We start from the raw sequence: 461373 nt of genomic DNA on the forward strand, positions 1-461373 counted from the left end.
CAGGGCGGCAGTCCAGGCGCGTCGCGACATCGGCCAACCGTACCGACACCATTGCCGCGCCGCGGCGATTCGGTGATTTTCCCCGCAGCCGGATCCTGGGAAGCACGTCCACCCCGCGCGGCACCCTGGGTAGGGTCGCCGCAGACATCGACGTCTGGAGCGCAACGAGGCAGGCTCACCGAGCCCGCCCCGACACCGACCGCAGGCAGGACGACTCGGCGTCGACGGGGGTCGCGGCACCTCCGGCCACGCCGGCGAAAGGCGCGACGAGATGAGCGAGCAAGCCAACATCGGGGTGACCGGCCTGGCCGTGATGGGGCGAAACCTGGCCCGCAACCTGGCCCGGCACGGACACACGGTGGCCCTGCACAACCGGCACCAGCAACGCACCGACGACCTGGTGTCGCAGTTCGGCGACGAGGGGACCTTCGTCCCGACCGGCTCGGCGGCGGAGTTCGTCGCCGCGCTGGAGCGGCCGCGCAAGCTGATCGTGATGGTCAAGGCGGGTGGGCCGACCGACGCGGTCATCGACGAGTTCACCCCGCTGCTGGACGAGGGCGACATGATCGTCGACGGCGGCAACGCGCACTTCGCCGACACCCGGCGCCGGGAGAAGGCGCTGCGCGAGCAGGGCCTGCACTTCGTCGGTACCGGCGTGTCCGGCGGGGAGGAGGGTGCGCTGCACGGCCCGAGCATCATGCCCGGCGGATCGAAGCAGGCGTACGCGTCGCTCGGGCCGATCCTGACCGACATCGCCGCCGACGTGGACGGCACCCCGTGCTGCACGCACATCGGACCGGACGGCGCCGGCCACTTCGTCAAGATGGTGCACAACGGCATCGAGTACGCCGACATGCAGCTGATCGCCGAGGCCTACGACCTGCTGCGGCACGCGCTCGGGCTGGAACCGGCGCAGATCGCGGACATCTTCCGCGACTGGAACACCGGCCGGCTCGACTCGTACCTGATCGAGATCACCGCGCAGGTGCTCGGGCACGTCGACGCGGCGACCGGCAAGCCGTTCGTCGACGTGGTGGTCGACCAGGCGGAGCAGAAGGGTACCGGCCGCTGGACCGTGCAGACCGCGCTGGAGCTGGGCGTGCCGACCACCGGCATCGCCGAGGCGGTGTTCGCCCGGTCGCTGTCCGGCGGTGCGGCGCTGCGCGAGGCGGCCCGCGGGCTGCCCGGCCCGGTCCGCGCGCCGATCACCGGCGCCGCCGCCGAGACGCTGGCCGCCGACATCGAGCAGGCGCTGTACGCCTCCAAGGTGGTCGCGTACGCGCAGGGCTTCAACGAGATCCAGGCCGGCGCGGCGGAGTACGACTGGCCGATCGACCTGGGCGCGGTGGCCACCATCTGGCGTGGCGGCTGCATCATCCGGGCCGCGTTCCTGGACGATATCCGCGCCGCGTACGCGAAGGACCCGGCGCTGCCGACGCTGCTGACCGACGGCGGCTTCGCCGAGGCGGTACGCGACGCGCAGGACTCCTGGCGGTCCGTGGTCGCCGCCGCGGCCCGGCTCGGCATCCCGGCGCCCGGTTTCTCCTCCGCCCTGTCGTACTACGACGCTCTGCGGGCGCAGCGGCTGCCCGCCGCGCTGGTGCAGGGCCAGCGGGACTACTTTGGGGCGCATACCTACCAGCGGGTCGACCGCCCGGGCACCTTCCATACCGAGTGGGCCACCCGCGACGCAGCGGAACACGAGGTGTAGCAGTTGAGCTACGACGCAATCCAGGCGGAGACCGTCACCATCGGCGGTGACGGCGGTGACCGGATCGAGGCGTACCAGGCGCGCCCGCTCGGCCCCGGCCCGTTCGGCGCCGTGGTGGTGATCCACCACCTGCCCGGGTACGACCGGGAGACCAAGGAGACGGTGCGCCGGTTCGCCACCGAGGGCTACCTCGCGGTCTGCCCGAACCTGTACTCGCGGCAGGGCGCCGGGCTGTCCCACGAGGAGGCGGCGAAGCTGGTCCGCGAGGACGGCGGGATCTCCGACGAGCAGCTGATCGGCGATGTCGCCGGCGCCGCCGCGTACCTGCGCGAGCAGACCAGCAGCAACGGCAAGGTCGGGTGCATCGGGTTCTGCTCCGGCGGCCGGCAGGCATTCCTTGCCGCGGCCAACGTCGACCTGGACGCCGCGGTGGACTGCTACGGCGCGTTCGTGGTCGGCAACCCGCCGGAGGGGTCCCCGTTGCGCGCCACCGAGATCCTCGACCAGGCGCCGAACCTGCGCTGCCCGCTGCTGGGCCTGTTCGGCAACGACGACCAGTATCCGTCCCCCGACCAGGTGGCGACCCTGGAGAAGGAGCTGGCCAGGCTCGGCAAACCGCACGAGTTCCACTCGTACGACGGGGCCGGCCACGCGTTCTTCTCCGTCGACGGCCCCCGGTACCGGCCGGAGGCGGCGGTGGACGGGTGGTCGAAGATCCTCGACTTCTACGGCCGCCACCTGAGCTGACGACGGCGGCGGGGGTCACCTCGGGGGCGGCGGGGGTCACCTCGGGGTGGTCCCCGCCGCACCGTCTCCGGTGCGGGCGGCGCACCTGGCTCAGAGGCCGAACAACGTGCGCACGATGTCGACGTAGAAGTTGCCCTCGATGTGCCGGAAGATCGCGAACGGCTCGCCCGGGCTGCCCACGAACGGCCGCAGCGTCCACGCCAGTTGGGTGCCGACGAAGCCGAACACCACGATCCAGACGTACAGCAGCGCCATGCTCGCCTGCCGCTCCGGCGCCGGTGGTACCGGTCGCGCCGGGGCGGCGCCGTTGGCCGGTGTCGGGGCGCCGGCGGCCGGCAACGCCACGGGCTCCCCGTGGTTCCCGGCGCCGGCCATCGCCGGGACCGGTTGCACCGCAACGGGTTGCCCGGCGGGCACGGACACGGCCGGTACCCCCACCGGCTGGTTCATCGACCGCATGCCGCCGACGAGGAACTTCAGCCCCACGAACGCGGTGAGCGTCATGATCGCGACGTTGAGCAGCTTGTAGAAGGAGTAGTGCGGCGCGGTCACCAGGAAGAACAGGCTGATCGGCGCGAACGCCAGGCACAGCGTGGACATCACCGTGACCGCGACCGAGACCAGCGCCACCGCCTGCCGGATCGACAGCCGGGCCCCGAAGACCAGGTTGAACAGGTACAGCGTCGGCAGGCAGATCACCAGCGTCACGAGCAGCAGGATCGGCAGCTTCACCGCGGAGGCGACCGCCTGCAGCGCCCCGTTGGAGGCGCCGAGCACCGCGCCGTACAGGGCGAGGGAGATGGCCGCGGAGGCCAACAGCTGCCCGATCAGCGGGCCGAGGTCGCGGTCGTCCCGGATCTGCTCCCAGACTCCGGACCGGTCTCGCAGGATGCGCTCGATCACGAGCAGGCTCTGTGCGGATGCCATGGCAGGCTCCTTGCTGCGACGACGTCGAAGTCGCTACACCCTAAAGGACGCAGACAACGTCAGTCGGTCCGGTCCCGGTCGCCACCGGTCAATCGCCGCAGTTCGCTCGCGGTGAGGCCGGCCCGGTCCAGCTCGTCGGACAGCGCGGCGAGCGACGGCGCCGACCCGGACGGCGCGGGCCCGGTGGACGCCAGCCGTTCCAACCGGCGTACCTCGTCGGCGAGGGCGGCATGCCTGGCCGGATCGGCGCCGCAGTCGGCGGCGGTGGTCACCACCGCCCACTCGATCCGGCGCAGCGACGCCTCGTCGAGGGTCTCCGAACCGGCGCGGATCGCGTCGATCGTCTGCTGCGCGGCGAGCAGCAGCGCCGCCGCCGCCGGGTCGGCGGCGGTCAGCGCGGCGAGTCGGCGGCGGCCGAACAGGACGCCGGCGGACTCGGCCGCGCGCTCGCGGCGCAGGCTGACCGCGCCGCGCACCGCGACCAGCCCGGCGACCAGCGCGACGAGCAGCCCGCCGTCGCCGGCCACCGCGCCGAACAGCGGCGACGCGCCGTTCGGCCGGGCGCCGGACAGCAGGATGGCGAGCCCGCCGATCCCGAACAGCACGGCGACGATCGCGGTCAGCAGCACCGTGGCGGGCTCCGTACCGGCGGCGAGAAGTCGGCGCCGCACCGGGTCGGGCACCTGGGGTGCACAGACCGCTCGTGGCCGCCCGGTCACGAGCGTCGCCCCGCGTCGACCCGGGCCGGCGGATGGTCCCGCTGTCTCATGTGCCCTGTCGTACCACAGCGGTTCGCTCCCGGCGGGCCCGCCGGGAGCGATGCGGGCGTGCTCGTCGGCGTGGCGGATCGTGGGGCCCACCTGAGGCGAAGAAATTGCCTGACTGGAAAAGTTGCTTGTCGCGCAAAAATCTGTATGGTGGGTGCATGGCAGCCGACCCGAGCGGCCTGCGGGCTCGCAAGAAGGAACAGACGCGCATCGCGCTGAGCTGGGCCACGATCCGGCTCGCCGTCGATCGCGGCCTGGCCAACGTCCGGGTGGAGGACATCGCCGCCGAGGTCGGCGTGTCGCCACGCACGTTCAACAACTACTTCGCCAGCAAGGGCGAGGCGATCGCCGACCGGGAACTGGAACGGTTCCGGCAGTTCGCCGACGCACTGCGCGGGCGCCCGGCCGACGAGCCACTGTGGCCGGCGATCACCGCCGCCGTGCGCGAGCGGTACGCGCTGACCGGTGAGGCCGGCGCCGACGAGGAGGCCGACGAGACCGCCCGGCAGCGGTGGGTCGAGGGGGTGCGGCTGATGATCGCCGAGCCGGCCGTGCAGCGCGACCTGGCCGCCGCGTCCGCCGCCGCGGAGCAGCAACTCGCCGCGGCCGTCGCCGCCCGCACCGGTACCGACCCGGACCGCGACATGTTCCCGCGACTGGTCGCCGGCACGGTCGGGGTCGTGCTCGGCACCGCTCGGCAGCAGTGGCTGCGCGACCAGTCGGTGCCGATCGCCGACCTGATCGCCGACGCGCTGGCGCAGGTCGCCAACGGCCTCGGTTCCCCCTGACCAACCCGGGCGCTCGCGCCGAACCGGGCGGGCCCGCTCGTGCCGACCCGGGCGCAGCGGCCGACCCGCCGCCCGACCGACCCGCCGCCCGACCGACCTCGAACCCACCGACCTCGAACCCACCGACCGACCCCGACATCGACCCGCTCGACGCCCGCCCACCGGGCCGCGCATCGACCGTGCCGCAACACATCCATGCCACTCGTGGCCCGCCCGGGCCGCGCGCTCGATCCTGCTCGGAGGAAATCATGTCCGAAGACGTCGTCATCGCCGGCGCCGGCCCCACCGGCCTGCTGCTCGCCATCGAACTGAGCCTGGCCGGCGTGCGGCCACTGGTACTGGAGGCGCTGCCGGAACGGTTGCCGCACAACCGGGCCAACGGCCTGGTCGGCCAGGTGGTCCGGATGCTGGACCGGCGCGGCCTGTACGAGCGGATCGCCGGCACGCCGGGGCCGCCGGCACCGGCCCCGCAGTACATGTTCGGCGGGCTGCCCCTCGATCTCGCCGACCTGCCCGACAACCCGCTGTACCTGCTGCCGGTGCCGCAGCGGCAGCTCGAGGACGTGCTGGAGGCCCGGGCCCGCGAGCTCGGCGTACCGATCCGGTTCGGGCACCGGCTGACCGGCCTGAGCCAGACCGCCGACGCGGCCACCGCGCGGGTCGCCGGCCCGGACGGTGAGTACGAGCTGGCCACGGCGTACCTGGTGGGCGCGGACGGCGGGCACAGCGCCACCCGCAAGCTCGCCGGCATCGGCTTCCCGGGGGTGTCGCGGGACGACAGCGTCTCCCGGTCGGCGCACGTCCACATCCCCGACGAGCTGCGCGACCCGGCCACCGGCGGGCTGCGCGTGCCCGGCCACGGCGTCGTCCCGCCGTTCGGGTACCACCGCACCGAGCAGGGCCTGTTCGTGTACGCGCCGTTCCCGAGCGGTCCGCCCGGGCTGAACACGCTGGAGTGGAACGATCTGGACACCGAGGGTGAGTTCGATCTCGCCGGAATGCACGCGAGCGTACGGCGGGTGCTCGGCGTCGACGTGGGCTTCACGGCGCCGACCGGGCCGGGCCCGCACCTGCTGCGCCGGCTGGTCGGCGGCCACACCCGGATCGCCGAGACGTACCGGTCCGGCCGGGTGCTGCTGGTCGGTGACGCGGCGCACGTGCACGCCGCGGTCGGCGGCCCGGGGCTCAACCTCGGCCTGCAGGACGCGATCAACCTGGGCTGGAAGCTCGCCGCCGCGCTGGGCGGGCGGGACGACCTGCTGGAGACCTACCAGGCGGAGCGGCGTCCGGTGGGGGAGCGGGTCGTGACGCACACGCAGGCGCAGTCCGCGCTGATCGCGTCCGGACCGCAGACCACCGCACTGCGGTCGGTGCTGGCCGAGCTGCTCGCCGACCGGCCGGCCAGGCTGCGGCTGGCCGAGCTGCTCGCCGGCGCCGACGTGCGGTACCCGGCGGAGCCGGACGCGCACCCGCTGGCCGGTCGGTGGGCGCCGGACCTGGTGCTGCGCACCGAAACCGGACCGGTGCGGCTGGCCGAGCTGACCGCGGCGGGCCGCCCGCTGCTGGTCGACCTGACCCGCGGCCACGACCTCGCGGCCGAGCTTGCCGCCGGTACGGGTCGGGTCGAGGTGGTCAGCGCGGCGCCGATCGACGGGGCGCCGACGGCGATGCTGCTGCGGCCGGACTGCTACCTGGCGTGGGCCAGCGACTCAGCGGACCCGGACCCGGCGGAGCGGGCCGCACTGCGTGCCGCGGCCGGGCGCTGGCTCGCTGCGCGGCGGGTGGTCGAGCCGGTCGCGTGACTCCTCCTGCCAGTCCGCCCAGCGAGACAGCTGGTCGACCTGGTCGGACAGCTCGCTGCGGCGGCCGGCGTCGCCGCCGCAGTCCAGCGCGGCCCGGCTCACCGCCCACTCGGCCCGGCGCAGCGCGAGCTCGTCGTCGCGGACCGAGGCGGCCCGGATCCGGTCGATGTCGTGCTGGGCGAGGGCGAGCAACGCCGCCGCCTGCGGATCGCGGACCGCGAGGTCGGCCAGCAGGTGCCGGCTGAGGAACACTCCGGTGCGCTGCGCCCAGCGCCGGCGCAGCGCACAGAACACCCCGTGCACCACGGTCAGCCCGGCGGCGCCCGCGACGAGCAGGCCGCCACCCCCGACCAGCTCGTCGAACGTGTGCGGGGCGCCCTCCGGCCGACCGCTGGAGGCGAGCACGGCCACCGCGCCGGCGCCGAACAGGGCGGTCAGCACCGCGGCGAGCAACGCCATCGAGGAGTCGGCACCGTCGAGCAGCCGCCGTCGCATCGGCTCGGAGACCTGGGGCGCGCACACCGGGCGCAGCTGATCGACCATGCGCCTGTCGTATCACAACCCGACGCCGACGGGCACTCCGGAGGCCCATGACACGTCGATCATTTCGGTACGCAAACCGGGCGGCCGGTTTGGCTCCGCGCCCCAGCCGGCGGATCACGCAGCCCCGCGTTGATCAAGGGATTCGGTCATCCGTTCCCGGCACGACGTGACCGAATCCCTTGATCAACCTCGGGGGGGTCCGGGGTGGGCGGTGGGGTCAGGGGGTTGTGTCTACTGTGGACATCCAGGACTCGACGTCGGCGGCGGTGCGGGGCAGCGCATGCGACAGCAGCTGGTAGCCGTCCGCGGTGATCAGCACGTTCTCCTCGATCCGGTACCCGAGACCGCGGAAGGCGGCCGGCACCAGCTCGTCGTCCGGCTGGAAGTACAGGCCGGGCTCGACGGTGAGCACGTGGCCGGGCGCGAGCGTGCCGTCCAGGTACTCGCCGGCCCGGGCCGAGGCGCAGTCGTGCACGTCCAGGCCGAGCATGTGGCCGGAGCCGCACAGCGTCCAGCGCCGGTAGATCGTGGAGGCCGGATCCAGCGCCTCCTCCGCCGAGCAGGGCAGCAGGCCGAGGTCGGCCAGGCCGTACGCGGTGACCCGCATCGCCGCGCGGTGGAAGTTGCGGTACGGCGCGCCCGGCTTCAGCTCCGCCAGCGCCGCGTCGTTCGCCGCCCGGTTCAGCTCGTACAGGTCGCGCTGGATCGGGGTGAAGTGGCCGGAGATCGGCAGCACCCGGGTGATGTCCGCGGTGTACAACGAGCGGGTCTCCACCCCGGCATCGAGCAGCAGCAGGTCGCCGTCGCGGACCGGGCCGTCGTTGGCGATCCAGTGCAGCGTGGTCGCGTGCGGGCCGGCCGCGACGATCGAGTGGTACCCGACGTCGTTGCCCTCGGTGCGGGCGCGCCGCCAGAACGTGCCCTCCAGGTACCGCTCCGAGGTGGCCTTGGCCCGGTCCAGCGCGCGCACCACGTCGGCGAAGCCGCGGGCGGTGCTGTCGCAGGCCAGCTGGAGTTGCTCGATCTCGTACGCGTCCTTGACCAGCCGCAGCTCGGCCAGCACCGCGGCAAGCTCGTCCTCGGCGTACCCGTCGTCGCGCGCCGGCACCAGCGCGTCCACGTCGGCGTCGACCCCGCGCAGCACCCGGGTGGGCAGCGTGCCGCGCAGCGCGGACTCCAGGTCCGCCACGTCGCGGGTGGTCAGGCCGAGTTCGGCGGCGGACTCGGCGAGCGACGGCCGGCGGCCCACCCACAGCTCGCCGGCCCGGCTGCGGTAGAACTCGCCGTTGTCCCGGCGCGAGCGCGGCGGCGCGAACAGCGTGTCACCGTCCGGCTCGACCACCAGTACCGAGCCGGCGTGCTGGTCGCCGGACAGCCACACGTAGTTGGAGTGCGGCCGGAACCGGTAGTCCTGGTCGGCCGAGCGGGTCTTGAGCCGCCCGGCCGGCACCACGATCCGCTCGCCGGGGAACGCGGCCCGCAGCCGGTCGCGGCGCTTGGCGGCGAACCCGGCGACCGGCAGCTGCGCCAGCTCGCGACGCTCGGTGTCCGCCCAGCCGGTACTCATGAACGCGTCCAGCGCCTCGGTCGGCGGCCAGTCGTGGCTGCCGGTGGCGAACTGCTCGCGGGCCATCACGCCTCCCAGCGTTCCGTATGCCGAACGACCCCACGCTAGGCACCGGACCCGCCCAGGTCAATGCGGCCGCCCTGGCTTCGGTGTACCGCTGGCTGTTTGTCCGGCAGCGCCGGCGGCCCGGCGGGCGACCTCACGGCGCTGCTGTTCGATTCACGGAACGGCCGTGCGGTTCACGCGTCGCCGAGGAACTGGTCCAGCTCGGCGTCGACCAGGGTCGCGGCGTCGATGCCCACCGCGGCGAGCACGCCCTCCAGCTCCATCCCGACGATCCCGTGCAACCGCACCCAGAGCCGGATCGCGGCCGCGGCGACCGTGGGCTCGACGGCCGTGTCCCGGCTGCGGGCCCACTCGGCGACCTCGCCGCGCAGCCGGGGCGGGGCCGGCGGCAGCGGCCGGTCGAGCGCCGCGACCAGCTCCAGCAGTACCCGCATGGCCTGCTGCGACGCGGTCACCACCGCCGGGTCGGCAAGATGCCCGTCCCCGTACGGGTCGGCCAGCATCACCCGGTAGACCGCCGGGTCGGCGAGCGCCCAGTCCCGGTATGCGCCGGCCACCGCCCGCAGCCGCCCGGCCGGCCGGCGCCGCCTCGCCGCCTCGGCGGCCGCGGTCACCGCCGCGGCCAGTTCCTCGAAGCCGACCGTCGCGAGCGCGGTCACCAGCGCGGCGCGGGAGTCGAAGTAGCGGTAGATCGCCGGGCCGGACATGCCCATGGCGCGGGCGATGCCGTTCAGCGACAGCCCCGGTACGCCGCGCTGTGCGAGCTGGGTGCGGGCCCGTGCCACGATCTCCGCCCGGGTCGCCGCGCGCTGCCGCTCCCGCCGGCCCGGGGGCGCCGGCGCGTCCGGCGGCGTCCCGGCCCCGCGCGGCGCCCCGGCCCCGCTCGGCGTCCCGGCCCCGCTCGGCGTCCCGGCCCCGCTCGGCGCTTTCCGCGGCGTGCCGGCGCTGCTCGGCGTCCATGCCCCGCTCGGCGCGTCCGGTGGCGTCGCGGCCTCGCTCGGCGCGGGGGCGCGGTCGCTCGGTCGCGTCACGCGCGGAAGGCGTCGGCGTAGGCGCTCGCGAACTCGTCCACGCTGCGCGCCGGGTGCCCGGTCAGGTCCGGCACCGCGGATGAGACGGCGGCGGCCTCGCCGCGCCGGTAGTGCGCGTAGTCCTCCAGCAGGCCGTCGACCTGCCAGTCGGGCAGCGCGCCGCGCAGCTGGGCGGCGAACTCGTCCGGCGACACGTCGGCGAAGTGCACCGGCCGGCCGGTGGCGGCCGAGATCGCCTCGGCCAGCCGGGCGTGCGTGATCGCCGCCGGTCCGGTGAGGTCGTACGTGCGGCCCTGGTGGCCGTCGGAGGTCAGCACGGCGGCGGCCGCGTCGCCGATGTCGCGCACGTCGACGGCGCTGACCGTGGCGTCGCCGATCGGTGCGCCGAATCCACCCGTCGCCCGGATCAGGCCGGCGAACGCCAGGGTGCCCTGCAGGAACAGGTTGGGGCGCAGGATGGTGTGCGCCGGGCCGTGCTCCGCCGCGTAGCGCTCGACCTCGGCGTGCCAGCGCAGGAACCGGACCGGCGAGTCGGCTGTGGCGGCGAGCTGGGACAGGATCGCGACCTGGCCGACGCCGGCCGCCCGGGCCGCGTCGAGGAACCGGATCTGCCGCTGTGCCGCCTGTTCCGAGGACGGCGTCACCAGGTACGCCGCGTCGACGTCGGCGAGCGCCGCAGTCAGCGCAGCGCGGTCGTCGAAGTCGGCCACCGCCGTCTCGTCCGCACTGGCCAGCGCGGTCTCGCCGGCCTTGCGCTGCATCGCCCGCACCGTCACGTCGCGACCGGCCAGCGCCTGCAGCACCGCGCCGCCGGTGGCGCCGGTCGCGCCGGTCACCAGAATCCGTCGCATGATCGTCCGCCTCTTCAGTTATACCCTCTAACAAAAGTTAGAGTAGCTCACTGTGATGCGGCAGCAACGTGACGGTCCCCACCGCCGGGGCGCCAGCACAGCGTCAGCTCCGGCAGCCGCTCCATGTTGTCGTCGCCGCGCCCGACCTCGACGAAGCCGTGCCGGGCGTAGAACGCGCGCGCCTCGACGTTGGCCTCGAACACGTGCAGCGTCAGGCACTCCGGGCTGTACTCGCGCACCGCGGCCAACAGCCGCGAGCCGAGGCCACGCCGGCGCCGCTCGGGCAGCAGGTACAGGGCGTCGAGCAGGGTTCCGGCCAGCGCCGCGTAACCGGCGAGCGTGCCGTCCACCTCCGCCACCAGTACGCGCCGGGACGGCAGGACGGCATCTCGTACCCACGCCGTCACCTGCTCCTGACTGCGCCGCTGCGGTGGCAGGTACGGCATGGTTTCGGCCCGGGACCGCCGGTGCACCCGGGCGATGCCCGCCGCGTCGTCGACGACCGCCGGACGGATGAGAATCGCGTTCCGCATGCGCTGACCGTACGGCCCGGCGGGCGTCGCCGCCCGCGGTTTCGGCCGCGCCGGTCCGGGCACCCGCGCGAGCCGGCGGGAAGCGGGTCAGCGGTCGTCGGGCAGCAGCGCGGGGCGGATCGCGGCGCCGCCGTCGACCACCAGCGTCTGGCCGGTCAGCCAGCTCGACGCCGCCCCGGCGAGGAAGACCGCGGTGGCGGCGATGTCGGCCGGCTCGCCGATCCGGCCGAGCGGAATGGCCGCATTCAGCGCCGGCTCGCGGCCCTCCCACAGGGCGCGGGCGAGCCGGGTGCGGACGATCCCGGGCGCGATCGCGTTGACCCGCACCCGCGGCGCGAGTTCCGCGGCGAACTGCCTGGTCAGATGGATGACCGCGGCCTTCGTCGCGTTGTAGTAGCCGATGCCGGGTTCGGTCAGCAGCCCGCCGACCGAGGCCAGGTTGACGATGGCGCCGCCGCGCTCGCGCATCGACGCGCGCCACACCGCCTGCGTCCACAGCACCACCGACAGCTGGTTGACCTGGACCGTCTTCTCGGCGCGGGCCACGTCCAGGTCCACCATCGGGCCGTAGTACGGATTCGTCCCGGCGTTGTTGACCAGCACGTCGACGCCGCCGAACGCCTCGACCGCGGCGGCGACGCAGGCGGCGGCGGCGTCCGGGTCGCCCACGTGCGCGGCGTGCGTGCGGACCTCGACCCCGGGGTACGCGGCGCGCACCCGCGCGGCGACCTCGTCGAGCGCCTGCTGCCGGCGCGAGGAGAGCAACACGTGGCAGCCCTCGGCGGCCAGCGCGGTCGCGATCGCGGCGCCGATCCCGCGCGACGCGCCGGTCACCAGAGCGCTGCGCCCGGCCAGTCCGGTGTCCATCCGTGCCCCTTTCGCGGCACCGGGCCGGCCGGCGTGCAGGTCCCGGGCGGTGTCCGATGCGCGGCGTTGACGTGGTTCGCCGATGGGCTTACCTTACCGACCAGTAGCGTGCCGTTCAGCCGACACGAAAAGAGGTCCAGTGTGGACAGGTTCACCGGGCGGGTCGCCGTGGTCACCGGCGCGGCGCAGGGCATCGGCGCGGCCACCGCACGCCGGTTGGCGGCCGAGGGCGCGACGGTGGCGGTACTGGACCTCGATCTCGACCGCACCGCCGACACCGTCGCGACCATCCGGGCGGCCGGCGGCAGCGCCGACGGGTACGCCGTGGATGTCGCCGACGCGGGTTCGGTGACCGCGGCGATCGACGCCGTCGCCGGCGCGCACGGGCGGATCGACGTGCTGGTCAACGACGCCGGCGTGACCCGCGACAACCTGGTGCACAAGCTCGCCGAGGACGACTGGGACACCGTTCTCGACGTCAACCTCAAGGGCGCGTACCTGGTCAGCCGGGCGGCGCAGCAGCACATGGTGCCGGCCGGGTACGGGCGGATCGTGTCGCTGTCGTCCACCTCCGCGCTGGGCAACCGCGGCCAGGCCAACTACGCCGCGGCGAAGGCCGGCATCCAGGGACTGACCGCGACGCTCGCGATCGAGCTCGGCCGGTACGGGATCACCGCGAACGCGGTGGCGCCCGGCTACGTGGCGACCGCGATGACCGCGGCGACCGCGCGGCGGGTCGGCCTGGACCCGGCCGAGCACCAGCGGCTCGCCGCCGAGCAGATCCCGGTCCGCCGGGTCGGCCGGCCGGACGACATCGCGGCCGCGATCGCGTTCCTGGCCTCCGAGGAGGCCGGCTACGTCAGCGGCCAGACCCTGTACGTGAACGGGGGGCTGCGCTGATGGAGTTCGGCCTCACCGACGAGCAGCGCGCGATCCGGGACACGGTGCGCGACTTCGTCCGCAAGGAGCTGACGCCGCGCGAACCCGACGTGCTGGCCCGCGACCGGCGCGGTGAGCCCGGCCTGACCCGCGACGAGCTGACCGCGCTGCAGGACAAGGCGCGCGGTTTCGGTTTCTGGGGCCTGTCCACCCCCGAGCAGTACGGCGGGATGGACCTGGACGCGGTCACCCAGGCGCTGATCCACACCGAGCTGGGCCGCACGTACGTCCCGTTCGTGTTCGGCGGCGAGGCGGACAACATCCTGTACGAGGCGAACGACACGCAGCGCGCCGAGTACCTGCTGCCCACCATCGAGGGCGACCGGATCTCCTGCTTCGCGATCACCGAGCCGGGCGCCGGCTCGGACGCGGCGAACATCCGGCTCACCGCCCGCGCCGACGGCGACGACTGGCTGCTGTCCGGCGAGAAGACGTTCATCACCAACGGCAACGACGCCGACTTCGCCATCGTCATCGCGCTCACCGACCCGGCCGCCGGCGCCCGCGGCGGTTCGACCGCGTTCCTGGTGGACCGGTCGATGGGCTGGACCTCGTCGCCGATCGTCACGATGGGCCCGGCCGAGCCGGCGTCGCTGTTCTTCGACCAGGTCCGGGTGCCGTCCTCGCACATCCTCGGCGAGGTCGGGCAGGGCTGGCGGCTCGCGATGCGCTGGATCGGCCGCGGCCGGTACCTGATCCCGGCGCGGGCGGTCGGGATCGCCGAGCGGGCGCTGTCGATGGCCGTCGAGTACGCGAACACCCGGGAGACGTTCGGCGCACCGATCGCCGCGAACCAGGCGATCCAGTGGATGATCGCGGACAGCGAGCTGGAACTGGAGGCGGCCCGGCTGCTGGTGCTGCGGGCCGCCTGGCTGGTCGACACCGGTGCCGACGCCCGGCACGCGTCCTCGATGGCGAAGCTGTCCGGCGCCACCATGGTCAACCGGGTGATCGACCGGGTACTGCAGGTGCACGGCGGCATGGGCTACACCCGGGAGCTGCCGATCGAACGCTGGTACCGGGAGGTGCGGCTGTTTCGCATCTTCGAAGGCACCGACGAGATGCAGCGGCTGATCCTCGCCCGCGACCTGCTGCGCGGCTACACGAAGGTGGGGCTGGTGTGAGGACGTTCCGCAGCGCCGCCGAGCTGCTCGCCGCGGTCGGTACCGATCTCGGTACCAGTGGTGCCCGGCCGGTCAACCAGGCCCGCATCGACGCGTTCGCCGACGCCACCGGCGACCGGCAGTGGATCCACGTCGACGCCGAGCGGGCCGCGGCCGGGCCCTTCGGTACCACGGTGGCGCACGGGTTCCTGACCCTGTCGCTGTTGCCGATGTTGCTGCGCGAGGTGGTCGAGGTGCGGGCCGCACACGCGCTCAACTACGGACTGGACCGGGTCCGCTTCCCGGCACCACTACCCGCGGGCTCCCGGGTACGCGCCAGCGCGACCCTGCTGTCCGCCGACCCGGCCGACGGTGGCGTGCAGACGGTGCTGCGCGCCACCGTCCAGGCCGCGGGTGCCGCCAAGCCCTGCTGCGTCGCGGACCTGGTCACCCGCTACCTGTTCTGATCCGGGCCGCCGCCCGCACTGATCGAGGTTCGGTGGTACGCCGGGACCAATCCCTTGATCAACGCGGGTTGGTCCCGGGCGCCGCGACCCTGGCCGCGGCCGCGGCCGCGGCCGCGGCCGCGGCCGGTGGGGCTGGTGTCAGGCCGCGGCGGGGCCGCCGTCGACCGGCAGCACCGTGCCGGTGAGGTACGCGTTGGTCATCAGCGCGAGGATCGCCCGCGCGACGTCGTCGGCGGTGGCGATCCGGCCCATCGTCGCGGCCTTGCCGTACTGGGTGAACACCGCCTCGCGCGCCTCGGCGGGGAAGCCGGACCACCAGGCGGTGTCGACGACACCGGGGGAGACCGCGTTGACCCGGACCGGGGCCAGTTCGGCGGCGAGGCTGGCCACCCCGGCCTCCACCGCGCCGTTGATCATCGCCAGGCCGACCGCGCCGGGCGCCGCGTTGCGGGCGCTGGCCGCGCCGACCAGGGTGATCGAGCCGCCCGGCCGCAGCGCCGGCAGCGCCGCCTGGATCGCACCGAGGAAGCCGATCACCTTGGTGTCGAGCCCGCTGCGGACCGAGGCGAGGTCGAGCCCGGCGACGGGGCCGATGCCGGCGGCGTCGCCGGCGGCGAGGACCAGGTGGTCCAGCCGTTCCGGCATCGCGGCGGCGATCGTGTCGTGGTCGTGCAGGTCGGCGATGCGCCAGGCGATGCCGTCGCCGGCGGCGCGCAGCCGAGACTCGTTGCGGCCGGTGACGGTGACCTCGGCGCCGGCGGCCCGCGCGGCCCGTGCGGTGGCCAGCCCGATGCCGGAACTGCCGCCGGCGACAAGAACGGTGGTGCCTGCCAGGAATTCATTCTGAGACGTCATGTCTCGAAATATATCCGAGGCAGCGCGTCTCGTAAACTGACCGGATGGACGAGGTGAGCGCGAAGCGGGGTCGGCCGCGGGACGAGCGGGCCCGGAAGGCCATCCTGCGGGCGGCCCGGGACCTGCTGCTCGAGGACGGGTACGCCGCGTTGACCGTCGAGGGCATCGCCCGGCGCGCCGGCGTCGGCCGGCAGACCGTGTACCGGTGGTGGCAGGGCAAGGCCGACGTCGCGCTGGAGGCGATGAACGCCCAGGCCGAGCTGGAGATCGCGGCGACCGATCTGGCCGCCTTCGTGCGCGAGACGTTCATCGTCGCGCCGCGGTACGTGCCGGCACTGTCCGGGCTGATGGCGCACGCCCAGCTCGACCCGGCGTTCGCGGCCCGGTTCCGGGCCGAGTTCCTGGACCGCCGGCGGGCGGCACTGATCGCGCTGGTCCGCGCCGAGCTTCCGGCACTCGACCCGGAGTACGCCGCCGACCTGGTGTTCGGCACCCTCTGGTACCTGGTGCTGACCCGGCCGGACCGGCTCGACGCCGAGTTCGCCGACCGGATGTACGAGACGCTGCACGCGCAGCGACCGTGACCCGGCGGCCCGGCCCCGCTCACCGGCCCGGGATGTGATGCACACTGCGTTAAGTTGACCGACGGCGAACAACGTCGTTAGGTTCGCTGCGTGGACGGTCACCTGCATCTCGGCTACGAGCTCGCGCTGCTCGCGAACCACGAGCACGCGGTCGCCGACGTGCACTGTCGCTGACCGACCCGTCCGGTCGGGCCGTCGAGCCCGCCGACCCCACCCCAGCCCGGTGACCGTCCGTGTCGGACGAAGCCGTTGCTTCTTGCCCCTTTTCTTGTGCATTTCCGCTGGCTAGTGTCATTTGCGGTCATACCGCCGACCGGCAGCGGTGTGCTTTCGGCTGCCGGTACCCCTCCGGCGTTTCAAGGAGCCCTCGTGAACCGCAAACCCGTCCTGTCGATCGCCGCGGGTGCGCTGCTGGCCGGCACCCTCGCCGCCTGCGGCAACACCGGCGGTGGGTCGTCCACCACCGCGTTCGATCCGAAGACCTGCCAGGGCGGCACGCTGGAGGTGCTGAACCAGCGGGACATCACGCACCTCGACCCGGCCCGGATCTACACCTCCGGCGGCGGCAACATCCCGTCGCTGCTGTTCCGGACGCTGACCACGCGCAACCGGGCCGCCGGGGCGGCCGGCGCCAACGTGGTACCGGACCTCGCCACCGACCTCGGCACGCCCAGCGACAACGCCAAGAGCTGGACCTACCACCTGCGGTCCGGCCTGAAGTACTCCGACGGCACCGCGATCACCAGCGCCGACATCAAGTACGGCATCGAGCGCTCGTTCTCGCCGGACCTGCCGGGCGGCGCCGCGTACCTGCGCGACTGGCTGGTCGGCGCGAAGAACTACGCCGGCCCGTACAAGGACCCGAAGGGCCTGGGCGCGATCGAGACGCCCGACGCCAGGACGATCGTGTTCCACCTCAACAGCCCGCACGGTGACTTCCCGTACCTCGCCACCGCGACCCAGTTCGCGCCGGTACCGAAGGCGAAGGACGACGGGGTCAACTACGAGAAGCACCCGGTCTCCAGCGGCCCGTACCAGATCAAGACGTACCAGAAGAACAAGAAGCTGGTGCTGACCCGCAACAAGAACTGGTCCCGCAGCATCGACCCGGAGCGGCTGGCCTGCCCGGACACCATCGACATCACCTCCGGGCTCAACCCGGACGTGATCAACCAGCGGCTGGCGGCGAGCTCCGGCAACGACGCGAACGCGGTCACCACCGACACCGACCTCGGCCCGGCGCAGATCTCCCAGCTGCAGGGCAACCCGGAGCTGGCCAAGCGCGTCGCCAAGGGCAACTTCCCGTACACGTACTACCTGACGTACGACACGACGAAGGCGCCGTTCGACAAGCTGAAGGTGCGCGAGGCGTTCAGCTACGCGGTCAACCGCAACTCGGTGATCAACGCGATCGGCGGCAGCTCGCTGGGGTACCCGGCGACCACGTTCCTGCCGAAGCAGAAGTCGATGGGCTACCAGCCGTACGACTACTTCCCGGCCGGCAAGAGCGGCAACCCGGCGAAGGCCAAGCAGCTGCTGGCCCAGGCCGGCTACCCGCACGGACTGACGGTCACGTTGGCGCACAACAACACCGCCGACGACCCGAGCGGCCCCGAGGTGGCGACCGCGGTGCAGGACGCGCTGAAGAAGGCCGGCATCACCGTCAAGCTGCAGACCATCGACTCCAACTCCTACTACGACACGCTGAACGACCCGAAGACCCAGCCGCAGGTGGCGATCGCCGGTTGGGGTGCGGACTGGCCGAGCGGCGGACCGTTCCTGATCCCGCTGTTCGACGGCCGGCAGATCTTCCCGTCCGGCGGCAACTTCAACACCGCGATGGTGAACGATCCGGCGGTGAACAAGCAGATCGACCGGATCAACGCGATCACCGACCCGGCGCAGGCCGCGAAGGCGTGGGGTGAGCTGGACGCCTCGATGGGCAAGCAGGCCTGGTACGTGCCGCTCTACCATGGCAAGGACCTGGCGCTGTACGGCAAGAACGTCAAGAACGCCTTCGTCTCGGACTGGACCGGCGTCTACGACCTGTCCCAGCTCTCGGTCAAGTGAGTACCGACGCACTGACCGACCAGGCCACCGCGCCGGCGCCCGAGGGGGGCGCCGGCGCCCGGTCGGTGTGGCGCGCGTTGCGCCGCGAGCCGGCCGCGCTGGTCGGGCTGATCGTGGTCCTGCTGCTGATCGTGGTGGCGCTCGCGGCGCCGCTGCTGACCGCGCTGGAGGGACAGGACTACACCAGCTACCACGACGGGCTGCTCGACTCGGCCCGCGGCGGGGTACCGACCGGTGACCTCGGCGGCATCTCCGCGCAGCACTGGCTCGGGGTGGAGCCCAAGACCGGCCGCGACCTGTTCGCCCGGGTCGTGTACGGCGCCCGGGTCTCGCTCACGGTCGCCATCTCGGCCACGATCCTGCAACTGCTGATCGGGCTGACGATCGGGCTGGCCGCGGGGCTGGGTGGCCGCATCGCCGACGCGGTGCTGTCCCGGGTGACCGACCTGGTACTGGCGTTCCCGGCCCTGATCTTCTCGATCGCGCTGCTGGGCATCGTGCCGCAGTCGTTCCCCCGGCCGGTCCTGCTGGTGCTGGTGTTGGCGCTGTTCGGGTGGGCCGGCACGGCCCGCATCGCCCGCGGGCAGGCGCTGACGCTCAAGACCCGCGACTACGTGGCGGCGGCCCGGCTCGCCGGCGGCCGCGGTGCCCGGCTGGCCCGCCGGGAGATCCTGCCCGGCCTCGCCGCGCCGGTAATCACGTACGCGGCGCTGATGGTGCCGGGCAACATCGTGGCCGAGGCCGGCCTGTCCTTCCTCGGCGTGGGCATCAACCCGCCGACCCCGTCCTGGGGGCAGATGCTGTCGTCGGCGACCACCTGGTTCAGCGGTGACCCGATGTACGTGGCGATCCCCGGCGTGCTGCTGTTCGCCACCGTGCTGTCGTTCACGCTGTTCGGCGACGGGCTGCGCAACGCGCTGGATCCGCGCAGCACGTCGCTGTCGAAGAGGGCGGAGTAGCCGTGGCCGCATACCTGATCCGGCGTGGCGTCATCGCCGCGCCGGTGTTCGTCGGTCTCGAGTGGCAGGAGTCGGCGTGGCCGCATACCTGATCCGGCGGGTGCTCGGCGCGCTGGTGGTGCTGCTCGTGCTGTCCGCCGCCGTGTACGTCATCTTCTACGCGCTGCCCGGCAACCCGGCGCAGCTGGTCTGCGGCCCGAAGACCTGCCAGCCCGACCAGCTGCACCGCATCGAGACCGAGCTCGGCCTCGACCAGCCGATCTACCTGCAGTACTGGCACTTCCTGATCGGCATCTTCGCCGGCCGGACGTTCTCCGGCGGGCCGGAGGCGATCCACTGCGCGGCGCCGTGCCTGGGCTACTCGTACCAGACCGGCGAGCCGGTGACCTCGCTGCTGCTCGACCGGCTGCCGGTGTCGGCGTCGCTGGTCGTCGGTGGCTTCGTCATCTGGGTACTGGTCGGCGTCGGGCTCGGCGTGATCTCCGCGCTGCGCCGCGGCCGGGCCCTGGACCGCGTCGTCACCACCGCGACGCTCGCCGGCAACTCGGTACCGGTGTTCCTGGTCGGGTTGCTGCTGCTGATCGTGTTCTGCGTGTACCTGCGGTGGCTGCCGTTCCCCGGCTACCAGCCGCTGACCGCGAACCCGGCGCTGTGGGCGCAGAACCTGATCCTGCCGTGGGTGTCGCTGTCGGTGGTGTCGGCCGCCGTCTACACCCGGCTGACCCGCACCTCGATGCTGGAAACGCTGGCGGAGGACCACATCCGCACGTTCCGGGCGTACGGGCTGAGCGAGTCGCGGGTGATCCGCCGGCACGCCCTGCGCGGCGCGCTGACTCCGCTGATCACGATCGGCACCATCGACCTGGCCACCTCGCTGACCGGGGCGACGCTGACCGAGAGCCTGTTCGGCCTGCCCGGGTTGGGGCAGCTGCTGGTGACCTCGGTACGCAACATCGACCTGCCCGTGGTGGTCGGCGTGACGATCCTGGCCGGCACGGTCATCGTGGTGGCCAACATGTTCGCCGACATCCTGTACTCGGTGGCCGACCGGAGGGTGGCGCTGGCATGACCGACCAGCTTTCGCCGGAGCCGTCCTCGCACGTGCCGGCCCCGCGGTCCGGCGATCCGGCCGCCGCGCCGATCGTCGCGGTGGACGGGCTGACGGTGACGTTCCCCGGCGGTACCCGGGCGGTCGACGGGGTGTCGTTCGACCTGGCGCCGGGCGCGTCGCTCGGCATCGTGGGGGAGTCCGGGTCGGGCAAGAGCGCGACCGCGCTGGCCTTGCTCGGCCTGCACCATGGCACCGGTGCGCGGCTCACCGGCCGGGTCGAGGTCGCCGGTACCGTCGTGGACGACGCCGATCCGGAACGGCTGCGGCGGCTGCGCGGCGCGACCGCGGCGATGGTGTTCCAGGACCCGATGTCGGCGCTCGACCCGTACTTCAGCGTCGGCAGCCAGATCGCCGAGGTGTACCGGCTGCACACCGGCGCGTCCCGGCGCGCGGCGTGGTCCCGCGCGGTGGAGGTGCTCGACCACGTCGGGATCCCGCACGCAGCCCGGCGCGCGTCCGAGCCGCCGCACCAGTTCTCCGGCGGGCAACGGCAGCGGGCGCTGATCGCGATGGCGCTGGCGCTGCGGCCGAAGGTGCTGATCGCCGACGAGCCGACCACCGCGCTGGACGTGACGGTCCAGGCGCAGATCCTCGACCTGCTGCACGGGCTTCGCGCCGAGACCGGGATGGCGCTGCTGCTGGTCACCCACGACCTCGGGGTGATCGCCGGCACCGTCGACGAGGTACTGGTGATGCAGCGCGGCCGGATCGTCGAGCGCGGCGGCGTGCGCCAGGTGCTGTCCGCGCCGGAGCACGACTACACCCGGGCGCTGCTGTCGGCGGTACCTCGGGTCGACGCGCCACGCCAACGCGCCCTGGCGGACGGCGCGGCTCCGGTCGAACCGCTGGTGCGGATGGTGGACGTGCGGCAGGACTTCCCGGTCGGCCGCGGCCTCGTGCCGGGCCGGCACCGCAGCGTCGCCGCGGTCGACGGGGTGAGCCTGGACGTGCGGCGCGGCGAGGTCCTCGGCGTGGTCGGCGAGTCCGGCTCGGGCAAGACGACGCTGGCCCGGATGATGGTGCGGCTGCTGCGTCCCACCGGCGGCCGGGTCGAGTTCGACGGCACCGAGATCGGCGGGCTGTCCGATCGCCGGCTCGCGCCCTTCCGGCGGGACCTGCAGATGGTGTTCCAGGACCCGATCTCGGCGCTGAACCCGCGCCGCAGCGTGGGGGAGAGCATCGCCGATCCGTTGCGTACCGCGGGGATCCGGGACGACGCCCGGATCCGGGCCACGGTGCGGGAGTGGCTGGCGCGGGTCGGGCTGGACCCGGACCGCTACGACGCCTACCCGCACGAGTTCTCCGGCGGGCAGCGCCAGCGCATCGGCATCGCCCGCGCGCTGGTCCGCTCGCCCCGGCTCGTGGTGTGCGACGAGCCGGTGTCGGCGCTGGACGTCTCCACCCAGGCGCAGATCATCGACCTGCTCGCGCAGCTGCGGGCCGAACTGGACCTGACCGTGGTGTTCGTCGCGCACGACCTCGCGGTGGTACGCCAGGTGTCCGACCGGGTCGCGGTGATGCACGGCGGGAAGCTCGTCGAGCTGGCCGACGCGGACACCGTCTACACCGATCCGCAGCACGACTACACCCGCACGCTGCTTGCCGCGGTACCGGTACTCGATCCCGACCTGGCCGCGCAACGCCGGGCTGAGCGCGTCGCAGTGGCCGGCTGATGGCCGATCCCGTGCGGGCCGGCAACGACCCGGCACCGGCTGGTCGCCGACCCGTCGAGCCACTCACCGGTGACCCGGCCGGCGGTTCGACGGCGGCTGCGGCCACGTCGGCCGCTCGCGGCCCGGCGGTCGATCCGGTACCGGTGCCGCTCGGGCCCGGCACGGTGACCCTGTCCGACCGTCGCACCCAGCGGTCCTGGCAGGTGCCGCTGCGCCGGTACCTGCTCGATCCGGTACCGGTGACCCAGCGCCGGTACGCGGCGGTCACCGGCGCCATGCCGAGCGCCGTCGACGACCCGGACCGCCCGGTCGACGGCGTCTCCTGGTGGGACGCGGTGCGGTTCTGCAACGCGTACTCCCGGGCCGCCGGGCTCACTCCGGTGTACCGGATCGACGGCGAGGACGTCTCGGTAGCCGCCGGCGCCGACGGGTACCGGCTGCCGACCGAGGCGGAGTGGGAGTTCGCCTGCCGGGCCGGCAGCACCGGCCCGCGCTACGGCGAACTGGCCGAGATCGCCTGGTACCGCGGCAACTCCGGCGGGCACAGCCACCCGGTCGGCACCCGGTCGGCGAACGCGTGGGGCCTGTCCGACCTGCTCGGCAACGTGTGGGAGTGGTGCTTCGACCACTACGACCCGCAGGTGTACGGCAGCTACCGGGTGCTGCGCGGCGGCGGCTGGGCGGACGAGCACTGGAGCTGCCGTGCCTCGGTACGCCGGCGCAGCCACCCCACCTTCCGCATCGACGACGTCGGCTTCCGCCTGGCCTGCTCCGTCCCGTCCTGACCCGGCCGCGTTCGGCTGGTGCCGCAGCTAGGAGGTCCGCACCGAATGCCGTCGGTGGTACGGGCGGCACCGTCCCGGGCGTCAGCGTCCGGGTACCCCGGTTCCGGTCTCGGCGAGGAAGTCGGTGATCAGGGCGGCGGTGCGATCGGGCAGCTCGTACAGCAGGGCGTGGCTGGCCGGGAGTGACACGGCGCGGACCAGCGGGTTGGCCAGCCCGGCCAGCCGCGCGGCGACGTGCCGGCGGTACGCCTCGGTCAGCGCGCCGAACTCCTGCTGCTCGGGCAGGTCGCGCTCGGCCGACACCACCAGCGTCGGCCGCACCGCGCGCCGGTACAGCGGGTACGGGTCGGCTTCGCGCAGGGCGGCCCGGATGTCGCGCAGTGCGCCGGCGCCCGGTCGGGCGAACGTCTCGCCGGCGCGCGTCACCAGGCCCGCCCGTACCGCTGTCTCGGCGTCGTCGGCCGACAACCCGGCCGCCTCCGCGGCGCTGCGCCGGGAGGTCACCATCGCCTGTACCGCCGGCTCGGGCAGCGGCCCGGCGAGCATCGCCTCCATCGCGTCGAACTGGCCCGCCAGCCTCGCGAGCAGTTCCACGGCCGTGTCCGCGGCGAGGCCCGGGCACTGTTGCGGTGAGCGTACCGACGGGTGCCCGTCCAGGTTGACCACCGCCGGGCAGTCCGGCCGCCGGCCCGCCCAGTACACCGCGAGCAGCCCGCCCAGCGACATGCCGACCACCGCCGGCGTGCCGGTGCCGAGCGCCGTCACGGTGGCGTCCAGCGCGTCGCAGGCCCGCGCCCAGTTCCACGTGCCGCCGGGCGCCGCACCGTGCCCGGGCAGGTCGACCGCGACGACCCGGTGCCGTTTCCGCAGCGCCGGCACCAGCGGGTACCAGTCGTGCCGGCTGCCGCCCGCGCCGTGCAGCAACAGCACCGGCGGCCCGTCACCGCCGTGGTCCTCGACCGGCAGTACGCCGACCGGCGTGTCGTCGTGCCGTGTGGCTGGGCTCATCGCGGTGCCTCCAGAGTGGACAGTCGAGCTCGGACGGAGGTGACCCGGACCCCGCCATCGGGGTGCCGGTCGAGCTTGCCGCGCTGGATCAGGTCGTGCACCGCCTGCCGGGTGACGCCGAGCATCGCGCCGGCCACCGCGTACGACACGTGGTGCGCGCCGGGATGCCCGACCCGCCGGGCGACGACCCGGCCGAGCGGGGTGGCCCACCAGGCGGCCGGCGGGTCGAACGCGGCATCATCCGGGTACAGCGTGGCGACCAGCCGGGCGGCGGTGAACCTGGCCTGCCGGCCGTCCGGGCCGAGCAGTTGTACTGTCCACACCTGCGTCTGCTCGTACACCCTGGTGCGCAACGTGTCGACCGTGCGGTCGCCGTCGAGCAGGATCTCCAGCGGGTCGAGCAGCCGGGTACCGACGACCTCGGTCAGCTGCCGCCGCAGGTCGTCGGGATCGGGAAGTCCAGACACGGCCTCGCCTCCTTGACGACCAGTGTCAAGCTGCTTGACGCCGATTGTCAAGGGCGGCGCCTTTGCGAGCAGTAGGCCGGCGACGTGCCGATGAAGCTGTCCGGCCTGCGTGTCCTGCTCGACTTTTACCAGGTCACCGACACCGAGCTGCGGTCCGAGCTGCTGACCCTGCAGAAGCTGGGCAACCAGCGCGGTTGCCGGGCCGGACTGGGCACCGTGACCAGCTCGTTCTCGACGTTTCTGGGGCTGGAGAGCGCCGCGACCAGGATCAGCATCTTCGATGCCGCTGATGGTGCACGGACTCCTGCAGACCGAAGACTATGCGCGAGCCATCGACAGGCTTGCCCTCAACTCGACACCGGAGTCCGTCGAGCGGCAGGTGCAGATCCGCATGGGGCGGCAGCAGAACGTCTGGACCCGTGATGAGCCGCCGACGTTGGAGTTCGTCCTGGACGAGGCGGCGCTGCGCCGCCCGGTTGGTTCTCGTGCCACGATGCATGCCCAGCTGCTGCACCTGATCGAGCTGTCCGACCGGTGCCAGCTGCAGGTGATCCCGTTGCGTGGCGGCGCACACCTGGGCCCGCTCGGGGCCATCACGATCTTCGAGTTCCCCGAGGAACTGCACTCGCCGGTGCCCTACGTGGAGGGGCAGGCGGGCAACCTCTATCTGGAGAAGTCGGCCGAGCTGGCGCGGGCTAACCTGACCGACAACCGCCTCACCGCGGCGGCGCTCAGCCCGGCCGACTCGGCGGAGCTGATCGCCCGGCTCCCGGCCGAGGACCCCGTGATGATCAGGTTGGAGCCGGGATCGTGACCGTCGACCTCGCCAACGCCGTGTGGCGCGAGAGCATCATGTCAGCGAGCAACGGAGGCTGCGTCGAGGTGGCCGACCTCGGCGAGGTCGTCGCGGTGCGCGACTCGAAGCAGCCCGACGTCGTCGTCACCGTACCGGGAGATCATCGGTGGCGTGTCCGGCGACGAGCGGGTTCCATGCTTCGCGGATGGCGGTCGGCAGGACGAGTTCGTCCCACAGGTCGACGAGTAGCACTCCATCGACGTAGGTGAGCACGTCTTCCGGGGTGCCTTCGCGGAGAACGATCTCGTACACCCACGCCCGATCGCGCCGGCGACCCAGATTGAAGCTGCGGCCGGTGTCGGACCAGTTCAGCGACAGCGGCAGCACGACCGTCGCTAGCGCTCGCTCGGCGGGGAGGCGCGGCAGCACGTTCGGGACCTGGACGGGTAGGCCGCGATAGGTGGCGACCTCGCGGAATTCGATCATGGTGCTTGATGCTCGCTTGTCACGTGGCACGAGGTAGCGGGTCTCCTACGCAGCCACCGACGCCCTGGGCTGTCGAAGAGCGCGCGGGACGGGCAGACGACAGCGCGGCGCCGCCGGACGGGCGGCGCCGCGGTGGGTGGTGTGCTCAGCGGGTGGCGAGGGCGGTGTCGATGCTGGCCAGTACCGCCGGGTCGTCGGGCACGGTGGTCGGGCGGTGCCGGGCGATCACCGAGCCGTCCGCGCCGAGGACGAACTTCTCGAAGTTCCACTGCACGTCGCCGGCGGTGCCGTCGGCGTCGGCCGCCTCGGTCAGCGCGGCGTAGACCGGGTGCCGGCCGGCGCCGTTCACCTCGATCTTCTCGGTCAGCGGGAAGCTCACCCCGTACGTGGTGGAGCAGAACGTGCGGATCTCCTCCGCGCTGCCCGGCTCCTGCTCACCGAACTGGTTGCACGGCACGCCGACGACGGTCAGGCCGCGGTCGGCGTACTCGCCGGCCAGCTTCTCCAGCGCCGTGTACTGCGGGGTCAGGCCGCACTTCGACGCGACGTTGACGACCAGCAGCGCGTTGCCCGCGGCGAGCTGGCGAAGCGAGCTCGGCGCACCCTCCAGCGTGCCGATCGGCAGATCCAGTACGGACACCGTTTCCTCCTTGTTTTCGGAACCGCGCCCGGCGGCCTGCTCGGCGGCCTCGTCGGCCTCGCGCTCGGCGCGCTTGGCGATGCGCCACGCCTCGTCGTCCATCCCGCGCCGCCAGTAGCCGGAGATCGACACCTGGTCGCGGGACAGGCGCAACTCGTCGAACAGGTACCCGCGCAGGGTACGGACGTCGCCGGCCTCGCCGTGCACGAACGCGTGCCCGCGGCCGGCCGGCACCGGCAGTGCCCGGACCGCCTCGGGCAGGCTGGGGCCGGCACCGCGGTACACCCACTGCACCGTCGTCCGCTCGCCGTGCGCCAGGGCGATCTGCTCGGACGGCCCGTCGACCTCGATGAACGCCCAGGCCGGGGTGGCGGCGGGGATGCGCTCCAGGGCGGCGGCGATCGCCGGCAGCGCCGACTCGTCGCCGGCCAGCAGGTGCCAGTCGGCGGTCGGGTCCGGCGCGTACGCACCACCCGGCCCGGCGAGCAACACCTCGTCGCCCGGCTTGAGGCCGGCGGCCCACGGGCCGGCCAGACCCTGCTCGCCGTGGTACACGAAGTCCAGGATCAGCCCGTCGGCGTCGACGCCGCGCACGGTGTAGGTCCGCAGCACCGGCCACTGTTCCCGGGGCAGCTGCTCGCGCGCCGCGGCGAGGTCGAACGGCTCCGGGTATTCGACCCCCGGCCGGCGGAACACCACCTTGACGTACTGGTCGGTGAACTCGGTGGGCCGGAACGCCGCAAGGGCGGGGCCGCCGGCCGTCACCCGCACCAGGTGCGGCGTGAGCCACTCGGTGCGGACGACGTTGAGACTGGTCAGCTGTCCGCGCCGGGATCGGTCGGGCATCGAGAGGTACCTCCGCGAAGATCGAGTGAGGCAACCCTAACCCACTGCGCGGGCTTCATCGACTCTGACCGATCGGCCGATCTTGTCTGTTGCGTCATGTGCCCTAGCCTCGACCCATGATCGATCTGGAGGCCGAGATCCAGCGATATGTCCGGGTCCAGTACCAGGGGGTGTTCGACCGCGTGCATGACAGCCACGCGCGCCGGCCGGTCCCCGCGGTACGCCAGGCGATCCTGGACGAACTTCGCCAGGCCGGCACCACCCCCCGCAAGGATCTGGTCGACGGAGCCGCTGAGGCGATCTCCGCCGGCAACCCCTACACGCTGCCGTAGCGCGCCGCCCGCGTTCGCGGCTCGACCGACCGGGTTCGGGCCGGTCACCCCCGCGCCAACGTCGAGGCACGGGGGCATTGCCGTGCACGGGGGCATTGCCGTGCGCCCACCGCGGTGTGTCGGTGGGCCGGGCCCGGCGGCGGTGCGATGCTGACGCGGTGGGCGAGCACATCGACGACGACGAGCTGATCGCGGTGGCCGGTCGACTGCTCGCGATCGAGTCGACCGCCGCACATCCAGACGCCCTGCACGCCGCCCTCGAGATCGTCCTGGACCTGCTCGGCCCCGGCTGGACGGTCGAGCGGTTCGTCTCCGCCGGCCGGCCGAGCGCCCTGGTGTACCGGCCGGCGCCGCACCGGCCCGCCTTCCGGGTGCTGCTCAACGCGCACCTGGACGTGGTACCGGGCACTCCGGACCAGTTCGTCGCGCGCCGCCGCGGCGACCGGCTGTACGCGCGCGGCGCCCAGGACATGAAGGTCACCGCGCTGGCGCAGGCGGCGGCGTTTCGCGAGCTGGCCGACGTGGTGCGTTACCCGCTCGGGCTGCAGCTGGTGACCGACGAGGAACTCGGCGGGTACCACGGCACCGCGCACCAGGTGGCGCGGGGCGTGCGGGCCGACTTCGCGGTGGTCGGCGAGTACAGCGGGCTGGAGCTGGTGACCGAGTCCAAGGGCATCGTGGACGCGACGGTGACCGCGGTCGGCCGGGCGGCGCACGGCGCGTACCCGTGGCTCGGCGACAACGCGGTGCTGCGGCTGCTGCGGGCGCTCGACCGGCTGCTCGTCGCGTACCCACCGCCCGCCGAGCCGGTGTGGCGCAGCACGGTGAACCTCGCCGCGATCGAGACCGCCGACACCGCGATCAACCAGGTACCGGCGCGGGCGAGTGCCCGGCTGGACATTCGCTACCCGCCGGAGGACACCCGGTTCGCCGGGCGCACGGCCGAGCAGGTGGCGGCGGCGCTGAGCGAGCTGGTCGGCCCGGAGGTGACCGTACGACTGGACCGGTTCGATCCGCCGCACCGGGCCGACGAGGAGTTGGCCGAGGTGCAGGCGCTGCGCGACGCGGTCCGGGCCGAGGGCTATCCGGGCGGCTTCCTGCGCAAACACGGCGCGGCCGACTCCCGGCACCTGGCCGCGGTCGGCATCCCGGCGGTGGCGTTCGGGATCGGCGGCGACGGCCAGCACGGCCCCGCCGAGTACGCCGACCTGGCGACGCTCGGCCCGTACCGCCGGGCGCTGCGCCGCTTCCTGCTCACCCTCGCCCCCTGAGCCGCGCCGGCGCCTACTCCTCGGGCGTCGCCGGCTCCTCCGGGGGCAGCGGCCGATCGGCATAGGCCAGCAGCAGGGTGCCGTCGCTGCCGTGGCGGCGTCCCTGGAAGTCCAGGCCGACCCGCTCGGCCACCCGGATCGACGCCGGGTTCGTCTCGTCGATCCAGGCGATCACCGGTATCGACGGATCGACCGCGCCGGCCGCCGCGATGCCGGCCCGGGCGACATCCTGCGCGTAGCCGTGCCCGCGCTGTGCGGTGGCGAACCGGTACGCCAGGTTCCAGCTGCCGTCCGCAAGCCGGCGGACGCCGCCGAGCCCGATCAGCGTCTCGTCGCCGGGTCGGCGCACCGCCCAGTAGCTCAGGCCGTCCGCGGCCCAGCCGCCGAGGACCCGGTCGAGGAAGGCGCGGGTGGTGCCGATCTCGGTGTGCCGGCCGGCGGGGAAGTGGTGCCAGCCGTCGGGGTCCGAGTGCAGCACGTACAGCTCGTCGAGGTCGGTGTCGGCGACGGCCCGCAGCTCGAGCCGGTCCGTGCGTATCTGGGTGAAGGTCGCCACGGCGGTCAAGCTACCGGGTCGCACCCGGCACGACGAGCGACTTCGCAGTCATAGTTGACACTGACTAGTCGATCGGTAATAGTTGAAACCAACTACTACCTCGGAGGGTGGCGATGGCGACGAAGCGCAAGGTCGGCAACCTGCTCGGCCTGGCCGTGCTGTGCTACCTGCTCCAGCGCCCGATGCATCCGTACGAGCTGAGCCGCACCCTGCGCGACAACGACGACGTGCGCAGCATCAGGTTCACCCACGGCTCGCTCTACATGGTGGTCGGCCAGCTGGAGCGGGCCGGCTTCATCACCGCGCAGGAGACCAGCCGCGACGGCGCGCGCCCAGAACGCACCGTCTACGCGCTGTCCGACGCCGGCCGGGTCGAGCAACGCGCCTGGCTGCGCGAGCTGGTCGGCGACCCGAAACACGAGTACCCGCAGTTCGTCACGGCGCTGTCGCTGGTCTCGGCGCTGCCGCCGGACGAGGTGCGCACGCTGCTGGCGCAACGGCTGACGCGGCTCGCCGAGCAGCGCGTCGAGATCGTCGACATCCTCGACGACGCCACGGCCCGCGGCATCCCGGGACTGTTTCTGGTCGAGGAGGAGTACCGGCTCGCGTTGCTCGATGCCGAGGTGTCGTTCGTCGAGTCGTTCGCCGACCGCATCACCGATCCGCACAACGACTGGGGTGCGCTGTGGGCCCAGTTCCACGCGAGCCGGCCGGCACCCGGGGAGGGACAGTCATGACCGAGGTCTGCACCGCCATCGTGGCCGGCGGTGGCATCGCCGGGCCGGTGACCGCCATGGCGCTGCAGCGCGCCGGCATCGCCGCCACCGTGTACGAGGCGTACCACGACACCGCCGACGGGATCGGCGCCATGCTGAGCATCGCGCCCAACGGGCGCGCCGCGCTCGACGTGCTGGACGCCGCGCACGTGCTCTACGACATCGGTACCCCGATGTCCGCGATGGTGCTGCGCAGCTGGACCGGCAAGGTGCTGGCCGAGCTCGGCACCCCGCCCGGGCTGCCGGACCAGCAGCTGGTGCAGCGCGCCGAGCTGTACCGCGCGCTGTACGACGAGGCCGCCGCGCGGGGCATCGCCGTGGTGCACGGCAAGCGGCTGGTGTCGCTGGCGGACAACGGGTCCGCGGTCACCGCCCGGTTCGCCGACGGCACCGAGGCGACCGCCGACATCCTGGTCGGGGCGGACGGCATCCGGTCGACCACCCGTACCCTGATCGACGCCGGCGCTCCGGCGCCCCGGTACGGCGGGCTGCTGAACTTCGGCGCGCTGGTGCCCGGCGCCGCCGAGTCCACCCGCGGTGCGATGCACATGGTGTTCGGCAAGCGCGCCTTCTGCGGCTACCTGGTGTACGACGACGGGCTCGGCGGCTGGTTCGTCAACCTGCCGCGAAGCGAGCCGATGACGCTCGCCGAGCAGCGCGCGGTGCCCAACGACGAGTGGCTGGCGCGGCTGCGGTCGGCGTTCGCCGGCGACCGCACCCTCGCCCCGGACCTGATCGGCCGCACCGACCCGGACGACCTGCTCGTCGTCGGCCCGGTCGAGGACCTGCCGACCGTACCGACCTGGCATCGCGGCCGGGTCGTGCTCGTCGGCGACGCCGCGCACGCCACCTCGCCGTCCTCCGGCCAGGGCGCGTCGCTCGCGATGGAGTCCGCGGTGCAGCTGGCCCGCTGCCTGCGCGACCTGCCGCCGCAGCGCGCCTTCGCCACGTACGAGCGGCTGCGCCGGCCCCGGGTGGAGCGCATCATCGCCGCCGGCGCCCGGACCAACAGCAACAAGGCGGCCGGGCCCGTCGCCCGGGTGATCCGCGACCTGGTCATGCCGGTCGCGATGCGCTCGCTCGCCAAGCCGGAGAAGCTGGCGTGGCAGTTCGCGTACCAGATCGACTGGGCCGCCACCGCCGCCTGACCGCTCGCGTCGCGCCCGCTGATTGGATTGTCCACTGTGGACAGCGAGCGGATCGAACCGCTATGCCGGTGGGGCGAGCAGGCTCTCCGACTGGCCCGAGCGGCGCAGCGCGGCGGCGACGGTGCCGTCGGCCTTGAGCGCCTCGACGGTCGAGTGCAGGAACTCGACCGTCCCCGGCTTCCGGTCCCGGGTGGTGCCGACCGCCTGCCGGATCTGCATGAACCGCTCGTCGATCAGCCGCAGGGACGGGTCCTCGTCGACTGTGGCGGTCAGCGGCTGCCGGATGCCGGCCACCGCCTCGGCGCCGCCGGCGCGGAACGCGTCGAGCGACTCCGCGCCGCGCACCAGCGTCGCGTGCCGCAGCGTGCGAGTCAGGTAGAGGTCGTAGGCGGAGCCCTGCTTGACCGCGATCCGCACGCCGGGCGCGTCCACGTCGGCGACGGTGTGCAGCGGCGAGCCCTGCGGCACCGCGAACACGCCCTCGATCACCACGTACGGCGCGGTGAACGCCACCTCCGCCTCGCGCGCCGGCTCGATGGCGAGGAAGCAGATGTCCGCGTCCCCGGATGCCATCGCCTGGTACGACTTGCGTGCCGCGTCGAAGCAGACGAACCGCACCGGCACGCCGAGCCGGTCGGCGACCGCCCGCGCGATCTCCACCGTCACCCCGCCGGGCGCGTCCGCCGAACCCTGCGCCAGCACCGGGTTCCCCAGGTTGATCGACGCCCGCAACGCCCCGGTCGGCGCCAGATCGGCGAGCACGTCGACATCGACATCCACCATTCCCCGACCCTACCGGGCAGCCCGGCTCCCGCACCGGCCTGGCCGCATCGACCGGGACTCCGCGCCGAGGAGATCCGCTCGCCGAGCCGGTGAGCTAGCGTGGCATCCGATGAGTGGTGGTGCGGGGTCGACGCGGTCCCGTACCCGCCGGCCGGCCCGCTGCGCACGGGCCGACCGGCATGCAGACGAGAGCGGCGACCGTCCGGTGTGGACGGCCGCCGCTCTCGTCGGTGGTACGGGTGGATCAGTGGGTCAGCATCTTGCGCAGCACGTACTGCAGGATGCCGCCGTGCCGGTAGTAGTCGGCCTCACCGGGGGTGTCGATCCGCACCACCGCGTCGAACTCGACGTCGCCGGCGGTCACGTGCACCGTGCCCGGCGTCGTACCGTCGTTGAGCGCGGTGATGCCGCTGATCGCGAACGTCTCCTCGCCGGTCAGCCCGAGCGAGTCGGCGTTCTGCCCCTCCGGGAACTGCAGCGGCAGCACGCCCATGCCGATCAGGTTGGAGCGGTGGATGCGCTCGAACGACTCGGCGATGACCGCCCGCACGCCCAGCAGCACGGTGCCCTTCGCCGCCCAGTCGCGGGACGAACCCGAGCCGTACTCCTTGCCGGCCAGGATGACCAGCGGGGTGCCCGCGGCCGCGTAGCTCTGCGCGGCGTCGTAGATGGTCGCCTGCTCGCCGGTGGTGAAGTCCTTGGTGAACCCACCCTCGACGCCCGGCACCAGCTGGTTGCGCAGCCGGATGTTCGCGAACGTGCCGCGGATCATCACCTCGTGGTTGCCGCGCCGCGACCCGTACGAGTTGAAGTCGCGCCGCTCGACGCCGTGCTCGGTGAGGTACCTGCCGGCGGGGGAGTCGGGCTTGATCGCGCCGGCCGGCGAGATGTGGTCGGTGGTCACCGAGTCGCCCAGCTTCGCCAGCACCCGCGCGCCGGCGATGTCGCCGACCGGCTGCGGGTCCCGGGCCATGCCCTCGAAGTACGGGGGCTTGCGCACGTAGGTCGACTCGTCGGCCCAGGCGAACGTGTCACCGGTCGGGGTCGGCAGCGACTGCCAGCGCTGGTCGCCGGCGAACACGTCGGCGTAGTCCGAGGAGAACATCTCGGACGCGAGCGCCGTGCCGATCACGTTCTCGATCTCGATCCCGGACGGCCACAGCTCGCGCAGGAACACCGGCTTGCCCTCGGTGTCGGTACCGACCGGTTCGGTCTCGAAGTCGATGTCCATCGTGCCGGCGAGCGCGTACGCGACCACCAGCGGCGGCGAGGCCAGGTAGTTCATCTTGACGTCCGGGTTGATCCGGCCCTCGAAGTTGCGGTTGCCGGACAGCACCGAGATGGCGGTCAGGTCGTTGTCGTTGACCGCGGCGCTGATCGCGTCGGGCAGCGGGCCGGAGTTGCCGATGCAGGTGGTGCAGCCGTACCCGACCAGGTTGAAGCCGAGCTTGTCGAGGTAGGGCGTGAGGCCAGCGCGCTCGTAGTAGTCCATGACCACCTTCGAGCCCGGCGCGAGCGTGGTCTTGACCCACGGCTTGCGGTTCAGCCCGCGCTCGACCGCGGCCTTCGCCAGCAGCGCGGCGCCGACCATCACCTGTGGGTTGGACGTGTTGGTGCAGGAGGTGATCGCGGCGATCACGACCGCGCCGTGGTCCAGCTCGAACTCGGTACCGTTCTCGTCGGTCACCCGCACCGGCTTGCTCGGCCGGCCGTCCTTGGCCGCGGACGGCACCCGCGGTGCGCCGGAGGCGTCGTCACCGGAGAACGCGGGGGAGTCGCTGGCCGGGAACGACTCGGCGTCCGCCTCGTCCTGCCCGCCGAGCTGCTCGTCGGTCGCCTCGTCGGTCACGTAGTCCTTGAGCGTGTTGCGGAACATCGACTTCGCGCTCGCCAGCGGCACCCGGTCCTGCGGGCGCTTCGGCCCGGCGAGCGAGGGCTCCACGGTGGACAGATCCAGTTCCAGCCGCTCGGAGTAGTCCGGCTCGGCGGCCGGGTCGTGCCACAGCCCCTGCTCCCGCGCGTACGACTCGACCAGGGCGATCTGCTTCTCGTCCCGCCCGGTCAGCCGCAGGTAGCGCACGGTCTCCGCATCGATCGGGAAGATCGCGCAGGTCGACCCGTACTCGGGGCTCATGTTGCCGATGGTGGCCCGGTTGGCCAGCGGGACCGCCGAGACGCCCGGCCCGTAGAACTCGACGAACTTGCCGACCACGCCGTGCTTGCGCAGCATCTCGGTGATGGTCAGCACCAGGTCGGTCGCGGTCGCGCCGTCCGGCAGCTGACCGGACAGCTTGAACCCGACCACCCGCGGGATCAGCATCGACACCGGCTGGCCGAGCATCGCGGCCTCGGCCTCGATGCCGCCCACGCCCCAGCCCAGCACGCCGAGGCCGTTGACCATCGTGGTGTGCGAGTCGGTACCGACCAGGGTGTCCGGGTAGGCCACCCCGTCGCGGGCGAACACGGTGCGCGCCAGGTACTCGATGTTGACCTGGTGCACGATGCCGGTGCCCGGCGGCACGACCTTGAAGTCGTCGAACGCGGTCTGGCCCCAGCGCAGGAACTGGTAGCGCTCGCGGTTGCGGCCGTACTCCAGCTCGACGTTGCGCTCGAACGCGTCCTCGCGGCCGAAGATGTCGGCGATCACCGAGTGGTCGATGACCAGCTCGGACGGGGCCAGCGGGTTGACCTTGCCGGTGTCGCCGCCCAGCTCGCGCACCGCCTCGCGCATGGTGGCGAGATCGACGATGCACGGCACGCCGGTGAAGTCCTGCATCAGCACCCGGGCCGGCGTGTACTGGATCTCCACGCTGGGCTGGGCGTCGGGGTCCCAGCCGGCCAGGGCCCGGATGTGGTCGGCGGTGATGTTCGCGCCGTCCTCGGTGCGCAGCAGGTTCTCCAGCAGGATCTTCAGGCTGTACGGCAGGCGGGCCTGCCCGTCGACCGCGTCCAACCGATAGATCTCGTAGGTGTCGTCACCTACCTGCAGGCTGCTCTTCGCGCCGAAGGTGTCGAGGCTCGCCACGTCGTACTCCTTCGCTCAGGTATGTCTTGCAGTCTCGCGTACTGGCCGGTCACCGCCCTACTTAGGCAAGCCTCAGCGGGTGTGTCGGCAGCCGGTTCACTGAAGTAAACCGTACGTCCGTCTTGCTATTTCGCGCAACCCGGGTCATGCTGCTTCCGCGAGGTTCGGACAGCCCGATTCCGACAGCCGGTTCCGACCCTGGTTCGGACAGCCCGAATCCGACACCCAGGTTCGACACCAGGTTCGGACGCCCGAGGAGGCCGCGATGATCCACCACGTCCAGCTGTCCTGCCCGGCCGGCTCGGAGGACGCGCTGCGCGCCTTCTACACCGGCGTGCTCGGGCTCGCCGAGATCCCCAAGCCGCCGGTACTGGCCGCCCGCGGCGGCTGCTGGTTCCGCGGCCACGGCATCGAACTGCACCTCGGCGTCGAGGTCGACTTCCGTCCGGCGCGCAAGGCGCATCCCGGCCTGATCTGGCCCGACCTGGACACCCTCGCCGACCGGCTCACCGCCGCCGGCCGCCCGGTCGACTGGGACGACAACTTCCCCGGCATGCGCCGGTTCCACACCGCCGACTGCCACGGCAACCGCCTCGAGTTCCTCCAGCCCATCGGCCAAAGCTCGTTGTAGCGTGAGGTCGTTAGTCTTCCCGAGAGCCCACGAGACGGAAGGTGGTGGCACGGATGAGTACCGCTGCCGTCGATGTCCCGGGCAACGGGGAGAGGTGGCTGCGTGCCTGGCGCGAGATCGACCTGCCGACCGGTTGGCGGGCTGAGGTCATCTTCAACGGGAGCATCACGGTGACTCCACCGCCGTCGCCACCGCACAACCTGATCGCCGACCTGATCGACGACGTGCTGCGGTCGGGGCGACCGTCCGACGCGGGGATCCTGCAGACGCTGGGTGTGCGGATCGACGCCATCGGCAAGGGGTACATCCCGGATCTTGTCGTCGTGCCCCGTGCTGCGCTGGTCACCGACGAACCAGAGATCAGTGCCGAGCACGTACTGCTCGCGGTGGAGATCACGTCGAAGGACAACGCCGATCACGACCGTAAGGCGAAGCGGTGGGGCTACGCGCACGGGCACGTGCCGCTCTACCTTCTGGTCGACCGTTGGGAGAGGCCCAACCCCACGGTGACGCTGTTCGCCGATCCTGAGAACGGTGACTACGCGGAATCCGTCCGGGTTCCGTTCGGAAAGAGCATTCGGCTGCCCGCGCCGTTCGATGTGGAGATCGACACATCGCAGTTCCCCCCAGGCCGGTGACGTCGAAGGGTTGCTGGATGTCTGTGGGACCTGAGCCTCCCGACCCGTTGGCGCGCGGAGATCGTTCGGGTTCGCCATCGAGACGGCCGGGTTTCCGGCCCGCTGACCGGATCGCTCCGGTCAGCGGGCCGCGGTGACTACAGCGGGAGGCGGGGGCCGGCGTTGCGCTGCTGCGCGACCCAGGCCTCGACCTCGTCGGCCTTGCGCGGCAGACCGGCGGACAGGTTCTTCGCACCGGTCGCGGTGACCAGCACGTCGTCCTCGATCCGGATGCCGAGACCGCGCAGCTCGGCCGGCACCTTCTCGTCGTCCGGCTGGAAGTAGAGGCCCGGCTCGACGGTCAGCACGTAGCCCTCCTTCAGCTCGCCATCCTTGTAGTGCTCCTTGCGTGCCGCGGCGCAGTCGTGCACGTCCAGGCCGAGCATGTGGCTCAGGCCGTGCAGGGTCCAGCGCCGGTAGTACATGTTCTCCTTGTCCAGCGCCTCCTCGGCCGAGGACAGGATGCCGAGCGACTCCAGCCCCTCGGCGAGCACCCGCATCGCGGTCAGGTGCACGTCGGAGAACTTCACGCCGGGCCGGACGTGGTCCATGCCGGCCTGCTGCGCGGCGTAGACGATCGAGTACACCTCCCGCTGCAGCGGCGTGAACTGACCGTTCACCGGTACCGTGCGGGTCACGTCGGCGGTGTAGAGCTGGTTGTTCTCGATGCCCATGTCCATCAGCAGCAGGTCGCCCGGCGCGGTCCGGCCGTCGTTGCGCACCCAGTGCAGCGTGGTGGCGTGCGACCCGGCGGCGACGATCGAGTCGTAGCCGACGGCGTTGCCGGCGACGCGGGCGCGCAGCCCGAAGATCCCCTCCAGCAACCGCTCCGGTACTCCCCGGTCGGCCGGCAGCGCGCGCACCACGTCCTCGAAGCCGAGCACGGTGGCGTCGATCGCGTCCTGCAGCTGGGCGATCTCCCACTCGTCCTTGACCAGTCGCAGCTCGGACAGCGTGTGGGCCAGTTCCCGGTCACGGGCGCCGGCCTCGTCGCCGTCGCCGGTGACCGCGATCCTGCCGTCCACGCCCGCGTCGTATCCGCGCAACACCCGGGTGCGGGCCGGATCGAGGTCGCCGAGCACCTTCTCCAGGTCCTTCACGTCGGCGGTCTCCACGCCGAGCAGGGTGGACTTCTCCGCCAGGCTGTGCCGGCGCCCGACCCACAGCTCGCCGTACTGCGCGTCGCGGAAGAACTCGTCGGTGTCGCGCGGCGACCGGGGGTGCCCGTACAGCACGGCGTCGTGGCCGCCGGCGACCGGCCGCAGGACCAGCACCGAGTCCGGGTCGAACTCGCCGGTCAGGTAGGCGAAGTCGCTGCCCGGCCGGAACGGGTAGAAGCAGTCGTTGTTGCGGACCTTCTCCCGGCCGGTCGGGATCACCAGCGTCTCGCCGGGGAACGCGCGGGACAGCTGCTCGCGCCGGCGCGAGTGGCACGGCACCTGGTCGAGCGCGGCGAGGCCGGTCAGCTCCGAGTCGGCCCAGCCTTCCCGCATGAACTTGAGGTAATTCTCCGGGAATGCCGGGTCGTGGCTGCGTCCCTTGGCCTGCTCGTCGCTCATGCCCTGCCTCTCCTCACGTGCACCATCACCCGACCGTATCGCCCGGGGTCGGATCCCCCGACGGTATATCGCCCGCCGTTGATCCGGGACGCGGCCCGGGCCGCGTCCCGGGGCGCTGACCGTCCTCCGATGCGTGACGCCGGCCGGGCTCCGGTGCCGGACGCAGCCGGCTCGCCACGATCGCGGACAGCCCGGCCAGCACGTCGTCGATGTCGCGCTCCGGCTGGAACACCAGCCAGTCGACCCCGACCACCAGCGCCACCCCGAACAGCGCCGACGCGGCGAGCCCGACGTCCAGGTCGGCGGCGAACTCGCCCGACGCCACCCCGGCCCCGATCACCTCGCCGATCGTGCCGATCACCTCGCCGCGCACCAGCGCCACGGTCTGGTGCCACTGGTTGTTGGTCCGCCACATCTCGCTGAGCAGCAGCTGCGCGAACGCCCGGTAGTCGCGCAGGTACGCCAGCTGCGCGGCGACCAGCGCGGTGACCGCTTCGCCGGGCGCCAGCCCGGCACTAGCTTCCCGCAGCCGCTCGGTGAGCCGAGCCACCCCGTGCGTCAGCAACTGCTCGAACAGCGCGGTCTTGGAGCCGAAGTTGTAGTAGACGGTGCCCTTCGCGACGCCGGCCGCCTCGGCGATCGCGTCGACCGTGGTGGCCGCGAAGCCCTGCTCGGCGATCAGCTCGACCGCCGCCGCGTACAGCTTGTCCCGGGTGGCGTCGCGGCGGTCGGCCTGCTTCATTCACAGCTCCAGATCGGGATGCAGCTTCGTCGGGGTCAGGCGGCGGGAGCGCCGGACCACCAGGCAGGTCGCCGCGAACGCGGCGGCCCCGAACCCCACCAGGATGCCGGCTCCGCGCAGCACCATGCCCGTCGACCCGCCGCTGATCAGGTGGCGCAGGCAGTCGACCACGTACGACATCGGCAGGTACGGGTGGATCGCGCCGAGGATCGCCGGCGAGGTCTGCAACGGGTACGTGCCGCCGGCGGTGACCAGCTGGGTGATCAGCAGTACCAGCGTGAGCACCCGGCCGGCGGCCCCGAGCGCCGCGCCGAACAGCTGCTGCAGCCCGGTGTAGGCGACCACCGCGGCGGCGAGGAACGCGAGCATCGCGACCGGCCGTACCGGATGAAGACCGAGGGTGGCGGACAGCACCAGCTCCAGGATGCCGGCCTGCACCACGCCGACTCCCACCGCCGGCAGCCAGCCGGCCGCGGCGACCCGCCAGGCGGGTGCACCGGACACCAGGTGCCGCCGGGTCACCGGCCGCAGCAGCATGTACCCGACCATCGCGCCGACCCACAGCGACAGACCCAGGAAGTACGGGGCGAAGCCCTCGCCGTAGCTCGCGGCGGCATGCCTGGTGGCGCGCTGCAGGTCGATCGGGTCGGCTATCACGTCGGAGCGCTGCGCGCGCTGCGCGGCGTCGTAGTCGGGGATCCGCTTCGCGCCGTCGGCGAGCCCGTCGGCGAGGGTGGTCGCCCCGTCGGACAGCTTCGACACCCCGCCGGCGAGCCGTCCGGCGCCGGCCGAGAGGCTGCCGAGCCCGCCGTCGAGCTGCTGCGCGCCGGTGGACAGCTGGTACAGCCCGCTCTGCAGTTGCTTGCCGCCGCGGGCGGCCTTGGCGGTGCCCTGGTGCAGCTGGTGCGCGCCGGTGGCGAGCTCGCCCACCCCGTCGGCCAGCTTGTCGATCTTGTCCCGCGCACCGGCGACGTCGTCGGCCAGCTGCGGTGCCTTCTTCGCCACCTCGCGGGCGGTCTTCGCGACCTGCGTCGCGTCCGCCTTGACCTTCTTGAGGCTGCCGGCGTCGGCGTCGAGCTCGTGCTGCGCCGACTTCGCCGCCTTGACCGCATCGCCGGCCGCCTGCCGTGCCTTGGTGAACTCCGGGTCGTTCGCCGCCTCCGGATGCTTCTTCGCGTACGCGTCGAGCGCGTCGCGCACCGCCTCGGTTCGGGTCACCGCCTCGTCGACGTACCCGGGGAGGTCGTCGATGTGTTTGGCGACCGCGTCGGCGCCGTCGGCGAGCAGCAGCGCCGAGTCGTGGATCGAACCGGCGTTGTCGCGCAGGAACGGCTCCACCCGGCCGGTCACTTTGTCCACAGTGGACGCGAGCTTCCGGGTACCGGTGGCGGCCTGGCGGGCGCCGGTGTCCAGCTTCGCCGCGCCCGAGTTGAGCGCGATCAGCCCGGTGGTCAGGTCGGCGGCGCCGCGATGTGCCTGCGCGATGCCGTCGGCGAGGCTGTCCGCTCCCTTCTTCGCGCTGGCCGATCCGTCCCGGAGCGCGTCGGCGCCGTGCTTCGCGTCGCCCGCGCCGTCGGCGAGCTGGCCGGCACCGTCCGCGGCCTGACCGGTGGAGTCGTGCAGGGTGCCGAACGCCAGGTACATCTGGTCGAAGTACCGGCTCGCCGCGCTGTTGGCCGCCGCGGTACGGATCTCGGCGAACGCGCTCTTGCCGATCACCCCGGCCAGGTAGTTGTTCGCGTCGTCGGTGGTCAGCCGCAGCCGGCCTCGCTGCGGCGGCGCCTCGTGCGACGGCGAGACCAGCGCGGTCGAGAACCCGGCGGGGATGGTGAACGTCATCAGGTAGTCGCCGTCGGCGAGCCCCTTCCGGGCTTGCGCCGCGCTGGTGGCGTGCCAGTCGAAGACGTGCCGGTCGACCAGCTGGTCGACCAGCTCGTCACCGGCGGCGAGTGGCTTGCCGCCCGGCTGGTGGGCCGGCCGGTCCTGGTTCACCACCGCGACCGGGATGCGCTTCAGCTCGCCGTACGGGTTCCAGAAAGCCCACAGGTACAGCCCCGAGTACAGCAGGGGGATCAGCGCCAGTGCACCGATCGCGGCCCGGGTCAGCGGCGCCCGGGTGAACCGCCGCAACTCCAGTCCGGCCAGCCCCGCGGTACGCATCACGCCGCCCCCTGCGCGTCGAGCTCGACGGTGGCGGGCTCGCCCTGCGCCGGTACGGCGGGTGTCGGCCCTCCGCCCGGCCGGTCTTGCGGCGCGGTGGGCTCGTCGTCGGCGGCTCCAGGGGATCCCGCGTCGTCGGCGGCCGGTTCGGCCGGTCGGTGGCTCAGCCGGACGGTCTGGTCGACGGGGGCCTCGCCGGCCTCCCGGCAGGAGGCGAGCACGGTGACCCCGGCGTCGGCCCGCTCCCGCAGCACCCGCCACAGCTCGGCGCGCTCGGTGCTGTCGGTACCGCCGTCCACGTCGTCGGCCACGATCAGCCGCGGTGCCGTCAGCTCGGCGAGCAGCAGGCACAGCAGCTGCCGCCGGTACGGGTCGAGGTCGCGGCCGAGCGCGTCGGGGTCCAGGTCGACGCCGGTCCCGGTGACCAGCTCGCGCGCGTACGTCCGGCGCCGGCGTGGCTGCCACGGGCCGAGGCCGAGCAGTGCCAGCCGCTCGCGCACGTGTTCGGTGACGGTCAGCGCCGGCTCCGGCTCGTGCGCACCGCGCACCAGGCCGAGCGCGGCGAGTCGCTGCACCGCGGGCGCGGTCCGCGGCAGCGGATGACCGGCGACCGACAGGCTGCCACGGTTGATCGCGAACCGGCCGGCGACCGCGAGCAGCAGGCTGGTCCGGCCGCTGCCGGCGGCGCCGGTGACCGCGACGAGCTCGCCCGGCGCGACGTCCAGCTCGACGTCCCGGAACACCCAGCCGCGCCGGGTGTTGAGGCCCAACCCGGCGGCCCTGATCCGGGCGCCGGGCGAGGTGTCCTGCTGTCGATGCTGCGCCACCGTCGCCTCCAAAAACTGACCGCTCCGTACAAAAACTTAGCGCGAGCGCGCCGGCGATGCGCGGTTTCGTGTCGTTACTCACCGGTCACTTCGGCAGAGTTGAGTCGGGCATTATCAAGTTTTGGCATCGGATCTCAAGGTTGAGTTGAGTGCACTCAACTTCATCGCGAGGATCTCTCGGGTGACCGAGAGAGGACCCGGCGGCCTGCTCCGCGAGCACGACTTCCGCCACCTGTGGATCGCCGACCTGGCCAGCCAGCTCGGCACCCGGCTGAGCATGATGGCCCTGCCGCTGCTCGCCGTGATCACCCTGGACGCCAGTACCTTCCAGGCCGCGGCGCTGTCCGCCGCGGAGACCGCCGCCTCGCTGCTGCTCGGCCTGTTCGCCGGTGCCCTGGTCGACCGGATGCGCTGCCGGCCGGTGATGCTCGTCGCCGACCTGGCCCGGTTCGCGCTGCTCGGCTCGATCCCGGTGGCGGCGCTGTTCGGTGTGCTCGGCCTGCCGCAGCTCTACCTCGTGGCGTTCGCCGCCGGCATCGGCACCGTCTTCTTCGACACCGCGCACACCACGTACCTGCCGCGGCTGATCGGCCGGGCGCAGCTGGTCGAGGGCAACTCGCGGCTGGCGAGCAACACCTCGATCGCCGCCGTCGCCGGCTCGGTCGGAGGCGGGTACCTGGTGCAGCTGTTCACCGCGCCGGTGGCGATCGCGATCGACGCGGTCAGCTACCTGTGGTCGGCGCTGTGGCTCGCCACCATCCGCACCGGTGAACCGCGCCCCGCCCGGCCCGCCCGGCCGCGGCTGCTGGGTGAGATCGGGGAAGGGGTCCGGTTCGTGTTCGGCCAGCCGATCCTCGCCGCCATCGCCGGCAACACCGCGACCGTGCTGTTCTTCCAGGCCGCGAACCAGGCGATCATGATGGTGTTCCTGGTCCGCGAGGTACACCTGACGCCCGGCGTGATCGGGCTGCTGGGCACCGTCGGGTTGCTCGGCGCACTCGCCTCGTCGGCGCTGACCGGGCGCATCGCCCGCCGGCTCGGCACCGCCCGCGCGCTGTGGCTGTCCACCGTGCTCAACGGCGTCGGCTTCCTGCTGTACCCGCTGACCGGGCCCGGGTTCGGCCTCGCCTGGTATGTCCTCGCCGGCGGGCTCACCGCGTTCACGATCATCACCCGGCACGTGCTGGCGGTGACCGCCCGCCAGCAGCTGTGCCCGGACCGCCTGCTCGGCCGGGTCAACGCCACCATGCAACTGATGACCTACGGCGTGATGCCGCTCGGCGCGCTGGCCGGCGGGGCGCTCGGCACCCTGTTCGGGTTGCGCACCACGCTGCTGGTGAGCGGCCTCGCGGTCCTCGCCGCCAGCCTGTTCCTGGTGCTGTCGCCGGTGCGCCGGCTGCGCGACCTGCCCACCACCAAGCGATCCGACGTGCCCGCCACCGCGCCGTCAGCGGGCGGCGGGGCGCGGCCGGACGAGGTAGGCGGCGAGCGCGTCACCGAGTAGCCCGGCCGGCACGGTGCCCGGTGCGGGCAACTCCTCCAACGCCAGCCCGTTGGACAGCCCGATCGCGAGCAGCACCAGTTCGCGGGCTGGCGCGGGGTCGGTGATCCCGGCGTCGCCGAGCAGGTCGGCCACCGCGCTCGTCAGCGAGGTCAGCAGCTCCCGTCGGTACTCGACGAAGCGGCGGCGGGTGGGCTCGTCCCGCAGCGCGCGTAGCCAGTACTCCAAGAACAGCAGTTGCCACTCGCGGTTGCCGGCCATCGCCGCCGTCAGCCGGTCGCCGGCCGCGCGCACCAGGTCGCCGGGGTCCGCCGGCGGATCGGCGGACAGCTCGGTGACCAGCGCGGTCCGGGTCGCGATCTGTTCGTCCAGCAGCGCGAAGAACAGCTCGTCCTTGCTGCCGAAGTTGGAGTAGACGGCGCCCTTGGTGAACCCGGCCGCGGCCGCGACCTCGTCGATGCTTGCGGCGGCGAAGCCGCGGTCGGCGAAGACCCGGGCGGCGGCGGCGAGGACCCGGTCGCGTACCTCATGGCGTGGGGTGCGGCGCTGGCGGGGCTTGACGGTGGCCATGGCAAGAGGATACTGCTCGGTATTGGATACCGATCAGTATCGAGTTGCGAGGTGGCGATGTCCGACCACGAGCTGGTGATCCGCGGCGGGCTGGTGTTCGACGGCGCCGGCTCCGATCCGGTACGTGCCGACCTTGGTGTCACCGCCGACCGCATCACCGCGATCAGCCCGGTACCGCTGCCGCCCGCGCCACGTGAGCTCGACGGCACGGGCAGGTGGGTACTGCCGGGCCTGCTCGACGTGCACACCCACTACGACGCCGAGGTACTGGTCGAGCCGGGTCTCGGTGAGTCGGTCCGGCACGGGGTGACCACGGTGCTGATCGGCAACTGCTCGCTGTCCACCGTGTACGCCGACGCGCAGGACTGCGCGGACCTGTTCGCCCGGGTGGAGGCGGTGCCGTGGGAGGCCGTGCACGATGCGGTCAAGCGGCACCGTGACTGGGCCGACCCCGCCTCGTACCTGGCCGCGCTGGGCGCCCGGCCGCTCGGCGCCAACGTGGCCGCCCTGATCGGCCACTCCGACCTGCGGGTCGCGGTGCTGGGCCTGGCGCGCGCAGTCGATGCCACCCAACGGCCCAGTGGAGCCGAACTGGCCGCGATGCGCGAGAAGCTCACCGCGGCACTGGACGCCGGATTCGCCGGGCTGTCCACCATCCGCAGCAGCTTCTCCAAGCTCGACGGGGTGCGCTACCCGGCCCGGCAACTGCCGTCCACGTACGCCACCTGGCGCGAGTACGGGGCGCTCAACGCGATCCTGCGGGACCGGGGGCGTGTCCTGCAGTGCACGCCGAACCTGACCCGCCGGGCCGAGGTCGCCCGGTTCTTCGCCCAGAGCGCCGGGCTTCTGCACCGCACGCCGCTGCACACCTCCTTGCTGTCGGCGGCCGACATCAAGGCGAACCCGGGCCTGATCCGGTTGCTGACCGCGGCCACCCGGGCGGCGAACCGGCTGGGGCGCTGCGACGTGCGCTGGCAGCACCTGCCCGTCCCGTTCGAGGTGTACGCGGACGGGGTCGACCTGGTGGTCTTCGAGGAGTTCGGCTCCGGCGCGGCGGCGCTGAACGTCCGTGACGAGATCGCCCGTGGCCGGCTGCTCGCCGACGAGGATTACCGACGCTGGTTCCGGCGCGACTGCGCGAAGCGGTTCGGCGCCCGGGTGTGGCACCGGGACCTGTCCGACGCCGAGATCGTCGGCTGCCCGGACGACTCGGTGGTCGGTCTCTCGTTCGCCGACGTCGGCGCCAGGCGGCGGATCGCCGCGACCGACGCGTTTTTGGACCTCGTGGTGGCGCACGGCCCGGCGTTGCGCTGGCGCACCACCATCGCCAACCACCGGCCGGCGGTGCTGGACCGGATCGCGCGCAGTCCGCAGATCCAGCTCGGCTTCGCCGACTCCGGCGCGCACCTGCGCAACATGGCCTTCTACAACCACGGACTGCGGCTGCTGCAGCGGGTGTACCGGGCGCAGCGGTCCGGCGCGCCGTTCCTGCCACTGCCGGCCGCCGTGCACCGGCTCACCGGCGAGCTCGGCGACTGGTACGGGATCGACGCCGGGCACCTGCGCGTGGGCGGCCGCGCCGACGTCGCGGTGCTGGACCCGGCCGGGGTCGCGGACCTGCCGCAGGAGTACCACGAGGAGCCGATGCCGGCGTTCGGCGGGTTGCGCCGGATGGTCAACCGCAACGACGACGCGGTCGCCGCAACGGTGGTCGGTGGCCGAGTGGTGTACGAGTACGGGCGGTTCGCCGAAGGTTTCGGGACCACCCTGCGGGCCGGTCGGGTGCTGCCGGCGAGCCGGGGCGTGGCACCGCGGCCGCCACGATCCGGGTGTGGGACGGGCGGTATCACGGGGTGAGAACCGGTCCCCGCCGGTCGCGGTGGGACGCCCGGCACCGCGTACGTTGCCGGGCATGACGACGGGGGACGCGCCGGTGCTGCGGATGTCGGAGGTGGACCTGGTCCGCGACGGCAACCTGCTGCTCGACGCGGTGTCGCTGACCGTACGGGCCGGGGAGCACTGGGCGCTGCTCGGCGCGAACGGTGCCGGCAAGTCCACCATGCTCAGCCTGCTCGGCGCGCAGGTGCACCCGACCCGGGGCCGCGTCGAGGTGCTCGGCCGGCGGCTGGGCCGCGTCGACCTGCGCTGGCTGCGTACCCAGTTGGGTCACGTCGATCCGCGACACCGCCCCGGCGCCCCGCTGTCGCTGCTGGAGGTGGTACTGACCGGGGTGACGAACACGGTCGAGCCGGTGCCGCGGTGGCGACCCAGCGACGCGCAGCTCGCCCGGGCGCGCCGGCTGGTCGACGATCTCGGCCTCCGCCACCGGGTGGACGCGCGCTGGCCCACCCTGTCGCAGGGCGAGCGGGGCCGGGCTCTGATCGCCCGGGCGCTGGTCGCCGAGCCGAAGCTGCTGCTGCTCGACGAGCCGGCGACCGGCCTCGACCTGGCCGCCCGCGAGCAGCTGCTGGAGAGCCTGGATGCGTTGCGGCACACCGATCCCTGGCTGTCCACCGTCCTGGTCACCCATCATCTCGAGGAGCTGCCGGCCAGCACCACCCATGCGGCTCTGATCCGGGCCGGCCGGCTGGTCGCCGCCGGGCCGGTGGCGGAGGTGCTGCGCACCGAGCCCGTCAGCGCCTGCTTCGACCACCCGGTCCGGATCGACCGGGTGGACGGTCGCTGGACCGCGCGTGCCGGCCGGAGCGTCGCGCCGGCACGGTGCTGACCGCCGCCGGCGGATACCCGGCCGCGGAGGGTCGCCGGGCTCGGCGGCCCGAGTCGGCCGCACCGGACACACCGCCGCGGAGGGCGTCAGGGGCGCCGACCACGGTCAATCCGCGTCGGGGCCGGCCGGTGGGGACGCGCTGCTGGCATGCAGAGCCCGGATGGCGTCCTGGGCCCGCTGGGCCTCGAAGCGGTCGCCGATGCGTTCGCACAGCCGCAGCGCGCGGGTGTGGCTGGCGAGCGCCTCGTCCCGGCGGCCGACACCGGCCAGCGCGACGCCGTACGTGTTCAGCGCGGTGATCAGGTCGAGGTAGCCGGGCAGCGACTCGAACATCCGCACGGCCCGCTCGGCCCACCGCACCGCGCCGGCGAAGTCCTGCCGACGCAGGTGCACGACGGCGAGGTTCTCGTACACCGAGCACTCGTCCCGGCGGTCGTGGGTGCCGCGCGAGACGGTCAGCGCCTGGTGCAGAGCCGCTTCCGCCTGGTCCAGCTCGCCGAGGCGGGCGAGCGCGAAGCTCAGGTTCGCCCAGTGCCGGCCCAGCGGTGGGGTGAGCCCGAAGCAGCGGGTGTGCTCGTCGATCTGCTGCCGGTGCAGCTCCGCCGCCTCGTCGAAGCTGCCGAGCTTGCCGGCGGCGATCCCCAGCGTGCTGGTGGCCGCCTCCACCGCTCGTTCGGCCTCCGGCAGGACCTCGCGGGCCCGGGTGAGCTGCCGGTACGCCTCGTCGTAGTGGCCGAGCTGGCACAGGGTGCGGCCGATCCGGGCCTCGGCCCGGGCCGCCCCGAGCGGGTCGCCGGCCGCCTCGGCGCGGGCGTGCGCGAGTCGGTGCACGTCGAGCGCCTCGGCCCAGTGCCCCTGCCGGCTCAGGTACTGGTCGAGCAGGGTGGCGAGCGCGAGCACCTGCGGCGTCGACGCGCCGGGCCGGTGCAGCGCCGCGCAGATGTTCGGCAGCTCGGTGTCGTACCAGCCGAGCGCCTGCGCCGCGGTGGCGAACCGCGGTGCGGCCGGCGCGGCCGGTACCCCCACCTCGCGGCTGTCGTCCGGGAACGCCGACCGGCGCGCCTGCGCCGCGGCGACGAGGTAGTGGTCGAGCAGCCGGTGCAGCGCGGCGTCGCGGTCGACGGGCCGCTCGCCGGTCTGGTCGTCGGCGAGCTCGCCGGCGTACGCCCGGGTCAGGTCGTGCATCGCGTACCGGTTCTGGCCGGTCGGTTCGAGCAGGTGGCTGCGGGCCAGCACGTTCAGCAGCTGCCGGGCCCGGGTCGGCGGTCCGTCGGTCAGCGCCGCCATCGCGTGCAGGTCCAGGTCGCGGCCCGGGTAGCCGCCCAGTACCCGGAAGGCGTGCCGGGCGTCCGCCGGCAGCCGGGCGCACGATGCGGCGAACACCGCCCGCAGCGAGGTGTCGGCGTCGGCGGTCGCGTCCAGGTAGGCCAGCGCGCCGTGCGATTCGAGGTCGCGGATCAGCTCGGTGAGCGGCAGGTCGGGTTGGGCGCTCACCACCTCGGCGGCCACCCGCATGGCCAGCGGCAGCCGCCCGCAGCGCGCGGCGAGCCGGGTCAGCGCCGGCCGCTGGGCGGCGGGAGGCTCACCGAGTGCACCGGTGAGCAGCGCCGTGGCCTCGCCGGCCGACAACGGCCGGAGCACGGTACGCCGCGCCCCGTCCCGGGCGACCAGCCCGGCCAGCGCGTTGCGGCTGGTGACCACGGTCATGCAGGCGGCATCGCCGGGCAGCAGCACCCGGACGCAGTCGGCGGAGTGCGCGTTGTCCAGTACCAGCAGGATCTGCCGGTCGGCGAGCAGGCTGCGCAGCAGCGCAGCGCGTTCCGGCTCGCCGCCGGGGATCGGTGCATCCACCGGCAGCAGCCCGCGCAGCAGCTGACCCAGCGCCGCCGCGGGCGTCACCGGGTCGCTGCCGTCGAAGCCGTGCAGGTTGATCCAGAGTTGGCCGCCCGGGAACCGGGACGCCGCGCGGTGCGCCCAGTGGCCGACCAGCCCGGTCTTGCCGACCCCGCCCATGCCGCAGACCAGTGCCAGCCGGGCGGTGTCCGGTGCGACCGACACCGCGTCGAGTGCGGCGAGCGCGTCCGCCCGCCCGACGAAGCCGGGCACGTCGGCGGGCAGCTGCCGCGGCACCACCCGGTGCTGCTCGACCGCCTCGGTCGGCTGCTCGGGCGTGCTGGCCCGGCGCCAGGCAGCCTCCCAGCAGGCCAACCGGGTCGGGTCGACCCCCAGCGCCAGCAGGGTGTGCCGCAGCACCGTCAGCGCCGGTGGGTGTGCCCGCTGCGGGCTGAACGCGTCGGCGATCGTGGACCGGGGCAGGCCGCAGCGCTTCGCCAGCTGGGCGAACGACGGGTTGCCGGCGGTGACCTTGGCGCGGTGCAGTTCCCGGGCCAGCGTGGCGACGTCGGTGACCGCGGCGAGGTCGTCGGCGGTGGCTTCGGGCGGGCCGGCGGGATCCGGCCGGTGTTGCGGGACCGCGGCTGGACTGGACACGCGCCACCTCCGACCTCGTACGGATCCGTCCGGGATCATCCGAAGATCTAGACCGGACTTTATGAGCCTGATTGCCTGGGTGCCAGCCCCGTTCGGGCAGATCTCTCGTTCGGAGGAGATGGTGCACATGCCTGAATCAGCCCGTCCCCGTACCCTGACCGCCCGGATCCTGGTGCTCGCCGTTCTCGGCACGCTGGCCGCGTCGTTCTTCGCGGTCGTCTCGCCGCTGGCCACCACCGCCGCGCACGCGTCGTCGATCGGCGGGAGCATCACCCGCTCCGAGGTGATGGCGCGGGCCCGTGACTGGCTGGACAAGAACGTCCAGTACAGCCAGAGCTCGTACCACCAGGATCCGAGCCACAGCAAGACGTACCGGCAGGACTGCTCCGGCTTCGTCTCCATGGCCTGGCACCTGGGCTCCAGCCGGACCACGTGGACGCTGCCGGACGTCAGTACGAAGATCTCCAAGAGCAACCTGATGGCGGGCGACATCCTCGACGACCCCAACAACCACACCGCGATGTTCGAGAAGTGGATCGACAAGAGCGCGGGCACGTTCTGGGTGATCGAGGAGGCCAACCCGACCAACGACATGCTCCACTACAAGTGGAGCCTCAGCGGGCACACCGGCTACGGCGCGTACCGCTACAACAAGATCGTCAACGACCACACGGCCGGCCACCCCAACACCTACGCACCGACCACGGTGTGCGGTGCCGGCTACTACTACATCGGGATGCACAACCTCGGGTACGCGACGATCTACCTGTCCTGGAACGGCTCGACCAAGAAGAACTGCGTGGTGACCCTGGCGCACAACGCGTACGGCTCGAAGTCGATGGGCGCCCATCTCGCCGTGCAGAACGGTACGTCCGGATCGGACACCGGCAGCTACGTCTCGTACGCGGGGCCGGTGCGCAAGTACGCGCCCTCGGCCTGCGTGAAGTGGGGCGGCAGCTACCAGAGCTCCTCGTGGACCAGCGCGTGGAGCCACTGCGGCTGATCGACCGGTAGCGCGTCGGTCCCGGGCTCGTCCGGTTCACCCGGGCGTGCCCGGGACCGGTCGTGTCAGCGTGCGCACGAACGTGTAGTGGCCGCCGGGCCGATCCGCCCGATGCCCTCGGCGGTGAGGAAGGCGCGGGTGGCGGCGCTGGGGTCGCGGTCGGTGGTGGTGGCGATCGCGGTGCGCCACACCGGTGCGGTACCGGCGACCGGGACGAACCGCGCGCTGGTCTGCTTGTGCCGGAACGACTCCGGTACCAGCGCCACGCCGAGGCCCTGGGCGACCAGGTCGAGCAGCGTGTGCACGTCGTTGACCTCCAGCGCGACCCGCCGGGACAGCCCGGCGCGCCGCAGCGCGTGGTCGGTCACGTCGCGGGTGACCCACCCGGGCGCGAAGTCCACGTACGTCTCGGTGTCGAGTTCGGCCAGCGCCACCGCGCCGGCGGCACCGAGCGGGTGGCCGGGCGCGCAGGCGAGCACCATCGGCTGCTGCTCCAACGGGGTGAGGGTGACCGCGGCGGCCGAGCCGTCCGGCGGCTCGGACACGAACGCGAGGTCCAGCGCACCACCACGTACCTGGTCGATCAGGTCGGGTGAGCTGCCCTGGCGCAGCGCGATCCGTACGCCCGGGTGGGCGGTCCGGAACCGGCCGAGGGCGCGGGGCAGGTCGATGCCGCCGAGGCACTGGATCGTGCCGACGGCGAGGTTGCCGCGCAGCAGACCCTGCACCGCGGCGACCGCCTCGCGCGCCGCGGTGACGGTGTGCAGGGTGCGGCGGGCCTCGGCGAGCAGCGCCCGGCCGGCCTCGGTCAGCTCCACCCGCCGGGTCGAGCGGACGAACAGCGCGGCGCCGAGGTCGCGCTCCAGTGCCCGGATCGACGCGGACAGTCCGGACTGGGCGACGTGCATCCGGGCCGCGGCGCGGGTGAAGTGCCGTTCCTCGGCGACGGCCACGAAGTACTCGATCTGGCGCAGCTCCATCAACACTCCCGCGCACCGCGCGAATCAGCAGCGGTGGTGATCGATCGCATCGTTTTCTTCTGTTGGACAGCTCAAACAGCCGGGACCAAAGTACAACGGAGGGCGGCGGCCACCCGGGTCGCGGGGGAGCAGGAGGCGAAGCATGCAGTACCGGACGCTGGGCGGGACCGGCACCGTGGTGTCGACGATGTGTCTGGGCACGATGACCTTCGGTGCGGAGAGCAGCGAGGAGGTGGCGCACGCGCAGCTGGACTTCTACCTGGAGCAGGGCGGCAACTTCGTCGACACCGCGAACGTCTACTCGCGCGGCGTCTCCGAGGAGATCATCGGTCGCTGGTTCGCCAAGCGACCCGGCGCCCGCGACGCCGTGGTGCTCGCCACCAAGGGCCGCTTTCCGATGGGCGAGGGCAAGAACGACCTGGGGTTGAGCCGGGTCAACCTGACCCGCGCGCTGGACGCGAGCCTGAGCCGGCTGGGCACCGACGCGATCGACCTGTACCAGGCGCACGCGTTCGATGCGCTCACGCCGCTTCCGGAGACGCTGCGGTTCTTCGACGACGCGGTACGCGCCGGCAAGATCCGCTACGTCGGGGTGAGCAATTTCCTCGGCTGGCAGTTGCAGAAGGCAGCGCTGCTGACCGAGTTCCTGCATCTCGCGCCGATCGTCACCCTGCAACCGCAGTACAATCTGCTCGTTCGCGACATCGAGTTCGAACTGGTCGATGTGTGCCGCAACGAGAACATCGGCATCCTGCCCTGGTCGCCGCTCGGTGGCGGCTGGCTGACCGGCAAGTACCAGCGCGACACCACGCCGACCGGCGCGACCCGGCTGGGGGAGAACCCGGAGCGCGGCCAGGAGGCGTACCAGCGGCGCAACGATCAGGAGCGCACCTGGCGGGTGGTGGACGCGGTGCGGTCGGTGGCCGAGGAGCGCGGCGTGTCGATGGCGCAGGTGGCGCTCGCCTGGCTGCGCGACCGGCCGGCGGTGACCTCGGTGATTCTCGGCGCCCGTACGGTCGAGCAGCTCACCGACAACCTGGCCGCGGACGACCTGCGGCTGTCCGAGCGGGAGCAGCAGACGCTCACCGATGCGAGCGCGCCGGTGATGGCGGACTACCCGTACGGCGCTCCCGGCGTGCATCAGCGCCACCGCGACCTGTGACGGCCGAAGCCGGCTGAACGACCCCGCCCCGGACCGTTCGACGATCCGGGGCGTGATCGTTTCAACGGCGCCAAGACGATGGGCGCGCCGGTCAACGCGATCCTCGCTGCGGACCGTGACCACCACCACCAGCACCAGCCGACCTTCTTCCCGTCCCGGCCCGGACTGCGCGAGCGGTGGGAGGCGGCCGGCGACGAGCACCGGTCGGACATGGCACGGTTCAACGCCGCGCTGCGGTCCGGCTACTTCCTGCTGGCGGCACGGGCGCACGGCCGCGCCACCGGGCCGATGGGTGGCTACGACGCCGCCCGAACGGTCGAGCCGCCGGGCCACCCGACCCGTACGTCGGTAGTGTGTCGGCGATCGAGGGCAGCCGGCGGCCGGACCGGCGCGGAGAGGGGCATCGTGGGCAGGGTGTTGGCGCCGGGGCAGCGCGCCGAGCTGTACGTGGCGGGCGTCGACACGAAACCGCAACTGGTGTACGCCTCGACCACGATGCTGTTCGAGGCGCCGAACTGGAGCGCAGACGGGCGGTACCTGGTCGTCAACGCCGACGGCGGGCTGTACCGGATCCCGGTCGAGGGTGGCGAACCCGAGCCGATCGAGCTGGGCGACGTGCCGCCGATCAACAACGACCACGTGCTCGCGCCGGACGGCACCGCGGTGTACGTCTCCGCGCAGGACGGGCACCTCTACCGGGTGGCCGCGGGCGTCGCGACCCGGCTCACCGACGACCAGGCGCCGGCCCGCGCCTTCCGCTACTACCTGCACGGCATCAGCGCCGACGGTGCGACGCTGGCCTTCGTCGGTACCGAACGGGTCGGCGCGGACGCGGGCGCGTTGCGGCGGCTGTTCACCCGCCCCGCCGGCCCCGGTACCGACACGCTGCTCGGTAGCGGGTTCTCGCCGGCCGACGGCCCCGAGTTCGCGCCGGACGGCGGCATCTACTTCAACTCGGAGCGGGGCGCCGACGTGCCGGGCCACGCCCAGCTGTACCGGGTGGGGCCGGACGGGCGCCAGCCGGTCCGGCTCACCGACGACGAGCGGGTCAACTGGTTCCCGCACCCCTCGCCGGACGGCACCCACCTCGCCTACGTGAGCTTCCCGCCCGGCACCCTCGGGCACCCGGAGAACGTCGACGTGCTGGTCCGGCTCTGCCGACCCGACGGTACCGGCGTTCGCGACGTCGCCGCGGTCTTCGGCGGTCAGGGCACCATGAACGTCAACAGCTGGTCGCCGGACTCCACCAGGTTCGCCTTCGTCGCCTACCCGACCTGACAGACTGGCCCCGCTGCGGCACCGGCACCGGTGCCGGCCCCGCGCCGGGCGTCCGCCCGGCGCGGATCGCGACACGCGAGAGGATGAACACCATGCCCACCGGACCACTGCCCGAACGGGTGCGCGAGATGCTGGCCAAGCCGAACCCGGCGGTGATCACCACGGTGCGCCCCGACGGCCAGCCGGTCTCGGTCGCCACCTGGTACCGGCTGGACGGCGACCGGATCCTGGTCAACATGGACGAGCGCCGGGCCCGGCTGCGCTACCTGCGGGAGGACCCGCGCGTCTCGCTGACGGTGATCGACGAGGGCAACTGGTACACGCACGTCAGCCTGCAGGGCCGGGTCGAGCTGGCGGCCGACCCCGACCTGTCCGGTATCGACAGCCTGTCCCGGCACTACGGCGGGGACGCGTACCCGGATCGGGAGCACGGCCGGGTCAACGCCTGGATCACCATCGACCGCTGGCACGCCTGGGGCGCCCTGGCCGAGTGAGCTTCCGCGGCGGTCGGTGCGCACCGACCGCCGCCGAAGCCCTCCGGGTGCGCACCCACGCCGGGTCATCTCCCGACGTCGGGTAGCCCCACGAGGGGGCCCCGGCTCGCCGGCCCACCTTTACCGCCGCGCCGCGAGCTCGTCCACCGTGACCTCTTCCACCGCGGGATAGGCCGCCAGGCGTGCCGCCGGCGTGAACGGAAGGATCGGCACGACGAGCAGCGACGCCGTTGCGACGACCAGCAAGCCCGCATGCGAGCCGAGTCCAGCGGACAGTGCACCGGCGACCAGGCCGCCGATCGCTCCGCCACCGAAGAGGAGCGTACGGAAGACCGACGTCATCCGGCCCATCAGCCACAGCGGGGTGACCGACTGCCGCAGGCTCACGATGATGACGTTGGCGACGCCGAGCCCGAAGTAGCTGATGGAGAATCCTGCGACGACGGCCACCATCCCCGCGGGAGACGACCCTCCGGCAAGAGGGATGAGGATCGGTGCGGACAGCAGCGCGGTCTGGAACACGACGTAGAGGCGGCCGATCGCGAAGCGCCGGGTGAGTGGCCCCGCCAGCAGGGCTCCCACGAACCCGCCGCACGAAGCCGCCGAGAACACCAGGCCGAGTACGCCGGGGGAGAGGTCGAGGTCGATGGCGCCGAAGGTGAGGAACATGGTCCACATCGCGGTCATCGACAGGTTGACGCAGAAGCCGACCACGGCGAGCCACCGAAGGATCGGGTTGGCCCAGACCCAGGCGAGTCCCTCCCGAAGCTCCTGGCCGACCCGCCGCCGCGTCGGTGGTACGGGTGGCTCCTGGGTCCGGATCCCCGCCAGGCAGGCGATCGAGACGAGGTACGACGCAGCGTCTGCCAGCAAGGCGGTCGGTGCGCTGACCACGCTCAGCAGGAACCCGGCCGCGCCCGGGCCGGCAACGTCGGCTGCCGAGGAGGAGGCGTTGATCCTCGCGGTCGCCTCGGGGAACCGGTTCTTCTCGGGGACAAGGGAGGGGACGAAGGACATCCAGCTGACGTCGAAGGCCACGGTCGCGACGCCGATGAGGCAGGCGGTGGCGATCAACAGCGGCAGGGTGAGCAGTCCGGCCCAGTGCAGCAGCGGCAGCGCGAGCAGGCACGCGAGTCGGGCGAGGTTGGCGCCGATCATCACCGGGCGCCGGTGTACCCGGTCGACCCACACGCCGAAGACGAGTGCCAGGAACAGGAACGGGGCGAGCTGGGCGAACCGCAGCAGGCCGACATCGCCCTCGGTGGCGCCCAGCACGTCGATCGCGGTGAGCGGGATGGCCAGGGCCGAGATCTGGGCGCCGAGCAGGGAGATCGTCTCGCCGAACCAGAAGCGGACGAAGTCCCGGTCGCGCCACAGGCTCGCCCTCAACGTGGCCTGCGTTCGAGGTCGGCGACCACGGAGACGACCGTCGCCACCTCTTCGTCGGTGTTGTAGTAGTGCGGTGAGAGCCGCAGGCACCAGTCGACGTCCTTGTCACCGAAGTCGTACTGGGCGAATTCCCGGAAGCTCAGCGCCGAGTTGATCCCGGCCCGATCCATCGCCTGCTTGAACGGTGCAGCCTCCCAGCCCGCGATGGTGAAGGTGACGGTGCCGCTGGCCTGTGGCGCGGTCTCGAGCGTGCGCACGCCAGCGATCCGGTCGAGCCCGTCCTTGAGCGCGGCCGCCAGGCCGGTGGTGCGAGCAGCGATGTTCTCGATGCCGATCTCGCGGGCGTAGCGGGCTGCGGCGGCCGAGCCCAGGAGCGTGGCGTAGGAGAGCTCCCAGTCTTCGAAGCGCGCGGCGGTCTCGACCGGCGTGTACGACTCCGGGCTCGACCAGCGCGCGCCGTTCATGTCGATGAACAGGGGCTCCAGGCCGGAGGCGAGCACGCGGTCGGAAACGTGCAGGAAGCCGGTGCCGCGCGGGCCGCGGAGGAACTTGCGGCAGGTGGAGGTCAAGAAGTCCGCCCCGATCTCGGTGGCGTCGACCGGCAGCTGCCCCACGGACTGGCAGGCGTCGACGAGGTAGAGCAGGTCGAGTTCTCTTGCCGCGCGCCCGATCTCGGCGACGGGCTGGACCAGGCCCGAGTTGGTCGGTACGTGCGTCGCCGCGACCAGGCGCGGCCGGTGCTTGCGCATGAGGGCCGCCATGGCGTCGACGTCGACGCCCCCCTCGGCCACATCGGGCGCGTGGACGACCTCGATCCCGACCCGCTTGCGCAGCGACAGGAACGCGATCTGGTTGGAGATGAAGTCGTTGCGGGTGGTGAGGACGACGTCGCCGGGCTCGAACGGGATGGCGGAGAGCGCGGTGGCGTAGGCGTGCGTCGCGCTGCTGGCGAAGGCGATGCGGTCCCCGCTCGCCCCGATCAGGGCACCGATCTCCTCGTAGAACCCGCGCACACTCTCGGCGCGGGCCGCCGACGCCTCGTAGCCGCCGATGTGCGCCTCGAGCTCGAGGTGCTGCTGAACGGTCTCGAGAACCGGTGCCGCGATCAGGCCGCAGCCGGCGTTGTTGAAGTGGACCCGGTTCGCGACGCCGGGGGTCTCGGCGCGGAGCCGATCGAGAAGCGCATCAGTGAATCGGTGAGTAACGCTATTCGGTGTGTTCACCTGAAACGATATCACTTGCCTCAGCAAAGCGCGACGGCTCGATCTTTCTGCATAGTGTTATCGTCGACGCATGGCCGGAGACGGAAGCGCAGCCACCCTCGAGTCGACACTGCGCGACCTTGTCCGGACCCTCGAGCCCGGAGCGCGCCTGCCCTCGGTTCGGGAGATCGTCGAGCGACACCAGGTCAGCCCGGTGACGGTCGGGAAAGTGGTCGCGCGCCTGAGCGCCGCCGGAGTGCTCGTCACCCGTCCCGGCAGCGGGACGTTCGTCGCTGCGCCCCCGGCGCGGGCGCGCGCCCGCCGACCGGACACGGCGTGGCAGTCACTCGTGCTGGCCGGCCGCAGCGTCGATCTCGGCGCGCTGCGTGAGGCGCCGCGCGACCCGGTCCCCGGCACGATCAGCCTGAGCGGCGGATACCTGCACCGGTCGCTGCAGCCGCTGAGCGCGCTGGCCTCGGCGATGTCGCGAGCCGCCCGCCGGCCCGACGCGTGGGACCGCGCGCCGGCCGGCGGCCTCCCGGCGCTGCGCTCGTACTTCGCCGAGGCCACCGCGGCCGACGTCGGGCTCGACGACGTCCTGATCACGACTGGCGGCCAGAACGCGCTCGCCATGGCGTTCCGCGCCATCGGTGCACCGGGCGACGCGGTGCTCGTCGAGTCCCCGACCTATCCCGGCGCCCTCGCCGCCCTCGCCGCGGCACGCCTCCGTGCCATCCCGATCCCGCTCGGACCTGACGGGATCGACCCTGACGACCTGCGGCAGGCGTTCGCCCGCACCGGATCCCAGCTCCTGTACTGCCAGCCGACGTTCCACAACCCGACCGGGATCGTCCTGTCCGAGTCGCGACGCCAGGCGGTCCTCGAGGTTGCTCACGCAGCCCGCGCCTTCATCGTCGAGGACGACTACGCCCGCCATCTCTCCCACGATGGCGGCACCACCCGGAGCCTTCTCGGCCATGATGTTCACGGCACCGTCGTGCAGGTCACGTCACTGACGAAGCCCGCGGCGCCCAGCCTTCGCGTCGGTGCGATCGTTGCCCGCGGTCCTGTCGCCGAGCGACTGCAGGCATCACGTCGCGTGGACGACTTCTTCGTCAGCCGGCCGATGCAGGAGGCCGCCCTCGAGCTGACGAGCTCTCCTCGCTGGGCTGGACACCTCAACGGCCTGAAGCGCGCCCTCCGCGATCGACACCGGATTCTGAGCGATGCCCTTCGCGCGCGACTGCCCGAGTGGGAGCCGGTTGCGGGCAAGGGCGGCGGGCTCTACCTGTGGGTCCGCCTCCCGCCGAACGCCGATCCGGCCGAGATCGTGCGACGTGCCTCCGAGCAGGGCGTCGACATCGAGTCCGGGCAGCGATTCTTTCCCGCCGAAGCCGACGGTCCGTTCGTACGACTCTCGTTCGCGGCGGCGGCCGACAGCGTCGCGCTGGAAGAGGCCGTCGACCGGCTCGCACCGATCGGAGCCGGGTGATGATCGCCCGCTCGTCGTCGCGAGCGAGGCTGGTCTGCCCAGACCCGCGGCAGTAGCCGTCGGCCGCGGCCGAACCTCAGGCCAGCGTGAGCACCAGCGAGGCGAGCGCCAGCCCGAGATAGGTGGCCGGGAAGGCGATGGTGGTGTAGCCGTGCGCGCGCAGGTGCGCGGCGACCGCGCCGGTGAAGTACAGCACCAGGCCGACCGCGGCGGCCACGCCCAGCGGCCGGTACGCGATGCCGACGAGCAGGCCGGCGGCGCCGGCGAGCTTCGCGGTCGCGAGCCACGGCAGCCAGGAGTCCGGCACGCCGACCGCGGTCATGAACCCGCGCACGAACGACGCCCGCGCGGCCGCGGCCGCGCCGATCGCCCCCGTCGCCACCGCCGTGGCGAGCACGACGACGAGATACCCGGTACTCATGCCGGTCCCCCCGCCGTCGGGACGCCCGCACCGCACCGGCGCGGCACGCCGACGGCCCGCGCGGTCCCGGCCGGGTCGCCGGCCAGGCGGCCGCGGGACAGCGGTGCACGATCCTCGTGATCTGCCCGGCGGCCGCCGAACCGGCCGACCCGGGCTCTCCTGCCGGCGGCGGTGCGATCCGGGCCGCGGCGGTAGCCTGACCTCGTTGCTCTCATCTGCGGAACCGATCCCTTCGGGCAGCGTGGCACGGACGATCACCTGTCTGACGTCTCCCGGCCCAGGAAGGTGACCTCGTGACCGGCGCCGATCTCACCGACCGGTTCGCGGCGGGCCGCGAGCGGCTCCGGCGGGTGGCCTACCACCTGCTCGGCTCGGCCGACGACGCCGACGACGCGGTGCAAGCGGCGTGGCTGAAGGCCAGCGCCGCCGACACCGAGGTGGCCAACCTCGACGGCTGGCTGACCACGATCACCGTGCACGAGTGCCTCGACCAGCTCCGGGCCCGTACCCGCCGGGCCGAACTCCCGCTGGACGACGCCGCGCCGGTACTGGCCAGCCGCGCCTCGTGGGTGTCGCCGGAGGACGATGCGCTGCTGGCCGACGGCGTCGACCGGGCGCTGCTGGTCGTCCTGGACCGGCTGTCCCCGGCGCAGCGCGTCGCGTTCGTGTTGCACGACGTGTTCGCACTGCCGTTCGAGGATGTCGGCCGGCTGCTGGACCGCTCGCCGGTGGCGGCGAAGAAGCTCGCCAGCCGGGCCCGCGACCGCATCCGTGCCCCGCGGCCGGACCCGCCGCAGCGCACCCGCGAGCACCTGCGCGTGGTCGAGGCGTTCCTCGCCGCCGCGCGCGGTGGCGACCTCGCCGCGCTACTTCGCCTGCTCGCCCCCGACGTGGTCCGCACCGTCGATGCGAACCTGGTCGGCCGGCAGGTGCCGACCGAGGTCCGCGGTGCCGACGCGGTCGCCGAGGAGAGCCGCCTGTTCACCCGGCGCGCCGCCACCGGCGTGGTGCTGCTCGTGGACGGTGCAGCCGGCGTCGTGCTGGCGCCACACGGCCGGATCCGCGCCGTGCTGCGCCTCGGCCTCGGCCCCGACGGCCTGATCCGCGCCGTCGACATCGTCGGAGATCCCGTCCGCCTCGCGCGCCTCACCCTGACCGTGCCGCCGCGGTGACGACGCGCGGCGGCGGCCGCGCGGTGCACGAACGGTCGAACCGGTGGTCGACCGGCGAGGCAGGACCGGCATCGAGGACGGATCCCCGCATCGCCCAGCATCAGGCCGGCCGGCCCCGCTCACCTCATCGCAGGCCGCAGGCACCCTGACGCTGGGCTCGACATCGCCGGCGGGCCCGCCCGGAACCGGGCGCGATGGGCGCGAGGCGATGCCAGACTCGGGGACGGAGGTGGGCATGCCGAGTGCCGAGATGCGCGGGCTGATCGAGCGGTTCCGGGTGCGCAAGCGGGATCGTGCCGGGCAACCGCCCGCGCGGCTGGACCAGGCGCGGGAGGCGTTCGCGCCGGCGGGGGAGATCCATCCGATCCCGACCGACGTGCGCGTCACCCCGGTCGACGCCGACGGGGTGAGCGCGTACTGGCTCGATCCGCCCGGCGTGGCGACCGACCGGGTGCTGCTGTTCGTGCACGGCGGCGGGTTCAGCCGCGGCTCGCTGCGCAGCCACGGCGAGCTGGCCGCCCGGCTCGGCCGGGCGGCCGGCACCCGGGTGCTGTTCGGCGAGTACCGGTTGGCCCCGGAGCACCCGTTCCCGGCCGCGGCCGAGGATCTGGGCACGCTGTGGCGCTGGCTGGTCGGTAGCGCCGGAGTCGCGCCGGGATCGGTTGCGCTGTGCGGTGACTCGGCCGGGGCGGGTCTGATCGTCGGCCTGCTCGCCAGGCTGCGCGACGCCGCCCGCCACCCCGCCGACCCGACCATCGCGGGTCTGGCCGCGGCGGCGGTGCTGCTGTCGCCGCATGTCGACCTGACCTCGTCGGGTGCCTCGATCGTCGAGCGGGCCAACGACGATCCGCTGTTCACCCCGGCGATGATCCGGGGCATCGCGGCCGGCTACCTGCAGGGCGCCGATCCGACCGAGCCGCTGGCCTCGCCGCTGTTCGCCGACCTGCACGGGCTGCCGCCGCTGCTGATCCTGGTCGGTACCGCCGAGGTGCTGTTCGACGACGCGCGGCGGCTGGCCGCGGCGGCGCGCGATGCCGGCGTGGACGTCACGCTGACGGTCGGCGACGGCCTGCCGCACGCCTACCCGCTGCTGCTCGGTACCCCGGAAGCCGCCGAGGCCACCGAACGGATCGCCGCCTTCCTCCGCGCCCGCCTCGACTGACCGTCCGGTGTGGATGGTCGGTGCGGGTCACTCCGGGCGGTCCGGGTCGTCGGCGAGCTCGCCGAGCGGGATCGGCGTGTCGACCGGGCGCACCGACAGGGCGAGCGGATCCGGCAGCTCGGCCGGACCGTCCACACCGGACAGCGTCGCGGTCAGCTCGGCGATCCCCGTGCCGCAGCTCCGACCCTGGCAGCGGCCCTGGCCGCAGCCAGTGGCGGCGCACACGGTACCGAGGCCGGTCGCGCCGGCGGCGACGGCGTCGCGCACCGCACCGTAGCGCACCCGCTCGCACCGGCACACCACGGTGTCGTCGGACAGCCAGCTCTGCCAGCCGTCCGGTACCGGGTAGACGGCGGCGAGCGCGTCGGCGAACCGGCGGTACCGGGCGCGGGCGCCCTGCCAGGCCGCGGCGCGGGCGGCGTGACCCCGCTCGCCGAGCGTACCGAGGTCCAGCGCGGTGGCGAGGCCGGCGAGGGCGCCCTCGGCGGCGGCCAGCACCGCGCCGCCGACGCCGGTGAGCTCGCCCGCCGCGTACACGCCGGGACGGCTGGTGAGCTGGGCGTCGTCGACCGCGACGACCGGCGAGCCGTCCGGGCCCGGCTCGGTGTCGCAGCCCAGCGCGAGCGCGAGTTCCAGCTGCGGCACGAACCCGTACCCGACGACGATCGCGTCGGTCTCGATCGTCTTCTCGCTGCCCGGCACGATCGTCCAGTCCGGCTTCAGCTTCGCCACCGTCGCGGTCTGGACCCGGCCGTCGCCCTGGACCGCGACGACCGCCCGACCGGCCCGCACCCGGGTCCGGTGCCGGGTCAGTGTCGCGGTGTAGCGGGCCGCCTCGGCCACCTTCTCCGGTGCGAACGCCATCGCCCGGGGCCGGCGTACCCAGCCGCGGGTGTGGTTGGCCTCCAGCACTCCGGCCAGCCGCGCGCCGGCCTCGATCAGCCCGGCCGCCACCGGCAGCAGGAAGGGTCCGGTACCGGCGACGAGCACCCGGTGTCCCGGTACGATCCGGGCGCCCTGCAACAGCGACCGCGCCGCGCCCGGGGTGTACACGCCGGGCAGGTCGGAGCCCGGGAACGGCAACGTCCGGTCGTACGCGCCGGTCGCGAGCACCACCCGCGGCGCGGCGATCACGCCGGCGTCGACGGCCCGGCCGGACGAGACGTCCGCCAGGTGGAGCAGCGCGCCGCCGCCCACCCGCGGCTCGGCCGCCCAGACGGTGACCTGCTGGCGCTGGGTGACCCGGCGGTGCCGGGCCAGCCGGGCGATCAGGTCGGCGGCGGCCGGCTGCTCGTGGTGCGCCCGCTCCGGTCGCACCGCGCCGAACTCGACCGGTAGCTGCCGGTGGTACTGCCCGCCCGGCCGCACATCCGCGTCCAGCAGCAGCACGCTCGCGCCGCCGTCCGCCGCCTGCACCGCGGCGTGCAGCCCGGCCGCACCCGCGCCGACCACCACCACGTCCGCCGCCCTGGTCGGGATCACCGCGTACCTCCGTGCCGGGCCGTCGTGACCACGTCGCTGGGCCGGGCCACGTACCGGCAGGCGCGGATCGACGGCATGTCGTTGACGGTCACCAGGCAGCCGTAGCAGACGCCGATGCCGCAGAACACCGCGCCGCGACCGCCGTCCCAGCCGACCCGGCCGGCGGCCAGCATCGCCGCGGCGACCGTCTCGCCGGGCCGCAACGACACCGCGGTGCCGTCCAGCACGATCTCGCCGATCGGCTCCGCGGTCGGCTCCACCGGGTCGTCGACCACCCGGTACGGACCCTGCGCCTCGTCGTCGCTCATCCGCAGCTCCCTCGCGTCACCCCGTCGTCCGCATCGCCCGCCGCGGCGGTCATCGGTCGGCCTCCGGTTCGGCCACGGCGAGCCCGGGCCGGCCCGGTGCGTACGGTGCCGGGTCGAGGCTCGGCGTCGCCCCGGTGACCAGATCGGCGAGCAGCTCACCGGTCGCCGGCGCCAGCCCGACACCCGCGGCGCCGTGCCCGGTCGCGTACCACAAGCCGGGGTGCTGCGGGTCGGCGCCGATGATCGGCAGCTCGTCGGGGGTCCGGCCGAACAGCGTCCCGGCGCCGCGCAGTGCGGCCACCGCGCGCAGCGCCGGCATCAGGCGGACGGCGTCGGCGGCGAGCCGGCGCAGCACCGGCACCGACACGGCCGTCTCGAAGCCGGTCTCGGTGCCGGTCGTGGCGATCGCCAGCGCGCCGGTGCCGGTGGGCGCCAGTACCAGCGGCGCGGCGTCGGTGCCCGACTCGTACACGGTCTGGCCCGGCGGCTGCGGCAGCTGCTCGGTGACGAGCAGGTGGCCGCGGCCCGGGCGAAGCGGCAGTCGGACCGAGGCGAGGTCGGCCAGCGGCGCCGTCCAGGCGCCGGCGGTGAGGACCAGTGTCCCGGTGCTGACGGTGCCGGCCGCGGTGTCGACCCGCATCCCGGTGCCGGCCGGTTCGATCGCGGCGACGGGCGCGGCCGGTACCACGACGGCACCGCGCTCGACCGCGGCCGCCAGCACCGCGAGGGTGGCGGCGACCGGCGCGACCCGGGCGTGGCCGGGGTAGCGGACCGCGCTCGTGACGTCGTCGGCGAGCCCCGGCGCCAGCGCGGCCAGGTCCGCGTCGGACAGCTGCTCGACGGCCAGTCCGGCGGCTCGCTGCTCGGCGGCGAGCGTACTCAGCTGCTTCGCGGCCGCCGTACCGCGCGCGACGCTGACCGCGCCGTCGGCGGTCAACCCCAGGTCGGGCCGGTGGTCGAGGTCGGCGGCGAGCCGGTCGGCGAGGCCGTCCCACCGCTGCCGGGAGTGTCGGGCGAGGTCGAGCAGCGGGCCCGGCTGGTGACCGACCGCGACCGCGCCGAGCCCGGTACCGGTGCCGCCGGCGGCGACCGCGCCGCGGTCGACGATCAGGACCGACCGGCCGCGTACGGCCAGCTCGTAGCCGCAGCAGGCGCCGACCAGGCCGGCGCCGACGACCACCGCGTCCACGGTGGCCGGCGCTGAGTGGCTGAACACGCGTCTCCTTTTCCACCGAGGACAGGTCGGTGCCGACGTACGGACACCCACAGTGCGCCAAACTCTAGAGGTCGCGGCTGTACCGGCCTGCAGCAACACCCTGCTTCCCGGCCGGCCGGGAAGCATCCGGTGTGATCCGCGTCGCCGATGGCCGCGCTGGCTGGCACCGACGACGGCGTTATCACCCCGTTTGTCGGGTAAGCATGCCGCCAGGCCCGGCCGACCCGGCCCGCCGCCGCCCGGCCAACCGGCTCACCGGGGTTCGGTGGCCGTGTCGTCCGGCGGTGAGTCGGCGGCGCGGGGCGGGCGCGTGAAAAGATGGCGTCCATGTGCGGACTGCTCACCTTCGTCAGCGCCCACGGCATCGCCGGCGTGCATCGCGACCACATTGCCGACGCGCTGGAGAACCTGCACCATCGCGGTCCGGACGACACCGGCGTGGAAACGTTCGGTGACTCGCCCGGCGGCGACGTGGTGTGCGGGTTCAAGCGGCTCGCCTTCATCGACGTGGCGCACAGCCACCAGCCGCTGCGCTACCTCGACCGCTACCTGCTCACCTTCAACGGTGAGATCTACAACTACATCGAGCTGCGCGAGCAACTGCGCCGGGAGTGCGGGGCGAAGTTCGAGACCGACGGCGACGGCGAGGTGATCCTCGCCGCGTACCACCACTGGGGCCTGGAGACGGCACTGCGCCGGCTGCGCGGCATGTTCGCGTTCGTGATCTGGGACAAGGTGGAACGGCGCGCCGTCGGCGCCCGCGACCCGTTCGGGATCAAGCCGCTGCACTACCTGCTCACCGCGGACGGGCTCTACCTGTCCAGCGAGAAGAAGGCGCTGATGCCGTTCGCCGCGTCGGCGAACGCCGGCAACATCGGCATCGACCACGCCAACCTGTCGCACTACCTGACCCTGCAGTACGTGCCCGAGCCGACCACGATGCAGCTGGGCATCAGCCGGGTCGAGTGCGGGCAGGCGTTCACTTACCGCCCCGGCGAGCCGGTGCAGCTGTCCCGGTACTACCGGGCCGACTTCCGGCCGGCCCCGGTGGCCGACGAGCAGGCGCTGTACAAGAAGATCGAGGACACCCTGCGCGAGTCGGTGCGGCTGCACATGCGCTCCGAGGTGCCGCTGGGCTGCCTGCTGTCGTCGGGCATCGACTCGACCGCGGTCGTCGCGCTGGCCCGCGAGTTCAACCCGAACGTGCTGACCTTCACCGTCGGCTACGACGTGCCCGGCTACTCCGAGATCGACGTGGCCGCCGACTCCGCGCAGCACCTCGGCGTGCAGCTGATCCCCACCAAGATCGGCCCGCAGGACATGATGGAGGCGCTGCCGCGGATCGTCTGGCACCTCGACGACCCGGTCGCCGACCCGGCGCTGGTCCCGCTGTACTTCGTCAACCGCACCGCGGCGCAGCACGTCACCGCGGTGCTGTCCGGCGAGGGCGCGGACGAGTTCTTCGGCGGCTACACGATCTACCGCGAGCCGCTGTCGCTGCACTCGATCTCGTCGATGCCCGACGGCATCAAGCGCGGCCTCAAGTCGGTGGCCAACGTGATGCCGGAGGGTGTCAAGGGCAAGAGCTTCATCGACCGGGGCACCGTGCCGCTGGAGGAGCGCTACTACGGCAACGCGCGGATCTTCTCCGAGGCGGAGAAGCAGGTGCTGATGCGCCACTACGACCCGTCGGTGGCCTACACCGACGTGACCGCCCCGCTCTACGCCGAGTGCGCGCACCTCGACGACGTGACCCGGATGCAGTACATCGACCTGTACACCTGGCTGCGTGGCGACATCCTGGTCAAGGCCGACCGGATGTCCATGGCGCACTCGCTGGAGGTGCGGGTGCCGTTCCTGGACCCGGTGGTGTTCGAGCTGGCGGCGACGATCCCGACCGAGCTGAAGGTCACGCTGCGCGGCAACCACACCAAGTTCGCGCTGCGCCAGGCGATGCGCAACATCGTGCCGCCGGCCATCGTCAACCGCCGCAAGTGGGGCTTCCCGACCCCGACCCGCGTCTGGCTCAAGGGAGACATGTACGAGTGGGCCGCGAACATCCTGGCCCGCTCCGGCGCCGGCGCGCTGATCGACCTCGGGTACGTGCGCAAGCTGCTCGACGCGCACCGCAAGGGCGAGGCCGACAACAGCCGCAAGGTGTGGACCGTGCTGGTGTTCTGCGTCTGGCACGCGATCTTCGTGGAACGCTCCATCGACCCGCGGCCCAAGCCGGCCGAGTCTGCCCTGCTCACCAAGCCGGTCGTGCAGCGCGCCACCTGGTGACCGCGCCGTCGAGCGGGCCGGCCGACCGATGACCGGCGACGAGGCGCGTCGCCGCGCCGGCTGCCTGACCGCGGCCGAGCTGGTCGAGGCGCTACCGGAGGTGCTGGTCCTCGACCCGGCCGGCACGATGGTGGCGCCGAACGTGTCGGTCGCGCCGGGGGCCGTGCTCTACCCCGGCGTCGTCCTGCACGCCGCGGCGGGCGGCCGGATCGAGCTCGGCGCGAGCCGGCTGTGGCCCGGTACCCGGCTGCTGGCCGATGCCGGCGGCACCATCACCGTCGGCGACGGCTGCGTGTTCGAGGGCGGGGTGACCGTCCGCGCGGCCGGTCCCGCCGCGGCGGTCCGGGTGGGTGCGCGATGCCGGCTCAGCAACGGTGCCGAGCTGCTGGCGGACGCCGAACTGGGCGACGGGGCGCAGATCCAGCGTCGACAACGAGACGTTCACCGAGATCGGCCACCGACCCGGCGGCACCGCGAGCGACAGCCGGGTGGAGCCGGACAGCCGGTACGCCGACGCGCTGCGGTGGGATCTGGACGGCACCGAGCTGTCCGGCACCCGGGACGCCGGCGCCTACCAGCACCGCTGACCCGCATCAGTCGATCAGGTGCTCCCGGCCCGGCGGTGCTTGGTAGGGCTCCGGCCAGTAGTCGAGCACGGTGGCGATCCGGCCGTCGGCGGCGAAGCCGAAGAACGTGATCGCGTCCTGCGTCTCGCCGCCGACGGTGAACTCGGCCCGGCTGACCACCCGGTCGCCGTCGGCCAGCACCTCGCGCACGGCAAGATGCCAGTCGCCCGGATACTCCCGGTTGAACCGCAGGTAGCGGTCCAGACCGGAGATGGTCTCCCCGGTCTGCGGCAGCTCGTAGCGGACGTCGTCGGCGAGCACGGCGGCGAAGCCGTCCCAGTCACGGGCGTCGGCGCTCGCCCAGTAGCGCCGGACGGTGTCTCGATGATCCGTCATGGCCGGCACCCTACGGCCGGCCACCGACAGAACCGGTCAGGCGGCGGTCACCGGGGCCGGCGCCGGGCGGCTCGGCTGGTACCAGGAGCGCAGCTCGGCGTTGCTGACCAGGTGACGTGACAGCGTGCCGCACGCGCACCGGACGTACACCACGACGCCCTCGGACGTGGTGTGCCGGGAGACGACCTCGCAGGTACCCGGCTCGGGGCGACGGCAGTACTGGCATTCGATGCTCATGGTTGTTCCTTGGAACCGAGGGGCAGAGGGTCGGCACGGCCCGCGTCGGGCCCTGCCGGTTCCAACAATGGGACGACTATCGTTGAAAATCAATTAACGAGGTGTGAAACGACCGTGTAGGAGAGCCTTCATGATCGACATTCGCCGGGTGGGGGTCCTCCGGATGATCGGCCAGCACGGTGGGGTGACCGCCGCCGCGCACGCCCTGCACCTCACCCCATCGGCGGTATCGCAGCAGGTCAAGCAGCTTTCCCGGGAGCTTGGAGTGCCCCTGCTGGAGCCCGCCGGGCGGGGCGTGGTGCTCACCGCCGCGGCGGGTGTGCTGGTCCGCCACGCCGACCAGTTGGCCGCCGACTGGGAGCGGGTAGTGACCGAGATCTCGCAGTACGCCGACGATCCGTCCGGTGAGCTGCGTCTCTGTGGCTTCCCCACCGCGATCGTCAGCCTGCTCGCCCCGGCCGCCGCACTGCTGCGCGCCCGGTACCCGGAGATGGCCGTGCGGGTCGACGAGGCCGAGCTGGCCGAGGGGTACGACCTGGTGCTCGCCGGTGACGCCGACCTGGCCGTGGTGGTGCCGACACCGGACGCGCCGGCCGGCGTCGAGGACGCCAAGTTCGACCTGGCCCGGCTGCTGGACGAGATGCAGGACCTGTTGCTGCCCGCCGACCACCCGCTCGCCGGGCGGGACAACGTGGAACTCGCCGAGGCGGCCGACGAGCGCTGGATCGTCGGCAACCCGGCCCGCTCGCACCAGCAGCAGCTGGTACTGGTCGCCTGCGCCGCGGCCGGGTTCACCCCGGACATCGCGCACACCGTCACCGACTGGACCGCCGTGGCCGCGCTCGTGGGCCGCGGCCTGGGTGTGTCGCTGATCCCGCGGATGACACACCTGCCGGCGCAGGACGCGGTGGCCCGGATCCCGTTGCGCGGTACGCACGCGCCGCGCCGGCGCATCCTGACCTGCGTGCGGCGCGGCAGCGCGAACCAGCCGGCGATCGAGCGCGGGCTGGCCGCGCTGCGCGAGGTCGCCGGCGCCGGCGAGCTGCACGGCCGCTCCGCGACCACGGTCGCCAACTGACCGGCCTGCCCGGCCGCCGATGCCGCGCCGATGACTGCACGCCCGCCGCCGACAGCGACTCGCTCGTCCGCCGCCGCTGGTGACCGCAGCCGCCGCCGGTGGCGGCTCAGTCGCCCGCCGGCACCGGGGTGCGATCGGCGCTCGGCGCCGGGGACCGGTGCGGGGCGCGGCGGGTGATCGCGACCCCGACCAGGCAGATCGCGCCGCCGACCAACGCCAGCGCGGCCGGCGCCTCGGCCAGCAGCAGCCAACCCAGCAGCACCGCGGCCGGCGGTACCAGGTAGGTCGTCGCACCCATCCGGGCGGCGCCGGTGCGGGCCAGCGCGTACGCCCAGGTGGTGAACGCCAGCGCGGTCGGCAGCGCGCCCAGGTAGACGGTCCACAGCACCGCCCCGGCCGGTGCCGCGGAAAGCTCGTGCACGAGCCGCGGCGCGTACGGCAGGCAGGCGAGCGCGCCGACCGTGGCGGCGAGCCACGTGGTGCGCAACGCAGACGTGGTGGCGAGCACCGGTTTCTGGCTGAGTACGCCGATCGCGTAGCCCACCGCGGCGAGCAGGCACAGCAGCACCCCGGGCAGGTCGCCGGTGCCCGGCCGGGCGGTTGCCACCCCCATCACCAGCGCGCCCGCGAATGCCACCAGGACACCGATCACCAGCATCCGGGGGAAACCCTCGCGCAGGAACACTCCGGCCAGCACCGCCAGCAGGATCGGCCCGACGTTCACCAGCATCGCCGCGGTACCGGCGTCGACCCGGCGCTCCGCCGCGTTCAGCGCCACGTTGTACATGCCGAACCAGGCCAGCCCGCACACCACCACGCCCAGCCAGGCGCGGCCGCGCGGCCAGCCGGTCGCGCGGGCCGGCCCACCGGCGGTCCCCGTGCCACCCGAGGCCGCGCCCGGCGCCAACACGGCACGGCGGGCGGCCGCCCGCCGGCGCAGCGCCTGGCCGGCAACGAGCACGCCGAGCACGAGACTGCCCACCAGCAGGCGCCCCAGCGCGAGCGGGCCGGCGCTCAGCTGACTACCCACGTGCCGGATGGCGACGAACGCCGACGCCCACAGCAGTACCGTCACGCCCGCGGCCAGCACCGGCGCCGCCGTCCGAAGCCGCTGCCGGCCCGTACCTTCGCTCATCGGGCGAGCCTAGAACCGGGACGGTTCGCCGCCCACCGAATTGTCCCCGCGTCCCGGCTCGGCGAAGTACGCCCGGCGCAGCGCCGGTCAGCCGCGGCGAGCGGCCGTCGACCGCGCCACCAGGTACGCCTGGCACCGGTTCACGCACCGGCCGGGCGGGACGGTCAGCCGGTCAGCTCGGCGTAGCCGCGGGCGGCGGCTTCGCGCCGGGTGGCGAGGTCGAACGGACCGGTGGACCAGACCTGCTCGAGCGGGGCACCGGTGGCGTACCCGGCGGCGATCCGGTCGGCCAGCTCGGCCAGCTCGCGGCGCTGCCGCTCGGCATGGTGGGCATCGACGACCGCGCCGTGGCCGGGCACCACCTGGCCGGTCGCGTCGGTCAGCAGCCGGCCCAGCGTCGCCGGCCAGCTGATCGGGTACGCGTCGTCGAACTGCGGCGGTGCATCCACCTCCAGCAGGTCGCCCAGCACCAGCACGCCGGCATCCGGTACGTGCACGGCGAGGTCGCCGTCGCTGTGCCCGCGACCGGCGTAGCGCAGCTGAACCCGGCGACCGCCGAGGTCGAGCTCGGCGTGCTCGTGCACGGTGCGGTTGGGCGGCAGGAGCGTGACGGCGGTCAGGCCGGCCAGCTCGGGATCGTCGCCGGCGTGCCGTGCGGCAGCCTCGGCGACGACCTGCCCGGGCCGGTCGGCCAGCCGGCGTCGGGTCGCCTCGTGCGCCCAGATCTCGGTGTCCGGGCCGGCCAGGGTCGCGTTGCCGAAGCAGTGGTCGAAGTGCGCGTGCGTGTTGACCAGCACCAGGCGGCGCGGCTCGAGCTCGGTCAGGGCGCGGCGCAGCCGGCCGGCCTGTGCGGGGGTGGACAGCGTGTCGACCACCAGCGTGGCCTCGTCGCCGGACACCACCGTCACGTTGACGTCGAGGACGGGGTAGCGCCAGACGTGCACGCCGTCGGCGATGCGCTGCCAGGCCGCGGTCATGCCGGTTCGGCGGCGGAGCTCTCGCCGAGCGCCGCGGTGACGAACCGGTGCCGGTCGACCAGCACCCGCTCGACCGTGCCGGTGGCCACCTCGATCTCGCCGTCGCGCACCGAGACGTCGAACCGCAGCCGCTTTCCGTCCACTGTGGACAGCCGGGCCACCGCGACGACCGTACCGCCGATCGGGGTGGGGCGCAGGTGGGTGAGCTGGATCGAGGTGCCGACCGTGGTCGCACCGGACGGCAGCCGGGACGTGGTGGCGAGCACGGTGGCCGCCTCGGCGAGCGCGAGCACCCGCGGGGTGCCGAGCACCGGCACGTCGCCGGAGCCCAGCGTCTGCGCGGTGTCCGCGTCGGTGACGGTCAGCTCGACTCGGGCGGTGAGACCGGCTGGCAGCTCCATGCGCACAGCCTACGCACTTCCGGCCGGCTTCGTCCGGTGCCGGCAGCCGATCAGCCCGCGCAGGGAGAACTCGGTCAGCAGGTCGATCGCCGCCTCCTCGGGCAGCACCGGAGCGGTGCCCAGGAAGCCGCCGACCAGCTGCTGGTAGGCGAACTGGTACCACATGCCGGTCAGCGCCACCGCCACGGCGGCGGGCTCGCCGGGCAACGGGTACCCCTTGTCCGCCAGCAGTTCCAGGTGTTGCCGCATCGCGCCCTGGTCCGGCGACATCAGCTCCGCCAGCCGCGCGCCGAAGTGCTCGTCGATCAGGGCCGCCTGGGTGACCGCGACGAACACCGCCTTGTTGTCCCGGAACGCCGCCCAGAAGCCGGCGACGTGCCACCGCAGGACCTCCCGGTCGGACAGGTCGTGGTCGTACGGGTGTTCCCGGTCGACCCGCTCGTCACCTGCGGTGAGCATGTCCGCGAGCAGCGCCTCCAGCAGCGCTTCCTTGCCGGTGAAGTGGTTGTAGAACGAGCCGGCGGAGCGGCCGGCAGCGGCGGTGATGTCGGTGATCTTGGTGTTCAGGTAGCCGCGCTCGTCGAACACCCGGACCGCGGCCGCCTTGAGCGCCGCCGCGGTGGCCGCCGCCTGCTCCTTGCGCCCGGCGGGCGGCGGATCGGTCGGCCCCGCGCCGCGGCCCGCCGGCGCCGGGTCGGCCGGTGTCGCGCCGCGGCCGGCGGGTGCCGACTTGCGTTGTGCCATCGACGATCCCTCTCTCCTGCCGCACCGGGCCGGCACCGTCCTGGGTGGGGACGGGTTCGCACGGACTTGACAGCGAACCTAGCAGCGGTCATGCTGAATTGAAATTCACTGAATCGAAATTCACTCAACTGGGGAGCGCGAGATGACCGACACCGACGTGGTGATCGTGGGAGCCGGCCCGGCCGGCCTGACACTGGCGATCGAACTGGCCCGCCGCGGCGTGCCGCACCGGCTGGTCGACGCCGGCCCGGGCCCGTTCCCGGGCTCCCGTGGCAAGGGCCTGCAGCCGCGCACCCTGGAGGTCTTCGAGGACCTCGGCGTGCTCGACACCGTGTTCGCCGCCGGCTCGCCGTACCCGCCGATCCGCGCCTACCGCGGAGACACCGTGGTGTACGAGGGCCGGATGGCGCCGGAGCGCGCCGTGACGCCGCAGCTGCCGTACCCGAACGTCTGGATGCTGCCGCAGGCCCGCACCGTGCGGATCCTCGCCGACCGGCTGCGCGAGATCGGCGGCACCGTCGAGTACGACACCGCGCTCGTCGCCTTCGACCAGGACGAGACCGCGGTCCACGCCGAGCTGGCCACCGGCGAGACGATCACCGCGCGGTACCTGGTCGGCGCGGACGGCGGCCGCTCCACCGTACGGTCGGCGCTGGGTGTCGGTTTCCTCGGCGAGACGCGCGAGGCGGAGCGGTCCATCGTGGCCGACCTGCCGGTCGCCGGACTCGACCGCGAGCACTGGCACTTCTGGGGCGACGGCCCGGACACCGGCGTCGGGCTGTGCCCGCTCGGCGGTACCGACCTGTTCCAGCTGCAGGCGCCGTTGCTGGACGGCAGCACTCCGACACCCGACACCGCCGGCGTGCACGCGCTGTTCGCCGCCCGGGCCGGGGTCGAACTCGACCTCGGCGAGGTCGTCTGGGCGTCCGTGTTTCGGGCGAACTTCCGGATGGTCGACCGGTACCGGGTGGGCCGGGTGCTGCTCGCCGGCGACGCCGCGCACGTGCACTCGCCGGCCGGCGGGCAGGGTCTGAACACCAGCATCCAGGACGCCTACAACCTGGGCTGGAAGCTCGCCGGCGTGCTGGCCGGCGGGCCGGAGTTGCTGCTGGACAGCTACCAGGGCGAGCGGCTGCCGGTGGCGGCCGGCGTGCTCGGCATCTCGACGGCGCTGCACGACAGTGGGATCGCCGGCGACGCTGACGCGCTGCGCCGGGACGACCCGGAACTGGCCCAGCTCACCCTCGGCTATCCCGACTCGCCGCTGTCGGTCACCGACCTCGACGCCCCGACCGGCGGTGGCGATCCGGCCGCTGCCGGGGACGACCGGGCGCTGGCCGACGCCGGGATCCAGGCCGGTGGTCGGGCGCCGGACGCGCCGTGCCACGACACCGCCGGTGCCCCGGTACGGCTGTTCGAGGTGTTCGCCGGCCCGCACGCGACGGTGCTGGCCTTCGGTGCCGGGCCGCTCCCGGCGGCACGGGCCGGCCTGGCGGTACTTCGGGTCGTACGGCCCGGTGCCGCGGTGCCCGGCGCGCTGGTCGACCCCGACGGGCACGCGCACGCCGGGTACGGGGCGGACCCCGACCGGCCGCTGCTCGTGCTGGTCCGCCCGGACGGCTACGTCGGCTTCCTCGGCCGCGACCCGGCCGGCCTGGACGCCTACCTGGCGAAGTTCGGTTACTGACCGGCACCGCGGGACCGGCGGACCGGAGCGCGGCCGCCGGTCCGACCGCGCGTGTGATCGGCCGGTGCACCGAGGCCGCGGCCCGCGGGCGCGTGATTGACTGGGCCGATGCGGCCGGAGCTGAGCGACACGGCGATCGAGGAGACGGCCGGCTGGTTACGTGCCGCTGGCCGGGTCACCGTGTTGACCGGCGCCGGCATCTCCACGGAATCCGGCATTCCCGACTTCCGCGGCCCGGACGGCGTCTGGACCCGCGACCCGGCGGCGGTCGGGCTGGTGTCGCTGCCCGACTACCTGGCCGACGAGGACGTGCGGCGCCGCGCCTGGCTGTCCAGACGGGACAATCCGGCCTGGCGCGCCACCCCGAACGCCGCGCACCTCGCCCTGGTCGAGCTGGAACGCGCCGGCCGCCTGTGGGCGACCATCACCCAGAACATCGACGGCCTGCACCAGCGCGCCGGTGCCGATCCGGGCCGCGTCATCGAGCTGCACGGCACCCTCTACCAGGCCGAGTGCCTGCAGTGCGAACGGCGGGTGCCGATGACCGAGGTACTCGACCGGGTGGCCTCCGGTGACCCCGACCCGGCCTGTACCGCGTGCGGCGGCGTGCAGAAGGCGGCCACCATCGCGTTCGGCCAGCAGCTGGACCGCTCGGTGCTGTCCACCGCCACCGCCGCCGCGGCCGCCGCCGACGTGTTCGTCGCCATCGGCACCTCGCTGACCGTGCATCCGGCCGCCGGCCTGGTCGATCTCGCCGCGGCGGCCGGCGCCCGGATCGTGATCGTCAACGCCGAGCCCACCCCGTACGACGAGATCGCCGCGCGACGGTTCGCCGCGCCCATCGGCGTCGTCGTACCGGCGCTCGTGCGCGAGGTGCTTCGGGCCAACGGCTAATCTGATCCGACCACGCGACGTAACAGGGTGATGGGGGTCGCCGATGACGCAGCCGCCGATCTCGGCACGGGCCGATGCAGGTGACTCGGCCGGCCCGCCGGCACCGCGTCCCGAAACGCCGAAGCCGGACGGAACCAGCCGCCGGCGCCGGATCATCGGGTTGACGGTCGTCGGCCTGCTGTTCGTCGGTTGGTGCGTCACGGTCGGCCTGCCGACCGACCCGGTCCTCGCCAGCATCTGGCTGTGGGTGCTGACCATCGGCTGGAACAACGGCCGGCACTGGACCCACCATCTGCGGTTCCTGCGCGACTGGCTGCCGGTGCTGGTGTTCCTGGTGCTCTACAGCTACAGCCGCGGCTGGGCGTACACGTCGACCACGGTGCCGCATGTCTACGAGATGCTCACGATCGACCGCGCGCTGTTCGGCGTCATCCCGACGGTGTGGCTGCAGCAGCACCTGTACGACCCGAACCACATCTACCCGTGGGACGTCGGCGTCAGCTTCGTGTACTTCTCCCACTTCCTCACCGTCTACATCGTGGCGGCGGTGCTGTGGCTGCGGAACCGGGCCGCCTGGGGCGCGTTCATGCGCCGGTGGATGCTGCTGACCTTCGCCGGGGTGTCCACCTACATCCTGTGGCCGGCGGCGCCGCCGTGGTGGGCCGCCAAGTACGGGCTGATCGAGCCCGTGGCGCGGCTGTCGTCGCGTGGCTTCAACGCGATCGGGCTGCACGGCGCCGGCAACATGCTCAACCACGCGCAACTCGGCGCCAATCCGGTGGCCGCGATGCCGTCGCTGCACTTCGCGTTCTCCCTGTGCGTCGCCGGCTTCTTCATGACCCGGCTGCGCAAACGGTGGATCCCGCTGCTCGCGCTGTACCCGCTCGCGATGGCGTTCACCCTCAGCTACTGCGGTGAGCACCACGTCACCGACATGATCGTCGGCGCCCTGTACGTGCTGGCCAGCTTCGTGCTCGTCTCCGTCGGCGAACGCCTGTGGCGCCGCCGCCGCGCCCGCCGCGCCGCCGCGACCGCCCCGATCGACGCCGCGCGACTCGACCCGGCCGGCGGCGCGAGCGTCGGGTCGGTCGACGTGCCTACCGACGGGGCCAGCGGCGCGGCGGTCGACCCGGACCAAGCCATCGAGGCGATCGATGTCGGGCCGGTCGGCAGTCGGGTCGAGCCGATCGGCGTCGGATCCGCCGAACGCCGTGACGGTGAGACCGCGGCGCAGCGCCCCGGCGGTACCGAGCCGGCTGCCGGGGCGACGTCGACCGCCGAACCGGAAGCGGCCGGCGCGCCCGTCAGCGGCCCGCCCGCCCGCGGCTGACCCGGCGGTTGGACCGGCGCCCCGCAGGTTGCCCGGGTCGCTTCGGCGGCCCGCCGCCGGCCGCGGTCGGCGCGGCCGCCCACCGGCGGCCCGGGCTGGCGCGGCGACCCGCCGTCGGCCCGCGCTGGGCCCGGTGGCTGCGCGGCGGTTCGCCGCCGTCGTCGGCAGTGGCGCCGGCGATCAGCCGTCGGCGTCCATCGGGACGACCTCGCGCAGGAAGTCGCGCGCCGACAGGAACTCGCTCAACGACCCGCGGTGCTCGTCGCAGGCCAGCCACGTCTTGCGCCGGTCGCCGGAATGGATCCGCGGATTGCTCCACCGCAGCTGCCACCGTGCCGAGCGCCGGCACCCCTTCGCCGAACACTGCACCGGTACCTGATCACCACCCACCCGGTCAGCCTGCCACCCGACCGGGGAGCGAGGGCGCGCCGGGCGGTCAGAACATCCCGTTGTCGTTGGCCGACTCCGCCGGGATGGGCTGCATCACGTCCCAGTGCTCGACCAGCTTGCCGTCGTCGAGCCGGAAGATGTCGATGATGGCGGTACCGGGCTGGCCCGGTACCCGCACCCCGTACACGTGGCCGACGACGCGGTCGCCGTCCGCGAGCAGGCTGCGTACCTCGGCGTGCAGCTGCGGGAAGGTCTCCCGCAGCTCGGCGACGAAGGCCCGCAGCCCGTCGACGCCGTCGGCGATCCGCGGGTTGTGCTGCACGTACCGGTCGCCGACCAGCTGGACCGCGGCGTCGGCGTCCTTGCGGTTGATCGCCGCCTCGTAGAAGGCCAGCACCGTCTGCTTGTTTCGTTCCTGCACCGAGGACATCGGCACGCTCCTTGTCTCTGTACGGCTGTAGTGTCAAGACCATAACGCTACAGTCGTACAGATACAAGTGTTCAGTTACAGGTGTTCAGTTAAGCTGTCGGCCATGGGTACGCAAGCGACGCCGCGCGGCCGCAACCCGCGCGGGCAGGGCGACCGGCTGCGGGCCGAGATCATCGACGCCACCCTGGCGCTGCTCGACGAGCTGGGCGACGACGAAGCGCTGTCGATGCGCGCCGTGGCCCGCGCGGTCGGCACCGCGGCGACCTCGGTCTACCTGCACTTCGCCGACCGCGATGCGCTGGTGCTGGCCACCCTGCGCCGCTGCCACGACGAGCTGATGCGCGCCGCCGACCAGGCCGCCGCCGGCAGCGACGACCCGGCCGAGCAGCTGCGCGCCCGGGTGCTCGTCCTCGGCACCTGGTCGCGTCACCACCCGGGCCTCTACCGGGTACTGCACGAGAGCGCGGTCAACCGTCGCCCCGAGATGGCGTTTCGCGCCGAGGTCGCCGACGCGACCACGGCGGCCGTGCGCCGTTGCATGGACGCCGGTGTCGCGCCCGAGGGTGACGCCGAGCTGGTCGCCCTGGACCTGCGCGCCGCGGTACACGGGGCGGTGGCGTTGCGGTTGAGCCAACCGCAACTCGACTGGCCGCCGCTGGACGCCCAGATCGACCGCTTCCTCACCCGCCTCGTCGGCCTCCCCGCCCGCTGATCGTCCCGCTGCCGCCGCCGACCGAGAAAGGCGAGCACCCGCCCGGTGCGCGGGCTCTGGGGGCTGCGCCCGCAGCAAGCATGCGAAATCCCCCGGCCCGAGCCCGCGCAGCGGCGAGCAGGAAGCACCGAGGAATCGAGAAGTACCGAGCGGTGTGGGCCCGCTAAATGGTGAGGTTCCCGCCCATGCTGCGGTGGGGGAGGTGTGGGGGGTGCCGGGGGGCGAAGCCCCGTCCGGCGCGGGGTCTGGGGGCTGCGCCCCCAGGAAGCATGCGAAATCCCCCGGGCGAGCCCGCGCAGCGGCGAGCAGGAAACACCGAGGGATGAAGCCGCCGGGCGACCACGGGGGAAGCCGCCCGGCGACGGTGCAATGGTACACACGAGGCAGAGGCGGTTGTCTACCCGACAGGACGGCCGTCCGTAGTGATTTCGGCGTGTTCTTCACCGTGATGGCGTACGGGTGTGGAGCGGTATCGCAGCGCAACGGTGGGGGGTGGTGCGCGCGCACCCGCCCAGCGCGTACCCAGCCTGTCGTGGGAGGCTTGGACTCGCAAGGATGCGCGACGATGGGTGGCGGCCGGGCGCCGGGGGCGGCGGCGGCGAAGCGCAGTCGGTGACGTGCCGTGGAGGTCAGGTGGCCCAGCAGACCACACCAGCTCAGGATGCGACCCTGCTCGAGAAGGCGCTGTTCGAGGTCAAGCGGGTGATCGTCGGGCAGGACCGGATGATCGAGCGGATGTTCGTCTCGTTGCTCGCCCGCGGGCACTGCCTGATCGAGGGCGTGCCGGGGGTCGCGAAGACGCTCGCGGTGGAGACGTTGGCCAAGGTGGTCGGCGGTTCGTTCGCGCGCATCCAGTTCACTCCGGATCTGGTGCCGGCCGACGTGGTGGGCACCCGGATCTACCGGCAGGGCAGCGAGAAGTTCGATGTCGAGCTGGGTCCGGTGTTCGTCAACTTCCTGCTCGCCGACGAGATCAACCGGGCGCCGGCGAAGGTGCAGTCGGCGCTGCTGGAGGTCATGGCCGAGCAGCAGGTGTCGATCGGCGGCGAGACGCACGAGGTGCCGCATCCGTTCCTGGTGATGGCCACCCAGAACCCGATCGAGCAGGAGGGTGTGTACCCGCTGCCCGAGGCGCAACGCGACCGCTTCCTGCTGAAGATCCAGGTCGGTTACCCGACCGACGTGGAGGAGCGGGAGATCGTCTACCGGGTCGGTGTGTCGACGCCGGAGCCGACCGCGGTGTTCTCCACCAGTGACCTGATCGGCCTGCAGGCGAAGGCCGACGAGGTGTTCGTGCACAACGCGCTGGTCGACTACGCGGTGCGGCTGGTGCTGTCGACCCGTACCCCCGCCGAGTACGGCATGCCCGATGTCGCCGGTCTGGTGCAGTACGGCGCGAGTCCGCGCGCGTCGCTGGGCATCGTGCGGGCGGCGCGGGCGCTGGCGCTGCTGCGTGGCCGCGACTACGCGCTGCCGGCGGACATCCAGGACATTGCGCCGGACATCCTGCGGCACCGGCTGGTGCTGTCGTACGACGCGCTGGCGGACGGCATTCCGGCGGAGCAGATCGTCGACCGGGTGCTCGCCACCGTGCCGCTGCCGACGGTGGCGCCGCGGCAGAACGCGGATGCCCCGGCGAGTGCCGCGCCGGCCTCCAGCGCGCCGCAGCCGGCCGGTGCCTGGCCGCAGCCGGGGCGTGGCCTGTGACACCAGTTTCGAGGGCGAGGTCGCGCGCACCGGTGGTGGGTGAGTCGGGGTGAGTCGGGGGAGCCTGGCCGCGCTGGGGCGGCTGCGACGGCACTCGACCCGGGAGCGGGTCGCCTCGCCGCAGCTGGACGTGGGCCGCTCCGAGGTGACGCTGTCCCGGCTGCAGCTGCTGGTGACTCGTAAGCTGGACGGCCTGCTGCAGGGTGACTACCTGGGCCTGCTGCCGGGGCCGGGCACGGAGCCGGGAGAGTCCCGGGAGTACCGGCCGGGCGACGACGTGCGGCGGATGGACTGGCCGGTCACCGCACGGACCACGGTGCCGCACGTGCGCCAGACGATCGTCGACCGGGAACTGGAGACGTGGCTGGCGGTCGACCTGTCGGCGAGCCTGGACTTCGGTACCGCGGACTGCCTGAAACGTGACCTCGCGCTCGCCGCGGTGGCGGCGATGTCGCACCTGACGGTGCGCGGCGGGAACCGGATCGGCGCGGTGGTCGGGACCGGCTCGAACACCTACCGGGTGCCGGCGCGGCCCGGCCGGCGCGGCGCGCAGACGTTGCTGCGCAGCGTGGCGCGTACCGAGCGGCCGGCGGCGGGTGGGCGCACCGACCTGGCCGCGCTGATCGACGCGCTGAACCGGCCGCCGCGGCGGCGCGGGATGGCCGTGGTGATCTCCGACTTCCTCGCTCCGACCGGCTGGGAGCGGCCGCTGCGCCGCCTCGCGGTGCGGCACGACGTGCTGGCGGTCGAGGTGCTGGATCCGCGCGAGCTGGAACTGCCCGACGTGGGCGTGCTGGAACTGGTCGATCCGGAGACCGGCCTGGTGCACGAGGTGCAGACCACGCCGGCGGTCCGGGCCCGGTACGCGGCGGCGGCGAGCGAGCAGCGCGCGGCGATCTCGGCGGCGTTGCGGCACGCCGGCGTCGGCCATCTGCGGCTGCGTACCGACTCCGACTGGCTGCTGGACATCGTTCGGTTCGTGGCCGCGCAGCGGCACGCCCGGACGAGGGGGACGACCCGATGACCGACCGACTTCGCGGGGACGGCACACCGCTTCGCCCCGTTTCGCTCTTCCGCGGGGGCCGCGCATGAGGCACCGCACGACACCGTTCCGGTTCGCTTCACACTTCCGCGGGGGCACCGCATGATCCGCTTCCTGTCGCCGTGGTGGCTGCTCGCCATCATCCCGGTGCTGGCCCTGGCCGGGGTGTACGTGTGGGTGCAGTTGCACCGCCGCTCGTTCGCGATGCGGTTCTCCAACCTGGAGCTGCTGCAGCGCCTGACGCCGCGGGGGATCGGCTGGCGCCGGCACGCCTCGGCCGGCGCGCTGGTGCTGTCGCTGCTGGCGCTGGCGCTGGGGATGGCCCGGCCGGCGGTGGACGTGCAGCAGCCGATGGAGCGGGCCACCGTCATCCTCGCCATCGACGTGTCGCTGTCGATGGAGGCGACCGACGTCGCGCCGAACCGGCTGCGCGCCGCGCAGTCCGCGGCGAAGGACTTCGTCAAGCAGTTGCCGCGCAACTTCAACGTCGGCGTGGTCTCGTTCGCGAAGGCGGCGAACGTGGTGGCTTCCCCGACCAAGGACCGCGACCAGGTGTACTCGGCGATCAACGGGCTGCGGTTGGCCGAGTCGACGGCCACCGGCGAGGCGGTGTTCACCTCGCTGCAGGCGATCGCCGCGGTGCCGGCGGACGGCGCGTCCGGTGCGCCGCCGGCCCGGATCGTGTTGCTGTCGGACGGCTTCCGCACGTACGGCCGCACCATCGAGGACGCCGGTAAGGCGTCGTCGGCGGCGAACGTCCCGGTGTCCACGATCGCGTTCGGCACCGACCACGGGCACGTGTCGATCGGCGGCCAGACCACCCCGGTACCGGTGGACAAGCAGTCGCTGCACAAGCTCGCCGACATGACCAAGGGCCACTACTACGCGGCGGCGAGTGCCACCGAGCTCAAGCAGGTGTACCAGGACATGGGCTCGTCGATCGGCCATCGCACGATGGCGAAGGAGATCGCCCAGTGGTACATCGGGTTCGGGTTGCTGTTCGGGCTGGCGGCGGCGGCGATGAGCCTGCTGTGGTCGTCCCGGATGCCGTGACGGTGGCCGACCTCGCCCGGCCGGTGGGCGAGGCCCGACGGTAGTCTCTGGTGCCGTGCCCGGCCGCTCACGGCCGGCGAGATGGCAGCGCTGGCCGCTCGCGGCCGGCGAGATGGCAGGCGCCGGCTGTTCGCGGCCGGCGAGGATCGCAACAGGGAGTGCAGATGCCTCGTACCGTCCTGGTCACCGGTGGCAATCGCGGGATCGGCCTGGCCATCGCGCAGCGGTTCGCGAAGCAGGGTGACCGGGTCGCGGTCACCCACCGCGGCAGCGAGGTGCCGGCCGGGCTGTACGGGGTGCGCTGCGACATCACCGACCCGGAGCAGGTGGACGCCGCGTTCGGCCAGATCGAGGCGGAGCTGGGGCCGGTCGAGGTGCTGGTGGCCAACGCCGGCATCACTGCCGACACGCTGCTGCTGCGGATGAGCGAGGAGCAGTTCTCCTCGGTGCTGGAGACCAACCTGGCCGGGTCGTGGCGGTGCGCGAAGCGGGCCGCGACGAAGATGCTGCGGGCCCGCTGGGGCCGGATGATCTTCATCTCCTCGGTGGCCGGGCTGTCCGGCAACCCGGGCCAGACGAACTACGCGGCGAGCAAGGCCGGCCTGGTCGGGCTGGCCCGCTCGATCACCCGCGAGTTGGGCTCGCGCAACATCACCGCGAACGTGGTCGCGCCCGGAATGATCGAGACCGACATGACCGCCGAGCTGCCGGAGGCGCGGCGCAAGCAGATCCTCGGTGAGATCCCGGGTGGCCGGTTCGCGCAGGCGGACGAGGTCGCCGCGGCGGTCGGCTTCCTCGCCTCCGACGAGGCCGGCTACATCACCGGCGCGGTCCTGCCGGTCGACGGCGGCCTCGGCATGGGCCACTGACCACCCGAGCCCGAGCACACGAGCTAGGAGACGACAAGCGTGAGTGGACTTCTCGACGGCAAGCGGCTGCTGATCACCGGCGTGCTGACCGACCAGTCGATCGCGTTCTCGGCGGCGAAGCTGGCCCAGGAGCAGGGCGCGCAGGTCGTGCTCACCGGGTACGGGCGGATGTCGCTGGTGGAGCGGATCGCCAAGCGGCTGCCGAAGCCGGTGGGCGAGATCATCGAGCTGGACGTGAGCAACGCCGAGCACCTCGCCGGGCTCGCCGACCGGGTGCGCGAGCAGGTCGACGGGCTCGACGGGGTGGTGCACTCGATCGGGTTCGCGCCGCAGTCGGTGTTGGGCGGCGAGTTCCTCAACGCGGAGTGGGACGACGTCGCCACCGCGGTGCAGATCTCCACCTACTCGTACAAGGCGCTCGCGACGGCGTGCCTGCCGTTGCTGGGACGCGGCTCCTCGATCGTCGGGCTGACGTTCGACGCGACGCTGGCCTGGCCGGTGTACGACTGGATGGGCGTGGCGAAGGCGGGCCTGGAGTCGGCGAGCCGCTACCTGGCGCTGCACCTGGGCAAGCAGGGGATCCGGTCCAACCTGGTGTCGGCCGGCCCGCTGCGCACCATGGCGGCGAAGTCGATCCCGGGCTTCGAGCAGTTCGAGGACAAGTGGGTCGAACGGGCGCCGCTGGGCTGGGACCTGACCGACACCGACGCGGCCGGCCGGGCGATCTGCGCGCTGCTGTCCGACTGGTTCCCCGCCACCACCGGGACGGTCATCCACGTCGACGGTGGCTTCCACGCGGTGGGCGCCTGAGGCTGCCATCTACCGGTAGTAGAAGATAGAGGCGTGTACGACGCCTTCCTGTTGCTGTCGTTCGGTGGCCCGGAGGGCCCCGACGACGTCATGCCGTTCCTGCGCAACGTGACCGCCGGCCGCGGCGTCCCGGACGCCCGGCTGGCCGAGGTCGCCGAGCACTACCTGCACTTCAACGGTGTCTCGCCGATCAACCAGCGGTGCCGCGACCTGCTCGACGCGATCCGGGTCGAGTTCGGCGCGCACGGCATCGACCTGCCGATCTACTGGGGCAACCGCAACTGGGACCCGTACCTCGCCGACACCGTGGCCCGGATGCGCGACGACGGGGTGCGGCACGCGCTCGCGTTCGCCACCAGCGCGTTCGGCTCGTACTCCTCCTGCCGGCAGTACCTGGAGGACATCGTCGCGGCCCGGGCCAAGGTCGGCCCGGGCGCGCCGGCGATCGACAAGCTGCGCCAGTTCTACGATCACCCCGGGTTCGTCGAGCCGCACGCGGACGCGCTGCGTTCGGCGCTCGCGACGCTGCCGGCGGGCCAGACCCGGGTGCTGTTCACCGCCCACTCGGTACCGCTGGCGATGGACCGCACCGCGGGCCCGACCGGGCACCGCTACACCGAGCAGCTCACCGAGCTGGCCGGCCTGGTGGCCGACCGGGCCGGCGTCGACGTGCCGTACGAGCTGGTCTGGCAGTCGCGGTCCGGCCCGCCGCAGGTGCCGTGGCTGGAACCGGACATCAACGACCGGCTGACCGAGCTGGCGGCGCAGGGCGTGGCGAACGTGGCGGTCAGCCCGATCGGGTTCGTCTCCGACCACATGGAGGTCCGCTGGGACCTCGACAACGAGGCGGCCCAGACCGCGAAGGGGCTCGGGCTGGGGTACGCCCGCGCCGCGACGCCCGGGACCGACCCGCGGTTCGTCGCGATGATCCGCGAGCTGGTCACCGAGCGGATCGACCCGGCGACGCCGCGTCGGCGCCTCGGTACACTGCCGGTCTGGGACACCTGCGCCGACGGCTGTTGCGCGCTGCCGCCCCGCCGCTGACGCACTGGGCACCGGGGGTGGTAGGCCGCGGACAGCGCCACTCCGGCGGTTGATCAAGGGATCTGGGCACGTTCTGGCGGGACACCGGGTACGGATCCCTTGATCAACGCGTGAGGCCCCTTGGTCGACGAGCGGAGCCCTTGATCCACTCCGTCAGTGGAGGGGGGAGTTGCAGGCGGCGACGAGGGCGCGGCGACAGGCCGTGGCGAGCGGGCGCAGCGCGGCGGCCCGCTGGTTCGCCTCGTACGCGTTGATCGCACCGCCCGGCTCGTCGTGCTCGGCGAGCGCCAACACCCGGTCGAGCATTCCGGCCCGGGCATAGAGCCGGCGGCTGCGCGGGTCGTACCCGGCGGGCAGGTCGGCGCTGCCGCCACCGCGGCGCAGCGCGGTCAGCGCGGGTGCGAGCGACGGCCGCCAGCGCGCCACGTCCAGCTCGGCGAGCGCCTGGGTGGACGCCGCGAGCGCCAGCCCCAGCTCGGCTTCGGCCTCGGACGGGGTGACCAGGTCGGCCGGCAGACCGCCGGGGGCGATCTCGTACCCGCGCCAGGTGATCGCAAGCCACGTGTCGCCGGAGCCGGACGTGTACTCCCGGGGCTCCGGGACCAGGCCGACGCCGCCGGCGACGATCCCCTCGCCGGCGAGCAGCGCGGCGGAGGTGAAGGCGCCGGGGCCGGGCAGGCCGCGCGGATCGCCGGGCGCCGGCAGTACCAGCCGGATCTGCTCGGGTGGCAGCTTGGCCAGCGCGGTCAACGCCTCCCGCAGGGTCTGCTCCCGGACGCTGCCCGGCATGTCCAGCACCGCGTGGTCGGTGCCGTCCTCCAGCGCGACGGCGGCGTCGTCGAACGGCACCAGCCCGGCCCGCCACGAGCGGATCCACGGGGTGAGCCGCACGGTGGGCCGCACACTGGTCGCCACGGACTGGACCGGATCAGCGGACATGCCTCCCAGGGTAGAGGCAGCGTCCGGCGGCTGCCGCCCACGTACCCGGCGTGCCGACGTGACCGGATCCACTCCGCCGGTTACGGTCGCGACGTGCGCAGTCCGTTTCGCCGCCGGGACGACCGGCAGGCCGACCGTTACGGCACCGACGTGCTCGCGGGCGACCGCAACCGGCGCCGGACGGTGCCGGTGGTCGACGCCGAGCCGGGGCTGGTCGTGGAGGACGCCGACGGCGGCTTCTGCGGCGCCGTCGTCGGGTTCGAGGCCGACGCGGTGGTGCTGGCCGACCGGCACAACCGGCGGCGGCTGTTTCCGCTGGTGCCGGGCGGGTTCCTGATCGACGGCAAGGTGGTGACGCTGCGCCGCCCGGCGCGGCCTGCGACGCCCGCGGTGCGCCGGCTCACCGCCTCCGGCTCGATCGCGGTACCGGACTCGCCGGCGAAGGTGGCCCGGGCCAGCCGGATCTGGGTGGAGGGCCTGCACGATGCGGCGCTGGTGGAGAAGATCTGGGGCGACGACCTGCGGGTCGAGGGTGTCGTGGTCGAACCGCTGTCCGGGGTGGACGATCTGGTCGGTGCGGTGGGGCAGTTCGAGCCGGGCCCCGACCGGCGGCTCGGCGTGCTGGTCGACCACCTGGTTGCCGGCAGCAAGGAGAGCCGGATCGTCGCGCAGGTGACCTCGCCGTACGTGCTGGTCACCGGCCACCCGTACGTGGACATCTGGCAGGCGGTGAAGCCGGCGAAGGTCGGCATCCGGGCGTGGCCCGAGGTACCGAAGGGGCAGCCCTGGAAGGAGGGCGTCTGCGCCGCGCTGGGGGTCAGCGACCCGGGTGCGCTGTGGCGCCGGATCCTCGCCTCGGTGCGCGACTACCGCGACGTGGAGGCGCCGCTGCTGGGCGCCGTCGAACACCTGATCGACTTCGTCACCACCCCGACCGACTGAGCGGCGCCGGTCAGGCCAGCCGGGTGGCGCCGATGTAGCCGAAGTTGAAGTACGCCGGCACCACCTGCACCGGGATGCCGAAGTCGGCGGCCTGCACGATCTGCCCGTTGCCGATGTACATGGTGACGTGGTGGATCCCCGACACCTGCCCGTTGTACGAGTAGAACAGCAGGTCGCCGGGTCGCAGCGCGTTCGACGACACGTGCCGGCCCTGCAGGTACTGGTACTCCGCCGAGTGCGGTAGCTCGATCCCGATCTGTTGGTAGGCGTAGAGCGCGAGCCCGGAGCAGTCGAACCCGACCGACGGGTCGGCCGCGTCCCACACGTACGGCTTGCCCTGCTGGGCGAGCGCGGCGCGGACCGCCACCATGGCGCCGCCGCCGGTCGATGCGGAGACCTCGGTCGCGGTGGCCGCCGAGCGCCGTCGCGCCGCGGCCTGCCGCCGCTCCCGGGCGGTCGCAGCCGCCCGGACCGACTTGTTGTGCGCCTCGATCGAGTCCAGCTGGCCCTGGACCTTGTCGCGCTGCGCGCTCAGCGTCGCGACCCGCTTGTGCCGCTGGTCGACGGCCTGCTGTGCGGCGGCCTTGGCGCTCGCCGCCTTCCGGCGTGCGGTGTTCGCCGCCTTCAGCGCGGAGCGGGCGGTGCCCTCGGCGAGCACCGCGAGCCCCTTGGACTGCCGGTACCGGTTGAGCGTGGCCGCCTGCCGGTTGCCCACGTAGCGCAGGTAGCCCAGGTTGGTGATCAGATCGGACGGGTCGCCCGCCAGCACGCTCGCGGTGGTGCCCAGCACCCCGCCGAGCTCGTAGTTGCGGCGCACCATCAGGCCGACCCGGTCCTGCTGCCGGTCGACGGCGTCGCCGGCCGACCTGGTCCTGCGCCGGGCGGCGGCGAGCGCGTCGGCCGCCTTGCGCTGCCGCACCGCGGCCCGCTCGTACTTCTCGATCGCCACCGACGCGCGCACCGACGCCTGGCGCAGGTCGGCGTCGGCCCGGGCCAGCTGCGCGCTGAGCTGCCCGACCCGGGCCGCCACGCCGTCGGTCGACCGGACGCCGCCGGGCGCGGCCGGCGCCGAGGTGGCCGGTACCAGCGCGAACAGAACGGCCAGCACGGCCAGGGCGACGAGAAGCGCGGACCGGGGCAGCCGGGCGGATTGCGGCCAGCGGCGCCGGACACGCCGCGAAGCCGGCTGACGGGGTGAAGCGGCCTGCACTGCGGACACCTCCCAGGCGAGCACGTGGCACCAGTCAAGGGTGATGTCGACCGACGCACCCACGGACCGGGCGAGGTTAACTCGATCGGGTGTCGAGACCGCGCCCGGTCGCCACCCGTCCGTCCGGAGTGTCCGGTACCAGTTTGCACGACCTCGTCGCGGTTGGTCCGACTTGACCGCCGCGGTCACTCGGCCGGCAGCACGTCCCGCCGGAACACGAACGTGGCGATGTCCAGGGCGCTGACCGCGCCGTCCGGGCCGCGCCGGACGGTCATGATCTCGCCGGTGTTCATCCCGGTGTGGCAGCGCCACACGTCCGGTGCCTCCCGGGTGAAGCGCCACGGGGTACCGGCGGGCAACGTCACCGGCCGCAGCACCAGCGCGTCGTCTGCCCAGCTCGCCTCGTACTCCCGGCCCATCCACCACCAGCGGCCGGTCAGCGGCGCGACCTCCGCCGGCGGCGCGAGGCCGGGCCGCCAGCCGGTGACCGGCTCCGGTTTCGGCTCGGCGTCCAGCACCGTGGTCAGCAGGTCGATGCCGAACTTACCCATGCCCGAACCGAGCATCGTGTACGCGTTCGCGAACGCCACCACGGCCGTGCGGCTGCGCCGGTGGGCGACCAGCACCGCGAGGTAGCCGGGCATCGAGCCGGTGTGCCCGAGATAGACCCGCTCGCCGCGGCGCCACAGCTCCACGCCGAGCCCGTGGCCGGCGGTCCACGACTCCAGGTCGCTGATGGCGACCGGCACGGTCATCTCGGCTCCGGTCGAGGCGGACAGGATCGCGCCGCCCGCCGTCGCCGGGTCGGCCAGGAACCCGGCCCACCGGGCGAGGTCGGTCACCGTGCTCCACAGCTGGCCGGCCGGCGCCATCGCGCCGGCGTCGTGCCGCGGCTCCTCGCGCAGCACGCCGTCCCAGGGATGCACCACGTACCCGCGGGCGAACGGCTCGGTCGCCTGGTAGCTGGTGCGCGTCATGCCCAGCGGCGTCAACAGCTGCTCGCGCACCAGCTGCCACCACGGCCGCCCGGTGGCCCGCTCCAGCAGCGCGCCGAGCAGCCCGTACGCGAGGTTCGAGTAGTGGTAGCCGGCGAACGGCGGCCGAGCCAGCTTGCCGGTGTGCAGGCCGGCCAGCAGCGCGTCCACGTCGCCGCCGGCGGAGCGCTCCCACCACTCGCCGTCCGGCTCGCGCTGCAGCCCGGACACGTGCCCGAGCAGCTGGCGCACGGTGAGCGGGCCGACCGGCGTACCGGGCAGGTGGCGCTCCAGCGGGTCGTCGAGTGCGAGCCCGCCCGCGTCGCGCAGCCGCAACACCAGCGTGGCGGTCAGCGTCTTGGAGATCGACCCGATCCGGTACTGGGTGTCCGCGGTCGGCGTGGGCGTCTCGCCGGCGGCGGCAACGTGCACCAGTGCGCCGTCCCGCACGACGCCGGCGATCAGCGACGGCACCCGGCCGGCGGCCTGCGCCGCGGTGACGGCGGCGTCGACCTGCGCGACGGTACCGGGGCGGATGTTCGGGTCGACAGCCACGCAATCCTCCTGTATGGGGCATGATCAACGGCGGGCGGGCGGACGTTATCACGGTCGAGAACGGCACGATCGGCCAACGGTTACCGGTTCGCGGCGGGCCGAAGGTGTCATCAGGTGCGTGGGCATGTCACGATCGACTTGTGGCGGCGATCATATGGTTGGCACTCGGTGTGGTCTTGGCCGTCGCCGAGGCCTTTTCTCTGAGCTTCGTGGCGATCATGGTGGCCGCGGGCGCCTTCGCGGCGGCCGCGGCGGCCGCGCTCGGTGCGCCGGTGTGGGTGCAGGGCCTGGTGTTCGCCCTGGTCACGGCGGCGACCCTGGCGGCGGTGCGACCGATGATCGTCCGCTTCCAGCGCTCCTCGGCGGAGCGCTCGGACCACGAGCCGATGGGGGTGGCGGCGCTGGAGGGCGCCGATGCGATGGTGCTCGAGAGCGTCGACGAGCACCACGGCCTGGTCCGGATCCAGGGCGAGGAGTGGACCGCCCGGTCGTTCGACGCGACGCAGACATTCGAACCCGGTGAGCGGGTGCAGATCATCAAGATCAAGGGCGCCACCGCCCTGGTGTGGAGGATGCCGTAATGGACGCGGTGCTCGGCGTCATCGTCGCCATCATCGTGCTGATCGTGCTGATCGTGCTGATCCGTTCGGTGCGGATCGTGCCGCAGCAACAGGCATACATCGTGGAGCGACTCGGTAAGTACCTGAAGACGTTGGGGCCGGGCCTGAACCTGCTCGCGCCGTTCGTCGACCGGGTGCGGACCAAGGTCGATCTGCGCGAGCAGGTGGTGAGTTTCCCGCCGCAGCCGGTGATCACCTCCGACAACCTGGTCGTGTCGATCGACACGGTGCTCTACTTCCAGATCACCGACCCGGCCCGCGCCACCTACGAGATCGCGAACTTCCTGCAGGGCATCGAGCAGCTGACCGTCACGACGTTGCGTAACGTGATCGGCTCGATGGACCTGGAGCGCACCCTGACCAGCCGGGACGACATCAACCGGCAGCTGCGCGGGGTGCTCGACGAGGCCACCGGCAAGTGGGGGATCCGGGTCAACCGGGTCGAGATCAAGGCGATCGAGCCGCCGCCGAGCATCCGTGACTCGATGGAGAAGCAGATGCGCGCCGAGCGGGACCGCCGGGCGGCGATCCTGACGGCCGAGGGGCACAAGCAGTCGCAGATCCTGACCGCCGAGGGCGAGAAGCAGTCGGCGATCCTGCGGGCCCAGGGTGACCGGGAGTCCCGGGTGCTGCAGGCCGAGGGCCAGGCGAAGGCGATCCGCCAGGTCGCCGACGCGATCCACCGGGCCAACCCGGACCAGAAGCTGCTCGCCTACCAGTACCTGCAGACGCTCCCGCAGATCGCGGCCGGCCAGTCGAACAAGATCTGGGTGATCCCGGCCGAGCTGACCAAGGCGTTGGAGGGCTTCGGCGGCGCGTTCGGCAAGATGATGGGCAGCGACGGCATCGAGTCCAGCGCCGAGTACGTGCCGGACGACGAGGTCGCCGGCTTCGCGCCCGAGGCCGAGGCCGAGGCGGAGAAGGCGGCGCAGGCCGCCGCGGAGGCCGCAACGGAGGCGTCGGCGGAGGTCAGCGGGCCCGATCAGGGCGTCAAGAGCGAGCAGCCGGCGCTGCCGGCCGCACCGGTGCCAGCCTCCAGGCTGACCGACCCGGCGCCGGCAAGCGAGCCGGCTCCGGCTCCGGCGACTCCGCCGGGGCAGGCCACGCCGCCGGCTCCGTCGGCGCAGGCGACGCCGCCAGCTGCACCGCAGCAGCCGGCACCGCCGGCTTCGTCGGGCCCGGTGCCGCCGGCGGCACCGCAGCAGCCGGTGACCGGCCAGACCCCGCCGCCGGCAGCCGGGGTGTACCGCTCGTCCGGCCAGCCTCCGACGGCCGGACAGTAACTCCCTCGTCGGTGCGCCGGATGCGGTGCGGTTGAATCGTCGCGTGGCATACGCGCAACCGCCCGCTCCGGCGCCCGGCGACAGCGCCGTCGGCGACGCCGCCGACGCGCGACTCGACGACTACCGCGAACTGACCGACGTCGCGCTGCGCACCCGGTACGAGCCGCCGCACGGGCTGTTCATCGCCGAGGGCGAGGTCGTGCTGCGCCGCGCGCTGCGGGCCGGCTACCGGCCCAGGTCGATCCTGGTCGACACCAAGCGGTACGGGCAGGTCGCCGACCTCGCTGCGACCCTCGACTCGCCGGTGTACACCGCGGGGCAGGACGTGCTCGAGGCGGTCACCGGTTTCCACGTGCACCGGGGCGTGCTCGCCTCGTTCCACCGCCGGCCGCTGCCGCCGGCCGAGCAGGTGCTCGCCGGCGCGCGCCGGGTGCTGATCCTCGAGGACGTCAACAACCACACCAACGTCGGAGCGGTCTTCCGCGGCGCCGCCGGCCTCGGCCTGGACGCGGTACTGCTCTCGCCGTCCTGCGCCGATCCGCTCTACCGGCGCAGCGTGCGGGTGAGCATGGGCGAGGTGTTCGCCGTCCCGTACGCGCGCCTGACGCCCTGGCCCACCGGCCTCGCGGCGGTGCGGGCGGCCGGGTTCACCGTCCTCGCCCTGACGCCGGCGCCGGACGCGGTCCGCCTGCAGGACCTGACCGAAGGGCAGCGCCGCCGGCCCGCCCTGCTGTTCGGTGCGGAGGGCCCGGGGCTGTCCGGTGCCGCGCTGTCGGCCAGTGACGTGCGGGTGCGCATTCCGATGCGCGGTGGGGTCGATTCGCTCAACGTGGCCGCGTCGGCCGCGGTCGCCTGCTGGGAGCTGTGCCGCACCGACTGACCGGCGCGGGGACCCGCCGACGTTGACTCGTGTCGGTCCGACCACTGCGGCCGCCGCATATGTACGTTCAGGCCGGATCGTGCACGTCGCGCGCAGTCCTTGCCAACGTCTGATCGAAAAGCGTTACGTTCGAGCACTTGACATCATGAGATCGTAGATAAGAATCGTCACAGTCCCGGCTCGGCGAACTGCTGGACACCGCGGTTCGCTCACCCCCCGTCGGGCGTGAACCGATGACGACATCGGTGGGAGGTGCTGGGTGAGGGTCGACGGTGCGGCCGTTGCGACGGCGGTCCGGTCCGCAGCGGTCCGGCGGATCGCCACGCGGCGCCGGTCTGCCGGGTGCCCAGCCCGCCCGCTCGTGGTCGGGCCGGGCACGGTTGCGCGGTCGCGGCGTCGTCGCGGGCCGGGGATCACCTCTGCGCAGGACGCCGTTCGGACACAGTCGTGGCGTCCGAACGGCCATCGTTTCACCGATCTCACCGATCGCGTGCCGGACAACGGCATGCTGGCCGAAACTCCCCGGCCGGTGCTGCCCGGCTGCGGTGCGAACGAAGCCAACTCTTCGCGCGTCGCGGCGTTGCCTGGGCGGTCGATTGTTGCCGAAGTGGTACAACGACTGCTCCGTGCCGGGGCGCAACCCCCGGTGTACCTTTCCGCCAATGTCCCCGGTGGGGAACCAGCACAACCGAATCCTTGAACAGCGGCATGCCGGCAGGATCCGGTGTGCCGCCTGAGCCAGCGAAGGCGAGGACCATCATGAGTCCCGTTTCCGACGGAAGGTCGCCTGAGACCATGGACGAGAACACCAAGCCGGTCAGTCGCCGGCGGCTGCTGCAGGGTTCGCTGGCCGTGGCCGCTGCCGCGCCACTCGGCGCGGCACTGGCTGGCTGCGCCGGGGGCGGTGGCGGCGGAGACAAGGCCAAGACCGGGAAGAAGACGTCGACCAACCCGTTCGGCGTGGCCAAGGGTTCCACGATCGACGCGGTCATCTTCAACGGCGGCTACGGCTACGACTACGTGACCTTCGCGGCCAAGGAAGCCGACAAGAAGCAGGGCACGAACTCGAAGGTGAAGCCGTCGACGAAGATCGCCCAGCAGCTGCAGCCGCGCTTCGCCGGCGGCAACCCGCCGGACCTGATCGACAACTCGGGTGCCAACGCAATCGGTTTCAGCACGATTCTCAAGAGCCTGTCGGAGCTCGACGACGTCTTCGAGGCCAACAACTACGAGGGCACGAAGATCGCCGACACCGTGTACCCGCACGTGAAGGACCCGGGGACGTTCAGCGGCAAGTTCGTGGCGATGAACTACGCGATGACCGTGTACGGCATCTGGTACTCGGGCTCGCTGTTCTCCGCCAACGGTTGGACCCCGCCGAAGACCTGGGACGAGGCGATCGACCTGGGCGCCAAGGCGAAGAAGAAGGGCAAGTACCTCTTCGTCTGGGGCAAGGAGGCCGCGACCTACTACCAGACGCTCGCGGTCGACTCCGCCATCAAGGAGGGTGGCCCGGACGTCCGTCTGGCGCTGGAGAACCTGAAGCCGAAGTGCTGGTCGAACCCGAACATCCAGAAGGTGTTCCAGGCGCTGGAGACCTGCGTCAAGAAGGGCTACTTCATCCCCGGCGGCGCCGGCACCCAGTTCACCAAGGCGCAGGCCAAGTGGAGCAACGACCAGCAGGCGATCCTCTACCCGTCCGGTGGCTGGATCGAGAACGAGATGAAGGACGCCACCAAGTCCGGCTTCCAGATGAAGGGCATCCCGGAGTTCACGGTCACCAGTAACTCGCAGATGCCGTACGAGACGATCCGCAGCGCCGCGGGTGAGCCGTACATCGTGCCGAGCACCGGCAAGAACCCCGCCGGCGGCAAGGAGATCATGCGGGCGATGCTGTCGAAGGACGCGGCGACCAACTTCAGCAAGACCCGGCTCGCCCCGACCATCGTCAAGGGCCTGGTCCCGGCGGACGGCTTCGGCTCGACCGCGCTGCAGTCGCAGACCCAGATGCTGGACAAGGCCGGATCGAACGTCTTCAACTACCAGTTCGTCGATTTCTACGGCATGAACCCCGACCAGCTGGTGCCGTGGAACTCGTTCCTGTCCGGCAAGATCGACGCCGCCGGGCTGACCACCGCGCTGCAGAAGATCACCGACAAGATCGCCAACGACAGCTCGATCAAGAAGAACAAGGTCTCTTCGTGAGTTCAACCGTTTCGACCACCTCGACCGGCCGGCCTGCCCGGCCGGCCGGCCGGGGGCGCCGGCGGCGACTCACCTTCGACCGGGTGAGCTTCTTCGCGGTGTTCCTCGGCGTGCCGCTGATCATCTTCCTGGTGTTCGTCGTGTCGCCGTTCGTGCAGGCGATCTACTACTCGCTGACCGACTGGGGCGGCTTCAGCGCGACGATGAACTTCATCGGGATCGACAACTACGTGAAGTTGTTCCAGGACGACACGTTCCTGAAGTCGATGCGCAACAGCATCATCCTCGGCCTGGTCGTGCCGTTCGTGACGATCGTGCTCGCCCTCGCGCTGGCCACGGTGGTCACGGTCGGCGGCAGCGGTACCGGTGCGGTGCGCGGCCTGACGAAGTCGAACCTCTACCGCGTGGTCTCGTTCTTCCCGTACGCGGTTCCCGCCATCGTCATCGGCATCATCTGGGCCCAGATCTACGACCCGGGCAGCGGCATCCTGAACGCCGTGCTGACCCACCTCGGGTTCGACAGCGCGAAGAACTACGCCTGGCTCGGTGACTCGCGGACCGCGATGGCGGCGACGATCTTCGTGATCGTGTGGAGCTTCGTCGGGTTCTACATGGTGCTGTTCATCGCCGGCATCCGCGGTATCGACCCGGAAATCTTCGAGTCCGCCCGGCTCGACGGCGCCAGCCGGGTGCGCACGGCGGTGTCGATCGTCGTCCCGCTGATCCGGGACAACATCCAGACCGCCTACATCTACGTCGGCATCGCGGCGCTCGACTCGTTCGTCTACATGGCCGCGTTGAACCCCGACGGCGGCCCGCAGAACTCCACCCTGGTGATGTCCCAGGACCTGTACACGACGGCCTTCACGAAGGGCCAGTTCGGGTACGCCACCGCGATGGGCGTCATGCTCGCCGTCGTGACACTGGTGTTCGCGGCGGTGGTGTTCGTGGTCAACGCCGTGACCGGCGGACGCGAGAAGGGGGGACGGCGATGACCCAGACCGCTGTCACCGAGCCGACCGACACGCCGAGGTCCACCGGCCGGCCGCGCCGCCGCAGCAACGACCGTTCGGTCGGGTTCGACGTGGTCGCGCACATCATCCTGATCCTGTGGTCGCTGCTGGTCGTGCTGCCGCTGTTGTGGGTGTTCGTCTCCTCGTTCAAGACGACCAAGGAGGCGCTCGGCAACCCGCTCACCTGGCCGCACAGCCTGCACTGGCAGAACTACGCGAACGCGTGGAACGAGTCCGGGGTCGGCCCGGCGTTCATCAACACCATCATCGTGGTCGGCTTCTCGCTGGTCATCGTGATGGTGCTGGGCGCGATGTGCTCGTACGTGCTGGCCCGGTTCAAGTTCTTCGGCAACCGGGCCATCTACTACCTGATGCTCGCGGGATTGACGTTCCCGATCTTCCTGGCGATCGTGCCGCTGTTCTCGATCCTGAAGAACCTCAGCCTGTTGAACACGCTGACCGGCCTGATCGTCACGTACGTGGCGTTCGCACTGCCGTTCACGGTGTTCTTCCTGCACGCCTTCTTCAAGCGGCTGCCGTTCGACGTGTACGAGGCGGCCCAGGTCGACGGCGCGGGGGAGTGGCGCACGTTCTTCCAGGTGATGTTGCCGATGGCCCGGCCCGGCCTGGCCTCGGTGGCGATCTTCAACTTCCTCGGCCTGTGGAACCAGTTCCTGCTGCCGACGGTGTTGAAGCCGGACGACTCGGTGCTGACCCAGGCGATGTCGCAGTTCCAGTCGCAGGCCGGGTACGCGGTGGACTTCGGCGCGCTGTTCGCCGCCGTGGTGATCACCGTGGCTCCGGTGCTGGTGGTGTACATCATCTTCCAGCGTCAGCTGCGCGGCTCGGTGGTTGCCGGCGCGGTGAAGTAGCACCGGACAGCGCGGCGCCCCGGCCGACGGCCGGGGCGCCGCGACATGTCCCGCTTGGCTCAGCGCACCGCCGGGCCGGTGGCGGCCAGGTACTCGCTGATCCGGCCGAGCAGCCCCTCGGCCTCGGCGAGCAGGTCGCCGCTGGGCCGGCCGGCCCAACGCACGCGCTCGCGCAGCGCGAACAGGTCCCGCCGCAGCTGGGCGGAGCAGGAGTGCTCGGCCCCGCACGGAAGGTTCTCCACCGCGTCGGTCACCCGCGACAGGACGCTCCTCAGGTCCGGCGACGTCGTCATCATCGCTTACCCCTCGTGCTCGTCCGATACACGATCAGTATGCTTCGCGCTCGGTTGACACGCGCGACTTCGTGGAATTCATCAGCATTCATCCGGCAGCCCGCGCGGTGAACCGGACGGGAAATGCCAGTACGTCAACACGGTGCGTGACGATCGGTTGCTGGCACGGAACGGGGAGGGCGGCACTGGAGAGCGGGACCTATCGTGGTGCACGGCGCGGCGCGAACCGGCCGCCAACATAGGTGATGCAACAGGCCTGGTGGGGTGCACGGCCCCGGTGGGGCCGAGTCTAGGGGGAAGCGGAATGAGCGACAGCGACGTGTGGATCGACGCGGACGGTGACGGCCAGGCCGACGACGTGACGGCCCACTACGAGAGTGACGGCTCCGTGGAGTACACGGCCGACACGAACGGGGACGGTCAGACCGACTTCGTCGCGTACGACGAGAACGGCGACGGCATCGTCGAATACGCCGACTACGACCAGAACCACGACGGCAGCTTCGACGAGCGGATGGTCGACGAGAACGGCGACGGCTACCTGGACGACACCGCCAGCGGCGTCGACTTCAGCCACGACGACTCGTACGTCACCGGTGGGTCGGGCGGTGGCAGCGGCGACACCGGCGGCCACGACGGCGACGGTTCCGGTGCGGCGGCGCCGGGCGGTGCGGCGGCGCCGGGTGGCCCGTCCGCGCAGCCGCCAGCCGGTGGCTCCGGTGACGGCAGCGACTCGTCCACCTCGGGCGGTGACTCGACCTCCGGTGGCGGCTCGTCCTCCGGTGGCGACTCGTCGACCTCCGGTGGCGACTCGTCCGGCGGAGACCACGGCTCCGGCGGCCCGGCGTCGATCCCCGACCTCACCTCGGTGCCGGGCGCCGATGGGTCGGACGGCGGCGACTCCTCGGGCGGCGCGGACTCCTCCGGTGGCTCGTCCTCGACCGGCGACCAGTCCGGTTCGGACTCCACCGGCGGCTCCGGCGACGGATCGGACGGCGGCTCGGACGGTTCGGACCATGGCGGTCAGGACTACTCGGAGAGCTTCGGCGCGGTCGACGACTCCCCGTCCTACGGCAACTGAGTCACATCGTTCGGCGGCCCTTGCCCCGGGGTCGCCGAACGCCTTCCCCGTGCCCGGGGCCGCCGCCCGGCGGCCCCACCACGGCTTCGCGGTCGGCTGGCTATCCCCAGATCGCGGTGGCGGCGGCGAAGCCCGCGAACGCGGCGCCGAGCCCCCCGGCCAGGCTCGCCACCACGTTGAGCACCGCGAGGCTGCGGCCGCCGGTGGACAGCAGCCGCAGCGTCTCGTAGCTGAACGTCGAGTAGGTCGTCAGCGCGCCGCACAGGCCGGTGCCCAGCAGCGCCGTGACCCCGGGCGAGATCGCCCCCGCGCCGCCGACGACCAGGCCGAGCAGGAACGAGCCGAGCATGTTCACCGTGAACGTGCCCCACGGAAACACCGAGTCGTGCCGGGACTGCACGCAGCGGTCGACCAGATAGCGCGCCGGGGCACCCACGGCAGCGCCGATCGCGATCAGGACCAGTGTCATGCCCGCCGCCCCCCGCGCCGGGCCACGGTACGGGCCACCAGCGTCCCGGCCAGGGTGGCGAGCACCGCGCCGGCGAGGGTTGCGACCAGGTAGAGCAGGGCGATCCGGGCCGCACCCGCGGCGACCAGTTGCTGGGTGTCCACGATGGACGTCGAGAAGGTGGTGTAACCGCCCAGTACGCCCACTCCGAAAAAGGGCCGGATCAGCGGATGCGCCGGTAGCACCTCGGCGATCAGCACCATCAGCAGGCCGATCAGGAACGCACCGGACACGTTGGCCAGAAACGTCGACCAGGGGAATCCGGTGCGGGCGTGCGGTATCGCGACGGACAGCCCGTAGCGCCCGAACGCGCCGAGCACGCCACCGGCGGCGATCGTGCCCAGCAGTACCGCGGGGTGGTGGCGCAGTTCCTGACGCTGCTGCGGGACGTGCAGGTCGATGTCCGGGTCGGTGGCGAGCGGCGGTCCCGGGTTGCCGGTCGCGCTCTGGGGTACCGGCTCGCCAGCGGGACCGGTCGTACCCTGCGCCGACGCGTGCTCGTCCATCGCGGCGCCGTGGCCGTGTGACATCTGTGGGCTCCTCGCCTCGCCTACCGGGCATGCTGCGCACCTGGTAGGGACCGTTGGCGACCGGGTGGTGCGGTTCTCCGGCCGATGCCGGACGGCGGGCCCCACCGCCGATGGGCCCAGGATATCCGGCCGGTGACCGCCATCGCCGCGATCACCGGAGCGAGAAACCTCACGGCCCGGCCGGGAGACTGACGCCGGGCGCGGCGTCCGTCCGGGCGGGGCAAACCGCCCCACCCGGACCGCAGGTCAGTCGAGCGCGCGGAGCCGGATCGTCTCCGGCATCGCGGACAGCCCGGCCAGCACCTCCGCGCTGCTGCGGGACCCGATGTCGGTGATCACGTAGCCGATCTCGCCGCGGGTACCGAGCAGCTGGCCGTCGACGTTGACGTGGTGCTCGCCGAGCAGACCGTTGATCTTCGCCAGCACGCCGGGCACGTTGCGGTGCACGTGCACCAGCCGTCGCGCGCCGGGCCGCTCGCCGAGGTCCAGCTGCGGGAAGTTGACGCTCATCGCGGTCGCGCCGGCCTCGATGAAGTCGCGGAACTTGCCGGCCACGAACTGGCCGATGTCCTGCTGCGCCTCCTCGGTGGAGCCGCCGATGTGCGGGGTGAGGATCACGTTCGGCAGGCCCTGCAGCTCGGAGACGAACTCGTCGCCGCGGCCCTTCGGTTCGGTCGGGAACACGTCGATCGCGGCGCCGGCCAGGTGTCCCGACGTGATGTTGTCGCGCAGGGCCAGGTGGTCGACCACGAACCCGCGGGACAGGTTGAGAAACAGGCTGCCGGGCCGCATCCGGGCGAACTCGTCGGCGCCGAACATGCCGCTGTTGCCGGGCCGGCCGTCCACGTGCAGGGTGACCACGTCGACCTCGCTGAGCAGCTCGTCCAGCGAGCCGCAGCGGCGCGCGTTGCCGAGCGCCAACTTGTCGGCGGTGTCGTAGAAGTACACCGACATGCCGAGGTTCTCGGCCAGCACGGACAGCTGGGTACCGATGTTGCCGTAGCCGACGATGCCGAGCCGGCGGCCGCGCACCTCGTGCGCGCCGGACGCCGACTTGTCCCAGACGCCGGCGTGCAGGCTCGCGTTCTTCTCGGTCAGCCGCCGGGTCAGCGCGATGATCTCGGACAGCGCGATCTCGACCACGCTGCGGGTGTTGGAGAACGGCGCGTTGAAGACAGCGACGCCGCGTGCAGCGGCGGCCGGCAGGTCGATCTGGTTGGTACCGATGCAGAACGCGCCGACCGCGAGCAGGTCCGGTGCGGCGTCCAGCACCTGCTCGGTGACCTGCGTCTTGGAGCGGATCCCGAGCAGCTGCACGCCGCCCAGCCGGCTCGCCAGCTCGTCGGAGTCCAGCGCGCGTCCCAGGGTCTCCACCTGGTAGCCGGCCTTTTCCAGCCGGCTCTGCGCGTCGGGATGAATGCCCTCCAACAGCAGGGCACGGACGGGTTGCTGGGTGGCGTTGTCGATGACCACGAGCATCCTTTCTCGCTCGAGCGGTGGCCGTGCGTCGCTGCTCGGCATCCGGGCCGGCGACGCGGCCGACGGCCCGGGCTGATGCACCCAGCCTAGAGACCCCGCCGGGGTGCTCGACCACACCGGGTGGCCGGTACCACGATGCAGTCGTCACACCAGCCCCACCACCCGCCGGTCGATCAAGGGATCGGCGCAGTCTCTCCTGGGCGAACGTGCGGCGATGCCTTGATCGACATCGGGGGTCAGGCGATCGAGAGGCCCAGCGCGGCGGCTCGGCGGCGGGCGACCCGGCTGGCCAGCGCGAGCGCCCCGACGCCGCACAGCGCGCCGATCGCGAGGCAGCCGAGCCAGGTCGCCGCCGGGCCGAGCGTGCCGTAGACGAACGTACCGGCGGTCGGGCCGGTGAGGCTCGCGGCCGACCACCCCCAGCCGAACATCGCCTGGTACCGGCCGCGCGCCTGGGCCGGGGCCAGGTCGGCGACCAGCGCCGCGGTGAAGCCGGCGGTACCCACCTCGCCGATCGTCCACACCACCACGACCAGGCAGTACTGCCAGGCGGTGTGCGCGAGGCCGGTGAGCGCCATGCCGCCGCCGACCAGCGCCCAGGACACGGCGAGTACCTTCATCCGGTCGAACCGGGCCAGCCAGGTGGTCAGTACCGGCTGCAGCACGACGATCACGATGCCGTTGATCGCCGCGGCGGTCCCGTAGACGGTCGCGGGCAGGCCGTGGTCCCTGATCGCCAGCGGGATCGCCACCTGCGCCTGGTTGTACAGAGTCGCGTAGGCGAGGGTGAGCAGCACCAGCGCCACCAGCAGCGGGTCGCGCAGCGCGGTGCGGTACCCGGCCCGGTCGGCCCCGGTGGCCGGCTTCGGCCGGCCCGCGGTGCCGCGCGGGATGCCGACCGCGATGATCACCGCGAACGCCAGCCCGGTGCCCGCGTCGACGGCGAACAGCAGCCAGTACCCGTGCTCGGCGAGGAAGCCGGCGAGCAGGCTCGCCACCGCGAAGCCGAGGTTCACCGCCCAGAACAGCAGCCCGTACGCCTTGGCCCGGGCCGCGGGCGGCACCACGTCGGCGACCAGTGCCGAGGACGCCGGCCGGTACAGCTCGCTGACCGAGCCGAGCAGCGCGGCCGCGGCGATCATCGCCGGCAGCGGGTGCACCGCGCCGAGCAGGACCAGCGCACCGCTGGTCGCCACCAGCCCGGTCAGCAGCGTGAACCGGCGGCCGACCCGGTCGGCGAGCAGCCCGCCGAGCGGCTGGGACACCAGCGAACCGACGCCGCGCGCGGCCAGTACCGCGCCGATCTGGCCGGCCGACAGCCCCTGCGCACCGAGGTAGAGCACCAGGAACGCGGCGACCATGCCGCCGATCCGGTTCACCAGCTGCCCGCCGAACAGGATCCAGAAGGTACGGGGCAGCCCGCCGAGGTGGGTGTGCATCTCGGTGGCGAGGCGGGAGCGGCGCTGGGTCGGGATGGTGGCGGTACCGGTGTCGGGGCGGGAGCGTTGGTCGGTGCTGTGCGGAGTCACGCGGGTAACTGTCGTTGACCGCGTTCGCTCCTTTCCAGAGATTTAGACTGAGCTGAATCTGCGATCGGGGGCATCGTGCTGGAGCTGGCCTTCTCCACCGAAGACGTGCTGCGCATCCGGTTCGCGTTCTCGCCGCTGTGGGAGGCGGTGGTGAGCGTTCGTGCGCTGCGTCACCCGGCCGACCGGGCGCTGCACCTGCCGTGGATCCGGCGGGCCCGGCGCGCGCTGTTCGCCGCCCGCGTCGACATCGGGCCGTTGCTGGACCTGGTGCCCACGCCGACCCACTACATCCCGGACTTCCTCACCCCGCCGCCGACCACCCCGGTGCCGGATTTCGCCGCCGAACTCGCTGCGGTCCGGGCGATCGCGCCGGAGGAGGTGCGCGCCGGGCTGCAGCGGCTAGGTACCGCGGCCGGTCCGTTCGCCGCCCGGCTGGCCGACGACCCGGCGTCGGGGCTCGCCGAGCTGACCGACACCGTCACCGCGTACTGGGAGGTCGCGCTCGCACCGGACTGGCCGCGGGTGCGCGGCCTGCTGGAGGGCGAGATCGCCTACCGGGCCCGCCGGCTCGCCGAGGGCGGCGCGTACCTGCTGTTCGGCGACCTGCACGAGCGGGTCAGCTTCGCCGACGACCGGCTGTACGTGCGGCACACGCACTGGCACACCTCCCGCAGCCTGGACGGGTCGGGGCTGGTCCTGGTCCCGTCGGTGTTCGCCTGGCCCAGCGTGTACACGATCAGCCAGCGGCCCTGGCAGCCCACCCTGCTGTACCCGCCCCGCGGCATCGCCACGGTGTGGGAGACCGGGACCGCGGCCGGCCCGGAGGCGCTCGGCGCCGTCCTCGGCCGCGCGCGGGCGCGGCTGCTGGCCGAACTGGTCGCGCCGGCGTCCACCACCGAACTCGCCCGCCGTACCGGCCTGACCCCCGGCGCGGTCTCCCAGCAGCTCACCCTGCTGCGGTCGGCCGGCCTGGTCGCCGCGCACCGGGCCGGCCGGGTGGTCCTCTACGCCCGCACCGAAACCGCCGACGCGCTGCTCGCGGTGTCCGCGTCGCGCTGACGCGCGGACCTGCGGTGGTCGGTCAGGCCGGGGTCAGCTCCGGGCTGTGCGCGGTGCCGAGTACCCGGCCGAGCGTGCGGCGGCCGATCGCCAGTACCAGCCGGGTCGGCAGGAACCGGATGCCCTGCATCAGCCCGTTCGCCGCGCCGGGCACCACGGTGTGCCGGCCGCGCCGGTACCCGTCGAGCGCCGCCCGCGCCACCTGCGCCGGGGTGCGCAGCTGCCCGATCTCCGGCTGTGGGGTCCCGAGCCGGACGGCGAACCCGGTGCGTACCGGCCCGGGGCAGACCACGGTGACCCGGATGCCGGCAGACCGGTACTCGGCCCACAGCGCCCGGCTGAAGGACAGCACGAAGGACTTCGCCGCCGCGTAGACCGCCATGTACGGGGCTGGCTGGAAGGCGGCGGTGGACGCGACGTTGAGGACGCCGCCCGAACCGCGCCGGACCATGTCGGGCAGGAACGCGTGGGTCAGGTCGACGAGCGCGCAGACGTCGAGGGCGAGTTCGGTGCGGGTGCGGGAGGCGGGGATCTCGGCGAAACGGCCGGCGCTCGCCATGCCGGCATTGTTGACGAGCAGATCGATCCGGACGCCGCGGCGGTCGAGCTCGGTGCGCAGCGCCTCGGCGGCGCCCGGCGCGGTCAGGTCGGTGCTCACCACCTCGGTCCGGACGCCGTGCTCGGCGCGCAGCTGCTCGGCGAGGGCGGTGAGCCGCTCGGTCGAGCGGGCAACGAGGACCAGGTGGGCGCCGCGGGCGGCCAGCTGCTCGGCGAGGGCCGCACCGATGCCGCCGGACGCGCCGGTGACGAGCGCCGTCGTACCTCGGTATTCCATCAGAGCTCCAAATCGTCAGCAGTGCTGACGATCAGCCTACCTGCTCGAGCGGGGCGGGCGGAATAAGCTGGACGCATGTCGATCAGCGCGCCGTCCGATGCCGAGGCCGACCTGCTCGGGCGTACCGGGTTCCGGCTCGTGGAGCTGGGCAAGGTGGCCATGGCGATGGCCGACGCCGCGCTCGCCGAACATCGACTCAGCGGCCGGCACCTGCGGGTGCTGACCCTCGCCGCCGCCGGCGTGCCGTCCCAGCAGGGGATGTCCGCACGGTCCGGCATCGACCGCACCACGATCGTGTCGATCCTCGACGACCTGGAGCGGGCCGGATACGTCCGGCGCCGGCGCGATCCGGCCGACCGCCGTCGCCACCTGGTCGAGCTCACCGACCGCGGCGCCGGCGCGCTGCGCACGGCCGCGGACGTGCTCGACCGGGCGGAGGAGGACCTCCTCGGTCACCTGTCCGCCGCGGACCGCGACCGGCTCGGCCGTACCGTCGAGAAGATCCTCGACGGCCCCGGTGCGGGCCGCGCGCTGCCGGTGGTGGACTGCTGAGCCGGGTCAGCCGGTGACGCCGGCGATCGACGGGAGTTCGGGGACGAGCCAGTAGCCGCCGACGAGCAGGCAGCCGGCGGCGACCAGGAAGAACACCACGACCCAGACGATGCCCGGTACGCCGGTGAGGCGGTGCAGCTGGTCGGCGTCGGAGCTGGGTGCCTGCCGGCGCGACCGCTTGGTCTGCAGCTCGAAGATCGGCCGCAGCCCGCCGAGCAGCAGGAACCAGGTGATCAGGTACGCGGCGGCGGCCTGCACCGTCGGCGAGGCGAACCAGGAGATGACGAACAGCGCCACGCCGGTGACCACGACGGTGAGTACCCCGTACGCGTTGCGGATCATGATCAGCATCGCGAGCAGCAGCAACAGGGTCAGCCACAGCAGCGCGGTGAGGCGGTCCGCGGTGACCATCGCCGCCGCGCCGAGGCCCAGCAGCGACGGCGCTATGTAGCCGGCGAGGCCGGTGAACACCATGCCCGGGCCGGTCGGCTTGCCCACCGACACGGTGACTCCGGAGGTGTCGGAGTGCAGCCGGATGCCGGTCAGTCGGCGCCCGGACAGCAGCGCGATCAGGGCGTGGCCACCCTCGTGCGCGATCGTGATCGCGTTGCGGGCCACCCGCCAGACCGGGCCGTACCCGACGACGAGCAGCGTGATGACGCCGGTGACCAGCACCAACGCCAGCGGCGCCGTCGGCTGGGTGCCGATGACCTGATGCCAGACCTCGCTGATCGTCGAGCCGTGCACGGGGCCGCCTCTCTCGCCGGTGAGCCGAGACCGTGATGGTGCCATGCGCGTCCCACCCGGCCGGTCACGGCGCCGGCATCACGCCGTACCGTGCCGCCGCCACGCCGCACGGTCGCGGGAGCCGGTCGATACCGTGAAGTTCGGTGCGAACTTCACGTGTAAGTTTGCGAGATTGAGCTCCACGTACCGTTGATTTCCGTTCGTGCCGCGGTCATGCTGTGCCTGCCGCGTATCGGACGCGGCAGGTGGATGGGAGGTCAGGCGTGGTCGAGACTCCTGCCGGGCACCGGCAGACCAGCCGACGGATCAGCCGACGCGGACTGCTGGCCGCCGGCGGCGTGGCCCTCGGCGCCGGCATCGGCGCCCTCGCTGTCGGTACCGCGAGCGCCGGCACCGGCGCGACCGGCACCGCGTCCGCCGCGGGCGGGCCGGCGCTGCCCCGGTCGCCGCGGTTCGCGCTGGACGCACCGGGGCACGTGCTGTGGCGCGACAAGCTGCTGTTCAACAACACCGTGCTGCAGGCCCTGGCGTTCGACAACACCCGCGACGAGCTGTACACCGTGCAGCTGATGCAGGGCGGGCAGCAACTTCCGGGCGAGGACGCGCCGGTCGCCGGCGCCATCCGCGACCTGCACGGCGACATGTGCCTGACCCGGCTGGACAGCACCGGTACGGTGCTCGGCCACATGTTCCTCACCGGGTTCGGGCACGGCGTGCAGATCGGCGTCGAGCCGTCGCCGAACGGCGCGTACCTGTGGACCGAGACGAAGGCGATCGCCGACGACGGCAAGCACGGCTGGGGCAGCGTGCTCGGCCGGTTCCCGTTCGTCGACGGCGCGATCCTCACCCCCGACTCGCCGAGCCTGCGGCAGTACGCCCCGGTGCCCGGCGCGGACCGCACCACCGCGTCGACCGACCCGGTGCACGACACGATCACCATGCGGCACCGCGTCGACGGCCACTTCCGGTACGCGCTGTACCTGCTGCCGCAGCTGCGCGCCGGCGTGGTCAAGCCAATCGCCGAGGTCGCCCAGCCGGACGTGCTCGCCACTGACTTCCAGGGTTACGCCACCTACGGCCGGTACCTGTACCTGATCGAGGGCAACGCCTTCGGCCACACCGGATCGGACCGGCCGACCGGCAACACCGTGGTCACCCGGGTGCGCTGGACCGACGGTGTGGTGGAGGGCCGGCAGCTGATGACCGTGGCGAACGACATGCGGTTCCGCGAGCCGGAGGGCATGGCGATCCAGGTCGGCCGGGGCGGCGCACCGCGGCTGGCGTTCGGCTTCGCCGAGACCATCTCGGACACCGACTCGCACAAGATCGCGACCGTCTGCTACCTGGACCAGCTCACCGGCTGACGATGCGGCCGGCCCGGGGGTACGACCGGGCCGGCGGTGCGGTGGTCACGCCGGCCAGATCGTGTCCAGCGTCGGCGCCAGTTCGGTGAGCGAGCCGATCCGGTAGCCGGCCCGGGCCAGCACGCCGGGATCCGGCGGGAAGTGCGGGTTGGGCGCGGCGACCACGGTCATCCCGGCGGCGAGCGCGGCGCGCAGCCCGTTGCTGGAGTCCTCGATCGCCACGCAGTCGCCGGCCGGTACGTCGATGCCGGCCGCGGCGGCCAGGTACACCGCCGGGTCCGGCTTGCCGGCGCCGGCCTGCTCGGACGAGATCGCGGCGCGCACCGTCCCGGTCAGCGCGGTACCGGCCAGGAACGCGTCGATGATCCGCGGCGGCGAGGAGGTGGCGATCGCGACCGGTGCCCGCCGTGCCGCCTCCCGGACCGCCTCGACGGCGTGCGGCAGCAGTGGCGGCCCGGCCGCGTACCGGTCGGCCATCCGGTCGATGACCGCGGCCGCGACCTGCTCCGGCGGCAGCCGTACGCCGAGCGCCTCGACCAGGTAGCGGGCCCACTCGGGGGTGGACATCCCGAGCATCGCGGTGGTCGCCTCGTCGGTCCAGCGGCCGCCGAACTCGGCGACCACGCCGCGCCGGATCTCGTCCCACCACTGTTCGGAGTCGACCAGGACGCCGTCCAGATCGAAGATCACGCCATGCCGTGTGTCCATGCGCCCACGATGCCATCCGCCGGTCGGTACCGGCGCCGGACCGGCCCCCGCGCATCGGGTCCGGCGGCAGCGGCCCGGCTACCGCATCTCGTTGTCGGGATGTTCGGCGTCGTACGCCGACCGCGCGGCGGCGATGGCCTCCTTGTTGTCACTCGACCACGCGGCCAGCGCCCGGACGAGGTGCGTCAGCGAGGAACCGCGGTCGGTGAGGCGGTAGTCGACCTGCGCCGGAACCGTGGGATACACCGTGCGGATGGCGAGGCCGTCGCGCTCCAGCCGACGAACCGTCAGCGTCAGCATCCGCTGCGAGATTCCGTCGATCGCCCGTTGCAACTCGCGGAACCGTCGCGGCCCGCTGGCCAGCTCGACGATCACCAGGACCGACCACTTGTCACCGACGCGGTCGAGGACGTCTCGGATCCCGCAGTCGGGATGGTCGGCCTTGCCGCAGGGCTCCAACTGGGCGGCCGGAACCCCGGTGGGGGTTACCGCCGTGTGCGTGGGTGACATCGAACTGCCTTCTTGTGCGCCCGGTGGGGCCGAATGATAGTTACCAAACAGAACCTTAGTTACTGATGAGAACCACCTGGGAGGCTCACTCCATGATCCTGGTCACCGGCGCCGGCGGGCACCTCGGCTCCCGCATCCTGGCCACGCTTCGACAGCGCGATGTCCCCGCGCTCGGCGGCAGCCGCGGAACGCGCACGGGCATCCGCCCGATGGACTTCGACCGGCCGGACACCATCGATCTGTCGTGCGTCGGTGTGCTCGTCCTGGTCTCCGCCGGCTACGCCGAGGACGACCAGGTCATCGCCCGCCACGCGGCGGTGCTCGACGCCGCGCGCCGCGACGGCGTCGAGCACGTCGTGTACACCAGTCTCGTCACCGCCGGCGACCATCTCGGGTTCGCTCTCGCGCACCGGGCGACCGAGCGGCTGATCATGGACAGTGGCCTGGCGTGGACCATGCTGCGCAACGGCATCTACGCCGAACTGTTCGGCAGCCTGATGGCGTGGAACGCCGCCGGCGAGTTGGTCACCCCGTTCGGCCAGGGGGCTCTCGCCGCCGTGGCCCGAGACGACCTTGCCCGGGCGGCGGCAACGGTGGCGGCGGCGCCGGTGCGGCACGCGCACCGAAGCTATGACCTCGTCGGTACTCCGATCACGGCGGGCGAGGTCGCCGCGGCCCTGGGCGTCCGCCACCGGTCGATCTCCCTCGGTGAGCACCGCGCCGGAGTGCTCCGTACCGACGGGCTCCTGCCGTTCCAGCCACCGATGATCGCGTCGATCGCCACGAGCATCCGGCACGGGTTTCTCGGCACGACGACCGGCGATCTCGAAGCGCTGCTCGGTCGCGCTCCGGTCGACGCGGTGCCCGTCGCGGCGGCCAGCGCGGCGCAGAACCGGACGGCGTAGCGGTCCCGCGCCGCCGGTCGGTGCGGGACCCGGGTCGGCGGTGCGGCAAGCTGGGGGAGTCTCGAGGTCCGCAGCCCGGTGCCCGGCAGTTGCCGCGGCCCGGCGAAGGGAGAGCTTCATGGCGGAACAGCTGGCGATCACCGGCGGCCGGGTCGTCCCGGTCGGGGCCGAGCCGATCGACGACGGCGTGGTGCTCGTCGAGGACGGGCGCATCACCGCGGTCGGCCCGGCCGGCGAGGTGACCGTACCGGCCGGCGCCCGAACCGTCGACGCGACCGGCCAGTGGGTGCTGCCCGGGTTCGTCGACGGGCACGTGCACGCGGGCATCGGCGAGGAGGGCATCGGCTGGGAGGGTCGCGACTACAACGAGATGACCGACCCCAACGGCGCCCGGCTGCGCGCGCTGGACGGCATCAACCCGGCCGACATCGGCCTCGCCGACGCCCTGGCCGGCGGCATCACCACGGTGGTGGTCAAGCCCGGCTCGGGCAACCCGATCGGCGGCCAGACCGCCGCGATCAAGACCTGGGGGCGCACCGTCGACGAGATGGTCGTGCGCGACCCGGCCAGCGTGAAGAGCGCGCTCGGGGAGAACCCGAAGCGGGTGTACGGCGAGCAGAAGAAGCTGCCGTCCACCCGGCTCGGCGTGGCCGCGGTCATCCGAGACGCGTTCCTGCACACCCAGGACTACGTCGCGGCCCGCTCGCACGCCGCCGACGAGGGCAAGCCGTTCGACCGCAATCCCACGTACGAGACGCTCGCCCGGGTGCTGTCCGGCGAGATCCCGTGGTGCCAGCACACCCACCGGGCCGACGACATCGCGACCGCGGTACGGCTGTCCGAGGAGTTCGGCTACCGGCTGGTGGTCAACCACGGTACCGAGGCGCACCTGCTGGCGGATCTGTTGGCGGACAAGCAGATCCCGGTGATGATCGGCCCGCTGTTCATCAACCGGTCGAAGGTCGAGGTGGCCCAGCGTTCGCTGCGCAACCCCGGCATCCTGGACCGGGCCGGCGTCGAGATCGCGATCATCACCGACCACCCGGTGGTACCGATCGACTTCCTGATCTACCAGGCCGCGCTGTCGGTGAAGGAGGGGCTGGACCGCGGTACCGCGCTGCGCTCGATCAGCGTCAACCCGGCGCGGATGCTCGGCCTGGACGACCGGGTCGGTACCCTCGCCGCCGGCCGCGACGCCGACGTCGTGCTGTGGTCCGGCGACCCGCTGGATGTCACCAGCCGAGCCCTGCGGGTCTTCGTCGCCGGCCGCGACGTGTACCACTGGGACGACACCCGCGGCGTCGGCGTCACCGCCAACCCGCACTACGACGAGACGGCCTGACGGTCGAGCGCCCGGGCGCCCAGCGCGCCCGGGTTACTCGGTGGGGTCCGGGGCTGCCGTGGGGGCCTCGGAGTAGAGGGCGACGATCCACTGCTCGGCGGTGGTGCCCTCCTCCTCGTCCGGCACCGACTCGTTGTGCAGGGTGACGCCGAAGCCGAGGGTGGCGGCGGCGTTGACCGCCTCGATGGCCTCCTCGACGGTGCCGAACCACATCCGCTGGATCAGTTCGGCCTCGTTCGCTGCCGTCACGTGTGCCCTCCTCGGCGCCCGATCATCGTCGCGGGTCATGGTCGCACACGGGGGGCCGGCCCGATCCGCCGGCCGATCTTCATCGCGTCGGCACCCGCATGCCGGCCGCGATCGGCCAGGATGGGGTATGACCACACGACGGCCCACCGAGTGCTGGCTGACCGACATGGACGGGGTGCTCATCCACGAGGGTTCCCCGGTGCCCGGCGCGCAGGAGTTCATCAAGCGGCTCCGCGACTCCGGCAAGCGCTACCTGGTGCTCACCAACAACTCGATGCAGACGCCGCGCGACCTGCAGGCCCGGCTGGACCGGATGGGCATCGCGGTGCCGGAACAGGCGATCTTCACCTCGGCGCTGGCGACCGCGCAGTTCCTGAACGACCAGCGACCGGGCGGCTCCGCGTACGTGATCGGCGAGGCGGGGCTGACCACGGCGCTGTACCAGATCGGGTACGTGCTCAGTGACCACGACCCGGACTACGTGATCCTGGGGGAGACCCGCACGTACAGCTTCGAGGCGATCACCCGGGCGATCCGGCTGGTCGCCGACGGGGCGCGGTTCCTCGCCACCAACCCCGATCCGACCGGCCCGTCCGGCCAGGGGGTACTGCCGGCGACCGGATCGGTGGCGGCGCTGATCTCGAAGGCGACCGGCGTCGAGCCGTACTTCGTCGGCAAGCCGAACCCGATGATGATGCGCTCGGCGCTGAACACCGTGCAGGCGCACTCGGAGTCCACGGTGATGATCGGCGACCGGATGGACACCGACGTGCTGTGCGGGATGGAGGCCGGGCTGGAGACGGTGCTGGTGCTGACCGGCATCACCCAGCGCGACGAGATCGAGCGATTCCCGTACCGGCCGTCGCGGGTGGTGGACTCGATCGCCGACCTGGTCGACGAGATCGGCTGAGGCGGACCGGTCGGCCCGATCGGCGGATCGGGTGGGCCGGTTACCGCCAAGTAAAAAATCCGGCATCAGGGACTTGTCTGTCCTGTGTCGCGGCGCGATCATCAAACACGAGAAAATCTCGCGACCTGCCGATGACCCGTGGAGGGGATCGCGCATGATTCGAATCCGCCCGTCGACCCGCAGAACGGTGTCCCTGGTCGGTGCGCTGGGCTGCCTGGCCGCGTTGCTGGTGGCCGGCCCGGCCAGCGCCGGTGCCGACTCGCCCGACGACTCCGTCACCGACTACTGCCAGGGGCACTGCAACGACATCCTGCCGCCCGGCGAGAACGGCAACGCCACGCTGGCGCAGATCCTGCTCAACCGCACCCTGGGCACCCGGCCCAAACACACCGACGACCAGCTCGGCAAGTACGCCGACCTGGTCAACGGCTACCAGCAGCTGACCGACGACAAGCTCGGCAGCTACTTCAACGACTCGTCCCTGGGCGTGCCCGGCGACCAGGTGGCGAGCAGCATCTCCCCGCGCGACGACGTGACGATCGTGCGGGACAAGGCGACCGGGGTACCGCACGTCTACGGCACCACCCGCGCCGGCACCGAGTACGGCGCGGGCTACGCCGCCGCGCAGGACCGGCTGTGGCTGATGGACCTGTTCCGGCACGTCGGCCGCGGCGAGCTGACCGGCTTCGCCGGCGGCGCGCCGGGCAACCGGGCGCTGGAGCAGCAGTTCTGGCGGCAGGCCCCGTACACCGAGCAGGACCTGCAGGACCAGGTCGACCGGGTGGCGAACTCCGGTACCCGCGGCGCGCAGGCGCTGCGGGACGTGACCAACTACGTCGACGGCATCAACGCCTACATCGACAAGGCGTACTCGTCCCGCACGTTCCCCGGGGAGTACGACCTGACCGGACACGTCGATCCGATCACCAACGCCGGCGGGATCGACCACTTCAAGCCGACCGACCTGGTCGCGATCGCCGCGGTGATCGGCGCGCTGTTCGGCGCCGGCGGCGGCAACGAGGTCACCAACGCGCTGGCCAAGCAGGCGTTCGACGCCAAGTACGGGGTGGCCAAGGGCGACGCGATGTGGCAGGCGTTCCGGGAGCAGAACGACCCGGAGGCGGTGCTGACCCTGCACGACGGCCAGAAGTTCCCGTACGGCGGGGCCGGCGCCGACGCGCCCAGCGTCGCGATGCCCGATCCGGGCTCGGTGACGCCCGAGCAGCTGGTCTACGACCCGACCGGGTCCGCGGGCTCGTCGGCGGTGTCGAAGGCCGCCGTGGCGCCGAAGAAGTACCGCTCGGTCGCCGGCATGTACAACCACGGCGTGCTGCCCGCCGACCTGCTGGACTCGCCCAAGCACGGGATGTCCAACGCGCTGGTGGTCTCCGCGGCGCACGCGGCCGGCGGCCACCCGGTCGCGGTGTTCGGCCCGCAGACCGGCTACTTCGCCCCGCAGCTGCTGATGCTCGAGGAGCTGGAGGGGCCGGGGATCAGCGCCCGCGGTGCCGCGTTCGCCGGCCTGAGCTTCTACGTCGAGCTCGGCCGCGGCCAGGACTACTCGTGGAGCGCCACCTCGGCCGGCCAGGACATCACCGACACCTACGCGGTACCGCTGTGCAACGCCGACGGGTCGCCCGCGACGAAGGCGTCCCAGTCGTACCTGTTCCACGGCAGGTGCACGGCCATGCAGCGGCTGGAGCGCGACGACGCGTGGTCGCCGACGCTCGCCGACCAGACCGCAGCCGGCTCCTACAAGCTGGTGATGTACCGGACCAAGTACGGGCTGGTGCAGTCGCGCGCGATGGTCGACGGCAAGCCCGTCGCGTTCACCTCGTTGCGTTCCAGCTACCAGCACGAGGTCGATTCGATCATCGGGTTCCAGGAGTTCAACGACCCGGGCGCGATCCACTCCGCGTCCGACTTCCAGCACGCGGCGGCCGACGTGAACTACACGTTCAACTGGTTCTACGTCGACTCGACCGACACCGCGTACTTCAACTCCGGTGACAACCCGGTGCGTCCGTCCGATGTGGACTTCGACCTGCCGGTCCGGGCGGCGCAGCAGTACGAGTGGGCGGACTTCGACCCGTCCGACAACACCGCGGCCTACACGGCCTTCGACGCGCACCCGCAGTCGCGTAACCAGGACTACTACGTCAGCTGGAACAACAAGCAGGCCCTCGACTACGGCACCGCGCAGCCCGGTGACGGCCCGGTGCACCGGGTGAACCTGCTCGACGATCGGGTGAAGGCGCTGGTCGACAGCGGCCAGAAGGTGACCCGGGCCGACCTGACCAAGGCGATGGAGGACGCCGCCAACGCCGACCTGCGCGGCGAGGACGTGCTGCCCCTGGCGTTGCAGGTCATCGAGACCGCACCGGTCACCGACCCGGACCTGGCCACGGTGGTGAATGCGCTGAAGGCCTGGCAGCAGGCCGGCTCGCACCGGGTCTCCGCCCGCACCGGCGACAAGTCCTATGTGGATGGTGACACCATCCGGATCATGGACGCCTGGTGGCCGCTGCTGGTCTCCGCCGAGTTCCGGCCCGGCATGGGCGACTCGCTCTACGCGGCGCAGGCCGCGGCGCTGCAGATCAACGAGTCGCCGTCCGGCGGCCAGAACGGCGACACCGGCGGCGGTACCTCGGTCAACGAAGCGCAGGGCCACAAGGGCTCGTCGTTCCAGTACGGCTGGTGGAGCTACGTGCACAAGGACCTGCGTGCGGTACTGGGCAAGCCGGTGTCCGGCGGTCTCGGCACCACCTTCTGCGGCGGCGGTGACCTGGCGAAGTGCCGTACCGCCCTGCTGGACAGCCTGCAGCAGGCCGCGGCCGAGCCGGCCGATCAGGTGTATCCCGGTGACGACAGCTGCGACGCCGGCGACCAGTGGTGCGCCGACTCGATCATCCAGCACCCGCTGGGCGGCGTCACCGACCCGACGATCGGCTGGCAGAACCGGCCCACCTTCCAGCAGGTGGTCCAGTACCAGTCGCACCGCTGACCGCTGGGTCGGCGCCGTTCACCCCCCTCGCGGTGGACGGCGCCGACCCACCCAGCCGTTCACCGCAGCCTTTGCTCTGCTTTCTCATGGGAAGCAGGTGCGCTTCCTCATGGGAAGCAGAGCAAAGGGCCCGGGACGCTACTCCCGGGGGCCACGGTCACTGCTGGGCGACGGCGAGCGGCTGGGGAGCCGCAGTGTCGGCTCGGCGCAGGTGCCGGTAGGCGAGCAGTAGCGGGACGATGCCGACCACACCGAACGAGCAGTCGACGAACCGCCAGTACAGCGGGATGTCCCGGATCGGGCCGGCGATCATCGCGAGCGGGAGCACCGCCACGCAGGCGACCATGCCCCACTGCACCACCCAGACGTTGCGGACCGGGTCGCGCAGCGGCCCGACGAACGCCAGCGCGATCACCAGATGCGCGAACGCGAGCCAGTCGGTCCCGTACGCCAGGTACGGGTAGCGGACGCTGGCGTCGCGCAGCCCGTCGGCCACCGAGGAAAGGAACGCCGCCGGCCCCGGCAGCAGCGTGTCCACCGACAGCGCGTGCAGCACCGTCACCAGCAACCGCGACTCGCTGACCAGTGGAAACGCCGTCAGCCCGCTGATCACCAAGCCGATGATGAACACGATCAGATAGCCGCGCACACGCCGGATCCGCATGCCAGCAGTATCGAGCGCCGATGTGAAGATCCGATGGACGTCCTGCAAGCGTCTCGAACCTTCTGCGCGTACCGTCGAACGATGCCAGCGGGCAGTGCGGAGGAGATCGACGTCGAGGTGGCGGCCGCGGCGTGGGCGGCAGGCGACCTGGTGCTCGACGTCCGCACCCCGGAGGAGTACGCGAACGGGCACGTCGCCGGCGCCCGCAACGTGCCGCTGTCCCGGCTGCCGGCCGCGGCCCGCGAGCTGCCGCCCGGCCAGCTGATCACCGTCTGTACCAGCGGGGGGCCGGTCCTGGCAGGCGGCGCAGCGGCTCGCCGCCCTCGGCCGTACCGCGCTGTCGGTGCGCGGTGGCACCAAGGCCTGGCGCGCCGCCGGCCACCCCGCGGTCGCCGGCCCGCTGCCCGGTGGCGCCGCCCATCCGGGGCCGCTGCGCCGGCTGCTGTCCCGCCGCCGTCGCTGAGCGGCGGCCACCGGGCATGATGGCGGGATGGCACGTCTCGCGCTGGTGACGATCGTGGTCGACGACTACGACGCGGCGATCACCCACTACGTCGGCGACCTCGGCTTCCGGCTCGTCGAGGACACCGACCTCGGCGACGGCAAGCGGTGGGTCGTGGTGTCGCCGGGCGAGGAGGCCGGTACCGCGCTGCTGCTGGCCCGCGCGGTCGACGACCGGCAGCGGGACAGGATCGGCGACCAGACCGGTGGCCGGGTCGGCTTCTTCCTCTACACCGACGACTTCGCCGCCCGGCACGCCCGGATGCTCGCCGCGGGGGTCCGGTTCGCCGAAGCGCCCCGGCACGAGCCGTACGGCACGGTCGCGGTGTTCGCCGACCGGTACGGCAACCGCTGGGACCTGCTGGAGCCCGCGCGATGAGCGGCGCGACCGGAGGCGCCGCTGCCGCCGTTGCCGAGCGGCTGCGGCACGTGTACTGGCTGGGTGGCGGCAGCGGCGGCGCCAAGTCGACGGTCGCCCGGCACCTGGCCGCACGGTACGGGCTGCGCTACTACGGCACCGACGACGTGATGTCCGACCACGCCGCCCGCAGCACCGCGGCGGACAGCCCGCGGCTCGCCGAGTTCGTCGCGATGGACATGGACCAGCGGTGGCTGCACCGCAGCCCCGAGGTGATGCTGGAAACCTTCCACTGGTTCCAGGGGGAGGGGTTCGACCACATCGTCGACGACCTGCTCGCCCTGCCGGCCGCACCGGGCATCGTGGTGGAGGGGTTCCGGCTGCTGCCGCGGCTGGTGGCGCCGCTGCTCGCGGACCGGTCGAAGGCGGTCTGGTTGCTGCCGACGCCGGCGTTTCGCGAGCGCGCGCTCGATCACCGCGGCGGCACCTGGACCATCGCCGGCCGGACCAGTGACCCGCGACGGGCACTGGACAACCTGCTCACCCGGGACCGGATGTTCACCGACCGGCTCGCCGCCGAGCTGCGCGAGCTCGACCTACCGGGAATCACCGTCGACGGCAGCGTCACCGAGCAGGACCTCACGGACCGGGTCGCCGCCGCGTTCCGGCTCTGATCGCCCGCTCAACCGGCCGGTACGGGCGGGCCAGGTACACCGACAGGCCGAGCGGGGCGGCGTACGCGCGGGCCGCGCGCTGCGGCGGGACGCGGGCAGGATCTGCGTCGCAGACCAGTTCGACGGTGTCGGCGAGCCGCGCGACCTGGCCCAGCAGGCGGCGGTACGCGTCGAGCGTGAGGTACATCGAGACGCCGAGGCACGGCACGAACGTAGACCGGTCCGGGCGCAGGCCGGCCGACCCCGCAGCACCGGATGGTCGGCGTGCGCGAGCTGGTGGTCGAGCGGGGTGCGGTCGGCGGCGGCGACCAGGGGCTCGGCGAGCGGGTCGATGTCGATGAAGGGCGGCCGGTCAGTCGGCCGTCCGGCCCGGCGACGCAGGGCGCCCCGAGCCGGACGACCGCTGTCAGGATCGGCGCCGGGAACGCAGGTAGTCGCTGACCACCGCGGCACCCAGGCCGTCCGGGTCCGGCGCGACCACCCGGCCACCGGTACGCCGGGCCACCAGGTCGACGAACGCCCGCAGGCTGGGGTCCTCGCCGAGCATGAACACGGTGACCGCGGCGCCCAGCCGACCCAGGTGGTCCAGCTCGGCGACGGTGACCCGCAGCGTCTCCGGATCCGGCGGGTAGTCGAACAGCCCCTCGCCGTCCGGGGTCAGCCGGGCCGTTGGCTCACCGTCGGTCACCACGAGCAGTACCGGCTGCGCGTCTGGGTGCTTGCGCAGGTGCCGGCCCGCGAGCAGTAGCGCGTGGTGCAGGTTGGTGCCCTGCTCGTACGCCCCGTCCAGACCGACCAGCTCCTCGGCCGACACGGTCTGGGCCAGCCGGCCGAACGTGATCAGCTCCAGCGCGTCGGTCCGGAACCTGGTCCGTACCAGCTGATGCAGCGCCAGCGCGGTGCGTTTCATCGGCACCCAGCGGCCCTCGGCCACCATCGACCAGGACGTGTCGACGCACAGCGCGACCGCGGCCCGGCTGCGCGCCTCGGTCTCCGTGATCGCCACGTCGGCCAGCGCAAACGGGGCGTCGTCGGTCGGATCGGCGGCCCGCCGCAGCACCGCGTTGCCCAGCGTGCGCGGCACGTCCCACGGCTCGGTGTCGCCGAACCGCCACTCGCGGCTGGCTCCGGTCGGCTCCCCGGCGGCGCCGGCGAGCCGGGTGTCGCGCTGACCGCCGCGGGCGGACAGCTGCCGTGCGACGTCGCGCAGGGCCGTCTCGCCGAGCCGCCGCAGCGCCCGCGGGGAGAGCCGCAGCGACCCGTCGGCGGCCCGTTCGAACAGCCCGTCCGCGCGCAGCGCCTGCTCCAGCTCGGCGAGCCGGCGGGCATCGGCCACCGACCGCGGCCCGAGGGTACGCTCCAGTGCCTCCAGGTCGATGTCGGACAGCTGGGCACCCGGGTACGCCTGGGCCAGCTGCTCCGCCAGCGCGTCCAGGTCGGCCAGCTCGCCCATCGCCCGGCTGGCCTGGCCCAACCCGAGCGGCTGGTCGCCGTCGAACTCGGCCCCGCCGGACCAGTCCAGGTCCGGCCGCAGCGCCTGCAGCTGGGCATCGAGCTGGGACAGCGCGGCACCGATGCGCGGGTCACCGAACGCCTGCGCCGACAGCTCGGCGAGCTCGGCCCGCTGCTGCTCGGTCAGCGAGTTGAGCAGCCGGGACGCCTGCGCCGAGCGCTGCGCCAGCGACTCGATCAGCTCGTCGATGGTGCCCGGCCGCTCCGGGAAGAACTCGCCGTGCTTGTCCATGAACTCGGCGAACCGGCGGTCGATGTCCGGCTCGTTGCGAGCGTGCGCGGCGAGCAGCGCGTTCAGGTCGGCGAGCATGTCCGCCACCCGGGCCACGTCGGCGTCGGTGACCTGCCGCATCGCGTCCCGGATCCCGGCGAACCGCTGGTCCAACAGCTCACGGCCGAGCAGTCGCTGGATCTCCGCGTACGCCGCGGCTCCCTCGGCGCTGCGCCAGTCGTACCCGGCGAGCTCGCGCACCGCACCCGCGGTGTCGCTCGGCAGCGCGTCCAGTTGCATCTCCCGGAACCGCGCATCGTCGGAGCGCTCCGCGGCGAGCGCCTCCCGCTCGTCGGCCAGCGCCTGCCGCAGCAGCTCGTCGACCTGGCGCAGCGTGCCGTCCAGCCGGTACCGGGAGCGCAGCTCGCGGCGCCGCTCGTGCACCTGGCGGGACAGCTCGTCCAGGCCGGTTCGATCGCCCAGGCCGCGCCGCAGCAGCTCGCGCAGCGCCGCCGACGGGGACGCGCCGGCCAGCACGTCGTCACCGATGGCGTCCAGCGCGGCCCGCGGATCGTACGGCGGGGCGAGCGGGTCCGGCCCGCCCAGGAACCGGGAGTAACGAAACGACGGATCGGAGCTCATCGCCCCTCCCTCGGTGTCGGTCACGCTCCGTACACCACGGTGTCGGGGTCGGCGTCGGTCGGCTGCTTGGCCAGCCGGCGGGTCAGGTACAGGTGCTCCAGGGCCAGCTCGACGGCGGCCGCGCGGGCCCCGTCGCCGGCGTCCGCCGGCAGCCGCAGCTGGGTCACCAGCTCGTCCAGCACCGCGAGCTTCGGCAGCGCGGCGAGCACCGCACCGGCCGGTACCCGCTCGCCGGTCAGCACCTGGTGGCCGTCGGACACCGCGTCGGCGAGTTCGGTCAGATCCAGGCCCGCCAGCCGGGCCCGCCCGGTCTCGGCGACGGCGCGGCGCAGCAGGTAGTGCAGCAGCTCGTCCTCCCGGCCCTCCTCACCGGGCTCGAACTCCAGCTTGCCCCGCAGCACCCCGGGCACCGTGGTCAGGTCGACCGGCCGGGCCACGGCGGGATCCTCGCCGGTCAGCGCGGCCCGGCGCAGCGCGGCGGCGGACACCGTCTCCGCCGCGGCGATCGCGAACCGGGCCGACACGCCGGAGCGCTGGTCGATCGAGGTCGACTCGCGCAGCAGCCGGGACAGCCGGGCGACCACCTCCAGCAGCGTCTCCGGCACCTCGGCGACCAGGTGCGCCTCCTGCCGGACCAGCGCCACCTCGGCGGTCACCGTGGGCGGGTAGTGGGTACGGATCTCGGCGCCGAACCGGTCCTTGAGCGGCGTGATGATCCGCCCCCGGTTGGTGTAGTCGTCCGGGTTGGCCGAGCCGACCAGCAGCACGTCCAGCGGCAGCCGCAGGTTGTACCCGCGAACCTGGATGTCGCGCTCCTCCATCACGTTGAGCAGCGCCACCTGGATCCGCTCGGCGAGGTCGGGCAGCTCGTTGACCGCGATGATGCCGCGGTGCGCCCGCGGGACCAGGCCGTAGTGGATGGTCTCCGGGTCGCCGAGGCTGCGGCCGGCGGCGACCTTCACCGGGTCGACGTCGCCGACCAGGTCGGCCACGCTGGTGTCCGGAGTGGCCAGCTTCTCCGCGTAGCGCTGCGAGCGGTGGCGCCAGGCGACCGGCAGCTCGTCGCCGAGTTCGGCGGCCCGGCGCACCGACGCCGGCGTGACCGGCCGGTACGGGTGTTCGCCCAGCTCCGCGCCGTCGATGACCGGGGACCACTCGTCCAGCAGCCCGGTCAGGGCGCGCAGCAGCCGAGTCTTGCCCTGGCCGCGCTCACCGAGCAGTACCACGTCGTGCCCGGCGATCAGGGCCCGCTCCAACTGGGGCAGAACGGTCGTGTCGAACCCGACGATGCCGGGCCACGGGTCGTCCCCGGCGCGCAGCCGGGTGAGCAGATTGTCGCGAATCTCGGTGCGAATGCTGCGGTACCGGTGCCCCGAGGCGCGCAGCGCACCGGTCGTGCGGGGCAGTTCTTCGGGTGCGATGGGAGTCGTCACCCGCACCACGCTACGGCGGGATCACCCGCGGCGGCCACGCCAGTGGTGGGCCGCGGGTCGTGATCGTCTAGTCGTGGTCGTCGCGGACCCGGACCGCGCCGCTGCGCGCGTGCGGGTGCCGGGCGACGCGCCGGGCACCCGCGGGCCGGCGCTGCACGGGCGTGTCGGACCGGACCGGGGGACCGGCCGGCCGGGTGGTGGACCAGATCCGCGCCAGCGGACCCGGCCGCCGCCCGGCGGACAGCTGGCCCCAGGCCGCCGGCACGAGCGCGGGCAGACTGCGTCGCGGTTCCTCGGACTCGACCGCGCTGGGCTGTTCGGCCCGCCGTCGCCAGGGTGGCAGCGGGATCGTGTCGAACGGGATGCGGTAGAGCACCCGGCTCAGGAACAGCCCCAGCGGAATCGCCGCGACCACGTCGGTCAGCCAGTGGTAGTCGATGTACACCATGGTGACCGCGACCGTGGCGGGCGCGCCGAACCGCACCAGCCAGCAGATGACCCGCGGCAGGTACGGCCCGATCAACAGCATCAGCGCGCCGTACCAGACGATCGCGTTGCCGGTGTGCCCGGACGGGTAGGCCATGCTGTACGGCCCGGAGGGGTGGGCGAACATCTCGACCGGACCGTGATGCGGCACCGCGCGGTTGCTCCACACCTTGATCGGGCCGATCACCAGGTAGGTCAGCAGGAACGCGGTGGCCGGCACGAACACCGGCCGGATGGTGCGCCGGCGCCAGGCCAGGAACACCGCGATGGTCAGCGTGCCGTAGGTCAGCGGACCGCCCTGGCCCAGGCAGCTCAGCGCGTACCCGGTCCACCAGCTCAGCGCGTTGCGATGGTTGTCCGACCAGTTCAGCGCGGCGGTGTCGACGGCGAGGATGTGGCTGTCGTTGAAGATCAGCGGGATGGTGATCGCCACGAAGATGGCGACCAGCACGATGTCGAACCACCAGCCGGACGGCCGAACCCGCGGCGGCACGGCGCGGTGCGCACCAACGGCACCTCGCGGTCGCGGAATCTGCGTTCCCGGACTCACCAGCCGGTTGCCTCCCGTGGTCATGGCCCCTCACACGCCGTCGTGCTCCGGCCCCCGTAGCCGTCGCGGTGCCAACGGCCGCAGTCCCGGCCGTAGGCACGGTAGGACATCATCGCAAACCGGACCCGCGGGCGGCCAACCGCCGGGGCCGAGGTCACATTCATGCCCAACGAACGGTGGCGGCATCGGGACTCGCCGTGAGCGCAATCGCCCATTGCGGCCCGAACCGCCAAAGCCACCCGGAGACGCCACGTCGCCGCTGCCGCCCCCCGGTGGCATCGCACCCCCACCATCCGGGCTGGCCGGATGGCGTCGCCGTCGACAGCGGAGCCGGCGTCACCGGCTCCGCTGGGACGCTCCCCAGCATGCCCGATCGGGCCCGGATCGACCACATCGGACGGTCCCGTGTCGCGAAGTCACAGCAAACACACGGCTTTCTCAGCGTGCTCCCCGTCACCCTCACTACCGGGCGACGGCCACCGAGCCGGTCAGGGGCAGCCGCTTCGCCGCGGCGACCGCGTGCACCAGCCGGTCCTGACCGCCGGGCAGGGCGAGGCTGCGCCGGTCGCTGCCCTCGCCCTGCCGGTCGCCGACCAGCACCACCGCGATGTCGGCCCGGCGGGCCGCGGCGACCGCCACCGGGGGGTCAGCGGCAGCCGGCGAGCGAGCCGGCGTCGCGCCGCTCCGGCGCCGCCGGGTCGGTGCTCGCGTGGCCGGGGCCGCTCCGGTGGATGGCGGCGCCGCTGCGGCCCGGGGCCAGGTCGGCGCGCAACGCCAGGTCGGCGTCGTAGTCGCCGCCGGCCTCCGGCCGGTACGGCACCGGCGGGGTGTCGGCCAGCGTGCGCAACCGGTGGGTCAACTCGGCGCGCATGCCCTCGTAGCGCTCGGGGCCGACCCGGTTCGAACCGGTGAGCAGCAGCGGCGGCAGTACCTGCATACCGGTGTAGAAGAAGGTGCCGTGCAGCAGGCCGAACAGCGTCTCGGACAGCTCCCCGTGGATGCCGCGCGGCCCGACGCTCGGGCCGCGGGCGCCGACGGTGACCACGGCGAGGGCGCGGCGGCCAACGAGCGTGCCGTCCCCGTACCGCCGGATCCGGCCGGTGTCGGGATCGGTGACGCCGTAACCGAACCCCTTGACGAACACCCGGTCGAACCAGCCCTTGAGGATCGCGGGCATGCTGTACCACCAGAGCGGGAACTGCACCACGACGGTGTCCGCCCAGCGCAGTTTGTCCTGTTCGGCCCGGATCTCGGCCGGCAAGGTACCGGAGTCGTACGCGCGCTGCGACGCGCCGGCGACGTCCAGCCGGCCGTCGGGCGGCTCGGCCGGATAGTCACTGCCCCGCACCACCGGATCGAACCCCATCGCGTACAGGTCGGACTCCCGGTAGGCGTGGCCCGCCTCGGCGAGGGTGCGCAGTCCGTCGGCGCGCAGCGCACCGTTCAGCGACCGCGGCTCCGGATGCGCCGACACCCACAGGATCTTCACCACGAACCTCCCAGCTCCGTTGCGTTCACGACCCCAGCCTGGTCCGGGTCGGCCGATCCGGCGATTGGCCTGACGGCCACTATGTGCAAGGATCGGGCCATGCTCTCGAACGCGCCGGCCGGCTCGGCGGCCCGGCCGCACCGGGTGGTCGTGCTGGTCCGCGACGGGGTGGAGCTGCTCGACCTCGGTCTGGTGCACCAGGTGTTCGGACGGGCCCGCTCGGCCTCCGGCACCCCGCTGTACCAGGTGGTCACCTGCGCGCTGGCGCCCGGCCCGGTGCGCACCGACACCGACATCCCGATCGTGGTCGAGCGCGGAGCGCGCACCATGCGCAGTGCCGACACGGTGGTGCTGCCCGCCGCGCACGCGCCCGACGCGACGGACGAGACCGGGCAGCTGTCGCCGGAGCTGGCCGCCGCGCTGGCCCGGCGCCGGCCCGGCAGCCGCCTCGCCTCCATCTGTACCGGTGCGTTCGTGCTGGCCGCGGCCGGCCTGCTGGACGGGCGGCGGGCGACCACGCACTGGCGGTACGCGGAACGGTTCCGCCGGCTGTTCCCGGCGGTACGGCTCGATCCGGACGTGCTCTACGTCGACGAGGGCGACGTGCTCACCTCGGCCGGCGCGGCGGCCGGCGTCGACCTGTGCCTGCACCTGGTGCGCCGGGACCACGGCGCCGCCGTCGCCAACGAGGTCGCCCGGGCCACCGTCGTCGCGCCGCACCGCGAGGGTGGCCAGGCGCAGTTCATCCGCCAGCCGGTGCCGGCAGCGACCGAGACGTCCACCGCGGCGGTACGCGACTGGGCGCTGGCGCACCTGGACCGGCCGCTGCCGCTCGCCGAGCTGGCCCGGCGCGGCTCGATGAGCGTGCGTACCTTCACCCGGCGGTTCCGGGCCGAGGTCGGCGTCGCGCCCGGGGAGTGGCTGCTGCAGCGCCGGCTGGAGCGGGCCCGCGAGCTGCTCGAGGGTAGCGACCTGCCGGTGGATCGGGTCGCCGCGCAGGCCGGCTTCGGTACCGCCGCGTCGCTGCGCGCCCATCTTGCCGCCACGCTGCACACCTCCCCGTCCGCCTACCGCGCCACCTTCCGCGGCCGCTGAATCCGTCGCGGCGTCGCCAACCCGCGACGGACGGTGCCCGCGGGGGCGGTCAGCGGCGCCGCGAGCTGGCCCGGGCGTGCAACGTGGTGCGCAGGGTCGCGGTCTCGGGCGGCCGGTCCGGATCTTCGATGCGCGCCTTGAGCAGGGTGGCGGCGGTGCGCCCCAGCTCGTAGGTCGGCTGGGTGACCGTGGACAGCGGCGGCCGGATGAAGGTGGCCCACGGTACGTCGTCGAAGCCGACGACGCCGACCTGGTCCGGGATGCGGATGTCGTTGTCCGCCAGGAATTCCAGCGCGCCGACGGTCATCAGGTTGTTGGTCACGAACACCGCGTCCGGTGCCGGGCGGGCGGCGAGCAGGGTGGCCATCGCGGCGTACCCGCCGCGCTGCCGGAAGTCGGCGTGCCGCTCCAGCGCCGGGTCCGGCTCGATGCCGGCCGCCCGCAACGCGGACCGGTAGCCGCGCAGCCGGCGGCTGGCCGTACTCAGCCGGGCCGGGCCGGTGATGCACGCGATGCGGCGGAACCCCTGCTCGATCAGGTGGGTGGTGGCCTCCCTGGCGCCGTGTTCGTTGTCGACCAGGACGGTGTCGACGGCGAGGTTGCGGGGCCGCCGGTCGATGGCCACGACGGCGCGGCCCGCCTCGTGCAGCGCGGCGAGGTTCTCGGTCCGGCTGGTGGGGGAGACGATGAAGCCGGAGATCTGGTCGGCCAGCAGCGCCTGCAGGTAGTCGGCCTCCTTGTCCGGGTTCTCGTCGGAGTTGCACAGCACCACCGAGTAGCCGAGGCCCTGGCCGACGTCCTCGACGCCGCGGACCAGCGCGGTGAAGAACGGGTTGTTGATGTCGGAGATGACCACCGCCCACAGGTTGGTGGTGCTGCGACGAAGGTTGCGGGCCAGCGAGTTGGGCCGGTAGCCGAGCTGTGTCGCCGCGGCGTTGACCCGGTCCCGCAGCCCGGCGTCCACTGTGGATCTTCCGTTCAGCACCCGGGACACCGTCGCCGGCGAGACGCCGGCACGGCGGGCCACGTCGTAGATGGTCGGCATGGCCATCATCGTCCTCCATCGCGAGCCCAGGCACCCCGCACCCCGCGTCCGCCGGCCCGGACATCGAGGGAGGCCGAGCCGACCCTTGACTGCCGGGGAGCCTCGCCCTACCTTACGAGAAATCGGTTTCTTGTGACAGAGCGGACCGCGCCAGCGGGACGCCGTGCAGTTCAGCGGACCGCGTCAGCGGGACGCCGTGCAGTTCAGCGGACCGCGTCAGCGGGACGCCGTGCAGTTCAGCGGACCGCGCCAGCGGGACGCCGTGCAGTTCAGCGGACCGCGCCAGCGGGACGCCGTGCAGTTCTGCGGACCGCGTCAGCGGGACGCCGTGCAGTTCAGCGGACCGCGGCCGGCGGGACGCCGAGGACATCAGCGGACGGCCGGGGCGGGCCGCGGAGGACATCATGACCACTCAAGGCACGGCCGGGATGGCCCGACTCACCGCGGGCCGGTCCCGATCGATCAGCCCGGAGAACCCGACGGGCGCACCCGGCGCCGGCGGCCGGGCCACCGAGGGCACCGGGGCGCACGCCGCGCGCGATCTCGGCCGCGGCTGGAAGGTGTCGCCGAGCATCGAGATCGCCGCCGGCGCCACCGCCGTACTGGGCGAGATCGAGGGACCGGCGACGATCCGGCACCTGTGGCTGACCACCCACTCGAAGCACTGGCGCTCGCTGGTCCTGCGCATCACCTGGGACGACGCCGAGGTGCCCGCGATCGAGACGCCGGTCGGTGACTTCTTCTGCTCCGGCTGGGGCCGGTTCGCCCAGGTGTCCTCGGTCCCGGTGGCGGTCAACCCGCACGGCGGCTTCAACAGCTACTGGGAGATGCCGTTCCGCCGCTCCGCTCGGCTGACGCTGACCAACATCGGTGCCGAGCCGGCGGTCGTCTACTTCCAGATCGACTACGAACTCGACGCGGTCGACGCCGACGCCGGCTACCTGCACACCCAGTTCCACCGCAGCAACCCGTTGCCGTACCGAGAGGTGCACCCGATCGTGACCGGGGTGCGCGGCGCCGGCCACTACGTCGGTACCTACCTGGCCTGGGGCGTCAACTCGCGCGGCTGGTGGGGCGAGGGCGAGCTGAAGTTCCACCTGGACGGCGACGAGGAGTTCCCGACCATCTGCGGTACCGGCACCGAGGACTACTTCGGCGGCGCCTGGAACTTCGACGTGCCCGGGTCGGGCTACACCACCTTCACCACGCCGTACCTGGGGCTGCCGCAGGTGATCCGCCCCGACGGGCTGTACGACAGCCAGCAGCGCTTCGGCATGTACCGGTTCCACCTGCCCGACCCGATCCGGTTCGCCACCGACCTGCGGGTCACCGTGCAGGCGCTCGGCTGGCGCTCCGGCGGCCGGTACCTGCCGCTGACCGACGACATCGCCTCCACCGCCTGGTGGTACCAGGCCGAAGCGGGTGGCACGCCGGGAGACGAGCTGACCGCGGACGCGCTGGAGGTGTGTTGACGATGGGTGTCAGCCGCCGGTCGCTGTTTCGCGCCGGTGCCGGGGCGCTCGCCGCGCCGGCCCTGCTGTCCGGCTGCGGCTCGTCCGTCTCGGGCCGCAAGGAGCTGGTGTTCTGGCAGTTCTACGCGCCGACCCCGGTCGGCGGTTCGCCGGACGTGGTGAAGCAGAGCCAGTGGTTCACGAGGATGGTGAACGACTGGAACGCCCAGCACGAGACGAAGATCCGGCTGGAGTACGTCACCGTGCTCGGCAACCCGAAGCTCGCCACCGCCTTCGCCGCCGGGGAGGGGCCGGACATCTTCCTGCTGTCGCCCGGCGACTTCGCCCGCTACTACAACGGCGGCGTGCTCGCCGAGCTGACCCCGTACATGGAGCCGGAGGCGGTCAAGGACTTCTTCGCGCCGAACATGGCCACCCGCACCGCGGACGGCAAGGTGTACGGGCTGCCGATGGAGATCGAGCCGCTCGCGATGTTCTACTCCGAGCAGGCGATGGAGTCCGCGCACCTGGCCGAGTCGGACCTGCCGCGCACCTGGGACCAGCTGCTGGACCTCGGCGACAAGCTCAGGACGCGCAAGGCACCGCCGATCATGCTGCCCAACCTGCCGGGCTACTACCAGAACTTCACCTGGTACCCGTTCCTGTGGCAGACCGGCGCGGACGCGGTCCGCCACGGCCGGTCCGGCTTCGACTCGGCCGGCGCGAGGTCGGCGCTGCAACTGTGGCGGGACTGCATCCAGACCGGCATCGCCCCGCGTACCTCGCCGGTTCCCGACAGCGACGCGGTCGCCGGCCTCGGCGGCGGGTACGCGACGATGTCGCTGAGCGGCATCTGGACCGTGGCGGCGTTCAAGTACCGCAAGCCGAAGTACCGGTACGGCGTGATCCCGCTGCCGACGCCGGCCGGCGGAACGCCCCGTACCGCACTGGGCGGGTGGGCGTTCGTGGCGAACGCGCGCGGAAGGGACCCGGAGACCGCGGCGAAATTCTGCGTCTGGGCGCTCGGTTCGATGGCCAAGGAGTCGATCCAGCGGGTCGTCGACTGGTGCACGGTGGCCAAGAGCGACATCGCGCCGCGCGCCTCGGCGCTCGCCGCCGGGCGCGCCTCCGGCGGGTACGACCATCCGGTGATGAAGAAGTTCGCCGACGAGATCTTCCCGACCGGACGGGGCGAGCCGCGGTACCCACCCGTGGTGTACAAGGCGATCTCGGACGCGATCCAGCAGTGCGAGTTCGCCGGCGCCGATCCCGCCGCCCAGGCCAGGCTCGCCGGCGACACCATCGACGCGTACCTCACCAGCTACCGGGGGGTGACGATCCTGTGACCGGTCTTGCCGTAGGTGAACGCTCGGCGCGCGGTGCGTCGGCGACCCGCACGACCCGGCGGCTGTCTCGCCGCAGCCGGGAACGCATCGCGGCCGGGCTGTTCCTCGCCCCGGACGTGCTGGGCCTCGCGCTGTTCGTCGGTGTGCCGATGGTGGTCTGCATCGTGCTCGGGTTCTTCCAGGTCGACGGGTTCGGCGGCTACACGTTCATCGGGCTGGACAACTATCGCCGGATGTTCGCCGACCCGCTGTTTCTGGGCAGCCTCAAGACCACCCTGCTGTACCTGGTGGTGCTGATCCCCGGGCTGTTCGTGGTCAGCCTGGCACTGGCGCTGCTGATCCGGCAGAAGTTCCCACTGGTCGGGTTGTTCCGCGGGGCGTTCTTCGCGCCGAACGTGATCAGCCTGGTGGTGATCGGCCTGATCTGGAAGTTCATGCTCACCGACCAGTCCGGCTTCGTGGTGCGGGTGCTGGGCTTCTTCGGGATCAGCTCGCCGAGCTGGCTGGGCAACCCGCACCTCGCGCTGTGGATGGTCGTCGCGGTCACGATCTGGTTCGCGATGGGCTACTACATGCTGATCTTCCTGGCCGGCCTGCAGGACATCCCGCGCGAGTACTACGAGGTCGCCACGATCGACGGCGCCGGCGTGTGGCAGCAGTTCCGGCACATCACCTGGCCGCTGCTGAAGCCGACCAGCTTCTTCATCCTGCTCACCTCGACGGTCTCGATGCTTACCGGCGGCATCGACCTGATCTACGTGATGACCTCGGGCGGCCCGGCCAACTCCACCTCGCTGATCATCTACTACATCTACGAGCAGGCGTTCGTCTACGGCGAGTACGGCTACGCGTCGGCGATCGGCGCGTTCATCGTGGCGATCCTGCTGGTGTGGTCGGTCGGCCTGTTCGCGCTCACCCGGGGAGGTCGGTTCAACGATGCCCGCGACTGACACGAGTCCCGCCGCAGACGCGCCGGTCCGGCCCGCCCGTGCCCGTACCACCCGGCGCGGCTGGGTGCGGTTCGCCGTCGCGCTGGTGCTCGCGGTGGCGGCGGTGTTCCCGTTGGGGTGGATGCTCTCCGGATCGTTCCGCACCCCGGACGACGTGTTCTCCCCGTCGCTGCTGCCGGCCCACCCGACGCTGCACAACTTCTCGTACGTGCTGACCCAGGTGGCGTTCCCGCGCTACCTGCTCAACAGCCTGATCGTGGCCGTGGTGGTCACCGTGGTGGCGCTGTTCTTCCACTCGATGGCCGCCTACGCGCTGGCCCGGCTGCGGTTCCCCGGCCGGGACACGATCTTCGTCCTCATCTTCTCCACCCTGCTGATCACCTTCCCGGTGATCCTGGTGCCGCTGTTCCTGATCGTGCACACGCTGGGGATCCTGGACAGTTACGCGGGAATCATCATCCCGTCGATCTTCAACGCGTTCGGCATCTTCCTGCTGCGCCAGTTCTACCTGTCGCTGCCCAGGGAGCTGGAGGAGGCGGCGATCGTCGACGGCTGCGGCTACTGGCGGGTGTACTGGAAGGTCATCCTGCCGCTGTCCCGGCCGGTGTTCGCCGCGCTCGCGGTGCTGTTCTTCCTGGCCAACTGGAACGCGTTCCTGTGGCCGATGGTGGTCACCACCAGCACCGACCTGTCCCTGGTGCAGGTGGGCATCGCGGCGTTCCAGCAGCAGCACGCCGCGGACTGGAACTTCAGCCTGGCCGCCTCGACGATCTCGGCGCTGCCGACACTCGGTCTGTTCGTGATCTTCCAGCGCCGCATCGTGGAGTCCATCAAGACCTCCGGCTTCAAGTGAGCTGCCCGCCGCCATCCCCCCGGTGGCGGCCACCGGACCGGCGCGGGTGCCCAGCACCCGCGCCGGATCCGTTGCAGTTCAGTCGAAGTGGACGGCGAGCTCGGCGATCGAGGTCAAGTGCTCGGCGCCGTCCGGTACGCCGACGATGCGTACCCGTCGCCCCAGGTGTCGTCGAACCGGAACGGGTAGGCGAGGTTGGTCCCGGCGTCGGCCGAGTTGGGAGGTGCGACGGTCGCCCGGGCCCGGCTGCGTTGTCGGACGAAGATGCGCTGTGCGTCGTCGGCCCGGTCGGCCTAGCTTGCCGCCGCGGCGATCCGGCCCACGGGTTCGGCCCAGCGGCGCGCCATCCGCATACGAACCGACTGGGCCGCGGCGACCAGGGCGACGGTGACGACCGCGAGCAACGGATCGGTCCAGAGCAGGTAGTGGACGATGACCGCCGGCCCGGCGACCGCCGAGTACAGCTCGCCACGGGCGTGCACGATGGCGTGGTGCAGCGCCGCGACGTCGTCCTGGACCGGGGTCCTGACCCGGCCCGCCACCCAACGGCGAACCAGCCCAGCGGCGTACGGCGAGATGTCGGCCAGCCGTAGTCGCAGCTGGCGGGACAGCTCCGCGTCGGCCAGGTGGCTGACCAGCGCGGCGACCAGGTAGAGCACCACCGTTCGGTGTTCGCCCGGCCACCGGGGCTCGTCGTGGCTTGCCCGCATCGCCGATGATGACGATGGCTGGGCAAGCGGTGCCCGCCGGTGGCCAGATGGTGGTGCGGATGGCGGACGTGCTGGCGATCGACTTCGGTACGTCGAACACGGTGGCCGTGGCGGCGCGATCCGGCGAGCCGGCCGAGCCGCTGCTGTTCGACGGCTCGCCGTTGCTGCCCTCCGCGGTGTACGCACAGCCCGACGGCACGCTGGTGACCGGCCGGGACGCGGTGCACTCGGCGCGGCTCGCGCCGGAGCGGTTCGAACCGAACCCGAAGCTGCGCATCGACGACGGCGCCGTACTGCTCGGCATCGAGGTCACCGTGGTCGACCTGTTCGCCGCGGTGCTTCGCCGCGTCGCGGCCGAGTCGGCATCGCGGGCGAGGCGACCGGACCGGGTCGTACTGAGCCACCCGGCGAGCTGGGGCCCGCGGCGGCAGCAGACCCTGCGTTCGGCCGCCGGGCTGGCCGGGTTGGCCGACGCGACGCTGGTACCCGAGCCGGTGGCCGCGGCGATGCGGCTCGCCCGCGCGCGTCGGGAGCAGGACCCGGCGCCGGTGATCGTCTACGACCTCGGCGCGGGCACCTTCGACGTGTCCGTGGTCGACGGCAGCACGGTGGCCGCGACCGAGGGCCTCGCCGACGTCGGCGGCCTGGACATCGACTCCACCCTGGTCGCGTACGTGCAGGCGACCTACCGGGACCGGGACCCAGCGGCGTGGGACCGGCTGCGCCACCCCGGCACGGCCGACGACCGGCGGGCCTGGCGACAGCTGACCGACGACGTACGGGCGGCGAAGGAGATGCTGTCCCGCACGGCGCAGACGTTCGTGCACATCCCGCTCGTCGGGGTGGACGCGCCGATCACCCGCGAGCAGGTGGAGGCGATCGCCGAACCGTTGCTGGCCCGTACCGTCACCGCGACCCGGGCCGCGATCGTGGCCGCCGGGCTGCGGCTGCCGCCGCCCGGGCCGCTCTGCCTGGTCGGTGGCGGCAGCCGGATGCCGCTGGTCGCGACCATGCTGCACCGCCGGTTCGGTACCGCACCGACCCCGGCCGAGCAGCCCGAACTCGTGGTCGCCCGCGGCGCGCTCGAGATGCCGTCCGCCGGGCCGGCGCCCGGCATCGCGGCCCCGGTCGCCCCCGCGCGCGCCGCACCGGCCGCACCGCCGGCCGCCGCGGGCGCCACACCGGGCGGCACTTCGCGGTCGCTGGCCGGCGCCGCGCTGCAGTCTCCCGCGGGTGCCGCGGAGGTGTCGGGGTCCGGTGTGGTTGCGGCGCCGTCACCTGGTGCCGATCCGGCGTTGGGGGCCGGGGCGGCCGGGCCGGGGTTCAGCGGCACCGCTGGGCCGGCCGACCCGAGCGGGTCATCGCCGGGTACCGGGGGTTCGCAGCGCAGCTTCCGCAAGCATCCCGCCGCGGTGGCGGCCGAGTACGCGCTCTACGGGGTGGTCGCCGGCGTCGTCGTGGTCGCGTTCGTCTCGATCCCGACGTGGCTGGCCGACGGCCTGGGCCCGGACCAGGTCGGCGGGGCGCTGTTGATCGCGCTGCTGATCGCGCTGCTGTTCGGCGTCATCGTGCCGACGCTGGAACTGGTGTTCGGCGGCGACCACACGATCACCGTGTCGGCCGCCGGCATCGCCGCCACCGAGCGCACCCGCCGGGGCCGGCTCAAGACCTCGGTGACGGTGCGCTGGTGCGACGTCCGAACGGTGACGATGTCTCGGGGCCGCGACGCCAACGTCTCGCTGCAACTGCGCGCGGCCCGGCGGCCCGATCCCGCCATCGACCAGGACCGGCGGTACTCCGACGGGCGGATCTCCTTCCCGCTCGAACCGGTGGTCGCGATGCCGTTGCGGGTCGGCCCCTGGCGGGCGCCCCAGCTCGACGCGGTCGAACGGGCCCTGGTCGCCGCCGCCGGCACCCGCTACCGACGCGCCTGAGCGATCGCACCGGACCGGCAGCGATCGGGCCGGCCGTACCGGGCCGGGATCGTCGGGCCGGTGGCAAGGGATCGGGCGCACCGGCACGGGATCGTCGGGCCGGGGGCGCCGGGCCGGGATCGCTCGGTCGCGAGTCCCGGCGCGCGGCGGGCATCCGGCGCCGGCGGTCAGGCCGCGGGCTCGTAGTCGGGCAGGCCGGCGTCGGTGGCGAGCGACTGGGTGCTGGACAGCATCATCTTGCGCACCATCCGGTTGGCGAACATGCCGTTGCGCAGCGCCAGCCCGTACCCGGTCGCCGGGGCGAGGAACCGCCCCGGGTGGGCGCCGCGCTGCCAGCGGCCGGCGAACCGCCGCATCCGCTGCTCGTACGCGGCGAGCGCCGGGGCGTGTGCCCCCCGCGCCGCGGCCAGCTCGCCGGCCAGCACGTACGCGCCGACCACGCCGGTGCCCACGCCCATTCCCCCGAGGGTGACGCCCCAGGCGGCGTCACCGAGCAGCGCGACCCGCCCGGCGGTCCAGTGCGGCGCGTGCACCCGGGCGATCGCGTCGAAGTACAGCTCGTCGGCGTCGGCGAGGCCGGCCAGCAGCCGGGGCACGTGCCAGCCCATCCCGTCCAGCGCCGCGGTGACGAACGCCTTCTGCGCGTCCTGGTCGTGCCACCCCACGCTTGCGGCCCCCGACCGGAAGACGGCCATCGCCCCGGCGGTGTTCGCGACCCGCAGGTCGGCCGCGACACTCACCATCCGCCCGGGCTGGTTGAACTGCCGCGAGGTGCGGTCGGCGCCGATGTCGTTGGGCAGTTCCCACCCGGCGATGTGGTAGCCGAGGTGCCGCACGAACCGCGACTCGGGCCCGAACGCGAGCCGGCGCACCGCCGAATGCAGCCCGTCCGCGCCGACGACCAGGTCGTACCGCTGGGTGTCGCCGCCGGCGAAGCTGACCCGGACGCCGTCGGCGGCGTCGGTCAGCTCGACGATCTCGTCACCGAACAGGTACCGGCAGCTGCCGCGGCTGTGCTCGTAGAACACCCGGGACAGGTCGCGCCGGTACACCTCGAGCTCGCCGCCGGTGAACTCGGCCGGCAGGGTGAAGATCTCCCGGCCCTGCTCGTCCACGCTGCACATGGCGTTGCCGTGGGTCTGGATCTCCCGCAGCTCGTCCAGCACGCCCATCTTCGCCAGCACGCCGAGGTGGGTCGGGCCGCGGAAGTCGACCGCGAAGCCGCTCTCCCGCAGCGCCCGCGCCTTCTCCACCACCGTGACCTCGGCGCCGTGGTGGGCGAGCCACCAGGCGAGAGCGGGGCCGGCGACGCCGCCGCCGGAGACGAGGACCCGATAGCCGTTCAGCGTCGCTGCCATGACCGCTCCTTCATCTGTTTCCTTTGGATACAGATTACTATAGACACAGATCTGGCCCGCGGGCAAGCCGGATGGGCGGAACTGGTTGAGTGGCAGTTCGACGGCAGGGAGGAAGCCGATGGCCGTACGCAAGGACGCGCTCGCGTTGCTCTGGGACCAGCCGCCGGCCGGCCGGCGCGGCCCGAAGCCAACGCTCACGCACGCCCGGATCGCCGCCGCCGGTATCGAACTGGCCGACGCCGAGGGGCTGACCGCGGTCACCATGCAGCGCGTCGCCGAGGCGCTGGACGTCACCAAGATGGCGCTGTACCGGTACGTTCCGGGCAAGGCCGAGCTGATCGCCCTGATGACCGAGGCCGCGCTCGGCGCCGCGCCCGAGCTGCCGGCCGCGCCCTGGCGGCAGGCGCTGGGGGAGTGGGCGCGGCAGATCTTCGCCGGGTACGTGCGGCATCCCTGGGCGCTGGCCACCACCGTCGGTCCGCGGCCGGTCGGTCCGAACGAACTGTCCTGGATGGAGGTTGCCTGTGCCCGGCTTGCCGGTACCGGCCTGACCGGCAGCGAGATGCTCGATGTCGCCGCGACCCTGATCGGCCACGTCCGCTCGATCGCCCAGCAGGACGTGGCGGCGGGCTCGGCGGGCCCGGAGCAGGACCTGCAACAGGGCATCGCCACCGTGCTGCACGAGCACCGGGATCGCTACCCGGCGCTCACCGCCGCGCTCGACGCCACCGTGGAGCAGGGCGGCAGCGACCAGGCGCTCGACTTCGGGCTGGCCCGCATCCTCGACGGCGTCGAACTGCTCATCACCCGGCGCACCGGCGCCTGACCGTCCACCCGCACCGGCACCGCGTTGTCCACAGTGGACGGATCGATCAGAGCCACACCGCGACGCCGCCATGGCCGGAACAGGTACCCCGGCGGTGCTGGCTGTAGCTGTAGGTACCGTCGTTGCACTTGGCGGTGGCACCGGGTGGTGCCGCTGGTGCGCTGACCGGCCGGTGCACGCAGCGACCGTCGGAGTTGCGGTAGTAGTCCCTGCCGCAGGCGGCGGGGGTGTGCGGTGCGGTGGGCCGGGCCGCCGCCGTGGTGGTCGGCGCCGCCGAGGCGGGGGTACGGGCGCGCTGCGACGCGGCTGGCGAGGTCGTCGCCGGTGCCGGCGAGCTGGAGGTCGTGGTCGAACCGGTGGCCGCTGCCGTGCTCGGGGCCGGGTCCGGCGCGGTGCTCGCGAACATTCCCGGCTGGTTCCCCGCGGCCGGACCGCAACCGGCGAGGCCCAGGGCGAGCGTGAGAAGGAGCGCCCGCATCATCGGTCGGAGGCGGCGGTGTCGCGGGCCGGTGCGGGCAGTCTGTGGCGTCATGGCCATCTCCCGGGGTCGGTGGTCGCTCAGTCAGATGTGAGCGGCCGACTCCGGAACGTTAGGACGTGGCGTGATTGGTCACCATCGTCCGGTTGATTGGTTGCCACCGACCGTTCGTCCCGATCTCGGGTCGACTCGGCGGACGCTCGCCGGCCCGATCGGTGGTGCCGGCCCGTCAGCGGGTTTGCAGGAGTTGCTGGACGGACTGGGCGAGAAGCAGGACCGCCGGGTCGGGGCTGTCGGCCGACCAGGCGAGCCGGAACCGCAGCGGTGGCGGCGGATCGGCCAGCGGCACGAACCGGACGTCGGGGCGCCGCACGGTGTCGGCGACCAGGCTCGGTAGCGGCAGCAGCGCGATGCGGGCGGCGACCAGATCCAGCGCCGCGGACGGGTCCTCCAGATCATCGGTCACCGGGTACGGCGAGCGCGGCGGCAACGCCGCCACCAGCGCGGGCCACGGGCCGCCCGGCGGGCGCCGGGCCGGTACCAGCACGCGGCGGCCGGTCAGGGCCGCCAGCCCGAGCGCGCGACGGCCGGCGAGCGGGTCGCCCGCGGGCACCGCGAGCCGGTCGATCACCACCGTGAACAGGGGGATCGCGGTCAGCTGGATCGGCACCGGTGCGGTGAGGATCGCCGCGGTGACGCTACCGGCGGCGGCCAGTTCGGCGGCCTCCCGCTGGCCGGCCGAGCGCAGCACCACCTCGGCGCCGGGCTGCCGGCGGGTCAGCCGGCGGGCGATCCGGGCCGCGAACGTGCCGAGGATCGATGGATAAGCAAGAGTAATCGTCGGGCCTGCCGGCGCCGCCCACCGGTCCGCGGCGGCGAGTAGCGCGCCGGCCTCGGTCAGTACCGACCTGGCCGGTGCCAGCAGCGCCTCGCCGGCGGCCGACAGTCGCACCGACCGGCTGCTGCGCTCCAGCAGCCGGCAGCCGAGCACCCGCTCCAACCGGCCGACGGCCTGGCTGATCGCCGGTTGGGACAGGCCGAGCGAGCGGGCCGCGGCGGAGAAGGAGCGCAACTCGGACACGGTGACGAAGCAACGCACGTCCCGCAGCGCCGGCAACCGCTCCATCGTTCCTCCAGGCCTATCGCTATCCATAAGCATCGTAAATCAGTCCACCGTGCTGGCGTCCCGGGTCGTTAGCCTGCCCGGACCCGTACCTCGCAAGGCCCGAGGAGATCTCCGTGCCCCAGCCAGCCGTGCCGCAGCCAGCCGTGCCCCAGTCAGCCGTGCCGCAGCCAGTCGCACCACCGGTACCCGAGCCGGGCACCCGCGCGCCCCGGTTCCCGGCGGCGACGATCCTCGGGTACCCGCGGATCGGGCCGCGGCGGGAGCTGAAGCGGGCGATGGAGGCGTACTGGGACGGGCGCATCGACCTCGCCGGGCTGCGCGAGACCGGCCGCCGGCTGCGCGCAGAGACCTGGGCCGACCTGGCCCGGCGCGGCCTCGACGGCCAGGTGTCCAACACGTACTCCGACTACGACCACGTGTTCGACGCCGCGCTGCTGCTCGGTGCGGTGCCCGAGCGGTACCGGCGGGGCACGCCGGAGGACACCGCGTTCGCCGCCGGTCGCGGCGGCGACGGGCTGGCGCCGTTGCGGATGACGAAGTGGTTCGACACGAACTACCACTACCTGGTACCGGAGATCGGGCCGGACACCGGATTCCGGGCCGACCCGAGCAAGCCGCTGGCCGAGCACGCCGAGGCGCGGGCGCTCGGCGTCGAGACCCGCCCGGTACTGCTCGGGCCGGTCACGTTCCTGCTGCTGTCCGAGCCGAGCGCGGATGCGCCGGCCGGGTTCGCACCGCTGTCCCGGCTCGATGCCGTGCTGGAGGCGTACGAGCAGATCCTCGGCACGCTGGCCGATGCCGGGGTCGGCTGGGTGCAGCTGGACGAGCCGGCGCTCGTCGCCGACCGCACCGCGGACGAGCTCGCCGTGACGGCCACCGCGTACCGGCGGCTCGGCGAGCTGGCGCACCGCCCGGCGCTGTTCGTCGCCTCGTACTTCGGTGCGCTGCGCGAGGCGCTGCCGGTGCTGGCCGCCACGCCGGTCGAGGCGATCGGCCTGGACCTGGTCCGCGGCGAGCTGCCGGACGAGCTGGATACCTTGCGGGGCAAGGTGATCGTCGCGGGTGTGGTGTCCGGCCGGGACGTCTGGCGCACCGACGCGGGGCACGCCGCCGGGCAGCTGGAGCGGCTGCGCGGGATGGCGGCGACCGTCGCGGTGAGCACGTCGTGCTCGCTGCTGCACGTGCCGTACGACCTGGCCGCGGAGACCGAGTTGCCGGCCCAGCTGGCCGGGCGGCTCGCGTTCGCGGCGCAGAAGGTCGACGAGGTGGTGGCGCTGGCCGCCGGCGACACCGGTACCGCGCCGGCGCCGGCACCCGTCGCCACGCCGGCCGAGCCGCCGCCGGTGACGGAGCGCTCGCCGTACCCGGTGCGAGCGGCGGCGCAGGCGGCTCGGCTGGGCCTGCCGGACCTGCCGACCACCACGATCGGCTCGTTCCCGCAGACCGGCGAGCTGCGGGCGGCGCGCGCCGCGCTGGCTGCGGGCCGGCTCGACTCCGACGGGTACGACCGGATCATCGAGACCGAGATCGACCGGGTCCTGGCGCTGCAGCAGGAGCTCGGCCTGGACGTGCTGGTGCACGGCGAGCCGGAACGCAACGACATGGTGCAGTACTTCGCCGAGCACCTGGACGGCTTCGCGGTCACCCGCAACGGCTGGGTCCAGTCGTACGGGTCGCGCTGCACCCGGCCGCCGATCCTGCACGGCGACGTGCGCCGCACCGAGCCGATCACGGTGCGCTGGGCGCGGTACGCGCAGTCGCGGACCGACCGGCCGGTGAAGGGGATGCTGACCGGGCCGGTGACCATCGTGGCCTGGTCGTTCGTGCGCCGCGACCTGCCGCTGCGCACGGTCGTGCACCAGGTGGCGGACGCGATCCGGGGCGAGGTCGCCGACCTGGAGGCCGCCGGGATCGGCATCGTGCAGGTGGACGAGCCGGCCCTGCGCGAGCTGCTGCCGCTGCGCGCCGAACAGCGCGACGACTACCTGGACTGGGCGGTCGCCGCGTACCGGCGGGCGACCTCCGGTGCCGGGGACGCCACCCAGATCCACACCCACCTGTGCTATTCCGACGCCGATCAGGTGCTCGCCGCGATCGACGCGCTGGATGCCGACGTGACGAGCGTCGAGTCGGCCCGCTCGCACGGCCGGATCCTGGCCGAGCCCGCGGTGCGCGCCTTCGCCCGCGGCCTCGGCCCCGGCGTGTACGACATCCACTCGCGCCGGGTGCCGGCGACCGCCGAGATCGCCGCCGGGCTGCGGGCCGCGCTCGCCGCGCTGCCCGCCGGCCGGGTGTGGGTCAACCCCGACTGCGGGCTGAAGACTCGTGGTTATGCCGAGGTGACCGCCGCGCTGCGCAACCTGGTCGCGGCCGCCCACGAGGTGCGCGCCGCCGATCCGGTACGGCGTTGACCCGCCGTCGAACGGACCACGCCCGCGGCGGCGACCACCCGGTCGCCGCCGCGGTTCGCTGCGTGCTGCCGAGGGTCGCGGCGAGCGACGATGACGCACGGTAGTTCGCGATCGGGCGCGTACGGCGGCGTGCCGCGCCGCGTCCGCCGGTCGTCCCTCCGGTCGCCGGATACCCGCCGCAACCTGCATGTTCTACCGCAGAATCGACCGTTGACGCGCCCGGAGGCGTGCGGTAGCTTGCCGCTGTAGTCGTTTACAAGAACGTTTGCAACTGACCGTCCGGAGGGGAGCGGTGGGTTGACGCTGTCCGCACGCCCTACGCTCAGTCAGGTCGCCGACCTGGCCGGGGTGTCCGTCGCCTCGGTCTCCCGGGTCCTGAACGGACTGCCGGCGAGCCCCGAGATGACCACCCGGGTCCGCGCCGCCGTCGACTCGCTCGGGTACACCCCGGACGCGCGGGCCCGGTCGCTCAAGGTCGGCCGCACCGAGCAACTCGTCCTTGTGGTTCCCGACGTCGGCAACCCGGTCTACACCGGCCTGATGCGCGCGGTCGCCGCGGTGGTCAAGGACGCCGGGTACCGGCTGCTGCTGTCCACCGGCAACTCCGAGGTGGCCGAGGAGATCGCCATCCTGGACGGCCTGTCCAGCGGCTACGCCGACGGGGTGATCATCAGCCCGCTGCGGATGACCGAACCGATCCTGGACGCGCTGCAACGGCTGCGGCACCCGGCCGTGGTCATCGGTACCCCGCCCGCGGCGGTACCGGTGGACGCGGTGCAGGCCGACTCCGCCGCCGGGGTCGAACTGGCGATGCAGCACCTGGTCAACACCGGCCGGCACCGGATCGCGTTCGTGAACGGTCCGGTCGACACCGTGCCGGGCGTCGCCCGCCAACGCGGGTTCGACCGGGCGGACACGCGGCTGCTGGCCGGCGCCGGCCGGCGCCACGCGGCGGCCGCCTTCACCGTCGACGCCGGCCGCGAGATCGCCGGACGGGTACTCGACGACCGGCCGGACGCGGTGCTGTGCGCCAACGACCTGCTCGCCTTCGGCGTGATGCGGGTGGCGCACTCGCGCGGCATCCGGGTGCCCGACGACCTCGCCGTGGTCGGCATCGACGACACCGACCTGGCCGCGGTGGTCTCGCCCGGCCTCACCAGCGTCAACCTCGGCTCCGGCGAGCGCGGCGCGGCGGCCGCCCGGCTGCTGCTGGCCCGGATCGCCGACCCGGAGCGGCCGGCCGAGCGGGTCGTCGTCGACCCCTGGCTGACCGTGCGCGAGTCGTCCACGCCGGCACGGCAGGAAGGAGTCCGATGAGCCAGCACGCGACGCTGGACCCGCCGGTGCCGGCACCGACGGCGCCGGCCGCACGACGGCGGCGGCGCGACCGCGGCGGCACCATCCTGGTACTGCCGGCGCTGATCCCCGTCGCGCTGCTGTCGGTGTGGCCGCTGCTGCAGGGCATCTACCTCGCGTTCACCGACACCACGGCCGGGCGGCCGGGCGCGTTCGTCGGGTTGGCCAACTTCGCCGACCTCGGCTCGTACGGACTGTTCTGGGACTCGTTCACGATCGGGCTGATCTGGGCGGTCTCGGTGACGGTGCTGCAGTTCCTGCTCGCCCTCGGCCTGGCCGTGCTGCTCAACATGCGGCTGCGCGGGGCCGCGTTCGCCCGGGTGCTCGCGCTGATCCCGTGGGCGATGCCGCCGGTGATCATCGCGATCATGTGGAAGCTGATGTACGACCCGCGGTCCGGCCCGGTGAACGGGATCCTGTCCACGCTGGGCATCATCGACCACAACGTCAACTGGCTGGGCGACTTCTCCACCGCGCTGCCGGCGGTCATCTTCGTCGGCGTCTGGGTCGGAATGCCCGCCACCACGGTGGTACTGCTCGCGGGGCTGCAGTCGGTCGACCCGGCCGTACTGGAGGCCGGTTCGGTCGACGGGGCCAGCAGCTGGCAGCGGTTCTGGCACATCGTCCTGCCGTCCCTGCGTCCGGTGATCGTCGCCATCACCACGCTCGACTTCATCTGGTCGTTCAACGAGTTCGGCCTGGTGTACGTGCTGACCGCGGGCGGGCCCGGCGGCAAGACGATGCTGCCGATGCTGTTCGCCTACAACGAGGCGTTCAAGTACGGCAACTTCGGGCTGGCGGCCGCGATGGGCGTCGTCACCGTCGCGGTGATCGTGCTGCTGATGTTCGTGTACCTGCGTGCGCAAAGGCGGGCCGCCTCATGACCTCACGTCGGCTCACCCCCGGCCGGGCGCTGTCCTACCTGGCGCTCGCCGGCTACGTCGTCCTGCTCGGCTTCCCGCTCGTGTGGCTGCTGTCCACGTCGTTCAAGACCCCGCGCGAGCTGGCTTCGCTGTCGCCGAGCCTGCTGCCCGAGGAGTTCTCGCTGACCAACTTCCGGGCCGCGATCGAGCAGCAGGACCTGCTTCGCGCCGGCGCGAACAGCCTGATCGTGGCCGGCTGCACCACGGTGCTGGTGGTGCTCGTCTCGGTGCCCGCCTCGTACGCGCTGGCCCGGTTCCGCAGCCGGCTGCGCGGTGTGGCGATGGGCTGGATCCTGGTGTCCCAGGTGTTCCCGATCATCCTGATCGTGGTCCCGCTGTTCCTGATCCTCAAGCAGTTCGGCCTGATCGACTCGCTGGCCGGCCTGGTCCTCGTCGACCTGGTCTGGTCGCTGCCGTTTGCCCTCTGGATGCTCCAGGGGTACGTCGCGAAGATTCCCGCCGAGCTGGAGGAGGCGGCGGCCACCGACGGCGCCAGCCGGCTGCGCACCCTGACCCGGATCGTGTTCCCGCTGCTGCTCCCGGGCATCGCGGCGACCTCGATGTTCGCGTTCGTCCTGTCCTGGAACGAGTTCTTCTTCGCGCTCGTGCTCATCCAGGACCCCCAGCTCAACACCCTGCCGTTGGCGCTCGCCCGCTTCGTCGGCCAGGAGGGGCAGGTGCAGCTCGGCCCGCTCGCCGCGGGATCGCTGCTGTCGATGATCCCCAGCCTGGTCTTCTTCGCACTGATGCAGCGCCGACTGACCTCCGGCCTGCTGGCCGGCGCGGTCAAGGGCTGACCCCGCCACAGGTGAAGGAAGGAAACCCCTCATGCAGAGAAGGACGGCCCTGACCGCGATGCTCGCGGCCACGGCGGCGACGCTGACCGGCTGCGCGACCAGCGGCGGCGGCAGCAGCTCCGACGACACCGACGCCAACGGTACGGTGCACCTGAAGTTCCAGTCGCTGGCCTTCGCCGACACGACCGTGGCGCAGACGAAGAAGGCGGTCAAGGACTGGAACGCCAAGCACCCCAAGGTGCAGATCCAGCTGATCCAGGGCAGCTGGGACAACGTGCACGACCAGCTCGTCACCCAGCTGGCCGGCGGTACCGCGCCGGACATCATCCACGACGAGAACGCCGACATCATCGGCTTCGGCCAGCAGGGCTACTTCGCCGACCTCAAGCCGTACGTGTCCAGTGCGCTGCGCGGCAACGTCGCCGACGGGGTGTGGAACTCGCTGACCGTCGACGGCAAGCTGATCGCGGTACCCACCCTGCAGCAGACGTACGTGGTGTTCGCCAACACCACGGCGCTGGGCAAGGCCGGTGTCTCGGTGCCGACCGGAAAATCGCTGTCCTGGGACGACTTCCGGGCGATGGCGAAGAAGCTGACCGGCAAGGGCAGCCACGGCGTCGGGTGGGGTCTCAAGCAGCCGGCCGCCACGGTGCTCAACCTGTCCGCGAACTTCGGCGGCACCTGGTTCCACACCAGCGGAGACGACGCGAGCCTCACCGTCGGTACCGCCGAGATGCAGGTGCCGCGGCGCATCCACGCGATGGCCTACGACGACAAGTCGATCGACCCGACCAGCCTGACCCAGTCCGGCGGCGACGTACTGCCCGGCTTCTACGCCGGGAAGTACGCGATGATGGTCGCCGGATCGTATGTGGCACAGCAGATCCAGGAGCAGGCTCCCAAGGGATTCAGGTGGGCGGTGCTGCCCCCGCTGGCCGGTACCAGCAGCGCCCAGCCGGCCAGCTCGCAGACGCTGTCGGTGTCCAAGGCGACCAAGCACGTGAAGGAGGCGGCGCAGTTCATCGACTACTTCGTCGCCGACGCGAACCTGGCGAAGCTGGCGCAGAGCGACTGGCTGATCCCGGCGACCGCGAGCGCCCGCACCGCGGTGCGCGAGCAGACCGGCGGCAAGGACGGCTGGGACCAGATCCTCACCTCCGGTGAGAACCTCGTGGATGCACCGTTCCTGCACGTCAAAAACTACCCGCAGTGGAAGGACCAGATCGCCACCCCGTCGCTGCAGCGGTACCTGGCGAACGACATCGCCGCCAGCAAGCTCGCCGACCAGCTCACCAGCGGGTGGAAGCAGGTCGGGGGCGGACACTGAACCGCGACGCCGACGCGCCGGCCGGGCACCCCGAGCCCGGCCGGTCATCCGCGCCCGAACCCGGCCCGGTCGCCGCCGGCGATCCCGCCCGGGACCGGGCTCGGGGCTGCCTGCTGGGCCTGGCGATCGGGGACGCGATGGGCGCACCGGCGGAGAACATGACCGCCGCCGCCATCGCCGAACGGTGGGGCCCGGTGACCGGGTTCCTGCGCGACGAACCGGCCGGTACCGACGACACCGAGTACGCCGCGTTCAGCGCGCTGCTGCTGATCGAGCACGGCGCGGCGCTCACCAGCGAGCAGGTCGCCGACGCGTGGGTACGGCACCTCGCCGGTCGAGCCGGCGGCTTCCCCGGCGCCGGCTTCAGCGAACTGGGCACCGTCGAGAACCTGCGAGCCGGGCTGCGACCGCCCGCGTCCGGCCAGCACCTGCACTCGTGGAGCGACGGCCTCGCCATGCGTGCCGCGGTACACGGCGTGTACGCGGCGGGCGACGTCGCCCTCGCGGCCCGGCTGGCCGCCGTGGACGGCGCGGTCAGCCACGACGGCGAGGGCGTGTACGCCGGTCAGGCGGTCGCCGTGGCCGTCGCCGCGGCCCTGGCCGGCGCCGGCCCCGTCGAGGTGCTCGCGGCCGCCCGCCGCTGCGTACCGGCCGAGTCGTGGACGGCGGCCGCGCTCGCCACCGCCGGTACCGCCGCCGGGCCGGACGCGCTGCTCGATGAGCTGGTGGTGCGCGCGTACCCGTGGACCGATCTCGCCCCGGAGGCGGTCGGGCTGGCGTTCGGTGCCTTCCTTGCCGCCGGCGGCGAGCTGCGCCGGGCCGTACCGGGTGCGGTGGCGATGGGCCGCGACGCGGACACCACCGCGGCGATCGCCGGCGCGCTGTGCGGCGCGAGCCAGGGCATGGCGGGCATCCCCGCCGACTGGGCGGCCGCGGTCGGCCCGGTCACGGGCCGCTGCCTGGGCGAGGTCGTCGCCGGACTGACCATGACCGACCTGGCCGACCGCCTCGTCGCGGCGCGGTCCGAGGCGGCGCGGCCTGAGGCGGCGCGGTCCGAGGCGGCGCGGCCCGGGGCGGCGCGGCCGGAGGCGGCGCGGTCCGAGGCGGCGCGGTCCGAGGCGGCGCGGCCGGAGACGAGGACCGGACGATGACCGAACCGATCGACCGTACCGGCGCGGATCGTCGCCGCGGCGCGATCCTGGGGCTCGCGATCGGCGACGCCGCCGGCTGGCCGGCACGGGTGCACCGGTCCCGGGTGCTGCCGGGGTGGACCCGCCGGCTGCGCCGGGAGCTGGACACGTTCGCCGAGACCGAGGCGGTCACCACGCTGCCGGTGCCGTTCGCGCTCAACCAGGACCCGACAGCGCTGCGGCTCGGTCCGGGCGACGACGCGGAATGGGTCGCCTGGACCCTGGCCGGGTTGGCCCCGCTGCCGACCGACCGCGCGGCGATGCACGCCCGATGGTCGACCGCCGTGGCGGCGGGCACTGTCCCGGCGGGCCGGATCGCCGTGGCTGCCGCGGTCGACAACCTGCGGCGCGGGGTGCTGCCGCCGGACTCCGGGCGGCGCAACCCGCACCACTTCGACGACGCCGCCGCGATCCGGGCCGTGGCGTTCGGCATCCTCGGCGCCACCCCGGCACACGCGGCGACGCTGGCGGAGTGGGACGCCGAGGTGACCCACGCCGGCGACGGGGTCGCCACCGCGCGCGCGGTCGCCGTCGCGATCGCCACAGCGGTTTCGCCACGGCCGGCCCAGCGCCCGGATCCGGACCGGCCCGCCGGTGCCCCGGCACTGGCGGACGGGTCGGCCGGTGCCCCGGCCCCGCCGTACGGGGCCGGTGCCGCGACAGCGCCGGACGGAGCGGCCGGTGCCGCGGTGCCGGTGGGCCGGGCCGGCGCCGGAGCGGGTTCCCCGGCACCCGAGTCGAAGCTGCTCGCCGCGCTGGAGGCCGAGCTGCCGATCGATCGGCTGGCCGGGCGCACGCTGCGCCGGGCGCTCGCGCTCGTGGCCGGCGCGGGTACCCCGGCGCAGGCCGTACCGCTGCTCGACGAGCTGGTGGACCGGGTGTACAGCTACGGCTGCGCCGCGGCCCAGACCGTACCGGTCGCGGCGGCACTGACCGCGGTGGCGCTGCGCAGCGGTACTCCGACGATCGACGCGATCCTCGCCGCGGCCGCGCTGCCGTCGCTCGCCGACAGCGCCCCGGCGCTGACCGGCGCCCTGCTCGGCGCGGTACGCGGCGCCGCCGAACTACCGCCGTCCTGGGCCGAGACGTGTCGGACCCTGGCCGGCTGTTGCGACCCCACCCTCGCCGGGGTCGATCTGCTCGACATCGTGGAAAGGACCACCCGTGGCCAGTGAGAGCCTCGAATCGCGTGCGATCGGCTGCCTCGTCGGCGCCGCCGTCGGTGACGCGCTGGGCGGCGCGACGGAGGGCTGGAGTCCGGCGCAGATCGCGCAGCGCTGGGGCGGGTGGGTGGACGGCATCGTTCCGCCGTACTACCCCGACTGGCGCAACGCGCGGCCGATCGCCCCGTACCACAAGGGCGACGGGCACATCACCGACGACACGTTGATGACCCACCTGCTCGTCGAGGTGTACGAGCAGGCCGGCACCCACCTGACCGCCTACGACGTGGCGAACCGGCTGGTACCGCTGATGCTCGGCGAGCGCCGCTGGGTGCCGGAGCTGGAGGAGGCCGCGCTGCCGCTGCAGCGGGTGTTCCTCGCCGAGAAGTACCTGGCGCTGCGGCTGCACTGGGCGCACGCCGACCCGCGCGAGGCGGGCGTCGGCAACGCCGTCAACTGCGGCGCGGCGATGTACATGGCGCCGGTGGGCATCGTCAACGCCGCCGACCCGGACGCCGCGTACGCGGAGGCGATCGACCTCGCCGGCGCGCACCAGGCCTCGTACGGCCGGGAGGCGGCCGGGGTGCTCGCCGCCTGCGTCGCCGCCGCGGCCACCCCCGGCGCCACGGTCGACGACGTCGTGGCGGCCGCGCTGCGGCTGGCGAAGGACGGTACCCGGGCCGCCCTGGATGCGGTGACCACCGCCGCCGGCACAGTGACGCACTGGACCGAGGCGATCGAGTCCGGCGCGCTGCGGGCCGCGATCCGCCCGTACGACACCGTCGGCGACGACTACCGCGACCAGGGGCTCGGCGCCCGCCGGCCGAGCCGGGTGCACAGCATCGAGGAGCTGCCGCTCGCGCTGGGCATGCTCGTCGTGGCCAAGGGAGACTGGCGGGAGGCGGTGCTGGGCAGCGTCAACTACGGCCGGGACGCGGACTCGATCGCGTCGATGGCCGGCGCGATCGCCGGTGCGCTGCACGGCCGGGACGCGGTCGACGCCGACCTCGCCGCCGCGGTCGCGACCGCGAGCCGTACCGATCTGGTCGGGCCGGGGGAGCGGCTGGCCGCGGTGACCCGGCAGATCCGTACCGCGGACCGGGCCGCGCGCGCCGCGGCCGACGCCGGGTACGACGGGTTGCTGTCGTGATGCGCCTGACCTGGGTCCAACCCGAGGATCTGGTCGGGCACGGCCTGGCCCAGGCGGTACTCGACGGGGTCGACGTCACCGACCTGTGCGCCGCCTGGGTGGCCGCCGGCGGCGACCCGGAACCGTTGCACGCCGGCGCCTCCGACCGGCCGGCGCCTGCGCCCCTGCGGGTGCTCGCCGGCGACATCCTGGACGAGCTGGACCGCCGCCCCGCCGACCTCGACGGCACCGAGCCGACCGAGCTGGCCGCGATCCGCCGGTTGCGCACCGGTGCGGTACCGGACCGAACGGCGCCGCCGGCCGGCGGGTCCGACCACCACGACCGGGTGCACGGGGCGTGGCTCGGCCGGGCGGCGGGGTGCCTGCTGGGCAAGCCGGTGGAGAAGATTCCACGGGCCGGGATCCGGGAGATCCTCGAGGCGACCGGCCGGTGGCCGCTGGCCGACTGGTTCACCGCCGACGGGCTGCCGCCCGAGGTGGCGCGGCGCTGGCCGTGGAACCGGCGCAGCGCCCCCACCAGCCTGGCCGAGAACATCGCCGGGATGCCCGAGGACGACGACCTCAACTTCGCGCTGCTGGCGCTGGAACTGCTGGAGCGCCACGGCGTTGCCCTGTCCACCGAGGACGTCGCGCAGGCCTGGCTGTCCGAGCTGCCGGCGGGCCGGCTGTTCACCGCCGAGCGGGTGGCCTACCGCAACCTGCTGCTCGGCCAGGTACCGCCGGCGACCGCCACGGTTCGCAACCCGTTCACCGACTGGATCGGGGCGCAGATCCGCGCCGACGTGTACGGCTGGGCGAACCCCGGCGCACCAATCGCCGCCGCCGACCTGGCCTGGCGCGACGCGGTGCTCAGCCACACCCGCAACGGCGTGTACGGGGCGATGTTCGTCGCCGCGGCCTGTGCCACGGCGACGGTCGCGGACACCGTCGAGGAGGTGCTCGATGCGGGACTGGCCGCCGTACCACCGGAATCCCGCTACGCGCGGGCGGTCCGGTTCGCCCGGGCGCTGCCCGCCGAGCACGCCGACTTCGAGGACGCGGTGGACGCGATCGCCGGGGAGTACGGGCAGCTGCACTGGGTGCACGTGCTCAACAACGCGGCGCTGCTGACCGCCGCGCTGGTCTACGGCGCCGGCGACTTCACCGCCACCATCAGCTACGCGGTACGCGGGGGCTGGGACACCGATTCCAACGGCGCCACCGCCGGCTCGATCGCCGGTGCGCTGACCGGGGCCGCGGCGCTGCCCACCCGCTGGGTCGCCCCGCTGCGCAACCGGCTCGCCTCCACCCTGCCCGGCTTCGACGGCATCGGCTTCGACGAGCTCGCGGGCCGCACCGTCACGATCACGAAATCCCTTGCCGCGCAACGGAAGGAAATCTGATGGCCGATGTCGTGGTGCTCGGCAGCGCCAACATGGACCTGGTCGTGACCACCGACCGGCTGCCCGGCCGGGGCGAGACGATCGCCGGTGGCACGTTCCGCCAGGTACCCGGCGGCAAGGGCGCCAACCAGGCGATCGCCGCGGCGCGCGCCGGCGGTACGGTCCGGTTCGCCGGTGCGGTCGGCGACGACGACCTCGGCCGGCGGATCGTCGCCGCGCTCGCCTCCGCCGGCGTCGACACCACCGCGGTCGGACGTGCCGGCGTACCCACCGGCACCGCACACATCACCGTGGCGGCCGGCGGCGACAACACGATCGTGGTGGTACCCGGTGCGAACGGGACGCTGACCGACCTGCTGCCGGCGCACGCCTACGCGATCGCCACCGCCGACACCCTGCTGCTGCAACTGGAGCTGCCGTTGCCGGTGGTGCAGGCGGCGGCGACCCACGCGCACGCACTCGGCGTGCGGACCATCCTCACCCCGGCGCCGGCCCGCCCGCTGAGCGACGACCTGCTCGCCGCGGTGGACCTGCTGGTACCCAACGAGCACGAGGCGACGCTCATCGCCGGCGTCGACGACCCGTACCGGGCGGCGCAGCTGCTCGCGAAGCACTGCGACGTGCTGCTGACCCTCGGCGAGCGCGGCGCCGTCCACGTCACCGCCGACGCCGAACCCGTTGCAGTACCGGCGTTCCCGGTCACCGCGGTGGACACCACGGCGGCCGGCGACACGTTCGTCGGCGTGCTCGCGGTCGCGCTCGCGGCCGGCGCCGCGATGCCGGACGCGATGCGCCGGGCATCGGCCGCCGCGGCGCTGTCGGTCCAGCAACCCGGCGCGTCCGACTCGGCGCCCACCGCAGCCCGGATCGACGCCTTCCTCGGCGGCGCGGCATGACCCCCGAGGCCCGCCCGGAGCCGTCGACCTCCCGCCGCGTCAACCGCCCCGGAGACGCCAGCCGCCCCGGGGACCAGGGGATCGTGCCATCGGCTCCCAGCACGTCGTCGCCGGATCCCGGGCTCGACGCCGGCGTCGGCGCGGCGGCGCGGCCGGGGCGCGGGCCGCTGGCCGGGCTGCGGGTGGTGGACGCGTCGACGCTGTTCGCCGGGCCGCTGACCGCGATGCACCTCGGGGACCTCGGCGCCGACGTGGTCAAGGTCGAGCACCCGCGCCGGCCGGACCCGGCCCGGGGCCACGGTCCGGCCAAGGACGGCCACAACCTCTGGTACAAGACGCTCGGGCGTAACAAGCGGACGATGACCCTCGACCTGTCCACCGACGGCGGCCGGGACGTGTTCCGCCGCCTGGCGGGTACCGCCGACGTGGTGGTGGAGAACTTCCGCCCGGACACGCTGGAGCGCTGGGGCCTCGGCTACGCCGAGCTGTCGGCGGGCAACCCGGGTCTGGTGCTGGCCCGGATCACCGGTTTCGGTCAGGTCGGCCCGTACCGGCGCCGACCCGGGTTCGGCACCCTCGCCGAGGCGATGAGCGGGTTCGCCGCGATGACCGGTACCCCCGATGGTCCGCCGACGCTGCCGCCGTTCGGCCTGGCCGACGGCATCACCTCGTTCGCCGCCGCGTACGCGGTGCTCGCCGCGGTGCATGCCCGGCACGCCACCGGATCCGGCCAGGTCGTGGATCTGTCCATCGTGGAACCGATGCTCGCCGTGCTCGGTCCGCAGATCACCCAGTGGGACCAGTTGCACACCGTCCAGCCGCGCACCGGCAACCGGTCGGCGAACAACGCCCCGCGCAACACCTACCGGTGCGCCGACGGCCGCTGGGTCGCGGTGTCCACCAGCGCCCAGAGCATCGCCGAACGGGTGATGCGGCTGGTCGGCCGGCCGGACGTGGTGAGCCAGGACTGGTTCGCCACCGGCGCCGGCCGGGTCGCGCACGCCGACGAGCTGGACTCCGCGGTCGCCGCCTGGATCGCGCAGCGCACCCGGGACGAGGTGGTCGCCGCGTTCGAACGGGCGCAGGCCGCCGTCGCACCCATCTACGACGCATCCGACATCGCGGCCGACCCGCAGTACGCGGCGCTGCACACGATCGTGCGGGTCGACGACCCCGACCTCGGCCCGACCGCGATGCAGAACGTGCCGTTCCGGCTGTCCGCGACTCCCGGCTCGATCCGCTTCACCGGGCGGCGACAGGGCGCCGACACCGACGAGATCCTCGCCGAACTCGGCTACCCGGACGACGAGATCGCCGCGTTCCGCGCCGCCGGGGTGATCTGATGCCGTGCGCCGAGGCGGAGGGCGGCAATCCGCTCCCGGACCGGGGCGTCGGATGCTGACCGCGCTGTACGTGCCGGCCGATCGGCCCGACCGGATCGGCAAGGCCCTCGCCGGCCCCGCCGATGTCGTCCTGGTCGACCTGGAGGACGCGGTCGCCCCGGACCGCAAGGACCACGCGCGCGAGCAGGCCGCCCGGCTGCTGGCCGAGGTCACCGACCGCGCCGTGCAGGTACGGGTCAACGACGTGCGGACCGGTGCCGGCGAGGCGGACCTCACCATGCTCGGCGACCTGCCGGCCACCATCGGGGTACGGCTACCCAAGATCGAGGACCCTGCCACGGTACGGGCGGTTGCCGAGCGGCTGCCCGGCCGGGCGCTGCATCCGTTGCTGGAGTCGGCGTTGGGCGTGGAGGCGGCGTACCGGATCGCGACCGCGGACCCGGCCGTCGCCTCGATCGGGCTCGGTGAGGCCGATCTGCGCGCCGACCTCGGCCTGCCCGCCGACGCCGACGACGGCCTGGCCTACCCGCGCTCCCGGGTACTGGTCGCGGCCCGGGCGGCGGGCCTGCCGGCACCGGCCCAGTCGGTGTACGCCAACGTCAAGGATCTGGCCGGACTCGCCGCCTCCTGCCGGGCCGGCCGGCGGCTGGGGTTCCACGGCCGTGCCGCGATCCACCCCGCACAGCTGCCGGTCATCGCCGCCGAGTACGCCCCGACCGAGGCGGAACTGGCCGCTGCCCGCGCCGTACTCGCGCTCGGGACCACGGGCGCAGCGGCGCTCCCCGACGGCCGCTTCGTCGACGAAGCCATCCTCCGCACCGCCCGCAACACCCTCCGCGAAGCCCGCGACTGACCGCCGCCACCCGTCCGACGGAGTACGGCTCGCTGGCCGGACCTGCGCACCGATCGGGTTCTGCGGCTGGCTTCTCGGCCCACCCGCCTGCCCTGACGGTGTGCCGGCAGCCGCCCACCCGGCAGCCCACCATCCACGGTTCGGCGCAGGCGGTCGGCCGCCCGACCGATACCGTCAGTCACCATCAAGAACACACTGAGTAGCGGATCCTTCGTCCGTGATGGTGGCGACAGCCAACAAGACCGGACTTCGGCACGGCTCGAAGCGACCGTGCCGCCTGCCTTCCGTGTTCTGTCCCCCGCAGATCGAGCGGATCTGGGTGGCCGATTGCCGAGCCGATCCCTTTGCTGTCGCTCGAATGCAGTCGCTCTGCCTCTCCGCGGTCGAAGGCTCCTGTCCATCGGGGAGGAAAAGATGTCACAGCAACCACCTACACCACCGCCCGGGTTCTATCCGTACCCGCCGCAGCAACCACCGAAGAAGAAGCACACCGGGCGAACCGTGTTGATCACCCTGTCCGCAGTCTTCGTCGTGCTGATAGGTGCCATCGCCGGTTGCACCGTCCTGGTCATGGGCGGCGGTAGTGATGGCAGCGGCGGCAACGACAACGGTGCCCCGCCTCCCCTCGGTAGCGCCAAGCAACAAGCGCAAAAGAAGGGCGCCGCCGCGCCCACGAAACAGAAGGCCCATGCGGCATCGAAGCCGACCGTCACGTTCCGGGTCGAGGGGACTGCGTCCAGTGTGGACACCACGTATGGCTCCGACTCGGACAACCGCCAGGCGCCGGACAAGGTGCCCTGGCAGACCACGCTGTCCCGCGACGACTCCGGCGACACCCTGTACTACTTCGTGAACGCACAACTCAACGGCGGCGGAGACATCACGTGTGAGGTGCTCGTCGGTAGCAAGGTGGTCGCGACCGGACACGCGTCCGGCAGCTACAACATCTGTTCGGCGCAGGTCGGTCAGGACCCGTTCACCGACAAGTGGGAGAAGGAGTAACGACGTACCGGTGCCGGCCGCTCGCACGTCCGGGCGGTCTGCGCCTTCTTCGCCGAGGCTACTGTGGGTACGAACAAGGCCCGGAGCTGGAGCTCCGGGCCTGTGGCGGTGCGCGATACTGGGATCGAACCAGTGACCTCTTCGGTGTGAACGAAGCGCTCTCCCGCTGAGCTAATCGCGCCCGGGACGTGGAGAACTGTACCCGACGGTGCCGGCAGGGGTGCAGGGCAGGGTCAGGTGTTCAGATACGCCCAGGCAGCGGTGGCGAGGTCGATGCCGAAACTGACCCGTACGGATGCCCACACCACGGCCGCTACCAGGACGAAACCCGCCACACCGACCAGGGCGCGGACCGGCCAGGAGCGGCGCAGCAGCCAATCGGTCCAGCGGCGTAGCTGGCGCCGGGTGAAGCGCAGCACGTGACGGGCCCAGGCGTACTCGACGGCGAGCACCGCGAGGCCGGCGAGCACGATCAGCCATCCCGGGCCTGGCAGCGGCACCAGGATCAACCCGAGGACCACGAGCGCCCCGCCCAGCACCCCGGCGCCGATCTTCAGCGCGAGCCGACCGCCGGGCGTGGCGCGGATCCGGTCGAGCGGATGCGGTCGGTGCAGTTCCCGGCGCGGGTGTCCGGGCGCGGTCGTCGCCGGCTGCTGATCGTGTTGCTGCATCTCCGCCGGCACCGCTCACCTCGCTTCACCGATCGCCGGCGGGTCGCCGGCACTGTCTCGACGGTACCGGGATGGCGGCGGCACACTGCCGCTTTTGTCCCGACCGCAGATGGGTCGTCCGGCGAACTTCTGCCAGGTTGTGGCCAACGGCGTATGCGCCGGCCGGAGACGGGGTATCACCTGAACAGAGCGACGATCGGGACTGGTCGGCGGGTTGCGATGACCCACGGTCGGCCCCGGTCTTACCGTCAGTGCGGGACCGAGCCGTTCCCGCCGAGCAGGCCAGGAGACGCCGATGCACCCGACGACCGTCGAAGTCGAAGCCTCACTCCAGCTTGTTGCCCCTGACTCGGTGATGCTCCCGGTCCGGTCGAGCCTGCGCTACGACCCGACCGACCCGTACGCGGTGCACGTGTTGTTCCATCCGGACGGCGTCACTGGAGGCCCGGTGAGCTGGTCGTTCGCCCGGGATCTGTTGGTGTCCGGGCTGACCGAGGCGACCGGCATCGGCGACGTTCGGGTCTGGCCGTGGTCCTCGTCGCGCGGCGACGTGGTCGCCCTGGCGCTGTCATCGCCCGACGGTAACGCGCTGTTCGAGGTGCCGCGGGAGATTCTCGTCCGGTTCCTGCGGCGTACCTTCGCCGCGGTGCCGACCGGCGAGGAGAGCCGCTACCTCGACGTCGAGTCCGCGGTCAGCCGCCTGCTGCGTCAGTCCCCGCGCCCGGAGTAGCACCGACGCTCAGCCGGAGCAGGCGTCGGTGATGCCGAAGGCGTCCGCGAGCGTTCGGCGGCCGCCGTCGGTGAGTCGCAGGGCACGGTCACCGGTGGCACGGCGCACCAACCAGCCCTGGGCGAGGAAGCGCGCGCAGATCGCCGCGCCGAGGGCACCGGCGAGGTGGCTGCGGCGTTCGGTGAAGTCCAGGCAGGGGCGGGCGAACGCGCGGCGCGCGGACCGGGCGGCCGGCACGTCGACGCCCAGGCCGGTCAGCAGGTCCACCCCGGCCGGGGTCAGCTCGTATCCGGCCGGGACGGTGTGCAGCGCCTGGCGGGTAACGAGGGCGTCGTGCACGGCGACCCCGATCTGGCCGGCCAAGTGGTCGTAGCAGGTACGGGCGACGAGCAGTGCGGCGTTGGTCCGGGACTGCCGCAGCGTTCGTACCGGCTTGGGCCGGCTCACCAGTGCCAGCGCCTCCAGTACCTGGCCGACCTCGGGTGACGCGAGCCGGTGGTACCGGTGCCGGCCCGCCGCCACCACCTCGACCAGCCCGCCGTCGCGCAGCCGGGCCAGGTGCTCGCTCGCGGTACCGGGGGACACGCCGGCGATGCGGGCCAGTTCGCCGGCGGCGAGCGCCCGGCCGGCGAGCAGCGCGTCCAGCATGGCCGCCCGCGCCGGCTCACCGATCAGCCGCGCCACCGCGGCGACGTCCACCTCCCCGACGGCCTCCGGTACGGCAGACTCCGCGCCCCCGACCGCTGCCGCGGCGACGTCCACGTCCCCGACGGCCACCGGCACGGTGCGTTCTGCGCCACCGACCGCCACCGGCACGGGGGATTCCGCGCCCCCCACCGCCACCGGCACGGCGGTCGACGGTGCCCCGGCGACGGCCACCTGTTCGGCGGCCGGCGGCCTCGCGCCCCTGCCCGTCTCGCCCACGGCGGCGGACGGCTCGAGCGACTCGGTACTCATGCCCTGCACGCTAGCGCGGGCACGTTTCGGCCAGCGGCGAAGCGTCCGAGCCCTAGCGTCTGGCGAGTGACCCGCTACCTGAGCATCGAGGACGACGACGATTCCGTCCCGGACACCGACGAACGTGACGTGACCACCCTGATCCCGGCCGCCGTGGACGAGGTGTTGGCGATGGCCGAGACGTGGCTGGCCTTCGCCGGCAACCCGGTCGTCCGCGAAGGGAACGCCTGGACGCCGCACAAGGCGCTGCGCCGGGTGACCGACCACCTGATCGACCATCTCGCCGAGATCGAGTGCCGGCTCGCCGGCGTACCCACCGAACCGGACCGTTGGCACGGCCGCCGGCTCACCCTGGACGCGGACTTCGCCCGGTTCACCGAGGCGGACCTGGACGAGGCGACGAGCCGGCTGCGCCGCCTCGCGCTCTGCTATCGCGGCCGGTTGGCCGGGCTGTCGGCCGACGAGCTCGACGCGCCGTGCGCGTCGGACCCGGGCGCCTGGACGATCCGCCAGATCGTCCACCACGTCGCCGGCATCACCGCCTACGCGGAGCTTCTCGGCCCGCTCGCCTGAGGGCCGCCCGCATGGCGTGCGGTGCGGGCCGGCCGGGCTGCGTAGCCTGGGCCGATGCGATCAGCCCTGCGGTACCTGGCCGTCGCGGTCGCGGTGGTCACCCTGGCGGCGTGCTCGTCGAGCGGTGACCGGTCGACCGCCGAGCGTCGATCCTCGCGTACCCGTGCCAGCGCGAGCCCGAGCCCGACCGGGCCGCCGACGATCAGCATCGAGCTCGCCGGCGACGTGCACTTCACCGGCCGTACCGCTGGGCTGCTGAAGGACCCGAAGACCGCGTTCGGCCCGGTCGCGAAGCAGCTGTCGGCGGCCGACGTGACGATCGTGAACCTGGAGACCGCGGTCACCACTCGCGGTACGCCGGAGCCGAAGGAGTTCCACTTCCGGGCGCCGCCGGCCGCGTTCGACGCGGTGAAGGCGGCCGGTGTGGACGTGGTCACGGTGGCGAACAACCACGCGATGGACTACGGCCGGACCGGCCTTGCCGACACCCTGCGCTACGCGAAGGCGGCCGGGATGCCGGTGATCGGGGCCGGCGCCGACGAGGCGGCCGCGTACCGGCCGTGGATCACCACGGTGCACGGGGTGCGGATCGCGTTCCTGGCCTTCAGCCAGGTCACCGAGCTGGCGCAGCAGTGGCTCGCGACGCCCGACCGGTCCGGCATCGCCGAGACGTTCGACACCGCCCGCGCGGTCGCCGCAGTACGGGCGGCGAGGAAGCAGGCCGACGTGGTGATCGTCTACCCGCACTGGGGCCAGGAGGGCAACCACTGCCCGATCGCCGACCAGCGCAGCTTCGCCGCGGCGATGGCGAAGGCCGGCGCCACCGCCGTGGTGGGCACGCACGCGCACCTGCTGCTCGGCGCCGGCTGGGAGGGTGACACGTACGTCGACTACGGGCTGGGCAACTTCCTGTGGTGGCGCGACGACGCCTTCAGCAACGACACCGGGGTACTGCGGCTGACGCTGACCGGCGGCAAACTGACCGGCACCCGGTTCCTGCCGGCCGAGATCTCCCGCCGTACCGGTCAGCCGATCCCGGCCACCGGCTCGACCGCGCGGCGCATCACCACCAAGGTGGACGATCTTCGCAGCTGTACCGGATTGTCCGGCACGGCGGGCTGAACCGCCACATCGGTGCTGTTCGATACCGGTGGAGGCGGTACGACCCCGCGTTTGGCCGGTACCGAGCGATCGGCTACAGTTTCACTCGCCGCCGGGGCAACGAGCACCGGCGACGTGCGGACGTAGCGCAGCTGGTAGCGCATCACCTTGCCAAGGTGAGGGTCGCGGGTTCGAATCCCGTCGTCCGCTCGGATGCGGCGCCCGCGTGGCGTTCGTCCCTCGCCCGGCAGTGCCGGGACACCCGGTGGGGTGGCCGAGTGGCTTAGGCAAGGGCCTGCAAAGCCCTGTACGCGGGTTCGATTCCCGCTCCCACCTCGCGCGGTTAGCTCAGCGGGAGAGCGCTTCCCTGACACGGAAGAGGTCACAGGTTCAATCCCTGTACCGCGCACCAGGCAAAACGCCCCGGTCCGATCTTGGATCGGGGCGTTGCCAGCTACGAAGTACAGCAGTAGGTCACTCACCCAGGCTCTCCCCAAGTCGCTTGAGCGCGTCGCGGGTCTTCGCCGAGGTGGCCTGCGCGTAGACCTTCATCGTCACCGAGATCTGTGCGTGCCGCAGGACGCTCATGATCACGCGAGGGTGGACGTCGAGATCCACCAGCAGCGTGGCGCAGGTCCGCCGAGCGTCGTGCACGGTGATTCGACGCACCCCGGCACGGCCACACCGGTACTCCCAGCTCCGGCTGAAATTGCGCGGCTCGCCCGCACCTCTTCAACCAGCCCTAGCCATGGCCCTGACGCTACGCGACCAGGCCACGAGGCGCAGCAGGCCCCTGTCGTGGCTCAGGTGATGCTTGCCGGATCTGTGTCGGCTGACGCTGACGGCTAGAGGGCCGTGACTCGCCACGCCGCACAACAGACCTATCGTCCCAACAGCCGGTCCGCCAGGTCTGTGGTCATCAACATGACCATCCGGGTGTCATCGCCGTCGCCCCAGATCCACGTGCGCCGATCGGCAAGCGTCGCCTCGATCTCGGCCGTCGTCATCGCTGGGGCATGGTCCCAGACAGCGTCCATCGGTTCCCGAATCTCGATCAGGTCCCGACGGATCATGCCCCGAACCACCTCGGCGAACCGTGGAATGAGCGCCTCAATCGCTTCGACGTCATTGCCGAAGATCCACACCGCTCCGCCACTCTCGGCATGGCCGAGATAGTCGCCGATCACCCCGTTGAGATAGCACTCCTCCAGCGCCGTCGTCATGACCACCTGCTCTTCTCGGGTCAGGTCGTCCCAGATGCTCATATGCCTGGGTCTTCGTCGCACCTCACATACACCCGCAACGCCTCCTGTCCAGCAACGACGTCCGTCCGTCAAGCATCATCTGACACACGACTGTCAACCGTCATCCGAGACAGGACACAGCACCGGGTCCAGTGTGATCAGTGGGACTGTAAGACGTTCGGTGTAACTCCCGATCATGGAAGTGACATCGATGACCGAGATGATGTCTGGTATGGACAACACCGACGATCCGACACGGGCGGCTGGCCTGGGCGGGCTGGATGAGCAGCTGATTGATCAGCTGGTCGATCGGGCCAAGGCCGGTGGGCTGCAGCTGACCGGGGAGGGCGGGCTGCTGGCGGCGCTGACCAAGCGGGTGCTGGAGTCGGCGTTGGAGGGCGAGATTACCGACCATCTGGGCTACCAGGCTCACGATCCGGCTGGTCGAGGTAGCGGCAACTCCCGCAACGGCGTCCGCAGCAAGACCGTGCTCACCGAGGTCGGTCCGGTCGAGCTGGATGTTCCTCGGGACCGCAATGGCAGTTTCGAGCCGAGGATCGTGGCGAAGCGACAGAAGCGGCTGTCCGGGGTCGATGAGATGGTGATCTCTCTGGCGGCCAAGGGATTGACTACCGGCGAGGTCCAGGCCCATCTGGCTGAGGTGTATGGGGCGCAGGTGTCACGCCAGACGATCTCCACGATCACCGACAAGGTGATCGAGGGCATGGTCGAGTGGCAGAACCGGCCGCTGGATGCAGTGTATCCGGTGGTGTTCATCGACGCTATCCACGTCAAGATCCGTGATGGTCAGGTTGCGAACCGGCCGATCTATGTGGCGCTGGCGGTCACCTGCGAGGGCAACCGTGACATCCTCGGGCTGTGGGCCGGTGACGGCGGTGAAGGCGCCAAGTACTGGCTGCATGTGCTCACTGAGCTGAAGAACCGGGGCGTGGCCGATGTGTTGATGATGGTCTGCGACGGGCTGTCCGGGCTACCGGAAGCGATCGCCAGTGTGTGGCCAGCCACGGTGACGCAGACCTGCGTGGTGCACCTGCTGCGCAACAGTTTCCGTTACGCCGGCCGGCAGCACTTCGACGCTATCGCCAAGGCGCTACGGCCGGTCTACACCGCGCCCACCGAGGCCGCCGCGGCCGAGCGGTTCGCCGAGTTCACCGAGGCGTGGGGCACCCGATACCCGGCCATCGTCCGGCTCTGGGAACGCGCCTGGGCCGAGTTCGTGCCGTTCCTGGCGTTCGACCCGGAGATCCGGCGGGTGGTCTGCTCGACCAACGCGATCGAGTCGGTCAACGCCCGGATCCGTCGCGCTGTGCGGGCCCGCGGGCACTTCCCCAACGAACAGGCCGCGCTCAAGTGTGTCTACATGGCGGTGATGAGCCTGGACCCGACCGGCATCGGACGCAAACGCTGGATGATGCGGTGGAAGCCCGCACTCAACGCGTTCGACATCGCCTTCGACGGCCGTCTGGCCGCCGGCAAGAAGTAACCCACCCAACCCTGAGATACACCGAACGTTTGACAGACCCCACATCAAGTGGCGGACGAGTGTCGCGCATCAGTCGACGGAGGACAACAGCACCGGGTCCAGATCCGGTGAGAACTTTCTGTACGGGTTCAAGGCGGCCCTGACGGGCCGCGCGCGCCGCCGTTCGGGCCGCGTTCCGGCCGCTCTGCTGGCGCCCGCGGCCGGAACGCTCCAGGCCCGCGGCAGGCGCGCACACCAACAGGGCCGCCACCCTCGGCAAGTTCACACCGAGAGCGACGGCCTCATCGCACGAATCGTGAGCCGCTGGCCGCGCCGGTCACCGCCGGCGCCGGACGGTGGGGGCACGCCGGGCGGGTCGGCTGGGCGGCGGATTGTCGAGCGGTTGCGGTGACGGCGCCTCCGGCGGGGGCGCTCAGGCTCCGGGATGGCTGGGGGCCGTTGGCCGGCCGGCGGGTTGCTGGGTGGTCACCGTCGCCATCCCGTCACCGCCGCCCCAGGCACAGCCGAGCAGACCGCCGCCGGGGCCGCCAGCGTGGGCGGGCACGTCCAGGCCGTCGGCAGGTGGCGGCCCCGACACCGGCCCGCTCCCCAGAAGGGTGGGACGACGGCGACGGGATGGCGGAAACGTCGCTATTCTGCTGCTAGCTTTTCACGGATAACCCAAAGGGATAAAAGTGCCTGATATCGGGAAATCTATTAACACTCTAGAGCAATCGCTTCGTACTCTGATTGAGACCGTGTTGTCTCGGGAACTTGGACCGGACTGGGTTGCGAAATGCGGTGTGAGCGAAGAAAAGGTTTCGAGGTGGGAAGAACGGCGAGACGAGGAACCTAAGCGACGTCCAGGCGGGGAGGTCGATCGTAGGCTCTTGTGGTATTCGGAATTTCATGACCTCTACACTCTGATCAATAAAAGCTGGCAGCTGGGATTCAAAGAATGCTTCCAAGATAAGAAACGACTAGAGGTGTATCTGGATAGAATTGGCGCATTTAGAAATCCAGACGCGCACTCAAGGGATCTGCTTCCATTTGAGGAAAGTCTTGTAGTAGGAATGAGCGGTGAGCTGCGGCAGCAGATTACATTGTATCTTTCGAAGGGGGCTGGAGGGTTGGAGCGCGAGCACTTCCCGAGGATTGAGTATCTGAGAGACAATTTTGGCAATGAAGGTGGAGACGCGCTCAGTATCGAGACTGGCCTTACCTTAAGAGCTGGAGACACTCTTCACTTTACTGGACGGGCCTGGGATCCGGATGGAGATATTCCCACATGGGAGGTGTTCGTTAATGGAAGGGGTGCAGTTTTTACGTCTGAGGGATCTGAGTTCGAATGGGACTTCGCAATCGGAACCAGTCACATTAATGTCAGAGCATCGGTCCTGATCTTCTTAAAGTCACCGAAGACTTATCACAAGCATAATTCATTCGACGAAGCGACAACGTTTTACTACAGCATTCTTCCTCCGTCTTAGGTTTGTCAGGCTATGCTCTCTGTTGTCATCGATCTTCCGGGGATTTCGGGGCCCTGATGGGCTGCATTGCCAGCCGGAGGGTTGCGGGGTGGTCACCGGCCGCCATCCCGTCACCGCAGCCCCAGGGACAGCCGAGCAGACCGTCGTCGGGGCCGCCAGCGTGGGCGGGCACGTCCAGGCCGTCGGCAGGTGGCGGCGCCGGCGACGGTCCGCTTCCCGGGGAGGGTGGGACGACGGCGACGGGAGGGGAAACCTCCGCTTTTTGTCTATACGATCTGCTCGCCTTTTATAAATTGTATGAGGTTTAGCTCGGCGGACGGAACTTCCACGTTTCCCTTGGTTGCGGGGAAACTTACCAGAACGGTGTCGCCGTTAAGCTTCCTAATCACCTGCCCTGTACCGTAGCGTGGATGCTCTGCGAAGGATCCGATTGGTGCCAACTTCGAATCGGCAAACTCAATGAGTGATAGTTGTGGCTTTTCTCTTCGGGGAGAGTGCAGAGTGTCCTCGGTTAGCCTTTGAAGATCTCTCACTCTAAGCAATATTTCGCGGGTAACGTCATCGGTCGATCGACTGTCTGTCTTACGATGTGGTCTTGTATCGATCTTCCCTAACCTATCTAGGTACGTTTTCCATACGCGCTCAAATGCGGACTCGAGGCGTCGCGCCTCAAGTGCAAGGTCTCCGCATGACTGGTTCAAAGACACGATTAAACGCAGCATGTCGTCATGATCGGACGCTTCGGTGGCTTGGAACTGAGTAAGGGGCCCGGTGACATCTGAAGGGCTGACATTGAACAAGACAGGCCGCACTCTTGCATTATCAAGCGATTTTGCGAGAGCGCCCGCTTCGAAGTTAAGCCACGGCTCTCGGATATTCTCCGGCGTCACACAAAGAATTCCTTGATTCGACTGATCGAGCTTTTCTCCAATTTCAGTCGCCCATCTCGCACCCTTGTCGATATCTTCGCTTGAAATCCACGGCTCGATTTGTTGTATAACGTCCGGAAGCCAGTCTCGTAGGATGCCAGCAATTGACCTGCTTGTAGGTTTTGACCAGCTTATAAATAACTTCATAGATCCCCTCCGTGAGACGTGCTCAGTGAGCCCTTTTCATCGTGGTGGGGATGTGTTGGGCCGCTGGGGATCGAGACGGGTTCGTGACCGAGAGGGGCGTGTCGCGGTCGGGGATGTAGCGAAGCCCTTGCTATGACGGCGATCGACCAAGATCTGCTGTCGTCAGCAAGGGCTTCTTCATGTTGTTTTACCGTGCCGCGCTGCCGTTGTCATCTCAGACCCTGACCTTCGTGTCTGGACTCATCCGCCGCCATCGTCGGCAACTCGGCTCGCGGTGGCGGGCGCTGGATGCGGGGCAACAGGCGCTGCTGGTGCTGGTGTATCTGCGCAAAGGTGAACCGTTCACGCAGGTCGGGGCGGGTTTCGAGGTGTCCACAGCCACCTGCTGGCGCTACGTCAACGAGACGGTGGAGCTGCTGGCCGACCGGGCACCGAAGCTGCAGGCGGCGCTGAAGACCGCGAGGCGGGCCGGCATGGCCTACGTGATCATCGACGGAACCCTGGTCCCGATCGATCGGGTGGCCGCCGACCGGCCGTTCTACTCCGGCAAGCACCGGATGCACGGGATGAACCTGCAGGTGATCTCGGCACCCGACGGGGCCATCCTGTGGGTGTCGGGTGCGTTGCCCGGCAGCGTGCACGACACCGCCGCCGCCCGCATCTGGAACATTCTCGCCGCGCTACGCCAGGCCGGGCTGATCGCCCTGGGCGACAAGGGCTATCACGGGATCGGCGAGCCGGTGATCACTCCGTACAAGGGCAAGGGTAAACCCGAGTCTCAGAAAGCTGCCAACCGGGCGCACGCGAGGCTGCGTGGCCCCGGCGAACGCGCCAACGCCCAGCTCAAAACCTGGCGCATCCTGCGCAAGCTACGCTCCAGCCCCCACCGCGCCGGCCGACTCGCCAAAGCCATCCACGTCCTTCAAGACCACGAACTCGCAGCAGGATGAAAAAGGCTCAGTATGTCCAATTGCAGTCGCATGCCGGCTAAAGGTTGTCCCGTAATGATCTTGATGGGTTGACGCGGAAGGACTTCACGGCCGCGTCGGGCCGGTCATACGACCATGGTCAGGTTGCGCATCAACGCGATACCGGCGGCGGCGTACCAGACGCCTCGTTGTTTGCGGCGGCAGTCGCGGAGGATCTTCCAGGACTTCATGTGGGCGAAGCAGTGCTCGACGCGGGCGCGGATACGGCGGTGGACGGTGTTGAGGTCCTGTTTCCACTGCGGCAGCGGCGGTTCACCCTCGCGCGGCTTGCGGTAGGGCATGATTACCTCCGGGTTGCCCTGGTAGCCGCCGTCGGCCATTACCGCCGCGCCGGCGCACTGTTGGTCGACGCCGGAGTCGGTGTAGGCGCGGCAGTCGTTGCGGTTGCCGGGCAACGGATCTCCGACCGCGACGGTCAGGCGGGTGTTGGCGTCGATGGCCACTTGCAGGTTGGTGGAGTACCGGTAGTTCTTCGACCGGGCCGACATGTTCCGGTCGTGGGTGGGCACCAGCGTGCCGTCCACGATCAGGACCGTGTCGGGTCGGTGCCGGCGGCTCTGGGGCTCCAGTACCAGGTGTGGGGCCAGGTGATCGACGATGCGCCCGGCGGCCGACTTCGATACTCCGAACAGCGGCGCGATCTGCCGCAGCGTCAGGTTGGTGCGGTAGTAGGTGGCCACCAACAACACCCGGTCGGCCAGCGACAGACCCCACCGGCGGCCAGCGCCGGTCTGCTGTCCGCCGCGACCAGCCACGATGGCCACCAGCTTGCCGAACTGCCGGGCTGACAGGCCGGTGAACACCGGGATCCACTGCGGCTGATCGGACCTGATCGTCTGCTCCACACCAAGGTCAACGACCGAGCGGACCAACGATTACGGGACAACCTTTAGGTGTCTATGGGCCGCATGGACGTCTTTTACCACCGATTCGGGCCCTGTTTGGGTTTGATCGAAGTCACTGACCCAACTTGTCCGCACCCAACGTTGGGAAAGGCGCGAGGTCGGAGGGCCGCCGGGACACGACCCGCAACGACTCCACTCTCCCGCCAGGGTCTCGACGCGCCATAGCTAACTCATGTTTTTGGATGGGAAGTGACGGGAACCGAGGGCAACCAGAAGGTTCGATGGTTGGCTAACGTCACAGGTGGGGACGGGTAACGGGAAGCAGTGGGCAACGCTGAGAGTGAGGATCCGGAAACCGGCAGGTCTTAGTAGAGGCCGCAGACTGCTCGGGCGAGCCGTACTTCTTGTGTCGTGTTGGAGACACTGAGTGCACTCGGTGTCCTGTTTGGTCGATAGGGTCCGGTCCATGAAGGGGATCGGGAAGTACTGGGGTTACCTTGTGTTGCTTCTGCTGATCACGGCGTGGTGGACGTCTGCGGTCGGTCCGTTGGCCCTAGTCGTGCTGTCGGTGCTGGTCATGGTGTTCTTTCTGTTCAGGGCGCCGGTGTTCTGCTGTGCGGTAACCCGAGATGGAACGCTGTGCCGGAACAACTCGCGCGGCTTGTTGTTGGGGTGCAGCTATCGGCAGCACAAGCTGCAGAAGCTCAAGATGACGGTCATCCCGCACCAGTGGCGTGCGCTGAACCGGGGGCTGTGGGTGTCTCCCAAGGAGGGGCTCGCCACCCTGGTGTCGGTCGGCGGACTCGTGTCGACCGTGACGAGCTTGGTCATGTTGGCGGCCAGCTGACGATGCCTGTGCCCGCGTGGAGTGCCGAGCGCCGCCGCGAGCGAAGGCCCGCGGGCCAGACGTACAGCAGGGAAGTACAGCAACGAGCCCAGCCAGACGCGACCTGATCATGGCACTACAAGCCGCTGACCAGCGGTGGAGACTGCATCGGACCTCACTGCTTGTAACTGACACGGAAGAGGTCACAGGTTCAATCCCTGTACCGCGCACCAGCAGGCGAACGGCCCGCGACCAGGATCTGGTCGCGGGCCGTTTCTTCGTGCTCGGGCGGTTTGTGCTCGGGGCGGGACGGGGGTTGCGCGGGACCATAGACTGCGCTCACTCGTATATTTCCAACATGTTGGAAGGTGAGCGTTGAAAACTAGTTGCCCCGACCCGGGGCTGACCTCCTCGCCGCGCACCCGGACCCTGCGGTGGCTGCGGCGCCTCGCCGTCGCGGCGGTCGCCGCGGCCATCCTTCCGATCTCCGCCGCCGGCGCGGCCGACGCGTCGGACGCGCCGGCCGGCACTCCGCCGGGCTCGATCGCGGCGGCACCGTACTACTACTTCGACTCGTACAACCGGCCCGATCCGGTGGACATCATGCGGCGCACCGGGATCCGGTGGTTCACGCTGGCGTTCGTGGTCGCGCCGGACGCGACGACCTGTGCACCGCAGTGGGACGGCGGCGGCTCCTTCGACCCCGGTTCGGCGCAGAGCAGGGCGATCGCCGCGATCCGCGCCGCGGGCGGGGACGTGATCCCGTCCCTGGGCGGTGGGGGCGTGTACAAGCTGGGCCAGGCGTGCGACTCCACCGAGGCCCTGGCCGCCGCGTACCAGCAGGTGGTGGATGCGTACGAGCTCAAGGCGGTGGACCTCGACATCGAAGGCGCCGAGTTTGCCGACCCGGCGGCGCGGCAGCGCAACGTCGCCGCGCTCAAGCTGCTCCAGGACCGCAACCCCGGCCTGAAGGTGTACCTGACGGTGCCGGTGTTCGACACCGGGTTCAGCGGCAACGGCATCGCGCTGGTCGACGACGCCAAGGCGGTGAACCTGGACGTGACCGCGTGGGCGGGGATGGCGTTCTGGTTCGGCAAGGGCGCCATCGACATGGGCGATGCGTCGATCCGGGCGATGAACGGCATGCAGACGGTCGTTCGCGACGTGTACGGGATGAGCGACCGCGAAGCGTACCGGCACGTCGGGTTGTCGAGCCTCGCCGGCGTCAACGAGGACCCGGGCGAGGTCATCACGCTGCAGGACTTCCGCCAGGTGCTCGGCTATGCCCACCGACACCAGATCGGGCGCCTGACGTTCTGGAACGTCAACCGCGACCGGCAGTGCCAGGCGGACGGGTCCGACCTGCCGGACACGTGCAGCGGCGTGCAACAGTCGCCGTACGAGTACACCGGGATGGTCGCCCGGTACCGCCAACCGGCGGCGTGAGCGGTCGCGACGGTGGTTGCAGCGCCGCGACGCTTCGGCTCCGGCTGGGTCGGGCGTCGCGGCGGACACCCGATCGGGCGGGACCGATCGGCCCCGTGCACCGGCCGCTCGGTGGGTGGACGGGGCCGGTTCACGCGCGGAGCATGTGAACCATCGGTAAGGCGGTGGTTGCGATGCGTATGATGCTGCGGTTCGAGGTCGACACCGAGGCGGGCAACGAGCTCCTCCGGTCGGGCGAGATGCAGAAGGGCATGGAACGGATGCTGGGGATGCTGAAGCCGGAGGCGGCCTACTTCTTTCCGGTCAACGGCTGTCGCGGCGGGTTCCTCGTCTTCGACCTGGCAGACCCGTCGCAACTGGTGACGCTGACCGAACCGTTGTGGACGATGCTGCACGCTCGCATCGAGGTGACGCCGGCGATGAGCCTCGACGACCTGACGTCCGGGCTGAGCTCGCTGGCTGCGTCGTAGCCGGCGCCCGGATCCCGGTCTCAGTGCAGGATGCGGTCGGCGAGGCGGGTGGCCTGGTCGGCGTCGAACCCGCCGGCGATCTGCAGCTCGCCGCCGGTGATCGGCTCGGCGACAACCGGTGCGGCCACCACCTCGTCGCGCACCACGATGGCGAGCTGGTTCCCGGGCGGTGAGGCGGTCGCGATCCTCCTCGTCAGGTCGGCGAACCGCGTCGTGTCGGCGGACCGCAGCGAGATCTGGATCAGCACGCCGCCGCCGTACGAGTTCGGCGCCAGCGTCAGGTCGCGCACCGCGCTGAGGCTCATCCCGGAGCCGAGCCGGTAGCAGAGCGTCTTCCCGCTCGTGTCCTTGCCCGGCAGGTCGTCACCCTTGCAGGGCGCGGGATGCGAGGCACGGACCGGCCGCAGCCCGACGAAGTGGTCGAGCGTGCGCGCCCCGCTGTGGTCGCCGACGCCGATCGGGCCGTCGCCGGACGAGCGCCGGGCGAGCACCACGGCCGTGATCGTGCCGCCGACCACCACGACGACACCCAGCACGAGCACCAGGATCAACCAGGCCGGGATGCGGCGTCGGGCGGTCGGGTCCGGCGGTGTGAAGGCGGGTACGCCGTCCGACTGCTGGGGCTGCATGCGGCGAGCGTACCGATCGCTGCCAACCTCACCGCCCGGACGACGGGTCGGCGTGCTGGCCGTGCAGCAGCCCGGTGGACTGACCGACCTCGATCAGGTAGCCGTCCGGATCCCGCAGGTAGCAGCGGATCTCGGCGCCGCGGTCCAGCGGCGGCGTGACGAAGGTGGCCCCCTTCGCGCTCCACCCGGTGTGGCACGCGTGGATGTCGGCGACTCGCAGGTTCAAAAAGATCGACGTGGTGTCGCCCGGCTCGTAGTCGACCACCGAGATCCCCGGCTTGTCCGGCGTGGGCGGCCCGCCGGGGTTCATGATGATCCACGAGTTGGACAGCTGGACGATGCACGGGTTCTCCGCCATCACCACGGTGCCGCCGAGGATCCGCGAGTAGAAGTCGCGGGAGCGCTCGACGTCGCGCACGGTGAGAAACAGCGAGACGAGCAGTCCCTCGGCCGGCGCCGGAATCCTGGCGCCGCCGGTCATGACTCCTCCCGGTCGTCGCCGAGGGTGAGCAGGTCGGTCAGCGCGTACGTCGCGCCCGCCGCCGGCAGGTTCGGCCGCCAGCCCGGTTCCAGGCTCAGGTAGCTTGCCGGATCGGCGCGCAGCAGGCCGATCAGCACCTCCGCCACGATCCGCCCGCCCACCGGGCCCAACCGGTCGCCGTCGCCGCGGTGCTGCGCCTCCTTGAGCACGTAGTACCAGAGGGGGGTGTCGTGCGGCCAGTCGTGGCCCCGCTCGTCGGCCGTCAGCGGCGCGGCGCCGAGCAGCCGGGCGACCGCTTCGCCGCTGGGTAGCCCGGTCGTCTCGCCGCGGATCAGGTCGCGGACCGCGAGCGAGCGGTAGTCGTCGGTCGCCAGCTCGCCGGTGACCTGCTCGGGCAGGCCGATCAGGCTGGTGGCGAGCCGACCGTCGAGCCGCTTCGCCCGCTGCGCCGGCGGCCGGCCGGGCAGGTCGAAGACCTGTGCGAAGTCGAGCCGGCGGTCGGCCCGCAGCGGTCCGAAGCCGGTGAGGTCGGGAAACAGCGGTACCGCCGGTCCGTCGGCGACGAGCCGGTAGCTGTGCCGGATCTGGCCGTGCCCGTACCGGTAGGCGGCGTCGGCGAACTCCAGCGGGATGTACCCGTGTCCGGGCTCGGGTGCGAACCACCGGCCGCCCTCGGCGAGTACCTGCTCGACCAGCTCGGCGCCGACCAGCCGGGGCAGGAAGTCGTGCACCACGATCCACTGGTAGTGCCAGGTCAGCGCGACCCGCGCGGCGTCGACCAGGTCGGCCTCGGCGACCCCGGCGGTACGCAGCCGGTCGACGATCCGGTTGTGTGCCCGCAGCAGGGCGACGTGCAGGCTCAGCGAGAACAGGTGCACGTCGTTGCGTGGGTCGCCGATCAGCGCGACACCCTGCTGGTTGCGGGGCACGTCGTGGCCGTCCGGGCCGAGCAGGAACTTCGCCGGATCCTCGACGTCGAACAGGAACGGGGAGCCGATCGGACCGTCGGCGTACAGCAGCTCCAGGTTGAGCTTCGGGGCGCGCGCGTTGCGCAGCTGCTCGGGTCCGGTCGCGCCGCCGATGGGGGAGCGGTCGGCAGTGATGTCGTGCGCGATCAGCTGGCCGAAGAACGGCCAGCCGGCGGCCTGGGTGGCGTCGTCGCCGGCGGTACCGGCCAGCCGGTCCAGCGCGGCGCCGGCGTCGCAGATGCCGCCGGGGTCGCCGGCCCGCAGCAGCGACTCCGGGTCGCCGGCCAGCGGTTCGAGCTGCGGGAACATCCGCCCGTACCGGGTCGCGGCGGTCGGCCGGTCCACCGCCCGGACCAGGCTCAGGCAGTGGTCGCGGGCGGGTACCTGGCTGCCGTGCCGGTGCGGCAGCGCCGCCGTCGGCTGCGGCGGGCCGAGCGTGCCGGCCGTCGACGCGGCCGGGCGGGACGCGTGGCCGGCGCCCGGCATCGCCTCGCGTACCGACTCCTCGGCGGACTCGACCGCGCCGAGCAGGTTCTGCAGGCCGATCTCGTACCGCTGGGCGTCCGGGTCGAGCCACTCGTCGACCGGGCGGGGGTCCGGCCGCCCGTCGGGCCCGTCCTCCGCCAGTTCCAGCTCCGCCTCGACGTCGTGCTCCAGCGCGTGCAGGAAGCCGTCGTGCGGCAGGCGGTTTCGTCGGATGTCCCGCGTGGCGTCGTCGCCGGTAGGGCTGCTCATCGTGTCCCCTTTTCGTCGGTACCGCTGCCAGCTACGACAGCGCGGACCGGCCGGACGTGACGGTTTCGCTGTCACAACCCGGCTGGGTGCCCTGTCACACGGGTGGGGCGATCGCCCTCGGGGCGGCTGCGGGGCGGCCGTCGAGCGGACAGCAGCGGGGTGCACGCCCCGTACGGCGAAGGAGGCAACAGATGCCGGACAGCGAAACCAGTACCGAGCGGAGCGCGGGCGCCTGGCAGTCGGCGCTGACGATGATCCAGGAGGTCGAGCCGCCGACCATCCCGGCCGGCGCACACGCGATGACGGTGATCGTCGAGTTCCCGGCCGGTGACCCGGGTACCCCGCCGCACCGGCACAACGGGCCGTGCTTCGGGTACGTGGTGTCCGGCGAGATGCTGTTCGAACTGGAGGGCGAGGCCCCGCGGGTGGTCCGCGCCGGCGAGGCGTTCTGGGAGCCGGGCGGCGACGTCATCCACTACCAGAACGGCAACAACCGGGACGACATGCCGGTACGCTACACGGTCACGATGCTGTGCCCGCCCGGGTCGCCGATGCTCACCCTGGTCGACGAGGACGAGCTGGCCGCGCGCGCGGACCGCCGGGTGCCGGCGACCGCCTGACCCGTACCGGCCCCGGGCGTACGCGATCGCGCGGCGCCCGGGGCGTCACGTGTCACGAGACTGCCGGACGGCACGACCAGGAGGGTGACGACGCGGTGAGCACCAACCGGCTGGAGGCGTTCAGCGACGGGGTGATGGCCATCATCATCACCGTCATGGTGCTGGAGCTGACCGTACCGTCCGGCCACCATCTCGCGGATCTGGTGCACGCCACCGGGATCGGGCTGCTGACCTACCTGCTGAGCTTCGTCTACGTCGGCATCTACTGGAACAACCACCACCACATGTTCCAGCTGACGAAGCAGATCACCGGCGGTGCGCTGTGGGCCAACCTGGCGATGCTGTTCTTCCTGTCGCTGTTCCCGTTCACCACCGCGTGGATGGACGACTCCCGGTTCGCTCCCACCCCGGTCGTGCTGTACGGCGTGGACCTGCTCTGCGCCGCCGGCGCGTACCTGGTGCTGCAGCGGGTGATCATTCGCATGGAGGGCCCCGGATCGCCGCTGCGCGCGGCGATCGGCGCCGACGTCAAGGGCAAGGTCTCGGCGGTGCTGTACCTCGCCGGGGTCCTGGCCGCGCTGACCATCGACCGAGACGGTCGGAGCGGGGTCTGGATCGCGCTGTCCTGCTACGTCGCCGTCGCGGTGCTGTGGATCGTGCCGGACCGCCGGATGGACCGTGCGGTTCACCGGGCGACCCGGGACCAGCCGGGCGAATCGAGGTGAAAAGTCTGCCCCCGGCACCGTTTCTCCCTGCCGACCCGTCCTGACCCGACCGGCCCGGCCGCACCGATCCCGGTACCAAGTGGCGAACACCTCGTGCGGGCCCGCCGGCGACGGTCGATGATGGAGATCGCGCACGCAGGGGGAAGGGACGTCGCCGCATGCCCGAGATCGAGACGCCCGACGAGGAGCTGTCGGACGCCACGGCGGTGTTCCTCGCCGTACGACCACGGCTGTTCGGGATCGCCTACCGGATGCTCGGCAGCGCCGCCGACGCGGAGGACCTGGTGCAGGAGGTGTGGCTGCGCTGGCAGCGCACCGACCGGTCCACGGTGGAGAACCCGGCGGCCTACCTGGCGACCGCGGTGACCCGCCTTGCGATCAACGCCAGCCGCAGCGCCCGGGCGCGGCACGAGACGTACCCGGGGCAGTGGCTGCCGGAGCCGGTGGACACCTCCGCCGATCCGCAGCTGGGCGCCGAGCGCGGTGCCGCGCTGGAGCTTGCGGTGCTGATGCTGCTGGAGAAGCTGTCCCCGACCGAGCGCGCCGCGTACGTGCTGCGGGAGGCGTTCGACTACCCGTACCGGCAGATCGCCGACATCGTGCAGACCACCGAGGTGGCCGCCCGGCAGCTGGTCAGCCGGGCCCGCCGCCGGCTCGCCGCGGACCGGCGCAAGCCGGTCGACCGGGCACAGCACGAGCGGATGCTGACCGCGTTCGTCGGGGCGGCCCGGTCGGGCGACCTGGCGGCGCTGGAGAAGATGCTGAGCGCGGACGTGGTCAGCACCTCCGACGGCGGTGGGCTGGCCCGGGCCACCAGGATGCCGGTGGTGGGGGTCGACCGGGTCGCGAAGTACGTGCGGGCGATCGGGCCGCGGTTCTGGCCCGGCACCGAGGTGAGCGTGGTCGAGGCGAACGGCCAGCCGGTGGTGCTGGTACGCCACGGCGGCGAACCGGTCGGGCTGGTCGCGCTCGACGTGTCCGCGGACGGCATCGAGCGGCTGATGTGGCAGATCAATCCGGAGAAACTGGCCACCTTCCGGGCTGTGAGCGGCTAGACGCCCCACACTGGTCACGAACGGGCGTGTCACGTTGTCTTAGAGGGTGAACCCATCAGATCGGGGGAGCACCGTGAAGCGGATCCTCATCGTCGGCGGCGGGTACGCGGGCTTCTACGCGGCGTGGAAGCTGGAGAAGAGGCTGCGGTCCCGTGAGGCCGCGCTCACCGTCGTCGACCCGCGTCCGTACCTGACCTACCAGCCGTTCCTGCCGGAGGTCGCGGCCGGCTCGATCGAACCGCGGCATGCGGCGGTGTCGCTGCGCCGGCACCTGCGCCGGACCCGGGTGGTACCGGGCTGGGTGACCAACATCGACCACGAGCACCGCCGGGTGACCGTGCGGCCCGACCTCGGCCCCGAGTTCGACCTGGAGTACGACGTCATCGTCGTGACGGCCGGCGCGGTCACCCGCAAGTTCCCGGTGCCCGGCGTCGCCAGCGAGGCGATCGGGATGAAGTACGTCGAGGAGGCGGTCGCGATCCGGGACCGGCTGATGACCTCGTTCGACCGGGCGGCGTCGCTGCCGGTCGGGCCGGTCCGGAAGCGGCTGCTGACGGTCACGTTCGTCGGCGGTGGCTTCTCCGGCGTGGAGGGCTTCGGCGAGACGCTGTCGCTGGCCAACTCGCTGGTCCGCCGGTACCGCCGGTTGCACCGCAGCGAGCTGCGGTTCCACCTGATCGAGGCGTCCGGCCGGATCCTGCCGGAGGTGGGCGAGGAGCCCAGCCGGTGGGTGGTGCGGTCGCTGACCGACCGCGGCGGGCAGGTGCACCTGGACACCAAGGTGCTGTCGGCCGTCGACGGCCACGTGGTGCTGTCCACCGGCGAGGAGTACGACTCCGGCCTGATCGTGTGGACCACCGGCAACGACGCGAACCCGGTGGTGCGCAACCACACCGACCTGCCGATCGGCGAGCGCGGCCAGATCGTGGTCCGTCCGGACCTGCGGGTGGGTACCGACGCCGAGCCGGTCGCCGACGCCTGGGCCGCCGGCGACGACGCGGCGGTGCCCGACCTCGCCGCCGGGGTTCCCGACGCGTACGTGGTGCAGAACGCGCAGAACGCGTTCCGGCAGGGCAAGCTGCTGGCCCGCAACATCGCCGCGAACCTGCACGGCCGAGCGCCGAAGCCGTATGTGCACCACAGCCTCGGCGCGGTCGCCACCCTCGGCATCGGCAACGGGATCTTCCAGTGGCACCGGATCGTGGTGAAGGGCTGGCCGGCGTGGCTGATGCACCGCGGGTACCACGTGCTCGCGGTGCCGACCTGGGAGCGCAAGGTCCGGGTGTTCGCGGGCTGGCTGACCCAGGCGATGTTCGGCCGCGACATCGTCTCGCTGGAGTCGGTCGAGCATCCGCGGGAGGCGTTCGTCTCGGGCGGCAAGCCGGACTGAGCCGACGCGGGGCTCCCGCCGGCGGGGGAGCCCCGCGCCACCCCGGGCGTGAACCGGCCGCCGCACCGAGGTCGGTGCGGCGGCCGGTGGGCTGCCCCGGTCGGCCGGGACGGTGGCTCAGACCAGGTCGTACCGGTCGGCCATCATGACCTTGTCCCAGGCGGCGACGAAGTCGTGCACGAACTTCTCCCGCGCGTCGTCGCTCGCGTACACCTCGGCGACGGCACGCAGCTCGGAGTTCGAACCGAAGATCAGGTCGGTCCGGCTGCCGGTCCACTTCAGCTCGCCGGTGGCACGGTCGCGGCCCTCGAACGTCTGGGCGTCGTCGGCCGTCGGCTTCCACTCCGTACCCATGTCGAGCAGGTTGGTGAAGAAGTCGTTGGTCAGCGCGCCCGGCCGGTCGGTGAACACACCCAGCGGCGACTGCTGGTAGTTCGCGCCGAGCACCCGCATCCCGCCGACCAGCACGGTCATCTCCGGCGCGGTCAGGTTGAGCAGGTTGGCCCGGTCCACCAGCAGGTACTCGGCCGGCAGCTGACCGCTGGCCTTGCCCCGGTAGTTGCGGAACCCGTCGGCCTTCGGCTCCAGCGGTACGAACGACTCGACGTCGGTCTGCTCCTGGCTGGCGTCGGTACGGCCCGGGGTGAACGGCACCTTGACCTCGACGCCGGCCTGCCTGGCGGCCTGCTCCACGCCGGCGGCGCCGCCGAGCACGATCAGGTCGGCCAGCGAGACCTTCTTGCCGCCGGTCTGCGCGGCGTCGAACGACTCCTTGATGCCCGACAGCGTGCCCAGCACCTGCGCCAGCGAGTCCGGCTCGTTGACCTCCCAGCCGCGCTGCGGCTCCAGCCGGATCCGGCCGCCGTTCGCGCCGCCGCGCTTGTCGCTGTTGCGGTACGTCGACGCCGCCGCCCACGCGGTCGACACCAGCTGCGCCACGGTCAGCCCCGAGTCGAGGATCTGCCGCTTGAGCGCGGCCACGTCCTCGGCCGACACCAGCTCGTGGTCGACCGCCGGCACCGGGTCCTGCCAGACCAGCCGCTCGCCCGGGACCAGCGGGCCGAGGTAGCGCTGGATCGGCCCCATGTCGCGGTGCGTCAGCTTGAACCAGGCCCGCGCGAACGCGTCCGCGAACTCGTCCGGGTGCTCGTAGAAGCGGCGCGAGATCGGCCCGTAGATCGGGTCGAAGCGCAGCGACAGGTCGGTGGTGAGCATCGTCGGCGGCCGGGACAGCGAACCGTCCTGCGGGTCCGGGAAGGTGTTGGCGCCGGCGCCGTCCTTCGCCACCCACTGCTTGGCGCCGGCGGGGCTGTCGGTCAGCTCCCACTCGTAGCCGAACAGGGTCTCGAAGAACGTGTTGTCCCAGCGGGTCGGGGTGGGCGTCCAGGTGACCTCCAGGCCGCTGCCGATCGCGTCGCGGCCCTTACCGGAGCCGTAGCTGCCCTTCCAGCCCAGCCCCATCTCCTCCAGCGGGGCGGCCTCCGGCTCGGGCCCGACGTACTGGTCGGCGTCGGCGGCACCGTGCGTCTTGCCGAACGTGTGGCCACCGGCGATCAGCGCGACGGTCTCCTCGTCGTTCATCGCCATCCGGCGGAACGTCTCGCGGATGTCGCGGGCCGCGGCGACCGGGTCCGGGTTGCCGTTGGGGCCCTCCGGGTTGACGTAGATCAGGCCCATCTGCACGGCGGCCAGCGGCTTGTCCAGCTCGCGGTCGCCGGAGTACCGCTCGTCGCCGAGCCAGGTGCGCTCGGGGCCCCAGTACACGTCCTCGTCGGGCTCCCACACGTCGGTACGGCCGCCGGCGAAGCCGAAGGTCTTGAAGCCCATGATCTCCAGCGCGCGGTTGCCGGTGAAGACGTACAGGTCGGCCCACGAGATCTTCTTGCCGTACTTCTTCTTGACCGGCCACAGCAGCCGGCGGGCCCGGTCCAGCAGGACGTTGTCGGGCCAGCTGTTGAGCGGTGCGAACCGCTGCTGCCCGCCACCGGCCCCGCCGCGGCCGTCGTCGATCCGGTACGTACCGGCGCTGTGCCAGGCCATCCGGACCATCAGCGGGCCGTAGTTTCCGAAGTCGGCCGGCCACCAGTCCTGCGAGTTGGTGAGCAGCGCGTCGACGTCGGCGGCCAGTGCGTCGAGGTCGAGCGAGGCGAACTCGTTCCGGTAGTCGAAGTCGGCGTCCATCGGGTTGGCGGCCGCGGTGTGCTTGCGCAGGATCGCCAGGTTGAGCCGGTTCGGCCACCAGTCACGGTTGCCGCCGACGCCAGCCGGACCGACCGGCCCGCCGTGTACGACGGGGCACCCGCCGGCGCTTTCGTCGTTGACGTCGCTCAGGACGGCGTCAGAGTTGTCAGACACGGTATTCCTTTCGGATTTACTACCTGGACGATGCGGTAACACAATCGGGGCACAGCCCCCGGTAGACCACCTCGGCCTCGTCGATGACGAAGCCGTGATCGTCCGACGGGGTCAGACAGGGTGCGGGGCCGATGGCGCAGTCCACGTCGGCGATGATGCCGCAGGAGCGGCAGACGACGTGGTGGTGGTTGTCGCCGACGCGCGCCTCGTAGCGGGCGACCGAGCCCGGTGGCTCGATGCGTCGGATCAGCCCGGCCGTGGTCAGCGCCCGCAGCACGTCGTACACCGCCTGGTGGGACACGCCGCCGAGGCCCGCCCGTACGACACCGATGATCGAGTCCGTGTCGGCGTGCGGGTGCTCGTACACCGCGGCGAGCACCGCCATCCGCGGCCGCGTCACGCGCAGTGCGACGCCGCGCAGCATGCGCTCGAACTCCGATGTCGTGGGCACCCTGTGCAGTCTGCCGCAAATTCTGGAATCAATCAAGAACAGCCGCACCGGGAATCCCCGGATCCGGGCGCCGGCGCCGGAACGGGCGACCGATCTTGACGGAATGCGCCGGTCTGCCTACGTTCGTTCGCGGACGCCGTCATCGTCGCCGGCGATGCGATTTCCGCCGGGCCGGGCGACTCCCGGACCGGCCGAGCCGACCGCAGGAGAGTGCCGTGCGACCAACGACCGCCCCGCCCGCGACGGGTACCCGGAGAGGCCGACGCGCGCGGATCGTGCGCGCCGCCGTGGCGGGCGGCCTCGCCGCCCTGATCGCCCTGGCGGGCGCCCCGGCGACCGCGGCACCGGCGTCCGACGCGGCTCGCGCCGCGGCGAGCTACCGGGCGCTGCAGACCTACTTCGCCGCCGCGGACGGCTCCGGCCTGTACCGCGAGCAGTACCCGGTGCAGGCGAATGACAACGTTTACTCGTACGAGTGGCCGTACTCGCAGGTGCACGGCGCGACGCTGGACCTGACCGGCATGCCCGGCGCGCTCGGCGCCCGGTACCGCGACGACCTGGCCGACCGTGACACCGGCCAGCAGCGGTACTGGCTCGCCTCCGGCGGCACCACCGGGGTGCCGGGCTACGCCTCCTACCCGGTGGCGCCGTACGGCGGGGGCGGCGACTTCTTCTACGACGACAACGAGTGGGTCGGGCTGTTCGACGTCCAGCGCTACCTCGCCGGCGGCGACCGGGCGGCACTGCGGCGCGCCCGCCGGATCTTCGACCTGGTCGTGTCCGGCTGGGACACCGACGACAGCCACGCCGACCCCGGCGGAGTGTTCTGGACCCAGGCGAGCTGGAGCCACGATCGCAACACGGTCTCGAACATGCCCGGCGCCGAGCTCGGCCTGCGGCTCTACCAGATCACCGGCCAGCGTTCCTACCTCGACTGGGCCCGCCGGATGTACGACTGGACCAACGCGCACCTGCTCGGCCCGGACGGGTTGTACTACGACCACCTCGACCTCGCCGGCACGGTGGAGCAGACCTACTGGTCGTACAACCAGGGGGTACCGGTCGGCGTGGACGTGCTGTTCTACCAGGTCACGCACGACCGCGACTACCTGGCGCGGGCGCGCCGGACCGCCGAGGCGGCGTACGACTACTACGTCGGGCAGGGGCGGCTCGCGGCGCAGCCCCCGTACTTCAACGCGATCTTCTTCAAGAACCTGCTGCTGCTGGAGTCGGTGACCGGCGGGCACACCTACCGGGACGCGATGCGCGACTACGCCAACGACGTCTGGGACACCAACCGCGACGGCGGCACCGGGCTGTTCGACTTCGACCACAACGGCGAAACGCAGGCGATCCAGCAGGCGGCGATGGTGCAGATCTACGCGGTACTGGCCTGGAGCCCGCACCGGTACCAGCTGCTGTACTGACCAATCGTGCGGGTGCGGTTGCGCCCCGCCACTACCATCTCGCCATGGTGATGTCGCGGGCGCTGGGGCGCCGGATCCTCGTTCTCGCAGCGGTACTGGCGGTGGCGCTGACCACCGCGGTCGTCGGTGCGCCCGGCCGGGCCGGCGCCGCGGCGCACCATCCCTGGCCCGGCCGGCAACTGCTGTTCTTCAACCACGCCTACGGGGTGTTCGACCGCGCCACCGCGGATGCCATCGAGCACTCCGACTACCTGCGCGACTTCGCGAACCTGCAGGTGCGCACCACCACCGGCGCGGGCGGCGAGACCTGGACCGGGCGCTACCTGCTGGGGCACCAGACCTACCTGGAACTGTTCGGCATCGGTGACGTGCCTGGCAAGGACGGCGAGCTCGGTGCCGGTGGGATGGGCGTGTCGACCGAGCACGCCGGCGACCTGCAGACCGTCATCGACCGGCTGCCGGCCGAGGGCGTGCCGGACCCGATCCCCTTCCAGCAGACCCGCGACTTCGGCGACGGGGTGCCGGTGCCGTGGTTCGACTCGGTCTCCACCACCGAGCAGTACGACACGTTCAGCGCCTGGGCGATGGAGTACCGGCCGGAGTACTTCGCCGACCCGCGCAGCGGCACCGCGCCCGCCGCGTACCCGGGCGACGTGAGCCGCGACCGGTACCTCCCGGACGACTACCGCGACCACCTGATGCGCGACGTGACCGGCATCGAGCTGGCCATCACCCGCGGCGACCTGGACAGCACGCTGCCGCTGCTGCGGGCCGGCGGATTCGTCGTGCGGGCGGGTGCTGCGGGCGCGGTCGCGGTGCGCGGTGGCACCACCATCCGGCTCGACGCGGTACCGGTCGATCAGGTCGGCCTGCGCCGGATCACCCTGTCGCTCAACCACCCCACCGGCAGCCGGCACACCGAGACGATCGGCCACTCCGCCCTCGTCGTCGGCCCCGGCCCCCGCGCCGTCTGGACCTTCGCAACAACCTGACCGCGCCGCGGTGAGCGGCCGGGGCCGGTGCGCCGACGCGAGCGCGCGCACCGTTCTCCGTGCCGCCGAGCGGCGGTGCGCTCCCCGGTACCGCCGGCAGCCGGTCGAGGTCACCACCAGCCGCGGTGGGTGCGGTACCAGTCGACGGTGGCGGCGAGGCCGGCGGCGAACTCCGTTCGGGGCCGGAAACCCAGCGTCGCGATCCGGGTGGAGTCCAGCGCGTAGCGCAGGTCGTGCCCCTTGCGGTCGGTGACGTGCCGGATCAGCCCGGGATCGGCCGCGCAGAGCCGGACCAGCCGCGTGGCCAGCTCGGCGTTGGTCAACTCCACCCCGCTGCCGATGTTGTAGACGCCACCCGGCGCGCCGGCGGTGAGCACCAGCTGGATCGCCGCGCAGTGGTCGGCGACGTGCAGCCACTCCCGCCGGTTACGGCCGTCCCCGTACAGCGGGGCCGGCTCGCCGGACAGCAGGTTGGTGACGAAGCGCGGGATGAGCTTCTCGACGTTCTGGTGCGGGCCGTAGGTGTTGCAGCCGCGGGTGATCCGCACGTCGAGGCCGTGCGTGCGGTGGTACGCGCGGGCGAGCAGATCGGCGCCCGCCTTGGCCGCCGCGTACGGCGAGTTGGGGGCGAGCGGCGCCTCCTCCGACCAGGCGCCGACGTCGATCGACCCGTACACCTCGTCGGTGGACACGCACAGCACGGTGCGCACCCCGGCGCGGCGGCAGGCGTCGAGCAGCCGCTGGGTGCCGAGCACGTTGGTGGACACGAAGTCGTCGGCGTCCGACACCGATCTGTCCACATGCGACTCTGCGGCGAAGTGCAGGACCGCGTCGTGGCCCGGCACCACCTCGGCCAGCGTGGCGACGTCCCGGACGTCGCCCTGCACGAACCGCAGCCGGTCGTGGTGCGCCGGCAGGTTGTCCCGGCGACCGGCGTAGGTGAGCAGGTCCAGCACGGTGACCGCGGTGGGGCCGGCCGGCCCGTACTCACCGGCGAGCGCCGCCCGCACGTAGGCGGAGCCGATGAACCCGGCGCCGCCGGTCACCAACACCCTCATGCCGCAACCGGCGGTACGGCCCGCCGCAGGTTCGCGCCGCTGGCGCACCGGTACCCGATCACGGCGCCAAATCTAGCCGGCCGCGACGGTGACGGCGACGCGGCCGTCGGTCAGCTCCCCGACGGCCGCCGGGTCGGCGCCGGAGTCGGTGACGAGCCGCTCGAACTCGGGCAGTTCGGCGACCCGGTGCAGGGCGGTGCGGCCCAGCTTGCCGTGGTCGACGAGCAGCACGCGCCGACCCGGCACGGCGAGCAGCGCCCGCTTGGTCACCACGATCTCCTGCTCCTGGTGGTACACGCCGCCGTCGGCGACGCCGGCGAAGGAGAAGAAGCCGAGGTCGGCGTGCAGCGAGCGGGCCGCGGCGTGGCACGGGGCGCCGAGGAACGAGTCGTGCGACTCGTTGTACTCGCCGCCGAGCGCGATCAGCCGCACGTTCCGGCGGCCCTGCAGCAGCGACACGATCGGGGCGAAGTTGGTGATCACGGTCAGCGGGTCGATGTCGGCAGCGAGCTCGGCCAGCTCCAGCGTGGTGGTCGAGTCGTCGAACAGCACCGACATGCCGGGCTCGATCAGGGTGACCGCGGCGCGGGCGATCTCGCGCTTGGCCTCGACGGCGAGCTGGCGCCGGTAGGCGACGTTGCTCTCGAACACGCTGGAGGGCTGCGCGGTCACGCCGCCGTGGAACTTGCGGACCAGGCCGCGGCGGGCCAGCTCGTCCAGGTCGCGGTGCGCGGTGACCAGGCTGACGTCGAACCGGTCGGCCAGATCCTGAGCGCTTGCCGTACCGACCTGCATCAGGTACGCGGCGACGTCCTGCTGACGCGATCCCGGATCCTTGCGTCGCTGCGTCATCCGGCTCCTTCCGCCGCTCGTGCGAGCCGTACGTTACCGCCTGGCACGGTGGTGCCTGCCGGCGAGGCACCGCCGGTTCATGAAATCGCCACTCCAAATTTAAGGGATCTGATGGTAAGTTGTCGTCGCACAGCGATAATTTCCCGTCGCAAGTCGGCTCGGTTCGGGTGCCCGTGCCCGCGGACATCCCACCCGCCACGAGACCGAGGTGCCGCCATGCCCACCAGCCCCGCACCCGGACGGAGCGCCGTCCGATGACCGCCACCACGCTGGACACCGCGAACCTGTCCCGGTTCCGCCGCAAGCTGACGCTGCTCTCCTCGATCGGCATGTTCCTCGACGGCTTCGACCTCACCGTCATCGCCGTCGCGCTGCCGGTACTCAAGAAGTCCTGGACCTTCACCCCGCTGACCGCCGGGATCACCAGCTGCTCGGCGATCGTCGGGATGTTCGTCGGCGCGCTGGTGTTCGGCCGCATCGCCGACCGCCTGGGCCGCAAGAAGATGTACCTGATCGACCTGATCGGGTTCGTCGTCTTCGCCGCCGTCACCGCGATCTCGCAGAACGTCTGGGAGCTGATCGCGTTCCGGTTCCTGCTCGGCCTGTGCATCGGTGCCGACTACCCGATCTCGTCGTCGCTGACCGCCGAGTTCGGCTCGATCCGCGACCGCGGCCGGCTGGTGGTGGCGCTGAGCCTGATGTGGAACGTCGGCGCGCTCGCCGCGTACCTGGTCGGGGTCGCCCTGCTGCCGGTCGGGGCCAGCGCGTGGCGCTGGATGCTGCTGGTCGGCGCCGCGCTCGCGCTGATCACCCTGGTCTTCCGGACTTCCATCCCGGAGTCGCCCCGGTGGCTGATGGCGCACGGTCGCATCGACCAGGCGAGACGGGTGGTCGCCGACCTGGTCAACCGCGAGTCCGCGGCACCGGCCATCCGACCGAGCCAGGTCGTCCTGCCGTCGCTGACGCAGCGGCCGGCCGGCGAGCCGGCGCGAACCGATACCGGCCAGTGGCGGCGACTGTTCTCCCGCGGCCTGATCGGCGCGACGTTCTTCGTCTGCATGTTCTGGTTCGCCCACGACGTGGCCTACTACGGCATCCAGATGTACAGCCCGACGATCCTCACCTCGCTCGGCGGATCGACCCAGCTCGCCGCCTACATCGGGTCCGCGATCATCGCCCTGCTCGGGGTGGTGGGCGCCGCGATCGCGGTGATGTTCGTCGACTCGTGGGGCCGGCGGCCGGTGCTGATCACCGCGTTCGCCGGCGAGACCGCGGTACTGGTGATCCTCGCGCTCGCGCATGCACCGGCGCTGGCGCTGATCGTGGTGCTGTTCGCGATCGCGATCCTGTTCTCCAACATGGGTCCGGGCACCCTGGACATGGTCTACTGCACCGAGCTGTTCCCGACCGAGCTGCGCGCCGCCGGCACCGGCCTGGGTACGGCGGTGAGCCGGGTCGGCGCGATCCTCGGCGTCCTGGTCTTCCCCGACCTGGTCGACGCCTGGGGCGTGGGCGGCGCGCTGTGGCTGTTCGTCGCCGCCGGCGTGCTCGGCCTGATCGTCACCGTCGTGATGGCGCCGGAGACCAAGAACCGCAGCCTGGAACAGACCACCGGTATCCGCCGCCGGTTCGGCGGCCGCACCGCCGATCTCGCCACCACCGGCACGAAGGAGCAGCAGTGACGAGTACCCGACTGACCGTCCTGGGCTTCCGGGCCGGCCGACCCGACGCGGAGTCGGCCTGCTCCGGCTACCTGGTCGAGCACGGTGACACCCGGATCCTGGTGGACTGTGGGCCAGGCATCGCCACCCAGCTGCTCGCCCGCGGCCTGGAACACCGGCTGGACGCGGTGGTGCTCACCCACCTGCACCAGGACCACATGTTCGACGTGGTACCGCTGGCGTTCAGCCGGCTGCTGACGCCCACGCCACCGCCGCGGATCCCGCTGCTGGTGCCTGACGACAGCATCGAGGCGTTGCGTGCCCTGGACCACTGGGTCGCGGTACCCACCGACCCGGCCGTCGGCCGGCCGCTTGCCACCGCGTTCGAGATCGCGCCGCTGGTCCGGGACGGCGCGAGCCCGGTCCGGCTCGCCGGCGAGGTGAGCGTGACCGCGTTCGCGGCCCGGCACGCGGTGCCGAGCGCATCGCTGCGGTTCGCGCTGGGCGACCGTACGCTCGCGTTCTCGTCCGACACCGGCTGGTGCGACGGCGTGCTCGCCGCCGCCACCGGCGCGGACGTGTTCGTGTGCGAGTGCACGTACCTGGACGCCGAGCCGGCCATGCTCGCCGAGCACGGCCACCTCACCGCGGAGTTGACCGGCAGGCTCGGCCAGGCGGCCGGCGTCGGCCGGCTGGTGGTCAGCCACCTGCTCGGGTACGACGACGAGAAGTCGTTCGCCGCCGCCCGGGCCGCGGCCGGTCCGGTCCCGGTGACCGCGGCGCGCGCCGGCCTGGTGGTACCGGTCGAGCCGGCGGCACGATAGCCGATGACACTGGTGCTCTGGGACGTCGACCAGACCCTGCTCGATGCCGGCGCGGTCGACCGGGAACTGTGGTTCGCGCTGTGCGGCGAGCTGCTCGGCGTGCCGCCGCGGCCGGCCACGGTGGTACCGGGTCGCACGATCCGGCAGATCCTGCGCGCCATCCTGCGCGAGTACGGTGCGGACGAGGCGACCGCCGACCGGCTGCTGCCGGCGGCGTTGCGGCAGGAGGCGACCCGGCTCGCCGCGGTCGCCGACCGGCTGCCCGACCGGGGCCGGCTGCTGCCCGGCGTACCGGCCGTGCTCGACGAGCTCGCGGCCACCCCCGGCGTCGTGCAGTCGGTACTGACCGGCAACCAGCGCGCCACCACCGAACTCAAGCTGGCCGCGTTCGGTCTGGCGCCGCCGCTGGATCTCGCCGTCGGTGCGTTCGGGTCGGACCGCGAGCACCGGCCGGAACTCGTGCCGGTCGCCCGCGCCCGGGCCGAAGCGGTGTACGGGCCGGGCGCGGCGACGCCGACGGTGCTGGTCGGCGACTCCCGGCTGGACGTGCAGACCGCGCGGGACAACGGGGTCCGGATCGTCGCGGTCGCCACCGGGTTCACCCCGGCGGCCGAGCTCGCCGCCGCCGGCGCCGACGTGGTCCTGACCGACCTCGCCGACCTCGAGGCGGCGCTGGCCGCGATCCTGTCCCGCCCGGCCGCCTGACCGCCCGCGCCGCCGTCCGGATCGGCCCGCGGCCGGGCCCTCGGCGTCGCGCCACGAGATCGGTGCGACGGCTGAGGCAGGTCGCCCGATCAGGTCCGGACTGCGAAGACACCTCGCCGTCGCTGGGACCGGCGGCCGGGCAGGTGAGCCCGAGCGGCGGTCAGGCCGGGTCGAGCAGCGCCGTCGCGGCGGCCCGGGCGCAGGCGCGGGAGGCGCCGAAGGTCTGCACGCGGCCGCGGAACGCCTCGAACGAGTCGGCCGGGAGCCCCATGTCGACCACCACCGCGTCCGGGCAGCGGTCGCGCAGGTCGGCGAGGATCGGGCGGGTCCACTCGTACCGGTGCGCGCCCCGTACCTGGATCACGATCGGTGCGTCGGCACCGTACTCGCTGCGGAACTGGCCGATCTCGGCACGGACCATGCTCGCGCCGCGGTAGGTGTCGCCGTCCACGACGACGGCGGTCACGTCCCGCCCGGCGGCGGCCAGCAGGCCCTCCACGCCCCAGTCGGGCCGCCCCACCGCGGGCGACACCGACGCGGTCAGCCGTACCGACAGCACGTGCGGGCCGCGGAGCCGCGCGTCGCCGCGTACAGTCCGGGCCCGCTCGGCGAGCCGCACGCCGAGGACGCTGTCACGCTCGGCGGTGCCGCGCGGCCGGGTGCCCAGCCGGGCGATGCGGTCGTTGGCCTGTCGCAGCCGTTCCTCGGTGAGCCGCCCGTCGCGTACCGCGGCCTGCAGCGCCGCCGCGGCCACGTCGACGTCCTCGCCGTACGCGAAGGAGCCCAGGCACAGCGCGTCGGCGCCGGCCGCGATCGCCAGTACCGCAGCGGTCGGCAGGTCCGCGACCTTCGCGATCCCGCCCATCTCCAGCGCGTCGGTGAACACCACCCCGTCGTAGCCGAGCTCGCCGCGCAGCAGGCCGGTGATCACCGGTGCGCTGATCGCCGCCGGCAGGTCCGGATCCACCGCGGGCAGCCGGTCGTGCGACACCATGACCGAGTCGACCCCGGCGTCGATCGCGGACCGGAACGGGTCGAGGTAGCTCGCCACCAGCTCATCGGCCGGCACGTCGACGGTCGTGGCGCCGAAGTGCGCGTCGGCGGTGTCGGCGCCGTGCCCCGGAAAGTGCTTCGCGCAGGCGGATGCCCCGGCGGCCTGCAGCCCGCGTACCCACGCGGCGGCGTGCGTGGCGACCCGGCCGCGGTCGGCGCCGAAGCAGCGGGTACCCAGCGGGCTCGCCGGGTTGACCGCCACGTCCACGGACGGCGCCAGGTTCCAGTCGATGCCCGCGTCGCGCAGCGACAGCCCGATCTCGTACGCCGCCGATTCGGTCACCGCCGGCTCGTCGATCCGGCCCAGCGCCAGGTTGCCCGGCATCGAGGTGCCGCCCGCGTACTCCAGCCGGCTGACGTCGCCGCCCTCCTCGTCGGCGGCGAGCACGACGTGCTCGCGCAGCCCGTGCGCCGCGTCGGTCAGCGCCCGCAACTGCTCGGCCGACTCGACGTCCTTGCCGTACACGACGAAGCCGCCGACGCCGCGCTCCACCCGCTCGGCCGCCCACCGTGGCAGCCGCGCCCGTCCCACACCGGGAAACAACACCCCGTGCGCCAGCCGGTTCAGTTCCCCCACGACGCCCACTCCCGCGCTTGCTCCGACACGACCCGCGCCGTACTGGCGCCGCAGCGGCCCGGTGGGTCACCGCCGCCGACACGGCTCGCCGCAGTCCCGCGGCCGGTTCGGCACGCCGCGAGCAGGATACGACGCCGCCTCATCCGGGCCGGTCAGGAGCGGTAGGCGTCGGTGGCAAGGGCGAGGGCGCCGTGCAGGGCGCCGTCGGTGCGGAACCGGGCCGGAACCAGCTCGGGTGGGAACGGTACGGCGGCGTCGAGGCGGGCGCGCAGCGCGGTGAACAGCGGGGTACCGATGCCGGTGAGGCCGCCGCCGACGGCGACCCGCTGCGGGTCCACGGCGATGCACAGGTTCACCACGTGCATCGCGAGCTCCGCCAGTACCTCGCCGGCGAGTCGGCGGGCCGGCGGGTCGGTGCGCGCGAACAGCCGCGCGGCGGTGACCGGCTCACCCAGTACCGCGAGCGCGCGTTCGGCGATGCCGCGGCCGCCGACCGCACGTTCCAGCGGGCTGTACCCGTCGGCGGCGGCGCGCGGCTCGTCCGGGGTGCGCAGGTCGTAGCCGAACTCGCCGGCCGCGCCGTGCGCCCCGGCGAGCACGCGGCCGCCGATCGCGATCGCCGCCGCGACGCCGGTACCGAGGCTGACGAAGACTCCGGGGTCGGCGCCGCGCAGCGCGCCGTGGCGCAGCTCGGCGAGTCCGGCCGCCTTGACGTCGTTGTCGACCGCGACCCGCGGGGTGCCGAAGCGGTCCGCGAGTTCCTCGGCCAGCCGTACCTGGTGCCAGCCGGAGATGTTGGGAGACAGGGCAACGCCGTCCGGGCGGATGATTCCGGGGCCGACCGCGCCGACGGCGGTGGCCGGCCCGCCGGCGCGGGACAGCAGTGCGTGCCCGGCGGCGGCGAGCCGGGCCAGGATCGCCTCGGCGCCGTCCGCCGCGCCGGTCGGTACCACGTCGGTGCCGAGCACGGCACCGTCCACGGTGGACACCGCCAGCGCGATCTTGGTACCGCCGATGTCGATGCCGAGCAAGCGGGCGTCGCCGCCAGCACCGGCCGTCCGGGCGTTGTCGCCGTGCGGCAGCCCGGCCTCGCGGCTTTCGCGCGGCGCGGTGGCTCCGGCCTGCCGTGCCTCGGTCATGTGCGTACCGCCTCGGTTCGATGGGTCTCGCAAATCCGCCTGGGCCGAACGGCACAGATCAGGAACCCGACGCGGGGATGGTGGTGGACGGTCCGACCCCGCGCCGCTGGCTCATGGTCGGAATGGTGGCCTGGAATCCGCCGATTCGCCAACGGCGGCGCCGCCGGTTCAGTCGACCGCCATCTCACCCAGCAGCGACCAGTCGTCCTGGTCCACCGTCGCGTTGACGATGCGTGGGGTCGCGGTCAGGTACGGCGGCAGCGTGCGCTGCGCGGCGCGAAAGTGCGCCGACTGCACGTGGCTCGCGCCGGCGGCGTCGTCCCGGAACGCCTCCACCAGCACGTACTCGGTCGGGTCGGCCAGGCTGCGGGACCACTCGAACCACAGGCAACCCGGCTCGGCCCGGGTCGCCTCGGTGAAGTCGGCGACGATGTCCGGCCAGCGGTCCGCGTCGGCCGGGCGGACCGAGAACTTCGCCGTGATGAAGATCATCGCCTTCTCCTGGTGTCGACGGACCGGCTCGTCGTGGCGCGCACGGGTGGGGTCGAGCCTACTGGTAGGAGATCATGTCCGGGCGGGGGCGCTGGGCGAGTGTCTGCGCCGGGGTCAGCATCGGGTGGTCCTTGGTGTAGAAGTTCTTCCAGCCCAGCGCCACCCCGTCCGGCCGGGCGCCGACGACTCCGGACCAGGTCTCGTCCTTCAGGCTGGGGCTGCCCTGGCCATCCATGTGGATCAGCAGCGACAGGTTGTCGTGGCCGAGGTCGAGCCGGTCCTCGTGCCCGATCATCGACAGCTGGAACTGGTGCAGTACCAGCAGCTTCTGCGGCAGCCGGTGCGCGGCGGTCAGCGCGGACAGCCAGTCGCTCACCCGGTTGATCTCGCTGGCGTCCACGGTGCCGATCTGCTCCAGCGGCTTCTGCCCGGCCGCGAGCTTCCATTCCGGGTCCAGCGCCAGTCCGACGTACGGCAGCGCCAGCAGCGACCGGTACCGCTTGGCCTGGTCGAGCAGGTCGGCGCGGCCCGGCTGCAGGTCGAGCACCACGTACATGCCGGCGGCGCCGGCCGCGCGCACCCACGGCCGCAGCGACGCCACGCTGGAGGCGGCCGAGTACCGGCCGTCCGGGCCGGGGGAGGCCTGCGCGGTGGTGGCGATGATCTCGAACGTCGGCACCACCGGTACCCCGCCGGTCCGGTACGGCTTGGCGACCTGCTTGGCCCGGGCGATGCTCCCGGGCAGGTCCTGGGCGCCGAGCGCGCCGAGCACGGCGGTGCCGGGGTGGCCGTACAGGGCGACGAGCCGGCGGCCCGGGAACATCACCTGGCCGCCGCCGGGCAACTGGCGGCCGGCGACGGCGACCGCCAGTCGCGCGCCGAGCCGGTCGGCCGGCCCGAAGCCGGTACCGGCGGCGAGCACCGCGGCCGGATCGCGGTGCGCGAGCGCGGCGATCGCGGTGCGGTCCGCGCGCGGATCGTCGCCGTGGACCGGTACCACGGTGGCGCCGGCGGCCGTCGCGGTCGCGGTGGCCGCGGTGGCGCCGGCCCGGGTGGCCGCGTCGCCGCCGGCGTGCACCAGCACGGTGACCCCGGGCAGCCCGCGGGCCGGCCGGGTGGTCGGCACCTCCGCGGGGTCGGTACGCACCGAGGTGGTGTCCGACGCCGACCCCAGCGCCGCGCGTACGGCACGCTGGGCCGCCGCGTCGACGGTGAGCACGTTCTGCGGGTGCAGCCGGCGCAGTTCGGCGCCGAGCGCGGCGGTGCCGCCGTCGCTCGCCGTGCCGGCGGGTGACGTGGTGGCCGAGGGGGCGCCGGTGGGTGCGCCGCCCGCGCGGCCGGTACCGGCCGCGCCGCCGGCGACGAGCATCGGCACCCGGCGCTGCTCGGCCAGGTCGGCGGCGCGGTGCAGCCCCTGCGGGTCGCTCGCCGCGGCGACGATCACCGCGGGCGCCGAGGCGAACAGGTGCCGGCTGACCGCGGCCGACAGCGTGGCCGGGTCGGGGTCGTCGAGCACGGTCACGGACCGTACCGGTGGGCCGACCTTGGCCGGTGCCGGATCGTTGCCGGCGGCCGGCCCGGTACAGCCGGTCAGTGCCGCGGTGAGCAGCACCGTGGCGGCGCCGACCGGCACTGCGTTTCGCCTCTCGGGAGCACGCACGATTCGCCCCATATTCCCGCTCCATACCGGTATCCGGGTCGACCATATCGGTGCCGTGGTCGTCCGTTGCAGCGCCACACCGACGAGATGCGACCGCACGACGACTGATCGTCAACTTTGGACAACGATGCGGCGATGGTGCGGTGACGCCCGGGTACGGAAAGCGGCGTGACCGCCGGGCCCGATGCCCGGCGGTCACGAGGTGGTGCGGCGGCTCAGTCGTGGTTGGTGGCGAGTGCCTTGAGCCGGGTCATGCTGCCGTTGAACTTGTCCTGGTCCCCGGGGAACGTGCCGGAGTCGGCGTTCTGCCACATGGTCCAGGTGGCGGTGCCGGCCGGGATGGACGTCGGCGGGGTGGAGCGGTAGATGGCGATCCAGAACGGGTTCGTCGCAGCGAACGCGCTGGAGTTGCCGGTGCAGGTCTTCCACCAGTCGAACGTCGTGTAGATCATCGGGTACTTGTCGTACTTGGTGTGGATGTAGTTGGAGAACGACTTGATCCAACTGACCATGCCGGAATGCGACAGCCCGTAGCAGGTGCCACCGCTGTAGGGGTTGTACTCGATGTCCAGCGCCGGCGGCAGCGTCTTGCCGTCGGCCGACCAACCGCCGCCGTGGCTGGCGAAGTACGCCGCCTGGGTGGCGCCGGAGGAGATGTTCGGCCGGGCGAAGTGGTACGCGCCGCGGATGAACCCCGCGTTGTACGAGTTGGTGTAGTTGGTGTTGAAGTTCGGGTCGCGGTAGCTGGTGCCCTCGGTCGCCTTCATGTAGGCGAACCGCGCGCCCTTGCTGTACTGGCTGGCCCAGTTGATCGAGCCCTGGTAGTGCGACACGTCGAAGCCGTTGACGTACGTGGCGGCCTGGGCCGGCGTGGCGAGCCCGACGCACGCGGCGCCGGTGGCGAGCACTGCTGCCGCGGCGACCGCGGCACGTCCAATGATGCGGGGGATACGGACGATCATGCAGAACCTCCCGTAGACGGCAGGCCGGACATGGCCGGCTCGGTCGGCAAAGATTCTCATTGCCGGCGGAAGGTCTCAAGACCGTTTGAAGGATTCTTCCAGAATATTCTTGGCTCTGTCGTTTTTGTGCCATGCTGCGGGTGCACTCTCGACACCCGCCGCTGCGCCGCCTCGCGCCGGGCCCGGCGCGAGGCGCACGTTTCACCAGCGCCAGGTGGTGGCCGGCGAGCTACGGACGATCGGGTTGCTGGCCTCCGGCGGCTCGGTCACCGACGACACCGCCACCCGGCCCGGCCCGATCAGCCGCAACCACACGTTCCGGTAGCTGTAGCTGCGGGTCCAGAAGCCACCGTCGCTGCGCGGGTACTCCAGGTGCAGGTGCGTCTGCACCGACAGGTCGCGGTAGAGCAGCGCGGACGGCTGGATCAGCAGCGGCTGGTTCGGCGCCAGGTCGCGGATGAACGTGTTGCCCGGCGAGTGCAGCAGCAGCAGGCCCGGCGAGTCGCGGGCGGTGAACACGTCGCCGAACATGCCGATCGGGTAGTGCGTCTCGGTCTCGTCGCCGTTGCGGGTGCGAAACCAGATGCCGGTGTTTTGCCAGTCGTAGGTCACGTTGCCGGTTGCGGCGACGAACCGGTGCTCCCGGGTCCAGATCGCCTGGCCGTGCTCCAGCGGCAGGCAGACCAGGTCGCCGGCGTGGTTGTCCGACAGCGCGATGTGCCCCGGCCCGCGGCCGGTGATCATGAACAGCGGCAGCCCGGACATGACCCGTTTCCAGCCGCCGGACAGTCCCATCGAGGACAGCCGGGCCTGCGGATCGGTCCACAGCAGCGAGTGGTGCGAGAAGTAGATCGACTCCTCGCCGGCCAGCGCGAAGTCGGCGACTGGGACCTGCGTCCCCTCGACCTGCACGTACGACTGGCCGAACTGGATGCGCGCCATGTCGGTGATCGGCTCCTGGCGCTGCCAGCCGGACCGGGTGACCGCGGCGGTGACGTCCACCGGCGCGCCGCAGCGCGGGCACGACACCCCGGTCGGGTCGCTGGAGTGCCGGCAGTACCGGCAGGTGTAGTGGTGCGTGGGTGCGGTCATCGGCGGCTCACCCGGTCTTGTGGTGCACGTACATCGACTGGATGCCGACCCGGCCCGGGCCGGTCATCTCGGCCAGGTACATCCTGCGCATCAGGCCGACCTTGAGCTCCTGCTGCACCGCCTGCATCTGCACGCTGGCGTCCTTGTACAGGAAGCCGCCCGGCTCGACCAGGATCTTCTCGCCCGGCCGCAGCATCCGCTCCATCACGTTGCCGTTGCCGTGCAGCATCAGGATGCCCGGCGCCGGGCCGGTGACGAACCGGTCCAGGTACATGCCGTTGCCGCCGTGCAGGATGTTCGCCAGGCCCTTGATCCGGATGAACGAGTAGCCCACCGACCCGGCCGCCAGCAGGAACGCGTGCTCCCGCACGTCGAGCTCGATGCCCGGCGGCATCGGCAGCACGACCAGCTCGCCCGGCGCGTCCCGGGAGAACGCCACCCGGCCCGGCCCGCTCGCCACCGACAGCACGAACGGCATCCCGCCGAGCATCCGCCGAAACCCGCCGCCGGTCTGCATCGCCGACAGCGGTACGCCCTCGTCCTTCCACAGCATCACCTGATGCTCGAAGTACACCCAGTCGTTGGGGGCGAGGGCGAGCTCGGCCACCGGCACCAGCTCGCCCTCGACCTGGCAGACGCTGCCGGAGAACCGGAACTCGGTCATGTCGCGCAGCCGCGGCGCCTCCCGCCAACCGGAGTCGCTGACCTTGTTGCGGACATCCAGCGGCGCGCCGCAGGTCTGGCACGTCGTGGCGCCCGGCGGGTTCTGCACCCGACACCACTCGCATGCGATGCGATCCACCCCGGCTGCCTCCGTCCCGCCCCCCACGGGGCCGGGTCGAAGGTAACAACCGCCGGCGACCCCCTTCCCGGCGCCCGCGCAACGGGTCGGACCGGCGGTCAAACCGAGGCCCGGTGACGACCTCTCGGTGCCCGGCACCTCCAGGTTTCCGGGCGCCCGCGGGCACCCGGAAACCGAACGGCGCCCGGTCGGGTCCCGGTTGCTCGCGGGGCCGGGAAACTCCGGATAGCAGGGATGCGCCGGCCGGGTACCCGGCGGCAACCTGGGGTGATGGCTGTGCGTTGCGTACTGGTGGACGACAACGTGCCGTTCCTGCGCTCCGCGGCCGGTCTGCTCAACCGTCAGGGCATCGACGTGGTGGCTGTCGCCGCCGACGGCGCCGCGGCGCTGGCCGTCGTCACCCGGGTACGGCCGGACGTGGTCCTGGTGGATGTCGATCTCGGCACCGAGAGCGGGTTCGCGGTGGCCCGGCAGCTCGACCGGGCGGCCCCCCGGCCAGCGGTGATCATGATGTCCAACCATGCGGCGGCGGACTTCGCCGAGCTGGTCGAGGCCGGGCCTGGGCTCGGATTCGTGGAGAAACCGGAGCTGTCCGGGGACGCGATCCGCGCGCTGCTGTCGTGAGGCGGCCGGCTCAGCGCGACTCCAGGTACGTGATGACGGCGAGGACCCGGCGGTGGTCGTCGTCGGTCTCCGCCAGGTTCAGCTTGCCGAAGATGCTGCGGACGTGCTTCTCCACCGTGCCCTCGCTGATCCAGAGCTGGTGGGCGATGCCGGCGTTGGAGCGCCCCTCGGCCATCGACATCAGGACCTCGCGCTCCCGGGCGGTCAGCTCGGCGAGCCGGTCGGTACGGCGGCGGGCGGTCACCAGTTCCTGCACCACGGCCGGATCCACCACCGAGGCGCCACCCACCAATCGGTGCAGAGTTTCGACGAATTCGCCGACGTCGGTGACCCTGCTTTTGAGCAGATAGCCGACGCCTTGTCCGCCGACGAGAAGGTCGATCGCGTGGCTGACCTCGGCATACGCTGACAGTACGAGGACGCTGACGTGTGGGAACTCGCGGCGGATGGCCCGGGCGGCGTCCAGGCCTTCGGTCGTGTGCGTGGGGGGCATCCGAATGTCGGTGATGATCAGATCCGGAGCGCCGGACCGGACCCGCTCCAGCAGCCGGTCGCCGTCGGCGACCTGCGCGACCACGTCGAAGCCGGACCGGGTGAGCAGGCTGGCGATGCTTTCCCGCAGCAGCACGTCGTCGTCGGCGAGCACCACCCGGGGTGTCTCGGGGTGCCGCGACGTGGGTTGCGCGGTCACTGCACGCACCCCTGCGACGCTAGCGGGGGATCGGCGCGGTCGCCGTCGGCCGAACCGGCACTTCCCGGTCGGCCCAGGGTGGAGCTGATGCAGGGCGGTCTCGGGCGGCGGATCACGGCGGCCAGCGCGATGCTGGCGGGCGTGATCGGCGGGGTGTTCGCCGCGCTGGCGTTCGCCGTCGCGGAGGAGCGCGAGACCTCCCGCCTCGCCCTGCACTCCCAGCAGGCCCTGGCGACCGCGAACCAGCTGGAACGGCTACTGGTCGACATCGAGACCGGCGAGCGCGGCTACCTGCTCACCGGCCAGGACAAATACCTCGAACCGTGGCGTGCGGCCCGGGCCGAGGTCCCGGTCGTCGGCCAACAGCTGGAACGCTCGTCGATCACACCGGAGCAGCACCGCCGGGCGGACCGCATCGTCCGCAGCGTCGAGTCGTACATCACCGACCACTCGGAGCCGGTGGTGGCGCAGGCGCGGGCGGGGGGCCCCAGCGCCCGCAGCCCCGCCACCTTCGACAACGGCAAGCGCCGCATCGACGGCGCCCGCGCCCAGTTCACCGAGTTCGCCACGGCGGAGCGGCAACTCAGCGCCGCGCGGGCGACCGAGTCGGCGCGGACGTTTCGCTGGCTGGTCGGCGGCGGGATCGCCGGGGCCACCGGCTCGGTGCTGTTGATCGGGGTCTTCGCCGGCTACCTGATGCGGTTCATCGTGGCACCGGTGCGGCAGGCCGCCGAGATGTCCGGCCGGCTCGCCGCGGGTGACCTCGGCGTCCGGATGCCTGCGCAGGGCATCGGCGAGATCGGCGTACTTTCCCGCTCGTTCAACGCGATGGGCCGGTCGCTGCAGCAGCACCGCGCCGAGCTGATCGCCTCCCGGGCCCGGGTCGTCGCCGCCACCGACCGGGCCCGGTACCGGATCGAACGCGACCTGCACGACGGGGTGCAGCAGCGGCTCGTGGCGCTGACCCTGGACGTCCGGGTGATCGAGGCCGACCTGCCGGCCGGCGCCGAACCGGTACGCCGGGACCTGCGGGCCATCGCCACCGGCCTCAACGAGGCGCTGGACGAGCTGCGGGAGGTCTCCCGCGGGATCCACCCGGCGATCCTCACCGAGGCCGGCCTGCCCGCGGCGCTGCGCGCGCTGGCCCGCCGGTCCGGTCTCGCGGTCGAGCTGGACGCCCACGTCCCGGGCCGGCTGGCGGACCCGGTCGAGATCGCGGTCTACTACCTCGTCGCCGAGGCGCTGACCAACGTCGCCAAGCACGCCGACGCCACCGTGGTACGGGTCGAGATCGAGGCCGATCCGCGCGAGCTGCGGCTGGTGATCCGGGACGACGGTGTCGGTGGCGCCACGCCGGCGCGCGGGTCCGGGCTGATCGGTCTCACCGACCGGGTCGAGGCGCTGGGCGGCACGCTGCGGCTCACCAGTCCGCCCGGTGCCGGTACCGAACTCGCCGTGATCCTCCCGATCACCGACGACCCCCCTGGTAGCCGGCAGTCGTAGCTACCGGCCAGCCGGTACCGCAGACGGGCGCTGCCGGTGCTGCCCACCAGGTGCGGATGCGGCAGGCTGAATGCAGTGGGCGATGCATGACCGAGGCCTCGGGGAGGCGAGACGGATGCGGCACCAGCAGACAATCGCCACCGCACGGGGCGCGGCGCCGGGTGCCGGCGCCGCCGTGCGGACCGTGGCGTGCGAGGCGCTGTTCGCCTCCGAGCTGCCGCTCGCCGGCCGGCTGGCCGCCGACGAGATCAACACCGCGATCCGGGACGCGTTGCAGCTGTTCGGTCGGCGTGGCTGCCTCGAACGGGTCGCGCAGGAGTACGGCGACCATCCGGATCTGGCCATCGCCCGGATGCGTCGCGCGGTCGCCGCCGTCGCGTCCTGCACCCCACCGGAACCTGGCTGACCCCCGCGGGGATGTGCGGGAGCCCGACACCCCTCGGCGGGCTCCCGCACATCACCCCCAGGCACGGGCACGGACGTCACCCCCCAGGTCGTTCAGGGTCGGGCCGCGAGAACGCAGTCGCCGCAGAGGTTCTCCGGTCGTGCGGCGCCGGCCGTCCGGTAGATCAGGCAGCAGCTGCGGCGGTGCAGCCGACCGGCCCCGTCCAGGCTCGCGGCGCCGCGCAGCGGCTCCGCCCGCAGCAGCGCGGACAGCAGCGTGCGGGTCGTTCCGGCCAGCTCCGGCCGGCCCGCGGCAAGCATGCCGGCCGCGCCGCCGAGCGCGGAAGCCACGTTGCCCCAACGGATCCGTACCGACAGCGGCCAGCGGCCGGCCGCGACCACCAGGTCGCGTACCGCCGCGTCGAGCACCGCCCGCCGGAACTCGCCGGCCAGCTCGGCGGGCCGGGGCGAGACGGGGGCCGGGTTCGGCAGCGCAAGCGGGAACGGGCCGCCGAGCGTCGGTTCCCAGTACAGGCGCGACAGCGACAGCGATACCACCGCGCCGGTACCGACCGCGAGCGCCAGCGCGGGTGCCACCAGCCGCGCGACGAGGCCCAGCTGTGCCACCGACACCGCGACTCGTTCCTCGACCTCGCCCGCCTCGCGGCCGGCGGCGGTGGCCAGCGCGACCCGCACCCGAGCGACCCGGTCGGCGAGCGTCGCCGGGTCGTCGACGAGTTCGCGCATCGGCCGCCACGGTGGGCCGGGCGGCGCGGTGGGTTGGTAACCCAGTACGGCGAAGAACGGACCCAGCCGCTCGAGCGCGGCGACGGGGTTCGGGCCCTCAGGCATCCGCCGGCACCGGCGTCGGGGCCGGTGCGGCGGCGACGCCGCGCAGCGGCACCACGAAGGCGTTCTCCAACACGAACCGGAACGGCCCGGCCGGTAGGCCGGAACGGGTGCGGCGCAGCGTCACCGACGGCCGAACAGGCGGGCGAAGAACCGGCCGATCGGGCCGGACGGGCCCGGCTCGCGGCGGGTCACCGGCGGTGGGCCGGGCACCGAGGCCGGCGGCTCCGGCTCGGTACCGGGCTGCTCGGAGGCCACGTAGACCAGCCGGAACTTGCCGATCTGCACCTCGTCACCGCTGGCCAGTGTCGCGGTGTCGATGCGTTCCTTGTTCAGGTAGGTGCCGTTGAGGCTGCCCAGATCACGGGCCACGATGCGGCCGCCGTGGCGGGCGAACTCGACGTGCTTGCGCGACACGGTCGCGTCGTCGAGCAGGATGTCGCTGTCGGCGTGCCGACCGGCCACCGTGCTCGGCGCATCGAGCAGGAACTGGGCCGGTGCGTTCGGCCCGTTCTTGACCACCAGCATCTTCGCGCCGGGCGGCAGGTTGCGGGCCAGGTCGGTGGTGGCCACCTCGGTGCGCGGGTCGTCCAGGACGGCGGCGAGGTCACCGAGATGCAGCACCGAGGTTGCGTCTGGCGCGGCGGCTGGCACCTCATCGTCACGTCGCATCGGCCCACCCTAGCAGCGTGTCGGACGCGGACGGCGCACCGGCCGCACATCGGTACGAACCGTCCGCCGGCCGTCGCCGACCGCAGCGGGCGCTGGGCCGGCAGAACCGGACGAATCAGTTCGTACCACGACGATGTTCAGCGCTCGCTGACCGCCGCGTCGTCGAACGTGGCGACCTCGCGCAGGGTGCGCGCCGCCGCCTGCACCAGCGGTACCGCGAGCAGCGCGCCGGTGCCCTCGCCCAGCCGCAGGTCGAGGTCGATCAGCGGTCGCAGCCCCAGCTGGCGCAGCGCGGCGTCGTGACCCGGCTCGGCCGACCGGTGGCCGGCGATCAGCACGTCCGCGACGCGCGGCGCCAGCGCCGCGGCGACGAGCGCCGCCGCGCCGGCGATCACCCCGTCCAGGACCACCGGGACCCGGGCCGCGGCGGCTCCCAGCAGGAAGCCGGCGATGCCGGCGTGCTCCAGCCCGCCGACGGCGGCGAGTGCCCCGACCGGGTCGGCCGCCTCCGGCCGGTGCCGGGCCAGCGCCCGGCGCACCACGTCGACCTTGTGCGCCAGCATCGCGTCGTCCACGCCGGTACCGCGGCCGGTGACCGCCTCGGCGTCGGCGCCGGTGAACGCGGCGATCAAGGCCGCCGAGGCGGTGGTGTTCGCGATCCCCATGTCGCCGGTGGCGAGCAGCCGGTACCCTTCGTCGGCCAGCCGGCCGGCGATCTCGGCGCCGGCCAGCAGCGCCCGCTCGGCCTCGCCCCGGCTCATCGCCGGCTCCCGCGTCAGGTCCGCGGTGCCGGGGCGGACCTTGGCGGCGATCAGGTCCGGCCCCGCCGGCAGCTCGCTCGCCACCCCGATGTCGACGGTACGGACGGCGGCACCGACCTGGCGGGCGAACGCGTTGACCACCGCGCCACCGGCCCGCATGTTCGCCACCATCTGCGCGGTGACCTCCTGCGGCCAGGCGGTGACGCCCTGGGCGTGCACGCCGTGGTCGGCCGCGAACACCGCCACCGCGACCGGCTCGGGTAGCGGCGGCGGGCAGGCGCCGGCGACCCCGGCGAGCCGTACCGACAGCTCCTCCAGTACGCCCAGCGAACCGGGCGGCTTGGTCAACCGGTCCTGCCGGGCCCGAGCCGCGGCCATGGCGGCCTCGTCGGCCGGGCCGATGTGGGTGAGAACGGCGTCCAGGCTCGACATCGGCACATCCTTCGGTTCGCGGGACACCGCACCCTACCCAGGCGGGCGCGACCCACCGCGCGGGGCAACGCGGCGGGTCGCGCGCCTCACCCCGGTCGCGATGCCCCGCACGGAGCAGATCCGACGAAATACGCATGGGCGCCCCGGCGGTGTGCAACCATTCGCGCCATGGGGGTCAATGGGGAGGCGTCGGGCACATCGCCGCGAGTGGGCACCTTCGAGGTCGTGCTCTGGGGATACGACCGCAAGCAGGTCGAGGCGTGCATGACCCAGCTGGAGGAGCAGCTCACCGCGCTCTACGACGAGCAGCGCGAGGCCATGCAACTGACCGGTGAACTGCGGCGGCTGCGGGCCGAGAACGCCGACCTGCGGGCCCGGCTGTCCGGGGTTCCGCTGGTGCATCCGGTCGGAACCCGGGTGCAGCAGATCCTCGCGATGGCCGAGGAGGAGGCGACCGACCTGCGCACCAGCGCCGACCGGTACCTCGCTGCCGCGCGGGAGGACGCCGCCGCCATCGTCGCGGCCGCGAGGCAGGAGGCCGCCCGGGCCCGCCGGGACTGCGAGGTCGCCCTGGCCGAACAGCGGCGCGGCCAGCAGGAGGCCGCCGACCGGTTGCTCGCCGCGGCCCGCGCGGACGCGGACCGCATCCACGCCGAGGCGCGCGCCGGCAAGGGCAACCGGCGACGCCGCACCGCCCGTACCGACCGGAGCCGGGCCGAGCACACCGGCCATGCCGAGCACGCCCCGGCCGGGCCGACCCGGCCGAGCGCCGAGGGTGGGGCCGAGCCGCGTCGCAGCCGCGCCGCGAGCCACGACCTGTCCCGGCCGGTACCGGCGCTGCGCGACGACCTGCGCCAGAACGGCGCCTGACCGGCCCGCGTTCCACCCTGCGGGAACCGGACCGGCAACGACCGGTGAGCTCGCCCACTGGTGCTTCGGACGGGCCCGGCCGGGCTGACAGGCTGGCCGGATGAGTACCACCGTCGACGCCGGCGCGCACCGGCTGCTGCGCCGCGCCGCCTACGCCACCGGTGGCGTGTTCGCGCTGTCCGGTGCGGTCCAGGCGACCTGGGTGTCGCGGCTGCCGGAGGTACGCACCACGCTGCACGCCGACCCGCGCTCGCTCGGTCTGGCCCTGCTCGGCACCGCCATCGGGTCGGTGGCGTCGACCCCGCTCACCGGTCGGCTCGCCGCCCGGTACGGCAGCCGGGCGGTGGTTGCGGGCGCGACGGTGGTCAGCCTGGCCGGGCTGGTTGGCCTGTCGATGGTGCACTCGGTACCGGCGCTCGGCCTGGTACTGGTGCTGTTCGGGTTCGGCTACGGCGGCTGGGACGTGGCGATGAACATCCACGGCCACCACGTCGAGTCGGCCGCCGGCCGCGCCTGGATGCCGCGCTACCACGCCGTGTGGAGCGTCGGCGGGTTCGTCGCCGCCGGGCTCGGGTCGGTGGTGGCCGGCGCGCGCGTACCGGTGCCGGTGCACTTCGTGGTGGCCGCGGTGCTGCTGGCCGGCGGCGTGTTCGGGCTGCTGACGCTGTTCCGGGCCGACGGCCGCGGCGCCAACGACCCGGCGTTCCCGGCGCCCGCGGTACCGGTCGATCTCGCACGGGCGGCGCCGGCGGTGCCGGTGGGGCGGATCGTGACGCTGCCGTTCGTCCTGCTCGGTGTGGTGATGGCGTGCTCGACGGTGGTGGAGGGCGCCGCCTCGGACTGGCTCGGCATCTACTTCAACACGGTGCGGGACGCGTCTCCGGCGGCGAGCTCCGCGGCGTACACGGTCTTCGCGATCGCGATGGCCGCCAGTCGCGGCGCCGGTACCTGGACGATCGCCTGGCTCGGCCGGGGCCGGGCGGTACGGGCGTCGGCCCTGCTCGCGCTCGCCGGCGTGACCGTGCTGCTGCTCGCACCGGTCACCGGCCTGGCGTACGCCGGCGCCGCGCTGTGGGGCCTGGGCACCGCGATCGTGTTCCCGGCGGTGATCAGCGCGGCCGGTGACACCGCGCCGGGCCGCGCCGCGCAGGCGATCTCGATGGTCACCCCGATCGGCTACACCGGCTTCCTGGTCGGACCGCCGCTGGTCGGCCTGCTCGCCCAGCACACCGGGCTGGAACACGCGCTGTGGCTGATCGGCGGGCTCGCCGCGGTGATGGCGATCCTCGCCGGTGCCACCCGCGATCGCCGCGCCCCGGCCACCGCCCGAACCTGATCGCCGCCCCGGCCGCCGCCCGACGCCGAGCGCGAGCCGTCCCCGCCGCCCGAGGCTGACCGCGAGCCGCCCCCGGCCGCCGCCCGGCGCCGAGCGCGAGCCGCCCCCGGCCGCCGCACGGGGTGCGCGCCCGGCGGCGGGCGGTCGCGGCGGTGGCCGGTCAGCGCTCGTGCAGGCGGTGCCGGGCGGCGCGGTAGCGGGCGCGCAGCTCCGCCGGCCAGCCGGCGCCGGCCGGCTCGTACCGGGTGGCGTCCGGTCGTGGCCAGGCCGGCGGCTCGGCGGCGCCGGACAGCGCCCAGGCGGCCTGCCGGGCGGCGCCCAGCGCGACGTACTCGGCCGGCTCCGGCACCAGCACCGGTACGCCGAACACGTCCGGCGCGGCCACGCGGATCGCCGCCGACCGGGAGCCGCCGCCGATCAGCAGGACGGTGTCGATCGCGGCGCCGTGCGCGCGCAGCTCGTCCAGCGCATCGGCCAGACCGCACAGCACCCCGAGCACGCTGGCCCGGGCGAGGTTCTCCGGCGTCATCGCGGCCCGGGTCAGCCCGAGCAGCGACCCGGTGGCGTCCGGCAGGTTCGGGGTCCGCTCGCCGTCCAGGTACGGCAGCAGGGTCAGGCCACCGGCGTCCGGCGCGGCGCTGGTGGCGAGCGCGTCCAACCCGGCCAGATCGGTACCGAGCATCCGGGCCGTGGCGGCGAGCACCCGGCTGGCGTTGAGCGTGCAGGACAGCGGCAGGAACCGGCCGGTGGCGTCGGCGAAGCTCGCCACCGCGCCGGTCGGGTCGGTGACCGGCGAGCCGGCCAGCGCGAACACCGCCCCGCTGGTACCGATCGAGACGACCGCCTGACCGGGGGACAGGCCGAGGCCGAGCGCGGCCGCCGCGTTGTCACCGGCGCCGGCCGCGAGCAGCGCGCCGTCGGCGGTCTCGCCGGCGACCGCGGCCGGGGCGAGCACGGTCGGCAGTGCGGCGTCGTGGCCCAGCGCCGCGGTGAGCAGATCGTGCCGGTAGTCGCCGGTCGCCGCGGAGAAGTAGCCGGTACCGGAGGCGTCGCTGCGGTCGGTGGTCGGCTCGCCCCGGCCGCCGCGCAGCCGCCAGGTCAGCCAGTCGTGCGGCAGCAGCACCCGGGCCACCCGGGCGGCGTGGGCCGGCTCGTGCTCGGCCAGCCAGGCGAGCTTGGTGACGGTGTACGAGGCGACCGGCACCAGCCCGACCGACGCCGCCCAGCCGTCCGCGCCGTACTTCTCGGTCAGCGCCTCGGCCTGCGGCGCCGACCGCACGTCGTTCCACAGCAGCGCCGGCCGGACCGGCCGGTCCGCGTCGTCGAGCGCCACCATGCCGTGCTGCTGGGCGCCCACGCCGATCGCCGCCGCGCCCCCGGCCGTACCGCCGGCGTCGGCCAGCGCCCGCCACCACGCCTCGGGGTCGACCTCGGTACCGTCCGGGTGCGGCGCCTGGCCGGCCCGCAACACCCGGCCGGTGTCGTCGTCGACGGTGAGCACCTTGCAGGACTGGGTCGACGAGTCGATCCCCACCACGGCCATCCCGGTTCCTCCTGCCCTCGGCTCGGCCCGTACCGGCTCCGATCATGCCTCGCCGGGCGGGCGGCGGGTGGCGGGGGCGGCGGGGATCAGGTTGCCGGCCGGGCCCGGTACAGGTCGCGCAGCAGGGCGATCTCGGCGCCGTGGTGGATCGCCTCGCGGTGGATGTGCAGCACCAGCGCCGCCATCGGCAGCTGCCCGTACGGGCCCTCGGCCGGGCCGCAGGGTTGCGCGAGCCGCTCCGGGGTCAGCCCGCGCACGCCGGCCATCCAGGTCGCGTACTGCTCGTCGAGCTGGGCGAGCGCGGTGCCGGCGTCACCGGCGTACGCGAAGCTGTCGTAGTCGGTCGCGGGGGCGCCGAAGTGGTGGGCGTTGCGCATCGCGAACACCCCGACGATCACGTGCGCCAGCCGCCAGGCGATCGTGGTGACCGGTGCCGGATCCGGCTCCGGGTAGGCGAAGTCGACGGTGTAGGCGCCGGTGCCGACGGTGCTCGCCGCGGTGCCGGTGCCCGCCGGCCGCACGCTCCAGCAGCCGGGCACCGGCTCCCAGAAGTACTCGTCGTCGCCGAGGCCGGCGAGCCGCGGCCGCAGCTGGTGGTCCCAGTGCCAGCCGAGCTGGTCGGCGAGGTTGCCGGTCCAGTCGATTTCGCTGCTCATGGCCGTTCCTCCCGCGCGGGAGCACCCGTCGGGCACGACCGCGCGATATCCATGCTTCGCTCGCTCATTCCGCGACGCTAGCGCCGGCTGCGGTCAGTTCCGGTCCGCATCGTGCCAGCGTTGCTCCAAACCGGTGAAGAACCGTTCGGCGGCGGCGTCCAGCGCGGCGTCGTCGCCGGTGGCGAGCCAGTCCAGGGCGAGGCCGCGGGCCACCGCGAGGCACAGCCGGGCGTCCGCGGCGGCCTCGGCCGGCGGCACCCCGGCGGCGGTGACGAACTCCACCAGCGGTTCGAGCCACGACTCGACCACACCGGCGAGCAACGGTTGGGTCGCCTCGTTTGCGCGCAGCGCCCGCCCGTACAGCTCGAAGAACAGCCGCATGTACGGGGCGAGCGCCGGATCGTGCAGGTGCCGGTACATGCCGCGCATCACCTGGCCGGCGTCGGCGCCGGGCGCCTCGCGCAGCGCGGCGAGCGCGGCGAGCTGGCGGCGCTCCATCTCCTGGGCGACCGCGACGAGCAGGCCGTCCTTGCTGCCGAAGTGGTAGATGAGCATCCGGTGGCTGGTGCCGAGCCCGGCGGCGAGGCCGCGCAGCGTCAGGTCGGTGGTACCGCGCTCGGCGAGGTGGTCGATGGCTCGTTCCACCAGCGCGGAGCGGGGGTCGCGGGCGGCAGGCATGTACCACATGGTACATGTACCATGTGGTACATCAGCTCAGGAGGCAGCGATGCATGTGGAGAAATCGGTACGGATCGCCGCACCCGCCGACGAGATCTGGCGGGTGTTGGCCGACGTCGAACGCTGGCCGGAGTGGACCGCGTCGATGCAGCGGGTGGAGCGGCTCGACGACGGCGAGTTCACCGTCGGCAGCCGCGCACGGGTGCAGCAGCCGAAGCTGCGGCCGGCGATCTTCGAGGTCACCGAGTCGACGCCCGGCGAGTCGTTCGTCTGGCGCGCCCGGGTCAGCGGCACCGAGATGCTCGCCGGCCACTACCTGCAGCCCGACGGCGACGCCACCCTCACCCGGCTCACGTTCGATCACACCGGCGGGCTCGCCGGCCTGATCGACCTGTTCTACGGCAAGATGATCCGCGAGTATGTCGGGATGGAGACCGCCGGCCTGCGCCGGCACTGCGAGGCTGCCTGACGCCTCATTCGAGATCGGCGAGCGCGGTCCTCACTTCATCCGAGGTCGGCGAGGGCGGTCCTCACTTCATCCGAGGTCGGCGAGGGCGGTCCTCACTTCATCCGAGGTCGGCGAGGGCGGTCCTCACCTCATCCGAGGTCGGCGAGGGCGGTCCTCGCCGTGGCCGCGACGAGCGGGTCGTCCGGCTTCGCGCTCGCCGCCTGCCGCGGCGCCCGGCCCGCCGCGGAGCGCGATCGGCCAGGGCGTATCCGCAAAGCTTCGCGTGCGAGCAGTTCTGCTAGCCCGCCTCGCCGGTGCGACGCAGCCCGAAGACGGCCGCGTCGTCGGCAAGTACCCGGTTGCCTACGATCCCGGCCACCGCCGCGGCACAGGTCGCCACCGCCGAGCTGGGGTCGATCAGGGCGCACAGCTCATCGATGCCTTCCCGGATCGACTGGTCGCGCCGCTCCACCAGCCCGTCGGTGTACAGGCAGAGCAGGGCGCCGGCGGGCAGCGGGACGTGCATGCTGTGTCGCTCGCGATCGATGCCGATGCCCAGCGGCAGATCGGTCGGGCCGGTCAGCGGTTCGGCGCGCCGTCCGCCGACCGACAGCAGCGGCGGTGGATGACCCGCGACGCTGACCCGCAGCGCATCGCCCGAGGGCTCCACCACCAGGTAGGTCACGGTCGCGGTGATACCCGGCTCGAAGTGCTGGATCTTGCGGTCCAGCCGGGTCACGACCTCCGCGGGATCCGCCACCTCCAGCGCGTACGCCCGCAGCGCGCTGCGCAGCCGCCCCATCACCACCGCGGCCGGCAGCCCGTGCCCGACGACGTCGCCGATCACGACGCCCAGGGCGCCGGAGTCGAACAGGAACGCGTCGTACCAGTCACCGCTGACGCCGGTCTGCTCGCTCGGCAGGTAGCGGGCGGCGAGCTCCAGGCCGTCGACCTGGGGCAGCCGGGTCGGAAGCAGGCTTCGCTGGAGCGCTTCGGCGGCGCTGCGTTCCAGCCGCGAGCGGCGCGACTGTGCGGCGAGCGCGACCCGGTCGGCGACCAGCTGCAGCAGCCGGATGTCGCCATCGCTGAACCTGCGCCGGGTGAAGCAGCCCACGTGCAGGACCCCGATGAGTTCGCCGAAGCTGATGAGCGGGACACCGAGCAGGGTGCTCAGCCCGGCCTGCCACAGGATCGGATTGATCACGCTGGTGGCGTCGACCCGGTCCAGATAGACCGGTTTGCGCGAGGCGGCGACCCGGCCGGCGAACCCCTGCGCCGTCGGGATCCGGACGCCGAGCCGGACCTCCTCGTCGAGTCCCCGGCTCGCGGTGGCGACGAGGTCGCCGGAGTCGCGGTCGAGCAGCAGCACCGTGGCGGTGTCCGCCCCGACCACCTCGCAGGTGCGATCCAGCAGCTCGGCAAGCAGGTCCTTGAGGCCCAGTTCGGCCAGTGCCGAGTCGGTCAGCAGATCGATCGCGGACAGTCGGCCCGCATCCTCGTCGGAGGTCAGCAGTTCGTCGGTCACCCGGCTCCTTGTCACTGGGACGGGCCGCACCACGGCGTCGACGGTGGTCATCGCGGGCGCCAAATATAGCCGATGCGCGGCCGCGGTCGTGGCCGCTTGCGGCGCAACGGTTCTGCGGGCCCGTGAGTCGCCACAGACCGGCACAACGTGGGCAACCGGGCGATCGGCAGGGCGCCGGGACCATCGCCGCGGCGCCCGCACCCGCCGGCCAGCCCGCACCCTCCGGCCAGCCGGGAGCCGGCGGTGGTCGGCGGACTCGGACGAACCGGGACCGAGCGGTTCGGCACGGCGTATGAGGCGCCAGCGACGTCTCGGCCACCTCACCGTAAATCTGGCGATGATCGGGAATCGGTCAGCCGAGGCCCCCGCGCAGGGCGGTGACGCGGTCGGCGGCCGCGGTGAAGTCGGACCGGTCCAGCGAGCCGTTCCGGTAGCCGGCCGCGAGCGCGGTGACCGCGTCGGCGCCCTGCGCCGGATCCCGCCCGGAGCACAGCAGCAGGTCCATCCCGGCCGCGGCGGCCGCGACGGCGCGGTGTCGGGTGTCCCCGTACGACTTCAACGCACCCGCCTCCATCGCGTCGGTCATCGTCACGCCGTCGAAGCCGAGGCGGCCGCGCAGCTCGTTGGCGATGATCGCGCGCGACATGCCGGCCGGGTGGTGGGCGTCGAGCGCCGGATAGGTCGCCCAGGACGCCATCACCAGCGGCACGCCGGCCGCGATCGCCTGCCGGTACGGCTTCTCGTCGACCGACCGCAGCTGCGCCGCGCTGGTGTTCAGCGTGACCGGTACCTCGTCGGTGTTCTCGTCCGCGCCGGCCGGGCCCAGGCCCGGGAAGTGCTTGGCGGTGGCGAGCACGCCGCCGGCGGCCTGCGCGGTGACGAACGCCGAGCCGAGCTTCGCCACCTGGTCCGCATCCGAGCTGTACGACCGGCCGTACTGGTCCATCAGGTCGCCGGGGCCGCGGTGCACGTCGAGCACCGGGGCCAGGTTGACGTTGAGCCCGGCGGTGGTGAGGGTGTCGGCGGCGCCGGTACCGGCCGCCTTGGCCGCCGCGGTCGGGTCGGCCGCCTGCCCGATCTGCTTCGCCGACAGGTTCGGTTCGCCGGGCAGCCGGCGGATCTCGCCGCCCTCCTGGTCGGTGAGCAGCAGCAACGGTTTCGCCAGCGGGCTCCTGCGCGCAGCGGCCTGCAGCCGGCCGGCCACCCGGTGCACCTGGGCGAGGCTGGAGACGTTGTCGGAGAAGAAGATCACCCCGGCGACCTCACCCTTGCCGATCGCGGTCAGTAGGCTGTCCGGCGGGGTCAACCCGGAGTAGGACCAGATGACCCGCTCGCCGGCCAGCTGGCGCGGCGTCAGCGCGGTCCGGGTGGCCGACGGGGCGGGCCGGGCGCTCGACGGGTGGCCGCCGGCCGCGGGCAGGAACGCCGCCCGGCCGCCCGAGCCGCGGCCGAGGAACAGGCCGACCGGCACCGCGACCGCGATCACCAGGACGGCCGCGAGCAGCCATCCGCGGCGCCCGTGCTTTCGCGCCGTCCCGCCTCCGGTACGCGCCGTACCGTCGCCGCGCTGTCGCGCCATGTCGATCCGTCCTAACTTGTCGGTTTACTGGCGATTTTCCGCGCTTTCGCCACCCTACCGGCGACCCGGGGCGCGCGCCCGCCCACAGCAACCAACGATGGGGGAGAAGTATGCGTCATGTGCTGACCGGCGGCCCCGGTGCCGGCAAGACCACGCTGGTCGAGGCGCTGGCCGCAACCGGCCTGCCGGTCGTACCGGAGTCCGGCCGGGCCATCATCCGCGACCAGGTCGCCGCGGGTGGCGACGCCCTGCCGTGGCGTGACGCGGCCCGCTTCGCCGAAGCGATGATCGAGGCCGACATCGCCGCGTACCGGACCGTGCCCGCCGGTATGGTGATCTTCGATCGGGGCATTCCGGACACCATCGGCTACCTGCGGCTCACCGGCCTCCCGGTACCGCGACGATTGACCACGGCGGCCCGGCGGGCCCGGTACGGGCGGATCTTCGTGGCGCCGCCGTGGCCGGCGATCTACCGCACCGACACCGAACGCCGGCAGGACCTCGCCGAGGCGCGCGCCACCCACGACGCGATCGTCGCGGTCTACCGCGAGCTGGGGTACCGGCCGCTGCGCCTGCCGTGCACCGGTGTCGCCGCCCGGGTCCGGTACGTGCTCGACCACCTCGACCGCCGGTCCGAAGTGGACGGTCGGCGGCGCGGGCACAACCAGTGACCGGTATCGATCGCCCCGCAGCGGGCCCGCCACGGCGCCGGGTTACCGTGGAGGAAGCCGAGGCGAAGGGCGGCGCCGATGGACAGCTCGCAGTACGAGTCGCTGATCGACCAGCAGATTCGCGAGGCCACCGAACGCGGCGAGTTCGCCGACCTACCCGGATCCGGCAAGCCGTTGCGCAACCTCGACGCGACCAAGGACGAGCTGTGGTGGCTGCGGGAGTACATGGCCCGCGAGGGGTTGAGCAGCGACGCGTTGCTGCCGCCGGCGCTGCAGCTGCGCCGCGAGATCGAGCGGCTGCCCGAGACCGTGCGCAGCGCGCTCAGCGAGCAGAACGTGCGGGAGGCGGCAGCCGCGCTCAACCGGCGCATCGCCGACTACCTCAAGGCGCCGTCCGGGCCGGCGTTGCCGGTCGCCCCGGTCGACCCGGACGCCGTGGTGGCCCGGTGGCGGGCCGACCGCGCCGCCCGCTCGCGCCGCGCGGCCACGCCCGCGGCCCAGGACGCCGCAGCCCCGGATGCCGCAGCCCCGGATGCCGCAGCCCCGGAGGCCGTGGCCCCGGACGCCGGGGCGCAGCCGGCCGCGGCGCAGCCGAGCGACCGACCGTGGTGGCGCCGGCGGTTCCGCCGCTCCTGACCGGCTGCCCACCGGCGCCGTCGGCCCGAGCCGGCGCCCCGCCGCGCGATCGAGAACTGTCGGCGAGCTAACCACCTGTTTGCCTTGGCGCACATAGCGTTGGCCCCATGAGTGAGCGAGTCGTGAAAGCCGTGCGGGTGGGTGCCGCATGAGCCTGACCGGAGTGCCGTTGCTGATCCTGGTCGCCGTGCTGGCGGTCGGCCTGCCGGTCGCGGCGGTGCGGTGCTGGCGCTGGCGGCGGCTGCGGCTGACCCGCACCGCGGCGTTGGTGGTGTGCGGCCAGCTGCTGATCACCTCCGCGTTCCTGCTCGCCGTCAACCGGCAGCAGCAGTTCTTCACCAGCTGGTCCGACCTGTTCGGCGAGCAGCAGGTGCCGGCACTGCCGACCGGATCGTCCGGCACCCGGGCTCTCGGCAACGGGCCCGACCAGCACGCCGCCGATCCCGCCGGCCACGTGTACGCGATGCGCATCAAGGGGCCGCGCAGCCACCTGGACCTGCCGGCGGACGTGTACCTGCCGCCGCAGTACGACCAGCCGGGGTGGGCGCACCACCGGTTCCCGGTGGTCGAGTTCCTGGACGGCTTCCCCGGCAACCCGCAGCGCTGGCTCGGTGCGCTGCGGCTGCGCGAGACGCTGGACAGCCAGATCGGTACCGGACGGATGCCGCCGGTGGTGGGCGTGCTGCCGACCCAGACGACGAACGCCCTGCACGACAGCGAGTGCGTCAACCAGGTACACGGCCGGCAGTACGCGACGTACCTGATCGACGACGTACGCAGCGTCGTCGCCCACCGGCTGCGGGTCGCCACCGGGCGGCGGTCCTGGGGCCTGATCGGGTACTCCACCGGCGGGTTCTGCGCGAACAACCTGGCCCTGCAGCCCGGATACCGGTTTGCCGCCGCGGCGAGCCTGTCCGGCTACTTCCAGCCCTACCTCGACCGCTCCACCGGCAACCTGTTCGCCGGCAGCCGGGCCGCCCGTGCCGCCAACGACCCGCTGTACCAGGTCCGGCACGCGGCGCGGTTACCCGCGCTGTCGTTCTTCGCCATGTGCGCCACCCCGGACCCGCAGCCGTGCGCCGAGGGCAGATCGTTCGCCGCCGCCGTGCACGCGCCGATCCGGCTGCGCCGGCTGGTACTGCCGACCGGCGGGCACAACATGGTCACCTGGCGGGCGGTCACCCCGACCGCGCTGGACTGGCTCGGCAGCACGCTGTCCGCCGGTCCCGGCCCGGCCGCCACACCCGCGCCGCCGCACTCGGCCCGGCCGGTACCGGCCCGGCTGCCGGCGCCGACCGGCGTCCTGTCCGCCACCCCGCCGGTCGCGGCCAGCCGTCACTGACGCCCGGGCGGCCCGCCGGCGCGATCGGGATGCGCGGGGCCGGTGGATCTCGTAGGTTCGGCGGGGACGGCGCGCGCCACGCGGGCCGGGGGAGGCGAGCATGATCGCGGTGACCGGGGCAAGCGGGCATCTCGGCGGGCTGATCGCCCGGCTGCTGTCGGTGGCGGGTGAGCGGACCCGGTTGATCGGCCGCAGCGCGGCCCGGCTGCCGGTGCTGCCGGGCGGGACGCCGGCGCCGGTAACCGACTACGCCGACGCCGCCTCCATGGGCCGGGCGCTGGCCGGCGTCGAGACGCTGCTGCTGGTGTCGGCGACCGAGGCGGCGGACCGGGTCGAACGCCACACCGCCGCCGTCGACGCCGCGGTACGGGCCGGGGTACGGCGCATCGTCTACATCTCGTTCGCCGGCGCCGCGCCGGACGCCACCTTCACGTTCGCCCGGGACCACTGGCACACCGAGCAGCACCTGGCCGCGAGCGGTGTGGCGTACACCATCCTGCGCGACAACCTGTACCTCGCCGCGCTGCCCGGCATGGTCGGCGACGACGGCGTACTGCGCGGCCCCGGCGGTACCGGCCGGGTGGCCGCGGTGGCCCACGAGGACGTCGCCGCCGTCGCGACCACCGTACTGACCGGGGAGGGTTTCGACGCGGCGACGTTCGACGTGACCGGGCCGGAGGCGCTCACCCTGGCCGAAGCGGCGGAGACGATCGGCCGCTTCGCCGGCCGCCCGGTGCGCTACGAGGCCGAGACCGTACAGCAGGCGTACGAGTCGCGGGCCCGGTACGGCGCGCCCGCCTGGGCGGTCGACGGCTGGGTCAGCTCGTACCTCGCGATCGCCGCCGGCGAGCTCGAAACGGTGCATCCCACCGTGCCGGAACTGACCGGGTACCCGGCCCGGACGCTGGCCGACTTCCTGGCCGAACATCCGGACAGCTACCGGCACCTGGTGCCGTGACGGACGCCGTCGGCCCCGCCCGGTCCAGCGAGTCCGGTCGTGTACAGTTAGCGCTCGCATGCGCCCTTCCCCGAAGGCAGGCCGGAGCCGGCCGGAAGGTAGGGTCGGTGCAGCAGGTCCGAGTGGCGGAATGGCAGACGCGCTAGCTTGAGGTGCTAGTGCCCGGTTTAGGGCGTGGGGGTTCAAGTCCCCCCTCGGACACCCTGATTGCTCAACATTCACGCAGGTCGAGCACCGTCTCCGAACGGGGCCTTCGCGTTGCCGGGGCCGGGTGGTCGAAGGCGGCCCGGTGGTGGTGGAGGAACGTCTCGAGGGACTGCGGGGGTCCGCCGCCGATCGCCTCGACGACGTCGGTGACCACGTCCTGCTCGCCGTGCCGGTGGGTTTCGGCCACGTGGCACAGGTGCTCGATCAGGTAGTCGGGAATGCCGCCGGTTCGCGAGAGCGCCTGCCGCCACGTCTCGACGGGCACCTCGACGTACCGGATCGGGCGGCCGAGCACCCGGCTGAAGACCTCGGCCTGCTCGGCCATCGACAGCGCCACCGGGCCGGTCGGTGAGAGGATCTCGCCGCGCGGCGGCGCCGGGTTGGTCAGCAGCCCGACGGCCACCCGCGCGACGTCCTCGCCGGCGACCGGGGCGTGCCTGCCCGCGCCGTACGGTAGGTAGATCGCGTCGTCGGTGCGGATCGCCGCCGGGTTGGCGATGGTGAGCAGGTTCTCCAGGAAGTACGGCGGGCGGAGGTGACTCACGCCGATCCCGGACCAGTCGAACACCCGCTCGGCCAGCCAGTGGCCGCGCGCGGCGGCGCTGGTGTGATCCGGCCGCGCGGTCAGCTGCGACATGTTCACGATCGACTCGACGCCCGCCTGCTTGCCGGCGGCGGCGAAGGTCGTCGTCGCGGTGAGCAGGCTGTCGGCGAGCGGGTAGGTGAAGTAGGCGCGCCGCACTCCGTCCAGCGCGGCGCGTACGGTCTCGAAGTCGCCGAGGTCGCCGATGACGACCTGCGCGCCCAGCTGCTTGAGCGCGGCCGAGCGGTCGTCGTCGTGGTGCACGAACGCCCGGGTCGGCAGGCCCCGTGCCAGCAGCTGGCGGGCCACGTGGTTTCCCGTCGCGCCATGGCTGCCGCCCGCCCCGACGACCAGGTACGTGGTGGAACTCGCCTCGTTCATCGCAACATCGCGCCTTTCCCGGTTGATGGAGTGTTCGGTCGCAAACGCCCCGGTTCGCCGAGCTGGCTGGCACCCGCCTGCGATCGGGTCGCACTCTTCCGACGTCCGCCGGCCGCCGGGATCGACAGCGGCGGGGAAATTCGGCGCGGCGTGGTTGTCGATTCCGCCGCGGGTCGCGCGTCGGAATCAGTGCAGGGCCGCACTCGGCGGCCGCGCAGGGAAGGATGGGATCGATGGCCCAGTACCTGGTGTTGATCTATGACGACGAGGACACGCTGGCGGCGGCCGACCCGCAGGCGTCCGACGAGCTGCTCGCCGAGCACCGGCGCTTCGCGTCGGCGAACGGGACGAGCGTGCGCGGCGGCAACGCCCTCCAGCCGACCGCGGCGGCGACCTCGATCCGCCCGGACGGCGCCGGCGGGTTCAGCGTCACCGACGCGCCGTTCGCCGAGACCAAGGAGGCGCTGGTGGGCTACTACCTCGTCGATGCCGACGACCTCGACGAGGCGGTGGCGATCGCCGAGCAGGTACCGACGTTGGCCGGCGGGGTCGAGGTCCGGCCCGTGCTGACCTTCGACTGACGTCCGGGACGCCAGGTGCTGAGAGGGGACCCGCGGGTGGGTGCCGCGGTCGCGGATGCGCACCGGCGCGAGTGGGCCTTCGTGCTCGCCGCGACGGTGCGGGTCACCCGCGATCTGGACCTGGCCGAGGAGTGCGTCCAGGACGCCTACGCGAAGGCGCTGACCGCCTGGCCGGCCACGGGCATCCCGCGCAACACCGGTGCCTGGCTGACCACGACGGCGCGGCGCCGCGCGCTGGACCTGCTGCGGCGGCAGGCCACCGCGGCCCGCGCGCTGCCGCTGCTCGTCGAGAACAGCCTCGACGAGGCCGAGCCGCAGCGGCGCACCGGCGGCATCGCCGACGACCGGCTGCGGCTGGTGTTCGTCTGCTGCCACCCGACCCTCTCCCGCGATGCCCAGGTGGCCCTGACCCTGCGGCTGCTGTGCGGGCTGTCCACCGCGGAAGTGGCCCGCGCCTTCCTGGTCGGCGAGCCGACCATGTCCGCCCGGATCACTCGCGCCAAGAAGAAGATCGCCCAGGCGCGGATCCCGTACCGGGTGCCCGCGCCGGCGGAACTCCCCGGCCGGGTGGCGTCGGTCTGCGAGGTGGTGCACCTGCTGTTCACCACCGGCCACGCCGCCCCGACCGGTACCGAGTTGATCCGCCGCGATCTGGTCGAGCGGGCTCTCGACCTGGCCCGGATGCTGCACACGCTGCTCCCCGGCAGCGCCGACGTCGCCGGGCTGCTGGCGCTGATCCTGCTCACCGACGCGCGCCGGGACGCCCGGCTGGACGAGCACGGCCAGCCCGTGCAACTCGCCGAGCAGAACCGGGGCCGCTGGGACCACGGCGCGATCACGGAGGGGGTGGCGCTGGCGCGCGACGCCCTGCGCGCCCGGCCGCCGGGACGGTTCGCGTTGATGGCCGCCATCGCCGCGGTGCACGACGAGGCCGAGAGCTGGGACGCCACCGACTGGCGCGAGATCGTCGGCCTCTACGACCTGCTGGTGGACCTGTGGCCCTCCCCGGTGGTCGCGCTCAACCGCGCCGTGGCGGTCGGGTTCGCCGACGGCCCCGCCGCCGGGCTCGCCGCACTCGACCCGCTCGCCGACGAGCGGCAGCTCGCCGGCTACGGCTACCTCGCCGCCGCCCGCGCCGAGTTCCTCGCGCGGCTCGGGCGCATCCGGGACGCCCGCGCTGCGTACGAGGAGGCGCTGCGGCTGACCGGGAACGCGGCCGAGCGTGCCCACCTCGCCCGCCGCCTCGACGAACTCACCGAGTGACCCGGGTGCTTCAGCGGGCTTGCAGGGTCAGCTCGGCCGGGGCGGTCACCGGCGGGTAGACGTTCGGCAGGTACCGGACGGTCTGCGCGACGCCGTCGAGGGTGACGGTGGTCAGCGCCTGCACCGGCTCGCTGGTCGGTCCGAGGCCGGCGGTACGGATCAGCGCATGGTCGTCGTCCAGCCACCAGCCGGGGGTGGCCCAGCCGTCGAGATCGGTGGCGATCCGGGCCCGTACCCTGCCGGTCGCGACCGCGACGATCTGCAGCTGCGGGCGACCGGTGCCGGCGCGGTTGCTGATCCCGTGGACGAGCACGTACCGGCCGTCCGGCGACCAGCTGCCGGTGCCGTACACCAGGCCGCGGATCGGCAGCGTGGCACGGGGTCGGCCGCTGCGGTCGAACAACTGGAGGTGGTCGACCAGGTCCGGGGTCGCCTCCGACATGTTGCCCCGGTCGGCGATGGTCAGGACCACCCGGCTGGCATCGCGGTTCCAGGTGAACATCACCTGGCTGGTGTCGTACTTCGTATGGTCGACCCAGTGCACGGTGGCCCGCAGGCTCACGGCGTCGATCAGGACGAACCCGAGGGAGTGCGCCGGGTCGATCTTGCCGGACACGGTGAACAGCACCGTCGAACCGTCCGGTGACCACTGCGGTGACGACGGTTGGTAGCCGTCCATGGACAGCGGCGTCAGCTGCCCGGTGGCGATGTCCAACATCCCCGGCCGGTACGGGAAGGTCTGGCCGAGCACGACGGCGCGCTTGCCGTCCGGCGACGGCACCGCCGCGTCGTAGCCGACCCGCACGTACCGGTGGTGCGCCTGGTCCCACAGCACGCTCGGATGCGACGGGGTGCCCTGCGCGCTGGCGAAACCGGTCACCGCGTACGGCCCGACCGTGACGAGCCGTTGCGGCAGCAGCACCGAGCCGGGGTGCGGGTACTCGGTCTGCGCCGGCGCGACCACCCGCGGCGGTGGGGCGGACGCCGACGGCGACCTCGACGCCGCCGGGGCCGGGGCGGCGTGCCGGGACGGACCGGGACGATGCCGGTCGAGTACCAGCGGGACGGTCCCGGCGAGCGCGACCACCACGACCGCGACGCCCGCCACCACGGTCCGGCGGCGCCGTCGCCGACGCGCCGTTCGCAGCGCGGCCGGGCCCAGGTCCACCGACCTGGCCTGATCGGCCACCGCCTGCAACGTGTCCCGCAGCGCCTCGTCCATGCGTGTCACGGCCCGACCCCCTCGGCGTCCAACAACTCCCGCAGCTCGGGGGCGACCACCCGCAGCCGGGCGAGCGCGCGGGAGGTCTGGCTCGCCACGGTGCCGGGGCGGCAGCCGAGGATCTCGGCCACCTCCCGTTCGCTCCGGTCCTCCAGGTAGCGCAGCACGAGCACCGCCCGCTGCCGATGGCCGAGCCGGGACAGCCCGCCGTACAGCACCAGCCGCATCGTGCTCGCGGTCGTGCTGTCCGGCGCCAGCCGGTCCGGCAGCGCTCCGGTCGGCGTTTCGTGCGTCGAGCGTCGCCGCCACCAGGAGGCGAACTCGTGGTAGAGCACCTTGCGCGCGTACGGCTCGGGATCGGTACGGATGCGTCGCCAGCTCGCGGCGGTCTTCGCCAGCGCGGCCTGGACCAGGTCCTCGGCGCTCTGCTGCTGGCCGCTCAGCGCATACGCGGAGCGAAGGAGCGCGACGGTCCGGGTCCGCGCGAACTCCAGGAACTCCCGCTCTGCCACCGAGTCCATCGACACCCCCTCACGGGAATGACGCGCCACGCCCTCCGATACCTTGCACCTGCCCCGCCGCTTTCTGCGTCAGGGGGGCCGCTGCTCGCCATCCGGTGGGGCACCCGCGCGGGCGCATCGAGCCCCGGTACGAGGATGCGCCCGGTGCCGTGGGGTCTCGCGTGTCCGGGCCGGGACGGCCGGACACGACGGTGGCCCGCACCCGGGTCAGCGGGTACGGGCCACCGGGGTCACTTGACCTTGTCGGCGCACTTCTGGCCGGCGGCCTCGGCGTCCTTGCTGTCCATGCCGCCCACGTAGTCGATTCGGATCTTGCCGTCCACGTACTTCTGCAGGTCGTCCTTGTCGCCGTACTTGAGCATCGCGTCGGCGAAGCAGTCGGTGACCGAGCTGGGCAGGCCCTTGAAGTCCGACTCGGTCTTCAGCTTGGCGGTCAGGTCCGACTTGTCGACACCGCCGCAGGCGGTCAGGCCGAACGCGAGGCCGACACCGACGGCGGTGAGTACGACGGAACGGACGAGAGTGGAGCGCATCATGGTGCCTTTCGAGGGATTCGGTTCGGGGGAGTCAGGCGGTACGGGTGGCCCTGCGCGCGGCCTTGCGGGCCTTCGCGTAGCGGCCGACTGCGGGAAGGAACAGCAGCGTCGGGATCGCGAGCGACAGGATTACCAGCAGCACCGTGGTGACGGTGAAGCCGGCCGGTCCGGTGCCGAGGGTGGTCAGCCGGGTCGTGTCGCTGAGCAGCAGTACCAGGGTGACGAGCACCCGGGCCCAGGTGGCGCCGTTGCGGGCGAAGGCCGCGAACAGCAGCGCGAAACCGATCGCGACCAGGTCCAGGACGGCCCGGTTGACCAGCAGCCCGTACGCGGTGTCGACGGCGTCGGCGTGGTCGAACGCGCCGGCCGCGTGTTCGCTGAGATAGGAGCTGCCGGCACTTTCGACGAAGTCGCGACCGGTCGCGAAGACGACGACCGCACCGACGACGGCGACGAGCGCGGCGGCCAGCATCGCGTACCACGCGACGCGCAGTACGGTGGGTCGTGCGACCGGCGGCCCGGCGGGCACGACGCCACCGATGGGCGCGGTGTAGGCCGGCTGTTGTGTTGCCATGGTTGCGGTGAACTCCAGACATGATGGTCGGGAAGACGTCGTTCTCCCCGGGTGCGCAGAGTGTCGACGGGCCCGCCACACCGGCGCCACATCGCCGCCACACGCGCCGGCGCGCGTCAGTCGGTGGTGTTCCCGGCGGCCAGGCGCAGCAGCAGGCGGGTGGACAGGGTGCGCGGCGCGCCGGTCCCGTCGTACCCGTCGAGACCGGCCGCCTCGGCCCGGGCCCGCTCGGCGTCGGCGGCCCGGTCCAGCGCGTCGTAGGCCGCGGCGAGCACCCGCAGCCCCTGGGCGACCCGCCGCGGCTGGGACAGCTCCCGGAACGTGCGCACGCACCGTTCCAGCACCGGTACCGACTCGTCCGGCCGGCCGTCGGCGATCCAGCTCGTCGCGACGACCACGGTGCCGAACGCGGCGATCTCCGCGTCGCCGTACGCGAGGGCGTCGGCGCGCGCCGACGCGAACCGGCGTACCGCCTCGTCGTGGTGGCCGAGGGCGAGGTCGGCCAGGCCGATCTGGCACTGCGCCTGCAGCCCGCCGACCCGGTCGTCGAGCCGGCGCAGCGCGGCCAGGCACTCCAGCCCGGCCTCCCGGGCCTGCGCGTACCGGCCGGCGCCCATCGACCAGACGCCGTATCCGTTGAGTACCAATGCCTGCAGTGCCGGGTCGGCCAGCTCGCGGGCGCCGGCGACGGCCTGCTCCAGTACCGCGAACGCCTCGTCGGAGCGGCCGGCCCGGTTGAGTGCCAATGCCAGCTCGCGCTGCGCCGCGGTCGCCGCGGCACGGTCGCCGAGCTCGGCGAACAGTTCGACCGCCCGCCGGGCGTACCCGAGGCTGTCGTCGGCGTCGGTCGCGGTGCTGCGCAGCAGGTGGCCGCGGGTGGCTAGGCAGCAGGCGAACAGGTGCGTCAGGCCGAGGCGTTCGGCCTCGTGCTCGCAGCGGGTCACCGCCCGCAGCGCGGCGTCGTGCTCGCCGCGCCGGGTCAGCACCCGGCCGAGCAGGTACTCGGTGCGCAGCCGGGCGGGTTCGTCGCCGGTGGCGCCCGCCGCGTCGCGGATCGCGGTGTGCAGCCGGATCAGGTCCTCGGTGCGGCCGTCCAGCCACAGTTGCGGATGCAGGTGCCCGGCGAACCACGCCGCCTGTCCGGTACGCCCCTGGCCGGCGACGTGGATCGCGGCGGCGATCAGGTTCGCCCGTTCGGCGTCGAGGAACGCCCGCGGGTCGCGCCGGATCCGGTGCACCAGCGGCCCGGTCGCGGTGGGTGCCGGCGGATCGTCCGGCAGCCGCGGCACCGGTTCCTGCCGCGGTACGCCCTCGTCGGCCAGTACGGTCAGCGTCGCGGCGCGGTGGAACAGCCGGCGTATCGCGGCGCGCCGCGCCTCGACCGGATCCTCGGTCCGGGCCCGCTCCCGACCGTAGGTGCGCAGCAGGTCGTGCAGCCGGTAGCGGGGCTGCCCCGCCCGGTCTCGTCCGACGGGGTCGAGCAGGTTCGCCGCGAGCAGGGCGCCGACGACCCGGTCGGTGTCCGCCTCGCTCGCCTCGCCGTGCTCGGCGGTCGGATCCGCGCCGCCCAGCAGCGCGGCGATCGACCAGTCCGCGACCGTCACCGGATCCAGCAGCGCCAGCAGGCGCAGTCCCCGCCGTACCGGGGCGGCGAGGCCGGCGTAGCTGAGCGAGAGGCTGGCCCGTACCTCGACGTCGTCGACGGCCAGCTCGTCCAGCCGGCGCTGCTCGTCGTCGAGCCGGTCGGCCAGCGTCTCCACCGCCCAGTCCGGTCGGTCGGCGAGCCGGGCGCCGGCCACCCGCAGCGCCAGCGGGAGCCGGCCGCAGGCGGCCAGGATCCGGTCGGTCGCCTCGGGTTCCGCCGCAAGCCGGTCGGCGCCGACCGCCGCCGCCAGCATCGCCCGCGCCTCGGCGGCTCCGAGCGGGCCGAGCCGTACCGGGTGGGCGTGCCCGGACAGCCCGGGCAGCTGGCGCCGGCCGGTCACCAGCACGGCGCTGCCCGGGGTGCCCGGCAGCAGTGGCCGCACCTGGGCGGCGTCGGTGGCGTCGTCGAGCACGACCAGCACCCGCCGGCCGGCGAGCAACGACCGGTACGCGGCGGCGCGTTCGGCCAGGCCGTCCGGCAGGCTCGGCCCGGCCACGCCGAGCGCGCGCAACAGCTCGGCGAGGATGTCGGCCGGATCACGCGGTCGCCCGGAACCGCCGGCCAGGTGCGTGAACAGCTGCCCGTCGGGATAGTGCGCCCGCACCGAGTGCGCCGCCCGTACCGCAAGGGCGGTCTTTCCGCCGCCCGGCGTGCCGGTGACGACCGCGACCGGCACCGTGTCGGTGGCGGCGGACAGCAGCGCGGTCAGCGCGGCGAGCTCGTCTCGCCGGCCGGTGAAGTCCGGTACCTGCGCGGGCAGCTGGCAGACCGACGCCGGTGTCAGGGTCGGCCGCGGCGCGGGCGCGGCGACGATCTCGCCGCGCAGGATGCGGGTGTGCAGCTCGCGCAGCTGCGGGCCGGGCTCGGTGCCGAGCGCGTCGGCCAGCTCGTCTCGCGCCCGCGCGTACGCCTCGAGCGCCTCGGCGGTGCGCCCGGACGCGGCGAGGGCACGCAGCAGCTGGCCGCGCAGGCGTTCCCGGAGCGGGTGCTTGCCGACCAGGGCCTGCAGCTCGCCGACCAGGTCGGCATGCCGGCCGCCGGCCAGCTCCGCCTCCATGCAGTCCTCGACGACGGCGAGCCGGTCGTCCTCCAGCGCGTCGGCGTCCGGTTCCAACAGCGGCACGTCCACGTCGACCAGCGGCCGGTCCCGCCACAGGCCGAGCGCGGCGCGCAGTCCAGCCGCCGCGGCGGCCGCGTCGCCGGCGGCCAGTGCCGCTCGGCCGGCCTCGACCCGGGCCGCGTACACCGACAGGTCGAGCTCGTCGTCGGGCACCGTCAACCGGTACGCGCCGTACGCGTGGGTCAGCGACACCGCCGGTAGGAGCCGGCGCAGCCGGGACACGTACGTCTGGAGGTTGGAGGCGGCCGAGTCCGGCGGCGCGCCGTGCCACACCGCCTCGGTCAACACCGACACCGGCACCGGCCGGTTCGCGTGCCACAGCAGGACGGCGAGCACCGCGCGGCAGCGCTCGCCGGGCACCGGCACGGCGGTACCGTCGGCGGCCCGCACCGACAGCGGCCCCAGCACGGCGAACCTCATAGCCACCGCCCCGATCGACCGCGCGTCGCGACCCGCGCCGCCTGCCCAGGCGAATGATCATAGGCGGTGGTCGAGCTTGCGCCGCCGCCGGTACGCGCACCGTCCACGGTGGACGCCCGGGGCGACACCCACCCCGTCAGCTCTCGTCGAGGAAGCGGAGGTTGTCGAGGAACAGCGGCACCGGATCGAAGGACTGGAAGCCGTACAGTTCCAGCCGGCCGACGGCGGTGCGGTCGATGGTGACCCGGTGCAGGTCGATCCGGATCTCGTTGGCGCCGGGGGCGAACCAGACCGGATGCTTGTCGTCGGCGCTGCCGTCGGCGCCGTGGAACTTCGCGTACAGCACCGGCGGCACCCCGTCGTTCGGGTTGTACGCGTCGAACGCCAGGTAGTGGTGGGCCGACCAGTCTGCGCCGCCGAGATGCTTCGCCGCGTCGAACGAGATGCCCGGCCAGGCGACGTTCGCCGGGTAAGTGGCGGCGAGGCTGCACGACCCGCTGGTGGCGTGCTGGTCGGAGCGGGTGACCGTGACGTGGTTGAGCGTCATCCGGGTCAGGTCGGCGTCGGTCTCGAAGTCGTTGACCGGCACCGTCCGCAGTGCCGGCTCGGGCGCCGCGACGAGCACCTGGCGGTGCTGGTGCGAGCGGCGCGCACCGTCGGTGAGCTCGATGTCGAGCTGGTGCACCCCCGCGGGCAGCGGCAGCGCGGCCCGCCACACCGCGGCGTCCCCGGCGGCGCGGTGCCGGACCGCGTGCCGGCCGTTCACCCGCACCCGGGTGGTCGCCGCCGCGTACACGTCGACCAGCACGCCGTGTTCGACCGCCGACGGCACCGTCACCAGCGCCGGTACGCCCCGGGCCAGGTCGACGATCTGCCCGGCGACCTCGTCCCGGGCGGCGGCGAGCCGGGCCGGATCCTCGGTGTAGTCGTTGAGCGCCGTGTAGAGCCGGTCGAACACCGGCCGGGTCACCGCGCGGTGGTCCAGCGCGTCGCCGAGGCCGAGCCGGTCGGTGACCGCGGCGATCCGGCTCTCCCACAGCACCAGGTACTCCAGGTCCTCCAGCCCGTCGCGCAGCGCCTCGGCCCGCAGCGTACCGACGGGCCCGTCGATGCCGACCTGCTTGCCCGGGTAGAGCAGGAACCCGTCCCCGTTGGTCTTCGGGTACCCGGTGGGGTCGGCCCAGGTGTCGCGCGGGACGTAGGCCGTGCCGTTCCATTTCTCGAAGATCGTCGTCGACCAGTAGAGCAGCCCCTCGATGCCGAGGTCGTGCTGCAGCCAGCCGATCAGCCGGGTACCGAGCAGGCTGTCGTCGATGAACACGCTCGGCAGCGGCCAGCTCGTGCCCACCAGCGGGTACCACCAGGCGTGCTTGCCGGCGGAGCGCACCCAGTCGGTCATCGGCTGCCCGTAGTGGCCGAACGGCACGCACCAGGTGGCCACGTCGTCGGCGAGCGCGGCGACCGGGGTGGTCGTCACCACGTGCGGCACCTCCGGCGCGATCTGCTCGACCTGCCGGCACAGCTCGCGCACCCGGTCGTAGTCGGCCGGCTTCGGCTCGTCGATCAGCCCACCCAGGTAGAAGAAACCCTTGTGCAGCAACCCCTTCGCGCGCAGGATGCCGACCAGCTGCGCGGTCCTGCCGAGGATGTCGCCGCCGTAGTACGGGATCCGGAAGCAGCGGACCCGCTCGTCGGTCAGGTACGGCTCGGCCCGCTCCGCCCACTCGGCCGGCGCCAGGTCGGTGCCGATCGGCAGGTCGTCGGGGAACAGCCGCTGCTCGACCTGGAACCAGTAGTACCGGTCCATCAGCGCCGCGTACTCCTCGGTGCCGGCGGTGACGCCGTGCGCCCAGGCGACCTGGTCGTACCAGATGGTGAACGCGGTCGGCGCCGACGTGGTGACCGGCAGGTCGAAGTCGCGGACCGTCAGGTGCACCGGGATTCGCAGCGTGGTCCCGGCTGCGGTGATGCTCAGCGCGCCCGTGTACGGCCCGGCGGCCTGCCCGGCGGGCACCCGCACCCGCAGCCACAGGCCCTGGTTCTGCCCGGCGGTGACCGGCACGGTGCCGCCGGATCGCAGCGGTACCAGTGCATCCGGGTACCAGCCGGCCGGGTAGCGGGTGTTCTCCGGCGCGGTCACCTGGATGTAGTGCTGCCGGAACAGTTCCACCGCGTCGGCCGGCAGCGCGCCGTGCGGCCCGCGCAACCCGCTGACCGACACGGTGGCCTCCAGCGGGTCGCCGGCGGCGCGCAGCAGCAGCTGGGCACTCTCGTACTCGTTGCCGGCGGCGCTGAGCTCGATCGTCCCGGGCGCGCCGGTGGGGGACTCGTCGCGCAGCACCTTGCTGGTGTTCGCCGGCAGCCAGTACCGCAGCCCACCGGCGGTTCGTGGCCGGCCCGGCGCGGCGGACGCCGGTGCGCCGGGAAGCAGTGTCGCGCCGGCACCGAGGGCCAGCCCGGCGCCGAGCGCCGCGCCCAGCGAGAGGACCTCGCGCCGGCTCGCGCCGGCCGAATCCGTTGTGGTCACCGCAGGTCCACCTTCCTCGCCGGATGGCGGGCGCCGGATCGACCCGGGCACCGCCGAGTCCGCGGCGATGGCCGGTCACCGCTATTTCGCTAGTGTCCACCATTAAAGGAAGGTGGTGAGCCGCCTGTCAAGAAGCGGCCGGTGCGGCCAGCGGACGGTCGGTGCCGGCCAGGTGCGACTCCAGCCGGTCCTGCGCGAGACACACCCCACCCAGCGCCACCGCGTCGGCGCCGAGCGTGGACACCCGTACTTCCGGCGGGCGCAGGCACAGCAGCGCGAGCTCCTCGACCAGCGGCGGCAGCAGCACATCACCGCGGCGCGACAGCGATCCGGCCAGTACCAGCGCGACCGGGTCCACGATCGCCACCGCCGCGGCGGCCGCGCCCGCCATCGTTCGCACGTAGCGGCGCACCGCGCGCGTCGCGGCGGGGTCGCCGGCACCGGCCGCCGCCAGTACCGCGTCGATCCGGTTGCCGGCCAGCACGCCGGTCGGCGGCAGCGGGCACTGCCGCAGGAACTCCACCGCCGACTCCCACTTCAGCGTCGGCAGCAGCGACAGGTCGCCGGCCACCCCGCCGGCGCCGCGGTGCAGCCGGCCGTCGATGACCAGGCCGATACCGGTGCGCCGGCCCGCCTGCAGCAGCACCATGTCGGGCACCCCGCGGCCCGCGCCGCGGCGCTGCTCGGCCAGCGCGGCGAGCTTGCTGTCGTTCTCCACCAGCACCGGGCCGGGCAGCGCGGCCGACAGGTGCCCGGCCAGGTCGACGCCGGACCAGTCGGGGATGGCGTTGGCGAGCACCACCCGACCGGCCCGGTCGACCCAGCCGGTGGTGCCGACCCCGGTCACCCAGACAGCGCCGGGGTTCGTGTCGGCCGCGGCGAGGCAGTCGCGGACCGCGGCGTCGAGCGCCGCCAGCCGGCGCGACCGGCTGGACCGCGGGGTCGAGGCCGTCCGCACGCTCGCGAGCACGGTGCCGTTCAGGTCGGCCACCGCCGCGCGGATGTTGTACGCGCCGATGTCGATGCCGAGCAGCCGACCGGCCTCGCCGCGGAACCGGTACCGGCGGGCCGGTCGGCCACGGCCCACCGCGACCGGTGCCTGCTCGGCCAGCCATCCGCGTTCGATCAGGCCGCGCACCACGTCCTCGACCGAGGCGCGGGACAGGCCGGTGTCGGCGGCGATCTCGGCGACCCGGCGCGCGCCCGCGGCGCGCACCGCGGTCAGCACCGCCTGCTCGTTGAACCGGCGCAACCGCGCCAGATCCGCCCCGCCGCCCTGCTGCACCGCCATGCGCTCCCCGTCGCCCGAAGCCGCTCCACCCAAATCAGCTGGAGACCATCGTATATCCGACCGCCGGTGGGGTGCGCCCGCTGCGGTCGTGTGCGGCGGTGCGAGGCTGGACCGGCCGTACCGAGAGGTGCCCGACCACGAGGAGGAGACCGTGTCCGCTCACGGCCAACGACCGGCGACCGCCGAACTGCTCGACCTGCGCCCGCACCCGGAGGGCGGGTGGTACCGGGAGACCTGGCGCAGCGACGTGCCGGTGCGTCCGGACGGGTACCCCAGCGAGCGGCCGGCCGGCACCGCGATCTACTTCCTGCTGCGTCCGGGCGAGCGGTCCCGGTGGCACACGGTGCGCTCGGCCGAGCTGTGGCTGTGGCACGGCGGCGGCCCGCTGGAGCTGCGCCTCGGCGGCACCGGTGAGAACCCGGACGCCTCGCCGCGCACGGTGCTGTTGGGTGGTGACCTCCGGCGGGGGCAGCGACCGCAGGCGGTGGTGCCGCCGGGCTGCTGGCAGTCGGCCAACCCGGCCGGCCCGGCCGAGACCCTGGTCAGTTGCGTGGTCACCCCGGGCTTCGACTTCGCGGACTTCCACCTCGCGCCCTGACGAGGCGCGGTGGCGACCGACGTCGTGACGGCCGGCGATCCGGCTGGCGGCGCCGAGGACCCGAGGCTAGGCGGTGGTGCGGGAGAGGAAACCGGTCAGGTTGGTGGTGAGCCGGTCGACCTTCTCCGGCACGCTCAGCGACTCCTGGATCTTGCCGGCCGCCCAGATCTCCTTCTTGCCGCGCAGGTAGAGCGAGCAGGCGAGGTCGCTGCAGGCGTACAACCCGACCGAGTTGCCCTGCTGGCCGGCCTTGCCCGCCCGCCGCGCGGTCAGCAACGACACGCCGCCGGCGGTGTGCGTGGTCAGGCACAGCGAGCACATGGTGCGCCGCATCCGGCCGGCGCCACCGCTCGCGCGCCGCAGCGCCACGCCGAGCGGTCCGTCGCCGAACTCGGCCACCAGGTACGCCCGGTCGGGTGCGGCCCCGTCCTGCCAGCCGAGGAAGTCCAGGTCGTCCCACGGGGCGGCGGCGAGGTCGCGAGGGAGGGCCAACCGCTTCGCCTCGCCCTTGGTGCAGTTGACGAACGAGGCGCGAATGTCACTCTCGGCGATCGGTCTCATGCCGGCGAAGCTAACCGCCCCCGATCCGGGGCCGCAAACGGTTAAGCACTCCGGCCACGGCGCCACGGCGACTACCCCGCAGCCGGGGCGAAACCCGGCAGCTGCCGACGACCAGGACGTACAGGGCACAGGCCGCCCTCATGGGTGGCACCAAGGCCGCCGGCACGCCGGCCGGCACCAGCTACCGGGCTGCTGGTGTTCGCGTTCGGGCTGGAGCTGACCAGCGGTGCGCTCGCGGTGCTGCACGCGGCGACCACGCCCGGCCGGGTACTGGAGTTCGCGGTCCTGGTGGCCGCGAACCTGGTCGCGACGGCGCTGCGGTTCGTGCCGCTGCGCGGCTGGGTGTTCGGCCGGCCCGAGCCGATCCGCACCGCCGCACCACCCGCCGAAGCCGGCGAAGTGCCGCCGCGCCAGACGAGCGTGCGTCCCGCGCGGCCGGACGGCACCGAACGGCCGCCGGGTGCCGACGACGTCGAGGAGCAGGCAAGAACGAGCACGCGCGAGCCCACCACCAGTACCCGGCGAACGGTGCGACGGGGGAGGGGCGCATATGAGCGCGACGACGCGCGGCGTTCGCCCGTACCGCCGACCGGCCCGGCTGGGCCCGCCCGGCGCTCGTGGTGCTGCTGCCGGGCACCGCCGCGCTGTACCTGGTGAACCTGTCCGCGAACGGCCACGCCAACTCGTTCTACGCCGGCGCCGGGCAGGCCGACACGATCAGTTGGAAGGCGCTGCTGTGCGGCGCGGTCGACGCGGGCTCCGGGATCACCGTGGACAAGCCACCCGCCTCGATCTGGCTGATGGCGCTGTCCGGCCGCGTCTTCGGCTTCTCCTCGTGGAGCATGCCGGTACCGCAGGCGCTGCTCGGCGTCGCGTCGGTGGCGCTGCTGTACGGGGCGGTGCGCCCGGTGGCCGGGTACGCGGCAGGCCTCGGCGCCGGCGCGATCCTCGCACTGACCCCGGTGGCGGTACTGACGTTCCGGTTCGACGACCCGGACGCGTTGCTGGTGCTGCTGATGGTGGCCGGAGCGTGCGCGGTAACCGGGGCGCTGGTACGTCGCGCTGGTCGAGCTGTGGCCGGCCGGCTCCCGGCTGTACATCGGCGGGTCGACCGACAACAGTCTGCTGCAACGGGCCCTCGGGTACAACGGGCTGAGCCGGCTCACCGGTGGCTCCGGCGGTGGCCCGGGCGGCGGTGGCATGCCCGGCGCGGCGAGGGAGGTATTCACCGACGGCGGCAGCGTGACGCCGGTGCGGGAGGTGTGCACCGGCGGTGGCGGCCCGGGCGGCGGTGGCACCGCGATGTTCGACGGTGCGACCGGGCCGAACTGGAGCTCGCCGTGGACAGTGCTTCGGTGCTCGGCATCGGCGGGCTCTCCGGCAGCGACGCCCACCCGACGGTGGCGCAGTTCCGGCGATACGTCGCGGCCGGCGAGGTCCGGTACTACGTCGCCGGCGGGATGGGCGGCGGCCGCGGCGGGCCCGGCGGTACCAGCTCGATCGACAGCTGGGTGGCGGCGCACTCCACCGAGAAGACGGTTGGCGGTGGCACGATCCACGGCCTGTCGAAGCCGGCCGACTGACACCGCCCGCCACCCGGCGCCGGGCCGGCGACACCGCCGAGCCTCCGCCCGGCGCCGGGCCGTCGACACCGCGGTGCGGCGGCCGGTGCCCCCGTCGGGGCCGCCGCACCGCGGGCGCCGCCCGTACGCGTCAAGAACGCGTCAGGAACTCCCTTGGGGCCGTTGTTTTCGCGTCAAGGACCGTGGCCCGCAGCCCCGGGCGGTACTTCACTCGATCACGGCAAGCCCATCGGGGCGCGAACCGATCGAGGGGAGGGACCAGGCGCGATGGCTGACGTGGCTTTCGTGCTCGTGACGCTGGCGTCGTTCGTACTGCTGGCGTTGACGGTCAGGGCGGTGGCGCGGCTGTGATCGTCGTCGACGTGGTGGGCCTGGTCGTCGTGGTGGCGCTGGTCGGGTACCTGGTGGCCGCCCTGCTGTGCCCGGAGCGTTTCTCGTGAGCGACACCGGTGCGGGCATCCTGTTCGCAGCTTCCCTGGTCGTCGCGCTGGCGCTGGTGCACCGGCCGCTCGGCGACCACCTGTACCGGGTGGTGACCGGCACCCGGCACCTGCGCGTCGAGCGCCTCGCGTACCGGCTGATCGGGGTGCGCGCCGACGGCGAGCAGACCTGGTCGGCGTACGCCCGCAGCGTGCTCGCGTTCGCCGCCGCCTCGATCCTGTTCCTGTACCTGATGCTGCGGCTGCAGCACCAGCTGCTGCTGTCGCTGGGCATGCCCGCCGTCGCACCCGCCGGCGCCTGGAACACCGCGGTCAGCTTCGTCACCAACACCAACTGGCAGTGGTACTCCGGCGAGTCGACGCTGGGCTACCTGGTGCAGATGGCCGGACTGGCGGTGCAGAACTTCGTGTCCGCCGCGACCGGGATCGCGGTGGCGGTGGCGCTGGTCCGCGGGTTCGCCCGCAGGCGCACCGACGAGCTGGGCAACTTCTGGGTCGACCTGGTGCGCATCACCGTCCGTATCCTGCTGCCCATCGCGGTGCTCGGCGCGGTCGTGCTCGTCGCCGGTGGTGCGATCCAGAACCTCTCCGCCGGTACCGACGTGCACACGATCGCCGGTGGCGCCCAGCACCTGACCGGCGGCCCGGTGGCGAGCCAGGAGGTCATCAAGGAGCTCGGCACCAACGGCGGCGGGTTCTACAACGCCAACTCGGCGCACCCGTACGAGAACCCGACGTCATGGACCAACTGGGTGGAGATCTTCCTGATCCTGCTGATCGCGTTCAGCCTGCCGCGCACGTTCGGTCGGATGGTCGGCAACCGCCGGCAGGGGTACGCGATCGTCGCGGCGATGGCGGTCCTCGCGATCGGCAGCGTGGTGCTGATCAACGTCGCCGAGGGCATGCACCCCGGTACGGTGCCGACCGCGGTCGGCGGTGCCACCGAGGGCACCGAGACCCGGTTCGGGGTGCTGAACTCGGCCACGTTCGGTGCGGCGACGACGCTCACCTCGACCGGTGCGGTCGACTCGTTCCACGACTCGTACACCGCGCTCGGCGGCGGGATCACGATCGGCAACATGCTGCTCGGTGAGGTCGCGCCGGGCGGCGTCGGCTCCGGCCTGTACGGGATGCTGATCCTCGCCGTGCTCACGGTGTTCCTGGCCGGGCTGATGGTCGGCCGCACCCCGGAGTACCTGGGCAAGAAGATCGGCGCCCGCGAGGTCAAGCTCGCCAGCCTGTACTTCCTGACCGTGCCGGCGCTGGTGCTGGTCGGCACCGCCGCTGCGCTCGCCACCGCCTCCGGCCGGGCCGGCATCCTCAACTCCGGCGCGCACGGGCTGTCCGAGGTGCTGTACGCGTTCGCCTCGTCGGCCAACAACAACGGCTCCGCGTTCGCCGGCCTGAGCGTCGGCAGCAGCTGGTACGACACCGCGACCGGGCTGGCGATGCTGTTCGGCCGGTTCCTGCCGATCGTGTTCGTGCTCGCGCTGGCCGGCTCGCTGGCGAAACAGTCCCCGGTACCGGAGTCGCCCGGCACGCTGCGCACCCACCAGCCGCTGTTCGTCGGGATGCTCGTCGGCGTCACGGTGATCCTGGTGGCGCTGACGTTCCTGCCGGCGCTCGCGCTCGGCCCGCTGGCCGAAGGTGTGCGATGAAACCCCAGACGACACAACAGAAGGACGTCATGTCCGTCCGTGAAGTCGCGGTACCGGCCGTCACCGGGCCGGCGCCACGGGTGCGGGCCGGTGGGCTGCTGGACCGCCGGCAACTGCTCGCCGCGCTGCCGCAGGCGTTGCGCAAGCTCGACCCGTTGACCCTGTGGCGCAACCCGGTGATGCTGGTCGTCGAGGTCGGCTCGGTGTTCACCACGGTGCTCGCCGCCGCGTCGCCGAGCGTGTTCGGGTGGGCGATCGCCGGCTGGCTGTGGCTGACCGTGCTGTTCGCGAACCTGGCCGAGGCGGTCGCCGAGGGCCGGGGCAAGGCGCAGGCCGACGCGCTGCGCCGGGCGAAGACCGACACCCTGGCCCGTCGGCTCGTCGACTGGAGCCCGGGTGCCACCGACCCTGCCGAGCAGCCGGTGCCGGCGCCGCAGCTGGCCCGCGGCGATGTGGTACTGGTCGAGGCCGGCCAGGTGATCCCCGGCGACGGCGACGTCGTCGAGGGCATCGCCAGCGTCGACGAGTCGGCCGTCACCGGCGAGTCGGCACCGGTGATCCGCGAGTCCGGCGGCGACCGGTGCGCGGTCACCGGCGGTACCCGGGTGCTGTCCGATCGGATCGTCGTGCGGATCACCCAGCGGCCCGGGGACAGCTTCATCGACCGGATGATCGGCCTGGTCGAGGGCGCGAACCGGCAGAAGACGCCGAACGAGATCGCGCTGAACATCCTGCTCGCCACGCTGACGATCGTGTTCCTGCTCGCGGTCGCGACCATGCAGCCGATGGCGGTCTTCGCCCGGCACGCGCAGGCGTTCGCACCCGACAGTGCGACCATCGACGCGCACGGCGTGACCGGGGTCGTCCTGGTGGCGCTGGTGGTGTGCCTGATCCCGACCACGATCGGCGCGCTGCTGTCCGCGATCGGCATCGCCGGAATGGACCGGCTGGTGCAGCGCAACGTGCTCGCGATGAGCGGCCGGGCAGTCGAGGCCGCCGGCGACGTGGACACGCTGCTGCTGGACAAGACCGGCACCATCACGCTGGGCAACCGGCAGGCGAGCGGCTTCGTGGCGGCCGACGGGGTGTCGGCGGCCGAGCTGGCCGACGCCGCACAGCTGTCCAGCCTCGCCGACGAGACGCCCGAGGGCAGGTCGGTGGTGGTGCACGCGAAGAGCGAGTACGGGCTGCGCGAGCGCGCGGCCGGCGAGCTCACCGGCGCGGTGTGGGTGCCGTTCACCGCGCAGACCCGGATGTCCGGCGTCGACCTGCCGGCCGGCACCGGTACCCGGCAGCTACGCAAGGGCGCCGCCGCCGCGATCACCGACTGGGTACGCGCCGCCGGCGGTGCGGTGCCGGACCGCGTCGCCGCGATCGTCGACGACGTCTCCGCCGCCGGCGGTACCCCGCTGGTGGTGGGGGAGCTGACCGGCGGTGTCGCCCGGGTGCTCGGCGTGATCCATCTCGCCGACGTGGTCAAACAGGGGATGGCGCAACGGTTAGACCAGCTGCGCCGGATGGGCATCCGGACCGTGATGATCACCGGTGACAACCCGCGTACCGCGGCCGCGATCGCCACGCAGGCCGGGGTGGACGACTTCCTCGCCGAGGCGACGCCGGAGGACAAGCTCGCGCTGATCCGGCGTGAGCAGCAGGGCGGTCGGCTCGTCGCGATGACCGGCGACGGTACCAACGACGCGCCGGCGCTGGCCCAGGCCGACGTCGGGGTGGCGATGAACACCGGTACCTCGGCGGCCAAGGAGGCCGGCAACATGGTCGACCTGGACTCCGACCCGACCAAGCTGATCGAGGTCGTGGCGATCGGCAAGCAGCTGCTGATCACCCGCGGCGCGCTCACCACGTTCTCGATCGCGAACGACATCGCCAAGTACTTCGCGATCATCCCGGCGATCTTCGCCGCGCTCTACCCGGGGCTGGACGCGCTGAACATCATGCGGCTGCACAGTCCGACCTCGGCGATCCTGTCCGCGGTGATCTTCAACGCGCTCGTCATCGTGGCGCTGATCCCGCTGGCGCTGCGCGGGGTGCGCTACCGGCCCGCCAACGGGGCGTCGATGTTGCGACGCAACCTGCTGGTCTACGGCCTCGGCGGGATCGTCGCGCCGTTCGTCGGGATCAAGCTCATCGACCTTGTCATCCAGTTCGTTCCGGGGATCTCGTGATGCGTGTACCGTCCTGGATCAGAGCGCATGTCGCCGCGTTGCGCGCCGTGCTCGTGCTGACCGTCCTCACCGGCGTCGCCTACCCGCTGCTGGTCACCGGCCTCGTGCAACTGCCCGGCCTGCGGGACGCCGCGAACGGGTCGCTGCTCCGGCAGGACGGCCGTGCCGTCGGCAGCTCGCTGATCGGCCAGTCGTTCACCGACGCGCACGGCCGGCCGCTGGTGCAGTACTTCCAGTCCCGGCCGTCGGCCGGCGGCTACGACCCGACCGCGACCGGCGCGTCCAACCTGGGGCCGGAGAGCGTGGTCGACACCTTGCGCAACCCGGCCGACAAGCACGATACCGGTACGCCCAGCCTGCTCAGCCAGGTCTGCGCGCGCAGCCTCGCCGTGGGGCGGCTGGAGCACGTGGACGGCGCCCGGCCGTACTGCACCTCCACCGGGGTCGGCGCGGTGCTCGGGGTCTTCCGTACGCACGGTGACAGCGGCGCGGTCACCCGGGTGGTCAGCCTCGACCAGCAGTGCCCGGCGACCCCGTTCCTGACCCGGTACCACGGGGTGCGGGTGGCGTGTGCCCGGTACGGCGCCGACTACTCCCGCGCGGTGGTCACGCCGGTCCGGGGCGACGCTCCGGCGCACCCCGCGGTACCGGCGGAGGCCGTCACCGCCAGCGGCAGCGGCCTGGACCCGCAGATCAGCACCCGGTACGCGGAGCTGCAGGTGCCCCGGATCGCCCGCGAGCGGCACGTCGCCCCGGCCACCGTCAGGGCGCTGGTCGACCGGTACACCACCGGGCGGGCGCTGGGGTTCATGGGCGAGTCGGCGGTCGACGTGGTTGAGCTCAACCACGCACTAGACGCGAAGTACCCTTACCGACAGTGATCATGAACGCGAGAGGCTCGGCCAGGCGATGACGCAGGGACTGTTGCGCGTCTACCTCGGCGCCGCGCCGGGCGTCGGCAAGACCTACCGGATGCTGGAGGAGGGCCGCCGGCGCGCCGAGCGCGGCACCGACGTGGTCGTCGGCCTGGTCGAGACGCACGGCCGGCCGCAGACCGAGGCGATGCTCGGCGAGCTGGAGGTGGTGCCGCGGGCCACGCTGGAGTACCGGGGGGCCAGCTTCACCGAGCTGGACCTCGACGCGGTGCTCGCCCGCTCGCCCGAGGCGGTGCTGGTCGACGAGCTGGCGCACACCAACGTGCCCGGCTCGCGCAACGCCAAGCGCTGGCAGGACGTCCAGGAGCTGCTGGCCGCCGGCATCGTGGTGATCACCACGCTCAACATCCAGCACCTCGAGTCGATCAACGACGTGGTCACCGAGATCACCGGGGTACCGCAGCGCGAGACGGTGCCGGACGCGATCGTGCGCCGGGCTGACCAGATCGAGCTGGTCGACCAGACGCCGGAGGCCCTGCGGCGCCGGATGGCGCACGGCAACATCTACCGGGCCGAGAAGATCGACGCGGCGCTGGCCAACTACTTCCGGGTCGGCAACCTGACCGCGCTGCGGGAGCTCGCGCTGCTCTGGCTCGCCGACAAGGTCGACGACCAGCTCGACCGGTACCGGGCCGAGCACCGCATCTCGCAACCGTGGGAGACCCGGGAACGGGTGGTGGTGGCGCTGACCGGAGGGCCGGAGGGTGGCACGGTGATCCGCCGCGCCGCCCGGATCGCCGAACGCACCACCGGCGCCGACCTGCTCGCCGTGCACGTCACCCGCAACGACGGACTGGTCGGCGGCGCCGACCCGGCCGACCTGACCGCGCAGCGCACCCTGGTCGAGGACCTCGGCGGCACGTACCACCAGGTCGTCGGTAACGACATCGCCACCGCACTGCTGGACTTCGCCCGGGGCGTCAACGCCACCCAGCTGGTGCTCGGCGCCAGCCGGCGCAACCGGTTCGCCCAGATCCTGTCCCGTGGGGTCGGGGTGACCACGACTGCCGCGTCCGGCTCGATCGACGTGCACCTGGTCACCCACGAGCAGGTGCACCGCGGTCGGGGCCGGTCGGCACCGCCGGCCGCGCTCAGCGCCCAGCGCCGGCTGTTCGGCTTCCTGTTCGCGCTGGTCGGGCTGCCGTTGCTGACCCTGGCGCTGACCCAGCTGCGCGGCGAGCTGACCCTGACCAGCGACATCCTGCTGTACCTGGCCTGGGTGGTGGTCGTCGCTCTGGTCGGCGGGTTGTGGTCGGCGCTGACCGCCGCGGTGCTCGGCTCGCTGCTGGTCAACTACTTCTTCGCGCCGCCCTACCACACGCTCACCATCAACCAGCGGGAGAACGTCCTCGCAGTCGCGGTGTTCCTCGCGATGGCGGTGGCGGTCAGCGTCGCGGTCGACGTCGCCGCCCGCCGTACCCGGGAGGCGGCCGGTGCCCGGGCCGAGGCGGAGACGCTGTTCACGCTGGCCGGCAGCGTGCTGCGCGGCTCCCCGGCGGTGCGAGCGCTGCTCGGCCAGCTGCGCGAGACGTACCGGTTCGCCGCGGTGACGCTGCTGGAGCGCCGCACGGACGTACCGGACGGCCCGGACGTGCAGCACGACCGGCAGGCCTGGTCGGTCGCCGGCACCGTCGGCGCGCCGCCGTGCCTGACACCGGGGGAGGCCGATGCGGACATCCTGGTCGACGGCGACACGTGCCTCGCGATGCGCGGTCATCCGCTCGCCGCCGCCGACCGCCGGGTCGTCCAGGCGTTCGCTGCCCAGGCCGCGCTCGCGCTGCGCGAGCAGCGGCTCGCCGAGCAGGCCGCCACCGCCGGCTCGATGGCCGAGGTGGACCGGCTGCGCACCGCCCTGCTGTCCGCCGTCAGCCACGACCTGCGCACCCCGCTGGCGGCGGCGATGGCCGCGGTCGACGGGCTGCGCAGTCCCGGTGTCACGCTGTCGGCCGCCGACCGGGCCGAGCTGGTCGACACCGTCGCCGAGTCGCTGGGCCGGCTGCACCGGCTGGTCGACAACCTGCTGGACATGAGCCGACTGCAGGCCGGCGCGCTTGCCATGCGGCCGCAGCCGATGAGCGTCGCCGAGGCCACCGCCGCCGCGCTCGACGAGGTCGGTGCCGCGGCCCGGCCGGTACCGGTGCGGATCCCGGACGACACCCCGGAGGTACTGGCCGACCCGGTCCTGGTGGAGCGCATCCTGGCGAACCTGCTGCGCAACGCGCTGCGGTACAGCCCGGCGGAGCGGCCGCCGCAGCTGTCGGTCAGCGAGCACGGCGGGTACGTGGCGGTGCGGGTGGTCGACCGGGGCCCGGGCATTCCGGCGAGCAAGTGGGACACCGTGTTCCTGCCGTTCCAGCGGCTCGGCGACCGGGACAACGAGACCGGTGTCGGGCTTGGCCTGGCGCTGTCGCGGGGGCTCGCCGAGGCGATGCACGGCACGCTCGACCCGGAGCACACGCCGGGCGGGGGGCTGACCATGACCCTGCGGCTGCCGGTGGTCGAGGATGCGCTCGGCGGCGCGGACCAGCCTCCGGCCGACGCCGCGCTGCGCCGGGTCGCCGCCTGGCGACGCGGCCGGGACGTCGACGCGCGGCTCGGCCCGGACGCCGCTGCGCTCCTCGGCGGCGATGCTGATGCGCGGCCCGGCGGCGATGCTGATGCGCGGCGCGGCCGGGGTGCGCGGCGCGGCGACGTCGAGGCGGCCCGGGTACGAGACGACGAGGAGCGGGCATGACGCGGGTGCTGATCGTGGACGACGAGCCGCAGCTGCTACGCGCGTTGCGGATCAACCTGACCGCCCGCGGCTACCAGGTGGTGACGGCCGCCGACGGCGCGCAGACCCAGCGGGCCGCCGCCGACGAGCACCCCGACCTGGTAGTTCTCGACCTGGGGCTGCCCGACATCGACGGCGCCGAGCTGATCCGCGACCTGCGTACCTGGACACCGGTACCGATCGTGGTGCTGTCCGGCCGGTCCGACGCGATCGACAAGGTGGAGGCGCTGGACGCCGGCGCGGACGACTACGTGACGAAACCGTTCAGCATGGAGGAGCTGGTGGCCCGGCTGCGCGCGGTGACCCGGCGGCTCGGGCCGGCCGACGAGCCTCCGGCGGTACCGATCGGCGCGCACACCGTCGATCTGGTCGGACGGCGGGTGTACCGCACCGACGACCCGGCGCGGACGGTGCACCTGACCAGGACCGAGTGGCAGCTGCTGGAGGTGCTGCTGCGCTCGCCCGGCAAGCTCGTCGGCCAGCGCCAGCTGCTGCAGCAGGTGTGGGGGCCGACGTACCGCGACGAGACCCAGTACCTGCGGCAGTACCTGGCGCAGCTGCGCCGGAAGCTGGAGGCCGACCCGAGCCGGCCGGTGCACCTGATCACCGAACCGGGCATGGGCTACCGCTTCCAGCCGTGAGGCGCTGCCGATCGGGCGCCGAGGCGGCGCCGATCATGCGGTCCGCGACCGCCGCCGAAGCGCCGGACGGATTTCCGCGTATCGATCTGCCGGAAGGCCGGCCGCCCTAGGATCGACGCGTCGGTCACGACGTATCCGGGGGGACGAATGAGTGATCTGGCGGCGATCGCCTACCGTGACGTGGGCACAGCCGAGCAGGCCCGCGAGAAGCTGTTCGAGCTGCAGAAACAGGGGTTGATCTCGATCCGGGACGCGGCCATCGTGGAGGCCCAACCGGACGGCAAGGTCAAGCTGCACCAGGCCCGCAACATGACCGGGGCCGGCGCGGCCGGTGGGGCGTTGTGGGGTGGCCTGATCGGGCTGCTGTTCTTCGCGCCGTTCCTGGGCATGGCGCTGGGCGCGGCCGGCGGCGCGGTCGCCGGCAAGTTCACCGACGTCGGAGTCGACGACGGCTTCATGAAGAAGGTCGGCTCGGAGCTGCGCCCGGGTACCGCGGCGCTGTTCGTGCTGGTCGACCAGGTGACGATCGACAAGGTCGCCACCGAGCTCGCCCAGTACCAGTTCGGCGGCAAGATCCTGCACACCTCGCTGAGCACCGAGGCCGAGCAGCATCTGCGCGACGTCTCGCAGCGGGCCCAGGACGCCGCGCGCGCCCAGGGCGCCCGGGCCGCCGGCTGACGATCGGCATCGGCACCGACCCACGGACTCCGCGGGTCGGTGCCGTTCGGGCGGTGCGACCGGCGCTGTTGGGCGGAAACCGCGCCGGCGGCGGGACCGGCCAACCACACTGAGCGGATGATCACGGTCGCGGTGCTGCTCGCCGTCACGATCCTCTGGTACCTGCTCCGCGCGGTCGCCCGGATCTTCGCGCCGGCGGCCCGGCTGGTGCGCCGCCTCGGTCGGTGGACCGGCCGGCTGCATGCCTGGGTGCTGAGCGCACCCGCCACCTTCGCCTACTGCGCGATCTTCACCGCCTCCACGCTGGTGCAGCGGGCCGCACCGCCCCGGCTGATCACCGTGCTGACGACGATCCAGTCCACCAACCTGGTCGGGCTGCACGCCAAGCCGATCAGCGTGCTGGTCGCAAGCGGGCTGTGGGTCGCCGACCGTGGTGCCGGGCTGATCGGCTACCTCGCCGTGTTCACGGTCGTTGCCGCGTACGCCGAGCGCCGCTACGGCACGCCCCGGCTGGTGCTGATCGGCCTCGCGGGGCACGTACTGGGGTCGCTGCTGACCGCGGTGGTCGAGTTGCACGCGATCCGGACCGGTGCCGCGCCGCGCTCGCTCGCGCTGTCCACCGACGTCGGCGTCAGCTACGTCATGGTGGCCTGCTGTGCGGCGGCGATCCTGGTACTGCCCGGCTGGCTGCGGGTCGCCGGTGCCGTCGTGCTCGCGCTCGGGGTGCTCGCACCGGTACTGGTGCACGGCACGATCTGGGACCTGGGGCACCTGCTCGCCACGCTGTGCGGGCTCGGCGCCGCGCTGCTGCTGCTCGCGATCCGGCCGACCCGGGTACCGCTGCCGGTCGACGATCTCGCTGCTCGCCTCGCCGTCCGCCGACCCCCGCACCCCGGAGCCCCGCGGCCCTGAGCTCACCGCCCCTGAGCTCACCGCCCCTGAGCTCACCGCCCCTGAGTTCCGCGGCCCTGACCTCCGCGCCCCTGACCGCCGCGATCGGGTGGATCGGACCGCGTCGTGGTGGGTGAGCTGGGCGCGGGCGCTACCGCGGGGCGGCGCGTTCCCAGTCCTCGACGGGGCCGGCCACCACCACGAACGACGGATGCGGTGACACCACCGCCGGCAGCAGTACCGCCCGGTCGGGGTTGCGGTCGGCGAGCTTGGCGGCGAGGTGCCGGCGCTCGTGGTCGAGCTGACCGCGGGTCACCGGGATCGTCGGCGCCGTGCCGGCGCACTGTTCGATCCGGCCCCGGTCGAAGCGGTAGCCGCGCCGGTCCGCCTCGTCGGCGAGCCCGGCCAGGTACCGGCCGATCGCCGCCACCGGGTCCGGTTGGGCCCGGAACCGGTGCAGCTGCGGGTGGTTGGTGTAGCCGCGGCCGGGACGCACCAGGACCCGCTGCGCGAGCAGCGCCTCCCGCCAGCAGGTGAGCAGGCCCTGCCGGTCCAGGTAGCGCGGATGCAGCGACCACAACCGCACCGCCTCGCCACCCCCTCGACCGGTCGGGCGGCGCGCTTCCGCGCCGGGTGCCCGGCCGCCTGCACCGAGCGTAGCGATCCCGAACCGGCCGATCCGTGCGGCGCCGGAACCGGCGGGTGGTTGGTGCCGGCACGAACCGTACCGACGATCCGACGGGCCTCCCGGCGTCCCGGCGTCCCGGCGTCCGGCGCCCCGGCGTCCGGGCATCCGGGCGTCCCGGCGTCCCGGCGTCCCGGCGTCCGGCGCCCCGGCGTCCGGGCATCCGGGCGTCCCGGCGTCCGGGTGGCCGGCATGGCGGCCACCCGGAACCCGGTCAGCGGTGCGAGGTGACGGCGAGGCCGGCGAAGAACAGCGGCCCGCGGGGGCTGCCGACACCGGTCTCGGCGTCGTACCCGGGGGTGCTGTGGATGGTGCTGGTCTGCACGTCGATCGTCTGCAGCTGGTAGCTCTTGCCGTCGGTGGCGTCCACGCCGTTGACCAGGTTGGTGCGCACCTCGGCGAGCGGGGCGCGCGGCGCGGTCACGTCGTAGAGCGCGGGGGTGCGCAGCAGCCGGTAGTAGGCCGGGTTGACGAACCCGAGCGAGCGGTGCGTCAGCTGGTCGGCCATCGCGACCACGCCGGCGAGCAGCGGCGAGGACAGGCTGGTACCGCCGATGCGGTACTGGTCCCAGTAGGTACCGTCCGGGAACACCTGCGTCTCGCCGACGACCATGCCGGTGTTCGGGTCGCCCACCATCGAGATGTCCGGCACCGCGCGCATCGGCGCGCCGCCGTTGGTCTGCGAGATCGAGCTCGGCACCCGACCCTGCTGGTAGAACGGCTGATCGAACAGCACGCTGGTGCCGCCGCCACCGCCGGAGGAGTACGGGCCGGGCAGCTCGCCCCAGGAACCGTCGGTCAGGTCGGCGTACGAGGTCTGCCAGCCGTGCTCGAAGATGCGCCGGCCGTGCGAGTCGATGCCGATGCTGGTGCCACCGACGCCGGTCACGTACGGCACGTCGGCCGGGAACTCGACCGTCTTCGCGCCCAGGTCGGTACCGCCGGCGGTGTGGTCGCCGGCGTCACCGGAGGAGAAGTTGACCGTGATCCCGGTCAGCGCCGCCTCCAGCGAGAACTGGTCGTAGAAGTCGACGTAGTCCTGGCCGAGCAGCGACACGTCGTCGGTGCCGTCGGTCCACGAGTTGGTGACGACGTCGGCGACGTGGTCGTCGATCGTCCTCGCCCACGCGTCGTCCAGCCCGGACGAGCAGTCCTTGGCGCCGACGTACACGATGTTCGCGCCGGGCGCCATCGCGTGCACCGCCTCCACGTCGAGGGTCTCCTCGCCGTACCAGCCGTTGCCGCCGCACTCGTCGATCATGTCGTAGCCGTCCGGCCCCGGTGTGATCTGCCGGAACTGGCCGGGCCGGAACTTCGGCTGGTGGTGCACGCTGTTGTACTGCTGGGCGTCGGCGTAGATCGTCGGCGCCGCGTACGCGTCGGTGATCGCCACGGTGACGCCGCGGCCGGTGATGCCGGCGCGCAGCAGCGCGCTCTCCCCGTACGCCGACTGCAGTTGCTGGGGCCCGTAGCCGCAGGACGCGTACGGCTGCTTCTTCCCGTACGCGGCGGGTTTGTCGGTGGCGGTCTGCTGCCCGAAGTAGGCCGAGCAGGGCTTGACGTCGACCCCGTAGCGGGCGCCGTCCGGCGGGCCGGGCGCCTCGTCGGCCGGCTTGTGCAGCTGGGAGCCCTGGTCGACGCCGAGCACGCCGGCCACCGCGTGGGTGACCTGCGCCGGCGTACCGGCCGGGAACGACAGCGCGCCGTCGTTGGAGCGCACCCGCACGCCGCGGTACGAGTAGGTCTTGAGGGTGGTGGCGAACGCGTGCTCGACCTGCTTCGCGGTGCCGCTGGCCTCGACGTACATGCCGCCGCCGAGCGAGTCGCCGACCCGGAAGCCCTGGCCGGACAGCCAGCTGCGCACCGCGGACACGTCGGTCGCGGCCGGCGCGTACCGGGACCGGAACTGGGCCGAGCTCAGCCACCTGCCGTAGTGCGCGCTGGTCGGGTCGGACACGTCGCGCAGTGTGTCGACGGCGCCGGCATGGTCGCGCATGTGCAGCAGGACGCCGAAGTCGACCCGGCTGGCCGCGGCGGTGTCACCGAGCGCGTGCGCGTGGGGCAGCCACCGAGGCGTGCTGTCGGCGATCTGGTGTCGTCCCCCGGCCCAGGCCGGTGCGGACAGGACGGTGAGCCCGAGTGCGGTGGTGGCGACGAGCGAGCCGACGATCAGCCGCCCGGGCCGCACGGTTCTTCCCATACGGTGCCTCCTTGAGGACACGGGAACGAACAGACGCCGCCAGCAAACTCTCGGCGGGAATCCGGGTCAAGCGCCGCGCCGCGCTCGTGGCCGAGTCGAGCCACGCTTAACCGTCCTCGAACCTTGGCCCGCTCCAATCGGGGATCCGCGCCGGCTTCGGGGGACGGCCGTCACGTCCTGCGGGCGGTCAGCCGGCGGGGGAGAGGCGGATGACCGCGACGCCGTCGAGCACCCCGAGGGTGGCGATCTCCAGCCCGTTGAGGGTGGCGATGGCGTACCCGCCGCCCTGCGCGGAGACCGTCGCCTGACCGGTGCTGCCGTTGGTGCCGACCGTGTCCACCCGCATGCCCTGCGCGGTGATCGAGGTGACCGTCAGCTTGGCGAAGCCGGTCTTCGGCGACAGCGGGATGCGTTGCGGCGCGCGAACACGGACCTCGCACCGCCCGTCGTAACAGGCGTGGATGTCGGTACCGTCGGCGGCGGCCGGCAGGGTCGGCCCGGTCCGGCTCGGGCTCGGCGCGCTGGGGCTGGCGGCCGAGCTGGCCGGTGCGGACGGCCGGTGGCTGCGGGCGCCGGCTGCGGTGTCGTCGCCGGAGCCGCCGCAACCGGCGACCGAGACCGTCGCGGCGGCCGCGACCAGCAGGGGGAGTACCGGACGGGACATTGTTACCTCCGAGGTGCGAGCCGCACGATGCGGCCGTTCTGGTTGAATTCGTGGTACCGATGAGGATGGCGCGGCGACTGCCGCCGGTGCCGGCGCGGTGGGCGTGGGCAGGAGGTTGAGGTGGATCCGACCGTTCCGCCGTTCCGCGACGCCGCCGACGTGGCCCGCGCGATCCCCCGGTACCGGATCGTGCGGCGGCTGGCGCAGACCGCGATGAGCGAGGTGTACCTGGCCCGCGACACCGGCCTGCACGACCGGCTGGTCGCGGTGAAGATCCCGGCCGACGGCGCCGACCCGGCCCGGTTCGCCCGCGAGGTGTCGGTGGCGGCCCGGCTGACCCACCCGAACATCATCCCGCTGCTCGCCGATGCCGGTCCGACCGAGCGTCCGGGCTACCTCGTCATGCCCTACGTGCCGGGCGACGGGCCGGGCGGGCCGGACCTGCAGACCAGGCTCGACGCCGACGGTCCGCTCGGGCTGGAGCGCACCCTGCACCTCGCCGCCCAGCTGGCCTCCGCGCTGGACTACGCGCACGAGGCCGGTGTGGTGCACCGGGACGTCAAGCCGCGCAACGTGCTGATCGCCGGCGGTACCGACCATGCCTACCTGTGCGACTTCGGCATCGCGAGGATCGCGGGCGAGCAACTGACCGTGCCGGGCAGCGCGCCGTTCGGCACGCCCGGGTTCTCCGCGCCGGACCAGGTCGCGGGCCGCCGCGGTGACGTGTACTCGCTCGGCGCCGTGGTCTACGCATGTCTGGCCGGCACCCCGCCGTTCGAGTCGTCCGACACGCACGCCGTGCGGGCCAGCCAGCTGAGCACCGATCCGCCACCCGTCTCGTCGCGGGTGGCCGGCCTGCCGCCGGCGCTGGACGCGGTCGTGGCCCGGGCCATGGCGCGCGACCCCGCGCAGCGCTACCCGGCCTGCGGCGAGTTCGTCACCGCACTGCGCGCCGCCGCCACCGGTACCGCGGGGCGTGCCGACCGGTCGCCGTGGCGCGGCACCCGACGGGGCGGCCCGCTCTCGGTTCGCCGCCCGCGCCGGTTCGCGCCGGCCCGCCGGCTCGCGCCGGCCCGCCGGCTCGCGCGGGTCCTTCCGCTCGCGCGGGTCCTTCCGCTCGCGCGGGTCCGGCCGCTCGCGCCGGTCCGGCGGCTCGGCGGAACGGCCCGGCGGTACCGGGTCCTCGCCGGCCTGCTCGCGGTGGCACTGGTCGGGGCGGTGGGCGGGGCGGTCTGGTACGGCCTGGAGCCGCGGGTCGGTGACCGGCCGGATTCCGCCACGCTGCACCGGATCCCCGGCGCGCTGCGGGCCGACTGCCGCCTCGCCGCACCGACCGGCCGCCTCGCCGCCGCGGAGATCGCGCTGGCCTGCCGCTCCGGTACCCGCACGGTTCGGTTCGGGTTGTACGACGCGAAGTCCGCGCAGGATGCCGCCTACCGGGCGGCGGTCCGGGCGGCCCGGGTGCCCAGCGGTAGCGGGGACTGCGCCACCGGCACCGACGGCGAGCACCGGTACCCGGCGACCGGGACCGGCGCCGGCCGGGTGCTGTGCGCCACCGGGTACGGCGAGACGGCGCTGACCTGGACCGACGTGCACGCCCGCACCGTCGGTACGGTCGTCGGCGGCGATGCCCGCGCGCTCGGCGCGGCGTGGTCGGGCTGGGTACGGCTGGCCGCCTACCCCACCACGGCGGAACGCGCGCTGACCAGCCTCATCGCACTGTCCGGCTGTCGCCGCACCGCCGCCGGTAGCGCCGACGACCTGCCCGGCCTGACCGCCGCCGTCACCTGCGATCCGCCCGATGAGGGCGCGAGCTCGGTGTCGTACTACCAGTTCGGCAGCGACGCGGCGCTGACCGCGGCGATGCGCCGCCGGTCCACCGCGGTCCGGGCGCCGGGCGGCGTCGACTGCAGCGACGGCGCGGCGCCCGGGTTCCTCGGCGTGCGGTCGCTGGACCTGCGCAGCGTGCCGATCGGCCAGCTGCTGTGCCACCGCGGCGAGCACGGCGCCCCGGTGCTGACCTGGAGCGTCGAGCCGCTGAACCTGCTCGCCACCGCGACCGGGACCAAGGCCGCCGAGCTGGCCCGCTGGTGGCGCGGCTACTACGGTTTCGCCGCGCCGACCGCGACGATCGCCGCCACGGTGAACGCGCATGCCGACCCCGTGTTCCCGACGGCGGCCGAGCGCGCGCTGCTCCGGCACGTACCGGCCGCCTCCCGGGTGGACTGCATGCGCCCGCCCCCCGACCAGATCACCTCGAACGTCGGCGACGCGCGGGTGACCGCGGTGGTGTGTGGCCCGACCCGCGGCACCAGCATCGTGTTCTACTACCAGTTCGACGATGCGGCGTCGATGAATGCCGCGTACGCGGCGAACGTCGGCATCAGCGGTCCGCGCTGCACCGACTCGCCGGCCGACTTCCACGGCGACGCGCCGTACCACAACGACGGCGCCCGCGGCCGGCTCGGCTGTGCCCGGCACGCGGGCAGCTACACGCTCGCCTGGACCGACGATCACCTGGAGATCCTCGCCCTGTCGTTCGGCGCCACCAGCCCCGACGTGCTGCTGGACTGGTGGCGCTTCGACGCCGGTCCGCGCTGACCGACCCCAGCCGGGCCGCGGCACAACCACACCGTCGGGCCCGCGCCGGCCCGCCCCGCGCCGGTTCACCCCGCCGGTTCGGCCCGCACCGGCTCGCCGCACCGCGCCGATCAAGCGTCCGGGCCGTCCAGCCGGGCCAGGTCGGCCGGGGTCAGCGTGGCGGAGCGCAGCAACGCCTGGATCAGGGTCGCGTTGACCGCGTTGCCCAGCGGTACACCGAGCTCGTCCGGCGACGGCAGGTCCGGGATGCCGGCCCGGATCCGGGCGACCGCGTTCGCGACCGCCCGCTCGTTCCACGGCTGCCCGTTGCCGCGCGGCAACCGCAGCGCGTTCAGGTCGTCGACCACCTGCTTCCAGGCCACCGGCGCCGCGTGCGGCTCACCCCGCAGGTACCGCTGGGCCAGCGAGGCGAGCAGTACCCGTTCGGTGTCGTCCAGCGGGTAGGCGCTCGGATCGGCCCGGGTCGAGGCGCCCGGCACACCGCGGGTGTCGGCCGGCCCGCGGCCCACCAGCCGCAGCTCCACCAGGTGCGACCGCTTGCCCCGCCCGATCAGCAGCGGCAGGTAGCCCGGAGCCACCGGCATCTCCTGACCGCACAGCAACAGCGCGTCGGCCGGCAGTCGGATCGGCAGCCGGCCGGCGTTGCGCAGCCACCACCGTTCGCCGTCGCACATCAGTCGGCCGTGGCAGCGACTGATGTACGGATCGTCGGTACCGACCGGGACGTGCACGTCGCCGTCCTCGCTACCGCGGCCGAACAGCAGCGTGAACCGGCGCGGCGGCATCGCGTAGCCGCCCTGCTCGGACAGCACGAACAGCGTCCCGGGCGGGGCCGCCGGTACGCCCCGGGCCAGGCTCGGGGTGCTCGACGGCAGGTAGTGCGGGATGAACTCGTCGGCCATGGCTGTCCCTTCGTCTCGCCTGGCGCGCGGTGGGGTCGGGGCGCGTGCCGTGCGACCGCGCCGCCCCGGGCGGCTCCGGTCAGCACAGGTCTACCGGTCCTCGGGCGGGACCCCTCCCGGGTCGGCCGGCGTCGGATACACCCGGGTACCGCCGAGCCAGGTGCCGACCACCGCCAGGTCGGCGAGCCGTCCCGCCGGTACGGTGCGCGGATCCTCGGCGAGCGCGACGAAGTCGGCGAGCTGGCCGGCCGCGATCCGACCCTTCGTCGCCTCCTCGCCGGAGGCGTACGCGGAGCCGGTGGTGTAGACGGCGAGGGCCTGGTCGACGGTGATCGCCTGGCGCTCGCCGAACGGGGTGCCGGTCCTGTCCCGCCGGGTGACCAGGCTCTGCAGCGCGTAGAGCGGCTCGTACGGCCCGCACGGGTGGTCGGAGGAGCCGGCCACCGGGACCCCGGCGTCCAGCAGCGTGCGGTGCGCGAACATCCGCTCGATCCGGTCGGCGTCGTAGAACCGGCGCAGCTTGTCGCCGTGCGCCGCCGGGTACTGCCCGAACGGCACCGCGACCACCCGCAGCGCCCGCATCGCCGCGACGATCTCGTCGTCGACGATCGCGACGTGCTCGATGCGATGCCGTACCTGTGGCCGCGGCCGGCGCTGCTGCGCCGCCTCGACCGCCGCGAGCACCTCCGCGATCGCCCGGTCGCCGTTGGCGTGGACCGCGATCGTGCCGCCGCGCTCGTGCACGTCCGCGACCACCTGGCGCAGCTGCGCCGGTGACATCCGCGGCTGGCCGGGCGCCTCCGCCGCCGGCACCGGCTGCTTGGTCCAGGCGACGCCGCCGTTGACCGCACCGTCGGCGAACGCCTTCACCCCGCCTACCCGCAGCCGGTCGGTCGGTACCGGAGCCGGCAGCTCCAGCGCCCGGAACGACTCCCAGTGCTCGTAGCCGACCAGCGCGTTGACCCGCAGCGGCAGCTCGCCGGCGGCGGCCAGCCCGGCCAGCGTCTCCCACGACTCGGGGCCGACCATCGCGTCGCCGACCGAGGTGATGCCGGCCGCGTGCAGCCGGCCGGCGAACCGCACGAAGGCCCGCTGCGCCGCCGCCCGGTCCGGCCGGGGCACGACGGTCGCCCGCCGGGTGAACGCCGGGAACGCCACGTCGTACAGCGCCTGGTCGACCAGCACCCCGGTCAACCGCCCCGCCGCGTCGTGCCCCAGCTCACCGCCGCTCGGTGCGTCGTCGATCCGCCGGTACCCGGCGAGCGCCAGGCCGGCGCTGTTGAGCACGCCGGCGTGCAGCGTCACGTCGACCACCAGCACCGGCTGGTGCGGGCAGGCCGCGTCCAGCTCGGCGGCGGACAGCGGCACGCCGCCGAGGCTGCGCGCCGGGTCGACCCCCACCCCGACGATCCACTCGCCGGCCGGGGTGTCCGCGGCCCGCTGCGCGAGCGTGGCCAGCATCGACGCCCGGTCCGGCACCCGCTGCGGGGAGAGGTCGAGCTGCAACAGCTGTTCGGCGCAGACGGTCGGGTGACTGTGCGCGTCGTTGAAGCCGGGTACGAGGGTCACCGCGCCGAGGTCGACGAGCGTCGCGCGCGGCCAGGCCGCCCGCAGCGCCGCGACCGGCCCGGTCTGCCTGATCCACTCGCCGGCCACGACGAACGCCTCGGGCTCGGTCCCGTCCCCGGCGACGATGCGCCCGGCGGTCACGATCTGCCCGGCGTACGGCTCGCTGTTCGACATCGGCCCCCCTCACGACGACTGGACCCCCAGTGAAACACCGAGCCGGACCGGTCTGCCGGTCCGGCTCGATCACGAGGTCCTCGGCGGCAGCCGCTCCGGCCGGGACCGCGGTGCGGGTCAGGGCCCGTAGGTGGCCTGGGTGACCGCGAAGACGTTGCGGTGGCCGCTGGGCTCCTGCAGCGACCACAGCAGGTCCGGACCGGACGCGTCCTCCCAGTAGCTGAGGCTCTCGCCGCCGCCGAGCCAGCTGTAGGTGTGCGAGCCGGTCGACGGTGTCCAGTAGTACAGCTTCTTCGCGCCCGAGGAGTTGAACCACCAGCGCCCGTTGTGCGAACCGACCCCGTTCAGGTTGTACCAGGGCAGTTGCAGCGCCTGGCTCGCGGTGGTCGTCGCGGCGAAGGTGGTGGCGCCGGACGCGAACGGGAAGCGCAACGCCCGCGGTGCCCGCTGCGGGTAGTTCGTGCAGCTGGCGCAGGTGTACTCGGTCATCACGATCGACTTGCTCACCCGGTCCAGCGAGATCGTCGACCACACCACGGAGGTGCCCGAGGTGGTGTGCGAGGTGATCGTGCCGACCTGCGGGAGCACGTAGGCGTAGTTGTGCGCGTGGTAGGTGCCGTCGGACTGGCGGCCGATCTCGCTCGCGCTGCCGCTGGTGTCGGTCTTGAGGATCTTCTTCATGTTGAACACCCGCATGCCGTGCCCGGTGTCGGCGACGTAGAGGTAGTCGCCGTACCACGAGACGCCGCCGGCGTGGATCGGGATGTCGGTGAAGTTCGGCGTGGTGGCCGTGCCGGTCGGCTCCACCAGCAGGATCTTGCGGTACGTGTTGGGCCAGGTGGCGTCCCAGTCGACCAGCGTGATCCGGCTGCGTGCCTGCGCGCCGTCGCAACCTGCCTTGGTGTACCAGCTGACGAGGACCAGCTGGTGACCGTCGTAGTTGCCACTGTTCGCGGTACCGACGGCGTCCCGGCTGGTGGTGATGCCCTGCGGGTAGTTGGTGCAGTCGGAGTTGTCGCCGGAGTCGAACCTGAACCCGGTCTGGTAACCGGCGATGCCGAGGGAGTCGGTGATGCCGGTGCGGGTGTGGTTGGCGTTCTTCATCACCGTGTCGACCGAGGCGGTGCCGAGCTTGCTCACCAGTGCCGAGTCGAGCGCGTCGTAGGCGTGGTAGTCGGAGGTCAGCGTGAACTGGCTGGTCGGCAACGTGGTCGGGCCACTCGCGGCGGAGGCGACGGTGGACGTGGTGGCGGTGAGTGCCGCGCCGGCCAACAGCACCGCTCCGGTGGCGGCGAGCGCCACGAGTCTCTTCCGGACTGCCATGACGGAACCCCTTGTCGCTGAGCCGAAATGGGGCTCTCACGGTATCTCGCGGTGGATGTAGTTCGCTGCCCTTGTTAACCGGAATCTCGTAATTTTCCGCCAAATTCGCCCGGTGGCGAGCGGGCGCCTACCACCTGTCGCGCGGATCGGCAAGGTTGTCCACAGGGGTGCCGGTTGTGCACAGATCCGTTGCGGCGCAGCCGATCTCGCCCACGGCGGATCGACGATGGATGCCGTCCGACCCGCCGTGCGGGTCCCACCACGAACGAAACGGAGCAGTCATGTCGCTGCAGCTCTCCCGTCGCCTGTCGATCGCCGGCCTGGCGGTCGGCGCGGTGTGCGCGGTCGCCCCGGCCCTGCCCGCCCACGCCGGTCCGGCCGCCTCCGGCGCCCCCGACCGGACGCCGGCCGCCGCGGCGTCGCGTCCGGCCGCCGCACATCCGGCGCCGGTGCTCGACGGCTTCCGCCTCACCCATCTGCCGGCGGGCCTCGGCACCCCGTCGGACTTCGCCTACGAGTGGGACGACGTCGCGTTCTGCTCCCGTGACTGGGAGAGCCGGTACGGCGACGGCTGGCGGGTCGAGCTCACCGTCGAGACGTTGCGCGGCGACCGGCTGGCCAGCCTGGCCGCGCTGCGTGCCTACCTGACCGACTACCTGGAGCAGGGCCCGGACTGGCGGCTGACCCCGGTGTCGATCGGCCACCACCCCGGCCTGCGCACCGACGACCGGGTGTTCTGGCTGGTCCGCCCGGGTGTCGCGGTTTCGGTCAGCATCGATCCCGAGCGGTACGGCGTGGCCGAGTTGCTGCGCACCGCCCGCGGCGTGCGCGAGCGGAGCTGAGCCGGGGCCCGGCGGATCCGGCGTGCCGCCGCGGGCGGCTCAGCCGGCCGGCCGGCCCGCTGTTGCCTCCCGGGGATCCGCTGGACCGGTGCCGTCAGGTGCTCGGCCGCCCGCCGTAGTTGCGCCGGTCCATCGGGTGCGGCGGCGCATGGTGCGGCGGGTACGGCGCGCGCCACAGCGACAACAGGACCGCCGTGACGCCCGCGAACACGGCACCGAGCACGATGCCGACGATCCACTGGAACTGGCTGATGCCGGTCTGTGCGCCGATCAGCACGCCGAGTTCGCCGCCGACGAGGCCGGCGAACGCGGTGATCGCGCCCTCCACGACCCGGGGGCGCGGCACGAGGATCCGGATGACCACGCCGAGCACGATGCTGACCACCCCGACCGCGATGCTGATGCTCAACCCCATGATGTCCGTCCACGGTGTCGTCGACCGGTCCCGGGCGGTGCACCGGCCGCCGGTCGGTGCACCGCCGAGACGCACTTACTCAACTACCCACGGCTGGGCCCTGCCATCCGTTCGAACCGCGGAACATTCCGTCGATCAGCAGGCGCGGCTGGCGGTGGTCGCCGCACCCCGGATGATCACGTTCAGGCAGTCGCGGAACAGGTCGTCGGGCGTCCGGCCGTCCTGGAAGTACTCGGTGATCCCGGCGACGACGGTCGGATGGGCTTGCGTGAAGGCTTCGAGGTCGAAGTCCGGTGCGGAGGTCGCGGCCGGACGCCCGGCCTGTTCCTCCAGCACGTGGCCGACCGTGAAGTGCTCCACGGTCAGGACGATCAGCCGCGCCTGCCGCAGCGGGATCTCGCGGGCCACCAGAGTGCTGATCGCGAGCTCGGAGATGGCGGCCATGCGCAAAGACAGCTGTGAGAGGGAGATGAGCCGGGCACCGTCGGGATGGGCCAGCAGCGCCCGGCGCAACCGCTCCGCCAGCCCGACCAGCCACTCCTGCCAGGGCTCCGCGGGCTGCGGCGGCGCCAGCTCGGGGAACTGCTCCTCGAGGATGGCGTCGGCGACCGCGGTGAGCAGGGCGGCCTTGTTCGGCAGGTGCCAGTAGAGGGTGGGTTGCTGGACGCCGAGCCGGGCGGCGAGCTTGCGCAGGGTCACGCCGCTCAGGCCGTCCGCGTCGAGCAGCGCGACGGCCTCGGCCACGATCTGCCGCTTGTCCAACGCCATCGGCCTCACCCCGCGCCACCCTATCAGCGATTGAGAAGCCTCTCTATCGATGATAGAGTCCATCTATCACCGATAGAGAACCGAAGGGAAGTGGCACCATGTCCGACCCCCGGGCGCCGCTCGACGCCCTACACCAGGCGACCCACCGCGCCCCCGGCGTTCCACTGCACCGGGAGCGGGCGGCCGGGCACCAGGGCGAAACCCGCCACGGCCGCGCGCCGCGCACGACCACCGACAGTCGTGCGCCCGGCCGGAACCACTCGCCGGCCCGGCCGCCCCGGGTTCTCGTGGCCTGGCAGCGGCGCATCGCCGCCGTCTTCGGGCAGGCGCTGTGATGAAGGCCGCGGTGGTGCACGAGGTCGGCGGCGTCCCCCGGTACGAGGACTTTCCGGATCCGGTGCCGCGCGAGGGTGAGGTCGTGGTCCGGGTACGGGCGGTCGCGGTGGAGAACGTGGACCGGGCGATCGTCGCCGGCCAGCACTACGCCGCTGCGAGGTACCTGACCGAGCTGCCCATGATCCCGACGTTCGACGGCGTCGGCGAGCTGGCGGACGGGACGCTGGTGACCTTCGGCGACCTCCGCCCGCCGTACGGCGCGCTCGCCGAGCTGTGCGCGGTGGACGCGCGGCTGACCCGGCCGATTCCGGCCGGGATCGACCCGGCCGTGCTGTCGGCGCTGAGCTCGGCGGTCACCGCCATGTCGATCCGGACGGCCGGTGAACTCGACCGTGGCCAGACGGTGCTGGTGCAGGGTGGGACGGGGGTGGCCGGCCGGCTCAGCATCAAGATCGCCAGACTGCTCGGCGCCGGACGCATCGTGGCCACCGGCCGCGACGACGACCAACTCCGCGAGCTGCGCGAGCTCGGTGCCGACACGGTGATCAACACCGCGGTACCCGACGACGACCTGCTGCGGGCCTACCGGGGCGCGCTGGGCGACGGCTACCACGTGATCGCCGACTACCTGTGGGGCAGGCCCACCGGCCTGCTGCTGCGCGCGTTGATCCCGGAGACGTTCGCGCTCGGCCAGCGGACCCGGCTGATCCAGATCGGCGAGCTGGCCGGTGCCGAGGTCGCGCTGCCCGCTGCCAGCCTGCGCACCTCCGGACTGCAGATCGTCGGCGCGGCCACCGGGTTCGACGCCGACACCTTCGCCGCGGTGTACGAGCAGGTGCTGTCCTGGATCCGGGCCGGCGAGCTCACCATTGAGCTGGAGACCGTGCCGCTGCGCGACATCGAGGCCGCGTGGTGCCGCACCGACCTGCGCGGCAGGCGGCTCGTGGTGACGCCCTAGGGTCCGTTTCGGAGCCCCGGCTTGCGGCACGCGGGACTCCGAAACAGACCCTGGCCGCGGCCCTAGCGGGTCGGCGCGGCCAGCGGGAGGCTGATCCGGAAGCGGGTGTCGCCCGGGCGGGAGATGACCTGCAGATCGCCGCCGTGCCGCTTGACCACGATCCGCCAGCTGACGTCCAGACCGAGACCGGTGCCCTGGCCGATCGGCTTGGTGGTGAAGAACGGCTCGAAGATCTGCTGCTGCAGCTGCGCCGGGATGCCCGGCCCGGTGTCGCCGATCTCGACGACCGCCCGGTCGCCCTCCAACCCGGTTCGGATGGTCAGCGTGCCGACGCCGTCCATCGCGTCGACCGCGTTGTCGATGATGTTGGTCCACACCTGGTTGAGCTCGGCGGCGTAGGCGGGCACCGGCGGCACCGTCGGGTCGTACTCCTTGACCACCCTGACGTTCTCGCCGAGCTTGACCGCCATCATCACCAGCGTCGAATCGAGCCCCTCGGTCAGGTCGACGACCCCGTGCGGCGCCCGGTCGAGCTGCGAGTACTGCTTCGCCGAGCCGACCAGCGCGGAGATCCGGGAGACCGCCTGCTGGATCTCGTTCATCAGCGTCTCGGTCTCCACCGAGTAGCCCAGCCAGCGCAGCGCCGGTTCCAGGAATTCCGGCTCGGTACTGGCCGCCAGCAGGTCCAGGTCGTCCACGGTGATGCCGGCCGCGGTCAGCACCGGTGCCATCTCCCAGCCCCGGGCGATCTCGTGGTCGTCGAGCCAGTCGGTGATGGCGTCCTCGCGGTCGCTGGTCTCCAGCGCGGTCAGCGCCGGCGCCTTCGCGACCCGGGCGACGAACTCCTCCTGGACGCCGGTGAGGTGCTTGAGCTGCTGGACGTGCAGATCCCCGGAAGCGAGCAGCGACAGCTTGTGCCGCATCCCGGCGACCCGCTCGCGCAGCGCGTCGGTGGCCCGTACCGCGGCGGCGGCCGGATTGTTCAGCTCGTGCGTCAGCCCGGCGGTCAGCTTGCCCAGCGCCAGCAGCCGTTCCCGCTGGGTCACCAGCTGCTCGGTGTTGCGCTTGCCGGCGAACATGCCCTGCAGCAGGTGCACCGCCATCGGGAACCACCGGCCGAACGCGGCGTTGAACTCGTCCGCCGGCAGCGCGTAGAACACGCAGTCGGTCACCGCGCGCACGCTGCTGTCGTAGGACTGTTCGATCTGGTCGCCGAAGTAGAACCGCACCGCTCCGCAGTACGACCCGACATGGGCGGTGCGGTTGAGCTCCACCTCGTCGCCGCGCACGGTGCGAAACAGCGACAGGGTGCCGGAGCGCAGCACGTAGAAGCACCGGGCCGGCTCGCCCTCCCTCAGCAGCATCTCGCCGGCCGCCACCCGTACCTCGTCGGCGTGTGCGGCGATCCAGTCCGTCTGCTCGTCGCTGAGGTGCTCGAACAGCGCCATCCCGGCCAGCTGCGACCGATCGATGCTCATGAGCGTTCCTCCTTCGTCGGAACGCTCAGGAGGCACCACGATGCGCGATGCCCATGGCTCGCTCGCTGTCGCTTGCTCATGAGCGGTCCTTTCTCGCCGGCACGCTTTCTCGCCGGCCGGGTCACTGGTCCTCCAGGTACCGGTGGACCAGGGTGACGGCCATCGCGCCCTCGCCGACGGCGGCGGCGACCCGCTTCACCGACTCCGACCGCACGTCGCCGGCGACGAACACGCCCGGCAGGCTCGACTCCAGGTAGTAGGGGTCCCGGTCGAGCGTCCAGCCGGCCGGGCGCTCCCCGCTGACCAGAAGGTCGGGCCCGGTGCGGACGAAGCCCAGCGGATCGCGTTCGACGACCCCGTCGAGCCAGTCGGTGTGCGGTCGCGCGCCGATGAACACGAACAGGTGGTTGGACTCCACCTCGTCCACGGCGTCGGTGAGCCGGTCGCGCAGCCGCAGCCGGACGAGGTGGTCGTCGCCGACCACCTCGTCGACGATGGTGTTCGGCCGCACCGCGATCGTGTCGATCGCCTCGATCTGCTCGATCAGGTAGTGCGACATCGAGCGCTTCAACGACTCGCCGCGGACCAGGATCGTCACCGAGCGGGCGTGCCGGGAGAAGAACACCGCCGCCTGGCCGGCCGAGTTGGCGCCGCCCACCACGTACACCGCCTGCCCGGCGCAGGACGGCGCCTCGGTGTTCGCCGAGCCGTAGTAGACGCCGCGGCCGGTGAGCCGGTCGGACCCGTCCGCGTCGAGCGTGCGGTACGCGACACCGGTGGCGAGGATGACCGCGTGCGCGGCGACCTCGGTACCGTCGCCGAACCGGACCACCCGGGCCGAGCCGCGGGCCTCCAGCGCCACCACGTCACGGGCGGCGAGCACCTCGGTACCGAACTTGACCGCCTGGCGGCGGGCCCGGTCGGTCAGCTGGGAGCCGGAGACGCCGTCCGGGAAGCCGAGGTAGTTCTCGATCCGGGAACTCTGCCCGGCCTGGCCGCCGGTCGCCTCCCGCTCGACCAGCACGGTACGCAGCCCCTCGGAGGCGCCGTAGACCGCGGCGCCGAGCCCGGCCGGACCCGCGCCGATCACGATCAGGTCGTAGAAGTCGGCGGACGGTGCGGTGGACAGCCCGACCGCGCCGGCCAGTTCGACCTCGCTCGGGGTGCGCAGCACGCGGCCGTCCGGGGTGATCACCACCGGGATGTCGTCGGGCGTGGCGCCGGCCGCGGACAGCAGCCGCTGACCCTCCGGCTCGTCGACGCTGAACCACCGGTACGGCACGGTGTTGCGGGCCAGGAACTCGCGGGCGGCGAACGAGGGCGCCGACCACCGGTGCCCGACGACCTTCACCTCGTCGACCGGCGACTCACCGGTGGCGCGCCACATCTCGATCAGCGCGTCGACCACCGGGTACAGCTTCTCCTCGGGCGGGTCCCACGGCTTGAGCAGGTAGTGGTCGACGTCGACCACGTTGATCGCCTGGATCGCCGCGTCGGTGTCCGCGTACGCGGTGAGCAGCGCCCGGCGCGCCCGGGGAAACAGGTCCATCGCCTGCTCGAGAAAGTCGATGCCGGTCATTTCCGGCATCCGGTAGTCGGCGAGCATCGCGGCGACCGGCTCGCCGCGCAGCTTGAGCTCCTTCAGCGCGTCGAGCGCGTCCCGGCCGGAATCGGCCCGGACGATCCGGAAGTCCTCGCCGTACCGCCGGCGCAGGTCGCGCGCCACCGCCCGGGACACGCCCGGATCGTCGTCCACGGTCAGCAGCACCGGCTTCGCCGCTCGGCGATCGATCATCTGGTGGTCCTCCCCGCCGCCGGCGCGTCCCGCGCCGGTTCGCCACGAGCAACGATACGGCGGTGCGGCGATCGCCGGGCCGGCGTCGGCCACGGCCCGGACATGACCCCCACCACGGTGGCGCGGCCGGTCTCCGGACGGCGCCGGGCCGTGTCCCCGTCCGTTCCGCCGGTGCTGGTATGAAGGGCGGATGAACGACGTGGCGCCGCAGGACAGTTCCGATGAAGGAGGAACGGTCCTGAGCACGACCGATTCCGGGCCGATTCCGGCCGCCGCGACCGACGAGGTGGTGCGGATCTGCCAGGAGCTGTTGCGCATCGACAGCACCAACACCGGCGACAACGACACCAGCGTCGGCGAGCGGGCCGCGGCCGAGTACGGGGCGGCGCAGCTGGCCGAGGTGGGCATCGACTCGTTCCTGACCGAGAGCGCGCCGGGACGCGCGTCGCTGCTGGCGCGCATCCCGGGCGCCGATGCCTCCCGCCCGCCGCTGCTCGTGCACGGCCACCTCGACGTGGTGCCGGCCGACCCGTCCGAATGGCGGGTACACCCGTTCTCCGGGGAGGTCCGCGACGGGTACGTGTGGGGCCGCGGCGCCGTGGACATGAAGGACTTCGACGCGATGGTGCTGGCGCTGGTCCGCCAGTGGCGGCGCACCGGCTGGGTGCCGCCGCGCGACATCGTGCTGGCGTTCTTCGCCGACGAGGAGGCGGGCTCGACCTACGGCGCGCACCACGTCATCGAGCACCACGCCAGCTGGTTCGAGGGCGTCACCGAGGCGATCGGCGAGGTCGGCGGCTATTCCGTCTCGGTCTCCGACGACCTGCGGCTCTACCTCATCCAGACCGCCGAGAAGGGTCTCAACTGGATGCGGCTGACCGCCCGCGGCGCGCCCGGGCACGGCTCGATGGTGCACGACGACAACGCGGTCGCCGCGCTGTGCCGGGCGGTCGCCCGGATCAGCGCGCACGAGTTCCCGGTCGAGCTGACCCCGACGGTGCGCCGGTTCCTCGACGAGGTGTCCGACGCGTACGGGGTCCCGCTCGATCCGGAGAAGCCCGAGCAGGTGATCGCCACGCTCGGGCCGATGGCCCGGGCGATCGGCGCCACCGTGCGCAACACGGCCAACCCGACGATGCTCTCCGCCGGGTACAAGACGAACGTGGTGCCCGGCGAGGCGCACGCCACCGTCGACGGCCGGGCACTGCCCGGGCACGAGGACCGTTTCCTGGCCGAGATCCAGCGGCTGGCCGGAGCCGGCGTCGAGATCGCCTACGAGCAGCACCAGCCGGCGCTGGAGACCGACTTCAACGGGCCGCTGGTGGACGCGATGGCCGAGTCGCTGCGGCATTACGACGCCGGTGCCCGGCCGGTGCCGTACATGATGTTCGGCGGGACCGACGGCAAGGCGCTGAGCCGGCTGGGCATCCGGCACTTCGGGTTCGCGCCGCTGAAGCTGCCCGCCGACCTGGACTTCACCGGCTTGTTCCACGGGGTCGACGAGCGGGTACCGGTCGACGCCCTGCGGTTCGGCGTCCGGGTCCTGGAACGCTTCTTCGCCCACTGCTGAGCCCGCGGCGGCGGCCGGCCGGGCCGCCGCCGACCGCACCCATCGGAGGAGTCGATGACCGACCCCGATCTCGAAGCCGCGCTGGACCAGGTGGTCGAGGCCGCGCGGGCTCATCTCGCCGCGGTCCGCGCCGCCGGTGGGCGCTCGGACGACGAGGCGGTGTGGCGCAGTTACGTGGCGCTCAACAACGCCTCGTTCGGCTACGACGAACTGCTGCTCGACACGTTCGGTGAGGTCACGCCGTGGGACCTGGAGCCGATCGATCCGACCGAGGCGGACCGGCAGTGGGCGCCGGTGCCCGACGCCGAGTCCGACCAGCAGGTCACCATCTCGGTCCGGCAGCGCCGGGACTTCACCGTACCCAGCGTGGCCGCGCTGCTGCGCGCCGCGGAGACGATCCGCCGGGTGGCGCCCCGGGGCGACGGTTCGGCCGAACCGATCGAGACCGTCGGGGCGGCGGTGGCGGAGCTGATGCAGTCCGGTGACGGGGCGCTCGGCTCGCTGGACGTGCCGGAGTTGGAGCCGCTGCGCGGGGTGGTCACGGTCAGCCAGCTGCCGCCGGGTGCGGTGGAGTCCGACGACGAGGACGAGGACGACCCGTTCGTCGCCGATGCGGCCGAACTGCCGCTGTTCCGGTTCGACGAGTACGTCGAGGAGTCGCCCGAACCACGGTGATCCGGCGGCGGCCCCGTCGCGGGTCGCCGCTGGACGGTGGCCGCTTCAGTAGGAGAGGCCGGGCAGCGGGGTCTCGGCCTGTCTGCGCCGGCGGCGCAGCATCACCTGGCGACTGCCGTCGCGGAACAGCCGGACCGTGGCCAGCTCCCAGCCGCCGAACTCGGCCTGGATGGCGAGTCGGACGGCCGCGGTGAGCCGGTCCACGTCCGGCGGGATCCGAAGCGGGACGTACTCGTAGTCGGATGGCACCCCCCGATCCTGCCCAATACTGTCGGCGGATCGCCAGTCCGGACTCATCGGGTGCTCACCCCGGGCCGATGCCGCCGAGGGCGGGGGAGGAGACGTCGTCCAGCGCGTACTGGATCTCCGGCGGCAGGGTGAGCGCCTCGGCCTGCAGCGAGCCGAGCAGCTGCCCGACGGTTCGGGCGCCGACGATCGGGGCGACCACCCCGGGCTGGTCGCGCACCCAGGCGAGGGACACCGCAAGGGGGGACACGCCGAGCCCGTCGGCGGCGGTGGCGACGGCCTCCACGATGCCGGCCGACGTGTCGTCCAGGTAGCGCTCCACGAACCGGTCGAACTGGGGCGACGCGGCCCGCGAGTCGGCCGGCGTGCCGTGCCGGTACTTGCCGGTCAGCACCCCGCGGCCGAGCGGCGACCAGGGCAGGATGCCGATGCCGAGGTCCTGGCAGGCCGGCACCACCTCGCGCTCCGCGCTGCGCTCCACCAGCGAGTACTCCACCTGCGCGGACACCAGCGGGGTGCGGCCCGGCCAGGCCCGCTGCCAGGTGGCCGACTTCGCGGTCTGCCAACCGGAGAAGTTGGAGATGCCCACGTAGCGGACCCGGCCGGAGGAGACCGCGTGGTCCAGCGTCGCGAGCGTCTCCTCCATGGGCGTGAGCGGGTCGTAACCGTGCAACTGCCACAGGTCGACGTAGTCGGTGCCGAGCCGGGCCAGGGACGCGTCCAGGGTGCGCAGCAGGTGCACCCGGCTGGAGTCGCGGCGCCGGTTGGTGCTCGGCCGCAGCCCGGCCTTGGTGGCGATGACCAGCTCGGAGCGGGGGACCAGCGCGCCGAGCAGGTTGCCGACGATCTGCTCGGCGTCGCCGTCGGCATACACGTCGGCGGTGTCGATCAGCGTGCCGCCGGCGTCCACGAACGACTTGAGCTGCGCAGCGGCGTCGTCCGGGTCGGTGTCGCGTCCCCAGGTCATGGTGCCCAGCCCCACCCGGGACACCCGCAGGCCGGTGCGGCCGAGCGCGCGCTGCTCCATGCAGCGGACGGTACCGGCGCGCATCCACCCACCGGCGGCGACCCGCCGCGCCCGCGCCAGTACCCTGCACGCTCAGGAGCCGCCGGGCAGCGCGGGATCGCACGGCCTGTCGGTAATGTCGGGCATGTCGGTGATCGGAGGCACGATGGGGATGCGGCTCGGACTCAACCTCGGGTACTGGGGCGCCGGCAACGACCCGCGCGCCCACCTGGCCCTGGCCCAGGAGGCCGACCGGCTCGGCTACTCGGTGCTCTGGGCCGCCGAGGCGTACGGGTCGGACTCGCCGACGATGCTCGCCTGGCTCGCCGGCCAGACCGAACGCATCGACCTGGGCAGCGCGATCATGCAGATCCCGGCCCGATCCCCGGCGATGACCGCGATGACCGCGGCCACCATCGACGGCATCTCGGGCGGCCGGTTCCGGCTCGGTCTCGGCGTCTCCGGCCCGCAGGTCTCCGAGGGCTGGCACGGGGTCCGGTTCGCCAAGCCGCTGGCCCGCACCCGCGAGTACGTCGACATCGTCCGGCTGGCGCTGCATCGCAAGCCGGTCGCCTACGACGGGCAGTTCTACCAGCTGCCGCTGCCGGACGGGCCGGGCAAGGCGCTGCGCCTCACCGTGCACCCGACCCGCGAGATCCCGCTGTACCTGGCCGCCGTGGGCCCCCGCAACCTGGAACTCGCCGGCGAGCTCGTCGACGGCTGGCTCGCGGTGTTCCTCGCGCCGGAGTTCGCCGCCGAGCAGCTCAGGCACGTCGAGGCCGGTCGCGCCAAGGTCGGCAAGAGCCTCGACGGCTTCGACGTGGTACCCACCGTGCCGGTGGTGGTCGGCGACGACGAGCAGGCCTGCGCCGAGCCGATCCGCGGGTACGCGGCGCTCTACGTCGGCGGGATGGGCTCGCGCGAGCAGAACTTCTACAACCGGCTCGCGGTACGGATGGGCTACGAGCAGGCCGCGGCGCAGGTGCAGGACCTGTTCCTCGCGAAGAAGCACCGGGAGGCGATGGCCGCGGTGCCGTTCGAGTTCATCGACCGCACCTCGCTGCTCGGCACCCCGGACCGCATCGCCGACCGCCTCGTCGCGTTCGCCGAGGCCGGGGTGACGACGCTGACCGTCGCGCCGTACCCGCCGCCCGGGGTGACCGAGCCCGCGCAGATCCTGGCGCACGCGACCCACACCCTGCGGGTACTGGTCGAGGCGCTGGAGCGCGCCGGCGTGGGCGCCTGACCCCGCGCCGGCACCTCCGGTGCCCGACCACGCCCCGGTTAGGGTTGCGCCATGGCGATCCTGGTACTGCTGCGGCACGGTCGCACCACCGCCAACGCCGAGGGGGTGCTGGCCGGCTGGACCCCGGGCGTCGGGCTGGACGACACCGGACGTGCCCAGGCCGCGGCGGCGGCCACCCGGCTCGGTGCGTTGCCCTGGCGCGCGGTGCTCAGCAGCCCGTTGCAGCGCTGCCGGGAGACCCTGGAGGTCGTGCTGGGCGACCGCGCCGACCTGGCCCCGGTCACCGACGACCGGATCGGGGAGTGCCGGTACGGCGACTGGGAGGGCAGGCCGCTCAAGCAGCTGGCCAAGGAGCCGATGTGGAAGGTCGTCCAGGCGCATCCGGCCGCGGCGGTGTTCCCCGGTGGCGAACCGCTCGCCGCGACCTCGGCCCGCGCGGTCGCCGCGGTGCGCGAATGGGACGGCCGGATCACCGCCGAGTACGGGCCGGACGCGCTCTGGCTGGCCTGCAGCCACGGTGATGTGATCAAGGCCATCGCCGCCGACGCGCTCGGCCTGCACCTCGACCAGTTCCAGCGCATCACCGCCTCGCCGTGCTCGGTGACGGTGATCCGGTACACGCCGCTGCGCCCGTTCGTGATGCACCTCAACGACCTCGGCAGCGACCTGTCCGGGCTGGTGGCGAAGAAACGGCGGCGGCGGCGCAAGCCGAGCTCCGACGCGGCGGTCGGTGGCGGCGCGACCTGACCGCGGCATCGTCGAGGAACCGGGGGCGGTTCGGGCGGCACGCCGGTGGGCGCGCGCGGGCGGTCGCCGCACCGGGCGGATAGGGTCGAAGGATGTCACGCCAGGTCTTTGACTTCGAGCCACCGGAGCGGTTCGTCGCCGGCACGGTCGGCGAGCCCGGTGACCGGACGTTCTTCCTGCAGGCCCGCGGGGGCGGCCGGGTGATCAGCGTCGCCCTGGAGAAGATCCAGGTGACGCTGCTCGCCGACAAGCTGGAGGAGTTGCTGGCCGAGGCGGCCCGTCGGTTCGACGCCGACATTCCCGACTCGCCCGATCCGCTGACCACCGACAACGAGCCGCTGGACACCCCGCTCGACGAGGAGTTCCGGGTCGGCACGCTCGGCCTCGCCTGGGACTCCGACGACAACACGGTGCTGATCGAGGCCGTCGCCGCCGGTGCGGAGGGTGAGCTGCCGGCCGAGGAGGACGACGAGCCGGCCGGCTCCGACCTCGACGACGAGACCCGCGACCTGCTGCGGGTGCGACTCGGCCCCCGGCAGGTGCGGGCGTTCATCGAACGGGCCCGGCGGGTGGTGTCCGCCGGCCGGCCGCCGTGCCCGCTGTGCGGCCTGCCGCTCGATCCGGACGGCCACCTGTGCCCGCGGCAGAACGGCTACCACCGGATGGTCCCGAGCGGCGAGTGACTCCGCCCGCGTCCGTGGTTCGCCCGACCCGCCGCGCGGCACAATGGCAGCACGCGGGCGATCTGACTGGGGAGGTCGGGATGGCACGGTGCGCTCCCGCACCGGGAGGACGGCGGCCCGTCGCCGTGCTGGGCTGGCGGCGCGGCGCACCCACCTCGGGCCACCGGTACCGGTCGTGCGCGGTGCGGGCGCCCGGACCGCGCGCGGCGGGGCGGTGCCGGTGAGCGACCCGGTGGCCGACCCGGTCCGTACCCCGCGGCTGGACGACGAGGCGGCGCAGCGGCTGCTGCGGCACGGGTCGATCGAGCCGGAGGGGCTGCTGCCCGGCTCGTCCAACGCCAGCATGCGGGCGGTGATCACGCTCGACGGCGTGCGCGCCCGCTGCGTGTACAAGCCGGTGCGCGGCGAGCGCCCGCTGTGGGACTTCCCGGACGGCACGCTCGCCGGTCGCGAGGTCGGCGCGTACCTGGTGTCGGCGGCGACCGGCTGGGGAGTGGTGCCGCCGACGGTGCTGCGGGACGGCCCGTTCGGCCCGGGCGCCTGCCAGCTGTGGATCGACACCGACGACGACGCCGACCCGGTCGGCTTCGTGCCGGCCGACGCGGTACCGGACGGGTGGCGGCCGATTGCGGCGGCCCGCGGCGAGGCGGGCGAGCCGTACGTGTTGGCACACGCGCCGGACGAGCGGCTGGCCCGGATGGCGGTGTTCGACGTGGTGGTCAACAACGCCGACCGCAAGGGCGGGCACGTGCTGCCCGGCACCGACGGCCAGTTGTACGGGGTGGACCACGGCGTGTGCTTCCACGCCGAGGACAAGCTGCGCACCGTGCTGTGGGGCTGGGCCGGCGAACGGCTGCCGGCCGGCGTCACCGACACCCTGCGCGAGCTGCGCGACGCGCTGGTTGCCGACCTCGGCGACCACCTGTCCGAGCACCTGACCCGCATCGAGGTGCGGGCCACCCGGGTACGGGTCGACCGGCTGCTCGCGGCCGGTCGGTTCCCGCTGCCCGGCGACGACTGGCCGGCGCTGCCCTGGCCCCCGGTCTGAGCAACCGGCTCGCCGACCGGCCGGACCCGGTGTCGCGGGTCGCCCGGGCGGCGTCGGCGGCCGACGGTGCCCGCGGCGGTCAGCCGGTGGCGAGGGGGAGCCAGCCGGTGCGGACCCGCCAGTGCCGGCCGGCCCGCAGGTGGTCGACGACCGCGCGCTGCAGGGTGGTGTCCCGGGGCAGCCGGTCGAGGTCCGGGCCGATCCGGCGGAACACGAACTCCAGCACGTTCGCGTCGCCGTCCAGGCCGTCCGCGAACCCGTCGTCGACCAGCCGGAACCGCCGCTGGAAGCGCAGGATGTTCGACTCTGCCGGCAGGTAGTCGGCGAGCTGGTCGTCCAGCAGCCACGAGGTGCAGGTCGCGACCGGGTACCGGGTGCCGAAGTGCGCGGCGAAGAACCCGGGCGCGGCGGCGAACGACGCGTCGCAGTCGGCCGGCGCCATCGGCCCGGTCTCCGGGATGTGGGTGCCCAGACACGGCGTGCCCGGGGCGAGCGTGTCCGCCTCGTCGCGGACCCGGGAGACGTTGAACTGCAACCGGCCCAGCGCGTACAGCAGGCCACGGTAGTGCAGCGTGAACCAGTCCTGCTTGTCCAACCCGGCCTCGCCCCGGGTGCGCCGGCGCAGCGCCGCCTTCGACCCGAGGTCGGCCAGCGTGGCGGCGCTCACCGCGGAGTCGACGCCGTGCCGTTCGTGGTAGTCCAGCAGCTGCGGCGTCGCGGCGAGGAACGTCCACAGGTAGAACCAGCGGCCCGCCGCGCCCAGCCGTTCCGGCAGCTCGGGCCAGCTGGCCAGCGGGGTCTGGTCGCCGAGACGCTGGTCGAGCAGCCGCCGGCCGTGCTGCAGCAGCCACCACAGCTGCGGGTCACGGTCCGGGTGCGGCGCGGCGGCGAGCGCCTCGGCGTGGTCGCCGGCGGGGATGTCCAGCAGCGTGAGCAACCGTCGTGCCTGCGTCTCGCCCGGCAGCGGAAGGTCCGGCCCGGTCGCCGCGGCCAGCTCGGCCAGCCAGGCGGACTCCTCCGGCGGCAGCGCCACGAAGCGCGCCAGCTCGGCGATCTCGGCCATCGATGAACCACCCTCCCTGTGTCCGGCAAGATTGTTTCCCACCGACGCCGGCGCACCCTGCGGAGTGTGCCCACGCTCACCCCCACCCGGTACCGGGTGGGCATCGGTGGCTGTCGTTACGCTGGCGGGTATGGATACCTGGTCGGCGCCCGAGCTGCCCCGTCTTCCCGGCTCCGGAACGCAGCTGCGGCTGTACGACACGGCGAGCCGGTCCGTGCGCCCGGCCGCGCCGGCCGACGCGGGCCGGATCTACGTGTGCGGCATCACGCCGTACGACGCGACCCATCTGGGCCATGCCGCCACGATGATCGCCTTCGACCTGATCAACCGCGCCTGGCGGGACAACGGCCACCCGGTGCGCTACGTGCAGAACGTCACCGACGTCGACGACCCGCTGCTGGAGCGGGCCGAGCGCGACGGCATCGACTGGACGGCGTTGGCGGAGCGGGAGACCGAGCTGTTCCGTACCGACATGGCCACGCTGCGGGTGCTGCCGCCGGACCACTACGTGGGTGCGGTGGAGTCGATCCCGCGCATCGCCGAGCTGGTCGGCCGGCTGCTCGCCGTCGACGCCGCGTACCGGATCGACGACGGGACCGGCGACGTCTACTTCGACGTGGCCGCGGCGAAGCGCTTCGGGTACGAGTCGAACTACGACCGGGAGACGATGCTCGCGCTGTCCGCCGAGCGGGGCGGCGACCCGGAACGGCCGGGCAAGCGCGACCCGCTCGACCCGCTGCTGTGGCGCACCGCCCGCGACGGCGAGCCGAGCTGGGAGTCCGAACTCGGCGCCGGCCGCCCGGGCTGGCACATCGAGTGCGCGGTGATCGCGCTCCAGCAGTTGGGCAACCGGATCGACGTGCAGGGCGGGGGCAACGACCTGATCTTCCCGCACCACGAGATGTCCGCCGCGCACGCGGAGACGCTCACCGAGGCGTGGCCGTTCGCCGAGCACTACGTGCACGCCGGGATGATCGGCTGGCAGGGCGAGAAGATGTCCAAGTCCAAGGGCAACCTCGTGCTGGTCTCCACCTTGCTGGCCCGGGGCGAGGAGCCGGCGGCGATCCGGCTCAGCCTGCTGTCCGGGCACTACCGCGATGACCGGGAGTGGACCGAGCAGCAGCTCGACACCGCCCGCGAGCGGCTCGCCGCCTGGCGGGCCGGGGTGGCCCGGCCGGCCGGACCGGACGGTGCGGCGCTGGTGGCGCGGCTGCGCGAGCGGGTCGCCGACGATCTGGACACCCCGGGAGCGCTCGCCGCGGTCGACGACTGGTGTCGCGACGAGGGTACCGACACTGCCGCGCCGGCGCTCGTCGCCGACGCCGTCGACGCGCTGCTCGGCATCCACCTCTGACCGTCCGCCCGCGCAACCGGGCTGTCCTCCCGCCACCGGTCCGGTCTCGGTACTGAGCCGTCCGCGCTACCGTGCGGTCTCGCTACCGGGCCGGTCTCCCGCTGCTGCGTCGGCCGCCGCGCCACCCGGTCTCCGGCAACCGGGCGGTCTCTCGCTGCTCGCCCGGCCTTCCGTTGCGGGCCCCCTGCTGCTACCGGGCCGGCCGGGCGGCACGGGCGGCGTCGAGCGAGGCGGCGATGCCGTCTACCGACGGGGTCGGTGCCAGCGCGAACGTCGTCTCGAACGCGGTCGAGTCGAACAGGTACGGCGCGGTGTACTGGTAGGCCATCTCCAGCGTCTCCCGGGCGCCGCTGTTGACCAGCGCGCCGAGCCGGATGGTGCCGGTGCCCATGATCCGGCCGGACCCGCCGGCCAGCTCCAGGTACCGGCGGCCGGTGAGCGCGGGCGCGGTCGGCAGGTGCCAGGTCCGTCCGCGGGCCGCGGGCTGCGTACCGAGGATGGCGAGCGCGGCACCGATGTCGGGGGTGTAGGTCATCGAGTGCGGCTGGTCGCCGTCGAACAGCCAACTGCCGGCCCTGCCCGCGACGATCCGGTCCACCGCGTAGGTGTTGAACACGCTGGTGGTCGCGCCGGGCCCGTAGAAGTCGGCGCTGCGTGCGACGGTGCGCACCAGCCCCTGCTCGGCCGCGGCCCGGTCGAGCAGGTCGATCGCGCCGGCCCGTACCCGACCCTTGCGGCTGGTGGGGCGGATCGGGGTCTGCTCGGTCATCGGGCCGTCGACCCGGCCGTAGGCGTAGACGTTGTCGAAGTACACCAGGTGGGTGTCGTGTGCGAGTGCCGCGGCGATCGCATTGCGCACGATGACCGGCCACTGCTCGCCCCAGATCCGCGCGGAGTAGGGCAGCCCGGCGGTGAGGTAGGCGACGTCGGCGCCCGCGACGGCACGCTTGACGGCGCCGGCGTCGAGCAGGTCGGCGCGGATGTTCCGTACGCCGTCGACGCTGGCGGGCCGGCGGCCGACGGACGCGGCGTCCAGCCCTCGGTCGAGCAACGCGCGGACGGTCTCGCGGCCGACGATGCCGTTGCCGCCGAGGACGACGTGGGTACTGCTACTGGTCATGTCCGGTCCCGTTTCCGTGGGTCGATGCGGCGGGGTCCCGCCGCCGCCCATGGTGCCGGCCGGACGCTCGCTCGGGCGACGTCAGCCGACCGCCTCAACCGGTCGCGACGGCGACGCGCACCAGCGCGGCGTTGTCGGCCGCGATCGAGCCGTCGGGCAGTCGCAGGGTGTCCTCCAGGCCGATGCGGGTGTCGAGGCCCCGGCGGAGTGCCAGCCGCAGCACCGGCCAGGCCCCACCGTCCTCGCCGGGCAGCACCGGGAAGCGCGAGCCAGCGATCTCGTCGAGCAGCCGTACCGCGGTGCCCGCGGCGCTGTCCGGGTCGGTGTCGGTGACCTCGGCGGGGATCCGCAGCACCGGCAGCCGCCCCGTCCGGGTGCGGAACCGTTGCGCGCCGGGGTCTGCGACCACAACCCGGGCGCCGGCGGCGACCGCCCCGCGCGCCGCGCGTGCCCGCTCGGCCGGAGTGATCGGCAGCGCCGGGCACTCGTCCCGGTTGTGGGCGCCGTTCAGGCAGACCTGGAGCATCAGGCGAGCACGATGTCGAAGCCGCCGTCGTCCTCGCGCGGGTCGGGGCGCTCCGGCCCCTGCGGCACCGGGTACTCGTCGACCAGCATGGTGCCCGGCCCCGGCCAGGTGGCCTGGCTGACCTCCAGCACCTCGCCGCGCTCGTCCCGGGCCACGTGCAGCAGCGCGAGCACCGGCGTGTCCGGCCGGATCTGCAACAGCTCCGCCTCGGTACGGCTCGGCTGCCTGGCGGTGATGTGGTCGCTGGCCTTGGTGTAGCGCCGGCCGGTGGCCTCCTCGACGGCCAGGTAGAGCGGCCCGCGCGGCGCGTCCAGGGTGTCCAGCCCGCTGCCCGCGACGTCGGCCGGCCGCAGCCAGCTCGCCCCGACCTCCGCCGGCTGGTCGCCCAGGTAGAGCACGTGCCGGCGCAGGACGAGCGGGGTGCCGACCTCGACGCCGAACGCGCGGGCCACGTCGTCCGGGCAGGCCTCGGTGCCGGCCGAGATGACCCGCTGCCGGTACCGCACCGGCATGTCGCGGTGGTACCCGCGGGCCCGCCCGTACCGGGAGCGGGACAGCCGGTGCATCTGCCGGCGGCTGCCGCGCACGAACGTGCCGGAGCCGGGCTTGGTCAGCACCAGTCCCTCGACGCGCAGCTGGTCGAACGCGCGCTGCACGGTCTGCCGGGCGACCCCGTAGCTCGCCGACAGCGACGGGATCGACGGCAGCCGGTCGCCGGGCTGCAGCGAACCGGACCGGATCGCCGCCCGCAGGTGTTCGGCGATCTGCCGGCTGGGTGCCTCCGCCGTACCGGGGTTGATCGTCACGGCTCGCCTCCTCGCGTCGCTGCGGGTCAGCATAAGCCCTAGCTTCCTAGGATGGCATGCACGACGCGCCGGGCGTCACCAACCGAGCGCGAGGCCGGCCGCGGCCACCACGGTCCCCGGCCCTACCCGGTCGGGCGTCCGGCCCGCCGGCCGGAGCGCTCGACCGCGGGACGTTCGGCGTTCGGCTGGACGGCCGGAGCACTCGACCGCGGGGCGCACCGATGGTCGAGCCGGCGACGCCACGCACAGCGCCCCGGCGCCGGGGATCGGCGCCGGGGCGGGTGGGCGAGGGTAGGTCAGCGGGCGGCGGGGCCGCCGCCGCGGCGCCGCAGGTACTTCTCGAACTCCTTGGCGATCTCGTCGCCGGACAGCGGCTCCAGCCCGGGCTCGTCGTCGCGCTGCTCCAGCGACTGCACGTACTCGGCGATCTCGGAGTCGGAGGCGACCAGCTCGCGCACCTGCTCCTCCCAGTCGGCGGCGTCGGCCTCCAGATTGCCGGTCGGCACCGGCAGGTCGAGCACCTCCTCGACCCGGTGCAGCAGCGCGAGGGTTGCCTTCGGGCAGGGCGGCTGGCTGACGTAGTGCGGCACGTGCGCCCAGAACGAGATCACGTCCAGCTCGGCGTGCTCGGCCGCCTCGTGCAGGACACCGACCACGCCGGTCGGCCCCTCGTACTTGGTGGGGGCGAGCGAGAGCCGGCGCATCAGGTCGGGGTCCTGGGTGCTGCCGGTGATCGGCAGCGGCTGGCTGAACGGCACGTCGGCGAGCAGCGCGCCGAGCAGCACCACCTGGTCGATCTCCAGCCGGTGGCACACGTCGAGGATGTCGTCGCAGAAGCTCTTCCACCGCATGTTGGGTTCGATGCCGCGCAGCAGCACCACGTCGTGCTCGGCCTCGGGCAGGTGGCACAGGTAGAACCGGCTGGTCGGCCACTCGATCACGTCCGGGCCGGATTCGGACATCGTCACGGTCGGCCGGGTGACCTGGAAGTCGTAGTAGCTCTCCGGGTCGATCTGGTCGATCGGCCGCGCCTGCCACGCGGTACGCAGGTGGTCCACCACCGCGGTCGCGGCGTCGGCGGCATCGTTCCAGCCCTCGAACGAGGCGATCAACACGGGGGAGCGCAGCACGGGAAGTCCGTCGAACTCGGTCACGCGGCCAGCCTACGTCGAGCCACCGACACCGGCCGCGGGCGCTCCGGCGACACGCCGATACAAGGATGAACCGGATTATCTACGCATTAGGCGACGCTGGGTGTCCCGCCGCCGGTCCACCCGGTGATGGGCGGGGAGTGCCGGTCGAGCGGCGTGGCTGGCGCGCCGCTAGCCTTGGCGGGTGGCAAACGCGAAGCTGTTGGACATCGTCCGTGACCGGGTGCTGCTCGCCGACGGCGGGATGGGCACCATGCTGCAGGCCGCCGACCCCACCTTGGACGACTTCCAGGGCCACGAGGGCTGCAACGAGATCCTCAACGTGACCAGGCCCGAGGTGGTGCGCGGCATCCACGACGCGTACTTCGCGGCCGGTTCCGACTGCGTCGAGACGAACACGTTCGGCGCGAACTTCGGCAACCTGGGCGAGTACGGCATCGTCGAGCGCACCACGGAGCTCGCCGAGGCCGGCGCCCGGCTGGCGCGCGAGGTCGCCGACGGCTGGTCCAGTCCGGACCGGCCGCGGTTCGTGCTCGGCTCGATGGGGCCCGGCACGAAGCTGCCCACGCTCGGCCACGCGCCGTTCGCCACCCTGCGCGACTCGTACCAGCAGGCCGCGGCCGGCCTGATCACCGGCGGCGCCGACGCGCTGATCGTGGAGACCTGCCAGGACCTGCTGCAGGCCAAGTCCGCGGTGATCGGGGCCAAGCGGGCGATGGCCGCGGCCGGTGTCACGGTGCCGCTGATCTGCCACGTCACGGTCGAGACGACCGGAACCATGCTGGTCGGCAGCGAGATCGGCGCGGCGCTGACCGCGCTGGAGCCGCTGGGCGTCGACTTCATCGGCCTCAACTGCGCGACCGGCCCGGCCGAGATGGCCGAGCACCTGCGCTACCTGTCCCAGCACGCCCGGGTGCGGCTGTCGGTGATGCCCAACGCCGGCCTGCCGGAGCTGACCCCGGACGGCGCCCGCTACCCGCTGACCCCGGACGAGCTGGCCGCCGCGCTGGACGAGTTCGTGTCCGACTACGGTGCGTCGCTGGTCGGCGGCTGCTGCGGCACCACGCCGGAGCACATCGCCCGGGTGGCCGAGCGGGTCGCCGGCACGACCCCGGCTTCGCGGACGCCGAGCACCGAGCCCGGCGTGTCCTCGATGTACCACCACGTGCCGTTCCGGCAGGACGCCGGCGTGCTGATGATCGCCGAGCGCACCAACGCCAACGGCTCGAAGGTGTTCCGGGACAAGATGCTCGCCGGCGACTTCGCCGGCTGCGTGGAGATCGCCCGGGACCAGGCCCGGTCCGGTTCGCACCTGCTCGACCTGTGCATCGACTACGTCGGCCGGGACGGCAGCGTGGACATGCGCGAGATCGCCGGCCGGTTCGCCACCGCGAGCACGCTGCCGATCATGCTCGACTCGACCGAGCCGGCGGTGATCGAGGCCGGCCTGGAGACGCTCGGCGGCCGGTGCGTGGTCAACTCGGTCAACTACGAGGACGGCGACGGGCCGGAGTCCCGGTTCGCCCGCGCCATGCCGATCATCCGCGAGCACGGCGCCGCGGTCGTCGCGCTGACCATCGACGAGGAGGGCCAGGCGCGGACCGCGGAGTGGAAGGAACGCGTCGCGGTCCGCATGATCGAGGACCTGACCGGCAACTGGGGCCTGTCCACCGCCGACATCCTGGTCGACTGCCTGACCTTCCCGGTGTCCACCGGGCAGGAGGAGACCCGGCGCGACGCGCTGGAGACGATCGAGGCGATCCGGCGCATCCACGCCCGGTACCCGGAGGTCAACTTCACCCTCGGCGTGTCGAACGTGTCGTTCGGCCTGAACCCGGCGGCCCGGCAGGTGCTCAATTCGGTGTTCCTGCACGAGTGCGTGCAGGCCGGGTTGTCCTCGGCGATCGTGCACGCGAGCAAGATCCTGCCGATGTCGAAGATCCCGGACGACCAGCGCGAGGTCGCCCTCGACCTGGTGTACGACCGGCGCCGGGAGGGCTACGACCCGCTGCAGAAGCTGATCGAGATGTTCGAGGGCGTCGACGCGGCGTCCGCGCGGGCCAGCCGGGCGGAGGAGCTCGCCGCGTTGCCGCTGGTCGAACGGCTCAAGCGGCGCATCATCGACGGCGAGCGCAACGGCCTGGACGACGATCTCGCCGCGGCGCTGGCCGAGGGGTACAGGGCGCTCGACATCGTCAACGACATCCTGCTGGACGGCATGAAGGTGGTCGGTGACCTGTTCGGGTCCGGCCAGATGCAGCTGCCGTTCGTGCTCCAGTCGGCCGAGGTGATGAAGGCCGCGGTGGCCTACCTGGAGCCGCACATGGAGGCCACCGACGAGGCCGGCAAGGGCACGATCGTGCTGGCCACGGTCAAGGGCGACGTGCACGACATCGGCAAGAACCTGGTCGACATCATCCTGTCCAACAACGGGTACACGGTCGTCAACATCGGCATCAAGCAGCCGATCGCGGCGATCCTGGAGGCGGCCGAGCAGCACCAGGCCGACGTCATCGGCATGTCCGGCCTGCTGGTCAAGTCGACCGTGGTGATGAAGGACAACCTGGCCGAGATGATGGCCCGCGGGCTGCACTCGCGCTGGCCGGTGATGCTCGGCGGCGCCGCGCTGACCCGGGCGTACGTGGAGGACGACCTGCGCGGCCAGTTCGAGGGCGACGTGCACTACGCCAAGGACGCGTTCGAGGGCCTGTCGCTGATGGACAAGGTGATGGCGGCCCGCCGCGGCGGCGCACCGGTCATCGACCCGGAGCGCGAGGCGCAGCTGGCGAAGCGGCGCGAGCGCCGGGCCCGGCAGCAGTCCATGGTCGCCGACACCGCCCCCGACCTGTACGACGCGTCGGTGCGCTCGGACGTCGCGACCGACGTGGACGTGCCCCGGCCGCCGTTCTTCGGGACCAGGGTGGCCAAGGGCATCCCGCTCAACGACTACGCGGCGATGCTCGACGAGCGGGCCACCTTCCTCGGCCAGTGGGGGCTCAAGCCCACCCGTGGCGGTGACGGCCCGTCGTACGAGGAGCTGGCCGAGTCCGAGGGCCGGCCCCGGCTGCGGTACTGGCTGGAGCGGCTCGCCACCGACAAGCTCATCGAGGCGGCCGTGGTGTACGGGTACTTCCCGTGCTACTCGGAGGGCAACGACCTCGTCGTGCTGGACGAGAACGGGCACTCCGAGCGGGCCCGGTTCACCCTGCCGCGGCAGCGTCGGGACCGCCGGCTGTGCATCGCCGACTTCTTCCGCCCGAAGGAGTCCGGCGAGCTCGATGTGGTGGCGTTCCAGCTGGTCACGGTGGGCCCGGCGATCAGCGACTACACCGCGAAGCTGTTCGCCGACAACGCCTACCGCGACTACCTGGAGGTGCACGGGCTGTCGGTGCAGCTGGCCGAGGCGCTCGCGGAGTACTGGCACCGCCGGATCCGCACCGAGCTGGTGCTGCCCGGCGGCACCACCGTCGCCGACTCCGACCCGGGCGATCTCGCCGGCATGCTGAAGACCGAGTTCCGCGGCTGCCGGTACGCGTTCGGCTACTCGGCCTGCCCGGATCTGGAGGAGCGGGCGAAGGTGGTCTCGCTGCTCGACCCGGACCGGATCAACGTCTCGCTGTCGGAGGAGTACCAGCTCAGCCCGGAGCAGTCGACCGACGCGCTGGTCGTCCACCACCCCGAGGCGAGCTACTTCAACGCCCGCTGACGGTCGGCGGCGTCCTTACCGGGACGTCGCCGACCCGGCGTGCCGCAGCACCGCGAGATACTCGTGCGCGCGGTGCAGCAGCGTGGCGTTCCCGGCGTGGTCGGCGGTGAGCTCCAGCGGCTCGCCGTCGACCCACAGCTGGTCGAGGCGCAGCCCGGTGGTCTCCAGCAGCAGCACCAGGTCGGCCGGGCTGTAGCACCGGCCGACCTGGGTGATCGCCTCGTCCGGCCGGTCGGTCTCCCACCAGGTGTCGGTGTAGCGGCTGCGCACCGGGTCGAAGTCGGTGCGCTCGTCCACCGTGTACGCGTAGCCGTTGGCCGGGTCGGCGTCCTGGTGTTCCCGGTCGCCGGCCCACCGCGCCCACACGAACGGGTTCATCACGTCGATCAGCGCGCTGCCACCCGGCCGCAGCCACTCGGTGGCGATGCGCCGCAGCAGCCGGCGCTGGTCGGTGTCGGTCCCGATGCCGAAACCGTTGAAGTAGCACACCGCGTCGTACCCGCCGGGCAGCTCGACGGCGTAGAAGTCCTCCTGCACCACCTGCAGCCGCGGACCCACGTACCGCTGCGCCTGCTCGGCCCGGTCGCTGATCTCCACCGCGGTCACGTCGTGCCCGTGTTCGGCGAGCGCGGCGGCCGTGTTGCCGAAGCCGGCGCCGAGTTCGAGAACCCGGTACGGCCCGGCCCCGCAGACGCGGTCCACCAGCGCGGCGCGACGGCGCTCACGCTGGCCGATGCCGGCCATCGCGGGCGCCCACCACCGGCCGGTTGTCGAGTAGAAGTCCCTTACCCAGTCCATCGGGGTAGCCCATCAACGATGAAAGCGGCACGCCATCGAGTTTCCGCGCGGCCCGCGGTGCACCATGGGCGCATGGACGGACGCCTCGACGGAAGCGGCCCGCGAGAGAGCCGGCACGACTACTGGGGCGTCGTGCTCGACGCACCGGACGGCCCGGCGCTGGCCCGCTTCTACGCCGATCTGCTCGGCTGGCAGCTCGCCTCGAGTGGGCCGGAGTTCGCGACGGTCGGCCCGCCGGACGGCGTCGCCTACCTGGCCTGCCAGAGCTCACCGGAGTACCGCCCGCCGGTGTGGCCGCCCGCCGGGGACGCCCAGCAGATGATGCTGCATCTCGACTTCGAGGTGTCCGATCTGCCCGTCGCGGTCGCGGCGGCGGGGCGGCTGGGTGCCCGGCTCGCCGAGTTCCAGCCGCAGGAGTCGGTGCGCGTGCTGCTCGACCCGGCCGGCCACCCCTTCTGCCTGTACGTGGACGGGTGACGGCCGCCGCTCGCTTCCCGGCGCTGCCCCTTGTTTCCCGGCGCCCGCCCGCGCGGCACGACGGACCGAGTGGTACGGCCGGTTCCGACCCGTCCTGGCGCCGGCCCGGGCGCCACCTGGGTCGACCCGTGCGGCACCTGGGTCGACGGGTACCGCCCGTTCTGGCGGCATCGGTTCAGTTACCTAGGCTGCATAGCGGGCAGTGACGCGCGCCACGCCGGACCGGCGGGTTGCGGCGCCGGCCGGCGCCGACCGGCAGGATCGGGGCCATGCAGACGACCACCGATCTCGCCGCCGTGCTGTTCGACATGGACGGCACCCTCGTCGACAGCGAGAAGGTGTGGACCATCGCCCTGTACGAGCTGGCCGGCAAGCTCGGCGGCCGGCTCTCCGACCGGGCCCGCGCCGACATGGTCGGTACCAACATGAGCCGGTCGATGGTGATCCTGCACGAGGATCTCGGCCTGCCGCTGGACGACACCACCGCCAGCGTCGCCTGGCTGGAGGACCGGATGGGCGAACTGTTCGCGGAGGGCCTGGTCTGGAAGCCGGGCGCCCGCGACCTGCTCGCCGCGGTCCGGGCCGCCGGTGTACCGGCGGCGCTGGTCACCGCGACCCGCCGCCGCCTGGTGGAGAAGGCGCTCGACACGATCGGCCGCGACTTCTTCACCGCGGTGGTCTGCGGCGACGACATCGCCGAGACCAAGCCGGACCCGGCGCCGTACCGGCACGCCGCGCAGCTGCTCGGAGCCGACCCCGCGCACTGCGTGGCGATCGAGGACTCGCCGACCGGCCTGGCGAGCGCCCGCGGCGCCGGCTGCGTGGTCCTCGGCGTACCCAGCGAGGTGGACCTGTCCGGCATCGCCGGCGTCACCCTGGTCGGCAGCCTGGTCGACGTGGACGTCGACTACCTGCGCCGCCTCGCCGCCACCCGCTGAGGTTCGCCGCACCCGCCGACGAGACCTACGTGGCCACCGGATCGTGCTGACACAGCGGGCGAGCGCCGACGGACGCCGCGCCGCCCTGGCGGGGAGATGGGCCGCGCTGGCGGGCGTCAGGCCTGGCCGGCGAGCGGGACCCCGGCGTCGGCGCCGGACCGGTCGGCGAGCCGGACCTGCCACAGCACGAACGGCAGCAGCACGACGCCGAGCACCCCGCCGGCCGCGATGACCGTCGGTACCGGCAGTACGTCGGCGGCGGCGCCGGCCACGGTCATCGCGAGCCCCTGGGCGGTCATCTGGCCGGCGGTCAGCAGGGTCAGGGCGCTGCCACGCAACGACTCGGGCACCGCGGCGAGGAACCGCCGGTCCAGCCCGAGGCTGTAGGTGATCGCGAGCCCGGTCGCCACCTGGCAGGCGACGCAGAGCCACAACGGTGGATCGAACGCGTACGCCAGCGAGGGCACCGCGGCCCACAGCGCGGCCGGCGCCATCAGCCGCGCCCGCCCGCGTGGCCCCAGCAGGGAGCCGGCGAGCGTCTCGCCCAGCACCGCGCCGACCGGCATCCCGCACATCAGCAGGCCGAGCCAGGCGGACGAGGCGTGCGCGGCGGCGGCGAGCGGGGTCAGCAGCGCCTCGCCGACCACCACGAACATCGGCGGTACCCAGGCGAAGACCAGCAGCGACCGGATCCGCCCGTCGGCGAGCAGCCGCCGCACCGCGCCCAGCGAGGAACCGACCAGCGCGCCGGTGGTACCCTGGGCCGGCCGGCCGGGCGCGGGTACCGAGCCGCAGCACGGTCGCCGAGGCGAGGAACGTCGCCGTGGTCACCGCGAGGACGCCGCGAGGCGACACCGCGAGCAGCAGCAGTCCGCCGATCCCGAACCCGGCCAGCTGCGCCGACTGCGACACCAGCCGGATCACCGACCGGCCGAGCACGTACCGGTCGCCGGTGCCGAGGATGTCGGTGAGCGTCGCGGCCCGGGTACCGGTGAACACCGGCGCCACCGCAGCGAGCAGGCACCGCAGCACGAGCAGGGCGGCGACCGGCATGCCCGGTACGACCAGGCCCGCGGCGCCGGCGGCGCACAGCAGGTCGCAGCCGACCAGTACCCGGCGGGTGGGGAAGCGGTCGGCGATCGACGACAGCAGGGTGCCGCCGAGCGCGTACGGGAGCAGCCCGAGTGCCAGGCTCAGCGCACTGAGCAGCGGTGACCCGGTCAGCCGGTACACCAGGACGGACAGGGCGATCTCGGCGAGCACCTCGCCCAGCATGGACAGGACGTGGGCGGCGAACACGGCCCGGAACTCCGGTACCGCGAAGACGGAGCGGTAGCCGGCACTGCGCGCGGACGACATGGCGGGCAGCGTGCCGGGCGCGGCCGGCGCGACCTACTGTTTCGGCTGGAGCCGAAAGATGGGGGAGCGGCCGTGCCGTTGCGGATCCGGTTCGGGGTGGACGACCTGGCGCGGTGCCGGTTCGCGCTCTCACCGCTGTGCGAGACGCACGAGGCGGTCCGGACGCTGCGCCGCGCCGGGCGGCACGCCTACCACCTGCCGTGGTTGCGGCGGACCCGGGCCGCGGCGCGCGGCCTGGACCTCACCGAGCTGTCGCTGCTGATGCCGGATGCCGGCTACACGCCGGACTTCCTCGGCCCGCCGCCGGCGACGCCGTACACGACGGTGGCTTCCTTCGCGGACGAACTCGACCGGCTGGCCGCCACCGACCCGGAGCTGGCGCGTACCGAGCTGCGGCGATCGCTCGACACCTCGCCGGGCGCCGCCGACTCGGTCGCGGGGCGCCGGCTGCTGGCCGACCCCGCCGCCGCGATCCGCCGGCTCGCCGCCGTCACCGAGCAGGCGTGGCGGGCGCTGGTCGCCCCGGACTGGCCCCGGATCCGTACCGTGCTGGAGGCCGACATCGCTCACCGGGCACGCAAGCTGGCGGTCGGTGGGCTACAGGCGCTGTTCGCCGACCTGCATCCGCGGCTGCGGTTCGTCGACGACACGCTGAGCGTACTGACCGCCGACGGCACGCCGCGCCGCCAGGAACTCGCCGGCCGTGGCCTGCTGCTGATGCCCAGCGTGTTCTGCTGGCCGGAGCCGATCAGCGGCTTCGCGCCGCCGTGGCAGCCGACCGTGATCTACCCGGCCCGCGGCATCGACGGGCTGTGGCGGCCCGGGCCGACCACGTCGGCGTCGCTGGCCCGCCTGCTCGGCGCGAACCGCGCCGCGATCCTCGCCGCTCTGACCGAACCGGCCACCACCACGGCGCTCGCCGCGCGGCTGCGCCTGGCCGTCTCGTCGGTCTCGGCGCATCTCGCGGTACTGCGCGACGCCGGCCTGGTCACCGCGCACCGCACCGGCCGCCACGTCTGCTACGAGCGCACCGCCGTCGGCGCCATCCTCACCACCGACCCGCACTGACCGCGTCCGTGTACCGGGTCCCACGCACGGGTCTGCCACCGGCGCCCCACCTGCCCAGTACGGCGGCGCCGGCGGAGGCTCAGGCGATCGCGGCGATGTTTCCATCGTCGAAGTAGATCGCCTGGTGAAGCTGACCACCCAGCGCAACGGCGAACCTCGCGACGACGTCCTGTCCGGAGATCTTGCCCCGCTCGATCTGCGAGATTCTGCCCTTGGTCACCCCCATCCGGTCGGCGACCTGCTGCTGGGTGAGGCCCCGCTGCCGTCGGATCTCCGCGAGGCGCGACCCGATGAGTTCGGCGAGAACCTGCTCCTTCTCCGACCGGAACGCCGCTTCGCCACCGGCCTGCTCGACGTACTCGTCGCGTAGGTCGCTCCACCGAACCTGGCTACTCATCGACGTCACCCTCTTCCTGCCTGCGTTCGTACAGGTATCTGTCGTACCGAAACTCCGCCAAGGGAATCGACTCGCGGTACCAGGTGGTCCATTGTCCGGCTTTGTCCCCGGCGACCAGGAGAATGATCGACCGCCACGGATCGAACACGAACAGCACGCGGATGCTTCCGGCCCGCAGCTCCTTCAGGTTGGGTAAACACGACGCCTGCAGCGTATCGACGGCCGGTCTGCCCAGGCCCGGCCCATGCTCGGCCAGTAGATCGATCGCTGCGGCCACCCGAAGACGAACGTCGTGCTGGCGTGCGTCGAGCCACTCGCGGACCTCGTTGACGACATAGATTTCCCATTCTCCGCCAGCGGACATCGCCGAAGTATACCAATCACTAAACCTGAGCGTCTGGAAGGCGGGTGCCGGCGCGGGATGGACGCTCGGGCCAGACGGGTTCCGTCGGGCGAGTTTTGTCGCAGTTCGCGTCAGAGGCTCGGGTCAGCGGGCCAGGGCGGTGGTGAGGGCGCGGATCTCGGCGAGCGGATCGGCGGTGAGCGGGCGGACCGCGACCGTGTCGACGCCGGCGTCCCACAGCGCGCGGACCCGCTCGGCGGTGACGGCGGGCGCGCCCACCGCGGAGTACAGGTCGGCCTCCGCGACGCTGAGCCAGCCCACCTGACCGGCGACCAGTTCGCGAAACGCCGGAAGGTCGGGGTCGGGTGCGAGGTAGGTGAAGACGGTCAGCTGGTGCGGGCCGGGTGCGTCGATGTGGGTGCGGGCGGCGATGGCACGGTCGGGGCCGATGCCCTCCGGCAGGATCGTGCCGTCGGCGACCCGGCCGGACAGCGCCAGCGAGCGCGGCCCGACCACCCCGGCCACCACCGGCGGGACTACCTCGGGCGGGTGCACCAGCCGGACCCCGTCGACGCGAACCGCCTCGCCGTGCACGGTCAGCGTCTCGCCGCGCAGCAGAGTACGCACCGCGGTGATGGTCTCGCCCAGCAGCGCCAGCTTGCTCGGCGTGCCGGCGCCGACCTGCGCCATCCACCCCCCGACGCCGTGACCGATGCCGGCGGTCAGCCGCCCCGGGTACACCCGGGCGAGGGTGGCGAGCTCCATCGCCAGCAGGACCGGGTTGCGCAGCGGCGCCGGCGCGATGCCGTACCCGACGTGCAGCCGGCGGCTGGCGCCGAGCGCGATCGCCGCCGAGGTGGCGCCGCCCGCCCAGCCCAGATCCTCGACGACCCACAGATCGTCGACCGGCAGCTCGTCGAGCCCGCGGGCGAACGCGGGCAGTCCTTCCGGCGGGCGATCCCGGTCGTACATCACGCCGAGCCGGCGCCGGGTGTTCTCGCTCATCGCGTGACCGTAGCAGCCACCGATGACGCGTGGGCGGCACCGACGCCCCGACTATCCACAGTGGACTTCGACGTGCGGTACGCCGAGGTAGCCCGCCGGCGTGGCCGGGCCGCCGCCGCCGGCTGGGGCCCGGCCGACTGGACGAGACCGCCGCCGACCGGGAGGCGGTCGGCGGCGGTCAGGTCGCGCCCCTACTCGTACGCGATGGCGTTGAGCACGTTGAGCCGGGCGGCGCGGATCGACGGCAGGATCGCCGCCAGCACGCCGATCACGGCCGCGAGGATCAGGTACGCCACCATCAGCCCCCAGGAGAAGCTGAGCTGGGTGATCCCCTGGTCGTGCAGGGCGCGCACCACCGCCGCACCCAGCCCGGCGCCGACCGCGAGCCCCAGTACCGCGCCGAACACCGAGATGGTCACCGACTCCACGGTGATCATGCCCATCACCTGCCGGCGCTTCATCCCGATGGCCCGCAACAGCCCCAGTTCCCGGGTGCGTTCGATCACCGACAGCGCCAGCGTGTTCACCACCCCGAGCGCGGCGATGATGATCGCGAGCGTCAGCAGGATCTGGATCATCGTCTGCACCGTGTCGAACGTCGACGTCTGCTGGTGCACGTAGTCGCTGCGGTCGGCCACGGTGATCAGCGGGTTGTCCGCGAGCAGCGCGTCCACCTGCTTCTTCACCGAGGCGGTCGAAGCGGAGCCGGACACCGTGACGTACGCCGAGGTCGGGTTGGTGAGCCCGAACCCGCCGACCGCGGCGTGCGGCAGCAACCAGCCGGACATGCCGCCCTCGCGGGACGAGTAGATCCCGGACACCGTGTAGGTGCCACCACCGCGCGGCAGCCGCACGCGTACCGTGTCGCCGACCTTCAGGTGGTCGGACCTCGCGGTCTTGCTGTCCACGATCGCCTGGTGGTCACCGAGGCCGGAGATCGAGCCCGACGAGCGGTGCAGGCTCAGCGACGTCCCGAGCGCCGCGAGGTCGTCGGTCGCGGCCACCGCGGTGTTCTTGCCGTCGACCTGCGCGCTCGACCGGTAGATGCCGGCGACCGAGGAGACCCCGGAGATGTCGCGCATCTGGCCCAGCAGTGCCGTGTCGAAGCTCGGCGGTACCTCGGAGGTCTGCTGGCCGGAGACGATCAGATCGGCCCTGATCTGCTCGTTGGCCAGCTTGTCGATGCTGGTCTGTACCGACGAGAGCACCGTGGACACGCCGGTGATCAGCGCGATGCCGACCATCAGGGCCGCCGCGGTCACCGCGGTACGCCGCGGGTTGCGGGCCGAGTTGCGCCGGCCCAGCTTGCCGGGCGTGCTGAACGACATGAGCCGGCCGATCGCGCCGACCACCGGCCGGGCGATCAGCGGGGTCAGCAGCGCCACCCCGATGAAGGCGATCAGCACACCGGCGAGGATCGCCCACAGCGTCGCGGTACCCGACAGCGAGCCGAACAGGCCGAGCCCGAGCACCACCGCGCCGCCCACGAACACCACGCCGCCGGCGATGCTGATCCGGGTCAGCGGCCGGTCGGGCGTCGCGGCGTCCCGCATCGCCGCCACCGGCGGGATCCGGGAGGCGCGCAGCGACGGGAACAGCGCCGCCACCACGGTGATCACGATGCCCACCGCGAACGAGGCGATGACGGCGCTGGCCGGTACCCCGATCGACAGTTGCAGGTTGCCGCCGCCGACGTGGGTGAACACGTACCCCAGGGCGGCGCCGACGCCGATACCGGCCAGCAGGCCCAGCGCGCCGGCAAGGACGCCGATCACCACCGCCTCCAGCAGCACCGAGCCGATCATCTGCCGCCGGCTGGCGCCCAGCGCCCGCATCAGCGCGAGTTCCCGGGTGCGCTGCGCGACGATGATCGAGAACGTGTTGAGAATCAGGAACGCGCCGACGAACAACGCCACCCCGGCGAAGCCGAGCAGGATGTAGTTGAGGAACTTCAGCCCTTCCTTCAACGAGTCCGTGGTCTTCTTCGCCAGTTCCTGGCCGGTCTGCACCTTGTACCCGTCGCCCAGCCGGCTGCCGATCCGGTCGGCGAGCGTCTGCTGCGACACGCCGGCGGCCGCGGTGACCGTGACGTCGCTGTACACCCCGGTGCGGCCGAGCAGCAGACGCTGTGCGGTGGGCGTGGTGAACTGCATGCTCGTCTCGCCGCCGAGCGAGTCCCGGTCGCCCGAGTAGCCGTAGATGCCGACCACGCGGAACGCGTGGGGCTTGCCGTTGATGATCGCCTTGATCCTGTCGCCGAGCGCGAAGTGACCGGTCTTGGCCAGCCCGGCGTTGATCACGACCTCGTCGGGTGCCCGCGGCCCGCGCCCGGAGCGCAGCTGCACCACGCTGTCGGTGCCGCTCCAGTTCCCGCCGTACTGCTGGCCGGTCGTGGAGGCGATCGCCTTGCCGTCCGAGCCGAGCGGGATCGTGCCGTTGGTCATCACCTCGCCGTGCGCTGCCTTGACCCCGTCGATACCGCGCACGGTGCGCACCACCGACTCGGGTACGGTCGCGCCGCGCGCGGCGGACGGCCCGGAGTCGGCGTTCTGCCCCGGCGCCGGCTTCGGCGCCACCTGCACGTCGGTGTTCTGGTACGCGGTGGCGAACAGGTTGCTGAACGAGTCGCCCAGCGACGTGGTCAGCACCAGCGAGCCGGCCACGAACATCACGCCCAGCACGACCGCGAGGCCCGACAGCACGAGTCGGATCTTGCGGGCGAGCAGGCTCTTCAGCACTGCCCGGAACATCAGGCGTCACCCCGCGGGTGCTCGCCGACCTTGTCCAGGTTCTTCATCTTCTCCAGGACCGCGTCGGCGTTCGGGTCGTGCAGCTCGTCCACGATGGCGCCGTCGGCCAGGAACACCACCCGGTCGGCGTACGAGGCGGCGTTCGGGTCGTGCGTGACCATCACGATGGTCTGCCCGAACTGGCGCACCGAGTCGCGCAGGAACCCGAGCACCTCCTGGCCGGACCGGGAGTCGAGGTTTCCGGTCGGCTCGTCGGCGAACACCACCTCGGGCCGCGACACCAGCGCCCGCGCGCACGCCACCCGCTGCTGCTGGCCGCCGGACATCTGCGTCGGACGGTGCCCCAGGCGGTCCCGCAGCTCGACCGTGTCCACGATGGTGTCGAACCAGGCCTGGTCCGGCTTGCGGCCGGCGATCGACAGCGGCAGCAGGATGTTCTCCTGCGCGGTCAGCGTCGGTAGCAGGTTGAACTGCTGGAAGATGAAGCCGACCTTGTCGCGCCGCAGCTCGGTCAGGCCCTTGTCGCCGAGGCGGGTCACCTCGGTCTCCCCGATGTACACCGTGCCCCGGCTGGTCGAGTCCAGCCCGGCGAGGCAGTGCATCAGCGTCGACTTGCCGGAGCCGGACGGCCCCATGATCGCGGTGAAGCGCCCCCGCTCGAACTCGACGTTGATGTTGCGCAGCGCCGCGATCTGGGCCTCGCCGGTGCCGTACAGCTTCCACACGTCCACCGCTCGGGCCGCGACGCCCGTCGCCGTGGTGACCGTTGTCGCCACGATCCTCCCCCATCACCGATTCGGCGGGCCGACCCCGCCACCTTCCCCTGACGTTACGGGCGGTGATGGCCCGATGCGTCGTACACGGGGACTGTCGTCGGCTCCGTCCAGCGGCGGAAGCGGGCCCCGGCATCTCATCCGGCGCGACCCGTAAGCCGGGTCGGGGAATGACCCCGACTCCTCCTCAGGCAGGAGACCCGTCTCGCCCTCGGGCGGGTGGCCGGTCAGCTGCCGGGCCGGACCAGGCCCGTCTCGTACGCGAGGACGACCGCCTGCACGCGGTCTCGAAGGTCGAGCTTCGTCAGCAGATGCCCGACATGCGTCTTGACGGTCGTCTCCGACACCGACAGCTGCTTGGCGATCTCGGCGTTGGACAGCCCGCGGGCCACCCACACCAACACCTCGCGCTCACGTTCGGTCAGCACGTCGATGCGTGCCGGGGGAGCCGCGTCGGGGTCGGGCAGGAACGTACCGAACTGGTCCAGCAGCCGGCGCAGGATGCGCGGCGCCACCACCGCCTCGCCGGCCGCCACCGTGTGAATCGCGGTGACCAGATCCTCCGCCGGTACGTCCTTGGCGAGGAAGCCGCTGGCACCCGCCCGCAGCGCACCCACCACGTACTCGTCCAGGTCGAAGGTGGTCAGGATCAGCACCCGGACCGGCAGCTTGGCCTGCACGATCGCCCGGGTCGCGGCCACCCCGTCCATCCGTGGCATCCGGATGTCCATCAGCACCACGTCGGGCAGCAGCCGGCGGGACAGCTCGACACCCTCGACGCCGTCGCCGGCCTCGCCCACCACGTCCACGTCGTCCTCGGCGCCCAGCACCATCCGGAACCCGGTCCGCAGCAGCGGCTGGTCGTCGACAAGCAGCACCCGTACCGGACGTGTTGCCTGCTCCACCTGCGCCACCCACCGATCCTGCGTGTTCACGCCGGCCCCTGCGGCCGCGCGTCGGCCGCCGGGTGGTGCCCGGCGGCGTCGGGGAGCCGGGACAGCCCCTCCAGAGTGTCCATGGGAATCCTCGCGTACACCCGGAACCCGCCGCCGGGCCGGGGTCCGGTGGCGAGCTCCCCGCCGTACAGGGCGACGCGCTCGCGCATGCCGACCAGGCCGTGCCCGCCCCGTCGGCCCGCGTCCGCGGCCGGCCCGCGCCCGGTGTCGAACACCTCGACGGTCAGCGCGCTCGGCCCGAATCCCAGCCGTACCTGGGCACTCGCCGGGCCGGCGTGCTTCACCGCGTTGGTCAGCGCCTCCTGGATCAGCCGGTACACCGCGAGCCCGATCCCGGCATCCACCGGGTACGGCTCGCCGTCGACCTGCACGTCGACCGGCAGCCCCGCCTGCCGTACCGACGCGACCAGGCCGGCGATCGCCGGCAGCCCGGGCGCCGGGGCCAGCTCACCGGACTCCTCGGTCGACTCCTCGTCGTTGCGCAGCACATCCAGCAGCCGGCGCAGCTCCCGCAGCGTGGTTCGGCCGGTCTGCTCGATGCTGCCCAGCGCATCGGTGGCGCCGGCCGGGTCCTTGGCCAGGCTGCGCCGTGCCCCGGTGGCGAGCACCCCCATCACGCTGACGTGGTGCGCCACCACGTCGTGCAGCTCGCGGGCGATGCGCCTGCGCTCCTCGGCCACGGCCTGGCCGGCGAGCACCCGCTGATTGCGCTCCGCCTCGGCGGCCCGCGCCTCCAGCGCCTGCAGGTAGGCCCGGCGCGTGCGCTGGTACTGCCCGAGCACGAAGCAGATCATCGCGATCAGCACGTCGACCAGAAGCGCGAACAGCACGCTGCTGGCCGCGGACCGGTGCACCGCGCCCACCACCATCGACGCCGGCCACAGCACGAGAAACGTCGGCGCGGCCCGCCGCCACGGCCGCCGCACGGCGGCCCCGTAGGTCAGCACGATCACCGCGATGCCCTGCGTCTGCGTCGTCACCGGCCAGGCCAGGCCGAGCAGCGTCAGCGCCAGGGTGGCCAACACGGCCGGTGCCGGCCAGCGGCGCCGGCCGACCATCGGCAGCACCCCCACCGCCGCCCAGACCGCGGCCGCCGGTGTCAGCCGAACCCCGGACGACGCCGGCGCAACCGACAGGACCAGGCAGTAGCCGAGCAGCACGACGGCCGGCAGGGCCGCGTCGACCAGCAGCGAGCCGTGCCGCAGCCGCCGCTTCACCGCGCCGAACGCCGCCACGTACCGACCGTATCGGGGCCTGCCGGCACCGGGTCGTCGTGCAGGCCGATCTGTGCCTCCTCCGCGGGAAGGAGACACCCTGAGCTACCCGGCGGCGCCGAGGTCGCCCACGCCGGTCGCGGCCGGATCCACCGGCGCGGATTCCGGTTCGGCCGGGACCGGGAACGGCGGGGGAGTGCCGCCGAACTCCGGGCACCTGGACTGGTGCGAACACCAGTCGCACAGCCGGCTGCGTTTGGGCGGGAACTGCCGGGCCGCGGTCGCCCGCTCGATCGCCGCCCACAGCGCACCCAGGTTGCGCTCGAAGCGGGCCAGCTCGTCGGCGTCCGGGCTGTAGTCGCACGCCTCGCGGTCCTTGAGGTAGAGCAGCCGCAGCGACCGTGGCACCACGCCGCGGGTGCGCCACAGCACCAGCGCGTAGAACTTCAGCTGGAACAGCGCCCGCGCCTCGAACGCCTCCCGCGGCGAGCCGCCGGTCTTGTAGTCGACCACCCGGATGTCACCGGCCGGCGACACGTCGAGCCGGTCGACGAAGCCCCGCAGCCGCAGCCCGGTGTCGAGCACCACCTCGATCAGGCTCTCCCGCTCGGCCGGCTCCAGCCGCTGCGGATCCTCCACCGTGAAGTAGCCGTCGAGCAGCTCACCCGCCGAGGCCAGCCAGCCGTCGAGATCGGCCGCGGCGTCACCGGTGAACAGCTCCGCCATCGCCGGCTCCGCCTCCGCCAGCCGCTGCCACTCCGGTTGCAGCAGCGCCGCCGCCGCGGCCGGGGTGCGCTGCGCGGCAGGCAGCTCGTACAGCTTCTCCAACACCGCGTGCACCAGCGTGCCACGCACCTGGTCGGTGCTCGGGACCTCCGGCAGCCGGTCGATGGTGCGATAGCGATAGAGCAACGGGCAGGTCTTGAAGTCCGCGGCGCGCGACGGCGACAGCGACCCGCGCACGTCGGCCAGCTCGGCCGCGGACAGCGTGCTGGTGCGGTGCCGGCGCAGCGGATGCTGCGACCCGCGCTCCCCGCCATCCTCGCCACCGGGCCGGTCGACGTCGGAGTTCGGGCCGGCGTCTCGGGGGGCAGGGACACCGGCAGGGGAGGTCTCGACCGTCATGGCCGCAGCCTAGGCGAGGGGTACGACGCTCACCCGCTGGCACGGCCCGGCGGCGCGTCGCCGGGCCACTCGCCACCGGGCCGCCCGAGGGGTCGGCGGTGCGCTGCACGGCGCGCCGGTGGTACCGGCCGATGCGTAGCATGGTGGCGATGGATGACACCTCGCGGCCCTCGGCACCCGCCCCGCCGGGCGTCCGGCTCGGCCGGGTGTTGGGCATCCCGGTGCACGTGTCGATGTCCTGGCTGATCCTGGCCGTGTTGATCACCTTGTTCTACAGCAGGGTCGTCCAGTCGAACCTGCCCGGTCTGTCCACCCTGGGCGCCTACGCGGTCGGGTTCGGGTTCGTCGTCTGCCTGATGATCTCGGTGTTCCTGCACGAACTGGGGCACGCCGTGGTCTCCCGCCGGTCCGGCATCGGGGTGCGGGCGATCAGCCTGGAAATGCTCGGCGGGTTCACCGAGATGGAGCGCGAGTCGCCGACCCCGCGCATCGAGCTCGCGGTCTCGCTGATCGGCCCGGCCGTCTCCGCCGTGCTCGGGCTGCTGAGCTGGGCGCTGCTGCTGGTGCTGCCGGCCGGCACGGTGGCGCACGAGCTGGTCTTCCAGCTGACCGCGAGCAACCTGATCGTCGCGGTGTTCAACGTGCTGCCGGGCCTGCCGCTGGACGGCGGCCGGGCGCTGCGCGCGGTGATCTGGGCGGCGAGCTCCGACCGCTACCTCGGTACCCGGGTGGCCGGCTACGTCGGGCGCGGTGTCGCGGTCGCGACGATCCTCGGCTCGGTCTACAGCTACGCCCACTGGTACGTCGGGTTCACCGGCTTCTACATCGTCGCGGTCGGCGCGATGATCGGGATGTTCCTGTGGTTCGGTGCCGGCCAGGCGATCCGCGGCGGCCGGCTCGCCGCCCGGTTCGAGCTGGTGCACGCCGGCCGGCTGGCGCGTCCGGCGCTGCAGGTGCCGGCCGGCATGCCGCTGGCGGAGGTGACCCGCCGCGTGGTCGAGACCGGTGCCGGCGCGGCGGTGGTGCTCGACGGCGGCGGCAACCCGGTCGGCCTGGTCAACGAGCACGCGGCGGCAGCCGTCCCGGCCGAGCGCGCGCCGTGGGTGGCGGTCGACACCGTCGCCGCGACGCTGCGCCCGGAGCTGGTGCTGCCGGCGGACCTGGCCCGCGAGGACGTGATCCGGGCCGTCCAGGCCACCCCGGCCAGCGAGTACCTGGTGGTGGACGGCCCGCCCGGCCAGCAGCCGGCGGCGGCACATATCGTCGGTGTGCTCACGGCCGACGACCTGGCCAACCTGCTGGACCCGAAGAGGACGATCCGTTGACCCTGCCCGCCACCCCGACCGATCCGACCGCAGTACCGTCCGGCACCCACCGCGGGCCGTTCGGCGTCGGTGACCGGGTCCAGCTCACCGACCCGAAGGGTCGGATGCACACCCTCGAACTGGTCGCCGGCAAGGTGTTCCACACCCACCGCGGCGGGGTCGAACACGACGACCTGATCGGCCGCCCGGACGGGTCGGTGGTCACCTCCTCCGGCGGCACCCCGTACCTCGCGTTGCGGCCGCTGCTGACCGACTACGTGCTGTCCATGCCGCGCGGCGCCCAGGTGATCTACCCGAAGGACTCCGCGCAGATCGTCGCGCAGGGTGACATCTTCCCCGGCGCGCGGGTGGTGGAGGCCGGCGCCGGCTCCGGTGCGCTGACCTGCTCGCTGCTGCGGGCCGTCGGCCCCACCGGCCGGGTCCACTCGTACGAGCAGCGGCCCGAGTTCGCCGAGGTGGCCCGGCGCAACGTGGAACGGTTCTTCGGCGGCGAGCATCCCGCCTGGGAGCTGACCGTGGGCGATGTCGCCGACGCCACCGACACCGAGCTCGACCGCATCGTGCTGGACATGCTCACGCCGTGGGAGATGGTGCCCATGGTCAAGCGGGCGCTGCTGCCCGGTGGGGTGCTCGTGGGCTACGTGGCGACCACCCCGCAGCTGTCCGAGCTGGTCGAGGCGCTGCGCGAGGACGGCGGGTTCACCGAGCCGCACGCCTGGGAGTCGATGGTGCGCGACTGGCACGCCGAGGGGCTCGCGGTGCGGCCGGAACACCGGATGATCGCGCACACCGCGTTCCTGGTGACCACCCGCCGGCTGGCCGACGGGGTCGTGGCGCCGGCCCGGCGACGCAAGCCCAGCAAGGGCGCCGAGGCGTACGCGGCGCGCCGCCGCGCGACCGAGACGACCAGCTGAAACGACCGGTACGGTAGGTCGCCCCGGCCGGTGCCGGCCGGCGGCCGCCGCCCTCCCGTGATGGTCTGGTGGCCGCCGCCCGGTTCCGCCGCGGGCGCCGGGCGGCGCTGTGGTCATGATCTCCACATCGACCCGACGGCGTTGAGACGAGCCCGAACCGGGCATCACCGGTTAGGGTTTAGGAGGAAACCTCGAGCCAGGGGAGGTGGAGACGTGGCACGCAGCGAAGACGCCGAGAGCCGCGCCGCGCGCTGGGAAAAGGAGGCCCACGACCTCTCCACGCAGGTCGCGTTCCTGCAGGAGGAGCTGGCCCTCGTTCGCCGCCGGCTGACCGAGAGCCCACGACAGGTCCGTTTGTTGGAAGAGCGCCTGGCCGCAGCACAGGCCCAGGTGCAACGACTCGGTGACCAGAACGAACGACTGGTCTCGACGCTCAAGGACGCCCGCGAGCAGATCGTCACCCTCAAGGAAGAGATCGACCGGTTGGCCCAGCCGCCCAGCGGCTACGGCGTCTTCCTCGGTCGCTACGACGACGGCACCGTCGACGTGTTCACCGGCGGGCGCAAGCTGCGCGTCGCGGTGTCCCCGGCGGTCCCGATCGAGGACCTCCAGCGCGGTCAGGAGGTGCTGCTCAACGACGCGCTCAACGTGGTCGAGAGCCTCGGCTTCGAGCGGGCCGGCGACATCGTCATGATCAAGGAGCTGTTGGAGGGGCCGGAGGGCCGTTCCGACCGGGCCCTGGTCGTCTCGCATGCCGACGAGGAGCGCGTGGTGCACCTCGCCGACACGCTGATCGCCGCGCCGCTGCGGGCCGGTGACGCCCTGCTGATCGACTCCCGCAGCTCCTACGCCTTCGAGCGGATCCCCCGCAGCGAGGTCGAAGAGCTGGTGCTGGAGGAAGTGCCCGACATCAACTACACCGACATCGGCGGGCTGGACTCGCAGATCGAGCAGATCCGCGACGCGGTGGAACTGCCGTTCCTGCACGCCGACCTTTTCCTGGAACACCAGCTGCGGCCACCGAAGGGCGTGCTGCTCTACGGCCCGCCCGGCTGCGGCAAGACCCTGATCGCCAAGGCGGTCGCCAACTCGCTGGCCAAGCAGGTCCAGGAGCACCGCGAGGGGGAGCGGGCGCGCAGCTTCTTCCTCAACATCAAGGGCCCGGAGCTGCTCAACAAGTACGTGGGTGAGACCGAGCGGCACATCCGGCTGATCTTCCAGCGCGCCCGGGAGAAGGCCGGCGAGGGTGTCCCGGTGATCGTGTTCTTCGACGAGATGGACTCGATCTTCCGCACCCGCGGCTCGGGCGTGTCCTCCGACGTGGAGAACACGATCGTGCCGCAGCTGCTGAGCGAGATCGACGGGGTCGAGGGCCTGGAGAACGTCATCGTCATCGGCGCCTCCAACCGGGAAGACATGATCGACCCGGCGATCCTGCGGCCCGGCCGGCTCGACGTGAAGATCAAGATCGAGCGTCCGGACGCCGAGTCGGCCAAGGACATCTTCGCCAAGTACCTCACCACCGACCTGCCGCTGCACCCCGACGACCTGGCCGAGCACGGCGACTCGCGGCAGGCCTGCATCGCCGCGATGGTGCAGGCAGCGGTCGAGCGGATGTACACCGAAACCGAGGAGAACCGCTTCCTGGAGGTCACCTACGCCAACGGCGACAAGGAGGTCCTCTACTTCAAGGACTTCAACTCCGGCGCCATGATCGAGAACATCGTGGGCCGGGCCAAGAAGATGGCGATCAAGGACTTCCTCAGCACCGGTACCAAGGGCCTGCGGCTCGCTCACCTGCTCGACGCCACCGTCGACGAGTTCCAGGAGAACGAGGACCTGCCCAACACCACCAACCCGGACGACTGGGCGCGCATCTCCGGCAAGAAGGGCGAGCGGATCGTCTACATCCGCACCCTGGTGTCGGGCAAGAGCGCCGAGTCCGGCCGGTCCATCGACACGGTCAGCAACACCGGTCAGTACCTCTGACCGATCCGGCGACCGGTCTTTTGCACCGGGGCGACCAGCCAGTCTGGTTGCCCCGGTGCTTTTTTGTCGCCGTTTGCCAACCTGCTGCCACCGTCCTGCCATCATCTGCGTGGAGACACAGAACACCCTGTGTAACCCCCTCCGCCAGGGTTGACCGAGGAGGGGCGCAATGCGCGGTGAGGTCGTCGACACCACGGTTCCCGCGTCCTCGCCCGCGCCGCCCTCGCCCACGCCGCTGGTACGCCGGGCCGGGTTCTGGCTCGTCGTGGTCGCCGCCGGGTACAGCGTCGCGATGCTGGTGCTGGTCGCGCCGCACCTGCCGCTCGGCGCCGACGAGTCGCTGTACGCCACCCAGGTCAGCCCCCGGGTACCGGCGCTGACCTGGACCGCCGCCCGGGCCCGCGGCATGACGTACCTGATCGCGCCGATCGTGCAGGTCACCGACTCGGTCGTCGCGCTGCGCAGCTACCTCGCGGTGCTGGCCGGTGCCGCCCTGACCGCCGCGTACTGGCCCTGGTTGCGCGCGCTGCGCCGACCCGGCACCGTACCGGTCGCCGCCGCGCTGTTCGCTGGGCTCTGGACGACGCTGCTCTACGGCGCCGAGGACCTGCCGAACGCCTGGGTGGCGTTCGCCGCCGTCGCCGCCACCGGCTGGTTCGCCCGGTACGGCCAGCACCCCGCCCGCATCGCCTCGGAATCCGGCGGGTCGCCGGGCACGTCGCTCGACGCGGGGTCCCGCCGGTCCCCGGGCGACCGGCTCGTCGCGGGATCCGGGCGGCCGTCTGACCGGCGTGCCCTGATCGGCGTCGCGGTCGGGCTCGCGGCGATCGCCCTGCTGCGTCCCTCCGACGCCGCCTGGGTCGCGCTGCCGTTGCTGGCCACGATGGCGCTGGTACGCCGCTGGCGCCGGCCCGGCCCGCTGCTCGCGGTCGCCGGTGGCTGCCTCGCCGGCGCCGCCGAGTGGATCGTCGAGGCGCACCTGCGGTACGGCGGGCTCGCGGCGCGGTTGCACGAGGCGAGCCGCCAGCAGGGCGGGCTGGGCTGGCACCCGATCGGCGTGCTGTACCAGCTGCGCGCGCTCAACGGCCCGCTGCTGTGCCGCCCGTGCAGCCTGCACCACCTGGCCGCGCCGCACGCCTGGCTGCTGCGGGCCTGGTGGCTCGCGATACCCGTACTGGTGGTCGCCGCGCTGGTGGTCGCCCGCCGGCAACGCCGGTTCGCCGCGATCGCGCTGCCCACCGCGGTCGGCGCGAGCATCGCGCTGTCGTACCTGCTCACCATCGGCTACGCGGCACCGCGGTTCCTGCTGCCCGGCTATGGTCTCGCGGCGCTGCCGGTCGCGAGCGTGCTGGTGGCCGCGATGTCGGCGGCGCACCGCGGGCGGATGGCGTTGCTCGCCACCCTGGTACTGCTGTGCGTGCTGCACGAGGCGGCCCAGCTCGCCACCCTGCACCGCGTCGCGCACCGGACCGACGTCGCCGCGGCCGGCGCCGCCGAGCTGCGGCGCCTCGGCATCCACCGCCCCTGCGTACTGGTCGGGGTCCGGCGCACCCAGATGGCCTACCGGCTCGGCTGCACCACCACCAACCCGGCCGGCATGCCCGGCTACGTGGGGCGCCAGCAGGTCGTCTTCCTCACCTGGCACCCCGACGACCGCCGCGCCGGCCTCGACTGGCGGCGGTACCCGATGCCCCGCCCCGGCCACGCCCGGCACTGGTACGCCTTCGTCGCACCGGCACCGTGACCCCGCCCACCAGGTGGTCCGGTGCCGCGGCCCGGTCGATGCCGGCCACCGGGCGTGACACGTCCACATTGGGGCTAGGCTCGATGCGGGTACCGCCGATCCGGACACCCCGGACCGGACGCGAGAACACGATCGCCCGACGGGCCGCGTCCGCACCGGGGCCCGGCCGGCACACGCGAGCCGATTCACCAGGAACCGAGTCACGCGAGCAGGGAGCGGGCATGAGCAGCCGACGGGTCATGGGCACCGAGGTCGAGTACGGCATCTCCGTGCCCGGCCGGCCCGGCGCCAACCCGATGGTCACCTCCTCGGCCATCGTCAACGCCTACGGCGCCCGCCCCGAGCTCGACCGCGGTGGCCGCGCCCGGTGGGACTACGAGGAGGAGTCGCCGCTGCGCGACGCCCGTGGCTTCAGCTACTCCGGCGCGCTGTACGACCCGGCCGAGGCGCTGGCCGACGAGGACCTCGGCCTCGCCAACGTCATCCTCACCAACGGCGCCCGGCTCTACGTCGACCACGCGCACCCCGAATACTCCGCGCCGGAATGCACCAACGCCCGCGACGTCGCCCTGTGGGACAAGGCCGGCGAGCTCGTGATGGCCGAGGCCGCCCGCCGCGCCTCCGCCATCCCCGGCGCCCAGGCGATCAACCTGTACAAGAACAACACCGACAACAAGGGCGCCAGCTACGGCACCCACGAGAACTACCTGATGCGCCGCGACACGCCGTTCGCCGACATCGTGGCGCACCTGACCCCGTTCTTCGTGACGCGACAGGTCTTCTGCGGCGCCGGGCGGGTCGGCATCGGCCAGGACGGCTCCGGTACCGGCTTCCAGCTCTCCCAGCGCGCCGACTTCTTCGAGGTCGAGGTCGGCCTGGAGACCACGCTGAAGCGGCCCATCATCAACACCCGGGACGAGCCGCACGCCGACGCCGACAAGTACCGCCGGCTGCACGTGATCATCGGCGACGCCAACCTGTCCGAGATCGCCACCTACCTCAAGGTCGGCACCACGGCGCTGGTGCTCGCGATGATCGAGGCGAAGGCGCTGCCCGGTGACCTCGGCATCGCCGACCCGGTCACCGAGCTGAAGAACGTCAGCCACGACCCGTCGCTGACCCACCGGATCCGGATGCGCGACGGCCGCGAGCTGACCGCGCTGGAGATCCAGCGCGGCTACCTGGAGCACGCCCGCGCGTTCTGCGCCCAGCAGTACGGCGACGACCTCGACGAGATCACCGCCGACGTGCTGGACCGCTGGGACGAGGTGCTGCGCAAGCTCGGCGAGGACCCCCACACGCTCGCCGACCAGCTCGACTGGGTGGCCAAGCTGCGGCTGCTCAACGGCTACCGGCAGCGCGAGCAGCTCGACTGGTCCTCGCCGAAGCTCGCCCTGGTCGACCTGCAGTACTCCGACGTGCGGCCGGGCAAGGGGCTCTACCACCGGCTGGTGGCGCGCGGTGCGATGCGGCGGCTGTTCACCGACGACGAGGTGGTCCGCGCGGTCGGTGAGCCGCCGACCGACACCAGGGCGTTCTTCCGCGGCCGCTGCCTGAAGAACTACCCGGCCGAGGTCGTCGCGGCCAGCTGGGACTCGGTGATCTTCGACGTCGGCCGCGAGTCGCTGGTGCGGGTACCGATGATGGAGCCGCTGCGCGGCACGAAGCGGCACGTCGGTGAGCTGTTCGACCGGTGCGTCAGCGCCAAGGATCTGCTTGCCGAGCTGACCGCCGACTGACCGGGGCGCGCTGGCCGACGCCCCGGCGGGGTGCGTTCGAGGCACCCGTCCGCATCACTCTGGCGTGACGTCCGTTTTGCCACGGGGTTTCGTCCGCCCGGCGAGGTAGATTTTGCTCAACGGCACCGGTCCGGTCGGCTCGACCGGACCGGGGTGCGTGTACGGGTTCGTCGGCGAGGGGAGCATCCGATGGCGACGCGAGACAGCGGTGGGCAGTCCCAGTCCCACCGCAGCCACACCGAGGAAGACGCAGTCGACGAGGCCCCCGCGGTCGACCCGGAGGTCGCCGAGCGGCAGGAGAAGCTCACCGAGGACGTCGACGACCTCCTCGACGAAATCGACGGCGTGCTGGAAGAGAACGCCGAGGAGTTCGTGAAGGGTTACGTGCAAAAAGGCGGACAATGATGGAGAAATCGGACATAGAGTCCAAGTTCTGCAAGGACTGTAAGAGGACTCATCCGATCTCTGAGTTCCATCGAAATTCCCGTAGTCGGGACGGCTACGCCTTCTACTGCAAGTCCTGCGCGAACCTGCGGCAGGAAGCGAGCCGCCGCCGCCGTGGGACGAACCCGCGGAAGCGCCCCTCACAAGCGATCCCGGCGGGGATGAAGTGGTGTCCCGACTGTGCCGAGATCAAGCAGGTGACGGAGTTCCCGACGGCGGGCCGCCGCCGGAAGGTGCACACGTATTGCAGGACCTGCCACAACAAACGTGGTCGGGAGTCCAAGCAGCGGTTGTACGGCGGTTCGCGGGAGTATCACCTGCGGCGGCGGTACGGGATCGGGGTGGCGGACTTCGAGCGGATGCTCGCGGAGCAGGGCGGCGTCTGCGCGATCTGTGGGCGGGCCGCGCCGGAGCATGTGGACCACGATCATGTGTCCGGCGGGGTTCGTGGCATTCTGTGCTTCAACTGCAACGGCGGGCTCGGACACTTCCGGGACGACGTCGAGCACCTGGCCAAGGCGATCAGCTACCTGAGAGGAACCACTCCGTGGGTCGAGATCTCCCCGGGCGTCTACCGGTCGAATTCGCGTACACCGGCGGTCCGTCGTTCGCGGATTATCTGAGGGTCGCGGCGCCCGAGATGCTGCCGGGCCGTCGCCCGCTGCCGCCGTCCGAGGCGCTCGGCGACCTCGCCCCGCACGGGACGACGATCATCGCGATGACGTACTCGGGTGGCGTGCTGCTGGCCGGCGACCGGCGCGCGACGATGGGCAACCTGATCGCGCAGCGCGACATCCGCAAGGTGTTCCCGGCCGACACGTACTCGGCGATCGCGTTCGCCGGCACGGCCGGCATCGGTCTGGAGCTGATGCGGCTGTTCCGGGTCGAGCTGGAGCACTACGAGAAGATCGAGGGCACCTCGCTGTCGCTGCCGGCGAAGGCGAACCGGCTGGCCGCGATGGTGCGTGACAACCTCGGTGCGGCGATTCAGGGTCTCGCGGTGGTCCCGCTGTTCACCGGCTACGACCCGGATGCGGCGGATCCGGCGACGGCCGGACGCATCTACTCCTACGACGTGACCGGCGGGCCGTACGAGGAGCGTGACTTCCACGCGGTCGGGTCCGGTTCGCTGTTCGCCAAGTCGGCGTTGAAGAAGCGCTACTCGCGCGACGTGGACGCCGACGGTGCGGTGCGCCTTGCGGTCGAGGCGCTGTACGACGCGGCCGAGGACGACACCGCCACCGGCGGCCCGGACCTTGCCCGCAGCATCTTCCCGATCGTGGCGCTGGTGGACGCGGAGGGGTTCCGCGAGCTGCCGGAGGAGGACGTGGCCGGCGTGGTGCGCTCGGTGGTGGAGGAGCGGATGCAGCACCCGGGCGGCTGATCGCGCCGCACGCACACCAGGTACGAACAGTGTTGGAGCCTCAAGTCGCGCGCCGGTCGCCGGTGCGCGCGCCGATGGGAACCGGAGAGTCTCAGCCGTGACGATGCCGTTCTACGCCTCGCCCGAGCAGCTGATGCGCGACAAGTCCGAGTACGCGCGGAAGGGCATTGCGCGGGGCCGCAGTGTGGTGGTGCTGACGTACGCGGACGGCGTGCTGTTCGTCGCGGAGAACGTCTCCACCGCGCTGCACAAGGTGGCGGAGATCTACGACCGGATCGGCTTTGCCGCGGTCGGTCGCTACAACGAGTTCGAGAACCTGCGCAAGGCGGGCGTCCGCTACGCCGACGTGCAGGGGTACGCGAACAACCGTGCCGACGTGCGCGGCCTGGGCCTGGCCAACGTGTACGCGCAGGCGCTGGGCACGCTGTTCACCGAGCAGCCGAAGCCGTTCGAGGTGGAGGTGTGTGTCGCGGAGGTGGGCGACAGCCCGCAGCGCGACCAGCTGTACCGGTTGACCTACGACGGTTCGGTGGGTGACGAGCCGGGCTACGTGGCGATGGGCGGCCAGGCGGACGCGATCTCGGCGGTGCTGCGGGACCGGCACCGCGACGACATGACGCTGGCGGAGGCGCTGCGGCTGGCGGTGGACGCGTTGAGCGGCACCGGCACCGAGCGGCGTGAGCTGACCGCGGCGCAGCTGGAGGTGGCGGTGCTGGACCGGCGTCGCGCCGGCCGTACGTTCCGCCGGATCACCGGTGCCGCGCTGGACGAGTTGGTGGCGCAGGGCGCCCCGGCCGACGCCGAGCCGTCCGGGGATGCGGCGGCCGAGGCGCCGGCGGGCGAGGCGGTGGACACCGAGCCGACCGGCGAGGTGGCCGGCAAGGACGCCGGGAAGTCCGACGAGGCGGGCGGCGAGAAGCCCGCGGGTGACGCCGACGACAAGTGAGGTTTCGTCCCACCGTGGCCTGGCTGCGGCCGGACCGTACGGCGCGGGCTGGCCACTGTGGACGGTCGGGCGCGGTGGGCCGGGTGTTGCGGCGGCGGCGCGGGTTCGCGCGTCGATCGCGCCATGCCGCGCTTTCGGTGCGGTCGGGTGGCAAAACTCGTCCGGGATCGTGACCGTCCGACGGCAGCGCGGAGGCGGTCGGTGAGGCTAATGTCGGTACATGGATCGGCGCATCTTCGGGATTGAGACCGAGTACGGGGTGACGTGCACCTTCCGCGGGCAGCGGCGGCTGTCCCCGGACGAGGTCGCCCGCTATCTGTTCCGCCGCGTGGTGTCGTGGGGGCGCTCGTCCAACGTGTTCCTGCGCAACGGCGCCCGGTTGTACCTCGATGTCGGTTCGCACCCGGAGTATGCGACGCCGGAGTGCGACTCGGTGCAGGATCTGGTCACGCACGACCGGGCCGGTGAGCGGACCCTGGAGGGGCTGCTGATCGACGCGGAGCGGCGGCTGCACGACGAGGGCATCGCCGGGGAGATCTACCTGTTCAAGAACAACACCGACTCCGCGGGCAACTCGTACGGATGCCACGAGAACTACCTGGTGTCCCGGCACGGCGAGTTCGGCCGGTTGGCCGACATCCTGATCCCGTTCCTGGTGACCAGGCAGCTGATCTGCGGCGCGGGCAAGGTGCTGCAGACTCCGCGCGGCGCGGTGTTCTGCCTGTCCCAGCGGGCCGAGCACATCTGGGAGGGCGTCTCCAGCGCGACCACCCGCTCGCGACCGATCATCAACACCCGGGACGAGCCGCACGCCGACGCCGAGCGGTACCGCCGGCTGCACGTCATCGTGGGCGACTCGAACATGAACGAGGTCACCACGCTGCTCAAGGTCGGTACCGCCGATCTGGTGCTGCGGATGATCGAGGCCGGTGTGGTGATGCGCGACCTGACGCTGGAGAACCCGATTCGGGCGATCCGCGAGGTCAGCCACGACGTGACCGGCCGCCGGACGGTGCGGCTGGCGTCCGGCCGGGAGGCCAGCGCGCTGGACATCCAGCAGGAGTACTACACGAAGGCGGTCGACTTCGTCGCGCAGCGCGGCGGCGACGAGGTGACCAAGCGGATCCTGGAACTGTGGGGCCGGGTGCTCGGCGCGGTGGAGTCGGGTGACCTGTCCAGCGTGCGGCGCGAGATCGACTGGGTCAGCAAGCTGGACCTGATCGAGCGGTACCGCGGCAAGCACGACCTGCCGCTGGCGCACCCGCGGGTCGCGCAGCTGGATCTGGCGTACCACGATCTGCGTCGCGGTCGCGGGCTCTACCAGCTGATGGAGCGGCGGGGCGAGGTCGACCGGGTGGCGAGCGACGTGGAGATCTTCGAGGCGAAGGAGACGCCGCCGCAAACCACCCGGGCGCGGCTGCGCGGTGAGTTCATCCGGCGGGCGCAGGAGAAGCGGCGTGACTTCACGGTCGACTGGGTCCACCTGAAGCTGAACGATCAGGCGCAGCGCACCGTGCTGTGCAAGGACCCGTTCCGCTCGGTCGACGAGCGTGTCGACAAGCTGATCGCGAGCATGTGACGGGCCACGGACGAGACGACTGTGCAGACGATGGACGACGGTAAGCAGCCGGACGAGCCGGCGAAGCCGCCGGAGGCGGCCGGCAGCGACGACGAGATCCCCACGCTGCGGGACGAGCTGCGTACCGCCGCGCAGTACGGCGTGGCCGGGCGCTGGGCGAACCGGCGCCGGGAGAAGATCCGGGCCGAGATCGAGCGCAACCGGCGCGGCGACTACAAGGTGCCGACCTGGGTGTTGGCGCTGATCCTGGTCGTCGTGGTGGTCGGCTGGGTGCTGCTGATCGTGCTCGCCTGAGCGGGCCCGGCCCGGCTGGCTTGGGTAACGGCCCGGCCGGGGTGACGAAGCTTACCGGAAATTGGCCGGGCAAGGCGCCGGCGCGGACCGCAGACTCGGGGTCATGTCCGTTTCTGTTGCCGCGTACCGGCGTGCCCTGAGCACCCCGGGCGCTCGCGGGCCGGTGGTGGCCTCGCTGTTCGCCCGGCTGCCGATCGCGATGATCGGCCTGGCCGCGCTGCTCTACGTGCAGCGCGAGTACGGCTCGTACGGGCCGGCCGGGCTGGTGTCGGCCGGCACCCTGGTGGGCGTCGCGGCCGGCTCGGTGGTGCAGGGCCGGCTGATGGACGCGTTCGGCGCGACCCGCCCGATGCTGGTGGTGGTTGCCGGGTACGCCGGGTTCGTGACGGTGGGCTGCCTGACCATCGAGGCGCACGGGCCGGTTCCGCTGCTGGTCCTGCTGGCGTTGGGGATCGGCGTGTTCGAGCCGCAGGTGGGTTCGGCCTCGCGGGCGATGTGGCCGCGGCTGCTGCCGGCCGGGCCGAACCGGGACGCCGCCCTGGCGTACGAGGCGATCAGCATGGAGGTCTTCTTCATCCTCGGCCCGGGCATCGCCGGGCTGCTCGCGGTGGCGCCGTGGGCCGGGACGGGCCTCGTCGCCGGCGCGGCGCTGATGATCGCCGGGTCGTTGGTGTTCGTGCTGAACCCGACGATCCGCGAGCACCGCCCGCGCCGCGGTGCCGGCGGCCGTAGCGTGCTGGGCGCCCTCGCCAGCCCCGGCCTGCGGACGGTCGCGCTCGCCGCGTTCGGCTTCGGTGCGGTGGTCGGTTTCGTGGAGGTGGCGGTACCGGCGTCGGCGACCGCCGCCGGCCACGGCGCGGCCGGCGGTCTGCTGCTCAGCCTGTCCTCGGTCAGCTCGGTGGCGTTCGGCCTGGTGTACGGGGTGCGCCCGTGGCCCCGTGCGATGCGGTTGCGGCTGCCGGCGCTGCTGGCCGGGTTCGCCGCGCTGGTGGCGCTGCTGTCGGTACCGGCCGGGCTGGTCGGGTTGGCGGTGGCGCTGCTGGTGGCGGGCTGCCTGATCACGCCGCAGTCCACGGCGCACTCGGCGGCGGTGGAGCTGGTCGCGCCGGCCGGTACCGCCACCGAGGCGTTCGGCTGGATCGTGACCGCGGTGACGCTGGGGCTCGCCGGTGGCCAGTCGATCAGCGGGCAGCTGACCGCGGCGCACGGTCCGCGGCCGGCGTTCCTGCTCGCGGCCGGCGTCGGACTGGTTCTGGCCGGGCTGTTGTGGCTGCTGCGCGGCACGATCGGTGCCGGCCATCCGGCGACGCGGGCGGACTCGCCGGTCGAGCCGCAGATCCCCGCCGGCGTCTGATCCGGCCGGGATCAGCGGATGTCTCCGGGAGCCCGGCGCCGACCGGGACCGGCGGATGACCCGGATCAGCCCAGCAGGTCGACGGCGTGCCGGCCGGCGGCCGCGGCGGCGAGGAAGTAGCCGGTGTCGGCGTCGAGGTCGCGGCCCATGGTGGACAGCCGGACCGGGCTGGCCCGCAGCGCGTCCAGCAGGCCGGTGCCGTCCACCTCGACGATCCGGTGCCGGGCCGGCAGCTCGCGCAGGTCGGCGGCGACGCGCTCGGCGAGCGCCGGGGCGAGCCCGGTCGGTACGACCAGGTCGGCGGCGGCGAGCGCGACCCGGCCGTACGCGGTGCGGCTGTGGTGGCTGAGCCCCCGGTGCCGGGGCCGGGGATCGGCGTCGGAGATGCGCAGCGAGCCGACCGGCCGGCCACCCAGCACGGCGACCGCGTTGACCGCCTCGCCGACCGCGACACCGGAGTAGCCCCACCGGGTGCCGGTACCGAGGTTGCCGGGGCCCTGGCTGACGATGGTGATCGCGGCGCCGAGCGCGTACCGGCAGGCGAGCAGCCCGGCGTGCACGGTGGCCGCCTCGAGGTCGCCGCCGAACGCCTGGCCGGCGGTGACGGTGCCGCACAACCGGTCGGACAGCCCGTCCAGGGTGCGGCTGAACCAGGCGGGTAGCGCCCCACCGTCGGTCATCAGGTACGCGACGGGAATCCGTGCCGGGATCGCGGCGAGCACCGCGGGCAGCGCCGAGTGCAGGTCGGCCAGCACCACCGGCATGCCACCGAGGTCGTCGGCGCCGGCGACGGCGTCCCGGTGCGGCGCGCCGTCCTCGTCGACCGCCTGCACGATCGCCTGCAACGGCGTGTACCGCGCCTTGACGACGTGCCCGGGGCTGGTCGGGTCGGCCGGCAGCCGGTCGGGCACGGCGACGACCAGCGCGTACCCGCCGGTGCCGAGCGACAGCGCGAGCGCGTTGGTGTTGAGCAGTACCCGGTCGCCGGCCTGCGCCGTGCCGACCAGGTCGGGGTAGGCGAGCGCGCGCACCGTCTCCGGGTCGTCCGGGCTGCGCGCGTCCAGCCGCACCTGGTATTCGATCGCGCCGCGCCAGCGGCGCCGCTCGCCGAGCACTCGTCCGCTGCGCCACCGCACCACGCGCTCACGGTAGTCATCGCCGCGGGCGGTGTCCCGGCCGGGGCCGCACCGTGTGGTTTGCGAACGTTGCCCGCCTTCGCCGGGAATGTAGGCCGGGCGCCACACCCGTCGTGCGACGAGCGGCCGGCGGCGATGGGATAGCCTGGCCAGAGTGTCGCGCTCCCGCACCGAACGCCTGGTCAACCTGGTCATCTGCCTGCTGTCCACGCGCCGCTTCCTGACCGCCGCGCAGATCGCGGCGACCGTGCCCGGCTACGGGCACGACCCCGCCGACGCCCGCGAACACGAGGCCTTCCAGCGCAAGTTCGAGCGGGACAAGGCCGACCTGCGCGAGCTCGGGGTGCCGCTGGAGACCGGGACCGACTCGGTGTTCGACACCGAGCCCGGCTACCGGATCGGCCGCCGCGACTACGCGCTGCCGGAGGTGCGGCTGGCGCCGGACGAGGCCGCCGCGGTCGGTCTGGCGGCCCGGCTGTGGCGACACGCCGGTCTGGCCCAGGCGGCGTCCTCGGGGCTGCGCAAGCTGCGCGCGGCCGGCGTGGAGGTCGACCCGCAGGCGACGCTCGGGGTCGAGCCGGTGGTCAGCGCCGAGCCCGCGTTCGAGCCGCTGACCCGCGCGGTCCGGGAGCGCCGCGCCGTCCGGTTCGACTACCGCACCCCGGCCGCGGACGAGCCGGCCACCCGCCGGTTGCAGCCGTGGGGTGTGGTGTCGCTGCGCGGCCGGTGGTACGTGGTGGGCCACGACGAGGACCGGCGGGCGACCCGGTGCTTCCGGCTGTCCCGGTTCGCCAGCCCGGTCCGGCTGGTCGGCGAGCCCGACGCGTTCCGCCCGCCGGAGCAGGTCGATCTGATCGACTACGTGGCACACTCGTTCGCCGAGCCGGCCGCCACCCGTACCGCGACGGTGCGGTTGCGGCCCGGCTGCGGCAACGGCATCCGCCGCCAGGCACACGCCGTCGACGGCGACGTGGTGCGGCTGCGCTACTCCGACGTCGAGTCGCTCGCCTCGCGGCTGGTCGGCTACGGCGCGGACGTGGTGGTGCTCGACCCGCCGGAGCTGCGCGCGGCCGTCATCGACCGGTTGCGGCCGATCGCGTCGCGCGCCGGTACGGCCAGAGCGTCGGAGGTGAGCTCGTGAGCGAGCGGCAGCGGGCCAGTCGTGGGAGGTGTGCTGGATGAGCGCGGCGACCGACCGGCTCGGCCGGGTGCTCAACCTGATGCCGTACCTGCTGGCGCGGCCGGGGATCCGGATCGCCGACGCGGCCGAGGATCTGGGCGTCACCGCCGCGGAGCTGCGCGACGATCTGCAACTGCTGTGGGTGTGCGGGCTGCCCGGGTACGGGCCGGGCGACCTGATCGACATGTCACTGGACGGCGACACCGTCACGATCACCTACGACGCCGGCATCGACCGGCCGCTGCGGCTGACCCCGGACGAGGGGTTGGCGTTGATGGTCGCGCTGCGCACGCTGGCCGAGACGCCCGGCCTGGCCCACCGCGACGCGGTCGAGCGCGCCCTGGCGAAGATCGAGTCGGCGGCCGGCGAGGCGGCCGACACCGCCGGCCGGGTCGCCGTGCGCGGCCCCGCCGACAGCGACCGGACCGCGGAGGTGCGCGGCGCGCTGGACCGCGGCCGGGCCCTGCGGATCCGGTACTACACCGCCGGCCGCGACGTGTCGACCGAGCGGGTGGTCGACCCGATGCGCCTGCTGACCGTCGGCGCCTGGTCGTATCTGGAGGCCTGGTGCCGGCGGGCGGAGGCGGTCCGGCTGTTCCGGCTGGACCGCATCGACCAGCTGACCGAGCTGTCCGAGCCGTCCGCGCCGCCGCCACAGGCGCAACCGTCGGACCTGCGCGGCGGCACGTTCCGGCCCACCGCCGACCAGCCGCAGGTCACGCTGCTGGTCGACCGCGGCGCGCGGTGGATCACCGAGTACTACCCGTGCGAGCAGGTGGATCCGCAGCCGGACGGCCGCTGGCGGGTCCGGTTGCGCGCCTCGGATCTGACCTGGGCGCGCCGGCTGGTGCTGGGGCTCGGCGCCGATGTCGAGGTCGTCGGGCCGCCGGAGCTGGCCAGCGCCGTCGCGGCGGAGGCGCGTGCCGCCCTCGCCGCCTACGGCATCGACTGACGCCGATTCGTACACCGACCTCGACAGGGGCGGTTTCCGGCGGATCGGCGTGCCGGCGTGCCGTACCTGCCGGTTGCCCGCGCCATGACCTAGGGTGGCCACGTGCATGCCATCTGGTTCGTTGTCCTGGCGATCGTGCTGGTCGGCGCGGCGATGCTGGTGGCCGGCCTGCTGGAGCTGCGACGCCGGCTGCCGGCGCTGCGGGCGGCCCTTTCCGCGGTGCGGCAGCGGCGGGGCCAGCTCGTCCTGCTGGCCGAGCGCTCCGGCACGCTCAACCTCGAACTGGCGGCCGCCCGCTCTCGCCTCGCGGAGGTACGGGACGAGCTGCCGGTCGCCGGTCGACACCGGTCATAGCCGTAAGATGGCGTCCGGCGTCGGGTTTCGGCCGTGCCCAGTTGACGGGGACGTGTCCGGGCGGCGAGACTTGGCGCGCCGGGCCGTGCAGCAGACTGCTGGGCCGAAGACGTTCCCTACGGCGGAACGTAGGATGGGAAGGTCTTCGCACCGGGAGGTGGAGTTAGATGGGTGCCCTCAGGCCATGGCACATCGCGATTCTCGTGGTGGTGCTGATCTTGCTGTTCGGCGCGAAGAAGCTGCCGGACGCCGCGCGTGGCCTGGGCCGCTCGTTGCGGATCATCAAGGCCGAGACCAAGACGCTGCGCGACGACGAGGATCGCGACGTGGCGGAGAAGGCCGACGCTCAGGCCAGCCGCAAGCCGCTGGAGTCTGACGACGTGGTGTCTCCGGTGCAGGAGTCCAGGTCGGCCAAGAAGTCCACCACGGACCTGTGATCTCGACCGAGTCGTGACTCCGGTTCTCCGCCGCCGTCGGGCGGAACAATTTCAACGAGCGGCCGACGGCTCCATGCCGCTCATGGAGCACCTGCGGGAGCTGCGCAGCCGGCTGTTCAAGTCCGCCCTGGCTATCCTGGTCGGCTTCATCATCGGCTACGCCGTACACAAGCAGGTCATCCACTTCCTGACCGACCCGTACTGCAGCCTTCCGCTGGCGCACCGCAGCGGCAAGTCCTGTGATCTGATCACCTACCAGGTCACGTCGTACTTCGTGGTCGGGTTGAAGGTCGCGCTCTACGTCGGGCTCGTGCTGGCCTGCCCGGTGTGGTTCTACCAGCTGTGGGCGTTCATCGCTCCGGGGCTGCACAGCAACGAGCGGCGATGGGGGTTCGGCTTCGTCGCGGTCGCGGTGCCGCTGTTCGTCGGCGGCGTGCTGCTCGCCTACCTGGTCGTTTCCCGCGGTCTGGCGTTCCTGCTACCCGGCATGGACGATCAGACCAAGGCGATGCTCGACGTCAGCGCGTACCTCGACTTCCTGATCAAGTTGATGGTGGTCTTCGGCCTGGCGCTGGAGTTCCCGCTGATCCTGGCGCTGCTCAACGCGGCCGGCGTGCTCAGCGCGAAGCGGCTGCTGGGCTGGTGGCGGATCGCGATCTTCCTGATGTTCGTCATCTCGGCGTTCGTGACGCCGACACCGGACCCGTTCGGGATGTCCGCCCTGGCCATCCCGATGGTCGCGCTCTACTTCGGCGCGGTCGCGTTCGCGTTCGTCAACGACCGGCGCAAGGCCCGCAAGGCGGCCGCCGAGTACGGCGCGGTCGACGACGACGAGGCCTCGGAGCTGGGCTACAGCGCCGAGCCGGTGGACGATCTGGAGCCGGTCGGTGCACCCGAACCGATCGAGGACGACGAGGCGCCGCGCTCGCGCCGCCGGTCCAACTTCGACGACACGATCTGACCGGGTGGCCGGGCCGGCGCCGACCGGTCTGGCCGCCCGTCCCGGCCTACCGGTACGGTCATCCGCGTGAACGATGGCGCTGAGGTGGCCGTGCTGGTGAACCCGACCGCCGGCCGGGGTCGGCGGGGCGGGGTGCTGGCCGACGTGGTGGGCCGGCTGCGGGCCGCGCGGCTGGTGCCCCGGGTGCTCGCCGCGCCGGACCGGGAGCGGGCGCAGCAGGCCTGCCGGGACGCGGTGGACCGGTCCCCGGCGGCGCTGGTCGCGGTCGGCGGGGACGGCACGGTGCACCTCGCGGTGCAGGCGGTCGCCGGCACCGACGTACCGCTGGGCGTGGTCCCGATCGGTACCGGCAACGACTTCGTCGGTGCGCTGGGCCTGCCGCTCGAGCCGGAGGCGGCGATCAAGGCGCTGGTGGCTGCGCTCACGCAGGGCCAGCGCACCGTCATCGACCTGGGCCGGGCGACCGGGCCGGGCGCCGATCCGCTCTGGTTCGGCACCGTGCTGTCGGCGGGCCTGGACGCCTCGATCAACGAGCGGGCCAACCAGCTGCGCTGGCCGAAGGGCCCCCGTCGGTACGACCTGTCGATCCTGGCGGAGATCGCGCAGCTGGCGCCGCACGACTACAAGCTGGTGCTGGACGGGGAGACCCGGGAGCTGACGGCGATGATCGTCGCCGTCGGCAACACCGCGCGCTACGGCGGCGGGCTGCCGGTCTGCCCGACCGCCGACCCGACCGACGGGGTGCTCGACCTGACCATCATCGGGCCGATCGGGCGGGCCACCGCGGTGAAGATGAAGTCGTTGATGCGCAAGGCGAAGCACGTCGAGCATCCGGCGGTCAGCACGCACCGGGTGCGCACCCTGGAGATCCACGGCGAGCCGCGCCGCACGTACGCGGACGGTGAGCGGGGCCTGCCGCTGCCGGTGACGGTGGAGTGCGTGCCGGGCTCGCTGCAGCTGCTGGCCTGACCGCCAGCCCCGGGCCGGCGGTCAGCCCGGTGAGGCCGAGCAGGTGCGGACACGGCATCAACGGCCAGCCGTCGGTGCCGATCAGGTGCCGGGCGCGGGCCGGGGGTCAGGCGGTGAGGCCGAGCAGGTGCAGGACCGCGGCGAGGCCGTGCACGTGATCCGGCTCGCTGGCCGGCAGCACCAGGGTGGGGCAGCCGATCGCGGCGGCGGCCGCGTCCGCCGGCGTGTCGCCGACCATCAGCGTCTGCTCGGGTTCGTGCCGCACCGCGGCGCAGCCGCGCAGGAAGATCGCCGGATCCGGCTTGCAGGTACCGAGCTGGTAGGACAGCAGCCAGTGGTCGATCAGGTCGGCGAAGCCGAGCGCGGTGGCGATCGGCAGCACGTCGAAGCCGATGTTGCTGACCACCGCGACCGGGACCCCGGCGGCGCGCAGCGCGCGCAGCATCGGCAGGGTGTCCGGGTACGGCCGCCAGCCGTCCGGGTCCAGCAGCCGCTCGTACAGCGCGTCCGGCAGCCCGTCGATGCCGGTGTCGACGGTGGCCGCGAGCCCCGTGTACGCGGCGCGGTGGGCCGGCTCGGACAGGTCCCGGTCGGCGTACGCCTCGGCCAGCTCGGGCGGGATCCGGCCGGGGCGGGGGCCGCCGGCGCGGCCCGCGGTGACCAGGGCGTCGGCGAGCCCGGCGCACCGGTCCGGGGCCAGGTCGGTCCCGCAGGCGGCCGCGGCCAGTCGCACCCACCGTTCGGCCGGCTCCACCTGCACGATCGTGCCGTGGAAGTCGAGCAGGACGGCGCGGGGACGGCGCTGACCGTCGAGCAGCGGCGCGGCGGAGGGCGGGCCGGCGGATCCGGCGGAAGGGTCACGAGGCGTGGCGTCCGGCACATCAGCACGATACCGAGTGCGCCGGACGGCTCGACAACGGTGCTGGTATGAGGGGCAACATACCGATACCTGGTGACACGATCGGATTATGGTGTGTGTACCCCTACCGGGATATGCGCGGGCGGCGGGGCCATCCGGGCGCCTAGCCTTGCGGGTATGAGCACCTCACCCGGCCGGCCCGCGTTCGCCGACTTCGCCGCCGACCTCGGTTTCGAACCCGACGAGTTCCAGGTGGACGCCTGCGCCGCGGTCGAGGACGGCAGCGGCGTGCTGGTCTGCGCGCCGACCGGGGCCGGCAAGACTGTGGTCGGCGAGTTCGCGGTCTTCCTCGCGCTGCGGCTGGGCCGCAAGTGCTTCTACACCACGCCGATCAAGGCGCTGTCGAACCAGAAGTACAACGATCTGGCCGCCCGGCATGGGTCGGCCAACGTCGGGCTGTTGACCGGCGACAACGCCATCAACCCGGACGCGCCGGTGATCGTGATGACCACCGAGGTGCTGCGCAACATGCTGTACGCCGGATCGTCCACTCTGGACGGTCTGGGGTACGTGGTGATGGACGAGGTGCACTACCTCGCCGACCGGTTCCGCGGCGCGGTCTGGGAGGAGGTCATCATCCACCTGCCGGCGTCGGTGATGCTGGTGTCGCTGTCGGCGACCGTGTCCAACGCCGAGGAGTTCGCCGACTGGTTGGTGACCGTACGGGGCCGCACCGAGGTGGTCGTCTCCGAGCACCGGCCGGTACCGCTGTGGCAGCACATGCTCGTCGGCCGCCGGATGTTCGACCTGTTCCACGACCAGGCCGCCGCGCGCAAGCACGAGGTGCACCCGGAGCTGTTGCGCAACACCCGTGAGCAGCTGCGCCGGTTGGAGTGGGGCGGCGGGCGCCGGGGCCGGCCACGCCGCTGGCAGCCACCGGCGCGCCCGGACGTGATCGACCGGCTCGACGGCGCCGGGCTGCTGCCGGCGATCCTGTTCGTGTTCAGCCGGGCCGGCTGCGATGCCGCGGTGACGCAGTGCCTGCGCGCCGGGCTGCGACTGACCACCCCGGCCGAACGTGCCGAGATCCGCGCCCTGGTGGAGGAACGTACCGCCGCGCTGGCCGGCGAGGACCTCACCGTGCTGGGGTACTGGGAGTTCCTGGAGGGGTTGGAGCGGGGCCTCGCCGCCCACCATGCCGGGATGCTGCCGACGTTCAAGGAGATCGTCGAGGAGCTGTTCGTCCGCGGCCTGGTAAAGGCGGTGTTCGCGACCGAGACGCTGGCGCTGGGCATCAACATGCCGGCCCGCTGCGTGGTGCTCGAGCGCCTGGTCAAGTACAACGGCGAGGCGCACGTGGACATCACGCCGGGGGAGTACACCCAGCTGACCGGGCGGGCCGGGCGGCGCGGCATCGACATCGAGGGCCACGCGGTGGTGCTGTGGTCGCCCGACACCGACCCGCGGCACGTCGCCGGCCTCGCCTCGACCCGTACCTACCCGCTGCGCTCCAGCTTCCGGCCGTCCTACAACATGGCGGTCAACATCATCGAGATGCTCGGCTTCGACCGCTCCCGCGAGGTGTTGTCCCGCAGTTTCGCGCAGTTCCAGGCGGACCGCTCGGTGGTCGGCCTGGCGCATCAGGTCCAGCGCAACGAGGAGAACGCGCGGCGGCTGGCCGAGCGGATGCACTGCGAGCAGGGTGACTTCGCCGAGTACTTCGCCCTGCGTACCGCGATCACCGAGCGGGAGCGTTCCCTCGGCCGGCGCAGTTCGGCGAACCGCCGCGCGCAGGCCGCGCAGGCGCTCGCGATGCTGCGGGTCGGCGACATCGTCCGGATCCCGCACGGGCGCCGGGCCGGGCTCGCCGTGGTGCTCGATCCCGGCGACAGCGCCCGCGACGACCCGCGCCCGCTGGTACTCACCGAGGACCGGTGGGCCGGCCGGCTGCCCGGCTCGGAACTCGGCGACGCGGCGTCGCTGGGCCGCATCCGGGTACCCAAGCACTTCAACCACCGCTCGCCGCAGGCCCGGCGCGACCTCGCGGTCGCGCTGTCGCGGGCCGAGGTCGCCGTGGGCGAGGACAACCGGCGTTCGCGGCGCGGCCGGTCCGCCGCGGCAGACGACGAGAAGCTCACCGAGTTGCGCCGGCAGCTGCGCGCGCACCCCTGCCACCGGTGCCCGGACCGGGAGGACCACGCCCGCTGGGCCCAGCGGTACGCGCGGCTGCAGCAGGAGACGGCGGCACTGCAGGACAAGGTGGCCGGCCGTACGGGTTCGCTGGTGCGCACGTTCGACGACGTGTGCGCGATGCTCGCCGAGCGCGGCTACCTGGTTGCCGCCGACCACGGGTACGACGTGACCGACACCGGCCGCACCCTGGCGCGGATCTGGTCGGAGACCGACCTGCTCGTCGCCGAGTGCCTGCGCCAGGACGTCTGGGCCGGGCTGTCGGCCCCGGAACTCGCCGCCGCCGCCTCGATCCTGGTGTACGAGGCGCGCCGGGAGTCCGAGGACCGCGTCGCCGTGCCACACGGCAACGCGGAGGCGGCGATCGGCCGCAGCCTCGGCCTGTTCAGCGAACTGTTCGCCGCCGAGCAACGGTACGGGCTGCGGCTGACCCGCGAGCCGGATCTCGGCTTCGCCTGGCCGATGTATCGCTGGGCCCGGGGCGAGCCGCTCGCGAAGGTCCTCGCGAGCGCGTCCGGGGTGGACGGCGAGATGCCGGCGGGCGACTTCGTCCGCTGGTGCCGTCAGGTCATCGACCTGCTCGAACAGATCGCCGTACCGGCCGACGACACGCTGCGGCGCACCTGCCGCCAGGCGGTCGAGGCGCTACGCCGCGGCGTCGTCGCCTACACCTCGGTCGGCTGATCCGGCTCGGCCGGCCCGCGGCGGTCGCCCACGGTCGCGCCACACCGGACGGCGACCCCACGGCGGCGTGGTTTTGCGGCATCATGACCGGATGTCGTGGATCGCACCGGAGATCAAGCGCGTCGACGAGCCGTTCGTCGGTGACGAGCGCGCCGTCCTCGAAGGACTGCTGGAGTGGCATCGTGCCACCCTGCTGCACCAGTGCGCCGGCCTGACCGGCGAGCAGTTGGCCCGGTGGGCGGTGCCGCCGTCCAACCTGTCGCTGCTCGGGTTGGTGCGGCACATGGCGGAGGTGGAACGCCAGTGGTTCCGCCGCCGGTTCGGCGGCGCCGACCTGCCCGAGCTGTTCCCGGGCAACGACGTCGACTTCGAGCAGGCCGACCCGGCCGGCGCGGCGGACGACTACGCGACGCTGCTGGCCGAGCAGGACGGCGCCCGAGCCGCGGTCGCCGACCTGTCGCTGGACGCCACGTTCGAGCACCCCAAGTTCGGCGCCATGTCGCTGCGGTGGTGCTACGCGCACATGCTGGAGGAGTACGCGCGGCACAACGGCCACGCCGACTTCCTGCGCGAGCGCATCGACGGCCGTACCGGCGGCTGACCCACCGCTCGCGGCACCGGCCGGCGCGCCCGGCACCGATCGACTCGCCCGGCCACGTCGCGTGCGGCTGGTCGGCTGCGCCGGGCGCGGTCGCTGATCGGCCGCGCCGGGTGGTGGTCGGGCTGGTCGGCCGCGCCGGGCGCTCGGCGGGTCGGCCCGCGCCGGGTGGGGTGGCTGGTCGGCCCGCGCCGGGTGGGGTGGCTGGTCGGCCGGCCGTAGACTGCCGACCGTGGAGCACATCGAGCCGCTGATCGCACCGAGCATCCTGGCCGCCGACTTCGCGCGGCTGGCCGACGAGGCCGCCGCCGTCGCCGATGCGGTGGACTGGTTGCACGTCGACGTGATGGACAACCACTTCGTGCCCAACCTGACCATCGGGCTGCCGGTGGTGGAGAGCCTGCGCCGGGCCACCGACGTGCCGTTGGACTGCCACCTGATGATCGACGACCCGGACCGGTGGGCGATCGGCTACGCCGAGGCCGGCGCGTACAACGTGACGTTCCACGCGGAGGCGACCGACGACCCGGTGGCGCTGGCGCGCCGGCTGCGCGCGGCCGGCAGCAAGGCGGGTCTGGCGATCGACCGGGACACCCTGATCGAGCCGTACCTCGACCTGTTGCCCGAGTTCGACACACTGCTGGTCATGACCATCAAGGCCGGTTTCGGCGGCCAGCAGTTCCTGCCCGAGCTGCTGGACAAGGTGCGCGCGGTCAAGGCCGCCCGGGGCGAGCTGTCGGTGCGGATCGAGGTCGACGGCGGCATCAACGCCGACACCATCGAGCAGGCCGCGCAGGCCGGCGCGGACGCGTTCGTCGCCGGTACCGCGATCTACGGCGCCGAGGACCCCGCCGCGGCGGCGCGCGCGCTGCGGGAACGGGCCCGCGCCGCCGCCTCGTGACCGACCAGCGGTCGGCCGGGCCGGGTCGGGTGCTGGTCGTCGACGACGATCCGGACATCGTCCGCTTCGTCGAGATGAACCTGCGGTTCGAGGGGTTCGAGGTGGCGGTCGCCGTGGACGGCGCGCAGGCGCTGGCCGAGATCGCCCGGCACCGGCCCGATCTGGTGCTGCTGGACGTGATGATGCCCGAGCTCGACGGGGTCGAGGTGACCCGCCGGATCCGGGCCGACCCGCTCACCGCCGGGTTGCCGGTGATCATGCTGACCGCCAAGGGTCTCGGCGCCGACCGGGTGGCCGGGCTGACCGCCGGCGCCGACGACTACATCATCAAGCCGTTCGACACCCTGGAGCTGGTCGCCCGGGTGCGCTCGACGCTGCGCCGCAACCGGGAGGTGCGGGAGGCGTCGCCGCTGACCGGGTTGCCCGGCAACACCCGGATCCTGCGGGAGATCGGCGGCCGGGTACGACGAGACGACCGGTTTGCCCTTTGCTATGTCGACATCGACCGGTTCAAGAGCGTCAACGACGCGTACGGGTTCGTCCGCGGCGACGAGTTCATCAGCCTGCTCGCGCACGTGCTGTACGAGGCGGTCGTCGCCGTCGGCCCCCCGGTACCCTTCCTCGGCCACGTCGGCGGAGACGACTTCCTGGTGCTGTGCCAGCCCGGCCAGCTCGAGGCGATCACGGCGCAGGCGATCGCCGCGTTCGAGGCCGGCGTGGTCGAGCTGTACGACCCGGCCGACGCCGCCGCGGGGCATCTCCGGCTGCCCGACCGGCGCGGCGAGATTCATACGTTTCCGCTGGTCACTCTGTCGATAGGGGTGGCCAGCTCGCAGCATCGCAGGTTCGGCGACCCGCGTGAGGTGGTCGCCGTGGCCACCGAGATGAAGCAGGTCGCGAAGTCCCGGCCCGGGTCGTACGTGGCGGTCGACCGGCGCCGCAACCGCCCGGAGCCGGCCGACCCGCGCTGAGCGGAGCGGCACAGTGACCAACGAGACGCGGGTACCGCTCGGAGCCGCCGCCGCGGCGTGCCAAACTGGTGGTGCGAAACCAGCACGCGCGCTGGCGGGGTTCGGTGAAATTCCGAACCGGCGGTGACACGGCGAGTCCGTGAAGCCCGCGACCCGGCACTGTGGACGGCGACGACCACGGTGGCGGTGGATCCGGTGAGAGTCCGGAGCCGACGGTCAAAGTCCGGAAGGGAGCAAGCGCGCGGGCAGCGTCGGCGCGGCGTGCCGTGCCGGCGTCACGGCGATGCGTGCGCGTCGCCGTGTGCCCGCATGTTGCCCTGCCCGCCTCGCGCATCGAGGAAGGAGCGCGGGGCACATGTTCACCGGGATCGTCGAGGAGTTGGGCGAGCTGACCGCCGTCGAGCGGCTGGCCGACGCCGCTCTGTTCACGGTGCGGGGGCCGCTGGTGGCAAGCGACGCGGCGCGCGGCGACTCGATCGCCGTCAACGGCGTGTGCCTGACCGTGGTGTCGGTCGACACCGACGCCGGTACCTTCGTCGCCGACGTGATGCGCGAGACGCTGGAACGCTCCACGCTGGACGGTCTGGCAGCGGGTGACGGGGTCAACCTGGAGCGGGCCGCGAAGCTCGGCGGCCGGATCGGCGGGCACCTGGTGCAGGGTCACGTCGACGGCGTCGGTACGGTGCTCGACCGCCGCCCGGCCCAGCACTGGGAGGACGTGCGGATCGCGCTGCCGCCGGACCTCAACCGGTACGTGGTGGTCAAGGGGTCGATCGCGGTGGACGGTGTGTCGCTGACCGTCACCGAGGTCGACGACGTGTCGTTCGCGGTCAGCCTGATCCCCACCACCCGGCGGGCCACGACGCTCGGCTGCCGGCCGGTCGGCGGGCTGGTCAACCTGGAGGTCGACGTGATCGGCAAGCACCTGGAGAAGCTCGTCGGCTCGCCGGAGCGTGCGCTGTGACCGGCGTGCAGGCACCGGTGACCGGGTTCGGCACGGTCGAGCAGGCGATCGCCGACATCGCCGCCGGCCGACCGGTGGTGGTCATCGACGACCCGGACCGGGAGAACGAGGGCGACCTGATCTTCGCCGCGGCCAAGGCGACGCCGGAACTGCTGTCGTTCATGGTCCGCTACACCTCCGGCTACATCTGCGTACCACTGCCGGGCGCCGACTGCGACCGGCTCGCGCTGCCGCCGATGTACCACGTCAACCAGGACCGGCGCGGCACCGCGTACACGGTGACGGTGGACGCCTCGGAGGGGGTGAGCACCGGCATCTCCGCCACCGACCGGGCCCGGACGATCCGGCTGCTCGCGGATCCGGCGTCGACGGCGACCGACTTCCGCCGGCCCGGCCACGTGGTGCCGCTGCGGGCCCGGGAGGGTGGCGTGCTGCGCCGGCCCGGGCACACCGAGGCCGCGGTCGACCTGGCCCGGCTGGCCGGGTTGCCGCCGGTCGGCGTGCTGTGCGAGGTGGTCAGCCAGAAGGACGTCGGGATGGCCCGGGTGGACGAGCTGAGCGTGTTCTGCGCCGAGCACGAGCTGACCCTGATCACCATCGCCGACCTGATCGCCTACCGGCGCCGGCACGAGCAGCAGGTCGAGCGGGTGGTCAGCACCCGGCTGCCCACCCGGTACGGGCAGTTCCGGGCGGTCGGCTACCGCAGCCTGCTGGACGACTCGGAACAGATCGCGCTGGTCGCCGGCGACATCGGCGACGGCGAGGACGTGCTGGTACGGGTGCACTCGGAGTGCCTGACCGGGGACGTGTTCGGCTCGCTGCGCTGCGACTGCGGCCCGCAACTGGACGCGGCGCTGCACGCGGTGGCCGCCGAGGGCCGCGGCGTCGTGGTGTACCTGCGCGGGCACGAGGGCCGGGGCATCGGCCTGCTGTCCAAGCTCCAGGCGTACGAGTTGCAGGACGGCGGGGCCGACACGGTCGACGCGAACCTGGCGCTGGGGCTGCCCGCCGACGCCCGCGACTACGGCATCGGCGCCCAGATCCTCGCCGACCTCGGCGTGCGCAGCATCCGGCTGCTCACCAACAACCCGGACAAGTGGACCGCACTGGCCGGGTACGGGCTGCGCATCGCCGACCGGGTGGCGCTGCCGGTGCCGGCCGGACCGGACAACATCAACTACCTGAAGACCAAGCGGGACCGGCTCGGGCACCTGCTCACCGACCTGCCCGACTTCGACGAACTACGGGAAGGACACGCCTGATGGCCGGGCATGCCGCACCTGATCTGTCCGACGCGCTGCCGCAGGCGGCCGGGTTGCGGCTCGGTCTGGTCGCCGCCCGCTGGCACGAGAAGCTCACCGACCAGCTGCTCGCCCGGGCCGAGGCGGCCGCCGCCGCGTGCGGCGTCACCGACGTGACCTCGGTACGGGTGGCCGGATCGGTGGAGCTGCCGGTCGTGGCAGCCGCGCTGGCCGCCCGCTGCGACGCGGTGGCCGCGTTCGGCGTGGTGGTCAAGGGGGAGACCGAGCATTTCGAGATGGTGTGCCGGTCGGTCACCGACGGGCTGACCCGCGTCGCCCTGGACACCGGGGTACCGGTGGGGCAGGGGGTGCTGACGGTGCACACCGAGCAGCAGGCGCGGGACCGGGCCGGGTTGCCCGGATCCCCGGAGGACAAGGGGTTCGACGCCACCGTCGCCGCACTGGACGCGGCGCTGACGATCCGCGCGTTGCGCGACTGAACAGCGCCACCGCACCCCCGCCGCAGGACTGAACAGCGCCACCGCACCCGCACCGCGCGGGACTGAACAGGTCCACCGCATTCGCGCCGCGGGTGGCCCGGTTGCGGTGCCCACCTACCCTCCGGTCGCGATGTCTTCTGGGGGATTGGATAGTTCCGTGCGTATTCGACGAATCGTCGGCATTGTGGCGTTTGCCGCCGTGGCGATGGCAGCGCTGGCCGGCTGCAAGGACAGCAAGGACACGGCGAAGGCGCAGGCCCGGCCGAGCGCGTCCGCCTCGTCCGCCTGCGCCTCGGCCTCCGCCTCGCCGTCGGCGAGCAGCCAGGACGGCAACGGTGGCCTCGGCGCACCGAGCCCGTCCGCCGGCGGCCAGAACGGCGGCGATAACGGCCAGAACGGCGGGGACAACGGCGGCCTGAACGGCGGGGACAACGGCGGGCAGACCGGAACCGGCGACAACGGCGGCTTGAACGGCGGCGACAACGGCGGCGGGCTCAACGGCGGCAAGAACCCGACCGGCGGCGGACTCGGGGCGAGCCCCAGCACCGGTGGCGGGCAGCAGGCGGCCACCGGCTCGCCGAGCCCGGCCGACGGGCAGCCGTGCGGTCAGCCGTCGCCCAGCGCGTCGACGGCGCAGCCCGGCGGCGGTCAGCCGTCCACCAGCCCCGGTACCGGCGGGCAGCCCGGCCAGTCCACGATGCCCGGCAACGGCGGTACCAGCCCGAAGCCGGGCAACGGCATGCCGACCCTGCCGGGCGGGCACTGAGCCGCGGCGCGCGGCACCGGCCGATCGCGGTACCGCCCGGCCGGAGCGGTACCGCGGACCGGCCGTCGTCCCGCAGGGCGGAACTGCCAGAATGGGACCCCGTGAAGACCTTCGATCAGCTGTTCGCGGAACTGTCGGCCAAGGCCGCCGCCGCCGATCCCGACTCCGGGACGGTCGCGGCACTGCAGGCCGGCGTGCATGCGATCGGCAAGAAGGTCGTCGAGGAGGCGGCCGAGTCGTGGATGGCGGCCGAGCACGAGGGTGCCGACCGGGCCGCCGAGGAGATCTCCCAGCTGCTCTACCACGCGCAGGTGCTGATGATCGCGAAAGGTCTGACGCTCGACGACGTCTACCGACATCTGTAGCCGGTTGCCTCGTCCGTCCGCCCTTCGCCTTCCTCCGGGAGTAGTCCCATGCTGCGCATCGCCATACCGAACAAGGGGTCGCTGTCCGCGCCCGCCATCGAGATGCTGCGTGAGGCCGGTTACCGGCAGCGCCGCACCGAGAAGGATCTGACCTGCACCGACGAGGCGAACTCGGTGCAGTTCTTCTACCTGCGCCCGCGTGACATCGCCACCTACGTCGGCTCCGGCGACCTGGATCTCGGCATCACCGGCCGCGACCTGCTGATCGACTCCGGCGCACCGGCCGAGGAGATCCTCGAGCTGGGCTTCGGCGGCTCGGTCTTCCGGTACGCCGCGCGCCCCGGCACCGTGACCGAGCTGGCCGAGCTCGCCGACCGGCGCATCGCCACCTCGTACCCGGGGGTGGTGCACCGCCAGCTCGCCGAGGCGGGCGTGTCGGCGCACGTGATCCGGCTCGACGGCGCGGTGGAGAACGCGGTGGCGCTCGGTGTCGCCGACGTCGTCGCCGACGTGGTGTCCACCGGCGCGACCCTGCGCCAGGCCGGGCTGGAGCCGTTCGGCGCGCCGTTGCTGCGCTCCGAGGCGGTACTGGTGCGCCGGTCCGGGATGACCGGCAACGGTGCGGTCGCCCAGCTGACCCGGCGGCTGTCCGGCGTGCTGGTGGCCCGCCGCTACGTGATGCTCGCCTACGACGTGCGGGTCGAGCACCTGGACCGGGCGTCCGAGCTGACCCCGGGCATCGAGGCGCCGACCGTCTCGCCGCTGCACCGCGAGGGTTGGGTGGCGGTCCAGGCGATGATCGCCCGGGACGACGCGCAGCGGGTGATGGACGAGCTGTACGAGGTGGGCGCCCGCGCGATCCTCGCCACGGACATCAGCGCCTGCCGGCTGTGACCGGATCGCCCCACCGGGACGACGAGCCGCGGCCGGCGGCAGGTGCCGAGGCCGCGGGACAACCGGTCGGGGCGCCGCGCCCGGCTGGTGCCGAGGTCGCCGGGCAACCGGTCGGGTCGTCGCACCGGGCCGGTGCCGAGGTCGCGGGACAACCCGTCGGGTCGTCGCAGCGGGCCCGCCGCGGACCGCAGCCGGATGACGGCGGGCCGCTGGAAGGCCGGCTCGCCGGCCTGGCCGCGGGGTTGCTGCCGGCGCCCGCGGCGGTGGCGATCGCGCTGGTCGGCGGCGCCGGCTCGGCCGCCCAGGGGACGGTCAACGGCGCGCTCGCGCAGCGCCTCGGCACCCCGGTACTCGCCGCGCTGATCTCCAACGGCCTGGCCACGGTGCTGCTGCTGGTGGCCGCCTGCGCGCTGCCGGCGGTACGCGCCGGGCTGCGCCGGCTGCGGCACGACCGGCTGCGGCCCTGGCAGTACCTGGGTGGCGCGTTCGGCGCGCTGTTCGTGGCCGGCTCGGCCCTGACGGTCCCGATCCTGGGCGTCGCGATGGTCACCGTGGTCCAGGTGTGCGGTACCTCGGTCGGCGGCATCGTCACCGATCGGATCGGCCTGGGCCCGACCGGTCGGCTGCCCGTCAGCCCGGTACGGCTGGGCAGCGCGGCGCTCGCGGTCGTCGCGGTGGCGGTCGCCCAGCTGGGCCGGCCGGTCGGTCAGGTCGCGGTGGGGCTGGTCGGGTTCGTGCTGCTGCTCGGGCTGGGACTGGCGGTGCAGTCCGCACTGAACGGCCGGGTCAACCTCGTCGCCCGCAACGTCGGCTCCGCCTCGCTGGTCAACGCGCTGGTCGGGACGACGGTGCTGTCGCTTGCCACCGGTGTGTTCGCGTCGTTCGGTGCGCTGGCGCCGCACTCGCCCGGCGCCACCTGGTGGCTGTATCTCGGCGGGGTGCTCTCCCTGGTGGTGACCGGCGCCAACCTGCTCGCGATCCGCACCCTGGGGGTGCTGCGTACCGGCCTCGCGGTGGTCGCCGGTCAGCTGATCGGCGGCCTGCTGCTGGACCGGTTCGTCCCGGGCGGCGCGCACCCGACCCCGACCGTACTGGCCGGGGCGGCGCTGACGGTGGTGGCGGTGCTGCTGTCCGGAGTCGCGTCCGGCCGGACCCGCCGGTGACCGGGTGGGGGCGGCGAGGCAGACTCGACGTGTGAGTGCTGACGCGAGTCATCCGATCTCGCCGGCCGCCGGCACGTCGCCCGCCCCGGACGTGGACGTGCGGCCGCGCCGGGTGCGCTGGATCTGCACGATCGCGGCGATCGCGATCTTCATCGTCTTCGCGTCGACCGCGACCGCACTGACCGGCAAGACCGAGGGCGGCGGGGTGTTCCATCGCGGCGACCAGGTGGCGATGGTGATCCTGGGGGCGCTGATCGGGTTCGGGATCATGACGATCGCCCGACCCCGGGTGCGTGCCGACGCCGAGGGCGTGCGGATCCGCAACATCATCGGCGGCTACCAGCTGCCCTGGGACGTGGTGCGCGCGGTGAAGTTCAACCGCAGCTCGCCGTGGGCGAGCCTGGAACTCGCCGACGACGACGAGGTGGCCGTGATGGCCATCCAGGCCAGCGACAAGGAGTACGCGCTGGACGCGGTGCGGGCGCTGCGCCGCCTGCTCGCCGCGCACGGCGGCGCCAGCGGGCACCCCGGCGGCCGGCCGGGTGCGACCGGGCAGCCCGACACCGGACCGCACGCCTCCTGACCGGTACGGCGGCCGGCGGGGGCGCCGTCGGGGTTCCCGGCCGGGCCGCTACACTGGTCGGGCGTGCCTTCGTGGCCGACCGGGTGTCGGTTCGTGAAGTCACAGGTAGTGTTGACAGGACACCAAGTGGAGCCCCGCTCCCACCCGAGTCGCCGTTGCGGCGTCCGGGTCCGGTCCGATCGTCCGGCCACTGCGTGGTTGGGCGGTTGCTGACGGCCTTGCCGCCGGCACGACCGGTTCGAGCGGGCCTCGGCGTGATCGCCGGGGCCCTTTCGTGTGGTCGGGTGCCGCTTGGTGGGCTCGCCGCGCCGCGGCGGGCCGGAACCGCCGACATCGGCGGTTGGCAGGCACCGAGTTGAGGAGGCCACATCAGCGCCGAGCCACGCATCAACGACCAGATCCGCGCACGCGAGGTCCGGTTGGTCGGCCCCGAGGGAGAGCAGGTCGGAATCGTCCCGCTCGACCAGGCGATCAAGCTGGCCCAGGACGTGGACATGGACCTGGTCGAGGTCGCGCCGATGGCGCGCCCTCCGGTGTGCAAGCTCATGGACTACGGCAAGTTCAAGTATGAGAGCGCACTGAAGGCGCGCGAGGCGCGGCGCAACCAGCAGCAGACCGTCATCAAGGAGATGAAGCTCCGACCGAAGATCGACTCGCACGACTACGAGACCAAGAAGGGTCACGTCGTGCGGTTCCTCAAGGCCGGAGACAAGGTCAAGATCACGATCATGTTCCGTGGTCGCGAGCAGAGCCGGCCCGAGCTCGGGTTCCGGCTGCTGCGCAAGCTCGCCGAGGAGATCGACGAGCTGGGCTACGTGGAGTCGGCCCCCAAGCAGGACGGCCGAAACATGATCATGGTGGTCGCGCCGCATCGTGCCACCAAGGAGGCCGCACGCCAGGGCGGCCAGGCGTCACCGGACGAACCGGGCGCAGACGCCAGTTAGTAACCCGTCCCCGCCGGTTCCGGCGGGGACGACGTCAAGGAGACAAACCTCGATGCCGAAGAACAAGAGCCACTCGGGCATGACCAAGCGGGTCAAGGTGACCGGGTCCGGCAAGCTGCTCCACGAGCGCGCGAACCGGCGCCACTACGCAGAGTGGAAGCCGTCGTCGATGATGCGTCGGCTCGCTGGCACCAAGGAGTTCGCCAAGAACGACGTGAATCGGATCAAGCGGCTGCTGGGTCGCTGACCAGTCATCCCAGATCCGCCTCCCCGCGTCACCATCGCCGCCGCTGGCGGCCGGTGGTCGACGTCTGAGCAGTGAGCAGGAGAGAAGACCCGTGGCACGCGTCAAGCGGGCAGTGAATGCCCAGAAGAAGCGCAGGACCATGCTGGAGACGGCCAGCGGCTACCGCGGCCAGCGCTCCCGGCTGTACCGCAAGGCCAAGGAGCAGGTCCTCCACTCGATGACCTACGCGTACCGGGACCGCCGGGCGCGCAAGGGTGACTTCCGCCGGCTGTGGATCACCCGGATCAACGCGGCGGCCCGCGCGAACGGGATGACCTACAACCGGTTCATCCAGGGCCTGAAGGCGGCCGGTGTCGAGGTCGACCGCAAGGTGCTGGCCGAGCTTGCGGTCAGCGACGCCAAGGCGTTCACCGCGCTGGTCGCGGTGGCGCACCAGGCGGTGCCCGCCGCCGACGCCGCCTGAGCGGCGCCAGCTACATGATCGAACGACCCGGGGACGTCGGCACGGTGTACACCGAGCGGACACCCCGGGTCGTTCGTGCCCGGGCCCTGCTGCGCCGCTCCCGCCGGGACGAGGCGCGGCGGTTTCTCGCCGAGGGGCCACAGGCGGTGTCCGAGGCCCTTGCCGGCCGGGAGCCGGCGGCCGAGGAGCTGTTCGGTACCGAGGAGGCGCTGTCCCGGTACGCCGCGCTGGTCGAGGCGGCGACCGACGCCGGGGTACGGGTGTCCACAGTGACCGGCCGGGCGCTGGACTCGTTGGCGGACACCAGGACCCCGCAGGGCCTCGTCGCCGTCTGCCGGTACCGCGACGTCGAGCTCACCGCGGTGCTGGCGCGCCGCCCGAGGCTGGTCGCGGTGCTGGCCGGCATCGCCGATCCCGGTAACGCCGGTACGGTGCTGCGCACCGCGGATGCGGCCGGTGCCGACGCGGTGGTGTTCACCGACGACAGCGTCGACGTCTACAACGGCAAGTGCGTCCGGTCCTCGGCCGGCAGCGTCTTCCACCTCGATGTGGTCCGCGGTGGTGACCCGGTGGCGGTCGTCGCGGCGCTGCGGGCGGCGGGGTTGTGGGTGGTGGCCACGGACCTGCGCGGGGCGCAGGACCTGGACGAGCTGGCCGACGCCGGCGCGTTCGGGGTGCCGACCGGCTGGCTGTTCGGCACCGAGGCGCACGGCCTGTCCGCCGAGCTGTCCGCGGCCGCCGACGCGCGGGTGCGGGTGCCGATCCACGGCCGGGCGGAGAGCCTGAACCTGGCTGCCGCCGCGGCCGTCTGCCTGTACACTTCGGCCCGTGCGCAGCGCCCGCGGGGCGCCGCCGAACCGAACCGTATCGACGCCGAGGGGCGATGACGATGGCCGAGTCGCGGGCCGCACGTCCGTCCCGACCGGCGTGCCCGCCGGAGGGCGTCGACCGGCGCCCGGCCGGTCCCGGCACGGTTGCCCGCCTCCGGCAGCGCTCGTTTAGCCGGCCCGCCTAGCGCGGGCCGAGGAGCCTCCTCGCCCGGCGCGCTGGGCGGGCTGCGGCGAAGCCGCGCGGTCCGCGTCCGTAGACTCTGGCGCTGGCGTACCCCGTCGAACACGGGCGGTCGCCGGGCGACAGCTACCCCGCATCGGGGCCTTACCGGGAGAGTCATGTCCTATCGCAATGATCCGTACGACCCGAAGGAGGCCACGCTGCTCGATCCGGCCTCCCTCGACGCGGCGGTGACCGCCGCGGAGAAGGCGTTCGCGGCCGCCGAACGCGCCGACGAGCTGGCCGCCGCCCGGGTGGCGCACCTCGGCGACCGGGCGCCGGTACTGCTGGCCCGCCGGGAGATCGGCAGCCTGCCACCGGCGGCGAAGTCCGACGCGGGCAAGCGGGTCAACGCCGCCCGCACCGCGATCCAGGCCGCGTACGACGCCCGGCACGCGGCGATCGAGGCGGCGGAGCGGCAACGGGTGCTCGACGAGGAGACCGTCGACGTCACGCTGCCGACCGATCGCGCACCGCTCGGCGCCCGGCATCCGCTGCCGGTCCTCATCGAGCGCATCTGCGACCTGTTCGTGTCGATGGGCTACGAGGTGGTCGACGGGCCGGAGGCCGAGTCGAGCTGGTTCAACTTCGACGCGCTCAACATCGGGCCCGACAACCCGGTGCGCGGCGAGATGGACACCTTCTACACCGAGACGCCGGGCCTGGTGCTGCGCACCCACACCTCGCCGGGGCAGGTGCGTACGATGCTCGACCGGCAGCCGCCGATCGCGATCATCTGCCCCGGCCGGGTGTACCGCACCGACGAGCTGGACGCCACCCACACCCCGGTGTTCCACCAGGTGGAGGGGTTGGTGGTGGCCGAGGGCATCACGATGGCGCACCTGCGCGGCACGCTGGACCACTTCGCCGGCGCGGTGTTCGGCCCGGACGCGAAGACGCGCTTCCGGCCGCACTACTTCCCGTTCACCGAGCCGTCGGCGGAGTACGACATCTGGTTCCCCGAGCATCGCGACGGGCCGCAGTGGGTCGAGTGGGGTGGCTGCGGCATGGTCAACCCGCGGGTGCTGACCGCCTGCGGCATCGACCCGCAGCGGTACTCCGGGTTCGCGTTCGGCATGGGCATCGACCGGTCGTTGATGTTCCGGTACGGGGTGAGCGACATGCACGACATCGTCGAGGGCGACGTGCGGTTCAGCCGCGCGTACGGGATGGAGGTCTGAGCCGTGCTGGTACCCCTGTCATGGCTGCGGGAGGCCGTGGACGTTCCGGCCGCCGTCTCGCCCGACGAGATCGGTGCGGCGTTCACCGCCCTCGGCGTCGAGGTGGAGGAGATCACCGACCTGGCGGCGAGCGTGCGCGGCCCGCTGGTGGTCGGCAAGGTCCTCGACATCGAGGAGCTGACCGGCTTCAAGAAGCCGATCCGGTACTGCCAGGTCGATGTCGGCGCCGCCAACGGCACCGGCGAGCCGCAGAGCATCGTGTGCGGTGCCCGCAACTTCGCGGTGGGCGACCTGGTCGTGGTGATCCTGCCCGGTGGCGTACTGCCGGGCGAGTTCACCATCGGCGCGCGCAAGACGTACGGCAAGCTGTCGGCCGGGATGATCTGCTCGGCCCGCGAGCTGGGCCTGGGCGACGACCACGACGGCATCGTCGTGCTGCCCGCCGACACCGCCGCGGCGCCGGGTGAGGACGCGCGGCCGGTGGTCGGACTGGACGAGGTGGTGTTCGACCTGTCGGTCACCCCGGACCGCGGCTACCAGCTGTCGATCCGCGGCCTGGCCCGGGAACTGGCCCGGGCGCTGGACGCGCCGTACCGGGACCCGGCGGACCGGGCGGCGACCGCCGGGTCGGCGCAGGCGTCGGCCGGCCGGCGGGTCCTGGTCGAGGACGCGACCGGCTGCGACCGGTTCAGCGCCCGGTTGGTGACCGGCGTCGACCCGGCCGCGCCGAGTCCACAGTGGATGGTGCGGCGGCTGACGCACGCCGGCATCCGGTCGATCTCGCTGCCGGTCGATGTCACCAACTACGTGATGGTCGAGCTGGGCCAGCCGATGCACGCGTTCGACGCGGCCACGCTGACCGGCGACCTGGTGGTGCGCCGCGCCCGCGACGGGGAACGGCTGGCCACGATCGACCACGTCGACCGGGCACTGTCCACCGAGGACCTGGTCATCTGCGACGACACCGGCGTGATCTCGCTGGCGGCGGTGATGGGCGGGGCGACCACCGAGGTCGGCGAGTCCACCACCGACGTGCTGCTAGAGGCGGCGCACTGGGACCCGGCGTCGATCAGCCGCACCGCGCGCCGGCACCGGCTGCTCTCCGAGGCGTCCAAGCGGTTCGAACGCGCCGTCGACCCGGCGATCACCCTGGTCGCGCTGCAGCGCGCGGTCGACCTGCTGGTCGAGTACGGCGGGGGCACCGCCGGCGCCGAGGTCGTCGACGTGAACCAGGTGGTACCGCCGGAGACGGTGCTGCTGCCCGCGTCGTTGCCGGCTCGGATCGTCGGGGTCGACTACCCGCTGCCGCGGGTGGTGGAACTGGTCGAGGCGGTCGGCGCACAGGTGGCGGTGGACGGTGACACGCTCGCGGTGACCCCGCCGACCTGGCGGCCGGACCTGGTCGACCCGGTGGACGTGGTCGAGGAGGTCGTCCGCCTCGACGGGTACGGCAGGGTGCCGTCGGTGCTGCCGCCCGTGGTGGCCGGCAACGGGCTGACCGACGCGCAGCGGCGGCGCCGGTCGGTGGCGCGGGCGCTGGCCGAGGCCGGGTACGTGGAGGTGCTGAGCTACCCGTTCGTCAGCCCGGATGCGTACGACGCGCTGGGGCTGCCCGACGACGATCCGCGCCGGCTCGCGGTGCGGCTGGCGAACCCGATCTCGGAGCGGGAACCGTTGCTGCGCACCACGTTGCTGCCGACGCTGCTCGCCACGCTGCGCCGCAACCTGGCCCGCGGCCAGCGCGACGTGGCGCTGTTCGAGTCCGGGCTGGTGTTCCGGCCATCGACCGACACCCCGACCGAGGTGCCGGCGCTGCCGGTGGACCGGCGGCCCACCGATGCGGAGCTCGCGGCCGCGCTGGCCGTGGTGCCGCGCCAGCCGTACCGGGTGGCCGCGGTCGTCACCGGCGAGGTGGAGCGGGCCGGTTGGTGGGGCGGCGGCCGCAGCGCCGACTGGACCGACGCGCTCGCGGCGGCCCGGCTGGTGGCGCGCACCGCCGGCGTGGCCCTGACGGTACGGGCGGACCGGCACGCACCGTGGCACCCGGGTCGCTGCGCCGCGTTGAGCGTCGACGGGGTCCTGGTCGGGCACGCCGGGGAACTGCACCCGGAGGTGTGCCAGGCGCTGGAGCTGCCCCGCGGTACCGCGGTGATGGAGCTGGAGCTGTCCGCGCTGCCGGCCCGGGAGCCGGTGCCGGCGCCGTCGATCTCCACCTACCCGCCGGCGCTGATCGACGTGGCGTTGCTGGTCGACGACGCGGTACCGGCCGCCGACGTGCAGGCGGCGCTGGCCACCGGCGCGGGGGAGCTGCTCGAGTCGATCCGGCTGTTCGACGTGTTCCGCGGCGACCAGCTCGGCGCGGGACGCAAGTCGCTCGCGTACAAGCTGACGTTCCGGGCCGGTGACCGGACGCTGACCGCCGAGGAGGCGGTGGCCGCCCGGGACGCGGCGGTGGCCGAGGCGACCCGCCGGGTCGGTGCCGCCCTGCGCGGCGCCTGACCCCGCCACCTCTCGCCACGCCGGGCCCGGCCGCGTGCCTCGGGACCCGGCGTGTCCGGGCACCTCGATAGGTGCTTCGGGGCGGGGAGCGGTGACCTGGTCGGCGTCGGTGTCGGTCACCGGCGGTGGCGCGGCGGCGTCGGCCAGAATGAGGGCGTGGCGGTCGACGCTGAGGTGATCGGGGAACGCCAGCACCTGCTGGCGCTGGCGTACCGGATGCTCGGCACGGTCGCCGAGGCCGAGGACGCGGTGCAGGAGACCTACTCCCGCTGGTACCGGATGGACCAGCCGGCGCGGGACGAGATCCGCAGCGCGCGTGGCTGGCTGACCCGGGTCGCCGGGCGGATCTGCCTGGACCTGCTCGGGTCGGCCCGGGCCCGGCGGGAACGCTACGTCGGGCAGTGGCTGCCCGAGCCGGTCCCGGCCACCGAGTTCGGCGACCCGGCCACCGATCCGGCGGCCCGGACGGCGCTGGACGACTCGGTGAGTACCGCGCTGCTGCTGGTGCTGGAGGCGATGACGCCGGCGGAGCGGGTGACGTTCGTGCTGCACGACGTGTACGCGGTGCCGTTCGCGGAGATCGCCGAGATCGTCGGCCGGTCGTCGGCGGCGTGCCGGCAGCTGGCCAGCTCGGCCCGGGCCCGCGTCCGGCGCGAACCGACCTACCGGGTGTCCCGGCAGCAGCACGACCGGGTGGTCCGGGCGTTCGCGGCCGCCAACCGCGGCGGCGACCTGCGCGCGCTGGCCGCGGTACTGGCGCCGGACGTGGTGCTGCGCTCCGACGGCGGCGGCCGGGTCACCGCGGCGCGCAACCCGGTGTACGGCCCGGACCGGGTGGCCCGGTTCCTGCTCGGCGCGCTCGCCGGGCGCCCGGAGGTCGAGGTCGTCGAGCGGGAGACCGCCGACGGGCTCGGCTTCGCCCTGGTGACCGACGCCACCGTGATCGGTGTCGTCACGCTCGCGGTGGCCGGCGAAGCGGTCACCGAGGTAAGGATGGTGCTCAACCCGGACAAGCTCTCGCGGTGGAATCCGGCGAAGGACGCGTGACATCCGGGCGGAGCGTGTCGTCCTGAGGGTATGTACATCAACACAGCGCTGCGGCGCGGCCTGCTCGCCGCGACCGCGATCCTCGGCGGCTACGTGGGCGTCTGGGCGGAGTTCTTCCCGGCCGCGTTCTACTCGTCGTTTCCCGGTTTCGGCCTGCACTGGATCGACATCGCGGGCGCCTTCGACGAGCACCTGATCCGCGACGTCGGCAGCATGTACCTCGCGCTGACCGCGGTGAGCGTCGCGGGGATCGTGACCCGTACGGCCACGGTCGGGCGCGTCGCCGGCCTGGGCTGGGTGGTGTTCGGGGTGTTCCACTTCGGGTTCCACGTCACGCACCTGGTGGGCTCGACGCTCGACGAGGTCGGCGCGGTGGTGAGCCTGGGTGTCAGTGCGCTGCTCGGTGTCGCCCTGCTGTTCCCGCTCGCCCCGCGCGTCGACCGGGCCGCCTGACCGCCGGGCCGCCTGACGACCGGCGTCGTTCGGCGGGGCCGGGTCGCCCGGCGCCTGCGCGGCTCAGCCGACCGGTCGCCCGGCGCCGTTCAGCGGGCAGGGCGGACGTCCCAGTACCAGACACCGCCGGCGTAGCGGGCCCGTACCGACAGCAGCCGGTCCAGCGTGCGCCGGACCGCCTCGCCGTGCGGCGCGGCCGGATCCAGCACGACGCAGTCGGTCCGGCCGGCGGCGAGGTCGCTGTGCGCCCGGGTCTGAGCGGCGGCGTCGACCCGCGGTACCCGACCGGTACGGGAAGCCCACGCCGCGGTGGTGGCGAGGCGGCTGCGCGGGGTGCCCCACTGGGCCTCGCCGTTCGGGCCGGGGATCATCACCGCGCCGTCCGGTACCGCCATCTCGGCGTTGGTGCCGGACGACCAGCGCATGGAGAGCCGGTCGGTGGCGAACGTCGTCGGTACCGCGAGGACGCTGTGCCCGGCGCGGACGTGGTCGCGCCAGCTGCCGGCGGTGAAGAACTGCGGGATCGGCGGCCGGTGGGTGACCGGCAGCGCGGTCGGCAGCAGCGGCACCAGCGCCGCCGCGTACCCGGCGAGCCACAGCGGCCGGGGCAGGCCGGTACGGACCGCACGGTCGGCGCCGAACGTCAGGATCGCGCCGAACGCGGCGATGCTCACCAGCGCGAGCCGGTCCGGGATGGCCTGTTCGATCAGCGGTAGCCGGGCCACCGCCGCCCACGGCCCGGTGACCCCCGTGTGGGTGCGCAGCACGATGATCTCGGTGCCGAAGCTGAAGACCGCGAACAGCACGGCGGTCGCGGCCAGCGCGACTACGGTACGGCGCCGGCGTAGCCACCACACCAGCGCGGCGAGAAGCACCAGCAGCCCCGGTCCGAGAAACGCGGTCTGCTCGGTGACGTTGCCGGAGTAGACCCGGCCGGCCTGCGCGGCGCCGCCGAGCAGCGAGAACGCGTTGAACCAGGGCCAGGAGGCGACGTCGGTGCCGTACACGCCGATGTCCCACGGGGTGCCGTGGTAGCTGTTCGGGCCGGCCAGCAGCACCCACAGCGGGTAGCTGGCGAGCGGTACGAACACGGCGACGGCCACGCCGAGCCGGATGGCGAGGCCGGGCAGCGCACGCCGTACCGCCCAGGGGTTCAGGGCCGCCCACAGCAGCACGAACACCCCCACCCCGAGCGCGGTGAACAGCAGCACCTCGGTACCGGTGAGCAGCTGCGCGGTGAGCAGCACGCCGAGCAGCGCGCCCCGGCGCACCGGCCGCGGTGGGCCGGGGGAGGGCAGCACGCAGGCGACCACGAACGGCACCAGGAACTGTGCGGTGATGTGCACGTGGGCGTTGGACAGCGAGATCATGCCCGGCGCGAAGCCGATCAGCCCGGCGCCGAGCCCGGCGGCGAGCGCCGAGCCGGTCAGCCGGCGCCGGAACAGCACGTACCACGCGGCCGCGGTGCCGGCCAGGCACAGCCCGCTGAACAGGACGAACGTGGTCGCCGCGCCGAACGCGAGGGTGACCGGGGCGAGGATCAGTGCGGGCAGTACGACCGACGAGTTCGCCATCAGGTTGGCGCCGTGCGGTACCTGCACCGAGTCGGTCAGCAGCGGGTTGCTCAGGTGCGTCAGCGCGTACGCGCCGTGCGCGAACATCCACTCCATCAGCGGCTGGTCGTTCCGGTTGTCGGCGAGCAGCCGGGTCTGCGGCGCGACCCACAGCCGGCTGGTGACCCAGTAGGCGAGTGCCGCGTAACAGACCAGGACGGTGAGGTGTCCCGGCCAACGGCGCGCCGGCGCCCCGGTCGGGTCCTTGGTGGACGCGTCCGGGGCGCGTTCGTCGGCCAGCCGGTGACTCACCGCGCGCGCGGCACCGGCGTCAGTCGCTGCCGGGCCAGGATCCCCAGCGCCTTCACCCCGTCCAGCCAGGTGATCTTCTTGCCGTCGGCCCGGCTGCGGGCGGAGTAGTTGATCGGCACCTCGTACGGGCGGATGTGGCGGCGCAGCAGCTTGCCGGTCACCTCGGCCTCCATCCCGAAGCCGTGCGAGCAGATGTCCAGCTCCCGGTACAGCCGGGTGGGCATCAGCTTGAAGCAGGTCTCCAGGTCCGACAGGTAGCAGTTGTACAGGATGTTCGCCGCGGTGGTGATCGCCTTGTTGCCCATCACGTACCAGAACGAGAAGGCCGCGTGCCCGCCGAAGTTGCGGTTGCCGTAGATCACCGTGCCCTGCCCGTCGCGTACCGGCTTGAGCAGCTTCGGGATGTCCCGCGGGTCGTATTCCAGATCGGCGTCCAGGACCACCATGTAGTCGCCGGTCGCCTCGCGGACCCCGGTGTGGATGGCGGCACCCTTGCCCTGGTTCACGGTGTGGTGCACGACCCGTACCCGCGGGTCGACGAAGTGGTCGAGCAGCTCACCGGTGCGGTCGGTACTGCCGTCGTCGACGACGAGCAGCTCCACCTCGCACGGGTAGCTGACCTCCAGGGTCTGCTTGATGGCGGTGATGACCCGTTCGTCCTCGTTGTAGACGGGCATCAGGATCGACAGGCGCACTGGAAACACCCCAACCGATTGCTCGCCGGGCCTTGCGTCTCCAGGCTGCCCGAGGCAGCGTCCCGGCCGGACACGAACGGCCTCCCCTGCACCCCGTGAGGTGAACTCACCGGCACTCTGCGTGTTGAGCCGCTGCCTTGATCGTAACCACGAGGCGGGCACCGGCGGTGCGAGCTGCCGAGATCCGGGTACCTCCTCCGTGGCTGCTGGCCGCACCCGACGTGGTGTGGGTAACGGGGAAGCATGGCCGCATCGTGATACAGTGCACTGCATAGACATGCGGGAGGTTGTCGTGGGTGTACGGGTGGCTGTGGCCGGAGCGAGCGGGTACGCCGGAGGTGAGCTGCTGCGGCTGATCGCCGGGCATCCGGGCCTCGACCTCGTCGCCGCGACCGGCGACAGCAGCGCCGGCCGGGCGGTCACCGACCTGCACCCGCACCTGGCGACGCTCGCCGGGGTACCGCTGCGGCCCACCGCGCCGGAGGAGTTCGCCGACGCCGAGCTGGTGTTCCTGGCGCTGCCACACGGACACTCCGCCGCCCTCGCCGCGGCACTGCCGGCCGGGGTCAAGGTGGTCGACCTGGGCGCCGACCACCGGTTGGTCGACCCCGCCGACTGGCATCGCTACTACCCCGGCGAGCACGCCGGCCGGTGGACCTACGGGCTGCCCGAACTGCCCGGCCAGCGGGCCGCGATCGCCGCCGCCGACCGGGTCGCGGCCACCGGCTGCTACGTGGTCGCGAGCACCCTGCCGCTGGCTCCGCTGATCGCCGCCGGGGTGGCCGATCCGGACGACGTCGTGGTCGTCGCCGCCTCGGGTACCTCCGGCGCCGGCCGATCGCCGAAGCCACACCTGCTCGGCAGCGAGGTGCTGAACGACGTGTCGGCCTACAAGGTCGGTACCCACCAGCACACGCCCGAGATCAAGCAGGCCACCGGCGCCCGGTCGTTGTCGTTCACGCCGCTGCTGGCGCCGATGCCGCGCGGCATCCTCGCCACCGTCACCGCCCGACCCACCGGTACCGCGGGCGCCGGCGAGGTGCGGCAGGTGCTCGCCGAGGCGTACGCGGACGAGCCGTTCGTGTCACTGCTGCCGGACGGCACCTGGCCGCACACCGCCGCCACGTTCGGCTCGAACGGCTGCCAGCTGCAGATCACCATCGATGCCGACGCCGGCCGGATCGTGGCCGTCAGCGCGATCGACAACCTCGGCAAGGGCGCCGCCGGCCAGGCCGTGCAGTGCGCCAACCTGATGCTCGGACTGCCCGAGACCGCCGGCCTGACGGCGAACGGGGTGGCGCCGTGACCGGTTGCGGTACGGGCGAAGCCGGCGGGAACAACGCCCGACGGGATCGGTGCGGCGGGGACGCCGCGACGCAGGAGGAGGGTTCGTGAACGCGCACGACGAACGGCTGGAGATCGGCGTGACCGCGCCGGCCGGCTTCCGCGCCGCCGGCGCCACCGCCGGGATCAAGCCGTCCGGCGCGCCGGACGTGGCGCTGGTGGTCAACGACGGGCCGGACGCGACCGCGGCCGGCGTGTTCACCCGCAACCGGGTCAAGGCCGCGCCGGTGCTGTGGAGCGAGCGGGTGCTCGCCGCCGGCATCGTCAAGGCGGTGGTGCTCAACTCCGGCAACGCCAACGCCTGTACCGGCAAGGCCGGGTTCGGTGACACCCACGCCACCGCCGAGCACGTGGCCGCCCGGCTCGGCATCGGGCCGGCCGACGTGGCGGTCTGCTCCACCGGCCTGATCGGCGAGCGGCTGCCGGTCGACAAGCTGCTCGCCGGGGTCGACACCGCGGCGAAGGCGCTGTCCCGCACCGGCGGCGGCGAGGCGGCGGAGGCGATCCGTACCACCGACACCCGGGCCAAGCAGGTCCGGCTGGACGGCGACGGGTACGTGCTGGGCGGCATGGCGAAGGGCGCCGGCATGCTCGCGCCGGCGCTCGCCACGATGCTGTGCGTGCTGACCACCGACGCGGTCGCGGACACCGACGTGCTGGGCGACGCGCTGCGCGAGGCGTGCCGGGTCACGTTCGAGCGGGTCGACTCGGACGGCTGCCTGTCCACCAACGACACCGTGCTGCTGCTCGCGTCCGGCGCGTCCGGCGTCGGCGCCGACCCGGCGGAGCTGACCGACCTGGTCACCGCGGCCTGCGCCGATCTCGCCGGCCAGTTGCTCTCCGACGCCGAGGGCGCCACCAAGGACGTCACGATCGAGGTGATCGACGCGGCAACCGAGGACGACGCCGTCGAGGTGGGTCGGGCCATCGCCCGCAACAACCTGGTCAAGACCGCGCTGTTCGGCAACGACCCGAACTGGGGCCGCATCCTCGCCGCCATCGGTACCACCGAGGCGGTCTTCCGACCGGACGAGCTGGACGTGGCGATCAACGGGGTGTGGATCTGCCGGGGTGGCGCGGCCGCCGCCGACCGGAGCGGCGTCGACCTGTCCGACCGGGCGGTCACGATCACCGCCCGGCTGGGTGCGGGCAGCGCGGCGGCGACGGTGTGGACCAACGACCTGACGCACGGTTACGTGCACGAGAACTCGGCGTACTCGACATGACCGACGTGGTGCTCCCCGCCGGTGCGGGCGATACCGCGACCGGGAACAAGCTCGCGGTCGCGATGGCGAAGGCCGAGGTGCTCACCGAGGCACTGCCGTGGTTGGCCGAGTTCCAGGGCGCGACCGTCGTGGTCAAGTACGGCGGGCACGCGATGGCCGACCCGCAGCTGCGCCGCTCGTTCGCCGCGGACATGGTCTTCCTGCGCCGGGTCGGCCTGCGGCCGGTGGTGGTGCACGGTGGCGGTCCGCAGATCTCGTCGATGCTGTCCAGGCTGGACATTCCGAGCGAGTTTCGCGGTGGCCTGCGGGTCACCACGCCGGAGTCGCTGGACGTGGTGCGGATGGTGCTGGTCGGTCAGGTCGGCCGGGAGCTCGTCGGGCTGATCAACGAGCACGGCCCGCTCGCGGTCGGCATCTCCGGCGAGGACGCGCGGCTGTTCACCGCGGTCCGGCGTACCGCGCTGGTCGACGGCGACGAGGTGGACCTCGGCCTGGTCGGTGACGTGTCCACTGTGGATACAGGGGTCGTGGACGACCTGCTGGCAAGCGGGCGGATCCCGGTCGTCTCGACGGTCGCGCCGGACGCCGACGGCGTCGTACACAACCTCAACGCCGACACCGCGGCCTCGGCACTCGCGGTGGCGTTGGATGCGCAGAAGTTCGTGGTGCTCACCGACGTGCCCGGGCTGTACGCGAACTGGCCGGACACCGACAGCCTGATCTCCCGGCTGCCGGCCGGCCGGCTCGCCACGCTGCTGCCCGACCTGGAAGCCGGGATGGTGCCGAAGATGGAGGCGTGCCTGCGCGCGGTGCGCGGCGGGGTGCCGCAGGCGCACGTGATCGACGGTCGGGTGGCGCACTCGATCCTGCTGGAAGTGTTCACCTCCGCCGGTTTCGGCACCATGGTGGTGCCCGGCGACGACAACGGGGAGACATCGTGACCGACGACCTGGCGGCTTCCAGCGACGACGACCTCGTCGTGCGGTGGGACACCGCGATGCTGCACAACTACGGCACCCCGGCGGTGGCGCTGGTGCGCGGCGACGGCGCGGTGGTCACCGACGAGCACGGCCGCGACTACGTCGACCTGTTCGCCGGCATCGCGGTCAACGCGCTCGGGCACGCGCATCCGGCGATCGTCTCGGCGGTCAGCGAGCAGATCGCGACGCTCGGCCACGTCGGCAACTTCTTCGCCAACCCGCCGCAGGTGGCGCTCGCCGAGCGGCTGCTGGCGCTGTTCGACCGTCCCGGCCAGGTGTACTTCGCCAACTCCGGCACCGAGGCCAACGAGGCGGCGTTCAAGCTGTCCCGGCGCACCGGCCGGACCCACATCGTGTCCACGGTGGATGCCTTCCACGGCCGGACCATGGGCGCGCTCGCGCTGACCGGGCAGCCGAGCAAGGCCGCCGCGTTCGCACCGCTGCCCGGCGAGGTCACCCACGTGCCGTACGGGGACGCCGGTGCGCTCGCCGCCGCGGTCACCGGCGACACGGCGATGGTCATCCTGGAGCCGATCCAGGGCGAGGCAGGGGTGATCCCGGCGCCGCCGGGCTACCTGACCGCCGCCCGCGAGATCACCGAGGCGCACGGCGCGCTGCTGTGCCTGGACGAGATCCAGACCGGCATCGGCCGCACCGGCCACTGGTTCGCCCACCAGGCCGAAGGCGTACGACCGGACGTCGTCACCCTGGCCAAGGGGCTCGGCGGCGGCCTGCCGCTCGGCGCCTGCGTCGCCTTCACCGACACCGCGTACGGCGACGTCGCGGCGCTGCTGCCGCCCGGCGCGCACGGGTCGACGTTCGGCGGCAACCCGGTGTGCTGCGCGGCCGGCCTCGCGGTGCTCGCCACGATCGCCGACGAGCACCTGCTCGATCACGTCAAGACGCTCGGCGAACGCATCCGGGACGGCGTCGCCGCGCTCGGGCATCCGGCGGTCGCCGAGGTTCGGGGCGCCGGGCTGTTGCTCGGCATCGTGCTGACCGGTGCGATCGCACCGGCCACGGCGGCCGCGCTGCGTGACGCCGGCTTCCTGATCAACCCGTGCCAGCCGGGCGTGCTGCGGCTCGCACCACCGCTGACCCTGACCGCCGAGCAGGCAGACGGCTTCCTGGCCGCCCTACCGGCCGCCCTCGACGCGGCGGGCGCCATCGCCGCCAGCGCGGGCGCCGCCACCGAGACCGCCACCGACACCGCCGGAGGTACCCAGTGACCCGTCACTTCCTGCGCGACGACGCGCTCAGCCCGGCCGAACAGGCGCAGGTCCTCGACCTTGCCGCGGCGTACAAGACCGACCGGTACGGGTACTCGCCGCTCGCGCACCGCGCGGTCGCGGTGATCTTCGAGAAGCAGTCGCTGCGCACCCGCAGCTCGTTCGAGGTGGGAATCGCGCAGCTCGGCGGCCAGCCGCTGATCATCGACGCCCGCGGTACCCATTTCGGGCGCGGGGAGACCGTCGCCGACGCCGCCCGGGTACTGTCCCGCTACGTGGACGCGATCGTGATCCGTACCTTCGGCGACGACCGGCTGGCCGAGCTCGCCGCCGCCTCGTCGGTGCCGGTGGTCAACGCGCTCACCGACGGCTTCCACCCCTGCCAGCTGCTCGCCGACCTGCAGACCATCCGGGAGCGTCGCGGCACCCTCGCCGGGACCACGGTCACCTACCTCGGCGACGGCGCGAACAACATGGCGCACTCGTTCCTGCTGGCCGGCGCCACCGCCGGGATGCACGTACGGATCGCCGGCCCGGACGGCTACCGGCCGGATCCGGCGGTGCTCGCCGAGGCCACCCGGATCGCCGCCGGCACCGGCGGTTCCACGGCGGTACTCGGCGACCCGAAGCAGGCCGTCGACGGCGCCGACGTGCTCGTCACCGACACCTGGACCTCGATGGGCCAGGAGGACGACGGCAAGGACCGCATCACCCCGTTCCTGCCGTACCAGGTCAACGCCGAGCTGCTGGCCGCCTCCGCGGACGGCGCCTTCGCGCTGCACTGCCTGCCGGCACACCGCGGCGAGGAGATCACCGACGAGGTCCTGGACGACCCGGCCGGCGCGATCTTCGACGAGGCGGAGAACCGGCTGCACGCGCAGAAGGCGCTGCTGGCCTGGCTGCTCGACGACGCCGTGCAGTCCGGCGCCAGCGCGCCGACCGGCACCGCGCCGGGTACCACGGCGCCGGCCGGCACCGCGCCGGGTGCGGGCGCGCCGACCAGCAGCGCGCCGGGTGGTGCGGCGCCGGCCAGTGAAGCGTCGGTGAACCCAGTGCGGGGAGCGTGACGTGACGACCGGCGCCGGGGACGGTGACGCGGGTGCCGCGCCGCGGCCGGTGACCAAGCCCGCCCGGCACGCGCGCATCGCCGAGCTGATCCGCACCCGTACGGTGCGGTCCCAGACCGAGCTGGTGCAGCTGCTGGCCGACAGCGGCATCACCGTCACCCAGGCCACGCTGTCCCGGGACCTGGAAGAGCTCGGCGCGGTGAAGGTGCGCGGCACCGACGGCGGCGCGTCCAGCTACCTGCTGCCGGAGGAGGGCGGCCCGCCGATGCGGCCGGCCGAGCAGGCGCCCGCCCGGCTGCAGCGGCTGCTGCGCGAGCTGCTCACCGGCGCCGACGCGAGCGGCAACCTGGCGGTGCTGCGTACCCCGCCGGGCGCCGCGCAGTTCCTCGCGAGCGCCCTGGACCGGTCCGGGTTGCCCGAGGTGGTCGGCACCATCGCCGGCGACGACACCATCGCGGTGATCGCCCGCGAGCCGCTGACCGGCGCCGATCTGGCCGCCCAGCTGTTGCGCTGGGGCGGCACCGAGGAATCCGAGAGCTGAGCGGGAACCGTCCACGGCGCCACTGCGGTGCCGCGAGGGCAGCTCGTACCCATCCCCCGACCCAGGAAGAATGGCGGCGTGAGCGAACAGCAGCAGAACGCGACCGAACCGACCCGGCTGTGGGGCGGCCGGTTCGCCGGCGGCCCGGCCGAGGCGCTGGCCCGGCTGAGCCTGTCGGTGCACTTCGACTGGCGCCTCGCGCCCTACGACATCGCCGGTTCCCGCGCGCACGCCCGGGTGCTGGCCCGGGCCGGCCTGCTCGACGCGGACGAGCTGGGCAGGATGCTCGCCGCCCTGGACGACCTCGCCGCGGCCTGCGCGGCCGGCGAGTTCACCCCGACCGTCGAGGACGAGGACGTGCACACCGCGCTGGAGCGCGGCCTGCTGGAGCGGCTCGGCACCCTCGGCGGCAAGCTGCGCGCCGGCCGCAGCCGCAACGACCAGGTGGCCACCGACCTGCGGCTCTACCTGCGCGACCACGTCCGCGGGCTGGCCGGCCGGCTGGTCGATCTGGTCGAGGCGCTCACCGAGCAGGCCCGCCTCAACGTCGACACCCCGGCGCCGGGCATGACCCACCTGCAGCACGCGCAGCCGATCTCGTTCGGCCACCAGCTGCTCGCGCACGTTCAGTCGTTCGGCCGCGACCTGGACCGGCTCGCCGACTGGGACACCCGCGCCGCGTACAGCCCGCTCGGCGCCGGCGCGCTCGCCGGCTCGTCGCTGCCGCTGGACCCGGCCGCGGTCGCCACCGAACTCGGCTTCGACGCGCCCTGCGCGAACTCGATCGACGCGGTCTCCGACCGCGACTTCGCCGCCGAGTTCCTGTTCGCCGCGGCGCTGATCGGGGTGCACCTGTCCCGGCTCGGCGAGGAGATCGTGCTGTGGACCTCGCAGGAGTTCGGCTGGGTGGAGCTGGACGACGCGTTCGCCACCGGCTCGTCGATCATGCCGCAGAAGAAGAACCCCGACGTCGGTGAGCTGGCCCGGGGCAAGGCCGGCCGGCTGATCGGCAACCTGACCGGACTGCTCGCCACGCTCAAGTCGCTGCCGCTCGCCTACGACCGGGACCTGCAGGAGGACAAGGAACCGGTCTTCGACGCGATCGACACCCTGGAGGTGCTGCTGCCGGCGCTGACCGGGCTCGTCACCACCATGACGGTACGGGCCGACGTGCTCGCCGCCGCCGCTCCGCAGGGCTACACGCTCGCCACCGAGGTCGCCGACTGGCTGGTGCGCGGTGGAGTGCCGTTCCGCGAGGCGCACGAGATCTCCGGCGCGCTGGTCGCGCTGTGCCTGTCCCGCGGCTGTGCCCTCGACGAGGTGTCCGACGCCGACCTCGCCGCGGTCAGCGACCGGCTGACCCCGCAGGTACGCGAGGTGCTGTCGGTGCCGGGTGCGCTCGCCGCCCGGACCACGCCCGGCTCCACCGGCCCCGGCCCGGTCACCGACCAGCTCACCGCGCTGTCCGCGAAGATCACCGGCTGGCGGGGCTGGGCCGACACCCAGGTGGTACCGCGCTGAGCTACCGATTCCTGTCCGCACCGGCCGAGCAGGTCGACGCCACCGCGCGCGCCCTGCTCGGCTGGGAGCTGTCCGCGCACGGGGTGCGGCTGCGCCTCACCGAGGTCGAGGCGTACGCGGGGGCCGGCGGCGACCCCGCCTCGCACGCGCACCGTGGCCGTACGCCGCGCAACGCGGTGATGTTCGGCCCGGCCGGCGTCGCCTACGCGTACTTCGTGTTCGGCGCGCACTGGTGCTTCAACATCGTCTGCGGCGCCGACGGCGAGGCGGCCGCGGTGCTGCTGCGCGCCGGCGAGGTCGTCGACGGCGTCGAGCTGGCCCGGGAACGCCGGCCGAACGCCACCGACCGAGACCTGGCCCGCGGGCCGGCCCGGCTCGGCCGCGCCCTCGCGATCGGTGCCGAGGTCAACGGGACCTCGGTGATCGACGGCACCGGCCCGCTGCACCTCACCCCGCCCACCACGCCGGTACCGCCGGAGTCGGTCTCGGCCGGCCCCCGGGTCGGCGTGGCCGCCGCCCACGACGTGCCCTGGCGCTTCTGGATCAGCGGCGACCGCACCGTCAGCCCGTACCGCCGGCACGTGCCCCGCCGCTGACACCGCCCACCGTCACCCGCGTCGGCCGGGCGCGTCGGCCGGACGCCGTTGCCGCCGCTTCACGTCGAGCGAGTGGCGCCCGCCCGCCGGTGGCTGTCAGGCGGTGACGCCGGTCGTGTCGAGATCGGCCAGTGACGCGGCGAACGGCCGGTCCCGGTTCGTGATCAGCGCGTCGAGGATCTCGCGGGCGGCGAGGAGCCGGTCCACCGACGCGGTGATGCGGTCCCGCTCGGCGCCGAGCCCGTCGATCAGCTCCGGGCAGACCGGTGTCCGCACGACGGTCGGGTCGGCGATGCACGGCAGGATCTCCGCGATCACCGCGGTACCCAGCCCGGCGGTCAGCAGCACCTGGATCTGCCGCACCGTGTGGACCGCGGTCTCCGGGTAGTCCCGGTACCCGTTCGAGCGCCGCGCGGGGGCGAGCAGCCCCTGCTCCTCGTAGTACCGCAGCGCGCGCCGGCTCACGCCGCTGCGCGCGGCGAGGTCTCCGATCTCCATGTGACCCAGTCGACCAACTCTTGACCTTCACGTCAACGTCAACCCTTAGCGTCGCGCCATGACAGACACCACCACCGCACCGGTCACCGTCCTCGGGCTCGGCCCGATGGGCAGCGCGCTCGCGACGGCGTTCCTCGCCGCCGGCCACCCCACCACGATCTGGAACCGCACGCCCGGCCGTACCGCCGCCCTCTCCGATGGCGGCGCCACCCCGGCGGACACCGTGCCCGCTGCGGTCGCCGCGGCGCCGCTGGTCGTCGCCTGCGTCCGCGACTACGCCGCACTGCGCACCGTGCTCGCCGGGGAGCGGGTCGACTGGACCGGCCGTACCCTGGTCAACCTCTGCTCCGGGCAGCCGGACCAGGCGCGTGCGTTCGCCGCCTGGGCCGGCGAGCACGGCATCAGCTACCTGGACGGCGCGATCCTCACCCCGACCCCCACGATCGGGACCGCAGCCGGCACCGTGCTCTACAGCGGCCCCGTGGAGATCTTCGCGGCGCACCGGCCGGCGCTGGCCGCGCTGGGCGGCCGTACGGTGCACCTGGGTAGCGACCCCGGCCGGGCCGCGGCGTACGAGATGTCCCTGCTCGACCTGTTCGCGACCGCGGTGCACGGCATCGCGCACTCGTTCGCGCTCGCCGCCGCGGAGCAGATCGCGCCGACCGACCTCGCCCCGTACGCGCGCGGCATCGGCGACCTGCTGCCCGAGATGATCGAGCGCGCGGCCCGGCAGTTGCGGGCGGGGGAGTTTCCCGGCGAGGTGTCGACCATCGCCTCCGCCGCGACGGCGATCCGGCACATCACCGAGACGGCCCGGGCCCACGAACTCGACACCGGTGCCCTCGACGCGACGCGCGCGCTGGTCGACCGGGCCGTCGCGGCCGGTCACGGCGGCAGCGGGCTCGGCCGTCTCGCCCTGTCCGTACCGCGCTGACCGACCTGCCGAACTACCTCGCCGGCGCCGCGCCGGATGCGGAACAATCACCACCGTGACCGACATCGTTGCCGACCTCCAGTGGAGAGGTCTCATCAAGGACAGCACCGACCCCGACGAGCTGGCCAAGCATCTGGCCAACGGGCCGGTGACGTTCTATGTCGGGTTCGACCCCACCGGACCGAGCCTGCACATCGGCCACCTGGTGCAGATCCTCACCGCGCGCCGCCTGCAGCAGGCCGGCCACCGGCCGCTGGTGCTCGTCGGCGGGGCGACCGGCCTGATCGGCGACCCGAAGGACGCCGGCGAGCGCACCCTCAACTCGCCGGAGGTCGTGGCCGGCTGGGTGGACCGGCTGCAGGGGCAACTCGCCCCGTTCGTCACGTTCTCCGGTGAGCTCGCGGCCCGGGCCGTCAACAACCTCGACTGGACCGCCGAGATGTCGGTCGTGGAGTTCCTGCGCGACGTGGGCAAGCACTTCCCGGTCAACCAGATGCTCTCCCGCGAGATCGTCCGCACCCGGCTCGCCGCCGGCGGCATCAGCTTCACCGAGTTCAGCTACCAGCTGCTGCAGTCCAACGACTTCTACCAGTTGCACCGGCGGTACGGCTGCACCATGCAGTTCGGCGGCTCCGACCAGTGGGGCAACATCACCGCCGGGGTCGACTACTGCCGCCGGCAGGGGGCCGCGGTACAGGCGTTCACCACGCCACTGATCACCCGCGCCGACGGCACCAAGTTCGGTAAGACCGCCGACGGCCAGTCGGTGTGGCTCGACCCGGCCATGACCAGCCCGTACGCGTTCTACCAGTTCTGGTTCAACACCGCCGACGGTGACGTCGACCGGTACCTGCGCTGTTTCAGCTTCCGGTCTCACGACGAGATCGAGCAGATCCTGGCGGCCGCCGCCGAACGACCCGCGGCCCGCGCCGGTCAGCGTGCCCTGGCCGAGGAGCTCACCACGCTGGTACACGGAGCGCACGAGACGGCCCAGGTGGTGGCCGCGAGCCAGGCCCTGTTCGGTCGCGGCCAGCTCGACGAGCTGGACGAGTCCACTGTGGACGCAGCCCTCCGTGAGGCGGGACTGCTCGAGGTGACCGAGCTGCCCAACGTGGCGACGCTGTTCAAGCAGGCGGGCCTGTGCGCGAGCCTGTCCGAGGCGCGCCGCGCGGTAGCCGAGGGCGGCGCCTACGTCAACAACGAGCGGGTCACCGAAGCGGACGCCGTACCGACACCAGATCGCTTGCTGCACAACCGTTTCCTGGTACTGCGTCGAGGAAAGCGGACGGTCGCCGGGGTGCAGCTGACCCGGTGAGCCGGGGACATCTCGTGGGCGCCGTCCGTCCCGTGTGGATGGACGGCGCCGGCCTGTGAGCGGAGACACCGTCCCCCGGTTTGACGAGCCGATCATGGATCGCGTAACTTACTTCTTGCCCGCGGGGAACACGGACAGGGCCGGACGCGAAAGCGGCCGGTGGCCGGCCCGGGGCGACGATCGGATTGCAAGATCTGATCGTCGGGCGGTGCGGAAGGCGTCCGGGAAGCCGGGTTTGCATCCGCGAGACCGACCATGTACTCTGGAACACCGCAGGAAGCCGGACGAGCCGGTCTACGTGCGAGATCTTGATCTTGCTCGAGACTTGGAAGGCCGGTCTGCGACCCCCAGTGAAGAGCCCAGAAACGGGTGAGCTACTCTGGGGAGGCCTAAGAGATAACGAGGCCGCTTCGCGCGGCAGGTTTCTTACGGGCATATATAGCAACATGGGAACAAGCCCCTGTGGTTGCCACGTGAGTGGTTGTCGTAGGTGTGCGTTTGTTTCTTGAGAACTCAACAGGGTGTTGAAAAGCCAGTGCATTAGTTTTGCCCCGTTGCCGCAGCTGACTGTTGTGGTTGGTTGTGGTGGGGTTCCTTTGATGCAGTTCGCCTGGTCTCTCGTCAGTGGGGGGCTGGGTGTGTTGCTGGGATTTTCTTCAAGTTTTTGGTGGAGAGTTTGATCCTGGCTCAGGACGAACGCTGGCGGCGTGCTTAACACATGCAAGTCGAGCGGAAAGGCCCTTTCGGGGGTACTCGAGCGGCGAACGGGTGAGTAACACGTGAGTAACCTGCCTTCAGCTTCGGGATAACCCCGGGAAACCGGGGCTAATACCGGGTATTCACATTGTTTCGCATGGGATGGTGTGGAAAGGGTTTACCGGCTGGGGATGGACTCGCGGCCTATCAGCTTGTTGGTGGGGTAGTGGCCTACCAAGGCGACGACGGGTAGCCGGCCTGAGAGGGCGACCGGCCACACTGGGACTGAGACACGGCCCAGACTCCTACGGGAGGCAGCAGTGGGGAATATTGCGCAATGGGCGGAAGCCTGACGCAGCGACGCCGCGTGGGGGATGACGGCCTTCGGGTTGTAAACCTCTTTCAGCAGGGACGAAGCGGAAGTGACGGTACCTGCAGAAGAAGCTCCGGCTAACTACGTGCCAGCAGCCGCGGTAAGACGTAGGGGGCGAGCGTTGTCCGGATTTATTGGGCGTAAAGAGCTCGTAGGTGGCTTGTCACGTCGGTTGTGAAAACCTGCAGCTTAACTGTGGGCGTGCAGCCGATACGGGCGGGCTAGAGGCAGGTAGGGGAGAGTGGAACTCCTGGTGTAGCGGTGAAATGCGCAGATATCAGGAAGAACACCGGTGGCGAAGGCGGCTCTCTGGACCTGTTCTGACGCTGAGGAGCGAAAGCGTGGGGAGCGAACAGGATTAGATACCCTGGTAGTCCACGCCGTAAACGTTGGGCGCTAGGTGTGGGGACCACTCCACGGTTTCCGTGCCGTAGCTAACGCATTAAGCGCCCCGCCTGGGGAGTACGGCCGCAAGGCTAAAACTCAAAGGAATTGACGGGGGCCCGCACAAGCGGCGGAGCATGCGGATTAATTCGATGCGACGCGAAGAACCTTACCTGGGTTTGACATCGCCGGAAATCCTGCAGAGATGTGGGGTCCTTCGGGGCCGGTGACAGGTGGTGCATGGCTGTCGTCAGCTCGTGTCGTGAGATGTTGGGTTAAGTCCCGCAACGAGCGCAACCCTTGTCCGATGTTACCAGCGGGTTATGCCGGGGACTCATCGGAGACTGCCGGGGTCAACTCGGAGGAAGGTGGGGATGACGTCAAGTCATCATGCCCCTTAAGTCCAGGGCTTCACGCATGCTACAATGGCCGGTACAGAGGGCTGCGATACCGCGAGGTGGAGCGAATCCCTTAAAGCCGGTCTCAGTTCGGATTGCAGTCTGCAACTCGACTGCATGAAGTCGGAGTCGCTAGTAATCGCAGATCAGCAACGCTGCGGTGAATACGTTCCCGGGCCTTGTACACACCGCCCGTCACGTCACGAAAGTCGGTAACACCCGAAGCCGGTGGCCTAACCCCTTGTGGGAGGGAGCTGTCGAAGGTGGGACTGGCGATTGGGACGAAGTCGTAACAAGGTAGCCGTACCGGAAGGTGCGGCTGGATCACCTCCTTTCTAAGGAGCGTCTGGCGGCCGAAGGGTTGTCCAGGGCCAGGCAGGAGCGGATGTCTTCTGCTGGTTGCTCGATGGTGGAGTGCTGGCTAGTTCTGTTCTGGCGACGGTTCGCGTGGTTAGTACTGTCATCTGCCTGTGGGTGGGTGGTTCAGGAAGGGGCGTGGATGCGGCTGGGATGGTCGACACCCTGTTGGGTCCTGAAGGAACAAGCGGTTGCTTGTTTTTTCGGGTTGGTTGCAGGTCCTGCATGGCCAATATACCGCTTCGGCATGTGAGTGTCGGGGGTTTGGTGTTGGTGGGGTGTGTGGGGTTCTGCCCGTTGTTTGAGAACTGCACAGTGGACGCGAGCATCTTTGTGGTCAAGTGTTTAAGGGCGCATGGTGGATGCCTTGGCACCAGGAGCCGATGAAGGACGTGGGAGGCTGCGATATGCCTGGGGGAGTTGTCAACCGAGCTGTGATCCCAGGATTTCCGAATGGGGGAACCCAGCACCAGTCATGTGGTGTTACCCGCGCTTGAATATATAGGGCGTGTGGAGGTAACGCGGGGAAGTGAAACATCTCAGTACCCGTAGGAAGAGAAAACAATAGTGATTCCGTGAGTAGTGGCGAGCGAAAGCGGATGAGCCTAAACCGGGCGCATGTGATAGCCAGCGGGCGTTGTGTGTTCGGGGTTGTGGGGCTTGCTGTGATCCTCCCGCTGGGGGGTCGGGCAGTGAGAAAGTCGTGTGCTAGCTGAAGGGTCTGGAAAGGCCTGCCGTAGAGGGTGAGAGTCCTGTAGGCGAAAGTGCGCGGCCTGTCTATGTGAGTTCCCGAGTAGCGGCGGACCCCGGAAATCTGCCGTGAATCTGCCAGGACCACCTGGTAAGGCTAAATACTCCCTGGTGACCGATAGCGGACTAGTACCGTGAGGGAAAGGTGAAAAGTACCCCGGGAGGGGAGTGAAAGAGTACCTGAAACCGTGTGCCTACAATCCGTCAGGGCTGCACCGTTGGGTGTGGTGATGGCGTGCCTTTTGAAGAATGAGCCTGCGAGTTAGTGGTGCGTGGCGAGGTTAACCTGTGTGGGGGAGCCGTAGCGAAAGCGAGTCCGATAAGGGCGTTGAGTCGCGTGTCCTAGACCCGAAGCGGGGTGATCTACCCATGGGCAGGCTGAAGCGCGGGTAAGACCGTGTGGAGGGCCGAACCCACCAGGGTTGAAAACCTGGGGGATGACCTGTGGGTAGGGGTGAAAGGCCAATCAAACTCCGTGATAGCTGGTTCTCCCCGAAATGCATATAGGTGCAGCGTCGCGTGTTTCTTGCCGGAGGTAGAGCACTGGATGGCCTAGGGGGCTTACCAGCTTACTGAAGTCAGCCAAACTCCGAATGCCGGTAAGTGAGAGCGCGGCAGTGAGACGGCGGGGGATAAGCTTCGTCGTCGAGAGGGAAACAGCCCAGATCACCAGCTAAGGCCCCTAAGCGTGTGCTAAGTGGAAAAGGATGTGGGGTTGCCGAGACAACCAGGAGGTTGGCTTAGAAGCAGCCATCCTTGAAAGAGTGCGTAATAGCTCACTGGTCAAGTGATTCCGCGCCGACAATGTAGCGGGGCTCAAGCACACCGCCGAAGCTGTGGCATTCGCACGTGTATCTGGCGAAATCTTTTGGGGTTTTGTCTAGGTGTGTGGATGGGTAGGGGAGCGTCGTGCCACGGGTGAAGCAGCCGGGTGACCGAGTTGTGGACGTGGTGCGAGTGAGAATGCAGGCATGAGTAGCGATAGCAGGGTGAGAAACCCTGCCGCCGGATGTCCAAGGGTTCCAGGGTCAAGCTTTTCTGCCCTGGGTAAGTCGGGGCCTAAGGCGAGGCCGTGAGGCGTAGTCGATGGATAACGGGTTGATATTCCCGTACCCGCGTAGAAGCGTCCCTGATGAAACTTTCTGTGCTAACCCTTGATGTTGCTGGAGGCCTTCGGGTTGATGGTGGCGGATCGGGGACCCTGGTTGGGAGTAGTCAAGCGATGGGGTGACGTAGGAGGGTAGCTGAGCCCGGCCGGTGGTTGTGCCGGGGTAAGCGTGTAGGGCGTGGTGTAGGTAAATCCGCACTGCAGATAGCCTGAGACGTGAAGCCGAGCCGATTTTGGTGAAGTCAGTGATCCCATGCTACCGAGAAAAGCCTCTAGCGAGCTTCGAGCGGCCCGTACCCTAAACCGACACAGGTGGACAGGTAGAGAATACCGAGGCGTTCGGGTGAACTGTGGTTAAGGAACTCGGCAAATTGCCCCCGTAACTTTGGGAGAAGGGGGGCCGGACGCGTGAACACCCTTGCGGTGGGAGCGTGGTATGGCCGCAGAGACCAGGGGAAAGCGACTGTTTACTAAAAACACAGGTCCGTGCGAAGTTGTAAGACGATGTATACGGACTGACGCCTGCCCGGTGCTGGAACGTTAAGGGGACCGGTTAGTTGCGTTTCGGCGTGGCGAAGCTGAGAACTTAAGCGCCAGTAAACGGCGGTGGTAACTATAACCATCCTAAGGTAGCGAAATTCCTTGTCGGGTAAGTTCCGACCTGCACGAATGGCGTAACGACTTTCCCGCTGTCTCAACCACAGGCCCGGCGAAATTGCATTACGAGTAAAGATGCTCGTTACGCGCGGCAGGACGGAAAGACCCCGGGACCTTTACTATAGCTTGGTATTGGTGTTCGGTTCGGCTTGTGTAGGATAGGTGGGAGCCGTTGAATCCTTGACGCTAGTTGAGGGGGAGGCAATCTTGAAATACCACTCTGGTCGTACTGGATGTCTAACCTCGGGCCATGATCTGGTTCAGGGACAGTGCCTGGTGGGTAGTTTAACTGGGGCGGTTGCCTCCTAAAGAGTAACGGAGGCGCCCAAAGGTCCGCTCAGCCTGGTTGGCAATCAGGTGGTGAGTGTAAGTGTAGAAGCGGGCTTGACTGTGAGACTGACGGGTCGAGCAGGGACGAAAGTCGGGACTAGTGATCCGGCACTTGCGTGTGGAAGCGGTGTCGCTCATCGGATAAAAGGTACCCCGGGGATAACAGGCTGATCTTCCCCAAGAGTCCATATCGACGGGATGGTTTGGCACCTCGATGTCGGCTCGTCGCATCCTGGGGCTGGAGTAGGTCCCAAGGGTTGGGCTGTTCGCCCATTAAAGCGGTACGCGAGCTGGGTTTAGAACGTCGTGAGACAGTTCGGTCCCTATCCGCCGCGCGCGTTGCAGATTTGAGAAGGGCTGTCCCTAGTACGAGAGGACCGGGACGGACGAACCTCTGGTGTGCCAGTTGTCCTGCCAGGGGCACGGCTGGTTGGCTACGTTCGGAAGGGATAACCGCTGAAAGCATCTAAGCGGGAAGCCTGCTTCAAGATGAGGTCTGCTGCCCCGGAGACGGGGGTAAGGCCCCCAGGAGATGACTGGGTTGATAGGCCGGAGGTGTAAGCGCGGTAACGTGTTGAGCTGACCGGTACTAATAGGCCGAGGGCTTGACTACAAGGTTGTGTGCGTCCACTGTGTGGTTCTGGAACCACGGTCAGGGCATCCCTGTGTTGGGGTGGTTGTGGCTGGCTGGTTTGTGAGATGTTTCGGTGGTTGTAGCGTGAGGGAAACGCCCGGTCCCATTCCGAACCCGGTAGCTAAGCCTTACAGCGCCGATGGTACTGCACTCGGGAGGGTGTGGGAGAGTAGGTCGCCGCCGAAGCTCACGTGAGGGCGGGTGGAACAGTGGAAGCTGTTCCACCCGCCCTTTTTCTGTGTCCTGATTCCGGTGCATGACAGCCCAACGGCGTGGCGCCGGCGCGTAGAGGAAGATGTTGCCGTGCCATCGAATGCAGACGACCGACGCCGCCAGCCGGCCCGAGACTCCGACCGTGACCAACGTGACCGCAACACCAGCGGGAACCCACGACGGGGCACTTCGCCCGCGCGGGGGCAGGGTCGGGGCGACGATGCCCGGCGCGGCGGCCAGGGACAGTACCGGTCGACCGGCGGCTATCGCGCTGGCCAGGGTGGCTCGGGCGATCGCCGCTGGGGCAACGAGCGCGGCGGCCGGGACGACCAGCGCAGCGGCGACCGGGGCGGCCAGCGCCGGGACGATCGGCAGTACGGTCGCGGCGACCGGCGGCCCGGCAGCGGTGACCGCGCGTCCGGCCGGCCCGGGGGCGACGACCGTGGGCGGCGCGAGTGGCGACCGACCGGCGGATCCGGCCGGGACGCGGGGCGGCGGGACCACGGAGGCCGGGAGGACGGGCACCGGGACCAGGGCCGACGCAACGACCTTGGCGGTCGCCCCGCTGATCGTCGGGGTGGCGACCAGCGGCGGGGCGATGAGCCTCGTCGCGGCGGCTGGAGCGGCGGCGACCGACGGCCCGACGTCGGCCGTGCCACGGGCGGATACCGTCCGCACGGCGACAGCACCGAACGGCGCGGCGCTGGATACCAGGGTGGCGGCGCGGGGCAGTATCGCGGCCGGCCGGAGGGCGGCCAGGCCCGAGGCAGCGCAGCGCGCGACGGTGGCCGCGGCGAGTTTCGCGGTGATCGGCCGGCGGCGGGCGCAGCGGGGCGCCGCGGTGGTGACGACGGTCGCTCTCCGTACCGCGACGACCGCCGAGAGGGCAGGTACGACCGAAGCGGCAGCGGTTATGCGCGGGACGACCGCGGCGCCAGGTCGGGTCACCGGGATGACCGGCGTGGTGGAGCGCGGGACGGCGGCCGTTCCGGTTCCGACTACCGCGACGATCGCCGCAGTGGCGGCCCGAGCGACTATCGGCGTGGCGCCGGTTCGAACGATCGGCGCAGTTCGGGAACCGGAGACCATGGCCGGGGAACCGACCGTCGGGGCGCCGGTTATCGCGACGCCCGGCCGGCGGGTGCCGGCTATCGCGGCGACCGCGGCTCGTCGGGCGCCGGATACCGGGAGGACCGTGGGTCCGGGCCCGGTGCACGGAGCGACCGGGGAACCGGTGCCGGATACCGGGAGGACCGGCGTGCCGGTGGTCGGCCGGACGAGCGGCGCGGCGGTGGCGCCGGATCCCGGCATGATCAGGGTGATCGACGCGGCTCGGCCGGGGACTACCGCGGTGCGCGAGGCGCCGGCGGTGGCGCGCGCCACGAGGAGCGGTCCGGTGGGTTCCGGCAGGGCTGGGGCGCCACCGGTGAGCGGCGCGGCGGGTCGGGCGGCCGTGACAGCGATCGACGCGACGCCGGGTCATCCCACCGCGACACCGGCGATCACCGTGGTGCGCGGCAGGGCGGGCGCCCGTACGACCGGCAGCGTTCGGACCGCCCGTACGACCGGCAGCGGCCAGACCGGCAGGGCGACCGCGGGTACGACCGGCGGCAGTCCGACAGGCCCCGGGCCGACGGGCCATCGGGTGATCGTCGGCAACGTCCGGAGCGGATGGTGGAGCCCCGGCCGCCGCGGCGAAGCGAGCTGGCCGGACCGGAGCCGGCACTGCCGGATGCGGTGGCGGCGCACGAGTTGTCCCGCGACGTGCGGGCCGAGCTGCGGGCGTTGTCGAAGGCGAGCGCGGACATCGTGGCGCGCAGGTTGGTGGCCTCCGGCGAGCTGTTGAACGTCGATCCGGAGCTGTCCCTGCGGCATGCCATGGCCGCGCGGAAGGTCGCCTCGCGCATCCCCGCGGTACGCGAGGCGGTCGGGCTCGCGGCCTACCGGTGCGGGCAGTGGCAGCTGGCGATGGCGGAGCTGCGCGCGTTCCAGCGGATCACCGGGCACAACACGCACCTGGCGGTGCTCGCCGACTGCGAGCGCGGGCTCGGCCGGCCCGAGCGTGCAGTGGACCTGTTCCGGCACACCGACCGGAAGTCCGTCGGTCTGGCGGAGTGGATCGAGCTGTTGATCGTTGCGGCCGGTGCGCGGCGCGACATGGGGCAGATCGCGGCGAGCGTGACGATGCTGCAGGTACCGCCGCTGGAGGTGAACGGGACCGAGGAGTGGCGCGCGCGGCTGCGGTATGCGTACGCGGACGCGCTGGAGGCGGCCGGCCGGATCGAGGAGGCGTACCGCTGGTTCGCTCGGGCGATCGAGCTGGATCCGCAGGGACTGACCGACGCGGTCGACCGGTTGCTCGCGTTGGAGGGCGTCGCGATCGACGGTGACGAGCTGCCGGACGACGACGAGGACGACGAGTTCCCGGTCACCGATGACGGGGACGTCGACGGCGCGGCCGACGCCGGGCCGGCGGCCGCAGGCACCACGGCGACCGACGAGGCTGGCCGGGGCTCCGGCCACCAGGCCGAGCACGGTGAGGCCGACGATCTCGACACCGCAGGTGCCGAGACCGACGATCCGGACATCGCGGATCTCGACGCCCCGATCGACCGCGAGATCACCGGCGGCGACGATGCCGATGATGCTGATCAGCCGAGCGCTGACGGGGGCCTCGCCGACCGCGTGGCGGGTGACACCGCCGTTGCCGATCGGGGCGCCGGCGCCGCCGTTCCGGATACTGGGGGCGTCGACGGCGGCGGGAACGTCGATCAGGCGGTCGGCGACACCGATCGAGGTGCCGAGGACGCCCAGGTAGCCGACACCTCCGCCCAGCCCGCGAACGACGCCCACAGCGCCGACGGCACTCACAACGCGGACGACAGCCGCAACGCCGACGGCACTCGCAACGCCAACGGCGCGCACAACGCCGATGACGGCGGCCAAGGCGCTGGGCACGCGGGTGTCGCCCCTGACGTCGCGGGCGAGCGCGGGGCGGTTGGACAGGCCGCCGACGCGGGTTCGGAGCCGGAGGACGTGACCGGAGCGGAGGCGGCCGACCGCCAGCCGGGCGAGAACGGGACGGCCGACGACGGGGCCCGCCCGGGCCGCACGGTGCCGCTCGCGCAGTTCTCCGATCTCGCCTCGGCGACCGACACGCCGATCTCGCCTCCGCCGGCCGGGCGTACCGCCGGGGGCCGGGTGACCGGCCCGGACACGGACGGCGGCCCGGCGGCGCCGGGTACTCCGGGTGCCGGTGCGGCGGCCCGGGGCGGGGACGCTGAGTGAGCAACGGCGCACGGTCGGCCGGTGCGCAGTCGCTGGTCTCGGCGTTCGACCTGGTACTGCTGGATCTCGACGGTGTGGTCTACCTCGGGGACAGGGTGGTGCCGGCCGCCGTCGAGTCGCTGGGCCAGGTGCGCGATCTGGGCGTCGCGGTGCAGTTCGTGACCAACAACGCCCGGCGAACGGCCGGCGAGGTGGCCGAACGGTTGCGCAAGCTCGGGGTGGATGCCGCCGGCGACGAGGTCGTCACCTCGGCGCAGGGGGCCGCCGGGCTGCTCGCCCAGCGGTACCCGGCCGGGTCGCGGGTGCTGGTGGTCGGGTCGTCGGCGCTGGCCGGCGAGGTACGCGGGGCGGGTCTGGTGCCGACCGACACGGCCGGGGAGCGGCCGGTGGCGGTCGTCCAGGGGTACGCGCCGGAGCTCGGCTGGCCGCAGCTGGCCGAGGCGGCCGTCGCCATCCGCAACGGCGCAGACTGGATCGCCACCAACCTGGACGCCACGCTGCCGTCCGAGCGAGGCCCGCTGCCGGGCAACGGGTCGCTGGTCGCCGCCGTCGCCGCGACGCTCGGCCGGCAACCGGACCTGGTAGTGGGAAAGCCCGAGCCCGAACTGTTCGAACTCGCCGTGCGGCGGAGTGCGGCGCGCCGGCCGCTGGTGGTCGGTGACCGGCTGGACACCGATATCGAGGGCGCGAATCGGGCCGGCCTGCCGAGCCTGGCGGTGCTGACCGGGGTGACGACGCCGGCCGAACTGATCGCGGCGCCGCCGCAGGTACGGCCGAGCTATGTTGCGGCGGATCTGTCCGGCCTGGTCGCCCCGCGCCGGGAGCCGGTGTCGGACGACGCCGGGGTACGGGTCGGCGGTTGGCAGGTGCGCTACGCAGGCGGCGCGGTGGAACTGACCGCAACGGACGCCGATCCGGGTGCCGGTATCGACGCCCTGACCGCGCTGTGCGCCGCGGTCTGGCGTACCGGGCTGCCGGTCCGGGCGGGTGACCGGTCGGCCGCAACGGTCCTGGCGGAACTCGGCCTGAACGGCTGAGCCTGGCCGAATCGCGATCCCGCGCGCTGCGGCCCTGGCCAGCAGCTTGTTCGAGCCGGGCGGATCCGTGTGCCCGGCACGGCGAGCCGGAACGCGGCCCGGCTGGCACGGGCTAGGGTCTGTTTCGCAAGTCCCGCGTGCCGGCTGCGGCGGCCCCGTTTGCCCGCTCGCGGCGTTGTCGCACAGCCCGTGTGCAAGCCCGGCACACGAACTGCCCTCCGCCTTGCGAGCAGACAAACAGGACTCGCCTCGCTCGGCCGGGGGCCCCGAAACAGACCCTAGTCGGGAACGGGGCCGGGCTGTCGCCATCCCGGTTTGGCCGGATGACCCGGGGACACGATTCGCGATTGTCGGGAGCGCGGCACGGCTGGCGCCGGCGAGTCGCCATCCCGGTGTGGTTGAGCCGGGGCCAGGTCCGGCTGCCGTTCGGGGATGTGGTCCGGCGGCCGCGGCGAGCCAGGGATTCGGTCGGGCTGGCGCCGGCGAGTCGCCATCCCGGTTCGGCCAGACGACCAGAGACACGATGCGCTGGTGGTCGGGAGCGCGGCGCGGAGACGTCTGCCCGAGATGCCGGAAACGCCGCGCCGTGGCGGAGCGGGCCGGTCGTGTCGGCGGTGCGGTGACGCGTCACCGTGCGTACAAGGAGCGGTGGGTTGGTCAGAGAAGTTTGCGGAGTTTGAGCAGATCGAGCACGTTTGCCTTGACCGACACTCGGCCAGCGGCCCAGGAGCGGGCGAAATCGAGCTGCCCGTCGACCATGGCAACCAGGTCGTCGCTGGTCAGCTCGATCTGGATGCGGGCCTTCGGGTCGTCACCCGGCTCGATCTCGGTGATCGCGCCGTCGTTCATCCGGCCGCGGAAGGCCACGCCGAGGTCGCGCAGTCGCAGCACCATCCTCCGATCGAGGTTGACCGTGGAGCTCAGCTCCGCGGCATGCGCGACCATCCGCTCCGACAGCGTGTCGAGCGCCTGCCGGCACTCTTCGACGGTGGCCATGGCACCTCCGATGGGGATCCGCCGCTCGAACGGCACGGTACCGCACGGGTCCGGTGGATCGCCCGGTAGCGTTCAGGGCGTACGTGCGGGATCCGTTGCCTGTACTCGAGGGGGCACGCATGCAGCAGGACGCCTGGCGCACCTACCTGGAACTCGCTCTGGGCCTGACCGAGAAACCCCGTAAACGGGCGAAGCAGGCCATCGACACGCTCGCCGCGCAGAGCGGCGCGAGCGTCGACCAGCTGCGTTCGATGACCGAGGAACTGGTCGAGACCAGCGTCGCGAACCGGGAGGCGGTCGCGAAGCTGGTTCGTAGCGAGCTGGACAAGGCGCTACGGGCGGTCGGCCTGGTCAACGCCGACCGGCTCACCGAGATGCAGTCCCGGATCGACGAGCTGGAGCACCGGCTCGCCGAGACGGAGGCGGGCGGCTCGGCCGCGACCCGGTCGACGGGAGCGGCGAAGAAGACGACCGCGGCGACGATGGCCGCGAAGCAGACGGCCGCGGCCAAGAAGGCCGCAGCCAAGAAGGCCGCGGCGAAGAAGGCCACGGCCAAGAAGGCCACGGCCAAGAAGGCCACGGCCAAGAAGGCCACGGCCAAGAAGACCGCCGCGAAGAAGAACGCCGCCACCACGGCAGCAGGCAAGGCCGCGGCACCGAGGACCGCCGCCACGAGCGCGGCGACGAAGACCGCGGCCTCGACAGCGGCCGCGGCCAAGACGGCCGGAGCGAAGAAGGCCGGAGCAAAGAAGGCCGGTACGAAGAAGACGGCGGCGGCGCGGGCGCCCGAGTCCGCGCCCGGAACCGGTGAGTGAGCGCGCATGACAGACGAACAGCAACCGGCGACACCGCGACCGGGACCGCACCTGTTCGGTGCCGGCTCGCCGGCCGTACGCCCGGTGCCCGGGGCACCGGGTCACGACGTGACGCCGGCCCGGGCCGATCCGGAGCGAGCGGCGGCGGCCGGGTCTCACGCGCCGTGGCCCGACCCGGCCGGATCCCAGGTACCGGCGTCGAGGAACGGTGGGCTGGAGCCGACCGGGGAGCCGCGGGTCGACGAGGCGCTCGCGGTACTCGACGAGCTGACGGGTTGGCCGACCGGTGAGCACGTGGCCGGGTACGAGCGGGTGCACCGGTCGCTGCAGGACGTGCTGGCCACGGTGGACGACGCATGATCGGTTTCGCGGGATCGGCCCGGTATGGCGCGTAGGTTGCGGTTGGACGCCGAGCTGGTCCGCCGTGGCCTGGCCCGGTCCCGGGAGCAGGCGGGCGAGCTGGTCGGTGCCGGGCTGGTCGAGGTGGCCGGCGTGGTGGCGCGCAAGGCGGCCACCGCGGTCGATCCGGCCATCGCGATCCGGGTGACCGACGCGGGCCCGCACTACGTGTCGCGCGGCGCGACGAAGCTGCTCGGTGCGCTGGCCGCGTTCGAGCCCGACGGACTCACCGTCGAGGGCCGCCGCTGCCTGGATGCCGGCGCGTCCACCGGCGGGTTCACCGACGTGTTGCTGCGTCACGGGGCGCGCGAGGTGGCCGCGGTCGACGTCGGGTACGGCCAGCTCGCCTGGTCGCTGCGTACCGACGAGCGGGTCGCGGTGCACGAGCGCACCAACGTCCGCACCCTGACACCGGACGCGATCGGTGGGCCGGCGCAGCTGTGCGTCGCGGATCTGTCCTTCATCTCGCTGCGGCTGGTGCTGCCGGCGCTGGTGGCCTGCCTGGAACCGGACGGCGATCTGGTACCGATGGTGAAACCGCAGTTCGAGGTCGGCAAGGACCGGGTCGGTGCCGGCGGCGTGGTGCGGGACGAGGCGCTGCGTGCCGAGGCGGTCTTGGCGGTCGCGGCGGCGGCCGACGAGTTGGGGCTCGGTGTGGCCGGGGTGACCCGGAGCCCGCTGCCGGGACCGTCGGGCAACGTGGAGTTCTTCCTGTGGCTGCGGCGCGGCGCGGGGCGCGTCGAGCCCGCCCAGGTGTACGCCGCGGCCGGCGCGACGCCGCCGCAGGCCGAAGGGGAGCACCCGTGAGTCGGGAAGCGTTGCTGATCACCCACACCGGCCGGCGGGCGAGTACCGGACACGCCCAGACCGTCGCGCAGGATCTGCTGCGCGCCGGATTCCGGGTCCGGGTGCTCGCCGACGAGGCCGGCGACCTGGGCGTGCCCGGGCTGGTACCGGTCGGGGCCGAGGAGGCCGCCGACGGGGTGGAGATCGTGTTCGCGCTGGGCGGTGACGGGACGTTGCTGCGGGCCGCGGAGCTGGCCCGGCCGGTACGGGCGCCGCTGCTGGGCATCAACCTGGGCCGGGTCGGGTTTCTCGCCGAGGCGGAGTTCGACGACCTGGACACCGCGGTCCGCGACGTGTGCCGCGGCGCGTACGTGGTGGAGGAGCGGCTGACGCTGGACGTGGAGGTGATCCGGGACGGCGAGGTGGTGGCCCGCTCCTGGGCGCTGAACGAGGCGAGCGTGGAGAAGGGTTCCCGGGAACGGATGCTCGAGGTGCTGGTCGAGGTCGACGGCCGGCCGCTGTCCCGGTACGGCTGCGACGGGGTGGTGTGCGCGACCCCGACCGGCTCGACGGCGTACGCGTTCTCCGCCGGTGGCCCGGTCGTCTGGCCCGGCGTGGAGGCACTACTGCTGGTACCGGTGAGCGCGCACGCGCTGTTCAGCAAGCCACTGGTGGCGGCACCGACCTCGACGTTCGTCGTCACGGTCGAGCCGTACACCACGTTCGCGCTGCTCAACTGCGACGGCCGGCGGATGTTCGAGCTGGATCCGGGCAGCAAGGTGGTGGTACGGCGGGGCGCCGAGCCGGTTCGGGTGGTCCGACTGCAACCGCAGCCGTTCACCGACCGGCTGGTGAAGAAGTTCGCCCTACCGGTCGACGGCTGGCGCGCGCAGCAGCGCTGACCCGGCGCGGGTCGGTCGGCGGGGCTGTCACCGACCGACCGAACTGTCGCCGGGTGCGGCTATGGTCGTCGTGTGCTGGAGGAGCTGCGCATCACCGGGCTGGGAGTCATCGACGACGCGACACTGCCGTTGGACTCCGGTCTGACCGTGATCACCGGCGAGACCGGTGCCGGCAAGACGATGGTGGTGGCCGGGCTGGGTCTGCTGTTCGGCGGCCGGGCCGACGCCGGCCGGGTCCGGGCCGATGTTGGCCGTGCCGTGATCGAGGGCCGGCTGCGCTGCTCCGGTCGGGTGGCGAAGGCGGTGGCCGCGCGGGTGAGCGAGGCCGGCGCGGAGCCGGACGAGGACGGGTCGGTGCTGCTCGCCCGGTCGGTGAGCGCGGAGGGGCGATCCCGCGCGCATGTCGGCGGGCGGTCCGTGCCGGTCGGCGTGTTGGCCGACATCGGTGCGCGGGTGCTCGCGGTGCACGGCCAGTCCGACCAGATGCGGCTGCTGCAGCCGGCGGAACAGTTGGCCACCCTGGACCGGTACGCGGGGGCCGACCACGAGAAGCTGCTGGCGCACTACCGGGAGGTGTTTGCCGCCTGGCGACGGCACGACGCGGAGCTCGCCGAGCGGCGAGCGAACGCCCGGGAGCGCAACCAGCGGGCCGACCTGCTCCGGTTGGGCCTGGCCGAGATCGGCCAGGTGGATCCGCAGCCGGGGGAGGATGTCGAGCTGCGCGCGTTGGCGCAGCGTCTGGAGCACACCGAGGGGCTGCGGGCGGCGGTCGCGGCGGCGCAGCAGGCGCTCGCCGGTGACGCCGACGATCCGACCGCCGGGACCGACGCGTCCGCCCTGCTCGGCGCGGCCCGGCACGAGCTGGACGCGCAGGCCGAGGTGGACGAGGCGCTCGGCGAGCTGTCCGGCCGGATCGAGCAGGCGGCCAGGCTGGTTTCCGATGTCGCCGGCGAGCTGGCGAGCTACACGGCGGATCTGGACGCCGACCCGGCTCGGCTGGCGCAGGTGCACGAGCGGCGGGCCGCGCTGCGCGCGCTGACCCGCAAGTACGCCGAGGACGTCGACGGCGTGCTGGCCTGGGCCGATGACGCGCAGCGGCAGCTCGCCGAGCTGGACTCGTCGGACGAGACGCTCGCGGCGCTGGAGGCGGAACGCGACCGGCTGGCCGACGAGGTGGCCGAGCTGGCCGGTCGGCTGGCGGTGTCCCGGCGGGAGGCGGCGCAACGGTTCGGGGTGGCGGTCAGCGGTGAGCTGACCGGCCTCGCGATGCCGCATGCCAAGGTGGTGGCGCAGGTGCTGGCCCGGCCGCCGGCGGCGGGGACGCCGACCGCCACGGTGGACGGCGCGCCGGCCGGCGCCGGTCCGGACGGCGCGGACGAGGTCGAGCTGCAGCTGATCCCGCATCCCGGCGCGCCGGCGCTGCCGGTGCAGCGGGGCGCCTCGGGCGGCGAGCTGTCCCGGGTGATGCTGGCCGTGGAGGTGGTGTTCGCCGGCGCGGGCGGGCCGCCGACGCTGGTGTTCGACGAGGTCGATGCCGGGGTCGGTGGCGAGGCGGCGGTGGAGATCGGTCGGCGGCTGGCGTTGCTCGCCCGGCGACACCAGGTGCTGGTGGTCACCCACCTGCCGCAGGTCGCCGCGTTCGCGGATCGTCATCTGGTCGTGCAGAAGGGTTCCAGCGGGTCGGTGACCACCTCCGGGGTGCGGGTGGTCGAGGACAGCGAGCGGGCCCGCGAGCTGGCCCGGATGCTCGCCGGGTTACCCAACTCCGACCTGGGTGTGGCGCACGCCGAGGAGCTGCTGGCGATGGCCCGGTCCGGCCGTGGCCGGCGGCGGTGAGCCACCTGGTGTGCCGTCCGCGGGCGGTATCGGGGTGATTGGCCGGATCGGTCGCCCCGACGCTGATAGATTTACATGCATGTCGCGGTCGGGGTTGCCGGGCCCTGAGTGTCAAGATTGGTAGCGATGCGGCTACCCACCCTCCGTCGGGCTCGGACGGCAGAAGCAGGCGCGGTCAGCGGACCGGCGCGACTCGATCGGCGCACGAAAAGGCTGACCGGTCGGTTGCGGCCCGGTGACGTCGCGGTCATCGATCACCTCGACCTGGATCGGGTCGCGGCGGACTCGTTGGTGAGCTGCGGCGTGTCCGCGGTGGTCAACGCGAAGCCGTCGATCTCCGGTCGGTACCCGAATCTCGGCCCGGAAGTGCTGGTCAAGGCCGGCATTCCGGTCATCGACGATGTCGGCGAGGACGTCTTCCGGAAGGTGCGCGAGGGCGCCGTCGTCCGGATCGACGGCGGCACCGTGTTCCTCGGCCAGGACAAGGTCGCCACCGGTGCCCGGCTGGACGCCGAGACGGTGGCCGCGGCGATGGCCGACGCGCGGCAGGGGCTGTCGGCGCAGCTGGAGGCGTTCGCCGGCAACACGATGGAGTACCTCAAGCGCGAGCGTGACCTGCTGCTCGACGGGGTCGGCGTGCCGGACGTGGCGACCGACCTGGCCGGCCGGCACTGCCTGATCGTGGTGCGCGGGTACGACTACAAGGCCGACCTCGAGGTGCTGCGGCCCTACATCCGCGAGTTCAAGCCGGTGCTGATCGGCGTGGACGGCGGCGCGGATGCCTTGGTGGAGGCCGGATACACGCCGGACATGATCGTCGGTGACATGGACTCGGTGTCCGACGACGTGTTGCGTTGCGGCGCCGAGGTCATCGTCCACGCGTACGCGGACGGGCGGGCGCCGGGCCTGGCCCGGGTCGAGTCGCTGGACGTGCCGGCGGTGCTGTTCCCGGCCGCCGCGACCAGCGAGGATCTGGCGATGCTGCTGGCCGACGAGAAGGGCTCCACGCTGATCGTGGCGGTCGGCACGCACGCCACGCTGGTGGAGTTCCTCGACAAGGGCCGCGGCGGGATGGCCTCGACGTTCCTGACCCGGCTCAAGGTCGGCGGCAAGCTGGTCGACGCCAAGGGCGTGTCCCGGCTGTACCGGCAGGGCGTGTCGACCTCGTCGCTGTTGTTGCTGGTGCTGGCGGCGATCGCGGCGCTGGCGGCGGCCGTCGCGGTGTCGACGATCAGCCGCTCCTATCTCCAGGTCCTCGCCGAGTGGTGGGACAACTTGCTGTTCCATGTGCAGAGGCTGTTCTCGTGATCAACTTTCGCTATCACGTCGTCACCTTGACGGCGGTCTTCCTCGCGCTCGCCGTCGGTCTGGTGCTCGGCACCGCGGCGCTCAACGGCACGCTCACCGACAACCTGAACGACCAGGTGGGTGAGCTGCGCAAGTCCAACGAGCAGTACCGCGGTCAGGTGCAGCACCTGACCAGCGAGGCGAACAAGAAGGAGGACTTCGACCGGCAGCTGGCGCCGCGGATCCTGGCCGGCACGCTGACCAAGCGGTCGGTGCTGGTGCTCGCGCTGCCCGGTGCCGACGACAAGGCGGTCAGCGGCACCGAGCAGATGCTCGGCTACGCGGGGGCGACGCTCGCCGGCGAGGTGCGGCTGACCAACACGTTCACCGACCCGAAGAACAACGATGCGCTGAGCGATCTGGCCTCGGCGAAGCTGCCGGTGGACATCCACACCACGCTGCCGAACAACGCCGACGGCGTCGAGTCGTCCTCCGCGTTGCTCGCCGCGGTGCTGGTGAAGCGGCACGACGCGGTGTCGAAGGACTCCCGCACCACGGTGCTCACCGCGTACGCGACGGGGCAGAACCTGATCGTGGGCAAGGCGGTCAAGACGCCGGCCGAGGCGGTCGTGGTGGTCGGCGGGCCGCCGGCCACCGACCCGGACGCGGCGAAGCGCAACGCGGCCGCGGTCACCGTGGTGCGCCAGTTCGCCAAGGCCGGGCAGACGGTGCTGGCCGGCCCCGGTACCTCGGGGCAGGGCAACGTGATCGGCGCGGTGCGCGGTGACAGCAACCTGACCGCAACAGTGTCCACAGTGGACACGCTGAACCTGGTCCAGGGCCAGATCACCGCCGTACTGGCGCTGTCGGCTCAACTGTCCGGCACGGTCGGTCAGTACGGGCTGGGCGACGGCGCGAGCCAGCTGCTGCCGGCGAGCGGCTGATGGCCGCGGTGTCGTCCGGGCGCGGCTCGGTGTGGGGCGGCGTGCTGCGCCGGGCGGCCGTGGCCGGCGCCGGCGCGGTCGCGGCCCGGGCGGCGCTGCGCGCGGTACGGGCCGCGCCGGTCGCAGCGGCGCTGGAGCGGGTGAATCACCGCGGTGCCACCGTGAGCCTTGCGGCCGGTCCGGCGCTGGCGGCGGCGGCCGCCGGTGCCGCGGCGCTGGGCGCGGCCGACCGCGGTGCCCGGGCGGCGGCACTGACGGTGGGGCTGTCGGCCGGCGCGGTCGGGCTGTACGACGACGTGGTGGGGCAGCGCCCGGACCAGCGCCAGGCCAAGGGGTTTCGCGGGCACCTCGCCGCGCTGCGGGCCGGCCGGATCACCAGCGGCCTGGTGAAGATCGGCGGGATCGGTGTCGCGTCGCTGGTCGCCGCGTCGCTGGCCGATCGTGGTCGCGGCCCGCATCCGGCCGACACGCTGGTGTCGGCCGGCGTCATCGCCGGTGCGGCGAACCTCGCGAACCTGTTCGATCTGCGTCCCGGCCGGGCGGTGAAGGTCGGTCTGTTGGCCGGCGGACCGCTGCTCGCCGGTCGCGCCGGTGGGCTTGCCGCCGGTCCGCTCGGTGCCGCCGGCGCGCTGTTGCCGGACGATCTGCACGAGCGGGTGATGCTGGGCGATGGCGGGGCGAACGCGCTGGGCGCGCTGCTGGGCCTTGCCGCCACCCGCACGCTCGGGCGATCCGGCCGGATCGCCCTGTTGGCCGGGATGGCCGGGCTCACCCTGGCCAGTGAGAAGGTCAGCTTCACCGCGGTGATCGAGTCCCACCCGGCGCTCGCCGCGGTCGATCGCTGGGGCCGCCTCCCGGCGGCGCCGGCCGCCCCGCCCCCGGCCGCGGCGCCAGTCGATCAGCGCCCGTAACCCGGCGTTCGCCCGGTGGCAGCCACCTGTCAGGCTAGAGCGTGTTTCGACTCCCGGGTGGCCGGCCGGAATTGCGAAACAATGCCCGAAGACCAACCGGCGGGACGCGGGTCCCGCGGCGGAGGCGACAGCGACGGGGACGCGCGACGCCCGATGCAGCCGGGCCCGTGGGGCGGGTCGGCCACCGGGCCGCGCGGTGGGGAGAAGCGTGGCAGACGTACGGGATCGGGTCGCGCTGGTGCTGCCCACCAGCAGCGGCGGCATCGGCCGGCATGTCGGTTCGCTGGCCGCCGGGCTGGTCCGGGACGGCCGGCTGGTGCGGGTGTTGGGCCCGCGCGAGGTCGGTGAGCTGTTCGACTTCGGCGGTGCGGCGTTCCGGCCGGTGCAGATCTCGGCGGGGCTCGACCCGGCGCGTGACCTGCCGGCGCTCGCGGCGCTCGCGGCCGGTCTGCGCGGCGCGGACGTGGTGCACGCGCACGGGATGCGGGCCGGTGTGCTCGCCGCGCTGGCCCGCCCGCGCTCGGCGCCGCTGCTGGTGACCTGGCACAACCTGTTGCCGGACAACGGAACCGGCCCGCGCCAGCGGCTGCTTGCGGCGCTGGAGCGGTGGCTGGCCCGCTCGGCGACCGTGCACCTGTGCGCCTCCGACGATCTGGTCGACCGGGTGCTGCGGCTGGGCGGCCGGGACGTCCGCCCGGCGCCGGTGGCCGCACCGTCGCTGCCGGCGCCGCGCCGGACCCCGGCGCAGGTACGCGAGGAGCTCGGTGCGGTGGGCCGACCGCTGCTGCTGTCGGTGGGCCGGCTGCACCCGCAGAAGGGGTACGACCTGCTCGTCGACGTCGCCGCCCGGTGGCGCGGCCGCGACCCGCAGCCGCTGCTGGCGATCGCCGGTGACGGGCCGGACCGGGCCGCGTTGGCCGATCGGATCGCCGCGTCCGGTGCCCCGGTGACGCTGCTGGGCCACCGCAGCGACGTGGCCGACCTGCTCGCCGCGTGCGACGTGGCGGTGGTGTCGAGCCGGTGGGAGGCGCGGCAGCTGTTCGCGCAGGAGGCGCTGGGTGCCGGCCGGCCGCTGGTGTGTACCGCGGTGGGCGGGGTGCCGGGGCTCGTCGGTGCCGCCGCGGCGCTGGTACCGGCCGGCGACGGTGCTGCGCTGGCCGGTGCGGTCGAGGCGTTGCTGGACGACCCGGCTCGGCGGGCGGAGCTGGCCGCGCGGGCGGGCGTGCAGGCGGCGAGCTGGCCGACGGAGGCGGACACCGTGGCGCAGGTCGAGGCCGTCTACGCCGAGCTGCTCGAATGACCGGTCGGCGCGCCGCCGGGTTGCTGCTGGTCACGCTCGGCGTGCTGCTCGGACTGGCGGCGCCGGCGTCGGCGGCGCCGACCCACGCTGCGCGCTCCAGCGGTCAGGTGATCGTGATCGGGGTGCCGGGACTGCGCTGGGACGATCTGTCCGCCGCGGACACCCCGGCGCTGTGGCGGCTCGCCGGCAACGGCTCGATCGGTACCCTCTCGGCCCGCTCGACCCGGGCGCTGTCCTGCCCGGAGGACGGCTGGGTGACGCTCGGTGCCGGTGCCCGGGCCCAGCGTGGGCCACATCGGGCCACGCCCCGGGCCTGTCCGAATCCGCCGGTACGGCTGGTGCTGCACGCCGACGGCTCGGCGGTCCTGGACGACCAACCGGACGTGGTGCTGCGCAACACGTCGGCGCAGGCGCGACCGGGCGCGCTGGCTGAGTCGCTGCGCTGCGCGACCGCGATCGGGTCCGGCGCGGCGATCGCGGCGGCCCGTCCGGTCGGCCGCATCACGCAGTACCTGCCGAAGCTGCCGACGCACCTGCGGGCGGTGCTGGCCCGCTGCCCGCTCACCGTGGTCGACGCCGGCCAGGTCACCGGCACCAGTGCGCCCCGGCGCGCTGCCGTACGGGCGGTCGATCGGCTGGTCGGGCAGGTGGTCGCGGCCCGTGCCGCGGACTCCACGGTGCTCGTCGCCGGGGTCTCCGACACCGGTACGCCGGCGCGGCTGCACGTGGCGATCGCGGACGGGCCGGACTTTCGCGGCGGGTGGCTGACCTCCGGCAGTACCAACCGCACCGGGTACGTGCAGCTGGCCGACGTGGCGCCGACGGTGACCGACACGCTCGGGTTGCGCCGGCCGGCCGCGTTCACCGGGCAACCGTGGCAGCACGGGTCCGCGCGGACCGCGACGATGCCGGTGAGCCGGGACCGGCTGGTCGACGCGGACCGCTCGTCGGTGGCCACCGCGGGCGTCGCGGGGTGGTTCGTCGCGGTGCTGGTGGCCAGCCAGCTGGTGCTGTACCTGCTGGTCGGGTTCGGCCTCAGCCGGCTGGTGGACGCGCCGGACCGGACCCGGGCGGTGATCGCGACCGCGGCCGCCGCGGCCGCCCTGGTGGTACCGGCGATGCTGCTGGCCAACGTGGTGCCCTGGTGGCGCACCGGCGCACCCGGCTGGACGTTTCTCGCCGTGGTGGCCGGCTGGCTCGCGGTCGCGACCGCGGTGGTACGGCTCGGCCCGTGGCGCCGCTGGCGGCTCGGTCAGCCGGCGGCGACCGCGGCGGTCGCGGTGGCGGTGATCGGTGTCGACGTGGTGAGCGGCGCGCACCTGGAGCTGGACAACGTGGTCGGCTACGCCGCGGTGACCGGGGACCGCTACACCGGCCTGGGCATGGTCGGCCTCGGCGCCTTCGCCGCCGCGGTACTGGCACTGGCCGGGTGCCTCGCCGTCCGGGTGCCGCGCCGGTACCGGCCGGTGTTGATGGCGTTGGTGGGCGGGGCCGGGGTGGTGGCGGTCGGCGGTCCGTTCTTCGGAGCCGATCCGGGTGCGGCGATCGGGATGACCGCCGGCGCCGCGGTGGCGGCGGTGCTGTCGCGTGGCGGCTTTCTCACCGTGACCCGGCTGGGCTGGGCGATCGTGGCCGGGCTCGGGGTGACCGGTGCGTTCGCGCTGCTGGATCTGACCCGGCCGCCGGAGCAGCGCGGCCACCTGGCCCGGTTCGTCGGCCACCTGTTCGGCGGTACCGCGGGGCCGGCGCTGCACCGGGTGATGCAGGCGAACACGATGGCCACGGTCGGCAGCCTGCTCAGCCTGCTCGTGGCGGTGTCGGCGGTGTTCGTCGGGTTGGTCCTGCTGGGGCCGGCCGCCGGGCTGCGCCGGGTGCACGGGCTGTTCCCGTCGCTGCGCGGTGCGCTGGCCGGTGCCACCGTCGCGGCGGTACTGGCGGGGCTGTTCGACGGGGCCGGGCTGATCGTGGCCGGCGCGGCGGCGTCGGTGGCGGTGCCGCTCGCGGTGCAGTACTGCCTCCAGGTGCGCAGGCCGGAGCGGGGCGAGCCGGCCTCCTGATCCGGCCCGGCCGGATGGGTGGTACCTGCCGGTTCGGTCGGTACCTGCCCGCACGTCCCGACGGCGCGCCGGGTGGTTCACTTCGGTCCGGCCGGGCCTGCTGTTACTCTGGAGTCCCGTGGATCGCGTGGCATTCTTCTCGGACGGCCTGCTTGTCTTGGCCGGCGAACGGCCCGACCACCTGCGGCAACGATCGGCGCCGCAGCTTTCTGTCGCATTCGCCGCACACACCACGGGAGTCCGTTTTGGCCGGCTCGGCGCGCACGACCAAACACATCTTCGTCACCGGGGGCGTCGCCTCATCGCTCGGCAAGGGCCTGACCGCCTCCAGTCTCGGTAACCTGCTCACCGCGCGCGGGCTGCGCGTGGTGATGCAGAAGCTCGACCCGTACCTCAACGTGGATCCGGGCACCATGAACCCGTTCCAGCACGGCGAGGTGTTCGTGACCGAGGACGGCGCGGAGACCGACCTGGACGTCGGCCACTACGAGCGGTTCCTCGACTCGCCGCTCGGCGCGTACGCCAACGTCACCACCGGCCAGGTCTACTCGACGGTGATCGCGAAGGAACGCCGCGGCGAGTACCTGGGTGACACCGTCCAGGTGATCCCGCACATCACCAACGAGATCAAGGAACGGATCCGGGCGATGGCGGTGCCCGGCCCCGGCGGCCAGGTGCCGGACGTGGTGATCACCGAGGTCGGTGGCACCGTCGGGGACATCGAGTCGCTGCCGTTCCTGGAGGCGATCCGGCAGCTGCGGCACGACATCGGCCGGGACAACTGCTTCTACCTGCACGTGTCGCTGGTGCCCTACCTGGCACCGTCCGGCGAGCTGAAGACCAAGCCGACCCAGCACTCGGTGGCGGCGCTGCGCAACATCGGCATCCAGCCGGACGCGATCGTCTGCCGTTCCGACCGCGACATCCCGGCCGGCGTCAAGGCGAAGATCGGGCTGTACTGCGACGTCGAGGCCGAGGCGGTCATCGGCTGCCCGGACGCGCCGAGCATCTACGACATCCCGAAGGTGCTGCACCGCGAGGGGCTGGACGCGTACGTGGTGCGCCGGATGGACCTGCCGTTCCGGGACGTCGACTGGACCCGCTGGGACGACCTGCTGCACCGGGTGCACCGGCCGCGCGGCAGCGTGACGATCGCGCTGGTCGGCAAGTACGTCGACCTGCCCGACGCGTACCTGTCGGTCACCGAGGCGTTGCGCGCCGGCGGCTTCGCGCACCGGGTACACGTGGACATCCGGTGGGTGGGCAGCGACGACTGCGAGACCCCGGCCGGTGCGGCGGCGGCGCTGCGCGGGGTGGACGGGGTGCTGATCCCGGGCGGGTTCGGGGTGCGCGGCATCGAGGGGAAGATCGGCGCGGTCCGCTACGCGCGGGAGAACGCGATCCCGACACTCGGGTTGTGCCTCGGGCTGCAGTGCATGGTCATCGAGACGCTGCGCAACGTGGCCGGTCTGGATGGCGCCGACTCGGCCGAGTTCGACGAGCGCGCCGCGCACCCGGTGATCGCCACCATGGCCGACCAGCGAGACGTGGTGGCCGGTGAGCGCGACATGGGCGGCACCATGCGGCTCGGCGCGTACCCGGCGACGCTCGCGGCCGGCTCGCAGGTGGCCCAGGCGTACGAGACGACCGAGGTCAGCGAGCGCCACCGGCACCGGTACGAGGTGAACAACGCCTACCGCGACAAGCTGGCCGCGGCCGGCGTCGAGATCAGCGGTACGTCGCCGGACGGCCGGCTGGTGGAGTTCGTCGAGATGCGCCGGGAGGTGCACCCGTTCTTCGTCGCCACCCAGGCGCACCCGGAGTTCAAGTCCCGGCCGACCCGGCCACACCCGCTGTTCCGCGCGTTCGTCGCCGCCGCGGTCGACTACGAGCAGGCCGAGCGGCTGCCGGTGACGCTGCCCGACACCGACGACGACGATGTCTCGCCCGTGGCCGCCACCCACGTGACCGCGCCGCGTGCGGCGGTGTCGGGGGCGAGCTCGTGAGCGCCGGCCAGCGGTCCGACTACCCGGTCGTCGAGCACGTCGAGCGGCCCGTCAACCCGGTGTTCTCCCTGGTCAGTGACCAGGTGCGGATGCCCGACGGGGAGGTCGCCCGGCGGGACTTCCTGCACCACGTCGGCGCCGTCGCCGCCGTGGCCGTGGACGCCGACGGGTCGGTGCTGCTCATCCGGCAGTACCGGCACCCGGTCGGGCAGGCGATGTGGGAGTTGCCGGCCGGGCTGACCGACGTGGCGGGGGAGGCGCCGGTGGACACCGCGCGGCGGGAACTGGCCGAGGAGGCCGACCTGACCGCCCGCGACTGGCAGCTGCTCGCCGAGCTGCACACCACGCCCGGCTGCTCGGACGAGCGGATCCGGGTGTACCTCGCGCGGGATGTGGCGCCGGTTCCGGCGCACGAGCGGTTCGAACGCACCGCCGAGGAGGCCGGCCTGACGACCCGCTGGGTGCCGCTGGCGGATGCGGTCGCGATGGTGACGACCGGGGAGCTGACCAACGCCACCGCCGTGGCCGGGGTGCTCGCCGCGGCCCGCAGCCGGGAGAACGGCTGGACCGGCCTGCGCCCGGCCTGACCGGCGCCCGGAAACGCCTCGGCCACCGGCGGTCGCGCCGGTGGCCGAGAGCCGTCTGGTTCGCCTCGCCTGATCGTGCCGCGCTGTCGTGCGCTCAGTTGTCGCGCAGCTTGCGGCCCTCGACGTCGGGGATCGAGTTGTTCGCGAGGATCATGATGCCCTCGATGATCCCCCAGATCCCGCCGACGCCGCCGGTGCAGACCGTGACGACGATCTGCAGCACGCCGAGGCCGGTGTAGCCCAGGTAGAAGCGGCCGACGCCGACACCGCCGAGCAGGATGCTGAACAGGCCGGCCATCAGCTTCGTCTTGTCCGACAGCGGCTCCCCGGTGACCGGGTCGAACGCCGGCTGCCCGTAGCCCGGTGCCCCGTAGCCGGGTGTCACCTGCTGCTGGTAGCCCGGCGGGTACCCGGGCTGGCCGTAACCCTGCTGGTACGGGTCCTGCTGGTAGGGATCCTGCTGGTAGGGATCCTGGTACGCCTGCTGGTAGCCCTGCTGGTAGGGGCCGCCGCCCGCCGGGGACGCCGTGCCCGGGTAGTCGGCGCCGCCGCCCGGGTAACCGGGTCCACTCGCCGGATAGCCGGGCCCACTCGCGGGGTAGCCGGGGCCGCTGGCCGGGCTTGGCAGGCTGCCACCCCGGTACGGCTCGCCGGGCGCCGGTCGGTACGGCCCACCGCTTCCCGGGGCGGCGCCGCTGGTCGGGTAGCCGGGCCCGCTGGCAGGTTGGTTGTCTCCACCGCCGGGACCCTGGTTGGACGGAGGATACGGACCGCCTGGGTCGTACGTCATGGCGGCGACGCTATCCAATGGTGGCGTCGCTGCCAATGGAGGGGCCGGAAACCGACCGTAACGGTGGCGTGGTCTGAGCGTTCCGCTCCAGCACACCCCGGCGCGCGCCGGATGATCACGCACGGTGGCCCGCGGCCGGCCGGTACCTCCTAGGATGGGGTGCGGCCAGTGGAGGTGGCGTGTCCAGCGACGTGTCGGGCGAGATGTCGACCTCGGGCGCTGCGCCGGATCCGGCGCCCGCTGCGGAGCCGCAGGTCGCGCCGGAGCTGCGCGCGGCGGTCCGCGCCTACCTGGACCACCTGCTGGTGGAGCGCGCGCTGGCCGGCAACACGCTCAGTTCGTACCGGCGGGATCTGGGCCGCTACCAGCAGTGGCTGGCCGCGGCCGGCGTCGGGGCGCTGGAGGCGGTGGGCACCGGGCACGTCGCGCAGTTCCTGGCCACGCTGCGCGGCGGCGACGAGCGGCACCCGCCGCTGTCGGTGTCCTCGGCCGCCCGTACGGTCAGCGCGGTGCGCGGGCTGCACCGGTTCGCCGCCGCGGAGGGGCTGACGACCGGCGACCCGGCGCACGACGTCCACCCGCCGACGCCGGGCAAGCGGCTGCCCAAGGCGCTCTCGGTGTACGAGGTGGAGCAGTTGCTCGCCGCGACCGGCTCGGACAGCGACCCCGATCCGCTGGTGCTGCGGGACCGCGCCCTGCTGGAGTTCCTGTACGGCACCGGTGCGCGCATCTCCGAGGCGGTCGGCGCCGCGGTCGACGACCTGGACCTGGCCGACGGCACGGACGGTACGGCTGACAGCACGGTGCGGCTGTCCGGCAAGGGCGGCAAGACCCGGCTGGTGCCGGTCGGCGGGTACGCCTGCCGGGCGGTCTCGGCGTACCTGACCCGGGCCCGGCCGGCGCTCGCCCGCGCCGGTGGCGGGCACGGTGCGCTGTTCCTCAACGCCCGCGGGGGTGCGCTGTCGAGGCAGAGCGCGTGGTCGATCCTGCGCCGGGCGGCGCAGCGGGCACAGCTGGACGGCTCGGTCTCGCCGCACACGCTGCGTCACTCGTTCGCCACCCACCTGCTGGACGGCGGCGCCGACGTCCGGGTGGTGCAGGAGCTGCTCGGGCACGCCTCGGTGACGACCACGCAGGTCTATACGCTGGTGACGGTCGACAAACTGCGTGAGGTGTACACCACGACCCATCCGCGCGCGCGGGCTTGAGTCGGCCCGTACCGTTTGACTCGACGCGCCGGTGCCCGATCAGACGGTGTCCGGTGCAGGACAGGAGCGTGCCGTCGTTGCGACACGCCGGGGATGATGGCGGCGAGAAGATCCCACCGTGGCGTACAGTCGGGCCACGGCCGCCCCTCTTCCCCGGTGGTCCGGGGCGGCGCCGGGATTTCCGGGCAGCCGGCGGGAAGGGTGTTGAGGATGACGAGTCTCAGCGGGGACGCGTGGGACAAGCTCCGGCAGGAGCCACCTCCCATGGAGCTCGGCGCTGAGGCGGAGTTGGGTCCGGCAGACCCGTCGGCGTACACGATCAAGCGTCCGATCCTGCAGCCGCCGCCGGTCGAGCGGCACGGGCCGGCCCGCATCATCGCGATGGCCAACCAGAAGGGTGGCGTCGGCAAGACGACCACCACGATCAACCTGGGCGCCGCGCTCGCGGAGTACGGGCGGCGGGTGCTGATGGTCGACTTCGACCCGCAGGGCGCGCTGTCGGTGGGGTTCGGGGTCAACCCGCACAACCTCGACCTGACCATCTACAACCTGCTGATGCAGCGTGACGTCGGGCTGGACGAGGTGCTGTTCAAGACCAACGTCGACGGGCTGCACCTGCTGCCGGCCAACATCGACCTGTCCGCGGCCGAGATCCAGCTGGTCAACGAGGTGGCGCGGGAGCAGACGCTGACCCGGGTGCTGCGCCCGGCGCTCAAGGAGTACGACTACATCCTGATCGACTGCCAGCCGTCGCTCGGGCTGCTGACGGTCAACGCGCTGACCGCCGCGCACGGCGTGGTGATCCCGCTGGAGTGCGAGTTCTTCAGCCTGCGCGGGGTGGCGCTGCTGCTCGACACGATCGACAAGGTGCGCGAGCGGCTCAACTTCGACCTGGAGCTGGAAGGCATCCTCGCCACCATGTACGACTCGCGCACCACGCACTGCCGGCAGGTGCTGCAGCGCGTGGTCGAGGCGTTCGGTGAGCGGGTCTACCAGACCGTCATCACCCGCACGGTGCGGTTCCCGGAGACCACGGTGGCCGGTGAGCCGATCACCACCTGGGCGCCCTCGTCGTCCGGCGCCCGGGCGTACCGGCAGCTTGCCCGCGAGGTCATCGGCCAGCAGTCGCTGCGCCAGGGGATGTAGGTACGGTCGTTCGGTGCGTGGGGCGACAGGGGGCGGCCGGCTGCCCGGACACCAGCCGGTGCCGGTGTGGTGACCGGTGCGGCCGACCGGCCCGGCGTGGGTAACGTTGCGCGGGTGAGCACGCCCGTACCGTCCGAACCCGAGCCGTCACGGACCGCCGATCCCACCGTGCCCGGGGCGATCGACGGCACCGCGACCCCGTACGTCGACGACGGTGCCGAGGGCGCGGGCGAGTCGGCCGACGACGTGGCCGGGGCGACCGGCGACGGGGGCGACCGCAGGAGCGGGTTCAGCGTCCGGCTGGACAACTTCGAGGGCCCGTTCGATCTGCTGCTGCAGTTGATCAGCAAGCACAAGCTGGATGTCACCGAGGTCGCGCTGTCCAAGGTGACCGACGAGTTCATCGCGCACATCCGGGCGATGGGCAGCGAGTGGGACCTGGACGAGGCGAGCGAGTTCCTGATCATCGCGGCCACCCTGCTGGATCTCAAGGCGGCCCGGCTGCTGCCGTCGGCACAGGTGGAGGACGAGGAGGATCTCGCCCTGCTGGAGGCGCGCGACCTGCTGTTCGCCCGGCTGCTGCAGTACAAGGCGTTCAAGCAGGCGGCGGCGCACCTCAACGACCTGGAGCGCACCGCGGCCCGGCGCTATCCGCGTACGGTCGGGTTGGAGCCGCGGTACGCCGAGGTGCTGCCGGAGATCGTGTTGTCGATCGGGCTGGAGCGGTTCGCCCAGCTCGCGGTGCGCGGCATGACGCCGAAGGCGCCGCCGACGGTGGCGATCGATCACGTGCACATGGTGCGGGTCAGCGTACGGGAGCACGCGGCGATCCTCGCCGAACGGCTGCAACGCATCGGTACCGGTACGTTTCGGTCGCTGTGCTCCGACTGTGCGAACACGCTGGAGATGGTGGCCCGGTTCCTCGCCCTGCTGGAGATGTACCGGGAGAACATGGTCGGGTTCGAGCAGCCGGAGGCGCTCGGCGAGCTGACCGTACGGTGGCAGGGCGGTGCCGAGGCGGCCACCATCGACGTGGACGAGTACGCGGGTACGCCACCGGCGGCTGGCGAGCAGCCCGCCGATGCCGAACGGCCGCAGCAGCAACAGGGGGAGAGCACGTGACCGGCAGCGAAGACGACGCGGCGCGCGGCGACGCGCCGTCGCTGGCCGACCGGGTGGCCGCCTGGACCCCACCCTGGGCCCGACCGCAGCCGGACGAACCCGCGCCCTCCGGTACCGACGCCGACGCCCCGGCACCCGCCGCCGAAGCGGCCGCGCGGGACGACGCGTCGAGCGCGGACCGCAGGCCGACCGGCGACGGTGACGTCACGCCGGCGCCCGGGGCCGCGGCGTCGTCGGACGATGCCGTTCCGGCTGCCGACGAGCTCGATCCGAACGCGCGGGCCACGGTGTCGGCGGACGACGTCGAGCCGGCAACCGGGGCCTCAGCGCCGGCCGGCGACAGCGAGTCGGCTGCCGGGGCCGTAGCGCCGGCCGGCGATCTGGATTCCGCCGGTCACGGTGTGTCGCCGGAGGCCGCCGAGGTGGCCGGTGATCTCGAGGCGAGCGACGACGTCCAGCCCGTCGGAGGCCACGAGCCGGTCGCCGAGGCGGAGCCGCAGGCGGCCCCTGCGGCGCTCCGGGACCGCGGGTCGAACGACGAGGCCGAACCGTCTCGGCTCGCGGAGCCGGATGGCGAGCCAACCGCGGACGCCGTGCCGGTTGTGGACGCCGAGCCCGAGTATCAGGCCGGCGGGGCCGTCGTGTCCGAGGAACCGGTGGGCGAGCTTGGCTCGGCCGAGCCGCCGGCGCCCGCCGCCGGGGCCGGCCCGGACGCGGCGGGCGAGGCGCGCGCGCTGCCGGAGCTGGACGATCCGGAGACGCTGCGGGCGGCGCTGGAGGCGATCCTGATCGTGGTGGACGAGCCGGTCAGCGAGGTGGTGCTGGCGCAGGTCCTGGAGCGCCCGACGGTCACCGTGGCGGCCGCGGTGCGCGAGCTGGCCGAGTCGTACACGCGGGAGCGGCGCGGGTTCGAGCTGCGCCAGGCCGCCGGCGGCTGGCGCATCTACACCCGGGACGACTTCGCGCCGTACGTGGAGCGGTTCGTGCTGGACGGCCAGCAGGTGCGGCTGACCCAGGCCGCGCTGGAGACGCTCGCGGTGGTGGCGTACAAGCAGCCGGTCAGCCGCTCGCGGGTGTCCGCGATCCGCGGCGTCAACTGCGACGGGGTGGTGCGCACCCTGCTCACCCGCGGGCTGATCGAGGAGTGCGGCGCCGAGCCGGAGTCCGGCGCGTACCTCTACCGCACCACGACACTGTTCCTGGAGCGGATGGGCCTCAACTCGACCGACGAGCTGCCCGACCTGGCTCCGTTCCTGCCCGACGAACTCCCCGAGGAAGCATCGTGACCGAACCAGAGCCTCTCCAGCGGTTGCAGAAGGTGTTGGCGGCCGCGGGGCTGGGGTCGCGGCGTGCCTGCGAGGAGCTGATCGCGGCCGGGCGGGTGACCGTGGACGGCCGGAAGGCGCAGCTGGGCGACCGGGCCGACCCGCGCGTCTCGGTGGTGTACGTGGACGGGCTGCGGGTGGTCACCGACGACCGGATGGTGCACCTCGCGCTGAACAAACCGCGCGGCGTGCTGTCGGCGATGTCCGACGACCGCGGCCGGCGCACCCTCGCGCAGTACGTGCCGGGCGACGTGACCCGGCTGTTCCACGTCGGCCGGCTGGACGCCGACAGCGAGGGCCTGCTGCTGCTGACCAACGACGGCGATCTGGCGCACCGGCTGATGCACCCGTCGTACGAGGTGGCGAAGACCTACCTGGCGCAGGTGCCGGGACCGGTGCCGCCCGCGGTGGGCCGCCGGCTGCGCGACGGCGTGCAGCTGGAGGACGGGCCGGCCGCGGTCGACCGGTTCCGGGTGGTGTCCACCGACCGGGACCGCGCGCTGGTCGAGGTGGTGCTGCACGAGGGGCGTAACCGCATCGTGCGCCGGATGCTCGCCGAGGTCGGGCATCCGGTGGAGCGGCTGATCCGGACCCGGATCGGTCCGGTGGCGCTGGGCGACCTGCGGCCGGGGGTGACCCGGCCGCTGGGGCGGGAGGAGCTGGGCGGGCTCTACCGGGCGGTGGAGGCCGGCGCCCGCTGACCGAGCGCGAGCAGCAGCAGCGCGGCGGCGAGGAGCGCCTCGCCGACCCAGCCGGCCACCGCGAGCCGCTCGTGCAGGACCACGACGCCCAGCACGGTCGCGACGGCAGGTTCGGCGAGCGCGAGCGTGGTGGCGACCGCCGCGGTGACCGTCCGCAGGCCGCGGCCGTAGAGCACGTACGCGAGGAACGTGGTGACCAGCGCCAGGTGCGCCACCACCAGCGGTCCGTGGCCGTGCAGCATCCAGGCCGGCCCGGCGGCGAGCTGCACCGGCAGTACCAGCAGCGCGCCGCCGCCGAACATCGCGCCGGTCACCGGCGCCGAGCCGCGGCCCCGGGAGATCAACAACCCCGCTACCGCCGTGTACGCGGCGTAGCTCGCGCCGGCCGCGACGGCGAGGGCGATGCCCAGCGGATCGATCTGCGCGCCGGCGTCGCCGCCGACGGCAAGCAGGACGGCACCGGCCAGGCACCCGGCGGTGGCGATCAGCCACCGGCGTTGCGGTCGGTGCCGGCGCAGCAGCCAGTCGAACAGCCCGGCGCAGACCGGCGCGCAGCACAGCATGATCACCGTGCCCGGTGCCACGCCGGCCCGGGCGACCGCCGGGAAGAACGTCAGCGGGTAGCCGGCGACCGTGCCGGCGCCGAGCGCGACCAGCAGGTACTCCCGGCGACCGCGCGCGGCCGGTCCGGCGCCGGCGAGCCGCCCGGTGAGGTACAGCAGCAGGCCGCCGACCGCCAGGCCGGACGAGCCGACCACGGTCGGCGACACGCCCGCCGGCGCGAACGTACTGATGGTGCCGGTGCTGCCCCAGAGGGCGGCCGCGGCGAGGACACACAACGCGCCGGCGCTGCCGGCGGAGGGTACGGAGGTTTCCGCGGTGGAGGTGGACACGACGCTGCTCCCACGACGAGATCGGTCAGGACCGTGGTGGGCGCGGCGACGCCGGCTCGATGCCGGCACCGCACGGTGACCGCCGCCGTACCGGCTCCGGGCCGGTGGCGGTGGCGTGCTGCCGCGGCGCCCTCAGCGCGCGGGCGGCGGGGTGACGGCGTGCCAGAAACGCATGCCGGAACTCTAACCGGGGCTCGGCCGCTCGCGGTCAGCCGGTGTCGTGCAGCCGGGGCACGTCGGCGAGCAGCTTGCGGGTGTAGTCGTGGTGCGGGTCGAAGATGACCCGCTCGGCCGGTCCGGACTCGACCAGCCGGCCCTTGCTGAGCACCAGCACCTGATCGGAGACGTAGCAGGCCTGCCCGATGTCGTGGGTGATGAACAGGATCGTCAGCCCGGCCCGGTCGCGCAGGTCGGTCAGCACGTTGAGGATGGTGGCGCGCAGCGACGCATCCAGCATCGAGGTGGCCTCGTCGGCGATCAGCAGGCTCGGCCGCATCAGCAGCGCGCGGGCGATCATCACCCGCTGCCGCTGCCCGCCGGACAGCTGGTGCGGGTAACGGCCGAGTACGTCCGCGGCCTGCAGCCCGACCTGTTCCAACGCCTCGACAATCCGCTGTTCGGTGAGCTCGGCGCCGAGCAGCCGGCGGGAGCGGGCGAGCAGCCGTCGTACCGTGAAGAACTGGTTGAACGCGCTGAACGGGTCCTGGAACACCGCCTGCACCTGCCGCCAGTACGCGGTGGTGTCGGTGCGGCCGGTCACGTCGGTACCGTCGAAGACCAGCCGGCCGGAGGTGACCGGCAGCAGCTTGAGCAGCATCCGGGCCAGCGTCGACTTGCCGCTGCCGCTCTCGCCGACCACGGTGGTGATCTCGCTGCGGCGCAGCGCGAACGACACGTCGTCGACCGCCCGTACCGCCGCATCGCCGCGGCCGAACACCCGGGTCAGGTGCTCGCCCACGACCAGCGCGTCGCCCCCGCCGCCGTCCGATGTGACGTCGCCGGTCGGGCTCGCCTCGGTGCTCACAGCCTCGCCTCCAGCGGCTCGTCAGGGTGCTCGGCGCGCCACCAGCAGGTGGTGTAGCCGGCGCCGATCGCGCCGATCATCGGCGGTACCTGCTCGGTGCAGACCTCGGTGGCGAGGCTGCACCGCGGGTGGAACCGGCAGCCGGCCGGTGGCGCGGACAGATCCGGTGGGGCGCCGGCGATCCCGCCGATCCGGCGGGTACGGATCCGCGGCTCCGGCACCAGCACCGAGGCGAGCAGCGCCGCGGTGTACGGGTGCCGCGGGTCGTCGATCAGCCCGGCCGTGTCGCCGACCTCGACCAGCTGACCGGCGTACATGATGGCGACGCGGTCGGCGACCGCGCGCAGCACCGGCAGGTCGTGCGTGACGAACACGATGCCGCCGACCAGACCACGGTGCAGCAGCTCGCGCAGCAGTTCGGTGAGTGCCCGCTGGGTGGACACGTCCAGCGCCGAGGTCGGCTCGTCGGCGATCAGCAGCTTCGGATCCAGCAGCGTGGACAGCACCGTGACCACCCGCTGCCGCATCCCGCCGGACAGCTGGTGCGGGTAGCTGTCCACCACCCGCCGCGGCAGGTCCAGCGCGTCCAGCCGGTCGGTGAGCAGATCGAGCGCGTCAGAGCGGCGGATCCGGCCACGGTGCGCCCGCACCACGTCGACCGCGAGGTCGCCGACCCGGGTGGTCGCCGACAGCGAGTTCATCGCGCCCTGCGGCAGCAGCGACACGACGCTGCCGCGCCAGGTCCGCGGCGGGCGCCGGCCGCCGGACAGGTCGAGCTGCTCGCCGTCGATGGTCAGCTCGCCGCCGAGCACCGACAGCGGCGGCCGCGCGGTCAGCGACAGCACGGCCGCCAGGGTCGACTTGCCGCTGCCGGACTCGCCGGCGATGCCGAGCACCTGCCCGCCGGACAGTTCCAGGCTCACGTCGTCGACCGCGACGACATCGGTGCCGCGCTGGGTGCGGTACGCCGCGCGCAACCCCCGGGCGCGGACCAGGGGCGCAGCCGGTGTGGTGTCGGTCATTCCGCCGCTCCTTCCGGTACCGGCAGCGCCGCCGGCGCCACGCGCCGGGCGGTGCGCCGGCGGCGTGCGGTACGGGTGTGCCGGCGCAGCCGCGGGTTGAACACCTCGTCCAGGCTGGACTGCAGCATCAGCAGTGCGAACGCCAGCAACGTCAGCAGCAGGGTGGGCGGTACGAACGCCCACCAGGCGCCGGTGCGCACCGACTCCCAGGCGAGCGCCCAGTGCAGCATGATGCCCAGCGACACCCCGCCGGACGGGCCGAGCCCCAGCATCGACAGCGCCGCCTCGTTGAGCACCGCGCCGGAGACCTGCAGCACGAACGCCATGCAGATGTACGACAGCATGTACGGCACGACGTCGTAGCAGATCAGCGAGAACGTCCCGGCGCCGGACAGCCGGGCCACGTCCAGGTGCTCGCGGGTACGCACGCTGGACGCCTGGGCGCGCACCGCACGGGCGGTCCACGGCCAGCTGGTGACCGCCAGTACCACCGCGAGGGTGACGGTGGAGCGGGTGCCCAGCGCGATGGAGATCAGCACCAGCACCACGATGGACGGGATCGCCAGGATGACGTTGGTGAACCCCATCAACCCTTCCTCGACCGCGCCGCCGCGGTAGCCGGCGAGGGTACCGATCGCGACGCCGAGCAGGGTCGCGATCGCGCCGGCCACCAGGCCGATCACCAGCGAGGTACGGGTGCCGTACATCAGGTTGGTGAACACGTCGTGGCCGAGATTGTCGGTACCCAGCCAGGCGTGCGCGCTGGGATGGTCGTAGAGCCCGCCGACCACGTCGCCGACCTGGTGGGTGCGAAACACCAGCGGCGCGACCAGGCCGAACAGCAGGACCGCGGCGACGATCCCGGCCGCCACGTAGAAGCGGGTGGAGAAGCGTGCGGTGGACATCAGCGCTCACCTCGGCTGCTGGCCCGGATGCGCGGATCGATGATGCCGTAGGCGATCTCGACGCAGAAGTTCGCGACCAGCACCGCCACCGCGATCAGCAGCGTCAGGCCGGTCACCACCGGATAGTCGTTCTGGCTGATCGCGGTGAACAGCAGGGTGCCCACGCCCGGGTAGGAGAACACGATCTCGGTGATCAGCGCCCCGCCCACCAGCGTCCCGATCGACAACGCCAGCCCGGTGACCTGCGGCAACATCGCGTTGCGGAAGATGTAGCGGATGATCGTGCGGTCCCGCAGGCCCAACCCGCGGTCGTAGTTGACGTAGTCGCTGCCCAGCTCGTACACGGCCATCGACCGCATGCCGACCGCCTGGCCGCCGACGAACACGATGACCAGCGACAGGAACGGCAGCCAGTAGTGCGTCAGCGCGTCGGACACGAACGCGGCGGACAGCTCCGGCGCGTTGCCGAACGAGTACCCGCCGGACGGCGGGAGCACCGGGATCACCACCGCGAGCAGGTACAGCAGCAGGATCGCGACGCAGTAGTACGGCATCGACGAGGTGAACAGCGACCCGAGGAACGCGCCGCGGTCGAACCAGCCGCCGCGGTAGGCGGCCAGCGCGCCGAGCACGTTGCCGACCAGCCAGCCGATCACGATCGCCGGCAGCTGCAGTGCGATGCTCCACGGCAGCGCCTGCCCGATCAGCCCCTGTACCGTCGCCGGCGACTGGGCGAACGAGACGCCCAGGTCACCGTGCGCCAGGTGCCCCAGGTAGACCAGGAACTGCTGCCACAGCGGCTTGTCCAGGCCGAACTCGTGCACGTAGTGGGCGTGGATGGCGTGCAGCTGGCTGCCCTCCACGCCCCCACGCGACAGCGACGAGACGATCGTGTCCACCGGGTTGCCCGGGATCAGCCGCGGCAGCAGGAAGTTGAGCAGGATCGCCACCAGCAGCGCGCCCAGGTACCACGCCGCCTTGCGCCCCAGGTACCGCGGGAGGCTCATGAGCGTTCCTCCTGTGTCGGAACGCTCATGAGGCACCAACGGGCGCGATGCCTATGATTCGCTCGCTTCCGCTCGCTCATGAGCGTTCCTCCTCCGTCGCCGCCGCCGGAACGCTCGTCACTTCTTGGTGGGCTTGAGGTCGTAGAGCCAGTCGATGCCGGCACCACGGAACTGCGGCGGCCCCGTCGGATGCTTGGCGGTGGGGAAGCCGCTCCAGGTGCCGGTGTTGAACTCGTAGAAGTCCAGCGGCCGGTACATCAGCGGGATCATCGGTGCGTTCGCCATGAAGATGCGGTCCAGCTCGCCGTAGGTCTGCTTGGCCTCGGCGCCGGTCTGGGTCGCCGCCTTGTCCAGCAGCGGGGCCACCCGCGAGTCGTGGAACCGGCCGTAGTTGTAGAACGCCGAGGTGCCCGGCTTCGCCACCCCGCGCGAGTCGAGCACGTCGCGGAACCGCTGCCACGGGCTCGCCGCGCTCACCCCGGCCACGTACCAGCAGGCCAGGTCGAAGTTGCCGTTCTGCACCGCGGTGGTGGTCTGCGCCTGCTGCGGGAACTTCGTCGAGATGTCGAAGCCGGCCTCCTTGGTGCTCTCCGCCACCACCTGCAGCGCGGTCTGCCAGTCCGACCAGCCGGTCGGGGTCTGCGCGCTCCACGGCCCGAGCCGGGTACCGTCGGGCAGCTTGTACACCCCGTCGGAGCCCTTCTTCGCGCCGAGCTCGTTCTCCAGGATCGACCGCGCCTGCGCCGGGTCGTACTTCCAGCCGTGCTGCGCGACGTTCTGCGCGTCGAAGTACTCCTCCTCCACGCCGCGGGGGAGGATCACCGAGGATTTCGCCGGGTCGGAGTACTGCGACATCGCGGTCTTCGCGATCCGGGCGTAGTCGATCGCGAACGCGAGCGCCCGGCGCACCTTCGGGTTGTCCAACCCCTTCTTGGTCGTGTTGATCACCAGCATCGGGATCGACCCGGGCACCTGGTACGGCGCCTTGTCGTACCAGGTGGCGACGGGCTCGTGCTTGTTCTGCCACATCTTCCAGATCTCCGGCGTGAACTGCTGCATCGCGTCCACCTCACCGCGTTCGAAGGCGAGGTTGCCGGCACTGTTGTCCTTGAAGATCGGATGCACCAGGTACTGCGGGGCGGGGAGCTTGCCGCGCACCGCCTTGCCCCAGTACTTCTCGTCGCGGGTGTACGCGAGCTGCGAGGCGGAGTACTTGTCCAGCTTGTACGGACCCGAGCCGACCGGCTTGGTCACCGTGTACTCGGTCAGCTGCTTGGTCTTCTGCTCGATCGGTGCCCAGATGTGCTTGGGCATGATGTAGATGGTCGTGAGCGACGACTTGACCATGCCGGGGTTGGGCTGCTTCGCGTCCAGCTCGATCGTCACGGTGTGCGGGTCGGTGGCGGTGACCGACTTCGCGTACTCGAAGAACGATCCGAACGGCACCTCGGGGTGGCTCTTGGCCAGCTCCAACGTGTAGACCACGTCGTCGGCGGTGACCGGTTTGCCGTCCTGCCAGGTCGCCTTCGGTTGCAACGCGATCTGCAGGGTGTGGTCGTCGGGCGCGGTGAGCTTGCTGCCCAGTTGGGGTTCGAGCTTGCCGTTGAGCAGGTTGAACGCGAACAGCGTCTCGAACACCAGCTGCATGTTGTCCTGGGCGGTGGGCCAGCCGGCGTTCGGATTGAGCGGGTTGAAGGTGGTGGGCGGGGACCACTGGAACCCGGCCACGAACAGGGTCTTGCTGCGCTTGCCGCCGCCGGCGCCGCCGTCGCTGCTGCATCCGGTGAGCAGGGTGCCGCCGAACGCGGCGCCGGCACCGGCCAACGACACCCCGGCGAGAAACTGTCGGCGGGTGGTCTGTGATGCGGATTTCTCGGTCATCGTGCTGCCTCCTCCGCGGAGCCGCTACGTTTTGTGGTTGACCGGTTCAGCAATGAGCTGGAATGAGAGCACCATGAATGCGGGATGGGGGTGCACGAGCACCGGTTCCGCCGCGTCATCGTGGCTTCAAGAAATGACGACACGCCACCGAATCCGCGTCGGGCACGGCTAAAGACGTGCTCGGATGCGATCCGACCTGAGCTGGTAGAAGGAGATTAGAGCGGAGCGGTGTGTGGCGCAATCCCTGTGCAAGTCAATTTTCGTGGCGGTTTCGTCAACACTTGGTCGGCGAGCCTTCGAGCTTTGAAACTGGGCTCCCGCGCGGCTCGGCGAACATTGAGGTGAACCGGTTCGCCACCTGGTCGCCGGTACCTGCCGGATCGGCATGCGCGGCATCCCGGCGGCGCGGTGCTCGGTTCCTCCGGGGCGCTCCGTAGACTCGCTGGTGGTGTCCGGCGTCCACCGCCGGCCCGCCGGTGCGCGCCCATGGCCCCGACGGGACGGTGCGGGCGGCACCCGGCGCCGGCAGAGTGACGGCATGTCCAGGGAGGACAGCGGTGCAGACCGACAGCAATCGGACGCCGTTCCACGGCGTGGTCGCGATCGACGGGCCGTCCGGCTCCGGAAAGTCGACCGTGGCCAGGCGGCTGGCCGTCGCGCTTCGCGCCGGCTACCTGGACACCGGCGCGATGTACCGGGCGGCCACCTGGGCGGTGCTGTCCGCCGGGATCGAGCTGTCCGACCCGGACGCGGTCGCCGACTGCGTGCGCTCGGCCGTGCTGACCATCACCACCGACCCGACCGCGGTGTCGGTCCGGGTCGGTGACGTCGCGGTGGACGCCGCGATCCGCGGCCCGGAGGTCACCGGCGCGGTGTCCGCAGTGGCCGGGGTGCCCGCGGTGCGGGCACACCTGATCGCCGAGCAGCGCCGGTTGATCGACGCGGCGCGCGACACCGGCGGCATCGTGGTGGAGGGGCGGGACATCGGCGCCGTGGTGGCGCCGGACGCGGAGCTGAAGGTGTTCCTCACCGCGGATCCGGTCGAGCGGGCCCGCCGGCGCAGCGCCGAGACCGCGGCGGACCTCAACGCCACCGCCGCCGACCTGCGCCGCCGCGACACCGCCGACTCGAGGGTGACCAAGCCGCTGGAGGCGGCCGAGGACGCGACCGTCGTGGACACCACCTACGAGTCGATCGACCAGGTCGTCGAGCGGCTGCTCGGGCTGCTGGCGCAGCACGCCGCGGCCGGGGTCGAGGCGCCGTGACCGGCGCGGTACCGCCGGGCGCCCGACACGCCGGCGACGCGCCGGACCCGGCGGCGTACGGCGAGTTCGACCTGCTGTCCGACGACGGGTTCGGTGCGCCGGGCCTGGCGCTGCCCGACCAGCCGACCGGCCCGGTGCCGGTGGTGGCCGTCGTCGGCCGCCCGAACGTCGGCAAGTCGACGCTGGTCAACCGGATCATCGGCCGCCGGCAGGCGGTCGTGCAGGACACCCCCGGGGTGACCCGGGACCGGGTCGCCTACGACGCGTCCTGGAACGGCCGGCCGTTCACGGTGGTCGACACCGGCGGCTGGGAGCCGGACGCGAAGGGCCGCGCGGCGGCGATCGCGGCCCAGGCCGAGTCCGCGATGCAGGCCGCCGACGTGGTGATCCTGGTCGTCGACGGCGTGGTCGGCAGCACCGACACCGACGAGGCGGCCGCCCGGGTGCTGCAGCGCGGCGGCAAGCCGGTGCTGCTGGTCGCCAACAAGATCGACAACACCCGGCTGGAGTCGGACGCTGCGGCGCTGTGGTCGCTCGGGCTGGGCGAGCCGTTGCCGGTCTCGGCGCTGCACGGCCGCGGCTCCGGCGATCTGCTCGACCTGGTCGTGGCGAAGTTGCCGGAGCAGCCGGCCGCGGCCGAGCCGGGCGCCGGCGGGCCGCGCCGGGTGGCCCTGGTCGGCCGGCCGAACGTCGGTAAGTCCAGCCTGCTGAACAAGCTGACCAAGGAGGAGCGCGCGGTCGTCGACAACGTCGCCGGTACCACCGTCGACCCGGTCGACTCGCTCGCCGAGATCGGCGGACAGACCTGGCAGCTGGTCGACACGGCCGGGCTGCGCAAGCGCGTCGGCACCGCGAGCGGCACCGAGTACTACGCGAGCCTGCGCACCAACGCCGCGATCGACGCGGCCGAGGTGGTCGTGGTGCTGCTGGACGCGAGCGAGCCGATCTCCGAGCAGGATCAGCGGATCCTGACCAAGGTCGAGGAGTCCGGCCGGTCGCTGGTCATCGCCTTCAACAAGTGGGACCTGGTCGACGAGGACCGGCGCTACTACCTGGCCCGGGAGATCGAGCGCGACCTGCGCCGCATCACCTGGGCGCCGCGGCTCAACATCTCGGCCCGGACCGGCCGGGCGGTGGACAAGCTCGCACCGGCGATGCGCACGGCGCTGGCCGGGTGGCAGACCCGGGTACCGACCGGGCGGCTCAACCAGTGGGCGACCGAGCTGGTGCAGGCGCACCCGCACCCGGTGCGCGGGGGCAAGCAGCCGCGCATCCTGTTCGCCACCCAGGCCGGCGTCTGCCCGCCGCGGTTCGTGCTGTTCACCACGGGCGCGCTGGACGCGGCCTACGTGCGCTACGTGGAGCGGCGGCTGCGCGAGGACTTCGGCTTCGTCGGCAGCCCGATCCAGCTGTCGGTGCGGCCGCGTAAGCGCCGCGGGGACAAGTCCGGCAAGCACTGACCCGCGGCGTGCCGGTCAGCGGCCGGTGACCAGCACCGGGGTACCGGTGAGGTCGAGGTGCAGGTGGCCGTCGTCGACGGTGACGGTCACCGGGTCGCCGAACACGTCGACCGCGGTCGCGTCCGCCGGTGCCGGCCACGGTACGGAGACCGGGTTGGTGTCCGTGTCGTCGGCGGCGAAGGCGTCCCGCCGGGCCCAGCCGATCAGCCGTGGCGTCGCCGGACCGGTCAGCGCGTACACGTACGCGTCCGGGTCCGGGGTGCTCAGCCGGACCACGCTGTCTACTGTGGACAGATGGGTGGCGAGCAGTGCGAACGCCTCCGCCGCGGGTGTCCGGTTCGGCTCCGTCACCCGGTCCAGCAGAGCGAACTTGCCGAACAGCAGGTCCATCAGCTCGTACCGGTCGGCGAAGCTCTCCGGTTCCTCCGGCGCGAGGTTCCAGCACGACGCCCGGCGCACCCCGGCGGCGAACGCCAGTACGGTGCGCTGCACCAGCTGCCGGGCCGAGATCCGGTGGCGGCGCGACTCCAGCTCCGGTGGGCAGTCGCGCAGGAACATCCGCAGCGTGTCGGGCAGGGCGTCGGCCCGCTCGTACAGCCGGCGGACGGCGGCGCGGGGCGGCGTCTCGGTCTCCGCGTGCGCCCGGTACTGCGCCACGGTTCCGGTGATCGCCTCGCTCGACATCGCCCCGGCGGCGAACACCTCACCGAGTTCGGCGACCACCGCGGGGTCCTCGAACGGCAGCGGCCCGTTGAACTCGCCGACGACCACCGGCCGGTCGTAGCCGGCGGCCCGCATCATCGCGTGGCCGCGCTCGATCATCGGTCCGGTCGCGTACACGTCGCCGTACAGGTGCACGTCCAGGGCGTCGAAGTGGTCGCCGACGCCCGGCAGCAATGCGGCGAACCAGCGCGCCTCCTCGTCGTCCTCGTCGGCGCCGAGCGCGCCGGGAGGCGCCCCGCCCAGTACCACGGTCGCGGTCGGGTCGGCGGTCTTCACGGCGCGGTGGAACCGGGCCAGGTGGTCGGCGTACTCGTCCCGGCTGCCGGCCCAGAAGTACGGGTAGCACGGCTCGTTCTCCGGCTGCCAGTACCGGACCCGGCCGGCGCAGTGCGTGACCAGCGCACCGACCATCCGCTCGTACGCTGCCGGGTCGGTGGGTGGTGACGGCGGCAGCAGGTCGGTGCGCTCCCGGGTACCCCACAGGGAGCTGGCGCAGACCGTCAGCCACGGCTCGGTGTCGTCGTTCAGCGTCGCCAGCAACGCGTCCACGTCGTCGAACCGGTACTCGCCGGGTCGTGGCTCCAACTGCTGCCAGTACAGGAAGACGCGCAGCAGCCGACCACCGAGGCCGAGGACGGCCGGTACCAGTGGTTCGGGCTCGGTCAGCAGCCCGTAGCTGATGCCGCGGGTGACGCCGAGCCGGATGTCGGAGAGGTTCGCCATGCCGGCGATGCTGCCGCCGGCTGCTGACCGCACCCGCACACGGCGCTGTCAGCGCGTCGTCGCCCGTCTCGACCGCCGTCAGCCGCCGGCCGGGACGGGCCACGGGCGGTGACGGGCGGTCAGGACAGCTGGTCGAGCAGATACTTGACGATCGCGCGGGCCTGCTTGTCGGCGGTCGAGTAGGTGTAGTTGGTGCCCTCGTACGTCTTGCCGTCCGAGCCGATGCCGTCGTAGCTGGCGCCGCCCCACTTGACCGAGACGATCACGTTGCCGGCGCGTGCCTCGACCCAGGCGCCGCCGAGGTGATAGTTCTTCGCGTCCGACTCGCTCTTGCCGTACACGATGATGTTGGTGTACTTCGCGGTGAACGCCTGGTCGCCGAGCCCGGAGATGTCCTTCGGGTCCTTGTCGTACTTGTTGTCGGGGTCGTCGGCGTACGACTTGTCGTCGCCGTACGTGTCCTTCGCGTCCTCGATCGGGCCGCGCGAACTGGTCGACTTGGTCAGCTCGATCTGCAGGTACGCGGTCCGCTCGCTGGAGAAGATCTCGAACGAGCACAGGCTCTGTTCGTCGCCGGGGCTGCCGTCGGCCTTGGCCCCGGAGACCTTCTTCGGCTTGTGGCTGCCGAGCGAACACGGATCCGGCAGCGTGTCGTAGGTGCTCGGGGACGGCTTCGCCGACGCGCTGGTCGCTCGCGACGGAGTCGAACCGTGCGCGTCGGGCTGCCCGCCGGTGCCGCCGGAACCGTCGCCGACCGCGAGGGTGATGCTGACCACGACGATCCCGACCAGCGCCGCGGCGCCGACCGCGATCACGGCCGGGAACCAGCGGGGGCGGTTGCGTGGCGGTTTCGGTGGTGTCATCGCCGGGGAGCTCCAGCCGCCCGCGGGCACGTTCCGACCCGGGTTCTGCTCGGGCCGCCAACCGGGGTAGTCGCTCATGCAGCGATTGTTCGTGATCGCCGCCACCCGGGCGACCCGGCCCCCCGGGTGACCGACGTCAGGTGACCGGCCGGGTACCGCGGGGCAGGGTGCCGGCACGCGCCGCCTGGTCGAGGTAGCCGAGCAGCACGTCGCGCAGGGCGCGGGCGGCGCGCGGCGGCTGGACGTCCTTGCGGTGTGCCAGCCCGATGGTGCGCGACAGACCGGGCCGGGCGAACGGGGTGATCCGGAAGCTGTCCGCGACGACCATGCTGGGCACCACCGCGAGGCCGAGGCCGGCCGAGACGAAGCCGAGCACCGCGTCCATCTCGCCGCCCTCGATCGCGAACCGGGGCTCGAAGCCGGCGTCGTGGCAGGCGGTCACGGTGAACTCACGCAGGTCGTACCCGCGGCGGAACATCACGAGCGGCTGGTCCTCCAGGTCGGTGATGCGCATCGCGTCGGCGCTGGTCGGTGGCGGCGCGTCGATCGCGGAGGCGACGACGAGCTCCTCCCGCAGCAGCGGGGTGGTGGCGAGGGCCGGGCCGGGGGCCGCGACCGGCAGGATGATCAACGCCATGTCCAGCTCGCCCTCGGCGAGGTCGCGGACCAGGTCGCGGGAGCCGGACTCCTCGATGGTCAGCCGGATCCCCGGGTACTGCCGCCGGTACTCCCGCAGGACGGCCGGCAGCAGGCCGGTGAGCAGGCTCGGAGTGGCGCCGAGCCGGACCCGGCCGGAGCGCAGCTGGACCAGCTCCTGTACCTCCAGCCGGGCCGTGTCGACGTCCGCCAGGATCCGCCTGGCCAGCGGCAACAGCGTCTCGCCGGCCGGGGTGAGGGAGATGTTGCCGCGGGCCCGGCTAAACAGCGGCGCGCCCAGTTCGTGCTCCAGCGCCCGGATCTGCTTGGACAGCGAGGGTTGCGCGACGTGCACCGCCTCGGCGGCGCGGGTGAAGTGCCGGGTCTCCGCCACGGCGAGGAAGTAGGCGAGCTGCTGGAGTTGCACGGCCCCACGATAGCCGCAGGCTATCGAGTCCAGCGCGATCATGTCTTGGACCTCATAGCACAACCGGTCCTACCGTTATCGGACGTGGCAATAGCGACCCGGGCGGCCCGCCCCTCACCTCTTCGCACGCTGTGGCACTCGACCGTCGGCAAGAAGGCGGTCATGGCCACCACCGGCGTGATCATGCTGCTGTTCCTGATCGTGCACATGGCCGGGAACCTGAAGATCTTCTTCGGCCCGACCGACTTCAACGGCTACGCGCACTGGCTGCGCACGATCGGCGAACCCGCCCTGCACTACAGCTGGTACCTGTGGATCCAGCGGGTGGTGCTGGTCGCCTGCCTGGTGGCGCACGTGGTCTCGGCGATCCAGCTGACCCACCGGGACATCCACGCCCGGCCGCAGCGGTACCGGTCGAAGCGGCCGTGGCGGGCCACCTTCGCCACCAACACGATGCGCTACGGCGGCGTGATCCTCGCGCTGTTCGTGGTCTGGCACATCCTGGACCTGACCGTCGGTGCGGTGAACCCGCGCGGCGAGGCGGGCCACCCGTACCAGAACGTGGTGGCCGACTTCCGGGTGTGGTGGATCGGGCTGATCTACGTCGTCGCGATGCTCGCCCTGTGCCTGCACATCTACCACGGCTTCTGGTCGGCGGCGCAGACGCTCGGCGCCAACAACGCGGCCCGCAACGTGGCCTTCAAGACGATCGCCACCATCCTGGCGCTCGTGATCACGGTGGGCTTCCTATCCGTACCGGTCGCGGTGATGACCGGGCTGGTGAGTTGATCATGTCGAACACGGTTGGTTCGTACACGGTCGGCGACGACATCGTCGACACCAAGGCACCGTCCGGCCCGGTCGAGGACCGGTGGGACAAGCGCCGGTTCGGCGCCAAGCTGGTCAACCCGGCGAACCGGCGCAAGCACCGGGTCATCGTGGTCGGCACCGGCCTCGCCGGCGGTTCGGCCGGCGCGACGCTGGCCGAGCAGGGCTACCACGTCATCCAGTTCTGCTACCAGGACTCGCCGCGGCGGGCGCACTCGGTGGCGGCGCAGGGCGGCATCAACGCGGCGAAGAACTACCGCAACGACGGCGACTCGATCTACCGGCTGTTCTACGACACGGTCAAGGGCGGCGACTTCCGCTCCCGCGAGTCCAACGTGTACCGGTTGGCGCAGGTCTCGGTGGAGATCATCGACCAGTGCGTCGCCCAGGGCGTCCCGTTCGCCCGGGAGTACGGCGGGCTGCTGGACAACCGGTCGTTCGGCGGCGTGCAGGTCTCCCGCACCTTCTACGCCCGCGGCCAGACGGGGCAGCAGCTGCTGCTCGGCGCGTACCAGGCGCTGGAGCGGCAGATCGACGCGGGCAACATCGAGATGCACCCGCGTACCGAGATGCTCGACCTGATCGTGGTCGACGGCCGGGCCCGCGGCATCGTGGCCCGCGACCTGATCACCGGCGAGATCTCCACCTACCTCGCCGACGCGGTGGTCCTCGCGAGCGGCGGGTACGGCAACACGTTCTACCTGTCCACCAACGCCAAGGGGTCCAACGCCACGGCGATCTGGCGGGCGCACAAGCGCGGCGCGCACTTCGCGAACCCGTGCTACACGCAGATCCACCCGACGTGCATCCCGCGCTCCGGCGAGCACCAGTCGAAGCTGACGCTGATGAGCGAGTCGCTGCGCAACGACGGCCGGATCTGGGTACCGAAGAAGAAGGGCGACACCCGCCCGCCGGACCAGATCCCCGAGGACGAGCGCGACTACTACCTGGAGCGGGTCTACCCGTCGTACGGCAACCTGGTGCCGCGCGACGTCGCCTCCCGGGCGGCGAAGAACGTCTGCGACGAGGGCCGCGGCGTCGGCCCCGGCGGGCTCGGCGTGTACCTCGACTTCGCCGACGCGATCAAGCGGATGGGCCGCGACAAGGTCGCCGAGAAGTACGGCAACCTGTTCGAGATGTACGAGCGGATCACCGCCGAGGACCCGTACCAGGTACCGATGCGCATCTACCCGGCGATCCACTACACGATGGGTGGGCTGTGGGTCGACTACGACCTGCAGTCGACCATCCCCGGCATGTTCGTGATCGGTGAGGCCAACTTCTCCGACCACGGCGCGAACCGGCTCGGTGCCTCGGCGCTGATGCAGGGGCTGGCCGACGGCTACTTCGTGCTGCCGGCGACGATCAACGACTACCTGGCCCGCGGCGGGTTCGACCCGGTGTCGCCGGACGACCCGGTGGTCACCGCCACCGTCGGCGAGGTGCAGGACCGGATCAAGCGCCTGCTCGCCGTCGACGGCGACCGTACCGTCGACTCGTTCCACCGCGAGCTGGGCATGCTCGTGTGGGACGAGTGTGGCATGTCCCGCAACGCCGAGGGGCTGCGCAGGGCGCTCAAGCGCATCCCGGAGCTGCGCGAGGAGTTCTGGCAGCGGGTCAAGGTGCCGGGCACCGGGTTCGAGCTGAACCAGTCGCTGGAGAAGGCGAACCGGGTGGCCGACTTCCTGGAGCTGGCCGAGCTGATGTGCCTGGACGCGCTGCACCGCGAGGAGTCCTGCGGCGGGCACTTCCGGGAGGAGTCGCAGACCGACGACGGTGAGGCCAAGCGCGACGACGAGCGGTTCGGCTACGTCGCGGCCTGGGAGTACACCGGCGTTGGCGAACCTCCGGTGCTGCACAAGGAAAACCTGGACTTCGAGTACGTCCACCCGACCCTGCGGAGCTACGCGTGAACCTCACCCTGCGGATCTGGCGGCAGCCCAACGCGGACGCCGAAGGCCAGATGGTGACCTACCAGGTCGCCGATGTCAGTGGCGACATGTCCTTCCTGGAGATGCTCGACATCCTCAACGAGGACCTGATCCTGCGCGGTGAGGAGCCGGTGGCGTTCGACCACGACTGCCGCGAGGGAATCTGCGGCGCGTGCGGCATGGTCATCAACGGCCAGGCGCACGGCCCGGAGCGCACGACGACCTGCCAGCTGCACATGCGGCACTTCTCCGACGGCGACGTGATCGACATCGAGCCGTGGCGCGCCGGGGCGTTCCCGGTGGTCAAGGACCTGGTGGTGGACCGGTCGGCGTTCGACCGGATCATCCAGGCGGGCGGCTACATCACCGCGCCGACCGGTACCGCACCGGACGCGCACGCGGTACCGGTGCCGAAGCCGGACGCGGACTCCGCGTTCGAGAACGCCACCTGCATCGGCTGCGGTGCGTGCGTGGCAGCGTGCCCGAACGGTTCGGCGATGCTGTTCACCTCGGCCAAGATCAACCACCTCAACGTGCTGCCGCAGGGGCAGCCGGAACGCGAGTCGCGGGTGCTCAACATGATCACCACGATGGACGAGGCCGGCTTCGGCGGCTGCACCAACACCGGCGAGTGCGCGGCGGCCTGCCCGAAGGGCATCCCGCTGGTGAGCATCGCGAAGATGAACCGGGAGTTCCTGCGGGCCACCCGCAAGGCCGGCCGCTGACCGACCCCGAGCGCGACGACCGCCCCGGTGTCCATCGTGGACACCGGGGCGGCGCGTCAGCGCCCGGTGACCTGGCCGCGCCTGGTAGCCGGCCGGGGCGTCTGGCCGCGGGATCAGCCGGGCCGGTCCGGGCGGCGACGCAGCATCCGGGTCAGCAGCCGGGTCGCGGCGGGCTCGTCCGGGCCGAAGAACTCCGCGTCGACCGCCTCGACCGCGCGCACCGCCCGCCGGGCCAGCTCGGCACCGGCGGGCGTGAGCCGCAGCCGGCGGGCTCGGGTGTCGGCCGGGTCGACCTCGCGCTCCAGCAGCCCCTTGACCGCCAGCTTGCGCACGACCTGTGAGGTCATCTTCACGTCGGTACCGGCCTGGCGGGCCAGTCCCAGCTGGTTCGGCGCCTGTCCGTGCTCGCCCAGCCACCAGGCGCACGCCAGCAGCACGAACTGCACGTGGGTCAGCTCGTAGCGCGCCAGTGCCGCGGTCACCGACCGCTGCCAGTCCAGCGTGAGCCGCCAGAGCAGGAACCCGGGGCTGTCCGCGGCGCCGCCGGGGTAGCGGGTCGCGGCAGGCTCGTCGCCGGTCACCGCGCCGCCCCTGTCGCCCGGACCGTGGTCCGCGCCGGTAGCGGCGCTGCCCGTACCGCCTTAGGGTCTGTTTCGGGGTCCCGCGTGCCGGCTGCGGCGGCCCCGTTTGCCCGCTCGCGGCGTTGTCGGACAGCCCGTGTGCAAGCCCGGCACACGAACTGCCCTCCGCCTTGCGAGCAGACAAACGGGACTCGCCTCGCTCGGCCGGGGGCTCCGAAACAGACCCTAGGCGCGACGGTGTCGGCCGCGATCACCGCTCGGCCCGGGCGAGCAGGCCGGCCATGGCCTCCGGGAAGTCCTCGGTGATCTGCGGCCCGAGCTCGGGGCCGAGGGTGTCGGCGGCGTCGCCGGTGATCTCCAGCCGGTGCCGCACCCTGGTCCCGCCGGACGTCAACGGTTCCAGCGAGTGCCGGAACCGCAGCGTGACGCCGCCGAACTGGGTGACGTCGGCGTAGGCAACGCCGTCGCTGATCTCGACGATGGTCGAGGTGATCGCGTCCTGCCCGACCGGTGTCATGACCACCTGCGAGCCGACCCGGAACTCTCCGTCCAGTCGGACGGACTCCATCGAGGTGTCCCAGTCGGCCCAGCGGTCCAGGTCGCGCAGCACCTGCCACACCCGCTCCGGATCTGCCGGCGTCTCCGCCACGTACTCGTGTTGCCACATCGCTGCCTCCTGGCCTGCGTGAAGATGGTCTGCGTGAAGATGGTCTGCGCGAAGACTAACTTGCCACTGCCGGGCCGGCAAGCCGGTCGGGTCGGTCACATCCCGGTCCGGAACAAGCGGTGGCATGAAAGGGTTGATCGCAGACAGAGCATGCGCTCCGGGGCTCGGTGAAAGTCCGAACCGGCGGTGACAGTCCGCGACTCGCCGATCAGTGTCGGCGATTGAACCGGTGGAACTCCGGTACCGACGGTGACAGTCCGGATGGGAGGACGCGCACGCGGCTGACGGCGCATCGAGCCGTTCGCCGTGCGTTCAGGATGCCCCGGCGCAGAAAGGGACTCCGATGGGGCACGGCCTGATGCAGTACGGCGTCACCATCCTCGGCCAACGAATCTCGTACGCGGAGATCCTTGGCCAGCTCGCCGCCCTCGCGGTGGTGTTCCTGGCGCAGCGGCGCACCCTGTGGACCTGGCCGATCCAGGTGCTCGCCACGGTGCTGCTGTTCGTCGTGTACACCTCGGCCGACCTCGGCGGGCTCGCGGCCCGGCAGGTGGTCATCCTGGCGATCTCGGTCTACGGCTGGTGGGCCTGGTCGCGCCGCCGCGACCCGGTGCACGGGGTGCTGGTGCGTACCGCGACGTGGCGCGAGCGGGTGGCCATCGCCGCCGTGCTGGCCGCCGGTACCGCCGGCGTCGCGGTGCTGCTCGACGTGCTGAACGCCTCCTGGGCGCCGTGGCCCGACGCCTGGATCTTCGTCGGTACCGTCGTCGCCTTCGCCGGCCAGGGCCTCGGGCTGGTGGAGTTCTGGCTGGTGTGGCTCGCGGTCGACGTGGTCGGCGTGCCGCTGCAGATCCACTCGCACCTGTACTTCTCCGCCGCGGTCTACGTGGTCTTCGCGGTACTGGTACTGATCGGGGTGCGCGACTGGCTGCGCACCGCCAGGCGCGAGGCGGGGCACCGCAGCGCCGAACACGCCAACGCCTGAGCGCGCGGCGGGGGCGGCCCTCGTCGAGGACCGCCCCCGCCGGCTGGCTCAGTGCCGGGGTGCGCCGGTGCCCGGGTCGAGCAGCAGCGGTCGCGGGTCCGGCCGGTGCCGGAAGTCGAGCATCCCCGTCAGCGGTGTGGCGAGCCCATCGTACGAGTGGTCGCCGATCCGCTTGGTGCCCCAGTTGTCCTCGACGAAGCGGATGATCGAGGTCTGGTCGAGCCGGGTGTGGTCGACGTAGTTGCGCTTGGAGTACGGCGAGAGCACCAGCATCGGCAGCCGCGCGCCGTAGCCGCACCGGTCGTCGTAGCCGCCCGCCGCCGGCTTCGCCAGGCACATCGGCTGGTCCTGGCTGGCGTCGGCGGAGCCGTTGACGATCGGCGGCGACACGTGGTCGTACCAGCCGTCCGAGTCGTCGTAGGCGATCACCACGGCCGTGGACTTCCACTGCTTCGACGACTGGATGTCGTTCAGCGTCGAGGCGAGAAAACGCTGCTCGTCCAGCGGGTCGGAGTTGCCGGCGTGCCCGTTCTGGTACGACGGCGCCTTGAGGAAGCTGACCGCCGGCAGGTTGTCCGCGCCCAGCGCGGCGTGGAAGTCGCTCAGGTCGTAGTTGTGGTTCGCCTGGTCGGTGTGGCCGATCGCGGCGACCGACGACGGCGGCAGGTGCTTCGGGTTCGACGTCGACTCGTAGTACTGGAACGGGTCGTGGTGCGGCGTGTAGTCGACGACCTGGTTGCCACCGATGTTGGCGTGCGTGGCCCCGCACACCGAGTAGCCGTTTGCGGTCCCGGTCGGCTTGAAGCCGCCCTGGAACCAGCCCCAGGTCACGCCCGCCTCGTTGAGCCGGTCGCCGATGTTCTTGCCGGACATCACGGCGAGGTTCTCGTCGGCGGTGTGGTTGCGGTCCGAGCAGTCGTCGAACGCCGGGTCCGGGTCGCTGATCAGGGTGCCGACCCCGTTGGCGTCGGGGGAGTGCACGAACGGGTCGCTGACCTTCTCGTGCGTCACCGGGTCCACCGCGTACACGCCGTGGGTCTGGCCGGACACCAGGTCGATCGCACCGGGCGTGGACGGGCCGAAGATCGCGTCGAACGAGTGGTCGGCCATGGCGTAGCGCTGGGCGTAGTTCCACATCGCGGTGACCGTGTTGCCGTCGAAGTAGTCCATCACCAGGCCCGGTTCACCGAACAGGATCGGCTGGCCGGTGCAGGTGTCCTTCTCCGTGTACTCGACGAACTTGTCTGCCTTGCCGCCGTTGTACGCCTTCTGCTCCGGCCCGTACGAGTGGTTCTGGTCGCAGGTGAGCGCGTGGTCGGGCGACAGCCGCTTCGGGTTGTACTGGTTCGGGTTGTGCTGCAGCAGCTTCGGCGAGAGGCCGTCCACCTTCGGGGTGTGCTTCTTCGCCTGGAACGGGGTCCCGTCGGCGTTGGTCGCGTGCGGGTAGGTGCCGAAGTAGTGGTCGAAGGAGATGTTCTCGTCGAAGATGACCACCAGGTGCTTGATCGGGGTCGCGGTGTGCGCGGACGCGTGCGACCAGGTCGGGTGCGCGGTCTCGCCGGAGGCGGCGGCGGACGTCAGCGCCGCGCCGGTCAGTACCGCGACGGCCGCCGCGGCGATCGCGGTGCGTCGCCGATGCCGACCCCACCTGGCCCGTCGACCGGATGCTGGTGCTTCGTCCATCTGTCGCCCTCCCGCCGGTTTACCTGCCGTTCACCGATCCGCGGGCGATTATGGCACTGATTTTCACGAAACAATAGGCACACGGAGCTTTCTGGGCAGCGCGACCGGATCAGCCGTCGCCGCCGGGCGGGGCGAGTCCCGCCTGGCTGCCACCCGGCGACGCCAGTCCCGATTTCCTGCCGCCCGGCGGCGCGAGTCCCGACTCGAGGTAGGCGAAGGCGTCGTCGATCAGCCGGGCCGGGTCGGTCCCGTCCGGCGCGTCGGTCCAGGCCTGGATCGCGGTCCGGATCGCCGCCACCGACGCCGCGGCGGTCAGCTCCACGTACAGGTGGTCGGAGGCGAGCCCGGTGCGCCGGGACACCCCGGCCGCGAGCGCCCGCTGCACCGAGCCCATCACCGCGACGAACCGGCCGATCAGCCCGGGCTGCTCCCGGATCAGCTCCAGCCGGTCCTGCCACAGCTCCATGCCCATCGCGTCGGCCACCGCCGACCCGAGCACCGCGCGGATCGCCCGCAGCGGCGACTCGGAGGCCGGCCGCTTGGCCACCGCACTGGTGACGAACGCGTCGATCTCCGCGTCCCAGTCGATCAGCGCCTCCTCCTTGCTGGCGAAGTAGTTGAAGAAGGTGCGCGGCGACACGCCCGCCCGGGCGCAGATCTCCTCCACCGTGACCGAATCCGGGTCGCGGCTGCGGACCAGCTCCAGCGCGGCACGCTGCAACGCGTCCCGGGTCGCCATCTTCCGGTGTGCCCGTCGGCCCCGAATGATGCTCATCCGCGCCTCACCTCCACCGAAGCGCCCGGCAACCACCGAACCGGGCGCCGGGTCGCACCACGGGGACCCACCCGCTCGGGTAGCGCCCCCACCGCAACGCTGTGGCCAGTGCCATCTTGGCCAATATCTTTGCAGCGGCTGCAAGGTTTCGATAGTTTGCAGTCAGTGCAAGACTGCCGCGTCGTGGCCCGCCACGCGCGGTCGAGACACCGAGCGGGCGGTGCCGTCCACCTCGTGGTGCGGCGTCGTGGGGCGCTAGTCGCCGACCCGTCGCGGTGGTAGGGGGTCCGATCCGGACCTCCACGTCACCGCGCGCGTGGCCGACGGGGATTCGGTGGGGGACGTGACGGTAACCGAGACCGAGCAGTGTGCCGGCGACACCGACGGCGACGGGCCGACGGCCCGGGTACGGGCCCTGGCGGGCGCCGCTGGCGGTGACCGCGCCGCGGCCCGGGCGGCCGTGATCGAGTCGCTGCTGCCGCTGGCCGACCGGCTGGCCCGCCGCTACCGCGGGCTGGGCGTGCCGCTGGAAGACCTGCGCCAGGTCGCCGCGACCGGGCTGATCAAGTCGGTCGACGGCTACCGGCCACAGCTGGGCCGGTTCATCGCCTACGCGGTGCCGACCATCACCGGCGAGCTGCGCCGGTACCTGCGGGACCGGGCCTGGGCCGTGCGGCCGCCGCGGCGGCTGCAGGAGCTCGCGCTGCGCACCCACCACGCCGCCGAGGCACTCTGCGCCCGGCTCGGCCGCTCGCCGAGCGTCACCGAACTGGCCGACAGCGTCGGCGAGCCGGTCGAGCGGGTCGGCCACGCGATGGCGGCGTTTCGGGCGTACATGGCCGTCTCGCTGGACGGCGCGGCCGGGGAGGCCCAGTCGCCGCTGGTCGAGCAGCTGCCCGGCGCCGACCCCGGCATCGACGCGGTCGTCGACCGGTTGGCACTGGCCGAGGCGCTGACCACGCTGCCCGGCCGGGAACAGGCCATCATCCGCATGCGGTTCCTCGACGAGCTCACCCAGCAGGAGATCGCCGCGAGGCTCGGCATCTCGCAGGCACACGTGTCCGGCATCCTGTCCCGTACCCTGCGCGAACTGCGCGGCCTGCTGTCGGCCGAGGGCACGACGGCGACCGTGCCGCCCGCGCAGCGGCGGCCGCCCGCGGGCCGGCCGTGCGGAGCACCCGGCAGCCGGCGCTCGCCGCGCTCGTCGCAGCCCGCGTACGGACGGGGGCCCTGCCACCGCGGCAACGCCGGCCGGGCGCGCTGACCGGCGCCGGCGTCCGCTCTGATCAGCGCGGACGCTGGGCGCTTGATCGTTCCTCCCGCATACTTGGTCACCTGGCGAGACCAGGGGGCCCTGGTCACCTGGCGAGGGCGGGGGGGAGCGATGGCCGTACCGGTGTGGGTGTGGTTGGCCACCGTGCTGGGGATCGCGGTGCTGATCGGCGTGGACGTGTGGCATGCCCGAAGCCCGCATCCGGTCGGCTTCCGCGAGGCGGTCACCTGGTCGGCCATCTACCTGAGCGGCGCGCTGGTGTTCGGGTTGGGCGTGCTGCTGTTCGCGGGCCGGGAGCCGGGCGCCGAGTTCTTCACCGGTTTCCTGGTGGAGAAGAGCCTGTCGGTCGACAACCTGTTCATCTTCGCGCTCATCCTCGGCCGGTTCGCGGTGCCGCCGGAGCACCAGCAGCGGGCGCTGCTGATCGGGGTGATCGGCGCGCTGGTGCTGCGCGGCGCGTTCATCGCCGTGGGCGCGGCGGTGATCAGCCGGTTCGCCGTGGCGTTCGTGGTGTTCGGTGCGTTCCTGCTGTACACCGGGATCCGGTTGCTGCGGCCGTCCCAGGACGAGCCGGACGTGCTCGACTCCCGGGCGGTGCGGCTGCTGCGCCGGGTCATGCCGGTCACCCGGGAGTACGCGGGGTCGCGCCTGACGGTGCGGCGCGACGGCCGGCGCGCGGCGACACCGCTGCTGCTCGTCGCGGCCACGATCCTGTCGGTCGACCTCGTGTTCGCGCTCGACTCGATCCCGGCCATCTTCGGCATCACCGAGAGCGCCTACCTGGTGTTCACCGCGAACGCGTTCGCCCTGCTGGGGTTGCGCGCGCTCTACTTCCTGCTGATCGGGCTGCTGGACCGGTTGGTGCACCTGCACTACGGCCTCGCGGTGATCCTCCTGTTCATCGGCGTCAAGCTGATCCTGCACTACGTGCACACGCTCGTGCCGGCCGTCCCCGAGATACCGACCTGGTTGTCGCTGGTGGTCATCGTCGCCGTGCTCGGGGTCGTCACGGCGACGAGCCTGCGCGCCACCCGGCGCTGAGCGTCCACACCGGACGGTCAGCCCCGTCGGTACGGTCGGGCCAGCGCCAGATCGGGGTTGAGCGTGACGCCGAAGCCGGGCGCGTCGAGCTGCCCGATCCGCAACCGGCCGTGCTCGGGTACCGGCTCGCCGAGCAGTTGCGGGTGAAACATCGGGACCACCCGGTCAGCGGCGGGCGCCATCATCAGGAACTCCGAGAACGGACTGTTGTGCTGCGCGAACGCGAAATGGTACGAGTAGACGCTCGAGCCGTGCGGCACGACGAGCAGGCCGTGCGCGTCGGCGAGCGTACTGATGCGCAACAGTTCGGTCAGCCCGCCGCACCAGCCGACGTCGGGTTGCAGGATGTCGGCACAGCCCATCTCGGCCAGCAGCCGGAAGCCCCACCGGGTCGCCTCGTGCTCGCCGGTGGCCAGCAGCATGCCCGGCGGCAGCGCCTTGCGGATCGCCGCATGGCCCCAGTAGTCGTCCGGCGGCACCGGCTCCTCGATCCAGCGCAGCCCGTGCTCGGCGGCGGCGTGCGCCAACCGGATCGCGTAGTCGACATCCAGCGACATCCAGCAGTCGTAGGCGAGCCAGGCGTCCGGCCCCATCGTGGCGCGCATCTCGGCGAGCAGCCGCAGGTTCGCGGTGAAGCCGTCGGCGCCCTCGGCCGGCCCGTGGTGCAGCGGCAGCTTGCCGCCCAGAAACCCCAGCTCCACCGCGAGATCGGGCCGCGCGCCGGTGGCGTAGCACGGCTGCTCGTCGCGCACCGCACCGCCGATCATCGCGTACACCGGTTCGGCGCGGACGTGGCCGAGCAGGTCCCACAGCGCGAGGTCGACGCCGCTGATCGCGTTGAGTACCAGGCCCTTGCGGCCGTAGAACAGGGTCGAGGAGTACATCTGGTCCCAGATCCGGGACAGGTCGGTGACCGCGGCGCCCAGCACGAACCGGGACAGGTGCTTCTCCACGATCCAGGCGGCCGGCTCGCCGCCGGTGGTCACCGCGAACCCGGAACTGCCGTCGCTCGCCTCGGCGACCACCACCAGGGTGCCGAGCACGTTGAGCCCGAAGCTCTGCCGCGACTCCCGATAGCCCGGGTAGCGCGCCATCGGGGTGGCGATGTGGTCGTCGATCCAGTGCGGACCGTCCTGGTCGTGGTAGTCGGCGCCGCCGCCGCGCAGCACGTACGCGCGCAGGTCGGTGACCGTCGGTGCGGACATCTCAGCCCTCCTCGTCGAACCGGACCAGGATCTTGCTCGCCGTACTGCCGTCGCGGGCGAGCCGGGTGAAGGCGTCCGGCGCCTCCGCCAGGGGGACCTGTGCCGAGATCAGCGGCGACAGCAGCTCCGGTACGGTGCCCGCCCAGGCGGCGGTGGCCGCGAACTCCTCGGCGGTGTAGCAGAAGCTGCCGATCAGGCTGCGCTCCCCGGTACTGACCGGGTACGCGGCGAGGTCGAGGCGCGGTGCGCCCATGCCGACCAGTACGATCCGGGCTCCGGCGTCGGTGGCCGCCAGCGCCTCGGCGATCGTGGCGTCGATCCCGACCGCGTCGACCGCGACGCTCGCCGGTGCGCTCAACGCGCCGAGGGCGCCGCCGGGCTCCACCGTGGACACACCCAGCGCCTCGACCAGGCTGCGGCGGCCGGGATCGGGCTCGGTGACGACGATCTCGTCCGCACCGAGCCGCTTCGCGGCGAGCGCGACGGCCTGGCCGATCGGGCCGCCACCGAGGATCAGCACCCGATCGGCGGTGCCGATCTCGCCCCGGCGAGCCGCGTGGTAGCCGACCGACAACGGTTCGACCAGCGCGCCGTGCGGCAGCGGCATCCCGGCCGGCAGCGCCACCACGTTGGCGGCCGGCAGCAGCAGCCGGTCGGCGAACGCCGCACTGCGGCTCGGGTCGACGCCGATCACGGTGCGCCGGGCGCAGATCTGCGACCGGCCGGCCCGGCAGGCCGCGCACTCACCGCAGGCCAGCACGGGGTACGCGGTGGCCGGGGTGCCCGGCGCCAGATCGACGCCGACGCCGACCGCCTCGACCGTACCGGCGGTCTCGTGGCCCATCACCTGGCCCGGCACGCGGCGGCCGCTGTCGCCGGTGAACCCGTGCAGGTCCGAACCGCAGATGCCGGTGGCGGCGATGCGCAGCACCACCTCGCCCGGCCCCGGTACCGGGTCGGGTCGCTGCCCGACCGTCAGGCTCCAGAAGTCGTCCAACACCAGTGCGCGCAAACCCGGCCTCCCGTGTCGTGCCGGCCCGAGGATCCGGGCCTGCTGAGCTATTGCAGGTTGACGAACATGCCGCCGTCGACGAGCAGTTCGGCGCCGTTGACGTATCCGGCCTCCGGCCGGGTCAGCAGCCAGATCGCGCCGGCGACGTCGTCGGGCACCCCGGTGCGGCCGACCGGGATGCGCTGGGCGAACATCTCCCGCTTGCCCGGCCGGGCCAGGTCGTCGCGGTTGATGTCGGTCTCGATGGTGCCCGGCAGTACCGCGTTGCAGGTGATGCCGTGCGGGGCCAGCACGATGGCGAGCGACTTCATCAGCGAGCTGATGCCCGCCTTGGTCGCGCAGTAGTGCACCTGCTGGGAGCCGCCCACCCAGGCCGAGATCGACGACACCGACACCACCCGGCCGCCGCGGCCGGCCTCGACCATCTGCCGGGTGAACGCCTGGGTCACCAGGAACACGCCGCGCAGGTTCACCTGGTGGGTGCGGTCCCACAGCTCCACGTCGATGTCGAAGAAGTCGGCGAACGGGCAGATCCCGGCGTTGTTGACCAGCACGTCCAGCGGCCCGAACTCGGCGTGTACCGCTTCGGCCATCGCGGTCACCTGGGCCGGGTCGGCGACGTCGGCGGCCACCAGATACGGCTCGCCACCGGCCGCGGTGACCAGCTCCGCGGTGCGCTGCGCGTGCTCGAGCTCGCCCGGCGGGTAGTTGACCGCCACCCGGGCGCGGTCGCGGCCGAAGCGGACCGCGGTGGCCCGGCCGATGCCGCGGGCCGCCCCGGTCACCAGGACCCGCTGTGGTTCGTCGGTGTTCGTCACGACCGTCCCTCCTGGTGCATGCTCATGCGATCCGCCCGCCCGGGTAGCGGTCGAAGTTCGCCGGGTCGTACAGCGGCAGGATGTGCGTCGCGGTCCGGCGCACCCGGTCGTAGGCCGCCAGGCACTCGTCGATGTTCTCGCTGATCCCGATCGGGTGGTCGGACAGCACGTTGTCCAGCAGGAAGTACGTGTCGGAGATGGCCGCGGTGCCGGTGGCCGTGTCCGCCTCGACCACCATCGACGCGCGGTGGTGCCCGCCGCTGAACCAGGTGCGCAGCCCCGGCGCGACCTCGTCCTCGTCGGCGAGCAGCCGTACCCGCGGCCACGCCTCGGTGACCAGGTGGACGAGGATCTCGTCCGGGATCGAGGTGGCGCGGTCGTCGTGCGGGTGCGCGTGGGTGGTGTGGAAGTGCGTCCAGCCCCGCGCGGTCAGGCAGAGCTGCGCCGCGGTGAACAGCGGCACGTTGCTCACCGTGTACAGCTGGAGCGGGGTGAGCAGGACGTGCGTCACCTCCGCCGGCGTGACGCCGTGCGCGGCGAGCGCGTCCACGATGTACTCGCCGGGTTCGCGGCGCAGCACCGCGCGGGGACCGAGCACCTGGGTCCACTTCTCGTTCATCGGGCCCAGGTCGGCGGCCGGTCCGGTGTTGACGAGCGCGGTGACCCCGTCGCCGCGGATCAGCGCGGTCTGGAACCGCAGCCCGATCCACTCGTCCCACCGGCTCATCCAGTACGCCTCGGGGCCGGGCACGTCGCCGCGGCCCATCGACAGCAGGTCCACCTGGTACCGGCTCACGGGCTGGTCCTCCTCGGTTGGTCGGCGCCGAAGCCGAGCTCGGCGGACAGTGCGGATCCGGCCTCGCGCAACAGCTCCAGCCCGCGGGTGCGCAGCTCCCGGCGGTACCGGATGGTGGGCACCGAGACGCTCATCCCGGCGACCACGTGGCCGGTGGCGTCCCGGACCGGGACGGCGAGGCAGCGAACCCCGACCGTGTACTCCTCGGTGTCGGTGCCGTAGCCGCGCCGCCGGACCTGGTGCAGCTGTTCGGTCAGCGCCGGCAGCGAGGTGATGGTGTGTTCGGTGAACGCCGCCATCGACCCGCCGGCGTACCGGTGGGCCAGCTCCGCGTCGGGCAGTCCGGCCAGCAACACCTTGCCCAGCGCGGTGGTGTGCGCGGGCAGCCGGCGGCCGACCGCGGAGGCGAGCGCGAGCGCCTGCCGGCCGTCGACCTTCGCCACGTACACGTTGTGCACGCCGTCGAGCACGGCGAGCTGGACGGTCTCGTTGAGCTCGTCCCGGATCCGGCGCATGTGCGGCAGGGCGCGGTCGCCCAGCGCCAGCGACCGGCCGTACGCGTTGCCTGCCGACAGCGTGCGGATGCCGAGCGTGTACCGCCGGGTCTGCTCGTCGAAGCCGGCCCAGCCGGAGTCGACCAGCGTGCGCAGCAGGCCGTGCAGGCTCGACTTGGGATAGCCGAGCCGCTCGGCGAGCTCGGTGAATCCCATCGGCGCCTCGTGCTCGGTCAGCACCTCCAGGATGGCCAGCGCGCGCCGCGCGGACTTGACCGGGTCTGGCAGTGAGTTCATCTACATGAACTTTCTTTCCGCCTCTTGAACTGTTGGCCGCGACGCTACTACGTTTCCTGGCGAATGAGAACCGTGACATCTCACCGCCATCCGGGTAAACCTGCGAGGTACCGGCATGACGCACTCCGCCGCCGAACGCGCGCTGACCGACCCTGATCCGAGCTACGGCCCGGTGCCGATCTGGTGGTGGTCGGGTGACCGCCTCGATCCCGACCGGCTTCGCTGGCAGCTGCACCAGCTGTACGACGGCGGGGTCCGCGCGGCGGTCGTGCTGAACCTGGCGCCGGCCGGGCCGCTGCACGGCTGCCTCGCCGACGACCCGCCGTTCGCCTCGCCGGCCTGGTGGCAGATCTTCACCGAGGTCTGTGCCGAGGCGCGCCGGATCGGCTTCCGGCTCTGGTTCTACGACCAGATCGGGTTCTCCGGCGCGAACCTGCAGGCCGACCTGGTCAGCGCCGAGCCGGCGTTCGCCGGCTGGGATCTGCGCCGTTCCAGCGTGACGGGACCCGGTGCGCTGCGGGTCACCGCGCCGCCCGGCGCGGTACCGGTGGCGGCCTCACTGTCCACTGCGGACGACACGGCCACCGGTGCCGCCGCTCCCGGCGCGGTCGCCGAGGTCGCGGTGGATGCCTCGGGCGCCGCCGCCGACGCGGGGCCCGCCGCGGCGACGCTGACCCTGTACCACGCGGTGCGGCGCGGGTTCGACTACTGCGATCCGGCCGCGTGCGCGGCGTTGCTGGAGCGGGTGCACGGCGAGTTCGAGCGGCACGCCGCGGACTACTTCGGCGACGTGCTCGTCGGTTCGTTCCAGGACGAGCTGCCGGCGATGCCGACCTGGTCGGGCCGGTTCGCGGCCGAGTTCGCCCGCCGGCGCGGCTACCCGCTGACCGGGGTGCGGCTCGCCGCGCTGTTCGGCGGGACGGGCCAGGAGCATGCCCGCATCCGGTACGACTACCAGCGCACCCGGGCGGAGCTCGCCGACGAGGCATTCTTCGTCCCGCTGCAACGCTGGCACCAGCGGCACGGGCTGCTCTGCGGGTACGACCAGCAGCATCCGGCGCGGGCCGGCGAGCCGATCGGGTCGACCGAGCTGTACGCGGACTACCCGCGGATCGGGGCCCGCTACGGCGCGCCGGGCAGCGACCACTGGGGCGACCCGAAGCTGCACAGTGGACTGTCGCACCTGCACGGTGGCAGCCGCACCTGGTTGGAGGGGTTCCACTCCAGCGGCTGGGGCGGCACGCTGGAGGAGACGTTCGACTGGCTGCTGCCGTGGCTGCGCGCCGGCGTCACGCTCTACGATCCGCACGCGGTCTACTACGCCACCCGGGCCGGCTGGTGGGAGTGGGCGCCGCCGTCCACCTGCTGGCGCCAGCCGTACTGGCCGCAGTACCCGGCGTTCGCCCGGCTGGTGTCCCGGCTGTGCGAGCTGCTGTCGCTCGGGACGCACGAGTGCGACGTCGCCGTGCTGCATCCCACCGCCACCGTGCAGGCCGCGCTGACCCTCGACGGCCGGGCGTTGCCGGCGGCGCGCGCGGCGCAGGAGTCGTACCTGGAGTTGAACGGCTCCGCGTCCTGGCTGCGCCAGGTGCCGGGGTCGCTGGCCGCGGCCGGGGTGGACCACGAGGTGGTCGACGACGCGGCGATCGCCGGCGGCACCGTCGCCGGTGGCGCGCTGCGGATCGCCGCCGAGGCATACCGGACGGTGCTGGTGCCCGGCTGCGCGTGGCTGACCGACGACACCGCGGGCCGGCTCGCCGAGCTGGCCACCGGTGGCGGCCGTGTCGCCTGCGTCGGTGCCGTCCCGCGTGGCGCGCTGCCCGGCAACGGCCCCGGCTGGGTCCGCTTCGCCGCCGCCCTGTCCGCCGGTGCCGTGGAGACGTCGACGGCCGCCGAGGTGGCGACGCTGCTGGCGGCGGAGGCGGCGGTGCGGTGCGACGTACCGACGGTGGTGCGGCGCGCGGGCGAGACCCGGCTGGTGTTGCTGACCGCGCACGACGACCGGACCGGTACCGCGCAACCGATGCACGGCGACTGGGTGTTCTTCGACGCGCACAGCTTCTTCGACTTCGATCGCTACACCCGCACCATGCGCGAGCGCGGGTACACGTTCCGGCCGGGCGACGGCGAGCGGGTCGCGACCCTGTCGGTACCGGCCGGCTGGGGTCCGGCGCAGCTGTGGGACCCGGTGGCTGGCACCCGCAGCGCGCTGGACCGGACGATCACCGGCGACCGGGCGACGGCCCGGGTGCCCTTCGCGTCCGGTCCGGCCGCCGTGGTGGTGTTCGGTGCCGCCACCCCCGCCCCGCCGCCCGGCCCCCGCGCCGGCCGCGTGCTCGCCACGCTGCCGGATCGCTGGGAGGCGAGCGTCGAACCGACGCTGGACAACCGGTGGGGCGATGTCGGCCCCGGCCGCGTCGACCCGCCGGTGCAGACCTGGCGGCTGGCCCACCGGGCCGCCGGCCCGCAGGTGACGCCGGACGCGTTGCCCACCCACGGCTGGATGGAGGTGGTCGCCACGTTCGGTCGGTACGGGTCGGCGGCCGGCCCGTGCGACACGGCCGAGGAACTGGCCGGTGCCGAGTGGCGGCCCGCGGTGTACTCGCTGTCGCGCGGCATCCCGAACGATCCGCGCCACCACGCGACGCTCGGCCCGAAGGGCTACGTCCCCGAGGAGTTCGTGCAGCTCGACGCCGTCCGGGCCGGGCAGTGGGTGGCGCTGCGCACCGGCTTCCGGCTCGGCCCCGACGAGCTGGAAGCAGGTCTGTGGCTGGCGGTCGGCGCCCCGGGGGAGCGGCGCATCGGCCTCGACGGCGGCGTCCTGCCGGCGGCAGGGGACGGCTACCTGACCGTGCAACCGATCGCGGTGGGCGCCGGCCACCACGAGCTGACCGTCGCCGTACGGTCCGATGTGGACGGTGCGGTGCGGCTGTGGTGGGCGCTCACCCGCGACCCGGACGAGCTGCGCCGGCCGGAGTGGCTGGTGCCGACGCGGTCGCCGGCCCGGATCGGGCACCGGTTCACCCTGCCCGGCCGACCGCGCCGCGCGGTGCTGCAGATCGGTACCGAGGGGGCGGCGGAGATCCGGCTCAACGGTGACCGGATCGGCCGGCACGGCGGATTCGACCCGTACGCGCAGAACAGGGCCGTGCGGGTGCGCCCGTTCGATCTCACCGACCGGCTGCTCGCCGGCGAGAACGAGCTGCTGGTCGAGTTCGTCGATCCGGCCGGCGCCGCGCTGTGGGTGGACGGGGTGATCGAGACCGACGCCGGCCGGGTGGACCTCGTCTCCGCCCCGGACTGGACGATCGGTGCACCGCGGGTCCGCCGCGAGCAGTGGCTGGATCCGCGTACCGCTTGCCTGTGGCCGCGGCCGCACCCGCTGCCGGACGCCGGCTGGCTGGACGGGCGGCCCCGCGGCGCGGTACTGCCGGTGACGCCGGCCGAGTCGGCGGCGGAGGCGGCGGGAACGCAGTGGCTGCGGTGGTTGCTGCCGCCGGGAGCCGAGCGAATGACGGTGCCGGTGCGGGGCTCGGCGCGGCTCTGGCTGGACGGCACCGAGTGGCCGGTGCGCGCCGGCGCGGTCGACGTGCCGCCGCACGCGCGCGAAGCCGTGCTTGCCGTGTCCACCGCGGATGGGGTGGGTGGTGCGGCGCTGACCGGACCGATCGGCTACCGCACCGGCACCGGCGAGATCGACCTCGGCGACTGGGCCGACGCCGGGCTCGGCTCGTACTCCGGGGCGGTGCGCTACGGGCACACGTTCACCTGGTCCGGCCCGGATGGGCCCACCTGGCTGGATCTCGGCGAGGTACGCGGCACCGCCGAGGTCCGGCTGAACGGCGCGCCGGTCGGCGAGCTGCTGCTCTCGCCGTACCGGCTGCGCGTCGACCGATGGCTGCGCGCCGGCGAGAACCGGCTGGAGATCGTCGTACGCAACACCCTCGCGCCGTACCTGGCGGACACCACACCGACCGCCGGGGTGTTCGCCGGGCAACGCCGCTCCGGGCTGTTCGGCCCGGTCCGGCTGCTCGGAACTGCCGCACAGTCCGCAACCGTCGCGCCGAAGGAGGACGACCGATGAGCGTGGAAGCAGACGCGGTGCTCGACGACGGCGCCGAGCGCCGCCGGTACTGGAAGTGGACGGCCGTGGCCGGCATGGCCAGCTACATCGACGCCGGCTCGATCGTGGCCGGCTCGGTGGGGCTGAGCCTGTGGACGCACAAGTTCGGGCTGACCGACAGCACCGTGGGGCTGCTCGGCGCGTTCAGCTCCAACGCGATCTCGGCCGGCATCGGCGCGCTGATCGGCGGCTGGATCTGCGACCGGTTCGGCCGCAAGAAGATCTACACCTGGGACCTGCTGCTCTACGCGTTCGGCATCCTCTGGATCATCTGCGCGGTCAACACCTGGATGCTGTTCGTCGGGTACATCCTGGCCGGTCTCGCGGTGGGCGCGGACGTACCGGCGTCCTGGACGCTGATCACCGAGCTCGCCCCGGCGCGAACACGCGGCCGGCTGGGCGGTCTGGCCCAGGTGCTCTGGAACCTCGGCCCGGTGGTGACCCTGCTGCTGTCCCTGGCGCTGTCGTCGCTGGGCATGCTCGGGGTGCGCCTGGTGTTCATCCACCTTTTGCTCGTCGCGGTCGTCACCTGGGTGCTGCGGCACGGTGTGTCGGAGTCGGCCCGCTGGCAACAGGCGACGCGCGCCTCCACGCCGGACCGTGCGGGCGGCGGGGCCCGGATCGCCGCACTGTTCACCCGGCGCGGCACGACCGCGCTGCTGTTCTGCATCGGCATGTACGGCGTCTGGAACCTGTTCGCCGGCACCAACGGCTTCTACTTCCCGTACCTGCTGAGCACGTTCGGCGCGCAGAGCCAGGCGGCGAGCGTCGGCCTGCAGTGCCTCAGCTTCGGGCTGACGGTGATCGGCACCCTGCTGGTGTACATGCCCTTCAACGACCGGGTGAACCGCCGGGTGCTGCTCGGCGTCAGCGTGGTGTTGCAGTTCGTCGGCATGGGGCTGTTCGTGGTGCTGCCGCTGAACCTGCCGGTGGCGCTGGCGTACGTGCTGCTGATCGGGTTCGGCTCCGGGTTCGGACAGCAGCACTTCTTCCAGCTGTGGTCCGGCGAGCTGTTCCCGACCGTGCTGCGCTCCACCGCGCAGGGCTTCACCTTCGCGGTGGTGCGCATCGGGCTCGGCATCTGGAGCTTCTTCGTCCCGCTGATCACCGCGAACGCCGGGTTCCGCTACCTGGCCCTGATCCTCGTGATCCTGCAGGCGGTCAGCGGGCTGATCGGGGTGATCTTCGGCCCGCGTACCGCGGGGCAGACGCTGGAGCAGATCGAGGCGAGCCGCGGATGGCGCAGCGAACCGGCCGCCGACGGCGACCCGGTGACCGAGAAGGGGATGGCATGAAGAGACGTACCGCTCTGACCGCACTGGCGGCCGGGACCGGCGCCGCCGCCCTCGGCGCGCTGCCACCGGCCTCGGCGACCGCGATGCCGGCCGGCGCGCCGCTGCGACCGTACCGGCTGCGGGTCGACGGGCTGGCCGACCCGCTCGGCATCGACGACACCGCACCACGGCTGTCCTGGTGGCTGGCCGGCGGGGGTACCGACCGGCGGCAGACCGGCTACCAGATCCGGGCGGCGTCGACCCGGGCCGGACTGGCCACACCGGACCGGTGGGACTCCGGCCACGTCGAGTCGGCCGACAGCACCCAGGTCGGTTACGGCGGCCCCGCGCCGGGCTCCCGGGACCGGGTCTTCTGGCAGGTACGGGTCTGGGACGAGCACGGGCGGCGCGGCGACTGGAGCGAGGTCGCATCGTTCGAGCTGGGGCTGCTGTCCGCCGACGACTGGACGGCGCGCTGGATCACCCACCCGGACTGGCTTTCGGTGCCGACCGACGTGCCGCTTCCGTTGCTGGCCAAGCAGTTCCGGGCCGGCACCGTGCGCCGGGCCCGGCTGTACCTCACCGGCGTCGGGATCTACCAGGCGAGCCTGAACGGCAGGCCGGTCACCGACGCGGTGCTGGAACCGCCGAACACCGACTACGCGACCCGGGTGACCTACGCCTGCCACGACGTCACCGAGCTGATCGCGAACGGCGCCAACACCCTCGCGGTACGCCTGGGCAACGGGACGTTCAACGTGCCGGACACGCCCGACCGGTACCGCAAGTACGTCAGGGTGCAGGGGCCGCCGAAGCTGCTCGCGCAGCTGGAGATCGACGGCGAGGTCATCGGCACCGACACCAGTTGGCGCACCACCCTGGGCCCCACCACGTTCGCCACCTGGTACGGCGGGGAGGACCACGACGCGCGCCGCGAGCCCGTGGGCTGGCAGCAGCCGGGCACCGACCTGTCCGGCTGGACGGCCGCGGTGACCACGGATCCGCCGGGCGAACACACCGTGCTCACCGCCCGGCGCTGCCCGCCGATCCGGCCGGTCGACACCGTGCCCACGGTCGCGATCACGCAGCCGAAGCCCGGTACCTACGTGTTCGACCTGGGCGTGAACATCGCCGGCTGGGAGGAGCTGCGGGTCGCCGGGCCGGCCGGTACCGAGGTGGCGATCCTGCCGGGGGAGCGGCTGACCGCCGAGGGGCTGGTGGATCAGGGCACCATGATCGCCGGCGGGGCAACCTCGCCGCCGATCGTCGACCACTACACGCTCGCCGGGAGCGGCACGGAGGTGTGGCATCCGCGCTTCTGCTACCACGGCATGCGCTACCTGCAGGTGACCGGGCTGCCGGCGGCGCCGGACAGGTCGATGCTGCGCGGCATCGTGCTGCGGACCGACAACGAGCCGGCCGGCGAGTTCGGCACCTCCAGCGACCTGTACGACGGGGTGCACCGCATCATCGACCGGTCGGTGCAGGGCAACATGTTCAGTGTGCCGACCGACTGCCCGGACCGGGAGAAGCTCGGCTGGCTGGAGGAGACCCACCTCAACTTCGCCACCCTGTCCCGCAACTACGACATCGGCGCCTGGTTCGCCGAGTTCCTGCGTACCGTGCGGGAGGCGCAGGAGGACACCGGGCTGATCCCGGACATCGCCCCGCAGTACGCGCACTTCTCCGGCGGCAGCCACGACGAGCCGAACTGGGGCAGCGCGATCATCCGCGCGGCGCTCGCCACCTGGCGCAGCTACGGTGACGAGCGGGTGCTCGCGGACAACTACCCGGCCATGCAGCGCTACCTGGACTACCTGTCCGGCAAGGCGTCCGGCGACCTGCTCGACTACGGGCTGGGCGACTGGGGCGAGCTCGGCCAGAACACCCCGACCGGCGTGGCGGCAAGCTACGGCTACCTGCGGGCGGCGCGTGGCCTGGCCGAGGTGGCGACCGCACTGGACCGGCACGACGACGCGCGTCGTTACGGCGCTCTCGCGGACCGGATCGCCGTTGCCTTCGACGCGAAGTACCGGGACGGCGACACGTACGCCAACGGCACCCAGGCGGCCGATGCGTTCGCGCTCGATGCCGGCGTGGTACCGGCCGCCGACCGGGTGGCGGTGCTGGAGCACCTGGTCGGCCGGATCCGGGCGTTCGGCAACCACCTGACGGTCGGCGAGATCGCGCTGCCCGCGGTGTTCCGGGCGCTGGCCGCGGGCGGCCGGGACGACGTGGTGGCCGACATCCTCGCCACCACCGGCGATCCGAGCTACGGCTACCAGCTGGTGTGCGGCGCCACCTCGCTCACCGAGTACTGGGACGGGCCGACCGCGTACGGTTCGCAGAACCACTGGATGCTCGGCGCGATCGAGGAGTGGTTCCACACCCGGGTCGGCGGGCTGGCCGCGGCCGACGGCAGCGTCGGCTACCACGACCTCGTCGTCGCGCCGGTACCGGTGGGCGACCTCACCGCCGCGCACGTGCGCTACCACACCCCGTACGGCCCGGCCGGTGTCGCGTGGTCGTGGCACGGACGCGAGTTCCGCATCGCCGCAACGGTTCCGATCGGTACCACGGCGCTGCTGGTGCCACCGCCCGGCGCCGCCGCGGTACATCCGCCGCGCGACGCCCGCCGGGACGGTGCCGGGTGGCGGGTGGGTTCGGGGCAGTGGACGCTGACCGCGGCGACCGCCGGCGCGGCGCCGCGGCCCGGACCGGTGCAGCTGGCGGTCAACGGCCCGCGCACCGATGTCCCGGTGCTCGGCGACGAGCCGATCTCCGCCGAGTTCCGGCTGCACAACCTCGGTACGCAGACGGTCCACGTGACACCGCGGGTGAGCGTCACCGGCGGCTTCACCGCGAAGGTCGGGCAGCACCGGGTCACGCTGCACGGCGGGGAGACGGTGGCGGTGCCGGTGGCGGTGACCCGTACCGATCCGGGCGTGCGGTCGGGGACGCTGAGCCTGTCGGCCGCCGGCACGCGCACCGCGGTGGCGCTGACCCAGACCGACGACTGGGCGCGGCTGGCGATGATGACCTCGTCCAGCGACCACAACGGGTCGGCCGCGTCCTACACCAACGACGGCCGCACCGACTCCGCGTACTGGCACAACGGGGTCGGCGGGTGGAACGACGGAACGAGCAAGCAGTTCCCGGACACGCTGACCGCGCGCTGGTCGCATCCGGTGTCGGTGCGCCGGGTCGTGGTGTACACGCTGGACAGCGTGCAGTACCCGGCGAGCCGGTACGGGCTGCGCGACTACGACGTGCAGGTCGCCGTCGCCGACGGCGGCTGGCGCACCGTGGCGAGCGTGCGCGGCAACACCGCCGGGCACGTCGAGTCGACGTTCCCGGCCGTGTGGACGAGCGCGGTGCGGCTGTCGATCAGCGACACCAACGACCACGGCTACAGCCGTGTGCTGGAACTCGAGGCCTACTCCGACTGAGCCGGCGGTCGTGCCTGCGCCGGGGCCTGCTCGGCGGCCGGGGCCCCGGCCCGGCGGTCGCGCACCAGCAACGCCACGCCGATCGCGACGGCGAGCAGCGCCGCGCCGAGCCCGAGCCCGGCGCGTACTCCGCCGGGGCCGTCGGACAGGGTGCCGGACAGCACCGGCCCGATGCACTGCCCGGCGGCGAACGCGGTGGTCAGCGCGGCGATCGCGGCCGTCCAGTGGCGTGGCTGCAGGTACTGCCGGGCCGCCGCGGTGACCGCGGCGACCACGGTCAGGAACGCGCCGCCGAACGGCACCGCCGACAGCATGGCGACCGGCAGCCCGCCGGGTAGCAGCGGCAGCGCGGCCCCCAACACCAGCACGCCGAGGATCAGGGCGATGCCCCGGCCGGCGCGCAGTTGTGCGAGCAGCGGCGCCCACAGGAACCCGGCAACCGTGGCGGCGGCGCCGAGCAACGCCCAGAACGCGGTGACGGTACCGGCACCGGCACCCTCGGATCGCAGGTAGGCGACGATGAACGTCATGTAGGCGATGTAGCCGGCGCCGAACATCCCGTAGCACACCAGCAGCGGCGCGAGCGGTCGCAGCGGCAGCCGTCCCGCCCGGCGGTCGGACGCCGGCGCATCGTCGGCCGGTACGGCCCGGGCCGCCGGCACCGCGGCGGCCAGCGCGGCGAACGCGAGGACGCCGAGGACCACCCAGGCGCCGCGCCAGCCGGCGGCGGCCAGCACCGGCGGCACCGCGAGCCCGGACAGCAGGATTCCGGCGCCGCCGCCGCAGAAGTACACCGCGAGCAGCCGGGTGGCCTGTTGGGCGCCGGCGTCGCGGCCGGCGCGGGCGGCGAGGCCGCCGCCGAGCACCAGCACCACCGCCCCGGTGGCACCGGAGAGCAGTCGCAGCGCCGCGAGCAGCGGTACCGAGCCGGTCCCGGCCGACGCCAGCACCGCTGCCGCGGTGACGACCAGCCCGCCCAGGTACGCGGTGCGCAGCCCCAGCCGGGTCGCGAGCGGCGCCGCGACCAGCGCGCCGAGCAGGTAACCGGCCGCGTTGGCGGTGTTCAGCGCCCCGGCGGTGGCGAAGCTCAGGGACAGGTCGGCGCGCATCGCCGGCAGCACCAGCGCGTACGCGAACCGGGCCAGCCCGAGCGCGACCGCCGGGCCGGCGGCGAGCCCCACCGCGATCAGCAGCGGCCGGGCCTGCACCGCGGTGCGCGTCATCGCGACAGTCCGGCGGCGAGCACCAGCTCCGCCAGCCGCCGGGCGAGGGCGAACGGTGCGGTGTCGCCCTCGACCAGCACCCGGGCGTTCGCGCCGTCGAGGACGAGCAGCAGCTGCGCACCGACCACGGCCGGGTCGTCTGCGCCGCCCTGCCGGGCCAGTTCGGTGAACGTGTCCGCCCACCAGCGCTTGTGGTCCCGGATGACCTGCCGGGCCGCGGCGTCGTCGTCCTCGACCAGCTCGGCGGCGGCGTTGACGAACGCGCAGCCGCGCGCGCCGGCGGCCCGTTGTCCTTCGCCCAGCCAGTCGAAGATCGCGAGGATCCGCTCGGCGGGGGAGCGGTCGGCGAGCCCGTCGAGGTGGCGGGCGAGCTCGTCGCGCCGGTCCCCGTGCTGCCGCGCCAGCGCCGCGGTGACCAGCTCGGACTTGGACCGGAAGTGCGCGTACAGCGTGGGCTTGGAGACGGTGGCGGCCGCGGTGATGGTGTCCACCCCGGTGGCGGTGACGCCCCGGCGGTAGATCACCGCGGCGGTCGTCTCGATGAGTCGGTCGCGTGCGGTGCCGCGCCTGGTCCGTGTCGCCATGCGAAGCAGACTAACAGGTCAGTAAAGTTGGTCGGGGCGGAGCAGGTGTCCGGCCGCCCGATCCGTCGTCGCGCGCCCGGTCGGCGGTCAGGCGGAGAACGTGTAGTGGCCGGAGCCGAGCCAGGCGACCGTTCCGCCCTCGGCGTCGGGCGCGACCGACCGTACGCCGGGATCGTCGGTCGACGGCGGCGCGACCCCGGGCGGCAGGTGCACGTCGGCGCTGGTGTTCGGCGGTACCGCCACCTCCAACCGGTACGGTTCGGCCTGCCATCGCACCATCACGAGGCCGTACCCGGTGTGCAACCGGGCGCCGGCCGAGTCGATGCCGCCGCCGGGACGCGGCCGTACCGTGATCCGCCGGTACCCGGGCTCGGCCGGTGCCAGGCCGCCCACCACCCGGTGCAGGAAGTCGCCGACCGCGCCGTACGCGTAGTGGTTGAAGGAGGTCATGCCCTCGTCGGCGAAGCCGCGCGACTCGCTCCACGAGTCCCACCGTTCCCAGATCGTGGTGGCGTCGGCGTGCACCACCGGGAACAGCCAGGACGGGTACGTGTCGCGCAGCAGCAGCGCGTACGCCACGTCCAGCCGGCCACCGCTGGCGAGCGCGTCCAGCAGCCACGGGGTACCGAGAAAGCCGGTGCTCAGGTGCGTGTTGCGGGCGGCGACCTCGGCGGCGAGCCGGCGCACCACCGCGGGCCGCTCGGCCTCCGTGACCAGCCCCGCCTGGAGCGCCAGCACGGCGGCGGTCTGGGTGCCGCCGGCGATTCGCCCGTCCCCGCCCACGTACGCGTCCCGGAACGCCGCGGTGGCCCGGTCGGCGATGCCGGTGCAGTGCGCCGCCGCGTCCGGCTCGTCGACCACCGCGGCCAGCCGCGCCGCCACCCGCGCGGAGCGCGCCAGGTACGCGGCGTTCACGACGTCCTTGTCGGTCGGCGTGACGGCGAGCCAGTCGGCGAACCCGCCGCGCGGATGGCGCGGCGCGTCCGGGCGGTCCAGGTAGTCCAGCCAACGCAGCATCGCCGGCAGGCACTCGCGCACCACCCGGGTGTCGCCGTACGCGGCGTGCAGGGCGGCGGGCACCAGCACGATCGCGTCGCCCCAGCCGGGGCTGCCGTGCTGCGGGGTGTCCAGCTGGCCGCTGAGCACGTCCGGCGCGACGTGCGTGATCGCGCCGTCCGCGAGCTGCGCGTCGCGCACGTCGACCAGCCACTTGCGCAGGAACGCGGCCACGTCGTACCCGAACGCCGCGGTCGGCGCGAACACCTGCGCGTCGCCGGTCCAGCCGAGCCGCTCGTCGCGCTGCGGGCAGTCGGTCGGTACCGCGAGGAAGTTGCCCCGCTGGCTCCACCGGATGTTGTCGTGCAGCCGGTTGATCCGCTCGTCGGAGCAGGAGAACTCGCCGGTGGCGGCCATGTCCGCGTACGCGACCAGGGCGGTGATCTCGGCGCCGTCCGGGCAGCCGGTCAGCTCGCAGTAGCGGAAGCCGTGACTGGTGAACTCCGGCTCGAACACCTCGCCGTCGGAGTGCCCGGCCAGCACGTACTCGTCGGTGGCGCGCGCGGTGCGCAGCGCGTCCAGGTACAGCTCGCCGTTGTGGTCGAGCACCTCGGCGTGCCGGACGATGATGCGCCGGCCGGCCTCGCCGCGCACCCGCAACCGGATCCAGCCGACCAGGTTCTGCCCGAAGTCGATGATGCGCCGGCCGTCCGGCCGGGTGTCGACGGACCGCGGCGCGAGCTCGTGCCGGACCCGGACCGGCGGCGCGATCGCCGCGGTGACCCGGCCGGCCGGGCCGTCGGTCGGTACCGCCGCCGGCCAGTCGCCGGCGAACCCCGCGGCATCCCAGCCGACCGGCTCGGCCCGGGCGTCGACGACGGTGCCGTGCTGCAGGTCGGCGTACCGGACGGCGCCGGTACCGGCGCGCCACCCGGTGTCGGTACCGATCACCTGGTGGTCACCGTCGGTGGTCCAGACGTGCAGTTCGGCCCGCAGGGCCCGGACGTGCCCGTAGTGGAACGACCGGCAGAAACCGACGCTGCCGGCGAACCAGCCGTCCGCGAGCACCGCACCGAGCACGTTGTCGCCGGCCCGCAGCAGCCCGGTCACGTCGTGGCTCTGGTACGGCACCCGGGTGGCGTAGTCGGTCCAGCCCGGCGCGAGGTGGTCGCTGCCCACCCGGGTCCCGTTGAGCCGCATCGAGTAGAGGCCGGCGGCGGTGACGTACAGCCGGGCCCGCCGCACCGGGGCGTCCAGCCGGAACTCCCGCCGCAGGTACGGGCTGGGCCGGTGGGTGATCGCCGTCCGGCCCCACGGTGGCGCGCCGTGCGGGCCGAGTGACACGGCGAGCCGGCCGTCGTCGGTGTGCCAGGTGTCGTCGGTGGCGATGGTGCGCGGCGGCAGCCCGTCCAGCGCGACGTCCAGCCGGCCGACCGCGTGCCCGGCCGGTGTGGTGACCGCGATCTCGTTGGTACCCGGGCGAAGTGCGCGGGCGGCGGAGCCCACCGCGGGCACCTCGGTGCCGTTGACGCGCACCGTGGCCTCGTCGGCGAAGGCGGTGGTGGCGGCCACGATCCGGCGCCCGCCGGGCAGCTCGAACGAGGTGCGCAGCGTGACCGGACCGCCGGCCGGGCCCGGCGCGGCCCGGCCGCCGTCGGGTGCACCGATGCGGTGCAGCGAGTGCAGCGGCTCGGTCGTGTCCAGGTCCGGCGGCAGCGGCGCGTCCCGCTCGCTCGCCGCGGTGATCCAGCCCGCCGTCCACTGTGCCGGGTCGAGCTGGCCGGTCTCCCAACTGCCGGGCGGCGACCAGTCGCTCTCGACGCCGTGGTCGTCGGTGACCCGGACCCGGAACAGGTACCGGGTGCGCGGCGCCAGCCGCGGTCCGCGGTAGGCGACGCCGACGCTCTCGCCGGAGTCCACCGGCCCGCTGTCCCAGTGCGCCGGCGCTGTCAGCGGGTCGGCCTCGGCGGCGACGACGATCCGGTACGCCCGCTGCCGGATGCCGTGGCGGGAGCCGGTCAGCCGCCAGGACAGCAACGGCGACGGCTCGTCGATCCCGAGCGGATCGACGAGCCGTTCCACCCGCGGATCGTCGACCCGCACCGGTTCCGTCACGTGCGCCACCCCCAGATGCCCGATGCGGCAACGCTTTCAGGCATCCGGACGCGGTGTCAAGAGCGTAGTGGTTCGCCAACCTCGTGCAGCGCCTGCAGGGCCCGTGCGTACGAGCGGGGCAGCGACTCCTGCTCGTAGTCGACGCCGAGTTCGGCGCAGTAGGCGGCGACGATCGGTTGCGCCCGGCGCAACGCCGGTCGCGGCATCGACGGGAACAGGTGATGCTCGATCTGGTAGTTGAGGCCGCCGAGCATCCAGTCGGTGACCGGTCCGCCGCGCACGTTGCGGGAGGTGAGCACCTGGCGGCGCAGGAAGTCGAGCTGCACGTCCGGCCCCAGTACCGGCATGCCCTTGTGGTTCGGTGCGAACGACAGTCCCATGTAGACGCCGAACAGCGCCTGGTGCAGCGCCATGAACGCGATCGCCTTGCCCGGCGAGAGCACGGTGAAGGCGACGGCGACGTAGCCGACCACGTGCAGGCCGAGCACCACGCCCTCCAACACGGGGTGGCGTACCTTGCGGCCGAACGCGGACCGGAACCCGGCCACGTGCAGGTTGAGCCCCTCCAGCGTCAGCATCGGCAGGAACAGGATGCCCTGCCAGCGGGTGACGAACCGCTGCACGCCGGAGGTGTCCTCCGCCTGCTCCTCGGTCCAGCGCACCACGCCTGCGGCCACGTCCGGATCGGCGCCGACCTGGTTGGGATGCGCGTGGTGCCGGTTGTGCTTGTCCGCCCACCATCCGTGACCGAGGCCGATCAGCAGGTTGCCCGCGACCAGCCCGATCCGTTCCGCGCTGCGGCGCGACGACACGACCTGCCGGTGCGCCACCTCGTGCCCGACGAACCCCACCTGGGTGAACGCCACGGCCAGCAGCGCGGCCGTACCCAACTGCCACCACGAGTCACCGACCAGCGCGAACAGCAGCCACGCGCCGACGTACAGGGCGGCGGTGGAACCGAGCGCGAACACCTGGTAGACGGGCCTGCGGCGCAGCAGCCCCGCCGCCGCGATCCGTCGGGACAACTCTGCGTAGTCACTGCCGGTGCCACGTCGGACGACGGTCGGTACGGACATCGCGGCTCCTGACTGGTCGGGGGGACAGCGCCTCCAGCTTCCGCGAGTCACCGGGCCGGCGCAGTGCCGCACGCACCCGGATCCGTACTGGTGCCAGCCCCAGTACGCGCTCGGTCGTGGTCGAGGTGGTCCAGCGCCAGCAGCACCGCCGCGTTCGGGTCGAGGTCGTACTCGGCAGCCGTCAGTGGCACGTCCGGGCGCAGCAGCGTGCCGTTGTCCGGTTCGTCCGGCAGCGACACCGACCATTTGAAGGAGACCATGCCGCGAAGTCCGGAATGGTGGAGCTGGAACGGCAGGATGTCGATGAAACAGTTGGCCGCCTGCGCCGGTGCGGTGCCGACCACGGTCGCGCCGTGCCGGCGCAACGCCAGCAGTACGTCGAACCCGGCCGAGAACGTGAAGGCGTCGACCACCACCGCCACCCGTGGCGCCGGCGGGATGGCGGCCCGGGCGAGCTGCCGGTCGAAGGCGGGCAGCCGGCTCCGCAGTTCGGTCAGTGCGGCCCGGCGCCGTCGGCGGCGGGCGTGCGGGTCGGAGCGCGTCGCGAGCCAGTCGCGTTCGGCACCGAAGTCGTAGCCGGGGGTGGCGGGGCTGTCGCGGTAGTGCTGGAAGTACCGCGGCGAGTACCGCGGCACCTGGTAGCCCTCGTCACCGTCGAGCACGCCGTCCACTCCGTACAGCAGGGTGGCGAGGATGTCGCCGATGATCGAGTTGCCGCCCGGACAGTGCCGAAGGTCGACCACGAGCCGATCGCCTCCCGCGGTGCGCAGCCGCTCGAGCAGCCCGCCGATGGCCTCGCTCGCCGACGGCACGAGCGCGATCCGTTCGTCGACCCCCGGCGGTGCACCGGTCACACCCAGCCGCTCCAGCGCGGTGTCCAGTCGCTCGCCGAGCAGCCAGTCGACGCCGTCGACCCGGGCGTTCTCGAACACCTCCCGGTAGCCCAGGAGCTCGCCGAGTCGCAGGTAGCCGACCGGGCCCAGCATCGCCGTCGCGATCCCGCTCGGCCCCGGTACCGGCAGCGGCAACCTCGAGGTCGGCGCCAGCCGGTCGGCCGGTCGCGGCCGCCACGGCGCCAGCGTCACCTCGGCCGGCCCACCCGAGGTGGCGAGCTCGACCCGGCGGTCGCCCGCCGCACCGGTCAGCAGGCTGGCCGCGGCCGGGTCGTCCAGCGCCTGGGCGAGGTGGACCAGGTTGCCGTGCGCGTTGTCGTACCCGCGCAGCCGCCGCATCCGCCCGACCAGCTCGTCGAACGCGACGCCGTCGACCGCGCGCAGCCGGGCGCGAAGCAGCGGCCGATGGCCGGCGGTGTGGACGGCGCTGACGACGAGGGCCCCGTCGACCACGTCCCAGTCGATCCCGTACCGGGGCGCCGCGGGATCGGTGAACGACCGGCGGCCGGGCGGGAACAGCGCGGTGTGTGCGTCCCGGACGCCGGCGGCGAGCCGGGCCAGCCGCCCGTACAGGGCGGTGGCGGTCAGGCCGGACGCCGGTATGGCGGCCCGCGTCTCGGACACCGCCCGCCAGAACGCCACGGCGCCGCCGAACCCGTGGTACGCGTCCGGGTGCGCATCGGTCAGTACCTCGACGAGGTGGTCGAGATCGGCGCGCGCCGCGGCGCCGGACATGGCCTCGTCCGCCGTCGGTGAGTCCATGGCGGCAGGCTAGTGGCGCGCACACCCGGCTTGCGGGGCAGAAAGCCGCGCGCGTCACGGGCCCGCGCCACGAAGCAGCCGCGGTGGGTCGCCGGCTCAGCTGGGGCGGCGGGTCGCCCGGTCGCCGTAACGGCGGCGGAACTTCTCCACCTGGCCGGCGGTGTCGAGCACGCGGCGCTGCCCCGTCCAGAACGGATGGGACGCCGCGCTGATGTCGACCACCACGAGCGGGTAGCGGTTCCCGTCGGGCCACTCGACGGTCTGGTCGGACGTCTCGGTCGAGCGGGTCAGGAAGCTCTCGCCGGTACTGCGGTCCTGGTAGACGACCGGGTGGTAATCGGGATGGATGCCGGGTTTCATGGGGATTCGCCCTCCACGCTGCGTGCTGCTCGGGTACCCGTTCCAGGTTCCCGCCGCCGGGCCGGTCATGCGCGCCGGAACCCCGATCCCGCCATCGGCGTGACCCGGCGCGCGCAGCGCCGGCGCTCACCCGTTGTTCGGGCCGGCCAGCTTGAACCGGGCGTCGTTCGGATCGTCCAGCACCGCCAGCCGCCCGTACGGGGTGTCCTCGGCCGGGCGCACGATCGTCGCGCCGAGCTCGACCGCGCGGGCCGCGGTGGCGTCCACGTCGTCGGCGGCGAAGTAGATCGACCAGCCCTTGTCCGCGTCCGGCGTGCCGCTGCCGTCCATCACGCCGGCGAGCTGTTCGTCCCCGTCGCGCATCGTGGTGTACCGGAACTGCGGGGTGTCGGCTTCGGTCGCGGTGTGCCAGCCGAACACCGTGCGGTAGAAGCCGAGCACGTCGTCGTACCGGTCGGTGTGCAGCTCGAACCAGCCCGGCGCACCGTCCACCGCGTACTCCAGGAAGCCCTGGTGCCGCTCCGGCTGCCAGACCCCGATCAGGGCGCCGTCCGGGTCGGTCACCAGTCCCATCGTGCCCAGGTCGGCGACCTGCATCGCCGACGACACGACGGTGCCGCCGTTGCCCGCCGCGGCGTCCAGCGTGCCGGCGGCGTCGTCGCTGGCCAGGTAGACGCCCCAGGCGTCGGTGGCGTCCGCGCCGGTGGCCGGCATCATCCCGGCGACCGGCGCGCCGCCGCGTTCGAAGGTGCTGTAGCCACCGAACTCGGCGGCGGGTTCGTTCGCCTGCCAGCCGAACAGGCCGGTGTAGAAGCGGCGGCTCGCCGCCTCGTCGGTGGTGGACAGGTCGAGCCAGCAGGGTGCGCCGTGGGGTGGCGCGGTACGGGTGCTCATCGGTGTGCGTCCCCTCGTGTCCGGATCGCCCGGCGCCCGATCGCCGGCGCCGCGGTGACGGTGTCTGCCGGTACTGACGAGTGCATCGTCGGGAACTCATCGCCGTCCCGCGGCCGTGCGCGCAGGTCCACACCCCCGGGGTGGCCGAGCCCGACGAACCGGTCGCTGTCGGGCGAAAGGTCGGGGCACCGGTCCGCCGATAGTGTGGAGCCGGAACGAGGGTCCGGACCTTTCGAGGGGGCGGCGTGACGACGGGCGGGTTCCGGACCGTGGCGGCCGACGTGGAGTACGACGTCGAGGTGAAGCGGTCGCTGTTTCGCTGCACGCTGCGCCGGGTCGCCGACGAGGACGCCGCGCGGGAGGTCATCGCGCAGGTTCGCCGGGCGCACTGGGACGCCCGGCATCACTGCAGCGCGTACGTGCTGGGCCGCGTGCCGGCGGTGGAGCGCTCCAACGACGACGGCGAGCCGGCCGGTACGGCCGGAGCCCCGATGCTCGCCGCGCTGCACGGCGCGGAACTGACCGACGTCGTCGCGGTGGTGACCCGCTGGTTCGGCGGGGTGCTGCTGGGCACCGGCGGTCTCGCCCGCGCGTACCGGTCGGCGGTGGCCGGCGCGATCGACGCCGCGGGGGTCCTGGTCCGCCGGCCGGTGACGCTGCTCGCCGTGGCCGTCGACCACGCGCACGCGGGCGGGGTGGAGCACGCGCTGCGCGCCGCCGACCCGGGCGCGGTGCGCGCCGTCGACTACACCGCGGACGGCGTGCGGCTGACCCTCGCGGTCCCGCCGGATCGGGTCGAGGCGGCACGCACCCTGGTCGCCGAGCAGACCGCCGGTACCGGCCGGCTCACCGAGACCGGCAGCGACTACGCGAACGCCTGAGCGGCGAGGAGAGGGGACGGCGTGGACGAGCGGCTGTGGTCCGCGGCGGCGGCGGTACTGACCGGCAACGACGCGGGCGGCTGGACCCGGGCGGCGCCACAGCTGTACCCGCACCAGTGGAGCTGGGATTCGGCCTTCGTCGCGGTCGGCTGGGCGCACCTGTCGGTGCCCCGCGCGCTGACCGAGCTGCGCAGCCTGTTCGCCGGCCAGTGGGCGAACGGGATGGTGCCGCACATCGTGTACGACCCGGCGGCGCCCGCCGAGGCGTACTTTCCGGATGCGGCCCGCTGGGGCACCGGCGTCGCCGCGGCCGCACCGGACCGGCCCACGTCCGGGATCTGCCAGCCGCCGGTGCACGCGCTCGCGCTGGCGCACATCGCCGAGGTGGCCGACCGCGCCCGCGGGTCGGCGGGCCGTCCCGGGGTGCCGAACTCCGGCGCGGCGGGCCCGGCCGGGGCGCGCGGCGACGCCGAGGCGGTCGACGCGGCGCTGACCGAGCTGTACCCGAAGGTGCTGGCCTGGCACCGCTACCTGGCCACCGAGCGCGACCCGCAGGGCAGCGGGCTGGTCAGCATCTACCACCCGTGGGAGTCCGGTACCGACAACTCGCCACGGTTCGACGTGGCGCTGGCCCGGGTCGAGGTCGGCGACCTGCCGCCGTACCGGCGGCGCGACACCGGGCACGTCGCCGATCCGGCGCAGCGGCCCAGTGACACCGAGTACGACCGGTACCTGTGGCTGGTCGAGCTGCTGCGGCGGGCCGGCTACGCCGACGACCGGATCGCCGCGACGCATCCGTTCGTGCTCAAGGACGTGCTGTTCAGCGCGATCCTGGTGGCCGCCAACGACGCGCTGGGCCGGATCGCGGCGCGAATCGGCGCGCCCGCGGCCGACCGCGCGGCGATCGCCGGCTGGCGGGACCGGGGTCGCGCCGCCGTCGACGCCTGCTGGGACCCGCGGCTGCGACTGTGCCTGGACCAGGACGTCCGCGCGGCCACTCCGGTACGCTGCCGCACCGTGGCCGGGTTCGCCGGCCTCGTCGCCGGGGGTGACCGCCGGTCCGAGCTGGTCGCCGAGCTGACCTCACCGCGGTTTGCCGGCGATCCCCGGATGCGCTGGCCGGTACCGCCGTCCACCAGCCCCGCCGACCCGGCGTTTCGGCCCCGCACGTACTGGCGGGGGCCGAGCTGGCCGGTGCTCGGCTGGCTGCTGTGGCGCTCGCTGGGCGAGCATCCCGCGGCGGCCGCACTGCGGGCGGCGTCGCTGGAGCAGGTGCGTACCGCCGGGTTCGCCGAGTACGTCGAGCCGTTCACCGGCGAGCCGCTGGGCTCACCGGACCAGTCGTGGACCGCCGCGGTCACCCTGGACTGGCTCGCCGCCGGTTGACCTGCCGCGCGGCCGAGCCACGCCGACTGCGGCCGAACCGTACCGTCGCGGGGCCTGCCCGGCCTGCCCGGCCTGCCCGGCCTGCCCGGCGTGCCCGGTGGGTCAGCCGGGATGCGCGCCGACGGTGTCGCGGATCGACTCGGCCGCCTCGCCGCCGTCGGCGCGGGCGCAGTGCGCGCAGCAGTACAGGTGGCTGCCGACCTCCACGCCGTGCCCGATCACCCGGCACGAGCAGTGCTCGCAGATCGGCGCCAGCTGCTGGATCGCGCACTCGAACGAGTCGAACACGTGGGTCTGACCGCCCAGCGTGTGAATCTCGAACGCCATCCAGTAATCGTTGCCGCAAACCTCGCAAATGGCCATGGTCGCCCCCGTGTCGGCCGCTCCTTGCGCCCCAGTCTGGCCGGCGCCACCGCCGCTGTCCGCCGTTTCGCCCAACCACCGCCGGCCGTCGCGGCCGGCGTCATCCGGGACCGGTGCCGGCGGAGGCCGGGTAATGGACGGTCAGCAGCCCGTGCGCGGTGGCATCGGTGCAGCGGTACCGGTGGGCCACGTCGGCGGCGAACCGGACGTGCCCGCCGGCGTGCACCGTCACCGGCGCGTCCACCGGCCCGACCAGCACCGTCCCGGCCAGCACGATCAGTTGCTCGTAGGTGCCAGGGGAGTGCGCGGCCGAGCGCTGGTCGGCGCCGGCCCGGATGTCCACCCGGTACGCCTCGGTGACGAGGTCACCGTCCGTGCGCCGCTCGATGAGGCGGGCGTCGACCGCGGCGCCGGACACCGCGGGCGCGTCGCCGGCGGGCCCGGGCAGCACGGCCGACAGCGGCGCGTCGAGCGCGGTGGTGAGGGCGTACAGGGTGGCGAGGGTCGGGTTGCGCTGCCCGGACTCCAGCCGCGACAGTGTCGCCTTGCCGATGCCGGAGCGCCGGGCCAGCGCGGACAGGCTCAGCGCCCGGGCCTCGCGCAGCGCCCGCAACCGGTGCCCGACCTGCTCGGCCAGCTCCATGCGCCCTCCTCGTCGCCGCCGGTACCGGCTTGACCGTACCGGAGCGTACTGGCTACCGTTCCATATACGAAACGAAAGTGAGGTGGAGATGACTCAGCTCGATCCGACCGCCCTGCCCGAACGAAGCCGCCAGGTTGCCGATGCGCTCGCCGCGGCCGGCGTCGCCGCGACGATCCGCCAGCTCGCCGACTCGACCCGGACGGCCGCGGCGGCCGCGGCGGCGCTGGACTGCGAGGTCGGTGCGATCGCCAACAGCCTGGTGTTCGTCAGCGACGACGAACCGGTACTGGTGATGACCAGCGGCGCGCACCGGGTCGACACCGAGGCGCTGGCCCGCCGCTGGGGCCGCGGGCCGCTGCGCCGCGCCACGCCCGACCAGGTACGGGCGGCCACCGGCCAGGCGATCGGCGGCGTCGCACCGGTCGGCCACCCCCGGGCCCTGCCGGCCGTCGTGGACGAGGCGCTCACCGGCTACCCGGTGGTGTGGGCCGCCGCCGGCACCCCGCACACCGTGTTCGCCACCACGGCCGCCGACCTGGTCCGGCTCACCGGCGGGCGCCTCCTTCCGGTCACCGCCTGACCCGCGCACGCCGCCGGGCCGGGCGGCGTGCCCCGGCTCCGGTCTCCGACCGGGTGCGCCGGACTCATCGCCGAACTCGGGCGAGAGCATCTCCCGGTGACCGGATGCCGCTGGGCTCCGCGGTTCCGGCCGGAGAGCCCAGCGCCCGCACCCGCTTCGCCAGCACCAGCTGCTGCACCCCGAGCGTCATCGCGAGTCCCAGCCAGAGCGACCCGGCCCGTTCCGGTTCGCCGAACGCGAGCTGACCGCCGGCGGCGAACCCGATCCGTACCGCGATCGCGGTGAGCCACCACAGCAGCGTGCGGGCGTTGCCGCGCCGCCAGGGTGTGCCGTGCTCGTCCAGCCAGAGCCGCATCGACCTCGCGCGGGGCATCGCGAGCGCCGCCGAGACGGCGAGCGAGGCGACCAGCAGCGCGATCCCGGTCGGCGTCGCCGCGGCCGGACCGGGCGGTAACAACCCGAACACCAGCAGCACGACGACCCAGATCAGTCGCCGGGCGCGTACCGGTCGCGGCACGAACTGCCGCACCAGCACGAACGCCAGGATCACCACCGTCACGGCCGCGTTGATCGCCGTCATCGCCGTCCCTCCCACCCCGGAATCCACGCCGACGACGCTAGGTGCGCGGGTGGTGGCGGCGCATCGGAGCACGCTCCGAACCGGCCCCTACGACCTCGGGCGGAGCCCCGCCGCCGGTCAGGGCCGGGCGTGGCCGTGCCGGTACGCGTAGCGCACCAGCTGCGCGCGGTCCCGGCTCCCGGTCTTGGCGAGCAGGTGGGTGATGTGCGTCTTCACGGTGGCCGCCGACACCGTCAGCGCGGCCGCGATCTCGGCGTTGGACTCGCCGCCCGCGATGTGGGCGAGCACCTCCGCCTCCCGCGCGGTGAGCGCCGCCGCGTCCGGCGCCGCGACCCCGGCCGGGATCCCGCGGGCGTACGCGTCGAGCAGCCGCCGCTGCACGCTCGGGTCCAGCAGCGCCTCGCCCCGCGCCACCGTGGTGATCGCGTGCTCGATCTCGGCGGCTTTGGCGTCCTTGGTGACGAAGCCGCGGGCGCCGGCGTGCAACGCCGCGAAGACCCACTCGTCGTCGGAGTACGTGGTGAGCACGACGATCCGGATCTCCGGATGGTCGGCCAGGATGCGCCGGGTGGCGGTCGGGCCGTCGCAGCGCGGCATGGACAGGTCCATCAGCACCACGTCGGGACGCAGCCGTCTGGCGCTCGCGATCGCGTCCAGCCCGTCGACCGCGGTCCCGACGACGTCGATGCCGTCCAGCAGCCCGAGCAGCATGGTCAGCCCGTCCCGGACCACCCGCTGATCGTCGACCACCAGCACCCGTACCGCCGTCACCGCGCCTCGCCCGGTCCGTCGTCGGTGGTCAGCGGCAACCGGAGCACCACCGAGTACCCGTCGCCGGTCGGCCGGGCGACCAGCCCGCCGCCGAGCAGCTCGGCCCGTTCGGCCATCCCCGCCAGCCCCCACCCGCCCGACGGAGCCGCACCGGCCGTGTCCCCGCCCACCGCCGCCTCCGATCCGGTACCGGCACCCGTGCCCGCCGTCGTCTCCGACCCGTCGCCGGCACCCGCGCCCGCCGCCTCCGGCCCGGTACCGGCACCGCCATCCGCCGCCTCCGGTCGGGTACCGGCACCGCCATCCGCCGCCTCCGGTCGGGTACCGGCACGCCTGGCGGCTGCTGCCGGGTCGTCCGCGACCGGATTCGTTGCGGCGCCACCGGAGTCGGTCACGGACACGGTGAGCTGCTCGGCCGCCCAGCACACCGCCACCGACGCGCGGGCGCCGGCACCGGCATGCCGCACCGTGTTGGTGAGCGCCTCCTGCACCATCCGGTACACCGCGAGGCCGACCTCCGGGCCGACCGGCCGCGGTTCGCCGGTCACCGTGTACTCCACCGGCAGCCCCTGCTCCTGCCGCGCCCGGGCGGCGAGGGTGGCCACCAGCGCCGGGCCGGGCAGCGCGGCGCCGCGCAGCGCCGCGACGACCTGGCGGGTGTCGGCGATCCCCGACCGGGTCAGCTGGTGCGCCCGGCCCAGCGCGGACCGCAGCCGCGGGTCGGCGCCGGTACGCTCGGCGAGCACCTTCGCGGCCTCCAACTGCAGCGCCAGCCCGGCGAACGTGTGCGACACGATGTCGTGTACCTCCCGGGCCAGTGCGCCGCGTTCGCGCAGCACCGCGGCCTGTTCGACGGCGGCGCGGGTGGCCGCCTGCTGCTCGACCAGCCGCTCGGCGCGGTCCCGGGCCGCGGCACCGAGCGCGGCCAGATCGCCCACCAGGTACATGAAGCCGGCGCCGAGCGCGAACACCGCGGTGACGGCGACGGGGACGCCGGCCCGCAGCAGCACACCGCCGAGCAGCACCACCAACGCCGCCGCGATCGGCCCGGACACCCGTACCGGCAGCCGCATGGCCAGCCGGATCAGGGCGACGTAGCTGATCAGGTAGCCCAGCCCGTCGGGCGCGATCGCGGTCGACGCGATCCCGAGCAGCCCGAACCCGGTGGCGAGCAGCGCCTGCCCGGTGGTCCCGGCGGAGCGCGAGACGACCAGCACCGCCCAGATCGCCGCCGCGAGCACCGCTGCCACGGTGACCGCGACCCGGGCGCCCACCGGGATGTCGGCGAACGCACCGGCGAACAACGCCACCGCGACGGCGAGCGTGCCCAGCGCGGCCGCCCAGCGGCGCTCCCGCGGCCATCCCATCCGCCCTCCCGCGCTCACGATCCGGCCGGTACCGGATCGCACCAGGTCCGCCACCGGACGCTAACCCGCGGACCGGCCGGCGGCATCGGAGCGCGGTCGGACCGGGCTACGACCGTGGTCGGAGCCGCTACCGGCGGGCGCCAGGAACGCGGTGAGCAGGCCGGGCAGCGCGGCGTCGGCCAGCCCGGTGGCCTCGTCGATCGGCAGGTCTGGTACGGGATAGGCCTGCTCGCCGCCGGCGGTGGTGGCGGTGAGCGTGGCGAGCCCGGCGCGGCGCTGGAAGAACGACCGGCGCAGGTTCCAGCCGATGATGCCGTCGGTGGGCAGTGCACTGCGCCGCCGGACGAGGCTGCCGCGCCCGGCGACGAGCGTCCCGTCGACCAGCGCATGGCCGAGCCCCCGGTAGCGGTCCGCGGCCACCAGGACGGCCAGCACGAGCAGTACCACCGTGGCGACCGGGACCCAGTCGGGCACCGGAAGCAGCGCGTGCGCCACCACGGCGGCGACCGCCAGCAGCGCGCACGGCACCAGCGCCCGGGTGTACCGGCGGCGCCGGGCGGCCGGCCCGTGCGGGGTCAGCGGCACCGTGATCGGCTCTGCCCGCCCCAGTACGGCGATCGCCACCCGCCGTGCCTCGGCGCGGGGCGCGGAGGGCAGCAGCAGCGAGCCGCCGCGTTCGGCGCCGCGGCCGACCCGCAGCCCGGTGGCGATCGCGATGCACCGGGCCCCACCGACGGCGCGCAGCAGCAGCGGCTCGGACACCTCGACGCCGCGCAGCCGCCGCTCCTCCAGGGTGATCGCCCGGGTGGTGATCAGGCCGCGGGTGACGTGCAGCGTGCCGCCGGGTAGCCGGGACAGCCGGAACCCCCAGAACGCCAGCACGTAGCCGCAGGTCGAGGCGATGGCGGCGAGCACCAGCAGGCCGAGTACGACCTCGCCGACCAGCAGCGGCAGCGAGGTGTGCAGCACCCGGTCGGCGAGCTCGCGGGTCGCGCCGTACCGGGTGGGGTCGAGGTGGAACTCGTTGACCAGCCGGGACAGGAACGCGCCGATGACGCCGACGGTGACCAACCCGGAGAGCGTGAACGGACCGTAGGAGATCCAGCGCGGCGACAACCGGGCCAGCTCGGTACCGGTCGGCGGTGCCGGCGGCGTCCACGGGAACCCGCGCGCTGCGGACCCGGCCCGCGCTCCGGGCCCGGCCGCCGGCGAGCCGTCCGCCCTGTCCCCGGCAGCCGTGGCCCCGGCGGTCGCGGACGCGGCTGTCGCGGACCCGGCGGCCGGGCCGGGCCCGGCCCGGTGCAGCAGTTCCTCGCGCAGCTCGGCGGCGGTCGCCGCGTTGAGCGCGTCCAGCCGCAGCCCGTCGGTGCGGCTGCGGTCGGACAACCCGGTACCGACGGTGACGCGGGCCAGGCCGAGCACCCGGTGCAACGCCGGCGCGCTGACGTCGACGGTGCGGATCCGGTCCCGGCGGACGGACAGGACCCGCCGGTTGAGCACCCCGCGGCGCACCTGTACCTGCTCGGCCGAGATCCGGTAGCTCGTGGTCAGCCAGCGCAGGATCCCGAACGCGATCGCCGCCGCGGCGCCGACGAGGCCGTAGATCGGGCCGTTGCCCGAGGTGGTACCGGCGATCAGCAGGCCGAGCAGCGCCGGCAGGAACTGCAGCAGCGACTGCACCGGGTGGATCAGCAGCATGCGGTTGGACAGCCGGCGCCACTCCGGTACGTCGTCGGCACGGGGCACCGCGCCCCCGGCGCCGGCGGGCACGTCGCGGTCGTCCGGCGGTACGCCGTCGGCCGGCGGGTCGGTGTGCCCGTCCGGCGCCACCGCGTCGTCGCGCGGGTCGGGCGGCTCGGCGGGGGTGGTCACGTCGCGTCGCCCCGCTCGGCCTGGGTGTCGGCGGTGAGCTGGTCGACCACCCGCAGCGCGTCGTCGCGGTCCAGGCCGTGGATGCGCAGCGGGCCGGCCGCCGAGGCGGTGGTGACGGTGACGTTGGTCAGCCGGAAGATCTGCTCGAACGGGCCGCGGTCGGTGTCGACGGTCTGGATCCGGGACACCGGTGCGATCCGCCGCTCCTGGTTGAACCAGCCGGACTGGGTGTACACCGCCTCCGGGGTCACCTCCCACCGGTGCACCCGGTACCGCCACTGCGGCATGACTATCAGGTGCGCCGCGGCGAGCAGCACGGTGACCGGCAGCGTCACCACCCACCAGTGCCGCAGCCAGCCCCAGCCCACCACCAGCGCGACGACCTGCGCGGCGACCAGCACCAGCCACAGCGGCGCGGCGCTCGCCGTCCAGTACCAGATGGCGCGTCGGTGCACCCGGTGCCGCGGCGGCCGCAGCTGCATGGTCTGCTCACTCACGCCGCAACGATGACACATGCCGGCCCGCGGGCCGGAGCGCGCCGGTGGCTCAGCTGCCGGTGGGCTCGTCCGCCCGGTCCGGCCCGTCGCCGGTCAGCGCCCCGGCGAGCAGCGCGCGCAGATCCTGCAGCCGGTCGTTCGCCTCCACCAGTACGGAGGCGGGGCCGGGCCGATGGGTGTCGCGCAGTACGACCGGTGTGTCCGAACCGCTCCTGCGGTTGCTCATCTGTCACTCCCGAAACGGCGGTGTCTCAGCCTGTTTGTCGAGATATGTACGACTGCTGCCGGCGCCAGCGTAGTGCCCCGCCGGGGCGGTCGCCAGCGGTCTTGCAGACTCGTACAAACGGTGGATGTGCCCGCTTGCGCCATGATCATCTAAGACGCACCGTCTTTATGTGTTCACCCTTTGTGGCGACACGCCGGCTTCGTTGCGCCGACACGCTTGCCACGCACAGTTGCGGGTGGCAGTGTCGGAACGGTCACGGAAAGCCCTTTGCCGGTGGCGATGGGTGGCAGTGGCTCCGACCGCGTCCAGCGGTCGGATCACGTTCTCCGTGCCCTCCCGGGGGTTGTGTCTTGCCGTCGCTGGTATGCATTCCGGCGCCGGCCCACCGATACCGCGCGTACCGGTGCGGCCGGTCGGCAACACGCCCGGCTGTGCCGGAGGGTGATCGCGCGCCACAGCGGTGCGGCTGCGCTGGTGGCGCTGGGCGACGACCCCGGCCGATACGACGACAGGCGCGGATCGACACCCGCACCGGCGGTGTCCTCGTAGCGCAGGCGCCCACCGCCGGTTCGCGCATCCCGGCCGGCGTCCCGGCCGACCCGGCCGATTCACGCGTTCGGCCGGCCAGCGTGGGCCGACCGGCTCGGACGGGCTGGGCCGTCTGGCCCGTATCCTCGCCCGGCCGTATCTCGGCGCCGGGCGTTGCGTTGTGGATGTTGCAGGCAGAAGACCGCGCGCCCGCCGGCCGGCATCGCCGCCCGGAGAGGGGGCGCAGCAGTACCACCTCACAGGTGCCCGAACATCAGGTACCGGGATGCGAGGTACCGCGATGCCCGGCACCGGAATGCTCAGGACCCGGATGTCCGAAACCGGGATGTCCGAAACCGGGATGCTCACGATCCCGATGCTCAGAACCGGAATGCTCGGCGAGGCGCCGACCCGTGACGGGTCGACACGCACGCGGCGCGGACGGCCCGCGCGCGGTGTCACTGCGCTCGCGCCCACCCACGGCGGCGGCACTGCCGCGCCAGTCAGAGCCGTCCGTCTCCGCTCCGTGCCGCGCCGCCGCCCGGGCGACCCCGGCCGATCCCAGCTTTCGGAAGGGACCCGCAATGAACGTGCGTAAGCGAGTGAATCATCGACATCGTGCGGCTGGGTGCCACATCGAGGAGGAATGGCGATGAGCGTTGCCACGCTCCCGGCCAGACCCGACTCCCCGCCTGGTCCCACCCGTACCGTACTGGCCTGTGTGCCGGCTGGCGCGGCCGCCCGACTGCTCGCCGAACGCCTCGTCGCCACCGGCAACGGCCACCTGGTACGGCTGGCCACCACGCCCCGGCAGGCGCTGACCTGCTACACCCGGCAGCACACCGACGTGGTGCTCGTCGACTACCGGTTCGCCCGGGACCCGATCACGGTGCTCGGCCCGCGCCGCTCGCCGCACACCGCGGTGATCGTGGTGGACGTCGGCGCCGACGGAGACCTGTTGCTCGCGGCGGTCGCCGGCGCCGTGACCGGTGCGCTGCGGGTGGCGCCGCGGCGGCCGCCGCGGCCACCGATCCGGCTGACCGGGCGCGAACAGCAGGTGCTGCACGCGCTGTGCGACGGTGCCACGAACGAGGAGATCGCCGAACGGTTGTGCATCGGCGCCGACACGGTCAAGACGCACGTACGCCGGCTGTACGACAAGCTCGGCGCGCGCCGCCGCACCCAGGCCGTCGCGCTGGCGCTGCGTGCGGGGCTGGTCGAGTGAGGCTGGCCGGGGTCGACCGGACCGCGGTCGACCGGTACGCCGACGCCCTGCAGCAGCTTGCGCTCGCGGCGGCGGCCGGTGCCGACCGGGTCCGGTCGTCCACCGCGGACCCGGTCGGCCTGGCCGGTGAGGTCGGCGCGGTCCTCGCCGGCGCGTACCGCGGCGCCACGGTGGCGCGGGACCGCTTCCTGCACCCGGACGGTGCGGCCGATCCCGGCGCCGCGCGCGGGCTGCTGCCGGACACCGCCGGCGCCGGGCAGAGCCTGCCGCCAGTGGCCGACGATGAGCTGCCGCGGTTGTTCGCACTGTGGCGCCACCGCGACCCGACCGGCCAGTCCGGTACCGGCGTCGTGCTGTTCGGGGTGGCGTTTCCCGGCGGCCCGGTGCTGACCAGGTGGCGCGGCCTGACCACCGGCATCTACCAGCTGGGCCTGTGGAACAGCGTCGACGAGGTGCTCGCGGTGCACGGCCACCGGGGCGCGACCGAGCTGATCTGGCTCAGCAGCCCGGCCGCTCGCCGCGACCGGACTCCGGAAGCCTGACTCCGCCGACTCGCGCGTGCCCGCACGGGACACGTCCCGACGCTGCCTAGACTTGGCCGAATGCGAAGTGCTGAACTGCTGATCGACTCACTCGACCGGGTCCGCGAGGTCGTACACGGCGCCGTCGAGGGGCTCTCCGACGAGCAGCTGGCCTGGCGGGCCGACCCGCAGGCGAACTCGATCGCCTGGCTGGTCTGGCATCTGACCCGGGTGCAGGACGACCACGTCGCCGACGTCGCCGGTACCGGGCAGGTGTGGGCCGAGGGTTGGGCCGACCGGTTCGGGCTGGGGCTGGCGGTCGGCGACACCGGCTACGGACACCGCAGCGACCAGGTCGCCCAGGTGCGGGCCGGCGCCGAGTTGCTGGCCGGCTACCACGACGCGGTGTTCGAGCGCAGCCGCCACTACCTCGACGGGCTGTCCGACGCCGACCTGGACCGGATCGTCGACGAGCGCTGGGATCCGCCGGTCAGCCTGGGAGTGCGGCTGGTCAGCGTGATCACCGAGGACAACCAGCACGCCGGCCAGGCCGCCTTCCTGCGCGGCCTGGTCGAACGCCGCTGACGCGACCGCCGGCGGCGGACGGGCCGCCGGCCCGGCGCTGGCGGGACCGGGCCGCCGGCTGGACGCCGGAACCGGCCCTCGGCTCGGTAGCCGCAGGTGCCAGCCGGGCCCGGCTGCACGCCGGCCCCGGCCTTCGGCTCAGTAGCCGCGGGTGCGGCGGGCCGCCGGCCGGCGACGCGGGCTCGTTCCGACGATGCCGCCGCGGTTGCGGGCCCGCACCACCTCGCCGGCCAGCGCGATACCGGCGGCCAGCGCGAACGCGGTCGCCAGCGCGGTGAACAGGCTGACCAGCCCGGTGTTCAGCGAGTTGTGGCTGATCTGCAGCAGGCCCCGGTAGAGCGGCGTGCCCGGCAGCAGCGGCGCGATCAGCGGCACCGTGTAGGCCATCGCCGGCGCCCGGTGCCGCGCCGCCATCAGGTGTGCTGCGAAGCCGATCAGCGCCGCGGCGATGCCGGCGGAGAGAATCGGCATCACGTCGACGGTGCGCAGTGCCGAGTAGACCACCCAGATCGCGCCGCCGCCGATCGCCGCCGTCGGCAGCGCCTTGAGCGGTGCGGCCAGCGAGATCGCGAACGCCACCGAGATCGCCACCGCGGCGAGCACCTGCAGCGGCCCGAACGAGGCGAGCGAGGTCGGCAGGTCCTCCACCCGCAGCGGCAGACCGAGGTGGACCGCGCCGTACACGGTGAGGCCGACGCCGCTGACCAGCGCCGCGACGATGAAGAACACCTCCAGCAGCCGGGCCGCGGACGACACGTACGCACCGGAGATGCCGTCCTGGACGGCGGCCACCAGCGGTCGCCCGGGCAGCAGCGCCATGATCGAACCGGTCACCACCGCGCTGGCCACCACCGGCAGCCCGGCCGCGATCACCAGCACCGCCAGCAGCGATCCGATCGCCGCGCCCACGGCCAGCTGGAAGAACTCGGCGATGCCGCGGCGGGCGAGGTAGGCCCCGGTGCGGTCGGCGAGCAGGGTGGCGAGGAAGGCCACCACGGCGACCAGCGCGCCACCGCCGGCCAGTACCGACGCGGAGGCGGAGATCAGCGGCAGCGACAGCGTGATCAACAGCGCCGGGTACGGCGGGCGGGCCCGCTTGATCTCGCGCAGCCGGTCGAACGCGGTGTCCAGGTCGACCAGACCGATCGCCGCGTCCTGTACCAGCCGATGGGTGGCGGCGAGCCGGTCGTAGTCGGGCAGCCGGCGGCGTACGGTGCGCTCGCCGGTGGCCGGCGGCGCGCCGTCGGTCGGCACGCAGGACAGCGAGATCGAGGTGAACGTGACGGTGGCCTCGCTGCGCGGCAGCCCGTAGGCCACGGACAGGCCGCGCATCGCCTCGCTGACGTTCTCGGTCGCCTCACCCGAGGCGAGCAGCAGCTCGCCCACCCGCAGCGCCAGATCCATGGCGCGGTAGGTCTCCGCGTTCGCCGCCTCGTCCGGCTCCTCCGGCGTGGCCGGAGTGCCGGCGATGGCGCGCTCGCGCATCCGCTCCCACACGGTGCGGGCGCGACGCAGCTGCCGGACGTCGAAGCGCTCAAGGGTCTGTGGCATGGCGAACCTTTGCGGGGGTGGTGGGGGTGGTGGGCAGCACCTTGCGCCGGTCGTGGAAGACCGTGCGGAAAGGCGGGACGGGGGTGTGGGCACGGCTCCTCGGAGCGTGCATGGCCAAGTCTAGGTACGCATCCCCGGGCGCGGATATTCCAGCCGCCGTGATCTGGATCGCCTCGCCCCGAAGGGGTCGTCCGTCTGCCCGAGTCGGCGGCGAAACCCGCTGCCCCGTACCGGAATCCGGGTTCGGTTGCGGCGGCGCCCGGCTCGATCGGGTGGCCTCGGACACGGAGTCGGCGGTGCGGATCGGACGAGCGCGGAAAGCGGCGATGTTCTGGACCAATGACCGTCAACCGGGCATGCTGACGGCGACACGTTCGGCTGCCGGTCCGGCGGCCGGCGGCGAGCCCTGGTGAGGGAGGTCGGATGCTGCACGCGAGGCGCCGGTTCGCCGGCGCGGTGCTGCTCGCCCTGGCGCTGACCGCGGTGGCGGGCTGTTCGAACCGGGTGGACAGCGGCGCGACCGCGGCCCCGACCGTCACCCCGGCCGCGCGGGGCGGCACCCACACCCTTCGGGTGGCGGTGGTCACCCACGGCGCGCCGGGAGACCCGTTCTGGGCGGTGGTGAAGAACGGCGCCGTGCAGGCCGCCAAGGACCTGCACGTACGGGTCAGCTACCAGGGCTCGGGCGTCCCCCAGACCCAGGCGCAGTACATCGACGCGGCGGTCAACCAGCACGTGGACGGGCTGGTGGTCTCGATGGCCAACCCGGACGCGCTGAAGGCGTCGATCCAGCGGGCGGTGGGCCAGGGCATCCCGGTCATCACGATCAACTCCGGCGAGGCGCAGTCCGCCGCGTTCGGCGCCATCACCCACGTCGGGCAGGACGAGTCGGTCGCGGGGGAGGCCGCCGGCGCGCGGCTGGCGAAATCCGGTGCGCACCACGTGCTGTGCGTGATCCACGAGGCCGGCAACATCGGCCTGACGCAGCGCTGCCAGGGCGCGGCGAAGGGGCTTTCCGGCACGCTCGACACGTTGCAGGTCAACATCAACAACCTGGCCCAGGTGCAGGCGACGATCCGGGCGAAGCTGACCGCCGATCACTCCATCGACGGGGTGCTCGCGCTGAACCCGGCGGTGGCGATGGCGGCGGTGGCGGCCGAGTCGGGTACCGGATCGAAGGCGAAGATCGCCACCTTCGACCTGTCCGGCGACGTCACCTCGGCGATCGAGCAGGGCCGGGTGCTGTTCGCCGTCGACCAGCAGCCGTACCTGCAGGGCTACCTGCCGGTGCAGCTGATCAAGCTGTACCACGACAACGACAACACGCTCGGCGGCGGCAAGCCGGTGCTGACCGGGCCGGGCTTCGTCACCAAGGACAACGCCGCGAAGGTCGCGCAGCTGGCCAAGGAGGGCACGCGATGAACGCCGTCGAGGCAGGCGGTACGGGTACCGCCGACGTGATCGCTACCGCGGAGGCGGCGTGAGTACCGCCGACGTGATCGCCGCAGCGGAGGCGGCGTGAGTACCGCCGAGGGGGTCGCGGACGAGCGGCTGGCGAGCAGTTCGGTGGTGCGCCGGCTGCTGGTCCGGCCGGAGCTGGGTGCGCTGATCGGCGCGATCGTGGTGTTCGTGTTCTTCGCCGTACTGTCGCCGACGTTCCGGTCGCCCGCCGGCATCGCGAACTGGCTCGACCCGGCCTCGACGCTGGGCATCATGGCGGTCGCGGTGGCGCTGCTGATGATCGGCGGCGAGTTCGACCTGTCCGCCGGGGTGCTCACCGGCACCACCGGCCTCGCGGTGACGATCATCGCCACCCGGTTCGGCCTGAACGTGTGGCTCGCGGTGGCGATCTCGCTGGTACTGGCGCTGGTCGTGGGGCTGTTCAACGGCCTGCTGGTGGTGCGCACCGGGCTGCCGAGCTTCATCGTGACCCTCGGCAGCTACCTGGTCCTGCAGGGGCTCAATCTCGGCGTGACGAAGGTACTGACCGGCAACGTGCTGGTCGGCGGCCTGGTTGGCCGGCACGGCTTCTCCTCGGCGCACCTGGTCTTCTCGTCCTCGGTGGTGCTTGGCGGAACCTACTTCAAGGTGTCGATCGTGTGGTGGCTGGTGCTCACCGCGCTCGCCACGGTGGTGCTGTTGCGGACCCGGTTCGGCAACTGGGTGTTCGCGGTCGGCGGCGACCAGGTGGCGGCTCGCAACGTCGGGGTGCCGGCGGCCCGGACCAAGGTGCTGTTGTTCCTGACCACCGCGACCGCCGCCTGGCTGGTCGGCACGATCACCGCGCTGCGCAACACCTCGGCGCAGGCCGACGCCGGTGTGGGCGACGAGCTGACGTTCATCGTCGCGGCGGTGATCGGCGGCTGCCTGCTGACCGGCGGGTTCGGTTCGGCGATCGGCGCCACGTTCGGCGCGCTGATCTTCGGGATGACCTCGGTCGGCATCGTCTACGCCGGCTGGGACGCCGACTGGTACAAGCTGTTCCTCGGCGCCATGCTGCTACTCGCGGTGTTCGCCAACCGGTTGGTCCGGCGGTACGCGGAACGGCGGCGAGGCTGACATGTCCGATCCCCAGGGCGGTCCGCAACGACGCGACGAACCGGAGGTGCCCGTGCAGGAGACGCCAGCGGTGCCCGGCGGCGGTGCGCCGCTGCTCTCGGTGGAGTCGGTGAGCAAGTACTTCGGCAGCGTGATAGCGCTGTCGGAGGTGTCGACCAGCGCGCGGGCCGGTGAGGTCACCTGCGTGCTGGGCGACAACGGTGCCGGCAAGTCCACCTTCATCAAGATGCTCGCCGGGGTGCACCGGCCGGACCGGGGCGGGATCTGGCTGGACGGCGCGCGGGCCGAGTTCGGTAGCCCGCGGGAGGCGCTGGACGCCGGCATCGCCACGGTCTACCAGGACCTCGCCGTGGTCCCGCTGATGTCGGTGTGGCGCAACTTCTTCCTCGGCGCCGAGCCGCGCCGCCGGCTCGGTCCGTTCAGCCTGTTCGACGTGGCGGCGGCGCGGCGGATCACCCGCGAGCAGCTGGCCGCGATGGGCATCGACGTGCGCGACACCGACCAGCCGGTCGGCACCCTGTCCGGCGGCGAGCGGCAGGCGGTGGCGATCGCCCGCGCGGTGTACTTCGGTGCCCGGGTGCTGATCCTGGACGAGCCGACCTCCGCGCTCGGCGTCAAGCAGGCCGGTGTGGTGCTGCGCTACATCGCGGCCGCCCGCGACCGTGGTCTCGCGGTCGTGTTCATCACCCACAACCCGCACCACGCGTACCCGATCGGCGATCGGTTCCTGCTGCTCAACCGCGGCCGCAGCATGGGCGATTTCGGCAAGGACGAGATCGACCAGGCGGAGCTGACCCGGTTGATGGCCGGCGGCGCCGAGCTGGAGGAGCTGGCGCACGAGCTGGCCCGTACCGACGGCGCGGCGCCGCCGGAGTCGGCGGCCCAGGCGTCCCGGCTGCTCGCCGAGGACGCCGACGAGCTGGATCGCGAGTAGCGCGGCCGGTGCGGTGCGGCGGCTCGTCGGCGCGCGTACGACTGCCGGCCGGAGCGGCGCACAGCCTAGGTGGGGTCGGGAAGGATGCTGATGCCGGCGGCGCGGGCGGAGACGGTGCGGTGCAGCACCCGCTGGCCGCGCGGGTCCAACTCCCATCCGGTCAGCAGCAACCACCGCGCCTCGGCCGCGGCGCGGTGCTCGGCGGCGTCGATCGTCGACGGCTGCGGTGGTGAGGTGATCAGCAGCTGGATTGGTCTGGCTCGGAACTGGGGCGAGGCCTCGGCGCCGAGGTAGACCGTCTGACCGACGCGCGGAATGACTCCGATCGTCACCCGTTCATGATCCGCCCGGTCCGATCGGGTGAACAGGCCGGCAGCACAGGAAGCAATGACCGTCACACTCGGCAACGAATCGCAGCACCCCGCGCGTCGGCCGGGAACGTACGGTGCAGCCGGCCGGAAAGGCCGTAGACCAGGCGATTCGCCCGATCGGGCGGAGCTGCCGCCGGACCGGGCGGCCGCCGGTGCCGACAGTGCGGCCGGTGCCGGCGGGCGGGTCAGAGCGGGCGGTGCAGCCGGTCGCCGGCGGCGAGGATCGCCGCGGACAGCGCGGCGACCGGGCTGTCGGCCGGCTCGTCCTCGGCGCCGAGCAGGACGAACTCCACCTCACCCAGGTCCGGCAGCCGGTGTCGGCCGCGGATCTCCGACAGGCCGGGCGGGATCAGGCTGTGTGCGTGCGCGGTGACGCCGAGGCCGGCCATCGCCGCCGCGCGCAGGCCGGACAGGCTGCCGCTGGTACACACGATGCGCCAGGGTCGGTCGTGCCGCTCCAGCGCCTCGATGGCCCGGTCCCGGGTGATCGACGGCGGCGGGTAGACGATCAGCGGTACCGGGGTGGTCGGCTCCGGCCGGCTCGTCTCGCCGCCGATCCAGGCGAGCCGCTCGCGCCAGACGGTCTGGCCGCGGTGCTGGCCGCTGCGCCGCTTGGCGAACACCAGGTCCAGCTCGCGGGCGTCGAACGCGTCGTAGAGGATCGCCGACAGGCCGACGGTCAGCTCCAGGTCGACGAGCGGGTGGCTGGCGCGGAAGTTGCGCAGGATCTCCGGCAGCCGGGAGAGCACGAAGTCCTCCGAGGCGCCGAACCGGACCCGGCCGCGCACCTGTGCGCCGGCGAAGTAGCTGTCGGCCCGGGCGTGCGCGGCGAGGATCGAGTCGGCCAGCGGGACCAGCGCCTCACCGTCGCCGGTGAGCGCCACGGTGTGGGTGTCCCGGCTGAACAGCTGCCGGCCGGTGGTCGCCTCCAGCCGCCGGATCTGCTGGCTGACGGTGGACTGTCGCAGCCCGAGCCGGCGTGCCGCCTGGGTGAAGTTGCGGGTCTGCACCACGGCGAGGAACGTGCGCAGCAGCGTCGGGTCGAACATGGATATCACGTTAACCGATCACAGTAATAGCGGTGAACGTGGTTCACAATGACCCGGCGGAGTCGGAGAATCGAGAACGGATCACCGACGAAAGGCGGCCATGGCCCGCATCCCCGTGCTGTCTCGACTGCGCATCGACCCGTACATCCTGGCCATCCTGGCGATGGTCGGGCTGGCCGCGCTGCTGCCGGCCCGCGGGGTCGGCGCCACCGGGTTCGGCTATGCCACCGACATCGCCATCGGCCTGCTGTTCTTCCTGTACGGGGCGCGCCTGTCACCGCAGACCGCGCTCGCCGGCGCCAAGCACTGGCGGCTGCACCTCGTCGTGTTCTGCGCCACCTACGTGATGTTCCCGCTGCTCGGGATCGCGGCCCGGCTGCTCGTGCCGACCATCCTGTCACCCGACCTGTACGTCGGGGTGCTGTTCCTGTGCTGCCTGCCCTCGACGGTGCAGTCGTCGATCGCGTTCACCTCGATCGCCCGGGGCAACGTGGCCGCCGCGATCTGCTCCGCCTCGTTCTCCAACCTGGTCGGGATCGTGATCACGCCGCTGCTGGTCGCCGTCCTGCTGTCCGGGCACGGTACCGGGCTGTCGCTGCACTCCATCAGCGAGATCGTGCTGGAACTGCTCGTGCCGTTCGCCGCCGGCCAGCTGCTGCGCCGCTGGATCGGCGGCTTCGTCGAGCGGCACAGCACGCTGCTCAAGCTGGTCGACCGCGGCTCGATCCTGCTGGTGGTCTACACCGCGTTCTCCGAGGGTGTCGTCGCCGGGATCTGGCACCGGCTGTCGCTGCCGCGGCTCGGCGTGCTGCTGGTGGTCGACTGCGTGCTGCTCGCGCTCGCGCTCGCGATCACCGCGATCGGCTCGAAACGGCTCGGGTTCAGCTGGCCGGACCGGGTCACCATCATCTTCTGCGGCTCGAAGAAGAGCCTCGCCTCCGGCCTGCCGATGGCCGGCGTCCTGTTCCCGGCCGGCGCGGTCGGCCTCGCGGTGCTGCCACTGATGCTGTTCCACCAGATCCAGCTGATGGTGTGTGCCTGGCTCGCGCAGCGCTGGAGCACCCGCGCCGATGCCACCGAACAGGTCGAGGAACCCGCCGCGGCCTGATCGCCCCGACCTGTCCGGTGCCCGCGGTCAGGACGCCTTGCAGAGGCAGAACGGGTGGCCCGCCGGGTCCAGCAGCACCTGCCAGGTGCTGCCCGGCTGGAACTCCGGCACCGTGGCGCCGAGCCGCACGCAGTCCTGCTCGGCGGCCGACACGTCCGGTACCGACAGGTCCAGGTGGTAGCGCTTGGTGCCGGTGGTGTCCGGCCACGCCGGCGGCTGGTAGTCGGGCACCCGGCCGAAGCCGATCGAGGTGTGCCCGTCGGAGATCATCGCGTAGTCGCCCTCGTTGAACGTGATCTCCCAGCCGAGGACGCCGTGGTAGAACTCGGCGAGCCGGGCGGGGTCGGCGCAGTCCAGGTTGACCATGATCAGGCTGGCCACGGCAGCGGACGAAGTGTCGTTGAGCTGGGTGTTCGTTGTCATGCCGACCATGATGCCGGCTGTTCCCGTCAGTTCGTGTCGGGTACGTGAGAATGGTGGACGTGCGCGCCTCCCGACTGCTGTCGCTGCTGCTCCACCTCCAGGTCCGGGGTCAGGTCACCGGTCCGGAGCTGGCCGCACGGCTCCAGGTCAGCGAGCGCACCGTGCAGCGTGACGTGGAGGCGCTCGCCGCGGCCGGGATCCCGATCCGCTCGGTGCGCGGCCCGGCCGGCGGCTACTCGTTGCCGGGTGGCTACCGCACCCGGCTGACCGGCCTGGGCGCGGCCGAGGCGCAGGCGCTCGCGTTTCTCGGGCTGTCCGGCGCGGCGGAGGCGCTCGGGCTGTCCGACCAGCTGGACGCCGCGCAGCACAAGCTGTGGGCGGCGCTGTCCGGCGACGCCCGGGAGCACGCCGACCGCTCCGCCCAGCGCTTCCACCTCGACCCGGTCCGCTGGTACGGCAGTGCCGAGCCGACGCCCGCGCTCGCCGGCGTCGCCGAGGCGGTGTGGCTGGACCGCCGGCTGCGATTGCGGTACGCGGCCCGCGGGGGCACCGCCCGCGAGCGCGTCGTCGACCCGCTCGGGCTGGTGCTCGCCGCCGGCGACTGGTACCTGGTGGCCCGCCGGGACGGTGCGCGCCGCACGTACCGGATCTCCCGGGTGCTCGGCGCGCAGGCCCTGGACGAGGCGGCCGACCGCCCCGCCGGCTACGATCTCGCCGCCGACTGGGCCGACGCGCGCAGCCAGCTGGAGTCCCGGCACGAGCTGGTGACCGTCACGGTGCTCGCCGACCCCGCGGTACTGCCGGGCCTGCACCGGGTGGTCGCGGTGGCCGGCCAGCATCTGGTCGACGTGGCGGCCACCGAACCGGTGCGGCTGGAGGTTCCGTTCGAGGGTCTGGCCTGGGCGGCGACCGCGTTGCTGGGCCTCGGCGCCGGGATCGAGGTGCTCGCGCCGGCGTCGCTGCGCGAGCGGCTCGCCGCCGAGGCGCGTGCCGTCGCCGACCGGTACCGATAGGGTTCCCGACAGGCCCGCACCGAACGGCGCGGCGCGCCGATCGCGGGCCGACCGGCGATCGAACGGAAGGAGCGTCATGCGGTACACGACCCTGGGCCGTACCGGGCTGGAGGTTTCCCGGATCGCGTTCGGCACCTGGCAACTCGGCGGGGAGTGGGGGAGCTTCGACGCGGACGACGCGGTGGCGGCCATCCGGCGAGCCCGGGAGCTCGGCGTGACGTTCTTCGACACCGCGCAGGGCTACGGCTTCGGTGCCTCGGAGGAACTGCTCGCCCGCGGCCTGGCGCCGGAGCTTTCCGGCGACCGCGACAGCGTTGTCATTGCCACCAAGGGCGGCATCGACCCGGGCGGGCCGCGGCCCCGCAACGCCAGCCGCGAGTACCTGCGGGCCGGCGTCGAGTCGAGCCTGCGCGCGCTGGGTGTCGAGTACATCGACCTGTACCAGGTGCACTGGCCGGACGCGGCGACCCCGGCGGAGGAGACTGCGACCGCGCTGCAGGAGCTGGTCGACGAGGGCAAGATCCGGCACGTCGGGGTGTCCAACTACGGCGTGGAGCAGCTGGCCGCGTTCGACGCGGTGCGACCGGTGGAGAGCCTGCAGCCGCCGTACCACCTGTTCCAGCGCGGGATCGAGGAGAAGGTGCTGCCGTACTGCCAGGCGCACGACATCGGCGTGCTGGTGTACAGCCCGCTCGCGTCCGGCCTGTTGACCGGCACCTGGACCGAGGACGTGAGCTTCGACGACACCGACTGGCGGTCCAAGGCGACCGCGTTCACCGGTGACGCGCTGCGCGGCAACCTCGCGATCGTCGAGCAGCTCAAGCAGTTCGCCGCGGCCAAGGGTGTCTCGGTGGCACAGCTGTCGATCGCCTGGACGCTCGCCCGACCCGGCGTGGACGTGGCGATCGTGGGCGCCCGCCGGCCCCGCAACATCGCCGACAGCCTGGCCGCCGCGGACCTCACCCTGACCGCGGACGAGCTCGCCCGCATCGACGAGATCACCGCGAACGCCGTCCACTTCATCGGCGCGAGCCCGGAAGGCGTCGCCTGAGTTGACCGCGGGGGCCGCGCTCGACGACTTCGCTCGCCGGGCGTTGCGGCTGGTCGCGGCGCGTGCGGCCGGTCCACCGCTGGCCGCCGGCGTCGCGGTGACGGTGCACTTCCATCCGGACCGGCTGGTGGCCGGCGACACGGTGCTCGCCGGCCTGGCCCGCTCCGGCCGGTACCTGTCGCAGTTCGTCACCGGGGTCAGCAACGGCGGCCTGAGCGCGTACCGGGGTGGCGCGCGGTGGGGCTGGGAGAGCCGGCTGTTCGGCGGCGCGTACGACGCGGCGCCGCCGGACGCCCGCCCGGTGTACGGCGCGGTCATGACCCCGGCGCGGGTCGTCGGAGCCGCACCCCGGTTCGGCTCCTCGTTCCTGCGGTTGGCGCCGGAGACGCTGGAGCGCACCACGTTCTGCTACCCCGACAGCGTCTTCGAACCGGACGAGGTCGGTACGGCGCGGTGCATGTCGCTGCTCGCCCGGGCCGAGGCGGACGATCTGGAGCTGCTGGACTCCTACGTCGAGGCGCACGTGCACGGCGGGGTCCGGCTCGACCGGGACGTGGCCGCGCTGGTGCTCGACCGCTGCTACCGCGACACCGAGGTGGCCCGGCTGGCGGCGACGCTGCCCTGCCCGGTCGAGTGGCATCCCGGCTTCCGGCTCGGCGTCGACGAGTTGCGCCGCCACCCGGACTACCGCGGGGCCGACGCCGTCGAGCTGGGCGCCGAGATCGCGGTCGACGGTGCGCTGGACCCGGCCGTACTCGGCGCCGCGGCCGCCACCGGCAGGTACGACCCGCAACAGCTCAAGCGGGTCTGGCACCTGGTGGCGCGGTTCGGCGCCCCGGACCGTACGGCCGGCTGAGTACCTCGCCGATCCGGACGTGCCGGTGGTGCCGGGTGGCTAGGGTGCGAGCCATGACGCGGTCGGGTGGTGGGTCCGGGGCGGCGCGGGTGCTGCTCGCCGCGTACGTGGTGGGTGCCGTCGTCGAGCTGACCGCGGTGGCGCAGCACTGGACGCTCGTCGACCGGGCGAGCAAGCCGCTGCTGATGCCGCTGCTCGCGGCGTACCTGCTGGTCCGCCTCGGTGCCCGGCTGCGGGTGCTGCCGGTGGTGGTCGGCCTCGCGTTCGCCTGCGGCGGCGACATCGCGCTGCTGGTGTCGGGCACGGCGTTCTTCGCGCTGGGCATGGGGCTGTTCGCGGTGACGCACGCGTGCTACCTGGTGGCGTTCCTGCGGTCCGGCGCGCTCGCCGGGCTGCGCCGCCGCACCTGGGTCCCGGTGCTGTACGCGCTGGGTTGGCTGGCGCTGCTGGTCGTGATGCACGACCGCGTCTCGGTGCCGCTGCTGGTCGCGCTCTGCTGCTACGGTGTCGTGCTGTACGCGATGGCGTCCGGCGCGGCGTGCCTGGACGCGGTGCTCGGCCTGGGCGGGCTGCTGTTCGCGGTGTCGGACACGATGATCGCCCTGAACACCGGCGGGTTGCGGCTGCCGGCGCACGACCTCGCGGTGATGCTCACCTACCTGCTCGCCCAGGGGGTGCTGGTGGTGCGGTTCGCCGGGCTGGTCACTTCGGCGCGTGTCCGCGCAGGTAGCCGATGATCAGCAGGACGAGCACCGAGATTCCGATCAGCTTCCAGAGCTGACGGCGGATCTTCGCCTGCTTCTCGCCGCGGAACAGGATCAAGCCGATCGCGCCGACGAGAATCAGCACCCCGACGATCGCACCCGCCGTGGAGATCACCGCACCGCCCCTTAAGCCGAGCCTGGTTGTACCGATCGTGCCGTGAGCGGTGCGGATGGTGCAAGCCGGGGTGCGAGGTTGACTTCGACCCTGCTTCAACTCCTACGGTCGTCGAGGTACGCGCACGAGGAGGGGGACGACGATGGAGCAGATCCTGGTCACCGGCGCCACCGGGCACGTCGGTCGGCAGGTGGTCGAGCAGCTGGTGGCCGCGGGGCATCCGGTTCGGGCGATGACCCGCAGCCCGGCGACCGCGGCGCTGCCGGCGCCGGTCGAGACGGTGGCCGGCGACCTGGCCGACCCGGCGAGCCTGACCGCCGCGCTGGACGGGGTCGGCGCGGTGTTCCTGATCTGGCCCTTCGGGCACCCGGGCGGTGCCGAGGCGGCCGTCGCCGCGATGGCCGAACGGGCGGAGCGGATCGTGTACCTGTCCACGCTCGGCGCGGCGACCGGCGAGGACGGCATCATCGGCATGCACGGCCGGCTGGAGCAGCTGGTGGAGTCGGCCGGGCCGGCCTGGACGCTGCTGCGGCCCTGCGGGTTCGCCGTCAACACGCTCGGTTGGGCCGCCCAGATCCGCCGCGGCGACGAGGTGCGGGCGCCGTACCCGGGGCTGGTCCGGCCGCTGATCGACGAGCGGGACATCGCCGCGGTCGCGGTCGAGGCGCTCACCACCGGCGGCCACGACGGGGCCCGCCACCCGCTCACCGGTCCGGCGGCGCTGAGTCAGCTCGAGCAGGTCGCCACCATCGGCGAGGTACTCGGCCGGCCGCTGCGGTTCGTCGAGATCGACCGGGCGCAGGCGCGGCGCAACCTGATCGCCGTCGGGTTGGGCGAACACTTCGCCGACAGCGTGCTCGCCGGTCAGGCCGCACAGCTGGACAACCCCGAGCCGGTCCTCGGCACCGTCGCCGACCTGACCGGTCGGCCGGCCCACTCGTACCGGGACTGGGTGGCCGCGCACCGGGCCGACTTCACCGGCTGACCCGCGCGGACGATTGCAGCCGGGGCGACGGCATTGCGCGGCCGGCCATGCGTCCCGGACAATCGTGTACCACGTGATGTGTCAACCGGAGTGGGTGAACAGTGGACGGTGCGGGCCCGGCGCGCTACCTGGGCGTCGACATCGGTACGTCGGTGGCGAAGCTGGCGCTGTTCGACGAGGACGGCACCGTGCTGCGCACCGCCGGCCGCAGCGTGCCGCTGCAGCATCCGGCGCCGGGTCACGTCGAGCAGGACGCTGCCGCGGTGTTCGCCGCGGTGGCCGAGTTGGCTCGCGAGGTGTGTCCGACGCCGGCCGACGCGCCGCGGCTGGTCGCGGTGACCGGGCAGGGCGACGGCTGCTGGCTGCTGGACGACGACGCCCAGCCGGTCGGACCGGCGCTGTCCTGGCTGGACGCCCGGGCCGGCGACGTACTGGCCGACTGGGACCGGGCGGGCGTGACCGAGGCGATCTACCGGCGCACCGGCAACTCGCTGTTTCCCGGCGCGCAGGCACCGCTGCTGGCCTGGCTGGACAAGCACCAGCCGGACCGGCTGGCCCGCGCCGCCACCGCCGGGTACTGCAAGGACATGGTGTTCGGCCGGCTGACCGGGGTGCGCGCCACCGACGCCTCCGATGCCTCGATGCCGTTCGGCGACGCGACCGGCAGCCGGTACGACAGCGGCGTGCTCGACGCCTGCGGGCTGGCGCACCGGGCGGGGCTGCTCGCGCCGGTCGTGACGCCGCTGCCGACCGGCACGGTGACCGCGGGCGCCGCGGCGCTCACCGGGCTGCCGGCCGGCGTCGCGGTCACCGGCGGACCCTACGACCTGCCGGCGTGCGCGGCCGGGGGCGGCGTCACCGAGTTCGGTGCCGGCCTGCTCACGCTCGGTACCACGCTGGCGTGCCAGGTGCTCGTGTCCACTGTGGACAAGTCGGGTACCCGGGCCGGGATGCACCTGGCCACCGGCACGCCGGGGCGGTGGCTGCGAGCGATGCCGGCGATGGTCGGTACCGCGTCGCTGGACTGGCTGCTCGCCCTGCTCGGCCGCGGGCACGACCAGCTCGACGGGATGCTGCGCGAGACCGCGCCCGGCGCCGGCGGGGTCGAGGTACTGCCCTACCTGGCGCCGTCGGGGGAGCGGGCACCGTTCGTCGATCCGGCCGCCCGCGGCCAGTTCACCGGGATCGAGCTGACCACGACCGGCGCGCAGCTGGTGCGCGCGCTGTGCGAGGGACTCGGGTACGCGGCGCGGCAGTGCCTGGAGGCCGCCGGGCTGTCCGGCCGGCTGGTGGTGTGCGGCGGCGGGACCAGGTCGCTGCCGTGGCTGGAGATCTTCGCCTCGGTGCTGGGCCGGCCGCTGGAGCTGGCCCGCAGCCCCGAGGTCGGCGCCCGCGGCGCGGTGCTCGCCGGCCTCGCCGCGCTCGGCGAGCCGGTCGAGGTCGCGGCGTGGACCCGGCCCGACCGCCTCATCGACCCGGACCCGGCCGCGGTGTCGTACTACGAGGACGGCTACCGCCGCTACCTCGCCAACCAGGACGCGGCCCGGCCCCGCTGGCGCCGCTGACCGCCCGGCGGCCGCCCGGCGCGGGGCGCCCCCTCGACGCCCCGCACCGCACGTCACTCGCCCGCGCCGCGCCGTCCGGTCACTTCACGGCGCCGAGCGACAGCCCCTGGACCAGCTTGTTCTGTGCGGCGAACCCGGCGACCAGGACCGGGATCGAGATCGCGGTGGCCGCCGCGCACACCTTGGCGAGGAACAGCCCCTGAGTGGTGACGAAGCTGGTCAGGAACACCGGCGCGGTGCCGGCCACCACACCGGTGAGCACCCGGGCGAACAGCATCTCGTTCCAGGCGAAGATGAAGCAGATCAGCGCGGTGGCGGCGATGCCGGGGGAGGCGATCGGCAGGATCACCCGGCGCATCACGGTCGGCAGCCGGGCCCCGTCCAGCGCGGCCGCCTCCAGGATCGCCACCGGTACCTCGGCCAGGAACGAGTGCATCATCCACACCGCGATCGGCAGGTTCATCGCGGTGTACAGGATGACCATCAGCCAGATGTTGTCCAGCAGCCCGATGTGCTGGGCGATCAGGTACACCGGCAGCAGCCCGGCGACCGCCGGCAGCATCTTCGTGGTCAGGAAGAAGAACAGCACGTCCGACCACTTGCGTACCGGCCGGATCGCCAGCGCGTAACCGGCGAACAGGGCGAGCACCACCACCAGCGCGGTGGACACGACGCTCGCGGTGGCCGAGTTGATCAGGTACGGCCACGGGTTGGTGGCGAAGAACTCGCGGTACCCGTCGGTGGTCAGCGGCGCGGTGAGATCCGGAGGGTTGGTGGCGGCGGCCTGCTCGGAGTGCAGCGACGTGAACACCATCCACGCCACCGGGAAGAAGAACGCGATCCCCACGATCCAGGCGACCACCCCGAGGACGGCGCCGCCCCGGCCGCGTCGTACCCGGCGGGGCCGGGCCGGCGGCGGCACGGCGGTGCCGGTCGGCGCCGAAAGCGTCTGCGTCATCGGTCCGCCTCCTGCTTCAACAGCGACGACACGACCCGCAGCGCGAAGGTGGCGACGATCATCGAGCCGATCACCACGATCACCCCGGCCGCCGACGCGCGTCCGTAGTCGTGTGCCTGGTAGAACGTCTGGTAGATGGTGTAGGGCAGGTTCGCGGTGCCGAGCCCGCCCGCGGTGATGGTGAACACCGCGTCGAAGTTCTGCACGATGTAGATGCAGCCGAGCAGCGCGCCGAGCTCCAGGTACTGCCGCAGGTGCGGCAGCGTGATGTGCCGGAACACCGCCAACGCGCCGGCGCCGTCGACCCGCGCCGCCTCCAGCACCTCCGGCGAGCGCGACTGCAGCCCGGCCAGCAGGATCAGCATCATGAACGGCGTCCACTGCCAGACCAGGCTGGACACCACCGAGAACATCGGCGCGTCGGAGATCCAGTCCGGCTGCGCGGCACCCGGACCGAAGATCCCGGTCAGGATGCCGTTGAACAGCCCGTACTCGGGGTTGTAGAGGGCGTGCTTCCACAGCAGCGCCGCGGCGACCGGTACCACCAGGAACGGCGCGATCAGCATGGTGCGCACGATCGCCCGGCCGTGGAACCTGCGGTCCAGCAGCAGCGCGATCGCGAGGCCCAGTACCAGGCTGACCAGCACCACCGAAACGGTGAGGATGACGGTCGTCAGGATCGAGGAGCGCAGCTGCGGGTCGCCGAGTACCGCGGTGTAGTTGCCGAACGCGGCGAACCCGCGCCGGTCCGGGTAGAGCGCGTTCCAGTCGGTGAACGAGATGACCAGCGTGGCCGCGAACGGCAGCTGGGTGACCACGATCGTGAACAGCAGCGCCGGCAGCAGCGGACCGCGGCGGGCCCACCGAGCCGCCACCCGGCGCGGTCGTACGCCGGCGGGGGCCGGCAGCGACACGGTCGTCATGCGGATCCTCCTCGGTGCGGTGCCGCCCGGACGGCCGGGCGGCACCGAGCGGACTACTGGTATTTCTTGGCCACCGCGGCGGCCAGCTGCTGGCTGCGGGACAGCGCCGCCGAGACCGACGTCCTGCCGGCGATCGCCGACGAGATCTGTTGCGACACCTGGGTACCCAGGTCGGTGAACTCGGGGATGTCGACGAACTGGATGCCCACCGTCGGCCGCGGCTGCACCCCCGGGTCGGTCGGCTTCGCCGTGTCGATCGCGGTCTGCATCGCCGGGTAGAACGCCTTCGCCGCCTTCTGGTACTCCGGGTTGGCGAACGTGGAGGTACGCGTGCCGGGCGGCACCTGGGCCCAGCCGAGCTTGTTGCCGACGAGCTTCAGGTAGCCCTTGCCGCAGGCCCAGGAGATGAACTTCCACGCGTCGTCGGTGTGCTTCGACGCCTTCTGGATCGCGAACGCCCACGAGTACAGCCAGCCCGACGAGCTGGTCTTGTCCACCGGCGCGGGCACGTAGCCGACCTTGCCGGCGACCTTCGAGTCGCTGCCCTCCAGGCTGCCCGCCGCCGACGTGGCGTCGTACCACATGGCGACCTTGCCCTGCTCGAAGTCGTTGAGGCACTCGGTGAAGCCGGCCTGCGCGGCGCCCGCCTCACCGTGCTTGCGCACGAGGTCGACGTAGAACTGGGTGGCCTTCTTGAAGCCCCCGGTGTCGACCTGTGCCTGCCAGTCCTTGGTGAACCAGGTACCGCCCATCGTGTTCACCACGGTGGTCAGCGGCGCGATCACCTCGCCCCACCCGGGCTGCCCGCGCAGGCAGATGCCCTTGAGGCCGGGCTTGGCGCCGTCGGCCTTCGCGGCGAGGTCGGCCACCTGCTGCCAGGTGGGGTGCGCCGGCATCGTCAGGTGCTTGGCCGCGAACACGTCCTTGCGGTACATCAGGAACGACGACTCGCCGTAGAACGGCTCGGCGTACACCTTGCCGCCGGACGACAGCGACGACTGGATCGGCTTGAGGATGTCGGACTGGTCGAACGCGGTGTCCTTCGCCGTGTACGAGTCCAGCGGCGTGATCCAGTTGTTCTTCGCGTAGAACGGCACCTCGTAGTTGCTGATCGTGGCGACGTCGTACCGGCCGGCCTGGCTGGAGAAGTCCTGGGTGAACTTGTCCCGGGCGTCGTTCTCCGGCAGCACCGTGAAGTTGACCTTGATGCCGGTCTGTTTGGTGAAGTTCGCGGCGGTCAGCTTCTGCAGATCGACCATCTGCGGGTTGTTGACCATCAGCACGTTGATGCTGTGGCCGGAGGCGGAGGTGCCGCCGCCGGCACCGCCACACGCGGTCAGTGCGGCCGCGGTGACCCCCAACGCCAGCGCGGCACCCAGCAGCCGGGTGCGGCCCGGCAGGAACCTGGACATGGTGTGACTCCTCCACCTCGTCTGCGGGCAGACTCGCCCGCGCCTCCGGGGTGATCTCCGGATGCTTGTCGGACATCCGGAGGTTGTCCCGGATGCTTGTCGGACATCCGGAGGTTGTCCCGGATGCTTGTCGGACATCCGGAGGTTGTCCCGGATTCTCTGTCGGACAACGAAACCGTGTTAGCGGCTCAGACCCGCATCACCTGCGGACCGAGCATGGACAGCCGGCGCGCCTCGGTGGCCGGCAGCCCGGTGTCGGTGATGAGCGCCTCGAACTGACCGATGTCGGCGAAGCGGCAGAAGCTGGAGACGCCGAACTTCGTGTGGATGCCGACGAACACGCGCCGGCGCGCCGCCCGTACCGCGCACCCCTTGACCGCCGCGACCGCCGGATCCGGCGTGGTCAGGCCGTGCTGCCGGGAGATGCCGTTCGCGCCGATGAAGGCCAGGTCGATGACGAACCCGGACAGCATGTTCGTCACCCAGTGGTCCACGGTGGCCAGGGTCCGGCCGCGGACCCGGCCGCCGAGCATCAGCACGTTCGCCGCGCCGGCCTCGGCGACCGCGGCGGCGGTGGACAGCGAGGCGGTCAGTACGGTCAGCTCCCGGTCGGTGGGCAGCGCCTCGGCGACCAGCTGCGGGGTGAACCCCTCGTCGACGAACACGGTGGCCGCGTCGCCGAGCTGCTCGACCGCGGCCGCGGCGATGCGCCGCTTCTCCGGCACCCGCCGGGTGGTACGCATCGCCAGCGTGGTCTCGAACGTCGCCGTCTCCACCGGGTACGCACCGCCGTGGGTGCGGCGGATCAGCCCGTGCTGCTCCAGCAGCTTCAGGTCCCGGCGGACCGTCTCCGGCGCGACCGCGAGCTCCTCGGCCAGCCGGGTGACCTCGACCCCGCCGTTGCTGCGCGCCAGCGACAGGATCCGGTGCTGTCGTTCGTCGGCCTGCATCGGCTCCCGCCTCCCTTGACATCTCGGCAACGGCGTTGTGACGTATGTCTAACATCGCCGGCACCTGCCGAACACCGCTCGGACACCACGATCTGTGTCCGATTGTGCCCGGTTGATCGGCCCGATCGGGCGCCGGGGACCGCGTCAATCAGGCGTAATTGGTCCGTAACCGCTGCCCGTTCGGGCATCAGCTCCGCCCGTTTGTTGCCCGGTGGTGCCGGAACGCGCCCGGATCGGGCGCGATTCGGCGGGGCCCCGGGCCCGGGTTCACCGGCCGGCACGATCCCGGCGACACGGGCGCGCCGGCACGGCCCGAACGAGCCGGTTTGCGCCCGGTACCGGCATAGCATCGGGTCAGGACCGAGCGACGCATCAGGCCCGTTGGTGCCTCGGGCCGTCGCGGCGGGGGAGGAGCGTTCGTGAGCAACCTGGACACGCGGCCGGACGTGCTGGTCTGCGGCGGCCGTCGAGACGTGCCGGCCGAGCCGGTGCACGAGGTGCTGCCCGGCCGGATGGTGCCGCTGGGCGAGAGCACGATGGTGCGCCGGCTGCTGCCGACGCTGGGCCGGCGGCTGGTGGGCGCCTGGTGCTTCCTGGACCACTACGGCCCCGACGACATCGCCGACCGGCCCGGCATGCAGGTCGCGCCGCATCCGCACACCGGCCTGCAGACGGTGAGCTGGCTGCTGTCGGGCACCATCCAGCACCGCGACAGCCTCGGCCACGAGCAGCTGCTCGCGCCCGGGCAGCTCGGCCTGATGACCGCCGGGCACGGCATCGCCCACTCCGAACAGTCACCCGTCTCGCACCCGGCGCTGCTGCACGGCGCGCAGCTGTGGGTGGCGCTGCCCGAGCGGTACCGGGAGGTCGCGCCGGCGTTCGACCACCATCCAGATCTGCCCGTGGTCACCGACCGCGGCCTGGCCGCGACCGTACTGCTCGGCACGCTGGCCGGCGCCACCTCGCCCGGCACCACCTACTCGCCGCTGGTCGGCGCGGACGTCACCCTCGATCCGGGCGCCGACGTGCGGTTGCCGCTGGAACCCGACTTCGAGTACGCGATGCTGTCCGCGTCCGGCGCCGCCGAGATCGACGCCACCGAGTTGGCACCTGGCGCCCTGATGTACCTCGGTACCGATCGCCGCGAGGTGCGGCTGCGCGCCGAGTCCGGTGCCCGGCTGCTGCTGCTCGGCGGTGAGCCGTTCGACGAGCAGATCGTGATGTGGTGGAACTTCGTCGGCCGCAGCGGCGACGAGATCGCGACCTACCGCGAGCAGTGGAACACCGGCGACCGGTTCGGCGTCGTACACGGCTACCAGGGCGATCGGCTGATCGCACCGACGCTGCCCGCGGCGCCGCTGAAGCCACGGGGGAGGACCCGATGACCACCAGCGTGGTGGAGCGACCCGACGTCGACCGGTACGAGCTGCACGTCGACGGCGACGGCGTCGCGGGCTTCGTCACCTACCGGCGGGCGCCGGGCGAGATCGCGTTCCTGCACACCGAGATCGACCCCGCGTACGAGGGCAAGGGCCTCGGCAGCGTGCTGGCCCGGCGGGTGCTCGACGCCGCCCGCGAACAGGGACTCGCCGTCCTGCCGTACTGCCCGTTCATCCGCGGCTGGATCGCCCGCCACCCCGACTACGTCGACCTGGTTCCGGCGCAACGGCGGGCCGCGTTCCAGCTTTGAACCGGCGCCCACCGGGTACCCGGAAGGACGGGACGCCGGGAAGGGAGGCCATCATGGCCGTATCAACCGGAAAGTACCGGTTCGGCAACGACGTGGGCTGGCTGCGGCTGCGCACCGAACGCACCGGGCTCGGCCGCCGTGCCGGGCACGACCTGCTGTTGGAGGCGACCCGCTGGTCGGGCACCGCGACGATCGGCGCGGGAGACCAACTGCCCGCGGGCGCGGTCACCGTGGAGGTCGAGGTCGCCTCCCTGGTGGTACGGGAGGGCAGCGGCGGGATCAAGCCGCTCACCGATCACGACCGCCAGGACATCGTGCACCAGCTGCGCAGCAGCAAGCTGCTCGACGCCCAGCGGCACCCGACGATCACGTTCACCTCGACCGGCTTCAGCGGCGGCGCCGAGGGGTTCGAGCTGACCGGCGAGCTGACCATTGCCGGCACGACCGAGACCGTCACGGTGTCCGGCGCGGTCGGCACCGACGACCGGGTCCGGGGCACCGCCACCGTGCGGCAGACCAGATGGGGTGTGAAGCCCTACTCCGCGTTCCTCGGTGCGCTGAAGCTCGCCGACGACGTCGCCGTCAGCTTCGACACCGCCCTGGCCCCCGCCGACTGACCTACCGATCGCCACGGCGTGCCGGCGGCTGGTCGGTCGTCCGGGGTGCCGGCTGGTCGGTCGGTCGTCGCGAGGTGCCGACTGGTCGATCGGTCGTCGCGAGGTGCCGACTGGTCGATCGGTCGTCGCGGGGTGCCGGCTGGTCGGTCGGTCGTCACGGGGTGCCGACGAGGCCGCCGTCCACGCGCACGTCGATGCCGTTGAGATAGCCGGCGAGCGGGCTGGCCAGGAACGTCACGGTCGCCGCGACGTCGTCCGGGGTGCCGAGCCGGCCGGAGGGATTCGGCGCGTACCGCTGGGCCAGCTCGGGTTCCAGGCTGGCCCAGTCCCGGCCCTGCGGGTCGTCGGCGAGGAACATCGCCCGCATCGCCTCGGTGACGATCACGCCCGGACTGACCGAGTTCGCGGTCACGCCGGTGCCGGCGAGATCCTTGGCCAGCGCGGTCGTCAGGTTGACCACCGCCGCCTTCGCGGCCCCGTAGTCGACCAGGTTCGGCACCGGGCTGGTGGCGGTGCGGCTGCCCAGGTTGATCACCCGGCCCCACCCGGCCGAGCGCATCGGCGGCACCAGCGCGCGGATCAGCGCCACCGCGGACAGTACGTTGCCCGCCCAGCTGTCCCGCCACACCCGCTCGTCGCCCGTGCGCCAGTCGTGCTGGGCGACCGGTCCGGCGTTGTTGATCAGAATCGCCACCCCGAACTCGGTTGCCGCGGCAGCGATCCGGTCCAGGTCGCCGGGATCGGTCACGTCGCCGAGCACCGTCGCGGCCACCCCGCCGGCCGACCGGAGCTCGTCGGCGGCAGCCTCCGCTCGGACCCGGTCGCGGCCGTGTACCAGCACCGGGCAGCCCTCGGCGGCCAGCCGCCGCGCGATCGCCGCCCCGAGGCCACTGCTGGATGCGGTCACCAACGCCGGTCGGCCGGCCAGTCGAAGATCCATACCCGCACCGTAGGCCCCCGCTGTGACAGCACCGACGGCCTCGGCCCGGCCGCCCGGCCCGGCGCAGTGCCGCTTCGCCTACGCCTCGGCCACCGGGCGCGATGCCTCGGGGCCGGCGCCGGCGTGCTGGCCGGGGCCGGGCGGGTGCGGCGTCGTGACGACAGCGGCCGGGTAGCTGCGCCGCAACGCATCGGTCCGCGCCCGTGCAACGGGGCGAACCCACCGGGCGAGTCGCCGCGACCGGGTGAGGCCTCCGGGCGAATCGTTGCGGCGGCCGGTGGCGAGCGCGCCGAGCAGCGCGACCGCGGCCATGACCAGATCCAGTGCCGCCACCCCGCCGCTCGGGTGCGCCGCCGGGGCCAGCGCGGTGATCAGCACGCCACCGGCGCCGATCAGCACCACCTGCCCGAGCAGGTCGCTGATCTGCATGGCGGCGGAATTGAAGCCGCGGTCGGTGATGGTGGACAAGCCGAGAGTCAGTACGCTCGCCGCGGAGGCGCCGAGCCCCAGGCCGGCGCCGGCCACGGCCAAGGTGGCGAGCACGAGCCAGGACGGCCCCCACTCCGGCGCGGCCAGCGCGGTGGCGGCGAGACCCGCCGCCACCAGCACGAAACCGGTGCGCAGCAGGACCCGCCGGGAGATCTCGCGGCGCCGCCCCTGCCAGGCGGCGGCCGCGCACCAGCCGAGCGCGCCGACGGTCAGCGGGAGCCCGGCGGCCGCCGGCGAGTACCCGTGCACCGCGGTGAGAGTCAGCGGCACGTACGCGGCGACGGCGAAGTAGGCGCCGGACAGCAGGCCGCGGGACAGCACCGCGGTGGGCAGGCCGGCGCGGGCGGTGAGCGTACCGGTGGGCAGCAGCCGGCGCACCGACGGCACCAGGACCGCCAGCGCGACGAGGCCGGCGACCACGGTGAGCGGCGACGGATGCTGCGCGCCGAACTCCAGTACGACGACGCTGGCCGCGGCGGCGAGCGCGGCCAGCGGCAGCCAGCGCCGTACCGTCACCGGGTCGTCCGGCAGGTGCTTCGGCAGCCGCCGCAACGCGGGCACCAGCACCGCGATTCCGGCCAGTACCAACGGAACCAGGCCGAGGAACACGTACCGCCAGCCGGCGTGCTGCACGACCAGCCCGGAGGCCGTCGGCCCGAGCAGCGCGGGCACCACACAGGCGGTGGACAGCGCGGCGTAGGCGGCTGGCCGGTCCGTGGCGGGGTACACCGCGGCGATCAGCACGGTGACGGCGACGACCTGGGTACCGGCGCCGAACCCTTGCAACGTGCGGCCGGCGAGCAGCGCCGGCATCGCGCCGGCCGTGCCCGACACCACCAGCCCGACCACGAACACGGCCGGGCCGGCGAGCATCGCCGGCACCGGGCCGTACCTGTCACACAGCCGGCCGGCGAAGACGCTCGCCACCACGCTGGCGGCGAGGAACGCCAGGAACGGCCAGGAGTACTCGGCGCCGGCGTGCAGGTCGGCCGCGATCTGCGGCATGGCGGTGTTGACGCCCAGGTCCTCGAACGTGGCGAAGGTCACGAGCGCCACGATCCCGATCGTCGCGCCGCGCCGGTCGGCGGCGAACAGCGCGCTGCGCCGCCCGGATGCTGTCGTCGTCACCGCGTGATCATCGAACTTCAACCATGATCGAAGTCAAGATGCGCGGCGCCGCAGTCATCGCCGGCCGCCCCACGCGGCCGGCCCCACACCGGCGGCCTCCGCGGCCTACTGCGCGGGTGGCTCGTCCGGGGCGATGCGGCGCAGCGAGTAGGTCACCGAGTGCAGCCGGCGTGGCGTGCCGACGTAGACCGGATCCCGGTCGTACGCCTGCCAGCCGGCGTTGCCGGCCCGGTTGAGGTGGCGCAGGTCGTCGAAGCGTTCGTCGGTGCCCCACCGGGACACGCCGCCGAAGTAGTAGAAGCTCGCCGACCAGTCCATGAACCGGTCGTTGCCGAACGTGCCGGTCGAGGAGTACTCGAGCCGCGCGTATTCCCATCGGGTCACGCGGCAATGATGCCGGAGCGCGCCCGGTGCCCGCCACTCGTACGGCGTGCCCCCGTTCGCCGGGGTTGCTGAAAAGTTCTGCCAGCGGATCTGTCGCGTTCGCAACAATCATGGCATCGTGTGCCTGTCGCGATCACCACGTCGGGCGTGGGGGGCGATTCGTCGTCAGTCTGTGGAAGGGGCGACACAGCATGCGTTCTGGACCAATCGCAGCGCGATCGGCGGCGGCGGTGGCGGTGCTGCTCACCGTCGGGCTGACCGCCACCGGCTGCGTCAGTGCCAAGCACGACAGCGGCGGCGGCGACCCGCAGCGCAACGCCAACGCCAAGCACGCCACGCTGACCATCTCCACCAACGCGATCGTCGGGGGCAAGAACGCGCAGGAGGCCACCTGGATCTCGAAGACGCTGATCCCCGCGTTCGAGAAGGCGGAGAAGGCCAAGGGCCGCGACGTCACCGTCAAGTACCAGCAGAACGGCATCGACGACGCCAAGTACGGCGAGAAGCTGGAGCTGTCGCTCAAGGCCGGCGGCGGCCCGGACATCTACATCATTGGCGGCGACTCGATCAGCCGGTACGCCAAGGCCGGGTACGTCGAGCCGCTGGAGAAGGTCGTCGGCAGCAAGGTCGACAGCTGGTCGGGCTGGCAGCAGGTCGACAAGTCGGTGCAGCAGAACGTGTCGATGGACGGCAAGTACTACGGCGTGCCGAACGGTGTGGACGGCCGGGTGCTGTTCTACAACAAGAAGCTGTTCGCGAAGGCCGGGCTGCCGGCGAACTGGCAGCCGACCAGCTGGGCGGACATCCTCGCCGCCGGCCGGAAGCTGAAGAAGCTGTCCGGGGTGACGCCGATCCAGATCGACGCCGGTACCCCGATGGGCGAGGCGACGACGATGCAAGGCTTCCTGCCGCTGCTGGCCGGTGCCGGACAGCAGATCTACGACACCAAGACCGGCAAGTACCAGGGCGACACCAAGGCGATCCGCGACGTGCTGAGCTTCTACCGCAGCCTGTACGTCACCGACAAGCTCGGTGACCCGAAGCTGCAGCAGGACCCGAACGGCCGGGACGAGTCGTTCAGCGAGTTCTCGAAGGGCAAGCTCGGCATCATCGGCGAGAGCGACTACCTGTGGCGCTCGATCGTGTGCCCGGACAAGTCCATCTGCAACGCCACCTCGATGCCGGACCGCAACTCCACCGTCGGGTACGCGCTGATCCCGGCCGAGAAGCCCGGCGCCGGAGTGGCCGGCCAGGACTTCGTCTCGATGTCCGGCGGTGGCGGCTACACCATCAACCCGCGCACAAAGTACCCGCAGCAGGCGTGGGACCTACTGACCTTCATGCGCTCGCCGACCCAGATCAAGGCGCAGCTCGGCGACACCGTGCAGATCACGGCGAACAAGCAGGTCAACAGCGAGATCCTGAAGAAGGACCCGGCCCTGTCCTTCATCGCCGACAAGGTCCTGCCCATCACCCGGTTCCGGCCGTCGGAGGAGCACTACTCCTCGGTCGGCGCGCTGTTGGAGGAGGCGAGCGGGCAGGCCGCCGCGGGCAAACCGATCGACCAGATCGCCAAGGAGTACCAGCGGGGTGTGGTGAAGCTTGTCGGCGCAGACCACGTCGCCTCGGACTGACGGCAGCGGCGCGGCCGGTACCTCCCGGCCGCGCCGTACCGGCCGCGCCGCGGCGAGCGACGTCGCCGGGCTCGGGATCGGCCGGGCGGTGCTGTTCGTCGTACCGGCGCTGGCGCTGATCGCCGCGTTCCTGGTGTTCCCGGCGCTGTGGACGCTGTATCTCGGGGTGCTCAAGTACGACCTGGCGGGGAGCAACGCCGCGGCGCCGCAGTTCGTGGGGCTGGGCAACTACACCGACGCGCTGACCGACCCGCGGTTCGCCAACTCGGTACTGCTGACGCTGGCGTTCGTGGGGCTGTCCGCGGTGATCGGGCAGAACGGGCTGGGTTTCGTGCTGGCGGCGACGCTGCGCCGAGCGGCCGGCTGGGTACGGACGCTCGTCAGCGGGCTGGTGCTGCTGTCCTGGATCCTGCCCGGCACGGTGGTGGTGTTCCTGTGGCAGGCGCTGCTGGACCGCAACGGCGGCACCCTGAACGCGCTGCTGGGCACCCCCGGTGCGGCCTGGACGCTGGACCACCCGCTCGCCACGATCGTGGTGTTCAACGTGTGGCGCGGCACCGCGTTCTCGATGCTGCTCTACTCGGCCGCGCTCGACGCCGTGCCGACCTCGCACCTGGAGACGGCCCGGCTGTACGGATCGGGGCCGCTGCGCACCTTCCGCGACGTGGTGCTGCCCCGCATCCGCGGGCACATCCTGACCAACACGCTGCTGATCACGCTGTGGACGTTCAACGACTTCACCCCGTACATGCTCACCGGCGGCGGGCCGGAACACCGGTCGGAGACGCTGCCGGTGTACGTGTATCGGATGTCCATCGAGGGTGGTCAGCTCGGCTTCGGCTCGGCGATCTCGCTGATCATGCTGGTGATCAACCTGGTGATCGCGCTGTTCTACCTGCGCCTGCTGCGCCGGCGGGGAGGCTGACATGCGGCGGATCTTCGGCGACGAGCTGGTGCGGCACGCGCTGTCGCGCATCGGGCTGTACGTGTTCGCCGGGGTGGTGCTGGTGTTCTTCGCGCTGCCGCTGCTGTGGCTGGTGCTCACGCCGTTCTCCCGCACCCCGGCCTATCAGATCACCGCGCCCAGTTTCACCCTGCACAACTTCCGGGTGCTGCTGGACAACCCGTTCGCGCTGCGCTCGATCGGCAACTCGCTGGTGCTCGCCGGGGGTACCGCGGTGCTCGCGGTGGTGTTCGCCGGCACCGCCGCGTACGCGCTGAGCCGGGTGCGGCTGCCCGGCCGAGACGCCCTGCTGTACGCGATCCTGCTGCTGTCCTCGATCGTGACCGGCACCGCGGCGATGGTGCCGATCTTCCTGATGCTGTTCCAGCTGAACATGATCGACAACCGGCTGGCGCTGATCCTGGTGCTCACCGGCGGGCTGCTGCCCTCGGCGATGTTCATCCTCAAGGACTTCATGGACTCGGTACCCAAGAGCTACGAGGAGTCGGCCCGGGTGTTCGGGGCGAGCCCGCTGCAGATCCTGCGGCACGTGGTCGCGCCGGTGGTGCGGCCGGGCCTCGCGACGATCGCGGTGTGGGCGATCGTGCAGGTGTGGGGCAACTTCCTGCTGCCCTACATCCTGCTGCACGACCAGACCAAGCAACCGGCCGCGGTGATCATGTACACGTTCTACGACGAGGGCGGGACGCCGAACTTCGCGCTGATCTCCACGTTCTCGCTGCTGTACTCGGTACCGGTGGTGGTGGCCTACCTGATCGTCAACCGGCGGTACGGGTTCCGGTTCCAGGGAGGGATCAAGGGCTGATGGCCACGATCGAGCTGGCTGCGCTGGAGAAGACCTATCCGGGCGGGGTACGCGCGGTGGACGGGCTGTCGCTGACCATCGGCGACGGCGAGTTCTTCGCCCTGCTCGGCCCGTCCGGCTGCGGCAAGACGACCCTGCTGCGTACCATCGCGGGGCTGGAGGAGGCGACCGGTGGGTCGCTGTCGATCGGCGAGCGGGAGGTCACCCGGCTTGCCCCGGGCCAGCGCGACGTGGCGATGGTGTTCCAGGACTACGCGCTGTTCCCGCACATGACGGTGCTGGACAACATCGCCTACCCGCTGCGGATCAAGCGGGTGGCGCGCTCGGCCCGGCACGACAGGGCGCGGCAGACCGGTGCCGGGCTGGAGCTGGCCGAGCTGATGGCGCGCCGCCCGGCCGAGCTGTCCGGTGGGCAGCAGCAGCGGGTGGCGCTGGCCCGCGCGGTGGTCGCGCACCCGTCCGCGTTCCTGTTCGACGAACCACTGTCCAATCTGGATGCCCGGCTGCGGCTGTCCGCCCGTAGCTTCCTCAAGCGGTTGCAGCGCGAACTGGGCGTCACCACCATCTTCGTCACGCATGACCAGGCGGAGGCGCTCGCGATGGCCGACCGGATCGCGGTGATGGAGGCGGGCCGGATCCGGCAGGTCGGTACCCCGCGGGAGGTGTTCGGACGGCCGGCCAACACGTTCGTCGCGAACTTCATCGGTTCCACCCCGATGAACCTGCTGCCGGCCAGCGTCACCGACGGGCGGCTGGTGCTCGCCGCCGGCTCGCTGCCGGCACCGGCCGGGCTCGGCGCCCGCCGCGAGGTCACGGTCGGGATCCGGCCCGAGTACCTGGACTTCTCCGCCGCCGCGGTGCCGGATGCGCTGTCCGGCACGGTGAGCATCGTCGAACATCTCGGGACCTCGTCGCTGGTCACGCTGGAGACCGAGGGTGGGCCACTCGGCGTGGTCGTGCCGGAGGAGGCCGAACCGGCCGCCGGCAGCACCGGCTGGGCGGTGCCCCGTGCCGGCCGGGTCCTGCTGTACAACAGCGAAACCGGCGACCTGATCACGCCCTGACGTCGTTCCGGCACGGGTCAGGACGTCGGCAGCTTGGCCCGCTTGATCGGCGGCGCGTTGCGCTGTGCCACGTACCGGAAGTCGGTGGTGTTGACCGGCTTCCCGGTCTCGCGGTCGACCAGGATCGGCTCGGCCGTGGCGCCTGTTTCGACGTCGACCAGTCGAACCCCACCGCGGCCGCGGGTGACGTGCCGGCGACCCCAGCCGCCGAGCGCCTCGATCACCGGCTGCAGGTCGCGCCCGCGCGCGGTCAGCCGGTACTCGTCGCGGGGCGGCCGCAGCTGGTAGCGGTGCCGGGTCAGCAGGCCCGCGTCGCACAGCGCGGCCAGCCGCCGGGTCAGCGAGTTCGACGAGATGCCCAGACTCTGCTGGAACTCGTCGAACCGGCTCAGGCCGTGCAGCGCGTCGCGCACGATCAGCAGGCTCCACCATTCGCCCACCGCGTCCAGGGTCAGCGCGATCGGGCAGTCCATACCCTCGAAGCTCTTGTGTCGCACGACTCGCCCTTCGCTACTTCCATCATGGAAGCAACCAGGCTACTGTCACTTCCACGATGGAAGCAACTGACAGGGAGTGGTGATGACCAGGATCGGCGTGCTCGGCCCGGGCGGGGTCGGTGGCGTGCTGGCGGCCCGGCTCGGTGCCGCGGGCCACGAGGTGAGCGTGCTCGCCACCGAGCGCACCGCAGCCGCGATCACGATGGCCGGGCTGCGGCTGACCGCGCCGGACGGCGAGACGGTCACCGCCCCGGTGGCTCGGCCCTGGCTGACCGCACCGGTGGACCTGCTGATCATCGCGGTGAAGGCGACCGACCTGCTGCCCGCGCTGACCCGGGTGCCGGCGGCGCTGCTGGGCGCCGCGACGATCGTGCCGTTCCTCAACGGGATCGACCACCCGGCACTGCTGCGCGCCGCGTACCCGGCGGCCACGGTGGTTCCGGCGAGCATCTCGATCGAGGCGACCCGGCACCGGCCCGGCGTGGTCGAGCAGCTGACCTCGATGGCCGACCTCGTGCTCGCCGACGACACCCCGGCCGGGGCCGCCGCGGTCGGACTGTTCGCAGCTGCCGGGCTGACGGTCGCCACCCAGTCCGACGAGGCCTCCGTGCTGTGGCGCAAGCTTGGTTTCCTCGCCCCGCTGGCCCTCGCCACCACCGCTGCCGACCAGCCGATCGGCGCGGCCCGCGACGCGGCGCCGCAGCGGCTGCGGGCGCTGGTCGAGGAGACCGCCGCGGCGGCCGGGACCGCCGGCGTGCGGATCGATCCGGACTTCGTCGGCTCGCGGCTCGCGGCGCTGCCGCCCACCATGCTGTCGTCGATGCTCAAGGACCGACGGTCCGGCCGCGCGCTGGAGCTGGACGCGATCGCCGGCCCGGTGGTCCGCGCCCTCGGCGCCGACCGGGCCCCGACCACCGTCGCGGTGGCCCGGGAGATCCTCGCCGCCACCTGACCGGCCGCGCGCCGCCCGGCCCCACCGAGCCCCGCCACCCAGTATGCGGGTGTGCGGGATCGGCTCCGCCTCCTGGTGGGCGCCGGCGACGCGGGCGCCGGTTGGTAGGAAGGTGCCATGACGTCCCCGATGCTGCTGGTGGTCAGCGGGCACCCCGGCAGCGGCAAGACCACGCTCGCGCACCGGCTCGCCGCCCGGCTGGGCTGCCCGGCGATCTGCCGGGACGAGATCAAGGAGGGCATGGTCCTCGGCCTGCCCGACTACACCGCCGCGCAGGGCGACGAGTACACCGTGCGTACCTTCGAGGTCTTCTTCGCCACGGTGGAACTGTTGAGCCGCAACGGGGTCAGCCTGGTCGCCGAGGCCGCGTTCCAGGACCGGCTGTGGCGACCGAGGCTGACCCCGCTCGCCGCGCACGTGCGGCTGCGCATCGTCCGCTGCGTACTGGACGGATCGGTTGCGGTGGAGCGGATCCGCCGGCGCAGTGCGACCACCTCGACCCGCCGGGCGCACACCGTACCGGGGCAGCTCGAGCGGCTGGCGCAACCGGACCCGTTCGGCTGGTTCGTGCCGGTGTCGATGCCGGTGCCGACGCTGGACGTCGACACCACCGACGGGTACCGGCCGGGGCTCGACGAGATCGCCGCCTTCGCCACCGGTCCGGGTGGCGGGTAAGCTGATCGGCCGCGTCGCGGCCAGGGCGACCGCCGGTCGGGCGGTGCGACGCGGACAGAGGGCGGAGGCACGATGCAGGCGAAACTGCCCGACGACTACCGGATGCGGCCGGCGACACCGGCCGACGTGGCGGACATCCATCGGCTGGTGTCCGCGTGCGAGCGCGCGCTGCTCGGATCGGCGGAGACCGATCGCGACACGATCGCAGCCGAGTTGGCCCGACCGCGGCTGACCCCGGCGACCGACACCGCGTTGGTGTACGACCCGGCGGGCGAGCTCGCCGCCTGGGCCTGGGTGGACCGCCGCTCGGTGGTCGACGTCCACCCCGACCACCGCGGTCGCGGCATCGGCGGCGCCCTGCTGGACTGGATCGACACCCGGGCCGGCGAGCTCGGCACCGCACGGGTCGTGCAGACCGTCGAGGAGTCCGACGAGGCGGCCGTGGCGCTGCTGCGCTCCCGCGGGTACGAGCCGATGGTGCGCTCCTGGCTGCTCGGGATCGAGCTGCCCGCCGCGGCCCCGGCGCAGCCGCCGGCCGGGATCACCGTGCGTACCTTCGCGCCGGGGGACGAGCGGGACGCGCACCGGGTGAGCGAGGACGCGTTCGACGAGTGGCAGGAGCGCCGCCGGGACTACGACGAGTGGGCCCTGACGACGGTGGCGCGCGCCTCGTTCGCGCCGGACTGCTCGCCGCTCGCGTTCGCCGGTGACGAGCTGGTCGGCGTGGTCATTGCCACCGACGAGCCGGGCCGGGACGAGGGGTACGTCGAGCGCGTCGCGGTGCGCGCCGACCAGCGCGGCCGGGGGATCGCCCGGCTGCTGCTCGCCACCGCGTTCGACCGGTTCCACCGGCTCGGCCGGCGCGGGGTCACGTTGTGGACGCATTCGGACACCGGTGCGCTCGATGTCTACCTCAAGGTCGGCATGTCGGTGCGCCGCACCGCCACGGTCTTCGCCCGGCAGCTGCCCGCCGCCGACGCCTGACCGCGACGGCGCGGCGCCCCGCCGACGCCTGACCGCGACGGCGCGGCAACCCGCCGGCCGCGGCTGTGCGGCAACCCGCCGGCCGCGGTTGCCCGCCGCCGGAGCCTGACAGCGCGGCGACGCACCGCCGCCTGCCGGATGCGCCGGCGTCCGCCGGCTGCACCGGAGAGGTGCCGGCGGCGGGCCGCCCGGCCGGTCAGGCCAACCGGTCGCGCAGGGTGCGGTGGCGGGCGGCCGCGGCCGCCATCGCCGCCACGTCGGTGTCGGTCGCGGTGACCGGTTCGGTGGTCGGTGCCACGTCGATGCCGAGGGCACCGGCCGCGGCGCCGAGCGCGCCCACCTCCGGATCGGTGACCCGTTCCGCCCGGCCGCCGAGCCCGGCGGTCAGCCGCCCGGTCAGCCAGCTCGACGCGGCGATCGCGCCGCCGCCGAGCATCGGCAGCGCGCTGCCGGCCGGGTCGACGGCCCGGGCCCCGTCGGTGATCTCGTGGCAGAGTCCCTCCAGCGTCGCGGCGAGCACGTGGGTACCGCTGGTGGTCAGCCGCAGCCCGTGCAGGGTGCCGCCGGCGCCGGCCGGATCGGCGGCCGGTGGTCGGTGGCCGGCGTGGAAGGGCAGGCAGACCAGCCCGTGCTCGCCGGGGGCGAGCCCGGCGAGCGCCGCGCCCTGCGCGGCCGGATCGATGTCGAGCAGCCCGGTGACCCACTCGTCCAGTACCCCGCCGCCGGAGTACGCGACGCCGAAGACCGCGCGCCGGTGGTCCACCCGGTAGCGCCACACCGCCGGCGCCGGGTCCGCGGCGTCGGCGGTGACCAGCCGTACCGCGGCGGAGGTGCCGACGGTCACGGACAGGTGCCCGGCGTCAAAGCAGCCGGACCCGAGGGCGCTCGCCGCCCCGTCCCCGAGCGGTGGCGCGATCCGCGCGTCGGCGAGGTCCGGCCACCGCTTCCGGTACTCGTCGGTGAACCGGCCGCGCCAGTCGTCGTCGGCGAGCGGCGGTACCTGCTCGGTGGTCACGCCGGCGAGCGACAGCGCCTCGTCGTCCCACCGGCAGGTACGGGTGTCCAGCGCACCGGTGCCCGACGCCGAGGACACCGACGCGGTCGGCTCGCCCCACAGCGCCAGGCCCAGGTACTCGGGCAGGCCGACGTAGCGTCGCGCGGGCCCGACGGTGGCTCGCAGCCAGCCGATCCGGGCCGGCCAGTAGAACGGGTGCCACCACGCGCCGGTACGGGCGTGGAACGCACCGGCGTCGGCCGGCGCCGGGTGCTTGGGCAGGGTCGGCCGTAGATCCATCCAGGACAGGCACGGTCCGACCGGTTCGTCGTGTTCGTCCAGGCCGAGCAGCGAGTGCCACTGGGTCGAGATGCCGACCGTGTGCACGCCGCGCAGGTGGCCGTCGGCGGACAGCTCGTCCAGGCACGACACGGTGGCGCCGAGGTAGGCGGCGAGGTCGAGCTCGGCCGCGCCGTCGGCGCTCTGGTGGATGCGGGCCTGCTCGCGCACCGCCGCACCGGGCAGCGGGGTCAACCGGTCGCCGTCGCCGTCGAGGACGACCGCTCGTACCGAACTGGACCCGAGATCCAGGGCGAGGATCCGGCCGGCCGGCTGGGACATCGAGCACCTCCAGGGTGTGCGCACGTGGGTCCACCCTATGAGGCGCGCCCCGAGCCCGGGCCGGCAACCGCAGTTGCGGGAGAAGGCGCGCCGTACGGCCGCATCTGCCAGTTTGACAGGTGGGTTGCGTTCGCGCGTGCGACCCGTATCGTGGGGTCCGTGGCGAACTATCGCATGGGGCGCGCCGCGCAACTGCTCGGCGTCAGTGCCGACACGCTGCGCCGGTGGGTCGACGCCGGCCGGCTTCCGGCCGCCCGGGACCAGCAGGGTCACCGGGTGGTGGCGGGCGCCGAACTCGCCCGTTTCGCCCGCTCGCTCGCCACCGACGAACCCGGTGGCGTCTGGTCGTCGGCCCGCAACCGGTTCACCGGCATCGTCACCTCGATCCGTACCGACGAGGTGATGGCGCAGGTGGAGATCCAGGCCGGGCCGCACCGGGTCGTGTCGCTGATGACTCGCGACTCGGTCGACGAGTTGGGGCTGGCGGTGGGCGCGGTCGCCACCGCCTCGGTCAAGTCGACCCAGGTCGTGGTGGAGCTGCCGGTGCCGGCGCGGACCACGGCATGACGAGGGCGGGGGCGCGGGCATGACACGCCGGGTACGTGCCGGGGCGGTGCTGGCGGCAGTGGCGCTGGGCGTCGTCGCGTTGCTGACCGGCTGCGGTTCGCCCGGTTCGGGGACGGGCGGCTCGTCGGGCGGCTCGGGCACCGACGACTCCGGTGCCACGGTCACCGTGCTGTACGCGGGATCGCTGGTGAATTTGATGGAGCACGACGTCAAGCCGGCGTTCGAGGCCGCCAGCGGCGACACCTTCCGCGGCGAGGGCAAGGGGTCCGATGCGCTGGTCAACGAGATCAAGGGCAAGGTGACCAGGGCGGACGTGTTCGTGTCCGCGAGTACCGCCAGCAACGACAAGCTGCGCGGCAGCGGCAACGGCGACTGGGAATCCTGGTACGCCACGTTCGCCACCGCGCCGCTGGTGCTCGGCTACAACCCGAAGAGCAGGTTCGCCGCGCAGCTGAAGAGCAAGCCGTGGCAGCAGGTGGTCGTCGAGCCCGGGTTCCGGCTGGGCCGGACCGACCCGAAGCTGGATCCGAAGGGCCGGCTGAGCGCGCAGGCGCTGACCAAGATGGGGCTGGGCAAGTTCGCCGACACCGATGCGGGCGTGTTCCCGGAGGAGACGCTGCTGGGCCGGTTGCAGGCCGGCCAGCTCGACGCCGGCTTCTTCTACACCTCCGAGGCGACCGAGGCGAAGGTACCGACGATCTCGCTGGCGCCGGTGGAGCTCGGCGCGACGTACACCGTGACCGTGCTGAACCGGGGGCCGCAGCCGGCCGCCGCGGCGGCGTTCGTGAAGTACCTGCTCGGCCCGAAGGGCGTCGCGCTGATGCGCAGGCACGGCCTGCACCCGGCCGCGACGGTGACGCTGACCGGGGACAGGTCCGCGGTGCCGGCCACGCTGCGCTCGGCGGTGGGCGGTTCGTAGCGCCGCGGGACGGTGACGGATGAACCGGGTACCCGTGCTGCCGGTGCTGGCCGGCCTGCTGCTGGCCTACCTGCTGGTGCCGATCGTCGCGTTCGCGGTGCGGCTGGCCGGCGCCGGCGGCGCCCAGACCGCGCCGGGCGTCGGGGCAGCGCTGGCCACCTCCCTGGTCACCGCCACCATCTCGACCGTGGTGATCGGGGTACTCGGCATCCCGCTGGGCTACCTGCTCGCCCGGCGCCGGGGCCGCGTCGCCGCCGCGCTGGGCGTACTGGTGCAGCTGCCGCTGGCGTTGCCGCCGCTGATCTCCGGCGTGTTGCTGGTCTACCTGGTCGGGCCGTACGCGCCGCTCGGTGAGCTGACCGGTGGGCGGCTCACCGACACCCGGATCGGCATCGTGCTCGCGCAGGTGTTCGTCGCCGCGCCGTTCCTGGTGGTGGCGGCGCGATCGGCGTTCGCGGCGGTGGATCCGGCACTGCTCGACGTGGCGGCCACGCTCGGGCACGGCCGGCTGTCCCGGTTCGTCCGGGTGGCGCTGCCGGTGGCCGGTGGCGGGATCCGGGCCGGGCTGCTGCTGTCCTGGCTGCGCGCTTTCGGCGAGTTCGGCGCCACGGTGATCCTCGCCTACCACCCGTACACCCTGCCGGTGTTCACCTACGTGCAGTTCGGCTCGACCGGGCTGCCGGCGACGGTGCTGCCGGTCGCGGTGGCGCTGCTCGCCGCGCTGCTGGTACTGGTCGCCGCCGACCACCTGCGGCTGCCCCGGCGCCGGGGCCGCGCCGAGCTTCCCCCGCCGGTACGGCCGAACGGGCGGCCCGGTCCGCTGGTCGGCTTCGACCTGGCGGCGCGCGTCGGCGGGTTCGCGCTGTCGGTGGCCCACCCGCCGGGCGCCCGGACCATCGCGATCCTCGGCCCGTCCGGGGCGGGCAAGTCGATGACGCTGCGGGCGCTGGCCGGGCTGCTGGCGGCGCGCGGCGACGTGACGTTGACCGGCGACGGTGGCCCGGAGCGGCTCGCCGGGCTGGCCCCGGAACATCGCGAGATCGGGTACCTGCCGCAGGATCCGGCGCTGCTGCCCCAGCTGACGGTGTGGCGGCAGGTGCTGTTCGGGGTCGGCGCCGACCCCGCCGTCGCCGCGTACTGGCTGGACCGGCTCGGGTTGACCGAACTCGCCGACCGCCGGCCGGACCAGCTGTCCGGGGGCCAGCGCCGCCGGGTGGCGCTGGCCCGGGCGCTCGCCCGGCGGCCCCGGCTGCTGCTGCTCGACGAGCCGTTCGCCGGCCTCGACACGCCGGTACGCGACGAGCTGCGGCACGAGCTGCGGGCGCTGCAGCGCGACACCGGGATGGCCACCGTACTGGTCACCCACGACCCGGACGAGGCGGCGCTGCTGGCCGACGAGGTGCTGCTGCTGTCCGCCGGTACGGTGCGCCAGCAGGGCCGGCAGGAGCAGGTGTACGCGCATCCGTGCGACCCGGAGGCGGCCCGGTTGCTCGGCATCCGCAACCTGACCGCCGGTACCGTCGGCGCCGACGGGGTGCTGCGCTGCGGTGCCGCGGCGGTCTGCGACAGCGACCTGCCCGCCGGTACCGCGGTCACCTGGTGTGTCCGGCCGGACCAGATCACGCTGTCCACCATGGACGGTGCGGGCGGCGACGAGCTGGTCGGCCGGGTGGTCGACGTGGTACGGCTGGCCGCGTTCACCGAGACGGTGCTGGAGCTGCCCACCGGCGACCGGCTGACCGCCGCCCGCACCGGCCCGGCCTCCGAGCCGGGCACGCCGGTGCGGCTGGCGATCCCGTCGGACGCGGTCACCCTCTGGCCGGTCGATCAGTAGTTGTAGCCGCCGCCGTTCTGCGACGACGGGCTGCTCGCCGGCTTGCCGGACAGCCGGATCACATGCCAGGTCAGCTTCGTCCCCCCGAAGCTGTCCTTGGTCCCGTCCCCGGTGACCGAGCCGGCACCCTGGTCGGCCGAGAACCGGTACAACGGGTGCCCGTTGTACGTCAGCTGGGTCTTGCCGTCGGACCGGTGCAGGGTGCCGAGCGTGCCGCTCGCGCCCGGCACCGTACTGGGCACCGTGCCGGACGCGGTGGCCACCGGCCAGATCGCCGTGCAAGCCGCCGAGTCGCACATCAGGTGCGTGGTGGTCTCGCCCGCCGGGCTGTACAGCGCGTGGCCGGCCGAGTCGACCAGTACCTTGCCCTGCCCGGTACTGCGCGCGCTCACCGGTGCCGACGAGCCGGCCGAGTGGTTCGTCGAACCCCCGGACGACCCGGTCGAGCTGGACGAGCCGGCGCTGCAGCCGGCCGCGATCAGCGGCGCGGCGGCCGCCGGTGCCAGCCACCACAGCCGGCGGGATCGACGCTGTGACAACGAAAGCCGAGACATCGTGGCTACCCCCTGTTGTTGGGTTTCTCGTTGTCGGACACGGCCGTGGGCGCCGGATCGTTCAGGGGGTGAGCGACAACACCGGGGTGCCGTCGCTGGTGCGTACCTGGATCGCGCGGATCTGCGCCGGCCGGGTGGCGGTGGTGCCGCTCAGCACCATCGTCTTGTCCGGTACCACCGACCAGCTGGAGATCTGCTCGGTGTGGCCGCCGGTGTCGACCACCACCAGCGTGTAGCCGATCGGGTAGTTCGCGGGGCCGTGGTAGCGGCACCGCACGGTGACGTCGGTACCCCACGGATGGGTGGCGAGTGCCGCGGTCGCGGTGACCGGCGCCGGCACCAGCGCGGTCATCGCCTGCGCCGGCGGAGGCTGGGTACTCGTGGCTCCCTGGCCCGGCCCGAACGCCAGCAGCAGCGCGAGGACCAGGCAGACGGCCGCGGCGACCGCGCCGCTCGCGACCGTGACGAACCGGCGCCGACGGCGTACCCGGCGGGCCGCGACGAACAGGTTGTCGGCCAGCGCCGGCGGCGCCGCCACCGGCTCGGCGGTGACCTGCTCGACCGGTACCCGCGACAGGAGTCCGGGCAGACCGGCCAGCTCCTGCACCGACTCCCGGCACCGATCACAGCCGGCGAGGTGCTGCTCGTACCGGTGCCGGTCGGCGGGGGAGAGGGCACCGAGCACGTACGCGGCGTCGTCGTGGTGGATGTCGGCGTCCGAGTCGTCACCGCGAAGCGTCCGGTCGAACGGTGTCGTCATCTCACACCACCCCCATCTCTTGCAACGTCAGCCGCAGCGCCCGCAACGCGTAGTGCAGCCGGGACTTGACCGTGCCGGCCGGTACGCCGATGCGTTGCGCCGCCTCCGGTACCGATCGTCCCTGGTAGTAACACTCCACCAACACCTCACGGTGCGCCGGCGACAGCCGCTGTAGCGCCTCGGCCACCAGCCAGGACTGCATCGCCTCGTCGGTACCGTCGGCCACGCCACGCTCCGGTGGGTCGGCGAACGACACCTCCGGGCGTACCTTGCGGGCCCGCCACTGGTCGATCACCAGGTGCCGGGCGACGGTGTGCAGCCAGCCGCGGACCGGCCTGCCGTCCGCGGCGAGCGGGTGCTGCCACGCCCGCAGCAGCACCTCCTGCACGATGTCCTGCGCCCAGCCCCGGTCGCCGGTGAGGGTCAGCACGTACCCGTACAGCGGGCCGGCGTGCTCCTGGTAGAGCGAGCGCATCAGCTCGTCATCGGCCGAGGCGGGCACCACGCCTCCAGCCGTGCCCGGTCCGGGCACCGTGCTTCGTCGCGCGCCCGGATCTGCCTCCGTCCTCGGCGTCCAGCGCTGCCGAGGACGACCGGGCGCCGTCGGCATCGGCCGTACCGGCCTCGATCGGTGTGTCGTGTTCGGTGGCCGGCGCGTCCCGGTTGCCGGGTGGCCGCGAGGCGCTCGGGTCCGCGCCGGCCGGCAGCCCGCCCCGCCCGGTGCGCTCCGCCAGGTCGCCGTGCTCGCCGCCGGCCGGCAGCACCGCCCTTTTGGTGCGGTGTGGCAGCTCACCCTGGCCGAGGCGGGGCGGCAGGGTGGCCAGAAGGACCCCGCCGACGATCGCGACCGACTCCGCGACCACCGACAGCCGCTCCGGCGCTCCGGACAAACTCTCCTGGACGCCGTACAGCCCGGTCGTCGCGGCCACCGTGAACGCCGCCAGGGTCGCCGCGCCGAAGAGCGCCGCGGCGAGCGCGACCAGCCGGTAGCGGCCCACGAGCAGCGCGATGCCCAGCACCAGCCCGCCGGCCGTGTTGAGCAGGAACAGCGGACCGATCACCGGGATGTTGCGAAACCCGGTGGCCCACATCTCCAGATGGATGTCGGCGGACAGCAGCACCGCCGCCGCCGTGAGTGCTCGCAGTACCGCCATTCCGACGGTTCCTGTCATGGCCCGCCAGCCGGTCCGGTCGACCATCGTCACCACCTCCCGCCCCACTGGCACGGATGCGTGGCGGCCGATGGTTCAAT

427 protein-coding genes, 5 tRNA genes, 3 rRNA genes, 8 pseudogenes and 2 riboswitches (1 of these 445 running past the window's edge) are annotated in these 461373 nt (G+C 72.8%); of the genes and pseudogenes, 254 read left to right on the plus strand and 189 right to left on the minus strand.

The annotated features are described in order from the left end of the window. Nucleotides 1–30, minus strand: partial view of a CapA family protein gene (locus tag Asera_RS20260; protein ID WP_084130935.1) — the 5' portion only. Its footprint begins 1194 nt before the window's first position; 30 of the gene's 1224 nt are visible here — the first part of the coding sequence; its start codon is at nt 28–30; the stop codon falls past the left edge of the window. Between the two features lie 241 nt (nt 31–271). On the opposite strand from Asera_RS20260, the gene gndA reads away from it, so the two are divergent. Both gndA and Asera_RS20270 read left to right on the plus strand, forming a co-directional pair. Beyond that, nucleotides 272–1711, plus strand: coding sequence for an NADP-dependent phosphogluconate dehydrogenase (gene gndA / locus Asera_RS20265; protein ID WP_030444645.1), 1440 nt, complete (start codon nt 272–274; stop codon nt 1709–1711). Nucleotides 1712–1714: 3 nt separating this feature from the next. After that, a complete protein-coding gene (locus Asera_RS20270; protein ID WP_030444644.1) occupies nt 1715–2458 on the plus strand; it encodes a dienelactone hydrolase family protein in 744 nt (247 codons plus the stop codon). Between the two features lie 90 nt (nt 2459–2548). Here the strand turns inward: Asera_RS20270 and Asera_RS20275 are convergent, their stop codons facing one another. Next, complete coding sequence (locus tag Asera_RS20275) at nt 2549–3385, minus strand: hypothetical protein (protein ID WP_030444643.1); 837 nt, start codon at nt 3383–3385, stop codon at nt 2549–2551. 59 nt (nt 3386–3444) lie between these two features. After that, on the minus strand, nt 3445–4056 hold the full coding sequence (locus tag Asera_RS20280) for a hypothetical protein (protein ID WP_157034629.1): 612 nt from the start codon (nt 4054–4056) through the stop codon (nt 3445–3447). 254 nt (nt 4057–4310) lie between these two features. Between Asera_RS20280 and Asera_RS20285 the strand changes: the two genes are divergently transcribed. Continuing rightward, entirely contained in the window at nt 4311–4940 is a 630-nt protein-coding gene (locus Asera_RS20285) for a TetR/AcrR family transcriptional regulator (protein ID WP_030444641.1), read from the plus strand. A gap of 248 nt (nt 4941–5188) precedes the next feature. Continuing rightward, complete coding sequence (locus Asera_RS20290; RefSeq protein ID WP_030444640.1) at nt 5189–6742, plus strand: FAD-dependent monooxygenase; 1554 nt, start codon at nt 5189–5191, stop codon at nt 6740–6742. Here the strand turns inward: Asera_RS20290 and Asera_RS20295 are convergent. From Asera_RS20295 to Asera_RS20320, 6 genes are all read right to left on the minus strand, one after another. Next, complete coding sequence (locus Asera_RS20295; RefSeq protein WP_030444639.1) at nt 6650–7285, minus strand: hypothetical protein; 636 nt, start codon at nt 7283–7285, stop codon at nt 6650–6652. The genes Asera_RS20290 and Asera_RS20295 overlap by 93 nt on opposite strands. Nucleotides 7286–7502: 217 nt before the next feature. Beyond that, the gene (locus Asera_RS20300) at nt 7503–8918 is read right to left on the minus strand and encodes an aminopeptidase P family protein (RefSeq protein WP_030444638.1); all 1416 of its coding nucleotides are present in this window, start codon (nt 8916–8918) and stop codon (nt 7503–7505) included. A gap of 173 nt (nt 8919–9091) precedes the next feature. Further along, a complete protein-coding gene (locus Asera_RS20305; RefSeq protein WP_051801705.1) occupies nt 9092–9949 on the minus strand; it encodes a TetR/AcrR family transcriptional regulator in 858 nt (285 codons plus the stop codon). After that, the gene (locus Asera_RS20310; protein WP_030444636.1) at nt 9946–10800 is read right to left on the minus strand and encodes an NmrA family NAD(P)-binding protein; all 855 of its coding nucleotides are present in this window, start codon (nt 10798–10800) and stop codon (nt 9946–9948) included. The genes Asera_RS20305 and Asera_RS20310 overlap by 4 nt, the downstream gene beginning before the upstream one ends. Before the next feature lie 47 nt (nt 10801–10847). Continuing rightward, the gene (locus Asera_RS20315; protein ID WP_051801702.1) at nt 10848–11333 is read right to left on the minus strand and encodes a GNAT family N-acetyltransferase; all 486 of its coding nucleotides are present in this window, start codon (nt 11331–11333) and stop codon (nt 10848–10850) included. An 87-nt stretch (nt 11334–11420) separates the two neighbouring features. Next, nucleotides 11421–12200, minus strand: a complete 780-nt coding sequence (locus Asera_RS20320) for an SDR family oxidoreductase (RefSeq protein WP_030444634.1) — start codon at nt 12198–12200, stop codon at nt 11421–11423. A 141-nt stretch (nt 12201–12341) separates the two neighbouring features. On the opposite strand from Asera_RS20320, the gene fabG (Asera_RS20325) reads away from it, so the two are divergent. The 3 genes from fabG (Asera_RS20325) to Asera_RS20335 are packed head-to-tail and all read left to right on the plus strand — an operon-like array spanning nt 12342 to nt 14709. Then, nucleotides 12342–13100 carry a 3-oxoacyl-ACP reductase FabG gene (gene fabG / locus Asera_RS20325; protein ID WP_030444633.1) on the plus strand — a complete coding sequence of 253 codons (759 nt, stop codon included), beginning with the start codon at nt 12342–12344 and terminating at the stop codon, nt 13098–13100. After that, entirely contained in the window at nt 13100–14263 is a 1164-nt protein-coding gene (locus tag Asera_RS20330) for an acyl-CoA dehydrogenase family protein (RefSeq protein WP_030444632.1), read from the plus strand. Before fabG (Asera_RS20325) ends, Asera_RS20330 begins: the two co-directional genes overlap by 1 nt. Then, the gene (locus Asera_RS20335; protein ID WP_030444631.1) at nt 14260–14709 is read left to right on the plus strand and encodes a MaoC family dehydratase; all 450 of its coding nucleotides are present in this window, start codon (nt 14260–14262) and stop codon (nt 14707–14709) included. The genes Asera_RS20330 and Asera_RS20335 overlap by 4 nt, the downstream gene beginning before the upstream one ends. A 138-nt stretch (nt 14710–14847) precedes the next feature. Here Asera_RS20335 and Asera_RS20340 read toward each other — a convergent pair whose 3' ends face one another. Further along, complete coding sequence (locus Asera_RS20340) at nt 14848–15564, minus strand: SDR family oxidoreductase (protein WP_051801700.1); 717 nt, start codon at nt 15562–15564, stop codon at nt 14848–14850. A 44-nt stretch (nt 15565–15608) separates the two neighbouring features. Here Asera_RS20340 and Asera_RS20345 point away from each other — a divergent pair, with 44 nt between their 5' ends. The 6 genes from Asera_RS20345 to Asera_RS20370 all read left to right on the plus strand — a co-directional run bounded on the left by Asera_RS20345 (nt 15609) and on the right by Asera_RS20370 (nt 22746). Beyond that, complete coding sequence (locus Asera_RS20345; protein ID WP_051801697.1) at nt 15609–16148, plus strand: TetR/AcrR family transcriptional regulator; 540 nt, start codon at nt 15609–15611, stop codon at nt 16146–16148. Between the two features lie 369 nt (nt 16149–16517). Then, entirely contained in the window at nt 16518–18218 is a 1701-nt protein-coding gene (locus Asera_RS20350; RefSeq protein WP_030444628.1) for an ABC transporter substrate-binding protein, read from the plus strand. After that, nucleotides 18215–19177 carry an ABC transporter permease gene (locus Asera_RS20355; RefSeq protein ID WP_244843960.1) on the plus strand — a complete coding sequence of 321 codons (963 nt, stop codon included), beginning with the start codon at nt 18215–18217 and terminating at the stop codon, nt 19175–19177. Before Asera_RS20350 ends, Asera_RS20355 begins: the two co-directional genes overlap by 4 nt. A gap of 76 nt (nt 19178–19253) precedes the next feature. Beyond that, nucleotides 19254–20246 (plus strand): ABC transporter permease, encoded by a 993-nt coding sequence (locus tag Asera_RS20360; protein ID WP_030444626.1) that lies wholly within the window; start codon nt 19254–19256, stop codon nt 20244–20246. Further along, nucleotides 20243–21961: an ABC transporter ATP-binding protein gene (locus tag Asera_RS20365; protein ID WP_030444625.1), complete on the plus strand. Its 1719-nt coding sequence runs from the start codon at nt 20243–20245 to the stop codon at nt 21959–21961. Before Asera_RS20360 ends, Asera_RS20365 begins: the two co-directional genes overlap by 4 nt. After that, nucleotides 21961–22746 carry a formylglycine-generating enzyme family protein gene (locus tag Asera_RS20370; RefSeq protein ID WP_084130933.1) on the plus strand — a complete coding sequence of 262 codons (786 nt, stop codon included), beginning with the start codon at nt 21961–21963 and terminating at the stop codon, nt 22744–22746. The genes Asera_RS20365 and Asera_RS20370 overlap by 1 nt, the downstream gene beginning before the upstream one ends. A gap of 81 nt (nt 22747–22827) precedes the next feature. On the opposite strand, the gene Asera_RS20375 is transcribed toward Asera_RS20370, so the two are convergent. Together Asera_RS20375 and Asera_RS20380 are read right to left on the minus strand one after the other, a co-directional pair. Next, nucleotides 22828–23754, minus strand: a complete 927-nt coding sequence (locus Asera_RS20375) for an alpha/beta fold hydrolase (protein WP_030444623.1) — start codon at nt 23752–23754, stop codon at nt 22828–22830. Beyond that, entirely contained in the window at nt 23751–24221 is a 471-nt protein-coding gene (locus Asera_RS20380) for a hypothetical protein (protein WP_030444622.1), read from the minus strand. Before Asera_RS20380 ends, Asera_RS20375 begins: the two co-directional genes overlap by 4 nt. Nucleotides 24222–24305: 84 nt before the next feature. On the opposite strand from Asera_RS20380, the gene Asera_RS20385 reads away from it, so the two are divergent. The 3 genes and pseudogenes from Asera_RS20385 to Asera_RS33215 all read left to right on the plus strand — a co-directional run. Continuing rightward, a complete protein-coding gene (locus tag Asera_RS20385) occupies nt 24306–24644 on the plus strand; it encodes a hypothetical protein (protein WP_157034628.1) in 339 nt (112 codons plus the stop codon). Then, nucleotides 24553–25035, plus strand: a complete 483-nt coding sequence (locus Asera_RS20390; RefSeq protein WP_244844207.1) for a DUF5753 domain-containing protein — start codon at nt 24553–24555, stop codon at nt 25033–25035. Before Asera_RS20385 ends, Asera_RS20390 begins: the two co-directional genes overlap by 92 nt. A 38-nt stretch (nt 25036–25073) precedes the next feature. After that, nucleotides 25074–25127: pseudogene (locus Asera_RS33215) on the plus strand (hypothetical protein); the annotation flags it as partial. A gap of 34 nt (nt 25128–25161) precedes the next feature. Here Asera_RS33215 and Asera_RS33220 read toward each other — a convergent pair. The 3 genes and pseudogenes from Asera_RS33220 to Asera_RS20400 form a co-directional block, all read right to left on the minus strand. Further along, nucleotides 25162–25503: a hypothetical protein gene (locus Asera_RS33220; RefSeq protein WP_051801691.1), complete on the minus strand. Its 342-nt coding sequence runs from the start codon at nt 25501–25503 to the stop codon at nt 25162–25164. 145 nt (nt 25504–25648) lie between these two features. Next, nucleotides 25649–26143, minus strand: a complete 495-nt coding sequence (locus Asera_RS33225) for a glutathione peroxidase (protein WP_244844208.1) — start codon at nt 26141–26143, stop codon at nt 25649–25651. 30 nt (nt 26144–26173) lie between these two features. Further along, nucleotides 26174–26989, minus strand: a pseudogene (locus tag Asera_RS20400) (siderophore-interacting protein); the annotation flags it as partial. A 116-nt stretch (nt 26990–27105) separates the two neighbouring features. Between Asera_RS20400 and Asera_RS20405 the strand changes: the two are divergent. After that, entirely contained in the window at nt 27106–27321 is a 216-nt protein-coding gene (locus Asera_RS20405) for a hypothetical protein (protein WP_030444619.1), read from the plus strand. Between the two features lie 158 nt (nt 27322–27479). Beyond that, on the plus strand, nt 27480–28592 hold the full coding sequence (locus Asera_RS20410; protein WP_244843962.1) for a M20 family metallopeptidase: 1113 nt from the start codon (nt 27480–27482) through the stop codon (nt 28590–28592). 13 nt (nt 28593–28605) lie between these two features. Here the strand turns inward: Asera_RS20410 and Asera_RS20415 are convergent, their stop codons facing one another. Next, nucleotides 28606–29148, minus strand: a complete 543-nt coding sequence (locus tag Asera_RS20415) for a GNAT family N-acetyltransferase (RefSeq protein WP_035295397.1) — start codon at nt 29146–29148, stop codon at nt 28606–28608. Between the two features lie 113 nt (nt 29149–29261). Here Asera_RS20415 and Asera_RS20420 point away from each other — a divergent pair, with 113 nt between their 5' ends. Beyond that, a complete protein-coding gene (locus Asera_RS20420) occupies nt 29262–29885 on the plus strand; it encodes a PadR family transcriptional regulator (RefSeq protein WP_030444616.1) in 624 nt (207 codons plus the stop codon). After that, nucleotides 29882–31072 (plus strand): FAD-dependent oxidoreductase, encoded by a 1191-nt coding sequence (locus tag Asera_RS20425; RefSeq protein WP_030444615.1) that lies wholly within the window; start codon nt 29882–29884, stop codon nt 31070–31072. The genes Asera_RS20420 and Asera_RS20425 overlap by 4 nt, the downstream gene beginning before the upstream one ends. Nucleotides 31073–31132: 60 nt before the next feature. On the opposite strand, the gene Asera_RS20430 is transcribed toward Asera_RS20425, so the two are convergent. After that, nucleotides 31133–31855 (minus strand): transporter substrate-binding domain-containing protein, encoded by a 723-nt coding sequence (locus tag Asera_RS20430; RefSeq protein ID WP_030444614.1) that lies wholly within the window; start codon nt 31853–31855, stop codon nt 31133–31135. Nucleotides 31856–32099: 244 nt separating this feature from the next. After that, nucleotides 32100–34880: an aconitate hydratase gene (locus tag Asera_RS20435; RefSeq protein ID WP_030444613.1), complete on the minus strand. Its 2781-nt coding sequence runs from the start codon at nt 34878–34880 to the stop codon at nt 32100–32102. Between the two features lie 265 nt (nt 34881–35145). Here Asera_RS20435 and Asera_RS20440 point away from each other — a divergent pair, with 265 nt between their 5' ends. Then, nucleotides 35146–35511, plus strand: a complete 366-nt coding sequence (locus tag Asera_RS20440) for a VOC family protein (protein ID WP_030444612.1) — start codon at nt 35146–35148, stop codon at nt 35509–35511. Nucleotides 35512–35564: 53 nt separating this feature from the next. After that, the gene (locus tag Asera_RS20445; protein ID WP_030444611.1) at nt 35565–36149 is read left to right on the plus strand and encodes a Uma2 family endonuclease; all 585 of its coding nucleotides are present in this window, start codon (nt 35565–35567) and stop codon (nt 36147–36149) included. A gap of 137 nt (nt 36150–36286) precedes the next feature. Here Asera_RS20445 and Asera_RS20450 read toward each other — a convergent pair whose 3' ends face one another. From Asera_RS20450 to Asera_RS20465, 4 genes are read right to left on the minus strand one after another with little or no spacing between them, the layout of a single operon-like run. Continuing rightward, a complete protein-coding gene (locus tag Asera_RS20450; RefSeq protein ID WP_030444610.1) occupies nt 36287–37747 on the minus strand; it encodes an aminopeptidase P family protein in 1461 nt (486 codons plus the stop codon). A 25-nt stretch (nt 37748–37772) separates the two neighbouring features. Then, nucleotides 37773–38489 (minus strand): TetR/AcrR family transcriptional regulator, encoded by a 717-nt coding sequence (locus tag Asera_RS20455; protein WP_084130930.1) that lies wholly within the window; start codon nt 38487–38489, stop codon nt 37773–37775. After that, a complete protein-coding gene (locus Asera_RS20460) occupies nt 38490–40649 on the minus strand; it encodes a YhgE/Pip domain-containing protein (RefSeq protein WP_030444608.1) in 2160 nt (719 codons plus the stop codon). Continuing rightward, the gene (locus tag Asera_RS20465; protein WP_244843964.1) at nt 40649–41476 is read right to left on the minus strand and encodes an ATP-binding cassette domain-containing protein; all 828 of its coding nucleotides are present in this window, start codon (nt 41474–41476) and stop codon (nt 40649–40651) included. Before Asera_RS20465 ends, Asera_RS20460 begins: the two co-directional genes overlap by 1 nt. Nucleotides 41477–41657: 181 nt before the next feature. Here Asera_RS20465 and Asera_RS20470 point away from each other — a divergent pair, with 181 nt between their 5' ends. Then, nucleotides 41658–42980, plus strand: a complete 1323-nt coding sequence (locus Asera_RS20470; protein WP_084130929.1) for an MFS transporter — start codon at nt 41658–41660, stop codon at nt 42978–42980. Here Asera_RS20470 and Asera_RS20475 read toward each other — a convergent pair. Then, nucleotides 42924–43547: a TetR/AcrR family transcriptional regulator gene (locus Asera_RS20475; protein ID WP_030444605.1), complete on the minus strand. Its 624-nt coding sequence runs from the start codon at nt 43545–43547 to the stop codon at nt 42924–42926. The two genes, Asera_RS20470 and Asera_RS20475, sit on opposite strands and share 57 nt — an antisense overlap. 51 nt (nt 43548–43598) lie before the next feature. Between Asera_RS20475 and Asera_RS20480 the strand changes: the two genes are divergently transcribed. Both Asera_RS20480 and Asera_RS20485 read left to right on the plus strand, forming a co-directional pair. After that, complete coding sequence (locus tag Asera_RS20480; protein ID WP_212804693.1) at nt 43599–45404, plus strand: N-acyl-D-amino-acid deacylase family protein; 1806 nt, start codon at nt 43599–43601, stop codon at nt 45402–45404. 55 nt (nt 45405–45459) lie between these two features. Then, nucleotides 45460–46275, plus strand: a complete 816-nt coding sequence (locus Asera_RS20485) for an ABC transporter ATP-binding protein (protein ID WP_030444603.1) — start codon at nt 45460–45462, stop codon at nt 46273–46275. Nucleotides 46276–46380: 105 nt separating this feature from the next. Here Asera_RS20485 and Asera_RS20490 read toward each other — a convergent pair whose 3' ends face one another. Further along, nucleotides 46381–48765, minus strand: a complete 2385-nt coding sequence (locus Asera_RS20490) for an ATP-binding protein (protein WP_051801690.1) — start codon at nt 48763–48765, stop codon at nt 46381–46383. 127 nt (nt 48766–48892) lie between these two features. Here Asera_RS20490 and Asera_RS20495 point away from each other — a divergent pair, with 127 nt between their 5' ends. Continuing rightward, on the plus strand, nt 48893–49768 hold the full coding sequence (locus Asera_RS20495; protein WP_211255478.1) for an NlpC/P60 family protein: 876 nt from the start codon (nt 48893–48895) through the stop codon (nt 49766–49768). Between the two features lie 65 nt (nt 49769–49833). Here Asera_RS20495 and Asera_RS20500 read toward each other — a convergent pair whose 3' ends face one another. Beyond that, nucleotides 49834–50748 carry a LysR family transcriptional regulator gene (locus Asera_RS20500; RefSeq protein ID WP_030444600.1) on the minus strand — a complete coding sequence of 305 codons (915 nt, stop codon included), beginning with the start codon at nt 50746–50748 and terminating at the stop codon, nt 49834–49836. A gap of 142 nt (nt 50749–50890) precedes the next feature. Between Asera_RS20500 and Asera_RS20505 the strand changes: the two genes are divergently transcribed. The 3 genes from Asera_RS20505 (at nt 50891) to Asera_RS20515 (ending at nt 53682) form a co-directional block, all read left to right on the plus strand. Continuing rightward, nucleotides 50891–51910, plus strand: coding sequence for an aldo/keto reductase (locus Asera_RS20505; RefSeq protein WP_030444599.1), 1020 nt, complete (start codon nt 50891–50893; stop codon nt 51908–51910). A 78-nt stretch (nt 51911–51988) separates the two neighbouring features. Continuing rightward, a complete protein-coding gene (locus tag Asera_RS20510) occupies nt 51989–53188 on the plus strand; it encodes a biopolymer transporter Tol (protein WP_211255477.1) in 1200 nt (399 codons plus the stop codon). Nucleotides 53189–53280: 92 nt separating this feature from the next. Then, on the plus strand, nt 53281–53682 hold the full coding sequence (locus Asera_RS20515) for a PPOX class F420-dependent oxidoreductase (RefSeq protein ID WP_030444597.1): 402 nt from the start codon (nt 53281–53283) through the stop codon (nt 53680–53682). Between the two features lie 120 nt (nt 53683–53802). On the opposite strand, the gene Asera_RS20520 is transcribed toward Asera_RS20515, so the two are convergent. After that, a complete protein-coding gene (locus Asera_RS20520; RefSeq protein WP_035295393.1) occupies nt 53803–55071 on the minus strand; it encodes an MFS transporter in 1269 nt (422 codons plus the stop codon). After that, nucleotides 55068–56294 carry an aminotransferase class V-fold PLP-dependent enzyme gene (locus tag Asera_RS20525; RefSeq protein WP_030444595.1) on the minus strand — a complete coding sequence of 409 codons (1227 nt, stop codon included), beginning with the start codon at nt 56292–56294 and terminating at the stop codon, nt 55068–55070. Before Asera_RS20525 ends, Asera_RS20520 begins: the two co-directional genes overlap by 4 nt. Before the next feature lie 70 nt (nt 56295–56364). Between Asera_RS20525 and Asera_RS20530 the strand changes: the two genes are divergently transcribed. Continuing rightward, on the plus strand, nt 56365–57765 hold the full coding sequence (locus tag Asera_RS20530) for an aminotransferase-like domain-containing protein (RefSeq protein ID WP_035295390.1): 1401 nt from the start codon (nt 56365–56367) through the stop codon (nt 57763–57765). A 76-nt stretch (nt 57766–57841) separates the two neighbouring features. On the opposite strand, the gene Asera_RS20535 is transcribed toward Asera_RS20530, so the two are convergent. Beyond that, entirely contained in the window at nt 57842–58186 is a 345-nt protein-coding gene (locus Asera_RS20535; protein WP_030444593.1) for a DoxX family protein, read from the minus strand. A gap of 293 nt (nt 58187–58479) precedes the next feature. Between Asera_RS20535 and Asera_RS20540 the strand changes: the two genes are divergently transcribed. Both Asera_RS20540 and Asera_RS20545 read left to right on the plus strand, forming a co-directional pair. After that, nucleotides 58480–59358: a sigma-70 family RNA polymerase sigma factor gene (locus Asera_RS20540; RefSeq protein WP_030444592.1), complete on the plus strand. Its 879-nt coding sequence runs from the start codon at nt 58480–58482 to the stop codon at nt 59356–59358. 235 nt (nt 59359–59593) lie between these two features. Then, entirely contained in the window at nt 59594–60520 is a 927-nt protein-coding gene (locus Asera_RS20545) for an alpha/beta hydrolase fold domain-containing protein (protein ID WP_030444591.1), read from the plus strand. 27 nt (nt 60521–60547) lie between these two features. On the opposite strand, the gene Asera_RS20550 is transcribed toward Asera_RS20545, so the two are convergent. Genes Asera_RS20550 through Asera_RS20560 form a run of 3 tightly spaced genes read right to left on the minus strand, consistent with a single transcriptional unit; the run spans nt 60548 to nt 63526 of the window. Continuing rightward, the gene (locus Asera_RS20550) at nt 60548–62002 is read right to left on the minus strand and encodes an FAD/NAD(P)-dependent oxidoreductase (protein ID WP_244843966.1); all 1455 of its coding nucleotides are present in this window, start codon (nt 62000–62002) and stop codon (nt 60548–60550) included. Further along, nucleotides 61999–62310: a 2Fe-2S iron-sulfur cluster-binding protein gene (locus Asera_RS20555; protein ID WP_030444589.1), complete on the minus strand. Its 312-nt coding sequence runs from the start codon at nt 62308–62310 to the stop codon at nt 61999–62001. Before Asera_RS20555 ends, Asera_RS20550 begins: the two co-directional genes overlap by 4 nt. Nucleotides 62311–62359: 49 nt before the next feature. Then, complete coding sequence (locus Asera_RS20560) at nt 62360–63526, minus strand: NAD(P)/FAD-dependent oxidoreductase (RefSeq protein ID WP_051801688.1); 1167 nt, start codon at nt 63524–63526, stop codon at nt 62360–62362. A gap of 327 nt (nt 63527–63853) precedes the next feature. Between Asera_RS20560 and asnB the strand changes: the two genes are divergently transcribed. Together asnB and Asera_RS20570 are read left to right on the plus strand one after the other, a co-directional pair. After that, nucleotides 63854–65809 (plus strand): asparagine synthase (glutamine-hydrolyzing), encoded by a 1956-nt coding sequence (gene asnB, locus Asera_RS20565; protein WP_035295467.1) that lies wholly within the window; start codon nt 63854–63856, stop codon nt 65807–65809. A 350-nt stretch (nt 65810–66159) separates the two neighbouring features. Further along, entirely contained in the window at nt 66160–66396 is a 237-nt protein-coding gene (locus Asera_RS20570; protein WP_157034626.1) for a hypothetical protein, read from the plus strand. Between the two features lie 6 nt (nt 66397–66402). Here the strand turns inward: Asera_RS20570 and Asera_RS20575 are convergent, their stop codons facing one another. Together Asera_RS20575 and Asera_RS20580 are read right to left on the minus strand one after the other, a co-directional pair. Continuing rightward, complete coding sequence (locus tag Asera_RS20575) at nt 66403–66771, minus strand: nuclear transport factor 2 family protein (protein WP_030444585.1); 369 nt, start codon at nt 66769–66771, stop codon at nt 66403–66405. A 36-nt stretch (nt 66772–66807) separates the two neighbouring features. Continuing rightward, nucleotides 66808–67008, minus strand: coding sequence for a hypothetical protein (locus tag Asera_RS20580; RefSeq protein WP_030444584.1), 201 nt, complete (start codon nt 67006–67008; stop codon nt 66808–66810). A 130-nt stretch (nt 67009–67138) separates the two neighbouring features. Here Asera_RS20580 and Asera_RS20585 point away from each other — a divergent pair, with 130 nt between their 5' ends. Further along, a complete protein-coding gene (locus Asera_RS20585) occupies nt 67139–68086 on the plus strand; it encodes a LysR family transcriptional regulator (RefSeq protein WP_030444583.1) in 948 nt (315 codons plus the stop codon). 106 nt (nt 68087–68192) lie between these two features. Here the strand turns inward: Asera_RS20585 and Asera_RS20590 are convergent, their stop codons facing one another. From Asera_RS20590 to Asera_RS20605, 4 genes are all read right to left on the minus strand, one after another. Further along, nucleotides 68193–69221 carry a DMT family transporter gene (locus Asera_RS20590; RefSeq protein ID WP_030444582.1) on the minus strand — a complete coding sequence of 343 codons (1029 nt, stop codon included), beginning with the start codon at nt 69219–69221 and terminating at the stop codon, nt 68193–68195. Nucleotides 69222–69385: 164 nt separating this feature from the next. Next, the gene (locus Asera_RS20595; RefSeq protein WP_030444581.1) at nt 69386–70198 is read right to left on the minus strand and encodes an MBL fold metallo-hydrolase; all 813 of its coding nucleotides are present in this window, start codon (nt 70196–70198) and stop codon (nt 69386–69388) included. Beyond that, entirely contained in the window at nt 70195–70599 is a 405-nt protein-coding gene (locus Asera_RS20600; protein WP_030444580.1) for a thioesterase family protein, read from the minus strand. The genes Asera_RS20595 and Asera_RS20600 overlap by 4 nt, the downstream gene beginning before the upstream one ends. A gap of 9 nt (nt 70600–70608) precedes the next feature. Beyond that, nucleotides 70609–71343: a TetR/AcrR family transcriptional regulator gene (locus tag Asera_RS20605; protein ID WP_084130925.1), complete on the minus strand. Its 735-nt coding sequence runs from the start codon at nt 71341–71343 to the stop codon at nt 70609–70611. Nucleotides 71344–71485: 142 nt separating this feature from the next. Between Asera_RS20605 and Asera_RS20610 the strand changes: the two genes are divergently transcribed. The 3 genes from Asera_RS20610 to Asera_RS20620 all read left to right on the plus strand — a co-directional run bounded on the left by Asera_RS20610 (nt 71486) and on the right by Asera_RS20620 (nt 75254). Beyond that, on the plus strand, nt 71486–73030 hold the full coding sequence (locus Asera_RS20610; RefSeq protein WP_030444578.1) for an FAD-dependent monooxygenase: 1545 nt from the start codon (nt 71486–71488) through the stop codon (nt 73028–73030). A 108-nt stretch (nt 73031–73138) separates the two neighbouring features. Beyond that, nucleotides 73139–73924, plus strand: a complete 786-nt coding sequence (locus Asera_RS20615; protein WP_051801686.1) for an SIR2 family NAD-dependent protein deacylase — start codon at nt 73139–73141, stop codon at nt 73922–73924. Nucleotides 73925–73967: 43 nt separating this feature from the next. Beyond that, a complete protein-coding gene (locus Asera_RS20620; RefSeq protein WP_084130924.1) occupies nt 73968–75254 on the plus strand; it encodes a phosphatase PAP2 family protein in 1287 nt (428 codons plus the stop codon). A gap of 180 nt (nt 75255–75434) precedes the next feature. Here Asera_RS20620 and Asera_RS20625 read toward each other — a convergent pair whose 3' ends face one another. Then, nucleotides 75435–75644, minus strand: coding sequence for a hypothetical protein (locus Asera_RS20625; RefSeq protein ID WP_030444575.1), 210 nt, complete (start codon nt 75642–75644; stop codon nt 75435–75437). A 46-nt stretch (nt 75645–75690) separates the two neighbouring features. Continuing rightward, a complete protein-coding gene (locus Asera_RS20630; protein ID WP_051801683.1) occupies nt 75691–76074 on the minus strand; it encodes a nuclear transport factor 2 family protein in 384 nt (127 codons plus the stop codon). 103 nt (nt 76075–76177) lie between these two features. On the opposite strand from Asera_RS20630, the gene Asera_RS20635 reads away from it, so the two are divergent. The 7 genes from Asera_RS20635 (at nt 76178) to Asera_RS20665 (ending at nt 83311) form a co-directional block, all read left to right on the plus strand. Further along, nucleotides 76178–76786, plus strand: a complete 609-nt coding sequence (locus tag Asera_RS20635; protein WP_030444573.1) for a TetR/AcrR family transcriptional regulator — start codon at nt 76178–76180, stop codon at nt 76784–76786. A gap of 555 nt (nt 76787–77341) precedes the next feature. Then, complete coding sequence (locus Asera_RS20640) at nt 77342–78493, plus strand: AAA family ATPase (RefSeq protein ID WP_084130923.1); 1152 nt, start codon at nt 77342–77344, stop codon at nt 78491–78493. Nucleotides 78494–78575: 82 nt separating this feature from the next. After that, a complete protein-coding gene (locus tag Asera_RS20645) occupies nt 78576–79517 on the plus strand; it encodes a DUF58 domain-containing protein (RefSeq protein WP_030444571.1) in 942 nt (313 codons plus the stop codon). A gap of 120 nt (nt 79518–79637) precedes the next feature. Beyond that, nucleotides 79638–80588: a VWA domain-containing protein gene (locus Asera_RS20650; RefSeq protein ID WP_030444570.1), complete on the plus strand. Its 951-nt coding sequence runs from the start codon at nt 79638–79640 to the stop codon at nt 80586–80588. Nucleotides 80589–80752: 164 nt separating this feature from the next. Next, complete coding sequence (gene fabG, locus Asera_RS20655; protein WP_030444569.1) at nt 80753–81457, plus strand: beta-ketoacyl-ACP reductase; 705 nt, start codon at nt 80753–80755, stop codon at nt 81455–81457. Nucleotides 81458–81496: 39 nt separating this feature from the next. Then, the gene (fabI, locus tag Asera_RS20660) at nt 81497–82267 is read left to right on the plus strand and encodes an enoyl-ACP reductase FabI (protein ID WP_030444568.1); all 771 of its coding nucleotides are present in this window, start codon (nt 81497–81499) and stop codon (nt 82265–82267) included. 33 nt (nt 82268–82300) lie between these two features. Next, a complete protein-coding gene (locus Asera_RS20665; protein ID WP_030444567.1) occupies nt 82301–83311 on the plus strand; it encodes a ferrochelatase in 1011 nt (336 codons plus the stop codon). A 153-nt stretch (nt 83312–83464) separates the two neighbouring features. Here the strand turns inward: Asera_RS20665 and Asera_RS20670 are convergent, their stop codons facing one another. Beyond that, complete coding sequence (locus Asera_RS20670; protein ID WP_030444566.1) at nt 83465–84250, minus strand: hypothetical protein; 786 nt, start codon at nt 84248–84250, stop codon at nt 83465–83467. Between the two features lie 93 nt (nt 84251–84343). On the opposite strand from Asera_RS20670, the gene Asera_RS20675 reads away from it, so the two are divergent. Then, nucleotides 84344–85192 (plus strand): DUF3097 domain-containing protein, encoded by an 849-nt coding sequence (locus tag Asera_RS20675; protein ID WP_051801682.1) that lies wholly within the window; start codon nt 84344–84346, stop codon nt 85190–85192. Nucleotides 85193–85202: 10 nt separating this feature from the next. Here Asera_RS20675 and Asera_RS20680 read toward each other — a convergent pair whose 3' ends face one another. Together Asera_RS20680 and Asera_RS20685 are read right to left on the minus strand one after the other, a co-directional pair. Then, nucleotides 85203–86300, minus strand: coding sequence for a C40 family peptidase (locus Asera_RS20680; protein WP_051801680.1), 1098 nt, complete (start codon nt 86298–86300; stop codon nt 85203–85205). Between the two features lie 287 nt (nt 86301–86587). Next, complete coding sequence (locus Asera_RS20685) at nt 86588–87931, minus strand: serine hydrolase domain-containing protein (RefSeq protein ID WP_030444563.1); 1344 nt, start codon at nt 87929–87931, stop codon at nt 86588–86590. 140 nt (nt 87932–88071) lie between these two features. Here Asera_RS20685 and Asera_RS20690 point away from each other — a divergent pair, with 140 nt between their 5' ends. From Asera_RS20690 to Asera_RS20715, 6 genes and pseudogenes are all read left to right on the plus strand, one after another. Then, a complete protein-coding gene (locus Asera_RS20690; protein WP_030444562.1) occupies nt 88072–88512 on the plus strand; it encodes an NfeD family protein in 441 nt (146 codons plus the stop codon). After that, a pseudogene (locus Asera_RS20695) lies at nt 88512–89588 on the plus strand (SPFH domain-containing protein); the annotation flags it as partial. The gene Asera_RS20690 and the pseudogene Asera_RS20695, both read left to right, overlap by 1 nt. Before the next feature lie 271 nt (nt 89589–89859). Beyond that, complete coding sequence (locus tag Asera_RS20700) at nt 89860–90714, plus strand: TrmH family RNA methyltransferase (protein WP_425305949.1); 855 nt, start codon at nt 89860–89862, stop codon at nt 90712–90714. Between the two features lie 795 nt (nt 90715–91509). Next, nucleotides 91510–92919: an N-acetylglucosamine/diacetylchitobiose ABC transporter substrate-binding protein gene (gene ngcE, locus Asera_RS20705; protein ID WP_030444559.1), complete on the plus strand. Its 1410-nt coding sequence runs from the start codon at nt 91510–91512 to the stop codon at nt 92917–92919. Next, the gene (locus Asera_RS20710) at nt 92916–93914 is read left to right on the plus strand and encodes a carbohydrate ABC transporter permease (protein ID WP_030444558.1); all 999 of its coding nucleotides are present in this window, start codon (nt 92916–92918) and stop codon (nt 93912–93914) included. Before ngcE ends, Asera_RS20710 begins: the two co-directional genes overlap by 4 nt. Beyond that, the gene (locus Asera_RS20715) at nt 93911–94804 is read left to right on the plus strand and encodes a carbohydrate ABC transporter permease (protein WP_030444557.1); all 894 of its coding nucleotides are present in this window, start codon (nt 93911–93913) and stop codon (nt 94802–94804) included. Before Asera_RS20710 ends, Asera_RS20715 begins: the two co-directional genes overlap by 4 nt. Before the next feature lie 59 nt (nt 94805–94863). On the opposite strand, the gene Asera_RS20720 is transcribed toward Asera_RS20715, so the two are convergent. Further along, a complete protein-coding gene (locus Asera_RS20720) occupies nt 94864–95100 on the minus strand; it encodes a hypothetical protein (protein ID WP_030444556.1) in 237 nt (78 codons plus the stop codon). A 301-nt stretch (nt 95101–95401) separates the two neighbouring features. Here Asera_RS20720 and Asera_RS20725 point away from each other — a divergent pair, with 301 nt between their 5' ends. Continuing rightward, complete coding sequence (locus Asera_RS20725; protein ID WP_051801676.1) at nt 95402–96178, plus strand: hypothetical protein; 777 nt, start codon at nt 95402–95404, stop codon at nt 96176–96178. 100 nt (nt 96179–96278) lie between these two features. On the opposite strand, the gene crcB is transcribed toward Asera_RS20725, so the two are convergent. The 4 genes from crcB to Asera_RS20745 all read right to left on the minus strand — a co-directional run bounded on the left by crcB (nt 96279) and on the right by Asera_RS20745 (nt 100224). Continuing rightward, nucleotides 96279–96647 (minus strand): fluoride efflux transporter CrcB, encoded by a 369-nt coding sequence (crcB, locus tag Asera_RS20730; RefSeq protein WP_030444554.1) that lies wholly within the window; start codon nt 96645–96647, stop codon nt 96279–96281. Continuing rightward, nucleotides 96644–97216, minus strand: coding sequence for a fluoride efflux transporter FluC (locus Asera_RS20735; RefSeq protein ID WP_244843970.1), 573 nt, complete (start codon nt 97214–97216; stop codon nt 96644–96646). Before Asera_RS20735 ends, crcB begins: the two co-directional genes overlap by 4 nt. Nucleotides 97217–97462: 246 nt before the next feature. Continuing rightward, nucleotides 97463–98695 (minus strand): phosphoglycerate dehydrogenase, encoded by a 1233-nt coding sequence (gene serA, locus Asera_RS20740; protein ID WP_051801674.1) that lies wholly within the window; start codon nt 98693–98695, stop codon nt 97463–97465. Between the two features lie 236 nt (nt 98696–98931). Then, complete coding sequence (locus Asera_RS20745; RefSeq protein ID WP_051801672.1) at nt 98932–100224, minus strand: MDR family MFS transporter; 1293 nt, start codon at nt 100222–100224, stop codon at nt 98932–98934. Between the two features lie 75 nt (nt 100225–100299). Between Asera_RS20745 and Asera_RS20750 the strand changes: the two genes are divergently transcribed. Continuing rightward, nucleotides 100300–101283, plus strand: a complete 984-nt coding sequence (locus Asera_RS20750; protein WP_030444550.1) for an ArsR/SmtB family transcription factor — start codon at nt 100300–100302, stop codon at nt 101281–101283. Nucleotides 101284–101305: 22 nt separating this feature from the next. Here Asera_RS20750 and Asera_RS20755 read toward each other — a convergent pair whose 3' ends face one another. After that, on the minus strand, nt 101306–102118 hold the full coding sequence (locus tag Asera_RS20755) for an SDR family NAD(P)-dependent oxidoreductase (RefSeq protein WP_035295388.1): 813 nt from the start codon (nt 102116–102118) through the stop codon (nt 101306–101308). Between the two features lie 75 nt (nt 102119–102193). Between Asera_RS20755 and Asera_RS20760 the strand changes: the two genes are divergently transcribed. Then, nucleotides 102194–102670, plus strand: coding sequence for a MarR family winged helix-turn-helix transcriptional regulator (locus Asera_RS20760; protein WP_051801670.1), 477 nt, complete (start codon nt 102194–102196; stop codon nt 102668–102670). Nucleotides 102671–102676: 6 nt separating this feature from the next. Here Asera_RS20760 and Asera_RS20765 read toward each other — a convergent pair whose 3' ends face one another. Beyond that, nucleotides 102677–103417, minus strand: a complete 741-nt coding sequence (locus Asera_RS20765) for a M50 family metallopeptidase (protein ID WP_035295385.1) — start codon at nt 103415–103417, stop codon at nt 102677–102679. Between the two features lie 263 nt (nt 103418–103680). Here Asera_RS20765 and Asera_RS20770 point away from each other — a divergent pair, with 263 nt between their 5' ends. Continuing rightward, nucleotides 103681–104781, plus strand: coding sequence for a phage baseplate protein (locus tag Asera_RS20770; protein ID WP_051801666.1), 1101 nt, complete (start codon nt 103681–103683; stop codon nt 104779–104781). 45 nt (nt 104782–104826) lie between these two features. On the opposite strand, the gene Asera_RS20775 is transcribed toward Asera_RS20770, so the two are convergent. Further along, a complete protein-coding gene (locus tag Asera_RS20775; RefSeq protein WP_030444545.1) occupies nt 104827–105489 on the minus strand; it encodes an HAD family hydrolase in 663 nt (220 codons plus the stop codon). A 78-nt stretch (nt 105490–105567) separates the two neighbouring features. Continuing rightward, nucleotides 105568–105999, minus strand: a complete 432-nt coding sequence (locus Asera_RS20780; RefSeq protein WP_030444544.1) for a winged helix-turn-helix transcriptional regulator — start codon at nt 105997–105999, stop codon at nt 105568–105570. A gap of 92 nt (nt 106000–106091) precedes the next feature. Between Asera_RS20780 and Asera_RS20785 the strand changes: the two genes are divergently transcribed. Both Asera_RS20785 and Asera_RS20790 read left to right on the plus strand, forming a co-directional pair. Beyond that, complete coding sequence (locus tag Asera_RS20785) at nt 106092–106904, plus strand: NAD(P)H-binding protein (protein WP_030444543.1); 813 nt, start codon at nt 106092–106094, stop codon at nt 106902–106904. 118 nt (nt 106905–107022) lie between these two features. Further along, a complete protein-coding gene (locus Asera_RS20790; protein ID WP_030444542.1) occupies nt 107023–108246 on the plus strand; it encodes an amidohydrolase in 1224 nt (407 codons plus the stop codon). Between the two features lie 33 nt (nt 108247–108279). Here the strand turns inward: Asera_RS20790 and Asera_RS20795 are convergent, their stop codons facing one another. Continuing rightward, nucleotides 108280–108495, minus strand: coding sequence for a hypothetical protein (locus tag Asera_RS20795; protein WP_030444541.1), 216 nt, complete (start codon nt 108493–108495; stop codon nt 108280–108282). Nucleotides 108496–108622: 127 nt separating this feature from the next. Between Asera_RS20795 and Asera_RS20800 the strand changes: the two genes are divergently transcribed. Both Asera_RS20800 and Asera_RS20805 read left to right on the plus strand, forming a co-directional pair. Further along, a complete protein-coding gene (locus Asera_RS20800; RefSeq protein ID WP_030444540.1) occupies nt 108623–109405 on the plus strand; it encodes an HAD-IIA family hydrolase in 783 nt (260 codons plus the stop codon). A gap of 154 nt (nt 109406–109559) precedes the next feature. Further along, complete coding sequence (locus Asera_RS20805; protein ID WP_051801663.1) at nt 109560–112409, plus strand: penicillin acylase family protein; 2850 nt, start codon at nt 109560–109562, stop codon at nt 112407–112409. A 157-nt stretch (nt 112410–112566) separates the two neighbouring features. Here the strand turns inward: Asera_RS20805 and Asera_RS20810 are convergent, their stop codons facing one another. Then, nucleotides 112567–113073, minus strand: coding sequence for a hypothetical protein (locus Asera_RS20810; protein ID WP_035295383.1), 507 nt, complete (start codon nt 113071–113073; stop codon nt 112567–112569). An 81-nt stretch (nt 113074–113154) separates the two neighbouring features. Between Asera_RS20810 and Asera_RS20815 the strand changes: the two genes are divergently transcribed. The 3 genes from Asera_RS20815 to Asera_RS20825 are packed head-to-tail and all read left to right on the plus strand — an operon-like array spanning nt 113155 to nt 114606. Then, complete coding sequence (locus tag Asera_RS20815) at nt 113155–113556, plus strand: rhodanese-like domain-containing protein (RefSeq protein WP_211255475.1); 402 nt, start codon at nt 113155–113157, stop codon at nt 113554–113556. Nucleotides 113557–113563: 7 nt separating this feature from the next. Further along, a complete protein-coding gene (locus Asera_RS20820) occupies nt 113564–113953 on the plus strand; it encodes a VOC family protein (RefSeq protein WP_030444537.1) in 390 nt (129 codons plus the stop codon). Beyond that, a complete protein-coding gene (locus Asera_RS20825) occupies nt 113950–114606 on the plus strand; it encodes a hypothetical protein (RefSeq protein WP_030444536.1) in 657 nt (218 codons plus the stop codon). Before Asera_RS20820 ends, Asera_RS20825 begins: the two co-directional genes overlap by 4 nt. A gap of 406 nt (nt 114607–115012) precedes the next feature. Here the strand turns inward: Asera_RS20825 and Asera_RS20830 are convergent, their stop codons facing one another. The 5 genes from Asera_RS20830 to Asera_RS20850 all read right to left on the minus strand — a co-directional run bounded on the left by Asera_RS20830 (nt 115013) and on the right by Asera_RS20850 (nt 120932). Then, nucleotides 115013–116971 carry a vWA domain-containing protein gene (locus Asera_RS20830; RefSeq protein WP_030444534.1) on the minus strand — a complete coding sequence of 653 codons (1959 nt, stop codon included), beginning with the start codon at nt 116969–116971 and terminating at the stop codon, nt 115013–115015. A 20-nt stretch (nt 116972–116991) separates the two neighbouring features. Continuing rightward, nucleotides 116992–118413, minus strand: a complete 1422-nt coding sequence (locus tag Asera_RS20835) for a sigma 54-interacting transcriptional regulator (RefSeq protein WP_211255474.1) — start codon at nt 118411–118413, stop codon at nt 116992–116994. A gap of 58 nt (nt 118414–118471) precedes the next feature. Beyond that, on the minus strand, nt 118472–119383 hold the full coding sequence (locus Asera_RS20840) for a phosphatase PAP2 family protein (RefSeq protein ID WP_051801660.1): 912 nt from the start codon (nt 119381–119383) through the stop codon (nt 118472–118474). A 519-nt stretch (nt 119384–119902) separates the two neighbouring features. Then, on the minus strand, nt 119903–120079 hold the full coding sequence (locus tag Asera_RS20845) for a glycoside hydrolase family 3 C-terminal domain-containing protein (RefSeq protein WP_084130921.1): 177 nt from the start codon (nt 120077–120079) through the stop codon (nt 119903–119905). A 7-nt stretch (nt 120080–120086) separates the two neighbouring features. Next, nucleotides 120087–120932: an NAD(P)H-dependent oxidoreductase gene (locus tag Asera_RS20850; RefSeq protein ID WP_244843972.1), complete on the minus strand. Its 846-nt coding sequence runs from the start codon at nt 120930–120932 to the stop codon at nt 120087–120089. A 96-nt stretch (nt 120933–121028) separates the two neighbouring features. Here Asera_RS20850 and Asera_RS20855 point away from each other — a divergent pair, with 96 nt between their 5' ends. Beyond that, a complete protein-coding gene (locus tag Asera_RS20855) occupies nt 121029–122024 on the plus strand; it encodes a GlxA family transcriptional regulator (protein ID WP_211255473.1) in 996 nt (331 codons plus the stop codon). 49 nt (nt 122025–122073) lie between these two features. Here Asera_RS20855 and Asera_RS20860 read toward each other — a convergent pair whose 3' ends face one another. Further along, nucleotides 122074–123069, minus strand: coding sequence for a LacI family DNA-binding transcriptional regulator (locus Asera_RS20860; protein WP_030444529.1), 996 nt, complete (start codon nt 123067–123069; stop codon nt 122074–122076). A 404-nt stretch (nt 123070–123473) separates the two neighbouring features. Between Asera_RS20860 and Asera_RS20865 the strand changes: the two genes are divergently transcribed. The 4 genes from Asera_RS20865 to Asera_RS20880 are packed head-to-tail and all read left to right on the plus strand — an operon-like array spanning nt 123474 to nt 127669. Further along, on the plus strand, nt 123474–124541 hold the full coding sequence (locus Asera_RS20865) for a glycoside hydrolase family 172 protein (RefSeq protein ID WP_030444527.1): 1068 nt from the start codon (nt 123474–123476) through the stop codon (nt 124539–124541). A gap of 2 nt (nt 124542–124543) precedes the next feature. Continuing rightward, a complete protein-coding gene (locus tag Asera_RS20870) occupies nt 124544–125866 on the plus strand; it encodes an ABC transporter substrate-binding protein (RefSeq protein WP_030444526.1) in 1323 nt (440 codons plus the stop codon). After that, a complete protein-coding gene (locus Asera_RS20875; RefSeq protein WP_030444525.1) occupies nt 125863–126816 on the plus strand; it encodes a carbohydrate ABC transporter permease in 954 nt (317 codons plus the stop codon). Before Asera_RS20870 ends, Asera_RS20875 begins: the two co-directional genes overlap by 4 nt. Continuing rightward, nucleotides 126803–127669 (plus strand): carbohydrate ABC transporter permease, encoded by an 867-nt coding sequence (locus tag Asera_RS20880; RefSeq protein WP_030444524.1) that lies wholly within the window; start codon nt 126803–126805, stop codon nt 127667–127669. Before Asera_RS20875 ends, Asera_RS20880 begins: the two co-directional genes overlap by 14 nt. 293 nt (nt 127670–127962) lie before the next feature. On the opposite strand, the gene Asera_RS20885 is transcribed toward Asera_RS20880, so the two are convergent. Beyond that, nucleotides 127963–128379 (minus strand): hypothetical protein, encoded by a 417-nt coding sequence (locus tag Asera_RS20885; RefSeq protein ID WP_030444523.1) that lies wholly within the window; start codon nt 128377–128379, stop codon nt 127963–127965. Between the two features lie 14 nt (nt 128380–128393). Between Asera_RS20885 and Asera_RS20890 the strand changes: the two genes are divergently transcribed. Then, nucleotides 128394–130313 (plus strand): Hsp70 family protein, encoded by a 1920-nt coding sequence (locus tag Asera_RS20890; protein ID WP_169745796.1) that lies wholly within the window; start codon nt 128394–128396, stop codon nt 130311–130313. A gap of 167 nt (nt 130314–130480) precedes the next feature. Here the strand turns inward: Asera_RS20890 and Asera_RS20895 are convergent, their stop codons facing one another. Further along, nucleotides 130481–131671: an FAD-dependent monooxygenase gene (locus Asera_RS20895; protein ID WP_030444521.1), complete on the minus strand. Its 1191-nt coding sequence runs from the start codon at nt 131669–131671 to the stop codon at nt 130481–130483. 118 nt (nt 131672–131789) lie between these two features. On the opposite strand from Asera_RS20895, the gene Asera_RS20900 reads away from it, so the two are divergent. Beyond that, nucleotides 131790–132497 (plus strand): TetR/AcrR family transcriptional regulator, encoded by a 708-nt coding sequence (locus Asera_RS20900; RefSeq protein ID WP_030444520.1) that lies wholly within the window; start codon nt 131790–131792, stop codon nt 132495–132497. A gap of 46 nt (nt 132498–132543) precedes the next feature. On the opposite strand, the gene Asera_RS20905 is transcribed toward Asera_RS20900, so the two are convergent. Both Asera_RS20905 and Asera_RS20910 read right to left on the minus strand, forming a co-directional pair. After that, entirely contained in the window at nt 132544–132903 is a 360-nt protein-coding gene (locus tag Asera_RS20905; protein ID WP_051801656.1) for a DUF3761 domain-containing protein, read from the minus strand. Between the two features lie 301 nt (nt 132904–133204). Further along, nucleotides 133205–134101, minus strand: coding sequence for a LysR family transcriptional regulator (locus Asera_RS20910; protein ID WP_030444518.1), 897 nt, complete (start codon nt 134099–134101; stop codon nt 133205–133207). Nucleotides 134102–134259: 158 nt separating this feature from the next. Between Asera_RS20910 and metE the strand changes: the two genes are divergently transcribed. The 13 genes from metE to Asera_RS20975 all read left to right on the plus strand — a co-directional run bounded on the left by metE (nt 134260) and on the right by Asera_RS20975 (nt 149894). Further along, complete coding sequence (gene metE, locus Asera_RS20915) at nt 134260–136512, plus strand: 5-methyltetrahydropteroyltriglutamate--homocysteine S-methyltransferase (protein WP_244843973.1); 2253 nt, start codon at nt 134260–134262, stop codon at nt 136510–136512. Between the two features lie 297 nt (nt 136513–136809). After that, nucleotides 136810–137829: a LacI family DNA-binding transcriptional regulator gene (locus tag Asera_RS20920; RefSeq protein ID WP_030444516.1), complete on the plus strand. Its 1020-nt coding sequence runs from the start codon at nt 136810–136812 to the stop codon at nt 137827–137829. Beyond that, a complete protein-coding gene (locus Asera_RS20925; protein WP_030444515.1) occupies nt 137826–138752 on the plus strand; it encodes a carbohydrate ABC transporter permease in 927 nt (308 codons plus the stop codon). Before Asera_RS20920 ends, Asera_RS20925 begins: the two co-directional genes overlap by 4 nt. After that, nucleotides 138749–139588, plus strand: a complete 840-nt coding sequence (locus Asera_RS20930) for a carbohydrate ABC transporter permease (protein ID WP_030444514.1) — start codon at nt 138749–138751, stop codon at nt 139586–139588. The genes Asera_RS20925 and Asera_RS20930 overlap by 4 nt, the downstream gene beginning before the upstream one ends. Nucleotides 139589–139619: 31 nt before the next feature. Next, on the plus strand, nt 139620–140915 hold the full coding sequence (locus Asera_RS20935) for an ABC transporter substrate-binding protein (RefSeq protein ID WP_030444513.1): 1296 nt from the start codon (nt 139620–139622) through the stop codon (nt 140913–140915). Further along, nucleotides 140888–142066, plus strand: a complete 1179-nt coding sequence (locus tag Asera_RS20940; protein WP_211255472.1) for an ADP-ribosylglycohydrolase family protein — start codon at nt 140888–140890, stop codon at nt 142064–142066. Before Asera_RS20935 ends, Asera_RS20940 begins: the two co-directional genes overlap by 28 nt. Next, nucleotides 142063–143280: an ADP-ribosylglycohydrolase family protein gene (locus Asera_RS20945; protein ID WP_035295380.1), complete on the plus strand. Its 1218-nt coding sequence runs from the start codon at nt 142063–142065 to the stop codon at nt 143278–143280. The genes Asera_RS20940 and Asera_RS20945 overlap by 4 nt, the downstream gene beginning before the upstream one ends. After that, entirely contained in the window at nt 143270–144418 is a 1149-nt protein-coding gene (locus Asera_RS20950) for an ADP-ribosylglycohydrolase family protein (protein ID WP_030444510.1), read from the plus strand. The genes Asera_RS20945 and Asera_RS20950 overlap by 11 nt, the downstream gene beginning before the upstream one ends. After that, complete coding sequence (locus tag Asera_RS20955) at nt 144418–145800, plus strand: ADP-ribosylglycohydrolase family protein (RefSeq protein WP_030444509.1); 1383 nt, start codon at nt 144418–144420, stop codon at nt 145798–145800. The genes Asera_RS20950 and Asera_RS20955 overlap by 1 nt, the downstream gene beginning before the upstream one ends. Next, on the plus strand, nt 145800–146696 hold the full coding sequence (locus Asera_RS20960) for a ribokinase (protein WP_030444508.1): 897 nt from the start codon (nt 145800–145802) through the stop codon (nt 146694–146696). The genes Asera_RS20955 and Asera_RS20960 overlap by 1 nt, the downstream gene beginning before the upstream one ends. A gap of 83 nt (nt 146697–146779) precedes the next feature. After that, complete coding sequence (locus Asera_RS20965; protein ID WP_244843974.1) at nt 146780–148039, plus strand: CaiB/BaiF CoA transferase family protein; 1260 nt, start codon at nt 146780–146782, stop codon at nt 148037–148039. Nucleotides 148040–148091: 52 nt separating this feature from the next. Then, the gene (locus Asera_RS20970) at nt 148092–148892 is read left to right on the plus strand and encodes an HpcH/HpaI aldolase/citrate lyase family protein (RefSeq protein WP_030444506.1); all 801 of its coding nucleotides are present in this window, start codon (nt 148092–148094) and stop codon (nt 148890–148892) included. Nucleotides 148893–149306: 414 nt separating this feature from the next. Further along, complete coding sequence (locus tag Asera_RS20975) at nt 149307–149894, plus strand: hypothetical protein (protein ID WP_211255471.1); 588 nt, start codon at nt 149307–149309, stop codon at nt 149892–149894. A 109-nt stretch (nt 149895–150003) separates the two neighbouring features. On the opposite strand, the gene Asera_RS20980 is transcribed toward Asera_RS20975, so the two are convergent. Together Asera_RS20980 and Asera_RS20985 are read right to left on the minus strand one after the other, a co-directional pair. Continuing rightward, nucleotides 150004–150075: transfer RNA gene (locus tag Asera_RS20980), tRNA-Val, on the minus strand. A 52-nt stretch (nt 150076–150127) separates the two neighbouring features. Next, entirely contained in the window at nt 150128–150565 is a 438-nt protein-coding gene (locus tag Asera_RS20985; RefSeq protein WP_084130951.1) for a TIGR02611 family protein, read from the minus strand. A 295-nt stretch (nt 150566–150860) separates the two neighbouring features. Here Asera_RS20985 and Asera_RS20990 point away from each other — a divergent pair, with 295 nt between their 5' ends. Further along, nucleotides 150861–151295, plus strand: coding sequence for an SsgA family sporulation/cell division regulator (locus Asera_RS20990; RefSeq protein ID WP_030444503.1), 435 nt, complete (start codon nt 150861–150863; stop codon nt 151293–151295). A gap of 9 nt (nt 151296–151304) precedes the next feature. Here the strand turns inward: Asera_RS20990 and Asera_RS20995 are convergent, their stop codons facing one another. Next, a complete protein-coding gene (locus tag Asera_RS20995) occupies nt 151305–152252 on the minus strand; it encodes a helix-turn-helix domain-containing protein (protein ID WP_084130916.1) in 948 nt (315 codons plus the stop codon). A 66-nt stretch (nt 152253–152318) separates the two neighbouring features. On the opposite strand from Asera_RS20995, the gene Asera_RS21000 reads away from it, so the two are divergent. The 5 genes from Asera_RS21000 to Asera_RS21020 all read left to right on the plus strand — a co-directional run bounded on the left by Asera_RS21000 (nt 152319) and on the right by Asera_RS21020 (nt 154338). Continuing rightward, nucleotides 152319–152825 carry a DinB family protein gene (locus Asera_RS21000; RefSeq protein WP_035295376.1) on the plus strand — a complete coding sequence of 169 codons (507 nt, stop codon included), beginning with the start codon at nt 152319–152321 and terminating at the stop codon, nt 152823–152825. 54 nt (nt 152826–152879) lie between these two features. Then, nucleotides 152880–153947 carry a CapA family protein gene (locus tag Asera_RS21005; RefSeq protein WP_035295374.1) on the plus strand — a complete coding sequence of 356 codons (1068 nt, stop codon included), beginning with the start codon at nt 152880–152882 and terminating at the stop codon, nt 153945–153947. Between the two features lie 116 nt (nt 153948–154063). Continuing rightward, nucleotides 154064–154136 (plus strand) — tRNA-Gly (locus tag Asera_RS21010). A 54-nt stretch (nt 154137–154190) separates the two neighbouring features. Next, a tRNA-Cys gene (locus tag Asera_RS21015) sits at nt 154191–154262 on the plus strand. 1 nt (nt 154263) lies between these two features. Then, nucleotides 154264–154338 (plus strand) — tRNA-Val (locus tag Asera_RS21020). A 62-nt stretch (nt 154339–154400) separates the two neighbouring features. Here the strand turns inward: Asera_RS21020 and Asera_RS21025 are convergent. Together Asera_RS21025 and Asera_RS21030 are read right to left on the minus strand one after the other, a co-directional pair. After that, nucleotides 154401–154646: pseudogene (locus tag Asera_RS21025) on the minus strand (tyrosine-type recombinase/integrase); the annotation flags it as partial. Between the two features lie 161 nt (nt 154647–154807). Next, nucleotides 154808–155191, minus strand: a complete 384-nt coding sequence (locus Asera_RS21030) for a hypothetical protein (RefSeq protein ID WP_030444498.1) — start codon at nt 155189–155191, stop codon at nt 154808–154810. Between the two features lie 211 nt (nt 155192–155402). Between Asera_RS21030 and Asera_RS21035 the strand changes: the two genes are divergently transcribed. Both Asera_RS21035 and Asera_RS21040 read left to right on the plus strand, forming a co-directional pair. After that, nucleotides 155403–156674, plus strand: coding sequence for an IS256 family transposase (locus Asera_RS21035; protein ID WP_212804791.1), 1272 nt, complete (start codon nt 155403–155405; stop codon nt 156672–156674). A gap of 737 nt (nt 156675–157411) precedes the next feature. Continuing rightward, nucleotides 157412–158143 (plus strand): hypothetical protein, encoded by a 732-nt coding sequence (locus Asera_RS21040; protein WP_157035260.1) that lies wholly within the window; start codon nt 157412–157414, stop codon nt 158141–158143. Nucleotides 158144–158409: 266 nt separating this feature from the next. Here Asera_RS21040 and Asera_RS21045 read toward each other — a convergent pair whose 3' ends face one another. Then, nucleotides 158410–159219, minus strand: coding sequence for a toll/interleukin-1 receptor domain-containing protein (locus tag Asera_RS21045; RefSeq protein WP_084132978.1), 810 nt, complete (start codon nt 159217–159219; stop codon nt 158410–158412). Nucleotides 159220–159398: 179 nt separating this feature from the next. Between Asera_RS21045 and Asera_RS21050 the strand changes: the two genes are divergently transcribed. Then, on the plus strand, nt 159399–160169 hold the full coding sequence (locus Asera_RS21050; protein WP_030450047.1) for an IS5/IS1182 family transposase: 771 nt from the start codon (nt 159399–159401) through the stop codon (nt 160167–160169). Nucleotides 160170–160273: 104 nt separating this feature from the next. Here Asera_RS21050 and Asera_RS21055 read toward each other — a convergent pair whose 3' ends face one another. Beyond that, nucleotides 160274–161053 carry a transposase gene (locus Asera_RS21055; protein WP_212804695.1) on the minus strand — a complete coding sequence of 260 codons (780 nt, stop codon included), beginning with the start codon at nt 161051–161053 and terminating at the stop codon, nt 160274–160276. A 466-nt stretch (nt 161054–161519) separates the two neighbouring features. Between Asera_RS21055 and Asera_RS21060 the strand changes: the two genes are divergently transcribed. The 3 genes from Asera_RS21060 to Asera_RS21070 all read left to right on the plus strand — a co-directional run bounded on the left by Asera_RS21060 (nt 161520) and on the right by Asera_RS21070 (nt 163795). Beyond that, the gene (locus Asera_RS21060) at nt 161520–161900 is read left to right on the plus strand and encodes a hypothetical protein (RefSeq protein WP_030446243.1); all 381 of its coding nucleotides are present in this window, start codon (nt 161520–161522) and stop codon (nt 161898–161900) included. A gap of 354 nt (nt 161901–162254) precedes the next feature. Further along, entirely contained in the window at nt 162255–163325 is a 1071-nt protein-coding gene (locus tag Asera_RS21065; RefSeq protein ID WP_051802221.1) for a chitinase, read from the plus strand. A 173-nt stretch (nt 163326–163498) separates the two neighbouring features. Continuing rightward, on the plus strand, nt 163499–163795 hold the full coding sequence (locus tag Asera_RS21070; protein WP_030446241.1) for a DUF3303 family protein: 297 nt from the start codon (nt 163499–163501) through the stop codon (nt 163793–163795). A 20-nt stretch (nt 163796–163815) separates the two neighbouring features. On the opposite strand, the gene Asera_RS21075 is transcribed toward Asera_RS21070, so the two are convergent. Genes Asera_RS21075 through Asera_RS21085 form a run of 3 tightly spaced genes read right to left on the minus strand, consistent with a single transcriptional unit; the run spans nt 163816 to nt 166608 of the window. After that, nucleotides 163816–164424 (minus strand): SecDF P1 head subdomain-containing protein, encoded by a 609-nt coding sequence (locus Asera_RS21075; RefSeq protein WP_030446240.1) that lies wholly within the window; start codon nt 164422–164424, stop codon nt 163816–163818. Between the two features lie 28 nt (nt 164425–164452). After that, entirely contained in the window at nt 164453–164905 is a 453-nt protein-coding gene (locus Asera_RS21080) for a VOC family protein (protein ID WP_030446239.1), read from the minus strand. After that, nucleotides 164902–166608 carry a peroxidase family protein gene (locus Asera_RS21085; protein ID WP_244843975.1) on the minus strand — a complete coding sequence of 569 codons (1707 nt, stop codon included), beginning with the start codon at nt 166606–166608 and terminating at the stop codon, nt 164902–164904. Before Asera_RS21085 ends, Asera_RS21080 begins: the two co-directional genes overlap by 4 nt. Nucleotides 166609–166799: 191 nt before the next feature. Here Asera_RS21085 and Asera_RS21090 point away from each other — a divergent pair, with 191 nt between their 5' ends. From Asera_RS21090 to Asera_RS21105, 4 genes are all read left to right on the plus strand, one after another. Next, a complete protein-coding gene (locus Asera_RS21090) occupies nt 166800–167228 on the plus strand; it encodes a cupin domain-containing protein (RefSeq protein WP_030446237.1) in 429 nt (142 codons plus the stop codon). Nucleotides 167229–167323: 95 nt separating this feature from the next. Next, entirely contained in the window at nt 167324–167953 is a 630-nt protein-coding gene (locus tag Asera_RS21095) for a TMEM175 family protein (protein ID WP_030446236.1), read from the plus strand. A 158-nt stretch (nt 167954–168111) separates the two neighbouring features. Further along, nucleotides 168112–169008 carry an RNA polymerase sigma-70 factor gene (locus Asera_RS21100; protein ID WP_030446235.1) on the plus strand — a complete coding sequence of 299 codons (897 nt, stop codon included), beginning with the start codon at nt 168112–168114 and terminating at the stop codon, nt 169006–169008. Nucleotides 169009–169081: 73 nt separating this feature from the next. Further along, nucleotides 169082–170398, plus strand: coding sequence for an NAD(P)/FAD-dependent oxidoreductase (locus tag Asera_RS21105; RefSeq protein WP_030446234.1), 1317 nt, complete (start codon nt 169082–169084; stop codon nt 170396–170398). Nucleotides 170399–170515: 117 nt separating this feature from the next. Here Asera_RS21105 and katG read toward each other — a convergent pair whose 3' ends face one another. Together katG and Asera_RS21115 are read right to left on the minus strand one after the other, a co-directional pair. Continuing rightward, the gene (katG, locus tag Asera_RS21110; protein WP_030446233.1) at nt 170516–172753 is read right to left on the minus strand and encodes a catalase/peroxidase HPI; all 2238 of its coding nucleotides are present in this window, start codon (nt 172751–172753) and stop codon (nt 170516–170518) included. Between the two features lie 19 nt (nt 172754–172772). Next, nucleotides 172773–173177, minus strand: a complete 405-nt coding sequence (locus Asera_RS21115; protein ID WP_280529768.1) for a Fur family transcriptional regulator — start codon at nt 173175–173177, stop codon at nt 172773–172775. A 302-nt stretch (nt 173178–173479) separates the two neighbouring features. Between Asera_RS21115 and Asera_RS21120 the strand changes: the two genes are divergently transcribed. Continuing rightward, entirely contained in the window at nt 173480–174631 is a 1152-nt protein-coding gene (locus Asera_RS21120) for a glycoside hydrolase family 76 protein (RefSeq protein WP_211255575.1), read from the plus strand. 44 nt (nt 174632–174675) lie between these two features. Continuing rightward, complete coding sequence (locus tag Asera_RS21125) at nt 174676–175623, plus strand: DUF5829 family protein (RefSeq protein ID WP_051802220.1); 948 nt, start codon at nt 174676–174678, stop codon at nt 175621–175623. Nucleotides 175624–175733: 110 nt separating this feature from the next. On the opposite strand, the gene rfbB is transcribed toward Asera_RS21125, so the two are convergent. Further along, nucleotides 175734–176681, minus strand: coding sequence for a dTDP-glucose 4,6-dehydratase (gene rfbB, locus Asera_RS21130; protein WP_030446229.1), 948 nt, complete (start codon nt 176679–176681; stop codon nt 175734–175736). 72 nt (nt 176682–176753) lie between these two features. Further along, a complete protein-coding gene (locus Asera_RS21135; protein ID WP_035296570.1) occupies nt 176754–177533 on the minus strand; it encodes a DeoR/GlpR family DNA-binding transcription regulator in 780 nt (259 codons plus the stop codon). A 254-nt stretch (nt 177534–177787) separates the two neighbouring features. Here Asera_RS21135 and Asera_RS21140 point away from each other — a divergent pair, with 254 nt between their 5' ends. Genes Asera_RS21140 through Asera_RS21150 form a run of 3 tightly spaced genes read left to right on the plus strand, consistent with a single transcriptional unit; the run spans nt 177788 to nt 180723 of the window. Next, nucleotides 177788–179215 (plus strand): MFS transporter, encoded by a 1428-nt coding sequence (locus Asera_RS21140; RefSeq protein WP_084131504.1) that lies wholly within the window; start codon nt 177788–177790, stop codon nt 179213–179215. Then, nucleotides 179212–180018 carry an MBL fold metallo-hydrolase gene (locus Asera_RS21145; RefSeq protein WP_051802219.1) on the plus strand — a complete coding sequence of 269 codons (807 nt, stop codon included), beginning with the start codon at nt 179212–179214 and terminating at the stop codon, nt 180016–180018. The genes Asera_RS21140 and Asera_RS21145 overlap by 4 nt, the downstream gene beginning before the upstream one ends. Nucleotides 180019–180021: 3 nt before the next feature. Then, nucleotides 180022–180723: an HAD family hydrolase gene (locus Asera_RS21150; RefSeq protein WP_030446225.1), complete on the plus strand. Its 702-nt coding sequence runs from the start codon at nt 180022–180024 to the stop codon at nt 180721–180723. A gap of 160 nt (nt 180724–180883) precedes the next feature. Here the strand turns inward: Asera_RS21150 and Asera_RS21155 are convergent, their stop codons facing one another. From Asera_RS21155 to Asera_RS21185, 7 genes are all read right to left on the minus strand, one after another. Next, nucleotides 180884–182353 carry a glycoside hydrolase family 3 protein gene (locus Asera_RS21155; RefSeq protein ID WP_157034801.1) on the minus strand — a complete coding sequence of 490 codons (1470 nt, stop codon included), beginning with the start codon at nt 182351–182353 and terminating at the stop codon, nt 180884–180886. A 152-nt stretch (nt 182354–182505) separates the two neighbouring features. Beyond that, entirely contained in the window at nt 182506–183492 is a 987-nt protein-coding gene (locus Asera_RS21160) for an ROK family protein (protein ID WP_084131502.1), read from the minus strand. Nucleotides 183493–183660: 168 nt separating this feature from the next. Further along, nucleotides 183661–183984: a putative quinol monooxygenase gene (locus Asera_RS21165; RefSeq protein WP_030446222.1), complete on the minus strand. Its 324-nt coding sequence runs from the start codon at nt 183982–183984 to the stop codon at nt 183661–183663. Between the two features lie 58 nt (nt 183985–184042). Continuing rightward, nucleotides 184043–185656, minus strand: coding sequence for a hypothetical protein (locus tag Asera_RS21170; protein WP_157034800.1), 1614 nt, complete (start codon nt 185654–185656; stop codon nt 184043–184045). A 203-nt stretch (nt 185657–185859) separates the two neighbouring features. Further along, on the minus strand, nt 185860–186606 hold the full coding sequence (locus Asera_RS21175) for a lysozyme (protein ID WP_030446220.1): 747 nt from the start codon (nt 186604–186606) through the stop codon (nt 185860–185862). Nucleotides 186607–186807: 201 nt separating this feature from the next. Beyond that, on the minus strand, nt 186808–187698 hold the full coding sequence (locus Asera_RS21180; RefSeq protein WP_051802217.1) for an AIM24 family protein: 891 nt from the start codon (nt 187696–187698) through the stop codon (nt 186808–186810). A gap of 7 nt (nt 187699–187705) precedes the next feature. After that, on the minus strand, nt 187706–188500 hold the full coding sequence (locus tag Asera_RS21185; RefSeq protein WP_157034799.1) for an AIM24 family protein: 795 nt from the start codon (nt 188498–188500) through the stop codon (nt 187706–187708). Nucleotides 188501–188770: 270 nt separating this feature from the next. Here Asera_RS21185 and Asera_RS21190 point away from each other — a divergent pair, with 270 nt between their 5' ends. Continuing rightward, nucleotides 188771–189124, plus strand: a complete 354-nt coding sequence (locus Asera_RS21190; protein ID WP_030446217.1) for a response regulator — start codon at nt 188771–188773, stop codon at nt 189122–189124. 10 nt (nt 189125–189134) lie between these two features. Here Asera_RS21190 and Asera_RS21195 read toward each other — a convergent pair whose 3' ends face one another. Further along, entirely contained in the window at nt 189135–189815 is a 681-nt protein-coding gene (locus tag Asera_RS21195; RefSeq protein ID WP_051802215.1) for a response regulator transcription factor, read from the minus strand. A gap of 87 nt (nt 189816–189902) precedes the next feature. Between Asera_RS21195 and Asera_RS21200 the strand changes: the two genes are divergently transcribed. Continuing rightward, a complete protein-coding gene (locus Asera_RS21200) occupies nt 189903–191318 on the plus strand; it encodes a CHASE3 domain-containing protein (RefSeq protein ID WP_157034798.1) in 1416 nt (471 codons plus the stop codon). A gap of 115 nt (nt 191319–191433) precedes the next feature. After that, the gene (locus Asera_RS21205; RefSeq protein ID WP_051802213.1) at nt 191434–191724 is read left to right on the plus strand and encodes a hypothetical protein; all 291 of its coding nucleotides are present in this window, start codon (nt 191434–191436) and stop codon (nt 191722–191724) included. 92 nt (nt 191725–191816) lie between these two features. Here the strand turns inward: Asera_RS21205 and Asera_RS21210 are convergent, their stop codons facing one another. From Asera_RS21210 to cobT, 4 genes and pseudogenes are all read right to left on the minus strand, one after another. Beyond that, complete coding sequence (locus tag Asera_RS21210; protein ID WP_030446213.1) at nt 191817–192554, minus strand: (2Fe-2S)-binding protein; 738 nt, start codon at nt 192552–192554, stop codon at nt 191817–191819. Next, nucleotides 192547–192678 (minus strand): hypothetical protein, encoded by a 132-nt coding sequence (locus tag Asera_RS33640; RefSeq protein WP_280529739.1) that lies wholly within the window; start codon nt 192676–192678, stop codon nt 192547–192549. Before Asera_RS33640 ends, Asera_RS21210 begins: the two co-directional genes overlap by 8 nt. A gap of 104 nt (nt 192679–192782) precedes the next feature. Further along, nucleotides 192783–193223 (minus strand): annotated as a pseudogene (locus Asera_RS21215) (FHA domain-containing protein); the annotation flags it as partial. Nucleotides 193224–193360: 137 nt separating this feature from the next. After that, nucleotides 193361–194416 (minus strand): nicotinate-nucleotide--dimethylbenzimidazole phosphoribosyltransferase, encoded by a 1056-nt coding sequence (gene cobT, locus Asera_RS21220; protein WP_030446211.1) that lies wholly within the window; start codon nt 194414–194416, stop codon nt 193361–193363. Nucleotides 194417–194641: 225 nt separating this feature from the next. Here cobT and Asera_RS21225 point away from each other — a divergent pair, with 225 nt between their 5' ends. Both Asera_RS21225 and Asera_RS21230 read left to right on the plus strand, forming a co-directional pair. Beyond that, the gene (locus Asera_RS21225; protein WP_157034796.1) at nt 194642–195286 is read left to right on the plus strand and encodes a hypothetical protein; all 645 of its coding nucleotides are present in this window, start codon (nt 194642–194644) and stop codon (nt 195284–195286) included. A gap of 100 nt (nt 195287–195386) precedes the next feature. Then, on the plus strand, nt 195387–196622 hold the full coding sequence (locus Asera_RS21230; RefSeq protein WP_051802212.1) for an MFS transporter: 1236 nt from the start codon (nt 195387–195389) through the stop codon (nt 196620–196622). A 160-nt stretch (nt 196623–196782) separates the two neighbouring features. On the opposite strand, the gene xylB is transcribed toward Asera_RS21230, so the two are convergent. From xylB to Asera_RS21245, 3 genes are all read right to left on the minus strand, one after another. Next, entirely contained in the window at nt 196783–198165 is a 1383-nt protein-coding gene (xylB, locus tag Asera_RS21235) for a xylulokinase (RefSeq protein WP_030446208.1), read from the minus strand. A gap of 86 nt (nt 198166–198251) precedes the next feature. Further along, nucleotides 198252–198821, minus strand: coding sequence for a DinB family protein (locus Asera_RS21240; RefSeq protein WP_084131498.1), 570 nt, complete (start codon nt 198819–198821; stop codon nt 198252–198254). A gap of 93 nt (nt 198822–198914) precedes the next feature. Continuing rightward, nucleotides 198915–199499 carry a TetR/AcrR family transcriptional regulator gene (locus Asera_RS21245; RefSeq protein WP_051802229.1) on the minus strand — a complete coding sequence of 195 codons (585 nt, stop codon included), beginning with the start codon at nt 199497–199499 and terminating at the stop codon, nt 198915–198917. 49 nt (nt 199500–199548) lie between these two features. On the opposite strand from Asera_RS21245, the gene Asera_RS21250 reads away from it, so the two are divergent. Continuing rightward, on the plus strand, nt 199549–199968 hold the full coding sequence (locus Asera_RS21250) for an SRPBCC family protein (RefSeq protein WP_030446205.1): 420 nt from the start codon (nt 199549–199551) through the stop codon (nt 199966–199968). Between the two features lie 277 nt (nt 199969–200245). On the opposite strand, the gene Asera_RS21255 is transcribed toward Asera_RS21250, so the two are convergent. Both Asera_RS21255 and Asera_RS21260 read right to left on the minus strand, forming a co-directional pair. Beyond that, the gene (locus Asera_RS21255; RefSeq protein ID WP_169745835.1) at nt 200246–201472 is read right to left on the minus strand and encodes a PP2C family protein-serine/threonine phosphatase; all 1227 of its coding nucleotides are present in this window, start codon (nt 201470–201472) and stop codon (nt 200246–200248) included. A 352-nt stretch (nt 201473–201824) separates the two neighbouring features. Continuing rightward, nucleotides 201825–203051, minus strand: a complete 1227-nt coding sequence (locus tag Asera_RS21260; protein ID WP_084131493.1) for a glycoside hydrolase family 3 N-terminal domain-containing protein — start codon at nt 203049–203051, stop codon at nt 201825–201827. A gap of 110 nt (nt 203052–203161) precedes the next feature. Between Asera_RS21260 and Asera_RS21265 the strand changes: the two genes are divergently transcribed. The 5 genes from Asera_RS21265 to Asera_RS21285 all read left to right on the plus strand — a co-directional run bounded on the left by Asera_RS21265 (nt 203162) and on the right by Asera_RS21285 (nt 206859). After that, nucleotides 203162–203722, plus strand: coding sequence for an AAA family ATPase (locus tag Asera_RS21265; protein ID WP_051802210.1), 561 nt, complete (start codon nt 203162–203164; stop codon nt 203720–203722). 78 nt (nt 203723–203800) lie between these two features. After that, a complete protein-coding gene (locus Asera_RS21270) occupies nt 203801–204358 on the plus strand; it encodes a DnaJ family domain-containing protein (protein WP_051802209.1) in 558 nt (185 codons plus the stop codon). Nucleotides 204359–204506: 148 nt separating this feature from the next. After that, the gene (locus Asera_RS21275) at nt 204507–205700 is read left to right on the plus strand and encodes an alpha/beta hydrolase (protein WP_030446200.1); all 1194 of its coding nucleotides are present in this window, start codon (nt 204507–204509) and stop codon (nt 205698–205700) included. Nucleotides 205701–205800: 100 nt separating this feature from the next. Next, nucleotides 205801–206658, plus strand: a complete 858-nt coding sequence (locus tag Asera_RS21280; RefSeq protein WP_030446199.1) for an SDR family oxidoreductase — start codon at nt 205801–205803, stop codon at nt 206656–206658. A 116-nt stretch (nt 206659–206774) separates the two neighbouring features. Continuing rightward, a tRNA-Leu gene (locus Asera_RS21285) sits at nt 206775–206859 on the plus strand. 10 nt (nt 206860–206869) lie between these two features. On the opposite strand, the gene Asera_RS21290 is transcribed toward Asera_RS21285, so the two are convergent. Beyond that, a complete protein-coding gene (locus Asera_RS21290; protein ID WP_051802208.1) occupies nt 206870–207829 on the minus strand; it encodes an NmrA family NAD(P)-binding protein in 960 nt (319 codons plus the stop codon). A 233-nt stretch (nt 207830–208062) separates the two neighbouring features. Here Asera_RS21290 and Asera_RS21295 point away from each other — a divergent pair, with 233 nt between their 5' ends. Next, nucleotides 208063–208410 carry a YciI family protein gene (locus Asera_RS21295; protein WP_030446197.1) on the plus strand — a complete coding sequence of 116 codons (348 nt, stop codon included), beginning with the start codon at nt 208063–208065 and terminating at the stop codon, nt 208408–208410. Between the two features lie 81 nt (nt 208411–208491). Continuing rightward, a complete protein-coding gene (locus tag Asera_RS21300) occupies nt 208492–209673 on the plus strand; it encodes an RNA polymerase sigma factor (RefSeq protein ID WP_211255578.1) in 1182 nt (393 codons plus the stop codon). Nucleotides 209674–209683: 10 nt separating this feature from the next. Here the strand turns inward: Asera_RS21300 and Asera_RS21305 are convergent, their stop codons facing one another. The 7 genes from Asera_RS21305 to Asera_RS21335 form a co-directional block, all read right to left on the minus strand. Continuing rightward, on the minus strand, nt 209684–210904 hold the full coding sequence (locus tag Asera_RS21305; protein ID WP_157034795.1) for a TolB family protein: 1221 nt from the start codon (nt 210902–210904) through the stop codon (nt 209684–209686). Further along, nucleotides 210901–211416 (minus strand): SigE family RNA polymerase sigma factor, encoded by a 516-nt coding sequence (locus Asera_RS21310; RefSeq protein WP_030446194.1) that lies wholly within the window; start codon nt 211414–211416, stop codon nt 210901–210903. The genes Asera_RS21305 and Asera_RS21310 overlap by 4 nt, the downstream gene beginning before the upstream one ends. 230 nt (nt 211417–211646) lie before the next feature. Further along, complete coding sequence (locus Asera_RS21315) at nt 211647–211952, minus strand: hypothetical protein (protein WP_030446193.1); 306 nt, start codon at nt 211950–211952, stop codon at nt 211647–211649. Between the two features lie 31 nt (nt 211953–211983). Continuing rightward, entirely contained in the window at nt 211984–212526 is a 543-nt protein-coding gene (locus Asera_RS21320) for a hypothetical protein (protein ID WP_157034794.1), read from the minus strand. A 116-nt stretch (nt 212527–212642) separates the two neighbouring features. Beyond that, entirely contained in the window at nt 212643–215711 is a 3069-nt protein-coding gene (locus Asera_RS21325; protein ID WP_051802207.1) for an AfsR/SARP family transcriptional regulator, read from the minus strand. A gap of 136 nt (nt 215712–215847) precedes the next feature. Beyond that, nucleotides 215848–218238: a DUF4091 domain-containing protein gene (locus Asera_RS21330; RefSeq protein ID WP_030446190.1), complete on the minus strand. Its 2391-nt coding sequence runs from the start codon at nt 218236–218238 to the stop codon at nt 215848–215850. 127 nt (nt 218239–218365) lie between these two features. Then, nucleotides 218366–219529, minus strand: a complete 1164-nt coding sequence (locus tag Asera_RS21335) for an ROK family transcriptional regulator (protein WP_030446189.1) — start codon at nt 219527–219529, stop codon at nt 218366–218368. Between the two features lie 151 nt (nt 219530–219680). Here Asera_RS21335 and Asera_RS21340 point away from each other — a divergent pair, with 151 nt between their 5' ends. Continuing rightward, on the plus strand, nt 219681–220127 hold the full coding sequence (locus tag Asera_RS21340) for a cupin domain-containing protein (protein WP_051802227.1): 447 nt from the start codon (nt 219681–219683) through the stop codon (nt 220125–220127). Nucleotides 220128–220193: 66 nt separating this feature from the next. Here Asera_RS21340 and Asera_RS21345 read toward each other — a convergent pair whose 3' ends face one another. Further along, nucleotides 220194–220688, minus strand: coding sequence for an FBP domain-containing protein (locus tag Asera_RS21345; protein WP_030446187.1), 495 nt, complete (start codon nt 220686–220688; stop codon nt 220194–220196). Nucleotides 220689–220883: 195 nt separating this feature from the next. Here Asera_RS21345 and Asera_RS33645 point away from each other — a divergent pair, with 195 nt between their 5' ends. From Asera_RS33645 to Asera_RS21395, 11 genes and pseudogenes are all read left to right on the plus strand, one after another. Further along, entirely contained in the window at nt 220884–221345 is a 462-nt protein-coding gene (locus tag Asera_RS33645) for a GtrA domain-containing protein (protein ID WP_030446186.1), read from the plus strand. Further along, nucleotides 221306–221885, plus strand: a pseudogene (locus tag Asera_RS33230) (glycosyltransferase family 39 protein); the annotation flags it as partial. The gene Asera_RS33645 and the pseudogene Asera_RS33230, both read left to right, overlap by 40 nt. A gap of 158 nt (nt 221886–222043) precedes the next feature. Beyond that, on the plus strand, nt 222044–222271 hold the full coding sequence (locus tag Asera_RS34125; protein WP_483297583.1) for a mannosyltransferase YkcB-related protein: 228 nt from the start codon (nt 222044–222046) through the stop codon (nt 222269–222271). 347 nt (nt 222272–222618) lie between these two features. Further along, on the plus strand, nt 222619–222711 hold the full coding sequence (gene kdpF / locus Asera_RS21360) for a K(+)-transporting ATPase subunit F (RefSeq protein WP_030446184.1): 93 nt from the start codon (nt 222619–222621) through the stop codon (nt 222709–222711). Further along, complete coding sequence (gene kdpA, locus Asera_RS21365) at nt 222708–224369, plus strand: potassium-transporting ATPase subunit KdpA (protein WP_030446183.1); 1662 nt, start codon at nt 222708–222710, stop codon at nt 224367–224369. Before kdpF ends, kdpA begins: the two co-directional genes overlap by 4 nt. A 29-nt stretch (nt 224370–224398) precedes the next feature. Continuing rightward, complete coding sequence (gene kdpB / locus Asera_RS21370) at nt 224399–226552, plus strand: potassium-transporting ATPase subunit KdpB (RefSeq protein ID WP_030446182.1); 2154 nt, start codon at nt 224399–224401, stop codon at nt 226550–226552. Beyond that, a complete protein-coding gene (locus tag Asera_RS21375; RefSeq protein ID WP_030446181.1) occupies nt 226552–227433 on the plus strand; it encodes a potassium-transporting ATPase subunit C in 882 nt (293 codons plus the stop codon). The genes kdpB and Asera_RS21375 overlap by 1 nt, the downstream gene beginning before the upstream one ends. Before the next feature lie 28 nt (nt 227434–227461). Further along, a complete protein-coding gene (locus Asera_RS21380; RefSeq protein WP_084131484.1) occupies nt 227462–230221 on the plus strand; it encodes a sensor histidine kinase in 2760 nt (919 codons plus the stop codon). Next, a complete protein-coding gene (locus Asera_RS21385) occupies nt 230218–230901 on the plus strand; it encodes a response regulator (protein WP_030446179.1) in 684 nt (227 codons plus the stop codon). Before Asera_RS21380 ends, Asera_RS21385 begins: the two co-directional genes overlap by 4 nt. A 147-nt stretch (nt 230902–231048) precedes the next feature. After that, nucleotides 231049–231579, plus strand: coding sequence for a DUF1269 domain-containing protein (locus Asera_RS21390; RefSeq protein ID WP_030446178.1), 531 nt, complete (start codon nt 231049–231051; stop codon nt 231577–231579). A gap of 117 nt (nt 231580–231696) precedes the next feature. Next, entirely contained in the window at nt 231697–232491 is a 795-nt protein-coding gene (locus tag Asera_RS21395) for a rhomboid-like protein (RefSeq protein WP_030446177.1), read from the plus strand. 130 nt (nt 232492–232621) lie between these two features. On the opposite strand, the gene Asera_RS21400 is transcribed toward Asera_RS21395, so the two are convergent. The 3 genes from Asera_RS21400 to Asera_RS21410 form a co-directional block, all read right to left on the minus strand. Further along, nucleotides 232622–233056: a pyrimidine dimer DNA glycosylase/endonuclease V gene (locus Asera_RS21400; RefSeq protein WP_030446176.1), complete on the minus strand. Its 435-nt coding sequence runs from the start codon at nt 233054–233056 to the stop codon at nt 232622–232624. Between the two features lie 313 nt (nt 233057–233369). Further along, nucleotides 233370–235355 (minus strand): S53 family peptidase, encoded by a 1986-nt coding sequence (locus tag Asera_RS21405; protein WP_030446175.1) that lies wholly within the window; start codon nt 235353–235355, stop codon nt 233370–233372. A 187-nt stretch (nt 235356–235542) separates the two neighbouring features. Continuing rightward, nucleotides 235543–236019 (minus strand): hypothetical protein, encoded by a 477-nt coding sequence (locus Asera_RS21410; protein ID WP_030446174.1) that lies wholly within the window; start codon nt 236017–236019, stop codon nt 235543–235545. 120 nt (nt 236020–236139) lie between these two features. Between Asera_RS21410 and Asera_RS21415 the strand changes: the two genes are divergently transcribed. Next, the gene (locus Asera_RS21415; protein WP_051802206.1) at nt 236140–238620 is read left to right on the plus strand and encodes a serine/threonine-protein kinase; all 2481 of its coding nucleotides are present in this window, start codon (nt 236140–236142) and stop codon (nt 238618–238620) included. A gap of 110 nt (nt 238621–238730) precedes the next feature. Here the strand turns inward: Asera_RS21415 and Asera_RS21420 are convergent, their stop codons facing one another. The 3 genes from Asera_RS21420 to Asera_RS21430 all read right to left on the minus strand — a co-directional run bounded on the left by Asera_RS21420 (nt 238731) and on the right by Asera_RS21430 (nt 242588). After that, the gene (locus tag Asera_RS21420) at nt 238731–239522 is read right to left on the minus strand and encodes an FHA domain-containing protein (protein WP_030446172.1); all 792 of its coding nucleotides are present in this window, start codon (nt 239520–239522) and stop codon (nt 238731–238733) included. Between the two features lie 90 nt (nt 239523–239612). After that, on the minus strand, nt 239613–241265 hold the full coding sequence (locus Asera_RS21425; RefSeq protein WP_051802205.1) for an amidohydrolase: 1653 nt from the start codon (nt 241263–241265) through the stop codon (nt 239613–239615). A 117-nt stretch (nt 241266–241382) separates the two neighbouring features. After that, nucleotides 241383–242588, minus strand: coding sequence for a hypothetical protein (locus tag Asera_RS21430; RefSeq protein WP_030446169.1), 1206 nt, complete (start codon nt 242586–242588; stop codon nt 241383–241385). Between the two features lie 281 nt (nt 242589–242869). Between Asera_RS21430 and Asera_RS21435 the strand changes: the two genes are divergently transcribed. Beyond that, complete coding sequence (locus tag Asera_RS21435; protein WP_051802204.1) at nt 242870–243430, plus strand: hypothetical protein; 561 nt, start codon at nt 242870–242872, stop codon at nt 243428–243430. A 94-nt stretch (nt 243431–243524) separates the two neighbouring features. On the opposite strand, the gene Asera_RS21440 is transcribed toward Asera_RS21435, so the two are convergent. Continuing rightward, nucleotides 243525–243845 (minus strand): hypothetical protein, encoded by a 321-nt coding sequence (locus Asera_RS21440; RefSeq protein WP_157034792.1) that lies wholly within the window; start codon nt 243843–243845, stop codon nt 243525–243527. A 135-nt stretch (nt 243846–243980) separates the two neighbouring features. Next, nucleotides 243981–244613, minus strand: coding sequence for a TetR/AcrR family transcriptional regulator C-terminal domain-containing protein (locus Asera_RS21445; RefSeq protein ID WP_030446166.1), 633 nt, complete (start codon nt 244611–244613; stop codon nt 243981–243983). Nucleotides 244614–244711: 98 nt separating this feature from the next. Between Asera_RS21445 and Asera_RS21450 the strand changes: the two genes are divergently transcribed. Both Asera_RS21450 and Asera_RS21455 read left to right on the plus strand, forming a co-directional pair. Further along, entirely contained in the window at nt 244712–244948 is a 237-nt protein-coding gene (locus tag Asera_RS21450; protein WP_030446165.1) for a hypothetical protein, read from the plus strand. Continuing rightward, nucleotides 244948–245907 (plus strand): quinone oxidoreductase family protein, encoded by a 960-nt coding sequence (locus Asera_RS21455; RefSeq protein ID WP_030446164.1) that lies wholly within the window; start codon nt 244948–244950, stop codon nt 245905–245907. Before Asera_RS21450 ends, Asera_RS21455 begins: the two co-directional genes overlap by 1 nt. Before the next feature lie 62 nt (nt 245908–245969). Here Asera_RS21455 and Asera_RS21460 read toward each other — a convergent pair whose 3' ends face one another. Together Asera_RS21460 and Asera_RS21465 are read right to left on the minus strand one after the other, a co-directional pair. After that, a complete protein-coding gene (locus Asera_RS21460) occupies nt 245970–247385 on the minus strand; it encodes an ATP-binding protein (protein ID WP_030446163.1) in 1416 nt (471 codons plus the stop codon). 121 nt (nt 247386–247506) lie between these two features. Further along, the gene (locus Asera_RS21465; protein WP_030446162.1) at nt 247507–249180 is read right to left on the minus strand and encodes an NAD(P)/FAD-dependent oxidoreductase; all 1674 of its coding nucleotides are present in this window, start codon (nt 249178–249180) and stop codon (nt 247507–247509) included. 190 nt (nt 249181–249370) lie between these two features. On the opposite strand from Asera_RS21465, the gene Asera_RS21470 reads away from it, so the two are divergent. Together Asera_RS21470 and Asera_RS21475 are read left to right on the plus strand one after the other, a co-directional pair. Continuing rightward, a complete protein-coding gene (locus Asera_RS21470) occupies nt 249371–250750 on the plus strand; it encodes a M20/M25/M40 family metallo-hydrolase (protein ID WP_084131477.1) in 1380 nt (459 codons plus the stop codon). A 54-nt stretch (nt 250751–250804) separates the two neighbouring features. After that, nucleotides 250805–251425, plus strand: coding sequence for a hypothetical protein (locus Asera_RS21475; RefSeq protein WP_030446160.1), 621 nt, complete (start codon nt 250805–250807; stop codon nt 251423–251425). 45 nt (nt 251426–251470) lie between these two features. Here Asera_RS21475 and Asera_RS21480 read toward each other — a convergent pair whose 3' ends face one another. Together Asera_RS21480 and Asera_RS21485 are read right to left on the minus strand one after the other, a co-directional pair. Beyond that, a complete protein-coding gene (locus tag Asera_RS21480; protein WP_244843976.1) occupies nt 251471–251674 on the minus strand; it encodes a DUF5703 family protein in 204 nt (67 codons plus the stop codon). Nucleotides 251675–251729: 55 nt separating this feature from the next. Beyond that, complete coding sequence (locus Asera_RS21485) at nt 251730–252698, minus strand: aldo/keto reductase (protein ID WP_030446158.1); 969 nt, start codon at nt 252696–252698, stop codon at nt 251730–251732. 151 nt (nt 252699–252849) lie between these two features. Here Asera_RS21485 and Asera_RS21490 point away from each other — a divergent pair, with 151 nt between their 5' ends. From Asera_RS21490 to Asera_RS21505, 4 genes are all read left to right on the plus strand, one after another. Further along, nucleotides 252850–253923 carry an LLM class F420-dependent oxidoreductase gene (locus tag Asera_RS21490; RefSeq protein WP_030446157.1) on the plus strand — a complete coding sequence of 358 codons (1074 nt, stop codon included), beginning with the start codon at nt 252850–252852 and terminating at the stop codon, nt 253921–253923. A gap of 51 nt (nt 253924–253974) precedes the next feature. Next, the gene (locus Asera_RS21495; RefSeq protein ID WP_030446156.1) at nt 253975–254670 is read left to right on the plus strand and encodes an MSMEG_4193 family putative phosphomutase; all 696 of its coding nucleotides are present in this window, start codon (nt 253975–253977) and stop codon (nt 254668–254670) included. Nucleotides 254671–254762: 92 nt separating this feature from the next. Further along, nucleotides 254763–255353 (plus strand): DUF3090 domain-containing protein, encoded by a 591-nt coding sequence (locus tag Asera_RS21500; RefSeq protein WP_030446155.1) that lies wholly within the window; start codon nt 254763–254765, stop codon nt 255351–255353. Nucleotides 255354–255573: 220 nt separating this feature from the next. Next, entirely contained in the window at nt 255574–256401 is an 828-nt protein-coding gene (locus Asera_RS21505) for an SCO1664 family protein (RefSeq protein WP_244843977.1), read from the plus strand. Nucleotides 256402–256480: 79 nt separating this feature from the next. Here Asera_RS21505 and Asera_RS21510 read toward each other — a convergent pair whose 3' ends face one another. Further along, on the minus strand, nt 256481–257464 hold the full coding sequence (locus Asera_RS21510; protein ID WP_030446153.1) for an acyltransferase domain-containing protein: 984 nt from the start codon (nt 257462–257464) through the stop codon (nt 256481–256483). A gap of 130 nt (nt 257465–257594) precedes the next feature. Here Asera_RS21510 and mshC point away from each other — a divergent pair, with 130 nt between their 5' ends. Then, complete coding sequence (gene mshC, locus Asera_RS21515) at nt 257595–258818, plus strand: cysteine--1-D-myo-inosityl 2-amino-2-deoxy-alpha-D-glucopyranoside ligase (RefSeq protein WP_030446152.1); 1224 nt, start codon at nt 257595–257597, stop codon at nt 258816–258818. A gap of 190 nt (nt 258819–259008) precedes the next feature. Here the strand turns inward: mshC and Asera_RS21520 are convergent, their stop codons facing one another. The 4 genes from Asera_RS21520 to Asera_RS21535 all read right to left on the minus strand — a co-directional run bounded on the left by Asera_RS21520 (nt 259009) and on the right by Asera_RS21535 (nt 262424). Next, nucleotides 259009–259938 (minus strand): NAD-dependent epimerase/dehydratase family protein, encoded by a 930-nt coding sequence (locus Asera_RS21520; RefSeq protein WP_030446151.1) that lies wholly within the window; start codon nt 259936–259938, stop codon nt 259009–259011. Nucleotides 259939–260032: 94 nt separating this feature from the next. Then, complete coding sequence (locus tag Asera_RS21525) at nt 260033–260464, minus strand: 3-keto-5-aminohexanoate cleavage protein (protein WP_051802203.1); 432 nt, start codon at nt 260462–260464, stop codon at nt 260033–260035. Next, nucleotides 260464–261270: a GntR family transcriptional regulator gene (locus Asera_RS21530; protein WP_030446149.1), complete on the minus strand. Its 807-nt coding sequence runs from the start codon at nt 261268–261270 to the stop codon at nt 260464–260466. Before Asera_RS21530 ends, Asera_RS21525 begins: the two co-directional genes overlap by 1 nt. Before the next feature lie 296 nt (nt 261271–261566). Beyond that, nucleotides 261567–262424 carry a PAC2 family protein gene (locus tag Asera_RS21535; RefSeq protein WP_030446148.1) on the minus strand — a complete coding sequence of 286 codons (858 nt, stop codon included), beginning with the start codon at nt 262422–262424 and terminating at the stop codon, nt 261567–261569. Between the two features lie 196 nt (nt 262425–262620). Here Asera_RS21535 and metH point away from each other — a divergent pair, with 196 nt between their 5' ends. Continuing rightward, nucleotides 262621–266127, plus strand: coding sequence for a methionine synthase (metH, locus tag Asera_RS21540; protein WP_030446147.1), 3507 nt, complete (start codon nt 262621–262623; stop codon nt 266125–266127). A gap of 15 nt (nt 266128–266142) precedes the next feature. Here metH and Asera_RS21545 read toward each other — a convergent pair whose 3' ends face one another. Beyond that, nucleotides 266143–266925, minus strand: coding sequence for a class I SAM-dependent methyltransferase (locus tag Asera_RS21545; protein WP_030446146.1), 783 nt, complete (start codon nt 266923–266925; stop codon nt 266143–266145). Between the two features lie 72 nt (nt 266926–266997). Here Asera_RS21545 and Asera_RS21550 point away from each other — a divergent pair, with 72 nt between their 5' ends. Both Asera_RS21550 and Asera_RS21555 read left to right on the plus strand, forming a co-directional pair. Then, nucleotides 266998–267402, plus strand: coding sequence for a VOC family protein (locus Asera_RS21550; RefSeq protein ID WP_030446145.1), 405 nt, complete (start codon nt 266998–267000; stop codon nt 267400–267402). 296 nt (nt 267403–267698) lie between these two features. Beyond that, the gene (locus Asera_RS21555) at nt 267699–268340 is read left to right on the plus strand and encodes an HAD family hydrolase (RefSeq protein WP_030446144.1); all 642 of its coding nucleotides are present in this window, start codon (nt 267699–267701) and stop codon (nt 268338–268340) included. Between the two features lie 116 nt (nt 268341–268456). Here the strand turns inward: Asera_RS21555 and Asera_RS21560 are convergent, their stop codons facing one another. Both Asera_RS21560 and Asera_RS34040 read right to left on the minus strand, forming a co-directional pair. After that, nucleotides 268457–269059 carry an MFS transporter gene (locus tag Asera_RS21560; protein WP_211255574.1) on the minus strand — a complete coding sequence of 201 codons (603 nt, stop codon included), beginning with the start codon at nt 269057–269059 and terminating at the stop codon, nt 268457–268459. Between the two features lie 91 nt (nt 269060–269150). Then, a pseudogene (locus Asera_RS34040) lies at nt 269151–269699 on the minus strand (MFS transporter); the annotation flags it as partial. A gap of 72 nt (nt 269700–269771) precedes the next feature. Between Asera_RS34040 and Asera_RS21570 the strand changes: the two are divergent. Continuing rightward, nucleotides 269772–270767, plus strand: a complete 996-nt coding sequence (locus Asera_RS21570) for an ArsR/SmtB family transcription factor (protein ID WP_030446143.1) — start codon at nt 269772–269774, stop codon at nt 270765–270767. A gap of 79 nt (nt 270768–270846) precedes the next feature. Here Asera_RS21570 and Asera_RS21575 read toward each other — a convergent pair whose 3' ends face one another. From Asera_RS21575 to Asera_RS21610, 8 genes are all read right to left on the minus strand, one after another. Then, nucleotides 270847–271164, minus strand: a complete 318-nt coding sequence (locus Asera_RS21575; protein ID WP_030446142.1) for a helix-turn-helix domain-containing protein — start codon at nt 271162–271164, stop codon at nt 270847–270849. Then, entirely contained in the window at nt 271157–271528 is a 372-nt protein-coding gene (locus Asera_RS21580) for a type II toxin-antitoxin system RelE/ParE family toxin (protein ID WP_030446141.1), read from the minus strand. The genes Asera_RS21575 and Asera_RS21580 overlap by 8 nt, the downstream gene beginning before the upstream one ends. A gap of 123 nt (nt 271529–271651) precedes the next feature. Beyond that, nucleotides 271652–272512 carry an LLM class flavin-dependent oxidoreductase gene (locus tag Asera_RS21585; protein ID WP_030446140.1) on the minus strand — a complete coding sequence of 287 codons (861 nt, stop codon included), beginning with the start codon at nt 272510–272512 and terminating at the stop codon, nt 271652–271654. Nucleotides 272513–272703: 191 nt separating this feature from the next. Further along, a complete protein-coding gene (locus tag Asera_RS21590; RefSeq protein WP_030446139.1) occupies nt 272704–275262 on the minus strand; it encodes an ABC transporter permease in 2559 nt (852 codons plus the stop codon). Then, complete coding sequence (locus tag Asera_RS21595; protein ID WP_030446138.1) at nt 275262–276038, minus strand: ABC transporter ATP-binding protein; 777 nt, start codon at nt 276036–276038, stop codon at nt 275262–275264. The genes Asera_RS21590 and Asera_RS21595 overlap by 1 nt, the downstream gene beginning before the upstream one ends. A gap of 224 nt (nt 276039–276262) precedes the next feature. Beyond that, the gene (locus Asera_RS21600; RefSeq protein ID WP_280529740.1) at nt 276263–276970 is read right to left on the minus strand and encodes a response regulator transcription factor; all 708 of its coding nucleotides are present in this window, start codon (nt 276968–276970) and stop codon (nt 276263–276265) included. Further along, nucleotides 276967–278226 carry a sensor histidine kinase gene (locus tag Asera_RS21605; protein ID WP_157034791.1) on the minus strand — a complete coding sequence of 420 codons (1260 nt, stop codon included), beginning with the start codon at nt 278224–278226 and terminating at the stop codon, nt 276967–276969. The genes Asera_RS21600 and Asera_RS21605 overlap by 4 nt, the downstream gene beginning before the upstream one ends. 84 nt (nt 278227–278310) lie before the next feature. Next, complete coding sequence (locus Asera_RS21610; RefSeq protein WP_084131471.1) at nt 278311–279330, minus strand: RecB family exonuclease; 1020 nt, start codon at nt 279328–279330, stop codon at nt 278311–278313. 149 nt (nt 279331–279479) lie between these two features. Between Asera_RS21610 and Asera_RS21615 the strand changes: the two genes are divergently transcribed. From Asera_RS21615 to Asera_RS21670, 12 genes are all read left to right on the plus strand, one after another. After that, a complete protein-coding gene (locus Asera_RS21615) occupies nt 279480–280655 on the plus strand; it encodes a site-2 protease family protein (protein ID WP_030446134.1) in 1176 nt (391 codons plus the stop codon). Continuing rightward, the gene (locus Asera_RS21620; protein WP_051802202.1) at nt 280652–281569 is read left to right on the plus strand and encodes a tRNA (adenine-N1)-methyltransferase; all 918 of its coding nucleotides are present in this window, start codon (nt 280652–280654) and stop codon (nt 281567–281569) included. The genes Asera_RS21615 and Asera_RS21620 overlap by 4 nt, the downstream gene beginning before the upstream one ends. A 213-nt stretch (nt 281570–281782) precedes the next feature. Further along, entirely contained in the window at nt 281783–283558 is a 1776-nt protein-coding gene (arc, locus tag Asera_RS21625) for a proteasome ATPase (RefSeq protein WP_030446132.1), read from the plus strand. Nucleotides 283559–283727: 169 nt separating this feature from the next. After that, nucleotides 283728–285302: a hypothetical protein gene (locus Asera_RS21630; RefSeq protein WP_084131468.1), complete on the plus strand. Its 1575-nt coding sequence runs from the start codon at nt 283728–283730 to the stop codon at nt 285300–285302. A 221-nt stretch (nt 285303–285523) separates the two neighbouring features. Further along, entirely contained in the window at nt 285524–287041 is a 1518-nt protein-coding gene (gene dop / locus Asera_RS21635) for a depupylase/deamidase Dop (RefSeq protein ID WP_035296557.1), read from the plus strand. A gap of 189 nt (nt 287042–287230) precedes the next feature. Further along, a complete protein-coding gene (locus tag Asera_RS21640; RefSeq protein WP_030446129.1) occupies nt 287231–287446 on the plus strand; it encodes a ubiquitin-like protein Pup in 216 nt (71 codons plus the stop codon). Beyond that, a complete protein-coding gene (locus Asera_RS21645) occupies nt 287443–288108 on the plus strand; it encodes an endonuclease VII domain-containing protein (protein ID WP_035296554.1) in 666 nt (221 codons plus the stop codon). The genes Asera_RS21640 and Asera_RS21645 overlap by 4 nt, the downstream gene beginning before the upstream one ends. A gap of 17 nt (nt 288109–288125) precedes the next feature. Continuing rightward, complete coding sequence (gene prcB / locus Asera_RS21650) at nt 288126–288869, plus strand: proteasome subunit beta (protein ID WP_084131465.1); 744 nt, start codon at nt 288126–288128, stop codon at nt 288867–288869. 97 nt (nt 288870–288966) lie between these two features. Beyond that, on the plus strand, nt 288967–289815 hold the full coding sequence (gene prcA, locus Asera_RS21655; protein WP_084131461.1) for a proteasome subunit alpha: 849 nt from the start codon (nt 288967–288969) through the stop codon (nt 289813–289815). Between the two features lie 220 nt (nt 289816–290035). Next, complete coding sequence (gene pafA, locus Asera_RS21660; RefSeq protein ID WP_030446126.1) at nt 290036–291394, plus strand: Pup--protein ligase; 1359 nt, start codon at nt 290036–290038, stop codon at nt 291392–291394. 30 nt (nt 291395–291424) lie between these two features. Further along, a complete protein-coding gene (locus Asera_RS21665) occupies nt 291425–291688 on the plus strand; it encodes a hypothetical protein (protein ID WP_035296551.1) in 264 nt (87 codons plus the stop codon). Nucleotides 291689–291791: 103 nt separating this feature from the next. Next, nucleotides 291792–293042 carry an MFS transporter gene (locus tag Asera_RS21670; protein WP_030446125.1) on the plus strand — a complete coding sequence of 417 codons (1251 nt, stop codon included), beginning with the start codon at nt 291792–291794 and terminating at the stop codon, nt 293040–293042. 65 nt (nt 293043–293107) lie between these two features. Here the strand turns inward: Asera_RS21670 and Asera_RS21675 are convergent, their stop codons facing one another. Then, entirely contained in the window at nt 293108–294181 is a 1074-nt protein-coding gene (locus Asera_RS21675; protein WP_030446124.1) for a DUF3866 family protein, read from the minus strand. A 151-nt stretch (nt 294182–294332) separates the two neighbouring features. Here Asera_RS21675 and Asera_RS21680 point away from each other — a divergent pair, with 151 nt between their 5' ends. From Asera_RS21680 to Asera_RS21705, 6 genes are all read left to right on the plus strand, one after another. Next, entirely contained in the window at nt 294333–295319 is a 987-nt protein-coding gene (locus tag Asera_RS21680; protein ID WP_030446123.1) for a helix-turn-helix transcriptional regulator, read from the plus strand. A gap of 37 nt (nt 295320–295356) precedes the next feature. Then, nucleotides 295357–296310, plus strand: a complete 954-nt coding sequence (locus Asera_RS21685; protein ID WP_051802201.1) for a helix-turn-helix transcriptional regulator — start codon at nt 295357–295359, stop codon at nt 296308–296310. Between the two features lie 102 nt (nt 296311–296412). Continuing rightward, complete coding sequence (locus tag Asera_RS21690) at nt 296413–296664, plus strand: hypothetical protein (RefSeq protein WP_030446121.1); 252 nt, start codon at nt 296413–296415, stop codon at nt 296662–296664. A gap of 167 nt (nt 296665–296831) precedes the next feature. Next, nucleotides 296832–297101, plus strand: coding sequence for a Sec-independent protein translocase subunit TatA (gene tatA / locus Asera_RS21695; RefSeq protein ID WP_084131458.1), 270 nt, complete (start codon nt 296832–296834; stop codon nt 297099–297101). 82 nt (nt 297102–297183) lie between these two features. Beyond that, entirely contained in the window at nt 297184–298062 is an 879-nt protein-coding gene (tatC, locus tag Asera_RS21700) for a twin-arginine translocase subunit TatC (protein ID WP_244843979.1), read from the plus strand. A 66-nt stretch (nt 298063–298128) separates the two neighbouring features. Beyond that, nucleotides 298129–299031, plus strand: a complete 903-nt coding sequence (locus tag Asera_RS21705; RefSeq protein WP_244843980.1) for a diacylglycerol/lipid kinase family protein — start codon at nt 298129–298131, stop codon at nt 299029–299031. A gap of 106 nt (nt 299032–299137) precedes the next feature. Here Asera_RS21705 and Asera_RS21710 read toward each other — a convergent pair whose 3' ends face one another. After that, nucleotides 299138–299911, minus strand: coding sequence for an HAD family hydrolase (locus tag Asera_RS21710; RefSeq protein ID WP_030446117.1), 774 nt, complete (start codon nt 299909–299911; stop codon nt 299138–299140). A 156-nt stretch (nt 299912–300067) separates the two neighbouring features. Here Asera_RS21710 and Asera_RS21715 point away from each other — a divergent pair, with 156 nt between their 5' ends. From Asera_RS21715 to Asera_RS21810, 20 genes are all read left to right on the plus strand, one after another. After that, a complete protein-coding gene (locus Asera_RS21715; RefSeq protein ID WP_030446116.1) occupies nt 300068–302764 on the plus strand; it encodes a DEAD/DEAH box helicase in 2697 nt (898 codons plus the stop codon). A 91-nt stretch (nt 302765–302855) separates the two neighbouring features. Beyond that, a complete protein-coding gene (locus tag Asera_RS21720) occupies nt 302856–303365 on the plus strand; it encodes a DinB family protein (RefSeq protein ID WP_030446115.1) in 510 nt (169 codons plus the stop codon). Between the two features lie 229 nt (nt 303366–303594). After that, nucleotides 303595–304263 carry a ribulose-phosphate 3-epimerase gene (rpe, locus tag Asera_RS21725; protein ID WP_030446114.1) on the plus strand — a complete coding sequence of 223 codons (669 nt, stop codon included), beginning with the start codon at nt 303595–303597 and terminating at the stop codon, nt 304261–304263. Beyond that, nucleotides 304260–305234, plus strand: coding sequence for a response regulator (locus Asera_RS21730; RefSeq protein ID WP_030446113.1), 975 nt, complete (start codon nt 304260–304262; stop codon nt 305232–305234). Before rpe ends, Asera_RS21730 begins: the two co-directional genes overlap by 4 nt. Nucleotides 305235–305320: 86 nt before the next feature. Beyond that, nucleotides 305321–305477: riboswitch (FMN riboswitch) on the plus strand. 112 nt (nt 305478–305589) lie between these two features. After that, a complete protein-coding gene (locus Asera_RS21735; RefSeq protein WP_030446112.1) occupies nt 305590–306198 on the plus strand; it encodes a riboflavin synthase in 609 nt (202 codons plus the stop codon). A gap of 17 nt (nt 306199–306215) precedes the next feature. Beyond that, nucleotides 306216–307460 carry a bifunctional 3,4-dihydroxy-2-butanone-4-phosphate synthase/GTP cyclohydrolase II gene (locus tag Asera_RS21740; protein ID WP_157034803.1) on the plus strand — a complete coding sequence of 415 codons (1245 nt, stop codon included), beginning with the start codon at nt 306216–306218 and terminating at the stop codon, nt 307458–307460. After that, on the plus strand, nt 307460–307939 hold the full coding sequence (gene ribH / locus Asera_RS21745; protein ID WP_030446110.1) for a 6,7-dimethyl-8-ribityllumazine synthase: 480 nt from the start codon (nt 307460–307462) through the stop codon (nt 307937–307939). Before Asera_RS21740 ends, ribH begins: the two co-directional genes overlap by 1 nt. 157 nt (nt 307940–308096) lie before the next feature. Continuing rightward, nucleotides 308097–308705, plus strand: a complete 609-nt coding sequence (locus tag Asera_RS21750) for a hypothetical protein (protein ID WP_157034790.1) — start codon at nt 308097–308099, stop codon at nt 308703–308705. A 101-nt stretch (nt 308706–308806) separates the two neighbouring features. Then, on the plus strand, nt 308807–309070 hold the full coding sequence (locus Asera_RS21755; protein ID WP_030446108.1) for a phosphoribosyl-ATP diphosphatase: 264 nt from the start codon (nt 308807–308809) through the stop codon (nt 309068–309070). 48 nt (nt 309071–309118) lie between these two features. Then, a complete protein-coding gene (hisG, locus tag Asera_RS21760; protein WP_030446107.1) occupies nt 309119–309964 on the plus strand; it encodes an ATP phosphoribosyltransferase in 846 nt (281 codons plus the stop codon). Further along, nucleotides 309961–311127 (plus strand): DMT family transporter, encoded by a 1167-nt coding sequence (locus Asera_RS21765; RefSeq protein WP_169745834.1) that lies wholly within the window; start codon nt 309961–309963, stop codon nt 311125–311127. Before hisG ends, Asera_RS21765 begins: the two co-directional genes overlap by 4 nt. Before the next feature lie 31 nt (nt 311128–311158). Beyond that, complete coding sequence (locus Asera_RS21770; RefSeq protein ID WP_425305950.1) at nt 311159–311710, plus strand: PH domain-containing protein; 552 nt, start codon at nt 311159–311161, stop codon at nt 311708–311710. 386 nt (nt 311711–312096) lie between these two features. Then, the gene (infC, locus tag Asera_RS21775; RefSeq protein ID WP_030446104.1) at nt 312097–312654 is read left to right on the plus strand and encodes a translation initiation factor IF-3; all 558 of its coding nucleotides are present in this window, start codon (nt 312097–312099) and stop codon (nt 312652–312654) included. Nucleotides 312655–312706: 52 nt separating this feature from the next. Then, nucleotides 312707–312901 carry a 50S ribosomal protein L35 gene (gene rpmI / locus Asera_RS21780; protein ID WP_030446103.1) on the plus strand — a complete coding sequence of 65 codons (195 nt, stop codon included), beginning with the start codon at nt 312707–312709 and terminating at the stop codon, nt 312899–312901. A 91-nt stretch (nt 312902–312992) separates the two neighbouring features. Continuing rightward, nucleotides 312993–313364 (plus strand): 50S ribosomal protein L20, encoded by a 372-nt coding sequence (rplT, locus tag Asera_RS21785; protein ID WP_030446102.1) that lies wholly within the window; start codon nt 312993–312995, stop codon nt 313362–313364. A 14-nt stretch (nt 313365–313378) separates the two neighbouring features. Further along, on the plus strand, nt 313379–314251 hold the full coding sequence (locus Asera_RS21790) for a TrmH family RNA methyltransferase (RefSeq protein WP_051802197.1): 873 nt from the start codon (nt 313379–313381) through the stop codon (nt 314249–314251). Between the two features lie 282 nt (nt 314252–314533). Further along, nucleotides 314534–315595, plus strand: coding sequence for a phenylalanine--tRNA ligase subunit alpha (gene pheS, locus Asera_RS21795; protein ID WP_030446100.1), 1062 nt, complete (start codon nt 314534–314536; stop codon nt 315593–315595). 3 nt (nt 315596–315598) lie between these two features. Then, nucleotides 315599–318094, plus strand: coding sequence for a phenylalanine--tRNA ligase subunit beta (gene pheT / locus Asera_RS21800; protein ID WP_030446099.1), 2496 nt, complete (start codon nt 315599–315601; stop codon nt 318092–318094). 156 nt (nt 318095–318250) lie between these two features. Beyond that, on the plus strand, nt 318251–319141 hold the full coding sequence (sigJ, locus tag Asera_RS21805) for an RNA polymerase sigma factor SigJ (RefSeq protein WP_030446098.1): 891 nt from the start codon (nt 318251–318253) through the stop codon (nt 319139–319141). Nucleotides 319142–319171: 30 nt separating this feature from the next. After that, nucleotides 319172–319594, plus strand: a complete 423-nt coding sequence (locus tag Asera_RS21810) for a hypothetical protein (RefSeq protein ID WP_030446097.1) — start codon at nt 319172–319174, stop codon at nt 319592–319594. 89 nt (nt 319595–319683) lie between these two features. Here the strand turns inward: Asera_RS21810 and Asera_RS21815 are convergent, their stop codons facing one another. Next, nucleotides 319684–321459: a glycosyltransferase family protein gene (locus Asera_RS21815; protein ID WP_030446096.1), complete on the minus strand. Its 1776-nt coding sequence runs from the start codon at nt 321457–321459 to the stop codon at nt 319684–319686. After that, nucleotides 321456–322154, minus strand: a complete 699-nt coding sequence (locus tag Asera_RS21820) for a glycosyltransferase family 2 protein (protein WP_030446095.1) — start codon at nt 322152–322154, stop codon at nt 321456–321458. Before Asera_RS21820 ends, Asera_RS21815 begins: the two co-directional genes overlap by 4 nt. A gap of 292 nt (nt 322155–322446) precedes the next feature. Here Asera_RS21820 and argC point away from each other — a divergent pair, with 292 nt between their 5' ends. The 8 genes and pseudogenes from argC (at nt 322447) to Asera_RS21860 (ending at nt 330658) form a co-directional block, all read left to right on the plus strand. After that, nucleotides 322447–323460 (plus strand): N-acetyl-gamma-glutamyl-phosphate reductase, encoded by a 1014-nt coding sequence (argC, locus tag Asera_RS21825; protein WP_030446094.1) that lies wholly within the window; start codon nt 322447–322449, stop codon nt 323458–323460. Nucleotides 323461–323572: 112 nt separating this feature from the next. Continuing rightward, entirely contained in the window at nt 323573–324724 is a 1152-nt protein-coding gene (gene argJ / locus Asera_RS21830; RefSeq protein ID WP_030446093.1) for a bifunctional glutamate N-acetyltransferase/amino-acid acetyltransferase ArgJ, read from the plus strand. A gap of 62 nt (nt 324725–324786) precedes the next feature. Further along, entirely contained in the window at nt 324787–325665 is an 879-nt protein-coding gene (gene argB, locus Asera_RS21835) for an acetylglutamate kinase (RefSeq protein ID WP_030446092.1), read from the plus strand. Between the two features lie 56 nt (nt 325666–325721). Then, the gene (locus Asera_RS21840; protein ID WP_035296576.1) at nt 325722–326933 is read left to right on the plus strand and encodes an acetylornithine transaminase; all 1212 of its coding nucleotides are present in this window, start codon (nt 325722–325724) and stop codon (nt 326931–326933) included. Beyond that, a pseudogene (gene argF, locus Asera_RS21845) lies at nt 326930–327874 on the plus strand (ornithine carbamoyltransferase); the annotation flags it as partial. The gene Asera_RS21840 and the pseudogene argF, both read left to right, overlap by 4 nt. Nucleotides 327875–328001: 127 nt before the next feature. Beyond that, entirely contained in the window at nt 328002–328541 is a 540-nt protein-coding gene (locus Asera_RS21850; protein WP_051802196.1) for an arginine repressor, read from the plus strand. Nucleotides 328542–328619: 78 nt separating this feature from the next. Continuing rightward, entirely contained in the window at nt 328620–330062 is a 1443-nt protein-coding gene (gene argH, locus Asera_RS21855; protein WP_030446088.1) for an argininosuccinate lyase, read from the plus strand. After that, complete coding sequence (locus tag Asera_RS21860) at nt 330059–330658, plus strand: DNA-3-methyladenine glycosylase (protein WP_030446087.1); 600 nt, start codon at nt 330059–330061, stop codon at nt 330656–330658. Before argH ends, Asera_RS21860 begins: the two co-directional genes overlap by 4 nt. A gap of 96 nt (nt 330659–330754) precedes the next feature. Here the strand turns inward: Asera_RS21860 and Asera_RS21865 are convergent, their stop codons facing one another. Beyond that, nucleotides 330755–331156, minus strand: coding sequence for a MerR family transcriptional regulator (locus Asera_RS21865; protein WP_084131443.1), 402 nt, complete (start codon nt 331154–331156; stop codon nt 330755–330757). A gap of 58 nt (nt 331157–331214) precedes the next feature. Between Asera_RS21865 and Asera_RS21870 the strand changes: the two genes are divergently transcribed. From Asera_RS21870 to Asera_RS21900, 7 genes are all read left to right on the plus strand, one after another. Next, entirely contained in the window at nt 331215–332090 is an 876-nt protein-coding gene (locus Asera_RS21870; RefSeq protein WP_030446085.1) for an NAD(P)-dependent oxidoreductase, read from the plus strand. Between the two features lie 55 nt (nt 332091–332145). Next, nucleotides 332146–333405 (plus strand): tyrosine--tRNA ligase, encoded by a 1260-nt coding sequence (gene tyrS / locus Asera_RS21875; protein ID WP_084131440.1) that lies wholly within the window; start codon nt 332146–332148, stop codon nt 333403–333405. Between the two features lie 664 nt (nt 333406–334069). Next, nucleotides 334070–335591 (plus strand): 16S ribosomal RNA (locus Asera_RS21880). A gap of 357 nt (nt 335592–335948) precedes the next feature. Beyond that, nucleotides 335949–339071 (plus strand): 23S ribosomal RNA (locus Asera_RS21885). Between the two features lie 90 nt (nt 339072–339161). Then, a 5S ribosomal RNA gene (gene rrf / locus Asera_RS21890) occupies nt 339162–339278 on the plus strand. The 16S, 23S and 5S rRNA genes sit together here, the layout of an rRNA operon. Before the next feature lie 1698 nt (nt 339279–340976). Then, a complete protein-coding gene (locus tag Asera_RS34045; RefSeq protein WP_051803116.1) occupies nt 340977–342593 on the plus strand; it encodes a tetratricopeptide repeat protein in 1617 nt (538 codons plus the stop codon). After that, on the plus strand, nt 342590–343630 hold the full coding sequence (locus tag Asera_RS21900) for an HAD-IIA family hydrolase (protein WP_212804697.1): 1041 nt from the start codon (nt 342590–342592) through the stop codon (nt 343628–343630). The genes Asera_RS34045 and Asera_RS21900 overlap by 4 nt, the downstream gene beginning before the upstream one ends. Before the next feature lie 657 nt (nt 343631–344287). Here the strand turns inward: Asera_RS21900 and Asera_RS21905 are convergent. After that, the gene (locus tag Asera_RS21905; RefSeq protein ID WP_030449957.1) at nt 344288–344626 is read right to left on the minus strand and encodes an SCP2 sterol-binding domain-containing protein; all 339 of its coding nucleotides are present in this window, start codon (nt 344624–344626) and stop codon (nt 344288–344290) included. A gap of 119 nt (nt 344627–344745) precedes the next feature. On the opposite strand from Asera_RS21905, the gene Asera_RS21910 reads away from it, so the two are divergent. The 12 genes from Asera_RS21910 to Asera_RS21965 all read left to right on the plus strand — a co-directional run bounded on the left by Asera_RS21910 (nt 344746) and on the right by Asera_RS21965 (nt 358456). Beyond that, nucleotides 344746–345441: a phasin family protein gene (locus tag Asera_RS21910; protein ID WP_157035237.1), complete on the plus strand. Its 696-nt coding sequence runs from the start codon at nt 344746–344748 to the stop codon at nt 345439–345441. A 6-nt stretch (nt 345442–345447) separates the two neighbouring features. Then, nucleotides 345448–345801 (plus strand): hypothetical protein, encoded by a 354-nt coding sequence (locus tag Asera_RS21915; protein WP_030449955.1) that lies wholly within the window; start codon nt 345448–345450, stop codon nt 345799–345801. Between the two features lie 24 nt (nt 345802–345825). Beyond that, entirely contained in the window at nt 345826–346647 is an 822-nt protein-coding gene (locus tag Asera_RS21920) for a TlyA family RNA methyltransferase (protein WP_030449954.1), read from the plus strand. Continuing rightward, nucleotides 346644–347528, plus strand: coding sequence for an NAD kinase (locus Asera_RS21925; protein WP_030449953.1), 885 nt, complete (start codon nt 346644–346646; stop codon nt 347526–347528). Before Asera_RS21920 ends, Asera_RS21925 begins: the two co-directional genes overlap by 4 nt. Before the next feature lie 72 nt (nt 347529–347600). Further along, nucleotides 347601–349364 (plus strand): DNA repair protein RecN, encoded by a 1764-nt coding sequence (gene recN / locus Asera_RS21930; protein WP_030449952.1) that lies wholly within the window; start codon nt 347601–347603, stop codon nt 349362–349364. A gap of 126 nt (nt 349365–349490) precedes the next feature. Then, complete coding sequence (steA, locus tag Asera_RS21935) at nt 349491–350672, plus strand: putative cytokinetic ring protein SteA (RefSeq protein ID WP_030449951.1); 1182 nt, start codon at nt 349491–349493, stop codon at nt 350670–350672. Next, a complete protein-coding gene (locus tag Asera_RS21940) occupies nt 350669–351595 on the plus strand; it encodes a copper transporter (protein WP_030449950.1) in 927 nt (308 codons plus the stop codon). The genes steA and Asera_RS21940 overlap by 4 nt, the downstream gene beginning before the upstream one ends. Continuing rightward, the gene (locus tag Asera_RS21945) at nt 351595–352506 is read left to right on the plus strand and encodes a hypothetical protein (protein ID WP_051803115.1); all 912 of its coding nucleotides are present in this window, start codon (nt 351595–351597) and stop codon (nt 352504–352506) included. Before Asera_RS21940 ends, Asera_RS21945 begins: the two co-directional genes overlap by 1 nt. Nucleotides 352507–352714: 208 nt before the next feature. Then, nucleotides 352715–353806: a glycosyltransferase family 4 protein gene (locus tag Asera_RS21950; protein WP_244843981.1), complete on the plus strand. Its 1092-nt coding sequence runs from the start codon at nt 352715–352717 to the stop codon at nt 353804–353806. Beyond that, entirely contained in the window at nt 353803–355863 is a 2061-nt protein-coding gene (locus Asera_RS21955) for an alkaline phosphatase family protein (protein WP_051803114.1), read from the plus strand. The genes Asera_RS21950 and Asera_RS21955 overlap by 4 nt, the downstream gene beginning before the upstream one ends. Before the next feature lie 245 nt (nt 355864–356108). Next, entirely contained in the window at nt 356109–357869 is a 1761-nt protein-coding gene (locus Asera_RS21960) for a CTP synthase (protein ID WP_030449946.1), read from the plus strand. Continuing rightward, nucleotides 357866–358456 (plus strand): NUDIX domain-containing protein, encoded by a 591-nt coding sequence (locus tag Asera_RS21965; RefSeq protein ID WP_030449945.1) that lies wholly within the window; start codon nt 357866–357868, stop codon nt 358454–358456. Before Asera_RS21960 ends, Asera_RS21965 begins: the two co-directional genes overlap by 4 nt. Nucleotides 358457–358550: 94 nt before the next feature. Here the strand turns inward: Asera_RS21965 and Asera_RS21970 are convergent, their stop codons facing one another. Continuing rightward, a complete protein-coding gene (locus tag Asera_RS21970) occupies nt 358551–359246 on the minus strand; it encodes a TM2 domain-containing protein (RefSeq protein ID WP_030449944.1) in 696 nt (231 codons plus the stop codon). Nucleotides 359247–359449: 203 nt separating this feature from the next. Here Asera_RS21970 and Asera_RS21975 point away from each other — a divergent pair, with 203 nt between their 5' ends. The 5 genes from Asera_RS21975 to Asera_RS21995 all read left to right on the plus strand — a co-directional run bounded on the left by Asera_RS21975 (nt 359450) and on the right by Asera_RS21995 (nt 364748). Continuing rightward, nucleotides 359450–360454, plus strand: a complete 1005-nt coding sequence (locus Asera_RS21975; RefSeq protein ID WP_030449943.1) for a site-specific tyrosine recombinase XerD — start codon at nt 359450–359452, stop codon at nt 360452–360454. Nucleotides 360455–360718: 264 nt separating this feature from the next. Continuing rightward, complete coding sequence (locus Asera_RS21980) at nt 360719–361600, plus strand: ParA family protein (RefSeq protein WP_157035239.1); 882 nt, start codon at nt 360719–360721, stop codon at nt 361598–361600. A 114-nt stretch (nt 361601–361714) separates the two neighbouring features. Beyond that, nucleotides 361715–362722: a segregation and condensation protein A gene (locus tag Asera_RS21985; RefSeq protein ID WP_084132943.1), complete on the plus strand. Its 1008-nt coding sequence runs from the start codon at nt 361715–361717 to the stop codon at nt 362720–362722. Continuing rightward, on the plus strand, nt 362719–364008 hold the full coding sequence (scpB, locus tag Asera_RS33815) for an SMC-Scp complex subunit ScpB (RefSeq protein ID WP_030449940.1): 1290 nt from the start codon (nt 362719–362721) through the stop codon (nt 364006–364008). The genes Asera_RS21985 and scpB overlap by 4 nt, the downstream gene beginning before the upstream one ends. After that, nucleotides 364005–364748 carry a pseudouridine synthase gene (locus Asera_RS21995; RefSeq protein ID WP_030449939.1) on the plus strand — a complete coding sequence of 248 codons (744 nt, stop codon included), beginning with the start codon at nt 364005–364007 and terminating at the stop codon, nt 364746–364748. The genes scpB and Asera_RS21995 overlap by 4 nt, the downstream gene beginning before the upstream one ends. On the opposite strand, the gene Asera_RS22000 is transcribed toward Asera_RS21995, so the two are convergent. The 6 genes from Asera_RS22000 to Asera_RS22025 form a co-directional block, all read right to left on the minus strand. Next, on the minus strand, nt 364718–365641 hold the full coding sequence (locus tag Asera_RS22000; RefSeq protein ID WP_030449938.1) for an EamA family transporter: 924 nt from the start codon (nt 365639–365641) through the stop codon (nt 364718–364720). The genes Asera_RS21995 and Asera_RS22000 overlap by 31 nt on opposite strands. 208 nt (nt 365642–365849) lie before the next feature. Then, the gene (locus Asera_RS22005; RefSeq protein ID WP_211255820.1) at nt 365850–366665 is read right to left on the minus strand and encodes an ABC transporter ATP-binding protein; all 816 of its coding nucleotides are present in this window, start codon (nt 366663–366665) and stop codon (nt 365850–365852) included. Further along, nucleotides 366662–367687, minus strand: coding sequence for an ABC transporter ATP-binding protein (locus Asera_RS22010; RefSeq protein ID WP_030449936.1), 1026 nt, complete (start codon nt 367685–367687; stop codon nt 366662–366664). Before Asera_RS22010 ends, Asera_RS22005 begins: the two co-directional genes overlap by 4 nt. Continuing rightward, entirely contained in the window at nt 367684–368592 is a 909-nt protein-coding gene (locus Asera_RS22015) for an ABC transporter permease (protein ID WP_084132935.1), read from the minus strand. Before Asera_RS22015 ends, Asera_RS22010 begins: the two co-directional genes overlap by 4 nt. Then, the gene (locus Asera_RS22020; RefSeq protein ID WP_030449934.1) at nt 368592–369599 is read right to left on the minus strand and encodes an ABC transporter permease; all 1008 of its coding nucleotides are present in this window, start codon (nt 369597–369599) and stop codon (nt 368592–368594) included. Before Asera_RS22020 ends, Asera_RS22015 begins: the two co-directional genes overlap by 1 nt. A gap of 117 nt (nt 369600–369716) precedes the next feature. Beyond that, nucleotides 369717–371480, minus strand: coding sequence for an ABC transporter substrate-binding protein (locus tag Asera_RS22025; RefSeq protein WP_030449933.1), 1764 nt, complete (start codon nt 371478–371480; stop codon nt 369717–369719). A gap of 557 nt (nt 371481–372037) precedes the next feature. Between Asera_RS22025 and cmk the strand changes: the two genes are divergently transcribed. Continuing rightward, entirely contained in the window at nt 372038–372745 is a 708-nt protein-coding gene (gene cmk, locus Asera_RS22030) for a (d)CMP kinase (RefSeq protein WP_244843982.1), read from the plus strand. Between the two features lie 71 nt (nt 372746–372816). Then, nucleotides 372817–374205, plus strand: a complete 1389-nt coding sequence (gene der, locus Asera_RS22035; protein ID WP_157035238.1) for a ribosome biogenesis GTPase Der — start codon at nt 372817–372819, stop codon at nt 374203–374205. 15 nt (nt 374206–374220) lie between these two features. On the opposite strand, the gene Asera_RS22040 is transcribed toward der, so the two are convergent. From Asera_RS22040 to Asera_RS22050, 3 genes are all read right to left on the minus strand, one after another. Next, nucleotides 374221–375651, minus strand: a complete 1431-nt coding sequence (locus Asera_RS22040) for a hypothetical protein (protein WP_157035236.1) — start codon at nt 375649–375651, stop codon at nt 374221–374223. 119 nt (nt 375652–375770) lie between these two features. Next, nucleotides 375771–376592: a hypothetical protein gene (locus tag Asera_RS22045; RefSeq protein ID WP_157035235.1), complete on the minus strand. Its 822-nt coding sequence runs from the start codon at nt 376590–376592 to the stop codon at nt 375771–375773. 58 nt (nt 376593–376650) lie between these two features. After that, on the minus strand, nt 376651–377577 hold the full coding sequence (locus tag Asera_RS22050; protein ID WP_030449928.1) for a LysR family transcriptional regulator: 927 nt from the start codon (nt 377575–377577) through the stop codon (nt 376651–376653). An 84-nt stretch (nt 377578–377661) separates the two neighbouring features. Between Asera_RS22050 and Asera_RS22055 the strand changes: the two genes are divergently transcribed. Genes Asera_RS22055 through Asera_RS22065 form a run of 3 tightly spaced genes read left to right on the plus strand, consistent with a single transcriptional unit; the run spans nt 377662 to nt 381061 of the window. After that, on the plus strand, nt 377662–378366 hold the full coding sequence (locus Asera_RS22055; protein ID WP_084132933.1) for a succinate dehydrogenase cytochrome b subunit: 705 nt from the start codon (nt 377662–377664) through the stop codon (nt 378364–378366). A gap of 2 nt (nt 378367–378368) precedes the next feature. Next, nucleotides 378369–380318, plus strand: coding sequence for a fumarate reductase/succinate dehydrogenase flavoprotein subunit (locus tag Asera_RS22060; protein WP_030449926.1), 1950 nt, complete (start codon nt 378369–378371; stop codon nt 380316–380318). Next, nucleotides 380315–381061: a succinate dehydrogenase/fumarate reductase iron-sulfur subunit gene (locus Asera_RS22065; RefSeq protein ID WP_030449925.1), complete on the plus strand. Its 747-nt coding sequence runs from the start codon at nt 380315–380317 to the stop codon at nt 381059–381061. Before Asera_RS22060 ends, Asera_RS22065 begins: the two co-directional genes overlap by 4 nt. Before the next feature lie 113 nt (nt 381062–381174). Here the strand turns inward: Asera_RS22065 and Asera_RS22070 are convergent, their stop codons facing one another. Together Asera_RS22070 and Asera_RS22075 are read right to left on the minus strand one after the other, a co-directional pair. Next, on the minus strand, nt 381175–381642 hold the full coding sequence (locus tag Asera_RS22070; RefSeq protein WP_212804699.1) for a MarR family winged helix-turn-helix transcriptional regulator: 468 nt from the start codon (nt 381640–381642) through the stop codon (nt 381175–381177). A gap of 250 nt (nt 381643–381892) precedes the next feature. Beyond that, the gene (locus tag Asera_RS22075; protein WP_030449923.1) at nt 381893–382309 is read right to left on the minus strand and encodes an SRPBCC family protein; all 417 of its coding nucleotides are present in this window, start codon (nt 382307–382309) and stop codon (nt 381893–381895) included. Between the two features lie 150 nt (nt 382310–382459). Beyond that, nucleotides 382460–382586, plus strand: a riboswitch (FMN riboswitch). 66 nt (nt 382587–382652) lie between these two features. On the opposite strand from Asera_RS22075, the gene Asera_RS22080 reads away from it, so the two are divergent. Further along, nucleotides 382653–383294, plus strand: a complete 642-nt coding sequence (locus Asera_RS22080; RefSeq protein ID WP_030449922.1) for a nicotinamide mononucleotide transporter family protein — start codon at nt 382653–382655, stop codon at nt 383292–383294. A 48-nt stretch (nt 383295–383342) separates the two neighbouring features. On the opposite strand, the gene Asera_RS22085 is transcribed toward Asera_RS22080, so the two are convergent. Both Asera_RS22085 and Asera_RS22090 read right to left on the minus strand, forming a co-directional pair. After that, on the minus strand, nt 383343–384977 hold the full coding sequence (locus Asera_RS22085; RefSeq protein ID WP_051803112.1) for a phospholipase C: 1635 nt from the start codon (nt 384975–384977) through the stop codon (nt 383343–383345). A 109-nt stretch (nt 384978–385086) separates the two neighbouring features. After that, complete coding sequence (locus Asera_RS22090; protein ID WP_084132929.1) at nt 385087–385752, minus strand: TetR/AcrR family transcriptional regulator; 666 nt, start codon at nt 385750–385752, stop codon at nt 385087–385089. A 343-nt stretch (nt 385753–386095) separates the two neighbouring features. Between Asera_RS22090 and Asera_RS22095 the strand changes: the two genes are divergently transcribed. After that, nucleotides 386096–387016, plus strand: a complete 921-nt coding sequence (locus Asera_RS22095) for a sigma-70 family RNA polymerase sigma factor (protein ID WP_212804701.1) — start codon at nt 386096–386098, stop codon at nt 387014–387016. Nucleotides 387017–387136: 120 nt separating this feature from the next. Beyond that, nucleotides 387137–388066 (plus strand): TerC/Alx family metal homeostasis membrane protein, encoded by a 930-nt coding sequence (locus Asera_RS22100; protein ID WP_030445892.1) that lies wholly within the window; start codon nt 387137–387139, stop codon nt 388064–388066. Between the two features lie 17 nt (nt 388067–388083). Here the strand turns inward: Asera_RS22100 and rhmD are convergent, their stop codons facing one another. Genes rhmD through Asera_RS22125 form a run of 5 tightly spaced genes read right to left on the minus strand, consistent with a single transcriptional unit; the run spans nt 388084 to nt 392688 of the window. Further along, nucleotides 388084–389271 (minus strand): L-rhamnonate dehydratase, encoded by a 1188-nt coding sequence (rhmD, locus tag Asera_RS22105; RefSeq protein WP_030445893.1) that lies wholly within the window; start codon nt 389269–389271, stop codon nt 388084–388086. A 1-nt stretch (nt 389272) separates the two neighbouring features. Beyond that, nucleotides 389273–390283: a zinc-dependent alcohol dehydrogenase gene (locus tag Asera_RS22110; RefSeq protein ID WP_030445894.1), complete on the minus strand. Its 1011-nt coding sequence runs from the start codon at nt 390281–390283 to the stop codon at nt 389273–389275. Nucleotides 390284–390330: 47 nt separating this feature from the next. Next, nucleotides 390331–391101 carry an SDR family NAD(P)-dependent oxidoreductase gene (locus Asera_RS22115; protein ID WP_030445895.1) on the minus strand — a complete coding sequence of 257 codons (771 nt, stop codon included), beginning with the start codon at nt 391099–391101 and terminating at the stop codon, nt 390331–390333. Nucleotides 391102–391123: 22 nt separating this feature from the next. After that, a complete protein-coding gene (locus tag Asera_RS22120; protein ID WP_030445896.1) occupies nt 391124–391897 on the minus strand; it encodes an MBL fold metallo-hydrolase in 774 nt (257 codons plus the stop codon). Beyond that, nucleotides 391894–392688, minus strand: coding sequence for an IclR family transcriptional regulator (locus Asera_RS22125; protein ID WP_051802148.1), 795 nt, complete (start codon nt 392686–392688; stop codon nt 391894–391896). Before Asera_RS22125 ends, Asera_RS22120 begins: the two co-directional genes overlap by 4 nt. Before the next feature lie 115 nt (nt 392689–392803). On the opposite strand from Asera_RS22125, the gene Asera_RS22130 reads away from it, so the two are divergent. The 3 genes from Asera_RS22130 to Asera_RS22140 are packed head-to-tail and all read left to right on the plus strand — an operon-like array spanning nt 392804 to nt 401534. Then, the gene (locus Asera_RS22130; protein ID WP_051802149.1) at nt 392804–396772 is read left to right on the plus strand and encodes a hypothetical protein; all 3969 of its coding nucleotides are present in this window, start codon (nt 392804–392806) and stop codon (nt 396770–396772) included. Further along, nucleotides 396769–398106: an MFS transporter gene (locus tag Asera_RS22135; protein ID WP_051802150.1), complete on the plus strand. Its 1338-nt coding sequence runs from the start codon at nt 396769–396771 to the stop codon at nt 398104–398106. The genes Asera_RS22130 and Asera_RS22135 overlap by 4 nt, the downstream gene beginning before the upstream one ends. Then, on the plus strand, nt 398103–401534 hold the full coding sequence (locus Asera_RS22140; protein WP_030445900.1) for an alpha-L-rhamnosidase: 3432 nt from the start codon (nt 398103–398105) through the stop codon (nt 401532–401534). Before Asera_RS22135 ends, Asera_RS22140 begins: the two co-directional genes overlap by 4 nt. Here the strand turns inward: Asera_RS22140 and Asera_RS22145 are convergent. The 7 genes from Asera_RS22145 to Asera_RS22175 all read right to left on the minus strand — a co-directional run bounded on the left by Asera_RS22145 (nt 401522) and on the right by Asera_RS22175 (nt 410437). Further along, complete coding sequence (locus Asera_RS22145; RefSeq protein WP_084131335.1) at nt 401522–402757, minus strand: YbfB/YjiJ family MFS transporter; 1236 nt, start codon at nt 402755–402757, stop codon at nt 401522–401524. The genes Asera_RS22140 and Asera_RS22145 overlap by 13 nt on opposite strands. Then, complete coding sequence (locus Asera_RS22150; RefSeq protein ID WP_030445902.1) at nt 402754–403341, minus strand: TetR/AcrR family transcriptional regulator; 588 nt, start codon at nt 403339–403341, stop codon at nt 402754–402756. The genes Asera_RS22145 and Asera_RS22150 overlap by 4 nt, the downstream gene beginning before the upstream one ends. 87 nt (nt 403342–403428) lie before the next feature. Further along, a complete protein-coding gene (locus Asera_RS22155; RefSeq protein WP_157034778.1) occupies nt 403429–406452 on the minus strand; it encodes an alpha-L-rhamnosidase in 3024 nt (1007 codons plus the stop codon). Between the two features lie 56 nt (nt 406453–406508). Beyond that, nucleotides 406509–407528 carry a fatty acid desaturase family protein gene (locus Asera_RS22160; protein WP_030445904.1) on the minus strand — a complete coding sequence of 340 codons (1020 nt, stop codon included), beginning with the start codon at nt 407526–407528 and terminating at the stop codon, nt 406509–406511. 47 nt (nt 407529–407575) lie between these two features. Then, nucleotides 407576–409183 carry a S41 family peptidase gene (locus Asera_RS22165; RefSeq protein WP_084131338.1) on the minus strand — a complete coding sequence of 536 codons (1608 nt, stop codon included), beginning with the start codon at nt 409181–409183 and terminating at the stop codon, nt 407576–407578. A 96-nt stretch (nt 409184–409279) separates the two neighbouring features. Then, nucleotides 409280–409543, minus strand: a complete 264-nt coding sequence (locus tag Asera_RS22170; protein ID WP_030445906.1) for a type B 50S ribosomal protein L31 — start codon at nt 409541–409543, stop codon at nt 409280–409282. A gap of 126 nt (nt 409544–409669) precedes the next feature. Further along, nucleotides 409670–410437 carry a VOC family protein gene (locus Asera_RS22175; RefSeq protein ID WP_030445907.1) on the minus strand — a complete coding sequence of 256 codons (768 nt, stop codon included), beginning with the start codon at nt 410435–410437 and terminating at the stop codon, nt 409670–409672. Nucleotides 410438–410682: 245 nt separating this feature from the next. Here Asera_RS22175 and Asera_RS22180 point away from each other — a divergent pair, with 245 nt between their 5' ends. Together Asera_RS22180 and ggh are read left to right on the plus strand one after the other, a co-directional pair. Continuing rightward, complete coding sequence (locus tag Asera_RS22180) at nt 410683–411318, plus strand: IMPACT family protein (RefSeq protein ID WP_035296375.1); 636 nt, start codon at nt 410683–410685, stop codon at nt 411316–411318. A gap of 21 nt (nt 411319–411339) precedes the next feature. Beyond that, a complete protein-coding gene (gene ggh, locus Asera_RS22185) occupies nt 411340–412704 on the plus strand; it encodes a glucosylglycerate hydrolase (protein WP_030445909.1) in 1365 nt (454 codons plus the stop codon). 102 nt (nt 412705–412806) lie between these two features. On the opposite strand, the gene Asera_RS22190 is transcribed toward ggh, so the two are convergent. Both Asera_RS22190 and Asera_RS22195 read right to left on the minus strand, forming a co-directional pair. Beyond that, nucleotides 412807–413067, minus strand: a complete 261-nt coding sequence (locus Asera_RS22190) for a hypothetical protein (protein ID WP_030445910.1) — start codon at nt 413065–413067, stop codon at nt 412807–412809. A gap of 100 nt (nt 413068–413167) precedes the next feature. Further along, nucleotides 413168–413710, minus strand: coding sequence for a helix-turn-helix domain-containing protein (locus tag Asera_RS22195; protein ID WP_030445911.1), 543 nt, complete (start codon nt 413708–413710; stop codon nt 413168–413170). Between the two features lie 88 nt (nt 413711–413798). Here Asera_RS22195 and Asera_RS22200 point away from each other — a divergent pair, with 88 nt between their 5' ends. Next, complete coding sequence (locus Asera_RS22200; protein ID WP_030445912.1) at nt 413799–414290, plus strand: YbaK/EbsC family protein; 492 nt, start codon at nt 413799–413801, stop codon at nt 414288–414290. Between the two features lie 64 nt (nt 414291–414354). Here Asera_RS22200 and Asera_RS22205 read toward each other — a convergent pair whose 3' ends face one another. The 6 genes from Asera_RS22205 to Asera_RS22230 form a co-directional block, all read right to left on the minus strand. Beyond that, complete coding sequence (locus Asera_RS22205) at nt 414355–414897, minus strand: hypothetical protein (RefSeq protein WP_157034779.1); 543 nt, start codon at nt 414895–414897, stop codon at nt 414355–414357. A 90-nt stretch (nt 414898–414987) separates the two neighbouring features. Then, the gene (locus Asera_RS22210) at nt 414988–415641 is read right to left on the minus strand and encodes a response regulator transcription factor (RefSeq protein ID WP_030445914.1); all 654 of its coding nucleotides are present in this window, start codon (nt 415639–415641) and stop codon (nt 414988–414990) included. Beyond that, nucleotides 415638–417008, minus strand: coding sequence for a sensor histidine kinase (locus Asera_RS22215; RefSeq protein ID WP_157034780.1), 1371 nt, complete (start codon nt 417006–417008; stop codon nt 415638–415640). Before Asera_RS22215 ends, Asera_RS22210 begins: the two co-directional genes overlap by 4 nt. Before the next feature lie 60 nt (nt 417009–417068). Then, a complete protein-coding gene (locus Asera_RS22220; protein WP_244843983.1) occupies nt 417069–418880 on the minus strand; it encodes a PH domain-containing protein in 1812 nt (603 codons plus the stop codon). After that, nucleotides 418877–419377 (minus strand): PH domain-containing protein, encoded by a 501-nt coding sequence (locus Asera_RS22225; RefSeq protein WP_244843984.1) that lies wholly within the window; start codon nt 419375–419377, stop codon nt 418877–418879. Before Asera_RS22225 ends, Asera_RS22220 begins: the two co-directional genes overlap by 4 nt. 49 nt (nt 419378–419426) lie before the next feature. After that, a complete protein-coding gene (locus Asera_RS22230; protein WP_157034781.1) occupies nt 419427–419603 on the minus strand; it encodes a hypothetical protein in 177 nt (58 codons plus the stop codon). Nucleotides 419604–420783: 1180 nt separating this feature from the next. Here Asera_RS22230 and Asera_RS22235 point away from each other — a divergent pair. Genes Asera_RS22235 through Asera_RS22245 form a run of 3 tightly spaced genes read left to right on the plus strand, consistent with a single transcriptional unit; the run spans nt 420784 to nt 422462 of the window. Next, a complete protein-coding gene (locus Asera_RS22235; RefSeq protein WP_169745830.1) occupies nt 420784–421356 on the plus strand; it encodes a helix-turn-helix transcriptional regulator in 573 nt (190 codons plus the stop codon). Further along, nucleotides 421353–421898, plus strand: coding sequence for a hypothetical protein (locus Asera_RS22240; protein ID WP_211255558.1), 546 nt, complete (start codon nt 421353–421355; stop codon nt 421896–421898). Before Asera_RS22235 ends, Asera_RS22240 begins: the two co-directional genes overlap by 4 nt. A gap of 60 nt (nt 421899–421958) precedes the next feature. Beyond that, complete coding sequence (locus tag Asera_RS22245; RefSeq protein WP_030445920.1) at nt 421959–422462, plus strand: mycothiol transferase; 504 nt, start codon at nt 421959–421961, stop codon at nt 422460–422462. Nucleotides 422463–422600: 138 nt separating this feature from the next. Here the strand turns inward: Asera_RS22245 and Asera_RS22250 are convergent, their stop codons facing one another. Then, a complete protein-coding gene (locus tag Asera_RS22250; RefSeq protein WP_211255559.1) occupies nt 422601–424013 on the minus strand; it encodes a threonine/serine exporter family protein in 1413 nt (470 codons plus the stop codon). A 423-nt stretch (nt 424014–424436) separates the two neighbouring features. Here Asera_RS22250 and Asera_RS22255 point away from each other — a divergent pair, with 423 nt between their 5' ends. From Asera_RS22255 to Asera_RS22265, 3 genes are all read left to right on the plus strand, one after another. Continuing rightward, nucleotides 424437–425435: a sugar ABC transporter substrate-binding protein gene (locus tag Asera_RS22255; RefSeq protein WP_030445922.1), complete on the plus strand. Its 999-nt coding sequence runs from the start codon at nt 424437–424439 to the stop codon at nt 425433–425435. A gap of 96 nt (nt 425436–425531) precedes the next feature. Next, entirely contained in the window at nt 425532–426572 is a 1041-nt protein-coding gene (locus Asera_RS22260) for an ABC transporter permease (protein WP_030445923.1), read from the plus strand. 1 nt (nt 426573) lies between these two features. After that, entirely contained in the window at nt 426574–427506 is a 933-nt protein-coding gene (locus Asera_RS22265) for an ATP-binding cassette domain-containing protein (RefSeq protein WP_084131345.1), read from the plus strand. A gap of 65 nt (nt 427507–427571) precedes the next feature. Here the strand turns inward: Asera_RS22265 and Asera_RS22270 are convergent, their stop codons facing one another. Beyond that, complete coding sequence (locus tag Asera_RS22270) at nt 427572–427838, minus strand: hypothetical protein (RefSeq protein WP_030445925.1); 267 nt, start codon at nt 427836–427838, stop codon at nt 427572–427574. A 224-nt stretch (nt 427839–428062) separates the two neighbouring features. After that, nucleotides 428063–428926 carry a LysR substrate-binding domain-containing protein gene (locus Asera_RS22275; protein ID WP_030445926.1) on the minus strand — a complete coding sequence of 288 codons (864 nt, stop codon included), beginning with the start codon at nt 428924–428926 and terminating at the stop codon, nt 428063–428065. Nucleotides 428927–429026: 100 nt separating this feature from the next. Here Asera_RS22275 and Asera_RS22280 point away from each other — a divergent pair, with 100 nt between their 5' ends. Further along, a complete protein-coding gene (locus Asera_RS22280; RefSeq protein WP_030445927.1) occupies nt 429027–430034 on the plus strand; it encodes a bile acid:sodium symporter family protein in 1008 nt (335 codons plus the stop codon). Between the two features lie 27 nt (nt 430035–430061). Here Asera_RS22280 and Asera_RS22285 read toward each other — a convergent pair whose 3' ends face one another. Then, a complete protein-coding gene (locus tag Asera_RS22285; protein WP_051802187.1) occupies nt 430062–430457 on the minus strand; it encodes a VOC family protein in 396 nt (131 codons plus the stop codon). 59 nt (nt 430458–430516) lie between these two features. Between Asera_RS22285 and Asera_RS22290 the strand changes: the two genes are divergently transcribed. The 4 genes from Asera_RS22290 (at nt 430517) to Asera_RS22305 (ending at nt 434114) form a co-directional block, all read left to right on the plus strand. Beyond that, entirely contained in the window at nt 430517–431470 is a 954-nt protein-coding gene (locus Asera_RS22290; RefSeq protein WP_030445929.1) for a helix-turn-helix transcriptional regulator, read from the plus strand. Nucleotides 431471–431546: 76 nt separating this feature from the next. Beyond that, nucleotides 431547–432521, plus strand: coding sequence for an aldo/keto reductase (locus Asera_RS22295; RefSeq protein WP_030445930.1), 975 nt, complete (start codon nt 431547–431549; stop codon nt 432519–432521). A 1-nt stretch (nt 432522) separates the two neighbouring features. Beyond that, complete coding sequence (locus Asera_RS22300; RefSeq protein ID WP_051802155.1) at nt 432523–433377, plus strand: DUF3626 domain-containing protein; 855 nt, start codon at nt 432523–432525, stop codon at nt 433375–433377. A gap of 53 nt (nt 433378–433430) precedes the next feature. After that, nucleotides 433431–434114 carry a lysoplasmalogenase gene (locus tag Asera_RS22305; protein ID WP_051802156.1) on the plus strand — a complete coding sequence of 228 codons (684 nt, stop codon included), beginning with the start codon at nt 433431–433433 and terminating at the stop codon, nt 434112–434114. Here Asera_RS22305 and Asera_RS22310 read toward each other — a convergent pair. Further along, complete coding sequence (locus Asera_RS22310) at nt 434080–434256, minus strand: hypothetical protein (protein WP_157034782.1); 177 nt, start codon at nt 434254–434256, stop codon at nt 434080–434082. The genes Asera_RS22305 and Asera_RS22310 overlap by 35 nt on opposite strands. Before the next feature lie 142 nt (nt 434257–434398). On the opposite strand from Asera_RS22310, the gene Asera_RS22315 reads away from it, so the two are divergent. Together Asera_RS22315 and Asera_RS22320 are read left to right on the plus strand one after the other, a co-directional pair. After that, complete coding sequence (locus Asera_RS22315) at nt 434399–435241, plus strand: NAD(P)H-binding protein (protein WP_030445933.1); 843 nt, start codon at nt 434399–434401, stop codon at nt 435239–435241. Between the two features lie 101 nt (nt 435242–435342). Next, on the plus strand, nt 435343–436806 hold the full coding sequence (locus Asera_RS22320) for an FGGY-family carbohydrate kinase (RefSeq protein ID WP_030445934.1): 1464 nt from the start codon (nt 435343–435345) through the stop codon (nt 436804–436806). A 79-nt stretch (nt 436807–436885) separates the two neighbouring features. Here Asera_RS22320 and Asera_RS22325 read toward each other — a convergent pair whose 3' ends face one another. From Asera_RS22325 to Asera_RS22340, 4 genes are all read right to left on the minus strand, one after another. Beyond that, a complete protein-coding gene (locus Asera_RS22325) occupies nt 436886–437764 on the minus strand; it encodes a carbohydrate ABC transporter permease (protein ID WP_030445935.1) in 879 nt (292 codons plus the stop codon). Next, nucleotides 437761–438687 carry a carbohydrate ABC transporter permease gene (locus Asera_RS22330; protein WP_030445936.1) on the minus strand — a complete coding sequence of 309 codons (927 nt, stop codon included), beginning with the start codon at nt 438685–438687 and terminating at the stop codon, nt 437761–437763. Before Asera_RS22330 ends, Asera_RS22325 begins: the two co-directional genes overlap by 4 nt. 53 nt (nt 438688–438740) lie before the next feature. Then, on the minus strand, nt 438741–440099 hold the full coding sequence (locus tag Asera_RS22335) for an ABC transporter substrate-binding protein (RefSeq protein WP_030445937.1): 1359 nt from the start codon (nt 440097–440099) through the stop codon (nt 438741–438743). A gap of 188 nt (nt 440100–440287) precedes the next feature. Further along, nucleotides 440288–441049 (minus strand): DeoR/GlpR family DNA-binding transcription regulator, encoded by a 762-nt coding sequence (locus Asera_RS22340; protein WP_030445938.1) that lies wholly within the window; start codon nt 441047–441049, stop codon nt 440288–440290. A 512-nt stretch (nt 441050–441561) separates the two neighbouring features. On the opposite strand from Asera_RS22340, the gene Asera_RS22345 reads away from it, so the two are divergent. The 3 genes from Asera_RS22345 to Asera_RS22355 are packed head-to-tail and all read left to right on the plus strand — an operon-like array spanning nt 441562 to nt 443356. Beyond that, nucleotides 441562–442434, plus strand: coding sequence for a pirin family protein (locus Asera_RS22345; protein ID WP_211255567.1), 873 nt, complete (start codon nt 441562–441564; stop codon nt 442432–442434). Further along, nucleotides 442431–442739 (plus strand): GNAT family N-acetyltransferase, encoded by a 309-nt coding sequence (locus Asera_RS22350; RefSeq protein ID WP_030445940.1) that lies wholly within the window; start codon nt 442431–442433, stop codon nt 442737–442739. Before Asera_RS22345 ends, Asera_RS22350 begins: the two co-directional genes overlap by 4 nt. 53 nt (nt 442740–442792) lie before the next feature. Further along, the gene (locus Asera_RS22355) at nt 442793–443356 is read left to right on the plus strand and encodes a YceI family protein (RefSeq protein ID WP_030445941.1); all 564 of its coding nucleotides are present in this window, start codon (nt 442793–442795) and stop codon (nt 443354–443356) included. A 154-nt stretch (nt 443357–443510) separates the two neighbouring features. Here Asera_RS22355 and Asera_RS22360 read toward each other — a convergent pair whose 3' ends face one another. The 3 genes from Asera_RS22360 to Asera_RS22370 form a co-directional block, all read right to left on the minus strand. Then, entirely contained in the window at nt 443511–444296 is a 786-nt protein-coding gene (locus Asera_RS22360) for an SDR family NAD(P)-dependent oxidoreductase (protein ID WP_030445942.1), read from the minus strand. A gap of 78 nt (nt 444297–444374) precedes the next feature. After that, entirely contained in the window at nt 444375–445913 is a 1539-nt protein-coding gene (locus Asera_RS22365) for an MFS transporter (RefSeq protein ID WP_084131406.1), read from the minus strand. 105 nt (nt 445914–446018) lie between these two features. Then, the gene (locus tag Asera_RS22370) at nt 446019–446297 is read right to left on the minus strand and encodes a hypothetical protein (protein ID WP_030445944.1); all 279 of its coding nucleotides are present in this window, start codon (nt 446295–446297) and stop codon (nt 446019–446021) included. 191 nt (nt 446298–446488) lie between these two features. Between Asera_RS22370 and Asera_RS22375 the strand changes: the two genes are divergently transcribed. Genes Asera_RS22375 through Asera_RS22390 form a run of 4 tightly spaced genes read left to right on the plus strand, consistent with a single transcriptional unit; the run spans nt 446489 to nt 450764 of the window. Beyond that, the gene (locus Asera_RS22375) at nt 446489–447931 is read left to right on the plus strand and encodes an ABC transporter substrate-binding protein (protein ID WP_030445945.1); all 1443 of its coding nucleotides are present in this window, start codon (nt 446489–446491) and stop codon (nt 447929–447931) included. Then, nucleotides 447900–448856, plus strand: coding sequence for a carbohydrate ABC transporter permease (locus Asera_RS22380; RefSeq protein WP_030445946.1), 957 nt, complete (start codon nt 447900–447902; stop codon nt 448854–448856). The genes Asera_RS22375 and Asera_RS22380 overlap by 32 nt, the downstream gene beginning before the upstream one ends. A gap of 1 nt (nt 448857) precedes the next feature. Further along, nucleotides 448858–449700: a carbohydrate ABC transporter permease gene (locus Asera_RS22385; protein ID WP_051802157.1), complete on the plus strand. Its 843-nt coding sequence runs from the start codon at nt 448858–448860 to the stop codon at nt 449698–449700. Continuing rightward, nucleotides 449700–450764 (plus strand): ABC transporter ATP-binding protein, encoded by a 1065-nt coding sequence (locus tag Asera_RS22390; RefSeq protein WP_030445948.1) that lies wholly within the window; start codon nt 449700–449702, stop codon nt 450762–450764. Before Asera_RS22385 ends, Asera_RS22390 begins: the two co-directional genes overlap by 1 nt. Before the next feature lie 17 nt (nt 450765–450781). Here the strand turns inward: Asera_RS22390 and Asera_RS22395 are convergent, their stop codons facing one another. After that, complete coding sequence (locus tag Asera_RS22395; RefSeq protein WP_030445949.1) at nt 450782–451261, minus strand: winged helix-turn-helix transcriptional regulator; 480 nt, start codon at nt 451259–451261, stop codon at nt 450782–450784. 82 nt (nt 451262–451343) lie between these two features. Here Asera_RS22395 and Asera_RS22400 point away from each other — a divergent pair, with 82 nt between their 5' ends. The 3 genes from Asera_RS22400 (at nt 451344) to Asera_RS22410 (ending at nt 453872) form a co-directional block, all read left to right on the plus strand. After that, nucleotides 451344–452213, plus strand: a complete 870-nt coding sequence (locus Asera_RS22400) for a ketopantoate reductase family protein (RefSeq protein ID WP_030445950.1) — start codon at nt 451344–451346, stop codon at nt 452211–452213. Nucleotides 452214–452330: 117 nt separating this feature from the next. After that, nucleotides 452331–452888, plus strand: a complete 558-nt coding sequence (locus tag Asera_RS22405; RefSeq protein ID WP_030445951.1) for a P-loop nucleotide/nucleoside kinase family protein — start codon at nt 452331–452333, stop codon at nt 452886–452888. Nucleotides 452889–452960: 72 nt separating this feature from the next. Next, nucleotides 452961–453872, plus strand: coding sequence for a GNAT family N-acetyltransferase (locus Asera_RS22410; protein WP_030445952.1), 912 nt, complete (start codon nt 452961–452963; stop codon nt 453870–453872). A gap of 196 nt (nt 453873–454068) precedes the next feature. Here the strand turns inward: Asera_RS22410 and Asera_RS22415 are convergent, their stop codons facing one another. After that, nucleotides 454069–455487, minus strand: coding sequence for an FGGY family carbohydrate kinase (locus tag Asera_RS22415; RefSeq protein ID WP_030445953.1), 1419 nt, complete (start codon nt 455485–455487; stop codon nt 454069–454071). 159 nt (nt 455488–455646) lie between these two features. Here Asera_RS22415 and Asera_RS22420 point away from each other — a divergent pair, with 159 nt between their 5' ends. Genes Asera_RS22420 through Asera_RS22430 form a run of 3 tightly spaced genes read left to right on the plus strand, consistent with a single transcriptional unit; the run spans nt 455647 to nt 458807 of the window. Further along, nucleotides 455647–456054 (plus strand): TOBE domain-containing protein, encoded by a 408-nt coding sequence (locus Asera_RS22420; protein WP_157034783.1) that lies wholly within the window; start codon nt 455647–455649, stop codon nt 456052–456054. Nucleotides 456055–456073: 19 nt separating this feature from the next. Next, nucleotides 456074–456973, plus strand: a complete 900-nt coding sequence (locus Asera_RS22425) for a substrate-binding domain-containing protein (RefSeq protein ID WP_051802159.1) — start codon at nt 456074–456076, stop codon at nt 456971–456973. A 19-nt stretch (nt 456974–456992) separates the two neighbouring features. Continuing rightward, nucleotides 456993–458807: an ABC transporter ATP-binding protein/permease gene (locus Asera_RS22430; protein WP_035296380.1), complete on the plus strand. Its 1815-nt coding sequence runs from the start codon at nt 456993–456995 to the stop codon at nt 458805–458807. Here Asera_RS22430 and Asera_RS22435 read toward each other — a convergent pair. The 4 genes from Asera_RS22435 to Asera_RS33250 form a co-directional block, all read right to left on the minus strand. Further along, a complete protein-coding gene (locus tag Asera_RS22435) occupies nt 458801–459346 on the minus strand; it encodes a COG4315 family predicted lipoprotein (RefSeq protein WP_051802160.1) in 546 nt (181 codons plus the stop codon). The two genes, Asera_RS22430 and Asera_RS22435, sit on opposite strands and share 7 nt — an antisense overlap. Nucleotides 459347–459422: 76 nt before the next feature. Next, nucleotides 459423–460121, minus strand: a complete 699-nt coding sequence (locus Asera_RS22440) for an anti-sigma factor family protein (protein WP_051802161.1) — start codon at nt 460119–460121, stop codon at nt 459423–459425. A 1-nt stretch (nt 460122) separates the two neighbouring features. Next, nucleotides 460123–460599: a sigma-70 family RNA polymerase sigma factor gene (locus Asera_RS22445; protein ID WP_342344449.1), complete on the minus strand. Its 477-nt coding sequence runs from the start codon at nt 460597–460599 to the stop codon at nt 460123–460125. A 4-nt stretch (nt 460600–460603) separates the two neighbouring features. Next, nucleotides 460604–461320, minus strand: a complete 717-nt coding sequence (locus tag Asera_RS33250) for a hypothetical protein (protein ID WP_244843987.1) — start codon at nt 461318–461320, stop codon at nt 460604–460606. Nucleotides 461321–461373 lie beyond the last annotated feature (53 nt).

It is taken from the genome of Actinocatenispora sera, from assembly GCF_018324685.1.
In the GTDB taxonomy this organism is placed as follows: Bacteria; Actinomycetota; Actinomycetes; order Mycobacteriales; family Micromonosporaceae; genus Actinocatenispora; species Actinocatenispora sera.

Coding starts and splice junctions, on each gene's coding strand:
- Asera_RS21180 (WP_051802217.1), bottom strand. CDS start 187,698: ATGACCGCACCCACGCACCACTACACCTGCCGGTACTGCCGGCACTCC.
- Asera_RS21165 (WP_030446222.1), bottom strand. CDS start 183,984: ATGATCTTCATCACGGCGAAGTTCTCGGTCCGCCCGGCCGACGCGGAC.
- prcB (WP_084131465.1), top strand. CDS start 288,126: ATGCTGCCGGGCCGTCGCCCGCTGCCGCCGTCCGAGGCGCTCGGCGAC.
- Asera_RS22160 (WP_030445904.1), bottom strand. CDS start 407,528: ATGTCCGTACCGACCGTCGTCCGACGTGGCACCGGCAGTGACTACGCA.
- Asera_RS21435 (WP_051802204.1), top strand. CDS start 242,870: ATGTCGCTGCAGCTCTCCCGTCGCCTGTCGATCGCCGGCCTGGCGGTC.
- Asera_RS20610 (WP_030444578.1), top strand. CDS start 71,486: ATGACCGACACCGACGTGGTGATCGTGGGAGCCGGCCCGGCCGGCCTG.
- Asera_RS21865 (WP_084131443.1), bottom strand. CDS start 331,156: ATGGAGATCGGAGACCTCGCCGCGCGCAGCGGCGTGAGCCGGCGCGCG.
- Asera_RS22325 (WP_030445935.1), bottom strand. CDS start 437,764: ATGACGCAGACGCTTTCGGCGCCGACCGGCACCGCCGTGCCGCCGCCG.
- Asera_RS22425 (WP_051802159.1), top strand. CDS start 456,074: ATGACACGCCGGGTACGTGCCGGGGCGGTGCTGGCGGCAGTGGCGCTG.
- Asera_RS20320 (WP_030444634.1), bottom strand. CDS start 12,200: ATGGACACCGGACTGGCCGGGCGCAGCGCTCTGGTGACCGGCGCGTCG.
- Asera_RS20985 (WP_084130951.1), bottom strand. CDS start 150,565: ATGCAGCAACACGATCAGCAGCCGGCGACGACCGCGCCCGGACACCCG.
- Asera_RS20905 (WP_051801656.1), bottom strand. CDS start 132,903: ATGTTCGCGAGCACCGCGCCGGACCCGGCCCCGAGCACGGCAGCGGCC.
- Asera_RS20635 (WP_030444573.1), top strand. CDS start 76,178: ATGGGTACGCAAGCGACGCCGCGCGGCCGCAACCCGCGCGGGCAGGGC.
- Asera_RS21790 (WP_051802197.1), top strand. CDS start 313,379: ATGATCGAACGACCCGGGGACGTCGGCACGGTGTACACCGAGCGGACA.
- Asera_RS20800 (WP_030444540.1), top strand. CDS start 108,623: ATGACCACACGACGGCCCACCGAGTGCTGGCTGACCGACATGGACGGG.
- Asera_RS22350 (WP_030445940.1), top strand. CDS start 442,431: ATGACCACCAGCGTGGTGGAGCGACCCGACGTCGACCGGTACGAGCTG.
- Asera_RS21645 (WP_035296554.1), top strand. CDS start 287,443: ATGATGGAGAAATCGGACATAGAGTCCAAGTTCTGCAAGGACTGTAAG.
- Asera_RS21100 (WP_030446235.1), top strand. CDS start 168,112: ATGCCCGAGATCGAGACGCCCGACGAGGAGCTGTCGGACGCCACGGCG.
- Asera_RS20715 (WP_030444557.1), top strand. CDS start 93,911: ATGACCCAGACCGCTGTCACCGAGCCGACCGACACGCCGAGGTCCACC.
- rpmI (WP_030446103.1), top strand. CDS start 312,707: ATGCCGAAGAACAAGAGCCACTCGGGCATGACCAAGCGGGTCAAGGTG.
- Asera_RS21455 (WP_030446164.1), top strand. CDS start 244,948: ATGAAGGCCGCGGTGGTGCACGAGGTCGGCGGCGTCCCCCGGTACGAG.
- Asera_RS21290 (WP_051802208.1), bottom strand. CDS start 207,829: ATGAACGAGGCGAGTTCCACCACGTACCTGGTCGTCGGGGCGGGCGGC.
- Asera_RS20290 (WP_030444640.1), top strand. CDS start 5,189: ATGTCCGAAGACGTCGTCATCGCCGGCGCCGGCCCCACCGGCCTGCTG.
- Asera_RS21200 (WP_157034798.1), top strand. CDS start 189,903: ATGCAGGGCGGTCTCGGGCGGCGGATCACGGCGGCCAGCGCGATGCTG.
- Asera_RS20420 (WP_030444616.1), top strand. CDS start 29,262: ATGGCGACGAAGCGCAAGGTCGGCAACCTGCTCGGCCTGGCCGTGCTG.
- Asera_RS21810 (WP_030446097.1), top strand. CDS start 319,172: ATGTACATCAACACAGCGCTGCGGCGCGGCCTGCTCGCCGCGACCGCG.
- Asera_RS20925 (WP_030444515.1), top strand. CDS start 137,826: ATGAGCCAGCACGCGACGCTGGACCCGCCGGTGCCGGCACCGACGGCG.
- tatA (WP_084131458.1), top strand. CDS start 296,832: ATGGGTGCCCTCAGGCCATGGCACATCGCGATTCTCGTGGTGGTGCTG.
- Asera_RS22080 (WP_030449922.1), top strand. CDS start 382,653: ATGGGGCACGGCCTGATGCAGTACGGCGTCACCATCCTCGGCCAACGA.
- Asera_RS20820 (WP_030444537.1), top strand. CDS start 113,564: ATGGCACGTCTCGCGCTGGTGACGATCGTGGTCGACGACTACGACGCG.
- Asera_RS22375 (WP_030445945.1), top strand. CDS start 446,489: ATGCGTTCTGGACCAATCGCAGCGCGATCGGCGGCGGCGGTGGCGGTG.
- Asera_RS21375 (WP_030446181.1), top strand. CDS start 226,552: ATGCGTGTACCGTCCTGGATCAGAGCGCATGTCGCCGCGTTGCGCGCC.
- Asera_RS20585 (WP_030444583.1), top strand. CDS start 67,139: ATGATCGACATTCGCCGGGTGGGGGTCCTCCGGATGATCGGCCAGCAC.
- Asera_RS20785 (WP_030444543.1), top strand. CDS start 106,092: ATGATCCTGGTCACCGGCGCCGGCGGGCACCTCGGCTCCCGCATCCTG.
- ribH (WP_030446110.1), top strand. CDS start 307,460: ATGGCCGGGCATGCCGCACCTGATCTGTCCGACGCGCTGCCGCAGGCG.
- Asera_RS20895 (WP_030444521.1), bottom strand. CDS start 131,671: ATGGCAGCGACGCTGAACGGCTATCGGGTCCTCGTCTCCGGCGGCGGC.
- Asera_RS22020 (WP_030449934.1), bottom strand. CDS start 369,599: ATGAGCCTCCCGCGGTACCTGGGGCGCAAGGCGGCGTGGTACCTGGGC.
- Asera_RS22145 (WP_084131335.1), bottom strand. CDS start 402,757: ATGACGCGCACCGCGGTGCAGGCCCGGCCGCTGCTGATCGCGGTGGGG.
- Asera_RS22360 (WP_030445942.1), bottom strand. CDS start 444,296: ATGGATCTTCGACTGGCCGGCCGACCGGCGTTGGTGACCGCATCCAGC.
- Asera_RS21915 (WP_030449955.1), top strand. CDS start 345,448: ATGACAGACGAACAGCAACCGGCGACACCGCGACCGGGACCGCACCTG.
- Asera_RS22305 (WP_051802156.1), top strand. CDS start 433,431: ATGACGCGGTCGGGTGGTGGGTCCGGGGCGGCGCGGGTGCTGCTCGCC.
- Asera_RS21610 (WP_084131471.1), bottom strand. CDS start 279,330: ATGACGGTCGAGACCTCCCCTGCCGGTGTCCCTGCCCCCCGAGACGCC.
- Asera_RS34045 (WP_051803116.1), top strand. CDS start 340,977: ATGGTGGAGCCCCGGCCGCCGCGGCGAAGCGAGCTGGCCGGACCGGAG.
- Asera_RS21550 (WP_030446145.1), top strand. CDS start 266,998: ATGGACGGACGCCTCGACGGAAGCGGCCCGCGAGAGAGCCGGCACGAC.
- mshC (WP_030446152.1), top strand. CDS start 257,595: ATGGATACCTGGTCGGCGCCCGAGCTGCCCCGTCTTCCCGGCTCCGGA.
- Asera_RS20575 (WP_030444585.1), bottom strand. CDS start 66,771: ATGACGGATCATCGAGACACCGTCCGGCGCTACTGGGCGAGCGCCGAC.
- Asera_RS22430 (WP_035296380.1), top strand. CDS start 456,993: ATGAACCGGGTACCCGTGCTGCCGGTGCTGGCCGGCCTGCTGCTGGCC.
- Asera_RS22140 (WP_030445900.1), top strand. CDS start 398,103: ATGAAGAGACGTACCGCTCTGACCGCACTGGCGGCCGGGACCGGCGCC.
- Asera_RS21450 (WP_030446165.1), top strand. CDS start 244,712: ATGTCCGACCCCCGGGCGCCGCTCGACGCCCTACACCAGGCGACCCAC.
- Asera_RS22355 (WP_030445941.1), top strand. CDS start 442,793: ATGGCCGTATCAACCGGAAAGTACCGGTTCGGCAACGACGTGGGCTGG.
- Asera_RS33220 (WP_051801691.1), bottom strand. CDS start 25,503: ATGATCGAATTCCGCGAGGTCGCCACCTATCGCGGCCTACCCGTCCAG.
- Asera_RS21585 (WP_030446140.1), bottom strand. CDS start 272,512: ATGAGCGAGAACACCCGGCGCCGGCTCGGCGTGATGTACGACCGGGAT.
- Asera_RS20825 (WP_030444536.1), top strand. CDS start 113,950: ATGAGCGGCGCGACCGGAGGCGCCGCTGCCGCCGTTGCCGAGCGGCTG.
- Asera_RS21665 (WP_035296551.1), top strand. CDS start 291,425: ATGGACGACGGTAAGCAGCCGGACGAGCCGGCGAAGCCGCCGGAGGCG.
- Asera_RS20450 (WP_030444610.1), bottom strand. CDS start 37,747: ATGAGCGACGAGCAGGCCAAGGGACGCAGCCACGACCCGGCATTCCCG.
- Asera_RS20760 (WP_051801670.1), top strand. CDS start 102,194: ATGTCGATCAGCGCGCCGTCCGATGCCGAGGCCGACCTGCTCGGGCGT.
- Asera_RS20615 (WP_051801686.1), top strand. CDS start 73,139: ATGCGGCCGGAGCTGAGCGACACGGCGATCGAGGAGACGGCCGGCTGG.
- Asera_RS20455 (WP_084130930.1), bottom strand. CDS start 38,489: ATGAAGCAGGCCGACCGCCGCGACGCCACCCGGGACAAGCTGTACGCG.
- Asera_RS21050 (WP_030450047.1), top strand. CDS start 159,399: ATGTTGTTTTACCGTGCCGCGCTGCCGTTGTCATCTCAGACCCTGACC.
- Asera_RS20495 (WP_211255478.1), top strand. CDS start 48,893: ATGCCTGAATCAGCCCGTCCCCGTACCCTGACCGCCCGGATCCTGGTG.
- Asera_RS22400 (WP_030445950.1), top strand. CDS start 451,344: ATGACCAGGATCGGCGTGCTCGGCCCGGGCGGGGTCGGTGGCGTGCTG.
- Asera_RS21715 (WP_030446116.1), top strand. CDS start 300,068: ATGAGCACCTCACCCGGCCGGCCCGCGTTCGCCGACTTCGCCGCCGAC.
- Asera_RS21160 (WP_084131502.1), bottom strand. CDS start 183,492: ATGACCGAGGCACGGCAGGCCGGAGCCACCGCGCCGCGCGAAAGCCGC.
- Asera_RS20315 (WP_051801702.1), bottom strand. CDS start 11,333: ATGCGGAACGCGATTCTCATCCGTCCGGCGGTCGTCGACGACGCGGCG.
- Asera_RS21005 (WP_035295374.1), top strand. CDS start 152,880: ATGCGATCAGCCCTGCGGTACCTGGCCGTCGCGGTCGCGGTGGTCACC.
- Asera_RS21405 (WP_030446175.1), bottom strand. CDS start 235,355: ATGGGAAGAACCGTGCGGCCCGGGCGGCTGATCGTCGGCTCGCTCGTC.
- Asera_RS21250 (WP_030446205.1), top strand. CDS start 199,549: ATGCATGTGGAGAAATCGGTACGGATCGCCGCACCCGCCGACGAGATC.
- Asera_RS22090 (WP_084132929.1), bottom strand. CDS start 385,752: ATGAGCATCATTCGGGGCCGACGGGCACACCGGAAGATGGCGACCCGG.
- xylB (WP_030446208.1), bottom strand. CDS start 198,165: ATGGCCGTGGTGGGGATCGACTCGTCGACCCAGTCCTGCAAGGTGCTC.
- Asera_RS20790 (WP_030444542.1), top strand. CDS start 107,023: ATGGCGGAACAGCTGGCGATCACCGGCGGCCGGGTCGTCCCGGTCGGG.
- Asera_RS21135 (WP_035296570.1), bottom strand. CDS start 177,533: ATGACGCAGCGACGCAAGGATCCGGGATCGCGTCAGCAGGACGTCGCC.
- Asera_RS21115 (WP_280529768.1), bottom strand. CDS start 173,177: ATGCTGCGCGGCGTCGCACTGCGCGTGACGCGGCCGCGGATGGCGGTG.
- Asera_RS20475 (WP_030444605.1), bottom strand. CDS start 43,547: ATGGCCACCGTCAAGCCCCGCCAGCGCCGCACCCCACGCCATGAGGTA.
- pheS (WP_030446100.1), top strand. CDS start 314,534: ATGTCCTATCGCAATGATCCGTACGACCCGAAGGAGGCCACGCTGCTC.
- Asera_RS22440 (WP_051802161.1), bottom strand. CDS start 460,121: ATGACGACACCGTTCGACCGGACGCTTCGCGGTGACGACTCGGACGCC.
- argB (WP_030446092.1), top strand. CDS start 324,787: ATGGCGAAGGCCGAGGTGCTCACCGAGGCACTGCCGTGGTTGGCCGAG.
- Asera_RS21460 (WP_030446163.1), bottom strand. CDS start 247,385: ATGAGCATCGATCGGTCGCAGCTGGCCGGGATGGCGCTGTTCGAGCAC.
- dop (WP_035296557.1), top strand. CDS start 285,524: ATGAGCAGCCGACGGGTCATGGGCACCGAGGTCGAGTACGGCATCTCC.
- Asera_RS21150 (WP_030446225.1), top strand. CDS start 180,022: ATGACACTGGTGCTCTGGGACGTCGACCAGACCCTGCTCGATGCCGGC.
- Asera_RS20405 (WP_030444619.1), top strand. CDS start 27,106: ATGATCGATCTGGAGGCCGAGATCCAGCGATATGTCCGGGTCCAGTAC.
- Asera_RS20780 (WP_030444544.1), bottom strand. CDS start 105,999: ATGTCACCCACGCACACGGCGGTAACCCCCACCGGGGTTCCGGCCGCC.
- Asera_RS22150 (WP_030445902.1), bottom strand. CDS start 403,341: ATGGCGACACGGACCAGGCGCGGCACCGCACGCGACCGACTCATCGAG.
- Asera_RS20375 (WP_030444623.1), bottom strand. CDS start 23,754: ATGAGCCCAGCCACACGGCACGACGACACGCCGGTCGGCGTACTGCCG.
- Asera_RS21125 (WP_051802220.1), top strand. CDS start 174,676: ATGGTGATGTCGCGGGCGCTGGGGCGCCGGATCCTCGTTCTCGCAGCG.
- Asera_RS22410 (WP_030445952.1), top strand. CDS start 452,961: ATGCAGGCGAAACTGCCCGACGACTACCGGATGCGGCCGGCGACACCG.
- Asera_RS22130 (WP_051802149.1), top strand. CDS start 392,804: ATGACGCACTCCGCCGCCGAACGCGCGCTGACCGACCCTGATCCGAGC.
- Asera_RS21320 (WP_157034794.1), bottom strand. CDS start 212,526: ATGGCAACACAACAGCCGGCCTACACCGCGCCCATCGGTGGCGTCGTG.
- kdpB (WP_030446182.1), top strand. CDS start 224,399: ATGTCCGTCCGTGAAGTCGCGGTACCGGCCGTCACCGGGCCGGCGCCA.
- Asera_RS20990 (WP_030444503.1), top strand. CDS start 150,861: ATGCACCCGACGACCGTCGAAGTCGAAGCCTCACTCCAGCTTGTTGCC.
- hisG (WP_030446107.1), top strand. CDS start 309,119: ATGCTGCGCATCGCCATACCGAACAAGGGGTCGCTGTCCGCGCCCGCC.
- Asera_RS21385 (WP_030446179.1), top strand. CDS start 230,218: ATGACGCGGGTGCTGATCGTGGACGACGAGCCGCAGCTGCTACGCGCG.
- Asera_RS20535 (WP_030444593.1), bottom strand. CDS start 58,186: ATGAGTACCGGGTATCTCGTCGTCGTGCTCGCCACGGCGGTGGCGACG.
- Asera_RS22135 (WP_051802150.1), top strand. CDS start 396,769: ATGAGCGTGGAAGCAGACGCGGTGCTCGACGACGGCGCCGAGCGCCGC.
- Asera_RS21510 (WP_030446153.1), bottom strand. CDS start 257,464: ATGGCCGAGATCGCCGAGCTGGCGCGCTTCGTGGCGCTGCCGCCGGAG.
- Asera_RS22200 (WP_030445912.1), top strand. CDS start 413,799: ATGACTCAGCTCGATCCGACCGCCCTGCCCGAACGAAGCCGCCAGGTT.
- Asera_RS20370 (WP_084130933.1), top strand. CDS start 21,961: ATGGCCGATCCCGTGCGGGCCGGCAACGACCCGGCACCGGCTGGTCGC.
- Asera_RS22330 (WP_030445936.1), bottom strand. CDS start 438,687: ATGACGACCGTGTCGCTGCCGGCCCCCGCCGGCGTACGACCGCGCCGG.
- Asera_RS21685 (WP_051802201.1), top strand. CDS start 295,357: ATGAGCGCGGCGACCGACCGGCTCGGCCGGGTGCTCAACCTGATGCCG.
- Asera_RS22085 (WP_051803112.1), bottom strand. CDS start 384,977: ATGGACGAAGCACCAGCATCCGGTCGACGGGCCAGGTGGGGTCGGCAT.
- Asera_RS21295 (WP_030446197.1), top strand. CDS start 208,063: ATGGCCCAGTACCTGGTGTTGATCTATGACGACGAGGACACGCTGGCG.
- Asera_RS22255 (WP_030445922.1), top strand. CDS start 424,437: ATGCTGCACGCGAGGCGCCGGTTCGCCGGCGCGGTGCTGCTCGCCCTG.
- Asera_RS21260 (WP_084131493.1), bottom strand. CDS start 203,051: ATGGCGCGACAGCGCGGCGACGGTACGGCGCGTACCGGAGGCGGGACG.
- Asera_RS21175 (WP_030446220.1), bottom strand. CDS start 186,606: ATGATCGTCCGTATCCCCCGCATCATTGGACGTGCCGCGGTCGCCGCG.
- gndA (WP_030444645.1), top strand. CDS start 272: ATGAGCGAGCAAGCCAACATCGGGGTGACCGGCCTGGCCGTGATGGGG.
- Asera_RS22015 (WP_084132935.1), bottom strand. CDS start 368,592: ATGTCCACCGCACGCTTCTCCACCCGCTTCTACGTGGCGGCCGGGATC.
- Asera_RS20605 (WP_084130925.1), bottom strand. CDS start 71,343: ATGGCACAACGCAAGTCGGCACCCGCCGGCCGCGGCGCGACACCGGCC.
- Asera_RS22075 (WP_030449923.1), bottom strand. CDS start 382,309: ATGTGGCAACACGAGTACGTGGCGGAGACGCCGGCAGATCCGGAGCGG.
- Asera_RS22040 (WP_157035236.1), bottom strand. CDS start 375,651: ATGGCGAACCTCTCCGACATCCGGCTCGGCGTCACCCGCGGCATCAGC.
- Asera_RS20725 (WP_051801676.1), top strand. CDS start 95,402: ATGAGCGACAGCGACGTGTGGATCGACGCGGACGGTGACGGCCAGGCC.
- Asera_RS20365 (WP_030444625.1), top strand. CDS start 20,243: ATGACCGACCAGCTTTCGCCGGAGCCGTCCTCGCACGTGCCGGCCCCG.
- Asera_RS20810 (WP_035295383.1), bottom strand. CDS start 113,073: ATGCGGATCCGGCGTGTGCGCGGCTATCTGATCGTGTTCATCATCGGC.
- Asera_RS21870 (WP_030446085.1), top strand. CDS start 331,215: ATGACAGACACCACCACCGCACCGGTCACCGTCCTCGGGCTCGGCCCG.
- Asera_RS20960 (WP_030444508.1), top strand. CDS start 145,800: ATGGCCGATGTCGTGGTGCTCGGCAGCGCCAACATGGACCTGGTCGTG.
- Asera_RS21580 (WP_030446141.1), bottom strand. CDS start 271,528: ATGTCCGCTGGCGGAGAATGGGAAATCTATGTCGTCAACGAGGTCCGC.
- Asera_RS21490 (WP_030446157.1), top strand. CDS start 252,850: ATGCGGCTCGGACTCAACCTCGGGTACTGGGGCGCCGGCAACGACCCG.
- Asera_RS21485 (WP_030446158.1), bottom strand. CDS start 252,698: ATGGAGCAGCGCGCGCTCGGCCGCACCGGCCTGCGGGTGTCCCGGGTG.
- steA (WP_030449951.1), top strand. CDS start 349,491: ATGCGGCTACCCACCCTCCGTCGGGCTCGGACGGCAGAAGCAGGCGCG.
- Asera_RS21735 (WP_030446112.1), top strand. CDS start 305,590: ATGTTCACCGGGATCGTCGAGGAGTTGGGCGAGCTGACCGCCGTCGAG.
- Asera_RS21060 (WP_030446243.1), top strand. CDS start 161,520: ATGAAGGGGATCGGGAAGTACTGGGGTTACCTTGTGTTGCTTCTGCTG.
- Asera_RS22295 (WP_030445930.1), top strand. CDS start 431,547: ATGCGGTACACGACCCTGGGCCGTACCGGGCTGGAGGTTTCCCGGATC.
- Asera_RS21545 (WP_030446146.1), bottom strand. CDS start 266,925: ATGGACTGGGTAAGGGACTTCTACTCGACAACCGGCCGGTGGTGGGCG.
- Asera_RS22100 (WP_030445892.1), top strand. CDS start 387,137: ATGGCCGTACCGGTGTGGGTGTGGTTGGCCACCGTGCTGGGGATCGCG.
- Asera_RS22285 (WP_051802187.1), bottom strand. CDS start 430,457: ATGACAACGAACACCCAGCTCAACGACACTTCGTCCGCTGCCGTGGCC.
- Asera_RS21380 (WP_084131484.1), top strand. CDS start 227,462: ATGACGCAGGGACTGTTGCGCGTCTACCTCGGCGCCGCGCCGGGCGTC.
- Asera_RS21395 (WP_030446177.1), top strand. CDS start 231,697: ATGATCACGGTCGCGGTGCTGCTCGCCGTCACGATCCTCTGGTACCTG.
- Asera_RS20720 (WP_030444556.1), bottom strand. CDS start 95,100: ATGATGACGACGTCGCCGGACCTGAGGAGCGTCCTGTCGCGGGTGACC.
- Asera_RS21630 (WP_084131468.1), top strand. CDS start 283,728: ATGCGCGGTGAGGTCGTCGACACCACGGTTCCCGCGTCCTCGCCCGCG.
- Asera_RS21085 (WP_244843975.1), bottom strand. CDS start 166,608: ATGAGCAGCCCTACCGGCGACGACGCCACGCGGGACATCCGACGAAAC.
- Asera_RS21920 (WP_030449954.1), top strand. CDS start 345,826: ATGGCGCGTAGGTTGCGGTTGGACGCCGAGCTGGTCCGCCGTGGCCTG.
- Asera_RS22235 (WP_169745830.1), top strand. CDS start 420,784: ATGAGCGTTGCCACGCTCCCGGCCAGACCCGACTCCCCGCCTGGTCCC.
- Asera_RS21615 (WP_030446134.1), top strand. CDS start 279,480: ATGGATGACACCTCGCGGCCCTCGGCACCCGCCCCGCCGGGCGTCCGG.
- Asera_RS21345 (WP_030446187.1), bottom strand. CDS start 220,688: ATGAGACCGATCGCCGAGAGTGACATTCGCGCCTCGTTCGTCAACTGC.
- Asera_RS21325 (WP_051802207.1), bottom strand. CDS start 215,711: ATGAGGTTCGCCGTGCTGGGGCCGCTGTCGGTGCGGGCCGCCGACGGT.
- Asera_RS21315 (WP_030446193.1), bottom strand. CDS start 211,952: ATGATGCGCTCCACTCTCGTCCGTTCCGTCGTACTCACCGCCGTCGGT.
- Asera_RS21140 (WP_084131504.1), top strand. CDS start 177,788: ATGACCGCCACCACGCTGGACACCGCGAACCTGTCCCGGTTCCGCCGC.
- Asera_RS21030 (WP_030444498.1), bottom strand. CDS start 155,191: ATGAGCATCTGGGACGACCTGACCCGAGAAGAGCAGGTGGTCATGACG.
- Asera_RS21500 (WP_030446155.1), top strand. CDS start 254,763: ATGTCACGCCAGGTCTTTGACTTCGAGCCACCGGAGCGGTTCGTCGCC.
- Asera_RS20930 (WP_030444514.1), top strand. CDS start 138,749: ATGACCTCACGTCGGCTCACCCCCGGCCGGGCGCTGTCCTACCTGGCG.
- asnB (WP_035295467.1), top strand. CDS start 63,854: ATGTGCGGACTGCTCACCTTCGTCAGCGCCCACGGCATCGCCGGCGTG.
- Asera_RS20945 (WP_035295380.1), top strand. CDS start 142,063: ATGACCGAACCGATCGACCGTACCGGCGCGGATCGTCGCCGCGGCGCG.
- Asera_RS21520 (WP_030446151.1), bottom strand. CDS start 259,938: ATGACCAGTAGCAGTACCCACGTCGTCCTCGGCGGCAACGGCATCGTC.
- Asera_RS20630 (WP_051801683.1), bottom strand. CDS start 76,074: ATGTCCTCGGTGCAGGAACGAAACAAGCAGACGGTGCTGGCCTTCTAC.
- Asera_RS22385 (WP_051802157.1), top strand. CDS start 448,858: ATGCGGCGGATCTTCGGCGACGAGCTGGTGCGGCACGCGCTGTCGCGC.
- Asera_RS22165 (WP_084131338.1), bottom strand. CDS start 409,183: ATGGACTCACCGACGGCGGACGAGGCCATGTCCGGCGCCGCGGCGCGC.
- Asera_RS21210 (WP_030446213.1), bottom strand. CDS start 192,554: ATGCCTGAGGGCCCGAACCCCGTCGCCGCGCTCGAGCGGCTGGGTCCG.
- Asera_RS20580 (WP_030444584.1), bottom strand. CDS start 67,008: ATGAGCATCGAATGCCAGTACTGCCGTCGCCCCGAGCCGGGTACCTGC.
- Asera_RS21670 (WP_030446125.1), top strand. CDS start 291,792: ATGTCCGTTTCTGTTGCCGCGTACCGGCGTGCCCTGAGCACCCCGGGC.
- Asera_RS21905 (WP_030449957.1), bottom strand. CDS start 344,626: ATGGCCACCGTCGAAGAGTGCCGGCAGGCGCTCGACACGCTGTCGGAG.
- Asera_RS20440 (WP_030444612.1), top strand. CDS start 35,146: ATGATCCACCACGTCCAGCTGTCCTGCCCGGCCGGCTCGGAGGACGCG.
- Asera_RS21045 (WP_084132978.1), bottom strand. CDS start 159,219: ATGAAGTTATTTATAAGCTGGTCAAAACCTACAAGCAGGTCAATTGCT.
- Asera_RS20510 (WP_211255477.1), top strand. CDS start 51,989: ATGGGCGCGCCGGTCAACGCGATCCTCGCTGCGGACCGTGACCACCAC.
- Asera_RS21590 (WP_030446139.1), bottom strand. CDS start 275,262: ATGTTCCGGGCAGTGCTGAAGAGCCTGCTCGCCCGCAAGATCCGACTC.
- crcB (WP_030444554.1), bottom strand. CDS start 96,647: ATGACACTGGTCCTGATCGCGATCGGCGCTGCCGTGGGTGCCCCGGCG.
- Asera_RS20865 (WP_030444527.1), top strand. CDS start 123,474: ATGACCACTCAAGGCACGGCCGGGATGGCCCGACTCACCGCGGGCCGG.
- Asera_RS20890 (WP_169745796.1), top strand. CDS start 128,394: ATGGCTGGGCAAGCGGTGCCCGCCGGTGGCCAGATGGTGGTGCGGATG.
- Asera_RS20310 (WP_030444636.1), bottom strand. CDS start 10,800: ATGCGACGGATTCTGGTGACCGGCGCGACCGGCGCCACCGGCGGCGCG.
- Asera_RS20595 (WP_030444581.1), bottom strand. CDS start 70,198: ATGACCGCGGCCTGGCAGCGCATCGCCGACGGCGTGCACGTCTGGCGC.
- Asera_RS20910 (WP_030444518.1), bottom strand. CDS start 134,101: ATGGAGCGGTTGCCGGCGCTGCGGGACGTGCGTTGCTTCGTCACCGTG.
- Asera_RS22280 (WP_030445927.1), top strand. CDS start 429,027: ATGGCCCGCATCCCCGTGCTGTCTCGACTGCGCATCGACCCGTACATC.
- Asera_RS21840 (WP_035296576.1), top strand. CDS start 325,722: ATGCTGCACAACTACGGCACCCCGGCGGTGGCGCTGGTGCGCGGCGAC.
- Asera_RS22045 (WP_157035235.1), bottom strand. CDS start 376,592: ATGAGCGACTACCCCGGTTGGCGGCCCGAGCAGAACCCGGGTCGGAAC.
- Asera_RS20425 (WP_030444615.1), top strand. CDS start 29,882: ATGACCGAGGTCTGCACCGCCATCGTGGCCGGCGGTGGCATCGCCGGG.
- Asera_RS21280 (WP_030446199.1), top strand. CDS start 205,801: ATGATCGCGGTGACCGGGGCAAGCGGGCATCTCGGCGGGCTGATCGCC.
- Asera_RS20295 (WP_030444639.1), bottom strand. CDS start 7,285: ATGGTCGATCAGCTGCGCCCGGTGTGCGCGCCCCAGGTCTCCGAGCCG.
- Asera_RS20995 (WP_084130916.1), bottom strand. CDS start 152,252: ATGAGTACCGAGTCGCTCGAGCCGTCCGCCGCCGTGGGCGAGACGGGC.
- Asera_RS20500 (WP_030444600.1), bottom strand. CDS start 50,748: ATGGAGCTGCGCCAGATCGAGTACTTCGTGGCCGTCGCCGAGGAACGG.
- ngcE (WP_030444559.1), top strand. CDS start 91,510: ATGGACGAGAACACCAAGCCGGTCAGTCGCCGGCGGCTGCTGCAGGGT.
- Asera_RS21470 (WP_084131477.1), top strand. CDS start 249,371: ATGAACGACGTGGCGCCGCAGGACAGTTCCGATGAAGGAGGAACGGTC.
- Asera_RS20935 (WP_030444513.1), top strand. CDS start 139,620: ATGCAGAGAAGGACGGCCCTGACCGCGATGCTCGCGGCCACGGCGGCG.
- Asera_RS21075 (WP_030446240.1), bottom strand. CDS start 164,424: ATGCAGCCCCAGCAGTCGGACGGCGTACCCGCCTTCACACCGCCGGAC.
- pafA (WP_030446126.1), top strand. CDS start 290,036: ATGGATCGGCGCATCTTCGGGATTGAGACCGAGTACGGGGTGACGTGC.
- Asera_RS21265 (WP_051802210.1), top strand. CDS start 203,162: ATGCGTCATGTGCTGACCGGCGGCCCCGGTGCCGGCAAGACCACGCTG.
- Asera_RS21910 (WP_157035237.1), top strand. CDS start 344,746: ATGCAGCAGGACGCCTGGCGCACCTACCTGGAACTCGCTCTGGGCCTG.
- Asera_RS21495 (WP_030446156.1), top strand. CDS start 253,975: ATGGCGATCCTGGTACTGCTGCGGCACGGTCGCACCACCGCCAACGCC.
- Asera_RS21440 (WP_157034792.1), bottom strand. CDS start 243,845: ATGGGGTTGAGCATCAGCATCGCGGTCGGGGTGGTCAGCATCGTGCTC.
- Asera_RS20755 (WP_035295388.1), bottom strand. CDS start 102,118: ATGGAATACCGAGGTACGACGGCGCTCGTCACCGGCGCGTCCGGCGGC.
- Asera_RS20900 (WP_030444520.1), top strand. CDS start 131,790: ATGGCCGTACGCAAGGACGCGCTCGCGTTGCTCTGGGACCAGCCGCCG.
- Asera_RS22265 (WP_084131345.1), top strand. CDS start 426,574: ATGTCCGATCCCCAGGGCGGTCCGCAACGACGCGACGAACCGGAGGTG.
- Asera_RS21080 (WP_030446239.1), bottom strand. CDS start 164,905: ATGACCGGCGGCGCCAGGATTCCGGCGCCGGCCGAGGGACTGCTCGTC.
- Asera_RS21970 (WP_030449944.1), bottom strand. CDS start 359,246: ATGACGTACGACCCAGGCGGTCCGTATCCTCCGTCCAACCAGGGTCCC.
- Asera_RS21240 (WP_084131498.1), bottom strand. CDS start 198,821: ATGAGCAGCGAAATCGACTGGACCGGCAACCTCGCCGACCAGCTCGGC.
- Asera_RS21525 (WP_051802203.1), bottom strand. CDS start 260,464: ATGCTCCAGGTCTGCCTGAACGGCGCCCACAACCGGGACGAGTGCCCG.
- rhmD (WP_030445893.1), bottom strand. CDS start 389,271: ATGTCCGCACCGACGGTCACCGACCTGCGCGCGTACGTGCTGCGCGGC.
- Asera_RS21980 (WP_157035239.1), top strand. CDS start 360,719: ATGGAGCTCGGCGCTGAGGCGGAGTTGGGTCCGGCAGACCCGTCGGCG.
- Asera_RS20735 (WP_244843970.1), bottom strand. CDS start 97,216: ATGTCACACGGCCACGGCGCCGCGATGGACGAGCACGCGTCGGCGCAG.
- Asera_RS20955 (WP_030444509.1), top strand. CDS start 144,418: ATGCGCCTGACCTGGGTCCAACCCGAGGATCTGGTCGGGCACGGCCTG.
- Asera_RS20670 (WP_030444566.1), bottom strand. CDS start 84,250: ATGTCCGCTGATCCGGTCCAGTCCGTGGCGACCAGTGTGCGGCCCACC.
- Asera_RS20545 (WP_030444591.1), top strand. CDS start 59,594: ATGCCGAGTGCCGAGATGCGCGGGCTGATCGAGCGGTTCCGGGTGCGC.
- Asera_RS21420 (WP_030446172.1), bottom strand. CDS start 239,522: ATGGCCGACGAGTTCATCCCGCACTACCTGCCGTCGAGCACCCCGAGC.
- Asera_RS21475 (WP_030446160.1), top strand. CDS start 250,805: ATGACCGACCCCGATCTCGAAGCCGCGCTGGACCAGGTGGTCGAGGCC.
- Asera_RS20860 (WP_030444529.1), bottom strand. CDS start 123,069: ATGCCGACCATCTACGACGTGGCCCGCCGTGCCGGCGTCTCGCCGGCG.
- Asera_RS21410 (WP_030446174.1), bottom strand. CDS start 236,019: ATGTCCCGTCCGGTACTCCCCCTGCTGGTCGCGGCCGCCGCGACGGTC.
- Asera_RS21465 (WP_030446162.1), bottom strand. CDS start 249,180: ATGATCGATCGCCGAGCGGCGAAGCCGGTGCTGCTGACCGTGGACGAC.
- Asera_RS20515 (WP_030444597.1), top strand. CDS start 53,281: ATGCCCACCGGACCACTGCCCGAACGGGTGCGCGAGATGCTGGCCAAG.
- Asera_RS22415 (WP_030445953.1), bottom strand. CDS start 455,487: ATGTCCCAGCCGGCCGGCCGGATCCTCGCCCTGGATCTCGGGTCCAGT.
- Asera_RS21070 (WP_030446241.1), top strand. CDS start 163,499: ATGCGTATGATGCTGCGGTTCGAGGTCGACACCGAGGCGGGCAACGAG.
- Asera_RS20855 (WP_211255473.1), top strand. CDS start 121,029: ATGCTCTCGAACGCGCCGGCCGGCTCGGCGGCCCGGCCGCACCGGGTG.
- Asera_RS21230 (WP_051802212.1), top strand. CDS start 195,387: ATGAGTACCACCGTCGACGCCGGCGCGCACCGGCTGCTGCGCCGCGCC.
- Asera_RS20830 (WP_030444534.1), bottom strand. CDS start 116,971: ATGAGCTCCGATCCGTCGTTTCGTTACTCCCGGTTCCTGGGCGGGCCG.
- Asera_RS22345 (WP_211255567.1), top strand. CDS start 441,562: ATGGTGCCGCTGGGCGAGAGCACGATGGTGCGCCGGCTGCTGCCGACG.
- Asera_RS20530 (WP_035295390.1), top strand. CDS start 56,365: ATGGCCGGAGACGGAAGCGCAGCCACCCTCGAGTCGACACTGCGCGAC.
- Asera_RS21955 (WP_051803114.1), top strand. CDS start 353,803: ATGACCGGTCGGCGCGCCGCCGGGTTGCTGCTGGTCACGCTCGGCGTG.
- Asera_RS20970 (WP_030444506.1), top strand. CDS start 148,092: ATGCTGACCGCGCTGTACGTGCCGGCCGATCGGCCCGACCGGATCGGC.
- rfbB (WP_030446229.1), bottom strand. CDS start 176,681: ATGAGGGTGTTGGTGACCGGCGGCGCCGGGTTCATCGGCTCCGCCTAC.
- Asera_RS21035 (WP_212804791.1), top strand. CDS start 155,403: ATGGACAACACCGACGATCCGACACGGGCGGCTGGCCTGGGCGGGCTG.
- Asera_RS20620 (WP_084130924.1), top strand. CDS start 73,968: ATGACGCAGCCGCCGATCTCGGCACGGGCCGATGCAGGTGACTCGGCC.
- Asera_RS22390 (WP_030445948.1), top strand. CDS start 449,700: ATGGCCACGATCGAGCTGGCTGCGCTGGAGAAGACCTATCCGGGCGGG.
- Asera_RS21335 (WP_030446189.1), bottom strand. CDS start 219,529: ATGGCGGTGCAGCAGGGCGGCGGGGCGGATCTGGCGCGGTTGCGCCGG.
- Asera_RS20285 (WP_030444641.1), top strand. CDS start 4,311: ATGGCAGCCGACCCGAGCGGCCTGCGGGCTCGCAAGAAGGAACAGACG.
- Asera_RS20870 (WP_030444526.1), top strand. CDS start 124,544: ATGGGTGTCAGCCGCCGGTCGCTGTTTCGCGCCGGTGCCGGGGCGCTC.
- Asera_RS22335 (WP_030445937.1), bottom strand. CDS start 440,099: ATGTCCAGGTTCCTGCCGGGCCGCACCCGGCTGCTGGGTGCCGCGCTG.
- Asera_RS21190 (WP_030446217.1), top strand. CDS start 188,771: ATGGCTGTGCGTTGCGTACTGGTGGACGACAACGTGCCGTTCCTGCGC.
- Asera_RS21430 (WP_030446169.1), bottom strand. CDS start 242,588: ATGGCAGTCCGGAAGAGACTCGTGGCGCTCGCCGCCACCGGAGCGGTG.
- Asera_RS21270 (WP_051802209.1), top strand. CDS start 203,801: ATGGACAGCTCGCAGTACGAGTCGCTGATCGACCAGCAGATTCGCGAG.
- Asera_RS20430 (WP_030444614.1), bottom strand. CDS start 31,855: ATGGTGGATGTCGATGTCGACGTGCTCGCCGATCTGGCGCCGACCGGG.
- cobT (WP_030446211.1), bottom strand. CDS start 194,416: ATGTCGAGCCTGGACGCCGTTCTCACCCACATCGGCCCGGCCGACGAG.
- serA (WP_051801674.1), bottom strand. CDS start 98,695: ATGCTCGTGGTCATCGACAACGCCACCCAGCAACCCGTCCGTGCCCTG.
- Asera_RS22315 (WP_030445933.1), top strand. CDS start 434,399: ATGGAGCAGATCCTGGTCACCGGCGCCACCGGGCACGTCGGTCGGCAG.
- Asera_RS20590 (WP_030444582.1), bottom strand. CDS start 69,221: ATGAGCGAAGGTACGGGCCGGCAGCGGCTTCGGACGGCGGCGCCGGTG.
- Asera_RS20600 (WP_030444580.1), bottom strand. CDS start 70,599: ATGGAGCTGCCAGCCGGTCTCACCGCCCGAGTCGAGCTGACCGTCACC.
- Asera_RS21720 (WP_030446115.1), top strand. CDS start 302,856: ATGTCGTGGATCGCACCGGAGATCAAGCGCGTCGACGAGCCGTTCGTC.
- Asera_RS20775 (WP_030444545.1), bottom strand. CDS start 105,489: ATGGACACACGGCATGGCGTGATCTTCGATCTGGACGGCGTCCTGGTC.
- Asera_RS21425 (WP_051802205.1), bottom strand. CDS start 241,265: ATGTCGAACAGCGAGCCGTACGCCGGGCAGATCGTGACCGCCGGGCGC.
- Asera_RS20805 (WP_051801663.1), top strand. CDS start 109,560: ATGATTCGAATCCGCCCGTCGACCCGCAGAACGGTGTCCCTGGTCGGT.
- Asera_RS20640 (WP_084130923.1), top strand. CDS start 77,342: ATGCGCGACGATGGGTGGCGGCCGGGCGCCGGGGGCGGCGGCGGCGAA.
- tatC (WP_244843979.1), top strand. CDS start 297,184: ATGGAGCACCTGCGGGAGCTGCGCAGCCGGCTGTTCAAGTCCGCCCTG.
- Asera_RS20345 (WP_051801697.1), top strand. CDS start 15,609: ATGGACGAGGTGAGCGCGAAGCGGGGTCGGCCGCGGGACGAGCGGGCC.
- Asera_RS22175 (WP_030445907.1), bottom strand. CDS start 410,437: ATGAGCACCCGTACCGCGCCACCCCACGGCGCACCCTGCTGGCTCGAC.
- Asera_RS22250 (WP_211255559.1), bottom strand. CDS start 424,013: ATGCCACAGACCCTTGAGCGCTTCGACGTCCGGCAGCTGCGTCGCGCC.
- Asera_RS20975 (WP_211255471.1), top strand. CDS start 149,307: ATGTCACAGCAACCACCTACACCACCGCCCGGGTTCTATCCGTACCCG.
- Asera_RS20300 (WP_030444638.1), bottom strand. CDS start 8,918: ATGGCCCGCGAGCAGTTCGCCACCGGCAGCCACGACTGGCCGCCGACC.
- Asera_RS21445 (WP_030446166.1), bottom strand. CDS start 244,613: ATGGCGTTGGACAAGCGGCAGATCGTGGCCGAGGCCGTCGCGCTGCTC.
- Asera_RS21245 (WP_051802229.1), bottom strand. CDS start 199,499: ATGCCTGCCGCCCGCGACCCCCGCTCCGCGCTGGTGGAACGAGCCATC.
- Asera_RS21205 (WP_051802213.1), top strand. CDS start 191,434: ATGCGGCACCAGCAGACAATCGCCACCGCACGGGGCGCGGCGCCGGGT.
- Asera_RS20485 (WP_030444603.1), top strand. CDS start 45,460: ATGACGACGGGGGACGCGCCGGTGCTGCGGATGTCGGAGGTGGACCTG.
- Asera_RS21390 (WP_030446178.1), top strand. CDS start 231,049: ATGAGTGATCTGGCGGCGATCGCCTACCGTGACGTGGGCACAGCCGAG.
- Asera_RS33250 (WP_244843987.1), bottom strand. CDS start 461,320: ATGGTCGACCGGACCGGCTGGCGGGCCATGACAGGAACCGTCGGAATG.
- Asera_RS21945 (WP_051803115.1), top strand. CDS start 351,595: ATGGCCGCGGTGTCGTCCGGGCGCGGCTCGGTGTGGGGCGGCGTGCTG.
- Asera_RS21275 (WP_030446200.1), top strand. CDS start 204,507: ATGAGCCTGACCGGAGTGCCGTTGCTGATCCTGGTCGCCGTGCTGGCG.
- Asera_RS20275 (WP_030444643.1), bottom strand. CDS start 3,385: ATGGCATCCGCACAGAGCCTGCTCGTGATCGAGCGCATCCTGCGAGAC.
- Asera_RS22275 (WP_030445926.1), bottom strand. CDS start 428,926: ATGTTCGACCCGACGCTGCTGCGCACGTTCCTCGCCGTGGTGCAGACC.
- Asera_RS22215 (WP_157034780.1), bottom strand. CDS start 417,008: ATGGGATGGCCGCGGGAGCGCCGCTGGGCGGCCGCGCTGGGCACGCTC.
- Asera_RS20445 (WP_030444611.1), top strand. CDS start 35,565: ATGAGTACCGCTGCCGTCGATGTCCCGGGCAACGGGGAGAGGTGGCTG.
- Asera_RS22230 (WP_157034781.1), bottom strand. CDS start 419,603: ATGAGCAACCGCAGGAGCGGTTCGGACACACCGGTCGTACTGCGCGAC.
- Asera_RS20885 (WP_030444523.1), bottom strand. CDS start 128,379: ATGCGGGCAAGCCACGACGAGCCCCGGTGGCCGGGCGAACACCGAACG.
- Asera_RS21575 (WP_030446142.1), bottom strand. CDS start 271,164: ATGAGTAGCCAGGTTCGGTGGAGCGACCTACGCGACGAGTACGTCGAG.
- Asera_RS20555 (WP_030444589.1), bottom strand. CDS start 62,310: ATGAGCGACGACGAGGCGCAGGGTCCGTACCGGGTGGTCGACGACCCG.
- Asera_RS21170 (WP_157034800.1), bottom strand. CDS start 185,656: ATGGGGCGAATCGTGCGTGCTCCCGAGAGGCGAAACGCAGTGCCGGTC.
- Asera_RS22195 (WP_030445911.1), bottom strand. CDS start 413,710: ATGGAGCTGGCCGAGCAGGTCGGGCACCGGTTGCGGGCGCTGCGCGAG.
- Asera_RS20340 (WP_051801700.1), bottom strand. CDS start 15,564: ATGACGTCTCAGAATGAATTCCTGGCAGGCACCACCGTTCTTGTCGCC.
- Asera_RS21310 (WP_030446194.1), bottom strand. CDS start 211,416: ATGGACTCGGTGGCAGAGCGGGAGTTCCTGGAGTTCGCGCGGACCCGG.
- Asera_RS21090 (WP_030446237.1), top strand. CDS start 166,800: ATGCCGGACAGCGAAACCAGTACCGAGCGGAGCGCGGGCGCCTGGCAG.
- Asera_RS22060 (WP_030449926.1), top strand. CDS start 378,369: ATGTCGAACACGGTTGGTTCGTACACGGTCGGCGACGACATCGTCGAC.
- Asera_RS22125 (WP_051802148.1), bottom strand. CDS start 392,688: ATGAACTCACTGCCAGACCCGGTCAAGTCCGCGCGGCGCGCGCTGGCC.
- Asera_RS20880 (WP_030444524.1), top strand. CDS start 126,803: ATGCCCGCGACTGACACGAGTCCCGCCGCAGACGCGCCGGTCCGGCCC.
- Asera_RS20650 (WP_030444570.1), top strand. CDS start 79,638: ATGATCCGCTTCCTGTCGCCGTGGTGGCTGCTCGCCATCATCCCGGTG.
- fabG (WP_030444569.1), top strand. CDS start 80,753: ATGCCTCGTACCGTCCTGGTCACCGGTGGCAATCGCGGGATCGGCCTG.
- Asera_RS21640 (WP_030446129.1), top strand. CDS start 287,231: ATGGCGACGCGAGACAGCGGTGGGCAGTCCCAGTCCCACCGCAGCCAC.
- Asera_RS22025 (WP_030449933.1), bottom strand. CDS start 371,480: ATGACCGAGAAATCCGCATCACAGACCACCCGCCGACAGTTTCTCGCC.
- Asera_RS20505 (WP_030444599.1), top strand. CDS start 50,891: ATGCAGTACCGGACGCTGGGCGGGACCGGCACCGTGGTGTCGACGATG.
- Asera_RS20460 (WP_030444608.1), bottom strand. CDS start 40,649: ATGCGTACCGCGGGGCTGGCCGGACTGGAGTTGCGGCGGTTCACCCGG.
- Asera_RS20815 (WP_211255475.1), top strand. CDS start 113,155: ATGCCAGCGGGCAGTGCGGAGGAGATCGACGTCGAGGTGGCGGCCGCG.
- Asera_RS22340 (WP_030445938.1), bottom strand. CDS start 441,049: ATGCAGGCCGACGAACGACAGCACCGGATCCTGTCGCTGGCGCGCAGC.
- Asera_RS22245 (WP_030445920.1), top strand. CDS start 421,959: ATGCGAAGTGCTGAACTGCTGATCGACTCACTCGACCGGGTCCGCGAG.
- Asera_RS22010 (WP_030449936.1), bottom strand. CDS start 367,687: ATGACCGACACCACACCGGCTGCGCCCCTGGTCCGCGCCCGGGGGTTG.
- Asera_RS21975 (WP_030449943.1), top strand. CDS start 359,450: ATGTCGACCTCGGGCGCTGCGCCGGATCCGGCGCCCGCTGCGGAGCCG.
- Asera_RS20330 (WP_030444632.1), top strand. CDS start 13,100: ATGGAGTTCGGCCTCACCGACGAGCAGCGCGCGATCCGGGACACGGTG.
- Asera_RS22405 (WP_030445951.1), top strand. CDS start 452,331: ATGACGTCCCCGATGCTGCTGGTGGTCAGCGGGCACCCCGGCAGCGGC.
- Asera_RS22170 (WP_030445906.1), bottom strand. CDS start 409,543: ATGAAACCCGGCATCCATCCCGATTACCACCCGGTCGTCTACCAGGAC.
- Asera_RS22190 (WP_030445910.1), bottom strand. CDS start 413,067: ATGGCCATTTGCGAGGTTTGCGGCAACGATTACTGGATGGCGTTCGAG.